Below are 461,373 nucleotides of genomic sequence, written 5' to 3'. Positions count from 1 at the left end.
TTTACCGCACAAAGGTACAAACACAGCACTATTTGCAGGCAGCTTGAGCTGCGACCAGAGTTTAATAAGGTAGGGATTTACTTCAGGAAGGTGGAAACCAATTTGCTGATTGTCCCACTTTTGATGCCAAAAACTCGGTTCCATGTTACATCTCACCATTTATAAAATATAGCGGCTACTTTAGACGCTTAAAATGGCGGATGCAACACATGCACAATTGACTAACTACGGGAATTAACTACCTAAGACCGACTGTACTTTTCTGAGCCAGGCACAGTTATCACACTGGCAGTTTCGACGTGATAAATGGTGTGGACTTAAGTTCGAGTCGACGAAATCAACTGCGATTAATAATTGTTGCTTGAGCTCTTCCACTGACTTTTTCTCTAACGCCACCATCTCATCATTGTGATTCATCCAAATACACTCTTCACCTTGATGGCAATTAATGCATTGTTCATCAGCAGCATTAAAAAATACCGCATGAGGGCAATGGGTCACTTCCATCGATTGAAGAATACGTGTACGAGGAAAATCAAATAGTTGAATTAAATCAGCTTTATTGATATTCGCCATAATTGCATTCCTTGTGACAACTTTGAGTTTGTAACTTCATATTACTGATAACTGAACAAAAAGTACTTGATGCAGGTCAAGGTTTACAGATGCAAATATTTCAGTTAGGAGCGCTTGCTAACGCCTAGCAACAAGGGTTTAATGGGGAGTTAAGGCTTAAGGATTAAAGGACGTTTACCGCCAGTGCAAACACCTGAATTAAAGCACTTTTATATTAATGAAGAGCAATCTATCTATCTGCTAAGGGCAGATGATGCGCGTAAACACAAAGCCTGGATCCGTCTATGTAAGCAGCAGTTGATTAAGCTCGGCTATGCCGATATTGAGTACATAGGTAAAGGCGCTTATGGGTTTGTGTTTGCAGGCGCTAACAACCTTGGGCAATCACACGTCTTTAAATTCTCCCGCCTGAGCCTTCCCCAGCACATTCAAGACAGACTGGAAGAAGAAGCCTACATGCTCAGCCTGGTCGATCACCCAAATGTCCCCAAAGCCATCAAATTCGAGCGAGTCGGCAAGCAGGGAATTATGGTGATGGAGCACGCAATAGGTGAGGACTTAGATAAACTTTGCCTGCGTCTTGGCGCATTGCCACCAGCCATGATAATGAGCATCGCACGTCAACTTGCCAATATTCTGTTTTATCTTAGAACCGGTAAGCCTTTGGTTCATGGTGATATTAAGCCCTCAAACCTAGTCTATGACGTTGACCGCGATCATTTATCACTCATCGACTGGGGTTCTGCAGTATTTGCTCAGCGTGACGAGCATGGACGCGCAGTAGAAGATAACGTGATGGCGCTAATGTCGAGCGACCAGCACCAAACCAATGCACGCATGGGCGATGTGTATTTTATTGGCGATGAACAGCTCAATGGCGCACTTTCAAGTCCTAGGTTTGATGAGCAAGGTGCTGCTGCAACCCTATACGCACTTGCTTCAGGACAAATTAGTCGCTTTGGCGCTAAAGTCATCCCAGCCACCAGCATCGGCCTGCCAGTCGAGCTGGCGAAAACCCTTGATGGTATGCTCAGCGAAGACCCACAAATGCGTAATCAAGCTGGCGACTACTTTTTAAAAAGCTTACGCCACAACCATCAAATTCACTTGCCTAAACTACCTAGCAAGCCCTTGCTAGCGGCAATTCCGGTGTGGAACCAAGCTCGCACCCGTGAAATTGAAACAGTTACCTACAGCTCACGTAAAGCCTTTTTAAAAGAACTAAATGCCGATGACCCAGTTGCCAAGCTCGATGACATTCAATTAGAAAAATACTATCGCAACTTTATGGTGGGCATGGGTGATACCGAAAAAGGCTTTATTGCAGCGGTAAGCCGACTCGCGCACTTCCCGCTGGTAGGCGGTCTGGTTATTCACTGGCAACAAGACGGTATTTTTATCGACTCTAACTTAACGATTTACGACCCTGAAATTCGCCAGTCGCTGATTGTCGCAGTCAATAACATGGTGACCCTAGCTCGCGGTATTAAGCGGATTGGTGTTTTCAAAGCCTGTTTTTTCAACGCTAAAGACACCCTGCATTTTGAGCGTCAAGACCCACATAGTGCCTATCAAATTACCGGCGATACCATGCTGCCGTTCGAAATTGGTGATGCGCCGCTACTAGAAGACAAATCTAAACTGCACTCCTATTTTGAAGATGGCCGTGACCCGGAAGAAAACCTTGAACTACCAAAAGAGATTATTGTTGAGCTAACCCGCATTAACCAAATTCACCACACAGGCTGCATCATCTTTGAAGCGCTCGACGGGCATTTAAAAATTCACAGCTATTTAAGGCTGCTTAACCCACGTAAACAAGCAGCATTTAGGGCAAGTCTCGATAGAATTTTAGCCCACGCCAGTAAAATTCAAGGTCACGGGATCGCAGGTTTTATGAAGCTGCCTTATAAAAACACCCGTGAGTTTAGCCACATCGAAAGCCTGCCAGATAAGTTTTATCCTAAGAACCCAAAGGCTGAATTAAATTGACCAATCTTGTCTAGTTTAAGCAATAAAAAGAGCAGCGGCCGGCTGCTATTTTAGTATTTTTAGTCCCACCTGTTGTAAGTTTATTGACTCGACTTTTTTAAGTCCCTCAGAAACAGACCTAGAGCAGAAAAGTGAAGCACTAGTATCGAAAATAAAATGTTAGAGTAGCTTTCGTACAATCCACGCAAAGATTTATAAGCATTAAAGCTTCTATGTTCAGCTTCAATGCTCACTCCTATTAAATGTATAAGATCGTCCTTACTTATTTCGATAGGAGTGTTTCTCGCTTCTTCAAGTGTGTCCTCTAGGGTGTTTAAGGCTTGTTGATATTTAACTTCATATAAATTTGCTTCAAGCGCAAACTCGGGAACCATATATCCACAAATTAGGTAGACTATTAGAAAAATGGAAGTCACCGCTAGGTACACTTTTTTAATAATGGCAGAACTTAGCACTTTCCCTCCTAGATCGGCGAGCCTGGTGGCATCTTAGCTGGCTGCTCAATTAGCTTGAATTTCGCATCCTTTAATCCCTTGGTAATGCCAAGGTATAACCACTCATAATGCGCGGCATGATAATCACTCGCACGTTTCGAACGGCGCTCTAACTGCTTCAAAATTTGTCTTAGCTTAACCAGTAACTGCCCTTTTACCGCAGGCGTGAGCTCTGGGCTGTGGTAAACCTTGAGTAGCTCATCTACGGTTACTGCATTTACTTGCATACGAATGCCTAGTTGGCTACCGCGCTTAAGCTCAGCGTACACGGTTTTAGCAAGTAGCTTATCCACTAACTTAGGTACCGAGAGTTGCTCGCTGTCGTATAAATAGCTTTGATTAACACGATTTAGGCGGGTTGGATTCACCAGCTGAGCAACGGTATGACGACTTAGTACTTCTGCCATCGCGATAGGGTCGCTAACCACCCCAAGGTTAGATGCAAAGCTCTCACGACTACTGCGATAATTTCCTGCTTTTGGCACCAACGCATCGAGCACTCTAGGTGGTACATATAAGCTTTGCCACGACAAACTATCAAGTAAGGTATCTAACGCGCGTTTTTGCGCTTTAGGGTCAATGTAGCTCCAACGCAACCCTGAACCCAGTTGCTGATAACTATAATCGGTACCGCCGATAAATTTAGCTGCCGCCTGAATTTGATAACGAGTCAGTAAGTAAATCGGCACAAAAGTATCGCTTAGCTCACCACGTGGTTGCCCTGCTAGCAAAGCATCAGCATTAAAGTCTTCAATGGCTTTACGCCTAACTTGCTCAAGCCTTGCAAGCTCTGCAACTGGGTCATTACCGTTATCCCAAAGGCTCGCATAAGCATGGCTCGCCTTTTGGCTGCGTGAGTCTGCCTCACCAATGTAGCGATAGCCTTGCGTTAGCGCATGTTGCAACAAGCTTTGCTGATTAGCTTCATCGCCATAACCAAAGGCAATAGTGTATTTATCCCACTCACCAATGCCCTCACTATATGGCGTTGAAATATCAATCTTGCCGTCAACAATCGCGGCATAAGGATGCGGATAATCCATAACCGATGCGTTATCGTTTGTCGATGCTGCAAAGTTATGGTCAAGCCCAAGCGTGTGGCCGATTTCGTGGGCCGACAATTGACGAATACGTGCAAGCGATAAATCCATCGCCGCTTGAGATGCAGCTTCGCGGTCTTGCCAAGCTGAGGTTAAACCTCGTGCGATTAAATGATCTTGCCTGACTCGCAAACTTCCTAGCGTAACATGGCCTTTGATGATTTCACCTGTACGAGGATCGGCTATTGCTGAGCCATAAGACCAACCACGAGTGGCACGATGCACCCATTGGATCATGTTATAGCGAATATCTTGTGGATCAGCCCCTTCTGGTAGCATTTCAACCTTAAAGCCATTGATAAACCCAGCCTCGTTAAACGCTTGCTCCCACCAGCGACCACCTTCTAATAAGGCGGTGCGAATAGGCTCTGGCGCACCAGGGTCGAGATAATAAGTAATTGGCTTAACCACTTCGCTCGGCTCAGGGCCCGGATTAACCTTCTCAAGGCGATGACGCAACAAGTAGCGCTGACGAATATCGCTCGCCACTGGCGTTGAATAATCTAAGTATTCGCCCGACAAATAACCACTCATCGGATGGTAACTACGCACCTGATAGCCAGGCTCTGGCAGCGCGATAAACGAATAACGCATGCGCACAGACACAAAGTTAGCATCGGGCGTCACCTGCTTTACATAATCTCCCGGCTTACTTGCACTGAAGGTGAGATTGACATCCACATCAGCATTTCGCTCAAATGACTTCACACTAGCTGGCATTAATACAGATCGCTGCGTATCTAACCTAAACGCTCCTTGCTTGGTGGCATCTAAACGCTGAGCAACGCCGTGCAAATCGTTGACTACTAAATCGTTAATCTCAACCAGTGCCTTTTTGCCGTCAACGACTTCACCGCGCCATAAAATCGACTCAGCAAAGGCTTGCTTAACAGCCATTTGCTCAGCAGGATTGTCAGAAGTAGCGCGATAATCCGTATTGAGCTGCTTGAGCAAAACATAAGGGCCTTGGCGCTCAAATTGCACTAAGCGAGTTTGCCCAAGCTGGCCTCTATCAAGACCAATATCATTAGAGCCAACACCATGTGGCAAGCTAGTGACCAGCAAGAAAGGCTGGTTTAGTTTGTTAACTTCAAGGTAGAGCTCACCGCTTGGGTGATAATAAAGATCTAAAAAGCCGTCGGCATGACGACTCTTTTTAATAATTTTTTGACTATCATTTGCCGCGTAGACATGTGAGGCTGGCAATGAAAAAAGTGGCGCTGAGGCCAGTAGCAACGCGAGAGCTAAACTGCGTCGGTTCATGATATTCTCCCTATCCCCTAGTTAATGCGCTTGCAAAGCAGTTATTAGTTCTCGGCTAAATAACTGCTAGCTAAAATTTGTTAATTAACTAGGTTGATTGCGTCATTATTTTTGTTCGATTAGCGATCAATGAATAAGGTATCAAACCATGCTACGAATACAATAAAAACATCACTTATTGATAACAATCTTGCCATTACTGCGCTTGGTAAAATGATAAATATGAATGGTTATATGACGTAGATGTGCAAAAACGCCTAAACAGGTTTAGTCGCCAGTAATATCTCGCCTCAAACCACAGAAGAAATAAGCCATAAACATAATTCTAGTGAGAGCGGAACACCGCTCAACCTAATACAGACCATCGCCATATTTGTTGAACTGTACCTATCCAACAAATATTAACTTAGCGGTAAAACTGAAATAAGTTCGAAAACAATAATCAGAATGCCGTACCAATCAATATCGATTTACTAGACTACTCGGCAGCTTTTTTGGGCAAATATTCAGGCATATAACAGCGCAAATAAGCAATGGCAGCGCGCTTAGCTTCTTCGGCCATATAGTCAGTGATCTCATTATGTTTATTAACCGACAACATAAAAATAAGGTCAATAATTTCAACAACATGGAAGAAAACCTTCTCTTGATTAGCAAACGGCATCATCACAAAATGCTCATTTAGCGCTTCCATAACACTGCGACCAATTTCTTCGTCATTCTCGCGATCACTAAGCTTGATTTCCGCAGGAGTTTTACCACCAATTAATAGCTGCTCGTAAGCACGATTTTCTTTATACAAAGCAACTGCTCTATCGACACAAGCGCGAATAATTGCTTGCCAATTATCTTCAGGCTTTAGGGGGAATGGCTGAAAAACAGCTTCCATTATCTCTTGTTCAAACTGCTTAGAGATCTCAGCTAATAAATTGTTTACTTTAGGAAAAAAATGATAAACCGAGCCAATTGGGATATCAGATGCCTTTGCCACATCTGCCAATGACAACTGCTCAATGGGTTTGGTGGCCAACAGCTCTTTACCGGCGTTAACCAATATCGAGCGCCTAACATCACCTCGAGCCTGCGAACTAGACTTACGTTTTCTAGTAGTTACTTTTTGCTTTTCCACAGTTTTTTCCTCATCCGTTATCTTTTTAGTTTACTCATTCGATGAGTAATCTCAAAAATAAATTCGAATTAATTGCATTTATATTTGACAACTGCTAAGAACCAAACCTATAACAATAAATATAACTCAAATCAATTTGATTTAAGGTTCCGTAAAATTTAGCTGTATTTAAGGATAGAAAAACAACAAGACAAAGGAACACACCGATGAGACCGACATATCTCGCGCTCGCAATTGCATCGACGCTGGCTGTTTCAGCAAATTCTCAAGCTATAGCTTCAGCGTTACGCTGTACTCGAGGGGCAATTTATAACTGGCTAATTGCTCAATCTAGAAAAATTAACCTTAATAAAATTAGCGACTTAGCATTTTACTCTGACCCGATTTTAAGCTTTTTGGGCGAAATATCCGATGAAGATACCTAAGATTAACCCTTCGGCAGCAAACCAATAGGGTGAAGATAGCAGTCCATCGGTTGAAAACATGGCGTACATCAACTGCTGCATTTGCTCGTAGATAAATAGTGTGAGCACAAAGTTAAGCCACAAGCCCATAATCCCTGAGACTAAATACCAGGGCAGTTTGATGTTAAGTAACGGGTGATAATCGAAAATACTCGCAAGACCGATAATGCCGCCAAAACTGGTATACCACAGCAGTATTGCCCATTGAAAACGGGTATCGATATCAGCCTGCATAACTGTTAGTAAAAAGAAGCCTGTCAAACCAAGCACAAAGCCAATAGCTTTACCCACGGCGCAGCGCTTGAATACACTTTGCATGTCTAACATACACACCTCGCTTAAGCTGCAAAATCAGCACTAATGGTTGGCTTATACAGTGTAATCAATATTGGCAGTGACGAATGTGACCTTGGAGTCAATTTGGTTAGATTACAATCGGTGCTATCCACTCACTGCTTTCTGCTTTCTGCTTCAAGCAGTAACAGCTGCATGCCTTGCTCTACTTCAAAACCAAAATCAACGGGCTCAATTTGCTTAAAACCGTTACGTTCAAGTACCTTAATCGAGCCAGTATTATGCTCAGCAACCCAGGCTAACAGTGGTCTTGGGCTATGCTGATTCAAAAAGATGTTGAGTGCCCGAGTTGCGATACCTTTACCCCAAAACTCTCGCCCAATCCAATAACCGATATAATGCTCACTCGCCAGTTGCTGCTTCTGCCCGGCTATCATTGGTGAGCTGGCTTCAATGGGTATTTGCCAACTCACGATATTGCCGACTAGTTGCCAATGTTCTCGCGCTTCACTGTTGCTATTCTGCTCAGGGCTGCCGTCTCGCTCAGGGCTGCCACCTTGTTTAAAGCTTGTTTCACCTAGCTCAGGGCTGTCAGACTTAATCCAGATACTTCTAGCAACGGCCAATTCGCTGCCAAGCACTTTAGTTCGCCAATGCTCAAAAAAGGCTTGCCGCTCTCGGCTTGGGAAATCAGCCATCTTGCAAGCCTGTGGATCTTGTTGATGCTGGTAAAACACAGCGAGATCTTGCTCTGTCACTTCGGCTAACTTTATTCTCATGCTCTTTCCCTAAACAATTGATCAATTTTTATATTAGCTAAGCTTCACTTTGCGCTAACTCTGGCTGGCACATGGCCTCAGGCTGTTGAATGTAAGGCGCTAGCATAGGCAGCAAACCATTAAGTACTTGCAGTGGTAGTGACGAAGTAAACCGGTAACTATCAGCCTGCCTTCCTGGTACATACGCCGTTATCGTGCCGTAAAAGCTATCACCAATGTAGAACACAAAGGTGGCGGTACGGTTGACTGCAACTGAGCTTAGTTTACGCCCTGCTTTAATCTCAGTGACGATGCGATTATCGCCAGTACCCGTTTTGCCACCAATCTGCATATTAGGTAAATATTGCTTGGCTTTGGTGCTTAATCTAATTGCCGTGCCCTGATTAACAACGTTCGCCAAAGCCTTTTTAAGCACACTGGCAACTTCACTATGCAGCACTTGCTCAGCATAGCCATCATTCGCACTGTCGCCTACGTTTGGATTTAGCTTAACCTCATAGGGTGTATCTTCTGCAAAGTGCAGCTGAGACACCTTAAGCCTAGGCAAGCGTTTGCCCTGGTTTTGAATAATCCCCATTAGCTCAGCCAGAGCTGCAGGGCGATCGCCCGAGCTGCCAAGCGCTGATGCTAGAGATGGCACCAAATAGTCAAACGGGTAGCCCCACTTTTCCCACCTTTGATGAATAGATAAAAATGCATCCACCTCTAGCATCACCTTGATGCGTACATCACGAGCATTTTGATGGCGAGTTTTAAATAACCAGCGATACACAGCCAACAACTGATCTTGCGACTGCTGTTTCAAATCAGTCAATGATACCTGCAGTCCTGCATCATCAGCCTGATTCAGCTGCTTGATAACCCACAGCTCTAATGGGTGTACTCGTGCCAAGTACCCCTGATTTGCTAGGCTAAATTTCGACTCACCGTATTTCATATATAAGCGATTAACTTGCTTATCAGACAACGGTTTGGCTATACGGCTATTTAAAAAGGCTTTGAGTTCACGTCCGCTGGCTTTAGGTTGTAAGTAACGAAATGCCGCAGCGAGCCTGTCTGTATTATTAGGTAAGGCTTGATAAAAGTTCTGTAGTCTTTGACGCGGATTTTGCTTGTGGTATTTACGATAAAAACGACTTACAAATTGACCGCCCTCACGACGAGCATAGGCACGTAAATACTGCTCACGATTTGGGTCACCATCGTTATGCAGCAGCTGCGCGACACTGCCGTGATAGTTATAGCTACTGCTGTAACTCACAATATCTTGCATTAAACGTACAAAAGGTAAGTTTATAGAGCCTTGCAGCGCCTCATACAAAGTGGGGGTTAATGCATCTTCCTTGGTGCTAAAGTTACTAAATACATGCTGAGCACCACCGGTGAAGAACACCTGCTCAGGTGAAGCAGAGTAAGTCCTCATTAACGCGGCATCGAGCATACGTGCAAGGTTTCTATCTCGAGTGCGAATTAAATAATCCACCACCCAACGGGTAATATTATCGCCTTGCTCAACATCTACCTTGTTGAGATCGGCAACCGTCATCTTAATAAACCGCTGTTGCAGCTCTGCAACAATATCAAGATAAGTCACCAGCACCCTGAGCTTGGCAGTTGAGCCAAGCTCAAGTTTACTGCCTTCATTAATATCGAATGGCTGCGGATTATTATCAGTTTGTACCCGGAGCAGGTTTTGCTGCTCTTGAGTCTGATACAAGGTAAGGCTGTAAATAACTCCCTCAAGCTGCTCAGCGCTTAATAAGTGCCTGCCAATGATGCCTTCACGTTTGGCATTGTCGAGTTTCGACAAACCATGTAAGTAATCACTCACCTGCTGTTGCAGATGCTGATTCAAAGTACTGTTGATTGATAAATCAAAACGGTCAAGCTGGAATAAATCTACGCCTAACTTTTGCGCCGTATCAATGCGCACGGCATTGACGCCCTTAGTCTCTCTTGAAGCTGTATTTTCTCGAGACTGAGCAGAATGAAAACCGCTAGAAACAAAGACTAACTTGCTATCCATTGCTGCAGCAATCAAGGCGGTTTCGGCAATGCTAAATTGCTGCATCAAACGTAAGTGACTATCCACCAACGCTTCCAGATCTTGCCGTCCTTTCAGTAAATAATATGACGGCCTGCGCTGGGCAATCATCAAGGCTACCACTTGCCGATACGCCAACCCTCTGGCGCTGGCATTATCTTGCCTATGGGGTTGTTGCAGTAGTTGGTTCACGCTAGCTAAAGACACACCAAACCAGGCTTTAAGACCATCGCCTATGCCATTAACTTCACCAAAGCCTGGTGCAGATGACAACGGCACAGTATTTAAATAATCTTTTACCAGCTTACGTCTGGCTTCATACGTTAGCTCACTGTCGTGATATACCCGCACCATGGCTGAGCTGATTTGAATCAGTTTGTCTTTAATCGAGCGAGTTAAACCATCGCGAGAATGTCTGAACTTTTCTATTTGGGTAGCAAGGGTGCTGCCGCCACCTTTGATTGCATCGATACCTACTGCTGAGGTTATCTGCCCTAACGTCGCCTTAGCTAAACGCGGCCAATCCACCACAGGGTTATGGTACTGACTGGCCCCCATTAACTCACGATTTTCAATAAACAATAAGCTCGTGGCAATGGCATCAGGAATATCATCAACCTTGGCATACACCTGCTGCGGGTACTGAAAATGAAACTGAGACTGCGCCCGGCAATCAAGTACGCTCAAGCCAGACTGAGTTTTCTCTTTATAAGGCGGGAATAAGCCTAGACGACTGTATTGCAATAACTGCGGAGAAAACTGTGCCTGCTCGGATATGTGATAACCCTTTGCCAACAACTTAGGCAGCATTTGAGGCAGGTCAACATAGCCCATGCGCTTATCAAACGGGCCACTTGTTGGGTAGACGGTTAAAGGCGTAGGTTGTGGTTTAACTTGATAGACCAAACGCTCAGAATACTGGTGCAATAATTTGGCTTGATAAAACGATGACTCAACTTCAACAGCCAACAAATAGCCAAGTGCCAGCACCATTAAACTCAGCAGTAAGCCAAGTTTACTTCGCCTAGGCTTTGCTGCCGGTTTTGGTGCGCTTTTGGGTGCTGTTTTTGGTGCAGAGGACGCAGCTCCTTTGCGTTTGCCAGCAGTGCTAATTCGCTCTGGGCGATAGTTATCAAACTTGCTGTTAGTACAATCTTGCTCGTTTCTAACAGGCGAATTAGTATCTGAACTGCTCGCACTTGAACGATGAGTGCCAGAACGTTGGCCAGGTTGTGGCAATTTCCACTCCATTGGTTATGATCAAACTAGCGCATATTAGCAGATGCACGTATAGCTTACAGTGCTAATACGCTTTACTATGACATCATCGATAAATTTCAACTACATAGGAACTAGGCCATTAGCATGCCAATTAGCGCGGCAGAGAACGCGGAAATGTCATCTAGCCAACTTTATCTTGGTCTTCCTATGTGGTCCCATAGCCACTGGCAACACAGTGTTTATCAACAGTGCCAACAAAGCGAGCGCTTAGCTCGTTACGCCCAAGTTTTTAATACCGTTGAGGGCAATACTACGTTTTACGCTACGCCATCGCTAAACACGGTCAATAACTGGGCAAGCGCCACAGACGACAACTTTAGATTTACTTTCAAGTTGCCCAAGTCGATTACTCATGAGCACAAGCTCCATAACTGTCAGCAGGCATTAGCGGAGTTTTTTAACGTAATGGCTGAGCTGCATGAAAAAGTCGGCGTGTGGAAAATTCAGCTACCCAGTAAATTTGGCCCTAGAGATTTACCGATACTGAACAACTTTCTCACTCAGCTACCTGCAGATATGCAATTTGGCGTTGAAGTCAGGCATCGTGAGTTTTTCGCAAAAGGTGACGCCGAAAAACTGCTTAATCGCATGTTAATTGAACATAACTGCAACCGCATTATTATGGATACCCGCGCAGTATTTGCTGCCCCGCCAACCACAGCCGCAATCATTGATGCCCATGAGAAAAAACCGAAAGTGCCAGTGCACCCCATCGCAACTGCCGAAAACCCGATTATCCGTTTTGTTGGTGAGCACGATTTAGATAAAAACCAGCACTATTTCAATAACTGGCTCACACAAATACCTAAGTGGTTAGCCCAAGGGAAACAGCCTTATTTGTTTATTCATACCCCTGACAATGACTTTGCTCCAGAGCAGGCAATCCATTTTTATCAGCAGCTTCGAGCTAAACTCAGCAACATGGGGCTGCCAACTCTTGCAAATATTGAACTGCCACAGAGCAATGATGCTAGTCAGGATCAACTCGACTTAGGCTTTTAAGTTCAAGCTATCCCTACAAAGGCGCCTATATGCTAAACTAGCGCGGCTTTTTACAGGCGATTTGTTCCCAACTTTAGATTACCTATTTCCAATTAAAGAGTTTCAAGGATTTTATTGTGACTGACTCAGGCATGCGCTTAAACAAATACATTAGTGACAGCGGTATCTGCTCACGTCGTGAAGCTGACCGTTTTATCGAGCAAGGCAATGTGTTCATTAACGGCAAGCGTGCCAAGGTTGGCGATCAGGTTGAGTTAGGCGACAAAGTAAAAGTGAACGGCCAGGATATTGAACCACGTGATGCTGAAGACTTAGTGTTCATCGCGCTGAATAAACCCGTTGGCATTGTCAGCACTACAGAAGGCACAGAGCGCGACAACATTGTCGACTTTGTTAACCACTCAAGCCGTATCTTCCCAATCGGTCGTTTAGATAAAGACTCACAAGGTTTGATCTTTTTAACCAATAATGGCGATCTGGTGAATAAGATCCTCCGCGCGGGCAATAATCACGACAAAGAGTATGTAGTCACAGTTAACAAGCCGATTACCGATGACTTTATCAAGGGCATGGCTGGCGGCGTGCCAATTCTTGGTGTGATGACCAAAAAATGTAAGGTCGAGAAAGTCAGCAATAACGCCTTTAAGATTGTACTGGTGCAAGGGCTAAACCGTCAGATCCGCCGCATGGCAGAGCACTTTGGTTATCAAGTGACTAAGCTTGAGCGCCAGCAAATTATGAATGTGTCGCTAAAAGGCTTACCAGTAGGCGAATGGCGCGATCTCACCAAAGAAGAGCTAGACACCTTATTCGGCATGCTAAAAAACTCATCGTCTGAAGATAAAAAAGCCACGCCAAAGAAAAAGCCTAAGCCAAAACCGAAAGTCGCCTCACTAAAAGGCAAAATTGAAGGCCCAGAGCACTTTATGCAAAACCATGGAGGAAAATCAAAACGCTCAGGTGGCGCAAGCAAGAGCAAAGGTGGAGCGGGTAAAAATAAAGCTGGCGGCAACCGAGGTAAAAGTGGCGGTCAATCACGTGCGCCTCGCAGAGGGCGCTAGCAAGCATTACGCGCACCACTGCTAAAGCTCGATTTAAACACCTAGAAAAATTTAGGGGAAGTTTGCAATAGCAAATAAGCTATTGGTTTTGATAGTTCAAGCTTGCCCTAACATTCTCGCCCTAACAGCTCTGCCATGAGCATCTAGATACATCAAAAATAAACGGACTAGAAGCGATTTATTACTTTAAGATTCAACACCATAAGTTGTTAGTTCGAAGCAACTAGTTAGCTTAGAATTAAGTCATACGAAAGAATTAAATCTGCTATTTGAGTAAATTGATCCAGCAACCATCGCATTATTGATACCTAATATCATTTGTTTTAAACTCTGCAATAGCATCGTTTAAACATTTGTTATTCATAGATAAATAATACCCCACCAACTCAGTCAGCTTCCAAAACTCAATCTCACCAGAATAGACATATGTGTAAACCTATGAAATTAAAACTTCAACTCTAACGAAACATCCTGTAACATTTAGCATGTATAGTGAATTATCCCTATAGATAACAACAATATGTTTAAAACAAGGAAAGTTAAATGTTAGATAAGCAGATGCTGCTCGTCGACTTACCCGATGAGTTAATCCAGCAGTTTTCTCATATCGCAAAGTTGCTCGGTTTTGCCATTAACACTGTTGGACGCAGTATGGTAAGCCATTACGTAGAGCAATTTTCAAATGCAGGCTCAACCGCCATCATTATCCGCTATATTCAGCCGGAGCAGGTTGAACTAAGTCGCCTCACGACTAATGCGATAAACAAGCAATATCACCTTGCAGTCTCTTCTAAACTCACCACAGAATTAGAGTTAAGCCTGATTGCTTCAGGCTTTAACGGTGCAGTGTCAGCTGATGCTAATGCTGTAGAGTTGCTCCAAGCTGCTAACACCTTGTTAGATGAGCATATTCACTATTCTCAAGCAGCTACATCACGCTACGTGTTGCAAAATAAACGCGTACCTTCTTATCAAAATAGTACCAAGCTTTTAGCGCTGACCACACCAAAAGAGCAACAAGTGTTGAGCCTAATTTGGAGCGGGCTGACCAATGAACAAATGGCATCAAAGCTTGGGATCTCAATCAACACAGTCAAAATGCATATTCAAAATATCTATAAGAAAACCAACATCAAAAGTCGCGGTCAGTTATTTGCGCTGACATCTGATCACGGCTAATAAACTTTGGCGATTATTACACTTGATAGTCGATTTTTGCCTAACATTTTATAAGTACCAGTCACAATGCAGGTCCAGCCAAATTTGACTTGAGTAAAATAAAAAACCACCTACAACCGGGTGGTTTTTCGTTCATGCCGATTCAAAGCAGCTTTGTCTTGACTGCCTTTAACCTCGGTTTTCAATATTAAGTTGAGCTTGGATTTTATTGCTCAGGCTCAAACTCCTCGGCCTCTTCTTGTAAATGAGGCATTGGTGGCATCCCCGGCAAACCTTGCATCATTTGTTGAGCATTGGGGTTGAGCCCCATAGCATCTGCAATAAAACAGGTTTTTACCATTTCAAACATTTGCATTAGCATCGCCATGTGACTGTTATGCATTTGCACATTTAATAACGCGATTGTTGCCGAGGCTTCATCACCGTTAAAATCTGCTGCTTTAATATTAGCAACGTGCTGGTTTGCTTCTAGCCGTTGGGCAATCATTGTCTCAATCTCAACCACTCCTTCAGCCTGATAGCATGCAGACGTTGGCTCCAACTCCGATTGGAAGGTTTTGTATAGGGCTAAATATTCACGAGCAGTAGCAATACTCTTTTCACCTAGCTTTGCCATTGAGTTAAAGTCAGTTTTATTGACCACTGCAATCGCGCTATGAGGACTGGCTTCCATATCACGATTAAGCGACTCCATTAACTCAAGGTGTTGTTCACTCAATAGCCTACCCTGCTCGCCGATCGGCTCAGAATTAAGACTAAACTTGTCAATAGCTATTTGATTACTCGACGCTAATGCCGCTTCAGCATAAAACAACCCGCTAAAGCCCATCGCACTTATAAATAGCGCACTCACAACTGGCACACGCAAGCAAGATTTTACAATAAGGGTAACTGGCATGGGTTTATATCCTTTAAACACAAACGGTAGTTATACATAGATGCTGCCAGCCTATAAAAGAGGCGTCTATCACGCAATCACACTTAACGGTTAGATAAATACATACGCTTACATCCATTTGGGTATACAAAAAGACCTGGCATTAAGCCAGGTCTTTTTAAGACAACTGAATATGTAGACGTGATATTACACAACCGGATCCATTAATCGATCAATAGTTCGGTAAGTAGTTGTGACTGAGTCATCAACGCCACTTTTTGCTGTGCTTGGCCATTCACTTTTAAATGCACTTGCGGCGCGTCTAAAAAATCATGAGCATCTTCTGCTGAATACAAAGCCGGCGTAGCAATATGATATTCGCTATTAGCGACCAAATCTAACTTCAAGTACATTGGCTCTGAGCGCACCCAGTGACCAGAATCATCAGCATTATCTTGGAACAAGTCACGATAGTTAACCTCAATTAATGTCTCACCAGCTTTTAAACCAACTAACCTATCAAAATTAACATCCTGGCCATTAATACTGGCGATGTTTAGGTCTTCGTTGGTGGTAATACTGGCAGCTTGTGTTCCCATTGAAATAGTGGCTAGTGCTGAAACGATTACGGCCGACAACATACGATTTTTAATACTCATAACAAACTCCTTTACATACCAAATATTAGGCTTTCCAATTTAAATCGCCTCGCCAACACCTCTTGCCTGCTATAACTATCTGCAGTTAAATCTCAGGCCACATACTTCGAAGTTCACCAACAGCTTCAGTTAAAGTGATTCGCGGCGGGTTAATGTAAGAGACCTCCAAGTAACCAAAGCTATTTCAACTTGTTTGATTAATAAATGTTCATTAACGGTCACTATGCAATCCACAGAGATACACAAAGTTGAGTAAAGCACTCTTCAGTTACAGTTATCTACATACTAAATAGTGTAAAAACAGCCGTCACCCACACCCAATAATACCGAACCTAATTGACCAGTCACCAACACCTGACACACCTATACAGGCAATTGATAATAAGGCATTAATATTATTGAATAAGTCAGCTCAATATGGTTCAAGAAAGCACTATATTTGGTCACAATTTATCTCGTTCTACCTATCTAATTTCAAGGGAAGTGAAATGAAAAAAACCTTACTAACTGCAGTTATTGGCTCAGTATTGCTCTCAGCTTGTGGCGCGACTCCACCTCGTGTTGCTCAAGAGAAAGAAACCAATGTAAATGGTGAAACTTATGTTTTAGGTGGTCAATACGATAAAGACAAGAATAAGTTAGAACTAACGGTAAATGGCGAGGTTGTAATGCAAGGGCGTTTCCCGCCTTACACCCCAACCCAAAACCTTAATGCGACATACGAAGACGTTAACTTCTCAGGTAAATGCTATTTTGGCTCTGTGCTAGGCGATGATGGTGGTGAGCTCGGTATCGTTGCAGGCATCATCCAGGCTGCTAAATCTAGCTCGGCTGACAAATGCGAAATGTTCGTAAACGACAAGCCTGCGGATACCCTATACTTCTAATCATTTATGGTACTCTGCTTGTATAGTACTACTTTGCGCTCTAGATGAGCTATAAGTGAGTACAACCAGGCTAAAAGCCGCGCTTAAAGTATATTTAGGGCGGCTTTTCTGTTTTAACGCGATAGGAGTTTAAAAAACGTTTTCACTGGCTAAGCAAAAAACGCAGCGGTACATCAACACGCTCAGCCCAAGCCACCTCAGTATGTGCCTTCCCCTTAAAGTACTGGGTTTGCCATAAATGTGTAGGGTAACTTAGTTCAGCAAACATCTTATCTACTTTTGCTTGCAGCGGTGGATACATGGCATCAAGGGTTTGATCGCCATAATCAAAATACAACTTAACCTTAGGTTGACTCATTATTTTTTCTGCAATATATAAGTTAAACGCTGCAGGAATAGGATTATTTTCACGGGCAAACGATCCCGGCCAATGGGTAGATACACAAGCTGCGCCGCCAAATACCTCAGGGTATTCCAAAGCGGTATACCATGAGATTAAACCACCCATGCTCGACCCCATCACAAAAGTATTGGCTCGATCAGTTGCGACTTCGAATTTACTATCAATAAAAGGCTTCAACGATTTAGCAAGAAAGGCGGCATAGTTATCTGAATAAACACGCTGATGAAACAAGCCTTCAGACTCACTTCGCTTATCTTTATACAGCTCAGTTTGAGTACTTGCTGGTAACGACTCAAAAGGTTTTTGTGGGAAATACTCACTGTGGCGAGATGGCCCGGCGTTATGTACGCCCACCACAATAAACGGTTTAACTTCATCAGACTGATTAAGCTTTGCCGATGCTTCATCCATTTCCCAAGACGTTTTATTCCAGGATTGCTCCGCATCGTAAAGCATTTGTCCATCATGCATGTATACCACTGCATATGGAGCTTTGGCTGGATAATCCGCGGGAAGCCATACATCAATAGGGCGAGGCGTAATACCAGCAAAGTCGATATCTGCACTATCAAGCCGTTTGAGCTGACCTTGTGATGCACTTGGCATAGGCGCATTGAGCAACTCGTTGGTCATTGAGTTGGATTGAGATGCTTGCTTATCCAAAGACTCAGTGTTTGTGGCATGCGCATCGGCGCTAAATAATGTGCCACTAGTTAGAATTAAAGCCGTTACCGCTCCTAGCATCACAGCTAAATTAAACGCTGCAGCCTTAACTATCTTACTTGTATCAAAAGACGAGTCTGTAGATGTCTCATCAGCAATAACGTTAGCCATAAGTCCCTCTTTGCAATCTTAACTAGCTCAAGTACTGAAGTCATGGTTGGCGAACGAACTCACTTTGGCAAGTGAGGAAGCAATGCAAACGTATGCATAATCGTCAGACAGATATCGATACTTACAGGAAGGACTCAACGACAGCCGCGCAAATAACCATACTTGCCAACACCGGAAATGCAGTGAAGACAATCGCTAAGAGTGATTTAAAAGAATATTGACCATGAACCGTGCGAACCGGATAGTCAAAGAACAACAGCATATAAAATAGCTGCTTTAACGGAAAGTACAGGGCATCAAGGTAAACTTTTTCGCCAGACTGCAATATAAACTCAATACCAACAATGTGGTTACGAACACCAAAAGCGCGCGCGTGCCTGGACTTATATATGACCTTTGCCCGCTTTATATGCTCACGCTCAATAACATACTCACCCTTTGGCTTATTGATAATCGCGCTGCCAGGCAGAATAAGTTTATCGCGACTGACGATACACTGCTGAGCTAGCTTGCTGCCATAGTGAAGTCGTATCAACACCCAGCGAACAATAAAGTAAATCGGCACCAAAGCAAAGTTGGCCAAGGCGAATGTTCGTGCAAGTTCATCATCTGCAATACTTAAAGGCGCTGCAGCTACACCAAGCATGACAAACAAAATAAGTAGCGAACTAATCAACGGCAAAGGGTAAAACAATCTGCTGATAGCAAGCTTAACAATCGAGTTATCATTAAACTTGCTCATTCCTTTAATACGGAAATCAAAAAACCAACGTTTATCATCCAATGCAACTGCATCCGCGTTGCCAACACCTGACTCTTGTTTCAATATTTACACCTTATAAAAGTATCTCACCTCAATGGTGACGCTTGTTTGACCACTTCTCCCCATCAATTATCCACGAAGCTATCAAACAGCAGCCCGCCCCTCAACTAGCCATATAGATAAATAGTTGCGCAGCAGGCATCCCCTCAAGGATAGAAATGTAGAATTCAAAAATACGGGGAAATAGCATTTATAGCGACGTTAAGCACATTGACGTGATAACAATCAGGCTTAAGTGAGTATATTTGGTCACTGCTTCGTGACACTAACTTACTCAAGCAAAATCAAAACAACTCAATATCTGAGCTTGATTGTTGATCTGTATCCAGGTGACTAAGATAGATATTTTCTTGTTGGGCGACTTGCTCTTTATTACTCATAGGCAGCCATTTGAGTAGCGCTTTGCCAGTTTGAGGATGGAACAGCACCTTACGGGGTAAATCTCCGCCTAAATCTTCACTCACAATAGGGATATTTTCCATCGCAAGGTAGTGCTTAACAAATTCAATGTTGTCCTGACCAACATTGAAACTCATGGCTAAACCGATTTGGGCGCCACCAAAAACTTTGGCCTGCAAGCGCGAGCGGCTGCCACCGGCTTTTAAAATACCATTGATGAGCTGCTCCATCGCCCAGTTACCATACCGACACGAGTAACTTGCGATATTTTGCCACTCTCCCTGCAATTTCTTTTCTGGCAACAGAAAGTGGTTCAGCCCACCGACTCCAATCAGTGGGTCCCAAATACAGGCAGCAACGCACGACCCTAGGCGGGTATATACCAACTCATCTTGTTGACTGACGTAAAATAACCCGGGATCAACCCGAGCCACCATCTTATTGTGCTCCTTATCAAAACGGCGCTCAATTAAGTTGGGGTCAAGATCAGCGTGGTGCAATTGCTGCATTGAGTTTCCTTCCAAGTCCCTTAAGTTGTCGCAAACGCTTGGTAAATAAGATTAGTCCTTATGACTCTCTTCACTATTTTTGTCTTTATCATCTAGCAAGCTAAACCAAACACCTTGATTTGAGCCTTTAATGAGACCAACTGCTATGACAAGCAAAATGATGGCAAAAGCGGTTTGGTACTCTCTAAACAAATAAATGCCAAGTATGACCAGTGATACTGCAACGAGTTTTTGCAACGCATTCTCCCTGATGTTTCTTATTACGTCCTACGATATAAAGCCAGTTTAGCGACAAAGTTAAGTTCTATTACGATACTTGTCGCCTTAAAAATTAACACTCATTACGATGACAAGCTTTAAGCTGCATACCTTTGGTATTGAGTAAACCTGGAATAGCTTGCTGCCCAACCAAGTGACCAGCACCCACAACAATAAATAACTGCTTGCCTTTATGCTCAATCATTAGCTGTTTAATTTTAGCAGCCATAGTGTGATTGCGTTGCCAAAGTAGCTTGTCCAATAGCTCATTGGTTACAGCCTGAGGATCTTCCATTAGTTTAGCTAGTTGCTCATCATCACCTTTACGCCAGGCTGCGATTAACGCCAACATTTCAGCGTCTTCAACATAAGCAGCCTCTTCCACCATCTTGTATTGAGTCTGTTCGCTAAAGCTTGAGATAAGCTCAAACTGAAACTCTACACTTTCAAGCTCAATTAAATCTTTATTACCTTTACGGGCAACGAGCATTAAATCAACACCTTGCTCAGCTTGAAAACCTAACTGAGCAAAACGAAGTAACCCAATTTGCGATGCTTGTAACCAGGGAGCAAAGCCCGAAATAGCCTGGCAAAGTTGCATTTGTGGCTGACAGTAACCTTGCAAAATCTTATCAGTTTTGGCTTTTTGCGATGGCGAGATTTGGCCGTGCTTAGCAAGCAAACTCCCCACATCAGCTTTAGTCACATCCGCTTCAATCACTAAAGCATCTGAATCGGCAAATGCTTGCTCGATTTTTGTATTCAACGGATAAAAGTCCGCTTTACCCACATGCACTGAGCCAAGCAGATAGGCTTGCTCGCCTTGATAGTTAACTTGATAAAACACAGGGTTATCCGATGGCGCTGCTATCACTTGTAATGATGCCACACACACCAGTGCGCTAAATGCTTTAAGCAACCGATTTAACATTGTCTTCCTTATTCCTTTAATCCATATACATCAGTCAATCTAACCATAAACGCTAACATTGGCTAGCGACAAATTAACTATGTACAAGATAAAACCACTTGTTGCGGCTAATAATTTCAACATATTAGAGGGAATAGGTATAATTAGCCCAGAGTTCATTAATATCGAGGCTAAGATGCCATACACCAAAGTTATCCAGCAGATCAGAGAGAACCTGCAAACCGCTTACCGTCAATCCATTGATTGCGACAACCGCCTCGATGAATTACACAAAGCAGGTCACGGCAAATTTGTGGCAATTTTCGATAAAGAACAAGGCTTTAACGAGCAAAGCAACCGCTTCTTGCCATACGTAAAAGAACTTGCAACCGAGTTTGAAACCTTTCAAGGCAATACCCATATTGCCCCTGAAACCCTAGAAAGCTTTGTAAAGCGCCTTGGGCTGCTACTGCAAACCATGAATGCCTTTAAGCTAAGCTCAAAATAACTTAACCAGAGCTCGGGCTAACAAAACAAGGCTAGCTCGACTAAATGACTCCCCAAGAGAAACGGTGCATGAAGTGCCGTTTTTTGTTTCACTCCCAGTAAATTTCCAACCCATCGACATCATGCCTAAACCTTGGGCTGATATTCATTCTTTGCAATAAATATGTCATCAAAGCGCAATACACTTTTTGATCCCAACCCTTTAAAAAAGATGACGGCAATGAGTGGTATTGATTTAGTTCACGAGCTAAACAAAGTATTTAACAGGCAAGCGATCACCGCGCTGTATCAGCCCATATTTAATATCACGACGCATCAACTTCACGGATACGAAGCATTGAGCCGCGGCCCTGAGCACAGCCCATTATTCTCGCCCGTACCGCTATTTAAAACCGCTGAACATCAGGGCAGGTTGAGCGAGCTAGAAACCTTATGCCGAACCATATCAATCAATGCGTTTCGGCAAAGACAGCTTGATGGCAAGCTGTTTATCAATATCTCGCCTAAAGCTTTGCTTGACCCCAACCACCCCAAAGGCATGACCTTACAACTGGTGAAACAACTGGGCATATCACCTCAAAACGTGGTTATTGAACTGTCGGAGCAACACCCAGCCGATGATATAGACTTACTTAAATCTTGCTTGAATCACTACCGAAATCAGGGGTTTCTCACTGCCATTGACGACCTAGGCGCTGGCTACTCAGGATTAAGATTGTGGTCTGAGCTGGCGCCAGACTACGTAAAAATTGACCGCCATTTCATTCAGGAAATCGACACCAATCCAGTCAAACAAGAGTTTGTGCGCTCAATTGTCGATTTATGCCAAAGCTTAACCTGCAAGGTCATTGCCGAAGGTATTGAGACACCTCAAGAGCTGACCGTTATCAAACAACTTGGGGTGACATATTGCCAGGGTTATTACCTGGGCCGCCCACAAGTACAACCTAAGCGTAAACTTGAGATTGAGCATAGACCGCTACCAAGTAGCGGCCTCAATCATCGTTATTGCGAAACGGCAGAAAGTCTATGTATGAGTGCCGTTACCGCCGCGCCGGAAACACAATTAAAAATCTTAATTCAAAAGTTTATAGAGCAACCGGCACTGCAAGGTATTGTGATTGAGCAACAGCAGGTCCCGCTAGGAATAGTTAACCGCGCCAGCTTACTTGAGTTATTTAGCACGCCCTATGGCCGAGCGCTGAATGAAAACAAAGCCGCGAGCTCGGTCATGCAAAAGACCCTAATAACCATTGAAGCCACTGAGCCATTATCTAGCGTCAGTCAGCTGCTTACATCTGATGCCGTCAACACAGTTGAGCAGCAATTTGTGATAACCCGAGATAACAAACTTTTAGGAATAGGCTTAACCAAAGACTTACTGCAGCGGATCACCGACGAGCGTATTAAGATGGCGCGTCATGCAAACCCATTAACTAATTTGCCTGGAAATGTACCGATTCAAGAAGAGCTGGCCAAACTCAAGTCACAAGATATCCCATTTTACTTAGCATACTTGGACTTAAGCCATTTTAAACCTTACAACGACATTTATGGCTTTAGCCGCGGTGATGAAGTGATTCAATTGGTTGCCAACTTGCTCAATAAACACCAAACCGAGTACTGCTTTATTGGCCATGTTGGTGGCGATGACTTTGTGATGATTTCAACTAATCAAAACGTTATTGAGCAATGCCGCGCGATTATTGATTCATTTGAATCTCACAAGTGTAGCTTTTATGGTGAAGAACATTGGCAGCAGCAAACCATGCTTGCCAAAGACAGGCAGGGAAATCCACATCATCACCCATTGATTTCGCTATGTATTGGCGTACTGCCACCCGCTTACACTCGCCATGCCACCGAGCATCAACTGTCGATGTTAAGCGCTGAAGCTAAGAAACAAGCTAAAGCCGCTATCGATGGGTTCATACTGGTGTCGCATTCCCCTTTGTGTGTCGCGCTAAATTCAGATAACAACTGGCAACAAAAAACCGCTTAATGAGAGAACTCATTAAGCGGTTACTGACCTTTAACAACTATCTAGCGTGAACGGCTGCTAAGTACTTGAGCTTTCGCCTACAGCTCTGAACTACTTAGTTAACTTGCGGTGCAACCGTTTTATTAAACCAGTTTTTTAGCATTACGGTCTCATACTGAAACGGCTTGTGATTACGGTTGCGAACATTGTTCATAAAGGTCATATCAACCAGCTTTTCGTCGCCTGCAACAACCACTTTATCGCCTTCTAAAACCTGGTAGGTAAAGGTCATGCGTGGCGGATATAAGTCTTTGATAATGCGTAAGTCACCCGTTGTTGCACCAAATGTTGGGCGCATATCACCAGCAAGGTCGAGGTTACTTACTTGCATCTCAAGCTTTTGGTTTGGTTTAAGCGTTTTAGTGACTTCTTTGTCCAGATTTTTAGTCAAAGTTTCAAATAAACGCGCTTCAAAGCGTGATTGTCTCTCGTTAGAGGTTTTTATATCTCTAAACTTTTTCGGATTTTGCCATTCAATTTTAACCACACCAACTTCAGTGATTGGATCTTGGGTTTCAGTATCATCAGCCATCACTGAAGTACTTAAAAATACACTGGCAAGGATTAAGGTATAAAATCTCATGTCATGCTCCTTAAATGTTAAACAAAGGTCAGGTTAATCAAAGTGGCATTTAATACGGCAATAAACTTCGCCTACACCGCTTTGATGGAATAACTATACAAAACTTAACCTGTACGTTGGCTTAATGCCAAAGCAATAAATTTTGTGTGCTACTGACTCAATTAATAATGTGCACTTTTACTCGCTAACTAACATGAGCGACTCATCACTTGTATAAGGTACTTAGCATTTATATAAGGTACGTAGCGTTTAAATAAGCTATATAGCGTTCATACAAGGTACGTAGCGTTTAAATAAGCTATATAGCGTTTATACAAGGTACGTAGCACTTTCTAAACCTCAATCTTCTCCACCTATCGTACTAACTAATAGTAACTATCAAGCAAACAACCAGGTTAAGAATACCGTTCAGTAACCGTTCAAGTTGGCGGTGATATTATAGCCACAACTTAAAGCATCAACCTTTAATATCAACACACGTAAAAGGGACGAACGTCGTGAATTCATAAACTTATTGTGGAGTCAGGCATATGAAAACCTTAACTACTCGTTTAAACACTGTCGTTATCACCAGCATGCTTTTACTTGGTGCTAGCTTAATCAATCCAGCCCTAGCCGCGCCAAAACATGCAAGCGCCACTTCAGAGCAAGTGATTGCCGCTCAACTAGAGCGTATTGAGCAGAAGCAGCTAGTAAGCGAAATGGAATACGAAGCGCAAATCGAAGCAGAGTTTGAAAGCCAGTTAGCCAAAGCTGATCGTAAATTTGTTAGTGAGCAATGTAAGCAGTACGGCTTAAAGTTCGACAAACTATCAGGCACTTGCCTATCTGAATAACGATTAGAGATTAGCTTTTAGCATTAAAGCAAATTTGATCAAACAAAAAACGCTAAGCCCAAAGCTTAGCGTTTTTTGTTTATCTGCGTTATTACAACGATACTAAAAAGGAAATAGGTTACTCAATTTAGGGTAAGCCTTGCGTAGAAACTTTGGCTTATTATTAAACTTTTTGCCCGCAGGAGTGTGGCTGCCAGACGGCACAAAAGGTAACTCCTCTCCGGTTCTGTCCTCGTACACCTGCCCCGCCATCAAATCGTAATCTTCAACAAAGGGGTAAGCGTAATCATCAACCTTAGGCCAGTCTGCAATATCAGCAAGGTTGTCAGGATTAGCCACAATATCGTTAAACGCCTGCTCACCTAGCGAAATTAAAAAGCATTGAAACTCAGTAAAGGCATGCTCAGAGTCACAACCCGTCACCACGTACGCCGCGCCCCATAAATCCCAGGTGTAGCTTTTACGTAGCAATTGGCCAAACATTTTGTCAAACGCCTTTAAGCTATCGCTATCGAGTGCTAACAGTTGTTGTTTAAGTGCAGCACCGCACTCATCAGAAGATTGCGTCGCATGCGTACGTGTCACGAGAGCCCAAAATTGCGCTTCTGTCATTTGCTAAAACTTACCCAAATCAAAATGAATACGGTATTCTACAGCAAAAATAACAACAAGAGAGCGACTATGCCCTTCCGCCTGCGTGTACTTTTTATCATTTATGTTCTAGTTGCCATTGGTTGTCTATGGCGCGCTGTCACTTTCAACGCCTTTGATCTGCTTACTATTGGGGTATTTCCTGTACTGGTTGGCCTTTGGTATCAAAGTAAATGGGCTCATGTAGTGCTATACGTCTACATCAGTTTGCAAAGCCTTGGGGTTATAGCCATGTCTGTAGTCGCGCTCATCGCCCTGCAAATCACCCCTGAAGATGTAAAACTTGAGTTTCAAGGCAGCAATATTCCACTCATCCCGCTAGCGATTGGCTTATATAGTTTAGTGATATTCCAATGGTGGGTAGCGTTAAGCAAGGTTAGCAAACAGTATCTAGCAAATGATAAATCTAAACTGCCCGAGGTTCACCCGTAAATATTAGCTGGCAGAAATCATAACAATAGTGTCACCAAGATAACTACAAACCCGCTATAGCTTGCGCTATAGTGCCCGAAATTTAGACTAATTTAGGCCCTGAGACTATGCATCAACTTTCGCCAAGCGAATTATCTATTTTGTTACTCGAGCCATCTGAGACTCAAAGAAAAATCATCATAAACCGTCTCAGAAAAGAAGGGGTTAGCCACATTGAAACGGCGGCAACCTTGGCAGAAGCTACCGCGAGTATCACTAAACACAAACCTGATTTAATTGCCAGTGCGCTGCACTTTAGTGACGGCGAGGCGACCGAGTTACTTAGATTTATTAAACAAGACCCAGAGTTTCAAGATATTCAGTTCATGTTGGTTTCAAGTGAATGCCGCCGCGAGCAACTTGAAGTATTTCGCCAATCAGGTGTTGTGGCGATTCTCCCCAAACCATTTAACGCGGATCACCTAGCAACAGCACTGAACTCGACCATTGATTTGATCTCCAATGAAGAGCTTGATCTGAGCCACTTTGACGTGCACAACCTACGTGTACTCGTTGTCGACGATAGTCGCATGGCACGTAACGTAATTAAACGAACGATTACTAACTTGGGTATTCAGCTAATTACTGAAGCAGAAGACGGCCAAGAGGCAATCAACTTGATGCAAGCGTCGATGTTTGATTTGGTCATCACTGACTACAATATGCCAAGTGTCGATGGCTTGGAGCTGACACAATATATCCGCCAGCAGTCTCAGCAATCTCACGTACCCATTTTAATGGTGTCATCAGAAGCTAACGACGCTCACTTAAGTAATGTGTCTAGTGCTGGCGTGAACGCTTTATGCGACAAACCATTCGAACCTAAGCTGGTCAAACAAATCTTGTATCAGCTATTAGAAGACTAACCCAGAGCAAAGGTGACTAGTCGATCACAATTTTAACTTTTAGTTAGCCCGCAAATCCCGCCCTAGTGCGGGATTTCTACGTAAAAGTACTTTTAATGGGCGAATTGTTATGGCATGTTAATCAAGTTTTAACAATATCCCTATGGAAAGCAGAGACGATTACAATGAACAAAAGTGAATTAATTGCCAAGATGGCTGAAAGCGCTGACTTAACAAAAGCAGAAGCAGGCCGTGCACTAAAATCTTTCGAAGAAGCAGTAACTGAAGCGATGAAAAACGGTGAGAAAATCTCAATCGTTGGCTTTGGTTCTTTTGAAACCACTGAGCGTGCAGCACGTACAGGTCGCAACCCACAATCGGGTAAAGAAATCCAAATCCCTGCGGCAACTGTACCTAAGTTCAAAGCGGGTAAAGCATTAAAAGATAGCGTTAACTAAAATAACTAACGGTGTCTAATAACTAAACCTCCCAAACGGGAGGTTTATTTTTGCCTCAAAATTGCGCACACACATCTCCTCCAGCCCATTTTTTGCACAATACAAGTGCACAGCATGCTCAATAAAGTAGCAACAACTAATGCACATCAAATCATTTGACTAGCTAAACGCCTGTTTTGAATAGATATTCATATTTGGCACAGTTTTAGCTAATTCCATTCAAATATCGAGCATGAACGCTATGACCTAAACACTAGTGTTCATCACAATAAAACTTGAGGGGATGACAATGAAAAAATCACTAATTCAAGCTGTTGCGCTATCTTCAGGACTGTTACTTACTGCAAGTGCTAGTGCAGAAGTAACGGGTAATGTTGGTGCAGTATCTGAATACTTATGGCGTGGTGTTGCGCAATCAAATGGTGCAGCAGTGCAAGGTGGCGTCGACTATGCTCACGACTCAGGTTTTTATCTAGGTACCTGGGCGTCAAATGTTGATTTTGGCGATGGTACTAGCTACGAGTTAGATATTTATGCTGGCTTCGGTGGCAATATTACTGAAGACTTATCTTGGGATATTAACTATCTGTATTATGGCTATCCAGATGCACCAGGCAGCATCGACTTTGGTGAAGTCACTGTCGGTTTCGCTTGGAAAGGCTTTGATGCGTCTTACTCGCATACCATTCATGGTGGTGACGACATCGCTGCAGACCCACTTGATTCGAAAGACATGATGTACGCGCAAGCTAACTACAGCCACGCATTAACTGAAAAGTTAACCCTAGGCCTACACTATGGTTACTCAAAAGGTGATGTGATCACTAGCTGGTATGGCACTGATAGCTACTCTGAATACAATGTTTCGTTATCAACTGCCACAGATTTTGGCGACATTAGCTTTATGGTGTCAAAAACTGATTTAGACGATGATGACGCTCGCTTAGTTGTTGGTTACTCATACGGCTTCAATATGCTTTAAATAGACTCTGCCGTTAAAAATAGCGCTGCCCTAGGGGCGGCGCTTTTTTGTGGAAATTCGATTTATTACAATTTAAAGATCTGCCTTACGACACTTTAGCAAGTTCTCAATTAGCTGCTAAGCTGAAAATAACGCGATGGTTATCCATCTGCTGAGTACCTAGACCCTCCCTGTTAAAGGAGATCTTTATGGCGAATCTAACAGAGCACGTTCCTAACGACACTGAACTAGAGGAAATGGCAAAACCGCGTAATGTGAAAAAAGCCCAAGCACTTGAACATAAACGCGCAGTACGCAGAAAGCTTGATGACTATTTAGAAGATGCGCAGCTGCGCAGGGATATTGAAGATGACTTTATGTAACCCAAACTAAAAAGGCCCTTTACCAACCAAGAGTAAAGGGCCTTTTTCTGTCTGCTCGTTAAACCGCGAATACCTAGAATTTAGAGGTTATTGCTGCTTAGCAAAATACTCGCGCGTGAGCTTAAACACGACTGGGCTTAACAATAGCAGCGCAACCAGGTTAGGCAGTGCCATCATGGCATTCAAGGTATCAGCCAATAACCAGATAAACTCCAACGAACTCACAGCACCCACCGGCACCACAATAGTCCAAATGAATCTAAATGGCTTTAGGGCTTTATCACCAAACAGGTACTGAACGCATTTTTCACTGTAAAAGCTCCAACCTAGAATGGTAGTAAACGCGAATACAGCTAGAGAAATTGCCACAATATACTGACCGATTGGCATGGCTTGAGAGAACGCCATTGAGGTTAATGCTGCGCCATTTTCACCAGAGCTCCACACACCTGAAACCACAATCGCCAGACCGGTAATCGAACACACAATAATGGTGTCGATAAACGTACCTAACATCGCAACTAAGCCTTGCTTGACAGGCTCTTTGGTTTGCGCAGCTGCGTGCGCAATTGGCGCACTACCAAGACCCGCTTCGTTTGAGAACACGCCGCGCGCCACACCGAAGCGAATTGCAGCCCAAACTGCTGCACCAGCGAAGCCACCTTGCGCGGCCACAGGGTTAAATGCAGATTCAATAATCAATCCAAATGCTGCAGGGATCTTATCTGCAAACACCACCAATACCATTAAACCAGCAGTGATATAAAACAAGGCCATCAATGGCACCAACTTACCTGCGACCACAGCAATACGCTTAATACCGCCCATCAGCACAGCACCCACAAGTACCATCAAGGTAACACCCGTTACCCAGGTCGGTACGCCAAAACTTGACTGCATCGCATCGGCAACTGAATTGGTTTGCACCGTATTGCCAATACCAAAACCGGCAAAAGCGCCAAATAAGGCAAATGCAGTACCCAACCATGTCCACTTACTGCTTAGACCGTTTTTGATATAGTACATAGGGCCACCGATGTGGTTGCCATTGCCATCGGTTTCGCGAAACTTCACCGCGAGCACAGCCTCAGCAAACTTGGTCGCCATACCCACTAACGCGGTACACCACATCCAAAATAAAGCACCAGGACCACCTAAAGCAATCGCTGTCGCAACACCAGCAATATTACCTGTGCCTATGGTTGCCGACAGTGATGTCATTAACGCATTAAACGGGCTTACATCGCCTTTGTCATCACTGCTTCGTCCCTGCCACAGCAGCTTAAAACCTGTACCTAACTTCACAATTGGCATCAACTTCAAACCAATCGATAAGAATAGCCCGACACCCAAAATCATGACTAGCATGGGAACGCCCCATACAATGCCATTAATGGTGTTGACTATTTCAGTGACCATTTCCATGCAAAACCTCTTTCATGCTTGTTATATATTTGAATTGTTATTCTTAACCCGAGGTCGGGCTATATTCGGCCACCATACACTGCGTCGCTTTTGTGCGACTTAATAATTAGCGCAGACGTACCTTGTTGATTGCAAATACCACTAGCTCTAAGGCCAGTTTTGGTAATTTTGTAGATTACCGTGATTAAACCGAAACACGCAACAACCCGAAACAAGTTAACCAAAAAAATGGCGCACTTCTCATAAAATCAGCCAAATGCGGCGAGTTTATTGTTCGATATTTAACACGACACCAATATCATGCTATCTGTAATCATCGACAACAGCGCTAAACATGCTGTTAATCTGGATAGCTAACATTTATCACGAGCCTTTGAAGCAAAAAATTTCGAGCACTGACATGAACATCGAACTAATAGAAGACAACCACAATGCCGTATTTTCTGAACTCATTAGCGGTTTAAAACGTCACAGAACAGAGCACATGGGGCCAGAGGAGCCACTACCACTAGGGTTAACAATCAAGGATACACAAGGCAAGGTGATCGGCGGCATAGGCGGGCGCACTATCTACCGGAACTGGCTAATCGAAGTTTTATGGATAGATGATAGCCTGCGCGGCCAAGGCTATGGACGTAAACTAATTGAGCAGGCAGAAGAGTTAGCTAAGCAGCGCGGCTGCGTGGTAGCCCAACTTGATACCCTTGAGTTTCAAGCCGCTGACTTTTATCAAAAAATGGGATTCGAGGTTGTCGGCACTGTGCCCGCATTTGAAGGTAGTCCCGCCCGTTACTTTATGTTGAAGCACTTTTAAATATGGTTGACCTGAGCTAAGGGGCATAAAAAGGGACACCAAATGTGTCCCTAAATTCCTTGCTATCGACTAATCAGCGCTATTTTTCAACAACCACTTTTAGGTTATCGAGCCCAATCTGCAAGTCGTTGCCAATAATGGTTTCAAAATCCATAAACAAAAATAGCAGGTTCATTGGGTAGTCCATATGACCGCTAAAACCCCAGGCAACTTTTGTTTGGCTGCTACCTAGTGCCTCAGTTGTCATATAAGCTGGTGACACTGACTCAAATGGGCTAATAAAACGCAGCTCGTAATCAATACGTTTGCCCTCTTCAATGGCAATGATTTCTTGCTCGCCAACGCCCACATCTGGGTTTTCACTGGACCATGCAGATACAAACCCAGGCGTGCCATCTATGCCGCGATAGGTTTTATCCATCCCAGGATCCATTTGCGCCCACTTACTAAAATTGTCCTGATTCTTAAGCAAACGAACATAATTGAACACCTGTGGCAGCGACTTATCAATCACAACCGAACGTTCTACAGAATAATCAGTTTTGACAAATAAGGCGACAATGAAAGGTAAAGCGATAAACGCAGCAAGCACAATGGCAAGTTTCTTAAGCATAGTATTCTCGTTGTAGCGTTTAAGCAGAAAGCTAACTTGCTCAAACAGTTAAGGAATACCTAAAAGTATAACGGCTCAAGTGTTACCAACAACTCAAATTAACAATTAATTTACAACCCGTGTTAAAACGAGTCTTAAAGACGACTTTATCAGTCAATCCTGCGATGCTGGTTTGAATAGAGTAACCTGGTTTTCGTCAGCGAACTTATTTGCCGAGTTAACTAACTCAGGATATTGCTTGGCGAGTTTGATGCAACAACTGGCACACACACATTGTTTGTCTGGCAAGCTGGCACTGGGATTATCGATGAGGTATTGCTCGATGAGCTGACCAATGGGAAGTGACTGTAGGTCAATATGAAGTGGCTTATCAGGCAAAGAAGACATACACCAGCACTGACTGGGAGCTTGCCCTAAAGCCATCGCGCACTGATTATTGCCATAACATAAAGGACAAACGCTGCTTTTATTGAGTAACTCTGCCATTGGATAGTTTTGTCTTAGTTTTTATTAATTTCTTAGAAAACACACTCTGACAGTATCAAGCTTATGCTCGCCATACTCAAGGTAAGTACCTAACACTATGAAATGTCTTGCTAACGACTAGATGTATACAAGTCTTTGCAGTAACTTGTTAACCAACCACAAAAAACGCGGCCTAAGCCGCGTTTAATCATTATTTATCAAGCAGTGTACTGCTTAACCTTAATGAGGGTTACTTTGGACGCACACCCAAAGTGTGGCAAATGGCATAAGTCAGTTCTGCACGGTTAAGGGTGTAGAAATGGAAGTCTTTCACACCTTCACGGGCTAGCACTTTCACCATATCAATAGCCACGTTAGCGCCCACTAGCTTTCGGGTAGCCGGATCATCTTCTAAGCCCTCAAACTGTTTATGTAGCCAGTTCGGGATCGCCACGTTTGTCATGTCGGCAAAGCGTTTGGTTTGCTTAAAGTTAGTCACAGGCAGAATACCTGGCACGATTTCCACATCAATGCCCGCCGCCACACAGCGGTCGCGAAAACGCAGGTAAGACTCTACATCAAAAAAGAACTGGGTAATTGCGCGGTTTGCGCCAGCATCAATTTTCTTCTTTAGATTGATCAAGTCAGCCTGAGCATTTTTGGCATCAGGATGCACCTCTGGATACGCAGCCACAGAGATATCAAAATCAGCCACTGAGCGCAGCAGGCGCACTAAATCATTGGCAAATCGTGTTGGTTTAGGGCTGCCATCTGGCAAGTCACCGCGAAGAGCAACAATGTCTTTAATGCCTGAATTCCAGTAATGCTTAGCGAGCTCTACTAGCTCCTCATCGCTGGCATCAACTAAGGTTAAGTGCGGCGCCGCGACCAGCTCAGTTTCTTTTTGAATTCGCTCAATCACGCTATGGGTACGGTCACGCACACCTGAGTTAGCGCCATAGGTTACTGACACAAACTTAGGATTCAGCGGTTCTAGACGACGGATAGAATTCCACAATAACTCTTCCATCTCAGGGGTTGAAGGAGGGAAGAACTCAAATGATACATTGATGTCACTTAGTTCGGCTAAGCTCTGATTTAATGAGTGAGAGTGCTGCGCGTGATGAAAAGCCATAACCAATTCCTTCAACTTCAATTCTATATATGCATCTTAACGACTATCCAATAATAGCTATCAATAGTTAGCTAACATTATTGACTAACAAAACCATCTAGCCGTTTGGACGTCTAAACGTCTCTATGGGTTACATACTAGATTAACTAGCATTGAAGTCAAGACAAAAAATCTGCATATGTGGCGATCGTTAACTGAATTTTGCTCAATAGTAACTTGAGCCAAGTTCAAGATGATTTTCAGGCAATAAAAAAGGCTTCAATTGAAGCCTTTAGTAGTGTTTTAACTTGGTAATTAGGAGCAAGCTAGCCAATCACTCTTGTAGCAAGTCTTTACAAATATGCACCAGATCTGACTGCACTGCCGCAGCGGTCACCTCGCGCCCAGCACCAGGGCCACGAATGATCAGCGGGTTACCTTGATAGAAGGCGCTGCGGATAACAAATACGTTATCACCTGGAGTTAGGTTCGCATACGGATGACTCGTATCCACCCACTGCAAGCCAACTTCTGCAACTAGCTGACCATCAACTTTATCTAGCGCCGCCACATAACGCAGCACCTTGTCTTGCTCAGCAGCCAATGTGAATTGACGCAGCAATTCATCATCAAGCTCGTTGATGCGACCTAAGAACTCATCCACCGACACTTGTGCCAGCTCGTCAGGTACTAGCGAGGCTAACTTAATGTCATCTAACTCAATCGATAAACCAATCTCACGAGCAAGGATCAGCAGCTTACGCTGCATGTCGCGGCCGGAAAGATCATCACGCGGGTCGGGCTCTGTGATCCCTAACCCTTTGGCTTCAAGCACTAACTCAGAGAATGGCTTGCTGCCGTCATAGTTTTCAAACAACCAACATAGTGTACCCGAGAAAATACCACCCACAGCTTCAACGGTATCGCCACTGTTATGTAAGTCATTAAGTGCATGCTGAATCGGTAATCCTGCACCACAGCTGGCATTATAGCGCCAGAATAAACGGCGGTTACTTAGTTGCTGCTTTAATTCTTGGTAAAACGGCAGCGGCCCAGAGCCTGCTAACTTGTTAGCACTGACCACATGAATACCGCGGCTAAATAGCTCTGGGTATTGCAGGGTTAGTGACGCACTGGCACTAATATCCAACGCGACAATTTCATCACAGCTAAGCTCTTGCAGCTCATCAAATAAGTGATCGTAATGCCACTCATTGCCTTGCTGAGCAAATTCAAGCTGCCAGTTATCAAGATCGATGCCATGCTCTTGAATTAGCGCTTTGCGCGAGCTAACTAAGCCTACAAGATCAACTGATGCTTCAAGCTCACGATTAAGCGTGTGTTGCGAACGTTTAAATAGCTCAATCCAGGCTTCACCAATGTTGCCCACTCCCAGCAGCAATACGCCAATGCGCATACGTGGGCCAGCGCAGCGGCGGTGTACCTTTTGGGTGAGTAGATTCACTTGCGTCGCTGGCACTAAGGTCACAAGGCTCAAACTATCTTCATAAATAGGTTTAGCATCGCGGCTCAGTAAACGCGCGAAACTGCGGCGATACAACTTGGCATCAGCGCTCACCAATGCAACTAAACCAAGATTACTGTGATGCTCAAGCTCGCTAATGCCAAATTGCTCCGTATGCTGCTCAAGTAGTGATTCCACAATCGCTTGATTTTCAACAGTAAAAGCAATTTCACATTTTTGCTGACCATGATTCCACACGCCTAATGGATTAAGCGCGAGCTCTTTCACCACTTCAAGTAACTCAGCTAATTTGGCTTCAATCTTAAATGAGAAGACCGCCACTTTATTAAGGCTAGTCACCACTGGCGCACTGGCTGATGAGCTTTGCGGTGCGATCAAGGTAAAGTCGGTGTGAGAAGCATAGCTTGAGCGAACCGCTAAGCTCACCTCGGTATTAAACAGTGGCTGCAACGTGCGGCAATGCAATACTGGTGAACCTAAATGTGCCAGTTTGTCAGCCTCAGCTAACGATAAACTATTAAGCAATTTGGCATCGTTGATCTTATTTGGGTCGGCGTTGAATACGCCCTCAACATCGGTCCAAATCGTCACCCGACCAATATCGGCAAGGCTAGCAATTAAAGTCGCGCTGTAGTCAGAGCCATTGCGGCCAAGCAGTAAGGTATCGCCATTGTCGTTGGCACAAATAAAGCCGGTGATCACCAAGCGCTCATTCGGGTGTTTTGCCAATAACTGCTGTACTTTCGCTTTAGATTCATCAAGGCGAATATTGGGGACGCCGCCTTCATCAGCCAACAAAATTGAGCACGCATCCACATGCGATGCTGCAACACCTTGTTCACGTAAGAGCGCAGCCATCAGTCTCGCCGACCAACGCTCGCCAAAGCTCACCACTTGATTAAGTTGATATTCGTTGCGCTCAGGCAAAGATAATAAAGTCACTAATTGCGCTTTATCGGTCGATAAACGTTCGCGTAAGTCACGCGCTTGCTCGTTAGACAGCAGCTGCTCAATCAGGTTTTGCTGAAAGCTAATTAATACCTGCAGCTCTTCTTGCCACAACTCGCCATCTTCACGCAGTTTTAGCAGCTTATATAAGAAGTTAGTGCTCTTACCAGCGGCAGACACCACCACGAGATCGTCGCTATTGCCATGGGTCAATATAATGTGTGCGACACGGCGATAACAGTCCGCATCAGCCAGACTTGAACCACCAAATTTATGTAAATGACCTCGTGCCATTTGTCACTCCTTAAACTACGCGGCAATACTCGATATGTGCCGCGTACAACTTACTTTATTGCGTGCGATTTTCTAAATATATGTGGACAAAAATTAACGCTTTATAGAGCTGCAACCGCATCTAAGCCAGCTTTGATGTCTGCGCTTAGATCGTCACCATCCTCAATGCCGACAGATAGTCTCAATAATGTGTCTTCAACACCAGCCTCTAGGCGAGCTTCTCGCTCCATTGCACGGTGGGTCATGGTTGCCGGAACGGCTACTAAACTTTCCACGCCGCCTAAACTTTCAGCAACACTGAACAATTTCAGCGCATCTAAAAAGGCGACAACCTCGGCCTCACCACCTTTAAGCTCGAAACTTAACATAGCGCCGAAACCTTTTTGTTGTTTCTGCGCAATTTCGTGGCCTTGATGGTCAGATAATCCCGGGTAATACACTTTTGCAACGCTTTCATGGCTAGTTAGCAGCGCAACAATCTTTTGTGCATTGGCTTGATGCTCACGAATACGCACACCTAAAGTGCGAATGCCGCGTAATGCTAAGTAACTGTCAAAAGCGCTGCCCGTAAGCCCTAAGGTATTCGACCACCAATGTAATAACTCGCCTAGCTCAGCATCTTTTGCGACTACTGCGCCGCCAACCACGTCACTATGGCCATTGATATATTTAGTAGTGGAATGAATCACGATGTCGGCGCCTAAATCGAGCGGCTGCTGCAAAATTGGCGACAAGAAGGTGTTATCAACCACAACCCAAGCGCCAACCTCGTGGCTTGCCTGTGCAATGGGTGCAATATCCACCACTCTTAATAGCGGGTTTGATGGGGTTTCAAGCCAAACCATTTTTGGCTTTTGCTTAATTGCCTGCGCTAATGCTTGCTCATCGGTTTGATCGACAACCAATAATTTAAACGCGCCCTTTTTGGCAAGATTTGTGAACAAACGATAGCTGCCACCATAACAATCGTGGGGTACAACGATTAAATCCTCAGGCTCAAGTAGACTGGTGACCAAAGTAATGGCCGCCATACCGGTACAGGTCACAACACCTGTTGCTCCGTTTTCAAGTTGAGCAATAGTATCTCCAAGGATATTACGGGTTGGGTTACCCGAGCGGCTATAGTCGAACTCGCGTGGATTTTTATGACCATCAAAAGAGTAGTTGGTCGACAGATAAATCGGCGGCACAACCGCGCCATACTGGGTGTCACTTTCAATACCTTGGCGCACTGCCACTGTCGCATTTTGAGGTTTGGCCATCATTGACTCCTAAATCAACCACTCAAGAAAGAGATGTCTAGACGTCCAAATGTACCTAACCCAAACATCAGCGTCAATAGGAAATAGCCATATAGACATCTAAACATCGAGAAATCTATTTGCATTGCACACAATTTCGTTGCAATAATTTGACTAACGTAGATAAGGGGTTAAAATCAGCCCCGAATTCAAAGCTAAAGGTGAGTTAATGACTGAGTGGAACGGCGACTATATTAGCCCATACGCCGAGCATGGCAAAAAGAATGAACAAGTAAAGAAGATTACTGTGTCCATCCCTTTAAAGGTGCTAAAAGTATTAACTGACGAGCGTACTCGCCGCCAGGTAAATAACCTACGCCATGCCACTAACAGTGAGCTGTTATGCGAAGCTTTCTTGCATGCATACACAGGTCAGCCACTGCCAAATGACGATGACTTATCTAAAGAGCAACCAGACCAAATTCCTGCTGAAGCAAAAAAATTGATGGATGCTATGGGCATCGAGTGGGAAGACGTAGAATAGTCTGCAAACCATATCGAATTTTAAGATGCTTCAATCGCTCAGGTGGTTGAAGCATTTTTTATTACTCTCGCACCTATTTTTTGCTCCCGCGCCAAGGCGCAGCTTGCTCAAGTTCAAGCCATAATAAATATGGAAGTAACATGACAATAGTCGACCCGTTAAGTCTGATCCTAGCTTCAATCATCATGTTTGCTGGTGCGCTAACTCAAAGCCTAATTGGCTTTGGTTTAGCAGTTGTGGCAACGCCGCTGTTGTATATTGTCGACCCAGACTTAGTGCCTGTGCCGGTAATATTAATGGGCTTTTCGATTTCAGCGTTGACCTTATATCGCGAGCGCAGCGCACTTGAATTTAACGGACTACAATACGCTCTCATTGGCCGCGTGCCAGGCGGACTCCTTGGTGCCAGTCTACTGATACTCGCACCAGCTGATATTCTCGGCCTAATGATTGCAGGTATTGTGCTGCTAGCAGTATTACTTAGCATCTATAAAATCACTGCGCCCGTGAATAAGCTCACCTTGTTTATTGCTGGGATCTTTTCGGGGATTTTTGGCAATATTGCCGCGATTGGCGGCCCGCCATTAGCAATACTGTTAGCTGGCAAAGCCGCTGCTGACTTTCGCGCTGCTTTATCTGCGTTTTTTGTCTTTAGCTCAATGATCGCACTGGCCATATTGGCGATATATGGATTAGTACAATGGCAACATCTCGTTATCGCGGCCATGCTTTTGCCCTCTGTGATATTAGGGCACAAAGTGGCTGGTAAATATGTACACAATATTGATAAAGACCTGACGCGAAAAGTCACCTTTATTTTGTGTAGCTTAAGCGCGCTCATCCTGGCTACTAAATCAATTATTAGCTTAATGGCTACTTAGTTTGCCCTCACGTTTGTCAACTTTCATCGCTTAGCGATGGTGTCGCTGTGAGTTCCATCATGCTTATCAACGTGTTGTTTGACAGTAATCTCTTGATACATCTACACTCATTCTTTTGTCTAACCTAAGGTGTATCAGTTGAATATCAATGACTTAGAGTTATTTATAGCGGTTGCTAAACTCGGTAGCTTTTCTAAAGCCGCAGATTCATTTGATACCAGACGCGCGTTAGTTAGCCGCCGAATTGGCGAGCTAGAAAAACAATTAGGCGCGCCACTTTTTATTCGCACCACGCGCGCAATGTCGCTAACTCCCAGTGGCGAGCAATTCTTAGAGCAAGTGGAGCCTTTAGTTGGGCAATTTCTCAATGCTGCTCGCATGGTTGAAAACCAGCAATCTCAGTTACAAGGGAAGCTTAGAATTGGTCTCTTGCCATTTATGGAGCGACTGCTCGATAGGCAAATAGCGGAGTTCATGCGAAAGCACCCACAAATCAAACTAGAGATCTTTATGGTCTCAGGTGGCTATCGCGAGCTTACTCGGCTCGGGTTAGATTTTGTCATTGATGTAGGCAAGCTAGAAGACAGCAGCTTTGTTGCCAAAAAGCTCACATCTTTCAAGCTAAAACTCTTTGCTACACCAGAATATCTGGCGCAGCACGATGAAATCACTTGCGTGGAGGACTTGGCGAAACACTCAATGATTGCCTCAACTGGCGGCACAATCCAAAACCATATCATGATCGATGACCAGACTTTTTCTATCGATTACAGCCTAGTCACCAACGACTTTAGTTCCTTATTTAGTTTTTGTCTTGCCGGTGCTGGAATCGCTTTTCTGCCCTACAGTCTTGTCACTGAGCATCTAGAAAACCAACAATTAGTCAGTATCTTGCCTGAGATTGAGTCTGACTATATTGACTCATATCTGGTTTATCCAAGTCGTCAACATATGTCACTAGCCGCAAAAATGTTTGCCAGTAATATTATTGATGTCGCGCAAGAACTGGATAAGTCAGAATCGGCTTACTACTCAAATAAATTAAAATAATGGCAAAACCCAAATACAAAAAAGGCATAACAAGATGGGATGTTATGCCGTACAAATGCTGTACAAAAAATAGGGAGTTAATATAAAACTGGTGGGTTTCAACCTACCCACCGTGAGTTGATGGACAAAATGAACGCTTAGAACTTGTAGTCAAACGTCAGGTAGATTTGCTGACTATCACTAATTTCGATGCCATTTTTGTCATAGTCTTGAGCAAGGTAGCGATAGCCTAAGTCGCTTGAGAAATGCTCCGTCCACTTGTATTGCACACCAGCTTGACCACCCCAAACAAAATCTGCCGATGATTTACCACCAATCTTGTTGTCATTGGCACCCGCGGTAACACCGACGAATAGGTTAACGTCTTTATGTACAGGAATTAAATAATCATAACTGGCCAACCAGCTGTATTGCTCCTGCTTATATTGAGAGCCGCCCTGATTAAACTTATCTTCCATGTAGCTAAAAGTACCAGTAATACGGTGTTGCTGTTCAATCAACATACCAATGCGGCCTTGCCACGCTTCACCTTCGGTATCTTTATTAACAGTACCTTCAACCGTATCCATTTGGTAACCCACACCGGCACCCGCAAAGAAGTCAATTTCAACAGCATTGGCGACAGAGCTAGTTGCCATTAATGCTGTGGCTATGGCTAATGTTTTGAATGATTGCGTTTTCATAATCTTCCCCTTACAGAGTTACTTATTGATTCATTTGCTTTCGACGTCACAAATAGTAATCAAAGCAATCGGGTTAATTAACTAGCGAAAACGACTCACTTTGTCTCAAAAAACAAGACAAAATCTATTTATATCAATCACATCAAATCTGGTTACATTCGCGCCCACAACCAACAACATCAACGCCAAAGATAAAATAACATACAAAACAAATGCGCAACAAAATCAGACTTATTAGCCTCAAATGAGTGTACAAACGGCGCAACAACTCGATTGTCTCATTTTTTAAGACAATAAGAACCAGCTAGGTGGGTTAATCAGCATGGGTATCGAATCTTAAAATAACCTTATCAAATAGAGAGGATGAATAATAAGATGCCAACTAAACAAACCTGCATACTCACAGCAAGCTTATTCGCGCTTACTGCTTGTGGTAATCCAGCCGCAACTGAAATTAAACCCACTCAACCAATCGCTGTAATCAATATTGACCAAATAAACCAGCAGCATAGCCTGCGCTTTTCTGGTGTGGTTGAGTCTCAAAATAGAGCGAGTCTCGCGTTTCGCGTACCTGGCACGCTGCAGCAAATCATGTTCAACCAAGGTGAGCACGTAAAAGCCGGGCAAGTTATCGCACAGCTCGATCCACACGATTTTCAAGTACGAGTTAATGAACTAAAAGCCCGACTAATTGAGGCAAAAGCATCACTTCAACAAGCAGAGAATGAGCTAAAACGCACCCAGGCTGCAAACAAAGACAAAGCCATTGCTGACGTTAATGTCGAACGCGCTAAAACCGGTGTTGCCCGTGCTCAAGCGGGAGTTGAAGTCGTATCGCTTAATTTGCAACAGGCCGAAGATTCATTGCGCTATACCCAGTTAACAGCGCCATTTGATGGCGTGATTGGCAAGCGTAACTTTGACAACTTTGAACAGGTTACCCCAGGAATTGGCTTTGTCACCATCCACCAGCCGCAATCTATTCAAGCAGTAATTGATATCTCTGAGTCATTACTAAGCGAGGTTTATCGCGGGCAACAAGCCATTATTAGCAGCGCTGATACTGAGCAAACCTTAGTTGGGCAAATCAGTGAAATCACTACTATTGCAGACCCGATTAAGCGCACTTACAGCGCAACAATCAAAATTGAACAAGGTGGTGAGCTTTACTACCCGGGTAAGGTGATTAACGCGCGTATTAACCCAACGGAGCAATCTGCAGCGACTTACTGCGTGCCATCTAGTGCTATCTTCACGGTTGATCAGCAAACTCATGTGTCAAAAGTCGAATCTGCAACCGTTAAGATGATGCCAGTAGAGCTTATTCGCGCTGGGCTCGACACTAGCTGTATTCAAGGCTCATTTACCGGCAATGAGAGCATCATCATTGCTGGCGCAGCTTTCTTAGACGATGGCGCCGACGCCAGTAATATTGTTGATCTAGGAATGACTAAATGAATCTAGCTGAATTTGCCATTAGACAGCGTGTATTCGTTGTATTTTTCACCGTACTGGCAACCATTGCTGGTATTTATTCATACTTTGATCTCGGTAAGCTCGAAGACCCGTCGTTCACGGTTAAAACCGCGGTTGTTGTGACCTTGTACCCAGGCGCATCAGCAAGTGAGGTTGAACAGCTAGTAACTGACACAGTCGAAACTAAGCTGCAAGAAATGGGTTCACTGAAAACCCTGCGCTCGCTTTCGAAACCCGGCGTATCAATGATTTTTGTCGACCTTGTGAGTGAGCTGCCCAGTGATGCTCTGCCGCAGCAATGGGACTTACTCCGCCGCAAAGTGACTGATATTAAGCTACTGTTGCCACCAGAGGCGCAAATTAGCGTCGTACAAGATGAGTTTTCAGAAGTCTACGGCATGCTATTTGCCATCCATAGCCAGGATGCGCCATCACATCAACTAAAAGATTATGCCAAAGAGCTACAACGTCGCTTAAAAGCAGTATCTGGCATCAAGAAAATTGAACTACATGGCGTACAAAACCGTGTGGTGCATATTGATATCAGCGACGAGCGTATCGCCGAGTCTGGTTTATCTGCAGCACAGGTAATTAACCAGCTTAATAGCCAGAATATGCCATTGGACTCTGGCAGTTTTAAAATGGGCATTGAGCGCTTGCGCGTTGCACAAACTGGCGCGTTCACCGATATCGAAGACATCAAAAATGTAATGATAAAATCCGGTGTCGGCCAACTATCAACCGGATTGATTAGGCTTGGCGACATTAGCGATATTTACTATGACTATCAAAAGCCTGCGTTAACTCAAAGCCGCTACAATGGCGAGCCGGCAATCACCCTAGCGGTAAGTCCGGTTAACGGTATTAACGTGGTATCGCTTGGCGATGAGCTCACGCAAATCATCAATGACTTTCAGGCAGAGCTGCCTGTTGGCGTAAACATCAGCACCATTGCATTTCAACCAGAAGAAGTGCACGACTCCATCACCACCTTTATTAACAATCTACTTGAAAGTATTGCGATTGTTGTCGTCGTATTAATGCTATTTATGGGCTGGCAAAGTGCGCTGATTGTGGGCGCGAGTTTATTGCTGACGATTCTTTCAACCTTAATCTTCATGAATTTTGCCGGTATCGACCTCCAACGGGTGTCGGTAGGCTCGTTCATCTTAGCCCTTGGGATGCTGGTCGATAACGCGATTGTCATTGCCGACATGTTCAGCTCAAAACTCAAGCAAGGCAAAGCACGTTTAGCCGCTGCGACTGAAAGCGTTGGCGAAACCGCCCTACCTTTATTGGGTGCTACGCTGATTGCAATTATGGGTGCAAGCCCAGTGATCTTCTCCACCACTGATGCGTCTGAATTTGCCATTTCAGTAGTGCAGATCCTAGCAAGCTCTATGTTGCTGTCGTGGGTAATCGCCATGACCTTTACGCCGCTAATGTGCTGGCTATTTATTAAAACGCCGGAGCAAAGCGACGAGAGCAAGCCAAGTAAGTTCAAAACCGTGTTTACTCGCGTAATCACCTGGACTATCAATAACCCAAAACGCACCATTGCATCAGCGGCACTTGCTGTAGCGCTGACCTTAGTGATCGCGCCTCTGGTAAAAGTTAACTTTATTCCAACTTCCGATCGCGAAATGGTGTTCCTTGATTATTGGCTACCTAATGGCAGCCAAACAGAGCAAGCGTCCAAAGACATGCTAGTGATTGAGAAGTGGTTGATAGCGCGCCCAGAAGTTGAGTCGATTGCCAGCTATATTGGTGCCAGTGCGCCACGTTTTTCGGTAACAGTCGAACCAGAGCCTTTGGATAGCAGTTATGGGCAAATCTTAATTAATACGCATGACTTTCAAAGCATTGAAACCTTAGTAAGCGAAGGTAATCAGTGGCTTGCGCAGCACTTCCCACAAGCTCAACCGAGATTCCGCGCACTCAAGCTAGCAACCAAAGATAAGTTCAGTATTGAGGTTCGCTATTCAGGCCCAGATCCGAAAGTGTTGCATGAGCTTTCAAGCCAAGCACAGCAAGTGTTACAGCAACACCCAAATACTCGTTATGTTCGCGACGACTGGCGTCAAGAGAGCAAGGTGTTAGTGCCTATCATCAACCAGGAAAAAGCCCGCCTTGCAGGAGTAAACCGAGCTGATATTTCATTGGCAATCAAGCGTGCTACCGACGGTTTCACCGTAGGACAACTGCGCCAGGAAGACACATTACTGCCAATAATCATGCGCTCACCTAACTCAAGTATTGATGATATGGGTGACATTCCTGTGCGCTCGCTACTTGGCGTACATAGTGTACCGCTCTCGCATGTGGTTGATGGCTTTGAAGTGCGCGGTGAACAAAGCATGCTTTGGCGCCGAGACCGTGTACCAACACTAACGGTTCAAGCAGGTGTACATGGCGAAACCATAGGCAAGGTGCGCAACCAGATTAGCGCACAAATCGAAGCAATTGCGCTACCTCCTGGCTACACCATGGAGTGGGGCGGAGAATATGCTGACGAGCAAGAAGCTATTGACGACATTTTGCTGCAAACACCAAAAGCATTTTTGATTATGGTGATCATTCTTGTCGCACTATTTGGCGCCTTTAAACAGCCATTGATCATTCTAACCACAGTGCCACTTGCGGCGATTGGTGTGTGCTGGTCATTGCTGTTACTCGACAAACCATTTGGTTTTATGGCGCTTGTAGGAGCAATTGCGCTTTCGGGCATGATTATCAAAAACGGCATTGTTCTGGCCGATCAAATCGAGCTTGAAAGACAAAATGGTAAGTCACTGGATGATGCCATTCTCGATGCCACACTTAATCGCACTATGGCGATCACTATGGGTGCACTCACAACGGCGTTAGGGATGATCCCGCTCCTAAGCGATCTGTTATTTGATCAAATGGCAGCCACCATTATTGGCGGGCTCGTTGTTGCTACCGCCCTCACCCTGCTGTTAATGCCAGCACTTTACAAGGTGAGCTTTAACAGCCAATCAACCACTAGATCGCAGGAGCAGCTAAATGAACAAGCGTAAACTCACATTGGCTATAACCTTGCTACTTAGCGGTTGTAGCATGACACCAGAATATGACGTTGAGCAGGTAATTTCGGTAGATAAAGTATATCTACATCAGTCAAATACCACAGATGTAGCTGCAAGTGAGTCTCACTGGTGGTCTAGCTTTAACGATCCGCAACTCAATTTACTGATTGAGCAGGTTCAGCAGCAAAACTTAACCATAGAAGTTGCCGCCCAACGCATTCAAGCGGCAAAGGCTTATCAACAAGCGGTGTCATCGTTTAGCATTCCAACCGTATCATTGGGAGCTGGCGGTTTTTCTTACGGCATATCTGAGAAAGATCCACTGTTAGGTGACATGGTTTCCGGCATTCAAAACCCGCTCAATGGTCAGCAATTGGAGCTGATTGATAAAGACCAGTATGGCTTTATGGTAGGCGCCAATATCAGCTGGGAAATGGATGTATTTGGCAAGCTAGATGCATTAAGCCAAGCTGCCAGTATTCGCCTTGAGCAAGCCGAGATTTTGCAGCAAGGCATGGTCACCTTGATTACCACAGACTTAATCCATAACTATTTACAATATCGTGGCGCTCAAGAGCGACTGGCTATCGCGAAGCAAAATATCGACGAGCAGCAACAAACATTGGAGATGGTGACAAGCTTGGTGGATGCGGGTTACGGCTCAGACTTAGACCTTGCCAAAGCTAGGGCGGCACTGGCTGGTGTTAAAGCAAGTCAGGTCGTGTTTGAAACAGCTGAGAAAGTGCACTTGTATCGTATCGCCACTTTACTTGGCCAACATCCAAGTACAGTGCTAGATAAGTTTTCAGCAGCCGAGCTTCCTGTGGTAACAGGTAAAATACCTGTTGGCTTGCCATCAGATTTGCTCAAACGCAGAACCGACATCGCCTTTGCAGAGAGAGATATGGCAGCAATTAACCAAGAGCTTGGGGCGAGCATTGCAGCACAATACCCAAGCTTTTACATTACGGCATCACCGGCAACGCTAGCAAAGAATGCCGACGACCTGTTTAGTTCAGGCTCTAGTGCATGGCTAGGGTTTGCAGGTGTCACCTGGGATGTGTTTGACGGTGGCCGTGGTGATGCCATGGTCGAGCTGCAACAAGCAAGGTTTGAACAAGCAAGGTTACGCTATAAGCAAACGGTGAACGATGCATTTAATGAGGTCGAAACCACCTTAATGACTTATGGCAATAGCTTGATGTTCCATAAACAACTCGCCGAGGCAGCCGAGCAATCAAGTAAAGCTGTCGCCAAAGCAAAAAGTTTGTACAAAGCTGGGTTAATTGACTACCTACAAGTACTCGATGCTCAGCGTCAAGACAATCAGGTAAAAGATGCCATTGTGCTGGCTAAGCTTAATGTCGCCAATAATTTATTACTGGTAAATAAAGCGCTAGGCGGTGATTGGCAGGTGCCCGCCGATACACAAACTCTTGCTCAAGCACACTAAGCCGTTGAGTTAGCTATCCAGTTACTTAACTGAGGCTGTTGCTTAGTCGCTAACGAAAAGTAAGTAAAAGCCTCTTAATACAAAGCCCTAATGCAGATTCTGCACTAGGGCTTTTTTTAGCTTAACTTTGCTAGGTTAGTTAAACGTTAACTGCTGCTGTTCAACTTGACTATCATATTGCCAGCTTTGATATTGTGGTTCGCTGCCATCATAAAACCACACTACTGCCATCAAACTCGCTTGGTGATTTGCTACCTTCAAAGTATCGTTAAGCTGACCGTTATCAAGCGGGCCGCGAAGCAAGCATGACTCATAATTAACAGTGATATTTGCCCCCTGAGTAAAGTCATCACAGAGTGAGAAATAGCCGCGCTTGCCGTTGGTAAGCGCCACCTGAACCTCAAGCTCAAACACTGCTTGCATTTCAAAGTCTGCATCGACAACCAGATCATCGAGCGAAGTTGGATCGGGTGTTGGTTCCTCTTCTTCAGGAGGTGTAGGCTCCTCTGGTGGTGTTTGATCATCACCTTCATCTGTACCGCCAGTATCGGTATCACCTGTGCCACCTGTATCAGTGTCACCTGTTGATGTTGGCGTGTTAGCTACTGGAGCTGGAGATTCTCCCCCACCGCCGCCTCCACCACAGGCACTTAGCAAACTAATCACTGATATAGCCAGCAGGCTTGGTAATATATTCATTGGCGTACCTTTGCGTTGTAAAAAGTCAAACCAAGTTTGTTTATGTTCGTCCTGCTCAGCAGCTGATTGTTCAGAATGATAGTTAGCAGCGGTTGCATTATTTTTCGTTTGAGCAGCAATCTTGTGAGTTAGCTTATTCATATTAATTACCTCAATATTCGATTCGGGTTGGCCAGTCAGTGACCTTGATTGGCTCACTGACTGCTCTGGCTAGCATTTGTCAGTTAAAACACCAGCTCTTCAATTTTGTTGATGTACCAGTCAGCATTCGTGTTACCGCTTGGGTCTGCTGCAAAATCGACAAACTCTGGGTATGCATTATCTAAACGCTCTTTCTCTAATGGGTGCTCCCAGTTATCAGGCACTTCAATCGCCCAGCTCATACCGTTTTCATCCTGGAAGTATTGACCTTGAGATGGTGATGATGCGTCATCATGGGCCCCTAAAAAGCGTGGGTCGAATAGATCGGTCGGCGCTTTGTTCTTTAGGTGTATCTCAAGTGAACGGCCAGGGTTCTTGCCATCAGTAATGTTCTTGGCGGCTAAGCCATGGTCGGTATTGGGCGTAGCAAAGATAAATGGGTCGTAAGGGAATGCCGGCATTAATTCAACGTCAACAGCCTCCACAAACGGAACCGTCATATTCCAACTTGCACGATAGCTAGTACCGCAACCGGCTTCGGTTCTGAAGTATTCACAGTTATTACCGCGTGTCGCGTGCTGCCATAGGTCTTCACTAAACACCATCACGGCATTGGTTTGCCCTTGCTCTAGCGGCGACTGAGTTTGTTTCACACCTTGAATTGACCATTCAATGGCTGATTCTTGTACATTGCTGCGCGCTACATCCGGCAATTGGATTGCAAAACCGTTGTGATACCAGGCGCCCATAGCGACTAGATGTGCTTCAAAACCTACACGACGAACATGATTATTTTTCTCGTACTGAACAATGCGCAGCTGCATCACTACATCGTTCATGTCAAAATCGCCTTGATTGGGGAACAAATCTTCATAGGCTAATGTGGTATAGGTTGATGAAGATGGGTAATAAGTCATCTTCACGCCAGTTTCCGTCACTGTTAACGCGTAGTCTTCAACCTCACCATCACTTACACCACCGGTAGGTAAAATATCTGGCGTGCTACTTAAACGAAAACGCGCCCAGGTGTCACCGGCTTTAGCCCAGTTAGGTACATCAATCATGACGCTCGATTGCCCTGGTGCCATTTTTTTCGCGCTTACAACACGATCTTCGCCGTCGAATTCACCATCTTGGCCCCAATCAATCCAGGCGTTGAGGTAGCCATCACTGCCAGTAACATCCACCAGCAACACCGCAGTCTCACCAATCTCGAAACCTGTTGGCATGCTGATGCCATCATCGTCATCAATACCATCACTAGAATCGTCCGATAATGGCGCAGGGTAACCGTCTGATTCATTGTCATTTAGCTTACCTAAACTCAAGCCTTCAATGATGCCGTGGCGGGCGCCATTATCAGACATTAACGTTGAATAAGAATTTGGCGCATCACCAAAATCTACAGAGTCACCGACTGGCACTTCAGCAAGGGCGCAACGCGCGCCATCGTTTGAGGTTGAAGAAGGACCATAAGAAAACAGCTCTGCTTGTGGGTTTGCATCAGCGACATTGAGCTTATACACGTTACCGTCACGATTGTTACTCATGTAAAGATTGCCGTCTGGGTCAAAGAACTGCGCGCCAAAGGTAAAGCTCTTACTTGCTGTAACCACAGTACCTAAGTTTTGATACTCACCAGTATTTGGGTCAATTTGCAGTAGCTTGCCACTAGTGCCGTTAGTCACTGCGTAGAGGTAACCATCAAAGGGGTGAAAGGCAAAATCGGTAATATTGTAGTTAACCAAACTACTTTGATTGGTGACTAATTCCATCACAGGATTCGCGTTGTCTAACTCAACCTTGAATAAACCGAGGTTTTTGCGATACCCAAACCAGGTATTGCTATCAATGGCAACGTCACCCACATAGAAGTTAGTCGTTCCAACCGAGCCGTGTTTAACTAAGTTAAGTGGCGTTGTTTGATATTGATTGTCGATGCGGCTCAAGGTTTGATTATCATAGTCCCAGCCGTATAAATAGTTGTCGCTGTAACTAAAGCCAGTGCCATTAATCGCGGCGTTAACCCCCATTGCATCCGACAGCACCACATAACTACCTGTACTAAGGTCTACACCATAGGTAATAGGGTTGCCCGCTGGCGTTTGCACAATAAAGGCTTGGGTTGGGCAAGCATTAAATGGCTCACTGGCCTTCGCACCTTGCGCCATGAGTAAACCAGCACCTGCAAATAGCAGATAGAAACTAGATTTCATCATTGATCGATTTGCGAGACCACTGCTGTTGGCACCGGCATGTTGCACGTTTTGTACAAGCCGAGCATCATCAAAAACACCCTGCTTATTATTTGAGGCTTGTTGGACTGACTGAACAGTCTTGGTTGCTAAAGAAGTCATAGGCTGATCTCGCTCTGTTAGTATCGGTAAACAGGTATTGCATAGACCAGACCAACTTTTTACTTCTTTAAAATCAATAAATTAAAATTCACCTTTGTGACAAACAATGCAAAATAGCATTCTGCATTGCAATTCGAAAAGTGATAAATAGAATTTGGGTTTGGTAAGAATGGGGTTGTGAATCGGGTAGGAAAAGCGATCATGAGATCTGTATTAGAAAGAGAGGCCATACTAATCACGAGTATGCCTCTCGAATCTTGTTAATTAGCTTTGCAAGAACATTGTCATTTTTGCATTAATATCAATCTTAGCTACTAGATCATTTTGTTTATTGTAAAATGCAATATCTTGATTGGACAGCCATTTGAAGTCTCCAAGTTTATAAGCAAAAGCAAACTCATTTGGGTCCTCATCTACTAATAAACACTCGAATACTAAAGAACCACTTAAATCACTTACACATAATTTAGCAGTAAACTCATCTAGGTCGTGATGACACGTTATTTGAGCAACCAACTTCCTTGCTGGATTTTTTTTCGTTTTTTTGAAAACCCAATGAAAATCATAGGCAGACGCAACAACGTTTCTAAAGCAGTCTTCAAGCAATAAAGGGTCCCAACCTTGTCCTTGACTTACTTTCAACAACCCAATATTAAGCGCATGTAAGATACTCTTTTTTTTCTCTATCTTGTCCAGCAACAAGTATCTTTCAAAATCAAAGACCACTTTAACTGTCATAACCTTCATATAAATGTGAGGAAGCCCCTCTTCAGAAGAACACTCAACCAAAACTTTCCAGAAGCCATTCGTTTTAAACTTCTTAGGGAAAAAACTGAAATATTGCGCAGCAATACATCTAACATCATTTCTAAACTGATGCCGTAAATCTTTATTTTCCTCTGGCAAATCTAAATCGAATTCTCTGAGAAGCATTGGTCTTTATCCTACATTTGATTGTGACCTTTGATGCATCGTCATGGGCACATTTTTTACTCATCACCTAATGCTTGCCATCTTGCGTCTAACGCTGCTTGTTAAATCAGAACCAAACGCCGATGCGATTAATGGAAGCCTATATGCTATTCAGCAAAATCCCATTCAATCACAGCATCGCCCCTACTCTTTCAGAGTTAGCTTTAGCAGCCCCTAGACAGAATGGTACCCCAGCTGATGCAACTAAGCTAAAAACAATCACTACCTTTGATCAAAGTTCACTCAATAATCTGTGCCAGTTATCCACCACGTTTTGCCATTGCTGATGTCGCCATTTCTGTAAATTAATATGGGAGTAATCATTGTGCCATTTGGCCGCGATTTCACCTGACTGATACGCCTTGCAAAATGAGGTTATCTGCATAGCGACTTGCTCAGGGCTCAGCTCTTTAGTTAGTTCTTTTTTTAGCTCTGGCTTTCGCTCTAAGCCTGGTGAGGACTGTTGCGATTGTTGTAGCGCTTGTTGTCGCGATTGTTGCTGCGAAAGCAGCTTAACACATACACACGGCGCATCAGTAAACTGATCATGTAGGCCGTCAACGTCACTGGCAATAACACATTTACCCATACTTAAGGCTTCTTGCATCACCAACCCAAATGGCTCCCAACGTGAGGGAATAACCACAGCATCACACGCTAGTAATTGCGTGGCAATATTATCTACGGCTGGCAATATTTGCACGTGACTCAACTCTTCGGCAAGCGCCTGAAACTCACCTTGCAACTCGCCCTCGCCTATAAGCGTTAACTGGCATAATTCAGCTGGTATGAGGGCCATCGCCTTTAGCAATACATCAAAGCCTTTTTGGCAATGAAAGCGCCCATAAGCGAGTAATTTCACTTGAGCGGCATTACTGTTAACTGTGTTGTTAGATGCGTTAACTTCAAAAGATTCAGATATTGCACTTGGCTTAATAGGCATCAGCGTAGGGTTAGGGTATGCCTTATTTGTCTGAAAATTGTTTGCTAGTAAATCCAAATCTGCGTCTATGAAGGTGCTAGTCACAGTTTCAGGTAATGGCATTAGTTGGGAGAGATCTCGCCCCTGGCCTAACATGGCAATTTTAGTTTTGGAAGCAAGTTTGTGTTTAAGCATCCATCGTTGCTGTGATGGTGCAATGCTGATGACCTTATCCATCAAGCCGTAGGTGAATTTCAGTAGCTGATAAAAACGCCCACTCGCTGACACATTCTCGTCAACAAAGCCCTGACTGTAATGATGCTCCTGCAATACAAGCTTAGCTCTAGGAAATTTAAGCTTTAGCTTCATCACACCAAGCAATCCAGTCCAACTTGAAGCGCCGTGAAAACAGATAATGTCTGCATCAAGCATCAAACGAGCATGTAACCCCATAGGCATGTATACAATGCGCATATCAAAATGCTCACTTAAGTGCGACTGGCACAAGTGAGTCAACGCCATATTCACACCGCCCATTTTGTTGTCGTCCACACAATGAACGACTAGAGGTTTTTGCGCCATAGTAAACCCTGCAACTTTGCTTAATTTGAGTGTTACCGACAAGCGATATCTTGGCAAGCCTTATCTTGGCGAGCTCAGTAGCAAAAGGTCGGCTAGTGCCGACCTTCATTGTTTAAACTCATCAATAAGATGTCTAACTTTTCACTTTATCTTCTTTAAGACCAATACTGTCTAGCCAGTATTCAAAGTTAACCATATTGCCTGGCAGCACAATGCGGCTATCAGACTTACTCAGTCCATCAAGTTGCTTCATATATTGCTCACCAAGCTGCATACGTAGCGCACTTTGCCCACCCTCTGCAGAAATCACTTTTGCCAGTGTGGCAATCGACTCTGAGGTCGCTTTGGCAAGAGTTAAAATCTCCTCAGCCTTACCTTCTGCTTCATTAATGCGGCGCTGCATCTCACCCTCAGATAAGTTAATGGTTTCAGCCATTAAACCTTCAGAGCGATTAATTTTAGACTGCTTATCACCTTCACTTTTTGCCAGTAATGCACGGCGTTCACGCTCTGCATTAACCTGCATTTCCATGGCATTTTTCACCGTTTCTGGCGGAGTGATGTTTTTAATCTCGTAACGGTGAACTCGAATACCCCACATGGCACCTGCTTCATCCAATACTTCCACTACTTTTGCTGAGATCAAGTCACGTTCTTCAAAGGTGCGATCTAAATCTAGCGTACCGATCACCGAGCGCGTAGTAGTTTGCGCTAGCTGAATCGCCGCGTAACGATAGTCGGTAATACCATAGCTAGCCTTAACCGGGTCGGTAACCGAGATATAAATAACGCCGTCTACTTCAACATTAACTTCATCGCTTGAGAAACACTCTTGCGGCGGTACATCAATGGTCTCCTCTTTTAGATCGTGGATGTAGGCAACCTTATCGATAAACGGAACCAGGGCATGAAAGCCCGCATCTAAGGTTTTGCTGTACTTACCTAGTCGCTCAACAATGTAAGCAGATTTAGTCGGTACCAGACGAATTGATTGAAATAATTTGAGCACGAAAATGGTAAAAATAATGCCCCAGATTACCATCACAATCATATCTGTATTGCTTGCATTTAAGTTAATCATTAGCGTGCTCCTTTTGCTGAATCAGTACCTGCAGCAACCGTGCTGGTTACCTGCTCCATGCCTTCAAAAAAGCCTTCCAGCTTAGCCATTTCAGCCGGCACTACCGACACTTGCGATTCAGATAAAATCTTACCTACCTGACCAATAAACTGCTCCTTTAGCAGCATGTTCATCGCATCGTTACCACCATTGTTAGCTAACGACTCACAAATTAACTCCATTCCTTGCGCTTTAGCATTAGCGATAATTGAGATTTCTTTACCTGTACCAATCGCTTCGTTAATGCGTCTTGTTTTTTCACCTTCAGAAAGATTAATCGCCTCCTGACGCTCACCTTCAGATAGGTTAATCATCGCGGCTTTTTCTGCGTTAGCTAGGGTAATTTCAGCACGCTTTTGACGCTCAGCTTCCATTTGCTTTTCTAACGTGTGAATCACGTGGCGAGATGGTGTGATGTTTTTAATCTCATAGCGCAGCACTTTAATTCCCCATGGGTCTGAGGCTTTATCAATCTCGCGTACAATCGACTCATTCAAGCTGTCACGTTCAGAGAAGGTTTGCGATAACGTCAACTTACCAATCTCACTGCGCATGGTGGTTTGCGCTAGGTTTACCGCGGCGCGGCGATAATCTTCAATACCGTAACTTGCAAGCTTGCCATCCATGACTTTTAGATAAACTAAGCCGTCAACTTCTAACTGAGTATTATCTTTCGAGATACAACTTTGTGGTGGTACGTCGAGCACTTCTTCGCGGGTATCGTGCCTGTAGGCGACACGGTCTACAAACGGCACTAGAAAATGAAACCCAGGTTGCAGCACCTTTTTAAACTTACCTAGACGCTCAATGACATGTACCTCGCGCATGGGCACAATCAACATGAGTTTATAGAGAATAAAAACAAAGAATAAAAATACGATGGTAAATAACAGCATATCACTTCCTTATTATTTGAAATCAGCTTGCTCGCTGCGCTAGGCATCTTGCCTAGCACTATCCTGACAGCTTTAACAACAGCTGAGCTAAGTGGACTCTGAACGAGTTGTTAGTCGAATATTGGTTTTGGGTTCATTAGTGACCCTTAATAACTTACGGCTCTTGTGGCATCTATTGCGACATGTCTTGAGGCGTCTCTTGTGGCAGCAGAGGCTCAACCACAAAGCCAATGTTTTCACGGCAGATAATACGCACCTCGGTGCCCTTTTTTATTACAGAGCCATTACCGAGTGCTGTCCAATCTGAGCCTAAACAGGTGATACGACCGGTTTTCTCACCCGGGCCTATATCTGCTTTAACTGTGGCGACCTGATTGTATAAGTCCAACTCTTCATCGGTGTTATCAACATGAGCGTCGCCACCAATCATTTTTTGGGTCACATGGCGAAATGCGAGCAGCAGCACCATAGAGCTGATAAACCACAAAGTCAGGCTTTGGCTCAGGCCATCAATAAAACCAACAGCTAAGGCTGAAGCAACAAGTACACAGGCAACACCAAGCAGAATAATGATGCCACCGGGAATAATGATTTCAGCCAGCATCATCACAATACCAATGACAAGCCAGATGAAAATAGGGTTGGTAAAATCCATCTTTGCTCCTTTTATCAAGGGTGGGTTTAACGCTAATAGCACTTTTAGCTACTGAACTTAAAAGGATTTACATCAATCGATTCGGTAGTCAGCTACATTAGCTCCAACGTCCACAATCCGTTTGGACATAATATGTCACAATACAGCAAAGATGCATAAAAGCAAAATATTTTGCATAAATCATACTTTTGGCAAAAGAGAGAACGTGATTATTTGAGATTAAAATCAGCAATATAAAGTAACTACCTTAAAGCAAAAGCTACCTCTTTATAAATGGCAGCAACCAAGTGTGAATGGCGTAACTGTGTTGATTTGGCAGGTTATGCGCTAGCCTTTCAACGCCATTCTTGGTTAGTAAAAAAGTTATATCGAGGAAATTCACGGCACCAATCACATCTGCTAAAGGGTACCTTCTAGCTTTCAACAGGCTATTTTTGACAATCAAATGGCCGTGATCGATTTTAAGCGTGGCTGGAAAGCTAGCATTAATGCTCAACCCGCTCAGCAAAGTAACGAATGCAAGCACAGCTATTTGCAGCGGTAGTACAGGAATACTGTCAAAGCCCTCAAGCACATCAGTATACAGCACAAGCCAAAGTGCAATGACAATCCAGCTAATACTCATTAATGAGGATAGCCAGAACTTAATACGGCCAACACCACCAACGCCAACACCCAATTGTTGAAACCCAGTTTCCGCAACCAAAGAACACTCTGGCAAGTCGACTTTTTGATAGTTTTTCAATAAACCGAGCGCGCTAAATTTATGTCTAGTCCCCTCAGTTTTGATAGCAACACCTGAGTCAAAATGGCGCTCAATAAATAAGGCGACATTTAACATAGTGGGCATATCTCTCATGGAAAGTTCCCACTCAGGGTAGCTGTAAAACCTCAAGAAATAATAACGCCGGCGCTGCCTTGAGTCCTCAGTCACACTCTCCAGTTCATTATATATAAACCCCGACATTTCTATCATTGAGAGGTTGCCATTGGTGACAGTTTCTTGCTCTGAAGCGATTCCAAACCAAGATTTGGTTTTAATGATTTCTTTATTAACAGCATCAATAACTAATCGGTTAACTTTAAATACGGGGAAGAAAAAACAACAACCGACAAGGGCGATAGCAATTGACATCAGTAGATCGCCAGAATCTTGGTAACCAAACCAAGCTATGTAAACAAGCCCCAAACCTAGCACCGCCCATACTATTCCAAAAATGAAATCGACGATGCCACCAGTGTCTTGCAATACAATACGTTCGTCAGTTTGTTTACAAATTTTATAGCTCATTACATCCCTTTAATGTCATTACGAGACAAGGCCTATAAACAGAGGCCTTGTTGTGTTGTTTACGGTTTTTTACCAAAGTACCAACGCCCATCTTCATGGCGTTCGAAATAGCAAGATGTTCCCCTTTTATATTTCATAATCCCTGCTTTGTACCAAACCTCAATGCTCTTAGTTTTATTCCCTTCATACTCAGAGTGTTTGATTTTGTTTTTCATCTCAAAAAGGTCGTACTCAGTTAAGGGCTCAGGACCAAAACGCTTTAAGTGTCCCGCTGGCCAATCTTTCTCAATCATCGCCTCCATCTTCTTCATCGTTTTTGGCAGCAAATGAAAGAAAAGCTCAGGGTCGTTCTTCAAAAAGCTATTCAGCATATAGTCTTTACAGACTGCTCTTAGGTTGTCATCTGAGCCATCTTCTAGGCCAGCGAACCGCTCAAGGGCATTAGCATTTATACAAAATATTAAAGCCCCTATCAGAAGTAGATATTTGACTAAATCCCTCATATTAATCTCCATTTTGTTACAAGAAGACTTCGCGTTGGAAAAGATTGATTTCTTCACCGCTAATAAGGCTAGAAAGAGTGAGATCGACATATTGTTCTTGTGGACATGTAGATAGATGCAATGGCACTTTACCACCATTTGCAAGCCCCTCAACCTTATAGGTTTCAAGCTTGGAGTCGTAATAAGATATTTTATATTGCTTAGCGGGAGGGAATGGTTCTAGTACTTCGAATTCAATCTGACAAGATGCGATAGATAGGCTCGGGAATAGCCCTAGCAGGGCTGCTATTTTGCTAGCTTTCACTTATTTCATCCTTGAAAATGTTGTAGTGCGTATTTAAATTGAATATGACGGCTGACGCAGAATACCTTCTATAACAGCTTAATCACCCGCCATTGGTTATCAAACTTAGCGACTTCACATCGACCTCCTTTCGCGATGATATGGTCAGTTTTAGTGTTTTGTGTATCAAATTCATAACGTATCCAAACAACGGTGTCATAATCGCGGCGACTAGCTGAATCTTTAACGGAGTCATTACTTGAGTTTTTGGCATCAACAAACCCGAAATGCTCCCCTTCTACTAAGCGAAAGTCGTTAATTCCTCGATAATCTGTAACAAAGTACTTTTTATATAGCTTCGATAAATGCCCTTCAACTTGCTTATCTGTAGCTGGGGTAGCTACAAAAACCTGCTTAAACAGCGCCACATCTTTGTTAGTGACGATATCTCCACTTCGTGAACATAGCTGCTTTGGTATTGATAAATCCATTTGGTTAGCGGTTTCAATACGTAACTGCCTTTCTTGTTGCCACTTTGCCTGCTCATCTGCAACTGCAGAACTACTCATCACAACGCACATAAAGCCAAGTAAAAACGTTTTTTGCATGGTTCCATCCATAAATAGTTCGCCCCTAATTAAAGGGGCGATACAATTAATTGCCTACTACAGGGCACTCAGTTGGCTGAGCACTTGTCTCATACTGTAATACCATAGGAGAAGATTTTAAACTGCTGTTATTAGCAGCATTACTACTCGAACCAGCTCCGCTTTGCACTGATACTTGATAGTTTTTATGAGTATTAGGGCATAGATCCCTACCCGACAATTCATCACCGCTCACACTTACTACGTCTCCAGAAAACTCGATGTAATAAGTGGCGATGCCATCATCTGCACGAATTCCCGTCAACTGTACTGAGTGATCCCCATCATCTAATGAAATCGCTAATGGACCAACTTTACGTTCAGGTTGGTTATTATCATAAACTACTCGATTGTTGACACTTAGCTTAAATACATCATCGTTAAAATTACCATTATCACCGAAAGTGATAAGTAGCTGAGCAGTTCCTGAAAACGGATACTCATTGCTCAGTGTTTCAGCGACTTCAACAGTAACAAAACCAGTAATCACGCCAGCCGGCACGATCACCGTTAAACTGCTTGTACTCGCAGACTTGACAGGAGCCTCGATTCGCTGACCATTTGCGCCACTAAACGTTACCTTGTTTCCTGCTTTATTTCGACTAAAGCCGATACCGGTAATCTCAACTTCTTCGCCAGCCGCAGCTTTACCTGGTGTGATATTGGCAATAGTTAGTCCTGTTCCAATAAGAATGTCATAAGGCACGACAGCCTGTTTCTCAAGATGATGAACTTCCACCTTTAGCGGTCCAATTGCTGAATCAATTTCACTTACATTAGTCAACGTGAAGATTAATTCTGTCCCTTGTTTGTTAACCGAGACAACTTCAGCAGCTAACTCCTGGTCACCATTTCCAAGGTCATACACTTTTATCTCGGCTTGAGTATCACTAAAGACCCCCGGCACGGTCGCCATACCGCTACCTACAATGGTAAAGGTTTTAGTCAGCCCATTCTGTTCAATCATTCTGGGTGTGATATCGGAAGCTTTTAAGCCCCAGGTCACGATAAAATCTAACTTTGTAGGCACTACAACAAAGTCTTTGATGGTACTTGCCATATCAATCATTGAACTTGCCAACATACTGGCTTCATACGCAGCGCTTATTTGTCCCCAACCAGGAATAAATTTCTCAGCAACTTTTTGCGCCATCTTGGTAGCGAATTGCTCAGGTGTAATTTCCAAAGTAGACAAAATTGCTTTTGTAACAGGTCCATACGAACCAAGGTTAGTTGGATCGTTTAGTACTTTCTTTATTTCGCTTTCATATATTTCACGGCCAATTGCACCAGCTAAATCAGTCCAATCAGCTTGCGTAATCGTCTCTTTAGAAAGAATTTTCTCAACTTCTTGCCCAATACTCGGTAACCCTATGTACACCGCTTTGACAATGTTGATCATTTTTTGCTTTGTTCTATGCTCAGGCGCATTTAAATCAATACCTGATGCATCAAGTAAGATTGAATAAAAGCGAATAACAATATTGTCGATAATGGTACGAATAGCGAGATACTGACGAGCTTTTATCGCTTTTTGGTTGTAATCTTCGCTTCCTTTCAGGTCTAGTGGGCTAGGGCCGAAAATACCGTCAACACCAGGACTAACTATCTGATATAAGCAGTCTTTATACACACATTTGTCAATCAAAGAGTCATTTGACCAAACATCTAACCCAAGGAATGTACCTGAAATCGGCGCCATCATGGCGTTATCCCAAGGTTGAGAAATATGGTTTTCGACAGGCGCATTCAATGAAGCCAGATCAGCTTTAATTTGACCTGTTGTTGGATCTAAAGCATAGACCCTAGCGCTAAGGTAAAGCTGGCTGCGGTTCTTAATCTCAACACAGCCATCTAAATTAAGCACCTGATACCATTTGGGATCGACCCCTTCACCACAGCTGTGTGAAAGTTCACCTGCATTCTCTGCGAAAGTTGTCGCTTCCATGCTCATATCAAAGTGATTCCAGCTCCCCACAGTTTCAGGGTAAGACACTATCGTTGGCTCTAGCTTGGATAGCTCACTGTTGCTTGTTTGCTGAGGAGCGCTCATGCGCTCAAACCAATTATCTGCGTTAATTCGAGCTTGACTAGACTGAGTTGGAGCGGCGCTTAGCTCTTCAACAATCAATGATTGATAATGATTAAGCAACGCTACTGTCTGGTCGCTACGGTTGGTATAGCTAAAAAAATCACTATTCAACTTTAGTTGCTCAGTCGCATCTTCAACATATTGTGCATAGCTTGATGTCGCCAACACTAGCTCTGAAATTTGCGTTTTCGTAAAACCTCGTACTGAGTAGTAACTATCTAAATGTAAAACTAGATTGGTTAATGCGGTCGACTGATAACTGAATTCGATCGTGCTTTGTCCTGGCAAATGAAGCGCGCTTAAGTAACTATTTACTTGCCCATTTTCACTGGTGTAAGTAAATATCGCCTCTGCATCTTGTCCCATTTTATCTAGGGTTAACTTGTTTCCAGAGTATGCGGTTGCTAGCTCAGGTAATATACCACCCACATGGCTAATCGATTTTGCGTTAGGCACGGTAACATTGACTTGAACTGACTGCTTGAGCACAAAATTAATATAGTTGCTTTTGCCATAGGAATTATTAACAGAATAGCTGCCACCCGAAATACCCTCAGGCACGGTAACAGAAATTTCATTATTGGAGATAAAGTCTGTCGCTGCAGGGCTACCATTAAAAAATACAGTGGTATCTGCATCAAAGTTGTCACCAGATAAACTGATATAATCACCATTGGTTAATTCATTAGCATTAGTTGGGGCGAGTAATGGCAACTCCGCTTTTCCAACTGCAACAGGATAGGGTTCAGACAGCTGATTCCCTATTGCAAGCGAAACTTCTCCTTCACCGACTAAATTCGGCATATCAAACGCTAAATATGTATAGTCCCCCTGCTGCCTAGTCGCTTCAAGCGTTAAGTTGTACTGCTCACCTTGGTTGTTTAACACTAAAATTACTGGTTCAGTTGTTACCGAGTAGCCTTCAACAGCCAGCTCAAATCTATCTCCTGCTCGAACAAAGTACTTAATACTTGACTCTTCGAATAAGGTGGCCAGTGACGAAATAAACAAGTCCCCAACTTGCTGCCACAACATGACTTGCGCAGCAGACAACCGCGCAGGATCATTGATATCGAAAATGCCATCGTTATCATCATCTATATCCAAATGATCAATTAAGCCATCGTCGTCAAAATCATTGGGCTGCTGGCTATTCCCGCTTTCTACTTGATCATCAATGCTATTTCCATCTGAATCGCGGTCGATAAAGTTTGCAAAACCGTCAAAATCAATATCAGCTGCAGTTTCAACACTATCAGTAAACGTATCACCATCAGCATCTTTGTCCTGCCAATTTGGCAAGCCGTCACTATCAATATCTACAGAACCTTGCACCATACCAAGCACATATTCGACACCATCAATCAATGAATCCTCATCCATATCATCTGCAATGAGATCTGCACCCAACGCACGCTCTTTCATATCATCAAATGAATCGACATCAGCATCATCAAAGAACACTATGTCATAGGTGAGATCTGATGATCCTGCGTAATTTTCATCAATAACACTAAGCTGATATGTACCAGCTTCAAACAACGGAAAGTTCACCACATACATATTAGGTTTTGCGAACTGGTAGAGGAAAATGTCACTAATGACTAAACCTTGCTCATTTGACACATAAACCTGGGGCTTGAATCTAGCCGCGGGGGTCGTAAACACGGCCGTCAACGAACGTCGCTCTTTAACGTCAAACTTAAACAAATCACCTTTATCAAGCTCTGAGTCAATCACACCACTGACCTTCACACCATGCTCAAATTCAATCGGCGTGGCAACTCCAGGGTTATCGTTTGGCTCACTTTCTACAAATACTGGATACACCGATTTAGTCGGGTCGAACGGATAATCATCAAACTCATCCAATACACCATCAGCATCTTCATCTTTATTCTCCCATGTGCCGACATAGTCAATAGGATCTATGGGTTCTTCCGGATCAACAGGGTCAACTGGATCGGTAGGCTGACTTGGGTCACTAGGTGATGTGGGATCTGATGGGTTATCACCTTGGAAAGCAGGGTCGCCTGACTCTAGTTCACCTCCACAGCCTGTCAGAGTAAGACTGGATGCCAGTAACATCGACAACCATAAATACTTATATTTCATTGCACATATCCCTATAAAAATCCGTTTATTGCTATTTTATTGCGGCTTTAACTACATCCGAAAAGGAGTCTGCATCCGCGTTAACCCTTGCGATACCAGCGCCAAATACGCATCGCCTGTAATTTGCCCTAAGGCATTGCATGCAAGTTGCTCACGGCTTGGTGCGTACCAAACCGAGGTGACAATTTCTTCGATAACATAGTTGGCAAAAGGCACTATCAGTTTTTGACACCACCTCACTTCTATTTGCAGTAGGTTGGCATCTTGAATATTCATTTGTCGGCCACTGCCAACATCCTTCACCCCAGCACTTCGATACATTAAGTTATTATTTGGGATCTCATCGATATAACGGTTGTTGTAGCGAGCACGAATTTTGAACTCATTAAACGTGCGTCTATCTGGGCTTAATACAGTGATTTGACTTTGAGCAAACACCGCCGCCCGCGCTTTAGCTACCGCAGTCAAGGTATCTGACATACTTGTTCCATGTGCAAACAGTGGGGTCATGCCTTTAGCGAGCCCCTGCCGAATTTCACTTACATTGCCATGATTTAGTGCGCCAGCTCGCGCCGCATTTACCGTTGCAGCATCTAAGGTGCTTTTTGCTGAGTAGATAAATCCCCACTGAGCAATTAGCATCATGGCAACCAAAATAATTGGCATAAGAAAAGGCAAAGCGAGGTTAAACTCAATCATACTCTGCCCTGCCTGGGGGCTAACTCTTAGTTTGCTCAAGGCACCTTTACTGATCATAACGAAGCTTGTTTAGTCTTAGGTGTGGGTTCACGTTGCAGTTCATTCAATGCGTTCAACAGCGCATTAACTTGTTTGGTCACAACAGAATTTGGGTCTGCTTGACGTTGTGCTTGCTGCAACACCCGAGTAGATTGCTTAATACGTACTAGGCTGATGTTATATAGAGCTTTGGTATTTTTAGGCTCCAACTCAAGGCATTTTAGGTAGGCGTTAATGGCTGCATCATGGCGCCCTGTGCGGGTATAAATATTACCCAAACGAAACCAGGCAGGGGCATAGTTGGGGACTGATTTAAGCACTTCAATGTATAAACTCTCAGCTTGGTCGAGCATGGCTGTCTTGTAGGCGTGCTCGGCCTGCTGCTGAATAACCAGAATTTGTTGATTACCTTGATGCTCCTCTTGCGAAGGTGCACTTGAACATGCAGTTAGCCCAACCAATGCGAGTGCAACTATTAACTGTCTTACCATGACAGAGTATCTCCTTGATTTATATTATTTAGATGTGCGCTACCCGGTGCGAGCTCCAGCACCTTTTTAGCCCTCAAACACCAGCTAAATCGCCTTGGTGACAATTCACGCACAAGCTTTATCACCTGGTTATGTTTATTCAGATAGACCACATCAATGGCGTACTTCATGCCGAAAGTGTGCACTGAGTTACAAGGAGTGATTAATAACCCTTGCTCATCAGTTAACTTGTCTCGTCCAAGTAGCCCTCTTAACCGCAGCGGTGCAGTGTCAGCAATAGATACGCTGTTAATTGCACCACCTTTTTGATTCGTTAACTTGACACTTTCCATAACCTAGAGCTCATACAGAAACTTCATTGCAATTGGGAATGCCAAAATCATGAAGGTCACAGGGAAGATAAAAACGATGAGAGGAAAAATGAGTTTTACTGGTGCTTCTAACGCCTTTTTCTCCGCACGTAAAAAGCGTTCGACTCGGCGTTGGTCGGACTGAATACGTAAAGTTTGGCCTAAGCTTGCACCGGTTTTTTCAGCCTGTGCTAATGCACTAACTAAGCTGTTTACTTCAGTTACCTGAACACGATCTGCCATATTGCGAAAAGACTGTGCCCTTGACATACCTGCACGCATGTCGCGAATAACTTTTTCGAACTCGATGCGTAGCGGCCCAGCGGGGCCGCGCTCAACGGCTTGTGATAAGGCTCCTGTCATGTTCAAACCAGCCTCAATAGACATGGTCAGATAATCAAGGTAAACCGGCAGCGCCTTAACAATTAATCCTTGGCGTTTTTTACGTAAGTCATTCAGTGAAATAACCGGTAGGTAGTAGCCGAAGATTGCCGCAATCACCACATAATTGGTTGGTACGCCGTCCAACATTGCACCGCACAGCAGCATCAAACCAACAGAAAAAAGGGTACTGATGATGCGAATTGCAAAATACTGCTCAGCACTCATGATGTAAGACAAACCAGATACTTGCAGCTTACGCGACACGCGCTCTAAATAGTCTACGCTCAGATTTTCACTCACATAAAAAGCTAACAAGCGCACCCATGGCCAAATTAACTTCAAACCTGGAGAAAGCGGGTCCATAAACTCCCTATTCTCAACAGGCACACGACGATAAATACGCACACAGCTGACGATTAAGAACATCAATGCGATTGCAAAACAAATAGTAATTAAGTTCAACATGGCTCACCTACACATCGATGGTAATGATTTTGCGAATGGTAAAGTAACCGCAAATCAGCATTAAGGTGACAACCACTATCAAACCCCAGCCGATAGGGTCAGTAACAATCCTTCCCATAGAGGCGGGCTCCATGTGATACAAGACAATACCAATAAATACCGGCAGCACAGTCATCACTAGCCCCTGCATTTTCCCCTGTGCTGTTAGTGCGTTTATCTTGCCTTCCATTTCGATTTTTCGGCGCAAGGTATCAGAAAGGCGAATAAGCACTTCGGCCAAGTTGCCACCGACCTCTCGAGAGATCTGCATACCGGCAGTGACCAATTGAAATTCATCTTCAGGTATGCGGCGATGCATGTTGTCGAGTGCCGTACTGAACTCAACTCCAAGGCGCTGCTCTCTTAAAAACAGTTGAAACTCTTGCTTAGCAGGCGATGCCATTTCTTCAGCCATAAATTCAATAGCACTGGTTAAGTTGGCACCTGATTGCATAGAGCTCGCAATCATGGTTAATGCATCAGGTAATTGATGAACAAACTTACGGCGCCGGCGCTGGTGCAAAAACTTGTAAGCAAACCTGGGAAGTAGCGCCAGCACGATACTAATGAGAATACCGAACACCCAGCTACCGGTAATTACCTTGAACAAAATAGGCATCAGCAACAAAGTGGCCATGTTGATCATAAAGATGCGCTTTGGCTCGATGAACAAAAACATCTCAGTCAAATTCACCCGAGCCGATGTAGTAAAGGTCTCCTGGTACTGCCGAGCAAGCTTGGTACTCAAATGCTTGATAGCAAACACTGCCAGCACTACAGCCATAAACACCAACACCATAGCGATTATCACGCTACTCATACATTGACCTCACGCTCAAAGATATCTAGCGCGATACGCACACCACTTTGCTGCAACTGTTCATAAAACTCAGGCACTGTGCCGGTCGCTGTATAGTGGCCAACAATCTTGCCTTTATCGTCAAATCCAGTTTGCTGGAACTTAAAGATCTCTGACAATTGAACAACATTGCCTTCGATCCCTGTCACTTCACAAATACTGGTAATTCGCCGTGAACCATCAGAGAAGCGTGATTGCTGCACAATAATGTTTACCGCTGAGGTGATTTGCTCTCGAATAGCCTGTACAGGTAAATCCATACCAGCCATCATCACCATGACTTCTAGTCGAGAAATACAATCACGAGGGGAATTTGAGTGGGCGGTTGTCAGCGAGCCATCATGGCCAGTATTCATCGCTTGCAACATATCAAGCGCCTCACCACCACGACACTCACCTATCACCACGCGATCAGGACGCATACGCAAGCAGTTTTTAACCAAATCGCGTATTTCAACCGCACCTTTACCTTCCTGGTTTGGTGGCCTTGCTTCAAGCGACACCAAGTTAGGTTGGTACAACTGTAGCTCTGCCGCATCTTCTACTGTCACAATGCGTTCATCATCAGGAATGAAGTTTGACAACACATTAAGCAAAGTCGTTTTACCTGACCCTGTACCACCCGATATCACGATATTGCGCTTTTGTTTAACCGCCATTTCAAGAAATGCCGCCATGGCATGATTCATCGAGCCAAAGCTGACTAAGTCATCACAGCTTAACCGGCGCTGCATAAACTTACGGATAGTAATACATGGGCCTTTCAGCGCTAATGGCGGGATCACAGCATTTACACGAGAGCCATCTTTTAGGCGTGCATCAACCATTGGTGAACTTTCATCAATACGTCGCCCAATTGGAGTAACAATACGCTCAATCGCACCTAGGACGGCTTGGTCATCTGAAAATGCGATATCGGATAAATACAAATTACCGCTTTTCTCATAGAAGATTTGATCATGGCTATTGACCATAATTTCTGTGACTTCCGCATCAGCAATAAGGCCTTCTAGGGGGCCTAAACCAATTGTTTCATCAAGCACTTCTTTAGTTAATGCTTTAACATCGATGTGCTCTGGTACATCCATATTATTAAGAATGTGGCCAACTAAAGATTCACTTTGGGTGCGAAGTTCTTCATCGCTCATTTCATTTACGTTAACGCGGCGAAGATCCATCAGTTTAATGAGCTCAGCGTGCACCGTTTTACGCAGCTCGTTTCGCAGCTTAATAGACTGTAGCTGCTGCTCGTTTGCTTTAGACGATGTTTTACTGCTTAGCTCTACGACATTACTGTTTGTCGTGGAACTTGTAGAAATGGCATCACTCGACGCCGACTCACTCTGAGTAGCGGTTTTTAAGGCCGACGATTGATTAGCAGCTGGGCTTTCACTCGCAAGAGTAGTGACTGTGCTTCCTTGTGGGTCTAACGATTTAACTCGGATAATATAATCGCCAATTTGTACCTTATCGGTTAATGCTAATGGACCATAGCTTTCACGCTTTTCACCATTAACCTTCACCCCTGTACGACTGGCATTATCACTAACAAAAATGCCACGTTCATTCTGAATTAAACTGGCGTGGTGCTTAGAAACCTTGAAGCCACGAAGCTGAATAAGATGATCAGATTCTTTGCCAATCTGACACTGAGCATGAATACATTGAAAGTCACCAACCTTGGTGCCTTTACTCGTACTGACTGAAATATTAAACATCCCTACAGCTCCCTAATCCAAGATATAAAAAGCTTCAAGTTCTGTCGCATCACCAGCTAACTCTCGCCCGCGAGCTAATTGCTTGTCATGGCTTTCTTCACCTGGGTAAATCACTGTCGGGGTCACAAAAATCACTAGCTCACTCTTTTTGTCCCTGAAATCCCGAGACTTAAACAGCTCGCCAATAACCGGAATATCGCCTAAGAATGGAAATTTATTTACCACTTTAGACATCTCACTATTTACCAAACCCGAAATAACAATGGTTTCGTTATTTTTAACGTTAATAACAGACTCTGTGCGACGAGTAAGTAATCCAGGAATATCACCGACCGCGGTAGATGGGTCGATTGAGCTCACCTCAGCACTTACACGGCTAATGATGTTTTGTTGTTCGTCAACTACAGGCTCGATATCTAACTTAATACCGTACTCTTTGAACTCTACGTCTGCTGCACCAAGGCCGTTAAGCACAGGTATTGGGAATTCACCACCGGCAATAAACGAGGCTGCTTCACCGCTTCTAGTCGCCAAGTTAGGCTCTGCGAGCAAACGAGCATCACCTTTTTCGGACAGTAGTTGTATTTGCGAACCAATGCCGGTCACGATGCCAAAATAGCTCCAACCGCGAGAATCAAGTACACCTATAGAGTCATTGATAGCTCCGCTAATCCCCTCAACGTATTGCCCAGGAGAAGCCACACTAAAAATTGGGTTTGAAGAAAATGCTTTAGCTGCACCATACGCAGGTCCGGCCATCGAAGAGTCCCACTTCACACCAATATCTTGCAATGTCGTTTTGTTGAACTCCACAATACGTACCTGCATACGCACCATAGGCTCCATTTGCTTGGCATATTCCAAATACTTGACTAGGGAAACAATATTCGGGCTAGCGGAAAGGATTTTTTCTAGCTGCTCTTTCTGAGATGACTCCGCCTTACCTTGCACGATTATCAAGCCGTCATTCTCGGTGACAGTTAAAGATGGGAAAGCTGATAACATACGCTTAATTGTGGCCGTACTTTTAATGCTGTTATCAGGTGTAACTGTCACACTTAACTTAATTATCTTGCCGTTTTTTTGCCATAGCTGTAGGTCAGTTTCACCGGCAGACTCACCAATTAGGATCACTCCTTTGTCGTCAACCACCTTGGCGCTAAGTACATTGCCGTTACCTACGACAACTCGTTCAACATTTTTCGCTTTGTAAAGCTCGACTGCACCAACATATAATTTAAAAGGCGTATTATTGTGGGCGATCGAAAAATTAGGCAGTAACAACAGCGTCCATGCCAAGATAGTTATTAGTATATTTTTCATAGTGATGTGCTAGCCTCAACCTGGCTTAATTGCTCTAGAGCTTCCTTTGGTAAGTCGTAAGTTTCGTTGCGTGTCTGTATGCCACCACCCCCAATGATCATTTCAACTTCGTTGCCGAAGCTGATATCACCGGCGTTAAACACCTGATCTTCTCGTAATGACTGAAAAGCCACAGGTTGTGACTCGGTTTGATTTCTTAGTAAGGTGACAAATTCCCCCATATCTCGAGCAAGCGACACTCGAACAGCATCTTCAACAGATAACGCTAAAGTAACCGTGTTGTAAGCATTGGGATTGTCATAAAGGGTATCAACAAGCTCTGGGTTCACATCAATACTGCGACGCCCTGTGGCGAGCACAACAGCGTTTTCTATGAGTAATTGCAACTTCTTGTAGGTGTCATCATTAACGTCATCGTCATAAGCTACAAACAGATCAATTTTGTCAGATGGCACCAACATGCCTGCTGTTGAGTTAATATCATCAATATCAATCGTCACTGCTCGCTCACCATCTTTTAGCATGTCGGAAAACTGAGCGACGCTCATTCCTGGTAAGTAAGATTCAAGCAGTGGTCGACCTGGAGCCATTGCAGCTAACACCATTTGTCCTTCAACTGCGCCGAAGTCACTAGGATGCACTGCATCAAGTGGTAATGTGTCAGCTTCAATACGCCTTACGGACATGTTTTGCTGGGAGATAATATCGCCCTTTCTAAGCTCTTTGGTTGCCACGACAACATCCGCCATAACGATATTGTCACGCGACAGCTCATCACGAATTTGCTGCTCTTTAGTTATAAAATAATTCTTGGTTGCCCAAGCAGAAATTCCGCCTAAAACTAAGGCGACAATGAGTAAAACCCAGTTAAAATCAAACGCTTTTAATTGCATGTTGGAAACCTAATTATTGACCTGGTAAAACTGTGAGAGATTTGGTGTAGGCAAACGCCGTGTACCACTCTCTAAGAGCTTGCACACAAAGCTCAAGCACACTCATATCATTTTGTACTGGTGTTAATAGCGCGGCGACTAGCGCACCACAGACGACAAGGTACTCAATAGACGCTTGTCCCCTAGCACTTGATTTCAATGGAAAACGACCATAGCAACACATGCTGTAACTACCCTTCCTTGACTTGGTTGGCCACAATAATGACTGCGGACTCTTGTGTGAAAAAACTGATATCAACCACGTTGGCACCTTGACTCATTTGTAGCGCAGCTTTACCAGCCTGATTGTCCAAGATACTCGATACCTCTACCCACCCTCGGCGTTGATAATACTCTCGATAAAAGTGGTAACTGGCAGATAAGCTCTTGCCAGACTTAACCATTAGGGTATGACCTTTCTTGTAGAGGTCGGTGGATTGAATATTTGACATCACCTCACTCCCTGAAGGAGTTGGAAAATCATTATCAACACGCTTTAGAGCGAGCTCATCGAGATTTTTAGTAATGCCGATATACGCAATAGTGCCTTGATAATCTTGTTTAATTCGCGCAGTCAGTAAGTAAGGACGTTGCAAACTATTGATTACGTAATCACCGTTAAACATCCGTGCGTCGAACTTGTCACTTTTGTTCTGCCATTGCTTTTTAAAAAAGCTTGCTAGCATCATTTGGCTTTGTTTGTCACGTAAATGCCAAGTACGCATTGGGTAGCCGTTATAGAGCATGTCGTCTGCAACAACATTCACCTCAGCATCTTTTGGAAACTGAATTTGCGGCCACCTGTCAGCGTGGGCAGCAAAACAAATTAACGCTAAAAGCACGATGGCCGCGCGAGATATAAGGATATGAATCATGTTATCCACCACAGTTTCGGGTGCCATAGGTACACAGGCGACTATTTGGTAAAGTATTAGGGTCAACATGCCCTAAACGCAGGCGGCTGGGACTTAAACTGCGGCCAAATGGAATCCAACTTAGCGCTCGTTGCCCGGTGCGAATAATGCCCATATTGAGATAATTGGTAAGAACCAAATCTCTAACACGATTCTCGACATGCCTTGCCCCACCAGCATTCCAGCCAGAAGCCAATATCGCACTATCGCTACGAAAAGTTAGGTTCATGCTATCGAAAGGTTCCAAATAGAAAGGCTCAAAGTCAGTTTCGACATACGTACGATAGTAAGGACGGGATTCTAAAGAAAAGCCTGTATACGACAGTAGGTTTAATGCGCTGTTGACCCCCGATGCAACTCGACCAGGTACTTCATAGGCATTATCACCAGAACCTAAACGGTCACTTTCAAGTTCATCTTGAGGATTTTGCGCATTTGAAGTCAGCACCAGTTCGGCGCCTTGAGCTGCCTGATCAATCTTGTAATGTAACAGCGGGTGAGTTTTGTCATCCCAACTCCACTGTTGTTGATAGTTGCTAGCAAGTTTTTGACCGTTGCCCTGATAAAAACGCCAAGGGATTGTTTTAGCGATTTCAGCATCAGTGCGCTTGGCAACAACGCCTCCGCCAGAACTGGTGAAGCGGCTAGGATTTGATTCTCGCCATACCGTGCGCTCCCACGCATTGTAATGTGAAGCTTCTTGAGCTCGATGCTGCACTGCGGTCATTTTCGACATGAGCGGCAATAACAACAGCAATGGAACAATCACAAACGATAAACCAATAATGCTTTCGATTAGTGCCTGACCAAGTTGCTTAGTATGCTTACACACCATTACAAGAACCTCGTTATAGCGTAGACAACCGAACGGTCACTATTAGTCGACTCCGCGAGTCTCACTTGCCAAAACGGGTTGTAAAGATTGCCGTATTCGTGACGACTATCTCCACGAGCCCAAGCTGAAGTGGACATCATTAAGTCACGAGGGCGAGAGTAATAAGCTTGAGCAGAAGCCAACGAGGACAAACGATCGCCAAGTAAGCTCTCATCATTCGCTGGGTCGACACCTGTATCCTGACTGTTAATCTGGCTTGTGGTACGTAAGTTGTTTTGCTCTTTAGACACGACAATAGAAATGTTGTCAGTTTCGCTTCGACGATTGGCACTGTTCGACAAACCATAAAACGGCTGCACTCCAGAATAACTACCTTTACGCTGCTGGTTTCTTGCTGCTAAACGAGAGCCGCTACGATTATTGGAACGACTAGCACCCCAAGAACGATTGTTTCCAACACGATTCATGTTTGCTCGTGTATCAGAGCGAGTGCCGCCCCAACCAAGCGGAACTTCATAGTATCCACGCCAGCGACACCGAAACCAGCTACAACCCCAATACTTATAGTGATAACTAATCGAGTCCATTGAGGTCCAGGTTTCAGCACGGCGATTGCCATTTGAAATAAGATCCGAACCACCCGCTTTGATTACCTTCCACTTAAAGAATGGAATGGATCCGGACCAAGGACTACCAAGTCTGTATGTTCGGTTACTACTAAAACGATCGCGTGACGCCATGGTAACCTGTTTGAACTCATTGAATTGTGTTCGTGAAGCCCTACTCGTTCGCGAATGGCGCTTTTGAAAAGTAAACCAGGCATGCCGCACATCCTGCAGCATTAGAGGGTTTTGCATCAAATCCAGCTGGGAATTGGGGTCATTAGCTTCAACAATATCTTGGGTAGACTCTATTGAAGAAACTGCACCGGCATAATGCATAATCTGCTGCGATATACTTAAACCTCGCAACATGACATTTTCAACACGCACAGCAACATTAACAAATTGCTGGACGCCTCGGTTTATAGGGCCAACAACGTTCTTAATCGCATTGATGACATTACCTACATAAGGGATCCAACAAAGCGTATTACATGCATTACGAGCAAAACGATCTGTCATGTTGAACCAGGAAGAGAGTCCAACCATTTGCGCTATCGCTACCTGGTTTGCGACAGAGGCACGGTTGGTGTAAGCCTTAAAGTTATAATCACGCGCAATAAAAGTCGCAGCACTGTAAGCAGCATTATCAGCCGTATTTTGCAACTTGCTTGATTCTAAATTTACTTTAGATGTGTTGTAGCTGTATAAAACTGTCATGAGCGCAAATGTAATCAATGCAAGTGATAAAACCATTGATTGACCGCGCTGTTTTGATATTGCTAGCGCATTCAACATATTATTCTTTCCTTGAATAACTTAAGACACCACAAATGATAATTAGCCTTACCGGCAATAAGATTAATTAGTCTTGAACTGGCTGACCTGAATTACCTGAGCCTGAACCTGATGAGCTTGCCGCTGAGTTAGCAGCCGAGTCGTAACTACCTAAATTATAGTTTTTATCAGCAATATCATCAGCAGAATCTGCTGCATCGCTAGCTTGAGATATTTGCCCCGAGGCACTTTGCCCGGATACTTCCGCAGATAAACCAGCAACTTGATTACGTATAGTTTTGCCAAAAAAGCTATAAACACCAATTGCAGAAACAGCAATCAGTGCAGCTATAATTAAATATTCAACGAGACCCTGACCACTTTGAAACTTACGCATACTCCAACCTCGAAATAGAACTAAAGGCAGCCGAAGCTGCCTTAGAATAATTAGTTGGTTCCCGACGCAGCGCTTGAGTTTGCAGCGTCATCGTAACTACCTAGGTTGTAGTTTTTATCCGCAACATCATCTGCATCATCTGCAGCATCAGACGCCTGCTGGATTTGACCACTTGCACTATTACCAGACATTTCCTGAGACAAACCAGCAACTTGGTTGCGAATAGTTTTACCAAAGAAACTGTATACACCAATTGCAGACACAGCGATAAGCGCCACAATGATGATGTATTCGACCATACCTTGGCCTTTCTGTTTTTTGTTAAACATCGTACTTTCCTTATTATACAGGTGAATAGTTGGTTAATTCTTTCACAAGCTATTTACCTTTCAATAATCACTAAGGGTGTATACAAGAGAATAATAACACCCTATCAGGGTAAGACCTTTAAAAAACTTAGGTATAATAAGGGGTTTAGGACTTAAGAGTTTTTATTACAAATTAATTAAAATTTACAAAACACCATACCATTAGCGGTTAATTTTAAATAAAAACAAAAAACCTAGCACTTTATAATTACAATAAAAATAAAAGAAAGCGCTTTCAAAAAAAAGAAATGAAAACATCAAGTAATACTAAAAGATAGGAGAAGAAAACCAATTGACACCAAATTAGATAAACAAAAAACAGGCAACAAACTAGACGCAAGCAACACGACAAAACAATTAAAAACAAAGTTAACCTTAATCATCTAGAAGACATATAAAACTTGTGTTTTAATAGCCACTTCTTTTATTGCCAGTAAGGACACACAGTGCAATCACACCATTTTATTTCTAATAAACTTCCTAAAAAAACAGTTGTCGCATCATTACTTTCAATTTATTTGCTCAGTGGCTGTGGTGGTTCATCAAATACGGACAAACCTGATGAAGACACGCAACCAGATAATCCTCCAGTTACAACAACCTATGACCATCAAGTGAGTGGGGTTGTGGCTTATCATCAATTGGTAAGTGGTGCTGATGTCTGTGTTGATTTAAACCAAAACCAACTTTGTGATACCGACGAGCCTACTTCCGTAACGGACGTTGAGGGTAAATATCAAATCGATTGGACAAGTGAGGTTGAAGCACCGAAGTACATGCTTGTCGCCAGCTGGGCTCAAGCAGCACCAGTGAGTATTTCACCAACTAAACTGGAAATTAACGCGGCGCCAACCAAACCAAATGCTGCTAACAAGCCAACATTTGAAGCTGTCGTAAACAATGACGGACAAGCCAAACTGATGGCAAGACAGGCTCACCAAGGTGAAATTAACTACCTCACCCACCTTGAAGTTCGCCGCTTGCTTGAAATGATAGCTCAAGACTTACCTGAAGCAGAGGTTGAGCTATTACTAAGCAAACTAGAAACCATTCTAAAAGGCTTACTTGAAGAAGCTGAAGCTAACCCTTATCTGTTTACGAACGAAGAATATCTTCAAAAAAAAATCGTCATCATTGAACGACTCCTTGGCTATTTAGAACTAGTGCTAGCAGATATAGCCTTTGAAGCACTAAAGCTTGAAGAACTGTTGTTGCACATCCACCAGCAAGCGAAAACACTCATTGAGGGCTCAAGTTTATCGATTGAAGACTACCTAGCGAGCGACCCACTTGAATTTAGCTTTCTCATCAACAACTCCTTGACCATGCTTGGGCATATTGAAAACCCATTCGATGATCGCATTATGAGCGCGAATGATTGGCAAATCGTTGAAGCTAACTTCTTTAGCGACGATGAAGGCTTGAGTAACTTAATAACCTTAAACTTGACCCCAAGTGTAGTTTTTGTTGGTGTTAGTGACGATACCAACAAGCAACTACTCGGCACCTTATCGACTGACGGGTTCAACCACCACATATTTGATTACGCGCAAGAGCCTGGATCTGAGGTTGGCGAAGAGCAAATACGGGAATGTTGGAACCATACTGAACTGAGTTGGGAGCAAATCGATGGCATCACGCCGACAGAGCCCATTGCACCTTATATCTATGTCGATAATTCGCTCACAACGCAATTTATGGTGTCAGATGCACACATGACGTTTACCTTTACTAAGGTAGATACTCAGTCTGATTTTTGGGAGTCAATCATCGCTGCGACACCAGCACCACTAGCATTGGCTGACATTAGCTGGCCGGGCGTCATGTATACCTTTGATGCAGTGCAAGATAAAGACGTAATGTGCCGCATAAAAGATGACTACGAGACTTATGAGCTGAGCAGTGCAATCGACGAGATAGAGCAGCTTAGCACCAGTATTGTGGCAAGGAGTTTATTTCCAAATGAAGACCCTCTTGAGCTGCAGATCAACGAGGCTGAAAAAACCTTCTACCACCCACTAGAAGGCCAAACTAATCGCTGGACATTACTGCAAGGTCCCAACGGAACTGACATTATTGAAATTGACGACGCGTCTCACCTTCCTGGTTTAGAGCCCTACTCTCTCAAAGAATATTACACGGTTAGGCTAGACGGTGTGCCTAGGCAATTAGAGCACATCGAATTACATACAACGGATTTTTGGGCGAACGCCTACCCACAGTTTGTTTATACCTATGACAACAGCGAGGGCTTTAGCCAAGCCCTGTTTGAACACTTCAAAAACCTTTAACCCACAAAGCGCCCATCACTGATGGGCGCATTTTTTAAACGGATTTAGCTATGACTCTTATGCGTAAATTAACGCTAACATTTACAAGTATCGCTTTGCTTAGCACTCCAAGTATTGCCGCCGAGGTAGAAGCCGTACTGTTTGAGCCGCCAGCAAAGGTAAAAGACACCACATCCCTTATCAGAAACTATTCGCCGTATCAGCTAATTACAGCAACAGAACCTAAAATCACCGCGAAAGAGGTCAAAGGTAAACTTACCCGCATTAGCTATGATTTAAGCCCTGAGAATACCCCGCAAAATATGCTTAATAATTATCTACAACACATTAAGCAATTAAATGGCGAACTCATTTTTAGCTGCAGTGGCGAAGCCTGCGGCAAAGAGTCAAAACTCAAGCAGTTTATTAAAGCGCCAAGCGATACTTCATCAAGAAATCCCCAAGTTGCTACCGCATTAATTAAGCTTGATAACAAGACACTATATACTTCTATTTACGCAGCTAATTGGAAACGAGAAACCACAGTTACTGTCGATACCATTGAGCTGATTGATGAACCACTGGACCTTATCAAATTAGACAATGACTATTTACAAGCAGAAGTCAGTGAAATTGCTGTGAAGGATCGTAGCAACAAAGATGAGCGCGGCAGTCAAGACCATCCTATGCTATCTCGTATGCCTGGTGCATATATTGCGGACTACAAACAGTTCCAATTTGGTCAAACAAAACTCATTACAGGTAAGAAAAACAAAAAATTTATCACCCAAGCATTTGAAGGCAAAGTCACTGACATTAACTACAACCTACCAAGGTCGTACTCAGAATATGAAGTCGACGCCAACTACAAAGCTGCGCTCGGCAAACTTGGTTTTAAACTGGTTTATCAATGTGTTGCTAGAGAATGTGGTAACGACACCCAATTCCAACAACGCGTAGATGCACTTGCAAATATCGGCATGGAAGATAGCCAGCATTACGGCTTATATCAGCTACAAAGGCCAACCGGTACAGTGCATGTAATGACCTATACTCTGGGTTACATTGGTGGCCTTTATAGTGAAGTACGAATAGTGGAAGAGACCGCACTGAACGATCAGCGAGTTACCATCGACTTGGACGGGTTAACCGATAAAATCGCCCAAACAGGTCATGTCGCGTTAGATGGCTTATTATTTGAGTTCGACAGCGACAAGCTGTTGCCTGAAGCCTTGCCTGTCGTTGAGGTGGTCGCAACTTACTTAAAGCAAAACCCTAAGCTGCGTTTTTATGTAGTGGGTCATACTGACGATCAAGGCAAGCAGCACTACAACAAAACCTTGTCTGAAAAGCGTGCCAAAGCGGTTGAAAAACGATTAATCGAGCAACATCAAATTGCTAAAGCGCAAATCGAGGCCATAGGGTTAGGTGAGTACGCACCAGTCGCAAGTAACATGAATGACGCGGGTAAGAAACAAAACCGCCGTGTAGAGCTGGTGTTAAGGTCTGACGCGAAATAATCAAGCGAAACAAGATTACCAAGCGCTCTCAAACAAAAAAGCCAGCAACTATGCTGGCTTTCTAATTTCCACTAAACGGTTAGTGTTTCAAGCTTAGGCTTTTACCTTCCACTTAACCGTTTCACCGGCAAAGAAAGGCACAATTGGGTTACCGTTTGGCAAAATGATTTGCTCTGGTACCACCCAGTCTTGTTTCACAAGCGTAACTGTACCTGTGTTACGAGGCAGGCCGTAGAAGTCTGCACCGTGATGGCTGGCAAAACCTTCTAACTTATCTAGCACGCCCAAATCATCAAATACTTGCGCATAAAGCTCTAGGGCAGACCAAGCACTGTAGCAACCAGCGCAGCCACAAGCTGACTCTTTACGGTGTTTCTCATGCGGTGCAGAATCTGTACCTAGGAAGAATTTCTTCGAGCCAGTCGCAACCGCTTTTTGCAATGCTTCTTGGTGAATGTTGCGCTTAAGCACTGGCAAGCAGAAGTTGTGTGGACGTACGCCACCAACTAATAAATCATTGCGGTTAAGCAACAAGTGCTGCGGCGTAATGGTAGCGGCAATATTGTCAGCAGCATCGGCCACAAACTCAGCAGCATCTTTAGTGGTAATGTGCTCAAACACGACTTTCAAGTTCGGCATCGCTTTCACAATGCGCGACATGTAACGATCGATAAATACCTTCTCGCGATCGAAGATATCAATGTGTGACTCAGTCACTTCACCGTGAATAAGCAGCAACATACCTTGCTCAGCCATGACTTCAAAGATTGGGAATAAAGCATCAAGCGCTTTGACCGCTGCATCTGAGTTGGTAGTTGCACCAGCTGGATATAATTTTGCAGCAACAACGCCAGCGGCTTTAGCATCAATGATGTCTTGCGCTGTGGTGTTATTGGTTAAGAATAGCGTCATTAATGGCTCAAACTCGCTACCTTGTGGGCGCGCAGCATTAATACGATCGCGGTAGTCAGATGCCATTTGAGCAGTGGTCACTGGTGGTACAAGGTTAGGCATAACAATCGCACGTTTAAATAGTCGCGCCGTTGCTGGAACCGTTTCACCTAGCATGTCGCCATCGCGAAAATGTAGGTGCCAATCATCTGGAGTGGTAATGGTCAATTGAGTCATTGTTTGCCCTTATTTGCTGCAACCGATAATTGGGGCGCTATTTTGCCTTAAAAGGCGCTAACTTAATAGTCGTTAAAGACGTTAAGTGACTTTGCTGTAGCAAAAAATACATCACGGTGATTGAGTTAAAAACACTTGCTCAACCAATAGAATTTTTGCCATGATGCCAACAGCTTACATCACGCTAGGACGCTGCTATGACTAATCGTAGGTTTTCAAACTCACTCTCTTTAAAATCACTTATCTTCGCGACTTCTGCTTTGGGTATTAGCATGCTTAGCGCAGCTAGCCATGCGCTACCGCTTGAAAAGATTAAGTTGCCACCTGGCTTTAGTATTTCACTGTATGCAGAAAACGTAGAAAACGCGCGGCAAATGGCCCTAGGCAATAAGGGGACGGTTTTTGTTGGTAGTCGCCGTGCAGGTAACGTGTATGCACTAATCGACACCAATCAAGACTTTAAAGCCGACAAGCAAATCCGGATCGCCAGCGATTTATTTATGCCATCAGGCCTTGCCTACCACCAAGGTGATTTATATGTCGCTGAGGTAGACAAAATCTGGCGCTATCGCGACATCGAAAACACTCTGCCAAGCATTCCCGCGCCTGAGCTGGTTTATAACAAACTACCTAATGATCGCCACCATGGATGGAAGAATATTAAATTTGGCCCCGATGGCCTGTTATATGTACCTGTGGGTGCACCTTGTAATGTGTGTGACGATCCACTGCCTTATTCATCGATTTTCAAGCTAGATGTCACCACTAAACAGGCCACCACTGTTGCGCAAGGTGTACGCAACAGCGTCGGTTTTGACTTCCACCCGCAAACTGGAGAGCTTTGGTTTACCGACAATGGTCGCGACATGATGGGCGATGATTTGCCTGATGATGAGTTAAATAGGGTGACAACGCAGGGGCAACATTTTGGCTTCCCTTATGTGCACAATGCTGACGTGAAAGACCCAGAGTTTTATGATGCTGCCAAAGCGAAACTAAATACTCCGCCTGAGCTAAATTTGGGCGCGCACGTTGCCGCGTTAGGAATGGAATTCTATTTGGGCAAGCAATTCCCTGCGCAGTACCAGGGCAGCATTTTTATCGCCCAGCATGGCTCGTGGAATCGCAGCAGTAAAGTGGGCTATCGGGTAATGCAAGTCACCTTAGATGGCAGCAAGGTAAAAGAATACAAGCCCTTTGCCACAGGCTGGCTACAAGGCGAACAAAGCTGGGGTCGACCTGTTGCCGTGCTAACGTTAAATGATGGCTCACTTCTAGTGTCAGATGATGCTGCCAATGTGGTTTATCGAATTAGCTATCAGGCCCCTTAACCTAAACTAGAGCAGCCTAAACTAGAGCTGCCTAAACACAGCATAACAAGGGCCTAGGTATCAGGCTAAAAAAAACCACTTTGACCATGTGCTATAGCGGCATCGATCCTGGCACAGGGGCAAAGTGGCTTAAATCATTACATACAGCGCGTAGCTCACTCTATTACAAAATGAGCGACGTCAGCTACTCACCAAAGTAATAGTCATACTCTTCAATCAATGACCTGACTTCGGGGTCAGCTTGTACCTGCTCAATAAATTGCTCAGCGGTGGTCATCACCCAAACTAGCTCATCACCATCTAGGCGATGTAAGTCTTCAGCTTGATACATGTTGGCTGCTTCGGTGAAGTTTTCACGATACTCAATTGCTGCTATCACTTGATTTTGCACCGTCAACTCATAAGTCAGTACAAAATCATTGTTGGTGACCACAGGTAAAATACCGAGCGAGCCACCGGCTAGAATTGCCGAGGTAAAACCTGCAGCAGAGCCACCAGCTGTGTTTTCAGTACGGTAACGCACAATTAAACGTATCGGCGTGCCAAAGTTTTCTTTATCAAGATTACTAAACACCTCAGACTGTTTTAGCTTGTCGTAAAGCTCGTCAGCTCCAATGTAACTGGTGTAATTTAATGGCGGTAAGGCAATCTTCTCAGCAACAGCATTAGCAGACATCAGAGTTAGTGCCGCAGCCATAATTAGTTTTTTCATTTGCTTGGCCCTCAATTATTGATAGCAGTTGAGTTGAACAACCGAGCCGAGCGCAGCTTGATTTGCAACCTCAATGTTGCCGTTTTTGTTGGCTTCAACCTTGCTGTAATTAACGCCGTGCTTGTCTAGGAATTTAGCTGCGTACTTAGCTTCAAGTGCAAAGTTAACATTTTGCGGCAGAACGCCCGCTTCAATCATCTTGGCTGAGTTTAGTGTGCTAACTGCAATACCTAATAATTCACCGCCCTCAGAAACAACAGGCCCGCCACTTGAGCCAGGCTGAATTGGCGCCGAGAACTGGAACTGCCCCATCGCACCTTTCAATGCCGTTTTTGAACTAATATTGCCTCGGGTTAGATTGGGCGATGCGGCGAGTAGGCCTTGTAGTGGATAACCTACATTGGTAACGGTTTCACCCAAATGAAACTTACCATCAATGCGAAAAGGCAAGTGCTGCTCTACCTGCTGGTGACTATCAATGACCGCCAAATCCAGCAATGCAGATTTAGCCGTAATACTCACTTGCTGCATTTCATCACCTAGTTTCATCTTGGTAACCAGACAGTTATCCAATACATGGGCAGCAGTGAGTAGCTGACCATTTTCATTGATATAAAATCCGGTACCTGTGCTTACCGGTTTTTCAAGATTTACTAAGTCATTGGCGTTCACATCAGCTAAAACGAGGTCGGCAGCAAACTTGGTTGCTGTTGGCTGCAGTTTGTTTAGCACGTCAACCAGAATCAATTGCGTCGCGCGCAAGCTCGCATTATAAAAAGCGGTGTTGCTTGAAATATTACCAATGGCATTGTCATACTCTTTCTCACCTTCACGGATCACCTTTTGATTGGCATCCAACACGCGGTATTTCATCGTCATTACCGCATCACCAGAATCAAAACTCCACTTAGGTTCCATGTCGATTAGTAAACCGACTTGAGTATCACTCTTAGGATCAAAAGCCAGCGCGTTTGGGAAGTAAGCTTTTACAGCAGCTTCAACGCCATTTTTTAAACCTTTGCCTGGCTCGACCCAAACGTTCCAATTGTCTAAATAAAAACGATGCTCAGTTGCAGATTTAGGCAGGTAGTAAGCAATTTGTGTGGTGTTTGGCACTTCCACACTCTTACTGACTTTGACGCCTTTTGGCAGTTTGTTGGCTTTAATTTTTGTGCTTTGACAGCCTGCTACAGTCAAGCTAACTGCCAGCATAATAATTGCTGCGGGTATTTTCATGTTGCTCCCTTAACATAATAAAGTCGGGGTCTACGCCCCTTTGCTGATTAAAGTGACCGCTTAATCAGTCTTCATCAACAAGCGCTATAGCTCTGGCTAAATAGCACTTACTAATTAACTTCCTCTTAGGATTCACGCCCAAGTTAACAAGCTGGCAACATACTAGCACTTACCTAGACAGACAAAAAGAGACCAAATGTAATCAACCATGGTTAACACACTGAATTAGTAACACTTTACCGAACAGCAACCTATAAATTAGTTTCAAAACCTTGAGCTGCAGCTAGGTTTATAAAATTAACCATAAATAAAGACTACATGTAATTGAGAGCCTCGGTGATTGAGATAGAATGTAATGTTAACTTATTAAAATTAAACAATTAATTTCTTAATCGCTAATATAGCGACACTGATACAAAGGGGTTTAAATGAATGACAGTGTTTGGGAGCGAGTATCTAGCAGCGCGCCTGAAGTCAATCCAGCAATTTATAATCTGATCATCGGCCTTACCCTATGCTGGGGATTTGGAGTTAACTGGTATATGGTTTCAACCATAGACCCAGCATTAATCGATAGCGTCAACCCGCTGTTGTTTCTCATTGGTTACTTTGCTTCATGTATGTTGGGGGTATATTTGTTCAATACTTCTGATAAGCCAATTGTCAGCTTTATCGGCTATAACCTGGTTGTGGTGCCGTTTGGGTTAATCGTTAACCTAGTCGTCAGTGAGTACAGCCAAGACATTGTAATTGAGGCAATTCGCGTTACCGGGCTCGTCACCATCGCCATGATGTGTTTGGGCACCTTGTTTCCGCAATTCTTCCAAAGAATTGAGGGCGTACTATTTATCGCACTGCTTTTAGTGGTGATCGTTGAGCTAATTGAAATCTTTATTTTTGGTATTCACCACGATTTTATCGACTGGATAGTGGTATTGATCTTTTGTGGTTATATTGGCCTTGATTGGGGACGAGCGAATCAAATTCCTAAAACTATCGATAACGCCATCGATAGCGCGGCAGCCTTATACATGGATATCATTAATCTATTCTTGCGGATTCTACGCATTCTTGGCCGCAAAGATTAGCGGCACAATATAAAAATGAGGGACGATGCCCTGTCAAACTAGGCTAGGGCCGCCTCAACAAGCAAATCAAGACTTAAACACTTTAGCCAATTTAGATTTGGTAGCTCGCCAATGAGTCGCTGGCATTGTGGGCGCCAGACTTACTAGGTGTAGATAATCCTCATGGGTAATTGCTACTTCTCCACCATGAGCCAAAATCACTTTGCTTGGTCGCAGCTGTTCTATTTTCTGCAGCGATTTTTTATAACGATTGGGGTAAAAAACTGGAAATGGTGGGATAAATTTATTCTTTACCTGCACAGCCAAATCGGCGACATACACGGTTTTAGTCGGCTGATGAAACAATGAAATGTCTCTGTCGGTATGGCCTTGAGTTTCAACTACCTGCCATTGTTCAAAGTCAGGGATCAAATCACCATCACTCAACAAGTAATCAGCCTGTAGGCGTGGCCAATACCAAATGTTTTTTCGTGGCTTTTTTAAACGGCTAGCTACCCATTTAGTCAGTAAAATATCACTAACGAACATGCACCAACCATCAAACCCACTGTACCAATTACCTGTGACATTAGCGGTGATAATTTTACAGCCATAACGTGCTTTTAGCTGATTTGCAGCACCTGCATGATCAGGATGCATATGGGTGACCACTACGGCTTTGAGATCGGATATTGGCCGCTGTAACTCAAGGGTGATGTAATCATGAATTCTGTCCACATCGGCTTTGCAACAACCATCTAGCAATAAAATCTTATCGTCGTACACCGCGAAATAAATAGATTGGATGTAACCTTGTATGTGCTTGAGCTGCATTAATTCATTATATTTTTTGATTATTCTAGCCAGTGTAACAAGCAAAGGTTGAAATTTGTACTAACAAAGTCTGCTTAAAATCCGTACTTTTGCCCCTAGTTAACAAGTGCCCAAACAGCAACAAACATATTCACAGCTAACTTTTAAGATAAACATCCAGCTAAATCTGCCCAAGCTTACACATTGTGAGTTTGGTCAATAAAGTCTCCGGCAAAACGCCATACAGTAATGTCTGTTACTCACAACGATTACTTACAAGAACTACTTATAACTAGCTGTATTCAAGGAAGTTAGCTATGCGCTGCCCACATTGCGATAAGGTGTTTCCCTTTTTCACCCTCGGGTTAAAAACAAAAGGACCACAAAAGTTATGCCCACACTGCAACAAAACCATGTTGCTCTACTTTAACTCTAAAGTGGCTGCACTTTGGTTTGCACTACTGTTTCCGCTACAAGTGTTCATCTTTAAACCCACTGTTATCGGCTGGGGCTACAACGGCACCTTATCAACAGGAATAGTCGCTGCTACCTGGCTGTACCTGTCACTTAGGCTTAAAAAGCCCGGTGAGTAAACACTTCGTTTAATCATCTTCATTGGGTTACACTTTGAAACACTAGCTAGCACAAAATACTACGCAAATTCATATGCATAGCAGTAACAACCATTATCCATCTAACGTGATCAAAATCACATTACCTTACACCGTATTGATTAATACTCGCTGTGAATTTTTTGGGTGAATGATGTTAATTGTTTGCATCACTTTCACTAGCTTTAATCAACTCCCCTGGATGCGATAAGCCTTAAAGGTCAAATACCAAAAACTAATGACCATTATAAATCGCAGTAGTTTCAAGGAATAACAATGAAAATAAAAGCACTTTCTACGGCATTATTATCTATGGTGCTAGCCACAGCTTGCCAATCAACTGACTCGCACCACACAACAATCGACAAGACCAAAATCGCGGCACTTGAGCTAGGTAAAGTAAACGCTGAAAAAGTTATCCAACTGGTGGGGCAACCAGCAAAGATTGCGATAAACCCAGACGACACTAAGGTATTTAAATACCACACAGCACCAAACCAAGAGTCTTACCTGATGTTTACCGAAGATGGCATGCTAGACAAAATCGTATTTGAAGAAGCCCACTAGCACTTGCCCGATGCGCAAAAAAAGGAGCACAAATTGTGCTCCTTTTTTAATTGGTAAACTTAAGCCCTATTAGCTAAGCAATTGACTATGCCGGTGTAGATGCTTGTTCGTCAGCTTCAGCCTCTTGACGTAATAAGGCTGCGGCTTCTTCCTCTTGCTTAGCAATGGCTAGCGGCTCATTACTTTGCATTGGGATTGCACGTGATTGCTCATTAATCTCATGGATTTGCGATGCATTACGTAGGTCGCGCTCGCTGGTGATGGCGGCAATTGACTCGCGGTCTTTAATAAAGCTCATCACATCATGACGTATGCTATCTAGTGATTGATCAGCCTTGTGCATTTCCATGATGTAACGTGGATGCTCTAGGTTTCTCATACCTGTTGCTGCAAAGGTGCTTGATACCGCTTCAGTGACTACCACCCAAGGCGTGATACTAGAGCGCACTAAAGTATTTTCCGAACGGGTTGAATCATGGATGCCCGTACCTGTCGAAATACGTGACTCAGTAAACGTGCCCTCTACTTTCATGTAAATTAGCTGGCTAACAAACTGCATTTCAGCGAAGAACAAGTGAGCCGCATTTGCCAGCATGTGAGCAAAAGCGCGCAGCAAAATACCCGCTAACACCAGATGAATAATCGTTCCTAGCATGCCGCTCAACATCGATACCTGCTCTGGCGATGATTGCTTAACAATCACCTCTAGCGGCACACCTTCAACCACGCGGTATAAATCTACCACGCTAAAGGCCAGCCACACAGTCAGAATTGACGCGCCAATAAATAGTAAGTTACCTAAGAGCAAGCTAAGCATGCGCATTGCACCAAAAGCAGCGCCTAAGTCCATTGGCTTAAATCTTGGCTGGATCTCTTGCAGCATTTCGCCACGGAAGTTGCCCTTTCCTTCAACTTGCTCATTTAGCTCAGGTTCAAGCCCTTGATATACGCGGTTAGGCACTTCTTTATAACGTCTATTTGCCATCACCAGATTATCAAGGTTAATGAAAATCTCGTTAGGGTGAATCGACTCTTGCCAGTTATCACGCAGTTCTGACACTTCAACTTTTGGATCAGATAAAGCCAGACGCTTAAAAATCATCACACTAATAAATACTGAGCTAACAATTGCACCAAGCAAAATAGCAGCAAAGTAAGCCCAGGCGTGAAAGTCTGGCAAGAACTGGATAATTTGCTCAAGATCTCTAATGCTGATGCGGTTCGCTTGCATTACATAAGCGATACTAGTGGCAATCACTACAGGGAAAATAATCGCACCAGCAATCACTTTAGTCAGCTCTTTGGTACCCATTGCAGGAATATTGCGATCCGCGCTGCGACCAATAGCTCTGCCGGCACTACGCCATACACTAATCAAGTATAGGGTTAATACAACTGAATAAATCGGGAAAGCAAACTCGCCTACCTCACCGGCAAAACCAGCTAAAGACACAAAAGCGGTCAATGCAAATGCTGCCAGTGCAACAATGGTTTTCACCCAAGCACCGAATAAACGCTGCGCCATGTTGCGCACCGGATAAGGCATAAAGGTTAAGCGCGGGAAAATAGTATGCACGAGACGAGCAAGAAACCCCTGAGGCTCCACAAAAGTCACGTTTTTTCGACCAACTAGCATTTCGATAAGGCGCTGCTTGCTATAAGCAACATAGCCAGCTTCATGCTCCGCCGTCGTTGACTCTGAGCGACTATAATTGCGAGCTAACGAGGTTGGGTGGTTACGACCGACAAAATAGCGCATCATTGCAATCACGCCGCCAGTGGTTACCTTTAAACCCGCGCCTAACAGCACTAAACCGAATAAAACTAAAATCCACCCAATTACCGCGCTTTCTTTAACAATAGCTGCGGCTTCAATAAGTAAATACACACCCAAAGCGGTGGTAAGCAACCCACGCAGAGAAGTCACTGCGCCTTCCTTTTTAAATGGGTTTTTCAACCCGAGATCAATCGATCCGTAATCAAATGCCATGCTGTAAAATACTCCACATAGGTAAATATTTTTAAACTATAAAATCACAAAAAATTCTATCGCAGTTACTGTTTCACAACAAAGAATTTATTTTATTTTCATAGTTTTATATCAAGATACAACTAAATTAGCTTAGCGCGATACTTAATAATCACTGTATATGTATTAAGAAATATCAAATTTGAGTGAAGCAAACAGCTGACACCAACGCGTTGGAAAACCGCAATTTAAATTATTTATTTGCTAAGGCAGGAGTAAATAGACATCAACAAGCTGATATCGAGGTCTATTTGGTCGACTGAACGTGCTGAAGACAAAGATATGAGTGAAAATGAGACAACAAAAAACCAGCCATTCTTGTGAATAGGCTGGTTTTTTATTTCTTACTGTTAGCGAGCTATAGCCTAACTAACTAGTAGCAATTACTGACCTTGAGGACGCATTGCTGGGAATAGAATCACGTCACGAATAGTGTGTGTGTTAGTAAACAGCATCACTAAACGGTCGATACCAATACCTTGACCAGCTGTTGGCGGTAGGCCGTGCTCTAGTGCTGTGATGTAGTCGGCATCGTAGAACATGGCTTCGTCGTCACCTGCATCTTTTGCATCAACCTGTGCTTTAAAGCGGCTATCTTGATCTTCAGCATCGTTGAGCTCTGAGAAGCCATTAGCTACTTCGCGGCCACCAATGAAGAACTCAAAGCGATCGGTAATGAAGTGGTTTTCATCGTTGCGGCGTGCAAGCGGTGAAATGTCTGCAGGGTAACCTGTGATGAAAGTAGGTTGCATAAGCTGCGGCTCTGCAGTTTCACCAAAGATTTCTTCAAGCAGCTGACCACAAGTCCAGAACTTCTCAATAGTCATACCTAGGCTCTTAGCCAAGTTACGCATGAATTCTAGGTCTTTAACTTCTTCATAAGTCATCGACTGAATAGTTTCGTTGTCTGGGTTGTACTTCTTGATCGCATCCAACATGCTTAAGCGCGCGTATGGGCCGCCAAAGTCGATGGTGTGCTCTCCGTATGGTAGCTGTGGTGAACCACATAATTCAGTGGCAATTGAGCTCAGCATTTCTTCGGTTAAGTCCATCAGATCTTTGTAGTCAGCGTACGCCATATAGAATTCCATCATGGTGAATTCTGGGTTGTGACGTGGCGATAGACCTTCGTTACGGAAATTACGGTTAACCTCAAACACACGCTCAAAGCCACCTACAACCAAACGCTTTAGGTAAAGCTCTGGTGCAATACGCAGGTACATTTCAATGTCTAGCGCATTGTGGTGCGTGATAAATGGACGCGCTGAAGCACCACCTGGGATGCTGTGCATCATAGGGGTTTCAACTTCCATAAACTCTTTTTTCACCATGAAGTTACGAATAGCGGTAACCACTTTCGAGCGCATGATGAAAGCTTCACGAGAGTCTTCGTTAACAATTAGGTCAACGTAGCGCTGACGGTAACGAGTTTCTTGATCTGATAGACCGTGGAACTTCTCTGGTAGTGGACGCAATGCTTTAGTTAGCAGTTGGTACTCTTCCATGTTCACGTATAGATCGCCCTTACCAGACAGGTGCAGCTGACCAGTTACACCAATGATGTCACCGATATCTAGACCTTGATAAGTTGCTTTTAAATCTTTTTGCACATCTTTTGGTGCATAAGCCTGAATGCGACCAGATACATCTTGGATAACCAGGAATGGACCACGCTTCGCCATCACGCGACCAGCAATCGAACGCTGAATGTTCATGCCTTCAAGCTCTTCTTTCGAGTAGTGGCCGTATTCTTTTTGAATATCAGCTGCCTTATGTTTTCGATCGAAGTTGTTTGGGTGACCATTTGCCGGGCAGTTTTCGCGGATGTGATCTAATTTCGCGCGACGTTCTGCAATTAACTTGTTTTCGTCTTGAGTTTGTTCAGTCATCTTCTTCTCTCGTTACAGGCCAGATTTCAGGCTAGCTTCAATAAACTTGTCCAAGTCGCCGTCTAAGACGCTTTGGGTATTTCGGTTTTCAACGCCAGTGCGCAAATCTTTAATGCGGGCGTCATCAAGCACGTATGAACGGATTTGGCTGCCCCAACCAATATCGGATTTGGCATCTTCCGCGGCTTGCTTGTCAGCGTTCTGCTTAAGCATTTCTAGCTCATACAGTTTCGCTTTTAATTGTTTCATAGCCGAGTCACGGTTTTTATGTTGCGAGCGGTCATTTTGACACTGCACAACCGTGTTCGTTGGTAAGTGAGTAATACGAATTGCAGATTCAGTTTTGTTTACGTGCTGACCACCAGCGCCTGATGCGCGGTAGGTATCGATACGTAAATCCGCTGGATTGATGTCAATCTCAATTGAGTCATCAATTTCTGGGTATACAAATACCGAGCAAAATGAAGTGTGACGCTTACCCGATGAGTCAAATGGCGACTTACGCACTAAGCGGTGTACGCCCGTTTCGGTGCGCAATGAACCAAACGCATACTCGCCGCTAAATTTAACGGTCGCGCCTTTAATACCCGCAACGTCACCATCGGTTACTTCAATAAGCTCAGGTTTGTAGTCGTGTGCTTCGCCCCAACGCAAGTACATACGTAGCACCATGTTAGCCCAGTCTTGCGCTTCAGTACCGCCAGAGCCTGACTGAATATCAAGGTAGCAATCTGCTGCATCATTCGGGCCTGAGAACATACGACGAAACTCGAGCTCTTCCAGGCGCTTTTCTAAATCGTCTAACTCAGCAGTTGCATCGTTGAAAGTATCTTCATCTTCCTCTTCAACTGCCAGCTCTAGTAATCCTTCAATGTCTTCTAGGCCACTGTCCATGTCATCAATGGTTTTTACTACAGCTTCCAGTGATGCACGTTCCTTACCTAATGCCTGGGCATTATCAGGGTCGTTCCAAACTTCAGCGCTTTCTAACTCGCGGGAGACCTCTTCTAAACGCTCGCTTTTAGCAGCGTAGTCAAAGATACCCCCGAAGTAATTCGGTGCGCTCAGCAAGTTCCTTAATTTTGGCTTTGACAGGATTAACTTCAAACATGAATTTTCAACTTAATTTAGCGATAAACAATACAATTAACCGCGCATTTTACCCCATGAGACGCCCTAAACCTAGGGGCTTTAGCGGATAAATAGCAAACATTTGCAGATTATTTTTCAAGCCCATAACAGCTTCATTTGGCTTGACTATACTGATACACATGAGCGAACAAAAACCAACCTGCTGCTATCACGAAGATGAAGGGTTCTCATGCACCGAAGTTGCCGAGCCCTCAGGGCTTTGTTATTGGCACGACCCCCGTATCGTAAAAAACAAACCTGAAGATAAAGCCCGCCTTGAAGCTTATGCCAAAGCCGGTGGTATGCTGCGTGGTATTAGCCTTAAACGAGCTGATCTCGCGGGTATTGACTTAGTTAAACATCATTCCAAAACTGGCTTTGATATGAGCCATGCAGAATTGTACCGAGCCAATTTACGCGGCGCTCACATGTTCAACCTTAATCTTGAAAAAGCCAGCTTAATGAAGGCCGATCTGCGTGACGCCAATGTACATTGCGCCAACCTGATTGGTACTAACCTGTTAGGAGTAAAATGGCGCGGGACCAAGATAGATAATATCTGCACGGGCAAAATGCTCAAGCAAGAAAAAATGGCAAAACAAGCCGAAAAAGTAGGCGAAATGGAGATAGCGCTCGATTATTACGAGCAATCCGAAGAGATTTATCGTGATTTACATAAAGCCGCTGATCGGCAAGGCTTGTTCGCCATGGCAGGTTTTTTCATGCGCAAAGAGTTGATTATGCGTCGCCGTCGAATGCCTAAACTGTCACTCGATAGAATAATTTCAAAATCAATTGATTTGTTTTGTGGCTATGGCGAGGCACCGCTGAGGGTTATTGGTTTTTCTGTGGCGCTGATCTTCATCTGCGCTATTTGTTACTTCTTTACTGGCTTAAACTTTGATGGGCAAGCTCATGTATTCACCACATCACTGTCATTTTCCGAAAACATTGCGTTATTTCTAAACTGCATTTATTACTCAGTCGTTACCTTTACAACACTTGGCTATGGCGACTTTACCCCCATTGGTTTTTCACGAGCAATTGCCGCTATTGAGGCATTTACCGGCAGCTTTACCATAGCCTTATTCGTGGTAGTGTTTGTAAAAAAAATGAACCGCTAAAAGCGGTTCATTTTTTATTCTCACCAAGCTAAAGCTTAAATCTTAAACTGACTGACTAGAGCGCTTAACTCGTCACCGTCGTTAGCCACCTCTTGGCTTACGTTTGAAGCATCCTGACTCGATGCCAATAAGTGATTTACAATTTCTTGTACCGAGTTAATGTTGCGGTTGATCTCTTCAGTTACCGAGCTTTGCTCAGTCGCTGCAGTCGCGATTTGGGTACTCATGTCATTAATGCTGGTCACTGACGATGTCACCGCACCAAGACTTTCAGAAATCGCTCGCGATGACTCAACCGAGCTAACACAGCTTTGCTGACTTTGCTCCATTTGATCCACGGCGCTGCTCACCAGTTTATGCAGATCGGCAAGCATTTCGTTAATCTCAACCGTACTCGCTTGGGTACGACTTGCAAGACTACGCACTTCATCAGCAACCACCGCAAAGCCGCGACCTTGCTCACCTGCCCTTGCAGCCTCAATTGCTGCGTTAAGTGCCAGCAGGTTTGTTTGCTCAGCAATGCCACCAATCACCGTAAGTACTGAGTTAATCTTCTTCGACTGCTCGCTTAGCAATTTGATATTGCTCGACGCTTCATCAATTTGCTGCATTAGGGTAGAAACTTCTGTCAATGACGCATCAACACAAGATTGTGCCTCAGTTACATTTCCACTTGCTACTTGTGTCGCATCTGCCACCATACTGGTGTTTTGTGCCACTTCATTAGCCGTTGCTGACATTTCAGTGATTGCAGTAACAATTTGATCGATCTCGTTATTATGGTTATACAGCTGATCTGACATATCGGTTGTTTGCCCATTAATTGACGCCGCCGCAGCCTTAACCTTGTTGGTTGAGTTAGAGACATCAGTAATGATGGCATGCAGCTTATCAACAAACAGGTTAAATGCGCGCCCAAGCTGAGCAATCTCATCTTCACCGTGCACATCCAGGCGCTTGGTTAAGTCACCCTCACCTTTAGCAATATCATTAAGCGACTGCGCCATATTCTCGATTGGATCGACCATTTTCTTAGACACGATCACCACACCAAAACCAGTGGCTAAACCTAAGACAGACGCGAGCAATATCACGAAGAAAAGTTTTTCGTTCATCCGTTCTTGCTGAACAGCTTCAAACTCAGCAATATTTTCTTCAATATCGTCAATGTAGGCACCTGTACCAAGCATCCAGTTGGTACCAGGCAACATTACCGCGTAGCCAATTTTTTGCATTAGCTCGCCAGTGCCTGGCTTTTTGTAATAGTAAGTAAAACTACCTTTTCCTGATCTAGCCGCGTCCAACAGGCCGGCAACAATACGCGTACCTTGCGGATCCGCCATGTCCATTTTGTTTTGCCCTTCTAGCTCTGGCAGCATGGCATGGAAAATACTGTTGCCCTTATCGTCATAGATATAGAAGTAACCCGCTGTACCAAAGGTAAGGTTGCGCAGGGCAGCTTTAAAGTCACCGCCACCGGGTAAAGACTGCTCGTACTTGATTACCCCTTGGGCAATATCAAGCGCTTCTTTCATTTGGGTATTACGTTCTTCTAATAATTCGTTTTTGAAATGCTGAATATCATCATGTAGGGATTGCTTTTCATTGACATAAAAAATGACAAGCAGCACACCTAGAATAAAAGTTAGCGGGATCAACGCTAGCGCTAACAATTTACTCTTAAGGGAAAGTTTGGACATCGTTTACACTCCAGGACAATTGTTACAACTAAAGTATAGGTTTTAAATAAAAGTTAATCAGGCGCTTGAGCAAACTTTTTATGCTAAATGGATGACCTAGATCAAAAACCCCAACTTGCAACCAACTACACAAATGTGTAGACAGAAGATTGGTATCGTATAGTCTGCTGCAAAATTACTCACCTCTTATTTGCTAGCCGATTAAACTTGATTCCGATTCTGTGAGCCAGATCGATTAATCATCAATGTTGCGTGAGTCAGATCCCAGGTCAAACCACCTTAGCATGTGCTAAGTGCACAAAACGCTTGATCGTTGTGAATAAGCTTGCAAAAAACACTCATAAACTGTGCGCAAAATTTGGTTCACAACTGATTCGTTATATTTTGTAGTGCTAATAAAAGAAACGAGGGCCTGTTGATCTTTGCTGATTAGAATTTGTTCGAATTAAAAGCACTTTAATCGCGACGTGAGCGATGACGTCTAGTCGCCTAAACAAACTCGCTCACAACAAAGAGTAAAGTGCTTTTAAACGAACCTTTCAGGCAGCGCTTGTTGTCATTTCTACTGCGTTAACGACTTATCATGTGGAACAACCACACATCAAAGTCGTTGCCTTGTATAAATTTCCAACAAGCAGCTGCAAAAATAATCTTGAAAGATTAACAGGCCCTACCAACCTCCAAGGCCTGCACCATGATTTCACTCAACATAGACGGCAAGCTCGTCACTGTCGAGCCGGAGCAAAACCTGCTCCAGGCGGCTACTAAAGCTGGCATAACTATTCCGAGTTTATGCGACCCACTAAATAGCCAATCGACCAAGCAGCAATATAAGCAAGACTGCAACTTGTGCATGGTAGAAATCAATAACCACGATGCCAGTTGCCGCACTGCTAAAGCATGCCAAACAAAAGTGAGTGACAATATGCAGGTCACTACCCAGAGCAGCCAACTCAGTGAAATTCGCCGCAATGCATTAACCGACATCCTGTCGGATCATTTTGCTGACTGTGAAGCACCGTGCCAAACAGCCTGCCCTGCTGGTGTCGATATTCAAAGTTACTTATTTCATATCGCCCAAGGCAATCACACTGAAGCCGTAAAAGTAATCAAGCAAACCTTACCACTGCCCTTATCGATTGGCCGCGTATGCCCAGCCTTTTGTGAGACAGAGTGCCGCCGAGGCTTGGTAGACGAACCCGTTGCTATCCGCCAACTAAAACGCCATGCAGCAGATCTCGACCTTGCTGATGAGCACAGTTACCAGGTTGAGCGCAAAGCTGACACGGGCAAAAAGGTCGCCATTATTGGCAGTGGCCCTGCGGGGTTAAGCGCAGGTTACTTTTTATCTAACCAAGGCCATCAAGTCACCATTATTGAGTCCATGCCTGAAGCAGGTGGCTGGCTCAGATACGGCATACCTGAATATCGGCTGCCAAAAGACATACTTGATAAAGAAATAGCACTTTTGTGTACCAATGGCTTAGACATAAGAACTAATACTCGCCTCGGGCAAGATGTACATTTAAAACAACTTACCGACGACTATGATGCGGTTTGTTTAGCTATTGGCGCGCAAAAAGCGGTAGCCATGGAGTACCCAGGCAGCGAACTTGGCGGCTGTTATTTAGGGGTTGATTACCTGCGCGATTACTGCACCGAAAAAACCTATAAAATAGGCAAGAAAGTTGCGGTCATAGGCGGTGGTAACACAGCTATCGACTGCGCCCGAACAGCCGTGCGCGAGGGCCATGATGTCACGATTATTTATCGCCGCACTAAAGATGCCATGCCTGCTGAGCCTTACGAAATCCATGAGGCGGAAGTTGAGGGTGTTAAGTTCCACTTCTTAACTAACCCAGTCAAAAATATCAGTGACGACAACGGCCAGGTTTGCGCTATAGAACTAGCAAAAATGGCTTTAGGCGAGCCAGACTCATCAGGTCGTCGCTCACCAAAAGCCACCGGCAAGACCTTTATAGAGCAGTTTGATACCGTCATTGCTGCGGTTTCACAAACGCCTGATATGAGCTTTTTAGAGCATCCAGGTAGCCACTTAACCTCGGGCGAGCTGGCACTATCACGCTGGAACACCTTTATTGGCTGTGAACATACTATGTCAGCAGGCGTTGATAAGTTATTTGTGATTGGCGACTCGCGTCGCGGCCCAGCAACCGCTGTTGCTGCAATTGGTGATGGTCGCAAAGCCGCAATTGCGATTGATAAGCAACTAAAACAAGGGCTGAGCTGTGAGTTAACCAAGCAAGCATTCAACTCTACCAAGGCAAATAACACAGCAGAGCTATCTGCTGAGCTTTATCCAAACATCAAACCTCAAGCTCGCTACAAAATGAGTGAGTTAAGCGCTATTGAACGTGAACTTAACTTTAATGAGGTTGAGCAAGGCTTTGAGCCAGATGATGCCATGAAAGAAGCGGCGCGCTGCCTGGAATGTGCCTGCCAAGCCAATACCGACTGTAAACTTCGCGACTACGCAACCGAATACCATGTTGATAGTAAGCAATTAAATGCAAGCCAGATGCAGCGTTTTAGTGTGGATAAAACCACGCCGTTCATCCAATTTGATGCCAACCGCTGTATCAGCTGTGGCAAATGCGTCGATATCTGTGGTCAGCAAAGCGGTCACAACGTGATTCAGTTTGAACAAGACAGCTATCAAGCATTGCCAAATGAATTGGTTGGCACAGAGCAGCGCCGCGCACCGCGCGTGGGCTTTAATGTCACTATGGCAGAAAGTGCCTGTGTGCAGTGTGGTAACTGTGTGCAGGTTTGCCCAACCGGTGCACTCGTTGATGCACGCGACAAACGTCAGGGCACAACAGAAAAATTAGAGACAACCTCAACTATTTGCACCTACTGCGGTGTGGGCTGTCGCATCAATGTCAGCGTGTCGCCATCAACGGGTAAAATATGCCATGTTGAAGGCAGTAAAGACTCAGATGTCAACGAAGGCATGTTATGTGTCAAAGGTCGTTTCGGTTTCGACTTTATTCAAAGTGAGCAGCGTCTTACCACACCATTAATGCGCAAAAACGGTCAGCTTGAGCCATGCTCATGGGATGATGCAATCTCTGCTATCGCCAGCCGTTTTAGTGCGATTAAAGCTGAAAAAGGCGGTGATGCTATTGCTACACTGGCATCTGCAAAAGCGACTAACGAAGATAACTTCTTACTGCAAAAATTTGTCCGCAGCGTATTAGGCACTAACAATGTTGATCACTGTGCGCGCCTTTGTCACTCAAGTACTGTTTCTGCGCTGCAACAAAGCTTAGGCAGCGGCGCCATGACAGGTGATATTCCGGGAATTAAGGAGTCTGACTTAATCTTTATTTTGGGCTCAGACACCTGTAATGCCCACCCGATCATCGCGTCTAAAATCAAACAAGCCATTCGAGTGCACGGCGCTCGGTTAATGGTTGCTGATCCTAAACGCGTTTCAATCGCCGATGATGCTGAGCTATATGTCGCGCAAAAACCTGGCAGCGATGTTGCGCTAATCAACGCCATCATGGGTGAGATTATTCGCAACGACTGGCATGACAAAGCCTATATCGACACCCATACCGAGCAATTTGATGCAGTTAAGCAATGTGTATTGCAGCAAAAATATCTACCAGAGCAAGCCGCGAAAATCTGCGGCGTGTCAGCTGACGATATCAAACACATGGCTAAGCTTATTGGCACTGCGGATAAAACGGCTATCTACTACGCCATGGGCGTTACCCAGCATACCTCAGGGCACGACAATGTTACCGCGATTTCTAACCTGCAAATGCTGATGGGGAACCTAGGTAAATCAGGTGCGGGAATTAACCCACTACGTGGCCAAAGTAACGTGCAAGGCGCTTGTGATATGGGCGCTCTGCCACAGTACTACACTGGCTATCAAAAAGTGGATAACCCAGCTATACAGGCCAAGTTTGAACAAGTCTGGAATACCCAACTATCGCCGAATGTGGGCTTAACGGCTACAGAAGTAATGGGCGCGATTTGCGAGCAAAAAGTCGATGCACTGTTTGTGATGGGTGAAAACCCAGTACTGAGCGATCCTGATCAAGCCCACGTGATTGACGCGCTTGAAAAGCTGCCGTTTTTAGTGGTGCAAGATATCTTCTTAACCGAAACGGCTCAGTATGCTGACATCGTGCTACCTGCCGCTGCGTTCGCAGAAAAGCATGGTCACTTCACCAATACTGAGCGCCGTGTGCAACGTTTAGAACCAGTGCTAACACCACCAGGTCAAGCCAAACAGGACTGGCGTATCGTACAAGCAATTGCCAACGAAATGGGCGCAAACTGGCAATATGACAATGAACAAGCGATTACCGCTGAAATCAATCTGGTTACGCCGCAATATCAAGGCATCACCTGGGCGCGTTTAAACAATAACGCAGACGGCAAGCCTGCTAAAGGCATTCAATGGCCGTGTGCAGATGAGCAACATCCAGGCACACCTGTGATGCATGCTAATGGCCCGGTTCGCGGTAAAGGCTTATTCACAGCTGTTGAGTATCGCGCCGCAGCTGAAGAAACCTGTGAGGAATATCCGTTAGTGTTGTCGACAGGGCGACTACTTGAGCAGTTCCACACAGGTACGCTAAGTCGTAAAACCCAAGGTTTAGATAAGCTAGGTCAGCCTCAGGTGATGATTTCGGTTTATGATGCTGAAAAACTCGGGATTAGTAATGGCGAAGACATTAAGCTATCTACCCGCCGCGGTGAAATCACCATACGCGCGTTTGTTACTAAACGAGCTCAAGCAGGCGTGCTGTTCCTGCCATTCCACTTTGTTGAAGCCGCTGCAAACAAACTAACGATTAATGCTGTCGACCCTGTCGCTAAGATCCCTGAATACAAGGTCTGCGCGGTCAAAGCTGAGAGGTTAGCAGCGTTATAATCCCCAAGCTTAATACTCGCTTTGTAACTTTTGGGTCAGAGTCACAACTCTGACCCAAATGTTAAAAGTGGCTACTTTCCAGTCCGAAAACCTAAAAAAACCTTTAAACAGATTTAAAAACCCAATTTTAATCCAAATAAAAGATTAGAATTTAACATTTTACTCTGACCCAAATGTTAATAAGCAGAGTTGACTAGCTATACGGAGTTCTAATTACTGGTCTAAAAATCGTTTTTTAATCTATTTAAGGGATTAAGATTTAACAGTTTACTCTGACCCAAACTGATATCTGTTAAGCAAGCGCGGAGCTAAAACAGGGTAATGACACCGCCGATTGTGGCAAATCCAGCTACCAACACGACAATGTGCGGCTTGATGATTTTCAGCAGCGCAAAGCCAAGTACTACCAGCCCCATATCCACGGGGCTCAAGACGGCAGATGTAAATACTGGTGAATAAAGTGCGGCGAACAGTAAGCCAACCACAGCAGCATTAACTCCTCCAATAGCCGCTGAAATCACTGGTCTTTGACTGATGGCATGCCAGCTTTTAAGTCCTACCAGCATCAGTAAAAAACCCGGCAAAAAGATAGCTAGTGTTGCGACAATAGCACCAAGGATCGGCGACTCTAACCAGATATCTGCACCTAAAAAGGCCGCTAAAGCAAACATAGGGCCTGGGATCGCCTGGGCTAAGGCATAGCCAGTTAAAAAGCGCTCTGGCGAGACTAACTCACCCACATTCGACTCAAGTAATGGTAGGACTACATGGCCGCCACCAAACACTAAGCTACCCACCTGATAAAACTGGGCAAACACTTGCCCCAGACTGTGGTGTTTATCAATTAACAAAACTGATGCAATCAAGCCTATAACAAACACAGCTAACCAGACATAGTTAAGCTTGATGGGCTGCGCTTGAAACTGAGCGAGCTGATCAATGTTTGCCGTTTTGGGCTCGCGATTAAGAGTCATTACCCCAACAAATGCGGCAACAAGTAACACCAGAATTTGTGTAGCCATTGCAGGGAAGATAATCAAAGTAATAGCAGTAAAGGCAGCAATGAGCTGCGCAGCACTGCGCTGGCAAAATTGCTTAAACATGCCCAAAGTGGCATCGGCAACGATGACTACTGCAAGTAATTTGAGCCCATGGATCATGCCCTGCACCGCAGGCATATCTAGCCATTTAGCACTGGTAACAGCCAGCAAGAACAGCAGTAAAAACGAAGGTAAGGTGAAGCCAACAAATGCAGCGAAACCACCAAGCAAGCCACCTCTATGATAACCAATGGCAAAACCAACCTGACTCGATCCTGGGCCAGGCATAAACTGACTTAACGCAACGAGACTGGCATATCGTTTATCATCAAGCCATTGCAGCTCTTCAACAAATGCTTTGCGAAAATAGCCAATATGGGCTGCAGGCCCACCAAAACTGACTAAACCTAAGGCTAAAAAGCGGGTAAAAATCTGCCAATAAATCATGTGGCTAACCTTTTTTATATCTATTGTATTTATACCGATCAGCACAAGTATGTGAACAATCTTACAGGCTCAAACGCTGATGTTTTACGCTAAATAGTATGACAGATATATGACAACTTAATGAACAGTTGGGGAGCGCCCAAAGTGACTAAATGACTATGTGAGAAAAGTGTCTAAGTGAAAAAGCGCTCATGTGAGAATTGAGAAATGGCAGCCAACAACAAAAAAGAGCAGTGATGTACTGCCCTATCTATTGGCGTCTGTCTAAAGCACTGAGCCTATATTAGTCTTTCATCAGAGCCAGAGTCTTGTCACACAGCGCTTTGAGTTGTTGCAACTCTTCTATCTCGCCACCGACTTTACAACGCATTAAACCAGGGATCTCACTGGCTTGTTGTTTGAGCGCCTGTCCCTCTTCAGTAAGGTGTAACACTCGAACACGCTCATCTTGTTCACTGCGCCCGCGCAACACTAATCCCTTTACCTCTAGACGTTTTAACAAAGGAGTTAATGTACCTGAATCGAGATGCAGCTGTTCACCTAAGGTTTTCACACTAATGCCAGAGGTTTGCCACAACACCATCATCACTAGATATTGCGGGTAAGTCAGAGAAATCGACTCAAGTAAAGGTCTGTAAGCACGCACCATCGCGTTAGTTAAACTATAAAGCGAGAAGCAAACCTGATTCTCTAACATTAACTCGGGTTGTTTCATATTAAAGCTCTTACTTAATGGCGTGATGATCAGCTCACTCAGCTGACCAAACACGTTTTTGCGACACAAAGTGAGATGTAGATCATTTAATTGTACACAATCTAAATGTGGTTTTGCACAGAAATGCAAAAATTAGCTATTTGGCGAAAATTTTTCCTTTAGCTAAACTTAAAAGGGCCGATAAACAAGGAGAGTAAAATGGCTCGCCAAACATTTGATAGCGAATCGATGACTAACAGCCATTAAGTAACGACTCTCCCTTGCCCTTTAACTTTGCATTCGTTGAAGGCATGATTTCTAAGCTGAAACTTGAGGTAAGTATGACTATTTCAGTAAATGCACCGTCGTCAATGCCGACCAATATTGACTCAGGCAACAGCCTTAAAGTTGCGGTAATGGCAAAAGAACAACAAAAGGTCGAAGGCGACATTGCCATGCAGTTGATTGAAGCTGCGGTACCTCCGCCAACAGGCAATTCAGGCCATAACATCAACGTTAAAGCCTAATTCCAACAAAAAGTTCAAAATGACAAAAAGCCATGTGTTCTGCACATGGCTTTTTAATGTCTGATTTCAGTAAATATTAGCTAAACATCAACAGCACTTAAGCCGCTTTACGCCCTTCATAGGCTTGGCACATTTGCTCAACTTTGTCTTCTTCAAGCTCGCGCAGACCACTTAGCACCAGGGTTTTAACACCAGTACCTATCACTCTTCCTTGGCTCGTAAGCTCGAAATTCAGGGTAACGTCACCGCGCTTGCCATCGACTTTTAGGGTTTGCTCCACCAACTCTAAGCTCATCTCTTCAAAGCTAAAGTCGGTTAGCTCAAATGCCATACTCTCGTATATAACAAGCGGACGGGCAGGATTGATCATCACTTGATGCTCACGCATCAAGGGAACTAACACGTGGATAAAGTTAAGCCCAGAAAATGCCACATAGCTCTTAATAAATGCGGCTTTTTGAGTGTCACACTCACATAGCTCGCCAGAACGGCTGACATTCAAATATGACTTGCCGTTCGTGTCTTGAATATTAAAGCTGTCGCCGACACTAGGGTCTAAAAGCAGCTCGACATTATCGCCCACCATACCCTCAAAATTAAATTGCATGTTTTGGCTCAGCCCGTGTTCCGTCAGCACTAACGCAAACAGTAAATCACCAGGCACGCAGAAACGCTTTGCACCAACGTCATGAATTGGGTTGTAGTCTCCAGCAACATTTTTTGCGAAGTCACTGGCTTGCTGCGCACTGATCACCACTTTGCTGGCATCCTGCTGCAGTTGTTTTGAGTAGTATGGAGATAAAAACATATTATTCTTTTTGTAAATTTCAGTGAGTAAAAGTCAATAGCCTTGCAGTTTACTGTAACTTTGGCAAATCACTCACCCGATGACTTGGATAAAGGCTATTAGGAAGTTAGGAGTGCGAACGTTGCTTTAATCGTGCTGCATAGCGTTTCAGCGTAGCAGTTATCACGGCGAACGATTGCTTAAACGGATTGATGTAAATGCCAGTAAGGCTGTCATGCCCCACTTTGTAGCTCACGCCAATATCGAGTTGCTTTGACGGCACTTCACTTGCCCACACTAACGAGCCAAAAGCGCGATCCCATATGGCTAGAGCGCTGCCTAAATTCTTGTCTCTGTGAGCTAGCGCTTTACTGTGATGAATTTGATGTTGCGCAGGGCTGATTAACCAACCTTCAAGTCTATCGCCCCAACTTAACCAAATGTGACTATGACGTAAGTTAGAACCAAACACGTTGAACAAAAACACAAATACATTAGCGCCAAGTACATCGTACATTTTTAAATTAGGACCAAAAAGGTAGTAACCCATGCCCACTGCTGTACCTTGTGCTAGCGCCATGCGACAGGCATAAAAATAACTCTCTATGGGGTGAGAGCGATAAATAGTAAATGGTGTTAAAACGCTAGCACTATGATGCACCGCGTGTATTGGCCACAGAAAAGGGATTTTATGCAGCGCCAAATGCAGTAAGTAACGGCTAAAGTCATCTAACAAAAATAACAATACGGTGAAGATTGCCATAACCAAAACCGCATTGTTGCTAACAGGCTCTATTACGCCAAATAGCCACTCAAGACCATCACTTACAGATAAAGCAATCGGCACCATAGTGACAATGAGTGGCGCAAATATCGCGGCCTTGATCAGTTTATTAAATACCAACAACAAGTAATCATGACGAGCAGATTTAGCTAAATAGATGTGTTTAGGGAATAAAAAGCCTAACAAGCCCTTAAATGATTTTGCTGGCCTAGTCTTGGCTGTTGAATCAGTTTGCATTGATGAATTAGCGGCATGCCAATACACAGGTAAAGCAAGCAACACAGCGCCCAGCAAATACCCTATGTAAATGCGCTTATTGGCATCAAATGGGTAACTGACAAGCTGACCAAGCTCAGCAACACCAGCAGATAAAACGCCCACTAACACATCAGCAGTTATGGATAACACATCAACAGCAGACAAGGGGTTCTCCTACAACGATTTCCCTACGACAACTAAAACAGGCTGACTGCTTATTAACACACATAAAAAGCAGTCAGCTTTATCATCAGCGGTTAGAACTGGTACTGATAACCTAGCTGAAACTGCTGCGGCTTACTAGGGCGTGCACCATAAGGGCGACGACTAACAATTTCTTGGTTATCGAGCACGTTGTCCGCCTTTAAATACACCTTACCAAAGGTGTCAAAGTCATAACTTGCCGACATATCCAGTGTGGTCAATGCCTTAGTTTTAACGCCTGATAACACCACGCCTTCACCCGAAGCTTCTAGCATCTCGCCAACATAGCGCACAACCAAGTTTACATCCCAAGATTGTGCTTGCAGACCTAAACCAAGCGATGCCTGATTCTCTGGCAGGTATGGCAGTTTATCGCCCGCGGTCACACTCCCCCACATATCAAAACCCGAGTCAAAACTGGTTTTGAATTCAGACTGAGTATGGGTGTATGACAACGACACAGGCACATCGATATCATCAGTTAACGCTAGGGTATAGCTTGAGGTTAGCTCTAAACCTAAAATATCAACTTCACCGCCGTTAAATTCAGTGTCATCGTCGCTACCACAGCTAGAGAACTGACAGCCCTCTTTTAGATTGCTGATATCGTTGAAAAAGCCCACTAGCTCAACACTCACGTCACCATTGTTAAAGCGACCGCCAAACTCGTAGTTAATGCTGCTTTCGGTTTCAATGCTTGGATCTTGCTTTGGGCTAGTCGGCAAGAAGCCTTCATGCACACCAAAAAGTAAACCAGCGTTATCATTTAATGCATAGTATAGGCTTAAGCTCGGCAGCCAGATACGGGTCGATTTATCAAGGTAATCGCCCTCTTTACCAGGCGCGCGATTTTGATATTCAGACTCAATAAACTCACCACGAATACCCGCTGTCACGTCAAGATCACCAAAGGTCATGGTGTCTTTAGCGTAAATAGAGACAGCACTGGTTTTCTCGCGATCTGTGGTCGCGGCCTGCGTCGGATTACCATCACTCACAAGCTTGGCTGATTGCATCACAAAACTATCAGTGGTGTGGTTACGCTCAATTTGGTCTTGATGAAAACGCACGCCCATATCAACATTATGCTTAATATCAAACCAGTCGAGATCAAAGCTTAAATCAGACTGGATGCCTTGTGAGTAATAGCTGCGGTCGTTATCACCTAGAATCAGCTTTTCATACTCGGCAACACTATCTTGACGACCCGTTAAAATCTGATAGTAACTTTGGTTAACTTCATCTGCGTCAGGGTTGGCTAGGATCTCCTGCAGTGAGCGCGTCACAACCGGTGCACCGCCTTTAAAGCCATTAATTTTGAACCAAGAGCGGTCAAAATTGTGGCGATAGGCGCGAGTGATCACCTCAAAATCATCACCACTAATAAAATGACTTAATTGGAACTGACTGTGAGTCCAATCCATTTTATCAAGGCTACTCGCCACATAACGGCGATTAGGATTCGCGTTAAAGTCAGCATCGGTTAAACCAAGGTAAGTTTCATTTGAGGTTTCATTGGCATAAGCCAGTTTTAACTCAAATACTTGATCAAAACGCTTACCCGCTAGGTCATAACGCAGCTTTGCCATCACATCTGATTTTTCAAAACCAGTATCACCGCCATTATCTAGCTGTTTAAAGCCATCAGCGCGCACATGAGCTGCTTCAACTAAAAAGCCAAAGTTGTCGATGGTATTACCATAATGGCCGTGAGCTTTTTGATAACCATCAGTTCCCACAGCAACGTCTATCATGCCTTCGCTGACTTGCGGTACTGCGCGAGTCACCATATTCAGCGAACCCGCCACCGTATTGGGGCCGTATTTAATACCAGCTGGACCTTTGAATACCTCGATTGAGGTCATCTTGCTCATCATAGGGAAGTAGTAGGCTGACGCCGCCGAATAAGGAGCTGGGCCAATCAGCACACCGTCTTCCATGATGTTAATCTTTTTACTGCGCTCAGGTGTTGCACCGCGAAAACCAATATTAGGGCGCAGGCCATAACCGTCTTCTTCACGGATATTCACACCAGGCATTTGATACAAAATGCGGTTGATATCGTCGAATTTGAACTTTTCTAGCTCGAGTTCATCAATCAAGGTTGCAGAGCCTGACTCACGGCTGATGCCCTGTTTACGCCCTACAATTTGCATTTTCTCGATGTAAGCATCGTTTACCGTCGCTTGCTCACTCGCCTCTTTAGCACCTGGCTCCTGTTCACTAGTACTTTGGGCACTAGCATTTTGCTCAACACTTGGAGTATCTGTGGTCTGAGAGTATGCCGGCAGTGCATACACAGAGCCAAACAGCGCTGCTTGAATGGCGACAGCCAGTGATAACTTTTTATTTAAGGTCAACATTAGTCGTTATCTCCTGCTGAAGTTTGTGGCAGCTCTAACGCCAGAGTATTGATAAAGTCTGACTTTAACTGGTCAGTAACGGCTTTAACCTCACCGTGTGTGGTGATAACTTGCTGCTCGTTATCGGTTAAAGTTTGCGAAAGCGATGCTTGATAAGCACTGGCATCAGCTATTGCGGCATCTATTGCTGTAGTGATCTTGTCAGCGGTTTCCTGAGCATCTTCGTCAATCAGGTAATCGTCAAAACCAATGCCCTCATCCCCCTGATAAAGTGCTTTTAATGCTTGCAGGTTGCTAACGATATTTTCAATTGAGTGCATTGCAATTGGCGACTCAACATCTTCAACACACACGCTTGTGCCGCATGAGTTAGCAAATTGCCCAAGTGGCGTTGCTAACTTGGCATCTTTGGTCACGCTATCAATGTAAAACAAAGCATCACTTAGCTTATTTACCGCTGCATGCACAGTTTCAAACTCACTGCCTGCTGTTCCAGCTTGTTTTAATTTGGCAGCGTAGCCATCAGCTGCCGTCCATTCACTGACTAACTCGCTGGCGTTGTTATTAATATCGGTTGCCACTTCAACAGCGAACTCACAACGAGCAATGCGGCGAGAGTCATCAGTGCGATTATCCCAACCATCAGGCACAACTGAGCCAGTACAAGTATGTTCAAGGCTTTGGCTAAATAGCAGATGCTCAAGCGCTAACATGCCTTTACGAGCAGGGGTGCGCGTAGCAATGTCATAAGCCACGCCATTAATATCGCCTTTTTCAAACGACACCACATCTAGGTCTACACCGCAGCTACTCTTTACCGGCCAAGAGTAAATCTTGTTTCTTAACGCACCGTCATTAGCCAGAAGCGGGCCAATTTGCATGAGTTCAACACGCTGCCATTGCGTCATTGCATCGCGCCAGCTTTGTTTAGCAGAAGCTACCGCCTGGTCATAAGCGTTTTGATCCACATTTCCTTGCTGAAAAGCAGACTCAGCGCTACACATAGCACTAAGTTGTTGCTGCTGCGTGCTACTTACTTGAGCGAATTGCTCGAAAGTTGGGGTAATAACACCATCAACAATATTGGCAACCAGTGCCGCCTGATCAAAGTCACCTGTGGTGTCACCACCATTGCCATAATCTGGGCCAACTTCGCTGCTAGTGCTCTCTCCGCAGCCTGAAGCAAGCGCGGCTGTCATCGCCAAAAATAGGCTCGATAATACAGTACGATATTGCATAAAATTCCCTTGTATAATACCAATCAGCACAAGTAGATGAACATTCTTACTGGCTAAAACCGCTTATAACTGCGTTAGAAATTTTGAAGCTAGAACCACTAGCTCGCTGCAATTTCTGCCTTGTTCTAAGCAATTTTCTCTGCGTAACCTCTGCTCACTTATTTATCCTAACTGGTATAAAAACAACAAAAGCTCGGCACCCTAAAGTGCCAAGCTTTCCTCTTTATGAGGTAGTTCGTTTAACTGAATTACCAGTTGCTAACATTCTCAGCATTTAGGCTGTAGCTTGCTTGTAAAATGTCGCGCGCTTTAGCTAAATCAGCAATGTATGCGTCAACATCACCAGTCAGTTCAGGAGCGTCACCCATATACTGATGCAGCATTTCAAAGTCGCTATCTGAAATCATGCTGTACTCACTAAACTGCAGACCTAATGCAAAACCTTTCATTTCTGAGTAGTGCTTAGCTAGGTTTTCATAGTTGAAGTCAGCCGCTGTGCCGCCCGTTGCAAGCGGTGCAAGATCAGCTGTTGTGTCGTTGATGTAGTGAACAACTGTGGCCACAATTGCTAATTCCCAAGCCGCTAAAGCATCTTTAGCGTGAGTTTCAAGCTCATCCATTTGCGCATCTGTTAGTGCACTACCCACGTTGTCGTTAATCAGTTTACGACCTGCGATAAATGCTTCCATTGCTTGCTTGGTGTAATCGGTTGGCATGCTGTTGTCAGCTGTGCCTAGGTCACGCTTGGCAGCATTCACTGACTGACCAAAGTTGTACTCGCTACGAAGGTCAATTTTGCCGTCGCCATCGGTATCGTGTGAACCATTCCAATCAGCACGGCCTGCATCGTCAGATACCTTGCCAGCGATTTCTACGTCTGAGTACTCTAAGTAGTTAGCCGCTGCGCCGAAGTAACCAAAGCCTTCATCAAATTGATGCTCTAAGTTAGTGTATGCCGCACCGTCTTTAGCTGGGTTGATGTTATCAGTCGTTAAACCTTTACCTTCATAATCAACACCTAGGTAATCATCAGCAGACTGAGAGTAAGTCACTGACATTAGGATGAACTTTTGGATCATTTGCGCTAAATCTACGCCATCTTCGTCAACGTAGATTTTAGTAATGTCGTTGCCTAATACGTCTTGACGTACTTGACCATTGATCTTGGCAACGGCGTTGTCAGCAAGGCGATCAAATAAAGTGTTAATTAAGCCTGTTGGCGTAGTTGAGCCTTTTGCGCCCCAACCAGCAAATGCGCCATTGTTCCAGTCTTCGTGTTGACCAGCCGCGTCTTCACCAGCAACTTTCTGAGCGATACTCTTGTAACCTGTAATACCACTTAATAGGCCATCTTTAGAGTTTTCGATAAAGGTAATTGGTAAGTCTGGGTATTCAGTGGTTTCATCTGGGTTGAAGAAGTAGTTTAACTTAGCAAGCACTTCATCTTTGGTAGTCACAACATTGTTATCAACGTCAGACTCTAGAGTATTTGTAATGTAGCTATTTAGCTCAGCAATCAAAATGTGGCGAGCTGTTTGACCTGTGTACGATACGCTAGACTCACCATCATTTAACTTACTGTCGAACGTGTAACGGTCCATGATGTCCACTAACGTCACGGTTAGGTCTTTAGTGTAAGTCGCACCTTCGCTGTCGGTTGTAGTTACCGCAACAGTTAGCTCAAGGCTATCAGCAGTATCTGCATCTAACATCACGCCTTCTGCTAGCATCAGCTTGTTACCGTCTACAGCAAACACGTCACCTGCCACAGTAAATGTGTGGCTATCGCCGCTATCAGCATCAGTTGCGCTTAAATCACCTACCATGGCACCAGCTGTGTTTTCATCCACAGTTGCATTCGACAAAGTAATGTCTGTTGGCGCTGAGTTAGTCGGTGTAACTGGTGCTGGATCAGAAGAATCTGAACCACCACAAGCGGTTAGTAAGCCTAAAGATAAAGCGATAGTTGACGCTAGAACGGTTTTTTTCAATTGCATGAGAAGATCCTTGTAACACGCTACTTAAGAGTTGCAACCTATCGGCAACAACATTTGCAATCATGATACACAAATACAAATGAGAATCCATACTATTCGCAAATTAATTACCGCTTATATAGCCACATAAATTATGAGTATTATTCTTACTTTGAGTGTTTTTCTCTAAATAGGTACATTTAGAGTAGGTCAAATCACTTAGCACTCTGTTTCCGAGCGCTCAGTTTCAAAGCGGACAGTTTCAAAGCGGCCACAAAAAATGCGACTTCAATTGAAGTCGCATTGTTAATTTGAGCTAGTTGTTAATTTGAGCTATTGACGCCATAGTCTCTTGTTAAGTTGAACCAACTGTTGATGTGAACTCTTTGGAGGTCAACATAGCAGGTTATTACAATCAAAAGCCTACCAATATGGTTTCACTTTCAATGCGCTTTTACGTGAGTGCTCCATCGCGAACAACAAACTAGACTCTTTATTCTCTAACCAGCTATTGATATCAACACCTGCGCGCTCACTTAACTCGCGCAAACATTGATAAGCATTTAGTGTGGTGATACCCAGTGCTAAATCTTGCCAAGGCGCTCGGAAGCTCTCGCGCTCAGCAGACAAGTACAACTCACCGTAGACCACGCCCACTAATATGCTTTCATCTAATGCTTGGGCAACCGAGCGGTAATCTAGACTATTCATATCAAGCTGCTGTGGCATTAATTCTAAAATTCGCTTCCACGAATCCTGCTGCAAATGATTAGCAAACAGCTCAAGCTCAGGGTAATCCACTAATTGATGTTGACCCTTCTCCGTTTTCAGCAATAAGTCGACTAACGCCAATTGCAACTGGCCGTATTCAGGTTGCTGCCAAAGCTGATACAGCTTTTGCTCGTACTCATTGGCGCGCATATCTTGATTAATTTGCTCAAGCAATAACTCAGCATCTGGGGCTTTGACTAATAAGTTGCCATCGTCGGCAAGTAATAGGCAGTGAGCTTCAAGTGCCGAGATAAAATCAAGCTTGGTTTCGAGCAGCTCAAACCAATCAGCCACATGCTGCCCTAAAATACCAAACTGATTTAACGTCATTCGCAGTGCTCGCACTGCTGCGCGTAATTGTGCCCAAAGCATGGCTTGCTGGTCGATATCTGTGCTATCGATAAGTGCGCTTTCTATTAGCTGCCAACGCTCTAAACCGGTTTCTAATAAAGCAATCAAGGTATTTTGCAGACTCTTGTCTGTAGGCAGACGGATATATTGCAAATCTTCTAGCGGTTGTGGGTGCATCTTACCGGCAAGTAAGTATCCACGCTGCGCTTTGCTGGCTTTACCAAGGCGCATAGGCACCTTTTTGGCAATTTCAGTGGCAAGCAATAATAATGCTGAAGCATCACCAGCAAGCAATTCAAGCTCTAACTCGCAAATAGGGTCTTGCAGATCGCCTGCAATCACATGCCCTGTGTCAAAGGCAATTTCAACTAAGCTCTCTTCTATATAGATATGCCAACTTCGGCGAGTGAAATTTGTCTCAAAAACACACTCAAGCTGTTCGTTTACTGTCTCAAGTTCGAAATTCTGTGGCCAAATTTCAACCGGAAACAAGCTCAAATCAGGGCGATTGGCGCTTATTTCGACATTATATTCAGGGCGAGAATGGATACCACCGACCACTTTTCCAGCGGTCTTGATTGTTTGTTCTGTGTAATCATCGCGCTTTCTCACCCTCAACCCCATGTGTTGCGCACGTAAAACAAGCTCAGGGGTGTCGTAGTACTTATTGATGAGCAGGTGAGTTGCCTGAGGCGTAGCACCTGGGTAAGCATTCAAAACTTCCACTAACAAATCAGCTAGTTGAGCAGGAAGAAACAGTTTCAGTTCTATCTCAGAGTCCATTGTTCTCTCATTAAAATTATCACCAAAGATTCATCCGAGTGTCATAATAAGTTCACACTGTCACAATTCTGTAATCAAAATAACTTAGGATTGCCTCGCTCGAATCAGATATAATCGCCGAGCTAAAAATTGATTAAAAGCTGCACAGGCAAATAGCCTATAATGCAGTTTCATTATGCGGTCGCTTGAGGTAACATGCGCCCGCTTTTTTTCCAAACCGGAACTAATTAAATAGGTAAACGGCAATGCCAGTAAACTCTATTTTAGGTGTGTTTGCAAAATCACCTCTTAAGCCTTTAGAACAACATATCGACAAAGTAGACGAGTGCGCGTCATTACTCGTACCATTTTTCGAAGCCACCATTGAAGGTGACTGGGACAAAGCTGTATCTATTCGCAAGCAAATTAGTATGCTTGAGAAAGACGCTGACGCCCTTAAACGTGAAATTCGCTTAACCCTTCCAGGTGGTGTGTTCATGCCTGTTGAGCGTACTGACTTACTTGAGTTATTAACTCAGCAAGACAAAATCGCCAATAAAGCTAAAGACATTTCAGGCCGCATCATTGGCCGCCAATTAGTCTTCCCTCAACCGGTTCAAGCAACTTTTAGTGCCTACCTAAAGCGTTGTTTGGATGCCGTAGCACTTGCTAAGCAAGCTATCAACGAACTTGACGATCTGCTCGAAACGGGTTTCCGTGGTCGCGAAGTTGAGTTAGTTGCCAATATGATCACCAAACTAGACTCCATTGAAGAAGATTCAGATGACTTACAAATTCAAGTACGTCGTCAGCTACTTGCCGTTGAAGGTGAGTTGAATCCTGTTGATGTGATGTTTATGTACAAAATTATCGAATGGGTTGGCGGACTTGCCGACCTAGCAGAACGTGTTGGTTCGCGACTAGAGTTAATGCTAGCTCGTCACTAATCAATACGATTATTACTCGAAACAAATATAATCAAAGGTTATCAAGGATAACGACATGGTAGATGTATTAGTTGCAAACGGCCCTATGCTGATTGCTATTGCAGCCGCATTCGGCTTTCTAATGGCATGGGGTATTGGTGCAAACGACGTTGCAAATGCAATGGGCACCTCTGTGGGCTCAAACGCCATCACTATTAAACAAGCAATCATCATTGCGATGATTTTCGAATTCTGTGGTGCTTACCTAGCCGGTGGCGAAGTAACCAGCACGATTCGTAAAGGCATTATTGATGCGAGCTACTTTACCGCAACACCAGAACTACTGGTTTACGGTATGATTGCTGCGCTGCTTGCTGCAGGTATCTGGCTAGTTGTGGCATCAGCACTAGGCTGGCCGGTATCAACCACTCACTCAATCATTGGTGCAATCGTTGGTTTCGCCGCTGTGGGTGTAGGTACTGATGCTGTAGCATGGGGTAAGGTTGCAGGTATTGTTGGCTCTTGGGTCGTCACACCAGCTATCTCTGGCTTTATTGCTTTCCTAATTTTCCAAAGTGTACAAAAGCTAATTTTCGACACCGACAACCCACTAAATAACGCTAAGCGTTACGTGCCTTTCTATATGGCTTTAGCGGGCTTTGTTATGTCACTTGTGACTATTACCAAAGGTCTAAAACACGTAGGTCTACACTTCTCTACTGTTGAAGCTTATGGCTTGGCTGTAGCGGTTGCTATTGCCGTTGGTATTTTTGGTAAAGTCGCTATCGCACGTCTAAAAATGGACACTAGTGCAGACAGCAAAACTCAATTCGGCAACGTTGAAAAAGTATTCGCAATCTTAATGGTTGTTACCGCTTGTTGTATGGCATTCGCCCACGGCTCGAACGACGTAGCTAACGCGATTGGCCCACTAGCAGCAGTTGTTTCGGTTGTTGAAAGTGGCGGTGAAATCGGTAAGAAAGCAGTACTAGCATGGTGGATTCTACCGCTAGGTGCGACTGGTATCGTAATGGGTCTAGCCATCTTTGGTAAGCGCGTGATGAAAACCATCGGTAAAAACATCACTCACTTAACCCCTAGCCGTGGTTTTGCAGCAGAGCTTGCAGCGGCATCAACAGTAGTAATTGCTTCAGGTACTGGTCTACCAATCTCTACTACTCAAACCCTAGTGGGTGCAGTATTAGGTGTAGGTATGGCGCGTGGTATCGCGGCAATTAACCTAAGCGTAGTACGTAACATCGTGGTTTCTTGGGTTGTTACACTGCCTGCAGGTGCTGCACTTTCAATCTTGTTCTTCTTCACGATTAAAGGCATCTTTGGCTAAGCCAATCTAAGCAGCGCTAACCAGATGGGTTAGCATGCTAAAAAATGCGATTTAAGAAGGAAGTCTTATGACTTCCTTCTTGCATTCAGGGCCTTAAATAAATAGCATGACAGCACGTTATTAGGTAAAGGTGTTTCCCGTGTTTAGAATCCTTTCTCTGCTCAGTTTTTTCTTTATTTCATTTGCTAGTGTCGCGCAAACTCAATATGTGTCTGACGATGTATTTATCTATATTCACGGCGGTCCTGGTACCCAATACCGTATCTTAGGCAGTATTGAAGCGGGTCAGCCGATTACTGCTACCGGTAAAACCGACGGTGAGTTCACGCAGATTGTTGATCATAAAGACCGTGAAGGTTGGGTAAAAACCGACAGCTTAAGCGCTGAGCCAAGTTTTCGTGAGCGTCTGCCTAAAGTTGAGGCTGAATTAGCGCAAACCAAGCAGCAACTGGCTAGCTTTACCAACGACAACACCAGTATGTCTGAGCAGCTAAAAACAGCTAACAGCGAAGTACGCACATTAAAAGCAAAGCTGGCTGAAGTGGAAGCCGAGCGTGATACAGCTCAGGCTCAAGTGAAAGAAGCGATTGATAACAAGCGTTATCACATGTGGCAAGAAGGCGGCATGATCGCCGGCATTGGTGCGCTTATTGGTATTATTCTGGTTTATCTACCTCGCCCGCAGCGTCGCCGTAAAGAGCGTTGGTAACTCTTAATCTTTACCAGAAGTAGACTATATCAATGATAAGAGCCAGCATTAATGCTGGCTCTTATTTTTAGCCCCTAAACCAGCCACTTCAGCAGGTGGTTATCATCAATTAGGCTTTGCCTGTAAATTCTAACATTCTTCAGAATTGGCTACTTCAATAATTAGCTTACGTAGCAATGACATTTAAAGCTCGCGGCAAGCACATCCCTGTGGACTCGACGAAAACATCCATGTTTTCAACGGCTTTAAATGTCATCACAACTATACCTTCAGTAAGCTAGGCTAAGCTCCTTGTAGGGGGCTCACACAAAGCTACCTAATTTACTGGACAGACCATAGAACCCACCCATTATTTCTCGCTTAATTTCAGCTGCAATCACCCAACAAAATCACTCACTAACCAACTGGATTAATTGTACTTAACTAAGCATTTCATCACCTTGCACGCTGGGCTAAAACAGTCATCACATACAACTTTTTTCCAGTACCGAAATCACGATTAATCGACTACATTTTGCAACACATATCACAAGTTAAACACAAGGGTGTTCAAGGTCACATTTTTATGTATACTCTGCGCAGAAAAATCGTACATTGTATACAAAATAAAATCCTAATAGAGGGATAACTAACAATACCAATTGGGATAAATAAGTGATCAGAGATTACGTAGGAAAAATCGCTTAGAACAAGGCAGAAATTGCAGCAAGCTAGTGGTTCTACCTTCAAAATTTCTAACGACGTTATAAGCGATTTTAACCAGTAAGAATGAGCACATACTTGCGCCAATTGGTATCAATACAATGTGGCTACAACTACCTCAACGGACCTAGATGGAAGCATAAATATGTTTAAAGCGAGCGCTGTTTTAGGCGGACACTACGATGACGCCACTCTCGATACCCTGTTTCAAGCCATCACCGACAACTATATTGTTGACGAAGAGCAATACTTATCAGAGTTAATCAAACTTATCCCATCGTCTGATGAAGACATTCGTCAGGTAACCGACCATGCCCATTCTCTGGTCAACAAGGTTCGTCAGTACGAGAAAAAAGGCCTAATGGTCGGTATTGACGCGTTTTTGCAGCAATACAGCCTAGAGACGCAAGAAGGCATTATTTTAATGTGTCTGGCTGAAGCCCTACTTCGCATCCCTGATTCAGAAACCGCTGACGCGCTCATTGAAGACAAGCTGTCTGGCGCTAAGTGGGACGAGCATTTAAACAAAAGTGGCTCTGTATTAGTCAACGCCTCAACCTGGGGTTTAATGCTTACCGGTAAAATCGTAAAGCTAGACCGCAAGGTTGATGGCAAACCAAGCAACCTACTAAATCGTTTGGTCAACAAGATGGGCGAGCCAGTGATCCGCCAGGCAATGCTGTCGGCAATGAAGATCATGGGTAAGCAGTTCGTTCTTGGACGTGATATTAAAGAAGGCCTAAAAAACAGCGTTGATAAACGCAAGCTAGGCTATACCCACAGCTACGACATGCTAGGTGAAGCCGCCCTTACTGCAAAAGATGCTGAAAAGTATTTTGCGGATTACTCAGACGCCATTGCAGCACTAGGCGAGCAAAGTTACGACGAGTCACAAGCTCCGCGCCCAACTATTTCAATTAAGCTTTCAGCGCTACACCCTCGTTATGAAGTGGCCAATGAAGATCGCGTACTCACTGAGCTTTACGACTCAGTCATTAAGCTTATCACCCAGGCGCGTAGCTTAAATATTGGTATCTCAATTGATGCTGAAGAAATGGATCGCCTAGAGCTATCGCTTAAACTATTCCAAAAACTCTATAACTCAGAAGCCGCTAAAGGCTGGGGCTTACTTGGTCTTGTAGTACAAGCCTACTCTAAGCGCGCATTACCTGTGCTTTGCTGGATTAACCGCTTAGCGAAAGAGCAAGGCGATGAAATCCCACTACGTCTAGTAAAAGGCGCTTACTGGGACAGTGAGCTAAAATGGGCACAGCAAGCTGGCGAAGGCGGCTACCCGCTGTATACCCGCAAAGCCGGCACCGATGCTTCATATCTGGCTTGTGCACGCTTCCTACTATCAGATGCAACCACAGGTAATATCTACCCGCAGTTTGCTACTCACAACGCGCAAACGGTGGCAAGCATTAGCGCCATGGCAAATGGTCGTAACTATGAATTCCAGCGTCTACACGGTATGGGCGAAGAGCTTTACGACACTATGCTAGCTGAAGCAGGCGCGAAATCTGTACGTATTTATGCGCCAATTGGTGCTCACAAAGACTTACTGCCATATCTGGTACGTCGCCTACTTGAGAATGGTGCTAACACCTCGTTTGTACATAAGCTAGTAGACCCTAAAACCCCAATCGAGAGCTTAGTAGTACATCCGCTAGTGACTTTGAAGAAGTATCGCACCCTGGCAAACAGTCAAATCGTACTGCCAGATGATATTTTTGGTGACGAGCGTAAAAACTCAAAAGGCATGAACCTAAACATTATCTCTGAATCGACTGACTTCTTTAGCAAGCTTGATTCTTTTGCAGGCACCCAATGGCAAGGTGGACCACTGGTTAACGGCGAGACTTTATCTTCGAGCGGCGCGCCAGAGCAAGTATTTAGCCCATTCGACACGACTAAGCTTGTAGGCAATATTACCCATGCTGACGATCAAGCTATTGAGCTTGCATTGTCATCGGCAAAAGCTGCATTCCCAAGCTGGAATCACACTCCAGTTGAGCAGCGCGCCGTTGCATTGAACAAGCTAGCTGATTTACTTGAAGACAATCGCGAAGAGCTTATCGCCCTTTGTACCCGCGAAGCCGGTAAGAGTATTCAAGACGGTATTGACGAAGTACGTGAAGCGGTCGATTTTTGTCGCTATTACGCAGTCCAAGCAACCAAGATGATGGCGACACCAGAGGTGATGCCGGGGCCAACTGGTGAACTGAACGAGCTATTTGTACAAGGCCGTGGTGTATTCGTATGTATTAGCCCATGGAACTTCCCACTGGCTATCTTCTTAGGTCAAGTAACAGCTGCGCTTGCTGCAGGTAACACGGTTGTGGCTAAACCTGCAGAGCAAACTTGTCTTGTGGGTTACCGCGCGGTGCAACTGGCTCACCAAGCAGGTATTCCAGTTGAAGCTCTGCAATACCTGCCAGGCACGGGAGCAACTGTTGGCGCTAAGATCACTAGCGATGAGCGTATTGCTGGCGTGTGTTTCACCGGCTCTACCGGCACTGCTAAAGTCATTAACCGCACCCTAGCTGATCGCGATGGTGCAATCATTCCGCTAATCGCGGAAACCGGTGGCCAAAATGCCATGGTGGTTGACTCAACCTCTCAACCTGAGCAAGTTGTATTAGATATTGTCGACTCATCATTCACCAGTGCCGGTCAACGCTGCTCTGCGCTGCGTGTGCTGTACATTCAAGAAGATATTGCCGAGCGTGTACTTGATGTGATGAAAGGTGCGATGGAACAATTAACCATAGGCAACCCGCAATCAGTCAAAACCGACGTAGGCCCTGTGATTGACGCGACTGCTGCTGCAAACTTAAACGCGCATATTGACCACATTAGCCAGGTCGGCAAGCTTATCAACAAGCTTGAACTGCCAGAGGGCACTGAAAATGGTCACTTTGTGGCGCCAACGGCCGTTGAGATTGACTCAATCAAGGTGCTAGAAAAAGAACACTTTGGCCCTATCTTGCACGTTATTCGCTACAAAGCGTCTGAGCTTGATAAAGTCATCGACGATATCAACAGCACGGGCTTTGGCTTAACTTTAGGTATTCACAGCCGTAATGAAGGTCACGCGTTAGACATCGCTCGCCGTGTAGATGTGGGTAACGTCTACATCAATCGCAACCAGATTGGCGCGGTTGTTGGCGTTCAGCCATTTGGCGGTCAAGGCCTGTCTGGTACCGGTCCTAAGGCTGGCGGCCCGCACTACCTCACCCGCTTTGTGACCGAGAAAACTCGCACCAACAACATCACAGCAATTGGCGGTAACGCGACGCTGTTATCCCTAGGTGATGCTGAGGAATAATCGGTTTAATGGCTTAGCTTATTGCTTCGCTAGATAGTTAATCGTATCAAGCCCGCGCAAGCGGGCTTTTTCATAGGTATACAGGGTCCAGATACCAAAACGAGTTCGCATCCATCGATGATGAGCGCACAAGATAGCGCAGTCGCACTAAGTTGAAAGTAACAACGACGCAAACAACTTCTACTCATTTCAAATCTGCCAGTAATTTTCCATATAAGCGTTACTCAACCTTTGCCAAGTTGATAATTTCTTACATTTTTTTGATTTAAATTTGTTTACAACGTTGCTTTAGTAAAAGCTGATATAGCGAGAAAGCAAACAAAAGGAGTTCGTTTGAAAATTGTTCAATTAGTTACTTTATTGATAAGTATGGTGGCATCGGTAGCCAATGCAATCGTTATTCGTCATGATGTTCCCGATAATAAATACCACGCCCAACCTAAAGATTTCCCGCCGTTAGTAACACTCTATAACATTGGTGTTCACGGTACGCTTATTCACCCAGAATGGGTGGTCACTGCAGCTCATGCGGTCTTTTGTATGAACCCTGGACAGAAAATCAAAGTCGGTAATCAAGTCGTTACAATTGCCAACCGATATAGTTATCCTGATTATCAACTAGGTGATGAGCACGATATTGCCTTGCTAAAGCTCGATTCAAAAGTAACCAGTATTGAACCTGCCGACATGTTTAGCGAAACCACAGAGCAAGGCATGGTAACTTGGTTTATCGGTGTAGGCGGAACCGGCAGTGGCGTAGATGGGCAGACTATCAGCTATAAAGAAAACAGTGGCAAGTTAAGAAAAGCGCAGAATAAAATAGTAAGCACCACAGACACAGATATTGTTTACAAGTTTGACAAAGGTGCCAAAGGTGAAGCACTTGAAGGTGTGTCTGGCAATGGCGATAGCGGTGGCCCTGCTTACATTAAAGATGGCGATAAGTATGTACTACTTGGTGTCAGCTCGCGTGCAGATTCGTGGTTCTACGATGTTGGAGAATATGGCGTGACAGAGCTATACACTCGCGTCTCATCTTACCGAGACTGGATGCAACAAATCATATCAACAGATAATGAGTCATCAAGAAAACAGCTTGCTACACAAAACCCATTTCTTCATGACAACATGAAGCCTGAAGGCATGAATGAACTGTGCGCCTCGATAGAAGTGAATTAAAGTGAAGTGAACGAGCCGAGCCGGAGTTTAGGTTATTTATAATTCCATACGGCTAAAAACCAGGTGCAGCTAATCATCTAGTGGCACACGACTAACCGAGGTAAAAATGCAATTGTTGTACGTGATGGACCCCATGTGTGCTTGGTGCTACGGCTTTCAGGGCGAGCTTGAGGCATTAATAGCTCAATATCCAGCAGCTAAAGTTGACTGGATTATGGGCGGCTTGGCGCCCGACACGACAACGCCGATGGACGAGAACCTAAAGCAAACCATCGCATCTTACTGGCACCAAATCGAAAGCAAAACTCAGGTCAGCTTTAACCATGATTTTTGGAGATTAAATACCCCTTATCGCTCAACCTATGGCGCTTGCCGCGCAGTGATTGCCGCTGAGAAGCTAATGCCAAAAAGCGCTCAACAGATGGTAAAGGCAATTCAATCGGCGTATTACCAAAAGGCTTTGAATCCATCTTTAGATCAAACGCTTATTGGTTGTGCTGGCGAAATAGGAATAGATAAACAGCAATTTAAAACGGCGCTTAACTCAAAAGAAACCGAACAAAGTTTGCAGCAGCATTTGCAGATAACGCGTCAGCTTCAGGTTAGTGGCTTCCCTGCGCTTTTCTATGTCGATGACACTAACCATGCCTACCGTTTAGCAAGCAGGTACTGCACTAGTCAGGAATTAATCCAAAATCAGCAGCGGGCCCTTAAACGCGAGCGCTAATCAGCTTCACCGTGGAACGCTATAGACGTAAAAATCCCTTGCCTTATGCAAGGGATTTATCATTTTAAACCGTGCCTCTGCTTACTTTTTTAGTCTCAACTAAAATAAACAATAAACAATGAGCAGTGAGCGAGGCGTAAACAACGAAAGGACCATGTTGATTAAATCATTTTCAGCTGTTTCACGATTTCGTTGATGGCAGACACCATTTCATGGTCGTAGGCGTCAACAACAGATTTCTCAGAAGAGGCTTGGCGCACCACAACAACATTTTCGGTTGGGTCAACATAAATCCATTGTCCAAAAATACCTAGCGCTGTGAATGCCTGATTGTCATTCATAGTGTGCCAAAACTGATTTTTGTAAGACCATCCTGCTAATGCACCTTCGCTATAGCCACCTTTGGCAAATTTTTCTGGGTCACCACCTTTCACTGTTTCCATAACCGCTCTAGGGTGAATAACTCGTTCGCCTTTTAGGTTTTTACCGCCATCGGCCAGCATTTGTCCAAAACGAGCCATATCTCGAGCCGTACCATTTAACCCACCAGAAGCAAGCCCAACCGACGCTGGATCTGACATGATATATGCACCGCGCTCCATACCCAACTTGGTCCAAATACGCTCTTGCAGCACTTCACTAAATGGTTTGTTCTCTACAGTTGAAATCAACCAGGCCACAACATCTGTATTGGCGGTTAAGTAATGGAACTCTTGCCCGTGATCTCGCTCGCCGTCTTTTTCAAGTTCTGCTAAAAACTCATGAATGGTTTGCGGACCGGCATAACCTGGCTCTTTAGGTGTTAAACCTACTGTTTTCGCATGCTTAAACACCTCGGCGTTAGGGTCTTCGTAGGCCTCTGAATATTTAAGATTGTTGGTCATGTCCAACACTTCGCCCACAGTTGCATCACTAAATGCCGATTGCGCTAGTTCAGGAATATATGTTTTTACTAGGGCGTCACGATTCAGTTTCCCTTCAGCAACTAAGGTTGCAGCGATAATACCGGTGAAGGATTTGGTCACACTCATCATCTGGTGATGAGTACGTTCGCTCTGACCATCAAAGTATTGCTCGGCTACTATCTCACCGTTTTTCAATACGACAAATGCATCTGCACGGTGCTTATTAAGGGTATCAAGCAAATTTAGACGCTCGCCTTTGTGCTCAAACGTCATATTTAGATCTAACTGCTTATAAGATTTTGGCAGTTCAATGACCTGTTTGTAGCCGCCATTGTCAATTTGCTTGGTATTTACAAACTCACTCAAGTGCTTGTATGTGTATCGGTTTACATCAGGGTGAAGAATGTTACTTGCATTTGCGCCCATTTCTACACGGGTTTTGCCAATTGAGCTGGCTGCCTCTACCATGCCAACAGAAAGTGTGGTTAATAGTGCGACTGCGATTAATGATTTTTTCATGATTGCCTGCCTTTTGTTTAAACTTGCAGCGTTATTGCTGATGAGCCTATTTTAAGCAGACTAAAAATTATGTTAGTGTCAAAACCTGCAACCTAAAGTTTGAAGTACAGTTCTTGAAGTTAGGGCCTTGAAGTTAGGATCTTGAGTTTTGAAGTTAGTAGTTTCTAAGATTCAAGCGACTTGTAATTAGCAACAGAATTTGAGGTGGAGGCAATATGCACATTACTTTCGAGCGACTTAAGTACCTTGTTGCGGTCGCCCAGCACGGCAGCTTCTCGGCTGCTGCAAGAGAGCTAGGCGTGAGCAACACAGCGGTAAATAAAACCATTCAAGCCCTGGAGTTTGACTTAGAACTAAATATATTTGAGCGCCATCATGGTAAGCGCCCTCAACTTACCGATGCAGGTAAGAAGCTATATGTTCAAGCACTCGACATAGTGCCTAAAGTCCTTTTAATGGAACAGCATGCAGAAACACTGAGCCTGGGAATAGAACCGAGCTTAACCATCGCAGTACACCCTTACACTTTATCCCTAGAATTCAACCAACTGCTATCGGAGCTGAACGATAACTACCCAACCCTAGAGCTGAAATTCATCGATGCTGAGTCACTCACAAGTTATGACGACGAATTTGATATCTATGTAGGACCTAGCCGCCACCAGGTGCCTAGAGGAATGAACGTGTTAACCATTACCCAGTTTGAATGGCGAGTAGTCTGTGCGCCAACGTTTCCATTGACCAAATACAGAGGTCATATTGAACCTGAGGATATGGATAAGTTCTCGCAAATTCTGCTAACTGAAGGCTTTTGCACTAAACCTGAATACCGCGAGGCCATGCGCTACTCAACGCGTGTGATCAGCGTAGACAGTTTCTATCAAATGCGGGAAATGTTGCTAGCTGGTCTTGGGTTTGCGCTGTATCCAGCGCATTTGTCACAACCCCTTGTTGATAATGGCCAGTTGGTTGATCTCATGTTTGAGTTTGGCACCATGGGAAACTACTGGCCTGTTGAAGCACTTTGGCGCAACCAACTAGGTATCGCCGGAGAATGGCTGATAGAGCGGATAACAGAACAATCCACAAAAGAGGCTTAATGATAGTGCTAGCTTTCATAAGCTAGCCATTAGCTATGCTCCCTAAATCTTAAAGTGTTTTGCTTTGGTCTGTATCTAGTCGCTGTTGCAGCTTGCAACACACAATGACGGATAACCCAATGCCAATGGCATCGAACAACAAGTCGGTAAAATCAAATGTGCGAGTAGCAATAAAGGCTTGGGAAAACTCTTCAGCAATAACAAATAAACTCACCAGTATCGCACCGAGGTATGCTTGTTTACCAAATAATTTAAGGCGATAGAAGCGGCTAGCTACAATCATCAAACAAGATAAGCTACCAAACAATAACAAATGACCTAGTTTATCGCCATAAGGAATGGCCGCCACAAGATGAAACAGTGAGCTAGATGCCCCAGTATTGGCTAGGTAAATCACCCACAGAATAAACAGGCTAAAACTCGCCGCCACCAGCTTAATAATATGTTGCACTGCCATTTTCCCCTTTGGCTAAAACTCACTTTTGAATTCTTAGATACCCACCTCACACAGCCCACTTTCCAGGGTCATGATGACAGGGGAAGTTACTGGCTTAATTAACATATCGCCACAAAACCAAACAAAATTTAATCAATAAGATAAAAATAATAACAGACACAAAGAAGTCTAGACGTCTAGATTGACAGTGATGATTTGAATCCCTAAGATTGGCAAAAACCTAAGGTGATGTGTTAACTATATTAGCGAAAGTAATTTTATCTATATCAGGTAAGACTCACTTTCACTTACATTGAGCAAGGGTCGCTGGCATCACCGATTTTAATTTGATGGATCATTTGTGCAGTCATTTTTGGCGCGTATAAAAGAGAGAAAATTTTGACAATAAAAACAACACCATCAGCGGCTCCGTCCGCCACGCCAGCGTCATTTATTGCGCTGTTACCATTGTTCCTGTTTTTAGGCCTGTTCATTGGTGCCGGACTCTATTTCCAAAGTCAGGGAGTTGATTATGCGTTCTATCAACTACCAAGCGTGATTGCGATTTTGCCCGCAATCATTCTGGCGCTGATCTTATCTAAGCAAAAACTAAACAATGCCATCGAAACCTTCATTGCAGGTATCGGCCATAGCAACATCATCGCCATGTGCTTGATCTACTTGTTAGCAGGTGCATTTGCCTCTGTAGCCAAAGCAACGGGCGGCGTAGATGCTACTGTTGCCATGGGCTTGTCATTCATTCCATCAGAATTACTTCTGCCAGGATTCTTCATCATCGCCGCATTCATTGCTACCGCAATGGGTACTTCAATGGGCACTATTGCTGCTGTTGCACCTGTGGCATTAGGCGTGGCAGACCAGGCGCAGATTGATTACGTTTTAATGGCGGGTGCGGTCATGTCTGGTGCACTTTTTGGCGATAACCTATCAATTATTTCAGATACCACGATTGCGGCAACCCGTACTCAAGGTAGTGAAATGAAAGATAAATTCCGTGAAAACATTATCTTTGCAGCGCCGGCAGCTTTTATCACCCTGATTGCCTTTGCTTTTGCGGGCCAAGGTCAGGCAGATATTGAAGCGCAAAGCTATAGCTTCATTAATGTAGTGCCTTATCTAACCATTCTTATTCTGGCAGTCTCTGGTTTAAATGTATTTGTGGTCTTGTCTATAGGTATCGTTCTGGCAGGCTTAACAGGCGTGGCAACAGCCGACTACACCATGGTTACCTTTGGTCAGGACATTTACGCTGGTTTCACTAACATGCAAGAAATTTTCATTCTTTCAATGCTTGTCGGCGGCCTTGCTGCGCTAATGCAACAACAAGGCGGGTTAGCTTTTGTTAGCTCTAAGATTGAGGCGCTTATTGCTCGTTTTTCATCGAAAAAAGGTGAAGCGTCAAGCCGTGCTGCAGAGCTAGGTATGGCGGGCATAGTCGCGGCAACAAATACTTGTGTGGCCAACAACACAGTCTCGATTGTGGTTACTGGTGATATTGCTAAAGATTTAGCACAAAAGAATCAGGTTACACCCAAGCGTGCTGCTAGTATCTTGGATATCTTCGCCTGTATTGTACAAGGCCTAATCCCTCATGGCGCACAAGCACTGCTCATTGCCTCAACTTTCTCTATCAGTCCTTTAGCAGCGATTTCAAACGTGTGGTACTGCATGATCCTAGCGGTTGTTGCTGTAGTCATTGTCACCATGCGTAAGCGCACCGCATAGCGCCTAAGGAAACAAAGGCTTTTAAGCCAGAAAGACATATTCATAAGCCCCATTTTTGGGGCTTTTTGTTACCTAGCTTAAAACAATATCGTCTGTAGTTTTAACAGCTTAAGTGCAACTACGCAGCAACGACCTGGCTAAACACCACCATAACTCCTCATCGCGAGACAACTTTCTGCTTTGACATTGTCAGTCTTAAGGTTAATATTTTGTAAAACAACAACCAAAAATCGCGAACGCTTGGCTAACTCACAGCACAACCTTGACCTACATCTAGTGATATTTTTTATGTCGCTATTCACAGCGGTGATCTGCACTGCTGGAGTGGGCGCTACCCTGTATGTTGAAACTAACGGCCTCACACTCGAAACCATAAACACTCGTCCTGACACCTTTGGTAACTACCTCACCTCATCATTTGCGATCGTATTTAATATGTCTTTGTTGTCAGCTGGCTTTTGTTTAATGCTGGCCATGCTTGGGGTTTACTTTACCTTTAACGATAGCCTTAACCGCTACATAGCAGTAACAGGCGCCATTGTTGGCTTAAGCATTTTGTTGATGGGCGTGTTCCCAATTAACTTTATTGACTGGCACCGTAAGGTTTCAACCTTGTATATGCTCAGCTCCTTTAGCTTGCATTTACTATGTATCCCCAATTTTTTTATAACAAAATCAACTATTTCGAAAAAGGTCTTGGCTTTATCCACCTTTGGTGTGCTGTGCACCTTAAGCCTAATGTTGCAAATTGATTGGTCGGTGCTAGATTTTCCACCTTGCGCCCATGCCGACAACAGTATTTGTACTGTGTCGTTGTCGATGTGGTTACTCACCAACGTCAATATCCTTTGGTGTGTGTCACTTTGCTTAGATATGCGCAAACACATCAAGCATCAACAGTCTGTCATTGTCCAATCTAGCTACGCTAATTTATAATCCAGCCATTCGGGCTAACAATAATTGGCCACTCGCACTTTCAACAAACCGCATAAGCAGCTAATTCATGACTCAATACCGACTCGCTCATTATCTTGCCATGTGCGGCGTGGCATCACGCAAAAACTCATCAAAACTGATAACCGAAGGGCGAGTTAAAATTGACGGGCGTTTAGCGAACCACACCGACAAGGTCGATGATGCGCAAGTCCCAGATATTTACGTCGATGACATTGCTGTTGATAAGCCTGAAGCAAAACAATATTGGATTTACCACAAACCAGTGGGGATTGACTGTAATCTTGATGCGCAGCGCCAAGCTAGCCTCATCCACCACTTGCCTGAAGATGTCAGATTGTTTTCAGTCGGGCGGCTAGATAAAGACTCACGCGGCTTGTTATTACTGACCAACGATGGGCAATTTAACCAGCAACTTATGCACCCAGAGTTTCATTACCCTAAAACTTATCATGTAACAGTTGAGCATGAGTTTGATGCCGAGTTTATCCACAAAATGGCAACTGGAGTTAGCTATAAGGATGTCACTACCAAGCCATGCAAAGTTAGCGCGATTGGTGAGATTGGCTCAACGCGTCAGTTCGAAATATGTTTAACTCAGGGCATGAACCGCCAAATTCGCCGCATGGCAAAAGCATTGGGCTATTATGTTTGCGACTTACAACGCGTAGCCATTGGTGAGTTAATATTTGCAGATGTTAATGAGGGTGAAATGCGCCAGTTAACCAATGATGAACTCGCTTCGCTAAGGTCACTGACTAAGGCAGACTAGTCTTACTGTATGTTCCCTTAACAGATGTAAATTACCACCTTCTGAAAAAGGTAGCTTTGTGTTAGCTCCCTAGAAGGGAGCCTAGCTTCACCGGTTGAAACTATAAACTAGAGTTGTAATGACATCTAAAGCCGTTGAAAACAAGGATTTTTTCGTCGAGCACACAGGGATGTGCTTGCTGCGCGCTTTAAATGTCATTGCGGCGTGAGCAAACAATCTAAGCTGCCAGATATAGAAAACACTAGAATTTACAAGCAAAGCCTAAACAAATGATAACCACCTACTGAAGTAGGTGGTTTAAGGCTGAAAACAAAAATGCCAGCAATTTGCTGGCATTTTTAGTATTGGCTTAACCTAAGAAATTAGTGAACGATTTCCATTTCTTCTAGTAGGTTGTCAGCTTTATCTAGGTATTTCATTACCCAAAGCATGTAACGGCTATCAACCTGAATTGAGCGGTTAGTTTGTGGGTCATAGCCCCAGTCACCAATGATACTCTCGTATACACCGTCAAACAGCAGGCCTACTAGCTCAGCGCGACCATTTAAGGTTGGCGAGCCTGAATTACCACCAGTGGTATCTAGTGTCGATAGGAAGTTAACCGGCACTGAGTCGATGTCTTTCATGTAGAAATCACCGTACTGCTTGTTGTTGATAAGCTCTAACTGACGCTTAGGCGCATCAAACGGGTCAGCACCTGTATCTTTAGCCACAATACCTTCAAGGCGAGTAAACGGCACAGCAACAAGACCATCTTGCGGCGAGTAACCTGTTACATTACCAATCGATACACGTAGGCTTGAGTTCGCATCAGCGTATACTGGCTTACCTAGCTCACGGTTGTAAGCGATAATAGCGTCCATAAACTGCGGACGAACCTTCATTAAGTCACCTGCAAGTTGTTTAGCTTTTTTCTCACGCTGCATTTTTTCATCATAGGTTGCCACAGCAAACTTGATGAATGGATCGTTAGACTTCTTAAAATCAGCTACAGACTTGTCCATCCATGCTAGACGCGTTTCTTTGTCGTTTAGCTTGGTTTTTGCGTACATTTTATCAAGCGTTTTCATTAGCTTGGCTTGATCAAACTTCTTGCCGATGCCGAATGCTTTATCAAAGTCTTTTAGACGTTGATCTGCTGGCAGCGCGGCGTAACGCTTAAGTAAGTCAGCTAAAATCGCTTTATCAACGCTTGCAGCGTAACGGCGGTCAATACGCTCCATGCTAGACTTAAAGCGAGTCATGTCACGGTCTTGATAGCCTGGCTCACGCTCCATATCAGGCAGTGCTTTTTCATTCGCTAGGCGGTATAGGCGCTCAGCTGTGCTCTTCATGGTGGTGTAGCCCATGTAAGACAGCAGAATGTCACGCTCTTGGCCTTGCTGGCCTTGAGCGATTAACTTGTCTAGCTCAGCTAAGGTTTTGCCGTATTTTGCTTTACGCTTGCTGTCAGAGTTAATCCACTTAGCTAGGTTTGCTTCAAGTGCTTTACGGTCATCAAGCATGGTTGACTTACCATAGAACTCGATCATCGAAGTGAAGTTTTTAGCATAGTTAGCTAGACCAGCAATCGCGCTTTCGTACTTAATACGCTCATCGCTGCCTTCAGCAGCCGTAGTCTTGATGATTTCGATTAAGCGCTCACGCAGAATTTTACCTTCTGGGTATGCCCACTCGAACTGATTCTCTACTTCATTAGCTGTGCGGTAACGGTTAGTGCGGCCTGGGTAACCTGCAACCATCACAAAATCACCATCGCTTACGCCTTTAGCAGAAACTTTCAAGAAGCTCTTTGGCTCGTATGGTACGTTGTCTTTGCTGTAATCAGCTGGCTTACCGTCTTTACCTACGTATGCGCGGTAGAAAGAGTAGTCACCAGTGTGGCGTGGCCACATCCAGTTATCAATGTCGCCACCGTATTTACCTACACTACCCGCTGGGTTGTAAGTTAGGCGTACATCACGGATTTCCATTTGCTTAACTAGGTAGTACTCAAGACCACCGTGGAAGCTGTAAACCTTACAGCGGTAACCATCTTCAGCTTCACACTCAGCAACGAGGGCTTTTTCAGCTTGCTCAATGCCTTTGTAGAAGTCATTACCAGTTTTGCTCATTTGACCTGACTTCACCTTGTCGGTCACGTCTGTCACTTCTTCAGTCACATAAATGCGTGAACCCGGTGTTGCCGGCAGCTCTTCAGCATAAGTTTTTGCTAAGAAGCCGTCTTTAAGCAGGTTTTTCTCTGGCGTTGAGTTGTATTGGATTGAGCCGTATGCACAGTGGTGGTTAGTCACCACTAGACCCTTTGGCGATACAAATGACGCAGAACAACCACCTAGGCTGATCACGGCATTCATCGGGAATTCGGTTAATTTAGAGATAGACTTAGCATCAATTTCTAAGCCTTTTGCTTTTAGCTCATCTGCCATTGCCGGCAGTTGATATGGTTGCCACATACCTTCATCAGCAGTTGCACCAAAGCTGGCGGCAATCGCTGCTGTTAATAGCCATTTTTTCATTTTACTTAATTCCGTTTTATCGATTTCAGCGTTGGGAGAATTCCGCGTTACTTACTAACACATGCACAGGCTCTCGCAACCTTGGGAAAACGCCAATAAAAAAGTCAGGCGAATTGCCTGACTTTATCAAAACTGTTGCTATGTTCCCAGCGAACTAAACACTCTATTACAAAATGCCGTTAATTTCTGGAAGCTTAGCTTCACAGCACCTAGACCTTAGCCTAACGCCACCATTAGTTGAGCAACCACAATTGCAACACCTAGTAGCGAAATAAGTCCTAAGCCAAAGCTACCACCAGCAACCTGATATCCACCTAGGTTTTGCGGGCGCTGTTTAAATGCCATTGCGACAGGCAAGAACATGATCATCACTACCAGTGGGATTGCGGCAAAACCAAGCACTTGGAAGAAGCCATCTGGGTAGAACAAAGCGCACAATAACGGCGGTACAAAGGTTAACGCCCAGGTTTGCGCGCGACCAGCAAAATTGTCTTTGGCGCGAGTTAGCTCAGCAATGTAATCAAATAGGCTCATGGTTACACCGAGGAACGAGGTGATCAGCGCAAGATTAGCGAAGATATCAACACACTGACGGATTATGGCTGAATCAGCTACCTGCTGCAGTGCACCAACTAATGCTGGCAGCGAGCCTTCAAAACCATGAACCGTGGCGCCGCCAATAGTACCTAACGTTACTAGCAGCCATAAGATGTAACTCACTAGCGGGATGGTTGAACCTATCAGTAATACCTTACGCAGAGATTGCGCATCGCCATCCAGGTAACGCACGATAGTAGCGATACAAACATGGAAACCAAATGAGGTAAATACCACAGGAATCGCCGCCATCCATAATTGGTTTAGCTCACTTGCTTCAACAATGCTTTTGCTCGCCTCGCCAATGATGTTGCTCGCATTAACTTCAGGTAGTAAGAAGGCGACAACCACCACTAACAACACAACCATTGCCGAGAATAAAATACGTGAGACTTTATCAATCCAGCTAACGCCAACAGCAATAATTCCGCCGAAGATAAAGGTAAATAACAACACCGCGATGCGGTTATCTAACTTCATACCCAGCAAAGGCTCTAGGCGTACTTCAAGCAATGATGAACCGCCCATTAAGTAGACCATAGTCAGCGCAAATAGCAGGCTTAATAACGACGCACCTTGAATAACCTGCCCAAGCTTACCTAGTGTTTTGCCCGTAATTGCATGCACATTGTCACCTACGCCAGTACGTAGGTTAATTTCTAGCATTAATAAAGAGGTGTAAGCTGATGTGCCCCAAATCACCGTCAGCAGCACAATAGCTGGCACCATGCCTAGCGCAGCGGTTGCCAAAGGCAATGCCAACATACCGCCACCAATGGCAGTACCGGCAACAATGGCAATTGAGCCAAGTATTTTTAAGTTCACTGAAAAATCCCGTCGTTATTTTTGTAGTTCAAACGACAGTAGCAGAGGCAAAATTATCGAGCAAGAAACTTCCTATTTAAAAGGGTTTGCGAGGCGTTTAGAAACAATTACATAACAATTGGCACACTTGAATTAACCTTAGCCTTTGCAATGACGAAACATTACACCGATACAGCAGTACACACTGCAGGTTTTTCATATTTGTTTGAGCTATCTCGAAGTTAAAGGACATCAGCAAACAAATATCCACCTACTAAAGAAGGTGGCTTTGTGTTTCCCCCCTAAAAGGGGGCTTTCAGTGGTTTTGTATTCTCAATAGCATCTATAAGTGATGATATTTAAAGCCTTTGAAAACATGGATGTTTTCGTTGAGCCTTCTAGTAAAACAAAGGGGGGATGTGCTTGCTGCGTGCTTTAAATATCATTACATAGCAGGCTCAACCTAACATGTCATGTAAACAGAAATACAGGCAAAGCCTACTCGATGATGACCACCTACTGAAGTAGGTGATTTAGGGCTGAAAATAAAAAAGCAGAGCCAAATGACTCTGCTTTTATCAAATAATTAAGAAACAAACCCTAACTAATTTCTAGCGCGGTTTTGACTCTTAGACCATAGTCAGCATCAGCTTTAGTGAAGTGCTCAACCATTTGGCTTTGAATTTCAGGCGTCACCTGACTCAAGGTTGCCGCAATGGTTTCAATTAAGCGCTGCTTTTCACCTTCATCAAAGATGCGATACAAGTTACCAGCTTGCTCATAGTCATTCTGGTCGTAACGACTATAGCGGTCTGCTTCACCATCTATGCGCAACGGTGGCTCTTTTAAGTCAACCGACTCAACTAATGGCTCTTTGGTGTTTGGACCATAATTGGCTGTGGCATCACCACCGGTTTGACCGCCATGATATGGGCACTGAGTACCAGCCATCGCGCCGCCGCGTTGATGATGATTTGCCTTAGTTGCATGTGGGCAGTTAACTGGCAACTGATTGTAGTTAGCTCCGATGCGGTAGCGCTGCGCATCAGCGTAGGCAAACAAACGTGCCTGCAACATTTTATCTGGCGATGCACCGACACCTGGCACCAGGTTGCTTGGCGCTAAAGCAACTTGCTCAACTTCAGCAAAGTAGTTTTCAGGTAAGCGATTTAGCTCTAACTCACCAATCTCAATGAGTGGGTAGTCAGCATGTGGCCACACCTTAGTTAAATCAAAGGGATTGATGTGATAAGTGTTAGCCTCTGCTTCTGGCATGATTTGCACATTCACTGTCCACTTAGGGAAGTTACCATCTTTAATCGCTACCACTATGTCACGCTGTGACGAATCAGGATCGATACCTTTTAGCTTATCTGCCTGCTCATTGGTTAAGTTAACCACACCTTGTTGTGACTTAAAGTGGAACTTAACCCAGTAACGCTCACCCTTAGCATTCCAAAAAGAGAATGTATGCGAGCCATAACCATGCATCTGGCGATAGTTAGCTGGGATACCGCGATCAGACATTAAGATTGTGATCTGATGCATCGCCTCTGGGTTAGCAGCCCAAAAGTCCCACATAGCTTGTGGATCTTTTAAGTTTGTTTGCGGATTACGCTTTTGGGTATGAATAAAGTCTGGGAACTTAATACCATCACGTAAGAAGAAAGTCGGCGTGTTGTTACCCACAATGTCGTGATTACCGCGCGCTGTGTAGAAACGCAGACCAAAACCACGTGGGTCACGCTCAGCGTCAGCACTGCCCATCTCACCGCCCACAGTAGAGAAACGCACAAAAGTCTCGGTTTCTTTGCCTACCTCGTTGAAATGATCGGCCAGAGTGTATTCACTTAAATCTTTAGTTAGGGTGAACTTACCGTAAACACCTGTACCTTTGGCATGAACAACACGCTCAGGAATACGCTCGCGATTAAAGTGCGCTAGCTTTTCAATTAGATGCCAGTCTTGCAATAAAACTGGACCGCGCTCGCCAGCTGATAATGAATTTTGATCATCGCTGATCGGTGCACCGCTTTGACTCGTTAAATACTGTTGTGACATATCAAATTCCTTACTTCGTTGGCTTTAACCACTGCTCAATTAAATCGACTAACGTTGGCATAGGATGTCCTCCTAGCTACTTGAATAGCTTCATACTAGGCGCAAGCGATAAACCTAAAAAGCGATTAAATCAGATTAAAACAATCACATTTATCGATTTAAAGTTATGTAGAAATAGCTTAGCTACTGTTAGAATTGGTTCTCTGCGAGGGACGAAGCCTAGGTGATATTTACTTAAGGAGTTTGATGTGGGTTAATCAACTCGTAATATGCAGAATTTAATTTTTTATCAGCAAGATAAATTGAACACGTCAACGAATGTTAGCACTTAATATTAGCTAGCTAGAACAAGCATGAGAAAGCTATCTTCTGACACAACCGCGCCAGCACCAAAAACAAAAATGGGAGCTTTTAGCTCCCATTCACAGGTATAACGTAAATAACTCAAATCAGCTCAAACTATATAGTCCTAGCTCACTGTTTACTGCTCTTCATCTTGCTGCGGCTCGCGATATAGCTTATTGAGATAGTACACATTAATGCAGGCGATAAAGGCATTGACTAATGCGACCGGCAGCGCGCCGATTGCTAGGCCGTAGGCAACAAACAAAATTGCACCTAGCAGGTTCCACCAACGCAATTTTTTAATGTCAGACATAGTTAACGACACGGCGACCAGCACTGAGGCTAGGTAGCCAATCCATTCCCAAATTGTGGCGCTTTCCATACTCTCTCCTTAATGTCGCGGCAGTAAATATATGCCTTAGGCATGTTCACCAACTATGTAAACAGCCCTACTCACTATCTTTGTTTAGCTATCGGGACTAAGCGTTCAGCGCTTACTATTAGCGCTTTACGACTGCCGCAGTCATACGTGAAATACAACATAATTCATTAGCACTATTATGGATTAAAATTTCCCATACTGAGCTACGTTTACCTAAATGAACGGGTTTTGCGGTTGCAGTCAGTGTGCCCTTGCGAGAGGCTTTCAAATGGTTGGCATTGATCTCCTGACCCACGCAGTAATACTTTTCAAAATCGACGGCAAAGTTTGCGGCGTAACTGGCAACCGTTTCGGCAAGGGCAACGTTAGCGCCGCCGTGCACAATTCCTAATGGGTTATGAACCGACGGATCCGCTGGCATAGTCGCCGTCATGTAATCTTCACCAATTTCGGTCACTTTAATTCCAAGTGTTGTCATCAAGGTACCTTTGCCACCCATTCCAGCATCCAGGCGTTCACAATCTTCTAGGGTGATATCTTTGTACCAAATACTCATACTACTATCCTTGGTTATTCTTGTTGTTTATCAAAGCGTTTAATAAATATTAAGCTTAACGCGTTTTTACCTCAAAGCTAAGCTGCTATGCAACTCAGTCAAGGCTTTACGGCATACAGCTCTATCTTCTGAAAGCAGATTTAGTGTTATCACTTAATATAAAGCCGCCTAGGCTAAGCTTAATCAGCAGTAGCATCTAGTTGCAATGACATTTAAAGCCTTTGAAAACATGGATGTTTTCGCAGAGCCCACAAGGATGTGTTAACGGCGTGCTTTAAATGTCATTGCCTAGCAGGCTATTTAAGTACGGCATCAACGGAAAATTATCGACATAACGTTATTGATAATAAATACCTATTCAACATCAATATCTTAGGGGAAGTAATTAAAAAGCCACCAAAGTGGTGGCTCGTTAAATTAGCTAGATAATCGAATTAACTCACTAGCTCAAAGTGGGTTTGATAAGTCTGCGCCCAGCGCAGTAATTCAACCCGATTGCGCGACTGAGTTTTACGGAAAATCGACGAAATATGCGCTTTCACCGTGTGCTCACTAATACACAAACGATGAGCAATTTCTTTATTACGTGCTCCAGATGATACCAACTGAATAATCGTGCGCTCACGTGAAGTTAGCATTTCAATCATGGCGGCAGTTTCTTCTGGTACTGGGCTTGAAGTATCTACCTTCTTCACTAAACGGCGGAAAGTTTTGCTGATCAAGGTGCGATCGTACCAAAGCTCGTCTGACACCATTTTACGTAAACCAGTCAACATGAGATCCATGCGCTGATCGCTATACAGCAATCCGCGCACACCTAACAATAAGGCTGCTTCAGGCTCTAACGTGCCGCGTTCAACTTGATAAATTGCCACAGGAACATGAGGTGCGATACGCGACACAATCAGCGGTATGCCATTGCTGTCTAATGCCGCGCCATCTTGGGCGATAAGATAAAAACTGTTGGTGTACTTCTCTAGCTCTAACTCACCTGCATGCTTTACAATCCGTGTTTTCATGCCGATTGACTCTGCCAAAATAGCTAAATGACAAGGCGCAGAAATCTGGTGTAAAAAAACTAATTCATTAATGTTTGAGCTCATCACTTTTCTCCCTGAAAAGTTCTCACAAAATGTGCTGTGAAATAACTAATATTCACCCAAAAGCACAACAAAAAAATGCCTACAAATCCGCTCAGAGGTATCTCCTACCTCTCATACTAATTTATGATGACAATCCCTACCCATCAAATAGTAGTAGATAATCACTAGCTCGAAAGTAAAAAGCTTAAAACTTAAGTATGAATACGCACTAAAGTTGCAGCGCAGCCATACCCTAGCTAACCACAACTATACCTTAGCCCACAACACAGCATAGGGCTATGTCTTAAATACTAATAATGGCAGCGTTTCAAACAAAACTAGCCTTTATAAATCAAGCGATTGTTTCAAGCTTGGGTAATTTATTATCCCCTAATAAACGCTAATTTCAACAGTGTTTTAACTGCTTATCATGTAATTTTGTCAGCAAGGTTAACCCCACGATACCACCTATGAGTGCTAAGAACATATCCGACTGGGTGTCCCATTCATAACCTTGAGTGCCTAAAAATGCTTCTGCGCCTTCACCTGATGCTGCGCCAACCCACCACTCAATCAGCTCATAAAAGGCAGAGAATGCCAACACAAAACAGACACATAGGAACTGGCACCACATACCCACTTGCAGCACTTGATTACGTAGCAATACCTCACGGGCGAGTATCACAGGCACAAAGCCTTGAGCAAAATGCCCTACCTTGTCGTAATTATTGCGCTCGCTGCCCATCCACTGGGCAATGGTGTCAAACAAAGGCACTTCTGCGTAGGTATATTTAGCACCCACCAGCAGCACTATACAGTGAATAAGAATCAGAAAATACGCCAGTGGCGTGAGTGGAAAGCGCTTGCCAGTGGCAACCAAGATGGGCAGTGCAAGCAATGCTGGTATCGCTTCTAACCACCAAGTAAACCTATCTTTAGGCTCAATCGCCGACCAGGCAACTGTCGCGAAAAAGATAATTACATAAATAACTAAGTAACTTGCCTTTTTATTCAATTAAAATCCCTCTTATTCATTATTGTTCTAGTGACAGAACATCGACTTTAGCCATCTAGCCCTCCACATACTCATAAAAAGGTGGTATTTTTGAGCCCTGACGGAGTCAGCTTAGTTTACGCACATTTTTGAATGAGAGGGTACCCATATCATGGCGAAACATTCGCTCAATAAGGATAAAATTAAAATCCTGCTTTTAGAGGGCGTCCACCAAACTGCGGTAGATGTACTAGAACGTGCAGGTTACACCAATATTGAATATCACAAAGCCTCGTTGCCAGAAGAGCAACTGCTTGAGTCGATAAAAGACGCGCACTTTGTAGGTATTCGCTCCCGTACTCAACTTACCGAGTCCGTGCTTAAACATGCTGAAAAACTCGTTGCCATTGGTTGTTTCTGTATTGGCACCAACCAAGTCAACCTGCAAGCGGCTGAAAAGCTGGGTATCCCAGTCTTTAACGCACCGTTTTCTAACACCCGTAGTGTGGCTGAGTTAGTCATTGGCGAAATCATCATGCTAATGCGCGGCATTCCGCAGCGTAACGCTATCTGTCATCGCGGCGGCTGGTTAAAGAGCGCCAACGGCAGTGTTGAGGTACGCGGTAAAACCCTAGGCGTCATTGGTTACGGCCACATTGGTACTCAGCTAGGTATCATGGCTGAAACCCTAGGTATGCGAGTACGTTTTTACGACATTGAAGACAAGCTGCCTTTAGGTAATGCATCACAAGTCGCCAGCCTTGAAGCACTATTAGCTGAAGCTGACGTAGTCAGTTTGCACGTACCAGAAACACCGCAAACCAAGAATATGATTGGCTCACTGCAATTTGAGCAGATGAAGCCAGGCGCATTCTTTATTAACGCATCTCGCGGCACAGTAGTTGATATTGACGCTTTAGCGCAGACCTTAAAAGCTGGCCATGTTGCAGGCGCGGCGATTGACGTATTCCCCGTCGAGCCTAAGTCGAACGACGATGAATTTATCAGCCCACTGCGCGGCATTGATAATGTACTGCTTACCCCGCACATTGGTGGCAGCACAGCTGAAGCGCAAGAGAACATTGGTATTGAAGTCGCTGGCAAGCTCGCCAAATACTCAGACAATGGCTCAACTTTGTCTGCGGTTAACTTCCCTGAAGTATCACTGCCACAGCACTCTGGCACTTCGCGCCTACTACACATTCACCACAACCGCCCTGGTGTACTTATTAAGATTAACCAAGCGTTTTCTGAAAAAGGCATCAACATTGCGGCGCAGTACCTGCAAACCACTGCAGATATCGGTTACGTGGTAATGGAAGTTGACTCAGACCAAGCTGAAGAAGCACTTGGTCAACTTAAGTCAATTGAAGGCACTATTCGTACTCGCGTGTTGTTTGACTAGGAAGTTCGAGCATCAGCTCAATAGAGTGATCTAACTCGCCAATTTAAAAGCGATCTCAAAAAGGGGTCGCTTTTTTGTTGTTTTTTTCACAATCGCCCACATTATAAAAAGATAGCAAGCGTATGGGTGATATCAGAGCCAAGGTACACAAGTACCAAGGTATTTGTATCGAGATTTAAATTAGATAACAAACTGCTGACTCTGCAACTAGCACCCGCATTCCGGCATTAATAGGGACAACTATGACTATTTCAGCACAACCGATTGACTGGACCTTTAACGACACACCACCTGCATTAGTGTTATCACACCTTTCTCACCTAGGTTTGGTTGAAATTAGTGGCGAGCAAGGCCGCAGCTTTATTCATGGTCAAGTGACCACAGACATCACCTCGCTAGAAGCAAATCAATGGCGCTGGGGCGCACACTGTGACCCTAAAGGCAAAATGCTAGCCGCATTTCGTACCTTTGCTATTGGCGACAATTTAATGATGTTAATGCCAAAAGACACCTTAGCCGTTGACCTACCACAACTGCAAAAATACGCGGTGTTTAGCAAAGCTGAGTTAGTTGATGTGTCTGACTCATTAGCACTCATCGGTGTTAGCGGCGCGAATGCAGCAAGCTTTATCACTGAGCAATTTGGCGCGCCAGAGCACGAGCTTAATCAATTTGACGATGCCACTGTCATCAAAGATGGCGAGCGCTTTATTGTTGTTATCGCCAGCGAGAAAGTAGCTGAGCTACAAGCAAAAGCGGGCGTTGCACTTACCGACAATAGCCACTTTAAAGCACTAGAAATTAAAGCGGGTTACCCAAATATCGGCGCTGAGCACGCCAATCAATACGTGCCGCAAATGTGTAACCTGCAGGCCATTAACGGTATTAGCTTTAACAAAGGCTGCTACATGGGTCAGGAAACCGTAGCGCGCATGAAATACCGCGGCGGTAACAAGCGCGCTCTGTACATTCTTAAAGGCACCGCCAGCGCAGAATTAAGCGCTGAAACTCAAGTTGAAATCGCCGACGAAGACGGCTTTAGACGCGGCGGCAACATCATCGAGTTTGTACAACAAGACGAGCAAGTATTGCTAACAGCAGTGCTGGCTAACGACACACCTGATACAGCCAAATTACGTATTAAAGATGATGCAGTGTCTGAGCTAAGCATTGTCGCCCTGCCATACTCGTTGGAAGACGAAGAGTAGGTTTTACGCAAAGAGCGCCTGCAAGGCTAAAGTAATCTAATCGAGTAAAAGCAAGGCAAGTCAAAACAAAGACAACAAAGCCCCTAAACTAATGGTTTCGGGGCTTTTTAGTGACTATTTCAACAATTAAGCTAACACAAGCCACTATCAAGCACGGCGCAAATACCGTATAAATAAGCAACACTTTCAAATTCACCCTAAAACACAATGAAGCAACTTACACCAATTATGCTAACTCTGGTTATATGTGGCTGTAACGTGTTACCCGTGCCCGCAAACTGTACCTCACAAGAGCAAAATATAAGCCTGTCTCAGCAAACACAAGTCAAGACTCCACGGCCGAATTTGATTGTTAGCTGTGTATCATCAGACAAAATAACCGCCTACAATACGGCTCACGCTAAAGTACAAGACTTGTGCAGTAATGTAGCGGACGTAACCGCAACTCACCTACAAGAGGTGCCTCATACGGTTAGGATGCAGCTTAATGGTAACTGGGTTAATTTGGGTTCCACCCACTACCAAGTATATGTTGAAGCGAGCTGTAGCAAAGCTAACTCGACCTAAAACTCGTTGTAGATTAACCACTCTGGCAAGTAGTCATTCTGGTGCTCTAACCTCCAACCATGGCGATCGAATGCTAAACTGGCGGCAGCGTTTAACTGCGGAGGGTAAAATGCCAATGGGCTGTGAGTCATATTATTACGAACTTTCTTCACATGCGTGCGATGCATTTTTGAAGAATGAATAATCGACGTTTCAAAGCCTGCTCTATCCTCTTTAGCAAGATAATAAAACGGCTCTAGTGCTTTTAAAAACCTCAAAGAAAAGTGTTTTTTATGCTCTCGTTCCATTTCATCAATAAGCACACTATGATCGGCATTGACATCCAACAACCCTTTTAAAAAACGCACATAAAAGGCGGTATACTGTTCTGGTTCATCGGTTACTTGCATGGCTTTTTCCGGCGTAAATTGCATCAATATATCCACCGCACTTTTATCACGTCGAAATATTGCCTGACACAAATAATCACTCCAGTTCACCCACATAATGCGTTTATTAAGCGGCATAAAGGGTAGACTAAGCATTTGCCCATTATATTCCACGACTTTGTCACTACCTGAATCATTCATTACACCATGCATTAACACAGTGCTGGTTTCAATTGCCAAATCTAAACATGGCATCGCCCGATGGAAATAACTATTATCATCAACCATTAAGCCAAAACGGATTAACTGAGAAAAGAGGTTATACCAGTCACGCTGTTTGAAATAAAGCTGCTGATATATCGGCTTGGTAATTTCATTTTGGTTTCGAGTGATTTTATTCTCCATCGCCACTCTTAAGCGTTCAATATGCTCAGCATCAAAGGTGAAATTTATAGGCTCATGTAATTTAATATGTTCCATGTAATGTCCTTATTAACGGAGTTGACGCTGAGCTTATTGGGCAAAGTGCGATTGGTAAGTTTCAAGCACTTTATCAAAGCCTTGGCTGTATATTTTCTCTCGTAGCTGGTGATATTGTTGATCCTGATTTATGCCTGCATCACTGACAAAAACACTGTTTAAATCAATATTACTAAAGGCTTGATGGTGAATTGGGGGGGGCGCTGAGGTTGTTATCTTGACGTAACTTCATCAGCATGAGTACTGAGTAAGGCACAAACCGCCAGTTTAAATTACTAAACTCATAAAAGAATTTTGAAGGTGGCGATACAACTTGAGCCACTTGATCATTCAGAAGTAGCTCAACATATTCTTGGTATAGTTCATCTACTTCCACATCCCAATTTTCTATTATTTCTTTATATTTAAACCCTTCAACACTGTGACATTCTTGCTTCCCTCTTGCTCTAGCATATAGCTGAACAACAAAGTCCAAAATATGACCCTTTGACCTTATAATTCCATTATTCTCATAAAAATCCCGATAAATATCAAATAGCACATCGGCTTTATGATAGTCATCAACAAGAACAGCAAAAACCAAATTAAGAACTGTAGAGCAGGCATACTTCTTCGATGATGGCTCACCAAACCTCTGTATTTACATTCGCTTCACATAATGAGCAATTACACTTTGAAGATAACCATATTCTAGACATTGCTTTATCAAGTCCAAATCTACTTTACCAGAGCGAATATAATCTTCCTCAACAATCAATTCGTAATGGTTAAGCGGTATAATTAACTGAGAATTTAAAAACTCCCAAGGTAAATAATCTTCTTCATAGCGACTCAAATCAACCGTGGGTAATGAGCCTGATTTAATATAAGCATCAATTGCCTCCCCATTCCTCGCAAAAATAACGTCATGATTTAAAGCCTGCTTTTTGACCTGTTTCTTCCTTCGAATAAATTTACTTAATTCTTCTTTCATATATTAATCAGCCTTCTAGCCCGTAAAAACTTCCCTAACAGCTTAGTCATAACTTGTCCTGTCATAGTCTCTTGGTTTAGTTGCATAGTTTGCAATCTAACCCTGAGTACAATCCTTTGTCGCAATTAGCGACGAGTATTTACTAGTCGATATTTTGCAGTTTTTAACACAACTAAGCTAGCCTCTTGGCTCAGGGCGAGAACATGAACATTTACAACGCGTTTTCTTATGGGATTAATGAGCTTTGAGTAAGCAAGCCTCTTTAGCAGGGATGCTAACGCGGAGCCATCATGGATGATTTTACGGCGTCTTGCGCAATCAAAGTTCGTTAACTCTTAGTACATGGTTGATAATTAATCACTCATGCGCTCACCCAGCCTCTTGACTCTTACCTGCTTCGCTAAAACAAATCCAAGATGAGCAATCTTTAACCTCGGTTCGCTCGTATAAGGTATTATTCTATTTAACAACTGGTTATGCTATCGAACACGTGTGTTAGCTAGCTTAAATGTAAGCTAGCTCGAATGTTAGAAAGCTAGTATTCGTTTCACATCAGCAGACAGCAGACAAGGAACGCTATGAGTCAGCCAATCGTTGCCCTGAGCCACATTTGTAAAAGCTTTCATGATGGTGAAGGCGAGCATCAGGTCATTAAAGATCTATCTATCGCCCTCAACCAAGGTGATACGGTTGCCTTAACGGGCGCGAGTGGTAGCGGTAAAAGCACCCTGCTTAACATTATTGCTGGTTTTGAACATCCAACCGCGGGCAGCCTAAAGCTACTTGGGCAAGAAACCCGTCACTGGCAAGACAAACAATGGAGTGAATTTCGCCACCAGCAGCTCGGCGTGGTGTTTCAACAATTTAATCTGCTGACACCGCTTAATGTGCGCGACAACATTCGCTTTGCCCTGCAACTTAATAAACTTAACTGGGATGACTGGTGCGATCATCTGGTTGACAATTTAGGCCTTAGACCACTTTTAAGTCGTGACGTGGAAGCCCTTTCAGGCGGCCAGCAGCAACGAGTTGCCATCGCCCGCGCTTTAGCCCACAAACCAGCATTACTGCTTGCCGATGAACCAACAGGCAACCTTGACCACAGCGCCAGTTTAGAAGTAATGAGCCTGCTGACTTCGCTCGCCAAACAACAGCAAACCTGTGTATTGATGGTCACTCACAGCGAAGTGTGCGCTAACTATATGCAAAGCCGCTGGCATTTAGAAAGCGGCCATATTAACCAAGATACGCAAGTAAGCTCGGCTCAGACAGCTGTGCAAGATACTGTTTCAAAGACTCATATAGCCACTCACACGAGCACCCAAACCGACTCTCAAGTAGCAACTCAGCCAGAATCAAGCGAGGCAGTGTAATGCGTTGGCAGCATACGCTTTTAACCGCCAAGGTTTTTCTAAATCATTATCGCCACAGCCCAGTACAAGCGAGCGCGATTTTGGTGGGTATTGCGCTAGCGGTGACCTTACTTATTGGGGTTAAAGCGACCAATGAAAACGCCATCAGCAGTTACAGCGAGGCAACCGAGCTGTTAAGCCAACGCGCCAGTGCTTATGTGAGTGCCAATAGTAGCGATGAAATTGACGAGCAACTGTATTTTGCCCTGACTCAAGCAGGCATTCCTGCGCTTGCGGTGCTTGAAGGCTTGGCCGCCGGCCCCAACGGTAATCCTTGGTCAATCACAGGCAACGACTTATTTAGCGCCCTAACCATAGGCATGGATAAGCAGGTCACCAATAAGAGCACTGAGGGGCGAATCAAGCCATTTTCAGATACCATTCCCACCGCTAAGCTGCTGTCTGGCTACCCAGCCATTTTAATGAGCCGCTCGCTGGCAGATAAATACTCACCGTCGCGTAAAGCTTCACTTAACGGCAAAACACTAGAGGTGATTGCCGTTGATGACAGCGCAGGTTTAGGTAATGAGCTGCTGGCTGATCTATCTGTAGTGCAACCACTATTAAAGCGTGAAGGTAAGCTAAGTTATATTGCCTTGTACCCTAAATATGAAGGCCAAACCAAGGCACAATTGGTCGATGAGGCGAGCGCTGTTTTCAAAGCCAACGGCTTTGATATAAGCAAGCTCAATATCAGCGCCGATGATGATGGCACATCACTTAGCGCCCTCACGGACAGCTTCCATCTAAATCTAAAAGCCATGGGCATGCTCGCCTTTTTGGTGGGGCTATTTATTGCCTATAACGGTGTGCGCTATAGCTTAATGAAACGCCACAGTTTATGTATTCAGCTGATGCAGCAAGGCGTGGCGCGCCCGGTATTAATGACAGCGCTGGTGATTGAGTTACTCATTTTGGTAATAATGGGCACCTTGCTAGGTTTTATCATTGGTTTGCAGCTGTCGCAGTGGCTGCAACCTATGGTGGCGCTAACTTTAGAGCAGCTTTATGGCGCGCGGTTAATGCCGGGGCAATGGCAGTGGCAATGGTTTACTCAAGCGTTAATGCTAACTTCATCTGCGGCGCTATTTGCCTGCTTACCCATGTTGTTAGGGCTAAGCCGCTCGCCGTTGGCACAAGGGGCTTATCAGCGCCCTAAGAGTAAACACTACCGCAAGTTACACCGTAAGCTGTTTATGTTTGGTAGCGCACTGCTGCTGGTAAGCTTTGTCGCGATTAACTTCACCACTAATTATCAGCATAGTTTGGTGCTGTTAGGTGGAGTAACTGTGGCGATCCCGTTAATGCTGCCACAAGTGCTCACCCTGCTGATTAGCCTGTTTGAAAGGTTTAACCTGCAGGGCTTAACTCAATACACCATTGCTGAAAGTAAACAGATTATTGCGCCACTTGGGCTAGCTATGATGGCGATGCTACTGGCCATTTGCGCCAATATCGCCATGAACACCTTAGTGGGCAGTTTTGAAATCACCCTCAAGCAATGGCTAGAGTCTCGGTTGCACGCCGAGCTTTATATCAAACCTAACCCACAAGTGATCCCTGAGCTTAAAGCTAAGCTTGCGCAGGATGAAAAGGTTAGCGCGCTTTACGCCCAGTGGCGTGCTAACGCCAAGATAAGCGCAACGTTTAATGCTGCGAGCAGCAACAAGATAACTGCCGAAAACGGCACAGCCACTCACTTATTAGTCCCTGGCGCATCAGACCTCGACTTATCAGTCCCAATAGCGCTAGTCAGCCGCGATTTAAACTCAGTTGAGCAAACCTCAGCCATGAAGCAAAGGCTTACGCAGCCGGGAGATGAGACACTCGATGATCGCCAATACTGGAAGGCATTCGCCGACGGTGAGTTTGTAATTATTAGTGAGCCATTAGCAATAAAGCAGCAACTAAACATTGGTGATAGCTTGCAAATTGATAAGCTAACCAAGCCAGTAATTGTGGGCGGCATCTACTACGATTACGGCAATCCAGCCGGTGAAGTGATTATTAGCCAGACGCTGTGGCAGGCATCACCACTGCCGCGCGATCCCATTAGTTTTGCGGTTGACTATCAAGGCGAACTCGACGAGTTGCAAACCGAGCTCAAGCAAACGCTTAACCTCAGCAATGCCTCTATGTATAGCCAAACAAGGATTAAGAAAGAGGCCATTGCCATTTTTAAGCGTACCTTTTCAATCACACTGGTGCTTAACAGCTTAACTTTAATCGTAGCCGCAATTGGGCTATTTAGCGCCACAACCATGCTCACTCAAGCTAGGCTTGCGCCATTTGCGCGCCTATTTGCCCTTGGGGTATCGCGCCGGCAATTACAAAAGATGGCCTTTAGCCAAATGCTGTTTATTGTGCTGCTGACTTGTTTGGTTGCCATGCCAATGGGCGCGCTGCTTGGTTATCTGGTGATTAGCAAAGTGACCTTACAAGCCTTTGGTTGGAGTATTGCTATGGTATGGGATTGGGGCAGCTATGGTCAGGTAGTCGCTACGTCAATTGTCAGCTGCCTGTTGGCTGTGGCAGCGCCGCTTTACTGGCAAACCCGTAAACCTTTGATTGCTAGCCTGCAGCAGGAGGGTGCGTAAATGCTCAAGTCAGTTAATAACCTAAGCGCCACTTATACCGCCCTGTGTCTATCTTTGTGCCTAACTCTATCTATGTCAGCTTGCTCTGATAACCCAGCTAGCACAGAGCGCGACATGGGTAAAATAATGGGTAATGACGCGGTAGGTTATACCAAGGTAGTGCCCAACAAGCCGTTAGTGTTCCCGCAAGATCATCAAGCTCACAACGACTTTAAACAAGAATGGTGGTACTTAACCGCCAACCTGACCACTGAGTCTGGTGAACCACTTGGCCTGCAGTGGACTCAATTTAGAATCGCACTAACGCCACCAGCTGAGTTTCAATCAGTTAAAGACACTCAATCTGCTAACCAACCGCTTGCACGATCAGCAGACTGGCAAACTAATCAAGTTTATATGGCTCATGCCGCACTGACCTCAAAAGACCAGCACTTTATTGATGAAAAATGGTCTCGTGCCCACCCACAGCTTGCTAGCGTGCAAGCAAGTCCGCTAGCCATTTTTACCCACAACTGGCGCTGGCAAAGTCAAACTAAGGACTTGTTTCCAGCAACTTTAACAGCCGAGCAAGCAGAGTTTGGCTTTACACTACAGCTAGACAGTACTGTGCCATTTCAGCGTCAGGGCGATAACGGCTATAGCATTAAGTATGCTGACTCCTCGGTTGCCTCTTACTATTACAGCCAGCCTTATATTGAGGTTTCTGGCACAGTGCAGCGCGACGGTAAGAGCGAAAAAGTCAGCGGCAAAGCTTGGTTAGATAGAGAGTGGAGCTCGCAGTTTTTAACCAAGTCACAGCAAGGCTGGGATTGGTTTTCGCTGCGGTTAACTGATGAGCAAACCATGATGATCTTTAGACTAAGGGGTGATGATCCAAGCGATCATTTCTTTAGTGCGAGGTTGATGCAGCGAGATGGCAGCGGCAACAATCTCACCAGCAAAGATAATCCTGACGATATCACCATGACGCCTACCCAATGGCAGCAAACCAAGCTTGGTAAACACCCTGTTGCCTGGCGAATTCAGGTAGAAAGCCAAAATATAGATATACAAACTCAGGCGCTAAATCCTGATAGTGATATGGCGCTTTCAGTCGCTTATTGGGAAGGGCCGATTAGCTTTAGTGGCACTCACCAAGGCACAGGTTATATGGAGCTAACTGGCTATGATTAGTCTTAGCTCTTTATTGTTAGCTCTTAGCTGATTGCATCGTTATCCACTCCATTGACGGCTGAGTTTAGTGTGGGGCTTTAGAGTTACTCGCTATTTTCTTGGTTGTCTGCTTGTTTTTTATTGCACATTTCCGCGTTAAAGTAACAAATGTAGCGTCGAATTCATCCATTATTTAAATACTGACTTTCCTCAGGTTCTAATCAACAATGCTCAGGCTCCACAGCGTCAAATCAACCAGCTTTAGCCTGCACGCACCTCAAAAAACGCAACCAAATCACAACATTTATACACCTAAATAGATAACAACATTGGCGTGCCAATATAGGTCAAATATTGTGATATTTGTGTTTTTATTAGCCAAAAAACTCTGTTAGGACAGTTAATAACAACTTTAGCGAAACGCGATATAAACGCAGTGCTGTTCGAAGCTTGAAACAATCTATCAACAAAAATGGGAGGCAGGTCACGCTCGAAAATGTGATCTTGAACAACTATTAACCACTATACTCATTCAGAGGTATATCCATGCTTTTTGTGGGGTCTACACTTCATACTAACTAGTCATATCTTTGATATGGCATGAGAGCAATGACAAAGACTACTAAAACAGAGAGTGAGGACCACCATGAGCATAAGCCGTCGTGAGTTTCTAAAAGCCAATGCTGCAACTGCTGCAGCTTCGGCAGTAGGTATGGCATTACCTATTAAAGTTGTTGAAGCAGCAGAGTCAAAGAGCGACATCAAGTGGGATAAAGCCCCATGTCGTTTCTGTGGCGTAGGCTGTAGCGTGTTAGTCGGCACCCAAGGGGGCAAAGTTGTCGCCACTAAGGGTGACCCAGAAAGCCCAGTAAACAAAGGCCTTAACTGTATTAAGGGCTACTTCTTATCAAAAATCATGTACGGTAAAGATCGCCTAGACTCGCCTTTACTACGTATGAAAGATGGTAAGTACGACAAAGAAGGTGAATTCACACCAGTAAGCTGGGATGTCGCATTAGACACTATGGCTGAAAAGTGGAAAGCCAGCCTAGCGAAAAAAGGCCCTACTTCTGTTGGTATGTTCGGCTCAGGTCAATGGACTGTATGGGAAGGTTACGCTGCATCTAAACTGCACAAAGCTGGTTTCCGTACTAACAACATTGACCCAAATGCTCGTCACTGTATGGCGTCTGCTGTAGGTGGCTTCATGCGTACCTTTGGTATTGATGAACCAATGGGTTGTTATGATGACATTGAAGCGGCTGATAACTTTGTACTTTGGGGCGCTAACATGGCTGAGATGCACCCAATTTTATGGGCTCGTCTAACTGACCGTCGTCTTAGCCATAAAGATGCCAAAGTTCACGTACTGTCGACTTTCGAAAACCGCAGCTTCGACCTAGCTGACAACCCAATGATCTTTAAGCCACAATCAGACCTAGTTATTCTGAACTTCGTGGCGAACTACATCATTCAAAACGGTGGCGTTAACAAAGACTTCGTTAACAAGCACACTAAGTTTGCCCTAGGTACGACTGATATTGGTTACGGTCTGCGTCCAGATCACCCATTAGAGAAAAAAGCGAAGAATCCAGGCAATGGTAAGTCAGTACCAATTAGCTTTGATGACTACGCTAAGTTCGTCAGCACTTACACAGCAGAATATGCATCTGAAATGAGTGGCGTACCTGTTGAGAACCTAATCGAGCTAGCTAAGGTTTACGCTGATCCTAAGCAAAAAGTAATGAGCTTATGGACCATGGGTATCAACCAACACGTACGTGGTGTGTGGGCAAACAACATGCTTTACAACATCCACCTGCTAACAGGTAAGATTGCGACTCCTGGTAACTCACCATTCTCGCTAACAGGTCAGCCATCTGCGTGTGGTACTGCTCGTGAAGTGGGTACATTTGCTCACCGTCTGCCAGCAGACATGGTTGTAGCCAACCCTAAACACCGTGCTATGACTGAGAAATTGTGGAACATCCCAGAAGGCACTATTCCACCTAAACCTGGATACCATGCAGTACTTCAAAGCCGTATGTTGAAAGACGGCAAGCTAAATTGTTACTGGACCATGTGTACCAATAACATGCAGGCTGGCCCAAACATCAACGAAGAGATCTACCCTGGTTTCCGTAATCCAGAAAACTTCATCGTGGTGTCTGACCCATACCCAACTGTGACGGCAACCGCAGCAGACCTTATTCTGCCAACCGCTATGTGGGTGGAAAAAGAAGGTGCTTACGGTAACGCCGAGCGTCGTACTCACATGTGGCACCAACAAGTTAAAGCACCTGAGGGTGCTAAGTCTGACTTATGGCAGCTGGTTGAGTTTTCTAAACGCTTCAAAGTGTCTGAAGTATGGCCTGCAGAGCTAATCGCTAAGCAACCAGAAGTTGCAGACAAGACTCTTTATGACGTGCTATTCGCGAACGGCGAAATCAACAAGTACCCAACCTCTGAGTGTAAAGGTGACTACAACGACGAAGCTGAAGCGTTTGGTTACTACATTCAAAAAGGTATTTTTGAAGAGTACGCTCAGTTCGGCCGCGGCCATGCCCATGACCTAGATAAATTTGATAACTACCACGAAAACCGCGGTAAGCGCTGGCCTGTAATCGATGGCAAAGAAACACTGCGCCGCTTTGTTGAGGGAAGCGACCCTTACGTTAAAGCTGGCGAAGGCTTCAACTTCTACGGTAAGCCAGATGGTAAAGCTGTTATTTTCGCTCTGCCTTATGAGCCTGCAGCAGAAGAGCCAAACGCTGAATACGATTTATGGATGTCTACAGGTCGTGTATTAGAGCACTGGCATACTGCATCGATGACAGGTCGTGTACCTGAGTTATCACGCTCATATGCTGATGCACAAATCTTTATGCACCCAGAAGATGCCAAAGCACGTGGTTTGAAACGTGGCGACGAGGTTGTTGTTGCTTCTCCGCGTGGTGAAGTGAAAACCCGTGTTGAAACGAAAGGCCGTAATAAGCCACCACAAGGTGTGGTATTTATGCCGTTCTTTGATGCGCGCCAATTAGTGAACAAGCTATTACTTGATGCAACTGATCCACTGTCGAAAGAGACAGACTTCAAGAAGTGTCCTGTAAAAGTAATGAAAGCTTAATAGCAACACGTGCACAAATAATCGAGTGAACTATGAGTAATTCGAATCGTAACCCAAGCAAGATAAACGGCATTAACCGCCGTCAGTTCCTTGCACAAACAGCCAAAACTGGTTGTGTGATGGGCATGGTAGGTATGGGGCTAACGACTGTGGCAACTCAGTCTAAGCACCTGGACCCGCAAGCGATTCGTCCTCCAGGCGCACTCAACGAAGACGACTTTTTATCAGCATGCGTACGCTGCGGTTTATGTGTAGAAGCCTGCCCTTACGACACCCTCAAACTAGCTCGCTGGTTTGAAGGTGCTGCAACGGGTACGCCTTACTTCACCGCACGTGACGTGCCATGTGAGATGTGTGATGACATTCCTTGTGTTAAAGCCTGCCCAAGTGGCTCGCTTGACCATAGCTTGACTGACATCAACGACTCAAAAATGGGCATTGCTGTGCTTATTGATGAAAAGAACTGTCTTAACTTTAAAGGCTTACGTTGTGATGTTTGCTATCGAGTTTGTCCACTAATCGATGAAGCCATCACCCTTGAGATGCAACGCAACCACAAAAGTGGTCACCATGCGATGTTTTTACCTACGGTTCACGCCGACGCCTGTACAGGTTGTGGTAAATGCGAGCATGCCTGCGTGACAGAACAAGCAGTGATTAAAGTACTACCGGCTGAAATCGCTTTGGGCAAAACTGCCGAGCATGACACTTACCAAAATACTGAAGCCACAACGCTAGAGATGTTAAATAAGGGGCTATCACTATGACGCATAGCTCAAAGCCAAAGACTGAACGTTTTGCCGAAGAAGCAATTAATCAACTGGGTTGGTTTGGCGCACATAAATTCCTGCTGCTGCGCCGCTTAACTCAAGTTGCGGTATTTAGTCTGTTTGCTATTGGTCCTGCACTGGGCTTATGGCTACTAAAAGGCAATTTATCATCTAGCATCTTGCTTGATACTGTGCCACTAAGCGATCCGCTTGTGACACTGCAGGTATTAGCCAGCGGGCACTTACCTGAAGCAAGTTTGTTGATTGGCGCGCTTGTGATTGCGCTAACCTATGCGATTGTTGGTGGTCGGGTATTTTGTAGCTGGGTATGCCCAGTGAACATCATTACTGACACAGCTAGCTGGATACGCCGTAAGTTTAAATTTCCGCGGATTAACGCGTTGCCAAAAAACTTACGCTATTACATGTTAGCACTGGTTCTGCTATTACCTATGGTTACTGGTGTAACCGTGTGGGAGTGGATGAACCCAGTACCAATTGTCTACCGCGCCGCGTTATTTGGAGCAGGTAGCGGCCTATGGGTGCTGGCAATGATCTTGTTGCTCGACACCTTTGTCGCTGAGCGCGCCTGGTGTAGTCATCTATGCCCAACTGGCGCTATGTTCAGCCTAATAGGCAAAGTAAGCCCAATTAAAGTTTCTGCAACCAATGCTAAAGACTGCAATAACTGTATGGACTGCTTCACCGTGTGCCCTGAGCGTCAGGTGCTTAAACCTGTACTGAGAAAAGGAGCAACGGAGCTAACCATTAACGATAGTGACTGCACCCTTTGTGGCCGTTGTATCGATGTTTGTGCACCGCGCGTATTTGAGTATAAAAACCGATTTAATACCCAAAATTCTAAAAGAATTCCTCTTAAAGTGGAGAGCAACTAATGAAGAAAATCATTACTCTAGCGGCTATGATGTTTGCGATTAGCGCTTGTAGCGGTCAACACGCAGAGCCAAATGCTGCGCCAGTGAAAGTGAGCTCACTGGCTGGTGATAGCCAAATCACTGATGTTCGTCCTGCTGACGAAATGTCGGTTTACCCTAAGCGTGGTAAATCAATTGAGCGTACTTTTGTGCATCAACCACCGCTGATCCCACACAAAGACTCTTATGAGTTAAGTACTAAGAAAAACGGCTGTATTTCGTGCCATAGCCCAGCGAAAGCAAAACGCATGAAGACAACGGCTGTACATGAGTCTCACCTAACTAATGGTGAACTAAACGGAATGTACTACTTCTGCGATCAATGCCACGTTGCACAAGCAGAGAACAAGCAAAAAATCGTTGATAACACCTTCTCGAAATAAGCTTGTTTAATACCAATTGGTATAGCTAAATCTCCTCACTGATTTAGTGAATATATTACTCCCGACTGGCCGGTAACTTGTTCATCCAAGTTGCTGGCCTTTTTACTGTTGTGCAAGTTACAAGTCATCGCATTGCTCGAAGAGCATCTAGAAGACATGCAAGCCACTTCGCCGCCTGAAAGTAAACACGCCTTAGATCTCGATAGTCTTAGGGGCGAAGACGTTCAATTTTGGAGTCTCTGGCAAGGTGAATTGCTTGCGGGGTTTGCAGCCTACAAGCGTCTTGATGACAACTACGCTGAGCTTAAATCTATGCGTACATCTAGGCAGTTTAAGCTGCGCGGCATTGCCACTAAATTGCTTAAGCATATTCTCAATGAGGCTAACCTACACGGCTTTAAGCAAATCAGTTTAGAAACTGGCACTATGGAGTATTTTGCCCCAGCAAGAGCGCTATATTTAAAGCATGGTTTTAACTACTGTGAGCCTTTTGCTGATTACCAACTAGACCCGAATAGCTGTTTTATGACGCGAGAAATAGTTTGATCAATTGAGCGCACTAAAACTTGCACTAGGTCATTCGAGGTTTTGTTGCACGTGTTAGACTCAAGGCTTATCGTTATCATCAAGCACATGGAGCGGCTAGCATATGTACTCAGTCAGTTTTAAACTTGCAGGGCGTTCGCGTCGCAGCAGCTACAAGACAGACAAAGGCGCTTACAAAGCAATTTACAACTACCTTAAAGCTAACCCCACTGCTAGCGCGATTTTCTACACTCCAGAGGGAATGCCAGAAGCCTTTGCTGAGCTTGAACAAGTGCCATATACACCTAAGGTAACAACATCAGAGTTCAACAGAAAATGGCCTAACCTTCGTCGGCAAGCATTCGAATTGTACGGCAATGCCTGCTCATGTTGCGGAGCGTCACCAAGCACTGGCGCAATAATGCATGTTGATCATATTAAACCTCGCTCTAAATATCCTGAGCTAGCATTAGAGCTAAGCAATCTGCAAATACTGTGTGAGCAGTGTAATCTAGGTAAGTCCAATATCTCTGAGGTAGATTGGCGTCAACCTCAACCAAGCTGTGCAGGAGAGAAATCATGAAGTGTTCGGTTTTTATCGCTACGAGTATCGATGGTTATATCGCAACTGAAGATGGCAATGTCGATTGGCTTGAGCAAGCCGGCAATCAACAAGCAGACATGAGTGACAACCCAGACATGGGCTTTAATGAATACATAAACAGTGTTGATTGCATGATTATGGGTCGTAAATGTATGGAGAAGATTGCTAGCTTTAATCTCACTGACGAGCAGTGGCCTTATGGCAAGCTGCCTATTTATGTGTTGAGCCGCACCATGACCAAGCCACCACAAAACCTTGTTGGTAAGGTTGAGATGGTCAATGATGGTATTGAGGCGCTGCTATCGCGATTAGAGCTTCAAGGACTCAAACACGCCTATATTGATGGCGGCGCGACAATATGTGCATTCATTAACTTGCAGCTCATCGAGCGGATGATCATCACCCAAGCGCCTGTGGTTTTAGGTAAAGGTATTTCACTGTTCAATGACATCAAATCCCCCGTATCAGTTACTCAGGTCAGTGCGCAGTCTTACCCTAATGACTTTGTTCAAGTTAGCTACCGGCTTAGTTATGCTTAGGGTTTAGATATACGAAACCACATACTTACCGTGTGATGTGACTAGATAAGAACAAACTGAGGAGACACTTAGCCCTCAACCAAGAATCACAATTCAACACACTACATATATTAAGGAACTTTATATGAAACCACGTTTAATCCTGCTGCTAGTAGTAAGCCACGCTGTGGTCGCATTTATTGGCTTTGCAGCAGGTATTTACACCCTGCCATTACTTACCGCTTCGGCAGCACCTGAGCAGGCCCAGTTGAAGTCAATCCAAACCCAAGCAGAGTTCACCGCCAGCTTTGTACGGGAGTTAAAAGGCAGTGACAGTTTGCACTGGGGGGAAGGACAAGTCTCAATAAACAACCATCATATCGCCCTGGAAGGTGAGCTTTCACCTGGGCCTGACTTTAAACTCTACTTGGCAACAGAGTTTGTAGAAACGGAGCAAGAATTCAACGCCCTAAAAAGCAAGATGGTACAAGTGGGCAGTGTTAACCGATTCGATAACTTCATTGTTGACGTGCCGAGCCACATCAATCCAGCCAACTACAACACTGTCATTGTGTGGTGTGAATCATTTGGCGAGTTCATCACAGCAGCGAAATACCAATAACACCGCCAGCTTTTTAACATTTGGGTCAGTAACATTTGGGTCAGAGTAAACGTTCACGCTTACACCTAAGCAATCATCCTCTGACCTAAGCTTATCTTGCTTTCTAGCCTTCAACCTAAAAATAAATACTTATATATTTCAACAAATTAAGGTTTTACTCTGACCCGATTTTAAGCTTAATGTAACATTTGGGTCAGAGTAAACTCTCAGCTTGAGCAGAATCAATCGGACTCTGGCCGATACATTCCCCCTCCATAGTCAAATAATTAGTATTTAATCGCTTCAGTCAATTAAGCGTTAATTCTGTATCTGGCGTTAACTATGATTCTGGTGCCTCTTAGGTTAGATGTCTGTTTTCCCTATGCGCGGCAAATCAATTGCACTGTTTTGTATTTCAGATATCGCTGCATATAAGCATATCTATGCAGGATAAGGTTAAATCTATTTGCTATAAACCGTATGGTTTACCTCACATTACCTATCAGCTTGAACATAAAAAATATATACCTTTCGATATATAAAACAGGAAAAATTGTTCACAAAACAGACGAGAAATCTGATCTAAATCACATGGATATGCATAAAACTATCGTAGTATCGCAAATCAATCTCAATTAGGAATTGAACACTAAACCCGAACATAGATAAAAGATCGGCAAAAAACAATAACTTAACCTATAAAAACCATGGGCTAATCAGTTTTACCGTTAACAAAACAGAGAGTTTATGTGTATTAGCGCAAACACAGTCTTAGCGGCCGAACTCACAGGTACTTATATGCTGTGACAGTTCTAAAGATGTAAAACTTAGATTTAGCTCAATTATGAAAAAGGCGATACAGCAAAGCTCAAGTATCGATTTTACCCAAAAGGGATAGATATCTATTCAACTTAAGGAGAGAACCCAATGTCTAACAGTAAATGCCCAGTAATGCACGGCGGCGCAACGGAAAGCAACATGTCTGTAATGGAGTGGTGGCCTAAAGCGCTCAACTTGGACATCCTTCATCAACATGATAGTAAGACTAACCCACTAGGCGCAGACTTTAACTACCGCGAACAAGTCAAAAATCTTGACGTTGAAGCACTAAAATCCGACATGAAATCGTTAATGACCGACAGCCAAGATTGGTGGCCTGCTGACTGGGGACACTATGGCGGTTTAATGATTCGCTTAGCGTGGCACTCAGCTGGTAGCTACCGTAATGCAGACGGCCGTGGAGGCGGAGCTACCGGTAATATGCGTTTTGCACCACTAAACTCATGGCCTGATAACGGCAACCTAGATAAAGCGCGTCGCCTACTTTGGCCACTTAAAAAGAAATACGGCAGTAAAGTTAGTTGGGCTGATTTAATGATTTTAGCCGGCACCATGGCTTATGAATCAATGGGTTTTAAAACGTTTGGTTTTGCGTTCGGGCGTGAAGATATCTGGCATCCTGAGAAAGATACTTACTGGGGCTCAGAAAAAGAATGGTTAGCGCCAAGTGGCGGTGAAGGTAGCCGATATTCTGGTGAGCGTGATTTAGAAAACCCACTAGCAGCTGTGATGATGGGACTTATCTATGTTAATCCTGAAGGTGTAGATGGTGTTTCTAATCCTCAGAAAACGGCTGAAGATATGCGTGTAACTTTTGCACGTATGAGTATGAACGATGAAGAAACCGTAGCATTAACAGCAGGTGGTCACACTGTTGGTAAAGCACACGGCAACGGTGATCCAGCCAATCTAAGTGAAGCGCCAGAAGGGGCTGGAATCGAAGAGCAAGGTTTAGGTTGGAACAACCACAAATCTCGTGGTATTGGCCGTGATACAGTAACAAGTGGTATTGAAGGGGCTTGGACCACGTTCCCAATGAAATGGAACACGGCCAAAGGTGGTTACTTCGATATGCTGTTAAATCACGAATGGACCTTAACCCAAAGCCCAGCGGGAGCGACACAGTGGGAACCAATCGAGATTGCCGAAGAAGACAAACCTGTTGACGTTGAAGATGACAGCATTCGTCATAACCCTATTATGACTGATGCGGATATGGCATTAAAAGTCGATCCTGAATACCGCAAGATCTCTAAGCGCTTCTATGAAGATCCGGCTTACTTTGAAGAAGTATTCGCACGCGCATGGTTCAAACTAACGCACAGAGATATGGGACCTAAAGCATGCTACTTTGGCCCAGACGTGCCAGCAGAAGACCTGATTTGGCAAGATCCAATCCCAGCAGGACCAAAGGGTTATGATGTCGATGCAGTGAAAGCGCGTATTGCTGACAGCGGCTTGTCTATCGGCGAAATGGTCGCAACGGCATGGGATAGCGCACGAACTTTCCGCGGCTCAGACAAACGTGGTGGGGCAAATGGCGCTCGTATCCGTCTGGCGCCACAAAATAGCTGGGAAGGTAACGAGCCAGCACGCTTAAATAAAGTGCTATCTGTTCTTGAACCAATTGCAGCAGATGCGGGTGTGAGTGTAGCTGATGTAATCGTACTTGCGGGTAACCTGGGTATCGAGCAAGCAGCGAAAGCGGCTGGTTTTGAAGCTAACGTCCCATTTGCAGCAGGTCGTGGTGATGCAACGCCTGAGATGACAGACGAAGATTCATTCTCTGTACTTGAGCCTTTAGCAGATGGCTTCCGCAACTGGCAGAAACAACACTACACAGTAACACCTGAAGAAATGATGTTAGATCGCGCTCAGCTACTTGGCTTAACTGCGTGTGAAATGACGGTGTTAGTGGGTGGTCTACGTGTATTGGGTACTAACTATGGTGGTGAAGCATTCGGTCAGTTTACCGATACCTTAGGTGCGCTGACTAACGACTTCTTTGTAAACTTAACAGACATGAATTACAGCTGGAAACCAACGGGTCGTAATTCTTATGAGATTGTTGAGCGCACAACGGGGACCGTTAAATGGACTGCCACACGCGCTGATTTAGTATTTGGCTCAAACTCTATCTTACGTGCTTACGCAGAAGTTTATGCACAAGATGACAGCAAAGAGAAGTTTGTCCACGACTTTATCGCAGCATGGGTGAAAGTTATGAACGCAGATATGTTTGCCTAGTAGCCCTCTTATGCTGAGTAATACTGCACAATGCAATATTACTCAGCAAGCTAAAGGTTAACAAACTAGAACTTACAAATTAAAAATGGGTACCTTTGGTACCCACTTTTTGTTTTCAGCCTCAAGCGATAGCCATAAAAAAACCGCTGCAGAAGCAGCGGTTTCTATTAAAGAGTTTAGCTCAACAATTACTTGTTAGCTTCACGCTCTTTAACTTCAGCGATAACTTTTTCAGCAACGCTGTTTGGACATGGTGCGTAGTGTGAGAACTCCATAGAGAACTGACCACGACCAGAAGTCATAGTACGTAGAGAACCGATGTAACCGAACATTTCAGATAACGGTACGTCACCTTTAATGCGAACACCAGTAGTACCAGCTTCTTGACCAGAAATCATACCACGACGACGGTTAAGGTCACCGATTACGTCACCTACGTTGTCTTCTGGGCTGAATACGTCAACTTTCATCACAGGCTCTAGAAGCTGTGCGCCAGCTTTTGGCATAGATTGACGGAATGCACCTTTAGCAGCGATTTCGAACGCGATAGCTGACGAGTCAACTGCGTGGAAAGCACCGTCAGTAAGCTCTAGCTCAACGTCTAGTACTGGGAAACCAGCAACAGTACCAGTTTCCATCATAGATGCGAAACCTTTCTCAACTGCAGGCCAGAATTCTTTAGGTACGTTACCACCAACTACTGAAGAGCTGAAAGTGAAGCCAGAGTTTTGCTCACCTGGGCGGATAACATAGTCGATCTTACCGAACTGACCAGAACCACCAGACTGCTTCTTGTGAGTGTAGCTGTCTTCAATAGCTTGAGTGATTGTCTCACGGTACGCTACTTGAGGCTCACCAACGATTAGGTCAACACCGTAAGTACGCTTAAGGATGTCAACTTTAATGTCTAAGTGAAGCTCACCCATACCTTTAAGGATGGTTTCACCTGAATCTTCGTCAGTTTCAACGCGGAAAGATGGATCTTCTGCAATCATCTTACCGATCGCGATACCCATTTTCTCAGAGCCGCCTTTGTCTTTTGGCGCAACAGCAATAGAGATTACTGGCTCTGGGAAGATCATAGCTTCAAGAGTACAAGGGTCCTTAACGTCACATAAAGTGTGACCAGTTTGAACGTTCTTCATACCTACGATAGCGATGATGTCACCAGCTTGCGCTGAGTCTAGCTCGTTACGCTCATCTGCTTGCATCTCAACCATACGGCCAACACGCTCAGTTTTACCTGTTGCAGAGTTAAGGATGGTGTCACCTTTCTTGATCTTACCTGAGTAGATACGTACGAAAGTTAGTGCACCGAAACGGTCATCCATGATTTTGAATGCTAGTGCTTTGAACGTAGCATTTGGATCAACGATAGCGTGCTCACCAGTTTCGTTACCTTCTTCGTCAGTTAGAGGTTGTGGGTCAACTTCTACTGGATCAGGTAGGTAATCAACTACTGCGTCAAGAAGAAGCTGCATACCTTTGTTTTTGAAAGCAGAACCACAGTAAGTTGGGAAGAATGCCATTGTACGAGTACCAGTACGGATACAACGCTTAATGTCTTCCATAGATGGCTCTTCGCCTTCCATGTAAGCTTCCATTAGATCGTCGTCCATCTCAACAGCAGACTCGATTAGTTGCTCACGGTATTCTTCTACCATGTCAACCATGTCAGCTGGAACGTCTTCGATCTTGTAGTTTTCTGCTTGGCCAGTTTCATCCCATACCCATGCTTTACGAGTAAGTAGATCAACTACACCTTTGAATTCGTCTTCGATACCGATTGGCAGAACCATTACTAGTGGGTTAGCAGCTAGTACGTCTTTAGTTTGCTTAACAACACGTAGGAAGTCAGCACCCATACGGTCTAACTTGTTTACGAAGATGATACGAGCAACTTCAGATTCGTTAGCGTAACGCCAGTTAGTTTCTGACTGAGGCTCAACACCACCAGAACCACAGAATACACCGATACCACCGTCAAGAACTTTAAGAGAACGGTATACTTCTACTGTAAAGTCAACGTGACCAGGAGTGTCGATAACGTTAAAACGGTGGTCGTTCCAGAAACAACTTACCGCTGCTGACTGAATGGTAATACCACGCTCAGCTTCCTGTTCCATGAAGTCAGTTGTAGACTCACCATCATGAACTTCACCGATCTTATGGATCTTACCGGTTAGCTTAAGGATACGCTCGGTGGTCGTGGTTTTACCCGCGTCAACGTGAGCGAAGATACCAATGTTTCTGTATTTTGATAATTCGGTCATGATTCAACTTTAATGATTAGTTTAAGAAGTAGACGGAGTATGCGAATAGTACCGACACACCGCTCATCAGGTTATTTAAGGCGCATATTGTAAATTGGAACCTTGCAACACGCAAATAGCAGTTGCAATATTTCTGCAGTTTTGGCAAAAAAACTCGCCGTAATCGCTAGATATTAGATATAAAACAAGCATCTAAAAATGATCGATTATTTTTCAGCCACACAAAAAAGTCTGTTTTAACCCGCGAATTTTAACGCCAGATCCTCGCGCATCTAAGTAATGAGCCAGAATTTAACGATTTACCAACAACTTTAGGCTGAATTTACGTGATTTCGATCGCCAACTATAGACATAAAAATACCCGCACGCGGCGGGTATTTTTGTCACTAGTTTAGCTGTCGTTGTTTACTCAACTGGTGAGATAACAAACAGTAGGTCACCTTGAGATACTTGCTGACCATTGCTGTTAAGAATTCGCTCAATGCGGTACTTCTTATCAGATGGGTATAGCTCAGCGTCTTTACGGTTAAAGCCTGCAAGTGACACTTGCGAGAACATCTTCATCGCTTCAGTCAGTGCCAGTGTTTGGTCAACGGTGACTACATCACCTTCTTTGACAAAGTCTGCTTCTCCTGGCGCTGGAGACGTATAGAAGATACCTGCACCTTGTGCCAGAACTTTCAGCTCGTTCGACTCACCAACACGTAACGACTCAGTATCAACCGCTTCAGTTTCTGCCGCAGCTTCCATTTCTTCGATTAACGCGTCAGCGTCAATCTCAGCCATAAGGCGTGGCAGATAGTTAGTGTCGTAAACGCCTTCGTTGAAGGTACCGTCAGCAAGAATACGCTTAAGTAGCGGAATGTTAGTCGCGATACCACGAATAACCACGCTATCTAGGTAGTCGTACATCTTCTTAACGACATCGGCGCGATCGCTACCACGGATAATGATCTGCGCGATCAAGCTGTCGTAGTATGGCGATACTTCTTTATCTGTATCGGCGATCGAGATGATCTCAATGTCATCACGCTCTGGCATGATGCACTCAGTGATCTTGCCTGGATTTGGCATTAGCTGCATAACGCCATTGCTATCTAGCTCAGCTTTCTCAGCAGTTACACGGACTTCCATCGCGTAACCTTGATCAACAGGCTCTAGGTCTTCAATTGAGCGACCAGCGGCAATGTCGAACTGCGCGCTTACAATGTCGATACCAGAAGTCGCTTCAGTTACCGGATGCTCAACCTGCAGACGGGTGTTCATTTCCATGAAGTACACTTCGTTTGCATCTAGGTTGTAGATAAACTCTACCGTACCCGCGCCCATGTAATCTGTTGCATCACCTAGTGCACGAGTGTATTCCATTACCTTCTGCTTAAGCTCGTCAGGCAGCATGGTCGACATAGACTCTTCAATCACTTTCTGGTTGTTACGTTGAACTGAACAGTCACGTAAACCTAGCACTTTGGTGTTGCCAAACTTGTCACGTAGTAGCTGTACTTCAATGTGACGCAATGACGTTACGTATTTCTCAAGGTAAAGGTCACCGTTACCAAATGCAGCAGCAGCTTCAGTCGAGGTTTGAGTGAATAGCGCAATCATGTCTTCAGGGCGTTCAACAACCTGAATACCTTTACCGCCACCACCTTGTACCGCTTTAAGTAGTACTGGGTAACCAATCTCTAGTGCAACATTCACAGCTTGCTCAGCGTTGGTCAAAATACCGTGTGAGCCAGGTACTACAGGTACGTTTTGCGCTTGCGAAGTTTTAATCGCGTTCGACTTGTTACCCATAGTTGTCATTGAGTGTACGCTTGGGCCAACAAAGTTAACGCCGTTGTTTACACAAAGTGCGGCAAACTGTGGGCTTTCAGATAAGAAACCGATACCAGGGTGCAGTGCGTTAACTTTCTCGTACTCAGCTACTTTAAGTACTGAGTAGGCGTTTAGGTAACTTTCATCTGAGGTGTTACCACCAATACAAACTAGCTTGTCGTTCTCTTTCAGCATGTCTGCTGGAACAGAAGTCATATCTGGATCAGAAGCAACCAATACCACATTAATGTTGTTGTCGTGCGCCTTACGGATAAGTTTCACCGCAGTACAACCACGAGCGTGAACCAGTACTTTGTCGATAGGCTTCATCAATGCTCGTGGATCGTCTTGAACAATCTCATCAACCACTTCAACTGTTTCAGGCACGATAGTTGATAGTGCATTACCGATAACGTCTTTAATGTCAGCATTTGGCATTGGCATTAATGGGTCAATGCTTGAAAGCTGACTGTCTAACGTCTCGCTAAATGGGTTATGAACTAAGCCATTCATCGCACCAGGAACTTTCGACAAGTAATTAGATAGTGTCGATGTAGATGGCAAGTATGCAGGTACAACCATTTGGCCTGCGAACGGCATGTTAGTACCCGATAAGTAGTAAGTTTGCACTAATGGGTGAGTCACAAAACTCGCCTGTGCACCACCGGTACAGTCACCGAAACCGAACATCAATACAGGTAGCTCGTTGTCGCGGATGAAACGAGTGATACGGTCGTTCACTACTGCCATTGAGAATAGCGCTGCTGCACCTTCTTTAGTTTGCATACCACCTGAGCTGATAAAGCAAATAACCGGTAGCTTGCGCTTAGCACATTCAATTAATAGCGCACTGAACTTCTCAGCACTTGCCATATCGAATGCACCCGCTTGGAATGCGGTGTTCGATACTGCCACACCTACGCGCAGCTTATTGTCACCTTCACCAAAGTCAGCTAAACCTGTGATTAAACCACATGGGCGCACGCCGCGATCGATTGCATCTTCAATCGATAAACGGAAACCAGGGAAGTTAAGCAAGTTGGCAGACATCTTGTCGCCGTCAATTTCGTCAAACTCAGTGAAGAACTCGCCAATCACGCTCTCCCAAGTCATCTTGCCTTGCTTCTTCTCTTCACGCAGCACCTTCTGGATTAACAAGTCTTGATAACCCATGGTTAGACGGTTCCAGAAGTCTTTACGACGACCAATACGAACAGGGTTAATCGCACCTGTGTACTTGTCGTGCTCTTCTTCACTGTCGAAGTACTCTGGTAATAGACGCTCAAAGAAGTAAGTCAGAATTACGAATAGCGAATCGTTAAGCTGTGGGAAACCAACACTCTTCCACTGCTCTACGCGCGTTAGTAGCTCAGCGCGGTTTGATTGCGCCATAAAGTATTTAAGCCATTTGTAGAACTTGCTCTTCTCATAAGCTTCATCGTTGGTTGATAGTGCACGGTCAATCGACTTATGCAGCAGGTTATCAACTGACTCGCGGGCAAGACTTTTCGAGTTCATCGCTTCTTTCGAGATAGAAGCAAGATTAACCACTACGTTGTCATACAGCGCGTTGAAGATAAGAATGTTATGACACTGCCAGATAAAGTCTTCACGTAGCTCATCATTGACCACTACATCAAGTACAGTTAGCTGGTTTAGTTCAGGCCAATCTGCTTCAGTCTTCTCTTTAGGGAGCGACTCAAGATATTGAATTAGGCCTTTAAAGTTGTTCTCAGCGTTAGCTTTCCAGCGGTGGTATAGCGACCAACCGATGTTAAATAGCAGCGCTTTACGTGCTTTCTTATAGTTCTCTTTTGGCTCACCTAAGATAAAGCGCGTCAGCATATTACGCTCAGTCGACACCTCATCACGCTTAGCGGTGAAGTTGCCCCACAGCTTGTTTAGCTCTTCGTCATAAACTAGCTTGTCAGGGTTGGTTAGCCATGCTTGGAATACGCGCTCTTGCTCTTGTGAGATACGCTCTAGTAAGTCACCTTCAGGGATACTTACCTTAGATAGACGACCATATTGCTCTTGCGAGATCGAATGGATACGGCTACGAAGCGTTAGATAACGCAGATAACGATATGCACTACCAAAGATGTTGTGGTGCATAGTCGGGCTGTTTGCAATCGCAAGCCCAGTGTTGCTTTCTAAGCTAACTAAGTTTTCTGATGGCGCTAAGAAACGCTCTAGGCTGCGCTCGTAGTGCTCTTTTAGATCAGAAGAGTCACGTACAAAGTTCATTGCCGCGCGCTCAACGGCCTCTACACCACTGATAATCGCGCGGCGCAAGTTATGCTGGCGGTCATCGCGGTCTGTTGGCGAGTAATCGATAATGCCGTCAATACAACCTGCTGTGTATAGCTCTTCTGGCGATACACCCACAGATTTAGCGCATTCCTGCCAAGATAGGTTGTACTTACGGGCAATACTTTGCAGACCTTGTGGCTGAATTGTATTGAAAATACCGTCGCGTACAGAAAGTAAGATGTTAGCCGCAGCAAGTGGAATTGCACCGCCCGAGTAACCTGCACCCACCACGATACCAACGGTTGGTACGTCAACATTGGCACTCTCAGCAATCGCTTTCGAGATTGAGTGCGCTTGGTTGTTGCTGTTAGCTACCTCACCTGCATCGGCACCTGGAGTGTCGATAAGGTAGATGATTGGCATTGCTAGTTCAGCAAAATGGCGAATCGCTTTACATGCTTCTAAATGATGCTCAGGCATCCAAGCACCGTTAGAGGTTGAACGCTCTTGGGCAATAAAACCAACACGGCGAGTACGAGCACCAAAATCTAACTCGACTTCAGCACTGTAAAAAGGCCCTTGTTGGTGCTCTGCGATTAGCTTGCCTTTCAACTCGGCAATCATACGCTTAGCGCCATAACGGTTCTTATCTTGAGTAGGTTGAATAACCTGGTTGACGTAACCGTCAACATCTAACGACGCCAATTCTTTTAGGTTTGATTGGATAGCGTCGTCAGAAAGTAATCCTTTGATTTCGTCAGATAACGTCTGCTTACTGTGAGCAGGAAATAACGAGAAATCCTTGGCTAGATGTTCCGCCTGTAAAAATAACGGGTCAGCCGATACAACTTGAGTCGTGTTAGCGGGCTGCTTATTGCTGGTCATCGAGAGATCCTCTGCTTATATAGCCTCTAAAATTTTTAACGCGTAAATATAACTTTGTTGTTCACCGAATTACCATATACACTACCTTGGACGCTTTGTTCCAAAAATGAGACAGTGAGACCAAAATGCCCGATTTGAACGGTATGATGCTGTTTGCAGCGGTGGTGAGAGCAAAAGGATTCTCCCAAGCAGCACGAGACATCGGACAACCTAAATCGACAATTAGCCGCAAAGTTGCCCAACTTGAAGAAGATTTAGGGGTACGTTTACTGCAACGTGACACCCGAAACTTGAGCTTGACTCAGGTCGGAGCCATGTTTTTTCAGCACTGTGAATCAATAAGCGCCGAGGTTGAAGCGGCAAAGGCAACTATCGAAAATACCCACAGTGATGTTTCCGGTTCATTACGCATTGCCATCCCGGTGTCATTCTCACAAGAAGTGATTGGTCATTTATGCTCTAGCTTTATGCGCATGTATCCCAATATCGAGTTAGATATTCAGTTTACCGATAACGATGTGGGACTGGTCGGTGAAGGTTATGACATTGCAATTAAGTATGGTCCACTGCAATCATCAGACCTAGTGGCAAGGCTGTTATTTGAACGTCAGCCCGTGTTGGTTGCCAGCCCAGGCTATATTAAAAAGCACGGCACACCAGCAACGCCACAAGAGCTAGCACAGCACAATGGTATCTTGTTAGGTACTCGCCTATCAGCGCCAATTTGGCCGCTTGGTAAAGGCAATCGCAAGATGATGGCGACCTTTAAGCGCAAAGTTAGGGTCAACTCAGCTAATATGGTCAAGCGCTTTGCCATGGACGATTACGGTATCGCTATGCTGTCAAACACCAGCTGTAAACAAGAAATCGCCGCCGGCACCTTGTTACCTATTCTGCAAGAGTGGCCCATTGAGCCATTTAAGGTCTACGGCGTGTATTCTAGCCGCAGGCAATTGGCGACCAACATTAGCGCGTTTTTAGACTTTTTTAGTAAACGCTACGGCTCACAAGAGTCGCTACACAGCTTAATGAGCTAACTGCCTAATGGGCTAATTCTTACTCACCTATCTAAAAGTACATCGATGACATAACAATGCAGGATCAGCATACATAGCTGATCTTGTATAATTTTTTGTGTTATAACTTATCCAGTAAGATTAACTAAGCCATATAAAGGCACAAAGGATAGCTGCAGGTTAATCTCCAGGTTTAACTTGCCCCACCACGCTGCTTTAAAGGAATAACCATGACCAAGCGCAACTCACTAGGTTTAACGATTAGCTCACTGCTAATGATTATGACCACTTCAGCTCAGGCTAGCCTCGCACTTGATGTAGAAGAGCAGCGTGTTCCACAAGCAACTAAGCTTATTCCACAAGTCGTTGAACGCTATCAATCAAATAATCAGTCTCTCGAAGGTTTATTAAGCCGATCAACTGACGAGTTAAAAGTCACTCAGGATATTGCTGTGCAAGGTCAGCTGTTGTGGCAAAAAGCGGTTAAAGATGTGCAATCAGGCTTAGACGATGACCGCCCACTCTATTGGACGCGCCTGCAAATGCGCAGCGCACTTAAACAAAACTCGGCGGGCTTTAATATTGTACCTTGGCAGCGACAGATTTTAGTTAATGCGGTAGAGAAAGCATCACGCGGCTTTAGCGATATTAACTTTAAAGAAGACACCCAAATCAAAATCTTGCTAACCGGCTTCGACCCATTCTTTTTAGATAGAGACATAGGCCAAAGCAATCCATCAGGGCTAACCGCTCTTGCACTTGATGGTTACACCTTCAATGTGAATGGTAAGCAAGCGCAAGTTGAAACTGTGATGATCCCTGTGCGTTTTGCTGATTTTGACGATGGCATTATCGAATCATTGTTAACGCCGTTTTTCCGTAATCGTAATATCGACATGGTCGTTACTGTCAGTATGGGACGTGATGACTTTGACTTAGAGCGCTTTCCTGGCCGTAACCGCAGCGCAGCCGCACCAGATAATCTGAATGTGTTAACCGGTGCCAGCAAGCAAACACCAATGCCACCACTATTTAATGGCGGCACTTTGAATGGCCCAGAGTTTATAGAGTTCTCTCTACCAGTTGCTGCGATGCAAGCGGTAAAAGGTAATTGGGCGGTGAATGATAATCATCAAGTCACCACCACATCAGGTGGTCAGTTTGACGCGAAATCAATTCACTCACTACAAAACGCAACTTCGGTTGAAGGCTCCGGCGGCGGTTACCTTTCCAATGAAATCTCTTACCGCAGCTTATTACTACGTAGCCAGTTCGACTTTGACATCCCAGTCGGTCACATCCACACCCCTAGAGTAAAAGGTCACGATTCACAAGTGGAAGGCGACATAGTTGAGCAAGTCCGCGCCATGGTCGGCGCAGCGGCGAGCACGCTTTAGTACTGAGTATTCAAGCCAAATATCAAAAGGCGTGAGTCACACAGACTCGCGCCTTTTGTTTTCTCAAGCACACCGCTTTGGTCTATCCAAATACTGACTCACACAGCTAGTTACTTTCACTACGAGTTACTTGTACTGACTAGTTACTTGCACTCGCTTGGCAAAACACGCACCATATACCCTGTGTCATCTCAACCTGCCAAGTCTAACGTAAACTGCATTAATGCCGACTCATTTAACTGCCCAACAAATCCAGCAAGTTCACAGCAAACTTGAGGCGGATTACCAAAAAGCCGATGCGTATTTTAATCAACAGTTTCCGCGACCTGAGCTTGCACTCACCTTACGCGGAAAAAGTGCTGGCACCGCGCATCTGCAATTAAACAAGATTCGCCTCAACCCTGTGCTGCTCAAAGAAAATTTCGACGCTTTTATCGAGCATGTTATTCCCCATGAGGTGAGCCACTTATTGGCATATCAACTATACGGCAAGGTGCGACCGCACGGGCGAGAATGGCAGAGCATTATGCTCAAGGTGTTTGGCCAACAACCATCGACGACACATCAGCTCGATATCCGCTCAGTACAAGGGAAGATGTTTAATTACCAATGTGGCTGCGGTGTGGTGCCACTAACAATAAGGCGTCATAACAAAGTCGTTCGCGGTGAAACTAAGTATCGCTGTCGCCGCTGCAGTGAAACCTTGGCAATATCAGACAACTAACTGCTTGCTCTCTTCCCCAATATATTGGTTAACAACGCAATTGAATAAAGCTTGATTGCATCAGTTATCGCTATCTTTTACCATCTGCCACAAAGACTGGCTCAGCCAGCTAACAACCTTTAAGAAGTAGGTTTATCGTGCGCACAATCAAGATTATTGGGTTAATGTCTTTACTGGCATTAACTGCTACTGCATTCAGCTCAAACACCTTTGCAGCTAAAGCAAAACAGCCGAAACACCCAACGAGTTTTAACCAGGCTAAAAAAGCGATTAAGAAAATCTATCAGCAACTGCCACTGACTAGCTTTTACTGCGGCTGTGACATCCAAATCAACGGCAAGCTATGGCAACCAGATTTGCAAAGCTGTGATTATCAGGTACGTAAGCAAAATGTTCGTGCTAACCGCATCGAGTGGGAGCATGTGGTGCCAGCCTGGGAAATGGGGCATCAACGTCAATGCTGGCAAGAAGGCGGTCGCAAAAACTGTGGTAAAACCGATAAGCAGTTTAAAAAGATGGAGTCAGATCTGCATAATCTGGTGCCAGCAATTGGTGAAGTGAACGGCGATCGCAGCAATTACCGCTTTAGCGAGTGGAATGGCAAACCTCATCAATATGGTCAATGCCAAATGTTAGTCGACTTTAAAGGCCGCAAAGCACAGCCGCCAAAACCATCGCGTGGCGCAATTGCCCGTACCTATTTTTACATGCAGCAAAGCTATAGTTTTAAGCTCAGTAAATCACAAAGACAGTTGTTTAATGCCTGGGATAAAATGCATCCAGTTGACGAGGCGGAGTGTCAGCGCGACCGCTTAATTGCACAAAGCCAGGGGAATCATAATGAATTTGTCTTCAAACAATGCCAAAATCTAGGTTTGTAAACTGTTTCGCCCGCGTACAAGGTAATCACTAATGAGAGTCCCAAGAATCTACCAACCGAATCAATCAATTAGCCAAGGAGCTACAATAGCGCTAGATGATGACGGTGTAGCCCACATTGGTCGCGTGCTGCGAATGGGCGAAGGCGAGCAGTTAAAGCTTTTCAATGGCGACGGCAATGACTATTTAGCCGAGATCACCCAAGCGAGTAAGAAATCGGTCACTGTGTCGGTCTTAGAATGTGAAGCCGTCACCAATGAGTCACCATTGAATATTCATCTTGGGCAGGTGATCTCAAGAGGCGATCGCATGGACTTTACCATTCAAAAGTCAGTGGAGCTTGGTGTCAGTACCATTACGCCATTATTTTCTGATCGCTGCGGCGTCAAGCTCACCGGTGAGCGTTTAACTAAGAAGATCGCTCAATGGCAAAAAATCGTTATTAGTGCCTGTGAACAATCTGGTCGCAGCCTAGTACCACAGGTACGCCCTGCAATGCAGTTACATGACTGGTGCAGCGAGCAAAGCGAAGCTGTTAAGCTCAATCTGCACCCAAGGGCAAAGCATGGTATTAATGGCTTAACGCTCAACGAAGACAATAAGCGCGTGCGTTTGTTAATTGGCCCTGAAGGCGGTTTATCGGCAGAAGAAATTGCCATGACGGAGCAATATCAGTTTACCGACGTATTGCTTGGTCCACGTGTGCTGCGCACCGAAACCGCATCACTTACAGCCATTACCGCACTACAAGTTAACTTTGGTGACATCGGCTAAACCGGCAGCATTCACATTACAGAATTCAACCCATATAAGGACAACAACATGATTAAGCTTGGCATAGTGATGGATCCCATCAGCGACATTAATATCAAAAAGGACTCGAGCTTTGCCATGCTATTGGCTGCGCAGGCGCGCGGCTATCAGTTGTTTTATATGGAAATGGCAGACTTAGCCATGGTAAATGGGGTGGCAATGGCTAACATGCGCCCACTGAAGGTAGAAAATAATGCCGACAAATGGTTTGAGCTAGGCGAGTCAGTTGATACACCTATTGCAGATCTAGACGTGGTTTTAATGCGCAAAGACCCGCCGTTTGATACCGAGTTTATCTACGCCACTTACATGCTAGAGCGTGCTGAAGAAGCCGGCACGCTTATCGTTAACAAGCCACAAAGCCTGCGCGATGCTAACGAAAAGCTGTTTACTGCTTGGTTTAGTGAGTTCACTCCAGAGACGATTGTGACCCGCGACGAGCAGCGCATTCGTGCTTTCCACCAGCAAAAAGGCGACATCATCTTAAAGCCACTTGATGGCATGGGCGGCGCATCTATCTTCCGCGTGAAAGAAAAAGATCCGAACCTTGGAGTGATCATCGAAACCCTCACAGCCCATGGCAACCAATACGCAATGGCGCAAGCATTCATTCCAGATATCACCTCTGGTGATAAGCGCATTCTGGTTGTCGATGGCGAACCTGTACCCTACTCGCTAGCGCGCATCCCAATGAAAGGTGAAACCCGTGGTAACCTCGCAGCCGGTGGTAGCGGAGTAGCTCAGCCACTATCTGAGTCAGACTGGCACATTGCCCGTACCATTGGCCCAGAGCTTAAAAAGCGCGGCCTTATCTTTGTTGGCCTTGATGTAATTGGCGATAAGCTCACTGAAATTAATGTGACTAGCCCTACTTGTATAAAAGAAATTGAAGCAGCCTTTGATGTAGATATCACAGGTATGTTGATGGATGCCATTGAAGCCAGAGTTAACCAAGGTTAAATAAAAGGACTCGAATTAGATGCGTTTTTTAACCCTGATTAGCCTTGGCTTGTCTGCCATTATTAGCTTTGGCGCAGTTGCTAACGAACTAACCTCGTTAGCGCCGCAGCACCAGACGGGCGCAAGTCAACATGCGCCGACCGTACCAAAAAATATGGTGATTATGATTGGTGATGGCATGGGCCCTGCCTACACCACGGCTTATCGCTACTTTAAAGACAACCCGAATACCCAAGAGATAGAGCAAACTGTGTTTGATCGCTTACTTGTAGGGATGTCATCGACTTATCCTGCTCGCAGCAGCGGTTATGTCACCGACAGTGCAGCCTCTGCTACAGCACTAGCAACTGGCTATAAAACCTATAATGGTGCTATTTCAGTTGATGAGCAAAAACAGCCTATTCCTACCCTTTTTGAGCTTGCTAGAGCGCGCGGTATGGCAACAGGTTTAGCTGTCACATCACAGGTGAATCATGCTACCCCAGCCGCTTTTATGGTGCACAACGAGCATCGTAAAAACTATGTAGAGATAGCCGAGGCTTACCTTGATACTGGTGCAGAAGTTATTCTAGGTGGCGGACAAAAGTACTTTTCTGAGGAGCTACTAGAAAAGTTCAAAGCAAAGGGTTATCAACACATTACAGAGTTTAGTCAACTAGATGGCATAGACAAACCTAAAGTCTTAGGTCTATTAGCTGAAGTGCAACTGCCATGGGTAATTGAAGATAAGCAAGGTCACAAGCTTCGAACACTAACGCAAAAAGCTTTGGATTTACTTTCTCAGCATGAGCAAGGTTTTGTCCTACTGATTGAAGGCAGTTTGATTGACTGGGCAGGCCACAGCAACGATATCGCCAGCGCAATGCATGAGGTAGATGAGTTTGCCGCAGCGATGGAAGTGGTTGAGCAATATGTGCGCGAGCATCAAGACACCCTACTGGTAGCGACAGCAGATCACAACACAGGTGGATTGTCGATTGCAGCAGGCAAAGACTATGCTTGGCATCCTGAATTTCTGCACCATGTCACTATGCCGCCATACATCCTTGCCGAAAAACTTGTTGAGCAAGACGAGTGGCAAAGCAGTTTAACTGCAGCGATCCCACTTGAGTTTACTTCAGAGCAAATGGAGCTGATTGCCGACGCGCGAGCTCAAGGCGCTGAGCCGCTCACTTATGCCTTGCAAACTGTTATTGACCAACACTCAAATACAGGCTGGACAACCGTTGGCCATACAGGATTGGATGTGCAGGTATTCGCCACAGGCCCAGGCGCGAGCTTGTTTAACGGCAGTCAGGACAACACAGACATCGCTAAAAAGATGATCAGCTTATTGCCGCAATTGCCTGCAAAGCAACAGTGAGTTCAGGTTTACTGAATACTGTGGGGTTCTGTTATACTTGCCCTGCTAACGCGCTGCAAATAAGCGGCTAAATTATGCTATTACACAAAGAAGGCTGCGGCCTTCTTTTAGTTTTTCACCATCAATGAGCTAAACACTGTGCTATCAAACCCATCTCAAGTGCTAATTCGTAACCTAGACTATGTGGAAAACGACAATGTATTAGTGCTCAATCATGAAGCTGATGATCTCGCTAAACAATTACTAGAGAGTGCGGCCAGTGTCACTAGCCTAGCGTTAGACTTTAACCACTACCTCAAGCTAAATGCCACCAAAGCTGCCAAACTTGAATGCCACTTTGGTCATCAGCTGCCACAAGAGTTAAGTGATAAACAGTTTGATACTGTTATCGTCTATTTCCCAAAAGCCAAAGCGCTGTCAGGATATCTGTTTCAACTTGCCGCTCAGCACTTAAAAGCGCAAGGGCAGTTGTTGGTTGTCGGCGAAAATAAAGGTGGCATTAAGTCATTACCTAAACTTGCGCCTGATTACTTTTCCAAGCCGATTAAACGCGACAATGCTCGCCATTGCTTGTTGTTTAGTTCAATTCTCACAGCGCCCGCTACCAAGCTAAACATTGCCGACTGGACAAGCCAGTATCAACTTGCCACTCCTCAGGGAGAGCTGACGATTTGCAATACCGTTGGCACATTTAGCGACAAGAAACTTGATGCTGGCACGGAATTATTACTGGCGCACTTACCTAAGCTACACGGCAAAGTACTCGATTTTGGCTGCGGTGCAGGTGTCATAAGTGCCGCGCTACTCAAGTCACAACCTGAGCTACAAATTGACTGTATTGATATCAACGCCATGGCGCTGCTATCTTGTAAGCTCACCTTGGAAGCCAATGGCATGAGCGCCAATGTTTATCCATCCGATGGCTTTACCCATATCAAGGCTAAGTTTGATGGCATTATTTCAAACCCACCGTTTCATGATGGACTAAACGCCACAACTGACATTGCTAAAGATTTCGTGAAATACAGTGCTTTGCAGCTTAACACTGGTGGATATTGGCAAATCGTTGCCAACCGTCACTTACCGTATGCAGATACTATCGCTCACTATTTTGGACAGTTCGATGTGCCTGCTGAGAACAACAAATACAAACTGTACACCTGCCACAAATAAGCCAAATTAACCAGATGAATCCTGTGAGATGCTGCATAAATATCCACAGGATTCATTTACTACACTACTGGCTAAACCCAAAAATATCCGCTAAATTGGTTGCCAACCTGATTCTGTAACAGTCATGCAACGCGAAAGCCCAAGTCCGATGCTAGCGTGCAGCATTTATCACTAAAACAATAATTAAAATAATCAAAGGCAACCATGTTAGAGACTACTGCTGTTAGTTTTAGTGGCGATAACACGCAAGTCGAACTTCGTCTTATCCCAAATACCCATGGCCCGGTTAGTGCTGAAGATATTGAGTCATTACTTAAGCAACCCGACTTCGCTATGCTGTTCCCTATTGTGCCCGCAATTAATAAAGCCGTATCAGAGGTGAACGCACTTTGCGGTCAAGACAGTGGTGTTCACGAGCTGTTTTTTGTGATTGCAGAACGTAAAGACGGACAAGTTGCTATTGAAATTAGTGACGATCACATGCATGCAAACATGACGATTACCTCAGCGTGGGGGGGGCAAGAAGTCAGTCTCCCCACTGTGCTCACTACTTTAAAAGCTAATAAAGTCAAAATGGGTTTAAGCAAACCTAAAATCATGTCTTTAATGAAGCAGCTTGAGGTATTACCGCCAGGAGAAACCTGCAAAGCCGAAATCGCCCACGGTAAGCCAGCCGTGAATGGCGAGAACGCCTACCTGACCCGCAAAGTCCCACTCGCCCGCGAGCGACTATTACAACCGCAAGAGCGCGAAGATGGCACTGTCGATATGCGTAATCTTGGCGCGATGATCACCGTAAAACCTAATGATGTGTTAATGGTGAAAACCCCTGCTACAGAGGGCACTGCTGGCTATAACATCCATGGGGATATTTTAAATCAGGTGCCAGGTAAAGATGTCGAACTGACCCCTGGTGAAGGAACTTGTTTACAGCCCAATAATCCCAATGTCTTGATCGCAAGCAAAGCCGGTCAACCAGTAGAAAACCGCAAAGGTATGCAGGTTGACGATACGCTCGAGATTAAAGAAGTTAACGTGCGCCACGGCCACGTTAACTTTAAAGGCAGCGTGCTGATCAAGGGCGACGTGCAAGAAGGTATGCAAGTAAAAGCCACTGGTGATGTCACAGTAATGGGATTTATCGATTCAGCTAGTATTGAGGCCGATGGTGATGTCATAGCTAGCAAGGGCGTGATTGGACGTCAAGCTGGCGAAGGAAAATTTACCACAAGCATCAAAGCTAAAGGACAAATCTGCGCCCAATTTGTGCAGTACTCACACCTTGAAGCTGATGGTGACATCCTGGTTACTAAGCAATTACTGCACAGTCATAGCACCACCAAACAAACTATTACAGTTAGCGACACCACCAAGCGCCGCGGCGATCTGGTCGGCGGCAGAGCTGAAGCTGGTAAAGGCATACGTGCCGTCGTATTTGGTGCCACAGCTGGCACTAAAACTGAACTTTATTGCGCCATGGATCAAAGCACGCTGAAAACTCATTTAAAAGAGCTCGATGAAAGCGTGAAAGCACTAGTCGTTGCAAGGCTTGATATTGAAGCCAGACTGCATAAGCTGCCACCTAAAAGTGAATGGCAAACCGATGCTGGCATGATTGAGCAAGTAAAAATGATGCTAGAGCAGAAAAAGCTCATCACGGAAGAGCAGCATAAAGAAGAATTTGAACATCAAACGCTGTTGAATGAAGTCGAAGGTTATTACAAGAACTATTTTATTCAAGCTAATAAACATATTTATACCAATGTAGAAATCCATTTAGGGCAAGCGCAGCAACGCACTCAGCGTGAACATGGCCCATGCGTGGTTCGAAACATCAACCAAGAGCTTAATTTCGATTACTCAACCAGCTAAATCACTCGCTTGTAAAAATGACGCGAGCCCCCCAATACACCAAGGCCAATCATCGATTGGCCTTTTTAATTTTCAGCCCTAAACCACCTACTTCAGTAGGTGGTTATCATCGAATAGGCTTTGCCTTTAAATTCCAGTGTTCTTCAATTCTGACTACTTTAGTAATTAGCTTACGTAGCAATGACATTTAAAGCTCGCAGCAAGCACATCCTGTGGGCTCGACGAAAAAATCCATGTTTTCAACGGCTTTAAATGTCATCGCAACTGTATGCTTCAACTTTAGCTGGTTAGGCTATGCCCCTTTTAGGGGGCTCACACAAAGCCACCTTCTTTAGAAGGTGGTAATTTACAGACTAACACTTACAACCAACTTGATATTTATTGCTTATCAATGCGGTTCTGGCACAATCCGCCCTAAGTTATAAAAGGTAAACACAGCCAGCTTTATGGAACTATTAAACATCGAATGTCTTGGCAAAAAACTGCGTCTTGAAGGCTCAATGGCTGGTTGGCAACAGCTGTTTTGGGACAATCAATTAGTATCGCAAATTGATGCCGCTGCCAGCAGTGATGGGCCATTGGTGCATCAGTTTGAGCTCAAAATGCAGCAAACACTGACAAAGTCGCAAGAAAGCATACAATCCACAGCACAAGATGATGCGCAAAGCGAAGTACAAAATATACAAACCATTCAGGTTGTACTGACCAATCAAGTCATTTGGCAGCCCTTTGACCTCAAATATCAGCTAAGCGTAAATGAGCAAATTGTCACTGAGGGACAACGCAATACCAAAGACATTGAGCAACAAACACCGGAAATCACACCGAAAAAGGTCAACAAACTGAGTTTGTTGGGGCTAGCTTCACTCGGATTTAAATTGCTTAAGTCTGCTAAAGTCGTGAAAGCCTTACTAGCTGGCGCCTCGTTAGCCGCCTATTCTTGGCTATTTTCAATCGAGTTCGCTTTAGCGCTAATAGCCTGCTTGGTGGTACACGAATACGGTCACGTAAAAGCCATGAAGCATTTTGGCATGAAGACCAAAGGTATCTACCTTATTCCATTTATGGGAGGACTTGCCCTCAGCGATGAGCGGATCAACACCCGCTGGCAAGACGTGGTGATATCGATAATGGGGCCGACTTTTGGCCTGTTTATGTCACTAATATGCATGGTGGCATTTTGGTTTACTGACAATATCTTTTTCGCTGGATTAGCCAGTTTTAATGCACTGCTTAACCTATTTAACTTGTTGCCTATCTTACCTCTTGATGGTGGTCACATACTAAAAAGCATTAGCTTTTCAATGAACTCAGTCATCGGCCTGGTAATTTGTATTATTGCGGCGCTAGCAGGCGTTGCCATTAGCTACACGTTTGGCTTAGCCCTGCTTGGTTTCTTATTATTGATTGGTAGCTTAGAAATTGTGATGGAGTGGCAAACCCGCCATCAAAGCCATTTACTGCCATTAGATAGATATGGGCAAATTTTCTCAGCGGTTTGGTACATATTGACGGTCGCCGCCTTGGTGGGTGTTATCGCCTACTTTGCCAGCTACGGTGACGATATGCTTAGCTTACCGCTGCAAATTCTACGTAGCTAATAAACTGCACGATAATTATCAATAATGGCGCATCCAATGCGCCATTTTTTATACTCGAACTAGGCTGCCTCGCCAGCTAAAGCTCAAACACGTTGGTCATCACCTTATATAGCTCAGTACCTTGATGCACAGAGGCTGAGGCAAAGTGCAAAATAGGCACACAATCTACTGGCAAAGATACACTGGTGAGCGCATCCTCACGCCCGTAGCGCTCTACCCGTAAAAGCTGAGCTAATGGCTCACCTGCCGCTAACGGCTGACCAAGCTCCGCGCAGTATTCCACCATACCTGACTGAGGTGCGTGCAGTTTACGGTAATCCTTGAGATAACAGCCAAAGCGTGGCATGTCAGCTGGCGCAACTTTTTCAGCGATTACACCACGATGGCTCAAATAAGCCAAAATTCCCAAAGCGTCTTGCTTGGCATCTGCAAGGTCTATCCGCTCCTGACTAGCAAGCTCTAATGTGAACGCAGAAATTGCTACACCAGAGTCACTACTAAATTCACGCCCCTGAGCTTTGGCCGCTTCTGCTAAACACCACCATGGGCAAAAAGCAGCTTCATCCATCGCGCCACCAAATTCGTTGGGAATAACCAGTGTATAGGGAATAGAGAAAAACCTTGCTGCTTGTTTGTCATACTCTGGCGCATAAAGGTGTTTGCAGGACTTTGGCCCTGTGTGTAAGTCGAGCACAATATCCGCTTGATGCGCCATTTTCTGCAAGGTCACTGCCAGGCGATGCCCCGTTGAAATGCCCCAGCTATTATTCAAGCGCTCGTCACAAGATTCTGTCAAACGCGCTTTGAAAGCACTAATTAACTCAACTTCTGATAAGTGTTGATGCGCCAAATACCACGCCTCAATATCAAACTGATGATCCAGGTATTCACGGTTCCAGTTTACCCCGGTAATAGGGTCGAAACGCCCAAGGGTAAACTCACCACTTTTTTGATTAATCCCCAGCGGATTTGCCAGTGGTGCAAGCACTATTTTGCCTAACACTTGATACGACTCAAGTAGCTTGAGCAGTTGGTATATTACGGCATTCCCCTGCACCTCGGCGCCGTGCACATTCGCTTGAATATACACACTGGGTGCAGGCGAAACGTCAACGCCACCTTGCGTTTCCGGTACAAAGCGAGGTTCTTTGCTAGGCTCTATGCAAAAAAGCGGCGCCGTTAATGCGTGACCTGTCGCCAACTCGCCCAAATGTAATGATGTTTGTTGTATGTTCATCTAACCAATAACCTAAGAGTTCATCTACCTTTTGGACTAAATTCGCTTTATTCAAAAAGATTCTGATGTAGCGCGTTGACCACATCAGCGGCTTCTGACTCTGACACCAACACACAAAGATTATGTGGGCTAGCACCCTGACAGATCATGCGCACATTATGCGGTTCTAGCACCTGAAATACTCGACTACAAATACCCGCTGTTGACGCAATTTGATTACCAATAATCGCAACTAACGCCAGCTTGTCTTCTACTCTTACGCGGCAATGCTGCGATAATTCTTGCAACAAAGACTCACTTAGCAGGCCTTGACCACTTGAGTCAGAGCCAGTTTTATCTAGGGTGAGTGACACATTTACTTCTGAAGTGGTGATCAAATCGACCGAAATCTTATGGCGAGCTAGCGTAGCAAAAGTCTCGGCTAAGAAGCCTTGAGCATGGAGCATTTGCAAGCTATGAAGATTAAGCAGAGTTTGATCGCGTCTAAGCGCTACTGCACGATACACTGGCGCATCTTCAATTTGATGGCGAATCCAAGTACCACCTTGCTCCGGCGCTTTACTTGAGCCAACAAACACCTGAATTCGCTGTCTAACCGCGGGTAAAATGGTAGCAGGATGCAGCACTTTAGCACCAAAGGTTGCCATTTCAGCAGCTTCGTTGAAGCTGATTTCCGCAATAGGGCGAGCATTAGGAGCAAGTCTAGGGTCAGTGGTATAGATGCCCGCAACGTCAGTCCAAATCTCAACCGCATGCGCGTTAAGCGCTTCAGCTAGCAAGGCTGCAGAATAGTCACTGCCACCACGACCTAAAGTTGTGGTTTTACCTTGCTCGTCTGCACCAATAAACCCTTGGGTCACTATGATGTTATCGCTAAGTAGTGGCAGAAGCTTCGCCTTGGCAAGTGTCGCAATTTGCTCAATCTGTGGTTCAGCTTTTCCAAAATGACTATCGGTGCGCAACACCTGACGTACATCGAACGCCTGAGAAGGCTGATCTTTTTGTGCAATAACTGCCGAAAATAGAATAGATGAGCACTGCTCCCCCGTCGACAGCAACTCATCCATAATCGCTTTACTGCGGTTAAGCAGTAAAGACTCACTGAGCACTGCCATTTGACTTAATACCTGATCAATCTGCGCGGTAACTTCTTGCGGGCGATCAAGGCTATCAGCAATAGCATACTGCACCTTAGCAATATCTTTAAGCAGTGCTAGGCGGCGCTCGTCATTCACATTAGCCTGGGTTAGCTCCACCAGCAAGTTGGTGACACCACTTGACGCGCTCACCACAACCACACGGGTATTTGGATTAGCTAATACAATATCGGCGCAACGGCTCATCGCTTCGAAATCAGCAACAGAGGTACCGCCAAATTTGGCTACGACCAGATTTTCAACTTGATTAATTAAATTAGACACTAGCTAGCCTCCGCAACATTTGCAAAGCCAAGCGAATGATTTAGAAATAAATACATGATTACACTCCGAACTCACTACGTTCGAAGAGCCTGGTGCTAGGATAACGCACCCTTGAAGAAGGGAAACAGCAATCACCACCAGAAGCTCTCCACCAAAATACAGGTGACAATCGCCAGGATTCAGCCTAGACGCTCGATACAACGGATGCATCCCTTACGTTATATCTCGGCGTTAATCTCCCTCATAAGTCTTCATTGGAATGGTGCTTCCTCAAACTTACTACCTAGTTAACGCTCCTCTTCTGCGCCCCTCCAAGGAAGGGAAACGAAAAAGTACCAACTTTCACTTATTAAAGTCAACAGGCTCTAGTCAGATGAATAAAATTCATGCCCCAAAAAACTGTGACCAATAAGGCATTTAGTTGTAAAATAGCGATGCAAAACCGAAGGTTGTGCCATTAAGTGAAACGACTCCCAGCAATAACCTCTATGACTGTTAACGAATAGTGCCCTAGTTACATGGGTACCCCTAAACAAAGTAAGTTTGATTTAGCCATAACAGTTATCCGCACGTTTCGACTTATTGAAAAATGCTGTTTTAGCCTATAGTTGGTTAAATAAAATGCAATAAGTACTCAAAGGACTGTAAATAAATGAAAGCTAAACTTAGCCTCATCTCAAGTGCGATTATTCTAAGCCTGACTTCAACAACAGCCGTGGCCAAGAGTGAAATTCTAGAAGGCCAATCGGGTACGATCTCTGAAATCGGCGACGTAGTGCAAATTGCCCTACCTGCGGGTGCGTTAATAGGTAGTTTATGGATTGGCGATAAAGAAGGTGCCTGGCAGTTAACTAAAGGCGTTGCAACTACTTCGTTAATCACCCACACCATGAAGTTTGGCTACGGCAGACTTCGCCCAGATGGCACTGAAAGCAATTCTTTCCCTTCAGGTCACACCTCAGCAGCATTCTCTGGCGCTGCGTATATTCATCACAGATATGGCGATAAATGGGCACTACCTGCATACGCTGCAGCAAGTTTTGTCGGCGCAAGTCGCTTATGGGCAAATCGTCACTTTATGGACGACGTACTTGCCGGCGGCTCAATTGCAGTAATGACCAGCCTTTACTTTACCGACCCATATAATGCATCAGACCTTGTTGTTGTGCCTAGCTTTAGCGACGGCAACATGGGCTTAGCCGTAAGCTATACACCCGGTGCTAGCAAGAGTTTACCTAAGTACCAGCTAACTGATGATGGTTGGTCTGGGTCAGGAGCGCAAAAAGAGTTCCACCGCAGCTACAGTCTATTTATTGGTGGCTTTGACACTAGCAACAACTTTATTCAAGAAAATGGTAGCCCAAGCTTCAATCTCACTGACTTTAGTCAAGAAAGTGAGCCAAATACCTATGCTGCAGCTGAGCTTGAATGGGGCGTCGCCAAAGACCAATATCTACTCTTTAGCTTTAACCCAATTGAGTCACGCGACAAAACTACACTGGGCAAAGAGTTAAAATGGGCAGGTAAGTCATACTCTGCAGGAAGCGAAGTCATCTCAGCCTATAGTAACTGGTCTCTCACAGCTGATTATGTATTCGAGCTACTGAGCGATAGCGACTGGATTGTTGAACTTGGCGCCGGTGTAACTTTTGCTGCGCAAACTATCCGCTTGGATTACCCTGAAGGCAACAACCTAGGCGAAACATCAGATCTGTTCGTTGCGCCTGCGATTATCTTCAATGGTGGTTATAAGTTTACTGAGGACTTCTATCTAGACTTGCGCTACCGCGCATCGGGTTTATCTCAATATACTAGCCAGGCCTACTCTGTAGGTGTGACCTATCAAATTAACGATCGCTGGAGCGCGTCATTATTTAGAGGTGTGTTAGAGCAAGAGATTGATGGTGATGAGTATTATAACGATGCTGAATTCGATCATGGTGGCTTTGCAGTCACTTATGCTTTCTAGCAGCAAACCAGTCATATCTGTGTAACCGTACACAAACGTAAAAAGGATGCCTTGGGCATCCTTTTTGGTCTTCCAGCGTCACTCGCTAGAATACGACTAATCAAAATCTGGTAGTTCATTCACCAAGCGCTGCCTTGATGAAAACTTCCCCATACACACTTCAGGTAAATTCGCATCTGCACACGCCAGCAAAGTCAGTTGCCCTTTATCAACATAGTAAATCGCTAACTGATTAAATTGCCTACCCAATTCTAAGGCTTGCGGCTTGTCGACAAACACCGCCCAACTTTTTTCTCTGTGGCTAAGATCAGGAGATGCGCCATAAAGGGCACGATAGGGTTGCTTAGTTTGCTGAATGGTTCGTTGTAATTTGCGATCAAGCAGTCGATTTTGACAAGAAGTTAATTTATTACCAAACGGGTTACATGCGGTAATAATCGCAAATGAAAATTGATCAGAAAGGCGCTGAGTGAGCAAAAAATGTGTACTTTGATAAGCTTGCCACAAGAAAGAATCCACAGTTTCCATAGTCAAAATCTAGTCAATTAAGCCGAATTGAGTGTAGCAGAAAGATTTTAGTTCCGGTAGCGATGTGACGTCAGTCACAAGTTTAAAAATGTTAATTCCTCATATAATCAACACCTTATTGTTTATTAACCTTTTGTGTACGGTATTTGGTGGAAATTTGTTAACATTTTATTTGTTAACAAATGCCTAAAACGAGTACAATAATCATCACTAGCTAATTGAACATTCAATCCACTTTGTCACCACACTTTAGCTGACACTTATGAATGATTTTAATAGAAGCTAAGTTTACACCTGTTTATGTCATGTTCTACATTTAGAGAAACATTAAACTAAATGAAATAAACAAGTTGCCGGGGAACTTTGTGCTTTTACAGGTTTCCAATGTGACGAGGTGTTAACCCAGAATTTATTCGCATGTATCCTTTTTTCGTCAACATAGATGTTGCTCATAGCAGACATGCGAATCACTGACTTATAAAAACCGAGCTGTCAGTGGCCAATGCGAGTGTTTAATATCAAGGCAGACACGCTTAAACACCAATAAATATGAAGATACGGCGCACTTATTTACAGGGAGCAAGTGACGCTTAGCCCTAGCAATTATGAAAGCTAGACTATGACTTTATTAATTTAGGTAATTTAATATGCAAAACCCGCACATTCTTATTGTTGAAGATGAAGCCGTAACTCGTAACACCCTGCGTAGCATTTTTGAAGCTGAAGGTTATGTTGTAGTTGAAGCAAACGACGGCGCAGAAATGCACAAAGCGATGCAAGAGAACAAAATCAACCTAGTAGTAATGGACATCAACCTGCCTGGTAAGAATGGTCTACTACTAGCGCGTGAACTTCGTGAAATCAACAACATCGGCCTTATCTTCCTAACAGGCCGCGACAACGAAGTCGACAAGATCCTTGGTCTTGAAATCGGTGCTGATGACTACATCACTAAGCCATTCAACCCACGTGAACTAACCATCCGTGCTCGTAACCTATTAACTCGCGTTAACAGCACTGGTGCAGAAGCTGAAGAGAAAGGTAGCGTTGAATACTACCGCTTCAATGGTTGGAGCTTAGAAATCAACAGCCGTTCTCTAGTTAGCCCACAAGGTGAGTCTTACAAGCTACCACGCAGTGAATTCCGCGCGATGCTTCACTTTGTTGAGAACCCAGGCAAAATCTTAACTCGTGCTGACCTACTAATGAAGATGACTGGTCGCGAGCTTAAGCCGCACGACCGTACAGTTGACGTAACTATCCGTCGTATCCGTAAGCACTTCGAAAGCCTAGCGGACACGCCAGAAATCATCGCAACTATCCACGGTGAAGGCTACCGTTTCTGTGGTAACCTAGAAGATTAATACTTCTGAGCTAAGAGAAGACTAATTCTTCTAAGCGAAAAAATTTGAAAACCAGACCTCAGGGTCTGGTTTTTTTATGTTTGGCTTCGGAGTCTTGTTTGAAAGTGCACAATTGTATAAAACACAGCACAAAGCTGCGTATTAATCTAGTCTCTCTAAACCTAGGGCGAGCTCGTGAACATTTATCACGTATTTTCCTGTGGGATTAATGAGCTTTGAGTAAGCAAGCCTCTTTAGCAGGGATGCTAAAGCGGAGCCATCAGGGATGATTTTACGGCGTCTTGCGCAATCAAAGTTCATTAACTCTTAGTACATGATTGATAATCAATCACTCACTCATACGCTCGCCCTGTCCATAACCCCCAGCTAACTTGCGACTGCCAATAGAAAATGCCAGATGATAGGCGACTATCCACACACTACAGGCAAAAGAAAGCCAGCACTGTGGCTGGCTCTCTCAGCTGAAGAATAAAACGAATTAGTTCTTCAATTGGCTATCTAGAAATGCCGCCAAAGACTTATATAAATGGTTACGCACTTTCTCACCGCGCATCGAGTGCTTAGAGCCAGGGTAATCCATCATTTGGAATAACTTACCGTCATCTTGCAGCGCTTTATACACACGGGTACTGTTTTCAAACAATACGTTGTCATCAGCCATACCGTGATACATCAACAAACCAGACTTATAGCCGCCAACATAAGGCATCACGCTGCTGGCGTCATAACCAGCTTTGTTGGTTTCTGGGTGCCCCATATAACGCTCAGTGTAATGCGTATCGTATAAACGCCAATCAGTTACTGGCGCACCAGAGATAGCCGCTTTAAAGTAATCTGGCGCTTTGAACTGGCTCAATAATGCCATGTAACCACCATAGCTGTGACCATAAATAGCGATATTGTCACCATCAACAAAAGGTAAGCTGCGTAGGTAATCAACACCGACCATTTGATCGCGCACCTCGGCTTCACCCATGTTTTGATAAATCACATATTCAAACTGAGTGCCACGATTTGCTGAGCCGCGGTTATCTAGCTGAAATACCACATAGCCGTTTTGCAATAGATACTGACTAAAGTAATCAGCCTCACTCCAGCTGTTAGTTACGGTTTGCGCATGGGGGCCACCGTATACACGCACCAGCACAGGGTATTGCTTGGTTGAGTCAAAATCTGTTGGTTTAAATAAGCGGTATTGCAACGTTTGACCATCATCAGCACTCAACGTACCAAACTCAGGCATTTGCCAAAGGCCTGCATGAGCATATAGCGGATGATCTTTATCTAATTGGTTTTGCTCAACCCAGGCAATATGCTGACCATTTTGCTGATGCAGGCTCACCTGTGGAGGTTGCATTAAGCTGCTGAAATGATCGATATAAACCGGCTTGTTATGGGCAAATACTGCGTTGTGCATACCCGCACGAAACGACAGTTTCTCTATACTATCTGCGCCTTGCTTAAGGTTTACTCGGTAAATATGGCGCTCTACGACACTGTCTTTACGACCAGTGAAGTACACCCAGCCACTAGCTTCATCAACATACTCTAGGGCATCAACCGCCCAGTCACCTGTAGTCAATTGAGTAAGCTTGTTGCCATTGTCTTCAACTAGATAAAGGTGCTTAAAGCCACTGCGCTCAGAGCCCCAAATAAAGCCTGCTTGCTGTTTTAAGAAGTGCAAATCGTCATTGATATTAACCCAGGCTTTGCTGCGCTCTTCAATCACTACCTTGGAGCTTTTATTATCAAGATCAGCGATACGCAGATCTAACGCTTGCTGACTTCGATTTTGCCACTGGTAAGATAAATGTTTGCTATCTGGCAGCCACTTAACCCTTGGTAGATAAATGTCTTTATCTTTACCTAAGTCAATCCAATCAAGTTTATTAGAGCTTAGGTTAATCACCCCAAGCTCAATCTCGACATTAGCTTTACCAGCATAAGGGTAACGCTGCTCAGTAAGCTTAATGCCATCAGCGTAAATCTCATTACGGGTAACCAGCTCAACGCCTGATTCGTCAATACGGGTAAAGGCAATCTTGGTTTCATCTGGCGACCACCAGTACCCTGTCATGCGATCCATTTCTTCCTGAGCCACAAACTCAGCCATGCCATATTTAATTGCACCGCCACCGTCCGTGGTTAACGCTTTAAGCTTGCCTGTCTCTAGCGACAACAAGTAGATGTTCTGCTCGCGAATAAACGAAACATAATGGCCTTTTGGCGATAAACGCGCATCAGTCGCAAAGCCGTCACCAATATCAAGTTTGCGCACTTGATTATTTGCCACTTGATACAAATAAAGCTGCCCAGATGCTGGAATTAAAATCGCCTGACTGTCTTCAGACCAAAAGTACTCCATGATCCCTTGACCATAGATGCGCTGACGCTCTCGGCGGGCTTTTTCTTCATCGGACAACTCACCACTAGCTAGCTTGTCCGCATCAATCAGCACACTGCGCTCACCAGTGGCAATATCTAGCTGCCATAAATCATAAAAGCTTTGATTATCATCGCGACCAGCTAGATAAGTGACACGGCTACCATCTGGCGACATTTGCAAGCCACGAGGGCTGGCACCTGCAAGCGCTGGCGATTGATGAATACGCTCAATCGTTAATGGCGTATTATCGCCTGTAAGCGCAGTTAATGGTGCTGTAGTCGAATACTGGCTAGTTACACTAGATTGAGATTGAACAGATTGAGACATATCAAGACCCACCTTAGATTGAGATGGCGCAACTGAAGCACTCTGACACCCGCCCGTTAAAGCCAGTGCCACGGTCAAAGCGAGAGGAGTTAGCAGCTTGGTCTTAGCCTTCCCTCGTTTCCATGAAGTTATCATTATTATTCCTTGGCATAAGATTTTACGCAGTCAATCTACCTGAAAAGCGCAGGCTATTGCAAAAAGCCTTATCACAACGCTGAAATAGTCATCGTTTTGCGCTATTATCCGCGGCAATTATAAAAATTCGCTTTTGGGCAGTTCCTCAGCCTTTAAGCCCACGACCTTAACCCGACTAGTCTTAGGAAATATCCATGCAAAATTTGGCTCAAACCCTAACAGCTCAAGCTGTTAACGCCTCTTTAGCTGACTTACTACTTACTTTAGCTGACACCTCAAAAGCCATTAGCCAGGCTGTACGCCACGGCGCATTAGCTGGTGTATTGGGTGCCACTGAGCAAGAAAATGTTCAAGGTGAAACACAAAAGAAATTAGACGTGATCACTAACGACATGCTTAAAGATGCGCTAAAAGCAGCCGGCAACGTACGCGGTATTGCATCGGAAGAAGAAGACTATGTGGTTGAAGCCGACAAAGACGGCGAATACCTAGTTTGTTTTGACCCACTAGATGGCTCGTCAAACGTTGATATCAACTCACTCGTTGGTACCATTTTCTCAGTATTGCCAGCGCCGCAAGGTGAGCTTACCGAGCAAAGCTTCCTGCAAAAAGGTCGCAACCAGGTTGCGGCAGGTTACGTACTTTACGGTCCGTCAACTATGATGGCATTAACCACAGGTAACGGCACTCAGTTCTATACCCTAGACCCTAAAACCGGTGAGTTTTTACTAACCGAAGAAAAAGTCGCAATTACTCCAGATACCGGTGAGTTTGCTATTAATATGTCGAACCAACGCTTCTGGGAAGCGCCAATGCAAACCTATATTGCAGATCTAGTGCTAGGTAAAATTGGCCCGCGTGAGCGTTCTTTCAACATGCGTTGGATTGCCGCTATGGTTGGCGATGTACACCGAGTATTATGCCGCGGCGGCATCTTCACCTACCCAACAGACAACAAGAATCCAAACAAGCCATTCAAACTACGCTTAATGTACGAAGCGAACCCAATGGCATTGCTTGTTGAACAAGCTGGCGGTAAAGCATCGACGGGTTACGAAACTATTTTGGATATCGAGCCACAAGAAATTCACCAACGTGTGGCAGTGATCTTAGGTAGTGCTAACGAGGTTGATGTATGTCTTAGCTATCACGACCAAGACTACGCCGGTGAGCCTGAAGTCGAGTAATATTGAGCTTTACTCATTAGCACTTACAAATACTAAAACCGCCTCCATTGTGAGGCGGTTTTTTATTGTCTATTGCCAGTTGTCTACAGCCAACTAAATGCAGGATATTGAGGCAACACTAGCTCCTTGTTAGGGTTTGCAGCTAACTCCGCCTGTAGACGATATATGTCTTTTTGCAGTTGTACGCGGTACTTCCACACTTCTGTGGCGACCTTGGTTAGCTGTTTGTCATCTGCTATACCAGCACGTACTTGCGCCCAAATTGGTCTTTGATAATCGTAAGCTTGTTTTAACTTATCGGTTTGTTGTGCGATAAACTCATCAAGCTGTGCATTGGTTGTAGGTGCTTGCCAGGGCGCATCGCCAATACTTGCGAAATAACTCACGTACTCAGCTTGCGGCACACTATGGGCGCTTTGCCACTTAGATACACTGTTATAGTTGAGCACCTTATTTGTTTTAGGCTCAATTACGAGCACAGTTGGCGTACCAAAAATTGCTGGATAACCATATTGCTGCGCCACATGATGCAAGTCGTCAAAATAGGCTACATCGACTAGCTCAACCACAAAGCGCTGCGCCACTATTGCTTGCATTTCATCTGACGACAAGTTCGCAATAAAGCCTCGGCTGTCATGGCACCACTGTGCCCCCATCACTAACATCAGCAATTTATTGCTTTCAATCGCTTGCTGCTTGGCCGCATCGATATCTGCAAGATAATTGTTGTTCGCGGTAAATTGGTATTTGTCTAACGTGGTTGGCAGTGAATGGTCGCTGTGGTGCTCTTTGCTATGCTGATTTGAGCTACAAGCACTTAACGCTAGTATCGACATTGATACCAAACCGATTGCTACTGCTTTTGACTTGAAAGGCTTTAACGATAAGTGCCTTAAGGCAACTAATTTCATTGAGATATCCTTATTCTTCGTTTTACCAATCGTAGGCTTCACTTCTCTATCAGTATCAAACTCATATAAAAGCAATAAAGCCTGCGAATGCAGGCCTTATTATGTTGTAACTCAAAGCGATAAACAATCTAGCTGTTATTCACTAAATGCTTAGCGAAAGCACCGTAAAACACTACTCACCATCTGCCACTTGGTGTGGTTTTTCCGTTTGGTCAACAATGGTTAGTACAGCTGTATCACCCACAACGTTACATGAAGTTAGGATCATATCGATTAGACGGTCTAACGCGGCAACGATGGCAAAGGCTTCTACTGGTAAACCCATTTGGTGAATAAGCACACCAATCATTACCATGCCGCCGCCAGGAACGCCGCCTGCACCGACAGAAAGCAAGAACACACTAAACAACAATGCTGGAATTTGCTCACCGCTGATAGGCATACCAAAAGCGTTTGCCACAAAGAAAATCGCAATGGTGATATAAATCGACACACCGCCCATATTCATGGTTGCCCCAAGTGGCACACCAAAACCCGCTACCGCGCGATTAACGCCAAGCTTGTCGGTTAGGGTGCGCATGGTGACAGGAATGGTTGCGTTTGAGCTTGCAGTTGAAAGCGAGAATAAAATCTGCTCGCGGGTTTTCTCACGAAACTGCTTGGCACTCACCTGAGTGAAAAATGCCACAGCGTATGGATACACAACAAAAATCCACAGCAATAACAGCCCTAAAATAAGTACCAGATACTGCACCACGCTAACAAAGATTTCAGGCTCTAATGTCGCGCCAAGCTTAAACATCAAGGCAAACACACCAATTGGCGCAAGATTCATTACCACGCTAATCAGGCGCATCATAATGATATTGGCCGTTTTAAAGCCTTTTACTGCACCGCTAGCAGCTTCGCCAAGTGATTTGATCACACCACCAAGTAGCAGCGCCATAAAGATAACTTGCAGCATATTGCCTGAGGTAAAGGCAGAGAATGGATTATTTGGCACAATATTGACGATCAGCGTCATCAGGTTTGGCAGCTCAGTGGCGGTAATTTCCACCCCGCCACTACTGCTCATATCAACACCTTTACCCGGCTCAATCAGCATAGCCACAGTAAATGCAGCAGTGATCGCCACTAAAGTATTGATGATATAAAAGCTAAAGGTTTTGCCACCAAGGCGACCAAAGCTCTTTAAATCTTGAAGCTCACAGACGCCACAAACGATACTGACAAATACCAGTGGCACCACCAGCATCATGATCATATTAACGAACATCTTACCGATGCCGCTGGCAATATTGACTAAGGTTTCAGAAAAGAAGGCTATATCGTTAAGTGCAAATTGCACCAAACTTCCCAGCATAACGCCCAAAAACAGGCCGATAAAAATTCGAGTCGATAACGCGTTTTTCATTGTTTTGGATTCCCCAAATACCGGCTTAAGCCAGCTTATTATGTTTGTGTCACTCAACCTTTACTCAAAAATACACCTGGCGCTTGTCCTAAGCTGCACTAATTCTGAGGAGCGTTAATCCATAACAGCATCTAGAGCAAAAGCGATGAATGACCAAGGATACTGAAACAAAGATTTTGATAATTCAATCGTTAATAACTGATTACTTGAAGCTGAAAGTGTAACCACAACCGTAAAAACCAATAAAATATTGATTTTATTAAAAATTAAATCAAACCATTATGTTGTGCGATATTTTCATTAGATTTAGGCTCCACACGCAGCAGAAATATCTACCAACTACTAGTTAATCCAAAGATCAACCCAGCAAATTTTGAACAATGAGATAAAGCTGTTACAGCTGTGCTAGCAAGGAATATATAGTTCGCACTATTAGAGTTACTCAGATGCAAACAAAGCGAGTCAGTGTTGTGAGAGAAACGTAAACACCCAGTTATTGCCAACAAGTTCTAGTCAATACTTCCAAGTAAATTACACCTTATGAAGAAGATGGATTTGCGCAACTTCTCTAAAGGAGGCTTAGTCTAACCAGCTAGAGATATAGCTTAGAGTTCAATGACATTTAAAGCCGTTGAAAACAGGGATGTTTTCGTCGAGCCCACAGGATGTGCTTGCTGCGTGCTTTAAATTTCATTGCAACGTCAGCTAACTATTTTAGGTGTCAGATGTGAAGGACATTAGAATTTGTAGACAAACCCTGAACAAATCCCCCCAAACTGAAGTAGGTGGTTTAGAGGGAAAATTAAAAAGGCCGCACTCACTATCAGCGATAGCATGAGTGCGGCCTAAGGTATGGCTTGATGTAAGTCTGGTAACAACTAATTCAGGGTCGACGTATAAAAAGTGCCTAGCTAACCCTTCTTTAAGCCAACCAAAGCTCAACATCGTGAATGATGAAGTTGCCGTCATAAACCGGATGCGGCTCGCCTTTAGCTTCGAGTTCAAAATATTGCTTGTGCTCAGCAGGCAAGCCCTCATAACCACCAATCACCTGATAGATCCAGCTTTCGCTGTCCCAAGGTAATTGCTTGTCGTTTAAATACTCTAATGCTGACTGCGCCTTGCCCGAATCAATAATCGAGCAGAAATACTCATCCACAGCCTGTTTTAGCGGGTTATCTGGAATAGCAAAATCTTCTGCGCCATCGAGCGAAATCGCCATATCGGTTTCACGCACTTTAACCGTAGAATCATCGCGATTGATGGTTTTAATGCGTGACACCATATCCATCAGCTCTAATTCATGCTGAGCGTTGTGTACATCTACATGAGCAGGAGCCAGCAGCGACTCGGCATAGTTAAACAAGGTAGGCACTTGTTTGTGAGCAACATGATCGCTGACCTGATAATCTGGGTGTAAATCGGTATGTAGCAACCAACCTTTAAGCAACTTAGTGCGCCCTTGAATTTGCCTAAAGCGGCCAAGTAACTCAAATAAACGCGCCTGCACCACACTGAGCTCTTGGGTACATTGGCTCAAGGTTTCTTGCAAGCTGGTGACTAGCAGGCGGCGTAAATCACGTACATCGCCAGCAATTTCAGCCAGCTCACTAAACTGGAACATTTCCAGGCCATTTAGCAGCTCAGTAACCTGACTTTGGGCTAACTCGTTTTCACGAATTTTGGCGCTAATGCTACCCACATAACCAAACTCGTTGTTAATCCGCCCCCAAAGGACACGAATCGAGTAACGAAGACTATCGGTAAAGCTATAAACATGTTCGCTAAGGTCGGCAAGGTAGGCCTCACTGGCACTGTAATCACTATTAAAACGGGCTTCTTTATAGTGATTCGCCAGCGTCTTAATTGTGGCGAGCGATGAGCCGACATTAGAGTCAATTTGGCGATTACGCTCATCACTTAACGCTTCTTCTAATAGCGCTCTAACTGAGCGCTTTAGGCGTAAATCTTGGTCGGCCTCTGGTCGCCATAAAATGCCGCTTTTTCGCAGTTTCTCGATGGTTTTCTCATCATGCTGAGTTTCATTAACTGAGCCCGACAAATACACGTCCATGACCACGTCTGCATGACGACCAAGCTGCCTAAGTAACTTGACCCCAGCAGCATGCAAGTTGCTACTCATAGTAAGTCCCTTTGACTGGCAGTTTCGGCTTGCGCTTCAAGGTTTAAGCCTTCGGTTTCATCAATAAAACGAATCACCTCATACAAGTAATCAATCTTACCCGTAGCGATATATAATTGCTTTTCGGCGTTAGGTTTAGTTAAAAAGCCAAGCTCTAACAAACGCTTAAATACCAGCTTTAGCTGACCATCGCTCGAACTTGAGCTTGAACCAAACAAACGATAACTGGCAAGCTTGGCGAGCTGCTCACTAAATGCTGGGGTGTCTTCAATTTGTGCTTGTAGATCGGTTAAGCGAATTGGCATGCCCTCACGTAGTGGCTCGTCTTGGCCATTGGCTTCTTGCACCAACACTAGCCACTCAACCAACGGGATCAACGCTGAGCAGATCTCTTTAAACTGGCTTGAAATTACCTGTCTTTCCGCATCGCCAAGTTGCAGATAACCACAAAAGAACACATCGCCCTCGCCTGCGCTGCACACGGTGCGATTAATTTGATTCAGGTATTGCTCTACTCGCTCACGGGTTTGCGGGCTTTTTAGGGCACGCCAGCCATCTTCGTTAGTAACCTGACAAATAAACTCGCCTTTAAGCAGCTGTTCAATTAACACGCCTGTACCGACTAATACGGAGTCTGATGACGTTGAGTTAAGTTGCGACATTATGCCATCTCCTCGTTAGTTGATTGTGGTTGCTTGGCTTGTTGATGGGCGGCTAAACGCTCTGCAAGCGGGTTAGATTTAGGTTTCACCACCTGCAGTTTACGAGTTTGCTTATTAATAATGTAACGGTTGGCAAACAGGCTTAATACTTCTGACTCAGGGTTCGGGAAAGCGCCTAACACACTGATGTCATTGTTCTCACAGGCATCAAAAATCTTCTTCACGTTACCGTGGTGCAGCGTGCCTAGCTCATCGATTGGCCAGTGAATGGTAACATCGGCCTTGCCGCGCAGTAGGCGGGTAAAGGCGAGCAAGAACTTACATAAAATCAGGTAAGCCATACCATGACTCGATGATTCATTGAGCTGGCGGTCGGTGCGAATAACTAAGTCGCTATTGCCCTCTTTAAGGCGCAGCTCAATTTCTAACAGCTTAGCAATGCCACCTGTTAGCGCGGCGCGGCCGATAATCTCCAATGCCCGGCGCATGCTATTGGTGTAGTTCTCATCTGGCAACGCGCTAAAGCTGTCGGCTTTCCAGGCCTGGAAGGCTTTGACAAAAACTTCTAGCTCAGGCCAGAACTCTAACTCACTGATGCGGGAGCGAATTTTAACTGCAGATTCTGACACGCCATCAAGGAATAACTCTTCGCCCACTTCACGGGTAATACGTGCGCTTTGGCTGGCAATGCGGCGGTCAATATCAGCAAGTACGTCGTAGAATGCGGTTAAGTCGACGCCGAAAATGCGCCCTTGCTCTTTAATCGCCATAATCGACTGCGGCACCATCACGTTGAGCAATTGGTCAAGCTGCGGCACTAGCTTGCGATAATCTAAGATGCGAATGCCTTTGTCATTGGTAAAGCTCGACTCTTCGCGGGCTCGCTCCCAAAACTCTGCCAAGCTCGAACCAGACTTGCTGGCAATCACGCTGTCAAAGTGCTCAACGTATTGCTTGACTGAGCCAAGTAGATAGTCTCGTTTGAGGAGTAAATCTTCACCTTGACGCAAACGCTCACCAATACCGCCGCAGGCTTGCTCATCTGCTTTTGGTAGCTTCAGCTCCGCCAGTTTACGCATCACTGCACGTAACTTAGTGAGGTTTTCAGAGGCTTCAATTTGCGCGGCATCGCACAACTTACGGGCGGCTTCTAACTCATTGCGACGAGTTGCAACTTCTGCAGACTTTTGCTTTAGCTGTTGGTCAAGCTCAAGGGCTGCACGTTTAACCTCAGCAAGTTGCGTTTGCAAAGTTGGCTTGCGTTGCAGCCAGGTGTGTTGATACCAGTCATCATAACGTAATACGTCACTGCGGCGCTGCTCTGCATGACTAACCTTGCCCTCAAGCTCACGAATTTGCTGCTTAAGCGCGATAATCTTATCTTCATCAACCCCGCGAGATTTAAGCTCGTCCTTATACCAGGTTTCACAAGCCTTTTGCTCTTGCTTGGCGTGTTGGCGGCGCTGGTCAATATTGGCTTTGATTTGCCCTAATTGATTATCAATGGCGCCAATCACTTCTTGCCAGTAGGCGTTTTTCTCCATCTTGGCTTCAAGGGCTTGCTCTTGCTGCTCTTCAAGCCAGTTTTGATGCTGATTAACTAATTGCTTTAACTCGTTATCGATGCGCGTTAAGCCTTTGCTAGCCTGAGTTTTACGTTCGGCAAGGGCGGCATTAATCGCTTGCTGCTCATTGCGCTTTTCTTCAAATAAGCGGCGCACATCTTCGCGGCTATTCTTATACGCAGTGCGGGCAAAAGTCAGCTCGCGAACAATCTTATCAAGCGCATCATTCATGCTAATAAGTTGCTGCTCAGCCTCAGCTTTGGCTTCTTGTGCGGTCTTGAGTACATCTTGCGCTTTATCAAGGGCGATACGCAGATCTTGCTCAGACTGGGCATAATCAGGCAGGTCGATAGCGGCTAAATCTAGGTTAACGCCAAACAGCGAGCTTGCATCAGCTGCTTGCTCACTCGCGGCTAAGCTTGGGTGTAAGTCGCTGCGGTGCAGTAGCTCAGGGGCAATCACTTTACCGAAGGTTTGCTCCCAGCCATCGGCCTCTTTACGCAAAAACTCAAGTAGGGTGTGCGATTGTGGGAACAGCATATGTTCCAACTCTTCTTTGGCTTGCTCGGCTTCATTTACGCGAATGCCGGTTAAGCGCAGCGCTTCATTAGCCTGCTCGCGAAGACGTCTTTGTTTGGCTTCTTCTTTGGTCAGGCGCTCTACTTGAGCGTTACACGCCTCTTGCTCATCATCGGCATTGGCAATACGCTCATCGAAAATGGCTAAACGGGTTTTCTCATCTTCTGTGTAGGTGACACTATTCACCTGATGATTAAGCTCAACGCGCTGCAATTTAAGTTGATGTTGTTGCTCAGTATATTTGGCTTTACCAGCATCGGTTTGCTCACGCCATTGCTGCTCTAATTTGGCTAAATCATCATTGGCTAACTCTCTCTGCTCATCACGCTGTTCACGCTGAGTGTCTTGCTCTTTGTGCAGCTTATCTAGCTCACGAGCTAACTGCTCACCAATTTTACTGCGGCGGGCATTGTATGCAGCTTCAATATCCTGATGTTTCTCGGTTTGTAGTTTGTGACGCTCTTGCAAACTTTCAACATCACTGCGCCAGCTTGGCAGACTGTCTAAATCCGCTTTGGCTTGCTCGATATCGGCATCTAAAAAGGCGGCGTGCTTGTCTTCAATGGCATCAAGTTCTTGCTCATAGCTTTGCACAGCGCCGTTAGCGGCTGAAATTTCCTGATTTAACTCATCACGGATTTCTTTCCATTCGCTATCAAGATCAGCAAGTTGGCTATTAATAGCTTTAGCTTCGGCTTGATTGTCTTCTTGACGCTTAGCTTCAATGGTTTCATCCGCTTTATAACCTTCAGACAGGCTAGCAAGACGCAGCTCGGCGCTAAGCAGTTGGTCAAACTCTAGCGATAGCTTTTCATACTCTGGGCGAATTTGCTCAAATCCTTGCACTAATTGGCTTTCACGGATCCAGGCCTCAACTTTTTGCGGATTTATACGTGACGCAGGCGGGTTCACACCGTCTTCTTCTAGAATGGCGGCAATCATGGATTTCACTGTTTCCATCTTGCCCTCTTTTGAGTGCACCGCTTTAGCCAGTTTTTCAATGTGCCTTAGGCTATGCTCGGCTTCGCACAAAGAGAACTGGCGAGCATAACCGCGTAGTTCGCTGCGATTACCACCAGTAGATAGTAAGCTGCGATCGTTTTGGATGATCGCTCTAAACTCACGAGTATTCAAAAGGTTAGTATGAGGGATTTTTTTGCGGCGCATGTCACGACCAAGATCGGCCATCGAATGACACACTATGGTGTCGCCATTACGACTTTTGATGTAATCGTCTAGCTCAAAACCCTGGGCGATAAAACGATAATTTACCCCTTTACCATCACCAGCTGATGACAATACGGCTTGATACAGCAAACCATCATTCTTATGATACTCATAAATGATGTAGCTTGAGTCGTGAGGTAGATACCAACGCTCGAAACTGTCGCGGGTTGATGGCACAACGCGACTTGGATATTCACCATAAAATACTGGTACCAAGCGTTGTAGAGTGGTTTTACCCGAAGCGTTAGTACCACAAATATTGGTGTGACCGTCAAGGGCGAGTTCAACAACACCCGGCAGGTGGGTGTTAATTAGAATAATTCGTTTCAAGCTTGGCATGAGAGTCCTTTGCAAACAGAGCTTATACCAATCAGCACAAGTATATGGGCATTGTTATTTATCCCGATCGGTATTAATGCGCGTGTAAACCGCGTTTAGATTGGCATTAAGTTAAATCAAACCACTTGGGTTCGCAATTGATTGCGCGATGATACGCTAGTTTGCTCACGAATAATGGACAACAAAGCAGCAGTTGGTGGGTTGCGAGGCATCAAGCCTCAATCTTGGGCTACAAACTTTCTTGGTTGGTGAGTGCAAAAACAGAAAAGCTGACACACTCACGTGTATCAGCCTTTTGGATCTATTTGCAATTATTGGGGCAGCCTATAGCATTTATGCCGCGAATTCTTCGACCGTCTCACCTTGACGAATAAGATAATCAAATGCGCCAAGTGATGCGGTTGCGCCGCTGCCCATGGCAATAATAATTTGCTTATATGGGCTGTTGGTCATATCACCAGCGGCAAATACACCCGGAATAGATGTTTGACCGCGAGCATCGACAATCACTTCACCGCGTTCTGTCATTTCAACTACGCCGCGCAGCCACTCAGTGTTTGGCACTAAACCGATTTGCACAAACACACCTGCAAGCTCAACATGATGACTCTGATCTGTTGCACGGTCTGTGTACTGCAAGCCAGTCACTCGCTTACCATCACCTAGCACTTCTGTGGTCATCGCCTGAGTAATGATGGTGATATTACCCATAGAGTTTGCTTTGCGTTGCAGTACTTCGTCAGCACGCAGTTTGCTATCAAATTCAAGAACGGTAACGTGCTCAACAATGTTTGCAAGGTCGATTGCTGCTTCAATACCTGAGTTACCGCCGCCAATCACAGCTACGCGCTTACCTTTAAATAATGGGCCGTCACAGTGCGGGCAATAAGCTACACCTTTGCCGCGATATTCTTGCTCACCAGGTACGTTCATTTCGCGCCAGCGGGCACCAGTTGCCAAAATCACAGATTGACTCTTAAGCTCTGCGCCGTTTTCAAGCCCTAGTTTGATCTTGCCATCTTGAGCAAGCTCAATCGCGCGCTGATTTTCCATGATATCAACATCATAGTCGCGCACATGGCTTTCAAGGTTTGCCACCAACTTAGGGCCTTCGGTTTTCGATACCGAAATAAAGTTTTCAATACCAACAGTCTCAGCGACCTGACCGCCAAATTTGTCAGCAACGACGCCGGTATTTAAGCCTTTACGTGCTGCGTAAATCGCTGCCGCTGCACCAGCTGGGCCGCCGCCAACAACTAATACATCAAAATCATCTTTTTGGTTAAGCGCTTCAGCCTGACGAGCACCTGAATTAACATCGATCTTATTGAGAATTTCAGCAACGCTAATCGCGCCCACAGAGAAAGGCTCACCATTTAAGAATACAGACGGTACTGACAAGATATCGCGCTGTTCGACTTCCTCTTGGAATAACGCACCGTCAATCATCACATTGGTGATATTTGGGTTTATCGCCGCCATCATGTTTAACGCCTGAACGACCTCAGGGCAAGTTTGGCAGCTTAGCGACACGTAAGTTTCAAATTGGTATTTACCCGGCAGCGCTTTAATTTGCGCAATCACGTCATCAGCGAGTTTGATGTCGTGACCGCCCGTATGCAGCAGCGCTAAAACCAGTGAGGTAAATTCATGCCCCATTGGCAAGCCAGCAAAGGTAATATTGGTTTGAGTTTGTTGACTTTGAATACTCATGCTTGGTGAGCGCTTACCTTGCTCATTACGCACACTCACTAACTCGTGCACATCAACAATATCTTGTGCAAGTGAAGCAAGCTCTGCAGATTTGTTGCTGTCGTCAGTTGATAGCACCAACTCAACTGGGCGCTTTAAGTGTTGCATGTATGACTTCAGTTGGTTTTTTACGTTGGCATCAAGCATAACGACTCCTTACAAAGCATAAGTCTGTAATAAAAAATAAGTTTGGGGTGCCAGCTGCCGGGTGATGAAGTCGACAACCAGCTGGAGAGAAGATGAATTTTATAGTGAGGGTAAGCCGCCCCCACTTAGTTGCAAACTGGGTAGATTTGCAATTTTCGCCGGCTAATCCTTTAGCCGACAGGGTTAGTCTGAATAGAGACTAAGAGTTAGATTTTACCAACTAGGTCGATAGATGGAGCTAGTGTTTCTTCACCTGGCTGCCATTTAGCTGGGCAAACTTCACCGTCGTGGTTAGCAACGTATTGTGCAGCTTGAATTTTACGAACTAGTTCTGAAGCGCTACGGCCAATACCTAGGTCATGGATTTCAGCAACTTTAACTTCACCTTCAGGGTTCATTACGAAAGTACCGCGTAGTGCAAGACCGTCTTCTTCAATCATCACGCCGAAGTTGCGAGTGATTTGGCCAGTTGGGTCACCGATCATTGGGTAGTTGATTTTACCGATAGTGTCAGAGCTTGCGTGCCATGCTTTGTGAGTGAAGTGAGTGTCAGTAGATACTGAGTAAACTTCAACGCCCATTTCTTGAAGCTGTGCGTAATGGTCAGCCATGTCACCTAACTCAGTTGGACATACGAATGTGAAGTCCGCTGGGTAGAAGAATACAACAGACCACTTACCTAGTAGGTCTTGCTCAGTGACTTCAACAAACTCACCGTTGTGGAATGCAGTTGCTTTGAATGGCTTGATAGTGCTGTTGATGATTGATTGTGTCATGTTTAACTCCATTAAGTTGGCAATTTTTAAACTTGCTGGCATACAAGTTAATTAAGTACTGCGGCGTGGCTCATTAAAAAGTAATTTGCTTGCCGTGTTTCGATGGAGATAAGAATAGCGAGGGTTGATGATTATGTATAACGGACAAAATCTATCATCGTAATCGGTTTTTCTGCAGAACCGATTAATGTTGAATTAAGTAGCGATTAGGATGAGTTTTAGTGCATTTTTACGTCAAATGCACTAGAACGATGGTGATGATATTGACTAGCGCTAAAGCAAATTACACAAATTGCCTAAACCCACTCATCAAAACGCGTCAGTACCCGAGCAATATTAAAATCAAGCTGCTGAGACAACTCCTGCAAGGCAGCTTTGTTGTTGGCAAGGTTAAAGTTGCAATCGACCTGACTAGCAAAAATAACCCAGTTGCCGCTGCCAGTAAGGCAAGCGTAAACATGGTTGAATTGGCTTTGTAACCGCTGCTTTAACGCATCATCTTTACTGTGCTCTTTCCAACAGTTAAGCACCAACAAGCCACCTTGCTTAAGTTTGGCCTGGCATTGCTCAAAAAACGCTGACGATACCTGCTGTCCATCTACACCTTGCTCGCTATAGATGTCTGCGAAAATAATGTCGACCTTCTTATGCTCTGCGCTGGCGATAAACTCAAGCGCATCTTGGTTCACCAGTTTAAGCTTTTTGCCGATTGGCAATTGAAAGAAGCGTTTGGCAGCCTCAATGACAGGCGCGCGAAGTTCAACGGCAGTCATCTTAATTGCAGAATCATAGTGCTTTAGTGCATGAACCAGCGCCCCGCCGCCAAGCCCAAGAATGATGGCACTTTTTGGCGTGTTGAAAAGCAGTGCTGCCAGCATGGCTTGAATATAAGTATGCTGTGGTAAATGTGGGCTGGCTTTATCAAGCTTTGACTGCTCGTCATTGTCGCCAAAAGCAAGTACGCGGTATTGACCATCATCGAGTACGGTTAACTCACCATATTCATCATTGGCGCGGTGGATCGGTTTAAATTCTGACATGGACTGCTTCTGATGGTATCTATCTAAATTGGTATAAGTCAAAAACGCAAACAGCCTTGTGAAAGCCATTTGCGCTTAACGAGATTGGATAAAAAATCTGGTGGTTCTAATTTAACGTGCGTTGGAAAAAACTCACCGCCTGTTGGTACATTTGTAGTGCAAGCGCTGGGTCATACCTATCGCCTTCATCACGCATAAATGCATGTTGAGCGTTAACTTCAAGCCAGCTAAAGTTAGCCTCAACTTTTTCCAACTGTTGATAAATTTGCTTGCGCCCTGCACTTGAAACATGGGGGTCTTGCTTACCAAATATCATCATTAACTCACCGCTTATATCTGCAGCACGCGATAATGAGTCATTGCCTTGCTCACAGGGTAAGGTGTTTGAATGAATGTCAGTAGCATACAAACAAAATGCGCTGCTAATATCTTGATTTAATGCCGCTCTAAACGCTAGGTGACCACCAATACACACGCCCATCGCTCCTACCTGGCTAGTGCAATAGGTTTGGCTGCGAGCAAACTCGATCAAAGCTCTAGTATCACTGTCATGATGCTCAAGTGGCTTAGTAAACTTGTCTTGGTTGCCCTTGTCCTTCCCCGTATCGTCATAGGCAAGCACTGTACCGATTGGGTTTAACTCATGAAATACCTCAGGCACCAGCACCACAAATCCGTGACCTGCCATCATCGCTGCTGAGCGACTGATTGGTCCGGTGATTTGGAAAATCTCGGAGTAGAAAATGACGCTAGCAAATTGACCAGCTTGATTAGGGCGATAAACCCGAGTACGCATTACACCCGTTTCAGTCGCAATGTCATGGATTTCTTGCACTATGTTCATATTTGCCTCACCGCCATTCCAAATCAGCCAGCCCTAAACCAAAAAAGGAGCTCTAGTGAGCTCCAATTTAGCAACTATCTTATCGAGTTAACACAGCTCGTTACCTGATTTCTCACCTTTATCTAGCGCATCAACATTATTTAGCGTGGTTGAAGCAATGGCATTCAAGGCTTCTTCGGTTAAGAAGGCTTGGTGACCGGTGAAAATCACGTTGTGACAAGCAGATAAACGTCTAAATACATCGTCACGAATAATTTCGCTCGATTTATCCTCGAAGAACAAGCCTTTCTCGTTCTCATAGACGTCTAAACCTAGGGAGCCAATTTGCCCCTCTTTTAATGCTTCCATTGCGTCAATAGCATTGAGCAAGCCACCACGACTTGTGTTAATCACCATCACACCTTGCTTCATTTTGGCAAAGCTCTCTGCGTTCAGTAGATGATGGTTATCAGCAGTTAACGGGCAATGCAGACTAATGATGTCGCACTGCGGGTACATTTCTTCAAGGCTAATGTATTCAACACCTAAATCTTTTACCGCTTGGCTTGGATATGGGTCATACGCGAGCACCTTACAACCAAACCCTTGCAAGATTTTAATGGTGGCTAATCCGATTTTACCTGTACCAATCACGCCTACTGTACGGCCAAACATGTTAAATCCAACTAAGCCCGCTAGGGCAAAGTTAGCATCACGGGTACGTTGATAAGCTTTATGGATTTTACGGTTAAGCGTAAGCATTAATGCAACGGTATGCTCAGCAACCGATTCTGGTGAGTAAGCCGGCACGTTAACAACTTGCATACCAAGACGCTTGGCAGCATCAAGATCAACATTGTTAAAGCCAGCACAACGCATAGCGATCACCTTAGTGCCGCCTTTTGCAAGCTCAACTAACACTTCCTCACATAGTGAGTCGTTTACAAACGCACAAACCACCTCGTAGCCTTCGGCTAGTTTTACGTTTTGCATACACAAGCGGTAATCGAAGTACTCAATTTGCGCACCCACTTGCTCATTTGCCTGATTAAAATGACGAATGTCGTATGGCTTAGCGCTAAAAAATCCGATTCTCATATCAAACCCTACTCGACCTGCGAGAGTTAAAAGCTATTACTGACTACAATTCTAATCGACAGCATTATTTTTGTCGTTAATAAGCCGAAGTTATAGTGGATATTTGTGATCAGACTTAGGATGGGTTTGTATTTAACCTGAACTCGGGATAAGGAAGTGTCAATGACTCTCTCGTCCAGAGTTACACCTAGCATTAAGTTTCTAACGAGATAGTTTTGTTTAGTTCAAGGCGAAGCTGCGCGTCAATAGCTAGCCTATTGCAAGTAGCTTCAACGCAGAAATAGACAAAAATAGCCGTTAGAAACCGGTTTATTATCCCGAGAGCAGGTTATGTACACTGTCATAAATATGTCGAGTTAATCACAAATCACTTAACCGATAACATTTCACTGCCCCATGTCAGTACCATGATTACATACAAGGCGCTTGATTTGTTTTAACATGTCCAAGAAATAAATCTTTAAAGACTAGGGCCTGTTGATCTTTGCTGATTAGAATTTGTTCGAATTAAAAGCACTTTAATCGCGGCGTGAGCGATGACGTCTAGTCACCTACACGAATTAGCTCACAACAAAGAGTAAAGTGCTTTTAAACGAACCTTTCAGGCAGCGCTTGTTGTCATTTCTACTGCGTTAACGACTTATCATGTGGAACAACCACACATCAAAGTCGCTGCCTTGTATAAATTTCCAACAAGCCGCTGCAAAAATAATCTTGAAAGATCAATAGGCCCTAACAGACCCTGATCTAGGCTAAGTTAATGAAACACAAACCAGCAAATAACCTATCGGAAGTGAACTTTTGGTTGCAACGACTGAGTAAAACCAGTCTACGTGCCATTCATATCATGGGGATTGTAGGTGCTGGTGGCGGCATTATTGTTGGTGCCGACAAGCAATTGTGGATCAACTACTGGATAGCAGCCATGGTAACAGGGTGCCTATTACTTGCCTGGGAAGTGATTCGCGATTGGCGCTGGTTAATCCAACTCAAAGGTGTACTCACTTTAGTTAAAGTCGCCATGCTCGCACTGTTCATCCCACTCGCAGAATTTAAAACCGAGATATTCTTATTCATCATTTTGCTATCTGTTGTGGTCTCTCATGGGCCAGCCGGATTAAGACACTACTCAGTGGTACACCGCAAAAAAATTGATACCAAAAAAGAAATCAAAGGTTAGCCTCCCCCCCACCAAGTTAGATTAAATAGTTAAGCAGCAGGTGCACCTAAGTTGTCAGTTAGTTTATAGTTAGGTTAACTATCGACCAATTAGGACAGTGGATGTTTCCTTACCCAGATCAATACCGATTAGCAGTGCCACCTATTATTACCTCCATCATGGTGGTTTGGGCACTGTTTGCCCAATTGGTGTTTGCTGATGCAAGCCCTTTTGCGCTGTACCCACTGTTTAGCTTGTTTCCCGCGGTTATCGTTAGCCATGTTTACATGACTTGGGTAGCACAAGGCATTTCACGGTTAGATCAATTCTTCTACAGCCTAGTCCATATCCCGTTATCTTTTGTTGTGTGGACTTTCACCATTATGCATGTCAACGGTAATGGTTTTTCCTAAAGACTTGCACCTAAGATAAGCACCCAGTATGGTGTCGCCGAACAAATTGCAGAGACGTTTATGGCTGACTTCCTATATACCCCTCCAACCGAGCCCTGGTTAGATATCATTCATCAAGATCGAGATATCATAGTGCTCAATAAGCCTTCAGGGATCCTTTCAGTGCCAGGGCGTCAGGCGCAATACCACGACAGTATTTATAGCCGAGTAGTAGCCGAGCACCCTAACGCGCAAATTGTTCACCGTCTCGATATGGCAACCTCTGGCGTTATAGTATTAGCGCTGCGCAAAAACGCCGAGCGAGAACTGAAAAGGCAATTTCGAGATCGCGAAACCAGCAAAACCTACTATGCTCGCGTCGCCGGACATTTAAAGGCGGTAGATAAAGTATCCTACCCATTAGTATGTGATTGGCCCAACCGCCCGAAGCAGAAGGTTTGTTTTGAAACAGGCAAACCAAGCGAGACCTTGGTAGACATTATCAGCTATGGTAAACGCTCAACTTTAGTTAAACTCACGCCAATTACCGGCCGCTCGCATCAATTACGAGTACATATGATGGCACTAGGTCACCCTATTCTTGGGGACGGCTTCTATGCTGACGGCGCAGCCAAGCGCTTATCCCCAAGACTACTGCTGCATGCTAGCCATCTGCAAATCGCGCACCCATATTCAGGTAAACCAATGACTTTTGAAGCGCCAGTTCCTTTTATTGAGGCATCTGAGCAGCAGTAAAAAGATTCAACATCGACAACGCTTGAGTATTTTTAGCTAGAGATCTACAAACATAATCCGTAAATTATCCATATTAGATAAACCGATGGATAATTTACTATGGATACTTCATTCAGCCGCGACCAGCTTGATAACCAAATTTTAGAAGCACTAATGCAAGACGCGCGTACGCCATTTGCTGAACTTGCTAAACGCTTTGGTGTTAGCGCTGGCACCATTCACGTGCGCGTAGAGAAGATGAAACAAGCCGGCATCATTACCGGTGCGCAAATTACCGTAAACCCAAAAGCACTGGGTTATGACGTTTGCTGTTTTATTGGCATTAACCTAAAAAGCGCCGGCGATTACCCTTCAGCCCTTGCAAAACTCAACGCTTTAGAAGAAGTCGTTGAAGCTTATTACACCACCGGCAACTACTCAGTTTTTGTAAAGGTAATGTGCCAATCGATTGATGGGCTGCAACATGTATTGATTAATCGGATTCAATCGATTGACGAAATTCAATCAACCGAAACACTGATTAGCCTGCAAAACCCCATTGTACGAGCGGTTAAACCTTAGACAATTTGGTTATACCTTAATCAAAACGAAAGGAAGTCCTGTTTCACAACTAATTACAAATAATTACTCTGTAGTGGTGACTAATGTTAATGGAATGTGCTAAATATGTTACCGAAGCAACAAAGATTGCTATAACACATCCAAAATAAACCAACATTATTCCAATTTTTTGTGGCCCATTATGGAAACTCATTTGAGTGACGGTCGACAATAAATTGATACAGATACAAGGAAGAAGTTGTGAAAACAAAACTCTCTATTGCCATTTCGGCGGCACTTATTTCAAGTGCGACCTATGCCAACTATCAAGGCGCTAAATACGCACCTGAATTACTTTCAGTAGAAAACAATAATCAACCAAGCGTTCGTACTAATAATATTACCGCACCTCAGCGATTCATCGTTGAGCTTGAGTCACCAGCTGTTGCTATGTACCAGGGTGGTATCGACAACTTAGCAGCTACTGCAATAAAAAAACCAACAGACAAAATTAACTTACAAGGTGCCCCAGTAAAAAACTACGCATCTTTCCTTGCACAAGAACAATCTCAATTTGTTAGTCAGTTAAGTCAAGTATCACCAAATTCAAAAGTTGAACGTCAGTTTAAGACGCTATTCAATGGTGTAACCGTTGTCGGACAAGGTTTGTCTGCTGAGAAGTTAGCTTCAATGTCTGGCGTAAAGGCTGTTTACCCAGAAAGAATGTACGAAGTCAGCATGGATGCCTCGCATGACGTGATCAACAGCGAGGCAATCTGGAACACGTTAAATGGTATGGAGAATGCCGGTAAAGGCATGCGTGTAGCAGTAATTGATGGTGGTATCCGTCCCGAAAATCCAATGTTTGGCGACGAAGGTTTTGAAGCACCAACAGGTGATTTGCCAACAGATGACTACTGTGCAACGGTTGATGCAACGTTCTGTAACAACAAGTTAATCGTAGCGCGCTGGTCCCAACCAACCTTCCCAGTGTGTGCCGATGAGTACATGAGTCCACTTGGATTTGGTGGTCACGGTACTCACGTTGCAGGCACCGCAGTAGGTAACAGAGTAGATATTACATACCGTGGTAATGATGTGACTATTGCTGGTGTGGCACCAGCGGCATACTTAATGTCATATAAAGCACTATATACCAACACTGCATGTGAACGTGGTAGCGGTTCTAACATCATGCTAATGGAAGCATTAGAGCACGCAGCAAATGACGGCGCAGATGTAATCAACAACTCTTGGGGCGGCGGCGCGGGCGCTGATCCTGCTAGCAGTCCATACAAAAGCATGTTTGAAGCTGCAGAAGCGGCTGGAATCGTTGTAGTAAGCGCTGCTGGTAATGATGGTAATGGCGCTAAGACAATTGGTTGTCCTGCTTGTATCGAATCTGGTATCTCTGTAGCAAACAGCACTCATGGTCGCTTCTTCGCCAACAGCTTTAACGCCGGCGGTGACGACTTGCTAGCTATTCCTGGCTCAGATACTGTTATTGATATGGATGTTAGCGCACCTATCATTGCTGCTCGTAATCTCGATGCCGAGAACTTTGAAGGCTGTGAACCGTTCGCAACAGACTCTTTCAAAGATGGTATTGCGCTAATTTCACGTGGTGCTTGTGCATTTAGTACTAAAGCTGAAAATGCGATGAATGCTGGCGCTAAAGCGCTAGTTGTATATAACAGCAACCCTGGTGCGCCAATCATTATGTCTATGCCTGGTGTAACTTTCCCTTCTGTCATGATTTCAAATGCAGATGGATTAGCTGTCGAAGCAAGCTTAGGTGAAAGCGAAGAAGCAATCACAGGTGTTGTCGGTTCTGAAGTTAAGCGTATTGTAGATACTCTACTAGCAGACACCATCAACGCTTCTAGTTCTCGAGGTCCTAACGGAAACGAAAACATCTTAAAACCTGATTTAGCCGCTCCAGGAACAAACATCTTGTCGGCTTATTCTCCTGATGATGGCGGAGCTGGTCTAGACTATGCAGCGATTTCAGGCACAAGTATGGCAAGCCCACATGTGGCAGGTGCAGCAGCGCTATTAGCTCAAATGCACCCTGACTGGTCAGCCAACGACATTAAGACTGCACTAACCTCTACTTCAAAACTTGACGGCATTTTAGATGATGATGCCCAAACCCCTGCATCACCGTTTGCCACAGGTGCCGGTCGCATGGACCTTGATGCTGCAGCTAAAGCAGTATTAACGTTTGACAAGCCATCTGTTGCATCTGACTCATGTGTTGGTATGTGTACATTCACCCGAACTGTATACAACAAGAGCGAAGAAGCTACTTCTTGGAGTTTATCTGCTAAGTCGGATGCTGCAGGTATAACGGTAATGCCTTCAACTCTTGACTTAGAGCCAGGTGCTTCTGCAGAAATCACTGTTATGGTTGACTCAACCTTCAGCACATATGGCGAATGGATCTTTGGTAACATCATGCTCACCAGCGCAAGTCATCAAGATGCCCATCTACCATTAGCTGTTCTTGCTCAAGAGTCTAGTGATTCATCACTTATCTCAACATTTACCCCAGATACTGATATCACTACAGAGGATAGCTTTGAGGTTGTGTCAGTACTAAACAATACACGTTTTGAAAACACTGTTACTTTTACGGCTAAACTCCCAGAAGGCACTGAGCTTACTTCAGCTGATGACGTAACCGTAGCCGTTACAAATGGTGTCCAAAACGGATTTAGCGTCAATGAAAGTACCGGAACGCTGACTTGGGTTGGTAACCTAGAGTTGCCAGAAATGGTTGCACAAAAAGGTACCGGTTCTTATCCAAATATTCTTGGCTTAGGGCTTGGTTATACGCCGCCTTGCGCTGACGGTTGTGATGAAACTAGCTTCACATTCAATTTGCCAGCGTTTAAGTATAATGGCCAAGAGTACACTCAGTTAACGATGTCAGATAACGGTTTGGTTATTCCTGGCGGTGGGACAACGTCAGGTACATACGCTAATAAGGAACTGCCTGATTCAGGTAACCCAAATAACATCGTAGCTCCTTTCTGGGCTGACTTTGACTTGTCAGACGGCACTGCTGGTGACACTGGCGGCGGTACTGTGTCTATTGATATCGTAGGTACTGCAACTGACAGCTGGGTTGTGGTTGAATGGAATGATGCCCAACTATGGAACGATCCGTCAGGCGATCAATATAGCTTTAGTGTTTGGTTCAAAACAGGTGAAACAGAAGAAGTTACCTTTAACTACTTCAAGGTGCCAAATATGCCAAGTAACGTGACAATTGGTGCCGAAAATATCGGTGGTACTATTGGTACGACGTTCCACTACAACGGCAATGGTGACACTGTAGCCCCTGACGATTTTGTCTCAATTGGCTCATCTTCTGCGGGTCAAGTTCAGTTAAGCTATATGGCAAAGGGAACAACGTTTGCTCTTCTAGATTCAGATAATGTGACAGTTGAAGAAGATAGTGAAGTAGAGCTGAATGTCCGTGAAAATGACAAAGACATGGAGCAAAAAGTAGCTAGAACTCAAGTGACTGCTGACGGCATCACGGCTAAGGCTCAGCGCCTAATTGATGTTTTAGCTTCAGGTGATGTAACAAATGTAGCTATCGTAGATCAACCAGCAAATGGTACTGCAACTCTGAGCTCAGAAGGTGTCTTAAAATATGTTCCGAATGCAGACTTCTTCGGTAAAGACATGTTAACTTACACCGCTGAGGATGCTGCAGGAACCAAATCAGAGCCAACAACAGTTTACTTAACAGTAACAAATGTAAATGATGCTCCTACTGTTTCTGTTGCGGATAAGAATGCTGTTGCAGCTCTGCCTGTGACATTGTCCGCATCTGGTTCTGATGCTGACAATGACGATCTGACGTACACTTGGACGCAAACAAGCGGTTCATCAGTGAGCTTTACAAACGGTGGCTCTTCAATTAGCTTCACTGCTCCAGCAGAAGTAGGTAAGTTAACATTCACAGTGACCGCGAACGATGGCACAGTGAGTAGTGCTGAAGCCACAGCGACTGTTGATGTGGAAGCTCAATACGATGAAGGCGGTAGCTCTCTAGGTTGGTTAACTGCACTATTGCTACCAGTTGCTGCATTACGTCGTCGTAACCGTAAGCACTAATCAATACTGATGCAAACCAACTAGAGTAGTTAATACTCGTTAAAGTAAAAGCCAGTGGCATTTTTTGCTACTGGCTTTTTTATTTTCCCTGCGGTCATCCCAAAGACTCCAGCATTTCAAGGCTTCTCTGGATTACTCCAATAAATCCCCAGCCACAAGCTCTTTCTAAGCGATTACATCCAGCATCAAGCCTTAGCTGTGACATTTCCCGCAGAATTCTTTAGAATCACAGCATCATTCATTATCCGTACGACAGCAATGCACTTAAGCCAACTGACTCAGACAATTTTTGACCACCTTTACCGCGACATTCATGAATTTCGTAGCACCTTCGATCTGCCAGTAGCGAATGCTAGCTCACTAGATAGCCAGGCAGATGCATTGCATACTTCATTAATCATTGAAGAAATGACTGAGTTAGCTGAGGCCGATTGCCGTGTTGAGCAAGCTGACGCCATTGTTGACTCTGTGTATGTATTAATGGGCCGCCTAGTACACCTTGGCCACGATAAGATTGAAGACAACCTTGCCATTAACTATCTGATTGATGTGCTGCTTAATGTGGCCAAAAACCGTGAGATTGACTTCATTACCTGCTGGGATGAAGTCCACTCAAGTAACATGAGTAAAGTATGTCGCAACCAGCAAGAGCTAGACGAAACGATCGCAGCCTACGCTAAGCAAGGCATAGAAATTGTGGGAACACAAAAAGGCGAATTCTTGATTGCTAAATGCGCTAAAGATGTCGATATGGCTGGTAAAAAGGTGAAAAAAGGCAAGGTACTAAAATCTGTTTATTACCGCCCAGCAGATCTAGCTAAGCTAGTGCAAAACTAACCAAAGCAGACACTGCCAACAAAAAATGCAAGATACCTAAAAGGTCATCTTGCATTTTTTATTAAGAAGTCGCTAAAGAAACCACTTACACCAAATAATCAGCTCCAAGCGCTACAAACAAGGCAAAGCCTGCCCAGTTATTATTAAGGAATGCTTTAAAACATGGCGCGCGCTCACGGCCATAAATTAGGTATTGTTGATAACTACTAAAAGCGATGAAAGTGACGATACCTAGGCCGTATACTAAGCCACGCTCTGCCGACAATCCTGCCATAATAAAGCAAGCTAGCGCAGCTAGTTGAAATGCGCCAATCCATTGTCTGTCAAAACGGCCAAATAGAATTGCCGTCGACTTAATCCCCACCTTTAAATCATCATCTCTATCTACCATGGCGTACATGGTGTCGTAAGCCACCGTCCAGCACCAGTTAGCAGCAAATAGCCACCAGGCTTCAACGGGTACTTCACCAAGCTGGGCAGCATACGCCATTGGGATCGACCAGCTCCACACTATGCCCAAGAACATTTGTGGCATATTGGTTACCCGCTTCATATACGGGTACATAATGGTGAGAATAATGCCGACCACAGATAACTGCACCACCAGCGGATTTAACATCAAAACTAAGCTAAATGCCGTTAGACCCAGCACCACAAATAAGGTTAAGGCTTGTTTTGGTGTCACTTCACCAGACACTAGCGGGCGCGTTTTGGTGCGCTCAACGTGGGCATCGAGCTTACGGTCAGCATAGTCGTTAATAATGCAGCCATTGGCTCGCATCAATACCACCCCAATCACAAAAATCACCAGCACCTTTATATCTGGCATACCACCAGCGGCAAGCACCAGCGCCATCATGCAAGGCCACATCAGCAGCAAGGTACCGATTGGGCGGTCAATGCGCATTAAGCGTGCGTAAGCGTGTAATTTATCCCGTAACAACATCAGTGTTTTCTCCATTGAACACTTGTACTTTTTATATGCCTACTTAGGGTCTCAATTGAACTTAACAAGCTTCTAGCTTCGCTAACGAGACTAACAGCCATTTGCTGCCAAAATCAAAAAAGTTAACCTGAATGCGCGCCTTTTCACCAGTACCTTCAAAGTTGGTGACGATACCCTCGTTAAACTTAAAATGCTTCACCTTCTGCCCGATAGTAAAACCCGTTCTATTTGCTGGGCCACTGGTACCTAAGCTACTACCAAAACTCGGGCTGGCTTGAGAAGGAAAACGCTGGCTGATTGATGGTGACACCTGAGCGCGCAGGCGAATTTGCTCAACATACTTTTCAGGAATTTCGCCGATAAAACGCGATGGTGATGCGTAATCTTCGCGGCCATACATACGGCGTGACTCAGCATAACTAATGTAGAGTTTTTGCATCGCTCGGGTCATGCCTACATAGCAAAGACGACGCTCTTCATCGAGTCTATCGCCCTCTTCCAATGCCATCTTGCTTGGGAAAATACCTTCCTCGACGCCCGACATAAACACCATAGGGAACTCAAGACCTTTAGCTGAGTGCAACGTCATTAACTGCACTGCATCAGTAAACTCGTCAGCCTGACCTTCACCCGCTTCTAGTGCCGCATGAGATAAAAACGCATTCAGCTCGCCCATATCCTCAAGCTCTTCAGGCATTTCAAAACTGCGAGCTGCCGTGACTAGCTCGTTTAAGTTTTCAATTCTCGCTTGCGCCTTTTCACCTTTTTCAGCCTCGTACATAGCGCGCAGGCCTGAGCGGTCAATCACGCTATCTGTCATACGATACAGCAGCATGTCTTCAGTATCGGTTTTTAGGGTGATGATTAAATCCATAAAGTTGCGCACCGCGTTAGCTGCACGGCCTGCAAGGACTTTTTCTTCAAGCAAACGCAAACATGCTTGCCACAAGGTCAATTGATGTTGCCTTGCGGTGTTACGGATAATCTCAACTGTGCGATCACCAATACCGCGAGTCGGCGTATTCACAATACGCTCAAAGGCGGCATCATCATCACGATTGTTGATAAGACGCATATACCCCATGGCATCTTTAATCTCTTGACGCTCGAAGAAGCGCAAACCGCCATAAATACGGTACGGTAAGCCCTTATGTAAGAAGGCTTCTTCCAATACCCGCGACTGAGCATTAGAGCGATATAAGATGGCGCAATCACTTAAGCTGCCACCTTTATCTTGCCAATCAATAATTCGCCCAACGATAAAGCGCGCTTCATCCATCTCGTTAAAAGCGCAGTACACTGAGATTGGCTCGCCATCTTTATCTTCAGTCCATAGCTTTTTCCCTAAGCGATCCGGGTTGTTGGCGATCAGATCGTTCGATGCATTAAGAATATTGGCTGTTGAGCGATAGTTTTGCTCCAAGCGGATGGTTTCAGCGCCCGGAAAATCACTTAAAAACTTATGCAGGTTTTCAATCTGTGCACCGCGCCAGCCGTAAATCGACTGGTCGTCATCACCTACAATCATCACATTGGCGCTATTGCCGGCCAACACGCGAATCCAGGCATATTGAATAGCGTTAGTATCCTGGAATTCGTCCACCAGAATATGCTTAAAACGCTCTTGATAATGCGCCAATAAATGCGGTTTATTGAGCCATAACTCATGGGCGCGCAGCAGGATTTCAGCAAAATCTACCAAGCCTGCTCTATCGCAAGACTCCTGATAAATCTTGTAGATATTTAATAAATTTTGCTCAATCGGGAAGCCGCCAGCATCAATATGCTTAGGGCGCAAACCCTGATCTTTTTTACCGTTAATGTAGTGCGCAGCTTGGCGTGGAGGATACTGCTTCTCATCAAGGTTTAAGGTTTTCAAAATACGTTTGATTAAACGTACCTGATCGTCAGAATCAATAATCTGGAAAGTTTGCGGCAAGTTAGCGTCTTGATAATGGGTGCGCAGCAAGCGGTGAGCTAGGCCATGGAAAGTACCAATCCACATACGCCCCATGTTGCTGCCAACTACGTTCTCTACCCGCTCGCGCATTTCTGCCGCAGCTTTATTGGTAAAGGTTACCGCCAAAATAGAATAAGGACTTTGCTGTTCAACTTGCATCAGCCAGGCAATACGATGCGTCAGCACCCGAGTTTTACCACTACCTGCACCAGCAAGTACTAACATGTTTGAAAGGGGTGCGCCGACCGCTTCACGCTGTTTGTCGTTTAAGCCGTCGAGTAAAGATGATACGTCCATTATTCCTCCAAGATTATCGGCGGGCATTATATCAGTTGCAGCCAAGTAGGAGCTATTTATCTTAGGCATAAAAAAACGAGCCTAAGCTCGTTCTTTATTCTCAAAAGCTAGCTGTACTGACAATTAACAGCAGCTAGGATTAATCTCGGCAGCAACTACTGAAATTTCAACCAACAATGCATCGCGCGCCATTTTTGCTTCAACACAAGCACGAGCAGGTGCATGGCCTTCAGGTACCCAAGCATCCCAAACTTGGTTCATTTCAGCAAAGTAGCACATGTCTTTTACGTAAATCGTCGCTGATAGCATGTGCTTACGCGAGCTGCCAGCTTGTTCAAGCAAGGCATCGACTTTATCCAGCATGGTTTGGGTTTGCTCTTTAATATCTTTAGTGGCATCCGCGCAAACCTGACCACAAAGGTAAATGGTGCCATTGTGCTTAACAATGCGGCTCATACGTGCGCCAGTTTCTAGACGTTCAATCATGGTGAAATCTCTCTTGGGTTAATTGCCGCCAGTATAACAAAGTCTATTTAGGTAGGGCGTGTTGATCTTTCAAGATTATTTTTGCAGCTGCTTGTTGGAAATTTATACAAGGCAACGACTTTGATGTGTGGTTGTTCCACATGATAAGTCGTTAACGCAGTAGAAATGACAACAAGCGCTGCCGGAACGGTTCGTTTAAAAGCACTTTTCTCTGCGTTGCGAGCCACTTGTTTAGTCGACTAAACTGCATAGCTCGCGTATTGATTAAAGTGCTTTTAATTCGAACAAATTCTAATCAGCAAAGATCAACACGCCCTAGTCACTAACAGTCTTAGTAGCTTAACTGCAAACGCTTAAGGTAGGCTCAATCCTTCGACCTCAAAGCTCAGCGCCTCATTGGTAACAGGGTCGATATAACTTAACTTTTTAGCGAGCAGCTGCATTGGATTAACAAAATCTAGGGATTTGGGTTGCAGCTCAGGGTAGAACTTATCATCAAGTAGCGGCATACCAAGGCTTTGCATATGCACACGTAATTGATGCATCTTGCCAGTAATAGGGCTTAACTCGAACAAGCCATAATCACCTTTAATCTCAACCAGACTAATTTCAGAATGAGTATTCGCCTCACCTTCTACTACCCGCATGGTAAAACTTGGCTCACCGCGCTTGAGGCGATTTTTTACCGTCCAGTGCAGAGGCAAAGCTATTTCGCCTTGCTGATATTCAAACAAAATTTGCTTTGTTAGCTTTGCCACCGCTTGATAGCGCTTATCGATATTGCCATCTAAAAACAGCTGATGATATTGATGACGTGTTTCAGGCTTGGTCGTAAGCAGTATAATGCCAGCGGTGTCCTTATCTAAACGATGTGCAGGTGCGACAGTATCGATACCCGTTGTTTTGCGCACTCGATGGATCAGACATTCATTAACGTAATTTCCACCAGGCGTCACAGGTAAAAAATGCGGTTTAAACACCACAATGCTGTGGTCATTTTGAAATAAAATCCGTTCTTTAAACGGCACCCTAGTTTCAGACTCCACCTCGCGGTAATAGTAAACTCGCTTAGTCGCAACATAAGCTGTAGTGGCCGTAATCAAATTACCATCTTGCCAATGCACCTTGCCTTGCGTAATACGCTCTGCCCAAACTTCAGCTGAGATCTGATTAAACTTCCACTTCAAAAAATCCGCCACAAATTCAAACCTATTGCCATTAAGCTCACTGTCGCGAGGCAACACCACATAAGAAGGCTGGGCAGCAATTGCAGATTGGTTATTTTGCGGCAAAGAATTGTTAGAAGCAGAAGTCATTAGTTAACCAGAATTAGGTTCAAAAAGTGGTTTTTATAAAAATGCCGCAACCCAAACTAGGCTGCGGCAGATAAGCATATCAAATTTTTGCGGTCTGATATCCGATTTGTAACCTACACATCTACATGCGACTTAAGCAGCTGCAGCACGAAGTCTAGCGTCTTGCGGCAGTTTGGTTGATCCGCCAACATAATCTTGTCGCGGTTATACATGGGTAACACCTCAAGCCAACGCTGGCTGACCCAAGACGCATCTTCTAAATGAATTGAGGAGTATAAATCTAGCAGCTCAGGGTTTACTTGATAAAACTGCTCCAGCGCTGCGCTGATGATTTCAAACTCGCCGCTTATAGGTTCTTGTCGCCAGTTAGGGCATGCCAAAGTACGCGCTGTATAAGTGCCATTTCTATGCTGACCAACCGATAAGATTTTAATGCGTTGATGCCCTTCCAGTACAACACAAAGTGAGCCAGATTCAGTCTGATTAAAGTCGATGATCCGACATTCAGTAGCCGTGATATAACAAGGAAGATCTGCATTCTTACGCTCTGCACCAAACGCTAGCGGAAAATGCCCTTTCAGCACGCGAGCAATTTGCTTAAGTTCACCTGGCGAGACAATTTCAATCTCTAACCGTCCGCTCGGCAGCAGAACAGCGTCTTGAACAATTAGTGCCATTTCTTGAGATTGCATGGGAACCTCCTTACCAACATCAACTTACAATACGCTTCAAATACCTTAAAAGGTGCAAATGCAGGCAAATTATTGGTAACTCATTGGGCTAGCGATTTATGTCATTTACATTAGCCAGCATATTGATAAGTGTAGCAGCGAGAGCCAATTCAACAACAATCTCAACTACGATCAGTGACAACTCAATGTTCAAGTGTCAGCTAACGAATTGTCTTAATTCCCTACCATCGCAACACTTACCTGCTATTGAATTAGACCAGAAAAAACACCCAAAAGTTGCACGCGAGTTCTACCTCCACATTTAGGGCACTGTCAGCGATAGGCAGCCTGCTGCAAACAGTCAGTGGTAAACCGCTAGCCCTAAACAGTCAAATTAGAGGATGCCAAAGAACCGCAAGAAGAGCACTGGGAAGCACTATATGAAATAAGATTTGCTGGGAGCTAGCCCAAAAAAGTTCAAGAAAATCTGTTACAAAGCTTCAAAACGATCGTACTCGATCTGCTGTTTATCCATAAGTTTGATCGCAAGCTTAAGTTGATCTGTAGCTAGCCTGACACAATAGCCGCAATCTGAAGACAAGTGCCGCGGCACCGGGATAACCTTGCACTCGATTTGGTTAAGAGCTAACAACTTTGATGTCCAAATCGCATAGTTATTTGAAAAGAACAAAGCCACACTGTAGTGACTAGCAGGCTCAACACCGCTATCACTAATTACTTGTTGCGTGCTTGCTGCAGTCATTCGCGCTCTCCTTAAGTTCTGCTATTTCGTTAAGTGCAACAACTAAACTTTCAACATCTTCGGTGGTGGAATACATACCAAATGAAACCCGCACCGTCCCTTGTGGATACGTCCCTAATGCTTGATGCGCTAGCGGCGCGCAGTGTAGGCCAATACGCGTATCAATTTGGTAGTTCTCAGCCAGTAAATAACCGACTTCTGATGAGCTAATACCGCGCAAATTAAACGAAATTGTGCCAGTGGCTACTTGGCTAGCGGCAAGGTAGGTCTCAATAACATCGTACTGGGCTGCCAGTTGATAAAAATGCTCAACCAGAGCCTGTTTGTGCTTTGCTATGTTAACTATGCCTCGCTCTGATAATTCACCAAGCGCCGCATTCAATCCAGCAATTGCAGGCATATTGTGAGTACCGCTTTCATACTTATCGGGTAGAAAATCAGGCTGTAGAACCTTGTCCGATAAACTGCCGGTACCGCCAAACTTTAATGGCCGCATTTGCGATATATCAAACTCATCGTTAATAACCAACGCGCCTAATCCCATTGGCCCATACAGGCCTTTATGGGCAGGAAAGGCAATCAAATCAATGCCTGTTGCAGATATATCGATAGGCACAGTGCCGACTGACTGCGAAGCATCGCATATCGATAGTAAGTTATGTTTACTGGCAAATTGGGCAAAAGTTAGCAATGGCAAAAGATTACCAAACACGTTAGAGCTGTGATTAAACACCACAGCCCGCGTGTTTGGTTTAAGGCAAGCTTCAAGAGAGGCTAGGTCATAATCAAACACTTGACCCGCAGCCGTTTTAACGGCCTTGGCAATGGTTAACTCAATAACCCCTTGCTGTTGCAACGCTTTCAAAGGGCGAATGGTACTATTGTGCTCAAACTCAGTGGTAATTACATGGTCGCCCTGTTTGAGCGTTCCTAATATGGCTTGATTAAGCGCCTCAGTAGCTGAGCCCGTGAAAATTACCCTCATGGGGTTATTTACCCCAAGCAAACTGGCTAGTTTTTCACGGGCATCAAACAATACAGACCCCGCAGCAATTGCCCCATCATGAGCTGCGCGCCCAGAGCTACAGCCGACTTGAGTCATAAACTCAGTCACTGCCGTAACAACACTTTCCGGTTTTGGGAAAGTGGTTGCGGCATTATCAAGGTATATCCGTTTATGGCTCATGACGTCACTTCTCGACTATTACTAACTTATATTGCTAACTTAGCTTTGATTACTGAACTTTGATTACTGAACATGGATGATGATGTCATCGCCCTCATTCTCGATGCTTGGCACAATATTGTGCTTGTCTTTCAGCATCCGAGTGATCCGCTCAAGTGCGACTGGGTTATCCACCAGCACTTTAAAATCTTGAGCAACTTCCAAAGCCTGCATGGTCAGCACCACAGGTGTTGGGCAGCTTAGCCCTCTAGCATCAACTGTTTTCATATTAATCCCCCTAATCGAACTTGAACTTAGTACGCATAGCAAAGCCAATTGCCAACACAAATACCAAACCTATTACCACAGCATACGGCGCGTACGGGGTAATGCCCTTAGGCGAGCTTGCCAGCATAAAGTTGTGAGCAACACCTGCGCCCATGATCATGCCCATTACAAATACCGCAGCGTCACTGTCACCTTCACCAGCCAATATGAGCTGACGACCAGGGCAACCACCAGCCATAACGAACGCCGCGCCAGCTAAAATCATCCCAAGGAAGTTCCACAAACTATTGGTATGGGCGATGGGCTGACCGTCAAAGCCCGGGTTGAATTGACCCAATGCAAAGTTAGCGATAAAGGCAAAAATCAGCAGTGACACAACACCAGAGATTAAGTGAAAATCACGGGCAACAAACACGTCACGAATAGCACCCATAGTGCAAAAACGGCTACGCTGGGCGAGGCCACCAATCAGCAAACCTGCGCCGATACTGAGCCACATCGGGGCGTGCATAGCACCTGGGCCTTTAACGCTTTCAAAAATTGCATTGGCGCCAAACTTAGGGGTGAAGATGGCAAGCAACAGCAAAGCAAACATAAATGCTGGAAACACCCAACCACTGGCTTTATGCCCTTTATGAGCGCGCCCGAGCGAAAAACCATTTTTAATAAACTGACCACCAATCATGGTGCCGACGACTAACCCTAAAAAGCCGAAAATCGCGTTGCCGTCACCACCCGCTAGACGCAATAAAGTGCGCCAAGGGCAACCTAAAAACACTAACGCGCCAATCATGGCGAACATGCCTAAAAAGAAGCGAATAGTCGGCGCACTACCACCACGAGGTGAAAACTCTTTCGCCATGAGGGCAGCGACCATAGAGCCTAAAACAAAGCCCATAATTTCAGGACGTAAATACTGCACCACTGCTGCGCGGTGAAAACCTAATGCACCAGCGATATCACGTTCAAAACACGCCACACAAACGCCCATGTTTGGTGGATTACCCATAAATTGCAAAAAGGCTGCAATCAAGCCGATAACAGCGCCCACGAGGACAATACCCTTTTTAGAAGCAAAAAAGCCCATAGCTACTCCTTAAGCTGTTAGTAATACCAATTGGTATAAATAAGTGAGCAGAGATTACGCAGGAAAAACTGTTTATAACAAGGCAGGAATTGCAGCTAGCTAGTTGTTCTACCTACAAAATTTATAACGCCGTTATAGACGGTTTTAACCAGTAAGAATGATCACATACTTGTGCTGATTGGTATTCAAATACTGAACTGAATTGAATAAAAGCCTGCCGAGATCGCACACGAAACCCGTGAGCTAAATCTGGCACTATGTGCAGTAAACTTGATTATTTCCCTATGCTATGAGGAAGGGTAGAAACTGAACACTCAGTAGACCTACTGAGGGGAATAACAGACAGATGTATCTATTACCTGTGGCTAAATCATTGAATATAAAAAGACAAAAGTGTGTGAGCTATTTCAAACTCTTTTTGGTTCAGCAATTGGTGATATTTCAGGCTGTGATTCAGTTCAACAAAACTGGTGAGTTATTAAGCAGTAGTGAAATTATAGGTTACTTAATAAGTGAATAAATACATCTGCAAAGTTACATGGAGCGGCTAAACAACTGCCAGCTCCGTTGTGTTCATCAAAATAATGTTTGCTATTAGGCGAGGAATAATTTTTCTGCTCTAAACCCCCTGAATGCGCGACAATATCCGCCCTGATGCAATTAGCTCTTTAAGCTCATCCACTAGCTGCTGACTCGCCTCTACGCTCTCTAGCCAGAACTTGATCCGCGTTTGGGTATCCAGTTTTGAGAAATCATCTCTATCAGGAATTTTCCTCTCTGATAACTTGCTCACGAACTCATCGGTTGGCGCCAGTATCACCGCATTGTGCAGATTGGCTTTTGCTTTACGCCACTTTAGCGATTTATCAAACCAGCCGGGGCTGATTGATGGGAAAAAATGCGGAAATAGACTTAAACCAGTTGAAGTTGGCATTGGCATATCAAAGTGATAATCGGTAATGCCGCCATCATAATATTTACCTTTGGGCAGCCCAGGAATATCATCCACTGAGTTAAGCACCAACGGGATTGAGCCAGTAGCAGTGAGCACCTGCTTTAGATTCTCAGGAGCTAACTTAGCTTGCTGAGTAGGTAAATCGGTCAAACGCCCAAACGGTGAGGCATGGTCTTGATGACTGACAACCACGCGCTGATAGTGCATGTCTAAACTGCTGCGACTAATAGCGTTAGTTAGCGCAGTTAAACCTAAACCCAAAGCTAAGCCGACTTTGGCATTGATTTTATTTAGCCCACGAGCGCGGTTAACCACAAAGTGCGAGCGCACAATAGGGTTAGCGAGAATATCCGCCCCTTGCTGCTCACCCAGTACCGCATTAAGAATATTAATCACCTGCGCAGATACTTCCGCGCGCGATGGCGGCGCTTCATAGCTTTGATGCACATAGTGCTCAATTAAACGCTCATAGGCCGCATGCGGGTCTTGTTGCGCAAAACAGGCTAGTCGCCATGCGCCAGATGATGCACCCATGCTGTAAATTGGGTCTTCACGCTCCGCAAAAAACTCACTGAACAAGTACTGGTCTAAACGCGCCAGCGATAACCATTTTGGCCCACCCGATGCGGCAAACAGCTGAGTAAATAACGACTGCTGAAATCCATGTTGCTCTATTTGTTGTAGCGCTGTGGCACCAGCCAAAATTTGTAACGCAGGCAAATGTACTTCCTTATAACACTATGAGTTAAAAACAGATTTATACACTATCAAATCTGCTCAATCTATCAATGCGATTAAAACATTGGTCGGATAACTATTTCTTGTTAAAATCTGCCACAAATTTATAGGAGCGCAAAAAATGCCAATGTATGTTGTGGGTCATAAGATCCCTGATTCTGATTCAATTTGTGGTGCTATTGCACTGGCTTACCTAAAAAATCAAATTGATGAGCCAGCAGTAGCGACTCGTCTTGGTGATGTATCACCAGAGACTGCTTTTATTCTTGACCGTTTTGGCTTTGAAGCGCCAGCGCTTAAAGAAAGCTACGCCGGTGAAGAGGTTTACATTGTTGACCATTCAGAGCTAACTCAAGCTCCTGATGATATTAGCGACGCGACTATCGTAGGTATTGTTGATCACCACAAACTCGGTGACTTAACGACTTCTACGCCGCTTGAGTGCTGGATCCGCCCAGTTGGTTGCTCGAATACTGTAATTAAAATGATGTACGACTTCTACCAAGTAGAAATCCCTGCAAACATCGCGGGCATCATGCTTTGTGCAATCTTAAGCGACACGGTTATCTTCAAGTCGCCAACTTGCACCACAGCTGATATTCGCTGCGTAGAAGCACTAGCTGAAATCGCTGGTATTGAAGACTTCAAAGCTCTGGGCATGGAAATGTTCAAAGTGAAGTCTGCAGTAGACGGCACACCAGCTCGTGACCTTGTTATGCGCGACTTTAAAGACTTCAACATGAACGACAACCTAGTTGGTATCGGTCAACTTGAAGTCACTGACTTGTCAGTATTCGACAACATCAAAGCTGACCTTGAAGCTGACATCGCCAAACTAAAGGAAGAAGGTAACCGCCACAGCGTTATCTTACTGCTTACCGACATCATGAAAGAAGGCAGCGAAATCCTAGTGGTTTCTGACGATGCATCTATCATTGAAAAAGCCTACGGCAAGTCACTCACTGACGGCAAAGTATGGTTAGACGGTGTACTAAGCCGTAAGAAGCAAGTAGTACCGCCACTACAAGACGCTTTCGCATAAGCTAATTTGGCAAACTAAAAAAAAAGCAGAGCCTAGGCTCTGCTTTTTTGTTGCCGCTCCTTATCCCGAGCTCAGGTTACTTGAACGGACTATCCTGCAGCTTGTCTTAAACGCTCTATCAGCCATTGCCCAGCCACGCCAAGCGACTTGCGCCAAATAAGATCGATTGGCCAAGTGACGTCTTTATTACCAAAATCAAAATCTAATTCTACAAGCTTATTGTCGCTAATAGCCTGTTTCGCAAGTGCTTCAGGGTACAGAGCAAAACCGACGCCTTGAAATAACAACTGATTGAATTGATAAAAACGGTCTACGGCGATGGTATTGCTGCTGTAGCGCATGGCTTCTTGATAATCTTTAGAGGTGAAAAAGCCTTGGGGCAGCATGATCTGCCGGTATTGCTCAAGATCGTTGAGCTCAATCTCGCCGTGTAATTTGGCAAGCGCAAAATGAGGCGCGCACACTAGCTTCCAATTGATGGTATCTAGGTTCTCAAGGTTTAGACCGCGAGGCGTAACTAACCTGGTTGGAGCGATAAGAATGTCAAAGTCATCATCGTAACTTTGTAACTCCTCACCTTCAATTATATTGAGTTCAATATGTGGGTAGCGCTGTAACAGCTCACTAAAGGCCTCGGCATAAGCAGGGTAAAAGCTGTAACAATGCACGCATATGGTTAGCTTACTCTCAACCCCTTCGCTAAGCATTTGCGCATCATGCTCCATGGCAATCAACTTTGGCAGCACATCTAGTGCTTGAAAGTACAAACGCTTACCTTCATTGGTCAAGGTAGGTTTTTTACCACTATGGCGCTCAAATAAGGTGATCTCAAGGTCAAACTCTAAGTGCTGAATAGACTTATTAACCGCCGCAACACTGACTCCAAGCGCATCTGCCGCAGCAGAAAAACTGCCCTTATTGGCGACTTCTACTAGGTACTGCAATCGCTCGGTGGTTAAGATCATAAACGCCCCTGGTTGTTATATCGTGCTGCGACTACCATGCCGCCATAAGGTCGGCTAACACTTTCGCACTAATTCGCGAAGCTATGCTTGTAACAATATGACTATACAGGCTAATTTAATCAACCAATGCTTGAAGGCTAAAGCGATTTATTAAGCGGCTCAATAGTAAACAATCATCCCCCTAGCAACGAAGGAGCTTGAAATGCAACTAGGTAAGTACATCGCAGCAACTGCCGCCCTATTAACACTGCACTCTAGCTTAGCCTTTGCAAACATAAACCCAGACAAACTCCCCGCAGTAAAAGCCCTTAAAGTGAATAATCAGCAAGTGATCACTTCTGGGCTGCCGACTGAAGATCAGTTTACCAAGCTCAAAGTAGCCGGAGTCGAAGTGGTGATAAACCTGATCCCTAAGAACAACCCAAATTACTTGAAACAAGAAGCTAGCTTGGTAGTCGATGCCGGCATGGTTTACGAGAACATTGAGGTTGATTGGCAACAGCCTTTGCAATCAGATGTTAAGCAGTTTTCTAAGCTAATGGATAAGTATCAAGGCAAGTCAGTGCTAGTACACTGCGCCGCCAACTATCGTGCCAGTGCCTTTTATTATCTATACCAACTTAGCCAAGGGCTTGATAAAAGTGATGCGCAAATGCAGCAATCACTGTCACCTTGGGGCAATTTACAGCAAAGCTTTGACAAATATCCACAGTGGCAACGGCTGATAGAGCAAGCTAGATAACCTAAGCTCGAGATGGCTAGTTTTAAATCGAGACAAAAAGAAAGTGGCCACTTACTTGTTCAAGGTAAGTGGCCATATAGGCTTTGGGCAACTGAAATGATGAGGAACGATTGCCCAAAACCCATATTAGGTTTGTGGTAACGGCTAAAAACTGAGGCGTCTAAATACAGCTAAAGCTGTCAATTTTTCTATTCCGCTACCACCGAATTAGGCGGTGTTGTTGACCGTGCACGCTTAGTTTTGGAGCTTAGGCAATGACAATCAACAACACCTATTTAGCGTTTAACTACTCACACTCATACTAGAGCGCTATTACTAGCGCTAAAGCTAAAGAGTGAACTAGTACTTGTAGCTAAACTGCAGCGAGAACTCTTGACCTGGGTCTTTGGCGTAAACCAGCGTATCTTGCTGATCGTATTCCGTTTTCGCATTTAGCAGGTTCTTCGCTTTAAACTTCAGCGATACACTTTCAGTTGGGAAGAAGCTGTAAGTGAAATCTAGGCTGTGGAATGGCTTTTCATACACATCGTCTAGACCACCGCGACCACCGTAAGCAATGCGCTCGCCGAATACGTTATATACCAAGGTTGCCGCGTGCATTTCGTTATCTGCGTCATAACTTAGCTGAAAGTTTGCTACCCACTTTGAATGGCCAGTCATACGGCGTGTTTCATTGGTTGGGTCAATCTCACCATTAGGCTTAATTTCAATTTCTGAGTCACCTAGGGTTAAGTTACCTACGATAAAGAACTCATTCCAAAAGCTGTCTTCACCACCAATGAAATCAAGCTTTTGCAGGAACTCTGTTTCCATACCGTATACAAAACCTGACTCAGCGTTGTAGAACTTAAGCTGACGACCCGCTTCTGAAATTCGTTGAATCGGCTCAATTGGCGCGGCAACGTCTTTATAGAAGGCACCGATAGAGAAGTTGTTCCCTTCGTCAGAGTAGTATTCCCAACGGGCATCAAAGTTATTGATAGCCGAGCTTTCAAGCTCTGGGTTACCAAAGAAGTCAAAGCCGGTAACTGGATCTTGGAAGCGAACTGGAGATACTTCACGTAAGTCAGGGCGAACGATGGTTTTACTAGCACCAAAACGCCACTGAGTAGTATCGGTTTGCTTCCAAGTCACTGTCATCGACGGGAACCAGTCATCTTCAGCAATCACATAGTCGGTTAACTCGTAACGCCCGCCTTCATCTGAAATCTCACCTTCTGGTGTGATAGGTAAAGTGGTACGGCGGAAATCTTCATAACGTACGCCAGCATACACACGCCATACATCATCAAAGTCAGCATCAATCATGAGGAATGCTGCATCGTTTTTCTCTGCAGCGACATAGTCTTCAGTATCAGTTGAGGCATCTTTTAGCTCGATGTCTAAGGTGTCGTCATCGATGTTTTTATCCGAGAAAATCTTGTCGAAATCTTCTGATAAAATTGCGCCATTTGGATCGGTCGGGCTTAAGCCAACGTCAAAAGCTAAACGTGTGGCATAGCTTTCACGGGTGCGCTCATAGTACTCATAACCTGCGGTGAACTTGACGATTGCGCTGTCGAACTCAACTGGCAGTGTGTAGTCCCATTTATAGTTTGTGCTGTCATCTTCAAGGCGACTATAAACATATTTAGGCGCATCTTGAGTATTCAATGCACGTGATAACTGTTGATTGTTATCGTCGAGCACAACATTGTAGGTGTAGCTTAACTCGTTAGGAGCATAACGCTCTGATCGAGCACCGGAGAACATCCAGTTAAACTCTGAATCCCATAAGAATTCAAAGAAGTGCTGACCTTCGATTTGGTTGCTGATAAGCGTGCGTTCTTCATAGTCGATGCTATAAACTTGCAGCGCATTTGGCTCACCAATGGTGTCGATGGTTTCTTCAATTGCTACCGATACATCATCAGAAGTATCGCGAAGGTAAGTGGTGTAAGTTTTGATTTTATGGTCGTAACCTAGCTCTAAACCTAGGTTAAGCATGCCCGACATTTGCACGATAGAGTCAGTGCCAACAATGTCTTTGGCGTTTTCAACCTGCATTGAGTTAGCATCACCGTCTAGCTCAATATCGGTCTTGGTGTAGTTGTCGCTTTGTCTTTTATACGACACAGCTGAAAGCGCGCCGAAAATCACATCTTCAGTGATATCCCAGCGATCACCAATGGCGATATTACCGCTGTATCCTGGGGTTGTATCTTCAGTTTTGATCGCCATATCGCGATTCATTTCAAGAGCTAGATCGCGGTTCATCTTTTGCGCTGTGGCAAAATCAATTGCGCCGCCTGAGCCTGTGACTATATCAACCGGGCTAATACCGCCAAACTGGCTAACAGTGTTACCAATGCTGTTTGGCATGGCGCGAGTGCCGTCATCCTTACCCATCCAGTCGTCACCGCCACCGTTATAGGTGTAAGTATCGTTAGAATCATTGGTGTTATAACGACCGCTAATAGAAGCGTTAAAGAGAAAGTCAGCTGGAATCGCTTTTGTGCGAATATCGACATGTCCGCCACCAAATGCTGCTGGCTTAGAAGCCGATGCAGATTTTTGCACAGCTAGCGACTCAATGATTGACGCAGGGAACATGTCTAATGGCACTACGTTACGGGTTGGATCTGGCGATGGCACTTTAGCGCCATTTAAAGAAGTCGAAGAATAACGCTCGCCTAAACCACGTACATAGATGAATTTGCCATCTTTAAGGGTTAGACCTGTAACACGACGTAGCGCTGCGGCTGCGTCACTGTCACCGGTACGAGAAATTTGTTCAGAGCCCATAATGTCAGCAACGTTTATTTGCTCACGGCGCTCTTCAGTTGCGGCCGATGCTGATGTACGCAGACGCCCGGTGATTTTAATAACTTCGATGTCTTCAATAGGGAAATCTTCACCTGGATCAACATCTTCATTTGCAAAAACGGGCTGCGCGGTAAAGATAGTCGCTGCCGAAATTGCCGAAATCACGGCAAGGTGTAGCTTGTTAGCAGTAAAGCTCGGCTTGGTTTTCATTGCTTTTACAATCCTGTGTAAGGTTTGAGGTAGCTGCTTTTAAGCCTTATGGGAAGTGGGTTGCTTAAAAGCAGCTATAAACTTGAATAAGTTCGCGAGTTGCCCAAAGCTAATATTGCAAGCTTTGGGCGACACGATTACTGTGCAGGAGCGTAGGTCCAGCCTTCACGCCAGTCAGTTGTACCGTCGAATGCACCGATGTAGTCAGTTGCTTCGAAGAAGCTATCTTCAGTGCTTAGGTCTTTACCATTGCCAAGTAGTACAGTGTCAGTGGCTGCAGGCATACCGTTAGTTAGCATAACCTCAGCAGTCGAGTTACCATCTTGACCTAGGAACCAAGTTTCAACGTCAACCGTTAGGTTGTTAGCTGGGTCTGAAGCATTGCTAAACTTGAATGGCTCGTTACAGTCGATGATTGAGTTCATGATAGACAGTGAACCGTCGTTAACATTGTCAACCAGGCCTGAGTAGGTACCGTCTAGCTCTAAACATTCACCTGACTCAGTCTCGCCAGTTGCGCCTTTACGACCGCGTACTAGCACGTTGTATAACTTAGCTGCAGTCGCAACGCGCAGTAGGATACCCTCACCTTTGTCACCGCTAGCGTTTTCAATATCAACACCTGGCTCGATAGTGAAGTTAGCAATCATTGGCATAGAGGTTGGAGTGTCACCCGCGCTCTTATGACTGTCACCTTCGATACCACGGTTTGCAGCGCCATCTTCATGAGTGATGTGAACAAACTGTGCTTTACCCGTCCAACCGTTAGTCCAGTCGAGTGAGTCATCGAAGTTTTCAGTTAGGTAAACGTACTTGATGTTGACTGCACCGCCCCAGAACTCAACGCCGTCGTCGCCGTTAGCGTGAACTTGAATGTGGTCAACTTGCGTTCCGCTACCCACAGCTGCAAACGAGATACCGTTCATTTCTTGAGTGTCGTTAACTTTGAAGCCTGCGTACTTAACCACAACATGGCTGATTTGACCGCTGCTTTCAGTGTTGTCGTTACCGCCGTAGTTATGGCTACCCACTTCAAATGCGACGTCACACGCATCTTTATCTGGGCACTTGTTAGTTAGGCCGTTACCTAGGATAACTAAACCGCCCCACTGACCACGCTCACCCGTTGCACCTGCTAGTACATCTTCTTCTGAGGTCATCACAATTGGGTGTTCTTTAGTACCTTGCGCCATGATTTTCGAGCCACGGCTGACGGCAATGTAGCTGTCTGAAGTAGAGAAGATGTTCACACCAGCTTGGATACCTAGTGTTGCTGGAGTAGTGTTGTCGCCACCGACTACCACAGCGCCGCCATTTAGCTTGTACATCACGTTTTGACCAGCAAGCAGTGTGGTGTTGCTTAGAACATTACCTTGCAATGAACACACTAAAGTCACTGAAGAGTCTTTATAAAGACCGGCAACCACAGGCTCAGACGTAGTACCCACTGGGCAAGAAGTTAAAGTAGGTAGTGCAACAGGATCTGTGCTTTCACCGTGGATGTCAGTTGTCCAGCCCATTGTCCAGTCGTTAGTACCGTCAAATGCACCAATGTACTGAGCATCTTCTAAACGGTCGTCCATGTTAGCTAAATCTGCTTTACCGCCAGTTAACGCAACCGAAGAGCTGTTTGGCATGTAACCATTTAGGTCAGATGCACCTTCAAGGTTGCCATCTTGACCTTTGAACCATGCTTCAACGTCTAGCGCTAAAGTGCGGCCTTCTTCAGCATCAGGCTTAGCATCTTTAAACGGCTCAACACAGTCGATTAAGCTGTTTTCAACCACAAGCATGTCGCTGTTAGCGTTGTTTACTGTGTTGTCGTCGTTTACTTCTAAACATTCGCCAGAGTCAACGTCGCCTTTAACCAATAGGTTGTATGCGTTTACTGCAGTACCTTTGCGGAACAGGATACCTTCAGCATCGTCACCACCGCTGTTTTCGCCATTAGCAACTTGAATAGTGAAGTTAGCCAGCGTTGGGTTAGACATAGGCGTCGCTTGAGCGTCACTGTTGCTGTCAGCTTCGATACCACGATTTGAACCATTGTCAGCTTGGCGGATATAAACGTGCTGCGCGCTACCTTGCCAGCCGTTGGTCCAATCTAATGAGTCGTCAAAGTTATTAGTTAATACAACGTGTGAGATAGAAACGTTACCACCCCAGAACTCAACGCCATCGTCGTTATTTTCATGTACTTGGATGTATTCAACTTCGGTGCCGCTACCCACACCAGCAAAGCTGATACCGTTCATTTCCTGTGTATCGTTGATTTTGAAACCACCAAACTCAACGCGAACGTATTTAAGTGAACCTGAGTTGTCAGTTTCGTCGTTACCGCCATAGTTGTGGCTACCAACTTCGAACGCTGCGTCACAAGCACTTAAGTCTGGGCAAGTGTTTACTGGTGCATTACCAAGTAATACTAAACCACCCCATTGACCCGCTTCACCTTCTTGACCAAGTGCAGTAACAGATGAGGTGAATACGATTGGCTCATCTTTGGTACCTTCAGCCATGATTTGCGAACCACGGCTAACCACTAGATAAGAGTCGCTACCGCCAAGTACTTTAGTGCCTGGTTGGATTTCTAATTCAACTGAATCAGCATTGTCGCCACCTGCGATAACCGCGCCATCTAGCATCCAAACAACATCGTTACCAAGTACGATTTTGTTGCCGTCTTGACCACCGGCGCTGCCGATAGTTGAAGCTGCTGAAGAAGGCGCTAACGTGCCTTTTAATTCCCAAACTTCTTTACCGTCAACACTTACGAATGTAGTGCTTTTAGTTGCGAAGCCTTCGTAGGCTTTCTCTTGGTCTGATTTGTCTGGGTCAGGAGTAGGCGTCGGTGTTGGGTCAACAGTCTCGTTACCAGTATTAATGTTGATGTCACCACCACAACCAGATAGACCGATTGTTGCAGAAAGGGCCATAGCAACAGCGCCTAATTTAAACAGATTTTTCAGTTCCATTGTCATCTCCGAGGACGGAATAAAAGTAAGGGTACATACAAGAATTCGTTTTCTGGGCGACAAACATAGAGATCAAAAATGACAAAAAGACTGCGCAAACGTGACGTTAAAATTTCGTTAACGTTACACAAATGTTTAAATTCAGTAAAAACAAGGTATACAGCGCAATGGTAATAAAGAATAAATTTAACAAAATAGTTTCACATGTAAGACCGAGATAATAATTTCAGTTAGAGAATAAAATTTTGCCTTTGACCTAGCGAGATGAGCCTCTTGGCTGTAAAGTATTGCTCCATTGCATCGGCATTCGCGATTTCTACCAATTGGTATTAGTACAAGGACTTATCTATGGCTCGCACGGCGCTTTCTCACAAACAAACAGGCTTTACACTCATTGAATTAGTGGTGGTGATTATCATCTTAGGTATTCTTGCAGTGGTAGCTGCACCTAAGTTCATTAACCTCAGTCGCGATGCCAAAATCTCAGCCCTTGAAGGCGTAAAAGCGGCGATGAATAGCACAGCAACATTCGCTTATGCGCGCTCATCAATTGAAGGTACTGAAAAGGATGACCGCAGTCAGGTATTGATGAATGATCAGCTAGTTGAGATGAAACTTGGCTATCCAGAGTCCTATGGTGAAAATGGTGGAGTGGGGATGAATGAATTGATGCAAATCGATTCTGAATTAGATTTTTGCTTAGCTAGTAGCTGTGACGCTGGTGATGTTAATGTAATCCAAGGCTCTTCAACCTATAGTGTTGGTTATAACGTACTATTTGGTGAAGCTGAAAGCTGCTATGTTCGTTATATTGAGCCTACGGGTACGGGCGGACAAGCCGATACCTTTACCATTACCGAAGATTACACCGGCTGCTAATACCTTTTCAGGAAAAGCTGTTGTGATGAAAACGTCTGCATCAATGTTCAACAAGCTGTTTCGTTGGCAGCGCGGCAGACAAAAAACCGGTTACGACAAAATGCTGCTATGCGGCGCACTGTGGCCGGTTAAGTTTGACACCTACTTGCTTAAATTCCCTCAAGGCAGTGAAGTGCCTCCGCACACAGACAAGGTAAAAACAGGTAAACATTACCGGTTGAACATTGTGCTCAAGCAAGCCGAAGTCGGCGGTGAGTTTATTTGCGCTAATCCCATTTATAACAGCAAACGCATCAAGTTATTTCGCCCAGATATATGCGAGCATCAAGTTTCCAAAGTCATTAAAGGCAATCGCTATCTATTGAGTATTGGTTGGGTTCGCAACAGCTAAAATGCACTTGCAGCACTTTTGTATTAGCCAGCGTTTTTGCATTTAGCAGCTTAATATCAGTATTAAACAGATTAAATAAATCGGTAACAGGCTTAGTTGATCAGGCTAAACCTAGTGTATCAATTGCAATTAGCTCAATTTGAACTAGTGCGCTTGATATACCTCAATACGCTCTACAGAGGCATCTGGTTGATGCATGACAAAGTCAATTTGCACTTGCGCGCCCTTTTGCCCTTTAGCTGAGGTTTCATATTGCCATTGCCGCAGCGCTTCCACAGCTGATGCATCAAACATACCTTGCGATGATGACTTAATGACTGCCACGTTGGTCACCATACCAGCAGGGGTAATATCAAACGACATTTGTACAAAGCCGTTGATCCCCTCTTTTGCAGCTTGAGCTGGATACTTAGGCTCAATGCGCATTTTCGGGTACACACTGCCTGCTTTTGGCCCAGCGACATGCGACTTATTATCGCCACCTGCTACCACAGTCGGATTAATTAGCATCGCAGATAAACCTAGCACTGCCGTTAAGCCAAGTAACATTCCGGTGCGTTTTCCATGTTGTTGTTTCATCTGTAAGATCCTCTCTTTTAAGATGGTTTTGTCTCCATAGTGAGTTTGTAACATGCTCATTGGCGCATGTTGTGAATATGCGAGTAGCGCGCGGCTATACGCAATCTTGGACTCGGCTGACATATCGGCGGTTACTTGTGCATCACAAGATAGCTCTTGATCGTCACGAAAGCGTTTATATGCCATCCAAGTAATCGGGTTAAACCAAAGCAAACTCGCGAGCAAATAGGCGAGACCATTGCACAGCGGATCTTTGCGTTTAAAGTGAAATAACTCATGCTCAAGCACAGCTTGTTGTTGCGCTTTACTTAACTGATAAAAAGATGTCGGTAATACTATGACTGGCTTTACCAGCCCCATGAGCATGGGAGTAGTAACCTGCTCACTGACCAACACTGTAATTGCGTTGTTTGCATTAGCCAGCATCGAATGGACAGCCGTTGTGTCAATAATGGCAGCACTAGTAGCTGAATTAGCAGTCGAATCAGTAGCCCGCTGTAATAAAGCACTTTGTTTGCCTTGCTGGTAAACCAATTTGCTCACTTGCCAAGCAACACCCACGACATAAATGCAGGTTAACACCCAAACCAGTGGCTCAAGAGAGCCTAACTGCGAAGTTAAACCGTTACTAGCAACAACGGTAAAACGCTGCATTGGCTCAGCTAAGGTATCTGGCAATATCGAAGCGTAAAGCTGTGGCATCAATAGCTGAGCCAATTCAACCGCAAACAACAAAGGCACAATAAGCCATAACAAGTAGGTGTAATGCGCGCCAAGACGTTTAAGTAACTTGCTGTGCATTAGCAAGATTGCACAGCACACTATGGTCACGATCAACATTAGCTCAACAGCAGATGCGAGCCAGGTGTCCAAGGCCGCCATCATGACTTTTGCTCCTTGTGCCAGTCATCAATGAGCGCCTGCAGCTCAGTCACATCTTCGGCTGATAACTCATTGCGCTTGGCAAAACCTGCAACGAGCGGCGACAACTTGCCTGAGAACATACGCTCGACAAATGACTTAGATGCATTGGCGGTGTAATCCTGCTCAACCAGTAACGGGCTGTATAAGTAGGTTCGGCCTTGCTTGTCAAAGCTAATGGCTTGCTTCTTTACCAAACGATTAAGCAAAGTCTTAACGGTTTTTTCGTGCATCTGGTGCTGCGCTTCTAAGGTGTTCGCCAGCTCACCGGAAGTTTGCGGCGCACTTTGCCACAACTGCTGCAATACCAATAATTCACTGTTACTAATGTCGATACTCACAAGATGACTCCTAAAGCCCAATCAATGGTTGGGGCGATTTACTAATGCGGCCTTTCCTTACTCAGAGGACGGTACTTTTTTCAGAGCGCGGCGCTTCTTTATCGGGGGCGCAGCGCTTGACTGACAAAACCAGCACTAGGGATAACAAAACAAATGATTACAAATGTAATCCTTAGGTTTAAATTACAACTGTAATTCTAAATTGGCAAGCATTAATTTGGATGTAATTTAATCAACGTCTAAAAATTACGGGAAAGAAAGCGACATAAAACCGATACGACACCCTGCCACAAGGCATATAGAGCGACACCAGAGCACTAAATAAGAGATATAAAAGACGAAAAAAAGCTCGAACAAGGTCCGAGCTACAAAAATTAGGGAGTTTTTGTTTAATTTGAAACAACAGCACTGCAGTTTAGCGTCTACTCACGACTAGCAGGGCGCTAACACATAAAATAGACAAACAACTGCAGCAAAACACCGGCAGGCAAGGCGATAAAAGAAAACATCTTGTTAGGGCAAGTTGCTACCCTTTACCATGCCTTGCATACACAGTGTGGATACAACCAACAAAACCATACTATGATACAACATATCATTTCTCAAGTGGTTTTTTGAAGTAGCCCCATAGAAGAACATGAGGCTATGAGTGCACTTTATTAACACGATCAACTTAAACAGCTAGAATTGATACCCTACTGTCCATGAAATCGTATCGTAGTCATTGTTGTTATAGTGAGACAGGTCAAAACGAAAATCCGAGTATAAATGCTCGTTGATATCGACCCTTAGTCCGGCACCTGCGACAAAACCCATCTCATTGAAACTATAATCGGTATTGTTCGAGGAGATTGTTTCAGATTGCCTAGCTACCCCAATACTTCCATAAGGCTTGAGTGCAACACCATTTACATAAAATTTGTAGCCAATATCTGAATCTAACTTAATGTTGTAGCCATCGATATCGGTAGTGTAGTCATTGCTGAAAATCGTATCGCTGTTTTTTGAGTAGGAAAGGTTAATTCCAAATATTTCATTTAGTTCATAGCCGTATTCCAGTCTAATACCATCTCCCCATTTATCAGACTTAGTCAACCATTCTGATGTACTGGTACTGCTATAACCTAAACCGACCCTTTGTTTGGGCTTGAAACCCTCACCAAATACAACTGGAGATATCATGGAGCCGACAATCAGCACTGTGATATAGTTTTTCATATTTATTAGACCTTAACTCATAGATGATTTCCTGCTGGGTAAGTGCTCCATGCGATTCAGGTATTGTGTGGTTTTTCGATATGTTGAGCTAATCAGAAGATCTAATAGCTGTAATAATTGTCACTTATGAGCCATAAAGGTGTCACAGCTTAACATCCTGTTTTTAGGCACAATTCATATTCTCTAAATGAGTTAAATTGCAATTTTGAGGGTTTATGCAGAAGGATCGGTTTAGTTCTCTAGATTTGAATTTACTTAGAACATTTTTGGTTTTAAGCCAGGAATTAAATATGCGTAAGGCGACAGAGCGTCTAAATGTATCTCAGCCTGCAATCAGTCAAGCATTACAAAAGTTAAGATTTCACTTTCAAGACGACCTGTTTGTAAAAGTACCGCAGGGGTTATCTTCCACCCCTTTCGCCGACCAATTAGCTCAGGATATTGCGCCACATTTGGACGGTTTGGCAACAATACTGAACGAGAAAAATACATTTGAGCCTAGTCAATATACAGGGGGGCTGAAAATAGCTGTTGCTCCTATTGTTCTAACGTCTCTATCTGGCGCTTTGTTTCAACACCTTAGAGATATTGCTCCACATGCAACTGTTGAGCTTGTTGGATGGAATAGAGAAACCTTGCTAGATATTCGCAACGGCGACGTATTAATTGGTATCAGTATGCAGCACGATCTGATCTCAGGGGTAAAATCTCGACAAGTTGTTGATTTAAAATCTCGGGTATTTGTTAGAAGCGGACACCCTCTTACTGGCCCTAACGTCACTCCTCAGCAGCTCGAGCCTTACCCGATCGCATCAATTGTTACCCCAAGGTGGAATGACAATCGCGTGTTAGTAGCAGAAATAATGAAGCAACAAGGGCTTGATCCAAAAGTTGGCTTCCGGTCAGAATTTGTTATGGCCGTTGTTGATGTTATTGAACATACTGAGCTCTTCATGGCTCACTCAGATTTATTTCCCCTCCATCGCTTTCCAAATATAAAAGCCTTAGTGCCACTTATCGATGGAAAAGAGACTAACCTAACGGTCTGCTCTTACTTTCACGCCAAACACACTAAGTCTCCAGTGGTTTCCTGGCTAGAGAGACAAATTCAACATGTTATAAATAAGGAAAGGATGCAGTAATAGAGGGTTTAGCACAAGCATGTAAAAATGGTGTTTCTAGGACGACTCAATAACTACCGCAGCTATAATTAACCTCTATGTATCAAGGGCTAGCGGCCTAAAGTTAGTCCAATGGTGTGAAGTGTCACCATAACGCATATTCACACTTTGACCCCATGAGCCTAGAACACACTCTAATGGATGTAATGACTTAACCTAAGCACAATCCTTACACAGACATTGCAGCTCAATTTGGGTGTTTACCAATTGAAACTCAGCCTGCTCAATACTGGCATTTAGCGCATCAATCACGCTCGCTTGAATACCAATTTCGGCAACCTTGCCGCAGGATTTACAGATTAGAAACTGAGGAACTTGATGCTCATGATCACAAGTGATGTGGGCACAAGCGAGATACTTATTTTCTGAGGACAACTTGTGTACCAGCGACTGCTCACTTAATACGTCAAGCATGCGATACACCGACATTGGCGCCAGCGTTTCTTTGTAGGTGTCACGATATAAGTCGACAATTTCATAAGCCGAAAGCGGCTTATTGGCATCCAAAAGCACGCTAAGTACATTCTTCCTTTTCACCGTAAGCTTGGCACCATTTTCACGGCACATTTGCTCGGCTTTGGTCAGGATGGCGGCTTTATTGCTGGCGGACATAATTTAGCTCTGTCGAATATGTGAATGTGTCATTATTATTTCTGCTAAGCCTGACATTGTAAATGACAATTTCGCAAGCAGATGATTTCGCTCACCAATCAACGACAAATTTAGACGTATCAGCCAAACAAGGTCAGCAACAAATTGAGGCTATCGTTAGCGCATTGCACCTAAGTTTAGTGCACCTAAGCTCAGTGCAGTGAGCCTTCATGCTCTAAGTTAAACGAAGGTAAGCGCCACTTAAACCTGACTGCCGCCATACGCATCAAGTAGCCAACAATTAGAGTAACCACGGTCGCGGTCACACCATCAATGGCGAATTCTAATAAGAGTAGATATAAAGCTGAGGCAACTAGCGCGACAGACGCATACAGCTCTTGGTGTAAAACCAGTGGCGTTTGTCTGCAAATCAGGTCTCGCAGCAAGCCACCAAACACACCAGTTAGCAGTGCTGAAACCATACAAATACTTGGGTGCAAGCCCATATCTAGTGCAACCTTAGTGCCGATAATGCTAAACGCAACTAACCCAAGTGCATCGAGTCGAATAAACAAGCCTTTAAGCTTGATCACCCATTTAGCCAGCCCTGTGGTAAGCACACCAGCCAGGCAAGTAATACCCAAAAATTGCGGATTCTCAACCCAGGTTAGCGGGTAATGTCCAAGTACAATATCGCGCACCGTGCCACCACCAATGGCGGCTGCGCTCGCCACTAACATGACCCCAAACCAATCCATTTTACGACGCCCAGCACTCAAGGCACCTGTCATCGCCTCGGCAGTGATCCCAATGATGTATAACACGCTTAGTAACATGGTTGACTCAAACTAGAGAGGAACAAAAATAAGCGCCGATTTTAGTCAAAGCGCGAACAGAGACCAAAGAAAATATGTGGGTAGACTGGTTATGAAACGAGTTATTAAAGCGATGTTTACAAGGTGTACACAGCCCGAACTACAAGTAACATCATACATAAGTAAGGGCTGTGTATTGCCTAAGCGTTTAGACGACTACATCCATCTATAGGCTCAACTGGCGTAACACAGAATGATGAACGGCCTCGCTAAATCTTTCGATTGCGATAGGTTCAAAGCAATCAGCCGACATAAAGTGAATATCTTCAGCAGTAACACCATACATGGCTATCACTTTTGAGTGCTGGACGATCTCCGCTATATTGTAACCCGAACGACCATTTGGGTTAGCTACAAAGTAAACACTAAAAAGTGCTAATTGGTGCTCAAAACTATCTACAAGCTCTGTATCATCATTATCATAGTTATGCGATTCACTACTTACATTTACGATTGAAAAATTTGTATTTGTTAAACGAGTGTATGTTAAATCACTTAATAACTCACTATTACTGGCTGGTGCCCATTCATATTCATTAGTTAGCTTGATACTACACTCGTTAAATTTAATCTCGTGAGCTTGCAGTATTGACGATATAATCGACACAAACACAAAGAAACAGGTATAGATAGCCTTCAAAATCATAGATACTTTTCACATTACTGTATTAACTAGAACAAATAACATCGAACATACGCAAATTAAGTTTTAGTTAAAGTGATCGTGAACCCACAACCCTAACAACACAGTAAAATAAACGCTAAAAAACTGATCTAATCTAATATTAATATAGAACAACCTGTTTAATTGAGAGTCTTTCTTTTTAGTAAGCACTTTATTAATCAGATGCGAATCAGACGAGAACGCCGCAGCCTGACTTCTTGATTTAGCTAGCCCTTCCCTCAATATCAGATCTTCAATTTTTTTGTAAAAATAAAGTTTAAAAGGCCCATAAACGCAAATTATAGGTAAAAACAAGTTCCCCATAAATCTAGTTAACTCGCTAATAAAGACATCAATTTCCAATGTGTGTCCTCTGCGCACTCTGTATTTTAATAAGTGTGTCACTTTCGCATAGAAAGATAAGTAATACGCGTCACAGAAAAGCATTGGTGAGCCAAATTTCAATATGGATATAGGCAAATATAATCATGGCTAGATGTTTCAAACGAGTCAGTTAATGCAAGCTATCAGCCCATACTTAACTAGTGAAAAAAACGGCGCCCTAAGGCGCCATTTCATCTACATATTAAAGTTAATATTATCTATCCAAACAGCATCTTCTCCACTAGAAACACTACCGTCTTTTGAATAAACAAACTTAATAGTATTGTCACCTTCAGGTAAATTTATCTGCTGGTGACTCCATTCCGAGGTCGTGACTGTCAGTAGATTTACATCGTTGACATATACCGATAGCTTATCGCAGCATGATTCAGAATCCAGCAACGCATCAAAGCTCAGCGTGCCAGGAGCATTGACCAACTCAAAGCTCATACTGCTTTCCTGCGAGTCATCAATGTCACCTGAACGCAAACTATAGTTACCATCGGATGCTTGGGTATCGTCTCGAAGCCAAGATGCATCAGAATCAACAGGTGTCGACCAAACTAACTCTGACGGCTCACTTTCAAACGACTCAAATAATGTTGTAAGTAAATCAGGCACGGAGTCTACATCAAGTGGATCAGTCATATAGCGATTGACCTCATCACCATCACTGAATCCATCGCCATCAGTATCAACGACATTCGGATCGGTAAGCCATTCGATCAACTCAACGTTATCCGCCAATCCGTCTTGATCAGAGTCAATCAATACCGGGTTTGTGCCATAAACATGAACTTCATCGCCATCAGACAGTGTATCTGAATCTGAGTCCACTAACGTTGGGTTAGCACTATGTTGATATTCTTCAAGATTAGTTAGGCCATCTAAGTCTAAGTCGCCTGAAACGTCTGAATTATCATTGATATCTAAACCAAAAGCAGACTCCCACCAATCTGGCATGCCGTCTTGGTCAGTATCCCCACCAACATTAATGGCGATGAGCTTGTCAGCATTGATAATGTATAGAGCGCCTTGGCTACTTAGCGCTAATTGCCCGCCAACTGGATAACTCCATACTTGTTGATGAGTAGTAAGATCTAACGCATAGGTCATTTCAGCACTGGCAACAAACAACACGTTATTTGCCACTATGATATTGCTATCCAGTTGTTCAGGCTCTGCTGACTCCCACTGCCACAGCTGACTTCCTGTTCGAGTATCTATGGCAACTAAAGAATCGTGCCTAATCGCATACAACTCGCCAATGCCAACCGCTAGCTGGTAGCGGTCAAAACCAGATTCTTGCTGCCATTTTACCTCGTTAGTTCGTAGATCAATGGCATTGAGCTTGTCATAGTCGTAGACAAAAACATCGCCCTCGAATCCAACCACAGGCGTTTTTAGCGAATTATAGGACTCTGAATCGACAACAATATTGTAGTGTTCTCCAGTTGAAAGCTCGGTGACAACTAAATCTTGATGTTCAGAGTAAAAGGCCTGCTGCTTGTTGATTGCGAAGCCTCGCATCGCTCCTTGACTCGCTGTTGGAATCGATTGTTTATCACCATTTTGTAGATCAAACCTTTCAATAGCGTTGCCGTTGCTTGAACCAAGATAAACGCCGTCTGCAGTGACATTTAGTGACTCCTGATTAAGACTATAAAGGCTATGTTCAACCTTGTAGACTAGCTGCCCCGAACTGCCTGAAATAGCCCGTAAAAAGTTTCCTGAACTCGCTCGGGATAGCGCATATAGCTTGTCACCATAGTAGGCGATAGATAGGTCCCAAACATTTTCGTAGTTATTACTCCACAACTCAACACCAGAAAGCGCATCTAGTGAAAGTAGACGACGCTCATCATCGCGAGTGAACAATGCGATAACTTTGCCATCTGCAGCAAGCAGTTGCGGCTTTGTGTACTGAGTGCCATCTAGCGACACTTCCCAGCGAACATCCATTGCATCAAGATCAATATCACTTGCCACAAACCCTCTATGAGCAGCGGTTCCTTGATACCCGTACCATGAAGTCACGATAGGTACATTTTGCCCATCAAGTGGATCTGACTCTAATAAAAACTCTGTTAAGTTACTGAAACTGTCACTATCAGCATCGAGTTGCGCATCATGGTTTGAGTTAGGGTCAAACTGATGTTGAACCTCCCATCCATCACTCATTCGATCTTGATCCGAATCGTAAGCTACAGGTGAAGTTCCATGAGCATGTACCTCATCACCATCCATGAGTCCGTCTGCATCAGTGTCAGCAACATTTGGATCAGTCTGGTAAGTTAACTCCTCAAGGTTAGTCAAGCCATCTGAGTCAGTGTCTTGCTGGCTAGAGTCCATATTAGGATCTAGCTGGTTATCAACTTCCCATTTGTCTGGTAGTCCATCGGCATCAGAGTCAGTATTTAGCGGATTAGTTTGATATTGATTAATCTCATCAAAATCAGTTAAGCCGTCAGCGTCTGAGTCAGAATTTAACGGATCTGTTCCATAGGTATTAACCTCTTCCCCATCGGTTAAACCATCAGCATCTGAGTCCAAGTTGAGTGGGTCAGTTTTATATACGTCTACCTCATCACCATCACTGATACCATCTGAATCCGTATCTGCTACTTGTGGATTTAGGCGTAGATTAAACTCTCTTAAATTTGTCAGTCCATCATTATCAGAATCTAAAGCAGCATCGCTAGCATCAGCATCACTTAAACCATACTGCTGCTCCCACCATGCAGGTAAACCATCTAGATCATGATCGGCAATAGCTTGATGCGTGAAGCTCGTTCTCCCAGCTAATTGAGTTATGACTGTAATATCTTGGCCATTTTTAGCCAGCGCTAAAGGTTCACCGCTAAATGTAGTACTACCAAGCAAACCATAATCATCTGTCGACCAAAACTGCAGCTTGCCTGAGTGGCTATCGCCTAACTGAGTCTGAGTTACAATGGTATCTTTTAGCCACAGTATATCTGTCGCTTCAACATCTAAATCCCCTAATAAGGTCAAGTCATCGGCATCGTATATCTGCCCTGAACCCAATATGACTTTCGATTTATCAAACGACAACTTAATTGGGTGACGTATGCCATCACTGCTGTGGTACGGAGTTTCGCCTTCTGCAACAATTTCCCCCGTCAATTGATCAATTTCCTCAAAGTGAAGATCATTTGGCGAGGTGCCATCACGTAAAAAGTAAACCCTATTGTTTGAGCTATTCCACTCATATCCTCGAGAATAACGGTTCCAATCTTCGCTTGCGGTTACCTGCCCTTGAGCATTGAATATAGTATGAGTTGCCCAAGCACCAGAGTAATCTTGAGCAAGTACAAAGTTACCTACACTTTCTAGGCCTCCGATGCCCATGGACATAGACGCAAACTCGTGAATTTGTGCACTATCATTTAAATCAACGTAATGAATAGCACCAGACTCATCTCCAAGGTATAAACGCTCATGAGCCGCTGAGTATGCCATTTGGGTCGGCGTCATAAGCTCTTCAGTCATGGGCTGACGTAAATGGATTGGGTTAGTAAAGCCATTAACACTAGCTGACCAAGGGTAAATTGTGCTTCCGGCCAACATGTAAATAGTCCCTTCACCATCATCGACAATTTGCGTTGCGACAAAATTGGGAATTTGCTGCTCAATATCACATACACCGCCACTACCATGCTCTGCGAGCCAACAAGCTGAATCTTGAGGAAATGCATCTAGCATTAAGCCGGTAACACTTGAAGATTGATCGTAACCGTCATGCCACTGATCTGGATACCCATCATTGTCTGAATCGACTGATGCTGCGGGATCATTTGGAAACGCATCCTGTAAGTTGCTAGAGCCATCTCCGTCGGTATCATCACTTGGAGTGTAACTATTAATCTTAATTCCAGTTTCAGTACTAGTAATAATCAAATTCTCATTACTACTAAACAATGACTGCAGGTAGCCACCTTCAAACGTTCTATATTCATCCTTGGTAAAGCTGGTATTACGATGATAAACACGGGTTTGGCCTTCTTTCACTTCTAGCGTGATTAAACCACCTTGAACGGTCCAAAATCCGTCCTCAGGTTCCTCTGACACACTACCTGAATACGTTAACGTGGATGCGGTATAGATATCACCGCTACCTAACATCACGCGAGCACCGTCTTCAGACAGAATAATTGGGCCGTAAATATTATAGTCACCATGATGTGGGGAATCTTGAGAGTCGCCAAATGAGCCCGAGGCAGGGTCTAGCTCTGTGTACATGATATCGTTTGGAGAGATACCGTCTCTAAAATGATAAAGCCGTTGAGATTGGCTATTCCAAGTAACATTCTCACCACGACTAAAGTAGTTGTGCTCAGGAGCCTCGGCCAACACAGTGCCACTTTGTGTCAACAGTACCGATTGCTTTTGATAATTAGCACCATAGTTAACAAGCAAACGAGAGTCCGTTTCCACCAAATGGAATGCAGGCTCTGCTAGCGTTGTATATTCATTTAACGTTGAGTCTTCAACGTATTTGAGGGAGGTGTTTTCAAATGCGAGATATAAACGCTCATGCTTTGGCGCATAAACCATTGCAGTGACAGGGCTATCACCTAGCTCAATCACACCTGTAAAATGCTTCGTTTGCGTGTCGTACTCAAACAACTGGCTCCGACTAGGATCCGCGAAATAAATTACACCATCAGCAACACCATCGATATAAGAATTGGGCTGCTGAGCCAACCAAGTAAGGTAACATTGCTGACCATTGCCATCATTCTCGGCATAACACGAGGCGTCAGTAACATAGAAGTCAGAATTATCTCCAACGCCATCACCGTCTGTATCGATACTCTCATTAGCATCTAATGGGAAGGCATCATCTTCATCGTTAATACCATCGCCATCATCATCGTCATCTGCATTATTGCCAATACCGTCGCCGTCAGTATCAAGCGTTTCGGTTGCATCTAACGGAAAAGCATCCTCATCATCATTTGCACCGTCACCATCATCGTCATCATCTGCGTTGTTACCAATACCGTCGCCATCTGTATCCAGCGTTTCAGTTGCATCTAGCGGGAACGCATCCTCGACGTCATTTACGCCATCCCCATCATCATCTGGATCTGCATTATTGCCGACACCATCTTTGTCGAAATCCGCTGACTCGTCCTTATCTAATGGGAAGGCATCGTCTACATCAAGCACACCGTCATTATCATCATCAGTGTCTTGAGTATCAGCAATACCATCTCCGTCGGTATCGACAGCGGCTGGCTTATTATCATTGGAGCTTTCACCTCCGCCTGAGCCACCACAACCGACCATGAGTAAAGCACAAAGAAACAGATAGCTTTTATTAGTCATACAAAGTCCTTTTGAAAATAGTTAATCCAACAGCCATAGGAATAACCAAGAAACGCTCATACAGAGCGTCATTCTTATTATTTTTACTTCAAGGAATGCATAGCTATCTAGCTATAAAAAAGGGAGGGGTGGGTGAATCCTTTACTGATAATCTGATCGCATCCTTGACGTTGGCACCAAAGTTACAACCATTTAACAAAAAGTTCAAGTAAACCACTAACTTAGAATTAGCTAATCAACCAATAGATTATCTATATCGACCACTCACTGTGTAGCGGCTCTAACATGCCTACATCAGCTAGCCATTGGTAAGCTTCGGGTAAGTCTTTGCAGAATTTGGTTTCAACATTAGTCAGCACTTCATGGCTTTGCACCATGAGGCTTTTTTGTAAGGCAAGGCTACAAACAACAGCTTCAAACTTTTGATTATGCTTATTACCCCAGTCGTTGAGCTTATCTATCTCAGCCCACATTTCAGGCGTAGCTAAAACCCACTCAGTCATGTCGACTAAGCATGCCCAAGGTTGATCACAGATGGTTGCTGCCAGCTGTTTATACTCTCGGCACATACGTATGACGGTTTCAATATTCCAGCTATCAACACACTTAACGATTAAGGTTTGATCTCTGACTTCCATTTCAAATGAGCCGTGCTCTCTCACTGTGCTCTCCTACTATCAAAGTACCTTGATACACAAGATGCGCTATTTTGCCTGTCCCTGCAACAGCAAGTGTGACTATGCAATACAGGGACAATACTGACTGACTCACATACTCGTTATAAAAGTAGTTTGCCGTTAGTCGCTTACGCTTAGCATTAGTAACTTATCGTTAGCCGCATACAGATGCACGCGTTAGCTTTTACCAATTTTCTTGAAGTAGGTTTTTGCATGCTCTACTTCTTCAGGGCTTGGTCGGTAAATCATCCAGTTATCTTGCTCGTTTTTCTTGTATTTAACTTCACCTTGAGCAAAGTCAAACTCATAAAACGGGTAAAATTCCCGTAAATTGAAGAACATAGCCGGCGCAAAAAATAGAATGTCTGCCGCTAAATAGCCGCCATTAAATTTAAGCGGAATCAAACCATACATAGGTTCGCCGCCTGCTTCTGGCTTAGCTTTAAACTTATATTGTCCAAAACTTGTGGTGTTGTACTCCTTCTCAACTGCCGAGTCTTTTGTCAGTGTAAGCGCACTATCGGCATTAATTTCAACCTGAACAGCCTGATCGACACTTTTCATCGATGCCACTGAGCTACAACCACTAATTAGTGCTGCTGCAGCCACAGCTATTAACTTGTTAGTCATTTTTATCCTTAATTTTATTTTTATTCCATATACTCATGTAAGCTTTGATTTAAAACACACAGTGCTTAGCAAAATCTGCCGCTTCGTTTGCAGTCCAGTCACCTTTTGGCTTTTCTTTCATGTCTTTACACCAGGCTTCGCTGCCCACTTCTGGTGCGCAAGCTGCAAGGCCAAAAATAAGCGCAATTGCCGCTGTCGCTTTAGCGATGTGTTTGATTAACATAGCGTTATATCCTTTTTATTTTTAGTTGTTCTTGTATGAACAGGTATTCTGAAATATTAAATATTTAAGCGGATTGCTCACCTAAATCTCAGCAATCCACTGCTGAGCTTGTTGCTTTTGCTCCAATGGGAACCAGGCAACCTCGCCTTGCATAAAGGGGGCAAGCAGATTGACAGCATTGCCAACCCAATCTGGGCCGCCAACAAATACCAGAGCATCGAATGCCGGAAACTGCACTTTGTCGCCACCAGTGAGCGAGCTGACATCCCAACCTTCTAGCAGCACGTCAGCTTCCATATACAGCTTCACTTTGCCGCTATCTTGGTAGGATTTTTCGAGTAAGGGTTGTAGCTTATTTAGGTAATCTTGCGTTGATAATCGGCCACTTACAAACAGGCTGATTACATCTGGGGCGATATCATTGATTTGATACAGCATAGGTTGCTCCGTGCAAATATTCGCAAATAGATTTTGCGGCTGCGATGGCGAAATACTAGCAGACTGTTGACTTGAGGCAAGCACTGCAACTCGGCAATATCGATAGATTACCGTTTCTGTGAACTAATTTGCTAAACTGGCCTTTGGTTTCATCGTCCGTAGGCAGTATCTTCAATACACACAAGTGCTTAAGTATTAGCTCATAGGCGAGCTTTTGATAGCGGTAAGCCTTGAAAGCAGTGAGCGGTGAAAGTGGCGAGTTTTTAATAACAGTAGCAAGGCAATGATTCAGATAACCAATCGTGTAGCGATTAACGACAACGAACTAGAGTGGCAGTTTATCCGCTCTAGCGGTGCTGGCGGGCAGCACATTAATAAGGTGTCGACCGCTGCGCAGATCATCTTCGATATTAACCAATCTAGCCTACCTGAGTTTTACAAACAAAAATTATTGGCTAAAGCTGATCATCGCATTACCAAAAGCGGCAAAATCATCATAAAATGTCAGCAAAGTCGCAGTCAGGATTTTAATCGACAGCTTGCACTTGAACAGTTTGTGTCACTAGTGAAAAGCATCACTATTGTTCCTAAAGCCAGAATTGCTACCAAGGCAACTAAAGCCAGTCAGCGCCGCCGAGTCGATGCTAAAAAACAGCGCGGCGCAACTAAAGCCCTCAGACAAAAACGAGTTGATTACTAACTCCCCCTTCAAACTTTTTCTCGATAGCTGCACAAGTTGAAAATTTCTGAGCATAGGCATAGTTTTACAACTATTTCTAAGTACCAACCGAATTTACGTGATAAATTATTATTAGTTCAAAATCGACAACGAATTAAGGATTTACCTATGACCACCCAAGCAAAAATACTGCTAGTTAACGGCCCTAATCTTAATCTACTAGGTCGCCGTGAACCGGGTTTGTATGGTAACGATACCCTTAATGATGTCGTCGAGCGTGCTGAACAACAAGCCAGCAATGCTGATGTCGAGTTTGAACATATTCAGTCAAATGCTGAGCATGAGCTGATTAACGCTATTCATGCAACTGATGCGCAATTCATCGTGATTAACCCTGCCGCTTTTACCCATACAAGTGTCGCCCTGCGTGATGCTCTAGTTGGGGTAAATATTCCATTTATCGAACTGCATATTACAAATGTTCATGCCCGTGAACCATTTCGCCATCACTCTTATCTATCAGATAAAGCTGTAGGGGTGATTTGCGGGCTCGGCACTAAGGGTTATGAGTTTGCTATGCAAGCAGCCATCGAGCATGTAACTGAATAACCTGAACTCGGAATAATAAATCGGTTTCTAACGGCTATTTTTGCCTATTTCTTCGTTGAAGCTACTTGCAATAGGCTAGCTATTGACGCGTAGCTTCGCCTTGAACTAAACAAAACTATCTCGCTAGAAACGTTAAGCTAGATATAGCTCTGTTCTAGAGAACAATTTACACTTCCTTATCCCGAGCTCAGGTTACATCCCCAAAGCTCAGTGACTAACCAAGCTAATATTCAAAACCACAAATGAGTAAATTAAAAGCGAGTGTACAAATCATCCAGGCGGGTATTTTCAGCCAATGGGACTCACAAAGCACTGAACTACCGAGGTTCTTGAAAGCAACGGTACATGTGCCAGCTGAAATCGACATCGAATTCGGTTTTGTTACTCGGATTAAAAAAGCCAAAAACCAAAAGCTCAGATACTGTATTTATCATCCAGATATTCCAGACGCTGACGGCAACATTCGTGCCCCCTTTGATGGTGAGGTGTACATAAAGGAAAACGATTGGCGCTTTTACCTAGGCGATACAATTTGGGCGCCAATTGACAATAAAACTGGTAACTGGCGCATGACGCTAGAGCTAAATGGCAAAGTCGTTGCTGACAAAACCTTTAAAGTGCACCTACCAAGCGAGTTGCCAGCGGGCTGATGGATGTTGGTTTACAGGCCTTAACCTAGCAGCAGTTAATCGTTACCAGCTATCTCTTTGCTAGATCCTCAGCAGTTATCTAGGCAGCTATCTCAGCAACGACCGCGCAATTACGCCCTTGTTCTTTAGCTTGATACAAGGCTTCATCTGCCGCGACTTTAAGTTTATGCCAATCACGCAGGCACTGTTCACGGCTAACAGGCTCGGTCGCACCAATTGATATCGTCATATCAAGCGATACGCCTTCTGCTTCGATTGGGGTGTCGGCAATCACCTTATTAATTCGGTTCAAAATATCTTTAGGTAAACTTTTCGACTCCAATGCCAACAGCAAAATAAACTCTTCACCACCCCAACGCGCCAAAATATCTTTATCTCTGAAATGCGCAGACAAACGATTTGCCATGGTCTTGAGCACAATATCACCCGCGGCATGGCCATAAGTGTCGTTAACGCGTTTAAAGAAATCAGCATCTAAAATCACCACACTATAAAATGGTGCCTTGCTGTCAGGGAGTCTAGTCGCGACCCAATCTTCAATGTAGCGGCGGTTATATAACCCCGTGAGCGCATCCTGGTTAGACTGATGAAACAAATCCTTATTGGTCGAACTTAGCTTACTAATATGACGAGTGTTGGAGCGATAACGTTGCAGCAACCAGGCCACAGCCATACTGATAATGACAGTTACCAGAATCCAAAACTTTTCGTTTAACTGTTTGCGCTCCAAATCAGCCTGTTTCAAGCTGTTTTCTGCTGTTAGCAGGGCAATTTGCTCTTCTTTTAGCTCATTTTCAAACTGCTCTTGTAGTTCAAGCATGCGCGCTTCACGGTTTTCAAACAGTACCTGCTGCGTGCCTTCATAAAAGTGCTTTAAATGCACAATGGCTAACGGATATTGCTCAGCGGCTTGATAGACTTCACTCAATAACTGATGAGTTTCCAGTACAAGCTCAGTGGTTTTTACCTGCTCAAATACCTTGAGTGCGGTTGTAGCATTGGTGATAGCGGAATCGTATTCAGCAAAGGCAAACTCAATCTTACTTATCTCAAGTAAGCAGCGATTGTAGTAAGTGGGGTCGTAAAAATCTTCAGATAACTCAAGGCACTGCTCAATAAGTGGTCTCGCTTCACCATAGCGCTCCTGCCTAAGCAGAATGCTTGCCTGCGCCCACAAACCATGGGTAAGCAAAGACGCACTGTCAGCTTTTCGGGCAACAGCAACGCTTTTTTCGCTGTAATTGAGAGCCTTAGTCAAATCATCAACCTCAAGGTAAAGCTGGCTACCATTGGTGTACAGCACCACCAGGTGTTCATTGGTAATATGCTCACCTTGTAGGTAAATACCAATAGCGCGCTCGTTATATTTAATCGCTTCTTGCCATTCTTTAATCCGCGAATAAATCACCGAGATATTGGAATAAAGCTTGCTCAAATAAGCTAGGTTCTTGCCCGGTTCTATGTAAGAAATCGCGCGCTGGTAATCGGTTATCGATTCTTCATAATTCAATCGACGTGAATAGAGCACACCACGAGCATTTAGTGCACGCGATAGCAGTCTGTGGTAATGCAGTTCTTCAGCAAGCGGGATAGCGATATTGATCTTGTCAAACGCGGCTTCGCCTTGACCACTTCTGGCAAGCAAAATGGCATTTAAGGTCATTGCTTCAGCAATAATCCACCGTTCATTGTGTTTATTACCCAGAGCAAGCATTTTGTCAGCACATTGTTGAGCCTGCTCAAGATCTGACTTAATCACATAAATGTCATGCAAAGTGCGATGGTATAGCGCCATGAAAAGCAGGTTTTGCTCAAACTGCCATTGATTGCGTAGCTGCTGCATGCGCTCAAGCACAAAATCGGGCTCTTGTTCCATGCGGTAAAACAGCTTAACTAACTGCATCCCTTGTGGAGTTTCTCTGAGCATGGTGAGCGGATCAAATATGTTGTCATCGCTGCTAGATTTACCACTCTGGGAGTATGAGTTTGCATTAGAGGGATTTACATTAGCGGGATTTGCAGCTGAGGTATTTACAACTGATAGCGACGTAGCTAGTGCTGCTGAACTAGTGGTAAGCGAGAATAACGAGAAGAGGACAAGTATTAAAGACAAAGCCAATAACCGCACAAAAGGCGCGCCAGTGCGATGAGCGATCTGCCCGCATGTCATCACTGGGTTTGAGCGATGACAATTCATCATATAAGCAACTAACTTGTGGCAGAACTTCACTCTCAACCTCACAATTATAGAGTTAATAAACCGGGGTAAACCAATCCCTCAAAAGACGATTCACTATCGCAAACTCTTCACGCGTCCTTTTGCATTTCGAGTATCTAATACAGCATAGAATGCGAAAATAAAAACACTTTGCTCAGTGCCGACAGCGCCCTTGTGGCTTGTTATAATTGTTGTTTAATTTAGCTGAGTTCCCATCATGTCGCTCTTATCATCACTTACTAATGCTATCACCTCACGCCATCAGTTTCTGTTATCTGCGGAACAAAGCAACACCAGCTGCTACCGACTTTTTCATGGCACAGTTGAGGGAAAACAAGGACTTAATATAGATAGGTATGGTGACGCCTGGTTAATTCAAACTTTTCATCAATCGCTAGAGCAAGACGAACTTGAGCTGATCACTCAAGAACTTAACAAGCTGATTGAGTTACCTGTGGTGTATAACGATCGCTCAAAGAGTAACTCGCGCGTACAAAACCAGCTTGTTGAAGACGCTAATGACGCAGCAACAACACAAACTGTGATGCATGAAAATGGCATCGCCTTTACCACTAAGTTGCGCCATGAAGGGCAAGACCCACTGTTATTTTTAGATATGCGAATTGGCCGCGAGTATGTGCGAGATAACAGCCAGGGCAAAACCGTGCTAAATCTGTTCTCCTACACCTGTGGAATCGGTACAGCTGCAGCTGTTGGCGGTGCAACTAAGGTTACTAACGTCGATTTTTCATCATTTGCATTGGCAGCAGGTAAGCTAAACGCTGAGCTAAACGATGTCAGCGAGCGGTGTGAGTTTATTCAAAGTGACGTGTTCCCAGCGATAAGACAGCTTGCTGGGCTTAATGTTGGCGGGCGCCGCAATCAACGCTTACCTAAATATCCAAAACTAACTACTCAGCAATTCGATCTAGTGTTTCTAGACCCGCCACGATATGCCAAAAGCCCATTTGGTATCGTGGACTTAATTAATGATTACCAAGGCTTATTTAAACCTGCACTGCTTGCAACCAACTCAGGCGGCACCATTGTTTGCTGTAACAATGTAGCTAAGGTCGACAAAGACACCTGGTTTAATCAACTGGTACGCTGCGTTGAAAAGCAAGGGCGACAAGTCACCAAAGTACAATGGTTGGATTGCCATCAAGACTTTCCATCGTTTGACGGCAATCACCCACTTAAGATAGTAGCGCTAACGTTAAGCTAGCAAAGCCGCGGCTAAACACTAATTACTGAACACTAAGCGCTAAGCACCACTCATTCTCACTCTTACAAATTGAGTTTTGTAAGAGCTAGCGTTCACACAAGTCAACTAGGCTTGTGTGATGTCCGTGCAGCACTTTAGCGTATTCTTCCTAGCAGACGCCCCTACAAGACAACCCTAGAACACGACTCATCTATACTGTAAGTCCATTGAGGCATATTTAGCTTGAGAGAAAGATTTGGCCAGAGCGTAAGGTAATCACATACCAATCAACCCACACAATAATCGACCCAATATCCCTATTTTTATATCTTCTCCCCCGGTATTAAGCCAACCAAACCACACTGCTTTAAGCCACTTAAGGCTTTAATCATTAATAAAAAGCTAAATAAAGAGCAGATCACAATTTTGATCTTCACCAGCTAACCAATACACCACAGTTGAGCTACATCACACACTTAATACCTATAAATGGTTACATTCAGCCACAGCAAAAACACATGTATAGATACTCGCATAGCGTACGCTTTAAATGAAATCAGCCATTATCAGTAGCCTCACCTTTTCGCTAATTGTCTCGCCGTTAACACTGGCGCAAGACCTGCCGCGCTTAAAAGGCAGAACTATGGGTAATGACTATCTCGTGACTTGGGATGATGAGCACCATAGTCCGAAAAAGATGATTTCTTTATACCAACAAATTGAGCAGCGTTTATCGAATATTAACAGTGCAATGTCGACCTGGGATAAGCAGTCAGAATTAAGCCAAATCAACCACTCCAGCGTGACGACTAATATCACCATGTCGCCTGAGCTAACACACGTTGTGGTTGAAGCTAAAAGATTGGCTGAGCTTACTCAGGGAGCGCTTGATGTCACCGTCACCCCATTAATACAACTTTGGGGATTCGGCGAAGACTCAAAAGCACGTACTCAACCATCAGATGCAGCAATTGCCCACGCCATGACACAAGTCGGCATAGACAAAATCAGCATTAATGGTAACCAGTTAACCCGCGAACATGATGAGGTTCGCATCAATTTGTCGGCCATCGCTAAGGGATACGGGGTCGACGCCATCGCCGAGGTGCTAAAGGAAAACGGTATCAACAACTTCCTGGTTGATATCGGCGGCGAAGTAAAAGTAAGTGGCACTAAACAGGATGAACCTTGGGTGGTTGGCATTGAAAAGCCTGCGGCTTATGCAGCTAACCCGATGACAGCAATAGCGTTAACCAATAAAGCAGTGGCGACGTCAGGAGACTACCGCAACTACTTTAAACAAGATGGCAAACACTATTCGCACATCATCAACCCAAAAACCGGCAAACCCGTACCACATCAAGTGGTATCAACCACTGTTATTCATGACTCATGCATGACAGCGGACGGATTAGCCACCGCTTTGATGATTATGCCGATCAAGGACTCGTTAGCATTAGCTGAAAAAATGGCGCTGCCAGTGATGATTATTGAAAACCAGGTTGATGAGCTGGTTATTCATGAGTCATCCGCATTTAAGCAGTACCAACCCTAATTGGTTGATTAGATGCAACCTCTAGGGTGATTACAACTAGACGCATAGCACATATGCTAGCAGGGGAAATATGATGAAAAACACCTTTAAACTAAGCTTAGTTTGCGCTTCTATTTTTGCGTTAAGCGCCTGTGGTAGTGATGACACAGACACGACTTACCTAGAAGAGCAGATCCAAACGCTTGAGCAACAAAACGCTAAGTTAGAAAAAGAAAAAGCTGCAGTACAAGAAGAGTCAGATAAGTACCGCGACGAGAACGCTGAACTAGTCGCTTCTAACAACCAGCTACAAGACAAAGCTGTTGGCTATATTAGCAACTTCCAGGATCAGTGTGCTGAAGCTGGCGTAAGCTTTGATTACGAAAATCCAAATCCAGACAACCCTTACGTCAACAATGGCAACACGCCTGAGATGATGGTTGCCAGCTCTTCGCTAGTCGGCGTGTTTGGCGCACCTGAAATCCCGGTCGACCACAATGTAGGTAAAGACTGCACAACATGTCACAGTGACGGCCACGACCAAGGTATGGCTTGCGACAGTTGCCACAATCACGCAAGTACCGATCCTGATCCAGAGCCGGATCCAGATCCATCTGTTCCAGGTGAGCCAGGCAAACCAACTCACCCTGCAGACGGTAACTGGGATGGTTTAACCGGTGCTTCAGGTCCAAACACCTTCTACTACAATGCAGACGGCGCTTCGTTTGTTAATGCTGAGTTCCTAGAGTCTCGCCTAGGTAAGATGAACACCTTCTACGAGTGGAAAGAGTCTGCAGACGGTGTAAGCGATATTAAACAAGCGTGTGGTCTACCAAATCGCGAGCACATTACTCACAAGTTCCCAACTGATGGTAAGAGCTACAAGCTAGCTGAATACTCAAACTTCAAGGGTGCAGCCACTTTCATCACCCAACGTGAAGAAAACGGTGAGTCAATTGCAAGTGCAGCAACGTTTGGCCCAGGCATGCACAAAGGTGAAGACGGTGAGTACTACGTCACGCTAAGCATTGGTAAAAACAATACTTGTGTGAACCTAGTGAACAACAATGCAGGTGAAATCCACTATTACGAGTTCGACACTCGCTCAAGTGTGAAAAAAGGTTCACCAGATATGGGCGCGCGTAACGCTGGTGCACGTATTCAAGTATCAACTGATTACCACGAAACTGTCCTGAAAGGTCCGGATTGGTCTACGCCAGTTTATGGTGCAGACGGCCAACCATTCGCACCTGCAGATGTTGACTGGAATACCGTTGGTGCATGTTCATTAACGCTTAAAGTAGAAACTATCTACCCTCTAGGTTAATGCCTACTCTAGGTTAATAGTTACCTTTGGCTGCTCCCAAGCCAACCCAAGGCCCTCGTTATGAGGGCCTTTTTTTATCTATAATTTATCAACTTAAGTTATTTACTTAAGCAGTTCAGATAAATTGCTCAGCTCCTCTCTTGCTGCAAGCTTAGATCTTTCATCCAAGTAAAGCGTGCACTCACACAAGAGTTTACTCTGCCCTCAATTAGCTGATGAAATCATTTCAGCAATACTTAAGTGAACCCAAAAGTAAAATGCCCAAAATACCAACAAAGAGGTATTTTACTTTGCTTAAATAATCAACAACCGCTTATCCAGTAAACCGCACGCCTACCCTAAAACTGTTCATAAATAAAGCATCTGGTCAGTTACGTTAGGAACATTTAATTAATAAAGCACTAATTCTTTTACATGTTTTCGTGATGCGCATCACTACTAGTCAATTTCAAGATCACATTTCTGTCGCAAGTTTCTAGAACATTCATTTACTCATGAACTTCATCACAAAATAGTTACCCCTAAGTGAGTACATTTTGCCAAAGCTAAGTAGATGTAAACCCAGTTATGGTTTTTGTTAATTAAGGTAAAAATGAAGCGAATTTTTCTCATTGCCAGTGCTATTGGTTTGTTGCTATCTCCGCAATCTTACGCAGAGCATTTGCCACGCTTAAAAGGCAAGACCATGGGTAACACCTACCGTGTCACTTGGGTTGGTGACTACAAAGACGTGGAGCACATGATTGATATTCGCAATCAAATCGAAGTGCGTCTCGCCGAGATTAACAAATCTATGTCGACCTGGGATAAACAGTCTGAACTAAGCCTAATTAACCATTCCGCGCAAACACAAAATATTAAGCTGTCGAGCGCCCTAGCCAAAGTCGTGACTGAAGCTAAGCGCCTAGGCGAACTAACTAACGGCGCATTAGATGTCACTGTAGATCCGCTTATTCAGCTATGGGGATTTGGCGCTGACTCACAAGCGCCGACTAAGCCAAGCCTTGATGAAGTACACCAAGCCATGACCAAGGTGGGTATCGGCAAAATTACCATCAATGGCAATCAACTATCACGCGAACATGATGGTGTTCGCATCAATTTATCGGCCATCGCTAAGGGATACGGGGTCGATGCCATCGCCGAGGTGCTAAAGGAGAACGATATCAACAACTTCCTGGTTGATATCGGCGGCGAAGTAAAAGTTAGCGGCACCAGAGGAAACCAACCTTGGGTTGTGGGCGTTGAAAAGCCAGCAGCTTATGCAGCAAGCCCTATGGTGGCAGTTGGGTTAACCGATAAAGCCGTTGCGACATCAGGAGATTATCGCAACTACTTTAAACAAGACGGTCAACACTTCTCGCACATCATAGACCCAAAAACTGGCCAACCTACACCACATCAAGTGGTATCGACCACAGTTATTCATGACTCATGCATGACTGCGGACGGGTTGGCCACCGCTTTGATGATTATGCCGATCAAGGATTCGTTAGCATTAGCAGAAAAAATGGCACTGCCGGTGATGATTATTGAAAACCGCTCAAATGAGCTGGTGATCCATGAATCATCTGCCTTCAAGCAGTACCTGCCTTAACTGGTAAAAACCAGCAATGGGTGAATAAAAACTAATTGCATAGCAAGTATGCTAGCAGGGGAAATATGATGAAAAACACGTTTAAACTAAGCCTTGTATGTGCTTCTATTTTCGCGTTAACCGCGTGTGGTAGTGATGATACCGACACAACGTATCTAGAAGAACAAATTCAAACACTTGAAGCTCAAAACGAAAAGTTAGCTAAAGAAAAAGCAAGTGTTCAGGCCGAGTCAGATCAATATCGCGACCAAGCTGCTGAACTAGCTGCGACTAACAACCAACTGCAAGAAAAAGCGGTTGGTTATATCAGCAACTTCCAAGAGCAATGTGCTGAAGTGGGTGTAAACTTCGATTACGAAAATCCAAACCCGGATAACCCATATATCAACAATGGTAAGACACCAGATATGCTACGTGCTTTATCTGCATTACCAGCAGCTGCAATGCCAAGCCAGCCAGCAGACCACGAAGGTCGTGACAACAACACTTGTACGGGTTGTCACTCAGCTCAAGCTCCTGATCAACACTTTGGTGAAAACTGCACAAGTTGCCACACTGTTGCAGAGCCAGGCCCAGACCCTGAGCCAGAACCAGAGCCAGATCCAGGTGCACCAGGTGTTGCAACCCACCCTGAAGGCGCAACAGATGGCGACGGATGGGCAGCATTTGATGCATACACTGGCGCAAGTGCGGGCACCTTCTACTACGCTAAAGACAATGCATCTTTCCTAAATGCCGAGTACCTAAATACTCGCTTTGGTAAGATGAATACTTTCTATGAGTGGAAGGAATCAAGCAACGGCACAAGCGATGTTAAGACCGCCTGTGGTATGCCAAATCGCGAGCACATCACTACAATGTTCCCTGATGACGGCAAGTCATACGAGCTATCTGAGTACAGTAACTTCAAGGGTGCAGCTACCTTTATCACTCAACGTGAAGAAAATGGCGAATCAATTGCAAGTGCTGCAACATTTGGCCCAGGTATGCACAAGGGTGAAGATGGTGAGTTCTACGTAACTATGCTAATTACCAAGAACAATACTTGTAAGAACTTGGTAAATAATAATAAAGGTGAAATCCACTACTACGAGTTTGACACTCGCTCTAATGTGAAGCTTGGTTCGCCAGATCTAGGTGCCCGTAACGCTGGTGCGCGTATTCAAGTTTCTACTGACTATGCAGAATCAGAGCTAAGAAGCTTTGACTGGTTCACTCCAGTTTACGGCGGCAATGGCCAAACATTTGACCCAACAACTGTTGATTGGAACACTGTTGGTGCATGTAGCCTAAGCTTAAAAGTTGAAGTTATTTACCCACTAGGTTAATCCTCAGCTTCAGTTTCTCCCATACTAGAAAGGCCCTCATTTGAGGGCCTTTCCACATCCTATATAAGGGTTATGGCTTCACCAATGTAGCATCACCTGCTTTCATCATTAGTGAGTGAGCGCGCTCAGTTTGCTCTGTCGTACTGAGTGATTTTATTGTATCAACATAAACCCAATCACTGCGCACTTGCGCTGCAGTGAAAGTTAGCACCATATAACCTCGGTCACGTAAGTTGGTGTATTTTAAGTCATCAACTAATCCTACAATCGCCGCCTCAGTTTGGGGCATATCGGCATCAGCAATACCAAGATAATATTCCATACCAGGAGACGAGACTGAGCTAGTGGCAAACTCTACACCCACTTTTTCACCGCTTGCATCCGTTAAGTGGTTTGCCCATGCATTATGAGTATCTCCAGCCACCACAACCAGGTTCTTTTGCTGAGACTTAGCCGTAGCTAAAATCACCTCACGCTCATATGCATATCCGTCCCAAGCATCCAGATTATAAGGAATTGAAGGTAGTTGCAGCATGGCGACTACCTCTGGCGTTAATCTAGCCTGATTTACTTGTAAGTATGCCAGCTCATCAACTGTGAGTGTTGGATCTCCGGCTGCCGCTCTTGCTGATAACTGTGCCAAACCTGCAAGTTCAGCAAACTCGCCTATCTCCATTTGCTGGGTCGCAATGGCGGCTGGCAAGGTCATTTTGCCCATTAATACTTGCTGACCTAACACTTGCCATTTTGCAGTCGACTCTAACATCGACTGTTGTAACCACTGCAATTGCTCCTGACCCAGCAAGGTGCGTTCAACATTTGTCACATCAGCCATAAAGCTGTCACTATTAAATGCACCCGATGTTGGGTCTATATAGTTGGCATAGTTAAGCTGTTCATCACGTGCGATAACGCGAGTGTCTAACATGTGTAAATCAACAAGTTCACCAAACTTAAAGCTACGGTAAATCTCTTCATGGTTGCCCTCGCTCCAAGGGCGGATCGGTAACCACTCAAAGTAGGCCTGTAGGGCAGCTTGTTTACGAACATCAAAGTCACCTTCGCCGTCATTGTGATTCTCTGCGCCATCTTTCCAGGTATCATTGGTGACCTCATGGTCGTCCCAAACATTGATAAACGCGACGTTTTGATGCAGCTTTTGCAAACTTGCATCACTGCGATATTGCCCATAGCGGGTACGATAATCACTTAGAGACAGTAATTCACCTTCTGGGAAAACTTGACGATTCATTGCCTCAGCATTGTCACTGGCGTATTCACCTCGCCCATATTCATACAAGTAGTCACCAAGGTGTAGCACCGCATCGAGATCAGTCCGCCGAGCTGCCATTTCATAAACATTAAAATAACCAGCCGGAAAGTTCGAACACGACATGACAGCAAACTTAACTTGATCAACATCTCCTTGAGGCAAGGTCTTAGTCTTGCCAATAACCGAGGTGTTATCTCCAGATTTAAAGCGATAATAGTAACTAGTGCCCGGCTCTAACCCCACAGCATCAATTTTAACTGTGTAATCTCGGTCACTATTGGTTGTGGTAGAACCATTGGTGACTAGCTGGCTAAAGTCCTCATCGGTGGCAACCTCCCAAGCTAGACTAACTTCACCCTCTATTTCTGGCGTTACCCTTGTCCATAAAATCACTGCATCTTGAGCTGGATCACCACTAGCAATACCGTGATTAAACTTGCCATATTGGGCATTATCATCACTATCGCAACCCATTAAACCATATGAAATCACAACTGTACCAAGGCCTTTGGCCGACATGGCTAAAAAGTCACGACGCGTGATACTGCTTTTAGTATTTGCCCCTAACATACTCATCCCTCTTGTTATTATTTCTGCCGCATCATTCGACATAGACTCACCTGCTCACAGGTCTGATGAGTGGCTAAGCTAACGAGAAAAAATGACGCACAAGTGACAGTGAGATGACATTCTCATCTCATCATTAAGGAATTGCTTAGTTTGAGTATGCTTTTAGGCTGGGTACTACACCGGATTTTGAGTGAATACCAGCTAAAGCGATGAGAGAACAAAAACGCCGCTTAACTCGCGGCGCTTTATATATTTTTGAATGGTGAATAACTAAAACGGTAAACTGATTTAAAACTTACCCAACAATGACTCTTCGAAGTCATCTGCTGTAATACCTAAATTCAAGCTGTCTATCTGGTTTTGTACCTGCTCAAGCTCAGCATTCACTTTCGACATGGTTAAGGTGTTGTCATCTAGCTCATACACCATAGCTAGGCTTTGGTAGTAAAACAGCAATATGATCAATGCATCTTGATTATCGTCTTTTGCCGCTGATTGAATTGCAGCGAGTTTTTTAAAGATTTTGTTTTGCAGTTGCTTAACCTGCCAAACATAGTAAACCTCGAAAAAGAGAGGCTTGTTGCGGTTAACACGCACCAGCACAGTACACACCATTACCGCTAAAATGACACCCAGCAGGTTTAAATTAAAATTGCCGGTACTGCCATCAGGCATAGCCTCTGCGCCCCAAAAGGCAATTAGCACTTGCCCAAACACCACTGATAAAATTGCCAATATAGCCACCAGCCCTAACTGGACCCGGTTATTCATCATCCGATACTGCTTTTTATTGATGGCTGCTAACTTCATTATTCCTCTTCTTATTAACCGTTTACTTTGGTTACATTTATGTCTAATCGCCTACAAGCTATAGCATACTTGGTTACTTAGGGCCTGTTGATCTTTCAAGATTATTTTTGCAGCTGCTTGTTGGAAATTTATACAAGACAACGACTTTGATGTGTGGTTGTTCCACATGATAAGTCGTTAACGCAGTAGAAATGACAACAAGCGCTGCCTGAAAGGTTCGTTTAAAAGCACTTTACTCTTTGTTGCGAGCGAATTTGTTTAGGTGACTAGACGTCATCGCTCGCGTCGCGATTAAAGTGCTTTTAATTCGAACAAATTCTAATCAGCAAAGGTCAGCAGGCCCTAGTGTTTCTCGACCACCAAAAAACCAACATCTGCACCAACACACAAAAACATCAGCTCAACAGCGATAACACCTACAGCCAACATTTGCTGAAAAAGCATACACACCAGACCAGTCGACTGTATTTTTACGTAGGCTGTACTTAAAATTGCTTGCTTGGTTTCGGCGGACAGACTTTAACCGCCACACAGTTTTAACCGCAAAGTCTTATATATTACTTAAGCCGATTTAAAACTTAAGACTTTATCTTTCACCAGCGGTTTTTGACTCACCTATACTTCAAATACACCTGTGCTCATTATATGGAGCACTGCATTATTTTCACGCGCAAATGAATAAGGAGTTCCATGCAGTTAGTTTACTCTCTTGGTGAACTGGAATCTTTTCTGATCGCGATTCTAGTTTTATTTATTGGTCATAATGTTAATCGCCACGTACCGTTTTTACGTCGCTACAATATTCCAGAGCCAATTGTTGGCGGCTTGATAGTCGCAGCAGTGATCACTATTTTACACTTCAACAATATCGTGTTGGAGTTCAGTCTCTCCATGCAAAACACCCTCATGTTGATGTTTTTCAGTACCGTTGGTCTCGCGGCTAACTATAAGCTGTTAATGAAAGGCGGCGCTAAGGTATTTTGGTTTTTAGGCATCGCCTCCTTGTACATCATCATCCAAAATGGTGTCGGTGTTGCTTTAGCATCATCGCTAGGGCTAGAGCCCTTGATGGGGCTGATTGCAGGCTCGATTACCTTGTCTGGCGGTCATGGTACAGGCGCTGCTTGGGCGCAAACCTTTTACGACCAATACGGCATTCAAACCTTAGAGTTTGCTATGGCGGCTGCCACCTTCGGCTTAGTCATGGGCGGGATTATTGGCGGCCCGGTTGCTCAGCGTTTGATTAACAAAAATGACCTTGAGTCGGCGTACGGTGTCGGTGGAAATCATCATAAGGATCACCCAGATCTGGTCACATACGATCAGTTGGAAGAAGACAGGGTGACAGCCAAGAGCATTTTAGAAGTACTGTTTATCCTGCTACTTTGTGTTGCTGGCGCGCAGTGGATTGGCAACTTGGTAGCCGAGCATAATATTGGCTTTTTAAAAATGCCAAACTTCGTCTATGCCCTATTTTTAGGCGTAGTGATCACCAATATCACTGAAGTATCTAGTGGCTATAAGATTAACAGTGAGTGCGTGGATATTCTGGGTACAGTATCACTATCATTATTCTTGTCGATGGCGTTGATGAACTTAAAGCTTTGGGAAATCTTCGATCTGGCTTTACCGCTACTGGTCATCCTGATGGCTCAAACCGCCATTTTGGCAATGTTTGCTTACTTTGTGACCTTCCGTCTTATGGGGAGTAACTATGACTCAGCGGTTATCGCTGGCGGTCACTGCGGCTTTGGCATGGGCGCAACCCCAACAGCTGTAATGAACATGGGCGCACTAGTATCACGCACTGGCCCATCACCACAAGCATTTATGATTGTGCCGATTGTCGGCGCATTTTTCATTGATATTGTTAACGCCATTATCTTGCAAGGTTATTTGAGCTTTATTGGGTAAAGCGCTGCTAGGTTTGTAACGTACTAGTTTGTAGCGCTCTATTTGGCTGAGATAAGCATACTTAACAGCAAAATAAAGAGTCCACCTTCTGAAGAAGGTGGCTTTATGTTAGCAGTCGAGAAGGGAGCATAGCCTAAACAGCTAAACTTAAAGCATAGTTGCGATGACATTTAAAGCCGCTGAAAACATGGATGTTTTCGTCGAGTCCACACGGAAGTGTTCACGACGTGCTTTAAATGCCATTGTAACGTGAGCTAATTGATAAAGTTACCTGATCTGAAGAACACTAGAAATTACAGGTAAAGCCTAATTGATGATAACCTCCTATTGAAGTAGGTGGTTTAGCGCTGAAAACAAAAATGCCAGTCAGATTAACCTGACTGGCATTTTTATTATGAACCTTATGTCGAGGCACTATTGTGCTCTCGGGCAAGCATTAATCGTGGCTATGTCCGTGACCACCACAACCGCACTGATGAATTGCGTAACCTTCGCCTTCGTCAGTAATGCGGCCATTGCCAGCGAACAGATCAAACAACTGCTCAGCACTCATATCTTGTGCCTGACAAGTAAAGTAAGTTGCATCGCCGCCAAATTCAGATGCCATTAACGCTAACCACTGCTCACGCGGCTGTGGTTTGTGCTGCTGCATTAACTGAATGACATTACGACCATGAATTGATTTTGACATTAGCGACTCCTACATCTTTAAAGGCTAATTATACTGCTTGGGTTGTACTCAGGTACGTGCGTTAGCTCATGTTTTACTCACGCTGCACCCGTGACGGCTTATATTGAATATTTGGGTTTTACTAGCACTACAACGCCAAACTGGCATCTGAAGTTAGCTTGCTAGAACACGCCAGTACATATCCTTCAGCCACTTCTTGTGGTGTCAGCCCTGAACTACTAGTGCTGTTAACTTCACCCTTGGTGACTTTACATTTACATGAGCCGCATACACCGCTTCGACACGCCGCCACAATAGGTAGCCCTGCCGACTCTATGCCTTCAAGTAAAGACTGCGCACCAGTGAGTTCAATGGATGTGGCTGATTGCCCTGCTGCAGACACCTCAAGCATAAAGCGCGCAGATGCATCACCACCTGCTGAACTAGCATCAAGTTCAGTTGGCGCACTACCAAAGCTCTCTTGGTGAAAGTTCGCCATGTTAAACCCAGCTTGCTCTAGCATTTGCTTAACCGCTTGCATGTATGGGTCTGGCCCGCAGATAAACACGGTACGGCTTTGATAATCTGGCACCAGCTTAGCAAGCTTATCAATGTCTAAACGCCCAGACTCTAGTGCAGTATCTTGATATAACTTGGTTAAATCACTCTGACTCTCTGCGCTTTCAAGTACATAACCTAGCGACATGCTTTGATTACGCTCAGCCATCTGCGCCATGGCTTTAGCGAAAATCACATCGCTTGCGCTTCTTGCGCTATGCACAAACGCGATATCACTGCCCACCTGCGTGTCGTTAAGCCAGCGCGACATTGAGTGCATTGGCGTCACGCCACTACCGGCGCTTAAAAACAGGTATTTTTCGGCCTTAATATCAATCAAATTAAATAGCCCATCTGGCCCAGTTACAGTAACTTTATCGCCAACGTTTAGGGTATTGGCTAAATGATTAGATACTAAGCCATCAGGAATTTGCTTAATGGTGACCACTAGCGAATATGGTCGCGATGGTGATGACGCTATGGTGTAGCTACGATAAACCTGCTTGCCATCTATGTTGAGTTTGAAGGTTAAAAATTGCCCCGGTTTAAAATTAAATTTAACCGGCTTTAAACCCTGAAAACGAAAGCTAACTACATCATGAGTTTCATGCCATTTCTCGACACAGTTAAGCTCAACTTCACCGCGCTGCCACTCGGCGGCGGTTAATAAAGACTTACCATCAATCTGACTCTCAATGGCAACAATTTGCTGACCTGACTGTTTTTCACCTAAAGCACTAGCAAAAGAGAAACCACTGCCACCAGCAGGTTTATCTGCAACTTTACTCGTTTGAGCATCAGACTGTTTAGCTGCATCAGCGCTGGCTTGCTTAGTGGAAAGCGCAGTGGCAAATGAAAATCCACCAGTCGTTGCCCTCTTAGTCTCTTGAGTTGATTTTTCGGCTTGTTTGTCAGCCAACGCGGATGAGAAAGAAAACCCAGACATTGTCATATCACACCTATGCAGTAGGGTTAGTTTTACGATTAAAGCGGCGACACATTTACCCAAGTTGGGGAGAGAGGAGGGGTTGTGTCGCCGCTTTGCTTTATACCAATTAGCATAAGAATGTGCTCATTCTTACTGGTTAAAATCACTTATAACTTCGTCAGAAATTTTGTAGGTAGAACAACTAGCTAGCTGCAATTTCCGCCTTGTTCTAAGCGATTTTTCCTGCGTAATCTCTGATCACCTGTTTATCCTAATTGGTATTACACCGCTATGGGTTATATAGCGATTCTTTATACAAGGTTTTATACCCTGATAGCTTATGCCGCCTTGTTAAGCATGGCTGTTAGGTCAGTTTGCACATCAGTGGTGTTACGCAGACCAAATTGCTCTTCAAGGATTTTTGCTAGGTTTTCAGTTAAGAACGCTGGCGGTGTAGGGCCAGTGCGGATGTTCTTCACACCTAGTGATAGCAGCGTTAGCAATACCACAATCGCTTTTTGCTCGAACCAAGAAAGTACTAGGTGTAGCGGCAGATCGTTAATATCACACTCAAAAATATCTTTAAGTGCTAGTGCTAACTGAATCGCAGAGTAAGCATCATTACACTGACCAATATCCAGCAGGCGTGGAATACCGTTGATATCACCAAAATCTAGGGTATTGAACTTGTACTTACCACAACCTAACGTCAGGATTAATGAATCATCCGGTACTGATTTAGCAAGGTCAGTAAAGTAGCTACGCTCTGATTTATCGCCGTCACAACCACCGATTAAGAAGAAGTTTTTAATCGAGCCATTTTTCACATTTTCAACCACAGTTGGCGCAGCAGCCATTAGGGCGTTGCGGGCGAAGCCTATGGTGATCATGTGTGGGATTTCATCGTACTTGAAGCCTTCAAGCTCAAGCGCTTTATTGATTACGATGCCAAAATCATCGCCTTCAACGTGAGTAACACCAGGCCAGCCAACGATGCTGCGGGTAAAGATGCGATCGACGTAATCACCTACATTCGGGTCGATAATACAGTTAGAGGTCATCACAACTGCGCCAGGGAAAGTACCAAATTCAGACTGCTGGTTTTGCCAAGCGCTACCATAGTTACCAACAAGGTGTGGGTACTTCTTCAGCTCAGGGTAAGCCAGTGCTGGTAACATTTCACCGTGGGTATATACGTTAATGCCCTTACCTTCAGTTTGCTGCAGAATAAGCTCAAGGTCTTTCATATCGTGACCTGAAACCAAAATCGCTTTACCAGCGACACTCTTAGTGTTCACTTGCGTTGGCTCAGGGTGACCAAACGCAGCTGTTTCACCACTATCTAGCATTTCCATCACGCGGTAGTTCAGCTGGCCGATTTCCATTGCGGTGTTAAATAGCTTGTCAGCATCCGCTGAATCTTCACCAACAAAGGTCATAATTTCGTGGAACTTGGCAGCCACATCGCTATCAACTTGATCAAGGACGCGAGCATGCTCCATGTACGCAGCAGCGCCTTTTAGGCCATATAAACAAAGTAAACGCAGACCTAAAATGTCTTCGTGAACATCACCACGGTTAGGCAATGCTACAGGTGCTTGCTCTAGCATTTCTAACTGAGTTGCCGCTAGATTTAGCTCACCTTGATTTGGCACTTCAACTGGAGTTTGACCGTTCGCTTCACAAGCTGCAACGTAAGCTGCTTTTAACTCTTCACGGTATGCTTGAGCTTGACGAGCATAGTCAGTAATACGCGCATCATCAAAGTTCACGTTAGTTAAGGTTGCGAAGAATGCCTTCGGCACAAAGGTATCTACATCCGCATTGATAATGCCAAATTCACGGGCTTTCACTGCATAAGCTGACACGCCTTGCAGCATATAGATAAGTAAGTCTTGAAGATCTGAAGTTGAAGCTAATTTGCCGCACATACCTTGCGCATAGTTACAGCCATTACCTTCTGGGGTTCTAATCGTTTGTTCACACTGCACACAAAACATAATCACACACTCCTATATCATGCATATTATTTACATGTTTTAAGGCGAGTCTACTCTCAAAGGCTTTTTCGCAACAGAACTTTCTAGGGTAAATGTGCCAAACTTTGATTCAAATCAATTTAAGCGATTTCGCATCTAACGCTTATAGTTTGTTTTATATGGATTTTTATAAGTTACGGCAAAATAGAACTGTATCAAGACTGATACTTTTGCCTGACAGGTGGGGAAAACAGTTAAGCTATTATTCGCGGGTTAGCCAGCCTAATTGACATTAACAGACTGATATTGCGCCGAATATAATTCTCCAGAATAGGAATCAGTAAGCTCAGAAATATCAAGTTGAGGGCTGGTACTAAGGTTCCAAACTAAACCCATTAGCGCTAGTAAAGTCAGCAGCGCCGTTAAAGCATAACGAAAGCTAAAACCAGAATGACGGAGTCGCTTAATAGAACAAAACAGCGCGACGCCCCAACAAATAGCAGCCCCAAGCAACATGGCGACACCGAGAAATGCAGCCAGTCCAAAAGGTAGGTTATAGACCATTAGCAACGTCACCATGGTGAACATGCCAAAGTATAGCGCCACTCCTAAGGCTGCAAGCAACCAAGGGCTAGACTCTGTGTGACGCAGAAAAACTTTCATCGACATTCCTCTAAAACAGCTTGCTATAGCTAAGGTAAACGCTAGCTAGAATTCATCACCAACAAATAAAGTCTCGAGCTAAATGCGTATTTATAGCTAGGGTCTGTTGATCTTTGCTGATTAGAATTTGTTCGAATTAAAAGCACTTTAATCAAGACGCGAGCTATGCAGTTTAGTCGACTAAACAAGTGGCTCGTAACGCAGAGTAAAGCGCTTTTAAACGAACCTTTCAGGCAGCGCTTGTTGTCATTTCTACTGCGTTAACGACTTATCATGTGGAACAACCACACATCAAAGTCTTTGCCTTGTATAAACGTCCAACAAGCAGCTGCAAAAATAATCTTGAAAGGTCAACAGACCCTATTTGGTTAGCGATGAATATAAGTAAGGAAAGTTAACTGAAGCTTATCAACTGGATTAATTTGCGTTAATTGTGGGCTAATCGTGCGCTAGGCACAAAACGCCATTAACCCAGTTGATTTAATTCTTAAAGAGGGAGGTTAGTCATCGGCAATAAACAGATGAATTTGACGTTGCAATGCTTTGTCATCTTGTCTGCCATATTGCACTAATAGGTCATCACGACCATCGCCGTTAACGTCTGATACCGACAACATTGAGCCTTCAGTTGGCAAGGTAAAATTGAGTTGGTGACTCTTACGCGAAAACGGCTGACTACCCGATTGACCGACAAATATCTTAAGCGTGTCATCACTGTCAGACAATAATAACTCTTTAAAGCCATCACCGTTAATATCGGCTAGTGCCACAATTGGCTCACCACTTTGCCCTGAGGTTAAGCTAAAGTTGAGCTCAACCTGCTCTGACTCATTGGCTTTTTTAGGAAACTTACTGTTGGCATCCATCTTAAACACGTACACATCTTGATCTATGCTGCCAGACAACAACGCGCCGATAATTTGCGACACGCCAATATCAAAGCCTGATACCACCACTTCATCAATCTTATCGTTGTCGAGATCGCTAAAGCGCAGCCCAGTTAAGGTGCCATCCGCGCGAATAACAGTAGCGGCCTCGCGACCGAAATTAATGCTTGCTTGTTGGGTCTCGCCAACGAGCTGCTTGCTGCCAAGGTACACTTCATAGTCATTACTGCGATCAAACACGCCGGAGCTTTTGGTGTAACGCACCACAAGGTCGGTAATACCATCGCCGTTAATATCTTTAATCTGCTCTACTTTACGATACAACAAATCACTTTGGTCTAACTGCCGGCCATAAGCGTCACGCTTATTCCACCAGTTAATACCACTAATAGGCTGACTCACAGCAACAAAGTTAGCCACACTGTCGAAACTGCCATCATCAAGCTGATGATAAACTTCAAGCATACCCTCACCGACTCGAACTAAATCTGGGCGAGCATCGAAGTTCATATCGGCGGAGAACACTTCAGGGCGACTATACTCAGCGCCGCTACGGGTCACTTCAACTATCGGTTTTAACGGCACGGATTGCTTTTGCAAACTGCCATCTTCCTGAGCAAGCAACAAATGGCTTTGGGTAAAATCACTTAAAAATACATCGCCATAACCGTCGCGGTTAATGTCATAGGCGAAACGGCCTCGAGCAATATAGTCTGCATTATCAGTCACAGTGATTGAGCTAATATCAGCAACTTTTTCTAACTGGCTACTAGTATCTAACTGACTGCTAAAAGCGTCTGAGCGAGGAACATATTGATAAAGGCTATCAGCCGTGGTGAAAAACAGCTTTTGTTGTTTGTTCTTGCTACTAGGGTGAGCTTGCGGATCATTTTCGGCTTGGTAAACGTCATAGCGCAGCAGATCATTGGTCAGCAGCATACGATCTAGCTCCACCAGCTTGTTGCCTTGATAACCATAAACCATCAAGTAACGCTGGTAGCTGTCATTCACACCAACAGCAATCAGCTCTTTTCCTGGCTGAGGTAGTACATTGGCGCTAATCACCGCTTGTGTCAGCTCAATATCAGCATTGAGCTTGTAGTCGTTAAACGCAATAGCCAGCGCTGGGTTCGCAACGGTGCTCGCAGCCAGCCCCAAACTCATCACACCCAGCGCGACCAACATTGGCTTAACCTTATCGCTCACAGTCAGTCGGCTACTACACACGGCTGATTTTTCCATTGCTTACCCCTAAATTCGAATATTCACTTACTCTTAACAAAATACTTTACCTTAATCGGTTAACTTATACACAAGTGAATTGTTACTAATTAAAACATTTACTTATTACCGATTATCGTTCTGTAATTCAGAGACTTAGCATTGTGACTAAGCTCTAAAAACTCAGTAAAGAGACTACGCAATGCCATAAATAGTCTTACTATAGCGCTTCACTAATTGAGAGGGTTCTAAAATGAAAATCAGCGCACGTAATACACTAAGCGGTAAAGTAAAAGCGATTTCAGAAGGTTCAGTAAACAACGAAGTTGTGATTGAACTAGCACCAGGTGTTGAAATTACTTCAGTAGTAACCAAAGCGTCTTGTGAGCACCTAGGTCTAACCGTTGGTGGCGACGCTTACGCTATCATCAAAGCAAGCAATGTAATGGTTGCTGTAGACTAGTTTAGTCGCTTCACTCTAGTGCAAGAAAGCTAGTACACAGTAGTACAGAAAGCCTTGCACAAACAGTTGAAAAGGCACTTCAGTAAAGTCGCTGGCACTCGCCTGCGGCTTTTTTTGTTTTCTGCACATACCCCAGCTCAACTCGCACACAGCGAGCGATGCGAAACTAGCTCTCTTAAGTAGAAGATTTTGCGGTTACAAGTCGCTCATTGACACATAGTTAGAGATAGCTCGCATTTCCATTAGCAATTGATTGAATAACATCAACAGTTGACCAACAATTGAGCTAATACAAGCGAATACCTACAAAGTGGTATTCACTTTACTCTAAAAGTGAAAGGGCTGTAATTCACGTCCAAAATGGAATTTAGACTTAATAAAATAAATATAATGACATGACTCAAACAAACCTTAACAAAATCAAAGATCTTGATGTATTTGAGCTATTCGTATTCAAGTATATATTCGAGCACAAGCACGCCAATAATGTTGCTAAACTACTGAATGTTTCGGCGCCTAAAGTCAGTCGTAGTTTAAGCAATTTACGCAACACCTTTGATGATGAACTCTTCTATCGACGACAAGCCGAGCTAAAACCTACTCCCGTCGCCAACGGCCTCTACGACAGCATTTGCGAGTTTTGCCGTATCGTTGAAAAATTGGAAACGCCGGTGACACCAGCTCAGGCTACGCAAGAAGAGCAAGTGCTGCATATTGCGGTGCCGCAAATCTTATTTACTGGTATAGCAAGAAGCCTAAAACATGCTCAAGACCAAGGCAGAATAACTAAAGTACGTTTGCACTCATGGCATGAGAACACGGCTGACGACATCTACAACGGTAAACTGGACTTTGGTGTTGGTTTTGAAAATGCGCTTAGCAAAGAGCTAACCATCGCTCCCTTGGGGCACTTACAAGCTTTGTGTGTGGTTGGAGCAGAAGATCACCCAATTTGGTCTCAACATGAAAATGTCAGACTCGAACACTTAACCGAATACCCCTTCATTTATATTGCTGAAGCAGGCTTTAACGATAAAATCGATCCTTTCGAATTGTATTGTCGCAACCATGGCCTGACTCCAGCCAAAATAGAAAGCGTTTCGCGAAGAGAAGAATGGTATAGCCACATGCTGAATATGGGCAGCTTGTCATTTCTCACACCAGTAGAAGCCGACTTTTATAAAGATGTACCTTCTATTCATACCGAACGGTTATTAGATAAAGACTACTTCTCACTGCATGGTAGACAGCATGGTCCAATGCTGCATTTCATTGAAACCCAAAAACAATATCGCCACTACAACAGCAAGCAACGCGAAGCCATTGCTGACGTTATTCGTCACGCCATTATTACCAAGCCTCATTAAACTGATAAGCAAAATACATGATTTCAGTTTACAGAATTATTGATTCTGTAAACTGAAATTTGCGTATCTAAATCTTTAATTCACAGTCACAAGTTAACAACCAAAAACTTACGTTTTAAGGTTATTTTAATCATAGTTATCCTGCAGAAAACAAAAAATACCTAAAAAGGGATACTGCTATGATGAGACATAAAAAATCACTTCTCGCACTTGCGTTGATCACGGCATTCAGCATGACCGCATGTAGCGATGGTGAAGATGGTAAAAACGGTGAAAATGGCGAAAACGGTGAGAATGGTGAAAACGGCCTTCCAGCGGGTTCATTTACTGAACATGTTGCCACTGCTGCCGACTTTAAATTAACACTAAATCCAAACGACATTGTGGTGGTTGGCAGTGAACCATTCGCTTTGAAGTTTTCGGTCACAGGCAAAACTGAGCAAGGCAAAGAAGTACCCTTCATGGGCCTTGATAAGATTGCTATCTATGTAACCAACCAGTATGAAAATACTGCAGAAGGTGGCGCGCCATATTTATGGCAGAACAACGCCATGGCAAACGATGCTGGTTACTCTATGTACTGTACCCCTGAAGGCAAGACAATTTCTTGGGGCAATGAAGTTAACGCTTGTACTTTAGTTGAAGACACAGAAAACCCAGGTACCTATACAGGAACATGGGAGCATGATGGTACAGCTCCGATTGTACTGGCAGATGGCAACGCAAATAACCTGCATCGCATAATGGTGCGTAGCTACAATGTGACTGATTTTTCAGGCAGCGGCATTTCCGACAAGCTTCTTTCAATGCCTGTAGATTTTATTCCCGCCACTGGTGAACTAGCAGTATCAATGAAAGATGCAGTGTCTAACGAAGCTTGTATTAAGTGTCACGCAAGCCTTGATGGGTTCGCTGAGGACGATAGCCGTATTGCAAATGTCCATGCCCACCACAATTATCAAGAAGTAGACAACTGTATCGCCTGTCATAACCCTGCGATTGCCGCCGATCAAAACGACCCAGACAAGGGCTATAACCCTAACTGGAACGCTATGATCCATACGATTCACGCCGGTCACCATTTAGATTTACAAGGTGAAGCAAAAGAAGAGTTTGGTGAAGTCGGTTTCCCTGATGAACTTCATGAGTGTACCGCTTGTCACGACAATGGCATGCAATGGCAAGAAAACATCTATGCTGAAGCATGTGTATCGTGCCACACCAACATCGACTTTGAAACTGGCGACAACCATGCTGGTATCATCCCTGGTGGTGACGAAGCATGTATCTTATGTCACGGTTCAGGTAGCTTAAGTCCAGCAGTAGCTCACCAAGTAGGCCAGCGTGAAGAAGCACAAGGTAACTTCGTCATTGATATTCAATCAGTGGAAGTACAAGATTCAACAACGGCTGACATGAGCAATCTTGTGGTCACCTCAAAAGTCACCATGAATGGTGAAGCGCTAGATGCAACTACCTACGCAGAGATCACCGATTACATGACTAATGCTAATCGTCCATTCCTACTGGGTAAACTCAACCCTGAAACAGGGGCAATTGCACACGGCTATGGTAGTGACGGTTTATTCCGCCCTGCATTTACAGGTGGTACTCTAGCTGATGGTGGCATGCTAACAATTAGCCAAGAGTTCGCAACAGCGCTACTTGAAGGTCCTATCTACGCGACTGCAGAAGTTCAGTTATGTGCTACCCAAACCAAGATTGTTAAGTGTGATTCTGACGCTTACCAACTTGCAGTAGCAAACACAGCCGAAACTAAGTACTTCAACCTAACTGATGCAAATGCTGACCCGGTAATGACACGTATTACTGACCCTGAGCGCACCACAGTGAGCGAAGCTAAGTGTAATGCTTGTCATGGTAACTTAACCCACATTAAAGGCTCTCACGGTGTCACTGAGTTTAGTCAATGTGTCGTTTGTCACAGTGAAAACAAAGGCAGTGTTCCAAGCTATCACCCAACAGTAACTTACAAAACTGATGACGTGGATGCGGATGGCAACGCTATTTGGGCTGAAGTGCCAGGTCTAACATTCGCCAACCGCGACCTAGTGACAGTGGCTCACCGTTTCCACAATGCTCGTTGGGACGACACACCACTTGTTTACCGCGATGCAGAGGGCACACTACATGGATACCCAGCGCCTGAGGCAGACTGTCATGCTTGTCACAAAGAAGACAGCACGCTATTTGCAGCTGACGGTGGCTTAACATCTGGTAAGCGCGCAATTGAAACAGATGCAGGTTTTATCTCACCTGTCGCCGAATCATGCCGCAGCTGTCACGTGAAAGAGTCAGCTCTTGCTCACTTCAAGAGTAATGGTGCTTACGTTCAAGATGATGCAGCTACCACAGCAGACTTACCAATTGAGTCTTGTGCAACTTGTCACGCGGAAGGTAAAACTTATGGCGTAGATGTTGTGCACAACGGTAGCGCAGCGCACTAGGGTGAACCTTACCTTAAACATCTTGGAGCAGCTTCATCCCTGCGGCGGCTCCAATTTGTAAGATAACGTGGCATCACCCGCCGTTCATCAGCGTTATCTTCCAAACGCCTCGGTCCCCACTGAGGCGTTTTTCCTTTCAACGCTCTGTCTCTATCAGTAATAGGTCACCCTCACTGGGGCCCAAAACGGCAAACAGTGCGAAAACTTATAGATTTAAATCATGTAATTACGCCCTTTGAACTTGACTTAAATTCAATTCAACAAAAACGCAGAGCGTGATCTAAATCACGCATAAATATAAAGCTGAGACATTCTGTCTTTTCACACATTAAACAGGGATCGCAATCATAAATCTGCCGTGCATTTTTGTGACCCAAAGCACAAAACCTCACCAGTTTGATTTACATCAAGTCTTAGTTCAAAGCTCAGCCCTATATTGGAACAAATGGATACAAATTAACCCATGTTCAATGATCAGAAGGTTAGCTTATGGACACCCACTCAGCGCTCTACCAACAAGGTAAAAAACGCCTCGAATACCTACGCCAATTCGCGCCTAGGCAGCAAGTTTCACTAGAACAAAAAATGCAAGAAGCGGGCATCACCCGCCGTGAATTCATTCAATGGACTGGTGCCGTCACCGCTATGCTGGCACTGCCACTACCCTTTAGTACCCTAGTTGCTGAAGCGGCAGAATTAGCCGACCGCGTGCCGCTAATTTGGTTGCACATGGCCGAATGTACTGGCTGCTCAGAGTCGTTAATTCGCACCGACACCCCTAATCTCGACACCCTCATTTTTGACCATATCTCCCTTGAGTACCATGAAACGCTCATGGCTGCAGCGGGCTGGCAAGCAGAGGAAAACCTTGAGCACGCCCTTGCTGAGTATCAAGGTCGTTACTTACTTGCGGTTGAAGGCGCGGTGCCAACAGCCAACAATGGCGCTTACTTAACCGTAGGTTGTAAGGGACATACCGGACTGCACATTGTTAAAGAAGCAGCAGAGCACGCTGCGGCAATTATCTCTGTGGGCACGTGTGCAGCATTCGGTGGTATTCAAGCTGCACATCCAAACCCGACGGGTGCCAAAGGTGTTGGCGCCGTGGTCAACAAACCCGTGATTAACCTCGGCGGCTGCCCGCCAAGTGAGAAGAACATTGTCGGCACTCTGATGTACTTCATCATGTTCGGTAAATTGCCTGCACTCGATATGTTTAACCGTCCTAAATGGGCATATGGTGCACGCGTACATGACAACTGTGAACGCCGCGGCCGCTTTGATGCTGGTGAATTTGTTGAAACCTTTGGTGATGAAGGAGCCAAACAAGGCTACTGCCTCTACAAGGTTGGCTGTAAAGGCCCTTACACCTATAACAACTGCCCTACTGAGCGCTTTAACCATCACACCAGCTGGCCAGTACTGGCAGGTCACGGCTGCATGGGCTGCTCTGAGCCTAACTTCTGGGATGACATGGCAGACTTTGAACGCCCACTAGGCAGACAACTACTACATGGCATAGACGCAACAGCCGACACCATAGGTGCCGTCATTTTAGGCGCAACCGTTGTGGGTATTGGTGCTCACGCTGTCACTAGCCTTTTCGCTAAGCCATTGGAGGAATAAACATGAGTAATCGCGTCGTTATCGACCCTATCACCCGTATCGAAGGTCATTTACGTGTAGAAGTTGAGGTTGATGAAAACAACACCATTACTAAAGCCTGGTCCTCATCGACACTTTGGCGAGGCATTGAGGTCATCCTCAAAGGCCGCACACCAATGGATGTTGGCTTAATTGTGCAGCGTATTTGTGGGGTATGTACCTACTCGCACTACCGCTGCGGTACTGAAGCGGTTGAGAATGCATTGGGTGTTGAAATTCCGCTAAACGCTAAATACCTGCGCTCGCTCATGCAAACCTCGCTGTATATGCATGATCATATTGTGCACTTCTATCATCTGCATGGTTTGGACTGGGTTGATGTTGTGTCAGCGCTTAGCGCAGACCCAGCATTGGCAGCTCAGGAAGCACTGAAATACACCGCCAATCCGATTGCGGCAGGTGAAGGTGAGCTTAGAGCCGTTCAGGAACGTGTAAAAGGCTTGGTTGAAACCGGCAAGCTTGGCCCATTTGCCAATGCTTACTGGGGCAACGGTACCTATAAGTTCACTCCTGAGCAGAACCTAATTGCGGTTTCTCACTACTTAAAAGCACTTGAAGTACAACGTGTTGCGGCTGAAATGCTGGCTATCTTTGGTGGTAAGTCACCGCATCCACAATCCCTTGTGGTGGGTGGTGTGACAGCAATTCGTGACATGCTCAGCCCAGCGCGCCTGCAAGAATGGAAGCAAAAACACGCCATTGTTCATGACTTTATTATCCGCGCTTATAAAGCCGATATCGTCATGGCGGCAGCGGCATTTGGCAATGAGCCATCGGTACTTGGCGGCGTTAACGTTAACAGCTTCTTGGCCACCAGCGACTTCATTCTTGCCAATGGTGAGTACATGTTCGACTCAGGTGTGATCATGCACGGCGATTTAGCAGGCGTGAGTGATATCGACCCTGACTCAATTAAAGAAGATGTAACCCACGCTTGGTACAAAGCCGATAGTGCTCAGCACCCGTACGATGGCACCACAGAGCCTAACTACACGGGCTTTGTTGAGCGCGATACGGTTTACGGCAAACTGCCAACAGTAGATGGCGATGGCAAATACTCTTGGGTGAAATCACCTCGTTACAAAGACGAGCCTGTCGAAGTTGGCCCATTAGCATCTCTACTTGTGAGCTATGCTCGCGGTAACAAAGTCGTCGTTGATGCAGTGAATGGCTTACTGCAAGCCACAGGCCTGCCAATTGAAGCACTATTCACCACCCTTGGTCGCACCGCAGCGCGCATGCTACAAACCGTGATTGTCGCTGAAGAAGGCTTAAAAACTTTTGAAGCTATGCTTGTGAATCTGCAAAGCGATGAAAGCACTTATGTCACGCCAGAAATCGACCCAAATACTGACTATGTGGGTCACGCTATGATTGAGGCGCCGCGCGGCATGCTAAGTCACTGGGTACGTATTAAAGGCGGCAAGATTGAGAACTATCAAGCGATTGTGCCAACCACTTGGAACTCAGGCCCAATCGACGCTAACGGCAAAATGGGGCCTTACGAGGCATCACTCATCGGCCTTAAGCTCGAAGATCCAACCAAGCCGCTAGAAGTGATCCGTATTATTCACTCATTCGACCCATGTATGGCCTGTGCAGTACATGTGATGGACTACAACAAGCAAACCCTGGGTCAGTTCCGTATCGACCCTAACAGTTTGTAATTGACAGCAAACTATGGGGAAGGAGGGATTATGGCTACTACAGCAACCCATACTCGGCAGCTAATATTCACGCCTGCCATTAGGATATTTCACTGGCTTAGAGCACTCGCCATCTTAGTGTTAGTGCTCACCGGGTTTTACTTGTCTTGGCCATTTTTGGTGGCTCCTGCCACCAACGACATCCAGGTGCAAAGCTATATTCGCTTTGCCCATGTGGTGTTCGGCTTTGTGCTTACGGCCATCACCATTGTGCGTTTTTACTTGTTTTTCTTTTCTAGAAACGATATCGAGCGCCGCTCGTTTAAAGACGTAATGAGCCTTAATAGCTGGATAGTGCAGCTTAAGTCTTATATCTGGATGGGGCACTTAAACAAAGCCGGTATTTACGGTCCACTGCAATTTGTGACCTATGTAGCAATATCATTCGTCGCTTTGTTTATTTGCATTACAGGTCTAGTTCTATATGCCAATGTTTACCATGAAGGACTTGGCGGCGCGCTGTGGGACGTATCAGCTTGGTTCACCGCGCAAATGGGTGGTCTCGCCAACATTAGAATTTGGCACCACTACCTCACCTGGGCATTTATTGTGTTTGTGGTGATTCACGTTTACATGGCGGTTTGGTCAGGTATTCGCTTTAAGCACAACTCAGTGGACTCGATCGTCTCGGGTTATGACTATCATAAGGACCATTAATACTAGTGAGTAACATATTATTGCTAGGTATTGGTAATGTATTGTACGCCGACGAAGGTGTCGGCGTGCACTTTACTAATTACATCAAGGACAAATACCAATTTAGACATACAGAGCACCAGCTCGATATTATCGATGGCGGCACCCTTGCGCAGGGGCTTATTCCACTTATTAGTCGTTACGACAAGCTGATTATTGTCGATACCGTTAATTGCACCACCGCCAACCCTGGCGAAGTTTACTTTTTCGATTTTGACCAAGCGCCAGCTGAAATTGACTGGCAAGGCAGCGCCCATGAGGTAGAAATGCTGCAAACCCTAACCATGATGGACATGGTAGGTGACCGCCCACAAACCCAAGTATTAGGCGTAGTACCCACCGTAATTGAACCTATGACGCTCGGGCTTACCCCATCACTCCACGCTGCGATTCCGCTTATGGAGCGCACGCTTATCAACTACCTTGAGCAGCTTGGATTCAATACACAAGCGCAAACTCAGATCACCATTGATGAGGTGATCCCCGATGCATATAAACGAGGTGGCAATCATGCAACATCTGATTCAGTTTGAGTTTATTTGCTCACAAGCGGTGCCGCTCTATGACCACTTATGTCAGCAGTACCAGCAGCACCCTAATGTCGAGATCCACACCGCGCAAATTATCGACGAGAAATTCAATTGTCGCTATATATTAGAAGCTGACGGTGCACTGGCTGACTTAGAGCAGCTCGCCGATGATATTGCAGCGGATTTCCTGCTATCTGTTTGGCTGCTCGACACCAAAATCACCCTTCTGGAGCAACCACAACTAGCAGCAAACAACACAAACCAGCAGAAAGCCAGCGAGCAACAAGCAAGTCATCAGTTTGCTCCGCTTAATTTTTGCCAGCACTGCCAGCCACAATTTGCCGATAACCAACACTCGCAATTCGGTAATATCGATTTAGCCTGTGAACATTGCGGCGGCGAGACTAAACTGTCGGTCACCGAACGCGCCCTTACTACACAAGATATTTTTGCCTTTGCAGATCTGCTGCTCGATAAGCAAACCTTGCACTTACCAGATGACAACATGACGTTATCGATTGCTCAGCCTGGCAATGTGATGGAGCGCCCAGCAATTATCGTGTGTAACCCTAATGCGCTTAATGGTTATTTCAATGTCACTGAGCAACAAGTATTAGCACTATCAAGCATTGAAAAGCCTTGCTTAAAGCTGCACACCAATGAATCAGGTATGCGTTGCATCAAAGCCCCATTAGTCGACGTGCAATTTGCCGACTCTCGCTTAATGGCAATCTTGTGTGAGCGTCTGCGCCAAAAAGGCATTAATTGGCTGTATAGCCATTCAAATCAACCTGGGGAGCATCACGGTAATCCACCACTAAAACTTGCCTGGATAAACCAACGTTGGGTTGCTAAGCAACAAGTTGCTGCAGGTCAATGTATTAGCCAGTTCCCAGCACTACACGATGAAGCGCAATCGCTGATCAGCAACCTGGCTTACACAGCAACAAGCAAAGGCAGCAGCAAGTTCATCCGCTGGCAAGCTATGCATACTCAAAACCAAGAGGTATTGCCTAAAACCCACGCAGCGCAATGCGCTATGCTAGCGGGACTACAGGCACAAACGCCGCCACCTAAATGCAAAAAGCCCAAAAATGCCGCTGTGTTGTTTTTCAGCCGCTATCAAGCCAGCCAAATTGTCAGCCTCGATGGTCAAGGGCAAACCGAGCTATTCTTCGAGCTAGCGGCGATGCCAAGCTCAGGTTATGAGATTTGCCACTTGCTAAGTCAAAGCCGCGAAAATGCCCTACTGGATAAGTTCAAGCAAGCTTATCCTGAATGCTACACCGCGCTGCTTGATATTGAGCTCACCACTCATTCGCAATCACTTACCAGCTTTATGGCGGTTGCGGCTGCGATCATTGGCTGCAAAATCCACCACGACTCACCGGAGTCAATCACCCAGCAATTGGCCGACAGCTTTGTCGCAGATGCTGCTGCGTATCGTGGCAATAATGCACCGCGAGTGGACTTCCCACTCACTAAGGGCGAGGCGCACCGCAGTATTAACTGGTGTAAAACCTTGGGTACCTTGATGAGTTTTCGCCTAGCCGGTGAAACCGATACCAAGATGCTGGCGTTTGCTTTCCATGACTCGCTCGCTGACTACCTAAGCAACTGGATTGAGCATGTGGATCAAAATATCGGCGTGCAACATCTAGTGCTTGCCGGTAGTGAATTCGACAATCCCGTGCTGGCACAGCGGATTAATTTGCGCATTGGTAACAACACACCAATTTTGGTGAACCATCAATTAGATCTAGAAGGTGCAAATTTAGCAGTCGGAGGCATTTTTCTTGCGCAACGTCGACGTAAATAACAAATAAAGCAGACAAAATGGTATCCAGTGTTATTTACCCACGCCATTTGCGACTTATTCGGCATAAGTTTCGAAAAGGAACAGGCAATCACAAATGGCGAGCATGGCAAGGAAATTAGATGATCAAAGAGCAGGTAAATATTTTTATTAAAGGCATAGTACAAGGGGTGGGATTCCGCCCGTTTGTGTTTCGCCTTGCCGATGAGTTTAATCTCAAAGGCACTGTGCTCAATGATCATCGTGGCGTGTCGATTGTGTTTCAAGGTGAAGCCGCTTTGCTCAATCAGTGCCTAGTCAAACTCGAGCAAAGCCCGCCGCCGCTGGCACGCATCGACAGTATCGACACTCATTACAATTGCATCGACACTGAGTTTGACAGCTTTAGCATCATCGAAAGCGATAAGGGTGATGAACAAGCCGTTGTGGCATTGTCAGCCGACAAAAGTACTTGTAATGACTGTTTGGATGAAATGCGCGACCCAAGTAATCGCCATTACCTTTACCCGTTTACCAACTGCACCAATTGCGGCCCACGCTACAGCATTATCAATGCCCTGCCCTATGACAGACACAACACCTCAATGGCAGACTTTGAGATGTGCGCTGAGTGCGCTAAAGCCTATAAGAATCCAATGGATCGCCGCTATCACGCTCAACCCGTGAGTTGCCCCAATTGCGGCCCTAAACTCACCATCTGTGAGCTTAGCTATGATGCGCCAAGCCAAACCACCCGAATCCTCAACACAGTAAGTGACAACATCATTGAGCAAACCGCTAACTTACTTGAACAAGGAAAAATCCTGGCGATTAAAGGTTTAGGCGGATTTCATTTGGTGTGTGATGCCACCCAAGATAAAGTGGTTAATCTGTTGCGCCAGCGCAAACAACGCCCTGCAAAACCGCTGGCAGTGATGGTGAAAGATCTTACTCAAGCCAAGTTGTACGCCACAGGTACTGACGCAGAATGGCAACTACTGCAAAGCGCAGAAAAACCCATTGTAGTAATGGATAAATACGCGCCAGTAACTAACGATGCTCAACTAAGCGACGCTGTGGCACCCTTGCTAAGCGAAGCTGTGGCACCCAAGTTAAGCAATGCTATTGCGCCAGGCATCGACCGTATTGGTTTATTCTTACCTTACACGCCGCTACACCATCTATTGATGCAAACCTTTGGCAAACCAATTGTCGCCACTAGTGCTAACCGTAGCGGCGAGCCCATTATCTGCAGCGCTGACGACATCATTGACGGGCTTGGGCATGTGGTTGATGCCATTGTTGACCATAATCGCCCTATCATTAACGCCTGTGATGACAGCGTAGTGCAATTGGTAGATGACCAACTGCAGGTTATTCGCCTTGCTCGGGGTTATGCACCGTTAACGCTTCCTACAGGTAAAGTAGAGCTTGCTAACAAAGCAGTATTAGCCGTTGGCGGTCAGCAAAAAAATGCCGTCGGTTTTGCCTTTAAACACAATCTTATTTTGTCACCGCATATTGGTGATTTGTTCTCCCTTGAAGCTCAAAGCTATTTTGACCGCAGCCTAGCAACCTTTAAACGCTTATATGACTTCAAACCAACAGAGTTAGTAAGCGATAAACACCCTGAGTATGCGCCAAGCCAGTGGGCACAAAACTACCACCAGCAAACCAAAACACCCGTAACTAAGGTGCAACACCACTATGGTCATGTACTCGCAATAATGGCTGCCAACCAAAGCACACAAACAGTATTAGGTTTTAGCTTTGACGGCACAGGACTTGGCGACGACCTAGAGTCAGGCGAAGGCTCAAGCAAATGCCTTTGGGGCAGCGAAGTCATGCTCGCCAATACTGACTCATACCAAATACTGGCGCACTTTAGCGAATTTAAACTGATTGGTGGCGAGCAAGCGATCAAGCAGCCAGTGCGGATTCTATTAGCCTTGCTGTTCGATGTGCTGCCGTTAGAGCAAATTCGAGCGTTGCCGATCAAGGCAATTCAAGCGCTGTCAGACAACCAACTAAACAACCTTTACAAACTGTGGCAAAACCCAAATCACGGCATTATGTGCCGCTCGGTTGGGCGACTATTCGATGCCATGGCAGTGGCGCTTAATTTGATTGAAACCAATCAATTTGAAGGCCAAGCAGGCATGTTAATTGAGGCGCAGGCCAAACAAGCAGCCTTGGTTTTAGATAATAGCCAAAGCCTGTCACAGCGGGAGCTAGCAAACTCGTATATACAACTAGAGTCAACCCAATATTCTGCCGCTAACACGGCTATCTCTAATGAGCATGATCAGATTATTTGTTGGAGCTCGCAGCAAGTGTTTAAGCAAGTGGCTGACGCGCTGTTAACCGCTAGTACTAACAATGACAGTAGTGACAGCGATGACTGTAATGACAACAACGAGTTATGCCAACAAACCAGTGCCAGCCTTTGTCTGCAATTCATTAATATGCTGGCAGCGGCTGTGACTCAAGTAAGTAATGAGCACAAACAACTCGCGCATGTATTTTGTGGCGGCGTATTTCAAAACAAGGTGCTGCTGAAACAATGTTTACAACATTGTCAGCAGCATCAACGACAAGTTTTAGCAAGTCAGCAAGTCCCCGTAAGTGATGGCGGACTTGCTTTAGGGCAGCTCTGGCATGCCATTCACCAGTAAGTTACTTAACGCGCTTTGATTTGCTTTAACCGACTCTCAGTTTCTTGAGTCAGTTAAATAATCAAGCAGTTAAGATTCAAGCAGTAAAAAGGAAGATATGATGAAAAAGCTTATTTCGACCGCAGCACTCGCTGCTATTTCTACTAGCGCACTCGCACATGAAGGCCACGGCGGTGTGGGGCTATTCCACCACGTTGCCGAGCTAGTACCGGCCATTGCACTAGTCGCAATCGTTGCCTTTGTAATTTGGAAACGCTCAGAGTAATTGCTTATACAAGATGACACTTATCCCCTGTGTTATGCCAGGGGATTTGCTACTATTTTTTAACAAATGAACAAGGTACACTCGTTATACCCAAACGACCTCAAGATGCATGTTCAGCGAGAATTGATTGGTTTTCAGGCGCGGCGCTGATTTGATACATAGTTGCTCTACGTTGATAATCAGCAACAAAGTATGAAAGCCAATCAAACTCGCCCTTTGGGAGCCACTCATTAGGTCCATTTCTTTGTTGAAAAGCCTAGAAAGGGAATGCCATTACGTCGACTTTCCGCCTCGAACTGAACCTAATGAGAGGCTCTGCACCCTGTATCTTGAAGTCGCTTGGGTATATTTCGAGTGACCGAGGTTTATATGTTTAAAAAAATAGTGTTGTTTATCGGCAGCTTACTGGCTAGTTCAGCCTACGCTAATGTTTATCAATGTGGTGAAAATCGATTCCAAGATCGCCCATGTGATGAAAACAGCATACCGCTAGACTTAAGCGGCGTTGGTAGCATTGTTGTGCCTCTTGAACGCACGTCTGTTGATTCTGACGAGCCAATGGCTGTCGACCAAGCCAAAGTCACTGATCAAAAAAACCAAATCTCTAGCTATATCCGTCGTCAACAAATCAACCGCGACATCGACAAGCTAAAACGCGATCGTAAGCGTGTGCTGCAAAATCGTGATAAACAAATCACTCAATTAAGAAACAGCCGCAATCGCGCCAACAATAACTTAGCTGGTGCAACCTGGGAGCAAAGTTTGGCGCAAGAAATGACCGCAGTGAATCAACAAGCCGACACTGAAGTAGCAACGATTGATCGCCAAATAGAAGCTTACCAAAAGCAGCTTCAAAACCTGCGACCGTAACACTAGCCCAACACCACGCAATTGGTTCGACCAAAAACATCAACAAGTGATTTAGTGCGAAACCATTTGCCGATAAAATAGGGTAAGTTTTCAAGCAATAGATTGCCATGGCTTTATCACAACAGCAGCGCCAACAAATACTCGACCTCACCCAAGCAAACAGTATCGCTGACATTCAACTCATCCAGAACCTGTGGAGCGGTTACGGACAATTACTGCGTCTAAGTTTAAACGGCGGTAAGTATTCAAGTGTTATCGTAAAGTACATTGCCATTCCCGAGTCACAGCTAGCTGCTAAACCTCACCCTAAAGGTTGGAATACCGAGCTGTCACACCAACGCAAGGTTAACTCTTACCAAGTGGAATACGCTTGGTACAAGGAGTTTGCCAAGCTGTGTAGCAGTGAAAGTTACCTGCCTCAATGTCTGCTAGCTGAAAAACAAAGCAACAATATGTTGCTGGTATTAGAAGATTTACATACCAAAGGGTTCGATAAGGTCATCAGCCAAGCTAGCCACTCGCACATTTCAGCTTGCTTGTATTGGCTAGGGCAATTTCAAGGACATTTTTTATGGCAACAGTCGACTGCCGACAAGCCCTGCATTAACGATAAATTATGGCAACAAGGCGGTTACTGGCATCTCGCTACACGTCCGGATGAATTAGCGGCGCTCGCTGACAACAAGCTTAAACAAGCGGCACACCAAATTGATGCGCTATTGAGTCAATGTGACTATCAAACCATTGTTCATGGTGACGCTAAACTGGCTAACTTTTGCTTCAATCAGCAAGGAACACAAGCTGCGGCAGTCGACTTTCAATACGTGGGTTATGGCTGCGGCATGAAGGATGTAGCGCTGTTTTTAAGTAGTGTGCTGACATTTGATGAAACCGATGAGCAAGTTGAAAACTACCTTAAGCTTTATTTCAACTCATTAAGACAAGCAGCTAAACAACATCAAGGCATCGAGCTAGATGCGCTTGAAAGTAGCTGGCGAGCACTATTCCCTGTCGCATGGGCTGACTTTCAACGTTTTATTAAGGGTTGGAGCCCGCAGCATGTGAAAATCAACCCGTTTACCGAGCGCCTAACTCAACAAGCATTAACCTCATTACCCAAACTCATGGCTGAAAATAGCGAGCGACTAGGCAATAGATAAGCGAGCTTTAGCTAACGGTAATTGAGTGCCAAAGTGCTAACACTTGATCATTAACACATCGCATACGGTATCACTAGGCAATATCATTCAAAAGTAAACAATTTGGGTAATTAATTCGATAAATCAACTACCTTGGTATAGCTTTAAAGGTATTGTTGGATAGAACGTGCCCTTATGAAAACAGCTGATGCCAGTAGCCTAGTAACCCTGTTTTTCTCTAGCATAATGCTGGCAGTCATCTTTTTTATGGCCTGGCACTCTATGGGCAAACAGCGTTTTGCATTATTCTTTTTTGCCTCATTTGCTATCTCAGCCGTCATGTGGGCCATCAACCTCGCCAAACCCATCTTTGGTCAGGTGAGTTTTTATTGGTCGCTCGTCACCAGCTTATCCATGATAGCCGTATTGCTCGGTACCTGGGGGCATAAGCTCAGAGCAAACACCAGGCTGTCACCCTATGTATTTATCGGGCTATTTATCATTGGGTTTAGCGGTACCTTTTACTTCAGTGCAATAGACCGTCATGCGGGCTTGATGATGTCATGGTACTTGTATGTAGATGTGATTTCCTTGCTGCTCTCAAGTTGGATTATTTATCGTCATCGAGTCAAACCGCGCCCAGCTGAAATTGGTGCTGCAGTTATCCATCTAATATTTGCGATTTGTTTGGCTGTTGCTGCTTCTATTGCGCTCGCGCAAGGCAGGCAATTCGACCCTGAGCTAATTGCGTTATATTCCATAGTGAACTTTACTGCGCTGCCCGCCGCCTATGTCGGCATGTCAGTATTTGTGTTGTATATGCTCGCGTCTGATCTTGCTGAAGATATGAAGTCACTGGCGATGACTGACCCTCTCACCCAATGCCTTAATCGCCGCGGTTTTTTCGAGCAGGCGCAGCAGCAAATCTACCAATACCATCAACGTAAGCAGCATATATGCTTGATTTATTGGGATATAGATAAGTTCAAAAGCATTAACGACAACTATGGTCATAGCGCCGGCGACACCGTTCTCATCACCACTACGCGTCGAGTGCAGCGCCACATTAAACGTCATGACTTAATTGGGCGTTTGGGCGGCGAAGAGTTTGTCATCTTAATTGCCCGAGCTGAATACCGCGATGCGGTGAATGTTGCAGAAAGGCTGAGGGTGTTACTCTCCAAAAGACCGGTAAAAAGTGGCAAAGTTAAAATTCCAGTCACCGCCAGCTTTGGTGTTGTCGATATTCCGCCTAGCTCGCCCGAGTTAGAGAACGCCATTAACCTGGCTGATAAAGCCGTATATTTAGCTAAAGAACAAGGGCGAAATCAGGTGGTATTTAGTCAAGCTTAGGTTTGAAGTAGTTAAACGCTAAACCCACTTAACATCAGCATGCATACTCATAAAGAGATAGATATTTAACTACCGAATTTTATTGAAGAAAAACTCTGCAACTTTTTACTTAACGCTATACTAATACTCACATGGATTGTTATTTAGCTTAAGTAAGGAAGCGTGCATGTTTAAATCTCTCAGTATTAAGCAGAAACTATTTTTACTGCCGATGATTATCGCCGTCGCCCTCATTGGCGAGGCGACTCTGGTGACTTACACCTTAATGCAGAACGAGTCTGACACCTCAATCATTAATATTGCCGGTCGTCAGCGTATGTTAACCAAAAAATACTCGGCTGAAGAACTATTCCACGCTGAATATCTCGACCATAAAATGCCAGCCCCGCTTGCGGCGTCTCACACGGTCAACCTATATGAAACCTCTCTAAAAGCGCTTAAGTACGGCGGTAAAACTTACTCAGATTTATCCATGACCAAACCAATCGAGCTGCCTAAAGTAGACTATCAGCCATTTCTAGAACAATTAAAGGTGGTTGAGGGGTTATGGCAAGAACAGTTAAGAGTCGCTCAAAAGCTTGAGTATGACTTTAACTTACAAACGGCCGATGAGTTTCTAATCGCCAACCACAAAGCGCTGGGCGCAATGAATAAAGCCGTTGGGTTATTTGCACAGCATTCGCGCAGTAAACTGGATATCTTAATCTGGGAAAGCATCATACTGGCCGTTGTGATCAGTATTTTGTGTATTGCGTTTGCCCTCATGATCATACGCAACATCACCACCACTATTAATTTGCTGGTTGGCATTAGTCGTAAGATTGGTGAGGGTGATTTAAAGCAAGACCCAAAACTACTTGATGCCATCAACGGCAACGAACTTGGCCGACTGGCACAAAATATTGAGATCATGCGGCAATCTCTGCAAGACACGCTTGGTGAAATCCAGCTTGCTTCAAGTAGTATCAACCTTTCTTCAACCCAGGTATCTGATTTATCGTCACAAATTAACGCAGCCAACCATACAGAAAGGCAGCGTTTTGAGATGATCCACAGCAACTCTAAATCACTAGATCAATCCACAATTAGGCTTGTTGAAATCACCTCAGAAACTCTGGATATGGCAACCCAATGCAATCAGTTATCAACCGAGGCATCTGAGCTAGTGACCAAAAACATCGCCATGATGAAAACCACCTCCGATGAAACCGAAAAAGCCACCAACTTTATTCAAGAGCTTAGTGACACGGCTGAGCAGGTCTCAGGTATTGTCGACTCGATTCGCGCGATTTCTGAACAAACCAACCTACTAGCACTTAACGCCGCCATTGAGGCTGCTCGAGCCGGTGAGCAAGGTCGGGGCTTTGCTGTCGTCGCCGATGAAGTTCGCGGACTGGCTGCGCGAACGGGTGATTCTACCGATGAAATTGCCAAGTTGATTAGTCAACTTACAGAGGGCGTTAAGCTGGTAGTAAACAGCATGGGTGAAGTATCTAGCCGGGTTGAGCAAAGCCGTAACACCTCGAAACAAACAGCTGAAGGTATTATTGAGGTTACCGAGCGAATCCAACAAGTGGCCACCGCCCAACAAAGTATTGACGAACAAGTAGAGCAACAAAAACAGCAACTCGATGAGCTAAAAAACACTCAAATAGAGCTTGAAGACATTATTAACGAAAGCCACAAAAAATCCCGCACTTCGACCCTTGTGGCGAAGCAGCTTTCAAAAGTCTGTATTGATATTACCGAGGTGATTCAGAAGTTCTCGGTGGACGTAACCTTGAACTCCACTAAGAAGAAAGATGACTGTAACCGCGCACACCCAAGGGTGAAGACTGGCTTGCATTATGAATTAACTCAGGGTGATAAGCACATTCAGGGTTTAACCGATGACATCAGTTTTGGTGGTACGCGTTTAATACTACCTGCTGGTACTCATAACCTTGATGAAAACCAAACCGTCACAGTCGATATAGACTATCTATACCAAGGTAACAGCAAGCGTATGCGCATTGGTGGTCGTATCATTCACCAGCATCAGCCCAAATCTAACAAGCTATTGTTGCATATCGATTTTGATACCCCTAATTCCAGCCAAACACAAGCACTGGAAGAAATCTATTTCGAACATCAGCACAGCGGCGAGTTTAAACATGGCTAATAGCGCACAGTTAATCGCGTATGGATAGTCGCATACAGCTAGTCGCGTCTAGTTACCCACACAGATTCGCTCTAACCTAAAAACAAAACCACCTCGAGTCAGAGGTGGTTTTTACTTATGTGCTCTAAGACTAACGTTGGTTACTCCCAACACAAAACTGAGCTAACCGCGCTGAATGGTCAAATCGGCCACATAGCCATGTTCGGTTGCCGGCAGCGCTTGAATCAGCATAGTTGCGGCTTCATCTGCGCTCATAAAACTTGATGTATCGACATGCTTACCACTTGTTGGCCAAAAGCCTGTATCCATGCCGCCAGGGTAAACTGCAATTAGCTTCATTGGTAAGCCTTTAAGCTCCAACCGTAACGACTCAACAAAGCCCCTAGCCGCCCATTTAGCCGCGCAATAAGTGGTTTCTCCCGCTTTACCACTCAACGCTGCGGTAGACATCACAACCACTAGCTTTATCGGTTTGTGCTTAAAGTGCATCACCAATTGCTGCAGCAACATAATAGTAGAGGTGACATTGTTATCAATCAGCTCACGAATCGCTTGTGGTTGCTGCTTTTCAAGCTCGCCAAAATAGCCACTGCCAGCACAATGAATAACTTTTGCAAGCATCTGCCCGTCGGCTTCCATTTCATGGATTTTCTCAATCAATTGCTCGACTGATTCATCCTGACTTAACTCGCAGCTAAGCGACTGAATACAAGTATTATTATCAGCAAACTCTGGTGCAGCTAACCTGCAGCTTGCCAGTGTTTTTTGCAACCGCTCTTGGCTGCGCCCGGTTAGCAATAACGCATGGCCTTGCTCTGCATATTGCTTTGCAACTGCCGCGCCTAGGCCGCTGCTGGCTCCAGTAATTAATATCATCTGAATGTTAACTCCTTAACTTGGGTGTAGTACCAATCTAGCGGCTAAATTTCAGCATCATCTTAATGCGCTAAAACCGTTACTTAATGAAGCAAACTTAATACGACTAATTAGTTACAAAAGTGTTGATATGTAATAAGGTTGTTAGATACGTTTGCCCGATGCTTGATAAGCAGTAAAGCCGTTAACTAACGAAAATTACAGAACTTATTACTCGCTGCGGCGTTATCGAGCTCACGCTCAATAGTAAAACCATTTTCATTCATAAAAAAAGGGACTATTTATGATGTTTAGCCCAAAACTAAAGTTTTTGCCGCTAGCTCTGGTAACAACACTTGGTTTATCTGCTTGTGGTGGCTCTTCAAGCGACATTTCAGGAAATAACAATAACAACGGCAATAATAATGGCTCTAATGAGTTTGAGTGGGTAGCAGGACAGTTTACCCCATACCGAGATCTGGCTCAGGAATGTTCTTCGACCAATGGTATTGCCGAAAAGTTATGGATGCGCTCTTGGAGCAATGATACTTATCTTTGGTATGACGAGATTATTGACCGCGATCCAGCTAACTTCAGCATTGAGGATTACTTCAATGTACTCATTACCAACGAACTTTCAGAATCAGGCAACCGTAAAGACAACTTCCACTTTTCTATGCCAACCGATGAATGGCAGCAGCTAAACCAATCTGGCGCTTCATTCGGTTATGGCATGAACTACAGCTTGCGTAATGCCAGTGCCACAACCAGCCGTCAAGTAACCGTAACCTTTACCGATCCTAGTACTCCTGCTGCTACTGCAAACGTTAGTCGCGGTGCTGTACTTGTTGAAATTGACGGCGTCAATGTGGCAAGCGCTGCGACTCAAGCTGAAATAGACATATTAAATGCCGGACTATTCCCAACCGACAACGGTAAACAGACTGAATTTGTTGTTCGCGACCTGGGGTCGTCACAACTAAGAACGGTTAACCTTACCGCGCAAACTGTCATTGCCACACCAGTACAGAACACGAAAACCATTCAAACTACGTCAGGCAAAGTGGGTTACCTGCAATTTAATACTCATATCGCCACTGCTGAGCGCGGGCTATATGACGCTTTCACCACGCTAGCCAATGAGGGCGTTGATGACCTAGTGATTGACCTGCGTTACAACGGCGGCGGCTTACTAGCCATTGCAAGTCAAATGGGCTATATGGTCGCGGGCGAGCAAGCCACAACAGGCAAAACTTTTGAGCAAATGCGCTTTAATGACAAATACCCCAATAGCGATCCTGTCACCGGTGCAACACTTGAGCCTACGCCATTTATCCCTATTTCGTTAGGCTACAACGAAGACCTCTTAGGACGTGGTGTTGCACTACCTAGTCTAAATTTAGACAGAGTATTTGTACTGACTACTGACAGCACTTGCTCAGCGTCTGAAGCCTTTATGAACGGACTACGTGGTATCGACATTGAAGTGATTCAAATTGGCGACACTACCTGTGGTAAACCTTATGGTTTCTACCCAACCGACAACTGTGACACCACCTACTTCACTATTCAGTTTAGAGGTGAAAACCAAAAAGGCTTTGGCGACTACTCTGATGGCTTTATGCCATCAATGAACCCTGTCATTTCAAGCCAGGTTCAAGGTTGTGTGGTTGAAGATGACCTAAATCATGCGTTGGGCGACAGCAGTGAAGGGTTGTTAAGCGCTGCGCTACATTACCGCGCAAATGGCAGCTGCCCAGCGGTCGCACAATCTAAAGCTCTTGCTGCTCCTGCCGTGCCATTCGATGACCCTGGTTACATGCTAGAAGACACGCGCAAACAAAGCCTGTGGCGCAATAACCGCATCTTAACGGATATCAATGGAGCGCAATGATGCAATTGATTAGACCTTTCGCTGGTGTTGCTCTTGTTGGCGCTGCAGCTATTAGCATTGCCACCCTCACCGCTTGCAGCGCAAGCAGTGATCAACAAGCTGTAGCTCCTCAAGCAAGTAGTCAACAAAGCGCAACTGTGCAACAGAATACAACCGCGGCGGATAAAATGGTGAGGAAGAAACCACAACCAACGCCGGCATTAGTTGCCAAAGCGACAGATAAGGGTCATCTTGAGTTAAGTCAGGCAATTGCTAGCCTGCTTGAGATTGAGTCAGTGCGAATCGCCAAATCGGCATTTACTCAAAGCCATCAAATCACCCTAGAGCACGCCGCTCACAAGGATGCTAATGGCAACCCCATCATGGGTAGAGTGATGAGTAAGCCTGAGCAATTTAGCCTGTTCATCGAGTTCGGTCAGTGCGTGGTGCGCCGCGACAGCAACCTTAAGACTGTGGTGTTGAAGCAAACTCAATGTAAGTTTCAATAATGGTTTAATTTCACCATCTTTAGATACAAAAAACGCCGCAAATGCGGCGTTTTTTATGACTTAACTCTTTATTAAAACAAAGCTAAAACCTAAGTGATTAATTGCGAACTAAACAGGCCTATCTGCTGGTCGGAACTTTCGTACAACTGTTCGAATCTGAATTATTAGCGTTCTCTCTCTGCTTGAAACAACGCTCGCATACTAACCTAAAAAACGTGACTTAATCCCACTTGTGTATTGTTTAAATGCGACAAACCTCACTCAGCTCTCAGTTTAGGGGCTGATTTCGCTCAGTTTTAGTTCAGTTTGTAGCAATTAACGTCAGATTGAATACAATGGAGTAAGTTGCAAATCACTAAAGTAGATTTTGTACACATAGTACTGAGCAAGACGGTCATATCGCTCAATCCACTAACCCTAGCTGATTGGAGAGCACCCAATAATGGACCAAGCAAAAATTTTGATCATTGATGACGACCCAGTATGTGCGGGTCTACTGCTGGCAATTTTAGGTGATGACTACCTAGTAATGAGCGCCAACTCTGGTGAAGGTGCAATTGAACTCCTAAATTCAATGACTCCCGATCTTATCTTTCTCGACATTGCCATGCCAAACATTAACGGCTACCAGGTGATTAAACACATTCAGCAAACCACTGAAACACCGCCACCAGTAGTGGTGATAAGCTCGCTTGCAGAAGCGTCAGACAAAGAGTTTGCTCTTAAACTAGGTGCCAACGGCTACCTAACTAAACCTATCGTGCCAAATGAAATCCAAGGGATTCTAAGTCACTATCTATAACAGCACTGTTTTTCTTTAGATAGTGCCCAACTCAAATTTTGCTAACGCTAGCGCCAAAGATGTAAGCAAAGTTTGAATGCTCACCGCACGAATAAACTAAAGGCTGCCAATTGGCAGCCTTTATTATTTTACTTGCAAGCTAGTGCTCAGCGCTTACTGAGCACCTGGGGTTGCAAAGCGTCCCATCCAATCTTGAACTTGGTTATACCAATAGATTGAATTGTTTGGCTTCATAATCCAGTGGTTCTCGTCTGGGAAGTAAATCATCTTCGACTCAACACCACGGGTTTGCAACGTGCGGAACAGCTCGAAACCTTGACCTACGGGCACACGATAGTCTAGTTGACCATGCACCACTAAGGTTGGAGTTTTGAAGTTCTTAGCATTGTAGTGTGGCGAGATAGACTTGTAGATCTCTGGGTTATCCCAGTAGCTACCAAAACGCGTGCTATGGACTGAGAAATCAGCCGCCATTTGCGAGTACATGTTGTATACCGCAGCATGGATAAATAGCGCGTTGAATGGATGCTCTTCACCTAGAATGATTGAAGTTAGGTAACCACCATAACTGGCACCACCAGCCACTAGGCGGTCGTTATCAATCCAGTCTTTTTGCTGGAACCACTCAGTTGCTTTAAACACATCTTCAAGCGACTTGTTTTTCCAATCAGGGTTAATGCTGTCGGCAAACTCTTGACCAAAGCTGCTAGAGCCGTGGAAGTTAGGCCATGCAGTCACATATCCCCAAGATGCAAAGGTTTGCGCATTCCAGCGGAAATGGAAACCATCAGAAATCGCATTGTGTGGACCACCGTGGATTAGCATCATCAACGGGTACTTCTTCGACTTATCAAACCCTGGAGGGTAGTGTACCCACATTTGAATGTCGTCACCGTTGTAACCCTTGTAGGTCACAGACTCATAAGTGCCCATATCAACATCCGCTAAGATGTCGTCATTAAACTTATCTAGGCGTGTAGTTTTGCCATTACGCTTGTTGATTTTAACGATACGCGCTGGGTATAAGAAGCTGTCGTTTGCAGCGACCAAAGTGCCGTCTTTAGAGATTGCAGGTTTACCAAAGTTAGTTGCTTTAGTAATTGGCTTAACTTTACCGTTTTTAGCACTGATGTGGTAAATACGGCGAGTCGCAGCATCATCAATCGCGCTGTAGAAACCTTTACCGTCGTCAGTCCAAACAAAGTTAGTCACGCTGCGGTCAAAATCGCTAGTCAGCACTTTCTCAGTACGCTTAGCCATATCTAGCAGCACTAGGTTTGAAGTATCCGCATAGAAACCCGGAATTAACTGACGCGTAAATGCCAGTATTTTACCATTAGGGCTAAAGGTTGGGTTAGCGTCTGGAGCGTTGTTTTTTGGGGTTAAGTTTACCGCTTTACCGCTACCAATTTTCGCAAGAAAGATATCAATTTTAGGGTCAACTTGGTTGTCCCAACCATTGCTGTTAAAGGCAATGTATTGCTCTTTCGGGTCAATATCATAGTTGCCAGCACTTTGAGATGCGCGCGGTAACTGCTTGCCTAGTGGCTGAGTAATCGCCTCAACGTCACCACCTAGTGCAGGAATACGGAATACGTGGGCTTCACGATCTTCTTCAATCCAGTGATCAAAATAAGAATAAGGTAGTGCGTTCCACTGCCTTGCTGACACTTTATTGTCTTTATTGGCTTTTAGTTGCTGCGCCATTTCATCCCAGTTCTTGCCTGGGAAAACACGGCTAATAAAGTAGATGTGCTTACCTACCCACTTCAAACCTTTTACGCCACCAGGTACGTCAGTTAAACGCTGTGCTTCACCCGCTTGCTCCATTGGCAGTAGATAAACCTGACCAGCTTCGTCTTTATCACGCTGACTAATAAAGGCAAGAGTTTTGCCATCTGGTGAGAATACAGGCTCGCTTACACGCATACCTTTAGCGGTTAATGGGCGCTGAGTTTTACCATCTTCGTCAAATAACCAAAGCTGTGTGGTGCCTTTATCTTCAGGCACATCATATTCAGTTACTGGCGCAATAATGTGCTCGCCATTAGGTGAAATAATTGGTGACCCAACTCGGCTTAGCTGCCACAAGACATCAACCGACAGGGTTTTATTTGCTTGCTCTGCCACAACCATAAAAGGCGTGAGCAGACACATAAGCAGTATCCCGACTTTCTTCACAAGTGGTCTCCTTGAAGTATCCATAATTCATTATTGTTATCTAACCTGGGTTCAGGTTGTTTGCAGCAATCTGTTTAGTGCTAACTAAATGTTGCCAACATCACTTAAAGACTGTTGTATACAATAAGTTTAATCGATCGCGTCGACAGTATAGCTGTAAAAGCCCTAACGCGGGTACGACCATTTTAGCCAGATTGTGGCAAGGTCACACTCTAGTCTAGCTAACTGAAATGATACTTAATCACATACATCATCCACAAGCTTGTATATACAAACCAAGACACTGATTTTAAGCGGTTTAATTTTGATATTGTAAACAACAATGCGTAAGCAAAAGATACATTTGCTTACGCTTTTCGTCCATTGGGTTGAATGGTTTTAAAACTCATCAATCACATTAAATGCGCGATACTCGTCATAGGCAAACTGATCTGTCATGCCACTGATGTAATCTATCAATAAGCGAGTGCGGAAATAAAACTCGCGGCATTGCTCGTCATCAATTTGCGCAATCAACGCATTGTCATCCATCGCTGCTTTGTATGCTGCAACGTGCTTAGAAGATAACTTTTTAAATAGCCGCTTAGGGTAAATCGGGATATTTATGTCGCTAATATCTATCCCCTTTTCAATAGCACCAGACTTTCCGTAAGCAAGCAGGGTAAACTGTTCACCAGATAACGCGAGCAAAGGCTTATAGCACGCCATTAAACCACTAATTACCCGATACCCTTGCAGCTCCCTAGCCTCTACTTCTGCATGACAAAATGCCTGCTCTAGCGCCACTTGCTTAAAGGTTTCTACCAGCATGTGGTTAACGCTGTTATCTTCAATCAGTGCCTGATTAAGGGTGCCATCAAACACGGCTTGAAGGTTATCGACAAAACGTTTTTGTGCATGTTGAGGCAAGCGCTTATTCACTTCGACCCGCAAGAATACAAAGAACATGCTGTCGTAACTGCCTTCGTTCTTACTGGCTAGATACGCAGCTCTATCTAGCATCTGCTGCATCAAAGCTTGTTCGCTTTTGCTTAAATGTGTGCTCAGTTCGGTAAACTTATCAAGTAAGGCCTGACGCATTTGTTCAACACTCAGTACGTCTTTCTCAACCGCGTCTTCTAAATCAGCAATACCGTAAGAAATATCATCAGCCGCCTCCATGATGTAGGCAAACGGCGAACGGCAACCTGGTGCGATACTTAAGGTGCTAGTTAACTTGTCGATGTAGTCGATCTCAGACAGATAAAAGCCGACCTTCTTTTTCAAGTAGCTTTGCGGGTCAGCACTACCCTTTTTCAGCTTTGGCTCAGTGCCGCAGCGGGTGTATTTTAAAATGCCTGACGCTTGTGAGTAGGTAAGATTGAGTTTCAACAAGGTATGGATCAGGCGAATGCCTTGCGCATTGCCCTCAAAGTGGCATAAATCGTTAGCGATTGTCGCAGGTAAATTCTTACCAGACATTTGCTGATAAATATCGCCTAAATGATTTTCTAACCAGTCAATTAACGCCGCCTCACCAAAGTGACCAAATGGGGGATTACCCACATCGTGCATCAAACATGACATCTCAACAATAGTTTCTAACTCACGAGCAAAACTAGATAAATCGGTATTTTGATAGTTTTTTACCGCATCACAGACAAGCTGGCTGATATAACGCCCTACCTGTTGCACTTCCATAGAATGGGTCAACCGGCTACGCACCGCGGCATTGCGCTCTAATGGAAAAACCTGAGTCTTTTGCTGCAGGCGCCGAATCGCTGCTGAATTAATAATACGACCACGGTCGCTTTCAAACTGCCTCAAAATCGGCGCAGACGACGCTTTAAATTGGATTGGTCGATCAATTTTAATTTTACGGCTAAATTCGATTGTCATGGCGGCACGCGTGAGTCTAGTGAGATTGCAATCAAACTACCTTACAAGTGCATGTCAATCAATGATTTGCGACTTAGCCAATCGAAAGCATTTGGCTAAGCCACTAGTTGAACTATCTGCGGATGTTATGAATAGCGTCGTTATCAATCATCGCCTGCAACTGTTTTAACGACTGCTCTGTTTGCTGTTGTTCTTGAGCTAATGTATCAAGTGGCGGCTTACTTACATGCGGTACTCGCTGCTGCTTTTTGAGGTAACGGTTGTGTTTAGTCTGCTTGTTCTTGCGGCTTTGCGCTTTCGATTTCTGGCTTGAATGAATCAGAATCAGGCCAAAGCAGATTATGATAAGTCCCATCAGCAAGTTAACAGAGATAGCTAACACAATACCGAAAAATATAAGTAATGCAGCCATAGCATCTCCCATTAACAATTAGTACTCTCTGTGGCTTAAGAGCAGCATGAACAAAAACAAACAGATAATCTGTTTATCCCGCCCATCCTAGGGAGTTAAAAATCACTACGCATTTTCACATTTCTTAGTAAAAAATAGTGATGATTATTTTTTACAGCGATAAAAAATCCAGATAAACCAAATAAACTACACCACAACGAATGAACAACAATCGCAACACAAAGGTCTAATTAATCAGAGTGTTGCAAAAAAAAGCTAGATCAACTCCCTAACTTGATTGAGTGCATCAACAGCAAAACCCTGATCATAAAAATAAATAACTTCACCTTGCTCGTTGAGTAACACTACCCGTGCGTTATTAGGACTTTGGTTACCCGTTAACGCCTGCACCAAGGCGCCATCTTGATAAATCGTGACTACGCCTTTCCATAATGGCTTAGGGATACCTGCGCGCATACCGTTATCAATCATGGTGCTGAACATGCGCGGAAACATGCCCTGAATTGTGGGTAGCTCGTACACATCAACACGAGTTTGGGTCATGTCCAGACCTATCAACCAACGGTCAATATCGAACTGGCTATCTTGCTTATATCCGATCAGTAGTAGCGTTTTTTTGCCCAGCACATCGTCAGGAAACACCATTTCCTGTTGTTCTAAACTGGTACCGCTCACTTTAGGAAAAACCTGCCCGGTAATATCCTGATTAGGATATTGAGTCGCGCAGCCAGTTAACACTAATGAAGCTAACACTAAAATAAATGTAATGAGAATACGCTGCATAGAAACTCCCTTTCGAATAACTCTTAAAAGTGAAAATAATTAATGATTTATAGACCCACTACGTTACGAGTATCAGATTAGTTTAAGTGATTAAGTAAAAAGTAAACACATGGCTCACAACCACGGACAACAGTGCAAGTAGTCGCTACTAAATATACTCACCCTACCGCACTCTCAAAAACCAAGTATTAATGATAAAATAGCCACAACAACGCAAACTAGATTAGGTAACACGATGAACCCAATTATTGCCCTGCTTAAAGAGCACAACATTAGTGATGAGAAGATTAACGAGGTATTTCAGGCATTAACTGAGAACCCTATGATGGCGATGAGCATTATTGGCCAACTTGGTATTGCACCTGAAAAGCTACAACAGCTAATGGCGATGGTGATGCAAAACCCAGCACTGATTAAAGAAGCCACTGAAGAGTTAGGTTTAGACTTTGCTAAAGTGCAGGAAGCACAAAGCAAACTAAATCAATAGAAGCTAGACCAATAAATAATCAGCTAGCGCTAGACGTTGAAGCTAAACATTGGCGGTAACCGACGTTTACGCCTCAGCACATAGCAATACCAATCTAAAAGCCAGCATCTCGCTGGCTTTTTCGTATCTGCAACACGCCAAATGAACTCAAATTGAGCTAGAAAGTTGCTAATTGCTCGCCTCATCGACTAGGAGATCAAATTACTATCGGGCTAATTCTTAATCTCGATCACAATATTGTAATACAATAGTATTGTAGTATTCTGAGCAGTTTAAGAGACTTGAATAAGATCTTTGGGGAAACCAATATGAAAAAAATCTACCTAAGCCTATTAGCAGCAAGCGTTATCGCAGGTTGCTCATCTACCGCACCTGCGCCACAAGTAAAGCATGAGTTTAACTACGACTACTCAAAGTACAATCTAGACCCAACTAAAGCCCCTGCGCAAAACTTTGATCTATCTAACTGGAAAATCACCTTGCCAGAAATGACCACTGAAGGTTCTCGCAAAGGTAAAGCGTTAGAGATCAACAAGCATGAGCTTAGCAATCAGCAAACACCTTATATTCACCCAGAGTGGTTCTACACGGATAGCAAAACTGGTGCACTGGTATTCGTATCTCCAAACCAGGCTCCAACAACCAAAAACAGTAAAAATACTCGCTCAGAACTGCGCGCCATGCTTGCCGAGCAATACAATGACCCAAAAAACAACTTCGTAATCAAATCGCATCCTCAAGCCAACAGCTACGGCGCGATTGGTGGCCAATTAAAAGCAACACTGTCTGTAGACCAGGTGAGCACCAGTGGGGAATACCGTAAAAACAACGCCTTTGCGGTAGTCATTGGTCAAATCCATGGTTCAGACAACGAGCCATTAAAAATCTCTTACCGTAAACTGCCAGGTCATGAGTTTGGCTCATTATCTTGGAACTACGAACTAAACCCAGTACCAGACCTGCAGGATGCTCGTGATAGCAACGGCAAAAAGCTACGTAAAGATATTCGCCACAATGTATTTGGTAAGTACAACCTACGTGAGCACCACGACGATCCAAAAGACGGTATTCGTTTAGGCGAAATCTTCTCTTACGAAGTCAATGTTAAAGACAACATCATGCACCTAACTTTCACTAAGAACCCAGGTGAGAAAAATGAGATCGTCAAGACCTTTGAAGTTGACCTAGCCGAAGGTAACTACAAAGGCCATGAAGTTGACCAGGGCTATGGCGACGACTGGATGTACTACAAAGCCGGTGTTTACAATCAATGTAATACCAAAGCGAGCAGCTCAAACTGTGAGTGGCGTGGTATGGAAGCAGGCGACTATGCTAAAGCTAGCTTCTACGAGTTAGAACTCAATCAATAGCACTTAGTTACTGGTTGGTTTACTAAACCAGCAGTCGCTAAATAATAACGTAAAGCCCATCGCTAATAGCCATAATAGTGCCATTGACGATGGGCTTTTTATTTATCTCGCTATATTTCTTTACGTATTTATTCCTATATTACTTTAAAACACCTTTAACGATATGAGCGAAACCTAATTTAGCTAACGAATCTTTTAAAATAATAATTAATAAATATTCAGCTAAAAAATATAATTACTCCAAACTTAAAACAAAGTTAAAAACACTAAAACCAAATATCTAAAAATCATCCCAATTAACCCCCAGATAAATCTTAAGATAAAATTAAGCATTGACAAAACAAACCATATGTATAAGTAAATTTGGTTATAGATCACAAAACAAAATAGCAAGCTTATTACAAACAAACACTTACCCATGCACGTCCTATATAAAATCAAATTCTAAACAACTAAATGATTGTTTAAAAACAAATTATTTAGCGAAAAATCAACTAACGATTTATTTAGACCAAGCTCACATAACATGCCAATTAAAAGCCTGTTTAAGAAACAGGCATGTTACTTATATGTTTGCCGGCAAAACAAAATTTAACAATAAGCCAATATTTACTTTTACTGAATGTGAATAAAGATGATGAATATTCACTTGGAAAAGTAATTAGGAGTGATGATGAAACTACAAAAACTCGCAATTGCTGTAGCAGTGATGACCGCACTTAGTGCTTGTGGCAGCAGTGATGACGATCCAATCACTTGTAAGGATGGGGAAATATTAAATCCTGACACAAACGTCTGTGAACCTGAACCTGAGCCAGAACCAGTCGACTACTACAACAGTGACAACTGGAAGGAAGCCTTCCCTGAGCAGCATGAGTCTTGGGCGAAAACTGCAGAAAATAACCCTGAATCAGGCAAGCCAACCGACTTACTTGAAGCCAACCCTAACCTAGTTGCGGCTTGGGCTGGTTATGGTTTTGCTAAAGATTATAACCGTGCTCGTGGTCACCACTTTGCACTTACAGACATTATCACCACACTGCGCACTGGTGCGCCTATGGTGGGTATGGACGGAGAAATTGTTGGTGAAGCAATGGCAGCTAGCTGCTGGTCTTGTAAAACCACTGATGTAGCACGCTTGTATGAAGAAAAGGGTGAAGGCAAATTCTCTAACAACGGCTGGTCTGTTTGGGGCGATGAAATGGGCAACACCATTGGTTGTTCAGATTGTCACGACCACGGTAAGAGCGATTTACGTTTAAGCCGCCCTTACACAGATCGTGCAATGACCATTATCGACAAAACCTTTGCGGCGCAAAGTCACGATATGCAATCTAGCCAGACTTGTGCTCAATGCCACGTTGAGTATTACTTTGACGGCACAGATGAGAAGAAAGTGCGCTACCCATGGGACTTCTGGGTACCAGGTGTTGAAACCGACTACGCTGACAAAGTTGCCTACCAAGGTACCGATGACTTGTATAAAGGCTTTGCAGCTGAGGCTCAGCTAGCTTACTTTGACGACAAAGGCTTTAAAGATTGGACCAACGCTATCTCAGGCGCGCCTATGTTAAAAGCACAGCACCCTGAATTCGAAAACTTACTTGACCGCACCAAGGAAACACACCCAAGCCCAAGTAATCACCTCGAATTCAGCTGTAACACTTGTCACATGCCGAAATCTACCAATGCAGAGGGTAAAGAGTACTCTAACCATCAGGTGAATTTCTCAATGGCTAAGTTGCCAAGCGACTGTACAGGTTGTCACACTGAAGGCGGTATATTCGACATCAACAAAATTGTTGAAGAACGCAAAGCTGAAATTGACGCGCTACGTTTTGGTGAAAACGGTACTGACTTACGTCTAACTGAAGTTCACTTTAAAGCGCAAGCGATTTGGGCAGCCAACAATATTGAAGGTTTAGATGCTGGTAAATCAATTGGCGAAGCTAAAGCTAACTATGAAGCTGCATTAGCTGCAGGCAATGAGCTAGCAACTGACATGAATAGCCTGTTAGTTAAAGTGCGTAACGCACAATGGTTCTGGGACAGCGCAACCGCTTCACATGGTATTGCAGCGCATAACCCTGCCGAAGCTAAGCGTCTACTGACCAAAGCTAACACTGTCTTAGATGCCGCAATCGCTGAAGCAGACACCTTACTAACTAAGTATGGTTCTAGCTACACGTTTGATAAGACCATGTACGATTCTAAAGCTAAACTGCAACCACTTGCAGGACTAAACTTGGATCAAATGAATGCAGACAAAGAAACATTCATTAAAGAACGTGTTGAAAAAGAGTGGCCTGCAAAATTAGAAAGCTACTAATTATTGACGGCTTTTATGGCTAGCTTAGTAAGTGCAAATGAATGTTCCCAACCTGAAAGCACAAACTAAAAGCAGCTAGCCATCAAGACTAGTCAATAAGCTAGAATGCTTACGCTCGATGCCAGTCAGAGATATTACCTTTGACTGGCATTTTTGCTTATAAACAGAGGCGTTCAATCGCTTAGAACAAGGCTCAAATAGCAGTGAGATAATTATTCCACGTTCAAAATAGCTAACATACATATAAACCACTTTTACCAATAAGAATTAAGGAGTAAACATGCTCATATGCTCGTACTGATTAGTATAAGCTCGCAGTTATTGCCATTATTGCGTAAAATTTGCTCCGCATACGTTATTAATGGATTGATTATGAGCAGCAAACGGTTAGCCCACGTACTCCTACTAAGTTTCACTTTTATTGCCTGTTTAACTCAGCCAGGCTATGCCTCAGACATAAACCTCAAAAAAGTTTCTGATGCAGAAAAGCGCAGTGAAGAAATCGCTGAAAGTCAGTTATCTTTAGGTTTAACAAGGCCTGGAGAAACGCCTCTTTCTACCATGATAGCGATAACCGAGGCTGCCGAGGTAGGAGACTGGCAAACGGCAGCCGAGTATGCAGACCTGCGCTTTTTGCCTAAATCAATGAGCGCGGAAAAAGGCCCAGAATATATGCGTAAGCTGGGTATTCTGTGGAGCAAACAACAGATCCTAGACCTCTCGCAAATTAGCGACTCACCAACAGGTCATGCCAACGACAAACTGCCAAGTTATCGCGACTTAATCGGTACCTTAGAAACTCAGCAAGGGCCAGTACCCGTGTACTTGCAACATGTACCTGATGGTAAATCAGGTAAGGTTTGGAAGATCTCCAACGCTACAATAGCCAAAATACCTGAGCTGTGGAGCGAGTTTGGCTACCACCCTTACGCTGAAAAACTTTCGCTAATGTTGCCCGAGTTTTACCTGATGCATATGGAGAACTGGCAAGTCATCGTATTCTTCAGTGCTCTATTCTTAGGCTGGTTTGCTAGTGGGTTGGTGAGCTACGTGGCTAAGCGAATTGCCCAGCGCTTTGAGCAAAAAATATCGGGATTAATGCAGTTTTGTGGTCGTAGTTTACGTTGGTTTATTTACCTCTCATTCTTGCAACACTTAGCTCTATCATTGGGACTATCGGTTCGAGCTAGGGTATGGTTCGACAACAGCACCTTACTCTATATCGCTAACACCATACTGGCACTCGGTATCATTGAGCTTTACTGCAACTACAAATCTAAACAGCTGCATGCTCAAGACAAAGGCTACAGCGTTGCTTTGCTCAGACCACTGGTTGCGATTATCAAAATTATCGTGGTCATCATTATCTCGCTCATGTGGTTGCAAAGCTCAGGCTATAACATGGCAACCGTATTAACCGGCTTGGGTGTAGGTAGTTTAGCCATTGCGTTAGCGGCGCAAAAACCACTAGAAAACATCTTTGGCGCGCTCACCTTGTACGCAGCGAAACCGATTAAACCCGGCGACTTTTGCCGCTTTGACAAAACGCTCGGCGTGGTTGAAGAAATTGGTCTGCGCTCAACCCGCATCCGTAAGCTAGACCGCACTGTGGTGCACATTCCCAATTCAATTTTTTCCTCAAAAGAGCTAGAAAACTTCTCGGTAATTGACCGTCGCCGTTACAAACACGACTTGCGTATCAGCCTTAATACCAGCAAGCAGCAATTACAATTGTTACTGATGGAGCTGCGCAAACTATTGCTGTCACACCCAAGAGTGCTAGCTGAGGCCCAAAGAGCTAGGTTTATTGGGATTGAGCGTGACGCGTTTGTGGTTAACGTCAACGCCTATATTGATACCGGTGACATCAACGAGTACTTTGCCATCGCAGAGGACTTGAATTTTCATATCCTAAGTATGCTTAATCAACTCGATGTGCACATTGCACCAATAGGACAAAATGTGGTGTTGCAACGTGCCGATAGCGCTAACCTTGAAGTTCAACGTCAAGCAGAGCAGCTAGTACAAGAAATGATTGAAGACAATCAACTCCCCTTCCCCAATTACACAGAAGAAGAGCGCAATGCATTTAAAGGCTCAATAGAGTATCCACCTACAGGTAGCATTACTAAGCCAAAGGATGTGGTGCGTTTTTCAAAAGAAGATGAAGAAACCGAAATACGCAGCTAGACCAATATTGCTGCGGTTACGGCAAATATACAATGCACAGCTTACAAATTGTTTGTTGTGCATTGTAGGTTTAATCGGTACTAAAACTGGTACTTGATACCAACACGGCTACGAAGCTCGCGTTTGTCTGAGGTAGCGCTAACAGACACATCACCTACCTCAAACCAAGGGCTCCATTTTCCCTGACTGTAACGAACGGTTAGGTTGTTTTCATAATTAGAGCGGCCGTTGTCATACAAATGATAGTTGCCATCTGCAGCATAATACTGGTTTAACTCTAAAGCATATGCCCAGCGATTGTGTTTGTAACCTAGGTTTGCGGTATAACGGTGGCGAAAACGTTTAACGCTTTCATGAGGTTTAACGTCCAAGCGGTAACGAGCGCTAATGGATAAACCATCAACGGATAAGGGTTTGTAGGTTAAGCGTAACTGTGGTTTATAGGTTGCATTGTCGCCACTAAACTCGACCGGCATACCAGGGATAAGCTCCCATTCATCTGCTAGCTTAAACTTGTAGCCAGTATCAATTTCAGCGCCAGTAGCCTCTACTCCGTCCATAAAGCCACCTGTTGGGCTTTTAAACTTTAGCTCTAATGACATTGAGAGGTTTTTAGTTGGTGAGCCCCCCATCTTCATGCGGCTAGCATGCTTTTGCGAGTCGTTCTTATACTCATGACGGAAATCAACCGAAATAGCCGACGCATAAAAACTCGCCATACTGACAGGTAAAGCCACCATTAAAGCAATAACTAAAGCTAACGAACGCTGCATACTTGCACCCAATATTGTATATAACAGAGGAGTATTTAATTTGTATTACAATAAGAAAATATACTCTTTCCAATATACGAGCATGCATTCTGTGATCTAGGCAGTTCAATCTGCTAGTAACACCGCATAGTGCAGACAATTCGTTTACATTAGCACAACACTAAATAAGCAATACATACATAAGTCATCACTTAACAAGCAATAAATCCTCCCTCAAAACCAACAAGTTTGGGTCAGAGTAAAAATAGCCAAAAACAAGCCAATTTCGCAATCAGCTTCAATTTTATGAAATCAGTAAGATATTGAAAAATAGAAAATAATTTAGATAACCGACGAACAAGCTAACTGGCGAGCAAAGTAAGATTTAACATTTTACTCTGACCCAACCTCCCTTGCTTTAGGCTCAATGAGTTGCAACTGCTCGTCATACATGGACGTAAGCAAGGGCTCACCTTTGGCGTTGACGCTAAACAACCCATATTGCGCAGCTTCATATAACTTTGCGTGGCCTTCTTGAAAGAAAAACGCGTTGGTTGCAAACTTCACTCGCCCATCACGAACTCGGTATTGCACTCTTAACTGCTGCGCCTTTAATGGCTGACTAATTTCAGCCGTTGATTCAATAGCAGCAAATTGAGCCACACCATGAGTGTCTACATCTACAATCACGTAGCCTTGCTGATTAGCCAGAGATTGCCAAGTTAATGACCGCTGCTCTTGGTCTGACGTTATGGATTGCTCCTCTAACTCGTCACGGATCTGATTAGCCAGCTCAAAACGCAGCGCCATGTAATCACCCTGCATTAGCGACCTTGGGTCAACAGGGGCTAATTTGAAAAACACCTTATCTCCCGATATTAAGTGCTGCTCTTTAACGTAGATTTGCCAATTGACTAACCCCAGCATTAACACCAAAGCAGCAAACACCAGCCACCAGTGACGTGCACTTGCTCGTTCACAGTGGTGCGCATCGTCAATTCGCCTGTGACTCGTTTGCCTATAGTTAGCCTGTCCATTATCAGTCAATGTTGGACTCCTCCATGTTAGCCCCAACCTGCTCGGACACTGCGACATAACGAAGCATCCCCCAGCGAACGATAAGTAATAATGCGCCTGTCACCAGCAAGATGCCTGATTTAACCACTAAACTCACATCTAACCAGTAATAATAGGCACTCATAAAACTCACTAGAGCTAACACTCCCGCACCTATAAGCAAATTATTACTCGCAGACATTCCCAATAACATCACCAAAACGCCGACAATTAAGCCATGAGCCTGCATCGTCAACATCGCGAGTAAGCCTATGATTATTAGTACTGCAGCACGAACGGTGACGGGTATACCTGAGTAGCGACTGAGTATGGTACGTGTAATGAAAAGTGCCACTAGCCCCATCAATAAATCCCCCATCCAGGGCGATGTAAATGCCGCTTCGGAATAACGAAAACTCACCTGCTTGATCCAGTTATACTCAAACACAAGAAAACAGGTTTGCAAAACACTGATAAACAGCAAACCATAAGCAACGGCCATACGATGATAACCAGCACTGGATGCCGCAAAAAGCTGGTACCAGCGCGGAAGTGGGCGTTTATACAAGTCAAACTCAGTCAGAATCAAATAACTGGCAAGCGCAAAAAGTAGCGCCTCAGCTAAATATGGCAATCCCCACAGAGACATGGACGCCATTAAACACATCCCGGCCAATGCCGCTGAGCAAAAGCGATGTATCGCGTTAGGCATCAGCAAGATCAACCCAAACTGCACAATACTGGCAATGACAAAACACGCCTTAGTATCAAAATGTTCAGCAAAGCCAATCATCAACACGGCTTGCCCAGTGAGGCTCAACGCCAGCGCTAAATGCTCATAAAATTCGTTCCCCTTGCGAGCAAATAACACACCTGCAGCCAAAATAATCCCTGGACCAACGATAAATGGCAGCGCATCTTCTTCAAGCAAGAAGCTCAAACTCAAGAAAATAAACCCAAGCAAGAACAAGGCAGCGAGCCAACCCGCTGCAGCGAGTAACAGTTTTACAAACCAAGGCGAGTCCACATCTTCACAAAGCGTTGGTTTGTCGCCAGTCACCAGGTCAAGAGTGTATAACTGCTGCCACATTTCTAATGCTTGCCTCATTGCTGCCACTCCCGATTTAACTTACGTAACCACACCGCAGAGCTAGCTGCCATTGCAATAATCGACATACCTATAAATAGAAACGCGCCACCGTCCAACCTACTCAATAAGTGATGGACCAAGAAGCTAATAATCACCAGATTGACCGACACCAATGCCAACGCCACCATAAATAAGTCTTGTCGCTTGTAGATGTAGCCCCAATACATTGCCAGTAACCATAAAGACCAACCAATAAACGACTGCCAACCAAAGTCTTCAAAGTTAACAATGGTTCCAATCATAAGTATGGTTATTGGCACCGCCGCATATATCGCTATCAACCTTGCAGACCATGCGTTTTTCATCCAAAGGCGCGAGCGGCTAAAATACTCCCAGCAAGCTATGGCGAGTGTGTTTAACAGCCAAGCATGCCACAAACCATTGAGCTCAGGCGTGCTTAACCAGCCAAAGTCTCCTCTAAAATTCATGTGATAGAGTGACGCTGCAACATTCAACAGTGCTAACCACAGCACCCATAGTGGCGCAAAGCGACTCACAATAACCCAAGGGGTGACCAACAGCGCCCAGTTAAAGAACAGTTGCCAGGGGTCGGCCCCAGTTTGGTAAGTTTGACCAAACAAAGCTAATAACACGCCCAGCAGTATTGCCGCTACAAATAAAGGGATTTGATTAATGCCTGGCTGTACTATGCCAGCCGCTTGCCCGCCAAGGTTGGCAGATGATTGAGTGGTAGATGAGCCACTATGTAGCTCAGAATTAAAACGGCGAATTGAGCCTTGTTGATGAATACAATCTTGCTGAGTGCAAGAGTGTTGACGGCTAGAGTTAGCTGCGCGGCTTATTTTTATTTTGTAGAGCGTATAGTAGGCTATTACGCTTAACACCAATAGCACCTCTACCAGTGCAAACTTAGCAAAACGTCCCATTTCTGCCCAATTATAGGCAATAAAAAACAGCACAGAAAAAACGAGTGACAGTGTACCTAGCCAGAGTAAAGTTCGGTCTAAAAACTTCAACCAGTCATGCATTTGTGGGCGAACTTCGGTTGCAACCAACGCCTGCTCGACTTTTTCAGGCGCAATTGCATTGTGCTCTAGCAAGGAAATAACCTGCTGACGATTTGAAGCCATATCGAATCCATTCTCTATCTATGATGCTTTACAAAAGCGTAATACCAATCGGTATAAATAATCAGTCAGAGGTTTCGCAGGAAAAACTGCTTTAAACAAGGCAGAGATTGCAGCGAGCCAGTTGTTCTAACTTCAAAGCTTCTAACCAATTGATAAGCCATTTTAAACAGTAAGAGTTAACCGGTATGAATGGTCACACACTTTTGCTGATTGGTATTAGCTGCGTTTGCGTTCAAAAACATTGATAACAACATCGATTATCTTTGTTCAAAACCCAATTAATTACAATGTGTTAAACAAAGTTTAATGGATTAATATTGGTATGAGCGACTCATGAGCCAACCGAACTGCTATTCAACATTAGTCAGTGATGTCAAACACACCTTAACCCGCTAACTGCACCTGGTTTTTACCACTGGTTTTAGCCTGATATAAGGCATCATCAGCAAGGTTAATCATCACTTCAACACAATCCTGGCTTACGGACTGACCAGCAAAGATGTGATAACTACTGCCGGCAACACCTAAGCTTGCGCTGATTTGATGCGTTCTAGGCAGTTCGCTACATTTAGTCCGCTCAATCGCCACGCGGATCCGCTCAGCGTGGAACTGTGCTTGCTCCTGCGAGGTGTTTGGCAACAGCACAATAAACTCTTCGCCACCCCACCTAGCTATCACATCACTGCCACGGCATGCTTGCTTGATTGAGTTAGCTACTGCCTGCAACACTTTGTCGCCAACATGATGACCATACTGATCATTGATGCGCTTAAACAAATCGATGTCGATTAGCACCACCGACATATCAAGTTGCTCACGCTCAATACTCGCCAACACCGGCTTGATTTGGGTATGAAAACCACGGCGATTATTAAGCTGAGTAAGAGGGTCTGTACGGGCGAACTTTTCTGCCACCAGCTTATCAATTTGCGCCTTACGAAATTGCCCTGCCAGAATCGATGCCAGCAAGATGGCCTCCACCGCCATGCCGACTTCAATCGCTTTAAAGGTATAGTCATTGTATGGCACCAAAATGCCAGCGACTGCGAGGGTCGAAACCGTAATACAAATCGCTGCAGTGACGGAAGACAATATAAACGTCATCGCAAATGGCTTTTTGGCATAGAGCGCTCTCACCCCCATAGCAATGAATAGCAGCACAAAACAGGTGTTAAGGAAAAACGCCAACACCATAGAGAAAAACAGCTGGCTAAATACAAAGCCAACCAACATCCCTAATGGAATATACAAGGTGGTGCGCAGTACAAACTTATCAAGCTTTGGCGCATATTCTTTGGTTTGCAGCAAGGCGCGAGCAAAGTGCAAACCCGCTACGCTGTAAGTGATCATCAAAAAGATATCGAGCCAATCTTGAAAATATGGCCCAAAGTCATAGGTAATAATGGTGTGTAATTGCCCAGTGTAGGACAAGCTATTAGTAACAAAGCCGAGTAAATATAGACCGTACAAGCCATATTCTTTACGGCGAATGAAGAAGTACAGCACCAGGTTATAAAGTGCTAAGGCAATCATAATGCCGTAAAGCGCGCCGTACTGGTAACCACTGTTAATATCACGGTTAATAGCATTTTCAACCGAGCTAAACTGCAGCGGAATCGCCATAGGTCCAAGGGTTTCTACCCGCATGATCACCTGAGTGACGCCCGGCGGATACACATACTCAAATGCGTAGTAGCGATACGCCATAGGCCTTTTCTCAAAAGCATAGCCATCACCACCAGCGACATACTTAACCACTTCGCCATCGCGTATAAGCCAAGTATCAATATAATCTAGCCAAGGGGTTTCTGCAGATAAACGGTATAGCTGGCCAAGATCGGAAGTATTACGGATCTCAAAGGTCATCCACACTGGGTCAACATTAATTCCTAGTGAAATCGAGTTACTGTTACCTTGCGTCAGCTCATCACTAGCAAACCTCAATCTGGCTTGCTCAAGCGAGATAATCCCATCTCGCTCGCGAAAATACTGAGTGTGTTTACCCAGGCTTCCCTGACTAAAGCTTGGAATAACAACTGTTTCTGCATTGGCAAACGGTAAGATACTGGCGCACAGTAGCAACATCACTAGCAAAATTTGCCAGCTATGAACTGAGTGAAGCTTGTCCTTACTTGTGGTCACAGTCCGTTATTCCCTTAATGGCCGAATACTCAGTATAAGTGATAAATGTTAATACTTTGATACTAACACCAATTAGGCAGTAAAAACATGCAGTGGCTAAGGCTTAGCGGCTAGTTTCCTATATCGATAATGTAAACAACTGTGAGTTTAAGCTTACACTTGTGCATGACCAAACAAGTCTCAGGGATTGGTGTAACCTAAAGGTATATGTGCCGCACCTGGGCGCAAAAACGGATAAATCCTAACGGAAGGACAAATTAAATCGGAATTGACACATAATCGCTGGAATAAAACACAGACAACAAAAAAGCCCCAATAGATTATTGATTGTATTGGGGCTTTATTGATGCGTTAGTTATTAATTTACAAGTAAAGTTTGTAGTGATTACAAACTTGCGTGAGGACCAAATACCTCATAGTGCATTTGCGACTCAGCCACATTTAGTGCTAATAGCTGCTGCTTAACCGCTGACATAAAGCCAATTGGACCGCAGAAGTAATACTTGGCATTTGGTTGAATATGCTTCGCTACCTTGTTTAACTCAACTGTGCCGCTAAAGTCATAATGCTCTACCTGTTTGTCATCAGCTAATGGCTCACGATACCAAACATAGCTACTAAGCTTGTCGTGCTCGGCAGTTTTATCATTAATCGCTGCAGCAAATGCGTGTTGCTCTCCATCTTCACAAGCATGTACCCAAGTGATCTCGCTATTGTGTTGTTTAGCAAGCAGTTGGTTAAGCATGCTTTTCATTGGTGTTTGACCCACTCCAGCAGAAAGCAGCACCACAGGCGTGTCGGCGTCAGCATCTAATACAAAATCACCAGCAGGTGCAATCACATCAATTTCATCGCCTTCGTGATAGTGCTCGTGCAATAGGTTAGAAACTTTACCGCCTTGCTCTGCCTTAACGCTAATGCGGTAAGTGCTGCCATTTGGCGCATCTGACAGCGAATACTGGCGAATTTCAGTGTTCTCTAGCTGCTCATGCTCAAGCGACAAACTCAGGTATTGACCCGGCACAAAATCCACTACAGCTTCACCATCGACAGGAGCAAGCACAAATGAAGCAATCACTGAAGACTCAACTTGTTTAGCTTTAATCACAAAACGACGCGTACCTTGCCAGCCACCTTGTTTATCAGCAGTTTGCTTATAAAGCTCAGCTTCACGATTAATAAAGATGTCAGCTAAAAAGCCATACGCCTTACCCCAAGCGGTTAATACTTCTTCAGTTACCGCTTCACCACCAAGCTCTTGCAAGGTTGCGAGCAAGTGACCACCAACAATGGCGTACTGTTCTGGCTTAATTAAAAAACCTGTGTGCTTATGGGCAATTTTCTCAACTGCGCCAGCAAGCGCACCTAGGTTATCAATGTTCTTTGCATACGCAGCAACAGCATTAAACAGCGCCACTGGCTGACCACCACTGTGCTGATGCGATAGGTTAAATACATCTTTTAGTTCAGGGTTATGTTCAAACATACGCTGATAAAAATGCTTAGTCAGTGCTGGGCCTGCAGCTTCAAGAAGGGGAATCGTGCTCTTTACAACGTCTTTAGTATGCTGATCTAACATAAACAACCTCTAATATGTATTTAATATGCATGTTTCGAATTGGATACTAAACATGCATTTGATTTAGATCAATAGAATTCCAAATAATTATTAATCTAAACAGAACGATAGCCCAAATAAACAACAATAAAGATAAGTTAACTGGCCAGATTTAATGTTCACCTGACTACTTCATATGGTTGTTCAACAAATTAAACACCGCACCTTAACAAATTAACCACATCAAGCTTGACTGTTCAGCAGATTTTGGCTGTCATACTTCAGTGCAATTTTTCATTGGGCAGCTCTATTTTTATCCGTTGTATCTCATTAATTTTAAGGAGTAATTATGACTACTTACACGGAGCGTAACCGCAAACCTCTTAAGCTAAAACTTCTCCCACTTGGAGCCGTTGCCGCAGCGATTATTTCAACATCAACAATGGCTCATCAGTTTGACGCGCGCTCATATGCAATGGGTGGCGTAGGAGCAAGCAGTGCTGACTACTTAACCGCGCCTTTCCATAACCCAGCCCTTGCTGCTAAATACGAACAAGATGATGACATTGCCCTACTATTTCCTTCTATTGGTGCAGATGCCAATGATCCAACCGATATTATTCAAAATGTAGAGGACTTTTCAGACATCTATGACGAATTCAAGGGCATGAGCAATCCAACTGAAGCGGACGCTCAAAAGGTGATTGACCAGTTAAAATTGGTTCAAGGTGACTATGCTCAGGTTCAAGCTGGTACACATCTCGCGCTGGCGATACCCAATGATTTGGTATCTGTTAACGTATTTGCGCAGGCTTATGCTGACGCACTGGTATTTGCAGATATTACCGATGAAGATCTAGTGCCTGAGAACATTATTAAGCAAGACCTCAGCTCGCAAGCACTGACTATGGGTGTGGTGGTAAGTGAGTTTGGTGTCAGCCTTGCGAAATCGTATAAGCTACCTACTGCAACCATTTATTATGGTGTATCACCTAAGTATCAAAACGTTAAAACCATTAACTACATCAGTGATATTGAAAACTACAAGTTTGATGATTGGGACGATGACCGCTATCAATCTGACGACAATAACTTCAATGTTGATTTAGGCATTGCCTATCAGCACAACGCTGGCTTTGGTGTCGCGCTTGCAGCAAAGAACGTGATTAAAAATAGCTACAACACGCAAATCATCAAAGGCGTTCAAGGTCAGTATGAAGTCTCGCCAACTTATACCCTAAGTGGCAACTACCAGAATCATTTACTCACTGCGGCGATTGATATTCAATTAAACGAGTCAGAAGGTTACAAAGGCATCACTGGCACCAGCAACAACTATGATGCAGAAGCCGACAACCGCCAATTTGCCGCATTAGGTGTCGAGTTCTTTCCTGACAGCTGGTTTAAACTGCGCGCAGGTTATCAAACTGACCTAACCAACAACACTGACGACAGCATCACCGCAGGTCTTGGTTTCTCGCCATTTGATGTATTCCACTTCGACCTATCCGCTCGCTACGCCGACAGCAAAGACATGGGTGCAGCACTGCAAACTAGGTTTACTTTTTAACTAGTCAGCCTGCATATGAAGTAACGAATAAGCCCCGATATCACGAGATATCGGGGCTTTGTTTTAGCTGCTGCAAGCAGGACTGGGTTTAAGACTGCGGGCAACGATTAATTTAGTCACCACTTTACTCTGACCCAACCTACTCTTACTCGACCTGACAAACTCTATTAGCGGCGCAGCACCGCAATCCAGCGGCCAAGATTGAGCAGGCTTGCCAGTGAGCCAGCCACATAGGTGAGTGCCGCCGCCTTGAGAATCTTCTCTGCATGTTTTAGGTCACCGTCATGCAGGTAATCGCCCTCTTTTAGCATCGGCAGCGCCTTGCCATAACTGGCATCAAACTCCACAGGCAAGGTCACCAGATGCACAATTGTACTCAAGCCCATCGACAGCACGCCAATTAAAATGGTCAACATGCCAGCTTGCGGTATACGGGTGAGCAGTATGACCAATGGCGATGCCAACATCATTATGCTGGCAATACGCTCACCGACCATCGCGGCGCCAGCGAGCTTCTGCCTTGCAACAAATAGCGACTCGCCGCGAGAATCTTGCACAGCATGCCCTACCTCGTGAGCGGCAACAGTAATAGCGGTCAGGGAGTAACCAGAATAATTATCTGGCGACAGGCGAACAGCCTTAGCGGCAGGGTCATAATGATCACCGCTGTTAGTCTCTTCAACCTTAACGTCTTTCAACCCAAAACGATCTAGCAGATGACGCGCAAGCTCGCCACCGTTACCTTTACCACGGTAACGATCCGTCGGCTGATGATACTTGCTCATCACGTGGTTAACCCACCAACCAGGCAAGAACACACAGCAAGCAATAACGAGAATTAAAATTATCCAAAGCATGAAAGTCAGTATGCCACAAAGGTGGGGGTAACTCTTACAGCGTTTATCTTGGGATCGGTACAACTTCAACTAATTAATTTTTGCGCATTAATTTCAATATGTGTGCATGCTCACTTCTTCAACATAGTATACTACTCGGTAACCTGTTAACCTCAATAGATACAAATAGTTAATTAAGCATACACTGATTTTTGATGTTGGCAAAACGCGCATGCGTATTAATCCCAATACGTGCGCATGCGCACTATATAAATGTTCGCTACTGAATAGATCGAGCTCTGAGCAAGAGGGAATAATGTCAGACGAATTAACTTATCATTTGAAAAAAGTCCCCGGCAAAACCTACATGAGCCGTAGGATAGTCGTACATGATGACAAGAAGCTTCGTCATGCATCAAAAGTTCTTGATCTTGATGAAGGATTTATCTATGCCAAAGAAAAAGATGAGATAGTAATTCGGAAAACTGAAGGTGGTAGAAAAGAGATAGTTGCCAAGTTTTTTGAAGACTCCAGAGGAGTTTCAGTCGTAACTCTTCAAAGCTTTAATCCAAGCAAAGGTACGCCTCAAAAAACATACTTCTCCTTTGTAGGTTCTGAGATTGGTCAAGTTATTGAGTTTTTTCATAACGTCTTCAACTATAAATTTGAAGATGGCGGTAACGTAAATATCACGGATGCTGAGCTGAGAAAAATAATCTTGTCTCAGACACAGGCTAAGAGCTTGGTAAAAGATAACCAAGATCTATTTGCGGAAGCTTTTCGTACGGAAGTTACAAACGAAGATGTAGTAGCTCTTGGTTATCGCAAGAAGCAACTTGATACATTTAGCCGATTACTCGAAGACTCTGAATATTTTTATCATGCAATGGAGCATAAAAAATGCCGAGGAAAAGAAGATCTATGGCAAAAATACTTCGATAAAAACAGGTGGATTTTTGGCTACGGTTTAAATTATGTATTTGTTACTGGATTTGAAGGAAGGAAGCTTGAGCAAATTGTACAAGGTAGCGATCTTTTAAATAAAGGGAAGCGTGCTGATGCATTAATGATGACAAAAGGGGTTATAAGCTCCCTCTGTTTCATCGAAATCAAAACACATGAGACAGCTTTGCTTGAATCCACAAGTTATAGACCCGGATGTTGGTCTCCTTCAAGAGAATTAGTGGGAGCAGTGGCACAGGTTCATGGAACAGTGGCTTCGGCCTCCAGAAATCTTTATGAGCAAATAAGGCCTGTAAGTACTGATGGAAACCCTACGGGTGAAGAGGTGTTTAACTACAAGCCAAAAGCTTTCATAGTTATTGGAAACCTCCAAGAGTTCGTTACAGAGCAAGGTGTCAACAAAGAGAAGCTAAGATCCTTTGAACTATATCGTAGCAGCCTCTATGACGTTGAGATAATCACATTCGATGAGCTCTATGAGCGCTCGAGGTTTATTGTCCATGCTGAAAATAGCTAACAAGAAGGAACCCTGCGAACCGGGACTTCCCCAGTTTTACCTGGGGAAATGTTCTCTACCTGTCCCCCCCATAACGTTTTTGGTGGAGGGGCCCGGGGTTGCTCAGTTATGGTGATGATCACCACGGATGAACAAAGATTACTACTTATGCCAAGAGATGTATAGATGACAACACTATTTTCATGGACGGGTATCGATACACATGGCCCAGCATCGATTTATATTGCTAGCGATAGTCGAATTTCCTGGGGTAAAAATGCTACTTGGGACGTAGGCCGGAAGTTGTTTGCTTCAAGAAATTTCCCTGAAGTATTTGGCTATTGTGGCTCAGTTTCGTTCCCTATACAGATATTAGGTCAGTTAATTGAGCACATTGATGATGGATTGTTACTCTGTGAAAGTGACTCTATCGAAATAAAAATTGAAAAAGTCAGGTGTGAAATTGAAAGGAGTCTCAGTTTGATGCCAAAGGCTCAAAGAGGAACTTGCCAAATTTTATATGCGACCCGTTTGGGGAATAGAATGCGGTCTAGCTTCCATGCAGCCAGAATTAAGGTTACTCATGATGGGGTTACGGCTGAGAAAATTGAGTTACCTGAAAGGTCTGGATTAATAGCAAGTGCCGGTAGTGGAAAAGCTTCTTTAAATACATGGTATGAGCAATGGGTTGGAAATCCTAGCCAAGATCCTCATCAATCAGGAAGAACTAGTAGAAATGTTTTTAGTGCCTTCTGTGACTCACTTGAATCTAAGCAAGATCCATATAGTGGTGGTGCACCACAACTTGTAGGCATCTATCGTGAAGGCCCAGCGAAGAATTTTGGTTTAATACACAAGGGAAATCGATACCTCAATGGAATTGAAGTAACTTCCTCGAAAGGTTTAAACTCAATTGAATGGCGAAATGAGTTATTTGAAAGATGCTGTGGTGAATCTATGGGGATTTTAAAAAAAGCTCAACGTCAGCCAAAGTTAAGAGAAATAAAGAACCCATAGCTAACAAGTTGCTGCTACGGAAAATTTACTCGCTCCGCTCCCAAACTTCCGCAGAGCAAGGCGTTATTTTTTAAAGTAAGTATGAAGAAAGTAATAGGACTATATATTCTTGTTGTAGTAGTTGGTGTCTTTACATCAACAGCTGTTTCAGAAAAAGTAACCGAAGCAACTTTCAAGCTTTATTCTGGAGCTACTATGATTCAAATGGATTATAGCTTAACCCTAGAAAACTCTTTGGCTATTTTAGAAGCTTACGAAAACAGTGATGAAGCTGCATTTTATCAATCAAACTGTATGCAAATAAATTTGTCGCTAAAAGCTTTACGCTTGTACAGAGACAACATTAAAGGCATGCAACAAGTTCGAACAGAGTCTGCGATTACTAAAGGCCATGAAGTACTTTTAAAACTAGAACAATCAGGTAAGTGTTAATTGAAATATAATAAGCCAAGAAAGTAGCGGGACTGCTAATTCGGTTCCGCTTCGCTACATGAGTTTAGCCAAGCATTTGTCAGCCCCTTATTTGGAGCGTTAGGGCGGACTCCCTACACTCTGTATTTTCGGTTTCAATTTAATTAGGTCAGAGTATGCGTACCTAAAAGCTAGATTCCGGCTAAAAGCGTCACCGGAATGACGATGTGACCTATCCCATTAATAGCCACAAAACAAAAGCCCCGATACCGTTAGGTATCGGGGCTTTTAAATTCTCTTTTACAAGAAGTATGGTATTCAGCTTTCAGCTAAGACCGACAGAGTTTTTTGCGTAGGATAAATCGGTTAGAACAAGGCGCTTTACCACGACGTTTAGCTTTCTTAAACGAGTAGTGAAGCAACGCAGTTATCACCGATTTAGACCAGCAAAAATTACATCATGCCGCCCATACCGCCCATACCACCCATACCGCCCATATCTGGAGCAGCTGGCGCTTCTTGTGGGATCTCACCAACCATTGCTTCGGTAGTGATCATTAGACCCGCTACAGACGCTGCGTATTGGATAGCGCTACGAGTTACTTTAGTTGGGTCTAGGATACCCATCTCTAGCATGTCGCCGTAGGTGTCGTTACCAGCGTTGTAACCATAGTTACCTTCGCCATTCTTCACGTTGTTAGCAACAACAGATGCTTCTTCACCTGCGTTAGTTGCGATTTGACGTAGTGGAGCTTCCATTGCACGTAGTGCGATAGTTACGCCGTGCTTTTGGTCTTCGTTGATCACTTCAACATCAGCAATTTTGCTTGCAACGCGAACCAGTGCAACACCACCACCGGCAACAACACCTTCTTCAACGGCGGCGCGAGTAGCGTGTAGTGCATCTTCAACGCGAGCTTTCTTCTCTTTCATTTCAACTTCAGTTGCTGCGCCAACTTTGATTACTGCAACACCGCCAGCTAGTTTAGCCATGCGCTCTTGTAGTTTCTCTTTGTCGTAGTCAGAAGTTGATTCTTCGATTTGCTGCTTGATTTGAGTTACGCGAGCGTTGATTTGATCTTGCTCACCAGTACCGTCGATGATGGTTGTGTTGTCTTTAGTGATCACAACGCGCTTAGCAGTACCTAGGTCTTCTAGGGTAGCTTTTTCAACTTCAAGACCGATTTCTTCAGCGATTACCGTACCGCCGGTTAGAATTGCGATGTCTTGTAGCATAGCTTTACGACGGTCACCAAAGCCTGGTGCTTTAACCGCTGCAACTTTCACAATGCCGCGCATGTTGTTCACAACTAATGTTGCTAGCGCTTCACCTTCAACGTCTTCAGCGATGATCATCAGTGGCTTACCAGTTTTAGCTAGTGCTTCTAGTAGTGGTAGTAGCTCACGGATGTTTGAGATTTTCTTGTCTACTAGCAAGATGAATGGGTTATCTAGCTCTACGCTGCCCGTTTCTTGCTTGTTGATGAAGTATGGAGATAGGTAGCCGCGGTCAAACTGCATACCTTCAACTACGTCTAGCTCGTTCTCTAGCGCTTGACCTTCTTCAACAGTGATCACGCCTTCTTTACCTACGCGCTCCATCGCAGTTGCGATGATTTCACCGATTGACTCGTCAGAGTTTGCAGAGATAGTACCAACCTGAGCAATTGCTTTAGTGTCAGCACATTCTTGAGATAGGTTTTTAAGCTCGCTAACCGCTGCAACAACAGCTTTGTCGATACCGCGCTTAAGGTCCATTGGGTTCATGCCAGCTGCAACGGCTTTTAGGCCTTCGTTAACGATAGCTTGCGCTAGTACAGTTGCAGTTGTAGTACCGTCACCGGCTGCATCATTGGCTTTAGAAGCAACTTCTTTCACCATTTGTGCGCCCATGTTTTCGAACTTGTCTTCTAGTTCGATTTCTTTTGCTACAGACACACCATCTTTAGTGATGAGTGGTGCACCAAAGCTTTTGTCTAGTACTACATTACGACCTTTAGGGCCTAAAGTGACTTTTACTGCGTTAGCTAGAACGTTAACGCCCGCAAGCATTTTTACGCGTGCGTCGTTGCCAAATTGAACTTCTTTAGCTGCCATTGTGTAAATCCTTCAATAATTGATTAAGTGAATAACTAGTTGGGGAGGCTTAGCCTACTACCGCTACTAGGTCAGATTCAGACAGGATAAGTACTTCTTCACCGTCAATTTTTTCTTTTTTCACGCCGTAACCTTCGTTGAAGATCACCACGTCGCCCACTTTTACGTCTAGTGGTTGAACTGTGCCATTTTCTAAAATACGGCCGTTGCCCACGGCTAATATTTCACCACGCGTTGAAACTTCTGCAGCGCTACCAGTCAATACAATGCCACCCGCTGAGGTTGACTCAACTTCGGTACGCTTAACGATTACGCGGTCATGTAATGGACGAATATTCATCTATGAACTCTCCTAATGATGTGATGCCCAATATTAACAAGGCGTTTTAAAAACAGGGTTACCCCTAGATGGATGTTGATATGGGGGTAATCGATCACAGATCCAAGGGGATTGGTAAAAAAATCTATAATTTTTTTAAGTCGGTTTTATTAATGGCTGGTTAATCCTGTTAGAATTCGCCTCCCTTATTGATGTCCTAGTTGTTGCATGAACGATAAACACGGTTTACTCACTCAACCTATTGGGCGTGTGTTAATGAACATGACCCTACCTAACCTACTCGGTATTTTAACCGTGTTGGGTAGCAGTTTGGTGGACATGTTTTTTATCGGAAAGCTTGGCACAGAGCCGTTAGCAGCGATTAGCTTCACCTTCCCGGTTACTCTGGTTATCTCAAGTATTGTGATTGGTATAGGCGCAGGGCTTTCGACCAACCTCGGTAGGCTGATAGGTTCGGGCAATCAGCAGACCGCCAAGGTGTTTTTGTTCGATGTTATCTGCATCACATTTACCATCATTAGTGTCCTGTGCCTGATTGGCCTGATGTTCATTGACCCATTATTTACGCTGCTGGGTGCCAATAGTGACATCTTATTGCTGATCCACGACTACATGATTTATGCCTTTTTAGGTGCGCCGTTTTTAGCGCTATTGATGGTCGGTAATCAGGCACTAAGAGCTACTGGCGATACTAAGCCACCTGCGCAAATTATGATGTCAGCAGCGATAGTAAACATCATCCTCGACCCGATTTTAATCTTTGGCGTTGGCCCAATTCCGGCAATGGGGTTAAAGGGCGCAGCGATTGCGACCACTGTATCTTGGCTAGTGGCGCTGTCTGTTTCTGGGTATTTGATTTTAATCAAGCGTGAACTGGTAAAATTTGCGCCGTTTTGCCGCGCGCGCTTAGTTAAAAACTGGCGCTCATTGGCACATATCGCCAGACCCGCTGCACTTATGAACATGATAAACCCGATTGCCAACGGCGTACTGATGGCAATGCTAGCAAGGGTTGACCATGCTAGCGTAGCGGCATTTGGTACTGGGGTAAAAATCGAATCTGTCTTGTTGATTGTGGTAATGGCGCTGTCATCCAGCTTATCGCCGTTCATCGCGCAAAACTTAGGTGCAGGGCAACCGCAAAGAGCGAAACAGGCGCTGTTAATGTCGCTCAAGTTTGTGCTGATATTCCAAAGCTTGCTGTACATTCCACTGCTGTTTAGCGTCGATTTCTTAACTGGCTTGTTTACCGACGACCCACAAGTCGTCAAAGGGCTAAGCTTTTACCTCACATTTCTGCCGCTGGCTTATGGGCCATTAGGCATGGTGATTGTGTTTGCCAACAGCTTAAACGCCTATCATCAGCCGGTAACGTCACTGCTGATTAACCTCACCCGCTTGTTCTTAATCATGCTGCCTCTGGCGGCACTGGGCTTAGCCATTGGCGGTGAAACAGGGTTAATGTTGGCGCTGCCAATTACCAATACCATTATGGGCGCCGCTTGTTATTACATGGCAACCAGAGTAAGTGAGCCAACACTGGCGCAGCGCCGCCATGCTGCCGATGCAGTCATTGAATGATTTAGTGAAGAGCATTAACGAATAAGTTGGCCGAGTAGAGTAACCGCAGAAACGTCATCTCAGCGAGTACAAAAATGACAGCACTTGAGCTTGCTGCATAACTTGCTTAACCTAGCAGTATCCTCCAACCGCGCTAAACTTTTAGGCTCAAAGTATATGAAAAAAGCCAATAAAGCGGCGATGTTGTCCGCGCTCATTTGCCCCGGCCTTGGGCTATTTCACCTCAAGCAACGCCTCCTCGGCGGGGCGTTTATGCTGGCTGCATGTGCACCACTATTTATGGTTGCGAAGCTTATTTTTGCTCAAGCCAACAAAGTGGTAGATAGAATACTGAGCGGTGAAGTGAGCAACGACTTTTTAAGCATTCACGCTGCGGTAACCGAGCTTCCCAAAGGCGAGGCAAGCGAGCAATTACAGCTCTACACCTTATGTTTTATAGGCGTTTGGCTAATCAGCATTGCGCTTTCATATATGCTTGGGCGTCGGCTAGACAAGCAGAGTACAGATCGAGGTACCTCTCAATAATCGCAATGTTCTGCTTTTAGCTATTAACTCCCCAAACTCAGCGATAGTGTCACTTACCTACCGTTAAATGGCCTTATATTGCTTTTGGCTAATTTTCTACTAGGCTCAAATTATTACAGAAAAGTTACAGCCAATTGAGTGGCTCCACTCGCGGGAGAAACAAGGATGTTCAACGCAGATATTAGTCTACGCAGTAAGTTGATTGTTCTGATCAGCTTTGTCATCGGCAGTCTACTGCTGCTGTTTTTGTTCTCACATTACTTCTCAACCAGGCAAGACAAACTGGCCGAAATCAAAGCTACAGTGTTAGATATCAATATCATTGCCCTACAGCTGCGCCGAAACGAAAAAGACTTCTTGCTGCGTAAAGATGATAAATACCTCGATAAGTTTCAAGGCAACTATCAAACACTCGTTAACCGCATAGAGGCTCTGGATGTTGATGAATCTGTGCTCAATAAAGCCAGTCTTGTCAACAACTTCACCCAATATCAAAGCTACTTTGTTAGCCTAGTAAACACCATGAAGCAAAAGGGGCTGGATGAAAAGTCAGGCCGTTATGGTGAACTAAGAGCGGCAACCCACAAACTTGAGTCTCTACTTAATCAGCACAACAAACATCAAGATTTAATCTCGATGCTGACGCTACGCCGTCACGAAAAAGACTACATGCTCAGGCAAAATGACAAATACCTGCAAAGACTCGATGCAGAAGCTGCCAAACTTGCAACATCACTATCGCAACTGCCGCAAGCTTTAGAATTCTTACAGGGTTACCGCAACGGTATTAGTGCTTACGCTGAACTCAACAATCAAATAGGACTGACTCCAAAATCTGGTCTGCGCGGACAAATGCGTGAAGCCACCCATCAAGCAGAAGAGCAACTTAAGCAAGCTACCACTAACCTAGGTGACTACTTAAACACACAGGCGCGTATCGCATTTTGGCTGTCGCTAACGCTATTCTTACTTGTATCAATTGGGCTAACACTGGCAGTAGTTAAGCTTAGCCGCAATATTCGTAAACCCATTCGCGATGCCGTAAACAGCATTCACGGCATTATTAATGAGCGTGACTTTGAATTACGAGTCCCTAAAAAAGCCGATGACGAATTTGGGCAGATTATTGATGCCATTAACGACTTCATCTCGTTTGCGCAGAAGATTAACCTATCTATGCGCGAATTAAGAGAAGTCACCCAAGAAGTTGAGTCGCGCGCATTACTCAGCGAAGAGCAGCTACAACAACAGGCGCAAAAGTGTGAATCTGTCGCGGCGGCTTCTAATGAACTTGAATACTCAGTTGATGAGATTGTACAAACCACCAGCAAAACAGCCGAGACCACAGGCGCTATTGCAACGCACGTTGACGACGGCACCGAACAGCTTGATGTGATGCATGGCAAGTTTAATGATACCGCTGACAGCCTGGTTAAATCTGCTGAACATATTGAAGTACTTAAAAGTAAGACCCACAACATCAATAACTTTATTGACGAAATTCAAAGTATTGCAGAGCAAACCAACCTACTTGCATTAAACGCCGCAATCGAGGCTGCGCGGGCGGGAGAATCTGGTCGCGGTTTCTCGGTGGTCGCTGACGAAGTGCGCACACTGGCGGCGCGTACCCAGGAGTCGACGCAGCAAATTACTCATATTATTGCCGAGCTACAAAAGCTCACTCAAGACGCCTTTACTGAAGTAACCGACTGTAAGAATATGAGTATGAGCAACCTTGATGAGGTCGACAAGTCACGGCAAATCCTCGCTAACGTCGCAACTGAGGTTGAGTCAATCCACGACATGGCGACCAATATTGCCACCTCGGTTGAACAGCAAAGCTGTATGCTCAAAGACATTAATGAAAACATAACTGACATTAAAGAAAGTTGTGACATACTCACCGAGCGGGCGCGCAATAACCACAAAACCTGCTCAGTTGCGAACGAGAAGACCCTGCTGATTGGTCACTTCTAGTTACATAGGTACATAGGTGCAACTCGACTACCTGTAAGTAGCAACCACAAAAAAGGCGTTAACCTTATCGGTTAGCGCCTTTTTTTGTGATTTAGTCCTAATGGCCAGCGTTCAGTTTAAACAAGTTTACTCTGACCCAAATGTTAACAGATTAACTTTTTTCTTTGTCATCTGAGCTTGGCTTGCGCTCTGCTTCGCCTTCAATCACATCCTCTTGCTCTAATTGATGTGAGCGTGGGCTTGGGTCTTGCTTGCGCTCAAAATCGCCATCGAAGGTATTGCCTTGATCAAATGGGTTACCTTGTTCGAACGGACCTTGTTGAAATGGTCCTTGCGGACCAAAGCCGCCACGAAACTGGCTATTAGACATCACCTTTAACTTCATACGCTTAAACACAAAGCTAGCGATGGGTGCGCGGGTAATTGGAGTAAGTAGCAGCAGACCAACAAAGTCGGTCACAAAACCAGGGATGAGAAGTAGCACACCAGCCATTGCTAGCATCATCGCCTCAGCAATTTCTTGCCCTGGCGCTTCGCCTTGGGCCATTTTTTGCTGCGCTGTCATCAAGGTGCTAATACCTTGGCTGCGAACCAAAGACACACCGACAATGGCGGTGAAAAACACCAAGCCCACTGTCGTCCACGAACCTAATACTTCGCCAACCTGGATCAACACATTTAACTCAACTACGGGAATAACCACAAATAGCAAGATGAAAAAGAAGAACATAACAACCTCGTGTGTGGTGGCTTGCTGAGTTTGAGCAAAGTCACTGTTTGACAAATTTTTCTAACGTCGTTGAATACTTTATGGGGGTTATGCGGTCTTAATTCAAGACAGCTCACGAATATCGCGGCACAATAATGAAACTTGCCGTTAAAAATCGTACAGTACCCATAATTATCGCTTTATTAGCTTAAGCTAACTTTAACCATAACTGAGATACAATGACGACAGATCATCTGATCATTTTCAGCACTTGCCCAGATAAACCCACTGCTCAAGCGATTGCCCAAGCCTTAGTCAAGGCCAAGCTAGCTGCGTGTGTACAGATCGGCCAAGCGATTGAATCAGTATATGAATGGGACGGCCAAATTTGCCAGTCGCAAGAAGTACCTTTGCAAATAAAGTGTTTGGCACGTCATTTTGATGCCATCGAGCAGTTGTTGATCCAGCTTCATCCTTATGATGTCCCTGAGATCATTGCAACCCCAATAACTCGTGGCTTACCTTCATATTTAACATGGATAGAAGAAACCACTGCATCATGAAAAAACTATTTGCTGTTTTATTTACATCCTTGCTGCTGATGTCATCGCTAGTTGTCGCTCCGACGGCATATAGCGAAGGCGGCTTAGCGAAAAAGTTCAGCTTCTTAAGTGATGAACCTGAGCTTATGCCAGTTAATGAGGCCTTTTTGTTTGAGTATAAGCAACAAGGTAATCAGCTAAAAATCAGCTGGGTTATTGCCGACGGTTACTATATGTACCGCGACAAGCTGAAATTTGCTGCTGACGGCGCTGAGATTGGTGAAATCGACTTACCACGCGGCGAAATGCACAACGACGAATACTTTGGCGAACAAGAAGTTTATTACTCGTTCGTTAACATCCCTATCGCGCTAAAAGAGGCGAGCAAAGAAGCCACCTTTACCGTCACCTTTATGGGTTGTGCAGAGGGTAAATTGTGTTATCCACCAACCAAGCGTCAGGTTATTTTAGAGCCGGTTGAGCTTAACGACGGCAAGATTAAGCAAAAAGAAATTATTGGTGGCAGTGCGCCTAAAGCGAGCAGCGGTTCTGACTCTAGTACATCAAGTGCGCCTGTCACGCAGCAAGACTCACTTAACCAAATGCTGCAGAACGACAGCCTATTCTGGACGCTATTAGTCTTCTTTGGTTTAGGCGTGGGTCTGGCGTTAACCCCTTGTGTTTTCCCTATGTACCCTATCTTGTCAGGCATTATTGTTGGCCAAGGTAAGAAGCTGTCGTTAGGTAAAGCGTTCACGCTGTCGATGGCTTACGTGCAAGGTATGGCAATTACCTACTCATTACTTGGGTTAGTGGTTGCCTCTGCGGGTATGAAGTTCCAGGCAGCCTTGCAGCACCCAGCTATCTTGATTTTCTTAGCTGTAATGTTCGTGATTTTAAGTTTATCCATGTTCGGCATGTATGAGCTTACTTTGCCAAGTAAATGGCAAGAGAAGATGAACAACATGTCAAACAACCAAAAAGGTGGCAACCTGATTGGCGTGTTTATGATGGGCGTGATTTCAGGCCTTGTTGCTTCACCTTGTACTACCGCTCCGCTTTCTGGCGCATTAATTTACGTGGCGCAGTCAGGTGACTTAGTTCAAGGCTTCCTCGCACTTTATGTACTCAGTATGGGTATGGGTGTACCGCTACTTATCATTGGTACTTCTGGCGGTAAAATTTTACCTCGCGCTGGCGCTTGGATGGACATCATCAAGACCATCTTCGGCTTCCTACTTATCTCAGTATCAATCGTAATGCTAGGGCGCATCTGGCCTGGCCTTGTGTCCGACATACTATGGTCTGCCTGGGGCATTGCACTGGTTGGTTACCTGATGCATCAGAACAAGCTCACTGAGCTTAACTGGAAGCAAACTGTGCGCAGTGTGTTACTACTGCTATCACTACTTGCCAGCTTCTCGTACGGCTTACAAGCAGTAATGAGCGCGATGGGTCATCAAGCACCAACATTGACCAACACATCAGGCCAAGCAAGCCACGGCGCACACCCTGAGTTCGTTAAGATTAAATCGCTTGAAGACTTAGAACGTGAGCTTGATAAAGCGAGTATTAGCGGTAAAACCGTGATGCTTGATCTCTACGCTGACTGGTGTGTTGCTTGTAAAGAGTTTGAAAACATTACCTTTGTTGACCCTATGGTGATAGAGCGTCTAAACCAAATGGTATTGCTACAAGCTGATGTTACCGCGAGCGACGCCACTGACGTAGAGCTACTTGAACATTACGATGTATTAGGACTACCGACACTACTTATGTTCGATGAAAATGGCGCTCAAAGAGAAGATTTGCGCGTAACAGGCTTTATGAAACCTCAAGCCTTTGCTGATCACCTAGATTTATTACTCGAAAAATAATCTAGCGACCAACTAAACCAATGAAAATGGTCAACTTATTATTTAAGTTGACCATTTTTTTGTTTTTCATTCTTAGCTTAATCCAAAGTTAATTTTTTTATATTACAATCTAGGTAACTGTTGCCTAAATTGTTGTAACATTTTTAGCACTTGTTGAATAAGCGAGCAGCTGCAAATTGGCACATCGAGCGCAAATGGATTCGGCAACGGCGAACGCATAATCATCATAATAACGAAGTAGAGATTTATGGAACCCGCGATATTTATCATTACCTTACTGTGCGGCATTTTAGTTAGCCGTGTTGGTTTACCACCACTCATCGGTTATCTAGCCGCTGGCTTTTTACTGTTTGTGTTTGGTATTGATGAAAACAGTGTCCCACTGCTGCAAACCCTTGCAGACTTAGGCGTTACACTGCTGCTATTTGCCATTGGTTTAAAACTGGATCTTAAGAGTTTACTCAAAGCAGAAGTATGGGCGGGTTCGAGCTTGCACCTTGTTGGCTCAATGATGTTCTTTGTAGCTGTGCTCAAGTTACTAGCCTTATTAGGGCTAGATAGACTGGTAGGGCTCGACTTAAATCAATTGCTTCTCATCAGTTTTGCATTGAGCTTTTCAAGTACGGTATTTGCAGTAAAAGTACTTGATGAATCCGGTGATACTCAGGCGCTATATGGCCGCGTTGCCATTGGTATCTTGATTATGCAAGACATCTTTGCAGTGCTATTCCTGACTATCTCTAAAGGTGAATTCCCTTCAGTTTATGCATTGGGTTTATTGCTGCTTCCGCTACTGAAACCACTTATCTACAAGATTTTTGACCGTGTAGGTCACGGTGAAATGCTAGTGCTATTTGGTCTATCAATGGCATTAGTGATGGGGGTTTGGCTGTTTGAATCTGTGGGTCTCAAGCCTGATTTAGGCGCTTTGATCATGGGTATTTTGCTGGCAGGGCACGCTAAATCATCGGAGCTGGCAAAATCGATTTACTACTTTAAAGAGCTGTTCCTGGTTGCCTTCTTCCTCACCATTGGCCTAAACGGTCTACCAACCATTGAAGACGTTGGGCTAGCAGCGTTACTGGTGCTGTTAATCCCAGTAAAAGTGATGATGTTCTTTAGCTTATTAACCCACTTTAAGCTGCGTGCCCGCACTGCAATTTTTGCTTCATTTAATTTAGGTAACTACAGTGAGTTTGGCCTTATCGTGGCATCGGTAGCCGCATACAAAGGCTGGCTACCTGCCGAATGGCTGGTCATTATTGCCGTGGCCTTAAGTATCAGCTTTTTGGTTGCCGCACCGCTCAATGCCAACGTCAACCGCATTTATCAACGCTATCATGCCAAACTCCTAGGTAAAGAAAAGCATCCTTTGCACCCAGAAGACCGCCCGATTGCTATCGGTAAGCCGAGGTTCTTAATCTTGGGTATGGGCCGCATTGGTAGCGGTGCATACGATGAGCTTAAATCAATTTACCCCGATGAAATTTTAGGTATTGAGCATAAGCAAGAGCTGGTCGACTTCCACTTATCTGAAGGTCGCAATGTGGTACAAGGCGATGCGAGCGATACCGACTTCTGGGAGAAACTAGAACGTGCACCTGAGCTCGAAGTTGTACTGCTGGCTATGCCACACCACATAGGTAACATGTTTGCTGTGGAGCAATTAAAGCGCCTTAACTACAAGGGTAAAATTAGCGCGATAGTGCAATATAGTGAGGATGCTACAGCACTGAAAGAAGCAGGGGTCGAAGCAGTATATAACCTGTATGAGGCCGCGGGTGCTGGTTTTGTTGACCATGTAGTTAAGGAATTGATTGACCCACAAGTGGCTACCAGCGGCCTAGTGCATGCCGACCATGCTGAAGCCGAAAAAGAAATCGCACCGACGCTATCTAAACCTTAACATCCTAAGCCTCAACAAGATTGGCGATTTAATATGGATATTAGCTGGCTTGCCCTTGGGTTATTCATGCTGGTGCTAATCGCGCCAGCAGCCATTAACCGTCACTATCAGCTCGGCTTAGGGCGCGAAATGCTTGTTGCCATAAGCCGGATGACGGTGCAAATGCTGCTGGTAGGCATCTACCTTGAGTTTGTATTCGCCCTTGATAGTCTCGCGCTCAATTTAACCTGGCTGGCGATCATGTTAGTGGTGGGCAGCAGTGCGATTATCGGCAAGGCTAAACTCCCCAAGCAAACCATGTTTATGCCAATGACGCTCGGTTTACTCATTGGTGTCACACCCATTCTCGCCATCCTAATGTTAGGTGTGTTTGGCCCTACACCTTTTTATAAAGCCCAATTTCTCATCCCTACAGCAGGTATGCTGCTCGGCAATAGCTTAAGCAATAACATAATTGCCCTTACCAGACTGTTTGATGCATTTAACGAAAAACAAGCTGAGTATCAAGGCGCGCTAGCTTTAGGGGCGACACCAACGCAAGCAGCAACCCCCTTTATTCAAAGCGCGATGCAACAAGCCTTTGCGCCAATTTTAGCGTCAATGGCAACAACCGGGATTGTCAGTTTACCCGGTATGATGACAGGGCAGATTCTAGGTGGCAGTGACCCAATAGTCGCAGTGAAGTATCAAATCGTCATTTTAGTTGCTGTACTTGCCTGCATCAGTTTATCTGTTAGCTCAGCGCTGTGGCTGACGCTAAAGAAACTACTGAACGAAACTGGAAAAATGCGCTTTAACCGAGTTTAGGTGAGTCTGAAGTGCAACTATTAGTTCACTCTTCCAATAGCTGGCGGTCACTAAGACTCGGTGGGGTAGACGTTACGATGAAGTGTAAGTCTTGATCTGCTAGGTTTTTAAGTTGATGAGGTGTATTCGCAGCAACGTGTTTTCCTTGCTGAGCACTTAGCTCAAATACTTCACCATTTACCTCTAATGTGGCACAGCCAGATAACACAAAAAAGAACTGTTCAGACTGAGTATGCAGGTGACGCGCTTCCTGACAGCCAGGTGGCACCCGCTCTTGGATCACGCTTAAACGCTCGCTACTTGCTAGATGCCAACCATCACAGTTATCACCCCAAAGGTAATGCTCAGCATTATGCTTAGAGACTACTGTCATACTTCATCCTTGAGTTGTTAAAAAATCAGATAGTTAGCGTTTTACTCTGACCCAAATTCAACGAATTTAGCTTTCTTGGCTAAGAATTTCTTTGGCGTACTGCAGCGCTTTTAGCTCTTGCTCACTTGGGTTTAGCTCGATGACTGAATTCACTTGTGTAAGCAACGAGTGCCACAAAGGTTCAATCACATGCAGCTGCTCTTGGTTGGCATATTGCTTAGCAAGAGTCAGCAAATAAGCTGATTGCACTACATCGATTCGACCTAACATGCCATCAGCAAGTGCCACACTTAACTCAATCATGGCAGTTGCATTGTGACCATAGCGGATCACATCATGTAAGTACTGCTCAGCCCTGGCTAGCTCTTCTTTTGTGGCTTGTTCGCAGTTAAGCGTATCGCTGGCGCAGCGTAGCATAGCGTCAAGCTGACCGTGCTGTGCTGCTTCATTTAACCAATAGTCAGCCTTGTCATTATCCACCTCGCCCGCTTCGCCAGATTCAAACATTAAGCTTAAGTGGTACTGGGCATGGGCGTAACCAGACTCAGCGGCCTTAGTTATCCATACGCTCGCCTCTCGCAGCAAGCTGCTGTCAATATTATCCAGCTCAGACTGCAGTTGTTGCTGATACTGTTGATAATAAAGCACACCAAGGTTAGACATGGCTTCAGCATTTTCTTGTTTGGCGGCTAGCTCAAGCCAATGTTTCGCTTTATCTAACTCAACCTCAAACTCATGGCTACCCACCAAGTAGAAATAGCCAAGCAGTGCTTTGGCATCAATTACACCATGCTCTGCAGCCTCAGCAATGAATTGCTCACCTTGTTGCGGTTGCGCCTGACCTTGGTAACCATGGAGCAAGCTTACGCCATGCTCGTACAAAGCCTGGTGATGGTGCTCTGCTGCTAAGGCGAACCAATGAGCCGCTTGAGCAAAGCTTTGCTCTGCGCCCTGCTCTTTCGCATCCTTATTAGGTTTATCAGTTACGCGCTCAAGGGCTTGCTCTTGCTCCTGCAGCATCAGCGCTTTGGCTTTTAGCGACATGCCAACTAGATATTGCGCTTCAACGTCATTTTGCATCACCGCGCGATAACAAAGGTCGCGGCCAGCTAACGAGTCAAACTCAACAAAACGATACTCAGGTAGATTCTTATTAAACTGTGGGTAGAGCTTTTCAATTAACTGCAGAATATTTTTTATCGACTTTTCGGCAATCGCGATCAGCTGCTCTTGGGTAAGGTGATATTTTTCTGGGTGAGCACCGCGGTTACCATCACCGCGTAAACGGTGCAAAGCACGTACTGTTGGCACATCAATCAAACGCGCTTTATTAAGCTGCTCAATGCGGTCATAAAGGTTGGGACTAGAAAAGTGAAGTTGCTGGCGCTGAGCAAGCACCATGGTGAGCTTGTGAGTAAAGCTACGCACAAACACTAACGCCTGCGTAGGAATATCCCTAACATAGCTCTTGGCACTGGCGTAATCTTCACTTAACTCACTGGCGAATCCTTCAATAAACTCGATGTCATTTATCAAGTTTGACTCCTTACCAACCCTTGTTTGATTTAGGCGATAGTATCGTCGCTTGGCTCAGGTTTGTCGTTGCGGTTGATCATATATAGACGGAACAGCGCCACGTTTACAAACAAGCTAAAGAACGCCACCACAGTATCGACAATAATCTGCAAAGGTGCGCCGACCTGGGCAGCAACCGCTGACAAGTTACCACCGACTAGTGAGATTGGCAGATACAGCATCAACACCATAATGGTTTTTAGTACTACAGGCTTAGAAAAATTAAAGCTGGCTTTAATTGCCTGCAAAGGTGTGATGCGTTCAACCACCACCATGAAGTTAACAAAGGCAAGACGAGCAAATAGATAAAAGCTCATGGTTAAGCCGATTAACCATAGCGGACCAAACGCGGCAAACAGCACAAACGGCATCAAGATAGCCAAACCAGAGAATACACCCGCTAGCAATAATGGCGGCACAAAGGTAAAGCTCTCTTTAAGAACACGGGCTGGCGTGACATCGTAGCCCTGCGAGCGCACTTCCATAAACAAGGTTAATGCGGCAATCAGCAGCGAGAACACCAACAGCAAAGCCATCATGGCTGCGCCGTGAATAGCACCAAACTCAGGCGTTTCAGCTTGCGACTGAACCAGCATTTCGCCACCTAGCCATTGTTGAATTATCACCTGCAAAATCAACATAGGAATAGTAAGCGCCGCTAGCTGGCGAACGTGGTTACGAAAAAAGTTATATGCTTCAGTCAAAATAGCAGACAGTGACATTCTATGACCCAAATTAGTAAAAAGGTGGTGGTTAGCAAACCTGAGGTCAGGTTAGCTGCTAAGGATACCGAAAAATCAGCGATTGCTAAACACCGAGGTGTAAATCCTAGATACGATGGCTATCACATTTGTAATAGAAAGGTTAAGATAACGCCAAGACCGAGGTTAGCGCCAATTTATAGGAAGGCAAAACATGAAGTTACTACAGAAACTCTTTTCAAAAACATTATCAACAACACTTTTAGCGGTATTTGCGCTAGTTATCGCAAACCCAGTTTCAGCAAGCTGGCTCGACAACATCTTTGGCGGTAATGATGAAAAACCTGCAACAGAGGTTGCAGAGACACAAGCGGCGGTACATTCTAACCCACTTGTAGGCTCTGTCATGTCTCAACTTGGCTTAAACCAGTCGCAAGCTGAAGGCGGCTTAGGCACCCTATTAAGTGTGGCAAAAGACAACTTAAGCGGCAGTGATTTCAGCCAGTTAAGCGACAGTATTCCTGGTGCCGATATGCTTTTGAGCGCTGTACCTGCTTTAGCGGGTGATTCAGGCATGTCAGGCCTGCTATCTCAAGCTGGTGACCTAGGCAGTGCGCTGCAAGGGAGCGCTATGGTTTACGATGCATTTGAGAAACTTGGCATCTCTAAAGAGCTGGTCGCACCTATGATCAACATAGCTAAAAACTACCTGGAACAAAATGGTGCTGAAGATACCACAGGCCTGCTAATGCAAGGTCTTGGCTCACTGCTCTAGCCTATGTTTAGCCTTTAAAAAAACAAATAAAAGCGCCTGATAACATCAGGCGCTTTTTAGTTTAAGGTGGCTTATACCAATTAGCACAAGAATGTGATCATTCTTACTAGTTAAAATCGCTTATAACTTCGTTAGAAATTTTGTAGGTAGAGCAACTAGCTAGCTGCAATTTCTGCCTTGTTCTAAACGATTTCACCTGCGTAATTTCTGAACACCTACTCATCCCAATTGGCATTATTTTCAAGCTTATTCTGACAATCGCTGATACACAAATGAACACAATTTAATCTGCCCTGTGTTCGCCCACCCTGCCATGCACTGGTATATTCAATAACCAAGATGTTCAGTCTCAGTCGTCACCAGCACCACTGAGAAGCCTGCCGAGGAAACAAATATGATTGCCAAGCTGAAACAGTTTTTTGCTAACCCAAGCCCGAGCTTAACCCCAGAGCAGCAAACCGCTCAGCTTAACCTAGCCGCTGCAGCGTTATTACTAGAGGTGGTATACGCAGATGAGCAAGTCGCTAGCGACGAAACAGCGCTTTTACCAAGCTTACTCACTGACACCTTGGATTTGACTGAGGCAGACGCCACTGAACTTGTGAATGAAGCTAAACAAGCTCGCCACGATGCTACCTCATTGTATGAATTTACCGGCCTAATAAACGAATCATTCGACCTTAACCAGCGCCAGCAATTAATACTAGCCATGTGGCGCGTCGCTTATGCTGATGGTGAGTTGTGCCGCTACGAAGACCAAATTATTCGCCGCACGGCAGACTTACTTTACCTTAAACACAGCGAGCTGATTAAACTGCGTAATATTGCTATGCAAGAGAACCCTCCAGCGCAAAGCTAACGTTTAGTCCGCTACAGCGCTAAACTGTGGCCGCTAAACTTTGACCGCGCGCTTTTGGTGGTGGGATTTTTGCAGCCAGATTAATGGTGCAACAATCGCCATCATTATCGCCACGTAAATCATGCTAAAGCCAAGGGCGATACCTAAAGCAATACAAAACACACAGCTCGCCGCAATCAATAGTCGGTATTTAGCGCCCAACAACTTAAATGCCGATAACATAGCCAGCAAGTAGATCACCACAAACACACCGTTACTCCAGGCGATTAAACTCTCTAAATCCTGCCCACTAATAAAGGTCAGCACCATCACCACCGCCATGATCGATAAAATTGCCAGCAAAGCATTGAGCGGCACACCATGCTCGTTGCGTTTGGCAAAGCGCTTAGGCAATACCCCTTGCTCGGCAAAGCTCCACATTAACCGTGCAGCACTCGCTGCGTACACATTTACCGTCGCTAAGCCACTTGCCACACCTAAAATACCGATGATTTGCACGCCAAAACCTGCCAAAGGTGTATCGGCTAACCAGTAATTAAACGCCGCAATCATCGCCACGCCTTCAGTGGTATCAGGGGTATTTAGCAGCAACAAGGTACATAAAAGGTAAATTACGCCCACAAGTACAGTGCCCATTAGCATTGCCGGCAGCATATCCTTTTGCGGCTTTTCAAAATCACCGGCTAAATGGGTCATGGCTTCAATACCTAAAAAGCTCCAAAAACCAATGCCGATGGCAAGCATAACGGGCTCTAGCTGCCAGTGAGCAAATGGAGTAACAGCATCTGCAGACATCAAACTAGTACTGCTTGAGCCCATTAGCAGCGCAACTACAGTAACGATCGACAAAGTGAGGCTAAATTGCAGCTTAGCTGACACCTGAATGCCGCGCATATTAAGTAGCAGCAACACGACAATAATCAATAATTGCACTGCTAACTGAGCTAAACCATCCATGGGTAACATGGCATTCATAAATTGAAAGGTCATCAAAATAGCTGCCGGGGCTCCGATAGGGATCACCAGCAAAAAGCACAAGCCGATCGTGCGCCCAAGCGTCTTACCAAACACCCGCTCAACATAGTAGGCAGGCCCTGCAGCGTGAGGGATACGCCCAGCAAGTAAGCCAAACACTAACGCCACTGGAATAATGGCGAAAGTTAAAATCACCCATGCCCACAATGCACCTTCACCGGCAATGGCAATCGACATCTGCGGCAATATAAATACCCCAGTACCCAACAATGTGGTGGCCATTAATCCGGCGCCTTGCCAGCGACCAATCCCAACAGCTGATTGACTCATAACTATACTCAACTCTTAATTAATCTGTATTTCTGTAGGTGTTTTAATATGGCTATTATAAAGTGATAACCTAAAAAAATGTGTTGGAACACACTTCAAAAATGTAGGCTTTTGCCGTCATATTGTCGGTCTTTAATTATTTTTCCGTCAAAGTGTCGGAAAGAGTGTATTAAACTAACTAGAACAACAAGATTTTAATGCTAGAAATCCACCTATTTTAGGAGCATTTGTGACTACTTCACTAGATAAGTTTGATCAGGCGATCATTAAACAGTTAAGGCTCAATGCCCGCCATTCTATTTCATACATTGCCGAGCAAGTGAATCTCTCGCGTAGCGCTGTGACTGAAAGGATTAAAAAGCTTGAACAAACTGGGGTGATCCGTGGCTATCAGGTGTTGCTTAGCGAATCGCAAAAACAAGGTGTGTCGGCGTATTTAGAGATCCAACACCAATGTGCTAAATGCGCCGATGTAGTGCAAGTGTTCCATCAAATCCCTGAAGTAATCACTTGCCAGGGGATCACTGGTGATATGGACTTGCTAGTATTTGTGCAAGCCCCGTCAATGCAACGCCTACATGAGATCCGCGAGTTTATCGATGCCCAGGCCGATATCGTCAAAATTAAAACCCATGTGGTAATGAGTGAATGGATTAATAATCAGGGGTGAAACTACAACACCTTAAGCAAAGCAATCACTCTATCAGCTAAATATGAGTAACAGACCCAAAAACGCGAGCACTAAGCTCGCGTTTTCAGTTTAATCCCTGCAACTACAATTTTATGTTGTGTGAGTCCTAAGCGAGCTGCTTACCCATTTCAATGCCCTTACCTCGTAAGTCTTCAAGCTTATCGGCAAGCCCATCCATATCCATTCTTATTACCCCAGCATCATTTGCTTGAGTGGCAAACCAACAGGTAAATGACTCGTGGTCGCGGTCGTCATCCCAGTACTGGAAGATGATATCAGCTAAAAACATCATAGAGGCGAATTTAGACTCGGGGGTTGCCTTAGTAGGAACGCGCTGATACTCGATACCTGCAACCAAATCTGGGGTGAACTTCCAACTCTTTGCTAACAGAGCTCCCACTGACGGTGAATCAAAACCAAGTAGCTTAGTTTCTAACTCTTGCTGACTGCCACCAGCCTCAACGGCAGCGATAATCTGATGACTTAATTCAGGTTCAATTGTCGCGATAAGCAAATCACCAATCTTATGTAAAATACCACAAGTGAATACTTCATCTGGCGCCACGCCAGAGCGTTTTGCGAGCTCTTGAGCATACAGCGCTTTCTCAAAGGTTTCGCCCCAAAACTTGGCAATATCAATACCCTCAACTTTAGGCACTGCGCCGATAACAGCCGAAGCAATCACCAAAGTGCGCAGGGTTTGCATGCCCAAACGCACAACGGCTTCATCAATAGAGCCAACCTCGCGGCTACGACCAAAATGGGCAGAGTTAGCAAGACGTAGCACCCTTGCACTAATGAGTGGATCTTGTGCCACTTTGGCCGAAACTTCTTTAGTTGAGATATTGTCGCTATTGACTGCTTCTAGTAATTCGCTGATGGCTTTAGGTAGGCGTGGTAATTCATCAACTCGGCTTAGTAACGCACTTGAATCCATTTCAATTCTCCATTTTATAATCGTGCTACTCAGTAACTAAAAAATAGTACACGCCAACAAACTTAGCCAAATACACTTAAACATAAATGATGATTTTAAAAGGAAAAACAATTTCAAACAGCAAGACAAATTTACAAGATTCACTTAGATAATAGCCACAACTCGCGTTAAACTTAGGCTTAATATCAACACCATCTAAAGCATCGGGTACTAGCAACATGGCGCATCAATCGATTGCCGATATAAATTTCTTATGGGGTCAGCTAATTCTTGAGGAGCTGCAGCGCTTAGGTGTAAAACATGTATGTTTGGCCCCAGGTTCTCGCTCATCGCCACTGACTTTGGCGGCGGCCCAGCAAGCTAAGCTTACTACCCATAGCCATTTTGATGAACGTGGTTTAGGTTTTATGGCACTGGGGCTTGCAAAATCTAGCCAAGCACCAGTAGCAATTATTACCACCTCAGGCACGGCGGTTGCAAATCTTTACCCTGCAGTCATTGAAGCCTGGTTAACCCAAGTACCTTTGATAGTGTTGTCGGGCGATCGCCCTATTGAACTAATTGACTGTGGTGCTAATCAGGCGATTCCACAACCTGGAATTTTTGCTCAGTACGCCAAGCAGATTAATCTACCCACGGCTGATTTTGACTTCCCAGCGAGTGCGCTGCTGACCAGCCTAGATCAAGCAGTAAGCGGCCTAACTCAACCTCTGCACATTAACTGCATGTACCGCGAACCACTCTACCCAGAGAAGGTATGCGCCCTTGGCGAGCAAGACTCAGTTGCAATCCAAAACTATCTAAAGCCATTAGCCAACTGGCTTGAACACAGCCACCCATTTACTGATTATCAGTCCAGCGTGCCTGGCAACACACCTTGCGAAGCCAGTCTGCGCCGCTTTGTTCATGGCAAAGGCTTGATTGTACTGGGCACGTTAAGCCCTGATGAAGACCCAAAGCAAATCCTTGAACTTGCTAAAACCATTGGCTGGCCAGTGCTAGTTGATGCTCAGTCACAACTGCGGCAGCACCCGCAAGTGCTCGGGCATATCGATCAGCTGCTACACCACAGTCCAAGTAAAAAGATGCTACAACAAGCCGATCGCGTATTAGTGTTCGGCGGGCGCTTTGTCTCTAAGCGTTTAATTCAATACCTTGCCGAGCAGAGCTGGCACACATACTGGCAAGTGCTTGCACATCAACAGCGCCTCGACCCAAGTCATCAGACTAAACAAGTTTGGTTAAGCTCGATTACTCATTTCTGCCGTGCGCCTTGGCACCGTTCTTCTCAGGCATTGTGGGCTGATAGCTTGCAAGCAACTAACCATCAGCTGGAAGCGATTTTTAACGATAAAATTGATAACGGCGAGTTTGGAGAAGCGCAAACCATGCGCGAAATTGCCAAATACAATAGCGGTGAGCAGCAGCTATTTATTGGTAACAGCCTACCTATTCGTCTTTACGACATGTATGCTCCGTTAACGGAAAAAACCAACAACATTTATACCAACCGCGGCGCTTCGGGTATTGATGGTTTAATCGCTACCGCAGTTGGTGTAGCCAAGGGCAATCAACTGCCAACAAGTATGATCATTGGCGATATTTCTTGCCTGCACGACCTCAACTCATTTGCATTACTAAAACAGCTAAGCAGCACCTTTGTTCTGGTGATTTTCAATAACGATGGCGGCAATATTTTTAACTTATTGCCAGTACCTAACGAGCAGCTACGCAGTGATTATTATCGACTAAGCCACGGCTGTGAATTTGGTTATGGCGCGGCTATGTTTAACCTAGCTTACCGTCAGGTTGATGAGTTAGACGACTTCAAGCAGGTTTATCAAGAAGCGTTTGAGTTTGAATGCGCAAGCGTTATTGAAGTCAATGTCAGCCCGAATCAAGCTAGCGACCAAATCGCAGAGCTGGCTCAATGGGTCAAACAAGCGTTATGAGCATAATTGATACTGCCAGCTCAGGTATGGTTCGTGTCAGCCGTTTTGGAGAGCTGCATTTACCCAAGCTAGTTTTAGTCCATGGCTTTTTAGGCGCTAAAGAAGACTGGCTGGCTTGCATGCCAATACTTAGCCAGCAATTTCACTGTATTTGTGTCGATTTACCCGGCCATGGCCAATCTAGGGCGCAACTTCCTACGCCTGGGCTAGAAGCAGCGGCACAAGCCATTATTGCCACACTTAGCTCACTGCAATGCCACCAGTTTCATCTTGTTGGCTACTCATTGGGAGGACGCATTGCTTTGCACATCGCTAAGCTATTCCCACACAAACTCCTCAGCCTTACGCTTGAGTCAGCTCACCCAGGTTTAACTGACGATAAACAGCGCGATGAACGCCTTAATGCCGATAAGCAATGGGCAGAAAAACTGCAACGCTTGCCAATAGTGCAATTTTTGCAGCTCTGGTACCAGCGAGGCGTATTTAGCGATTTAACTGAAGATGAGGTAGCCAAGCTTATCGCTAAGCGCAGCAACAATAACAACCAAGCACTGCTTAATTGTTACCTCGCCACTTCCCTCGGCCATCAACAGGATTGTCGTAATGTGATTAGCCAACTAAAGCAGCCATGTCACATAATTGTCGGCCAACATGACCAGAAATTTTCCAAGCTGGCAAAACAGTGGCAAACTGAGCAGCCACTAAATGTGATTAGCGTGGAACATGCCGGCCATAATATCCATAGCCTGCAACCACAGCTGTTTAGTCAGCAGCTACTCAAGCTATTGAACAAGTAGCTCAAGCTAGATTGGAGTTTGTATGCCAGCACAGTTAGCCGACACCGCCATGATTACTGAGTTTACCTTAACCAGTTATCAAATCGACCTGCAACCAAGCCTGCCAGTTGGCAAGCAGCGGATTGATAATCGCCAAGGCTTAATCTTAAACTTGCGCCTGAGTGATAACGACAATGAGCAACAAGAGTTTGTCGAAATTGCGCCCCTTTCAGGCAATGACATTGACGGCCAGCCAATCAGTAGCTTCAGCTCAGAATCACTTGAGCAAGTCACCAGCTACCTACAAACTCAGCTACCAATAGTGCTTGGTAAGCCCATCTCAAGCTTGTATGAGCTAATTGATGATTGCGACTTTGCCAGCGTGCAATTTAGCCTAAGTTTGCTACACGCTAAGTTTACCTCAAGCTTTAATCAGGGCCTCGCTGACGACCGCGAAGCGCCGTTGGTTTATGATGGCATGAGTGATAGCACACTTAAGCAAAAGCTCGACAAGGCTGACCATCATGCAATTAAGGTAAAAGTGGCGCAAACCGATATGGCGAGCGAGATTAAGTTCATCCACAAGATCCTTGAACTAAAGCCCAAGTTAAGACTAAGACTTGATGCCAACCGTGGCCTGACGCTAGAACAAGCGTGCGAGCTGCTAACCTGCATTCCAAAGGCTAGCGTCGATTATATTGAAGAGCCTTGCATCCATATCAAAGACAACCCTGCCGTGTACCAAAGCATTGGGGTGAAATACGCGCTAGATGAGTCACTGCTAAAACCTGAGTTTACACTGTTATCTACAAACGGTGTGCCCGAGCCTGGTTTAGCGGCATTGGTCATCAAACCTGGCCTTTACGGCAGCATCGACAAGCTGCAGCGACTTATTGAGCAAGCCAACGAGCATGGCATTCGCTGCATTCTCAGCTCAGGTTTAGAGTCTGATGTCGCCATTAATGATTTGCGCAAACTTTGCCACGCGCTCACACCCGATGATATTCCAGGGCTTGATACCCTTGCTCCATTTACCCAGCGCTTATACCGCGCCAATCCAACAGACAGCGCAACAGGCAGTGCGATGGGCAATGGCATGAGCGAGCAGCTCGATATGAGTCTACTCAAGGTAATTGCACAGCAAAGTCTTGTGAGTGCTTAATTGTGGACTTAAGCGCGCTCACCTGCTCACCACTGCACCAAACCGCCAAGCAGTGGCCGCTAAACTGTGCCGTAAAATGGCTACAGCGATCCGCAGGTGAATCGGATGGTGGCGCAGATGCTATCTCCCTAAACAGTGACCAACAGAACCTTTCAGCTAATAGCAACCGGCCTGGTCGCTGCCAATCAATCAACTACCAAACGCTAAGCTTGTTGGTACACAAAGTGGCAGCTCAGCTTACCGTGCTTGGCGTCAAACAAGGCGATATCATCGCCGCTGTTAGCAGCAACAATCTTGAGCAAATCGTTCTTTACTGGGCATGTGTCGATACGGGCTGCATTTTTATGCCGATTTCTGCACGCTTTGCTGATAGCAAAATTGCCGAGCTTATTACTGAACATGAAATAAAGCTGGTGTATTGCGAAGATTCACAGCGTCAATCATCGCTTAATGTGCGCTCGCAAGTCAGCTGGTTTATGCCTGACTTAAAAGCCGGCTTAAACGCAAAGGCGACAGATTCAGCGAGCCGCACTGCAAACAACGCCAATAGTATCAGCTCTAACCCCAACGATTTTGACCCACAGCGCCCGGCCAATATCGTGCTCACATCAGGCTCTAGCGGTAAGCCAAAATCGGCGCTGCACAGTCTAGCTAACCATATTTACAGCGCCGATGGCGCTAGGGAAACCATTGCTCTTAGAGATGAAGATACCTGGCTGTTGTCACTGCCACTGTTTCATATCGGCGGGCTAGCAATTATTAATCGCTGCGCCCTCTCTGGCAGCGCGGTTATGTTGCAGCACACTGAATACTCGATTGAGCAGCATATAGTTGCGGGCAAAGTCACTCACTTGTCCTTGGTCACCGCGCAAGCGCGCTCGCTACTATTTGAAACGGATTCTAAGACTCAACAGCAATCTCTAACGGGCATCAAAGCCATGCTACTTGGCGGCGGCGCGATTACTGATGACATTATCCAGGCTTGCCTAGCCAATAACATTCAAGCTTATACCAGCTATGGTATGACGGAAATGAGCTCGCAGATCACCACTGCCAGCGCCAATACGCTTGGGCATCACGGTGCGCCGCTCAAATATCGCCAACTTGAAATTCGCGATGGGGTTATTTGGGTCAAAGGCGAATGCTTATTCTTGGGCTATTGGTCTAAACAAGGTTTGCATTGCCCTGTTGATGACAATGGCTGGTTCAATACCAAAGATAAAGGCTATTTGAACGAACATGGACAACTGAGCATTAGCGGCCGCGCCGACAACATGTTTATTTGTGGCGGTGAGAATATTCAGCCAGAAGAAATTGAAGCGGTTTTAGTCGCCCATCCCAATGTGCGTCAGGCAATCGTGTTTGGCATCAAGGATACTAAGTTCGGCTTGTTACCTGCAGCTATTATTGATTATGTGAATATTCAGCTGCAATCATCCACTGACGAGGAGCTAGCTCAGTCTGTCAGCAATAAGCTCGCGCGCTTTAAGCGCCCAAGGCAGTTTTACCCATGGCCGAATAATGTTGCATCAAGCGGCCTCAAGATGGCGAGAAAGCAGGTTGTCGCAGCGGTTTTAGCTAACTCACAAGCTTAATCAAATTCAAGTTCAGCCTTTCCAAGTTATTTCAAATAACTCGCACAAAAAAACCTGCCGCAGCAGGTTTTAATATTTAGTCGGAACAACTAACAAAGCGATTGGTTATCTAGATTACATATCCATCTGCGATTTCAGCTTGTTCATCGCGTTCTTTTCAAGCTGTCTGATACGCTCCGCTGACACTTGATAAGTCGCCGCCAGCTCTTGCAGCGTAGTTTTATCATCATCTAACCAACGTGCACGTAGAATATGCTGGCTGCGCTCATCTAACGTCTTGATTGCAGACAGTAGACGGCTTTGAGAATCGGCTTCCCAGTTAGCATTTTCAACTTGCTCAGCCACATCTGAAGAGTGATCTTCAAGGTATAGCGCTGGTGCATAGTCTTGGTTGTCATCATCATTGTCTGATGCCAAATCAAATGCAGGGTCTTGCGCTGCCATACGTGATTCCATCTCGGTCACGTCAGCTTTCGATACACCTAGGTTTTCTGCCACCATGGTGACTTCTTCGTCACTAAACCAGCCTAAACGCTTTTTAGTTTTACGAAGATTGAAGAATAATTTTCGCTGCGCCTTAGTGGTCGCCACTTTCACAATACGCCAGTTTTTCAGTACGTATTCATGAATTTCAGCCTTAATCCAGTGCACAGCAAATGACACTAGACGAACACCAACATCTGGATCGAAGCGCTTAACCGCCTTCATCAGACCAATGTTACCTTCTTGGATTAAGTCAGCTTGTGGTAAACCGTATCCAGAATAGCCTTTTGCAACATGCACAACAAAACGCAGGTGAGACATAATCAACTGCTTTGCGGCTTGTAAATCGCCTGTTTCTTGTAAACGTTTGGCAAGCTTGTGCTCAGTCTCTGCATCCATCATGTCGATGCTGGTAACAGACTGCAAATAAGCCTCAATAGAACTAATATTTTGAGGAACTGCTAGCGCCATTGATTGCGATTGAGAAGTCATTCGCTCTCCTACATACATAAAACGAAAAAGGCTAAATCTGACTTTGGAAAAGTTGCCAAATGGGCAAGTAAGGTCAATTTAGCTGATGAACTATCGGCTAATCGGCAAGCTATGTCAACTTTTCGCTCACCCATTGCTTAAATTTAACGCAATAGCCGAGGCTAGTTGTACCATAATGCTTTTAAGGTTCAAGTGAACAAACGTTCATCTTATACCCATTGGTATATAATAGCGCCTAGACAGGGGCTTATTAGGTGGGATTCTACTGGCAAAATATGAAGCATAGATGAATCAGGACAAGGTCATGAATTGCTAACGCGCGTTTTCTTATGGGGTTAACGAGCTTTGAGTAAGCAAGCCTCTTTAGCAGGGATGCTAAAGCGGAGCCATCAGGGATGATTTCACGGCGTCTTGCGCAATCAAAGTTCATTAATCCTTAATACATGCTTGATATTCAACCATGCGCTTGCCGTGATAGATAAATTGAGCTTATGTTATTCCGCCACTGATTTAATATCGCCCGGCAGATTTAAGACGGCTCGATTTTGCGTAGATGTTGACGCACAGAAAGGTAAGAACCCAGCCAGCCTAAAAATGACGCCAACAATACCAGCTTAATCAATTCGGCAAATGACAATGACTGAATGCTCAAACTGCTGCCATACAAGCCAAGCAACTCAGCAAGCGCGCCATCGAGATATAGCACAAGCACATTGATGATCAGCCAAGCTAGCACACCACCAATAATGCCGTACCAAATGCCTGTATAAAGAAACGGGCGCTGAATAAAGGCTTCAGTTGCGCCAACTAGCTTCATTACTTCAATTTCGCTGCGACGATTCATAATCGCTAGGCGAATGGTGTTACCTATCACGAGTACCACAGCCAGCATTAGCAACGCAGCAATGGCTAATACGGTTTTTTCAAGTAAATTCACTAACGCCTGCAACCGCTCAAGCCATTCAATATCCAAACGACCAAAACTGACTTCTGGCTCACGCTCAAGCTTTGCAAGTAATTGTCTTGCGCCTGCTGGGCTAGAGTACTTAGCTAACGGCGTCACTGTCACTACCGCTGGCAGCGGGTTTTCATCTAAGTATGACAGCGCTTCACCAAAGCCAGATAAACGTTGAAATTCTTCTAAGGCATCATCACGGCTAATGTAATGAACGGTATCGACCTCGCTATAAACGCGCACTCGAGATATCAAACTTTGAATCGACTGTTCGCTGCGCCCTTCATTAATAAACAAAGAGATTTCAGCAGCGCTGTTCCACGACTCAGTAATGTTCTCGGCATTTTTAACCAGCACTTGTAGCGCTGCTGGCAAGCTTAAACTCACGCCTAACACAGCCATGGTCATAAAAGATGACAGCGGGTTACGCCATAACTCACCTAAACTCGACATACCTTGCTGGATATGACGAATGAAGAACATCACGATACGACCACTTAGCGGCAACTTGCTTTGCGTTATGCTCATCGCGTTACCTCCGCCATATTTGGAGTGAGCGGCTCGTCAGTCTCACCTCCTACCATAGTGCCTTTGCGAAGGGTTAAGGTGCGGTACTTCATACGAGCGATGAGTCCCAGATCATGGGTGGCGATAAGCACTGTTGTGCCTGCATCATGGAAGGTTTCAAATAGACGTAAAATATCCATCGATAACTTAGGATCTAGGTTACCAGTTGGCTCATCGGCAAGGATTATAGGAGGCTTGTTAACAATCGCGCGAGCAATACCGACACGTTGCTGCTCACCACCGGATAACATCACTGGACTATGACGCTCTTTGCCATACAGGCCAACCATATCCAGTGCGGCGCCAACACGCTTTTTGATCTCTCCGTGAGAAAAGCCTTCAATCACTAACGGCAACGCCACGTTATCAAACACGGTTTTGTCCATCAGCAAGTTGTGGTTTTGGAAGATCATGCCGATATTGCGGCGCAGGTATGGCACATGCTTACGGCTCACTTTGGCAATATCATGGCCATTAATACTGACCTTGCCCGCAGTGGCACGCTCAATCACAGTGATCAATTTGAGCAGAGTACTTTTACCAGCACCAGAGTGCCCGGTTAAAAATGCCATCTCCCCCTGTTCTAGGTGGAAATTCACATTCAGTAAGGCTTTTTGTCCTCCTGGATAAACCTTACTGACTTGCTCAAATTGGATCATATATGACTATCCGTGTTGTTATTCTAATTGTTAGTGATTGATATTAATCAGTCTTTTCCTGATTGAACAGGGCTTCAATAAAGTCTGCCGCATCAAACGTACGTAAGTCATCAATTTGCTCGCCCACACCAATATGACGGATAGGGATATTGAACTTATCGGCAATAGCGAAGATCACCCCGCCTTTTGCGGTGCCGTCTAACTTACTTAGGGTAATACCGGTTACACCTACCGCTTCTTGGAATAGCTGCGCTTGGCTGATTGCGTTTTGACCTGTGCTTGCATCTAGGGTGAGCATCACTTCGTGCGGCGCGGTTTCATCGTGTTTCTTCATCACGCGCACCACTTTTTTCAGCTCTTCCATCAAGTGGCCCTTGTTCTGCAAGCGACCAGCGGTATCGGCAATAAGCACATCTACATTACGTGCTTTGGCAGCTTGTAAGGCGTCGAACAATACAGAGGCGCTATCTGCGCCCGTATGTTGAGCTACTACAGGAATGTCGTTGCGTTGTCCCCAAACTTGCAACTGCTCAACAGCCGCCGCGCGGAAAGTATCACCCGCAGCTAACATGACAGATTTACCCTGACTTTGGTACTGTTTTGCTAATTTACCAATAGTTGTGGTTTTACCTACACCGTTAACGCCCACCATTAAAATCACAAATGGACCTTCGCTGTTTTCTGGCACTAACGGCACAGCAACCGGCTCTAGCGTCTTTTGCATTTCTTCACGTAGCAGATCATAAAGCGCTTCAGCATCTTTTAGCTGCTTACGCGATGCATGTGACGTTAGGCTATCAATTAATTTAGTCGTAGTTTCAACACCAACATCGGCAATAAGCAGCTGTTCTTCAAGCTCTTCAAATAGATCGTCATCAATCTTCTTGCCTGAGAATAAGCCCATAAAGCCTGAACCAATATTCTCACTAGTGCGCATTAAGCCACGCTTAAGGCGGGCAAACATGCCCTCTTTCTTCGGCTTAGCTTGTGGCTCTGGTTGCGCCTCTTCAGCTTCTTCTTTAACAGCCTGCTCTGCCGCTAAACGCTCTGCTTCTTCTTTAGCTGCCTGCTCTGCTGCTAATCGCTCTGCTTCTTCCTTAGCAGCCTTCTCTGCTGCCAAACGCTCTGCTTCTTCTTTAGCCGCCTGCTCTGCCGCTAAACGTTCGGCTTCTTCTTTAGCGGCCTGCTCTGCCGCTAAACGCTCGGCTTCTTCTCTAGCGGCCTGCTCTGCTGCCAAACGCTCTGCTTCTTCTCTAGCGGCCTGCTCTGCTGCTAGGCGCTCGGCTTCTTCTTTAGCTGCCTGCTCTGCTGCTAGACGCTTGGCTTCTTCTTTAGCTGCCTGCTCTGCTGCTAGACGATCGGCTTCTTCTTTAGCTGCCTGTTCTGCTGCTAAACGTTCTGCTTCTTCTTTAGCTGCCTGTTCGTTTGCGGCTTGCTCAGCAGCTTCACGCTCTGCTTGTTGTTTAGCAGCATTTTCGGCATCGATTTGCGCTTGATTATCTTGTGATTCAACTACTTCAGGTTCTGGTTTCTTGTCTTTACGAAACCACGAAAAAAAGCCTTTCTTTGCCATGTTTGCTACCAGTGCTTTGTCTATTTAGGGTGTCGATTGCCGCCAAGCTGTTAGCCAGATAGATTTCTATCACTAAGCTCAGCTTTGTCTGTCGGTTTGATATAAAATAACGGCAATGCAGAATGTGGCATAGTCTACCACTTTCTTTCATCAGGCAAAATCACGGGGATCACATGGCTAAAAAGCCCTCAAATAGAGCAAAAAAGGCTACGGCAAATAAGTCTGCTAGTAGTGGCCAGGTAAGGATTATTTCTGGACAATGGCGCTCTCGAAAGCTGCCCATTCATGATCTTGAAGGACTAAGACCGACCACAGACCGCGTGCGCGAAACCCTATTCAACTGGTTAGCCACAGATATTCGCGGCGCTCGCGTGCTTGATTGCTTTGCTGGTAGTGGCGCATTGAGCCTTGAGTCTTTATCACGCTATGCCAAGTTCGCACAAATTCTTGAGCTGCAACAAAGCGCAGCAAAACAGCTTCAACAAAACCTTGCCACCTTAAAGTGCGATAACGCCACGGTAACTCAAACCGATAGTCTGAGTTATCTGGCAAACCAAGCTGAAGATGGCTTTGACGTGATATTTGTTGACCCACCATTTCGTAAAGACTTAGCGAATAAGACTATTGAGCTACTAGCGCAAAACAATTGGTTAAATGAAGATGCGTTGATTTACGTCGAAACTGAATCTGAGCTGACTAATTTAGCTGTGCCAGCTGATTGGCAACTGCTAAAAGAAAAAGTCGCCGGGCAACTCACTTACCGACTTTATCAGGCTTAGATTTATCAAGCCTAGAGCTTAGGTCTAGAGCCCCTTCTTAACAAAGGCAATTATCAGCTAGAGCTTGAGCATAGAGAATCAAGTACAGCGAATTTAAATACACTTAGCAAAAATACAGAGATAGAAATGAACAAATTCATCGTTATAGGCAAACTCGCAACAGCGTTAATGTGGTTGGTGATGATCTACAATCTATTTATGCCATTTGCCGGTAAGGTAAGCATTGCGCTTAACTTTTTCATGCTATTCACGGTCATGATGCACTTATTTCAAGTGCTTATCTTCCACACTATGTTTAGCGAAGCGTTAAAGCTAAAAGGTAAGGATTACCTACAACCATTCTTTTTTGGCGTTTTTGCCCTACTGCAATATCGCCAGCGCCTATTATCTCAATAGTTGGCACTCTTTCAGCCTTCATTCCTGCGCTAACTTATTATTTACAAGCTAAAAAAACCTCGTCAATTGACGAGGTTTTTAATGTCTACTTGAGAGCTGCTAATCAAGCGCTCACAGGCGAATTACTTTTTAGGGTAAGGGTGAACGATGCCTTTGTGACAATCAACACATGTCTTACGCTTATCTGGCTCTTTTTGAGCATTGCGTTCGTGCATACGCTTAGCCATTTTGCTCATAGACTCAGGCTGGTTCTCTTCGATGCGAGTGTGACAGTGGCGGCAATTCGCGCTGTCGTTCGCTCTGAAGTATTTCAGTGCTAGGTCTGCTTGCTCTTTACGGTTTTCGTCTAACCACTCTTGAGTGTTGAAACCGTCAATGGTTAAGAAGCCGTATAGATCTTTCGATACGATGATTTTCTTGATCAAGTAATCAACTGGACCATGAGGTAAGTGACAGTCTTGACACTGAACAGTAATACCTGCGCTACCGCCGCCGTGAGCAGAAGCTAGCACTTCATCTTTCAATGAATGGTTACTGTGACAGCTCATACAGAACTCGTCAGTACTTGTTGCATGTAAAGTTTGTTGAGTCGCAAAGTACCCAACCACACCCACTACCACACCGATTAACAGCAGTACGATAATGGAAATTTTTGCGCTTGGTTTAAAAAGTGCACGCCAATTCATCACTCAATCTCCAAATAGATATTCAAAGTATTCTAATATTTTTGTAGGAAATAATTTTAGATGCTTTTTGCTCCAAAAAACTGATTTCAGTCTAGGTTTTATTAGTAAACCCACAATTAAATAGTAAAAGTGAGACCTAGATCTACAAATGCTAACAGCCTGTGCAGCTAATTAAGCGTTCGTTAAATTTCATACAATTTAACCAGTATGGCATGCTACTCACAATTAGGTAAATGGTTCATTTTATTATCATGTTTTGGACTGAGCTAATATTCGGGCTTGTAATCAAAACTAAACAAAAATTCATCCCCAACCCCTTAGCAAAGCTAAATTTTTGTGAATTGAGTCAATGCACAGTGATACATGTGTGCTAACATCGCTCAAGTGAATCTGTCACAGCTATTGATGAATTAGCTTGTAAATTCGCGCGATAATAGTAAGTTCGCCCAATAAACGGCAGCTTGTTTGTTAGAACATAAACTGGTTCTTTATGCTATTTGGTTCTTTATGCTAAAAATGCTCCACCACCGTTTGCTCGCTACAGCCACCTTGCTGACATTTATATGCCAGCTTGTGCTTGCTAATGGGTTATTAATGGTGCCAAGAGCACATGCACAAGAAGCAGTTGTTGAATTAACTCAAAATACAGTCGCAGATTCACATGCCATGCATTCAGCTCATACCAAAGCAGCTGAAACAAGCACTATGCATTGTCATCAAACTGCCGCATCTACTCCTCAGCCAATGGTAGAACAACCACAAACTGAAGAAGACTGCTGCAGTGAGCCTATGCCTAGCCACCTGGCTAGCGCGAAGACTAACGACAGCAGTCATTGCTGTGACGGTGACAATCAATGTCAGTCTGATTGCAGTCACTGCCTTGTGATTTCAATTGCTGGCACCCTGTTAGACCTCACTCCTTGGTCTAGCAACCCCGCGCCAGAGTCTCCTCTGGCTAGCGTAATACCTCATTTCCACTCGATCGCTTTAGCACAAGATATACGACCTCCGATTGCCTAACTGCGTCCAGCATTAAGCATCAACACCTAGCTACACCCTTTAATATTTTGTTGTTATTAAAGTCAAACGTGCGCCTATTTCAGGTCAAACGCTTTTGGCTCGTTTTCGATGGAGTTCATAATGAAAACCTTAATCCATATTGTTTTTTCAATTTTGCTATTAATTTCCTGGCATCCAGCAGTTCAAGCGAGTGACCACCAGCATCATCATTCAAGTGCTACCCAAGAGTATGTGTGCCCTATGCATGCAGATGAAACCGGCGACAAAGGTGATACCTGCTCTAAGTGTGGTATGTACTTAGAAGCAGCTCAGAAAGCTGATGATAAGCAACATTGCAAGAATCACGGTAAACACTGTGATAAATGCAAGCATGCTAAAGCTAATTGCAAAGACTGCAATGGCTGCGACAAGTGCAAAACCAAAGCTAATTGCAAAGACTGCAATGGTTGCGACGAGTGCAAAACCAAAGCTAGTTGCAAAGGCTGCAAGGGTTGCGATAAATGCAAAGCCAAAGCTAGTTGCAAAGACTGCAAAGGTTGCGACAAGTGCAAAGCCAAAGCTAGTTGCAAAGACTGCAAGGGTTGCGATAAGTGCAAAGCCAAAGCTAGTTGCAAAGACTGCAAAGGTTGCGACAAGTGCAAAGCCAAAGCTCATTGTCAGGACTGCAAAGGCTGTGATAAATACCCAAATAAAACAACCCACGCTCATGCTAAAAAACCGACTCATGTATGCCCAATGAACTCGGCGATTACTGGTTTTGAGGGTGACACTTGCCCAAAATGTGGAATGAATTTAGAGCCAATTGCTAAGCAAAACGCTCACTCAAGCCACGCACATCACTAAAGACGGCAGTGGAGATAGGTATTATGCAAACCATCAACAAGTTATCGTTGCGCTCATCAAGCTTGAGCCAAGTGAGCTTAGCCATAACCCTTGCAGCGTCTATGAGCTTGCTGCCGCTAACGACGGCACTAGCCAGTGACGAACATGCTCATCATGCAAGCCAGCATGAAGAGCACAAGACTCATACGGGCGAACACGAGCAGTTGGATTATTACTGCCCGATGCATCCAGAAGAGCGCAGCCATGAGAAAGGCCGCTGCCCACAGTGCAATATGTTCCTCATTAAAGATGAATCTAAACACGCGGCAAAACATGAGCAGCTAGATTATTACTGCCCTATGCACCCAGAAGAACGCAGCCATGAAAAAGGCCGTTGTCCGCAATGTAATATGTTCCTGATTAAGGATGAAAGCAGTGACTCTGCTGATAACGGACACGTTCATAATGCTGCAGCGCACACACATGAGCATAGTCAATCGATACTCGACCAACCCAAGCCTGCGCTAAGTGAAATAACTCAAGCTCAAGCCAACACGCCATCAAGTGCAACAGACCAATCAAATGCTATGGGCAAGCAAAGCAATAATGTGAAATATGTTTGCCCTATGCACCCGCATATTGTGTCTGACACACCTGACTCTTGCCCCATTTGCGGCATGGATTTAGAGCCCGTAGAGATTGGCGGCGTGGGTGAAGAAGTGGTGGTTGGCGTATCAGGCGGCATGCAACAAGCATTGGGCATGCGCTCAGAAACCGTAGCCAAAGACACATTATGGAAGTTCGTCAAAACCATTGGCACCGTGGAATATAACGAGAATGCCATCGGTCATGCCCATACCCGAGTCGATGGCTGGCTAGAAACCCTGATGGTTCACAACGTTGGTCAAAAAGTAAAACAAGGCCAGCTAGTGTACGAGCTATATTCGCCTGAACTTGTCAGCGCCCAAGGTGACTATGTACAAGCGCTCGATTACTTAAAACAAGACAAAGCCCGCGGCAAAGTCTTGCTCCGCAAAGCCCGCTTACGCCTTGAGTTACTCGGCATGAGCTCACATACCATTAAGCAGCTAGAACAAACCCGCGAAACCATCTATCGGGTACCTTTCTACGCCGAGCAAGATGGCTTTGTCAGCGAACTAAACGTACGCCACGGCATGTATGTTCAACCCGGTGACACCTTGTTTGAGATTGTCGATTTAAGCAGTGTTTGGGTGATTGCTGACGTATTTGAAAACGAGCAAAGCTGGCTAGAGCTAGATCGCCCCGTTGAAGTATCAGCCGCAGCTCAAGGCCTATTCGACCTTGAGTCGACCATTGACTATATCTACCCAGAGCTCGACCCAGTATCACGGGCGATGCGAGTCAGAGTTAAACTTGATAACCCACAAAAGAGCCTCAAACCGGGCACTCTAGTTGAAGTGAAACTTTTTGGTGGCCCTAAGCGAGACATCATTACCATACCGACCGAAGCGTTGATCCTAACTGGCCGTGAAAACCGAGTGGTGGTGCAGCGCAGCGACAATCGATTTGCCTCAGTTGAAGTCAAAGTTGGCATGATTGCCCAAGGCAAAGCTGAGATCATCAGTGGCCTTAATGTGGGAGACAAGGTGATTGTATCTGGGCAGTTCCTGCTGGACTCTGAAGCCAGTATTCAAGGTAGTTTACAGCGTCTGAGCACCAGTAATACCCAGGATGCTGATAGCGCTGATGAACATAGCACTAGTACACATAGCAGTGCTGACCACAGCCATCACAATCATTAGGGGGCGTTTATGTTAGCAAACATTATTAGCGCCTCGATTAAGCACCGCGCGATGGTGCTGGTCTTTAGTGTACTGATAGCCTTAGTTGGCTATCAGGCAATGCGCACTACCCCACTTGATGCGCTGCCTGACTTATCAGACGTACAGGTTATTGTAAAAACCTCATACCCAGGGCAAGCACCGCAGTTGGTTGAAGACCAAGTCACCTACCCACTGTCAACCGCTATGCTTGCTGTACCTGGCGCCAAAACCGTGCGCGGTTTTTCCATGTTTGGCGACTCGTATGTGTACATCATCTTTGAAGATGGTACCGACATCTACTGGGCACGCTCGAGAGTATTGGAGTATCTGTCGCAAACCCAAAGTCAGTTGCCAGAGAACGTGACACCTACATTGGGGCCAGATGCCTCAGGCGTTGGCTGGGTATTCCAATATGCATTGGTTGATCGCAAGGGCAAGCATGACCTTGCACAACTTCGTTCGCTACAAGACTGGTTCTTAAAGTTAGAGCTACAGAGCGTCGCAGGCGTTTCGGAAATCGCCACCATCGGCGGCATGGAGCAGTCTTATCAAATCATTGTCGACCCGCATAAGTTGGCCCTGTATCAAATTGATTTGATGACAGTAAAAGCAGCGCTAGATAACGCCAATAGCTCAACTGGCGGCTCGGTCATCGAGATGGCCGAAGCTGAGTACATGATCACCTCAAAAGGATATAGGCAAACATTGGATGACTTTGCCGAGATCCCACTGGGTATTGTTTCTGAAGCTGGCACGCCAGTATTGATGAAAGATGTTGCTCAGCTGCGCACTGGCCCAAGTGCAAGACGCGGCATAGCCGAGTTGGACGGTCAAGGCGAAGTCGTTGGCGGCATTGTGGTGATGCGCTATGGCGAAAATGCACTGGCGACCATTAATAACGTTAAGCAAAAGCTGCAAGAAGTCGAGAACGGCCTGCCAGATGGCGTAGAGTTAGTGATCACTTACGACCGCTCTGAGCTTATCCTTAATTCAGTCGACAACCTCAAGCACAAGGTGCTTGAAGAAATGCTTGTAGTTGGCGTTATTTGCTTGCTATTCCTGCTGCATGCGCGCTCGACCTTGGTCGCGATTATCTCGCTGCCCATTTCGATTCTCATCAGCTTTATCGTGATGAATATGATTGGAGTCAATGCCAACATTATGAGCCTAGGCGGCATTGCCATTGCCATTGGCGCTGTGGTCGATGCTGCCATCGTGATGGTCGAGAATGTGCATAAACATTTGGAGCAATACCGTGAGCAGCATGGCGGGCAAGCACCCGCGGGTGAAGCGCATTGGCAACTAGTAAAAACCGCGTCGATTGAAGTTGGCCCAGCGCTGTTCTTTAGCTTACTGATCATTACCTTGAGCTTTGTGCCTGTGTTTGCACTAGAAGCGCAAGAAGGCAGATTGTTCCACCCGCTCGCCTACACTAAAACCTTTGCCATGGCAGCGAGCGCTCTGTTAGCGATTACGTTAATTCCAGTTTTAATGGGCTATTTTGTACGCGGAAAAATTCCTGCTGAGCATAAAAACCCATTAAGCCGTGTGCTGATAGCAATATACGAGCCGCTACTCCGCCTAGTACTGCGCTTCCCTAAGCTGACTATCATGCTCGCCTTAGTGGCTTTAGTTAGTGCTTACTATCCTATGTCTAAAATGGGTAGCGAGTTTATGCCTGAGCTGGAAGAAGGCGACTTGCTGTATATGCCGACCACACTGCCGAGCGTGAGCTCAGGTAAGGCCGCTGAAATCTTGCAGCAAACTGACCGCTTAATTAAAACAGTGCCTGAGGTAAAACGGGTATTTGGTAAAGTCGGCCGCGCGATGACCGCTACCGATCCTGCACCGCTGACCATGTTAGAAACCACCATCATGCTTAACCCAAGGGACACCTGGCGTGAGGGTATGACGCTTGAAGGGATCATTGCCGAGCTGCAAAAAACCGTCAAAGTGCCCGGGATGACTAACGCTTGGGTGCAACCGATTAAAACCCGCATTGATATGCTATCAACCGGTGTACGTACGCCCGTGGGCATAAAGATTTCTGGCGCAGATATTGATGAGCTGCAACGTATCGGCACTGAAATCGAAGCCGTGGTAGCTAAGTTGCCAGGCACACTGTCAGCCTTTGCCCAGCGTACCAGTGGCGGTCGTTATATCGATATTGAGCCCAATCTTAAAAACGCGGCTCGCTATGGTATGACACTGCGTGACATTCAAGATGTGGTGCAAATGGCCATCGGGGGCATGCAAGTAGGTCAGTCGATTCAAGGACAAGAGCGCTACCCCATCAATATTCGCTACCCGCGTGAGCTGCGCGATAGTATTGAAAAACTGCGCCAGCTGCCTGTGCTGACTAAAACCGGTAAATACTTACCACTGGGCAATCTTGCTGAGATCAGCATTAGTGATGGCGCGCCCATGCTCGCCAGCGAAAATGGCCGCTTAATCAGCTGGGTATTTGTCGACTTACAAGATGTGTCAATTGGTGAGTACATACAAACTGCTCGCGCCGCGTTAGATGAGCAAATCAAACTGCCACCGCGTTACAGCTACACCTTTGCCGGCCAATACGAGTACATGCAGCGGGTTGAAGCTAAAATGCAATTGGTTATCCCACTGATGATTGCGGTGATCTTTATGCTGCTAATGATGACGTTTGGCTCGTTCACTCAAGCTTCGGTGATCATGCTCAGCTTGCCGTTTTCTTTGGTTGGCAGCGCCTGGCTGTTATATGCATTGGACTTTAATTTCTCGGTCGCGGTGTCTGTGGGCATGATAGCCCTTGCAGGTGTCGCCGCTGAGTTTGGTGTGGTAATGCAGGTGTACTTAAACAATGCCATTAAAACCAAGCAGCAAAGCGGCGACTACAACCAACGCGGAGATTTGGTTGATGCGTTAATTCACGGTGCGGTAATGCGTATTCGCCCTAAGGCAATGACGGTTGCGACTATCTTCTTTGGTCTACTGCCCATTATGTGGGGCAGTGGTACGGGTAACGAGGTAATGCAGAAAATTGCCGCGCCTATGGTTGGCGGCATGGTCACAGCACCAATTCTGTCACTGTTCGTGATCCCAGCGATTTACCTGCTGATTTACGGGCGCAAGTTGAAGAAGTAATTACCCAGATATACTTTTAAAAGAGTTAAAAAAAACCACCTTTTAGCAAGGTGGTTTTTTATTTAGCTTAACTTTACTTTTCTCAGTAAAAACTTACTTCACTGCATCAATAATCGCAGGGATCACCTGATAGAAAAGTAAGTTAGCCATGCGTGGTGTCTCGGTTTGCGGATAACCACCATTCATCGCCACAATCACGCCAGATGCTTTGTCAATTGCCAGCACCTGGCCGTGAATACCGATCATCACCAAGAGCTTATGATCTTTAATGTTCAGTACGCGGTATTGATCTTTGTACCAGGCATCATTTGCAAGGGCGTATTCCTTACCTTTAGTCCATGCCTTTCTCACTTCGTCATTACCCGCCCAAATAGCGTCTAAAAACTGCTGCGGAATAACCTGCTCACCTTTATAGTTTTTACCCTTATTAACGATAACCTTACCTACGCGGGCAAGGTCGCGGGTTGCCATGTTTAAGCCACCAGAAGCAACAACATAATTGTCAGGATCTGCCATCCAAAATGCGTCATTCTCAGCACCAATCTTGGTCCAGATCTTCTCTTCCAGGTAAGACGCTAGCTCTTTACCTGTCACCTTTTCAACGACTTTACCTAAGATTTCTGTATTTGGGTCTTGATACTGATACACCTCACCGCTTGGGTATTTATGATCTTTAATCAGCAACAAGTAATCTTGAATGCCGTGCAAACCAGAATCGTTCTTACCGTGCCATTCTTGTGACTGAGTCAATCTTGGGTCCCAGCTCTTGTGTGGCGGCGTTTTAATTCCTAAACCACTGCGCATATCGGCAATTTCTTGTACTGTTGCGCCCTCAAATGCCGTGCCTTTAAATTCTGGCAGATAGAACTCTAGCGGCTTAGACATATCAAGCTTACCTTCGGCTGCTGCAATACCCGCCAAAGTCGCAGTAAATGACTTAGTTACCGACATATCTAAGTGAGTTGAATTAGGCGTCATGCCATTAAAGAAATGCTGATGTACTACCTCATTTCCCTTAATAACAACCATAGAATGGTTTTTAAGGCGGTCACGCAAGATGGTATATAGGTCATGCTCACCGTCTGCATCCATGCCTTTAAGCTTAGTAAGGTCGAGTGAATTGTTTAGCTTCCACTTTTCAGGGACCATGCTGCCCTTAGACACCTGATAGTAGCGAGTAAACTTGTAGGCATTTGGGAAGGTTGCGGCAGCCATTTCACCTTGATCCCATTCTGTTTGGCTCACACCTAACATGGCCGCTTGCTCAATGAATTGACTATCTGGTTGGTGCAACGTAGCGGCATGCGCACCAAAACTTAAACATGCAATAACCAAACTCGATTTAACTAATTTCATAGACTTATTCCTTAAATCACATGGAGAATAGACACATGTAAAAACAAACATCTAACTGTGCCTAATCGCGCTAGTAAAACACAACTGACTGACTGCTTACAGATTTTTTACAAAAGTAAACCAAATGAACGACTCACGAGCGGAAATTCCGTACTCGCAGCGAGAGATATAGAAAGAGATATAGAAAGAGATATAGAAAGAGATATAGAAAGAGATATAGAAAGAGATATAGAAAGAGATATAGGAATAACAACGGCAGTGAAGCTAATGATAGCAATCGTAACTTATAGGCTTTCTATCGACAGCTTCAGTAAGCCACTTATGACCAAACTCAACAGTTAAGTGCGACACATAAACTCGACACGCGCCAAATTCAAGAGTACATATCTTTATCGATGATATCCTGCTTTTTTTGCATCAGGTACATGACATAAAGTGTTCCTAAGAACATCAAACTGAATGAGACTACCATTAAGCTATAAATCAATAATGGATCATTAAATTGCGGCAACCAGTCATCTACAAACTGCATGGCATGCTTGTAAGCGCCAAAGGCTAAGAGCAACACCACAGGAATTTCTGCAATTGCAATAAACAAAATTTTTCTATCGAGGATGGCAAATTGTTTTGCCAATTCGGGGTCTGAAATATCGATTTGTTCGCTAAACATAGTGAGTTCCTTTCTTCCATGAAATACCACTTACATTTAACCCTAATAAACAGATCAAAAAACCTCAAGTTAACCGGCTAAGCAATTGGTCTGACATGAATAAATATCTTCTTAGCTACAACTGAAGCTAGAGTAGACAAAACAAAAAATAGCTTGTATATACAAGCTATTTCTATTCATGGAAGCAGCTGTTTAGAATGAATTGTTAACACCAACCGAGACTGAAGTGCCGCCGAACTTGTAACCGCCAAACGAATCAAAGTGGTGTAGTTGCCGTTCCTTCTCAACCCAAAAATATCAATTAGCTTGATATCATTAAAAAGAAAATCGGGATTACCACACCTAAACCCATCAAAATAATCGACTTTGGCTTTGCTGGTCCATGCTTGCCCTTCACCATAAACAATGCCGATAACGCGAGGAATATCAGCATGCCGGCGAACAAGTCTGAAAAGTACACCCAGGCATTACGGGTTTCATTCAGGTGCAATTTATTCAGAGCTTGCAAAATTACCCTTGGCTCAATGTCTTGATACACCACCTGACTGGACTTTCTATCCCACAACAAGGTGTCGCCGTCTTCCAAGAACACTTCAAACTTATTCTTATTCTGCCAAAAGCTCGATTTGGTTGTGTGGGTTAAGCTAAATTGCTGCTTCATACGCATGGCAATTTGCCTATCTTCTAGCGTTAGCCAATCTGAGTCATCGACCTTTTGTATCTGCCGCTCAACCGCATAATTGGGATTCCAATCCGCAATATGATTAACCGCAATACCAGAGACGGCAAAAATGATAGAAAAACCAATGCAAAAATAGCCGATGTCACGATGTAAGGTACGATTCAGTCGATACCAATTGATGTTGTTAAACCACTTCATATATACAAACCAATTCGCTATCTCGTGTTAATCTGCGATGCTCACGCCAGTGGGCACTAGCTGATACATGGTCATAGGCTCAGTTACCGATGCTGGGTCAAACTCTTCGCCTGCTTCTTTGGCATAGTAAGCTTTGATTTCTTTCGTTTGCTCGAGGTTGTAGCGCAAAGCTTGCAGCTTACCTGTTGCTAGCGCTTTTTTACCGCGAGCGGTTAATGGGAACACCATTTCACCGTCTTTCACCTTGATGCGTAGGCTTTCAAAGCGCTTGTCTGACGCTATCGTCATCCAACAACCTCTATGCTCACATACACCAACAATGGTGCCTTCAATGGTTACTGGGTTTTCCAAGTAGCTTTCAGGATCTGCCATCAGTGTCGATACCGGTACAAGCAGATCTTGGTTTACACCTGAGCCGAAATCAGTGGCTAAGGCAGACATAGGTGCGATAAGTGCGCCGCATAGCATGCTTGCGGCAACAGTAAGTCTTAATTTCATGGTGTTTCCTTTATTCACGGCGCCAAGCGCATAAATACAATAAGTCATGGCCACCTCAAATAAAGGTAGCCGCGATAAACTCTCTACAATTTCAGCCCATTGGGCTTATCGACAAAGGTCATTTGATGAGGCATTGGGAAGATTTGTTTGGCTAGAATCTTCAGCCTTTGCTCGCTAGCCAGCTCATGCAAGCGACCAGCTCGCTGTATATAGCTGGCATTTTGATAGCGCTTGTCTGACAAAATCATTCGTCGTAGCCAGGTATTGGCACTCGTTAGTCGCCCTTGCTCAGCAAAAGCAATGTCTTCCACTGTGCGCTGCAAGTTTTGCTCGCTTACTGAGTCACCTAGCTTGGTAAGTACCTGCTTAGCCGCAGCAATCAGCTCATTACTACGCTCGGGTGCACAGGTAAAATGCACCTCAGTTTCAATGCGGTCATGGCGTGGGTTTAGGCTCATTTCATACTTAATTGAGTAAATGCCGCCTAGCTCATGGCGCAGCTTCTTCTTAAGCATCTTTTTCGCTATTGGCGTTAAGGTCGATACCAAAAACGCTTGCTCTGGAGTCCATTGCATTGGCGTATAACCAAACAGGCTCACTTCAGCTTTATCTTGCTCGTGGGTCACTATGTGCTCAAGACGATTTGCCGGCAATTGCATTGTAGTGCTGTTAGATAAACTTGCTTGTCTCGGCACATTGGCTAAATGCTGCGCCATTTGCTGTTCAAGCTCGGCGTGGTCTAGCTGCCCGACGATATAGAAGGTCGTTGGTTGGCGCAGTATGCTCTGGGTGTCTGCAATAATGCGCTCTTCAGTCACTGCATCAACAGCTTGTGCTGTGACGTCATCAAGCATTGATTGGCCAAAACGTTGCTGACTAATAAAGCGTGATTTTTTATGAGTACGAGATTGAGACACAAGATCCGCTTTCACTTGCTGCCACACGCCCTTATCTATCCCCGACTGCATGCGCAAATGGTAAAGCTGCATCAAGCTTGCTAGCTGAGACGGCGCAATCACCGCGGCCAAATCTAACTCGCTTTCTTTTAGTTGCCACTGCCAATGGGGCTGAGTTTGCTGCCAGTTTTGCCATTGCTGCTCATTCCACTGCGGCAAACCGCTTTGTTGCCATAGTTGAACCCCGGCTTGTGCTTGCCAGGCACTGATTTGATTATTCTGGTAGCCAGCTGAGCTTAATGCCTTGATATATAACTTGTTATCAGAGGTTGATTTATCTAACCACAAAAGCTTGTCACCATTGCCAAGTAAGTACTTATGCAAAGTAATGGTTTCGTCTTGGTAACTCCATTGCTCGCTTTCAAGGGCATACCAATCGGCTTTGGCTGTTGTTACTTTTGGCAACTTGCTCAACAGCGGCTCAGTTACTTGATCCGCCGTTACCTCGTTAGCTTCTGGCGCTGCCTGTTGATTGGCGACTTTTGCCTCTGCTGAGCGCTTCACCGCTAACGAAATGCTCTTTGGCAGTGAATCAATATTGCTTTGGATGTTCTGCTCTAGCTGACGCACCTGAGCAACGGTAGGCAAACTGAGTTTCTGAGTGCCGCCAGCTTGGTAGTAAATAAAGTTATCTTCAGCATCGAGAATGTCACGCATGCGTGCATTGAGCTGCTCAAGGGTCATTTGCTCTAACCACTTAAGCGTTCTTGCCGTGCGCACAGCGGGTTCTTCTAGCGGCGCACCTTTCATTAATGCTTCGGTAATCTTATCTTCCCAAGCCATGTAGTCGCGATGCTTAGCGGCTGTCACATTGCGTTGAGTAATGCCTTTGGCCTTTTCAACAAGCTCATTAAAATCTTGCTCGTCTAAGCCATCGCGATACAAGCGTGCATATTCCTCAGTAACCAATTTTAATCCAAGTGCATGGTCTGCTGTACGCGCTGCGATGGCGACAACCAAACGCTCATTAGTTGGCTCTTTAACGGTCAAACTAATGCTCTCAGCCTTATCTTTTGGTAAAAAAGCACGATTGCGCATCACCTGATTGCGCATTAACTTACGCAAAAAGTAATTTTGTAAATAGGCGTACTGGCCGTGTTCACTTGCTCTATCAGGCATAGGTAAACGCAAGCCATAAACCACCATTGAAGTGGTGCCCTTAGGGTGCTGAACCTTATCAATATAAAGTTGCTCAGCTAATGGCAACGCCACATAGTCGCGATTTGGCTTTGGCTTAGTTGGCAATTTGCCAAAGGTATTGGCAATAGCTTGCTGGGTTTGCACAACATTTACATTACCCGATACCACCAGCTGCATATTGCTTGCGACGTAAAATTGGTTGTAAAAATCACGCAATTCTTCGATGGTTGCCGCTTCAATTGATGCGCGAGTACCAATGGTGGGTCTATCAACATAGCGCGAGCCATTACGTACCACTGCTTTTTTTAGATTATTAACTTCACCCGCTAGGCCATCGCCCTGGCGCCACTCTTCAATGATCACCCCGCGCTCGCGCTGCCAGTCGGCTTTATCTAAGGTAGCAAAACCAGCTAGTTGAGATAAAAACGCCAGTGAGCCCGCCATGTCCAGCGAATCATTTGGGCGAGTTCGCACCATATATTGGGTTTCAGTTTGGCGAGTAACCGCGTTGACTTGCAGGCCAGTCTTCCAACCTAAACTGTCAATATAAGTATGCATGCCCTCTGGATGCGCCTGAGTCTTGTGAAACACCATGTGCTCAAGCATGTGTGCCACACCGGGTCTTGTTGCTTCATCAACCGAACCTGCGTTTACAATCAGGCGTATGTTAAAAGGATCGCTAGATTTATTGCTGTTATAAATGGCGTATTCAAGGCCGTTATCGAGCTTTCCTGTAGTTATCGCGCTATCCCACAAGTATTCACTTGAGCAAGAAAAACTAATTATTACCGCGATATAGGCACTTGCCCGACCTAGGCTTACCCACAAGGATTTAAATGAATTCATATAAATACTGCTATGAAGTTAAGGTATCTTTGACGACGAGTTAAAGATTTGCGCCAGCAATGTTATTGAGAACAATTTCTATTAGCAATGACATTTACAATTGCTGGTACGACTAGTGTTAATTAATTAGAGCTAGCCCACACTAACCGCGGCTTTACAGCGTGTAATTGGATAATATTTCGCCGCATTCAATCCAAGGTAAGGGCGTATTAATAACTATCACTAACACTGCTAAAGTAGCTTAAAGGAGCCATTGCAATATAATCCGCTAGCATTGGCATAAAAATTAGTCATCACTTTAGTACAACAGCCAAAAGGGACATCACATGCTTAGATCAATCTTGCTTACAGCACTACTTAGCTTTACTGCACTTACCGCAACTGCACAAGAATTGCACTTTGGCGACACCGTAGATAGTTCAAAGTTGGTAAAAATTTCAACCTTAATGGAAACACCCAACCAATACATAGGCGAAACCATTACCGTTGAAGGTACGATTATCGGCGTATGTGAAAAGCGCGGTTGCTGGGTAGATTTAGCCTCGGATGCCCGCTTTGAAAAGCTACGTATCAAGGTAAAAGATGGCGACATGGTTTTCCCACTGACCGCTAAAGGGCGCACCGCTTTAGCCACAGGCGAACTAGTAGAGATCCAGCTCGACTTGGAGCAAACGCGTGCCCATCAGGCTTTACTTGCCGAGCGAACGGGTCAACAGATTAATGCGGCAAGTATTCGTGAGCCGATGAGCATTTATCAATTAGTACCAACCGGAGTCACCATTCTTGAGTAACAAGCGCCCTATAAATTGGTTTAGGCTAAACCGCGAACTGCACCGAGACTTAGGCTACTTTGCCTTCGCCATGACAGTGTTGTTTGCGGTTTCTGGCATTACCCTCAACCATTTAGCTGATTGGAACTCAAACTATATTGTTGAGCGTGAACAGCGCACGGTTTCAGTAACGGTGGATCAAAGCGACGAGCAAATTAATCAGCAGCTCTTATCGGCATTTGCGATCAAGCAGCCTGTTAAAGCCAGCTATTGGGAGTCGGTCAATCAATACAAGTTGTTCTTTGATAACGGGGGCGCATTAACGGCTAATTTTACCGAGCGAACTGCAGTTTACGAGAACATACGTTCACGCCCTATTCTCAAGCAATTTAACAGCTTACACCTCAATGAAGTTAAAGCAGGTTGGGTTGTTTTTTCTGATTTATACGCTGGGCTATTGTTACTGCTAGCCATTTCAGGGCTATTTATGGTGAAAGGTAAATACAGCCCGTGGCGCAGCAAACGGGGTTGGTTATTACTTTTGGGCACTGTAATCCCATGCGTTTATGTTTTTATCGCGAGTTAAACACTTCTAAACCCTATTCAAGCTCATTGGTCATCGCGTTCAAGGTGCGCTGCAGTACTTCAAAAGCTTGAGACAACTCCGGCTCAGAAATATCTTTAGTCAGCCTGGCTAGGGTATCGTGGCCAAGGTCGTAAGCTTGCTGCAGTATCTCATCACCTTTGTCGGTTAAGGCTACTTGATAACTATTTTGCTTGCGCGTAGGCAAGCGCTTAATTAACTCGCGCTTTTCTAATCCAGCTAATACCCGTGCAACCGCTCCTTTGTTTTTGAATGTCTGCCGCGATAGCTCTATCGGGGTGATTGGCTGGCAATCGTATATTATGCCCAAGGTCTTCCACTGCTCAGAGCTGATATCCACTTGCTTAGCATCAAATACTCTTTGCACCAGCGCATGGCTAATACGGTTGATATCGTGAATGGTTGAGAAGTACTCCACAATATCCGAGGAATAGTTAGTCTCTTTAGCGTTCGTCATTCATCACCTCACTTGCAGACCTTTCACCAAACAGGTCATTTCAACAGCTCAATTAAACGCTCTCGAATAGGGTCATAGACTTTATCAACCGGCCACAACATATCTACGCTCCAGCTGCCAGCATAATCAGACTCAACACTAAACGCCTGGAGATTGCCCGCCGCGATTTCAGCTTCACATAGCGCCTTAGGCACATTGCACCAACCTACGCCCTGTTTGGCTAACTCCATGGCAACGCGAGAATTATCGGCATTAATCAGTTGATGACTATATACCTGACTCTCAACCCCAGCTTCACGAAGCGGCGATAAAATCACCTGAGTCATGCCACGTATGGTGCTTGGCGCAACCTGCTCACCTGGCTTCCAACCATGACTTTCTAGGTACTCAGATGTTGCTACCCGTAAGAACTCAAACTCAAAACAGGTGCAATGGTTTATCGCTGCCGGCAGTGAAAAAGTCGACATTGCAAATGCGATATCCGCCTCATCATTAATCAACATGTCACGTACTGACTGAGTGTCACCCGACTTTAAGGTTAACTTTAATGACGGGTACTTGCGCATCAGCTGACTGATATGCTCAAGTATACCCAACTCATTAATTGCGCTGTCGATCACAATTGTGGCGTTCGCTGGATGATCAGAAAAAATACTCTGCACCTTAGTCTCGAACATATCAGCTTCGACTAACAAGCCTTTAGCATGATCATACAAAGCATGACCTTGAGATGTCGGTTCAACAGATTTGCCATGACGCACAAATATCTCAAAGCCTAAATCATCCTCTAATGCACTGATTTTGCGGCTAAATGTAGAAGCATGACGTTTAGATTCTGCCGCAGCTTGGGCAAAACCACCGCTATCATAAACGGCCACAAATGCCGCAAGATAATCCAAATTAGTAACCATAATCACCCTCTTACTCATTAGCGCAGCCACAACCCGAATCAAGCATGCGAAATATGCATGCTAAGCAATTTATGGCAAAAAAACCAGCGTGGCAAAGTAACCATATAGACGCAGCAAAGTAGATGAGAGTTGCCGTGTCTTAGATGAGAAACGCATTTTCAAACTTATTGATGATAGTGATTGCAGCCTTTAACGGCGACCACACAAAGTATCGTTAATAAATAACCGAGATTTCGGAGAATACACATGAAACTTAAAGCACTTTCTATCGCGCTACTACTTAGCAGTGCATTTGCAGCACAAGCGGCTACTTTCCACGGCCCAGACAAAGAATTCATTGGCGCAGCTGAAGCATCTGGCGTACCAGCAGCACTATGGGATAACGCTGAATATGCGGCATCGACTTTCCCAAATGCTTACAAGTTCACTCCTAGCTACAAAATCAAAGCTTCTGGCGTTGCTCCTGAGCAGTTCAAAAAAGGCGCTCAACTAGACTTTGAAAAAATTCAAATCGCTGCAATTGACGGCGAAATGTCACTGAATGATTACCTACGTGACCGTGTTAAAAACCACTCTTTAGTTGTACTAAAAGGCGACAAGCTATTACACGAGCACTACTGGAATGGCATGAATGAGACTTCTACTCACTTAGACATGTCAGTCACTAAGTCTTTCACTGCTATGCTAGCAGGTATTGCTGCTGATCAAGGAAAACTTGATGTGAGTAAGCAAGTCACCTTCTACCTACCAGAGCTTAAGGGTACAGCTTGGGACGGCGCGACTGTTCAAGAAACTGCTGACATGCGTACTAACGTTGTTCAAGAAATCCAAAAGCACAAGTCGTGGGATACTCGCATGACTGACTCTCAAGGTTGGACTGGCGATCACTCAGCAACTTACCCTCAAGGTATCCAATCTTACTTCCCACTAGTTAAGGAAGTCTCTGAGCCAATGGGTACTAAGTACTCTTACCAATGCATCAACACTGAAGTTCTAGGTAAAGTTGTAGAAGCTGCTACAGGTGAAAAACTTGCAGACCTTCTAGAGCAAAACTTCTGGGGTAAAGTTGGTATGGCTAACGACGCTAACTACCAGGCTGACTTTGCTGGTAACCCAGTAGCTTCTGGCGGTCTAAACGCTGCAACTAAAGACCTTGCACGTGTTGGTCGTACCCTAGTAAATGGCGGTAAGAACTACAAAGGCGAGCAAGTTGTTCCAGCTCAGTTCATCAAAGATATCCTAGCAGGTAACGACAAAGTACGTAGCGCATGGTTAAAAGGTAAAGAATCTGCACTAGCTGAAGGTTGGTACAAAGACCAATTCCGCGTACTTAACATTGGCGGTCGTACTATCATGGCGATGGTAGGTATTCACGGTCAAATCCTAGCAATGGACCACAAAACCGGTACTGTTGTTGCTATGAACGGTGGTTACCCACAAACTGAAACTCCGCGCATGGCTATTGCTATTTTCTACCAAGCACTACCAGCAATCTTTGCTGCTGCCGACGAAGTTAAGTAGCTTTAAGAGTCTGTCGTGATGATTAGCGCAAGTCATTGATAGCGCTAACGCTCTACTCTAAGTTATAAAAACGCCTGCAAGGTAAATTGCAGGCGTTTTTTATTGGGTGTAAGCCCTAATCAGCAAAGGCTAATAGCACCTAATCATACTGATAATTAATCCCGAGCCAAAAGCTGCGGCCCACTTCTACACCTGAATTACCAGGCAGTACCGAATAAGTACGGCTATCGAGTAGGTTTGAAATATCTACGCTTAGCGAAAGCCTGTGCTTATGAAAATCCGGCAAGCGGTAGCGAACCGATGCGTTTAATAAAATGGCATCGTCTAGTTCAAACTCCCGGTAAATGGTAGCCTCAAGTGGGATGAGTTCTCCTGACTCATTCTCGACCGTAATGTCATCAAAATAATGCACGTTCGATGTTGCAGCAACCGATGTATATCCCTGGGTATACTTTGCCGTAAGTGTGGTTTGCAAATCGTCAGTCCACTTGGCAGTCCAACCCATGTTTACCACCCAAGGACGGGCATAGTTTGCTGCGATTCTGTCTAAGTCATCTAAAGAAACAGCGGTATAAACGGTTTCCTCTTTACCTTCTGCATTGATAATAGTCGTTTCATGGGCCACGATTTGATCTTGCGGCGTATCGTCAATATCTCCGTCATAGCTATCTTGCGTCGTTTCAGTTTGCGACCAAGAGGTATTAGCCCAAAAGCTATGATCTTTATATTGCCCATTCCATGACAGTGAGATGCGCTTCTGCTCGCTTTCACCTTTGTTTACCTGATAAATATAGGTATAGCCACCTTCGCGAACTGAGTCGCCTTTACCTAGCTCATCTTTACTCTTGCGCCAAACACCACGCAGTGACAAGAAGCCGCCTAGCATTTCTTGCTTCCAACCTAAAGTCAGCTCGTCGGAATAAGGCGTTTTAACACCATCGTAGCGATAGCGCGTCAAATCCTGGCTGTTAGCGTCAGTCCATTCGGTCAACTGCCCGTCTTTAGTCACCTCACGAGTTTGGGTGATATAGGGTAGTTGCTGCTCGCGGATAGCATAGGTTGTCAAATTAGCATCGTAATAGCGGCTGGCACCAAAGGTAATCAAGGTTTGATTATCACCAAATAAGTCATAACCACCCGAAAAACGTGGCGAGACGTTATGGTTTTTAAAGAAGTCCTCAGTATCGTAACGCAGGCCAAGGTTAAAGTTCCAATCACCTACTTCGAATACGTCTTGAACATACAGAGCACCTTTACGCACAGTGACATCGATATGTTCTTCTTGGTAAATCAGCCTTTTTTGCAGGAATTGCCCGGTGGTGACGACGTTTTCTTCCCTTAATCTAATATGTTCCGGATTGGTGTCATCAAACGGCTCACCTAATATGGCAGATAATTCTTCCTCAGATAGTGACTCCTGCTCAACACAGGCAACAAAATTACCGGTACAGTCAACGTTAGACTTAACTGCTGCATTAGAGTAGCGAACACTGTCTTGGTTGCGGTCGCGGGTAACTTGCTGGCTTTCAAGCTGCAGTCCCATGGTAAATTGATGGTCTAACTCCCAAAAACTCGTATCAAAATCAAACTTGTTGTTGAGTGAGTATGTCACCTGGCCATTGTCTAAATCGCCATTACCACCTTCTTTAGACACAGTGGAATCGTTTGGTCCCCAGTCTTTACCCTTGTACTTGCCCCAAATAACATGATCAATTGGTGCTGTGCGACTATTTTCACTGTAACGAGCGTTTGCAGTAATCTTCCAATCTGCCCAGCCAAGGTTACGAAGACCTGTGGCATTCAACGCATAACCACCACCTTCTATGCTGTAGTCACTGTTTAACGTGTCATCGAGAATGTAGTTGCCTTTATAAGGCGCATATAGTGCAGAAACACTTAAATGATCAAACCAATCCTGCTCAGAATCGTATTTGAGCATGACGTTTGAGTTAGTACTTGAGGTGTCAACTAACTCACCTAGCGACTCAATGCTCTTGGTCGATTCAGTATGATTAACGTTTAAACCTATGCCTCGACCTTTACCTAGCTTTTTAGCTAGTTGCAGCTTGTATTGCTTTTTATCGTAAACCGGTTTTTCAAATACTGACTCTGACGGATCATCTCCTTCTCCATAAATATCATGAAATGATACCCAGTCAGATTGCGTTGCTCGATAACCAAAACTCACCGAAGGTAAGTCCCAGGCATCTTTACTTTGTGACTCAACCACCCCGCCCATAAACTCGCCATATTCCACCGGAATATTTGAGTCATAAACGGTAATACTTTCAACAAGATCTTTATTCAAAAAGAACTCATTGGTGTGCCCCATTACCGAGTTAGTCTCATCAGCAGATAGGCCTGAGCTTGCTGGGTCAATACGACTATTGGTGTTCATACCATCAATGAAAAAGCCATTTTGGTAGGCTTTACCACCTGAAATAGACACTTCACGAGAGCGGATATCAGTCAGGCTTGCAATGCTATTATCGGCTTCGTTTGACTGAATACCTGGCAAGCCTTTTAAAAGCTCAGTAATGTCACCATTGCCCACTGGTGCATTTTCAATAAAGTCTTGCGACAAGAAAATACGCCCTTGGGTTTCAAGTACTTCAGGGCCAAAGTAGCGCCCGGTAACCTCGATTACCTCAACAGGTGTACCGTCGTTATTCAGGCAGGCTTCCATGCGCTGAGCTTTTTCATAGCTCAGTAACTCGGCTTCAGGAAAGCGCATTTTAGTTGCACAGGTAACCCATAACTCAGGTGTTTTTTTAGTTTGCGTTAAAATCTCTTGTTGCTGTTGCTCAAACGAATCCCCCTCTTCCGCATAGGCGGAAAAGGGCATAGTGAGGGTAGACGCCAGCACAATGCTGGCGTACACAGGGTTTAATTTAAACTCCATAACAGCAAACCACTACTGAGCGACATCAGGCACAAGTGGGTTGATGTCATTCTCATCAACAATGCCATCACCATCGGCGTCGTCATCAGCAGTTAGACCTGAAGCAATCACTTGCTCCTCGGTTGCTGTAGTAATGAAGAAATTAGGCTTACCATCTTGGTCAGTATCAACGTTTGCAGCAACAGTGCTAGGGAAGTCATCTTGTTGCGCAATAAACTGTGACAATGTTGCCGTAAGTTCCAGCTTGTTTGCCTCAGCGTTTGCTTCACGTGCAATCACTTGATTACCTAACTCAAACTCACGAGCAGAGCCTAATAGCGGTATCCAGTCCTCATTAATATTGGCCTGAACCGTCGTACTTTGGGCTTGTAACTTAGTATCAATGAAATCATTTAAGCGCTTAACTTGTGCTTTTAGTGCAACTAACTGCTCCGCATAATTGTTTTCGGCCGCAAAGAAGCGTGTCTGCTTAATAACGGCATATGATTCTGAAGCCGAGTTTTCTAGCGAAGTATCAACAAGCTGCTCTAAAATCTCAATAGCTAGCTCAAGACCCGCTTCTTGGTCATCACCATTGTCTGCCACGTATTGGTCATAGTTATCAAAAAAGTCATCTACCAGTACTTGGGTCTGAGTTGTTGCTTCTTCAAGTAAGCCATTCAGTGCTGCACTTTGAGCAAATTCGTAGCGCCACTCAATTCGGTCTTCAAAGTCTGAAACTAAATCAATCAATCCTAAGGCTTCAATGATTGCAGGGATTGCTACTTGAGTATTCCCCACTTTTGCAGCATTGGCAGCTAAATCTTGGCGCGCCTCGATTAAGTCAGCGGTAAGCACATCTTCACTGGTTGTTGGATAATGGTCAGCAACTAATGCCTGACATGTCGTTAGCATAGATTGAGCATCTTCAGTCGCTCCCATGCGCAACTGCATGTCCATTAACTTGCCACAACCATAAGAGCCAATGACATAACTCGGTGACGATACGCGAGCCTCTATGTGCTCGCTGCTGATTAGAATGCCTTTCGCCGTTTCAATTGCCTCTTTAGCGGCATCATTTTCCCCCTTTGCGATAAGGTGAGAGGCAAGCCCAGGTAGAGTGATTGTTTGCTCAGCCACTGCGCGGAACTGATTGAGGGTATTGCCATCTTCTAGCGCAATGAGATGCTCGGTTGCTTGTTTTACTGTGCCGCCATTTAACACAATTGACAGACCATGCTGCGCATCAATTTCTTCTTGAATATCTTCGACGTAGCTCTCGCGCGTGTTATCTAAATTAATGAAGGCAAGTACAGGGTTGGTTGACAGTTCAGAGTAGTACAACTCAGCCGCACCAGCTGCAACTTGTAGCGGGTAACGATTCTTATACTCTAAAGTGTAAACGGCGCTCTCATGTGCGCTGCGATTATATGCTTCATCGTGAGTCACATCTGTATACAGTGCGATAATACGGGCAATAAGCTCCTTGGCTTTATCTACTTCTCCCGCACGGTTGTATAGGGTTAACGCAAAGGCATAGTAAGTGCCACGTTGATAATAATGTGGCTTACCCGCATTGCTATAGCTAGAGGTTAGCTCTTGGTAACCCGTGTCATCTGCAACTGCAACTAAACGGTCAATCGCTGCTACCAGCTTTAAGCGGTTTTCTTCAGTTCGATCATTTAGATAAATAGTTAACAAGCTATCGGCATAGTTATCGAAACTCGTTACCAGTCGCTTGTATGCCGTCGAAACTTCATCAGACTTCAGCGCTTCTTTCACTAAAGCTAAAATACCGATGACATTGTCCGCACCTGTTTCAGATCCGCTATCGATATAGCCATTAAGTAATGTTTGATAGAAAGTACCATCGGTATTGCTGAAGCTGGCGAAGCCTTTGTCTGCAATGTAACGGTTATAAATACCTAAACCTTTATCGCGAGCAGCATCACCATCCGCATATAGGCCTTTAGCATTGTATTCAGCGCCAATGTCTTTGTATGCTTCCGCTTGGTTGCTCTCGAAAATAATATCTTGATCAATAATTTGGTCGGTTTTATCTGTAAAACCTGCTGCTGCATAACCTTGCGCTAGCGCGTAGTATGCAGGGTCTGCGGCGCTATCACCTGCAATCGTTTCTATGAGTACTTCCGCTTGTTTAAGGTGAGATAGCTCTGAGGTGTAGTAAAAATCTTGTTTTTGTTGATTGGTACCATATTCTGGTTTTAGCTGAATCACTTTGACAACTTTGTCAGCGATGCCATCGGTTACACCAACCGTAAATTCATTGGCAAACGATGTTAGCTCAGGTTTGTAGGTGAACTTACCTGTTACAGGGTCTAACACCAGCGTGCCAGATTCTGGCGCAACTTCTACCGAGTAAGTCAGTGTATCGCCATCCACATCAATAGCGTTGACCTGGCCAATAATATCGCCACTCGCATCAACTGCTAATGAACTGCCAGAAATAACCGGCGCATCATTCACGCCCGTGACGGTGAAAACTAAATCACCAGATGTTGATGCACTGCCATCACTCGCTTGCACTTTAGCGGTATCGCTACCAAAGAAATCCGCTTTTGGCGTGTAGCTGTAGCTACCATCTGCCGCCAAGGTTAAGGTGCCGTTTTCAGGCGATTGAGTCACAGAAAAACTGATTTGATCGCCATCTGCATCTGTAGCGGTTAAATTTCCATCAAAACTAGTATCTTCAGCGAGTGTTACGCTTAGGGAAGTTGCATCAAATGTTGGTGCTGTATTCGGAGTATCGCTTGAGCTTGAACCGCCACCACATGCTGTAAGTAATCCTGAGAGTACTGCAATTGCAACCGGGGCAACCGGGAACTTACGCTTTGCCATCTGTTAATTCCTGTATGTCTTTTAAGTCAATTCGACGGCATTTTGCTCTCGCAAAATTACAAATGCAAACCATTCTCATAATCATTTAACAACAAATTGTTAATTGCGCGATCTTGATCGCAACTTTATGTAAATACTTAGTTGAGGTCTAAATACTGTGTAAACGTACAAAAATTTACTTTTCATGAAACATGAATAAACATCAAACACTTGATTATATTAAATATTATATTTATAGAACGATTATTCTAACTTGATTGTAAATTTTGAAGCTCATAGCTGATTGTTAATAAATATAACAAGACTGAACACAAGAATTAGTTAACCAAAAGACTGTAAAACACCAAAAATTTACCAATATTTACACTTGTATTTAACGTACGAAAGGCGATTAAATTACCATGGGATATAGCGAGGAATGAGCCTGTTTGCATGTCTCACTTTGGAGCATATAAACAAACAGAGGTAAAACATAAATATAAACAAAAAGCCCAGCAGTGCTGCTGGGCTTTGATGAAACTGACAACCAGTTTTTCGCTTAAATCTAGAACGGGATATCGTCGTCCCAACCTTCATCCAAATCTGGGGTGAAATTCTGGTTTTGTTGTGGCTGTTGCGGCGTAGGCGCTGGACGCTGCTGAGGTGCAGCTTGTGGCGCTTGTTGCTGCTGGAAGTTACCTTGCGGTGCTGCTGCAGGCTTAGGCTGATAACCGCCTTGCTGTGGAGCTTGCTGTTGCGCTGGTGCTTGCTGCTGACCGAAGTTTTGACCTTGTGGCGCAGCTGCTGGCTTAGGCTGGTAACCACCTTGCTGTTGTGGAGCTGACTGCTGTGGAGCAGACTGTTGTGGACGTTGGTAGCCACCTTGGTTTTGACCTTGGAAACCACCAGCATTGTCGCCACCTGAATTACGGCTATCTAGCATTTGCATTTCTAACGCGTTGATTTCAGTTTTGTAACGGTCTTGACCAGTGTTTTGGTCTTGCCACTTGCTGGTTTGCAGCTTACCTTCGATGTAAACCTTAGAACCTTTCTTTAGGTACTCGCCAGCAATCTCAGCTAGACGACGGTACATTACGATGTTGTGCCATTCAGTGCGCTCTTGTGGTTGACCTTGTTGGTCTTTCCAAGACTCGCTAGTTGCAATAGTAAAGTTAGCTACTGCATTACCATTTGGCATGTAACGCACTTCGGGATCTCTACCCAAATTACCAACCAAAATTACCTTATTCACACCACGACTGGCCATCGAAATCTCCTGAGATTCTATCTAATACTTCGCAAATTTTAATACTGTTGATCGTTTAAAGATCTAATTGACAGAGCGTAACACAGCTCGAGCGTCACTCAAATTGAAATTGTCGTCCACCTTCAAATAGGCAACCTTTTCTTCAACTACTACTATCGCCTCGGCAACACCTGCTAATGCACTTAACTCAGTCGCCATGGCTTTAGCATGGTCACTGTCAGTAAAGTGAGCGTTCAAGGTGTAGCTTTTAAGTAGCACAGGGTTCTTCATGCCTATGGTTAACAGCAGCCACACACCAATTAACGCAAGACCCGCAAAGAACACGCCCGATGCACCTAAATACTGGTAAGCGCCCCCGCCAATCATGCCGCCACAAAATGCACCTAAAAACTGGCTAGTTGAGTACACGCCCATTGCCGAGCCTTTATCACCACTTGGGCAGAACTTAGCAATTAAGCTTGGCAGTGACGCCTCTAAATAGTTAAAGCCGGTAAAGAATAATAATACCGCTGCCGCTAACACCCATAAGTTGCCAGCAAACATGCCCATGGCAGCAAGTGACAGCATCATAATAATAAGCGCGACCTGGAACATGCCTTTAGTGTTGTTGCGCTTAACGCCAATAATGATCAGCGGCACCATTAAAAAGAACGCGCCGATAAACGCTGGGAAGTACAACATCCAATGCTTTTCTTTCACTAGACCTGCATCAACTAAATCTAACGGCAAAGCCACGAATACTGCGGTAAGCACTAAATGCAGAATAAAAATACCTGCATCTAGGCGAAATAGCTGTGGGTCGACAAACAAGCGCTTAAGCTTTTCAGGCACGGCTACCGTGTCGCCTTTTGGCGCTTGCGTAATAGGGTTCGGTACAAAGAACTGCACAATCAACATGCCCACAACCGCAAGGGCTGCAGTTAGGTAGAATAAGCCCTCAAGCCCTAATGACTGCGTAGCAATTGGCCCCACCAGCAATGACAGCGCAAATGAAAAACCAATGCAGATGCCAATCACTGCCATTACTTTGGTGCGCTGCTCGTCACGGGTTAAGTCGGCTGCTAGCGCCAGTACCGCTGCCGCAATCGCGCCCATACCTTGAATGGCACGCCCTAACACCACGCCATAAATGTGATCAGACATAGCAGCAATCACGCTACCAATGGCAAACAGCACTAGGCCAATTAGAATAATCGGTTTGCGGCCATATTTGTCTGACAGCATCCCCATAGGAATCTGAAGTAAGGCTTGAGTTAAGCCATAGGCACCAATAGCAATTCCCACCCAAAGTGGTGAGAAGCCTTCAAGATGCTGACCATAAAGCGCGAAGACAGGCATGATCATAAACAGCCCCATCATTCGCAGCCCAAATACACTAGCTAGCGAAAACGCGACCTTTTTCTCAACACCTGAGAGTCCATTTGCGGCCATGCAATTGCCCTTTTGAAAAATGTAAAAAATTAACAGCGCATGTTATCACAGCGAAATAATTAAGCTCAAAAGCAAATCACACTTTACTCATAAAGCTGCTTTTAATATTCACCTTTAGCTGCTAGGGAAGCAACAGGCTTAACCTAACCGCTGCCCCATTACCTACTCGTGCTCCTATCCATGAACCAAAACAGGCTTAACATCGTATGATTGCGCCACAGCTGATTGCCAATGATTGTTCACAATAGCCAAACTCACGCTAACGAATACTTACCCTACAATCGGTAATTTCGATGTGGCCTATACGTTAAAATCAATTAAACCCATCAGCTAAACTATGCGATACTAAAGCCAATTTTTACTCACTATTACTGTTAGCAGCTTAATAGCTACACTTTGTTGCCCCAACTATATAGCTGCAAAACTATGTAGCTCCGAAAAGAAGTAGCAGCAACGCTAGCAGTTCCTAAACGTTATTGAAGAGTGCCAATGGACAAAATTGAAATACGCGGCGCCAGAACCCACAACCTAAAAAACTTTAATTTGACCATTCCACGGGACAAATTGATTGTAATCACAGGTTTATCGGGTTCGGGTAAGTCATCTCTCGCGTTTGACACCCTCTATGCTGAAGGCCAGCGCCGTTATGTTGAGTCGCTGTCGGCCTATGCACGCCAATTCTTGAGTTTGATGGAAAAGCCAGATGTCGACCATATTGAAGGCTTAAGCCCAGCGATTTCCATTGAGCAAAAATCAACATCGCACAACCCGCGCTCAACCGTAGGTACCATTACTGAAATCTACGACTATTTGCGTCTATTGTTCGCCCGTGTCGGTGAGCCACGCTGTCCAACACACGGCGCGCCACTGGCAGCACAAACCGTTAGCCAAATGGTAGATAAAGTATTGGAGCTACCAGAAGGCAGTCGCCAAATACTGCTGGCACCAGTGGTTAACGACCGTAAAGGTGAACACGTTAAGCTGCTAGAAAACTTATCAGCACAAGGTTATATCCGCGCACGAATCGACGGAGAAGTGTGCGACTTAACTGACCCACCAACGCTGGATTTACACGTCAAGCACACCATTGAAGTGGTGGTTGACCGCTTTAAAGTACGTGACGACTTAAAGCAGCGTTTAGCTGAATCATTTGAAACGGCTTTGGAGCTATCTGGCGGTATTGCCAAGGTTGCCTCAATGGACGGCAGCGATGAAGATGAAGAGCTAGTGTTTTCTGCTAACTTTGCCTGCCCAATCTGTGGCTACTCAATGGCAGAGCTTGAGCCGCGCATCTTCTCATTCAACAACCCTGCGGGCGCGTGTCAAACCTGTGATGGTTTAGGCCATCAGCAGTTCTTCGACCCAGACCGCGTAGTCACCAACGGTGAGTTATCGCTAGCTGGCGGTGCTATTAGAGGTTGGGATCGACGTAACTTCTATTACTTCCAAATGCTTACCGCGTTGTCTGAGCATTATGACTTTGATGTTGAAGCACCGTTTGACAGCCTCAGCGACAAAGTAAAGAAAATCGTATTTTACGGCTCAGGCAAAACCAAAATCGCCTTTAAATACGTTAACGACCGTGGCGATGTAGTGGTACGTAACCACCCGTTTGAAGGCATTTTGAATAACATGGACCGCCGCTACCGCGAAACCGAAAGTAACTCGGTGCGCGAGGAGCTGTCTAAGTTCATCAATATGCAACCATGTAATAGCTGTGGCGGCTCACGCCTGCGTGAAGAAGCCCGCAACGTGTTCATTGGCGACATTAATCTGCCTGAATTAACCACTTGGTCGATAGGTGAAGCAAAAGACTACTTCGACGGCCTGCACTTTGAAGGTCAACGGGCGCAAATTGCCGAGAAAGTCCTTAAAGAAATCTGCGATCGCTTAGGCTTCTTGGTCAACGTCGGCCTTAACTATTTAAGCCTATCTCGCTCAGCCGACACGCTATCTGGCGGTGAGGCGCAGCGTATTCGTCTTGCAAGCCAAATCGGTGCGGGTCTTGTGGGCGTGATGTACGTGTTAGATGAACCCTCTATTGGTTTGCATCAACGTGACAACGAGCGCCTGTTAAACACCCTTGGGCATCTGCGCGATCTTGGTAACACTGTGATTGTGGTCGAACATGACGAAGATGCGATTCGCATGGCAGATCATGTTATTGATATTGGCCCTGGCGCTGGCGTTCACGGCGGTGAAGTGATTGCATCGGGCAGCCTTGAGGACATTATTGCCTGCGAGCAATCGGTAACAGGGCAATATATCTCGGGCGAGAAGCAAATCCACATTAGTGATGAGCGCACGCCAATCGACAAGAAAAAACTGATTGAGCTTAAAGGCGCTAAAGGTAACAACCTTAAGAATGTCGATTTATCGATTCCAGTCGGCCTGCTGACCTGTGTCACAGGTGTTTCTGGCTCAGGTAAATCAACGCTTATTAACGACACCTTCTACAAAATCGCTCACCGCGAGCTAAATGGCGCAACGGTAGACGAGCCAGCGCCATATAAGAGCATTAAGGGCATGGACCACTGCGACAAGGTTGTGGATATTGACCAAAGCCCAATTGGTCGCACCCCGCGCTCAAACCCAGCCACTTACACTGGCATCTTTACCGCCATTCGTGAGCTATTTGCTGGCACCCAAGAAGCCCGAACCCGTGGTTATCAGGTTGGCCGCTTCTCGTTTAACGTGAAAGGTGGCCGCTGTGAGGCGTGTCAGGGTGATGGTTTAATCAAGGTAGAAATGCACTTCTTACCTGATGTGTACGTGCCGTGTGACTCATGTAAAGGTAAACGCTATAACCGCGAAACCTTAGAGGTGAAATACAAAGGCAAGAGCATTCACGAAGTGCTGCAAATGACAGTGGAAGACGCCCGTCAGTTCTTCGATGCCATTCCATCAATCTCGCGCAAGCTACAAACCTTAATGGATGTCGGACTGTCGTACATTCGACTTGGTCAAAGTGCTACCACGCTATCAGGTGGTGAGGCGCAGCGCGTCAAGCTGGCAAAAGAGCTGTCAAAGCGTGATACCGGCAAGACCTTGTATATTCTCGATGAGCCAACCACAGGCCTGCACTTTGCCGATATTCAGCTACTGCTAGATGTATTGCATCGCCTAAAATCCCACGGCAACACGATTGTGGTGATTGAGCACAACCTTGATGTAATCCAAACAGCTGACTGGATCGTCGACCTCGGCCCAGAAGGCGGCCAAGGCGGCGGTGAAATCTTAGTAACTGGCACACCAGAGCAGGTTGCCAAGCATAAGACATCCCATACTGCCAGATTCTTAAAGCCGATCTTGGAGCTGCATAAGCAAAGAGCTAAGGCTAAAGCTGGTAAGTAGATTTGGTTTAGGTTTTACCTAGATTTGATTTGTATTTAAAGGGAAGTGGCTATTAAGTCACTTCCCTTTTTATTTGTTAAGCATTTATCCCGCTCTATTGCTCAATACCGAGCGCATCAAACACCCATCAAGCAGCCGTTTCTATTTTTCTATAACAAACTCAATCCATCTTAAAACTCAGCTAAGCTATGATTAAACACAAAATCATCAACTTAGGTGGCTCATGTTCGTAAGGCGACATCAATACAATCTCCATCGTTATTTACTCACGCTAGCTATTTGCGTGCTAACTAGCGCCTGCGCCAGTCAGTATCAATGTAAGCAGCCGTTGACTCACCATTGGGTTGATTTGGAGCAAGTTAAAGCCGATGTGGTCAAGCTTAGCCATGATGATATGCAGGGGCGTAAAACCAATACCTCAGGCGCTGAGTTTGCCCGTAGTTACATTGCCAAGCGATTTGCGCAAATAGGCTTAACACCTTGGGCAGCGCTTGAGCGAGACGACTACCAGCAGCCTTTTGAATACCAATATCAGTTTAGTGATAGAACTGGCATTAATATGGTAGCAGTGCAATTAGCAAAGCAGTCAAGTGCTCGTTGGCGTGTGGTGGTTGCGCATTATGATCACCTTGGTAAACGTGGCAGCAAGGTTTATAACGGCGCGGATGATAACGCCTCTGGTGTGAGTGGGTTGTTTGCCATTGCTGAGCATTGGGCGAATCTGCCTATCGCGCAGGAGGTTAATTTAATGCTCGTGGCAACCGATGCCGAAGAAATTGGCCTTTACGGCGGCTATGGCATTGTTGAAGAGTTAACCAAGCAGCAAGTTAAACCTGAGCTAATGCTTAACTTGGATATGATAGGGCAGCCTCCAAGGTCGAAAAGTATTTATATTGAGGGCGATAAAAATCTTGAGCAGTTTGCTGAGCTAAAATGGCAGCTATACCAACAAAATAACTTATGTGTACGTGAGCAGCGCAGTCACAAGCCTGCACTCGGTTTAGGCCGCACTAACTGGCTTAAAGCGTCTGATCACTACCCTTTCCACAAAGCCAAAGTTCCCTGGGTATATTTGGGTGTGCCGCCCCATCGCCACTATCATCAGTTAACCGATACTGCCGATACCATTAATTACGAATTTTTGGCGGCAACCATAGAAACCGGATTAGAAATTCTGCAAGTCGATCAAAATCAGATATTGCCGATAGAATAGAGCCTGTAGGTCTTTCAAGATTATTTTTGCAGCTGTTTGTTGGAAATTGATACAAGGCAACCACTTTGATGTGTGGTTATTCCACATGAGTAAGTTGTTAACGCAGTAGAAATGACAACAAGCGCTGCCGGTACGGTTCATCTAAAAGCACCTGCGCTCTTAGCTAAGAGTTTTGCGCTGCGAGCCACTCGTTTGGTCGACTAAACTACTTAGCTTGCGTCTTGATTAAAGTACTTTTAATTCGAACAAATTCCAATCAGCAAAGATCCATAGGCTCTCCCCTAAACCAAGGGTAATACTGAATATTTCCAAATATCATATTTTCGTGATAGGTCGATGCGACTCAGATAAAACAATCAAAAATCGCGCCAATTTGAATAATTTAACGAATACCAATAGTCAAGTAGCTCACACTTTGCTATAATATCGCCCTTTTTGAAACGGGAAATCGACACGGGGTTGATTTTCTGTCTGTGAAACTCAAGCACAAAATCGACTTTTTTGTGCGTATCCACAAGGCTACAACTCAATGTCATCCGATGAAAGAACTTTCCGCGATCTCGGTCTTTCCGAGAATTTGCTTCGTGCCCTTGACGAATTAGGCTACGAAAAACCAACGCCAATTCAGGCCGCGAGTATCGACCCTTTAATGGAAGGTCGCGATATTCTAGGTCAAGCGCAAACGGGTACGGGTAAAACCGGTGCGTTCGCCCTGCCACTGCTTAACAGTGTCGATCAAAAATTAAATGCGCCACAAATTCTTGTGTTAGCACCAACTCGTGAGCTTGCCGTTCAGGTAGCTGAAGCGTTTGGTAGCTATGCGAAACACATGAAAGGCTTCCACGTACTGCCTATTTACGGCGGTCAAAGCATGCACCAGCAATTAAGCGCACTTCGCCGTGGTCCACAAGTTGTTGTGGGTACTCCTGGCCGCGTTATGGATCACATGCGCCGTGGCACTCTAAAACTAGATGCACTACAAGCACTAGTATTAGACGAAGCTGACGAAATGCTAAAAATGGGCTTCATTGACGACATCGAGTGGGTACTTGATCACAAGCCAGCTGACAGCCAATTAGCACTATTCTCAGCAACTATGCCTGAGCAAATTAAGCGTGTTGCTAACAAGCACCTTAATAACCCTGCACAAATCTCTATTGCCGCTAGCCACACTACGGTTGAGTCAATCGAGCAGCGTTTTGTACAGGTTTCACAGCACAACAAACTTGAAGCGTTAGTACGTGTTCTAGAAGTAGAAAACACTGAAGGTATCATCATCTTCGTACGTACTCGTAACAGCTGTGTTGAACTAGCAGAAAAACTAGAAGCCCGTGGTTATGCGTCTTCACCATTACACGGTGACATGAACCAGCAAGCCCGTGAGCGCGCGGTTGAGCAACTAAAACGCGGCAAGCTAGACATTCTAATTGCAACTGACGTTGCTGCACGTGGTCTTGACGTTGAGCGTATCGGCCACGTTGTAAACTACGATATTCCATACGATTCAGAAGCTTACGTTCACCGTATTGGTCGTACAGGTCGTGCTGGCCGTACTGGTATGGCGATTCTGTTCGTTACTCACCGTGAAATGCGTATGCTACGCACTATTGAGCGTGCAACTAACAGCCGCATCTCACCGATGAAAATCCCAAGCCCAGAGACAGTAGCAGAGCGCCGTCTATCTCGTCTTGGTGAGCAAATTCAAGAAACCATCGCTGGTGATTTAGATTTCATGAAGACAGCAGTTGCTGATCTTTGTACTCAACTTGAAATCGACACTGACCTACTTGCAGCTGCATTACTGCAACAGGTTCAGCAAGAGCGTCCTCTGCAGTTACCTCCAATTCAAGAGCGTAACCGTGACAACCGTGATGATCGTAATCGTGACCGTGGTGGTCGTGAGCGCGGCGGTCGTCCAACACCAACTAGCTTTGGTAAAGCAGATGGTCTAAAAGACAGCCCAGACGTGAAGATGAACCGCTACGTGATCGATGTAGGTCGTGATAACGGTGTAGGCGTTGGTAACATTGTTGGCGCAATCGCTAACGAAGCGAACATCGAAAGCCGCTTCATTGGTCAAATCCAGTTATTCGACCAAGTGACTACTGTTGACCTACCAGACGGTATGCCAAAAGACGTATTAGCACACCTTAAAAAGGTTCGTGTATGTGGTCGTCCACTCAACATCCGTGACGCTGAAGGCGAGTCATTCCCAGAGCAACGTCAACGCCGTCACCGTGGTGATCGCAATGACCGTCGCCCACGCGGTGATCGTAATGACCGTCGTCCACGCGGCGATCGTAATGACCGTGGTGGCGAGCGCAATGATCGCGGCGACCGTCGTCAACGTCGTCCACGCGACAACGGCAATAGCTAAGCTAGAGTTCTGATTCTAGCCACATAAAAAATGGAGCCAAATGGCTCCATTTTTGTTTTCTGCCCTAAACTACCTACTTCAATAGGTGGTTATCAATCGATTTGGCTTTGCCGGTAAATTGTAGTGTTTTCCATATCTGGCAGCTTTGATTGTTTGCTCACGTCGCAATGACATTTAAAGCACGCGGCAAGCACATCCTTGTGGGCTCGACGAAAACATCCTTGTTTTCAACGGCTTTAGATGTCATTACAACTCTAGTTTATAGTTTCAATCGGTGAGACTAGGCTCCCTTCTAGGACGCTCAAGACGCCGTAAGTGCTAGTAGCCTACAACCTTCCGCTGTTTTCTTTGCAAATATAACGGCCATAACTGCACCACAAATACCGACACCACAATTACCACTATCCCGCTAATCGACAAGGCATCGAGCTGATCATGGCTAAACATTTGCGGCCATAAACCTAGGCTGACTATCAGTGCATTCATGCTAAAGCTTAAAATCGGTGTCAGCGCTAACATGGCACTCACTTGCGCTGTATGCCAGTACTTCATCGCCTGACCAAAGCAGCCATAAGCAATCACAGTGTTTAACGCGCAGAAAACCGTTACCAGCCATTGATCCGCTGTCATTGCGCTGAACTGGCTAAAATCACTCACAGGTGCCATCACCACAATACCTAGGGCATAAATGCCCATAAGAATATTGTTAGGCGATAGTCTTTTTAACAGCGCTTTTTGCAGCAAGGCATAGCTCGTCCACGACAGTACTGAAAACTGCACTATGCTGATGCCCATAACGATTTGTGTGGTATTAGATTGCTCAAAATCGAGTGCAGGATGAAAAAACATCAATACCCCAAGTGCGAGCGTGGCAAAACAAGCAAGTTGCACTGCAGTGAGCCGCTCTTTGAAAAACAGTGCACCGCCAAAGGCGAGAAAGAAAGGCGCGGTTTGAAAATTAAGCTGTGAGGTGCCTGGCGATAAATAATCTAGTGACCATACAAAGGTGACATAGTTGGTCATCAGCAACACGCCTGCCAACGACAAGCGAAGCCAATCACGCTGCTTTAGCCCAACAAACTGCTGCAATAACCGCAAGCGCCACTGCAGATAAAAGGTCACTACAAAGGCGACCAGAAAGCGAAACCAGGTTAAGGTAACAGGGTCAATAAAGCCTGTCGTCAACTTAAGGGCAATGGGCAGAATGCCCCAAAACACCACAGCGACAACCACAAACAGCAAGCCAATTTGGTTATTGGTCAATTGGCTTAATCCACGCAAACTCATACAACACTATCCGTTATTAAACTGACTCCAGCTAGCGGGTTACATAGCGGAGTAATACAAAAGGCATAACAATAAGGGGCGCTATTTTGCCACAGGCGACAGCAATAAGCGCGGCTGAAGTTTAGTCTGTTGTCTGCTTAACGACACGCTTGGTTTACATCTCAATTGTGCTAAAGCGCAGTCATAAAGTTTACGGCTTGCCCAATATAATTATGCAACCCGCCTATCTTTTATATTTAGCCTCCTTAATAACTTAGGACAAATCTAATTAAAATTATTTATATAAAATTTAATATCAAGCTAAAACAAAAAGGCAAACACTTATTTAGATAAAACTAAACAACAGTTAAAAACAATAACCAACATACCTACCACCACAGCTAGACATCAAAACAAAACCCTCTGCATTCAGCAGTATAGCGACCCAAACCAACCAATAAGCAAAGCGTTATTTTAGCTATTAGTAAACATAACATCTCTAAATTAGCCAAATTCAAAAGCGTGATCTATATTTATTTGTAAAATATTTGTTGTTTTTGGTTTATTTTTTATCTAACCTAAATAAAGGTTAAATAATAATCACTAAAATTAAATTAAAATTCATTTGACCTAATGAGAATAAACTCACGTCAATTATAAAATTAATAGCCTCTTACCCTACACAAGAGCTAAAAAGGAGAAGTATGATGCGAATTATTGCCCTAACAGCCGCACTTTTAGTAACCAGTTTCTCAGCTTCAGCAGACTTTGCTAGTGCTAATCAAGCAGTAAATAGCTGTGACGTTCGAAGCTCATATCAAGCAACTAGCGTGGTTTCTGCCGCTTACCAAGTCGCCAACAGCAAGCAAGCTGGCGATGTTAGCAAGGCGCTTGATACGCAAATCACTGCATTTGAAACCTATTCATTTGCACGCGAAATTGACAATGGCAGTGCTATCGTTGCAGATCTAAAGAGCAATAAAAATTGCCTAGTAAACGCTTTCGCTGCTAAATAATCGCTAGCTAAATTCCGTTTTCGCAAACGGCAAAACATAAAAAACCACCTGCATTCAAGGTGGTTTTTTTATTTCACTATGATTAATCGCTAACAGCACTATTGAGCTTTTGGTTTCCAGCCCGTCATGCGGATCTCAGCCAGAAATGAGCTGATGCCAGTAAATAACACTATCAAAGTTGGCAAGCCTGCTACCACTGCAGCGGTTTGCAATACTGAGCGTGGGCCATCTAGCGCCAAAATCCCCATAGGTAATACACTGAGCATTAATGCCCAAAATATACGATTCCAGCGTGCAGGTTCATCCTTTGGCGTAATATGGGCTGTGGTGGTTGCCGATAATGAGTAACTTACAGCGTCATAGGATGTTGCTAAGAAAATAATACAAACCACTGAGAACACAACAATAAACACATCTGCCATCGGCAAGTGCTGCGCCATCGCCATAATTAACTCACCGTTATCCATGGTCTTAACTAGGCTAACAATATCCATCGCACCTGTGAGATGCAGGTTGAGGCTAAAGTTGCCAAAAATCATGTAAAACACCGAGCAGCCACAAGATGCCGCTACTAAGGTTGCTAACACGGTTGCCCGCACGGTACGTCCACGCGAAATTTTAGCGATAAACAAAGACATAAATGGCGCAAATGATGCCCACCAGGCCCAATAAAATACGGTCTCACCTGAGCTTAATCCGGTCTTTGCAATTGGGTCCATATAGGTCGCCATTTCTAAGGCGTTGGAAAGCATAGAACCAAAAGTACCTAAGCCCATCTGCACTAAAAACTGGGTGTTACTCACAAACAAGACAAATGCCAATAACCCAACGGATAACCACACATTTAGATCTGACAAGATTTGCAAACCACTTTTCAGCCCCTTGTATGAGCTAATTGTGAATATCGCAGTCACCAGCATTAGCACCATCAAATCGATATGAGTGCCGTTTTCAATTCCGGTGACTGAGCAAATACCTGCAGAAACAATAGGCGCAGCTAAACCAAGTGAGGTTGCCGCGCCGCCAATAATCCCCACCATAAAGGCAATATCAATAAGTTTACCGGGCAGCTTATCGACTTGTTTACCGAGCAAGAAATGACAACTTTGAGAAATGTTAAGCACAGGCACATTACGTACATGAAACTGATAAGCAATAGGAATTGCTAGCGCTGCGTAAATCGACCAGGCAACCGGCCCCCAGTGGAACATGGCGTACGTGCTTGCTACTTCTAACGATTGCACTGACCCTGCCTCTACGCCATGAATATCTAGACTTGCTAGGCGTGCCCAATCTAGCATGCTGCCATACATGATCCCTGAGCCAACGCCCGCGCAAAGTAGCATCACAATCCAGCCATAGTCTGAATATTGCTTTTCTTCGCCCAGCTTTTTGTCGCCAAAACGACCAAATGCAAGCCATAGGCTCCAGGTAAAGGCAATGATGCCAGTGATCATATACACCCAGCCTAGTTCGTGGGTAATGTAGTGAAAAATAGCGCTAACCACAGTTTTAGACGTTTCAGGATAAACGAATAACGGCACTGTACAGCTCATAACGAGAAAGAAGGTGGTAAAGAACTTGAACTTATCTATGTTACTTAGCAACCCACATTTATTGGTTGAGTGGCTAGCAGCATTATTGTTTCTGACTAATTCCATAACATACTCATGCAATTAATGCTGTGTATAAGCCAGCTTATCCGTCATCATAGACTGGCTTCATTCAGCTTTTAGTTATATTCCCCATCAAATAGCGTGAAATTAATTGAGCAAATATAAATCGACTAATTTCACACCTGTTCGCCAAAACATAGATCAACGGCAAGAAATAACTTCAACTAAAGTGAACCCGAGTATTATCCCAAATCAAACTAAGCAATAATCAGCGATAGATCCCATTAAGTAACTAACAAACCGTTATTGGTGAAGTATTTTTACCAAACGAAAAAAGGCCATACACAATATGTATGGCCTTTAGCTGGGGTTAGTTATTTTCTCGGTTAAATTAAAGTTTACTAATAAATATCAAACTGCTAAGAATGATACCTTCTAACAAAATTAGAAGTAGTAAGCGGTACTGATGTTAATACGTTTGTCCCAATCATCACCCACTTCTGGTAGACCGATGTGGTCGTTGCTACCAGTTGAGAAGGTCATGTTTTTACCCATGATGAAATCAATATGAGTGTAAGTTGGGCCAGCTGTAATTGCTGCACCGATTACGTTTTGGTAGCTGTTTTCATAAGTGTTATCGTCAACATCTGGCGTCATCATGCCAAAGTCGTTGTAGAACTTAATGTTACCAAAGTCAGTTGGAATCGTTTTGGCAATGTTTAGGTTGTACACCTGGCCTTTTGAAGCCGCTTCGTACTGCCAACCCACAACAGCGATGGCAATCTTGTTGTCGTCAGCCGCATCTGCAGCATCATAGTGGTAGTGCAATGCTTGCGCTTGAATGTTCCAACCGTCAAACGAAGTATCAAGGTGTGCAGCTACAGCGTAGCGGCTACCATTGTTACCTGTTTTTGAGTTGTAAATTTGGCCAACTTCAACCGATGCACCAGCAGTGGTTGTTACGCCGTCGCCATTGAAAGTGTATAGCTGACGCAGGTTTAACTGGTTAGTTTCTTCGTTGTTGTACTCAGTACCATTGATAGTACCTGTGTATAGGTTGGCAGAGTATGTCGCGTTTTCAGACGCTGAGTATTCAGCATTTTTGTAGAATGCAAAGTCAGTTTGCCAGCCATCTTTTTTGTAGGTTGCTTTAACGCCCATGTCATGGTCGTCTTCAAAACCTAGGTAGTAAGGTAGACCGAACCAGTAGCTGTTTGAAATATAGCCAGGGTTAGCAAATGGTACCTTGTTAATACCAAATTGCACTTGTACTTCAGGCGTATAATCGTAATAAGCGTAACCAAACTTCATATAGTTACCATATGAAGTGAAACGGTAATCAGACTTAAGACCCCAGTTGCCTTTTTTACCATCAAATTTTAATGACATCATGTCGAATGTCATATCACCAAACTTATCTTCAGATGAGTCGCTATAGAATTTATAGCCATAATTAACACGTACTGCGCCGTGAACATTAATGCCATCCTCAGAATCTGCTGCGAAAGCTTGAGCGCCTGATAATAAAAGCGGACTCGCTAATAACAGCATAGTGATTTTATTTTTCTTCATCATATTTACACTCTTTTTATATTGCCCCTTTTAAAGAGGCGTTTTGGTATTTATTGTTATTTTCAACAATTTTATTTACCCATATCGGTACTCGACCCCGAACGTACCGCGTGGGTATTCCCATTTTTCAATAATGGTGTCGCCACAAAGGAACTTGCATGTTCCGCACTCTAAGCATCCTGCTGAATCAAACTTCAAGCTGCCGTCATCTTCAATCTTGTACAGCCCCGCTGGACAAGCGTTAACTAGCTTCTTGAACTCGTTGATATCTGGGTTTTCTTTCAACACTATGTGTGGGTGACCTTCGTCTACGTAAAACTTGTTGTTGCTTAGCTTTACATCCACATTTACTGGCTCGGTCATATCGCTGCCACTCCTTTAAAGCCGTCTTTAATCAGGTTCATGTAGCCCACTTCTTTACAGTGCTTCATAATGGTTTTACGCAAAGGTTGTGACGCACTGCCATCAACGGTGAACATGCTTTGCATGATGTCGGCGACCATTTTTGGATACTGGTTGAAAATGCGAGGGTTTTGCATGAAGTCAGGCAAGCCTTTGTAAAGGTTGAGATCCTTCATGATGAAACTGTCATTGAGTAAGTCTTGGTAGGTGTTTAAGCCAGCCGCGCTAAAGTCATTAGCTTCGCGTGCTTTTAATACTGCTAGCGCTGCCGCCTCACCAGATGCAATAGCCAAATCCATACCGCGTACGGTATAACCGATATTTAAACAGAATCCGGCCGCGTCGCCTGTGATCAATACGCCATCGTCAACTAATTTAGGCACCATATGGATACCCGCCTCTGGCACAACGTGACCTGAGTACTCTAGTAACTTGCCGCCTTCAATCAGTGGCTTAATTAATGCGTGATTTTTGAAATCTTCTAGCATTTGCGGCACAGTTTTGCTTGAGTGCTCAATATCATGTAGCCCACAAACCACACCTAAGGAGATGGTGGTTTTGTTGGTGTATAAAAAGCCGCCGCCCATTAAGCCATTTGCTGGTGAGCCAGCGAACAACCAAGCACAACCTTCATCACCTTCAACATTGAAGCGATCGCGAATAACGTTTTCTGGCAGTTCAATAAGCTCTTTTGCGCCAACCGCCATTACATCGGCCTCAACTTTTGGCTGCACCATGCCAAGCTTTTCACCTAGCACTGGGTTAACGCCTTCAGCCAGGATCACCGCATTAGCAAATAGTTCGTCGCCGTCGGCCATTACGCCAACCACTTTGCCGTCTTTTTTAATCACTTCATCTACGCGGATACCAGAGATAAACTGAGCGCCCATTTCTTCCGCTTTTTCCATCAACCACTGGTCAAATTCGCCGCGTAGTAGCGTGTAAGATTCTTCGATGGTGCTTTGATCACGACCGTTGTGATAGTCCAAGGTGACCCCGGTATCATCGGTCATAAAGGTGACTTTTTCTTTGGTGATCTTGCGCTCGATTGGCGCTTCTTTAGCAAAGCCAGGAATGACTTTTTCTAGGCTGTGACCATATAAACGGCCACCTGTCATGTTTTTGCTGCCGGCATAATTACCGCGTTCAATCACTAGAACTTCAGCACCCTCTTTGGCTAGAACATAAGCAGCAATACAACCTGCAAGCCCTGCTCCAACCACAATTGCGTCAAATGCATCTTCCATTTCGTCGCTCTCTATACATTTAAGGTCGCCTCTTTACCACCTTGCATAGAGGCGACGGAAAGTTAATTCAGGTTAGTCATTAACCTTTAAGTGCATTTACTAGTGCTGGCAGCACTTTGTTGATGTCACCGACGATGCCGTAGTCAGCATATTTGAAGATAGGCGCGTTCTTATCTTTGTTAACCGCAAGAATGGTTTGCGAGCTGGTTGCCCCTACCATGTGTTGGATTTGACCAGAGATACCTAGAGCCAGGTAAACATCAGGTTTTAGCATGACGCCAGATACACCGATGTAACGCTCACGCTCCATCCACTTCTCTGTTTCAGCGATTGGGCGCGAGCAACCTAGCTCAGCACCGATAATGCCACCTAGCTCCTCTGCAATAGCGAGGTTTTCTTTTGAGCCGATACCGCTACCGATACCGATAACGCGCTTAGCTTTACCTAAGTCAACGCTCTCACCAGCGTTTGCACGGCGCTCAATGCATTTGATTGCAGCTTGTGGAGCAATAAACTCAACATTTACCGCTTCGCCTTGGCGGCTAGCATCTTCTGCAGGCACTTCGTAAACACCACCGCTAATAGTCACGATGGCCACTTTTGAGTTAATTTTCTCTTCTGCGAACGCTAAACCGCCGTAGGTCATGTGCTTAGCAACCACACCGCCTTCGAGGTTTAACTCAGTAACGTCATTGACCACACCTGCAGTTAATTTCACGCCTAGTTTGCTTGCTAGGGCTTTACCGCGCTTAGTTGGCGATAAAATCACTAGCGCTTGTTCTTCGCCAGCGTCGTTAATGGTTTTAGCTAAGGTGTCGCAGTAGTCTTCAATCACTACGTCAGCGGCTTTTTCGCCTAAGTAGTACACGTGAGTTGCACCATACGCGTAAGCTTTAGCAATTTGTGCTTCGTCACCAAATACGAAAGCAGAAACTTTGTCAGCAACAGCAACACCTGCGCCAATCACTTCAGGTAAACGGGCTGCAATATCGCTAAATACCCAAACATTCGATAATTTGCTCATCATTAATCCTTAATTAGTTAATTTGTTGACGTAGGTGCTCAGCAAACTCAACAACGTTAGCTTCGTCATCACCCTCGATGATGATGTTCTGACGTGCCTTTTGCTTAGGTGCGATAACAGAAACTAGCTCTACTAATGCAGGTGTTTCTTCTACTGCAATGTCACCACTGCTCTTAACTGCTGCTGGTTTTTTGCCTGCAGCTAGGATGGTTTTCATTGATGGAATGCTTGGCTCACAGATATCGGTTGATACTGAGATAACCGCTGGTAGTGGCAGCTCTAGAATTTCTAACTCATCATCTAGCGCGCGCTCAACCGTGATTTTGCCTGCTTCTAGCGCAACAATTTTGCTTACGGCATTAATGGTTGGTACGCCTAGGGTTGCACCTAGTTGGATACCTACTTGTTGCGCGCATAAGTCACCTGAGCCATCGCCACATACGATAAGGTCGAAGCCTTCTTCTTTAGCTGCTGAAGCAAGTAACTTAGAGGTTTGGTGAGGAAGTAGCTGCTCAAACGCTTCATCACTTAGTGCGATTAAGCTATCTGGGCCGCGTGAAAGGATATCTTTCTTAACTTTAGGATTCGTTAGTGCTTTGCCGCCTAGGCTCAGTGCTGCCACTGTGACATCTGCCGCTAGCTCCTTCATTTGCACTGCAATTTCAATAGCACACAGATCAAATGGGTTAATTTTTGGTGCTGCTTTTGCTAGGTCTAAACTACCATCTGCTGCTACTGCAATATCCTGCTCTTCAGGAACTAATTTACAACATGTAATAATCTTCATCTTTTCTCCAGAAAATACACATAATTAATTTCAATTTTCAAATCAAGAAAATACATTAGTCATTTAAACCTTTTCATATAAGAAGATTGAAACTCCTTTAAAAAAATAAAAGCGACCTTCCCTTTCCGATGCGGCAATTATATAAATACAAAATTAATCTCTGTTGTTATCTAGATCACAGTCAATAGAAAACCGACAACAGCATTTCTAACAGCGCTATTAGTTAAACTTATAACCTCCAATTAGCTTAAATAATCACCTTATTAGCCCAACTTAAAAAACCTCTTTTTTAAGCTCAACTTATAACACCATTAGAATAAACAAAATCGACACCAAGGCATGCAAGCCGCTGTTTTACATGAAATTATTTCTACCACGCAAGATTAAAACATGAAGTTTATCACTAAAAGAAAACAAGGCGTTTTTTATCGTGATTCGGATCACTGTTAGCCTTTTAAACCGCTGCCATCATTACCTCGCCAAAACAAATTAACGCCAAACAAGATTTCACTTCGACAATATAAATAGGGTGTCGAACTTATATAAAATTCAGATTCAAAATTAACTAAAAACAGGTAGAAGCAACAAAGTAAATAAAAAACAATTTTCAAATAAAGTTTTAAACCAACAAATATAAACACGAGTAATATCAATATGGATAAAGCAAAAACCAAAGGAAAAGTCGGCATTGAGCCAAAAGTATTTTTCCCTTCACTATTAGTGATCGCGCTATTGTCTTACCTTGTAGTTTCTGATTTGGATGCTGCAAATAAAGCAATCGGTCAAGTATTTACCTATTTAACTCACACTTGGGGCTGGGCTTTCGAGTGGTATATGGTGATCCTAGCAGTAGGCTGGGCTTGGCTTGTATGGGGTCCGTACAAAGACAAACGCCTTGGCAACGAAGCGCCAGAGTTTAGTAACGGTAGCTGGATTTTCTTGATGTTCGCATCTTGTACTTCTGCGGCGGTACTTTTCTGGGGTTCTTTAGAAGTTTACTACTATGTGAGCTACCCACCGTTTGGCCACGAAGCCATGTCAGTTGAAGCACAAGAGCTTGGTCTGGCATACAGCTTATTCCACTGGGGTCCTATCCCGTGGGCTGGTTACTCATTCCTATCTATCGCGATTGGTTACTTCCTATTCGTGAAGAAAATGGACGTTGTGCGCCCATCAGGCACACTTACTCCACTTGTTGGTGAAAAGCACAGCAACGGCTTCTTCGGTTTAGTTGTCGACAACATCTACATTGTGGCGCTTATCCTAGCAATGGGTACCAGCTTAGGTCTGTCTACTCCGCTAGTAACTGAGTGTATTCAATACCTATTCGGTATCCCACGCACCATTGAAGTTGACACCATCATCATCTCAGGTTGGATTGTGTTCAACGCTGTGTGTGTTGCATTCGGTCTTACTTCAGGTATCCGTATCGCAAGTGACCTACGTAGCTACCTAACTATCTTCATGATGGCTTGGGTACTAATCGTTGGTGGTACTTCATTCACGGTTAACTACTTCACTGAGTCTGTTGGTGTACTTCTTGACATCTTCCCTCGCGCAACTTTCTACACAGCAGCAGTTGAAGATGGCAGCTTCCCGCAAGATTGGACCGTGTTCTACTGGGCATGGTGGGCTGTATACGGTATCCAAATGTGTACTTTCCTAGCGAAAATCTCTCGCGGTCGCAGCGTTCGTGAAATCTGCTTAAACATCGTTGGTGGTCTAACACTAACTAGCTTCCTACTTTGGACGGTTCTAGGTAGTAACACACTTATCCAAATGCGCGAAGGCGTAGTTGACATGGCAGCACTTATCGCAGAACACGGTGCAGCACGTGCCATCGTTGAGTCTTGGGCAGCACTGCCTATGAGCACACTAACGATTTGGGGCTTCTTCATCTTATGTTTCCTAGCAACCGTAACGCTAGTAAACGCATGTTCTTACACCCTAGCAATGTCTACTTGTCGCGGCGTTGACGCTGACAACGAGCCACCAATCTGGGTACGTGTAGGTTGGTCAGTTCTTGTAGGTATCATCGGTATCGTACTGCTTGCTCTAGGTGGTCTGAAACCTCTACAAACTGCAATTATCGCCGGTGGTGCACCACTGGTTATCGTCAACATCTTAGTCATCATCTCGTTCCTAAAAGATGCTAAGAAAACTTGGGCTAAAGAAGCTTAATTAAATTAAAACAAAGGGTTATATCGGATGGACTTTAATTTAACAGATGAACAAGAGCTATTTGTAGCCGGTATTCGTGACTTAATGGAAAAAGAGAACTGGGAAGCATATTTTGCTGAGTGCGATGAAACCAGCACTTACCCAGAGCGCTTTGTCGCTGAGCTATGTGAGATGGGCATCGACAGCTTACTGCTTCCAGAAGAGCACGGCGGATTCGACGAGGGCATGGTTACCCTTACCGCTATCTGGGAAGAGTTAGGCCGCCTAGGCGCACCAACTTACGTACTGTACCAATTACCAGGTATCGCAACGGTATTACGCCACGGCAACCAAGACCAGATCGACAAGATCATGGCGCTACGTGGTACAGGCAAGCAAATGTGGAACTCAGCAATCACTGAGCCAGGTGCAGGTTCTGACGTAGGTAGCTTACAAACAACCTACAAGCGTCGCGACGGCAAGGTTTACTTAACAGGTAGCAAGTGCTTCATCACCAGTGCTGCAGGCACGCCATACATCGTAGTGATGGCACGTGATGCAGACTCTGAGAAACCTATCTTCACCGAGTGGTTTGTTGATATGAGCAAGCCAGGTATCAAGATGAGCAAGCTACCTAAGCTAGGTCTGAAAATGGACAGCTGCTGTGAGCTGCAGTTCGACGAACTAGAGCTTGAAGAGTCAGACATGTTTGGCGAAGAAGGTAACGGCTTCTTACGTGTTAAAGAAGAGTTCGATTCAGAGCGCTTCCTAGTGGCACTAACCAACTATGGTGCAGCCTACTGCGCATTTGAAGATGCAGCTAAATACGCAAACCAACGTGTGCAGTTTGGTGAAACCATTGGTCGCTACCAGCTTATCCAAGACAAGTTCGCTCACATGGCGATGAAGCTAAACAGCATGAAAAACATGGTGTATGAAGCGGCATGGAAATGTGACAACGGCACTATGACCTCTGGCGACTCAGCAATGTGCAAATTCTACTGTGCAAACGCTGGCTTTGAAGTTATCGACCAGGCAATGCAAGTACTAGGCGGCTACGCCATCGCTGGTGAGCACCGTATCAGCCGTATGTGGCGCGACATTCGTGTTGACCGCGTATCTGGTGGTTCGGACGAAATGCAAATCCTGACCCTAGGCCGTGAAGTGCTTAAGCGCTACCGCTAAGCCATATTGAGCAGGCTAGAAACATTGCTCCCACAATCCTAGCCAGTTCAATATTTTTGTCGTGGGGTATCAGCCTGCCCCACTGCATTCTCTTAACTACTTACTTATTCAAGGTTTTCAGCAACATGCTTGCATTGGAAAGCCAAATCTAGAGAGAGCGACATTATGTCATCAACATTATCTACACCGACATTTGGCCCATTAAGCGGTGTTCGAGTTTTATTTTCAGGTATTGAAATTGCCGGCCCTTTCGCTGCACAAATGCTTGCAGAATGGGGCGCTGAAGTTATTTGGATTGAAAATGTCGCGTACACTGACACCATTCGTGTACAACCTAATTACCCAGAGCTATCACGCCGTAACTTACACGCGCTATCGCTAAACATCTTTAAAGATGAAGGCCGTGATGCTTTCTTAAAACTGCTTGAAACCACCGACATCTTCATCGATGCCAGTAAAGGCCCAGCATTTGCTCGCCGCGGCTTAACTGATGAAGTGATGTGGGAACGCAACCCTAAACTGGTTATCGGTCACTTATCTGGATATGGCCAATTCGGCACAGAAGAGTACACCAACCTGCCAGCATACAACACCATTGCTCAGGCATTCAGTGGCTATCTTTTACAAAACGGTGACGTCAACCAGCCTATGCCAGCATTCCCATACACTGCTGACTACTTCGCGGGTATGACAGTGACCACCTCGGTACTTGCTGCACTGCACAAAGCACAAGCCACAGGTGAAGGTGAAAGTGTGGATATTGCAATGTACGAAGTCATGTTACGCATGGGTCAGTACTTCATGATGGACTACTTCAATGGCGGCGAAATGGCGCCACGCCAAACCAAAGGTCGCGATCCTTACTACGTAGGTTGTGGTCTGTACAAGTGTACTGATGGCTACATCGTAATGGAGCTAGTTGGCGCACCACAAATTGAAGAAATGTTTAAAGACTTAAACATCACTCACCTGCTTGGCACTGACGAAATTCCAACAGGCACTCAGCTTATCCACCGCTTTGAATGCCCATTCGGTGCACAAGTTGAAGATGCACTAGAAGCGCACATTGAAACCCTAAGCATTGAGCAAATTCTTGCACGCTTTGCGGAGCTAAAAGTTGCTGCGGCTAAGGTGCTGGAAGTGTCTGAACTTGCTACTAACCCACAATACGTGGCGCGTGAGTCGATTACTCAATGGGAAAACATTGACGGTAAGACATTCACTGGCCCTAACGTGATGCCTAAGTTCAAGAAAAACCCAGGCAAGATCTGGCGTGGTATGCCAAAACATGGGATGGACACCGCAGCCATCTTAGCGGATGCAGGTTACAGCGCCGAGGAAATTCAAGCGCTTGCAGACAAAGGCTTAGCCAAAGTTTCACACAGCGAATAATTTCACAATAGCGAGTAATAACTACCATGGATATCGTCGGCAACAAAACCTTGAACTGCATGTGGGAAGAACGTGCGAGAAACTTCTCTGACAAAACTGCATTAGTTTTTGAAGATGCTGCTGGCGATGTGACAAGTTTTACTTACTTTGAGCTAAACGCTGAAATAAACAAAGCCGCCAACCTGTTTTTACAACTTGGCGTACACCAAGGTGACAGAGTGGCGGTGCAATTGCACAACAGCCCGCAGTTTATTGCGTGCTGGTTTGGGCTTGCAAAAATTGGCGCGATTATTGTGCCAATTAACACCCAATTTCGCACCTTAGAGTGCCAATATATTATCGACAAATGCGCCATTAAAATGGTCGTCATTGAACAAGATTTCATCCCGATTTACACCGAGTTCAAGCAAAATCAAAACAACACAATTGAGCAGGTGTTAGTCAGTCGCGCAAAGAGTGAATTAAGCCCTGAGGTACTCGATTTCGATCACCTTGTTAAAGGACAGGCAACGAGGTTAACTCACCAAGTTAATATCGACAGTGAGGATGTCGCCGAAATCCTGTTTACCTCAGGCACCACCTCCAACCCTAAAGGGGTGGAAATTACCCATTGCAACCTGCAATACGCAGGTCACTTTACCGCTTGGCAAACGGCTATTCGCCCTGATGATACTTATCTCACCATGATGCCAAGCTTTCATATTGATTTTCAGTGCAATGCTGCCATGGCAGTGTTCACCGCTGGCGCTAAGCTGGTGATGCTTGAAAAATACAGCGCCCGCAAGTTCTGGAAACAAATTTGCCATTACCGCGCCACCCTCACCCACACTATGCCGATGATCTTGCGCACCTTGATGTTGCAGCCCAAATTTGACGGCGAGCAAGACCACTGCTTAAGAGACATGCTGTTTTTCCTCTACATTTCGCCTGAGGAGAAAAAAGCCTTTGAAGATCGCTTTAACGTGCAGCTGTTTAACTCCTACGGCATGACCGAAACCTTAGTGGGCGTGATTGGTGATAGCACCTTTGGCGAGCGCCACTGGCCGTCAATTGGTCGCCCTGGTTTTGGCTATGAAGCCAGAGTCACAGATGACGATAACAACCCAGTGCCAGCCAATACCACCGGTAATCTATGGATTAAAGGCGTAGCGGGCAGAACCATTTTGAAAGGTTACTACCAAGACGAGCAAGCAACCCATGCCGCATTAATGCCAGATGGCTGGTTTAACACAGGCGACAAAGCCTACGTAGACGAAGATGGCTGGTTCTACTTTGTCGATCGCAAAACCAACATGATCAAACGCTCGGGCGAAAATGTATCTAGCTCAGAGGTTGAGCAAATTCTTATGTCGCACCCTTACATTGAAGAGTCAGCAGTTATTGGTGTGCAAGACCCTATTCGTGATGAAGCCATCAAGGCTTTCATCATCTTTAAACACGGATTCTCTCTGACAGAAGAGCAAATACTGAACTTCTGCAGAGACAATATGGCGAAATTTAAAATCCCGTCATTCATCGAAATTAGAGACGCTTTGCCGCGTACTTGCACCTGCAAAGTGCAGAAGAAGTTTCTCGCTTAAATATACCAAAACCGAGCCTAAATGAGCTCACTTAAGGAGTAGTTACATGAGTGAATCTTTACACGTTACCCGCAACGGTCACATCTTAGAAATCGTACTAGATCGCCCTAAAGCCAATGCTATTGACGCGAAAACTAGCCACCAAATGGGCGAAGTGTTCACCATGTTCCGTGAAGACCCAGAGCTACGTGTTGCCATCATTACTGGCGGCGGAGAAAAGTTCTTCTCAGCGGGTTGGGATTTAAAAGCCGCTGCTGAAGGCGAAGCGCCAGATGCAGACTTTGGTGTTGGCGGATTTGCTGGTATCACTGAAATGTTTGACCTAGACAAGCCGGTCATTGCAGCGGTTAACGGTTACGCATTTGGCGGAGGCTTTGAGCTAGCGCTTGCGGCAGACATGATTGTATGTGCTGAAAACGCTAGCTTCGCCATCCCAGAAGCCAAATTAGGTATCGTACCTGATAGCGGCGGTATGCTACGCCTACCTAAAGTACTGCCTATGCCTATCTACAACGAAATGGCAATGACAGGTCGCCGCCTAAGTGCTGAAGAAGCACTGCAGTTTGGCGTAGTTAACTATGTCGTCAGCAACGAAGAGCTAATGAACAAGGCACGTGAAATTGCCGAGCAAGTTGTACAAAGTGCACCACTTGCAGTTGCGGCAATCAAAGAGATTTACCGCACGTCAAACCACATGCCGATTGAAGAAGCGTTCCGCTTCACCCGCTCTGGTGAGCTGAAAAATTACCCTTCAGTGCTGCAATCTGAAGATGCATTAGAAGGCCCAGCGGCGTTTGCTGAAAAGCGCGACCCAGTTTGGCAAGGTAAGTAATTAAACCTTATCGTTTGCTAATCGCTGTTAAACGATTCGCAAGGTAGAGAGTCAGGTGCACTGCCTAACTCTCTGCCAATAAAAATCCCCGTTTCCCTGTGACATACCTACGCCAATAAGCCGTGCATTGGACTTACTATCTAAATTCACAGCTTGGGTTTGTCACAGTTTTCTTACCTACATACAGTGCGATGGAATTGCCATGAAACTAAAGCTAGACATGCAAGGGCAAACTTTCGGCCCTTTTATCAACGAGTATACCGAGCGCGATCTCATGCTATTTGCTCTGGGCTGCGGCGCAGGCCTTAATGGCAAAGATGAGCTGCAATATGTGTATGAAAAAGACTTAAAAGTACTACCCATCTTTTATGTGGTGCCAATTGTCGATACCAATGTCACCAAAACCATCGACTTTGGTTTTGAATACGGCGGCTCACTGCACTGGTCAGTTGATTTAAAAATCCACCAGCCTTTAAAACAAAAGCAAGGCAAGCTCTCAACCAATGTATTACTAAAAGGCTTGTACGATCGCGGCCTAGATCGTGGTTTACTAGCTCAACATATAGGTGAAACCCGCGATGAATCAGGTGAGCTACTGTTTACCTGTGAAAGCTGGGATTGCTGTATTTATGATGGTGGTTGGGGCGGCCCAAAAGCCAAAGCCGACATTGTAGATATTCCTGAGCGTGCACCTGATTTTGAAGTGCAAGAGACAGTGCCACTTAACCAAGCCGTTATTTATCGCTTGTCTGGCGACTATCACCCACAACACGTGGACTGGGAATATGCCAATAAATTTGGCCACCCTAAGCCTAACCTCCACGGTGTATCAACCGCAGGCGTAGCTTGTCGTCACTTAATTAGTAGCTTATTACGCGGCGACCCAGAACGCTTAACTCGCTTTAAAGTACGCTTCACTAAACCATTGTATCCAGGTGCTACTTTGATCACTCAAATTTGGAAAATCGACGATAAGCGCGCGCACTTTCGCGTAGCAGATGCCGAAGACCCAACTAAGTTCTACCTCAACTTTGGTGTCGTTGAGTGGAAATAGCCAACTCGGAATAGTTGAGCGGAAATAGCGTATTAATTTCACTTCCCCTGGAAACAAGGACGTTTCACCCTAAAATGACTTGGCCACTAAAGTACAAGCAATGAGTCAGATATACACGGTGCAAACACAATGAATGCTGCAAACAACTCAGTTTCCGCCCTAGCGCCACACGCGAAACAGTTTATTGATGATTGGTTTAATCAAGGCGGCAAACCGTTTCGAAGCTTAACGCCCCAGCAAGCTAGGCAGCTTGAGTATGCCGCGCCTTATGTGCAGCCCTGTGTTAATCAAGCCATCACCATCGAGCATCACTTTATCGCTGGGCCAAGTGCCGATTTGCCTGTGCGTATCTATCGACCTCGCAGCAGTCTAAACCGAGCAAGCAGCGGCGCCATGTTGTTCTTTCACGGTAGTGGCTGGATGGTATCGAACATTGGCATCAACGATCGTTTTGCCCAGCAATTGGCTATCACCACAGGCCTAGTTGTCATTGCCATAAACTACCAAAAAGCCCCAGAGCATAAGTTTCCGTGCGCGATGGACGATTGCTACCACGCCACAAAATGGGTATTTGAAAATGCTAAGGCAATGAAGTTAGACCCTGATCGCATAGGTGTATTTGGTGACAGCGCAGGAGGTAATCTAGCGGCAGCTGTCACCCTTAGAGCCCGAGATCAGCAATCGTTTAAAATCGCGTTTCAAGTGCTGGTGTATCCAGCAGTGGATTATGATACCAATAGCCCGTCAATGACTCGCTTTGCTGAAGGCTGCTTGCTAGAAAAAGCAGATTTATATTATTACCTAGGCCACTACATAAGCTGCAGCGATGACCTGCAAAACCCATACTGCATACCAATGAGCGCAAAATCACTCATCAACTTGCCACCCGCATTTATCTACTGCGCCGAGTGCGACCCGATATGTGACCACGGCATTAACTATGCGACTAGATTACAGCAAGACAATGTGCCTGCCATCAGCAAGGTTTATCCCGGTATGATCCACGGTTTTATTAAGGCTTTCGATGTGTTTCCCGAAGCGCAGCAATTTCTTGATGATGTGCGCAAAGACTTGGCAAATTATGGTCTGCTGGATGCCTAGGGCCTGTTGCTCTTTGCTGATTAGACTTTGTTCGAATTAAAAGCACTTTAATCAAGACGCGAGCTATGCAGTTTAGTCGACTAAACAAGTGGCTCGCAACGCAGAGAAAAGTGCTTTTAAACGAACCGTTCCGGCAGCGCTTGTTGTCATTTCTACTGCGTTAACGACTTATCATGTGGAACAACCACACATCAAAGTCGTTGCCTTGTATAAACTTCCAACAAGCAGCTGCAAAAATAATCTTGAAAGATCAACAGGCCCTAATAACCAAGTTTCCTTTGTTGATAAAAACAATGCTGGCTAGGGTCTGTTAATCACGTGTAAAAATAGTCAATTCAACTGTGCTACGAGTCACGTTTAGCACAGGCAATAAGGGGATTTTTTCATAAATTCCAAGTAATTATTTTTTATGTGCTGCACGCAGCATTTTTCCCTATAACCCAGGTGTACACTAGCGTCCGTTGAGTTAGAGATGGGGGAAATATGAACAATAATTTGCCACTAAGAGCATTGCAAATATTCGAAACCTGCGCCAGATTGGAAAGCTTTTCCCATGCGGCCAGCGAACTATGTATTACGCAAAGCGCAGTCTCCCAGCAAATTAAGTCTCTTGAAGATTATTTCCTCGAAAAACTGTTTATTCGTAAATGTGGCAGACTACATTTAACCGAAGCAGGCGTTGAGCTTAAACGCCGCTTGTCGCCAGTGTTTTATGATCTCAACAGTGTCTGCTCAAGCTTAATTCCAAACATGGAAAACGAAGTACGGGTACATACCTACAACTCGCTGGCTGCGCGCTGGTTAGTGCCACATATGGCGAAGTTTCAACAAGAGAATCCAGGATTTAATATCAATGTCGGCATGTATCAGGACGACATTGATATGAGTGACACAGTCGCCGATATTTTTATCACCACCCGCCAAAAGCAAGAAGACTACATTATTACGCCGCTTACAAAGGAGCGTCTGAGCGCTTATTGCTCACCAAAATATTTAGCGCAGCATTCTGAGATCACGCTTGATAACATCCACCAGCACACCTTATTGATCTCTAAACACAAAGACTATGGCATCGACTGGGAAGATTGGTTTAAGTTCAACCAGCTAACACCTAACTCAGAGCAACTTAAATTGTTCTTCAATCACAACATGCTTGCTGTGCAAGCCGCGCTGTATGGGCACGGTATTGTGTTAGGCATGGAGCAAACGCTGCAGATTGAGGTCGACAATGGCAATCTAGTTAAGCTTGACCTACCTACTTGTATGTCAGGTCTCACCTATTCAATTGCTTATAAACGTTCGCACCAGCGCGATAGGCGTGTACTAAGTATTGTGAATTGGATAATTAACGAAGTAAGTTCAGACCCGCATGCTGAGCCAATTGTTGCCCATTAAGTTTTTCAGATGCAGCTCAAGCATCACTCGCTTGGGCTGCTTTGCCACCATCCCATTTTCTTCGCAGATACACCAAAAACCCGCTAACAGTAGCGACCTATAATCACCAATAACTGTGCGCCAGCTCTGCTGATTGTTCGCATTCTGAAAAAGGTAATTTGCGAGGCTTGTTGCCCATGGAAAACAGCGCCATTAAGAGTAAAATACCCGCCATAAAAACTACCCTACACCACCTTCTGAGGAATACTCGTCATGAGTCTTGCTGATTCCGTTTTAGCCGTGAATAACGATTTACCGATCCGTACTGACAAACCTGTGCATAGCGGCAAGGTTCGCAGCGTATATTGGTTAACTGACGCCGACAGCCGTCGCCTAATTCAAGAAAAAGGTTATAACGTACCTGACGATACGCCGCTGGCAATCATGGTGATTAGCGATCGCATTTCTGCGTTCGACTGCATCTTCCATGGCGAAGACAACTTGCAAGGTATTCCGGGTAAAGGCGCTGCGCTTAACGCCATTTCAAACCACTGGTTCAAACTATTTGCTGAAAACGGCTTAGCTGACAGCCATATTCTGGATATTCCGCACCCATTTGTGTGGATTGTGCAAAAAGCTCGCCCAATTAAAGTAGAAGCCATTTGTCGTCAGTACATTACCGGCTCTATGTGGCGCGCTTACGCCAAAGGCGAACGTGAATTCTGTGGCATTACCCTGCCAGAAGGGTTAACTAAAGATCAAAAGTTACCTGAGCTATTAATCACCCCATCAACCAAGGGGATTTTAACTGGCATTCCAGGTGTGCCTGAGCAAGATGACGTCAACATTACTCGTAAGAATATTGAAGATAACTACCAAGCTTTCGGTTTTGAAAAACCAGCAGATATCGACCTTTACGAAAAGCTATTAAAAGAAGGCTTTGGCGTCATTTCTGAAGCGCTTGCCAAGCTAGACCAGGTATTTGTTGATACTAAATTCGAGTTTGGTTATGTGACTGACCGTGATGGTCAGTCTAAGCTGATTTACATGGATGAAGTGGGTACACCTGATTCATCACGTATCTGGGACGGCCCAGCATTCCGTGATGGCAAAGTGATTGAAAACTCAAAAGAAGGTTTCCGTCAGTTCCTACTGAACCACTTTGATGATGCCGATATCCTACTAAACAAAGACCGCATGGATGAGCGTGAAGCACTTGCCCGCGACAATGCTCTGCCGCTAGAAGCCATGATGAATGTGTCAAACACCTACACAGGCGTTGCCGAGAAAGTCACTGGCGAGAAAATTGCGCTGTCAGACAATCCAAAAGCTGACATCATTGCCATCTTAAAACAGCAGTATGCTTTGGTTGATTGATATTAGTTAAGCTAGCGCCAATACTAGTTACAAAAAACAACAAAGGGAGCATCTGCTCCCTTTGTTGTTTTTATTGGTCTTGCCGCTCAACTTTGAAACGAGTACAGCATTAGTATTTCGCTGCAGTTTTAGCATCCGGCATAGTCGATAGCATAAACTCGCGTAAGTCTTGATTTGACTGGCGTAAATCTTCAGCACGAAGATACATCATGTGTCCTGAGCGGTAGCCTTTAAAGCTCAGTCTGCTTTGCATTTTACTGCTTGGGTCAAGTTGCCACATGGTGTATTTGGCATCGAAATAGTTAGTCGCACCATCATAATAGCCCGCTTGGATCATCACGTTTAAGTATGGGTTTTGTGCCATAGCCTGACGTAAGTTTTCACCAGTTTTATTATTAGTGCGATCCCAAGGGCGAACCGGGCCAAACATGTTGTACTTAACATCAGTTTTGTAGTTCAGCTCAGTGCGCATGTAATCATTAATCGCAGGCGTAAATGAGTGTAACCAAGAGGTAAGCTCTGCATTGTAGTCAGGGCGCTCGCCGATAACTTGCTTATCAATGCCTAAGTAGCGAGAGTCTAAACGACCAACGGTTTGACCTTGCTCTCGCAGTAACTCTTTCCAAAAATAACTCGTTGGAATATCAAGGTTTGCATCCAACACAGTTTTTACGCTTAAACCTGAGTAGTGAGCCACTTTTTCAGCGATATATTGCTTTTTATCCGCATCAATAAAACCGCCCATGGCAAGCGCTGGTAGATATTCATTGATAGTAAATGCCTCAACCTCAGGTAACACTTGATATAGGTCTTTGCTTTGCAGGTCGCTCGCTAGCACTTTGTGATGCCATGCAGTCGCTGCGAAATAAGGTAAACGATTAGCAGATTTAACTGGGCCTTTACGCTCGATGCCGATATCGGTGGGTGATACTAAGACCACGCCATTTAAGTACATCCATTGTCTGTTTTGCAGCTCGAGTGCAAGACCAGATACCCGCGTTGTACCATAGCTTTCACCAATCAGGTACTTAGGTGAACGCCAGCGCTCGTTACGGCTGACAAAGGTATTTAGCCACTCAGCCAGGTACTTTACGTCGGCATTAACGCCAAAGAACTGCTCTTTTTGCCACTCTTTACTCGGCATTTCACCGCTTTTGTTCGGTAGTACACGTGAGTAACCTGTATTCACAGGGTTAACGTAAACAATATCAGCTACATCCAATACCGAATGTGGGTTAGTTTTCACGCCATAAGGCTGCAGGGGATAACCTTCATCATCCACATTAAGTACTTTAGGGCCGGTATATGCCACATGCATCCAAACAGAAGCAGAGCCAGGCCCACCGTTAAACGACATCAGTAGCGGTCGATTTTCATTACTCTTCACATCAGTACGTTGGTAGTAGGTGTAATGTAGAGTCGCGATTGGCTCGCCGTCATCATTCCACACAGGCTGCGTGCCAGCAGTGGCCGAATAACTAATACGTTCATCACCAATTTTCGTCTTGTGCTTCGTCACGACTTTATGATCGATTGGAATTTGGCGCTGATACTGGTTTGCAGCAGCCTTATCTTCTTGCGCCAATGCTTGCTGTGGCAAATAGCTACAGGCTGTCACGCATAGCAATGAAACAAAGGTGAATACTCTCATGATGACCTCATTTGAAATGGGATTTTATTATTTTAAAACTACTTTGAAATTGTGTTGAATTAGAACGCCTCACGCTCAAGTGGGCGATTTATGATAATAAATACCGCTGGTTAATTAGACTACCGATAACTGCCGACTTAACTGTTAAAAATTGTAAGTAAACCTATATTCACATAATACAAGGCTCACCCCTCCACCATTCGGTTATGCAAGAAAGTCGCTTTCCCCCTTGTGAGATCATTTCTACTTACGCGATCAAGATCACAAAACAAACATTTTATGTAAATGATTGTAATTCTCATTTCGGTTATCGTTATCGATATGTAAAAATATGCAGCACATTCGCAGCGAATGTTACCAATACATAACTAACTAGATGATGAAGAATATGAAACTCTGTCCACTTGCTGTTGCGATTACTATGTCGTTAAGCCCCTTAGCGTACGCTAATGAAACCGAAACCAAAGACGCTGATATTGAGAAAATTACCGTTGTTGGTAGTTATATTGAAGGTTATAACGCTCACCAGGCTAGTGGTGCATCGCGTTTAGATCTTGATATTGTTGACATTCCGCAGTCGGTATCTGTCATTACCAGCGCTCAGCTAGACGACTTCCAACTACATGATATTAACTCTGCGCTCGATACCGCTACCGGCATCAATGTAGAGCGAATTGAGACAGACCGCACCTACTACACGGCACGCGGTTTTGATGTGACTAACTTCCAAATCGACGGTGTTGGCTTGCCGCTGACTAACGGTAACAACCACGCCGACGAAGACACAGCCATTTACGAGCGTATTGAGGTTATTCGCGGTGCCAACGGCCTAATGACAGGTGTAGGTAACCCATCTGCAACGGTTAACTTCATCCGTAAACGACCAACAGCATTTAACGCATTCAATGTGAACGCGAGTTACGGTAGCTGGAACAACAAGCGCCTAGAAGCTGATGCTAACCTTGTTATCAACGACACTTTCTCTGCCCGCGTAGTGTTACTGAATCAAAAGAAAGAATCGTACCTAGACCGCTATGAAACAGACAAGAATGTCGCTTACGCATTCCTTGAAGCCAACCTGTCAGACAATACTTCACTGTCGCTAAGTCACAGCTTTATTAGCAGCGATGCCAAAGGTAATAACTGGGGCGCGCTGCCGTTGTTTTATACAGACGGAACACCAACCAATTACGATGTATCAACCAATACGTCTGCCGATTGGTCAAACTGGAAAGTGGTTAAAAACAACACGGTACTTGAGCTAAGCCACTACTTCACCGACAACTGGCGCTTACGTGCGACCTACTCTTACAAAACCACAGATGAAGACACCGAACTATTCTACGTCTACGGCACACCAGACAAAGCCACCGAGCTTGGGCTATTTGGCTACGCTAGTGAATATGATCTAGACGACAATCATCACATGGCTGATGTGTATGTTGACGGCGACTTTGAGCTTTTTGGTAACACACATCAACTGGTATTCGGTGTTAACTACGCCAAAATGAGTTATGAAGACACCTCTCTGTACGACTATCAAACTGGCAATGGTTTCCCAGTTATGCCACCGCTACCAGAGTGGGATGGCAATACGCCAAAGCCAACCTTTACTGATGGCTTAACAGGCAGTGATGTTACCCAAACACAAAAGTCAGCTTACTTTACTGGCCGCTTTAACCTGTTCGAAGGTTTCCATTTAATTGCAGGTGGCCGCTTTAACAGCTGGGATGTTGAAGGCGAGTCTTATGGCGTAAACGAAACCGCTGATGACGCTAAATTCATTCCTTATATTGGTGGTGTCTACGAGATCACTGAGCAATTCTCAGCTTACGCTAGCTACACAGAGACCTTTACTTCTCAAACAGAGAAAGACATTAACGACAGGACATTAGAGCCTGTCACAGGTGAAAGTGCTGAGGTCGGTATCAAAGGCTCACTATTTAACGATCGCCTTATCGCAACGCTTGCGTACTTTGACGTTAAGCAAACTAACCTAGCGACACTTGACCCATCAACTGCGCCGCTACCACCAGAAGAGCAACGCTATTACGGCAGTGACGGCGTAAAAAGCAAAGGCTTTGAAGTCGATGTCGCAGGTGAAATCTACCATGGTTGGAATGTTAGCCTCGGTTACACCGACTTTGACATTACCACCAATGATCTTACTAACCAGGTTGCTAACTACACCCCAAGCAAACTGTTTAAGTTTGGTACAACTTATGAGTTGCCATTCCTTGAGCAACTGACCATTGGTGCAAACATGCGCTGGCAGGACGATATTTTCCGCTATCAAACACCTGACTTAGCGGTTGTCACCACGCAAGACGCATACGCCATTGTCGATCTAATGGCGCGTTATGAGTTTACTGACAATATTCAGCTAACCGTTAACGCCAATAATGTCACCGACGAGAAATACCTAACCAGCTTGTACTGGGCACAAGGTTTCTACGGGGCACCAGCTAACTACAACGCAACACTAAGTTGGAAAATGTAAGTTAAACCACAGTCGTTATCGTGAGACTCGCTAGAGTCTCACTCGGGTTTAATACCAATTAGCACAAGTATTTGATCATTCTTACTGGTTAAAACCGCTTATAACTTCGTTAGAAATTTTGTAGGTAGAGCAACTAGCTAGCTGCAATTTCCGCCTTGTTCTAAGCGATTTTCCCTGCGTAATCTCTGATCACTTATTTATCCCAATTGGTATAACCCCAAAAGTCGGTGCAGATAACTGCACTGACTTTGCTGTTTATTGAGGGCGATATGAGAAAAACACTATTCAAATGGCACTCGTATGCTGCACTTGTTGCCATGCTGCCAATATTTATCATTTCGATCACCGGTAGTATTCTGGTATTCAAAGTCGAAATCGACAGCCTACTGCGCCCTGAACACATGCGAGTTGATCATGTTGGCGCGCAGCCAAGAGTCAGTTTAGACACACTGATGGCAAACGTACTTGATACTCACACTGGCTATGAGCTTGGTGGCTGGGAGTTATTCCACGATAACTACCGCTCAGACGCTGGCTATTTGATAAAACACGGCACCGAAGAGTGGTCAAAAATATATGTAAATCAATATACTGGCGAGCTGTTGTCACAGCCTCAGACGATGGAGCATTACATTACCGACTGGCTGCTAGAGCTGCACTACACCTTTTTGTTGCACAACCAAGGCATAGTGGTTGGCTTTATCGTCGCGTTAGTGATGTTATTTCTAGGTGTCAGCGGCATCATTATCTACCGCAGGTTTTGGGCTAAATTCTTCACCCTACGCTACAAAGCAGTTAGGCGCATTCTGTTCAGCGACATTCATAAAATGATTGGTATTGTCAGCTCTCCGGTGCTGATTATCCTTGCCATAACTGGTGGTTATTGGAACATTAGCCTATTGATACATGAATATGTCGAGCACGCAGGCGAAGAGCATTTTTTAATTACTAAGCCACTACATAGCGAAACCATTTCATTCGAAACACTGCGCCTACAAGCAAGACAAGAAATTGATGGATTCAGCGCAGGATATTTATCTATGCCTCACGAGCCTGACTCTTACATTACCTATTGGGGCGATGTACCCAATAAAAATCCTTTCAGCAGCGAGTACTCAAGTACGGTGACCTTCGACAAAGATGAAGGCAAACTAGTGAGTAAAATTGACGTACGCGAGTCTGGCTTTAGCCACGTATTTGTTGATAGCTTTCGCAAGCTACACTTTGGCTACTTTGGCGGCTTAGTCACTCGCATCATTTGGTGTGTATTGGGGCTAATGCCCGTTGTCCTCGCCTTCACTGGCTTCTACCTATATTGGCAACGTACAAGACAGCGCAAGCGCGCCAAAGTCTCAAGGCAAGAGTTACAGGTTTCTTGATATTTATACACATGAACTTCAATCGATTTCTCAAATAACTAGAACGGAATGAGAAAACACCGTGAGTTCGGCCATGGTCACTCTTTGGCATCCATGCCATCGTGACATCAGTAAATCCTATTACAAGAGATGGCCGACTAGCTTTCGAGGGGAAGGGACGCCCCATTGAAAGCGTTAGTGGTTTTTGAAATGGAGTGAAGCAGCCTACAAATGAAAATTAAATCTAAGACACGCTCTTACTCCGTTGGAAATTTTCGCTTTTCAAAAATTTCGCCGGAGCGTTGCGGCTTAGCATTTATAGAAAGGAAAGGGGAACAAACGCTTTTCCCCTTTGGTCGGGTGTGGGATGAAATCCCACGACTTCAATCAACCGGAGGTTGCATTATTCAACTAATTGCCTGCAATCTGCATTTCACCTAGCAAAATCCCTCCAGTGCGAATAGATGAGCGCATATCGCGATCGCTCGCCACCGCTTGCACATCCATAAACATGTCTTTTAAGTTACCAGCAATGGTGATCTCTTCAACTGGGTATTGAATCTCACCGTTCTCAACATAAAAGCCAGCTGCGCCACGAGAATAATCACCCGTCACGCCGTTAACGCCTTGCCCCATCACTTCGGTAACAATAAGACCTGTGCCCATTGCTTTGATTAACTCAGCAAAGGTTTGGCCGCTGTGTGCTAACGTCCAGTTATAAATACCGCCAGCATGACCTGTGTTAGTCATCCCTAGCTTACGTGCTGAATAGCTAGTTAACAAATACGTGGCGAGCTCACCATCTTTAATAATGTCGCGCTCTATTGTGGCAACACCCTCGCTGTCGTAATTGGCACTAGCTAGCCCACCTAAAAGGTGTGGCTGCTCTTGAATATTGAACCACTTAGGGAAAATTTGCTTACCCAATGAATCAAGCAAGAAGCTTGATTTACGATACAAGCTGCTACCGCTAATTGCGCCAACAAAGTGACCAATTAAGCCGGTGGCGATTTCAGGTGCGAACAATACTGGCATCTTGCCGGTAGCAATTTTGCGAGCATCTAAACGATTAAACGTCTTCTCAGCCGCTTTGATACCCACGGTTTCAGGGCTTAACAGCTTGCTAAATTCACGGGCCACAGTGTAGTCATAATCGCGCTGCATATTGCCATCAGACTCTTCACCAATCATCACGCAGCTCAAGCTATAACGCGAGCTGCAGTAACCGTTCAAAAAGCCATGGCTATTACCATAAACTTTGGCAGCGGTATGAGCATTAGCACTCGCGCCGTCAGAGGCTTTAATGCGGTCACTAAAATCAAGCGCCGCAGTTTCACTATCAATCGCTAGCTTTGCCAGCCCTTGCGCATCAATTTCATGTGGATGGTACAGGTCTAAATCGCGAATATCCTGCGCCATTAACTCAGCATCAGCCAAACCATTAAATGAATCTTTCGAGGTGTATTTCGCAATATCATCAGCGGCTTTTACCGCTTGCTTAATCGCCTCAGGTGATAAGTCAGAGGTAGAAGAATTACCTTTAGCGCCGTCGCGAAATACTGTAATCCCTAAGGCACCATCTTTAGTAAATTCAACCGTTTCCACTTCTTTATCGCGAGTAGAAACCGACAAGCCTTGCTGCTTACTAATCGCCACTTCAGCAGCTGACGTACCTAGCGCATTGGCATAGTCCAACGCCACGGCTACCGCTTGCTTTAAGGCTGGTAATTGGCTGTCAATTTGATGAGATGCACCAGCTTGATCGCCGGTTGAAGATTGATGAGTTGCCACGAGAATACTCTTTGAAAATACAGATGGTCGTTAGCATAGCAAATTCGATCACTTTTTGATAACCATCGGTAAATTCGAGGTTTGTGCGGTATATTTTCCTCTAAAGGCCCCTAATTAAGTGCTATCATTAGCGGGTTATAGATAGAGGTTATTATTATGAAAATCGTAGGCGATTCAGAGCACTTCCAACAACCGTTTGACCATGACGAGAACTACGTCAGTCGCACTGAATTCAAAAAAGAAAGCGAACTTGCCCAATCGCTAGGCATCAAACTAGCATTACTTAGTAAGTCGCAACTCGACAAAATGGACCTAGACGAGTTTCTTTACGATGCGCTAATCAAGCTAAAAACCATTAAGCCTAAAACTGAGGCTTATCGCCGTCATCAGCAATATATTGGTAAGTTAATGCGTGGTTACGATCACGAACCAATTGAGGCGGCACTAGCTAATGTGTTGAATAAGAATAATAATGAAGCTGCACGCGTACATGTTTTTGAAAAAATGCGTGACCGTTTATTGGCCGAAGGCGACAGCGCAATTCAAGCCTTGCTTGATGATCATCCAACCTTTGAGCGCCAAAAACTGCGTCAGCTAGTACGCCAGGCAAACAAAGAATTACAAAAAGCGCCGGACAAAGAATCAAAAGCCAATAAAGAGCTATTTAAGTACCTGCGTGAACATATAGACGAGTAACCAAACATTTTTGCATAAGGACGTTGCCAATGCGGCTAAAAACAATCTTTAGAACTTTACCGTTTTCGATTGCATCACTTCTTTTAGTCGCAGGCTGTAACGGCCCGTCTGATGGCTCGACACCAGACCCAGAAGATATTACCTACAGCTTGTCACTCAGCTACTACACCGTAGTTGATGGTCAGTGTGACACCACTACAACTGAGCAGCGCTTTGCCGCTACCGAAAGCTTCTGCGCAGTAGCAAATGTAAAAGCCAACAATGCTAACCTTGCCAATGTGCTGGTCGACTTTTCGTCTGACAATGCATCAATTGCGCCTGCCACTACGCTGACAGACAGCAGCGGTATGGCAAAAGCCATCGTGTCATCGGCTGACCAAACAGCCATTGCTGGTACACTCACCGCGATTTATGCGCCTGCTAATGTAGACTCGGTAAGCGATGAGCGCACCTATGAGTTCACCGCAACTGAGCCGCTACCACCAGTTGAAAGCTACACCCTGACCACCTCAATTAGCGATGCCTCTGGTACCATCAACCACTTTAAAGTGGGCGAAACCGTGCAGCTTAACGCTTACTTTGTTGACGGCAGCAATGAGCCTGTGACCAATCAGCTTGTTACTTTCACTGCCGGTAGCGCTAGCTTGAATCCAGCCACTGCGCTCACCCAAGCAGACGGTAAAGCCTCGGTGAGTTACACACCAAGTAATGATGAGCTTGGCGCCGCTGCACTGAGTGCAACCATTGAGTACCAAGGCGACACCTTCTCAAATACTAGCTTTTATGAAGTACGCAGCGCCGATGACGTAGTGCCAGAAGGCACCATTAAAATTGGTCACTTCGATGCTAACAACAACTTTGTTGAAGGAGTGCTAGGCACTAGCCTAACGGCTGATGCCAATGACGATTACATCATTAGCGCAGGCGGTTCATTTGGCGTTACCGCGACTATCGTCACTGACGATAACGCCGGTAACATCACCCGCTTACAAACGCCAACTAGCGTGAATTTTGTATCTGATTGCTCAGCCAACAATAATGCATCGCTCGACTCACCAGTCACCACTTTATCTGGTAGTGCAAGCTCAACCTTCTCTGACACCAGCTGTAGCGGCAACAGTGAGCGTAACGATCAAATCGTCGCCACCGCAACAGTCGGCACTACGAGCCTAAGCGCTAACTTCGACTTCACTTTGTCACGCCAAACCTTAGCTAGCCTGAGCTTTGTATCAGCGGACCCAACGCAAATTCGCGTTAAAGGCGCTGGCGGGACAGGCTCAAGTGAGAGCTCGCTAGTGACCTTCTTAGTCACTAGCGCTAACGGTCAACCTGCTGCGCAGCAAACTGTCGATTTTAGCCTAGATACTGTTGTTGGCGGTCTAAGCTTTGCTAATGGGCAGGCGACAGACCAAAGCATTACCAACGCCCAAGGTATTGCCAGTGTACGTGTGCAGTCAGGCACAGTGCCAACACCTGTTCGTGTTGTTGCAAGCGCAACTGACATTGATACCGGCGATGTGGTTACCAGCCAATCAGAGCAGCTAACGGTTAATACCGGTCTGCCGCAGCAACTTGGCTTCTCTATTTCACCAAGCGTGTTCAACCCAGAAGCGGGTGACCACAATGGTGAAGAGGTCACTATTAGCGTATTTGCATCAGACAGCTTTGGTAACCCAGCGCCAGATGACACCACGATTAACTTCACCGCAGAAGGCGGTCAAATCCAGCCATCTTGTGCAACTAGCGGCGGCAGCTGCTCAGTCACCTGGACATCAGCCAACCCACGAGTGACCGACCACAGGGTGACCATTTTGGCCTACGCCCTAGGTCATGAAACCTTCTTCGACACCAACGGCAATAACATCTTTGATGATGCCGACGGCGGCGCAATCGCTCAGGCTTGTTTAGATAGCAACGGCGCAGCAGTGGCATGTACTGGCAATGGTATGGACATTGAAACCTACCATGCAGGCGGCTTTAGCGACCTAGGTGATGCTTTCCGTGATGACAGCGAATCAGGTAGCTACAGCTCAGGCGAGCCGTTCTTCAACGCCGAAGGCAAAAACAGCTACTCGCCAGCAGATGGGCTATTTAACGGCCCGCAATGTGAGGGCAGCTTATGCGGTCAAGGTCAGGCGAATAAAACCTATATTCGTAAAGCCTTTGTGCTAACTATGTCAGGCTCAAATGCAGTATTTGCCCTTGAGCAAGACGGTAACCCAATTGCGGATACCAGCACTGACATAACGCCAATCGCCCCAGGTAGCACTTCACTGTTCTCAGTGCAGCTTACCGACAGCGCTAACCAAATGCTGCCATACAACAGCACAGTGAATGTTACCGCTTCAGAGGGTGAACTAACCTTTACCAGCTTTAACATCCACAACGCCACCCGCGCTGGCGGTTCAACTGCAAACTTTGCGTTATCCCATGCTGGTGAAGCAGGTACAGCATTAGTTACTGTTGAAGTGGTGACACCTAAAGGCATTAAGTCGACTTACCTGTTTGCAGTTGATTTGCTGTAGGCAAGTGGCTTGATTTACTTTGGGTTAGCGGCTGAATTGCGGCTGAATTAACCTACTCTTGAATAGCAAAAGTCCACCTCACATGAGGTGGACTTTTTGTTGGTGGGTCAGGTAAACCATCCGAAGACTCCATGACTATATTCAGCTAATGTGAGCTTGCCGATGAAACCTCAGAACGGAAAATCTTTTTGCTATATATTTTCTCCCCAATATATAGCTAGTTCCTGAGCTTTCTTAATATCATCAGAGTTTTCGTAAGGTGTAGACACATATAATAAGAGCACTTTTTCATCCTTGAGAACTGTATTGAAAACTACTACATCAGTGACACTTGTGGAACCTTCATGGTCTTTAGCTTCCAAATTTCTGATTATTGAAAAAGCAATATTTCTATCAGACTTAGACAGTATCCCTAGAGGTACAATTCCCTTAATCTCAGCTACCACCTTCTCATTCGAGACTTCAGTCAAGGTATCTGATGCTTTTTCTATTATATCTTTTACACTTGACGGAAGCTGTTGATAAAGTGAGGATTGCTGCTCCTCGATTGATAATGAAAACTTTGCAAACTCAGCAGGTGTTGTGGCTAGATTCTCAAAATGTTTAATATTTTGAATAGAAAGATGAATTATCTCCATTTCAGGTTTGAGTTCAGGGTACAATTCAAACTCTTCTTTTCCAATGTAGCATCCTGCAAGAGATACTTCTGGAGGTAACCCTGAAGAGAACATCATGCTATAATCTTCAGACTTTTCACATGCATCAACAAAACCCATAGGATAGTTGATAATAATTTCATCAGCCCCAACCCTAATAGATGCTTGATTAAAACCATCTCCCAAAACACTGGTCGAAAACATAGCTAAACCCCAAATCAATATAAACTTCATCGTATAATTCCTTTACTTATTTTACTTCCTGTCACTTCTTATAACACGAGCATAGTAATAAGAGCGGCGATTAATACCAATCATTTAAGTTAACATGAATTTGACATATAACTCTTCAAACTAAGAAAGTATCTACAGAAGACATAGCCGCAGAAAATATAGAGATCAAGAATATTCAATAATTGTGGGTGACCACGCTTCATCCCAGTCTGGCGATAAACGGGAGCGTACTTGACTGGTTTGTTAGGCGCTTCGGACACCATACAAAACTTGATTGACTGCCCCCTGCATAGATCCAATTTCTTGCATCGCTGGGATCATTACTGTCAGCAAAGCTCCCGAAGCCTTGTAAAAATTTTCTAGTACAGAGGAAAACTGAGAAACATCCAGATTTGAAATTATGTCGTGCTGACGTAGTGCATCAGGTTCTCTGTGAGCAATGGTATTGTGCCTAGTCTCTGAGATCTGCATCTCGACAGCTTTACGAGCTTTTTTCAAATCCTTGAGAGCTGCAACTACCGCACCTTTAGAAGCATCCGATAACCCACTTGCTTCGTAAACAAAGTGCATTTTGCGACCCGTAACTTTGCCCATATCCCATTCGTAAACCGTTAGCAGAAGAGTCCTTAAAGCGATATTTCTCTTAGTTTCACTAGGATGAGCTAACGCATCAGCCTTTACAGCTTGAATGTCACGTTCAGCGAGCAGAAAAAACAGCCCAATATTGAAGAACTGTTTAGTTGCTGGGTACCGCTCACCGTCTATTTGACGGCATTCCCTTGACACTGTGGCAATAACTTCATTTATTACCTTTTCCCTTTTGGCAAACTCTTTATTGAGCTTCCAGTGCAACCGTTTCAAAAACAGCCTTTTCAGTTTCTTCCCGAATCGTTTATGAAAATTCAAACGATGCCACCGCTCTTGAACCTTGCGGTCTGCGTCCAGAAATTTTTGACTAAACATAACCTGTTACTACCGGTACAAATTAAGAACGCCTAACGCCAAGCTAATGGGCGTTTAAAGCTAGGCTAAAATAGCGAGCGCAGCGAGACGAGCCTAGCTTTAAACGTCCCATTGAGCGCCTTGTTAGGTATACTTTTCAGTGTGCTCTGAACCTGAATCGTAAAATTGATTGATATAGTCTTCAGGATCTAAATCACTACTTCGTATTTCAGAATAAACTTCTGAGCCATGATGCAATATATAGTCAAAAAGATGAAATACATTTATGTATTCTAAATATTCGCTACCAGAATCAGCATATTGATTTGCTTCACTTTCCGTTTTTTCAATTGCGTCATCCATGCTTTCAGCATGAATTAAAATAATGCGTTCTTCATATACATATTTTTTACCATCAATTGGAGCTAATTGATGGTGGCGAAAAACACATTTTGCAGCATAAAATGGTTCGTGATTACTCATGTATACCTAACATTTATATAGTGCGCATGCGCACATGTTGGGATTAATACGCATGCGCGTTTTGCCAATATCCAGTTCAACGCATACTAAATTAACTAATTGTATCTATTGAAGTTACCAGATAACAGAATGTCATACCGCATTAAAAAAGTGCGCATGAGCACATATTGGGAATTAATACGCAAACAAGACCGCAGGCTAAAAACTAAACCTAAGACAACCGCTGCTTTACGCCCACATAAGCAAGCGCGCTAAACAGTAGGAATAAGCCCCATAGTTGTAGCCAGAGGTTGAACACCATGCTCCAATCGGCACCCATTTGATTAACCTTTGCCATTGCCATCATGGCTGGGATTGCTGGGATTAATTGACTAAGCCACACGATAGGCTCAGGAATAAGCATGGTTGGCCAAATAAGGCCTGAAGCAAACAGAACCGGCATTGAGATAAGCAATACAATTTGGGTTGGCATGTCGGTGCGGCTAAAGCAACTACTTAGCGCCACACCTGCAGCGCTACTTGCCAGTACAAATGCCATCAGCAACATGACGACATTAATCAGCTCACCTGTTACTGGCAACTGATAATAGTAATGACACCAACCAAAATAGAAACTGGCAAACACCAGATACAACACGGCAAAGGTGATGATACGTGCAGTAACTAACTTAGCGACTGACACTTGATTCCAATAGCCTGAACTCCGCCACTGACTTGCCCCAAGAATGCCGCTACCAATCAATAAAGTTTGTTGCAGAACCAGCAGCAATACCGCGGGCACCACGTACGACATATAGCCTAGACTTGGGTTAAACGCTGGCACACTGTTTAGCTTTATCGCATTAAGGCTTAACTCAGCGCTGCCTGGGTCCTGCCCTTTTGCCAGCAGCGCCTTAAACTGCATTTGTTTAGCGGTATCTAGCCCAACACTCACCATGCCCTGCGCAATAGCGGAATAGACGAGAAAGTAATTAGCATCACCTAGCGTTGCCAGCGTAACATCTTTACCCAACATTAAGTCGCGGCGAAAACCCTGTGGTATCACCACTAAACCAAGCGCTTTACCGTGAGTTAAGTATTCCTGACCATCATTGATTGACGCTAACTGCGCGACGACTTCAATTTGCGGCGAGGCATTGGCATGGCGAATAACCTGACGGCTCAAGCTTGAGTTATCTCTATCAATCACCACAATTTGCTGCTCAGTGGCGACATTATTGAGATACGGCAGCGGATATAAAATAGCGTAGAAAAACACGCCGCCGAATACGGTGATTGCAATGGCTTTATTAGCCCATATCGCTTTGAGCTCAGCACAAATTAATGCCCACCAACTCATATTGGCTCCTTAGCATTCGTTTGCGCTAGCTTGGTCACCCCAAGAGCAATCACAATTAGCAAAGTCAAAAACGGCAGGTAGCCACTGAGCATAGTCAGCAATTGTCCAAGGTTAATATGGCTACTGACAATCGCTAAGTGTTGCTCTATGTAGTAGCTTGACGGCATCACCAAGCGCCAAATTTGTGCGACAAACGGCATATCATGGGTGGGGAATGTTACCCCCATAAACGGAAAAGCTGGCGCGTACATAGCTGCGCAAAAACTCACCGCGCGGGCACTGTCTTTTAGCAACATGAACACAGCTGCTACCACTAACCAAATCGCTATCGCCATACATAGCTGAGCCAGCAGTAACAAGGGCAATTGAGCACTAATATCGACACCTAAATACAGGTATAAAGCCCAATTCAGCGCCGCCAGTTGCAATACCGATAACGGAATATAAACGAGCGCTTTGACCCATAAACCATGAAATGCACCTTGAGCTAGCCACATTGACACCGTGTTGTGTCTTAACTCGCGAGCAAAGCTGTTGAGGCAATTTAGCATCACCACAATTTGCCCCAGCGCCACTAAAATAGCCGGCATAAGGAACACCTGATAATGGCTATTAAAATTATGTAGTGGAGTAATTTGTTGCTTAATAGGGCTTACATTAATCTCAGCCTGCGCTTTAGGCACGCCGCGACTGAGTTGTGAGCTAAGCGATACCTGTTTTAGCCCGGCAGCTAACGCCTGTTGAATTTGGCTTGAAAGCAATTTACCCACTAATAAAAACTGACTGTTGTAGCGCACATCAATAATCGGGCTGTGGCCGGTGAGTAAGTCCTTGCGCATACCCTGCGGGATCACCACCATGGCATACATATCAACTTGTTGCATGGCGTGTTTAGCAGCGGCGAGATCTGAGTAGGTTTGCAAATTAATTGTCGGGCTTGCCTGTAGTTTAGAGGCCAATTGTTGGCTTAATTGTGACTGGTCATGATCAACTATTGCCACAGGTAACTCGCGCGGCGTGGCGCTAGTGAATATCCAACCTAAAAGCACTAATGCCACTATCGGCAAATAAGTCAGCAAAGCAAGCTGCCAAGGATCATTCCATAGCGCTTTTAGCTCTCGTTTAAACAAGCTGGGCTTCATTAGGCAAACTCTCTAACAGGCGAGCATTACAGATAAGTTCATTACAGGTAGCCACTTTTTAGGAAAGCACATTACAAATAATCTCTTTACAGATAGATTTGTTACAAGTAGATCACGGCAGACATGCCTACACGTAAGTCATCGACCTGGGTTAGCGGCGTTAACTCCACTTCAAAGGTACGCAGGTCAAAGTCATGGCCTGACTCTGTTGCGCGCCAAGTAGCAAAGTCGCCCATTACGCTAATAAAGCTCACCTCGCAGCTCACATTCATATCTAGCGCAGGCAGATATACATCGACCTTGTCTCCTTGCTTAAACTGGCTAAGTTGATCCTCACGCACTTGAAAGCTTGCCCAGGCATCAGTCATATCAATTAAGCTCACAACAGGAAAGCCGCTTGGTACTAGCTCACCCGCTTGTAATAGCACCTCGCTTACCTCAGCCGCTTTAGGCGCGCGCATTTGGCTATCTTCCAATACCGCATTGACCTCTTTAACTGCGCCCTCGGCCATACGTGCATTACCAGCAGCTGCGGCTTTTTGCTCGATTCGCGCACCTTCTTGTGCCATTTGATACATGGCATTGGCTGCTTGCTCTGTGTATTTGGCCGCTTGCCACTGGGTAAACGCTTCATCGCGCTTTTGTCTTGCCACTACGCCCTGTTCAAATAGATTCTCGACCCTTTGATAAGTTTTGTGGTGTAACTCGGTTACGGCTTTGGCTTTTAGCCACTGATCTTTGGCTGCCATAACATCCTGACTACGAGCACCATTATCGGCCTCTTGCAACATGGCATTGGCAGCATCTAAACCGCCTTGCGCCTGAATTAACTTGGCATCCAATTCAGGGCTGTTAATGGCAAACAAAATATCATCCACTTGCACCTTGTCGCCCTTGCGCACAAACACTTGCTCAACGCGCCCCGGCACCTTAGACGACACATTATATTCACGCGCTTCGATTTGCCCCTGCAAAATGGATTGCTGAGGTTCAAATGCCTGCTTAACGCCATAACCCAATACACCAAGCAGCAAAACTAAGCTGATAACGGCGACGATTTTATTTGCTTGCATTGCGAGTTCCTTATTTTGCAGATTGGTTTTGGTATTCAACTCGGGCGATGAACTCATCAAGTTGCCCACTAAGTACCATTAACTTGGCATAAGCCTGAATGTAGCGATATTGCGCAGCTAACTGCTGGGTTTGTACGCCATGAAGTTTGCTCTCAGCATCCACTCGCTCAACCGAGGTCGATAAGCCTTGATTGAACGCTAGCTCTCGCAGGCGCAGATTTTCTTTCGCCAGTGCTTTAGTGGTATTTAGCGCGTTAATCTCTTCATCAGCTTGCAATAGTTGGCGGTAGGTTTGATCCACCAGCAAACTCAAATCCTGCTGGGTTTGCGCTTTCATATGCCTTGCTTGTAGCTGGGCGCTTTTTGCGGCTTGCACCTTGCCACTGTGACCGTCACGACTCAATAGCGGTACTTTGACACCTACGCCCACAAGCCAGTCTGGCTCGACCTTTGAAAACAAACTGTCGTCTTCATACAAGGTGTAGTTACCATAAAGGAACACAGTTGGATGGTATGAACCTTTCTCTAAATCGACCAATTGATTGGCTTGCTGCTCTTTGGCTTGCAACAACTTAAGCGCTGGGTGACTTGCCTGAGTTAGGCTACTGACCTGCGACAATGATGGCTGGTTTGGCAACACAAATAACTGTGATGACGGCGCAACACTAGATAGCTGCAACATGCGCGATAAAGCAATATTGGCCATTTCATTCTGGCGCTGGGCGTGACGCATTTTCACCCTTGCATCGTCTAACGCGACCTGAGCATTGAGTAGCTCAACACGGGCAATTTGCCCTTGCAGCTCTAATTGTTTGGCGTGCTCGGCGTGTTCTTCTAATGAAGTGACAAATTCGCTTTGGGTTTGCAGCGCAGCTTGGGTTACCGCCACGGCAAAATAGCGATCGACCAATTGCATAAATAGGTCGCGCTGGGTTAGCACAAACTGCTGCTGTTGCTCTGACACCTGCGCCGCTTTAATGCCTTGGGCTGCGGTTATCTTGCCGCCAGTGTATATCGGCCACATGGCTTGCAGGCTAGCGCGAAAAATATCTTGCTCAGTAAATGGCGTAACAAACAATGAGCCGGGAATTGCGCCAATGATGTTGCCTATCGCAGGTGGCAGCGCACCTGGGTCAAGTGAAGCGATGGGATTAAGATCCCGCAAATCTAACTCAATTGGCTTTTCAAGATGAGTGTAACTACCACTGATATCTAGCGATGGGTAACTTAAGGATTTACTGGCCTCAGCTTGGGCTTTCGCTCGATTAACCTGCTGCTGATCGGCCTTAAGTTTGTCACTTACCTGCTGCAGTTGCTGCCAAGCCTGGGTAAAAGACAAGCTTGCACTTTGAGAGTCTACTGCCTCGGCTGATATATGATTTGCTGTGCTAGGCGTAAGAGATTGTGCCTGCAACGACTGCCAGGGAGACGTAACAGCTAGCGCCGTTAGTGTTAGCGAGCCAATAGCCATAGAAAGCCGCGCTAACCGAGATTGAATTGATACCGAGCGAGAAAATGCCATTAACGCCTCTTCATTAACCGATTGCCAAGGAGCGATTTAGCGCATAGCTAAATCGCCTCAGCAAAAAATATATCAGAGCCAAGGCTAAATTAGAGCAAATGCACTAACCTACAGTTTAGTGTCTGGTAAAAGTTTTTCTAGCATCAAAATGTAAAACTGCAATCAAACGCGCGTTTATTTAGGCAGATCAGTAGCCAGGGCAATCAAATCTACCCACTCAGTCTATGCAGTACCACCTACAGTTAAACGATCTAGTTTTAATGTTGGTTGACCGACGCCAACGGGTACGCTTTGCCCGTCTTTACCACATACGCCAACACCTTTATCCAGTGCTAAGTCATTACCCACCATAGAGATCTGACTCATAGACTCTGGGCCATTACCGATTAAGGTTGCGCCTTTAATTGCTTGAGTAATTTCGCCCTTTTCAATTAAGTAAGCCTCAGATGCTGAGAATACAAATTTACCCGAGGTAATATCGACCTGCCCACCACCAAAGTTTGGCGCATAAATACCGTTATCGACAGACTTAATAATATCCTGTGGGTCGCTTTCACCCGCTGTCATATAAGTGTTGGTCATGCGCGGCATAGGTAAGTGAGCGTATGACTCGCGGCGACCGTTGCCTGTAGGCGCTTGACCCATTAAACGAGCATTGAGCTTGTCTTGCATGTAGCCTTTTAAAATACCGTTTTCAATCAAGGTGGTCTTTTGGGTAGCAACACCTTCATCATCGATTGATAGCGAGCCACGGCGATTTTCCATGGTGCCATCGTCAATCACAGTCACCAATTCAGAGGCAACTTGCTGCCCGACCTTGCCACTAAAAGCGCTACTGCCTTTACGGTTAAAGTCACCCTCTAAACCATGGCCTACAGCTTCATGCAGCAGCACGCCCGGCCAACCGCTACCTAGTACCACGGTCATTTCGCCTGCAGGCGCATCAACCGCGTGAATGTTCACTTGGGCTTGACGCACTGCTTCGCGGGCAAACTCAAAACACTGTGGCAGGCCGTTTTCATCGCTAGCCATAAACGCGCTAAAGTCGTGACGTCCACCGCCACCCGCGCCGCCACGTTCACGCTTACCTTGATCTTCTAAAATCACGCTGCAGTTAAAGCGCACCAAAGGGCGGACATCGGCAGCTAGCGTGCCGTCACTGGCAGCGACTAAAATTTCTTCATGCACGCCAGATAAACTCACCACTACCTGAATAATGCGCTCATCAAGACTGCGAATATAGGCATCGGCTTGCTTTAACAAATCAATCTTTTTCGCTTCATCCATAGCTGCAATTGGGTCAGCGCTATCGTAAAGTGCATTTACCTTTTGCTTAGCAAAGGCTTGCACTTTCTGCGACTCACCACGGCTAGCAATGCCTCGCGCCGCTAATGCTGCCGCTTCAAGCGCTTGCGGGGTAATTTCGTCAGCATAGGCAAATCCGGTTTTTTCACCTGTGATGGCACGTACGCCCACACCGCGCTCGATGTGGAAGCTACCTTCTTTAACAATGCCGTCTTCTAACACCCAAGACTCATGGCGACTTCCTTGAAAATACAGATCTGAAAAGTCGACATTATGTTGGTGGATTTGGCTTAAATAACCTTGCAGACCGTCTAGGGTTAAACCGTCTTGAAATAAGCTTTGTTCCACTTGGTTTAGAAAAGGCATGGTTTGTTCTCTTTACTTCAGCTATTGCGGCGCAGCTATCATCGAATTAAATCGCTCGGCGCAATAGATTAAGGTGTTAATTTAGGTTCAATAAATCGATTATGCCCTAAAACAGGCATGTTCTGGCGAATTTTCTTCATCTCGCTCATATCGATGCGAGCTTGCAGCCAACCGGTCTGCTCTGGTTTGACTGCTACCACGTTTCCCCACGGGTCAACAATCATGCTGTGACCATAAGTCTCGCGGCTACCTTGATTGTGAGTGCCCCATTGATTCGCACCCAGTAAATAGCACTGGGTTTCAATGGCTCTGGCTTGCAGTAATATCTGCCAGTGTGCTTGCCCTGTAACCTTGGTAAAGGCTGACGGCAGCACTATGATGTCAGCGCCTTGCAGTCTTAATGCGCGAAACAAGTCAGCAAAGCGTAGGTCATAACAAATCGCCAGGCCAATCTTGCCAAAAGGCGTATCAATAACTGTGATACGCTCGCCAGCGGCAAAGGTATCACTTTCGCGATAGCTACGGGTGCCATCGGCAACTTCAACATCAAACAGGTGGATTTTGTCGTAATGCCCTAGGGTTTGGCCTTTGTCATCAAAAGCATAGCAACGGCTATAGACTTTGCTTTTAGCATTGTCGGCAGTATCTGTATTCTGGGATGGTTCGGCCTTGTAAGGAATGGTGCCAGCTATCAAGTAAACCTGATATTGCTTAGCAAGCTTGCTAAGTGCATCCGCTAGCGGATTATCATCTCGGCTACCCGCATACTTTAGCTGTTCACTTTCATGCCCACCAAACAATAAGCTGCACTCGGGCAACACCACAAGTTGCGGTTCATCTGACTCTCTGGGTAACTGCTTAAGCTGCGATTCGATAAAGCTGAGGTTGGCTTGAACATCTTTGCTGCTCTGACATTGCAGTAAGTTCCATTGCATGACTCGCTCCTTGTCGGTGAATTAGCATCAAGCTTACTTGATTCTGCCCTTCGCCTTGCTCGGCTTGATTAGTGCTTTCTTGAATAAAGCCGTCTGCTTGATTGCCAGGCTGAGACCCATCTTGTTGCTCGACTTTTTCAAGTACAGCTTTTTCAGGTGCGGCTTTCTCAGGCGCCACTTTTTCTAGCTCAGCCTTTTGAGGATTTGGATCTGGCGCTGGTTTTAGCTCTGGTGTATCAAGTTCAGCTGTCTCTGCACTAGGGTTTTGCTGCATACCTTGCTGCTCTTCAATTGTCGCAGTTTCAGTTAATGGCTCTGTCGTTGTTACATCGCCAGCAGCATTAGCCTGGTCGCCGCCCTTTGTTATCGCGTCATCTATGTTTATCGCATCACCAGAGCTTACCGCAGCCTCGGCGCCAGTTTGTTTGCTGTCACGTAGGATAGACTCTGGAATTTCGATTTCTTTACTCTTACGCTCTAGCTCTTCAAGCACTGGGTTTTCCATATCACCCGTTAGCCTAAAGCGAATTTCTGAAATCACCTCAATCACGGGCTCAAGCACCTTAGTTAAGGCAAATGCGCCCACACCTAAAGTCCAGGCACTGGTACTTAATAACACCACTGTCGGCACGCTTGATGCCAGCTGCGGCGAGAAGCGAATATCATAGTTTAAGCTTCGAGTCGTTAAGTCGGTAAAGCCGCGCACCTTCATCGCACCGGCAATGCCGTCCATTTCGGTGTCTGTGGTTTTCACCACGCCATCGTCAATATCAAGGTTACCGGCAAAGCTATTGAAATATAGCCCTTGGCCGAACACATCAGAAAAGTCGAGCGACAACTTACGTAAAATTGAGTCGAGGCTAAACAGAGAGAATAAACGCGCACCTTTGTCGCTTAGCTCAGACAAATGTCCCTTTCCTAAGTCAAACTTCAAATGACCATTCAACCCAGCCAGGTTAAAGCGGTATGGCACATCGTTCCAACTAAGGCTGGCGAGAATATCGAGCGGCGCATCTTGAATCCCCAAATTGATCCCAAGGATATTTGATAACTCATCAAACTTGGTTGCTTTCAGTTGCACATCAAAACCGGTGACGTCCTTACCATCAACTTGCTGCCATTGGCCATTAGCGGTCAAGGTGACCACAGGTTGAGTTAGGCTCAGTGTTTGGAAACGATAACCCTGCTCATTAGGATTGCCTTGCAGCACAAGATGCCCCATAGGAATATCGAATAAACGGAAGTCATCGACATCAACCGCGAGCGTTGGCACCGACTCAAGCATTTCTTTAGCGGTAAACTCGGCATTAGCGGAGTCACGCATTTCTGGGTTTAAATGAAGTTTTTGGGCAACAATTTTCAGCCCTTGCTCTCGCCACTGCGGGAAGAAGTCGATACTGCCAACAAATTGCTCAGCTTGAATATCAAAGCGCCAAATCTGATCTTGCGGTCTTGCGACTAAGGTCAATTGATCAAAGTTCTGCCCCATCACATCCAGCGTATCGATACTGGCATCAATTTGCTTAAGCGGCGGAAATAAAGAGCGTGGCTTTTTAGGCCCAAGCGGATTGTTATTTGTATTGGCAAGCGAGCGAGCCTCGCTAACAACAGGTGGTTTTTTGACTTGAACGCTATCTCCAGCTCGTTGTGGCAATTGAATACTGTCACGACTCACATGCCCATCATCACCTAAAGCTAGATTTTGCTCTGCAATTGCTTGTGTGCCTTGGTTAAGCTGGTTTACTACCTGTTTGGCTGCGGCAATCTCAAGCGCTTGTGGCTCATCAATACCATCATCTTCACGGGTAAACTCAGATTCAATTGCCACCTCAGCTTGTTGACTGGCAAAACTGGTGATAATCGGCAACCACTGTGTTAACTCAGCTTGTGGCAAGTCGATATTGATATGACCATCTCGTTTTAAAAGTTGGTCACCCAGCTTAAAACGTCTACCTAGCATGATGTCATAATGAGCTAAGTCATCACCACTTTCTGTAGTGAACTCGCCCCAAAACTCAGCTTGATTCGCCAGATTGACACTTAGGGTGGTGTTGACATTGTCGCCAACCAACTGCGCTTCAAGAACCTTTGGTGTTTGCGCATCTTTAGCAAATGGCGCTGGTGCATTAAATTCAGTGCCAATTAAGTCTGACGCCACTTGTACTTGTAAAGTGTAGCCCTGAGGGACAAATATCATCAGCACATTGCCGTCCCATTCAAGGCTACCTTGGTAGAACTCAGACAAAGGGTTAGTAAACTCATCAGGCAGAGTTTGTAAATCCCAGCGTCCTTGCAGGTCGACATTTAGCGCCATGTTGCGGTTTTGCTTTTCGGTGCTAAAGCTAAACTGCAAAGGCTGATTATAAAGCTGTGCAACCACTTCTTGGCCTTGCACCGCTTCATCGACAAAACTGATTTGCCCAGTAACCCGCTCTAACTGCATCCCAGGTTGAGCGATATAAACAGGGTTATCTTCAAAGGTCACCACTCCTTTACTAACAGGAGAAGCTCCAGCATATAGCGGGATCATCAAATCAAGCTGGGTGCGAATATTATCGTGAATTTGAATCACTGCTAACGTTTCACCGACTGAGTCTGCCAGTGGTGACTGCTGGATAACCGCGGTTGCAGCCTGCGCATCTGCACTTAAATCCGCATCAACGGTTAATACCGACGTAAGATTAAAGCGTTCAATATCAACAATCGCGCCATCGGCGGGCACTTCACCGAGTAAGCCTTTGTTTACTTTCAGGTGCATACCTGCATTTTCAAACAAGGCGCTCAGGTTTAACTCTGTCACTGCTGGCCAGTCGGGTTGGAACTTATAAATGGCATCATCGAGGGTAAAGGCAGCCTGAAATACACCAGCTTTATCGTCATAAGGGAACTGGTCAAAATAGCCGTTCCACACGACGGTGGCATCAGGAATTTGCCCCGCGATTAGGCCAGATTCAAGATATTCAACCAGACTGTCATCCATAGCTTGCAACGGAAAATACTTACTTGCCATGGCAACATCAGTTATTTGCACGTTAGCCGCAAGCGCCATATGAGTGCGCTCGGCAAGGTCCAATACAACGCCGGCTTGAATACTGATATCTGGGTTAGCAAGTTCAAGGGCTGGCACGTTCAATCGCATATTGTCAGCATCAAACTGGCCACGTAGTAACTTGCCATCAAAGTTAAGCGCTTGACGGAAGTTATTTGAAAAATCGATGGCGTAGTTCTGTTCCGGCAAAGTAAAGCTCAGCTTGTTTGCCGCCCAATTAAGGCTTAAATCAATGGGCTCTAGTCCAGGAATTTTTTGATGTGCTGACCAACTAATATCATTGATTTTAACCGCCGCTCTTAATCCATCATTTTGCGGTTTGTATAGCTGAATCGGCCCTATGGTGCCCTGTGGATTAACATAGTGCCAGGTCTCCACCTCTTGCTGCCAAATGCCAGGAATAAGTGGCAGCAGTGGAGTAAAATGCTCCACTGATATCTCGTTGATATTGGCAAACAGCTCGCCTTGCTGGTAGTTAACGGCTAAATGTAGTGGCTGCCATGGTTCGTCATTGGTCACAAAGTTAAGCTGATGACTGTCAAGACGCCAACCGTTTTCCTGCGGTTGCCAGGTTATAGATCCAGATTGAATATCTAGCCTGTGAGGCTCAGTCTCTGTGCCCCATTTTAGCCAGCTTGGCTTAAAGGTTAACAAGGCATCTTGAATTTTACGCTCACCAAAGCCGACCCAGGCTTCAAGGTTAATCACACCTTCGAATTCAATATGTTTAAGGTCAAGTAATGGGTCTTCACGGCGCGACGCCCATTCACCTAAATCAAGCGAGCTAGCTGCCACATACAACTCTCCCGCAACGGTATCGGGCTGATAGCCATTACCGGTTAAATCAACGCTAATTGACAATAGCTCGTTTTCAGATGCGTTCTCATCAACGTGGATGACGCCTTGACCACGGTGGCTATTGGGTGAGTTTAACCATTGCAGATTATCAATAAAAATCGGTCTAAACTGATGCTGACTACTGTACAGCTGCAAGCTAGCTTCAGTGAGCGAGAAGTGATCTAACTGCTCTAATAGCAAGGCATATAACCAGTCTAAATCACTGCTGGTTTTGGAGTTACTGGATAATTGCTTTAACTCATCAAGGTTTAGTGCCACTTGTAGACCATCAAAGTTCACCGTCTCAATTTGCGGTGATGCAGTCATCAATGAGTCCCAAAAGTCCAGCTTAAAGTGCACGTCTTTAGCGACAATAGTCATGGGGAGATTGTCTTGCTGCGGTAGCACCAAATTATGCACAGATAGCGCTGGGCCATAGGCTTGCCACTTAGCGGATATTTCGCCAAGTTGTACTTCGAGCTGATATTGTTCGTACAGGTAGGTCACGATCTCGTTGCGCACTTCAGTCAGCTGCGGCAGTAAGCCACGAATTAGACTGACTAACAACGCAAACAGCACCAATGCGACAGCAATAAAGCGCCAACAGATGCGGTTAACGGTACCTAAACGACTATTTGACACTATACCATTACCACGTCGTATTTATCTTGAGCATACATGGCTTCACTTTGCAGGCGAATGCGCTTACCGATATACACCTCTAGCTCGGCAAGCAAATGGCTTTCATCACCACTGAGGCTCATATAAACCGCAGGTGCACAGTACAATAAGAACTCATCAGCCTGATAAGCACGATTAAGGCGAATGATCTCACGGAAAATCTCATAAGATACGGTTTCTACCGTCTTCATGCTGCCTGTACCTTTACAAGCAGGGCACTCGGCGCAAACCACATGCTCTAAGCTTTCGCGAGTACGTTTGCGGGTCATTTCAACCAGACCAAGACCGGAGAAACCACTGACACTGGTTTTCACTCTGTCTTGCTCAAGTGCGCTGGTTAAGCTGCTCAGCACTCGTTCTTTGTGCGCTGGGTTTTGCATATCAATAAAGTCGATAATGATAATGCCGCCCAAATTACGCAGCCTTAGCTGACGAGCGATAGCTTGCGTTGCTTCTAGGTTGGTATTAAAAATGGTTTCTTCTAGGTTACGATGGCCAACAAACGCGCCTGTATTGATATCGACAGTGGTCATGGCTTCGGTTTGATCAATAATCAAATAACCACCTGATTTGAGCTCGACTTTACGACCTAATGCGCGTTGAATTTCATTTTCAACATCGTAAAGCTCAAAGATAGGCGCTGGGCCTTCATAGTGCTCAAGCTTGCCGGCAATTTCTGGCATAAACTCCTGGGCAAATTGCTGTAGCTCGTCGAATGTGCGGCGCGAGTCCACTTGAATATGATCAAGCTCTTCACCGACAAAGTCGCGGATAATACGCACTTGCAAGGCTAAGTCTTGATACAGCAAAGTCGCGCCTTTACGCTTGCGGCGCTCACTGACTTTAGCCCACACACGGCGCAAGAAAGCAGCATCTTGAGCCAGTTCTGGCTCACTGACGTTTTCAGCTGCGGTGCGAATAATAAAGCCACCGTCGTTATCCACAAACGGCATAGTGATTTCTTTTAGGCGTGCGCGCTCTTCTTCAAGCTCAATGCGTTGAGATACACCAACATGGCTAGAGCCTGGCATAAAGACTAAATAACGCGAAGGCAGTGTGATATCAGTAGTCAGCCTCGCACCTTTGGTACCAAGCGGGTCTTTAACCACTTGCACCATAATGTCTTGCCCTTGACGTACCAAGGTTGCGATGTCGCGCACCACAAAGTTATTGCGCTCACCATCGGCGACGCATTCAGTGTGCGGCACAATATCTGATGCATGCAAAAAAGCAGCTTTCTCTAACCCAATGTCAACAAACGCGGCTTGCATGCCCGGTAACACACGGCTGACTTTACCCTTGTAAATGTTACCTACAAGGCCGCGCTTCATGCGGCGCTCTATGTGCACTTCTTGCAGCACACCATGCTCAACTAACGCCACACGCGCCTCGGTTGGCGTCACGTTGATTAGTAGCTCTGAGCCTTTTTTACCTTGTACTTTATTATTCATAAACCACCAATATTGGGTTGGTCGCACGCAATTTAATTATTGTTCGTTTTAACGTGCTAACTGCAATTCGCTGCGCCAGCCTTTAAATTAGTTTTAACAGCTCGCGCGTTTCCACTAACGGCAAGCCCACCACGGCAGAATAGCTACCGTTGATACGCTCAACAAAGCAGCCACCAATGGCTTGAATGCCATAACTGCCGGCTTTATCCATCGGCTCGCCTGTATCTATATAGGCTGTAATTTCAGCTTGTGTTAGCTCACAGAAAGTCACCTCGGTCACGCAGGTGCGGCTAAGCGTTTGCGAACCATCAGTTAGCGCGACTGCGGTCATCACCTGATGAGTGCGACCCGATAACTGCATTAGCATTTGCATGGCGTCGGCTTTATCTTGCGGCTTACCGAGCACCTTGCCGTCTATCACTACAATCGTATCTGAGCCAAGTACCCTTGGATGAGTAAACTTTTTAGCAAGTGTTAAACCTGTTTGCGCTTTCTCAATCGCCAAGCGCGCAACAAAATCTAACGGCATCTCGCCATCGGCTTGAGTCTCATCAATATCTGGCGCCACCAACTCAAAACTAAAGCCAGGAAAGCTAAACCCCGCCTGGGTAAGTAGCTCTTTACGGCGCGGTGATGTTGATGCTAAAACCCATGTCATGATGATGTTGTTTCCTATCTATAATGGTTTGGCGCTATTAAGCTAAATTTGTTGCCACAGAGTTGTGCTAACACATTGCCACTGTAGTTATACCAATTAGCACAAGCATGTGGTCATTCTTACTGGTTAAAATCGCTTATAACTTCGTTAGAAATTTTGTAGGTAGAACAACTAGCTAGCTGCAATTTCTGCCTTGCTCTAAGCAATTTTCCCTGCGTAACCTCTGATCACTTATTTATCCTAATTGGTATTATTTGACCCCGTATGAGCGGCGTAAGTTTCGCAACACCCAAAAAAGCCACCACCACACCGCGACACAAGAAATGCTTGGCAAAAACAAATCAATGACAAACTCGCTGTCACCAACGATGGCATATTGCGCCCAGAAAATGACAAAGTGGTACAAGAAGATCAGTGACGCCACCATCAGCGATTGCTGCCAACGCGGAAAGTTACGAAAACGCATGGAATGCAGTACCACGATATACACCACCAAAGAGAGCGCCAGCGCCCTAACTCCAAGGGTTGCACCTAACAGTACGTCCAAAAACAATCCCAGGGTAAAGGCGGTTAATACGCTATAACGATGAGGCAACGCCATCGCCCAGTAGATCATCACTAACACTAACCAATCGGGACGCCACACTTCCGCTAACTCTGGTAATGGCATGACTTGGAACATGGCACCAACGAAAAAGGTCGCCCACACGACCCAACGGCCGCTAGCTATATGCGCGCTCATTGGGGCTCCTCACTTGCTTGATTATTTTGTTCTTCAACACTGGTTTCGATCAGGTTATCTGCTACGTCTTCAGTGGCCTCTTCATCAGGCCAAATTAACAATACGTAGCGAATTCGGTCGAGCGCCGCCAACGGCTGCGCATTAATCACGGCGTAGTTTTGTCCATCATCACGTTTGACTGATAACACCCGAGCAACTGGGTATCCCTCAGGGAATCTTTGCCCAAGCCCTGATGTTACGAGTAAATCACCTGCGACAATGTCGGTACTTTTAGCCACATGGCGCAGCTCAATCTCGTCGATATCGCCAGTACCATTAGCAATAGCGCGCACATCATTACGTGTTACCCGCACTGGAATACCGTGAGTGGCGTCTGACACTAGCAGCACTCGGCTAGTAAATTCACTCACCTCAGTGACCTGACCAACTACCCCTTGCGCATCAACCACTGGTTGACCGACAAACACGCCATGACTCTTACCCTGATTGAGCACCACATATTGGCGAAATGGCTCGCTCGCAACTTCCATGACCTCTGCAACTACCTTGCGTGAGTCCATATGCAAAGGTGAGCCTAGCAAGGCACGCAAGCGGTCGTTCTCTTGGCGTAAATGCTCAAAACGCTGCAAACGTTCTGACATCATTAATTGCTGACGCATTAGCTCTTTATTTTGCAGCGATAACATATCGCGAGTGGCAAAGGCTTCGGCGCTGCGGTCAAGCAACACACCTGGAAGATTGGCTAAGTATTGAATAGGGCTAAGCAGAGTAGAAAGCGATTGGCGATAAGGTTCTAGCTTGTTATTTGAAAGCATCAACACCACCGACAGGATGACTGCCAGTGTGAGACGAAACTGTATCGAAATGCCGCGTACAAAAATTGGTTTCATATTAGGATTTGCCAAACCTCGGCAAAAATCAGCTCCAAAGGCTTAAAACCTTTGCTTTGTATGAACAAAAAGGGGGCTAAACGCCCCATTTTGTTAGAATTATATCAGGAGATTAGCTCTCCTCAGAGAATAAATCACCGCCGTGCATGTCGATCATTTCTAACGCTTTACCACCACCGCGAGCAACACAGGTTAATGGCTCTTCCGCCACCATCACAGGAATGCCAGTTTCTTGCATTAACAAGCGGTCAAGATCACGCAATAACGCACCACCGCCAGTTAATACCATGCCGCGCTCAGAGATATCTGATGCTAGTTCTGGTGGCGACTTCTCAAGCGCTACCATCACAGCACTGACAATGCCTGATAATGGCTCTTGCAGTGCTTCAAGAATTTCGTTGCTGTTTAGGGTGAAGCTTCTTGGTACACCTTCAGCTAGGTTACGACCACGTACTTCAATTTCTAGCACTTCATCGCCTGGGTAAGCTGTACCAATGGTGTGCTTAATGCGCTCAGCAGTGGCTTCACCAATTAAGCTGCCGTAGTTACGACGTACATAGTTGATGATGGCATCGTTAAACTTGTCACCACCAATACGCACTGAAGATGAGTAAACCACGCCGTTAAGCGAGATAATCGCAACTTCAGTTGTACCACCACCGATGTCGACAACCATAGAACCAGTTGCTTCAGAAACGGGTAGGCCTGCACCAATCGCCGCTGCCATTGGCTCTTCAATTAGGTAAACTTCACGTGCGCCTGCACCCATTGCTGATTCACGGATCGCGCGGCGCTCAACTTGTGTTGCACCAACTGGCACACAAACCAACACGCGTGGGCTTGGGCGGAAGAAGCCATTGTTGTGCACTTGCTTGATAAAGTGCTGCAGCATCTTCTCGGTAACGTAGAAGTCAGCAATTACGCCGTCTTTCATTGGGCGAATTGCCTGAATGTTGCCCGGTGTACGACCTAACATTTGCTTCGCGTCAGCACCTACCGCTGCAACAGACTTTTGACCACTGCCGCTGCGCTCACCACGAATTGCCACCACCGATGGCTCGTTTAGTACGATACCTTCTTCTCGAACATAAATAAGAGTGTTTGCCGTACCTAAATCGATAGATAGGTCATTAGAAAAAATGCCGCGCAACTTTTTGAACATGGATCAGGCCTGTATCGGTGAAATCTAAACGATGAAAAATCAGCTCACTTTAGCAATGACACCCAGTTTCCACAAGTGCTTACAGGTTAACAAATGCTAATCAAGCAAGTTTTTTTATAAAAGCATTCTGAAAACACAAAAAACCATAAAATTTGATATTTGCACAAGCTAAAACTGCTGCATTTATAACCACTCCACCACAAAAACAAAACAGGTGTATAGCTAGGTTCAAGCTATACACCTGTAGCAGCGTTTTCTAACTGAGAGTTGTTCGCTTGAGTTCTGTTAATTGAGCTATAACCAAGCTTAAGAATTACTGCCTGACCTCACGCCAGTAGATCACTCTATCGTGTCCACGGTAACGACCAAAGAACGCACTTGATTGCGGATCGCTTAGTGTATTAGGAGACAAGCTATCGTAATTCCAATACCACTCTAACCAGCTATCGACATCTAATGGTGACAATACCTGACCACGATAATTGTTAGTGCCAACATTCTGCCAAAGCAGCGTTTGCTGACCATTAATAATTTGTCCAAACTGACCACTGCGCTGCACGGTTTCACCGGTAGCTAAAGCCGGGTTATAGATAGCCAACGGCGATAACGCACCATTGATAATTGAGCAGCTATCATCAGTGTTCAACTGCCAGTTAGTGCCATTCCAGAACTGGGCATAAACCGGCATCATTAACACTTCCGACTCAGGGCCATAAGTGTTGTCCATCAACACACGGCCATGACGCATATCTTTTGTACCTAAGCGCTTGGCTGTACAGGTATTACTTGGAGTTTGACAGTCTCCCGAAGTATCTGGGCGCATATCAGGGCTTGCAACAAAAGCAAAATCACCATCGTTATCATACACCTGCACGCCTACATCGAGCTGACTATAAGGCCCATCTACATTAGGTGCAGTGGTTCTAGCAAAAGTGGCTCGATAACTTGAATCGACCGTTGCCACACCCGCTGACCAAGAGCCACTTCCTACAGGAAGCGAACTCAAGCGCGCACTGAGATCGACACCATCATTGGCATTTTCGCCCGCCAGACTAGCAGTACCTTTAGCAAAAGCACCTTGATAGTTCTGGGTTGTGACCGAATTTAAGTTCTGTGCGCTGATATTAAATGCCACAGGGAATGGTTGCTCCATATAACTAAAGCCGCCACAGGCAGGTAAAACACTTGCGCCGCTGATGGCAAAGCTTGCAGGCACAAAGCGACCTGTATTGCCGGTACTCGCTTGTGGAATATCGTAAAAGCTTGAACCCAAATAACTCGATTGTGGCTTCACGCTAAAGTCGAACACACCCACCTCACTCACGGTTTGAGTAACGTTATTGGCATTGTTGACCGCTGCGACATGGTTATAGCTAGCATTACTGATACTGCCTAGCTGACCTGGGCTTGGTGCAACCAAACTATGTGATAACTGCATATTGCCATGGGCATAGTTTGGCGTATTTAAGTTATCGCAGTAATCAGCGTCGCCATCGGCTTGCCAGGCTTTACCACGTACCTCGAACATGAAGCTTTCACCCGCACGCTTAAACACACTGCAGCTAGCATCACCACTTGGGCAAGTAGCCTGATTCTCAATTTGGCTAATGCACAGACCAACAGGGAAGTTCACCACTTCAACATTACCTGTCATCACCAGTCCAGCCTCTTCACCAGTACCCGAGTAACTGGCATCGAGCTGGATTTTACCGGCATCAGGGTAGTTAAGGGTAAAGCTAGCTTCACCTTGGGCATCAAAGTTAAGCGCCAGCTGAGTCGCAGAAGTCGCCGATTTACCAATATTGGTGTTATCTACCGTGACCGATGATGTGGCCACAAGGCCGCCTGCCGACGGGTCAACATAACTGCTCCACAAACTAATATTCTTAGCCTGATTGGCAAAGGTTGGCACACATTGCTCAGTGGCATCGTCTTTTTTCACTGCTGCAATGGTCATACTTAACGGCTTGTTCGCCAGCTTGGCAAATTGCGTTGCCGTGTCCTTGTTTGCCGCGTCAGTATCAAAAATAAACCCTGTGTCAGCAAACGTGAGTGAACAGTTCGCCGCCGTTGCCGTACCACCTGCTATTGAACATAAAGTTTGACTAAACGGTTTAGCGCCAGGTGTTGAACCGATTACATCTAAGGTAACTGCGCCAGGCGTGTTATTACGCAGCTGCAGCGTGGTTTGCCCGCCACTAAAGGTCACCACATTACCGCCAACCCAACCACCACCAGTTGGAATGGATGCTGGGCTTAAGGTCGCAGTGACTTGATCTGGCACCAATTGACTACAATCAGGGTTTGCACAAGCTTTTAGGGTGAGAGTTTCTGGCGCGCAGGTTAAGCCACTACCGGTGTGGTCAAACTCAAAGTGGTCGATCACTACACCAATTGGCCTAGACTCGAGCGCACAAATCTCAACGTTGTCAATCTCATGAATATTGGTTGCGCCGCCAGTGGAGCCTGTTAAAGACAGCAAAAAGTCGGTAGGAATCGCTGCTTGATCGGAATCTGCAGCAGCGTCGAATGGCGGGATAAGCATGGTAAAGCCATTGCCAGTATCGCGCTCAACACTCACAATCGATTGACCAGCAACCTCAGAGTCAACCGTAATACGATATCGATGCGCCGGATTAACATTATTGTTATCCACCGTTGGCGTTAAACAGTTACCACCAGGGTTGGTTTGCCCATTGTCACAAGTGCCACGTAAATACTTATAACCTGATGTGCCTGAACCAGAGCCACGAATCGCCACTGACTGACGTCTACGTCCCGGGCCATCTGGGCCGCCTTCGGTAGAGAAATTACCGTACTCATCAATACCAAAACCAAGCCAGCCACCAGCAAAGCCATCAACATTTGAGCGAGCGCCGTAGCCGAGCGGCCCGCCATAAGAGCCAGGTTGCGGCGTAATAGAGGCATCGGACAATACAAAGGCAATACCATCGGCGCCACTGCCGTCGTATGCATAATGGTCAAACTCGATAACCACCTTGTTATCACTACCCGAGAACAAACGTTGGTAAGTAGACGAGGTTGCTTGGTTACCGGCAGCTTCAGTGACTCGTAAGCGACTGCCAACAATACTAGGTGTGAAGTTACCGCGACTGCTTGAGGTAACCCAGTCTGTCCCTAGATCATTACGATTAAAATCGTCAGTAAAACACTGCTCTACAACTTCCTCTTTTTGCAGTGCAATGAAGCTATAGTTCTCCCAAACGTGCCTGCGATCACTATCACGATAGGTATCTTCATCAATAACCATGCTAACTAAGGCTTCTGTTAACTGACAACGCCTTAGCCAGCCACCATCACCGCCACGACGGCTATTTTTACCCGCTACAAATATTGGCACATCAGTAAAGCCTGTAAGCGGTGTAGTAAATGCACATTGATAATTTAAATCTCGAATGCTGCCAGCAGTGAAAGTCTGGGCACCAGCACCAAAATGATAATTCACATTCTCACTGTTAAGCGCCAGTACGCCGGTACCACTTTGCACTGACATAAAGGCAACCGTCTCGGCAACAATCTGATTATTATTGCGATTGGCAGGCTGGCAACGCGCTGCATTACTCCTGACCTCAGAGGTATCAAGGGCTAGCTCAGCACCAGTATTTGTAAACTGAGATGTGGTGGTAAACCAGCAATCGTTCGCATACGTTTGGCGCTGACTTAAAAATACGTCATGCCCCGCTGGCAAAGGCACATCAGTGTACGGTGAATTGCCGCCAAACATCACGGTGTCAATATCAACTGTGCCGGCATGTAACTGCTGACCGTTAGCTAAATCATGGGTGCCTGGTGTCACAGCAATCCAATGAACCTCGGGCATTTGCACTGACTGAGTATAACGATTACCCGGTGATGGCGGCTCAGCTTGCTCCCATACAAAGCCGGTTGTTGAAGGGGTACCAACCAAGCGCACTGAAGCAGGGCCGTCACCGTTAGAGCTGGTGTCAGCCACCGTTGGCATCAGGAAAACCAAAGGGGTAACGCCAGTAGGAAATGCATTGTCAAAACTCACCACGGTTGATGTCGCTTTGCCATACTGGATGTGAAATGGTACCACTGGTTCTGCAGGGCGATTAATCTCAGATGTACCCGTCATGGTAATAGACTTAGCAGTTACCCGGCCGTTGACTGTACTTGAATTGAGAGTGAGTCCTTCCTCAACGTACATATCCGCATTCACAATTGACTGGCTATTCATTGAAAAGCCGCCATAGGTAATGACTTGTACACCAGCAGACTCTAAGCTGTTAATGACACCACCATTTAGTGCCCCAGCCAATTGGCTAATGAAAATACGGGTATTCTCTCCAGCTTCAATTTCTGAGGTAGCATTAATCTGCAAGCTGCCTATCCAGTAATCACCAGTAGGGAACACCAACTTTGCGCCGCTCCCCATGGCAATACTATTAAAACGATATTCACTGTTGCTGTTAGAAAAGTTCACTTCACAATCGGCATATAAACTCAATGAAGAAAATTGCGTATCACCTGAGTCGCCTAAGTTATACACCTCACCTGTACGACAAAATCCAATACCACCATCTGCGCCGCTGCTGCTGCGAAATCCTTGATTGCCGTTCATTTGCAAGCCGCGAATAGAGCTGCCCGTTACAGTACACGCACGCGTGCCTCCAGCCCCGTCATCACAACTATCATTAGGTAAGCCGTTACTGGAGTTAATGGAGCAAAAGTCTAAATCATTGCCCTCTGTCCCGTTAATACTCGAGTTGTTAAAGATGGTCAGCTGTGGATTACTGATTTGATTACAACCATTGTTAGTATTTGAATGATGACCTTGAGCGACCGCTGGCCAAATCGCATTTTCATCAATGGGGTCAAAAGCCGACACCGCTGAACTGTATAAACTCAGCCCAGCGACTAGCGCAGCAGTGGTTTGAATAATTCGCTTAATTGCCACGTGCTTCTACCTCCACCTGACGATTAACTCGTAAACAATTAGTGCTATCGTCTGTGCCACAACCGCCTGTCTCGCAGGTTGCACTGCTATTAATGGTAAATTGTGTATCCGCTCCTACAGTTGCCGCGCTGCAAGATATGCTCACACTACAGCCATGAAAACCTAGCGTGTTAGGCGGTGTCCAGCTAGCAGATACTGCCGCACAGGTTTGCACAACGCCGCCCAGTGGAAATAACTGCGCTAACGCAGCATCTGCGCCGCTATTGGCACTATTTAATGCCCTTGTACCCCACACTTCCATCGACAAAGCCTCATCAGCATCTTCAACAATGCGCAGCAAGCTACCTGCCAGTAAAAACATGACAATAATGACAAAGATAGCAATTACCAACGCACTGCCTCGCTGCGCAGATAATTGATTGAGAGACTTGCCGCTAAGGTACATTAATCACCTGTATTTGATGTTGATACTTAAAGGTTTCACCATTAACACTGAACCTTGGTTGCACATGCACCAACGCATTAGTCACCAAGTTTGAAGGTGTCACAATTAGCGCCGGCTCTATCGCAAACGCATTAGTCACATTCTGCGCCATCAACACCCCAGTCCCCATATTGCCGGGCGCAGGCTGACTGGTTTGATAACCATAGTTTTGATAACGAACTAACTCGGCATCCACACTGCTACTTGCACGAATAAAACAATAACTCACAGGCTGTACGGCAAAGTAAACTCGCTGCAGTGGTGAGTCCTCAGTAAAGCGAATATTACTGGCAAAGTTCACTGTGACCTGATCGCCCGTCACCACTGTGCTTTGCACGCTAAAACGTTTAGCCGTAGTTCCTGTTGGGTTATACACTTCACTTGCGGTAAGTGGGTACAGCATGACTTGATCGCCATTATCAATTGCCGTTGGCGAGCGAAACACACTCATACTGCCAGCAACAGGGTCAGGTGCGATGGGAGCGTTAAGGTAACTGCTGCTCGATTTAATTGGCACAAATTCAATGCACTGATATAAGCCGCTGCCGTCAGTTAACAAGCGCACGCTATTTGGCACAGCATTGCGTAAATCACGCGTTAAACGCTCAACCCCATACCGGCTTTGACTTAGCACCTGATCAACTGAGCTAGACTCAATAAAGATTCTGGTACCAAAAATAATAAAGCTGCTTACCCCAACCACTAAAATCCCCAAAATAAGAATAACAGTGACCATCTCTACCAAAGTAAAACCAAGATTTTTGATGACCGGGAGGCTGAATTTTGTACGCCGCATTAGTAATTACTCCTTACTGACTGGTAAGTAATTACTTCGTTTGTGGGAGTGGTGACATCGACTGTAATCAGCTTAGCCGCACGCGTTGCCGCATCGACATACTCAACTGATACCGACAAGCCAAAATTAGGATAAAGGTCGGCATAGGTTTGAGTTGAGTCAAACATATTACTGTTGATATTCAATCCTATATAGTCATCCACATCATTAAAGTCATTGCGCCCTTCTCCAGCTTCTGCGCCTAAAGTTGTTGAGCAAGCGAGCGCAAATGGTAGACCACTATCACAAGCAGGGCTGCCACCATTGGGGTTGGTGTTTTGATCGAAACGCTTACCCCAAATTTCATTCATTACAGAGTGTGCCAATTCGGCCGAACGCACACGTTGTAAGTTTTCTACTGCGCGATCGGCCTGTGGAAACAGCATGCTGGTCATCAGCACAATGGCAATACTTAACACCAACATGCCAATTACTAGTTCAATTAGGGTAAAGCCACGATGAAGTGTTAAGGGTTTTACTATTCGTTGAGGATTAAAGCGCATAAATATAACCCTCGCTAGTAACGGCAATTTTCAGCGTATCAACCGCATTTATCGTAAAACAATCGCCGCTGCAGTTAGGTGTAAGCACACGGCCAAGTGAGTCAAAGGTAACGGTAAAACTTGAACTGGCATTAGCCGTTAAACTAATTTGCGCGCCGCCTTGAATTGCCTGACTCGCTTCACTGCGAATAAGACCTGTACACTGATTGCCGCTGCGCCCTGAATATTGATGTTGTTGGTAACTGGTCGCAGACACTTCAATGGCAAAGCAACGGTCTGAATTATTGAGTGCACGAATTTGTGCCTGACGCAGCTCAGATATGAACTCATTGCGCAGAGTAAAAGCACTGTAAGTGGTATCAGAAAACAAACGCGGCAACACCGCCACCGCAATAATGCCGATCAAAATGATAGTTGTGACGAGCTCAACCAGGCTAAACCCCTGCTGTTTACCTTTGAATGGATAACCAGAAGGTTGAATGCCAGGCGAAATAATATGGTAACGGCTTAATTTCATTAAATAAACTGCTGCTTACTTGCTGTAGTTCGCTTGCACTTAGTATGGCAAATTTATGCTACTTTTGTCTGCTTAAATATTGATTTCATTTATAAAGGTCGGCAGCAACCACCAAATCCTAAGTGAGATTGTGACAGATCATCGAAAAGTCTCGTACGTTTTGTTAATATCTGCGCATCCAATCTAAATCTAAGATGACTAAATTGATGACCTGGCTTAAGCTTTGCTGCATTGGTTGGCTTCTATCTGCAACACTTGCCTCCTCAGTGTTTGCAAGCGACAAAGTTATCATCAATCTACCACTTTCCAAACAAGACCCACGCTACGATTTTAGCCATCGTTTACTCGAACTTATTTTAGTTCAAACAACAGAACAATACGGCGCGACTAAGTTGCAACACGCTCCGACAACCATGACCCGTGACCGAACGCTTCAGGAATTAAAGCGTGGTGAATTGGTCACTGTTGTGCCACAAGTCTCCTTAGTTGAATGGCAACAGCAACTTATTCAAGTTAACTTCCCACTGCTTAAAGGTATTCAGGGGCTGAGAGTGTTTATGGTGCGCAAAGACTTAGCGCCACCTTTGAAAGACTTGTCAGAACAGCAACTCAAACAGCTACCAACTGGGTTACTGCCCTATTGGTCGGTATATCCGCTATTAAAAAACGCAGGCTTTAAGGTGGTTGATGGCTCCGACTATCAAAGCCTATTCAACATGCTAAATAGAGGCCGCTTTGATACCTTCAGCCGCGGCATTAACGAGGCTTACAACGAACTTGAAGCCAATCATCAGCAATACCCAAACCTTAGCATTGATAACAGTGTACTGATTAGTATTCCAATACTGACGGTTTTTTATGTGTCGCCAAATCATCCAAGACTTGCAGAGCGACTTGAGCAAGGGTTATTGATGCTTGAGCAAAGCGGTAAGCTTAATGAGCTGTTTTATGCCGAGTTTTGTCCTGACTTGATGCGTGCAGGTATAGATAAGCGTCGAGTCATTGGAATTAACAACCCTAACCTTAGTGTCGAGTTCCTAACACAAGCGCGGCAGCAAGGGCGCTTACTCGACCCCAAACTGCCGCTTGATCGTATCTGCCAGCCATTTGTTAGATAACGAGAAGTCGGGATAAATAGCCCACTCCAAGCCTAAACTAATTCAACGTAAACGCTTCAACAGACTCGGTTAACTGGCCTGATGCCTGTTTCAGCCCCGCTGCCAGTTGATTGTTATTCTCTGATTGCTCGAACGTTTCTTTGGCTAAGTCGTTAATCGCAACCACGCTTTGGTTAATCTCACTCGCAACATGGGTTTGCTCTTCCGCAGCTGTGGCAATTTGGTTGTTCATATCTAAAATCGACATCACCGCTTGCTGGATCACAGCTAAAGCTTCATTGGCAGACTCAGAGCGCTCTGCCGTTTTCTGCGCGTTATCCATATTCACCTGCATAAGATTAACCGAGCGCTTTGCTTCTGCTTGCAAGGTATTAATCATGTCTTGAATTTCGCGGGTACTTTCACGGGTACGATTAGCAAGATTACGCACTTCATCGGCTACCACAGCAAAGCCGCGGCCATGCTCGCCAGCGCGAGCAGCTTCAATTGCCGCATTTAATGCCAGCAAATTGGTTTGCTCTGAAATACCATCAATCACATCCAAAATACTGCCAATGCTCTGAGTTTCTTTCTCAAGGCGAGTTGTCACGCCAACCACATCTTCAAGACCACCAACCAGACTTTGGATCTCCTGATTCATCTCGTTGACAATCACCATGCCTTGCTCAGATGAGCCGTTGGCCTCATTCGCTGAGTTAGACGCTTGCAGCGCATTGCGGGCGACTTCATCAACCGTTACCGTCATCTCATTCATTGCTGTTGAGGTTTGCTCTAGCTGCAACATTTGCTCTTCAGAGCTTTTATTCACGCCCTGAGCGATCACAGTAATATCTTCTGCTGAACGGTCTAAGTGGCTCGATACTTGATTGATTTTATCTAATGTCATTTTTAGCTGCGACACCATCTCTAATGTCGCGGCATATACCCCGGTTTCACTGCCAGTTTCAGTTCCTGCCCGAGATAAATCGCCTTTTGCTACACGTTCGACGATCGCCTGAATTTCGGTTGGCTCACCGCCAATTGGACGATACATTAGATTCATCACCAGATAGTAAGTTGCCGACGCAGCCACCGTCAGTGAAATAATCGCGACCACCAAGTTAAACCATAAAAATGCATTCGACGGTTCATGGATATGTTCTAGCGTGTCCCATGCCCAAGCATTCCAGCCTAAATTGTCAAAGCGCGCATTGGCGACTAGCACCTCCCCTAACTCGGTATCAATCTCGTGGGTAGTCGTTGCAGCCATAGAATACTGCTTAAAGCTTGGGAATAACTCAAAGGCATTTTTACCAATATGATCCGGGAATTTAGACGCAAGTAAAAAGCCATCCTCACGGCTCACGAACACTTGATTAAGCTCAAGCAACCCTGCAATAAAGGTTGAGATTTCTTGCACACCAATATTCACACACAGCACTGCGACCACCTTACCATCGCGAATAACTGGCTCAGCGACCGCCATCACATGCATGCCATTACTACTAACATAAGGTGTAGTGACAATATGCGACTCATTAGCAAAGCCGCGGGTATACCATTCACGCTTTAAGGTTGCAGCGTTAAAATTAGGGATCTGTCCGTTGGGTAAATAAGTATCGCCGCTTTTAAAACCAATATATGCCTCTAGGACGTTCAAGTCTTTGTGTAACACGCTCAACTGGGCCAGCAGCTTGTCACGGTCAAAGTTGCCTTCAGCATCAATATCCATGGTATGGGAGATCATGGTTAGGCCATCAAAATAGCGCATCATTTTCTCTTCCACGGCATTAGCAATTAGGTTGGATTCACTCGATAGTTTGTTGGTGAAGCTGTCGACAGATGCGCTGCGAAAGTTGATATAGCCCTCAAGGGAAATAATGAAAATAATCAGAGCAAATAGCGCTCCAATAAAGCTTGTTAGTTTTGTTTTTGCGCTCATATCATCAGCCTCTTAAGTAAGCCGTTGCTCTATTTTAATAAATCTAATCTCGATCAGATTATAGATACATCGTGTTACATTTTCAGGTTTTTCTATGAGGTGGCAGGTTTAAACTAACTACCGCGATTTATAAGATTACAGTTATGAACAAACGGAGTTGCCCAAACCAGAGTCATTTTTGTCACAGCCCGCCATGACAACCAATACATGATCGATAAAACGCTGCGCAGCCAAGCTAATATAGCGACGTGAAGGGTAAACTAAGAAGCACTTACCGCGATACGGAGGCATATCTTCAAACACCCGCACTAGCTGGTTTGAATCTAAATATTCCTGACAATAAGGTGTTGGTAAAATAGTAATGCCGCGCCCACACAAAGCTGCCTCTAAGCTCACTTCAAGGTTGTTAACACAAATATTGCCGTTGAGTTTAAAAGTCACCTCGTCACTGTAAGGCACTTCATTAAATATCTTGCCATTGGGATAACGGAATAAAACAGTATTGTGCTCAAGTAACTCTGTAGCATTAGTAGGTAAGCCATATTTAGCCACATACTCAGGACTGGCAAAAAACTCGACCGCTTCGTTAATCACATGGCGGGCGACCATTTCATTCTCGTTAAAAGAGTCTTCAAGCATAAAAGCCAAGTCGATGTTATTGCGAATCATGTCTTGCGGCTCAGCACTGACCATGATTTCTACTGAGATACTTGGGTTGGCATCCATAAACTTGAAAATTGCACGGGTAATATTGAGCATCTCAGGAATAGGAGCAATTAAGATACGTAGGTGTCCGGTGAGCTCAGATTTGGCATCAGTTAACTCAAACATGGTTTGTTCAAGCTCTGCCATCATAGCCGTACTCTTTTCATAGAAATGACTACCAGATGCGGTGAGCGTCATCGAGCGGCTTTGACGATGGAACAGCTTGACCTTTAATTCGTCTTCTAACTGCTGCAAGCGACGGCTCAAGGTCGACTTAGGCAAATTCAGAATATCCGCAGCCTCAACTAAACTGCCCGTTTCAACAACGCGATGAAACAACTTAATGTCTTCTGTTTTCATATATCTATTTAACCTAAACCTGAGTCATATAATCTCAATTAGTCACCAAGCAGACTAGCAAAGCCGATCCGCAATCTTCGGTCAGAGTCTGCGTAAGGCTAACTTATTGTTCACATGTCACCCTAAACTGCAACCGAATTGAGTTCCAATAAATGGAATCTTAAGTTTCATTATGTTCCGTTTTAATAAACTTTCAAGCCTGCTATTGTTGCGCCCTATCGCAACACGCACCAAAAATGCAACAACTGTCACCAATTGAGGCTTAATAAATGAAATTTCCGTTATCAACTATCCCATTAGTGTTGTTGGCTATCATCGCCACCGGCTGCAGCACTGAATCAATGGAGTCAGTGGAACAAACCATTCGCCCAGTTAAACTAATGACAGTGGGTGACCTCAACGGCAGTGCTATTCGTAACTTCCCGGCTAAAGTCCAAGCGACTAAACAAGCGCAACTGGCATTTCGCATTCAGGGGCAAATGATTGAGCAACCTCTTTTTGAAGGCCAACATGTTAAGAAAGGAGATGTGTTAGCGCGTCTTGATAGTCGCGATGCTCGCAACACCTTACTGCGTAGTGAAGCAGACTATGATTTAGCAAAGGCAGACTTTGACCGTATCGGCACGCTATTAAATCAAAAGCTAATTTCGCAAGCTGAGTTTGACCTGGCAAAAGCGAAGCTTAAGTCGGCCAAGGCAAACCTTGCCAACGCCAAAGACCAACTTAGCTACACAGAACTCAAAGCTCCTTATAACGGCACTATCGCAAAAATCGCCATTGAAAATTTCCAAATGGTGCAGGCAAACCAAACAGTGTTAACCATTCAAAAAGATAGTGCGATTGACGTTGTTATTCAGGTGCCTGAAACCCTAATCACAAGCTTCACCCAATTCGATCCTAATGCCAGCGTACAACCTCAAGTCAGCTTTGCAGGTAACAAGCAACACACCTTTGCTATGCGCCTCAAAGAGCATGCAACTCAGGTTACGCCAGGGACACAAACCTATGAAGTGGTATTCACCCTGCCAAAACCCAAGCTGGTTGCAGTGCTGCCAGGCATGAGCGCGGAAGTAAGCTTACCAGTGTTAACAGCACCACAAGATAAAGACATCACTGTAGTACCAAATAGTGCAGTGATTAAACGCGACCAAGACGGCAAAATGGTGGTGTGGGTATACCAAGAGCAAAGCGGCACCGTCACTCAACAAGTGGTGAGCGTAGGTAACATCACAACCGACGGCGTTGAAATCGTTAACGGTTTAAAGCAAGGCGAGCAAGTTGTCGTCGCCGGCATTCAATACTTATCACAGGACCAAGCAGTAAAACCTCTGCGCTGGCAGCGTGGAGTATAAGCCATGAATTTTGCTGAATATTCTATTACCCATAAGGTTGTTAGTTGGGTGTTTGCACTGCTGTTGCTAGTCGGTGGCAGTATTTCATTTACCCAATTAGGACAACTCGAATTTCCTGAGTTCACCATTAAGAATGCGCTAATTGTTACCGCCTATCCAGGCGCTGCGCCCGAACAGGTAGAGGAAGAAGTCACTCTGCCACTTGAAGACGCGCTGCAAAAATTAGATGCACTTAAAAACATACGCTCAATTAACAGCGCTGGCATGTCGCAAATTGAGATTGAAATTAAAGAAAACTACGACAAAGATGCTCTTCCACAAATTTGGGATGAAGTGCGTCGCAAAGTAAACGACACCATTCCTAGCCTGCCTCCGGGTGTCGCAACCCCAAGCGTGATTGACGATTTTGGCGATGTGTTTGGTATCTTGCTCAATCTGCGCGGTAAAGACTACAGCATGCGCGAGCTGCAAAACTACGCTGACTTTTTACGTCGTGAGTTAGTACTAGTAAAAGGCATTAAAAAGGTCAATGTAGCCGGCACTATTGGCGAGCAAGTGATTGTTGAAATCTCCAGCGAAAAGCTTAACGCCCTTGGGTTAAATCAAGACTACATTTACAGTCTGATCACCAATCAAAACGTAGTATCTAATGCAGGCAGCGCCCTTGTAGGAGACAACCGAGTACGCATTAGCCCAACCGGTGAATTTGATAGCGTTAAGCAAATGGAGCGCTTACTTATCAGCGCCCCAGGCAGCACAGATCTAGTTCATTTAGGTGACATTGCCACTATCTATAAAGACACCGAAGAGCAGCCGGATAATATTTACCATGCCCAGGGCGAGCAAGCATTATCGATTGGTATATCTTTCTCGAGCGGCGTTAATGTAGTTAAGGTTGGTGAAGCCGTTAATCAGCGCATGGCTGAACTAGCAAACGAGCTACCAATTGGTATGTCACTCGACACCGTCTATGACCAAAGCAAAATGGTTGATGAAACCATTAATGGCTTTGTTATTAGCCTAATGCAATCTATCGCGATCGTAATTGCGGTACTGCTTGTATTTATGGGCGTGCGCTCAGGTATCTTGATGGGGCTAGTACTGCTACTCACCATCCTTGGCACCTTTATCATGATGAAGGTGCTGAATATTGAGCTACAAATCATCTCACTGGGCGCGCTGATTATCGCCCTAGGTATGCTGGTTGATAACGCCATCGTCGTTACCGAAGGTATTTTGATTGGTATCAAGCGTGGTCAAACTCGTCTTGAAACCGCTAAACAAGTAGTGTCACAAACCCAGTGGCCTCTGTTGGGCGCAACCATCATCGCCATTATTGCTTTTGCACCAATTGGTCTATCAGACAATGCTACCGGTGAGTTCTGTGTATCATTGTTCCAGGTGTTGCTTATCTCACTATTTATTAGCTGGATAACCGCAATGACCTTAACGCCCTTCTTTTGCAACATGATGTTTAAAGACGGTGCGCAGGATGACAATGAATCAGACAACGACCCATACAAGGGAATCTTATTTACTGCGTATAAGTGGTCGCTCAAGCTAGCTATTCGCTTCCGTGCGGTCGCGATGATGCTAGTTATCGCTGCATTAGTTGTGTCAGTTTTAGGCTTTGGTTACGTAAAGAATGTGTTCTTTCCTGCATCAAACACGCCTATTTTCTTTGTTGATGTTTGGATGCCAGAAGGTACAGATGTAAAGGCAACTGAACGTTTACTACATGACATTGAAGCCAACCTAATGGCAGAGCAAGCTGAAAAGGACGTTGGGCTAGTTAATTTAACTACCGTGATTGGTCAAGGTGCGCAGCGCTTTGTACTCACCTATGCACCTGAAAAAGGTTACGCCGCTTACGGTCAGTTACTGTTAGAAATGCAAGACCTCACCACGCTTAATGACTATATGCGCACTTTAGAGCGTGAGTTAAGTGTGCGCTTTCCGCAGGCCGAGTATCGCTTTAAGTACATGGAAAACGGCCCTAGCCCAGCAGCAAAAATCGAAGCACGTTTTTATGGTGAAGACCCTAAAGTGCTGCGTGAATTGGCTGCCAAAGCTGAAGCGATTTTAAAAGCTGAGCCAACTGCAAATGGCGTGCGACACGACTGGCGTAACCAAGTGCCGGTTGTACGCCCGCAACTTGCCATGGCGCAAGCACGCGAAACCGGTATTAGTAAGTCTGACCTCGACAATGCACTACTGACTAACTTTAGCGGTAAGCAAGTGGGTGTATACCGTGAACATAGTCATCTATTGCCGATCATCGCTCGCGCACCAGCCGAGGAGCGCCTAGATGCCGAAAGCATTTGGAAGCTACAGGTATGGAGCGCTGACAACAATGTATTTGTGCCTATATCACAAGTCGTGTCTGAATTTGAAACCGACTGGGATAACCCATTAATCATGCGCCGCGACCGTAAACGTATGATTTCTGTGTTAGCCGATCCGGTCAATGGCATCGACGAAACTGCCGATTCAGTCTTTAGAAAGGTGCGCCCACTGATTGAAGCGATTGAGCTACCAGACGGCTATGAGCTTGAATGGGGCGGCGAGTACGAAACCGCATCTGAAGCACAAGCCTCAGTATTTAGCTCGATTCCCATGGGTTACTTAGCAATGTTCTTAATAACGGTATTGCTATTTAACTCAGTCAGACAACCTTTGGTGATTTGGTTTACTGTGCCGCTGGCACTCATTGGTGTGGTATCGGGACTATTGCTATTTGACGCACCGTTTAGCTTTATGGCGCTACTAGGCCTACTCAGTTTAACCGGGATGATCATCAAAAACGGCATTGTGCTGGTTGATCAAATCAACCTTGAACTCAGCCAGGGTAAAGAAGAGCTGCAAGCGGTTATCGACTCGTCGGTCAGTCGTGTACGTCCGGTATTAATGGCTGCAATCACCACGATGCTAGGTATGGTGCCACTATTATCTGATGCCTTCTTTGGCTCAATGGCAATTACCATTATCTTCGGTTTAGGTTTTGCCTCAGTGCTAACCCTAATTGTGTTGCCAGTGGCCTACACCATAGCCTTTAGAATTCCCTATAAAGCAAGCTAAACAAGGTAGCTTTGTGTGGCCCCGTAGGAGGGAATTTAATCAGCTGTAGTGATAGCATCTAGTTGTAATGACATTTAAAGCCATTGAAAACATGGATGTTTTCGTCGAGCCCACAGGATGTGCTTGCTGCGAGCTTTAAATGTCATTGCAACGTGAGCCAACAATCAAAGCTACCATATCTGGAAAACACTTGAGTTTACAGGCAAAGCCTAGTCGAATGATATCCACCTACTAAAGTAAGTAGTTTAGGGGCAAAAAAGAGGGGATGACTATATGTCATCCCCTTTTACTAATGACGTTAACACGTCGCTTTTGGGAGTCGGTTTTTAGGTAACTTATGCGGTTACTTGCTGAAAGTCGTTAGACTCAAGTTCATTTTTACGTGGCAGTGCCCAAATAGAGTTGCGTTCACCATAATAAGCGCGGTACTTGGCTTTATTGGCTGTAACCATAAAGACTAGGGCAAACAACACCGCCATAAACTCAACCATTAAGCCACTTTGGGCGACTGTCCAAGTAGGCATACCCGGTACCACTAGTGCTAACAATGAAGTAACCGGTATGGCCACACATACAGCAAACAAGGCATAAAGTAAGTGAATTGCCGAGCGAGCTGCGCCGCGATAAAAGCTATAGCCAATAGCAGCAAAGAACACTGAATAATAAACCCATAAGTACGCATGGTTCAGCGGCAAATTAAGTAAGTACAACCACTTAGAAGCTACCATCGCGCTGCCAATTCCCAGCATGGCACCTAAGCAAACGCCAATGGTAAGCGCAGCCATCACTTTCACTGATTTTCGCTGCTCACCTTTTTTCTCGCGGCGCTTTTCAAGCCAAAGTAAGTTTCCACTGTAAAATAAGAATGCCCCTAGCAAGCCCATGGCAAAGTACATCCAACGGCCATAGTCACCAGCATAGTTACCAAAGTGCAGCGCAAAAAAGCTTTTCACCACAGGACCATATACCCCATGCTCGGGTAAATTGACCGTTGAAAAACCGACCGCCTGAGTAAAAGGGTGAAAATATATGATGTCGTGATAGCCGCCACGAAGTGGGCGATCGTCAGCTGCTAAGTATGCCGCGACAGTTGGGTTTGGCGTGTGAAGCTGAGAAAACTCTAACTTTTCTAGTTTATAGTCTGGCGCCATTTGCTGCAGGTATTGTTTATAAGCCGCCATACTAGGCAACTCAGCAATATCATAGGTTTGCGTGCCCTTACCACCACGCTCAAACAGAGGTTTGTCGCCATAGACCACACCTAGACCACCGTAAAACGGGTCGTGAAAGGCAAACACCACAGCAGTCCAGGCAATCAACAGATGAAACGGCAAACTCACCACACCAACTAGATTATGGCTGTCTAACCAAAAACGGTTAGCACCTTTGTTTTGTCTCAAAGCAAATAGATACTTAACTAAGGTTGGCAGCAAAACAATCACGCCTGAGATCAGCGCGATGAAATACAACGCCGCCGCAATACCAAGCACTAGCACGCCCAAATCTTCATGACCGACTTTGCCAATAATACCCGCAGTGCGATGCAGCTGATCAATCAGGTCGCCCAACTCATTGGTCTGTGCACCTGAAATTTGCAGCTTATCTGCATCATCTAATGTGGCATAGGTCAGCTCATCGTTGAGCCTAACTAACTCACGACCACCGCCTTGCTCAAACCAGGATAGCGCAGCACCGCCTTCAACAAAGTTAACAATAAACCCCTGACTTGCCTTCTCATGGGTAGTGACGGCTTGTTCAATTAAGGTATCAATGCGCTCGTTACTCACTGGTTGGGCAATCAAGCTTGCAGGTCTTGCCCACTGATCGATTTGCGGCTTGAACATGGTCAAGGCGCCCGCGAAAAACGCAATAAATAACAACAGTGATGTGGTGATACCTGTCCAGGTGTGCACCGATTGATAAGTTCTTAGTACATCAGGGCGAATTTTCATTGTAACCACCACAAACTCACAAATATTAAATACACCACGGCGTTAGCTATTAATAACCACAGCAGCGCTGTTTTTGCCGTTTTAAACAAAAAGCCAAATGCTAATAGAATAGCGGCAACCAGATAACACTGAGCATCCACATATTAAATTGCACCTTCATATCCATCTCTAATCCACCAGGTCCAAACCAGGCAAACAGGGCGACAATGCCATAACTGAGCAGCAGCCCCAGAAAGAAACTAATCAGGCTTTTACGCCACCAATGGGGCTGAATTTTATCTTGAGGTAGTAAACGAGCCACTAGCGTCCCTCCTTAGGCTTAAGCAAGGTTGAAAATGGGACGCACATCATCAAGGTGATGACGGTGAACACCCAGGTAAAAATAGCTGCGATGGTTGTAAGCAGCTGCATCCAGCTTAGTAAAGCAAGCATTAATATACAGCAGCCTAGCGCAGCAAAAATGCGTGGGTGGGGTGCGCTCAACAAACGCTGATGCCGAGTGGTCACATAGATCAATATCACTCCAATTAGCGTGAGTAATACCGCCGAGATTTGAAACATAACTACCTCAAGGGTCAAAAAAGTTAATGAAGTTACAAAACTGTGACGATGATAAAATAAATGATAATGATTCGCAATTGCGTTAGCTCACACTTTCGAGTAAATTGATCCTGATCCCCCAATAAACAAGTGTTTAAAACAAGCGAAAGGATTTACGCTATTATGAAATCTCCCTCTTTTAAACTGCATCTACTTGCCAGTGCCCTACTCGCCACACCAGTTTTCGCATCAGCCAACGCGGGATTAGATGCTGAAAAAACAGAATCAATTGAAGTGATTAAGGTGTATGGCGAAAAAATTGAACGTAGCCTTAAAGACTCCACCTCTTCGATTTCTGTTATCGACAAAGACACCCTAGATAGTGGTCAGTACCAGTCTATTTCGAGCGTACTATCTGAAGTAGCCAATATTGTGGTGCTTTCAGGTGCTGTGCCTGATATTCGTGGTGTCAGCGGTAATGGCAGCGCCACCGGGTTTAACTCATTTTCAGGTGGTGCACGCGCACGTGTTACCACACTCGTTGATGGTGTAGCTGAGCCATTTGTTGCCGACCTAGGTGGCGATACCGGTATATGGGATATTCAACAAATCGAGGTTTACCGCGGACCGCAGTCAACCATTAATGGCCGTAACAGTATTGGTGGCACGGTATTTATTAAAACTGAAGACCCAACTTTTGATTGGCAAGGCGCTGCCCGTTTAGGCTATCGCAATCAGGACCAATTCATTGACTCGGCTGTCATGCTGTCAGGGCCAATTTTGGATGACGAGTTAGCATTTCGTATTACTGGGCAAAACGTCACCGGCGATAGCTATATCAACCATGTTGAATACCCAGATAATCCAAGCAAATTTGACCAGAGCGAGATCAAAACTAATCGCTGGCGCGGTAAGCTACTGTGGCAACCAAGTGCGCTTGATGGCTTTAGTGCTAAGTACAGCTTTTCACTCAATGATGAGAAAGGTAATTCAGGTCGCAACTACTTCTCTGGTGATGACCCATGGAAATATGAACGTATTTTCAATCGTTACATCACCACCAAATCTAATACCCACTCGCTTAACTTTGACTATGACTTAGGTGATGGTAAAGCCCTCGATTTACTGGTGTCTTACATGGACTATGAGTGGGGTTTTGACTCGTACGAGACCACACCAGCAGCCGAGCAACAAGTGATTATGGAAGACTCAAGCTGGACGGTAGATGGTAAATATACCTTTGGTTTGAATGACCCAAGTTTTAATGGTTTCGTTGGCCTTGCTTACTTTAAGCGCTCGCAAGATTTCGACAGCCAAGGCAGCTCGGTATACTTTGGTGATGACAGTACAACTTCAAGCTCAATATACGGTGAAGTGACCTATGAGTTTGTTGAAGATTGGCGTTTAACAGCAGGTGGACGCTTCATGCGTGAGGAGCAAACCCGTAACTTTACTTACCTGCCAATTATTGAAAAACTCGATAACAGTGAATCGATCTTCTTGCCGAAAGTGGTACTGCAATACTTGTATTCAGACACCACCACATTTGGCGCAAGTATTCGCCGCGGCTTTAATTCAGGTGGCGGCGCATTAGACTTCTTCGCCCAGGAATATTATTACTACGACAAAGAGTCGGTTTATACCTATGAGCTCACCTCACGCAGTAGCTTTAACAGTGGCGATATGAACCTGAACTTCAACCTGTTCTACAACGACTACGACGGCTATCAGGCATCTAATAGTTTGCGCCGTATTACCAATGTTGAACAAGCTGTTACCTATGGCGTAGAAGGTGAATTTAATGCCATGTTGACCGACGATTTACAGCTGGTTTCAGGCTTAGGTTTACTGCGCACTGAAATTAAAAAAGCTGATGCAGATTACGGCGACATTATTGGCAACAAGCTTAACTCAGCGCCCGAATTTACCGCTAACCTTGGCTTAAAATACTGGTTTAGTGACGAGTTCACCGCTGGCATTTCAGCAAACTATGTCAGTGACTATTACGGTGATATTAATAATACCGAAGAACGAGTTGCCGGTGACTATGTGATAAGTCGTTTAAACATCGACTACCAAAACGACAATTGGCGCGTCAGTGGCTATATAAATAACCTGTTCGACGAAAAAGGCATTACCTCAATAGAGCCGGCAAGCGGTCGCTACCCTGTAGGTTATGCCGCAATCGTAGACCCAAGAAATATCGGTGCAACAGTCACTTATAAGTTCTAATTAGTTACCAACCGACAAGTTCATATTAAGGTTGTTTAGGTTAGGCTAATTTATGTGTATAAGTTAGTCTATACTTGAACACCTCTAAACCAACCGGTCTAATAATGAGATTAGATAGTGTAAAACTTATACGCACTTGTTGACTGCCGCTGATTGATAGCAGTCGAAATAAGGCTTACGGAAAATACAAAAAAGCCAGCGCTCAATTAAGTCGCTGGCTTTTTTATTCGATATACGATTGCTAATTTAGCCGTTTTTAATCGCCACTGAACGCGCCAAAATCCCCAGTGTTGTGCCATTGTGTAGCAGTGCACTCATGGTTGGATTTAACCAGCCCATCGCCGCAGCTAACATAATGCCTGAGTTAACATACTCAGCAATCTTGATGTTGGTATTGATCATCTTCATAGCGATTTTTGATAGCTGATAAGTCTCAGCCACGCCATAAAGCCTGTCTTGCAACAAGACTACATCGGCCGCCTGACGAGCAAGCTCTGTGCCTTCACACATTGCCACGCCTACGTTGGCTTTGGTTAATGCTGGCGCATCGTTAACACCATCACCTACAAACATCACTTTATGTCCCTGGGCTTGCAGTGATTCAATAATGTCAGACTTAGACTCAGGCGTTGCCTCAGCAAATACCTTATCGAGTTTAAGCTCATCACCGAGCTTGTTTGCCTTGTAGACACTATCGCCTGAGATCATCACTAGATGCTTAATGCCAAGCTCACGCAGATCAGCTAAGGTTCGCTCAACATCATCACGCAGATGATCACGCAGACCTATCATTCCCATCAGTTCTTGCTGATGAGACACATACACCAGATGGCGGCCTTTCGCTTCGTACTCGCGAATTTGCGCTTCATAGCCGCTAAAATCCACGCCTTCATGGGACTCTAAGAAGTGACGCGAACCCATCACTAAACAGTGTCCATTAAGGGTGCTTTTAAGGCCGTGGGCAATCACATACTCCACTTCGCCGTGGTCGATATGTGGCAATTGATGATGCTTAGCCGCATTAACTACCGCTTGCGATAACGGATGGTTACTGTGCTCTTCTACCGATGCGGCAATAGCAAGTAAATCACGCGCGCAATTGTCACCATTACAGTTAAACGGCACCACATCGGTCACTTCCATATCGCCATAAGTTAAGGTGCCGGTTTTATCAAATACGCACACATCAACTTCGGCAAGCTTCTCGATGGCGCTACCACCTTTAAGCAAAATCCCCTGCTGTGCGGCGCGGTACATAATCGACTTAAAGGTCACTGGCGTACTGAGTTTAAGCGCGCAGGAATAGTCAACCAAGAATACCGAAGCAACACGGTTAATGTCCTGGGTAAGCGCAAACACAGCTGCGCCCATACCAAGGGTGATCTTCACCCGGCGATTGGCCATATCTTGAGTGACTTGCTGGATCTCACTCTTCTCGCTTAGAGAATCATAAATAAGCTGGGCGATTTTAGCTGTAGTAGACTCACTGCCAACTTTATCAACACGTACTTGAATCGTGCCTTCAAACACGCTTGAGCCAGAGTAAACAACCGCATCTTGCTCACGGCGCACAGGCACACTTTCGCCAGTTAAAGCTGCTTGATTAATTAACGCTGCACCGTCAATTACAGTGCCGTCAATTGGCACAGCATCGCCCGGTACTAGCTCAACAATATCACCAACATTTAGCTCAGTTGAGTTAACTTGCTTACGCTCACCGTTTGCCAGCACCTGCCATACAACCGCTTCAGTTGGCGTCATTAAGTCAGCCAGTAACTTGTCACTCTTGCGACAAGTTTCTTGCTCCATATACTCGCCTAAGCTGATCAGAGTTTGGGTCATCATCGCGGTTTTATAATCACCACGATATGCCGACAGCCCTACAGCAATGGCATCAAGCACTTCAACCGATACCTTTTTGTCGCGCAGCTCTGACACACCCTCTAATAAAGTTGGTGCAATCAAGGTGGCAGTCGAAATTGCGCCCCACTTACCCGGCAACATAGCCGCAGCAAGCGTGCCAATAGCATTCATGGCAATATCACCACGAGTAAACTGATGTTCAGTTTCACTTAGCTCGGCATCTGCGATATCTAGTTGAGCTAAACGCGCTTCAACGGTAGCTTTGTCGAGCAAGGCTTCGTCATATTCAATAACGATGGAGTAGGCGTCTTCATTCACGCGCACATCTTTAATGCCTTGAATACCAATTAAGCTTTGTTTGAACCAGTCGCTGGTATCAGCAAGCTCGGCGCTGCGTTCAAGCTTAAAGCGAATTCGCCCTGGAATATGATGCTTTATTCTAAGCGGCGTCATTATTCACCTTTGTGTAGGTTACGGTAGTAATCTAGCTCTGCTTGCGTGTCTTCTAAACGCTCTTTTAGCTCTTCGACTTCACCGCGAACTGCAGACCAGGCCTTTTCGCCTGTTGAGCTTACGCTTTGCTGCAACTTCTTATTGCTCAGCAAGTAAGCCACAGCAGCACCTGCAGCTAAGCCCATCATAAAGTGGGTTTTACTGTTTTGCTGCTTGTAAGGCTGTTCTGCACCTTGCTGCGCAGGGTCTACCTGACCTTGCGGCATTTGTGGTTGCCCTGCTTGCGGGTATGGTTGGCCAGAGCCTTGAGGACCATAGCTTTGCGAACCATAGTAAGGAGCACCATAAGGAGGATATTTATTCATGGGAATTAGAACCTGAAAATTGATCGACAAGATATAAGCCTGCTGCGCCAGCGGCCAGTATGGTCAGTAGAGACAATGCAGGGCGACCTGCCATTTTGCCTGCGACATAAGTCGTCACACCGCCAATTGCTGCAGCCTGCAGCGCAGCCTTAGTAGCCTGGCTAACCAGCTGCTCCGCTTGCACGTCGCCTTGCTTGTATGACTTCCACTGCGTTGCCACCGTTGCGCCGCCACCAACCATAGCGCCAACTAACATAGCGCGGCTGGCAGGGCTTAATTGGTTGTAGGCATTACTCATGCTGGCTTAACTTCTTGCTCAGACTCACTTATAGCAACTACTTCTTCAGCAGCAGGTTGCTCTACTTCTTCAACCTGATCAGGTTGTTTGTAATGACGCTCAACAGACTCTTGGAAACCCTGACGGCCCGCGTTATAGGTGTCTTTAAAGATTTCAGAGCTGTTCGATACGTTCTCTTTGACGCTGCTCGCGGTTTGAGTTGCGCTATCTTTTACCTTGCCGCCACCTGATTTTAGTAGGTCACCAGCACCAGAAACAGCATTCATTAGCGTGCCACGTACTTTTTCATTGCTTAGTAATAGCGCCGCTGCTGCGCCAACCATGGCGCCTTTCCAGAATTCTTTATCGTTCATACCAAAATTTCCTAAAAGTTCTTTAAACATTCCTGCTTCTTCACCTAACACGCCTTCAAGCATGGCTTGGGCTTGTTCGATAAAGGCATCGTTTTGCTCACTATTGTCAGCTTGGGTTGGCTCACCTTGAGGTGGAACCTGAGGTTGTGCGTAATGAGGTTGACCATGCTGGTACCGACCATAAAACCCAGGAGGCACCATGTGTGGTGGGTAACCGTTAGGGTGCATGTGACCGTGATGATACCCATGATGCGGATAGTGCCCTTGCGGTGGATAATGCCCTTGAGGAGCATAGTGCCCGTGTGGCGGGTATCCACTAGCTTGCTGTGGATGCATCCCTGGAGGAGGCATAAAACCAGCAGGCATTTGCTGATATAGCTCAGCTAATTGTTGCGCCCAAGCTGCTATCTGTTCAGGGTCTGCGGCATTAGCTTGTCCTTGCTGATTTTGCTGTGGGTCTGGCTGAGCAAATTGTGGCTGATAGCCATATTGCTGGTGTTCATGGCTCATAACTGGATTCCTTCACCAGATAAGTATTGGGCGATGGCAAAATAAGCACGCTCGGCTGCTTGGTCTGACTCACCAAATAGGTCATCAACAAGCTCAAGCGGTAAGGTATTCGCGTCATATTCAATCACGATACAGCCCGTTGCCTTGTTAAGCTTATAGCTGCGAAATGCCGGAATTTGTGCGATGACATCGTCAACGTTTTGCAGGTTAAACTGCATCAGCTGCGCAACAATACCTAATTTATATTTCAAACGCACACGACCTGGAATGTGATGACCTATCACCACCCAGCGGCGCATCTTCATGACTTTTTCGAGATATTTTTCCATTCATACATTATAAAAGCTGACCTTTTAAACAGACTTGTTTGAGATCACGTTTCTAAGCTTCATATTGATGAAGTTAAAAAATTTACAATGTCATCAAGTAAGTTTTCTAATAAAAACGCGACGTAAGCGGCAATAACTAACAATCATTCTCAACTGAACCTTTACCCTGATACAGTCGGGTGTTAACATTGCTGATAATGAAAATGATTATCAATTAATTGCTAGTTACTAATATAGCTTACGCTGGAGGTATCGAATGAATTGCTATATCCATAAAACGGACAAACGTTTACGGGTTAGATCTGATTTTATTCGTAAAAATCCTTTGGAAGTTGCCAAACTGATTGAACAGCTTGAAGAAGTCGATGCTGTGCAACACATTAAGCACCAAAAATACGCAGGCTCTGTGGCTATCACCTTTGATGATCAAGAAATTAGCTGTGATGACCTGCTAGAGATTTTGCAAAGCCATCAATGGTTGCAAGAAGAAGGAAAATCATCTTTTGTTGAAAGCGCGGTTGTTGCTGGTACTAAAACCCTAGTTAAAGGCATTACAGGTATCGCCCTTTCACGTCTAGTTGGCCCTTCAATTAGCCGAGTGATCATGAGCGTATAGCGTCAAACTAGTAAGTTAGACACCCAAATTCATACAAAAACGCCTAGATAAGTACGTCACTTATCTAGGCGTTTTTGTATCTGGAACTGTTTTATACCAATTGGGATAAATAAGTGATCAGAGATTAAACTTCTTCATCGCGCACTTACAGTTGCCGCCCATTCTGGCTGGGCACTTTTTACAAGGTGGAGATTTAAGTGGCACTTGCGCAATGGCAATGCGCCCTGCAGCATTAGCTGAGCTTGCAGAGTGAGTAGCGGTATTCGCTGCGGCTATGCTTGAATTGGCAGCGAGGTTAGGTGTTGGGGTCACGCTGCGGCGGCTGATAGGCATTGAAACCGCGCCATCATTTAGCCAAGACATCACAGGATTAAGCGGTTGGATAAGCTCAGATACCATAGAGCCAATAACCTGCTCAGACAATTGCCCGACTTGCTCACGCAATTCAGGGTCCATTGCAGCAATAGCGCCCGGGTTTGCTGTCAGCGCATTCAGTTGCTTGAGTGACTTATTGGTCAGCTTCTGCGATTTCTTTTGTAGCTTCTGTGACTTTTTGTGGAGCTTCTTGAGCTTTTTAAGCGCACTCTTCGAACCCATGTGACTACCTTAACTCTATAATTTCAGCGAAAAGCCTTCTGTGAGGCTTAGATTGGGCTACCTCAACCAAGCTAAAATAGCAAAATTTACATGGTAAATAAATATGATTCTCATTTACCAGTGTAATTCGTATATTAGTGATATTAGATGAATGGGTTAAATAAAAAGAGTATTAGAAAAATAGCAATACGTGCCTACAGCCCTGCATGTCACCCTGAGATTGGCGACAAAATTGTTATCTGCCAAAGAACTACATAAACTGAATAGGCGCGCTTTCGCTTCACTTAATTTGGATACCCACAATGAGTATGTCCACTCGCACTAAACAGCTAGCCCTCTTTCTTGATGTCGTTCAGCAAGGTTCGTTTTCTAAAGCTGCTGCATTACATGACATGGACAACTCGCAACTATCTAAGCAAATCAAAAAGCTCGAAGCAGACCTAGGCGTACAATTACTCAACCGCTCGACCCGCTCGTTTTCGCTCACTTCAGCCGGCGAAGAAATTCTTGAGCAAACAAGGTTACTGGTGGAGAACCTTACCCAGATCCAAAACATTGCCGACGGCTATCAGTCGCAACTGCAGGGAAAAATCCGTATCAGTGCTGGGATATTTTTCGGTCAGGAATATATTCAACCTGTGGTGACCAAGTTTATGCAGGCATACCCCAATGTGCAGGTCACACTGGCACTGGATGACAAACCAACTGACATTATTAGCGACCACTTTGATGTGACTTTTCGCATGGGTAAGTTGTCTGAATCTAACCTTATTGCTCGCAAGATTGCTAACACTCACTTTGCTATTTTTGCATCTAACAGCTTCATTGAACGCCACGGTGAACCGAAAACGCCAGATGAGCTAGTTAAATTACCTGCAGTGGTGTATAGCAATGCTCACGCCCTACTCAATACTTTCTGTATTAGCCCAACACCTGAGTCTGACGAGCTACAAGACTATAAGATGCAGGCTTGCTACAAGGTCAATGATGTACGCTCTATGATGCAAGCGGTACAAAACGGCATTGGCTACTGCGTGGTGGATTTATTCAACCTAGACAAGCCAATTAGCCAAAGCGGTTTAGTGCCCTTACTTACTCATCACAAGTTGTCGACTATGGGCACTGGCATCTACGCAATTTACCCGCATCGTAACCCAACGCCCATCGTCAAAACCTTTATCGATGCAGTGCAAGAGCACATAGGTAACCCACCAATTTGGGTGAGCCATGTCACAGATTACAAACACATGTATAGATGAGCGTTTATTTCCACTGCTAGCTGAGTAAAAATACGCCACCAAAAGCTAGGACAGTAAACTAAAGCAGGAAGGACTCAATACCCGCATAAAGCTTGAGTCTAGTGTCATGCCACTCGGCCAAAAGCAACAGAGGTCATGCAATGCCACAATGCCGAGTTAATTTCTATCGAGCCTGTCGATTCACCCTGGTTGCACTGTTACTTTCCAATCTCACAGCTCAAGCACAGGCTGAATATTCAGCTGTATCAAAGACTGAAAGCTTACAATTTAATGGGATAACCGATCTCTCAGAGCAGCAAGTGGGGAAAATTGTATTTAAGCAAATCAGCCAGCAACTTGAACTACCTGTAGAAGTAGAGCTTATTCCAGCCAAACGCGCGGAGCGTGAGGTCAACCTTGGCGATGCGGCCGGTGAAATCATGCGCATCTATGCTTATGGTGTCGACAATAGCAATGTTATTCGCGTGCCCACCCCGTACTACTCACTCAAAACGACTGCTTTTGCATTAAAAGATAATCCGCATGCCCAGCGTTTAGTCAACAACATTAACCAGGCTAATATTGGTGTTGTACACGGCGGCAAACACACATCGCACTATGTTCATTCTGCCAAAAGTGTTATTCAGGTAAGTTCAACCGAGCAGATGATGAAGTTAGTGCGCTATAAGCGTGTAGACCTGGCGTTGACCAGTTATCTTGATGGCCTGCAGTTTCTTAAGCACAATAGCATCCATGGTATTGTGCCGTTAAAATCTGATGTCGCTAGTCATAATCTGTATATCTACCTCAACCACCAGCATGCCGATTTAGTGCCGCTATTTGATGATAAAATCAAGCAACTCAAGCGCACTGGCCAGCTTGCCAAAATGATCCGCGACGCCGAAGCACAAGTATTGGCTATGCAATAACTCCCTCACTCTCCACGCTATTTTACTTAACCTGTTGACGCATTGAGCAACGCCAACTAGCTTTAAGTTTAGAACTTTACCCTACTATCGAATCTCGTTAAGGCACTAACCCAATGAAGGCTAAGGACGCCACTAGCTTTACTCTTGCTCACCAGCTAATGACTTTCACACATAAGCGAATGAAAATCTCGTACAAACACTTTCTCACCTTGTTATGTGGTGCATGTTATCTCTTTAGTCCAGCGCTATTTGCCAACACCTTGCACTTCAAAGGCATTGAAGACCTGTCGGAGCAAGAAATTGGTTATATTGTCTTTAAACAGCTCTGCCAAGAGATGGGACTCAAAGTCGATATAGAACTGCTACCTGCAAATCGCGCTGAACGAGCTGTGTCAGCGGGGCTTGCTGCAGGGGAGATAATGCGGATTTATTCGTATGGCGAAAACAACGATCAAGTGGTACGGGTTCCAACACCTTACTACGCCCTCAAAACAACCGCATTTGCGTTGGCAAACAATGATGAAGCTCGAGATCTACTGTACAAACTCGAGCAAGCCAACGTTGGCATAGTGCGTGGGGTAAAGCACACCATGCGATACATGGAAGAAAGCAAACAAGTCATGCAGGTAATGTCGACGCAGCAACTTATCGAATTGCTCAGAATGAAGCGCATCGACTTTGCCATAACCAGCTATGTTGACGGCATGCAGTTTCTCAACAAAAACCTGATCACTGATATTCAGCCGATGCAGCCTAACCTTGCCAATCACAACCTGTATATTTACCTCAACAAACGCTACGCCAGTCTAGTGCCTATGTTTGATGACAAAATTAAACAGCTGCATTTATCAGGCAAACTCGATTTAATGATCCGCGCCGCCGAAGATCAAGTGATGAACTTTGATTAGGCTCTCTCCTCAAAGCTATTGTAACTGGAGCTGTTGTAACTGGAGCTTTTGTAACTAAGGTATGAAATTACCGTCTAAACTCTTCTTGCAAGTTAGCACTCGTTCAATAATCAACTAAGCTGTAATCACTCAATACTAATGCTCAAGCCTTGCTGCAAAGCGCAGAGAAAGGCTCAGCATATATGTCGCTTACATTAAAGCACACAGTTATGAACATGAAGTTCGCTAGTTAGATTAAAGGAATAACGATGAAACGCTTAATCTCTCAACTCAGCATTGCCATTGCGCTCACCCTATCACCCATAGGATTAAGCTACGCAGAGCCATTTACACCACTCACAGACGAGCAGCTCGACATGCTCATTGAGCTCAATATATCGCAACTGAAAAGGTCTAACAGTATCAAAACTACTGCAGCGTGCACTGGCTTGAGTGAGCAACAACTCATTAGTGCATTTCAACACACCATGAAAACTTGCCTCAGCCAGTATGGTATCGACGAGCATCAAATGAACGCCTGCATGCAACAAGAAATGAAAAAGGTCACAGGGCTATCTGATGCAACCATTGCTGAGTGCGATGACAGTGACTCTAGAGTTCAGCATGAGCAACAAAAACAGCACCTGCTAGATAAAATTGACGAAATGGAGCAACGATTAACGCAACTTCAACGCAGTGCACCACTTGGTGACGCCGATGAAGAGGTTACGCAACTGGCCCACACCAGAAATACACTCGACCAGTACCAGGCCAAATTAAGTATGTTAGAAGATCAAATGCGCTACAGCGACTTGTCAGCTAATGAAATGGCCCTTGAAAAGCTGTATCAAACATTGGGCAGCAATGATCCTACGCCCGCTCAAGAGCAACAAATGAAACACCTAATGGACTTGATCGCGAAAGAGCAGCAAGCAGAAGTAAATGAGTTGCAGCAGGTATTAAGTGTCACCCAGTAACCATTCATCAAAAAAGCCCCGCTAGTTTTAGCAGGGCTTTGAGATTGTTTAGTGTCAATTTTACCAACTGAAACTTTAGTTATTTCACCGCGTCTTCAATATCACTATCTGGATACAGCTTATTCCACCATTGTGGTTGATCTTTTAGGTGTAAATCGAACCATGCAAGTGTGGCATCCCACCAATCAAAGCGTGCTTCGCGGCCATTAATATGGTGGTCTTGACCATTAAACTCAATCAACTCAACTGGCTTATCTAACAACTTAAGCGCGGTGTACATATAGTGGCTCTCGCCTACAGGTACGTTGGTGTCGGCATTGCCGTGTAATAACAGCATAGGAGTGGTGATCTTGTCGGCATGATATAGCGGGCTATGCTCGACATACATGTCGCGATTATTCCAAGGGAAACTACCTTTGGTTGCTACGCCAGAATAAGCATAACCCCACCAGCCATGACCCCAGTACGACGACAAATTACTGATCCCCGCATGCGACATAGACGCAGCAAAGATATCTGTTTTAGTCGCTAAATACATGGTCATAAAGCCGCCGTAAGATGCGCCCATATTACCGACACGTTTAGGGTCGACAAAGCTGTGAGCATCAAGGAATTTCTGCGTGCTTTCAATAATGTCGTCAGCCGTGTACTCACCCCATGCGTTAACATGGCGACCACTGAACTTTTGCCCATAACCTGTCGCGCCTGTTGGCTGTAGCACGTACACCACATATCCTTGCGCCGCCCATAGGTTGAATGGCCAACGACCTGTAAAGTTACGACTTACCGGTGAAGTACCGCCATAGTAATAAACTAGCGCTGGGTACTTTTTGTTAGCATCGAAATCAACTGGCAGGTATACGCGACCATCGATGTTAACGCCGTCTTTGTTGGTCACATCAAAGTCTTTAATCTCACCTAGGCGAGTGTTGGCATACTCAGACTTAACACTGTCAAACAGTTTGGTCTTTTTGCCTGACTTCATAAAGTAAGCTTGCTGCGGCACCGTTGCCGAATTACCGGCGAACGCCAGTACAGGCTTAGACTGATCGGCTGCCACGCTAAAGCGATTAACCATATCAAGGCCGGTTTTTAGCTTTTTAAAGCTGCCTCGGCTGATATCAAACACATATAGCTGAGCGCGATCGCCCTCAGTTACACGTACAACTAGGTCGTCATTACTAAGCTTTTGCGCGCCGCCAATAGCTGGGTCAAAATCTTTACTTAACGCTTTAACTTCACCAGAGTTACTACGCCAGTACAATTGACCGTCATAGTTGTTCACCACAACTGACTTATCTTGCACGCCCAGGCCATTCATAAAGTCTGGGCCAGCCATCATGTACATACCATCTTCGGTATACATGGCATCATTTAAGGTGCGATATTCACCAATCTTGGTTTCTTCAAGGCTTGCTACATCTAGCTCAAACAACTGTGATAGCGTGTGTGCAGGTTGCTTATAATCAACCGGATAGCGAGTCAGCAACAGCTTGCCACGCTTAGCATCACTATCAACCAGATTGCTGCTTAGCTCACCTTGAGTAAGCTGGCGCATAAAACCTGAGTCGACATCTAATAGGTAGATTTGGCTATTGTTACGCCAGTAGGTCCAGCGATCTTCTAACGCTTTAAAGCGCTTATTGGTTGCCTTGTCATCGGCTTTAAATGGCTTTTGCCAGCTAAAGAGTAAATCGTCGCCATACCAGTTTAGGCCTGACACGCCTTCAAGCTCGCTAGCAAGCGTCTTAATGCTGATATCTTTAATGTTTAGCAGTTGCACTTTGCCATCAGCGACAAAAGCGAGCTGCTTACTGTTATCTGACCATGCCGTACTAGCAGGCAGCGTACCTTGCCAGCGATACAAAACTTCTTTACCTGAAACCTGCATTAACTCAGTGACTTTAGTCGCCTTGCCGTCACCGCCAGGTAAGTATTCAGTGGTGGTTTGCAGTAGGTATTTACCATTTGGCGACAAGCTTAAGCTGCTGACCACTTTCGAGTCGAATAATTGCTCGTACGATACGCGGTGTGAGTCTGTAGTGTTAAAGCTTGGGCTATCAACGTCAGACTTACCTTGCCAATCTAGGCTAAACTCAGTGTCTGCAACACGTCCATCAGCCAGCACTAGCACCTGATAATCACCGGTGCGCAAGTCTAAATCGACTTTGTCGTCAGCCTTAACTAGCTGACCGTTAACATAAACCTGTGGCTTCTCAAGCCCGGCAATGGTTAACGTACCTTGGGTATAACGCTCTGTGCTTAACTGCAGTCGGTAAGCTAACCAACCCGCATCAGATGCTGCAGCTTTGCTGGCATTAGCCCAATCAAAATCTTGACCAAAAAGCTCAATTCCTTTAGCGCTTGAGCTTAGCGAGCTAACCAAATTGCTGCGCAAACTATCAGCATGAGCACCAGCTGATAATGGCTGTGACGTAGAAAAATTAACTGGACCTAGGCGTTGGATATTGGCTTTGTCGATTGCAGCACCGTGGCTGAAACTAGAAAACGCCAAAGCGAGACTGGCACACACTAGTGAGACGGCTTTCATGGGGCATCCTTGTTGTTATCAATAGCAATCTTCTCGACTGCTTTATTGTTGTACATTTTGAGTGGCTACAGTGTGGCAAAAACTGCGGACAAAATCATCAGCAAATCCACAGGTCCAAGCTGCGTTATTGCAAGAGAGTGTTTCTACAATGAGACTAAATGGACAATGACAGGAAAACGCTAGGCGCGGGCTACTACCCAAACACAAGGAATAGCAGCGCTAAAACGCGCTATTCATCTTACCCAAGCAACTGAGCAGTACCTTGGCTTCGTCGTTGCTAAGGTCGCTGGTTAAATCGGTCACTAAATCCAGATGCAGCTGATTATGTTGACGGTGAATAACCTCGCCCTCTGCGGTTAGTTTCACCACAATTGCGCGGCGATCTTCTGGATGAGCGCAGCGTTCAATCAACCCTGCGCTAACGAGTTTATCTACCTGCACCGTGAGTGTGCCTGTGGTTATCGCCAGCTTTTCAGCTAGCTCTTTCATCCGCAGTGCGCCATGACAACCAAGCACTTCAATAGTGTGAATTTGCGCCAAACTGTAACCCGTTTCTTTCACCACAGACTGCTCCCACGACGCCATTTTGTCGTAGAACTCGGTCAATTTTTGGTTTAGCTGTTGGATCTGGCTAGTTTGGCTCATGGGTGCTCTTTATTTAGGTGCTAGGCTTTTATTAACCGATAGGGGCGAAGGATGAACTTCTAACGTTAGGTGACTGATCTTATCAAACTGACTTAAAAGTTGCTTGTACTCAGCCACAGTTTTATCCCCATGCGCTTCAATAATCAAGGCGGCAGAATAATGATGCCCACTGATTTTCCACATGTGTAAGTCGGTGACTTTCGCATAAGGTTTTAGCGCAATTTCAATAGCGTCGCGATATGGCTCGTCGATGTTTTCATCTAACAGTACTGGGCCTGTTTGCTGCATCAAACCATAGGTCCATTTCATAATCACCACAGCGCCCACAATGCCCATAACAGCATCGAGCCAATGCCAACCGTAGAACTTACCAAACAATAATGCCACGATTGCCAATACCGAGGTCAGCGCATCAGCAAGTACATGCATATAAGCGGCGCGCAGGTTGTGGTCATGATGATGCTCATGCGAGTGTTCATGAGAATGACCGTGGCCGTGAGAGTGCCCGTGGGAATGCCCATGCGAATGATCGTGATGATGGTGATCACCCAGCAAAAATATACTGGCGACATTTACTGCTAAACCAATAAACGCCACCATAATCGCTTCGTTAAAGTGGATTGTTTGCGGCTCGAGCAGCCTGTGCACCGACTCCACTATCATCATTAACGCGACAATGCCCAGCACGATAGCACTGGTGTAGCCACCAAGTACGCTCACCTTGCCTGGGCCAAATGAGTAACGGTCAGAATCAGCATGTTTGCGAGCATAGCGATACGCAAACAAGGTAATACAAAATGCTGCCGCGTGAGTCCCCATGTGCCAACCGTCGGCAAGCAATGCCATCGAGCCAAACAAGGTTCCGGCGACAATCTCAACCACCATAGCAGTAACGGTCAGCAGTAATACATAAAACGTGCGGCGCTCACCCTTGTCGTGTTGAGAGGAAAAATTATGTTGGTGTTGATTGCTAAAAGTCACAACAGCTCCTTTTGGACTTTGGAAAGTAGGATTAGATTATTTGACCCACAAATAGTTTGACTACCAAACTATATTTGCAGCTTATTTTGACTATCAAACTAAATCAACTCACTTTAGCTAATATTTGAGCCAGGTCACTTTGGTAAAAAATCCCTT

Annotated in this window: 367 protein-coding genes, 1 pseudogene and 1 riboswitch (1 of these 369 cut by a window edge); of the genes and pseudogenes, 163 read left to right on the top strand and 205 right to left on the bottom strand. The window is 44.9% G+C overall.

All coding sequences use genetic code 11. The features are described from left to right. Both G3R49_RS02325 and G3R49_RS02320 read right to left on the bottom strand, forming a co-directional pair. Positions 1 to 144, bottom strand: partial view of a thiopurine S-methyltransferase gene (locus tag G3R49_RS02325; protein ID WP_167868533.1) — the 5' end (the start) only. Its footprint begins 516 nt before the window's first position; 144 of the gene's 660 nt are visible here — the first part of the coding sequence; its start codon is at positions 142 to 144; its stop codon lies off the left edge, out of view. A gap of 90 nt (positions 145 to 234) precedes the next feature. Next, a complete protein-coding gene (locus G3R49_RS02320; protein ID WP_130598642.1) occupies positions 235 to 576 on the bottom strand; it encodes a hypothetical protein in 342 nt (113 codons plus the stop codon). A 183-nt stretch (positions 577 to 759) separates the two neighbouring features. On the opposite strand from G3R49_RS02320, the gene G3R49_RS02315 reads away from it, so the two are divergent. Then, positions 760 to 2,568 (top strand): protein kinase, encoded by a 1,809-nt coding sequence (locus tag G3R49_RS02315; RefSeq protein ID WP_167868532.1) that lies wholly within the window; start codon positions 760 to 762, stop codon positions 2,566 to 2,568. A gap of 80 nt (positions 2,569 to 2,648) precedes the next feature. Here G3R49_RS02315 and G3R49_RS02310 read toward each other — a convergent pair whose 3' ends face one another. From G3R49_RS02310 to G3R49_RS02285, 6 genes are all read right to left on the bottom strand, one after another. Next, positions 2,649 to 3,023 (bottom strand): hypothetical protein, encoded by a 375-nt coding sequence (locus G3R49_RS02310; RefSeq protein ID WP_167868531.1) that lies wholly within the window; start codon positions 3,021 to 3,023, stop codon positions 2,649 to 2,651. Between the two features lie 8 nt (positions 3,024 to 3,031). Beyond that, complete coding sequence (locus G3R49_RS02305; RefSeq protein WP_167868530.1) at positions 3,032 to 5,425, bottom strand: zinc-dependent metalloprotease; 2,394 nt, start codon at positions 5,423 to 5,425, stop codon at positions 3,032 to 3,034. 478 nt (positions 5,426 to 5,903) lie between these two features. Then, on the bottom strand, positions 5,904 to 6,554 hold the full coding sequence (locus G3R49_RS02300) for a TetR/AcrR family transcriptional regulator (RefSeq protein WP_167868529.1): 651 nt from the start codon (positions 6,552 to 6,554) through the stop codon (positions 5,904 to 5,906). A gap of 386 nt (positions 6,555 to 6,940) precedes the next feature. Then, positions 6,941 to 7,345 (bottom strand): hypothetical protein, encoded by a 405-nt coding sequence (locus G3R49_RS02295; protein WP_167868528.1) that lies wholly within the window; start codon positions 7,343 to 7,345, stop codon positions 6,941 to 6,943. Between the two features lie 122 nt (positions 7,346 to 7,467). Then, a complete protein-coding gene (locus G3R49_RS02290; protein WP_167868527.1) occupies positions 7,468 to 8,091 on the bottom strand; it encodes a GNAT family N-acetyltransferase in 624 nt (207 codons plus the stop codon). Between the two features lie 37 nt (positions 8,092 to 8,128). Continuing rightward, a complete protein-coding gene (locus tag G3R49_RS02285) occupies positions 8,129 to 11,374 on the bottom strand; it encodes a transglycosylase domain-containing protein (protein WP_245335225.1) in 3,246 nt (1,081 codons plus the stop codon). A gap of 126 nt (positions 11,375 to 11,500) precedes the next feature. On the opposite strand from G3R49_RS02285, the gene G3R49_RS02280 reads away from it, so the two are divergent. From G3R49_RS02280 to G3R49_RS02270, 3 genes are all read left to right on the top strand, one after another. Next, positions 11,501 to 12,418 (top strand): DUF72 domain-containing protein, encoded by a 918-nt coding sequence (locus G3R49_RS02280; RefSeq protein ID WP_245335224.1) that lies wholly within the window; start codon positions 11,501 to 11,503, stop codon positions 12,416 to 12,418. Between the two features lie 116 nt (positions 12,419 to 12,534). Continuing rightward, complete coding sequence (gene rluF / locus G3R49_RS02275) at positions 12,535 to 13,479, top strand: 23S rRNA pseudouridine(2604) synthase RluF (RefSeq protein WP_242620337.1); 945 nt, start codon at positions 12,535 to 12,537, stop codon at positions 13,477 to 13,479. A 543-nt stretch (positions 13,480 to 14,022) separates the two neighbouring features. Continuing rightward, complete coding sequence (locus tag G3R49_RS02270; protein WP_130598656.1) at positions 14,023 to 14,658, top strand: LuxR C-terminal-related transcriptional regulator; 636 nt, start codon at positions 14,023 to 14,025, stop codon at positions 14,656 to 14,658. Positions 14,659 to 14,863: 205 nt separating this feature from the next. On the opposite strand, the gene G3R49_RS02265 is transcribed toward G3R49_RS02270, so the two are convergent. Continuing rightward, a complete protein-coding gene (locus tag G3R49_RS02265; protein ID WP_167868526.1) occupies positions 14,864 to 15,556 on the bottom strand; it encodes a hypothetical protein in 693 nt (230 codons plus the stop codon). Between the two features lie 203 nt (positions 15,557 to 15,759). After that, positions 15,760 to 16,194 carry a DUF2057 family protein gene (locus tag G3R49_RS02260; RefSeq protein WP_130598660.1) on the bottom strand — a complete coding sequence of 145 codons (435 nt, stop codon included), beginning with the start codon at positions 16,192 to 16,194 and terminating at the stop codon, positions 15,760 to 15,762. 488 nt (positions 16,195 to 16,682) lie between these two features. Between G3R49_RS02260 and G3R49_RS02255 the strand changes: the two genes are divergently transcribed. Further along, positions 16,683 to 17,081 (top strand): hypothetical protein, encoded by a 399-nt coding sequence (locus G3R49_RS02255; RefSeq protein WP_130598662.1) that lies wholly within the window; start codon positions 16,683 to 16,685, stop codon positions 17,079 to 17,081. A 142-nt stretch (positions 17,082 to 17,223) separates the two neighbouring features. On the opposite strand, the gene G3R49_RS02250 is transcribed toward G3R49_RS02255, so the two are convergent. From G3R49_RS02250 to G3R49_RS02230, 5 genes are all read right to left on the bottom strand, one after another. Further along, the gene (locus tag G3R49_RS02250) at positions 17,224 to 18,318 is read right to left on the bottom strand and encodes an alpha/beta hydrolase (RefSeq protein ID WP_245335223.1); all 1,095 of its coding nucleotides are present in this window, start codon (positions 18,316 to 18,318) and stop codon (positions 17,224 to 17,226) included. 121 nt (positions 18,319 to 18,439) lie between these two features. Beyond that, positions 18,440 to 19,144 (bottom strand): hypothetical protein, encoded by a 705-nt coding sequence (locus tag G3R49_RS02245; protein ID WP_167868525.1) that lies wholly within the window; start codon positions 19,142 to 19,144, stop codon positions 18,440 to 18,442. Positions 19,145 to 19,425: 281 nt separating this feature from the next. Further along, positions 19,426 to 20,049: a chemoreceptor glutamine deamidase CheD gene (locus tag G3R49_RS02240; protein WP_130598666.1), complete on the bottom strand. Its 624-nt coding sequence runs from the start codon at positions 20,047 to 20,049 to the stop codon at positions 19,426 to 19,428. Between the two features lie 51 nt (positions 20,050 to 20,100). After that, positions 20,101 to 20,286, bottom strand: a complete 186-nt coding sequence (locus G3R49_RS02235) for a hypothetical protein (protein WP_130598668.1) — start codon at positions 20,284 to 20,286, stop codon at positions 20,101 to 20,103. A gap of 94 nt (positions 20,287 to 20,380) precedes the next feature. Beyond that, a complete protein-coding gene (locus G3R49_RS02230) occupies positions 20,381 to 21,238 on the bottom strand; it encodes a TraB/GumN family protein (protein WP_167868524.1) in 858 nt (285 codons plus the stop codon). Positions 21,239 to 21,413: 175 nt separating this feature from the next. Here G3R49_RS02230 and G3R49_RS02225 point away from each other — a divergent pair, with 175 nt between their 5' ends. Both G3R49_RS02225 and G3R49_RS02220 read left to right on the top strand, forming a co-directional pair. Further along, positions 21,414 to 21,725: a prephenate dehydrogenase gene (locus G3R49_RS02225; protein WP_130603309.1), complete on the top strand. Its 312-nt coding sequence runs from the start codon at positions 21,414 to 21,416 to the stop codon at positions 21,723 to 21,725. 219 nt (positions 21,726 to 21,944) lie between these two features. Next, positions 21,945 to 23,726 (top strand): bifunctional diguanylate cyclase/phosphodiesterase, encoded by a 1,782-nt coding sequence (locus G3R49_RS02220; protein WP_167868523.1) that lies wholly within the window; start codon positions 21,945 to 21,947, stop codon positions 23,724 to 23,726. Between the two features lie 94 nt (positions 23,727 to 23,820). Here the strand turns inward: G3R49_RS02220 and G3R49_RS02215 are convergent, their stop codons facing one another. Continuing rightward, positions 23,821 to 24,348, bottom strand: coding sequence for a DUF3016 domain-containing protein (locus tag G3R49_RS02215; protein ID WP_130598674.1), 528 nt, complete (start codon positions 24,346 to 24,348; stop codon positions 23,821 to 23,823). A gap of 530 nt (positions 24,349 to 24,878) precedes the next feature. Here G3R49_RS02215 and G3R49_RS02210 point away from each other — a divergent pair. Continuing rightward, a complete protein-coding gene (locus G3R49_RS02210; RefSeq protein WP_167868522.1) occupies positions 24,879 to 25,184 on the top strand; it encodes a hypothetical protein in 306 nt (101 codons plus the stop codon). Between the two features lie 102 nt (positions 25,185 to 25,286). Here the strand turns inward: G3R49_RS02210 and G3R49_RS02205 are convergent, their stop codons facing one another. Next, positions 25,287 to 25,796, bottom strand: a complete 510-nt coding sequence (locus G3R49_RS02205) for a DUF4240 domain-containing protein (protein WP_130598678.1) — start codon at positions 25,794 to 25,796, stop codon at positions 25,287 to 25,289. A gap of 69 nt (positions 25,797 to 25,865) precedes the next feature. Here G3R49_RS02205 and G3R49_RS02200 point away from each other — a divergent pair, with 69 nt between their 5' ends. The 5 genes from G3R49_RS02200 (at position 25,866) to G3R49_RS02180 (ending at position 28,953) form a co-directional block, all read left to right on the top strand. Next, positions 25,866 to 26,267, top strand: a complete 402-nt coding sequence (locus G3R49_RS02200; protein WP_167868521.1) for a hypothetical protein — start codon at positions 25,866 to 25,868, stop codon at positions 26,265 to 26,267. 107 nt (positions 26,268 to 26,374) lie between these two features. Then, on the top strand, positions 26,375 to 27,172 hold the full coding sequence (locus tag G3R49_RS02195) for a response regulator (RefSeq protein ID WP_130598682.1): 798 nt from the start codon (positions 26,375 to 26,377) through the stop codon (positions 27,170 to 27,172). 164 nt (positions 27,173 to 27,336) lie between these two features. After that, positions 27,337 to 27,609 (top strand): HU family DNA-binding protein, encoded by a 273-nt coding sequence (locus tag G3R49_RS02190; protein ID WP_130598684.1) that lies wholly within the window; start codon positions 27,337 to 27,339, stop codon positions 27,607 to 27,609. A gap of 289 nt (positions 27,610 to 27,898) precedes the next feature. Beyond that, entirely contained in the window at positions 27,899 to 28,591 is a 693-nt protein-coding gene (locus tag G3R49_RS02185) for a TorF family putative porin (protein ID WP_130598686.1), read from the top strand. Positions 28,592 to 28,779: 188 nt separating this feature from the next. Continuing rightward, positions 28,780 to 28,953 carry a PA3496 family putative envelope integrity protein gene (locus G3R49_RS02180; RefSeq protein ID WP_165398981.1) on the top strand — a complete coding sequence of 58 codons (174 nt, stop codon included), beginning with the start codon at positions 28,780 to 28,782 and terminating at the stop codon, positions 28,951 to 28,953. A gap of 87 nt (positions 28,954 to 29,040) precedes the next feature. Here the strand turns inward: G3R49_RS02180 and G3R49_RS02175 are convergent, their stop codons facing one another. Further along, entirely contained in the window at positions 29,041 to 30,378 is a 1,338-nt protein-coding gene (locus tag G3R49_RS02175; RefSeq protein ID WP_167868520.1) for a sodium:alanine symporter family protein, read from the bottom strand. 400 nt (positions 30,379 to 30,778) lie between these two features. Here G3R49_RS02175 and G3R49_RS02170 point away from each other — a divergent pair, with 400 nt between their 5' ends. After that, positions 30,779 to 31,192, top strand: a complete 414-nt coding sequence (locus G3R49_RS02170; protein ID WP_167868519.1) for a GNAT family N-acetyltransferase — start codon at positions 30,779 to 30,781, stop codon at positions 31,190 to 31,192. Between the two features lie 79 nt (positions 31,193 to 31,271). Here the strand turns inward: G3R49_RS02170 and G3R49_RS02165 are convergent, their stop codons facing one another. The 5 genes from G3R49_RS02165 to metB all read right to left on the bottom strand — a co-directional run bounded on the left by G3R49_RS02165 (position 31,272) and on the right by metB (position 37,374). After that, on the bottom strand, positions 31,272 to 31,805 hold the full coding sequence (locus G3R49_RS02165) for an SRPBCC family protein (protein WP_167868518.1): 534 nt from the start codon (positions 31,803 to 31,805) through the stop codon (positions 31,272 to 31,274). A gap of 153 nt (positions 31,806 to 31,958) precedes the next feature. Then, positions 31,959 to 32,192 (bottom strand): hypothetical protein, encoded by a 234-nt coding sequence (locus tag G3R49_RS02160; protein WP_348633899.1) that lies wholly within the window; start codon positions 32,190 to 32,192, stop codon positions 31,959 to 31,961. A 328-nt stretch (positions 32,193 to 32,520) separates the two neighbouring features. Then, positions 32,521 to 33,405 carry a methylenetetrahydrofolate reductase gene (metF, locus tag G3R49_RS02155; RefSeq protein WP_130598696.1) on the bottom strand — a complete coding sequence of 295 codons (885 nt, stop codon included), beginning with the start codon at positions 33,403 to 33,405 and terminating at the stop codon, positions 32,521 to 32,523. Between the two features lie 313 nt (positions 33,406 to 33,718). Further along, on the bottom strand, positions 33,719 to 36,112 hold the full coding sequence (locus G3R49_RS02150; protein ID WP_167868516.1) for a bifunctional aspartate kinase/homoserine dehydrogenase II: 2,394 nt from the start codon (positions 36,110 to 36,112) through the stop codon (positions 33,719 to 33,721). Positions 36,113 to 36,213: 101 nt separating this feature from the next. Further along, the gene (gene metB, locus G3R49_RS02145; RefSeq protein WP_167868515.1) at positions 36,214 to 37,374 is read right to left on the bottom strand and encodes a cystathionine gamma-synthase; all 1,161 of its coding nucleotides are present in this window, start codon (positions 37,372 to 37,374) and stop codon (positions 36,214 to 36,216) included. 208 nt (positions 37,375 to 37,582) lie between these two features. Here metB and metJ point away from each other — a divergent pair, with 208 nt between their 5' ends. The 3 genes from metJ (at position 37,583) to G3R49_RS02130 (ending at position 39,828) form a co-directional block, all read left to right on the top strand. Next, positions 37,583 to 37,897 (top strand): met regulon transcriptional regulator MetJ, encoded by a 315-nt coding sequence (gene metJ, locus G3R49_RS02140; protein WP_130598698.1) that lies wholly within the window; start codon positions 37,583 to 37,585, stop codon positions 37,895 to 37,897. A 140-nt stretch (positions 37,898 to 38,037) separates the two neighbouring features. Next, positions 38,038 to 38,778, top strand: coding sequence for a sulfite exporter TauE/SafE family protein (locus G3R49_RS02135; protein WP_130598700.1), 741 nt, complete (start codon positions 38,038 to 38,040; stop codon positions 38,776 to 38,778). A 138-nt stretch (positions 38,779 to 38,916) separates the two neighbouring features. Further along, positions 38,917 to 39,828 (top strand): LysR family transcriptional regulator, encoded by a 912-nt coding sequence (locus tag G3R49_RS02130; protein WP_167868514.1) that lies wholly within the window; start codon positions 38,917 to 38,919, stop codon positions 39,826 to 39,828. Between the two features lie 137 nt (positions 39,829 to 39,965). Here the strand turns inward: G3R49_RS02130 and G3R49_RS02125 are convergent, their stop codons facing one another. Then, positions 39,966 to 40,511 (bottom strand): outer membrane beta-barrel protein, encoded by a 546-nt coding sequence (locus G3R49_RS02125; protein ID WP_167868513.1) that lies wholly within the window; start codon positions 40,509 to 40,511, stop codon positions 39,966 to 39,968. Between the two features lie 375 nt (positions 40,512 to 40,886). On the opposite strand from G3R49_RS02125, the gene G3R49_RS02120 reads away from it, so the two are divergent. The 3 genes from G3R49_RS02120 to G3R49_RS02110 are packed head-to-tail and all read left to right on the top strand — an operon-like array spanning position 40,887 to position 46,490. Continuing rightward, positions 40,887 to 41,969: an efflux RND transporter periplasmic adaptor subunit gene (locus G3R49_RS02120; protein ID WP_167868512.1), complete on the top strand. Its 1,083-nt coding sequence runs from the start codon at positions 40,887 to 40,889 to the stop codon at positions 41,967 to 41,969. Next, entirely contained in the window at positions 41,966 to 45,028 is a 3,063-nt protein-coding gene (locus tag G3R49_RS02115) for an efflux RND transporter permease subunit (protein ID WP_167868511.1), read from the top strand. The genes G3R49_RS02120 and G3R49_RS02115 overlap by 4 nt, the downstream gene beginning before the upstream one ends. After that, positions 45,015 to 46,490 carry an efflux transporter outer membrane subunit gene (locus G3R49_RS02110; protein ID WP_167868510.1) on the top strand — a complete coding sequence of 492 codons (1,476 nt, stop codon included), beginning with the start codon at positions 45,015 to 45,017 and terminating at the stop codon, positions 46,488 to 46,490. Before G3R49_RS02115 ends, G3R49_RS02110 begins: the two co-directional genes overlap by 14 nt. A gap of 135 nt (positions 46,491 to 46,625) precedes the next feature. Here G3R49_RS02110 and G3R49_RS02105 read toward each other — a convergent pair whose 3' ends face one another. The 26 genes from G3R49_RS02105 to G3R49_RS01980 all read right to left on the bottom strand — a co-directional run bounded on the left by G3R49_RS02105 (position 46,626) and on the right by G3R49_RS01980 (position 72,918). Beyond that, positions 46,626 to 47,330 carry a hypothetical protein gene (locus G3R49_RS02105; RefSeq protein ID WP_245335222.1) on the bottom strand — a complete coding sequence of 235 codons (705 nt, stop codon included), beginning with the start codon at positions 47,328 to 47,330 and terminating at the stop codon, positions 46,626 to 46,628. An 83-nt stretch (positions 47,331 to 47,413) separates the two neighbouring features. After that, complete coding sequence (locus G3R49_RS02100; RefSeq protein ID WP_245335221.1) at positions 47,414 to 49,687, bottom strand: LruC domain-containing protein; 2,274 nt, start codon at positions 49,685 to 49,687, stop codon at positions 47,414 to 47,416. Between the two features lie 264 nt (positions 49,688 to 49,951). Beyond that, complete coding sequence (locus tag G3R49_RS02095; RefSeq protein WP_167868509.1) at positions 49,952 to 50,620, bottom strand: hypothetical protein; 669 nt, start codon at positions 50,618 to 50,620, stop codon at positions 49,952 to 49,954. Positions 50,621 to 50,891: 271 nt separating this feature from the next. After that, complete coding sequence (locus G3R49_RS02090) at positions 50,892 to 52,163, bottom strand: glycosyltransferase family 4 protein (protein ID WP_167868508.1); 1,272 nt, start codon at positions 52,161 to 52,163, stop codon at positions 50,892 to 50,894. A gap of 133 nt (positions 52,164 to 52,296) precedes the next feature. After that, complete coding sequence (locus tag G3R49_RS02085) at positions 52,297 to 53,241, bottom strand: SPFH domain-containing protein (protein ID WP_165399067.1); 945 nt, start codon at positions 53,239 to 53,241, stop codon at positions 52,297 to 52,299. A gap of 2 nt (positions 53,242 to 53,243) precedes the next feature. Beyond that, positions 53,244 to 54,179 carry a slipin family protein gene (locus tag G3R49_RS02080; protein ID WP_130598718.1) on the bottom strand — a complete coding sequence of 312 codons (936 nt, stop codon included), beginning with the start codon at positions 54,177 to 54,179 and terminating at the stop codon, positions 53,244 to 53,246. Positions 54,180 to 54,351: 172 nt separating this feature from the next. Beyond that, positions 54,352 to 54,834, bottom strand: coding sequence for an NfeD family protein (locus tag G3R49_RS02075; RefSeq protein ID WP_130598720.1), 483 nt, complete (start codon positions 54,832 to 54,834; stop codon positions 54,352 to 54,354). Positions 54,835 to 55,093: 259 nt separating this feature from the next. Continuing rightward, a complete protein-coding gene (locus G3R49_RS02070) occupies positions 55,094 to 56,125 on the bottom strand; it encodes a hypothetical protein (protein ID WP_167868507.1) in 1,032 nt (343 codons plus the stop codon). A gap of 59 nt (positions 56,126 to 56,184) precedes the next feature. After that, complete coding sequence (locus tag G3R49_RS02065) at positions 56,185 to 56,628, bottom strand: hypothetical protein (protein WP_167868506.1); 444 nt, start codon at positions 56,626 to 56,628, stop codon at positions 56,185 to 56,187. A gap of 16 nt (positions 56,629 to 56,644) precedes the next feature. After that, positions 56,645 to 56,932 (bottom strand): hypothetical protein, encoded by a 288-nt coding sequence (locus G3R49_RS02060; RefSeq protein WP_167868505.1) that lies wholly within the window; start codon positions 56,930 to 56,932, stop codon positions 56,645 to 56,647. A 68-nt stretch (positions 56,933 to 57,000) separates the two neighbouring features. Then, positions 57,001 to 57,519: a hypothetical protein gene (locus G3R49_RS02055; protein ID WP_167868504.1), complete on the bottom strand. Its 519-nt coding sequence runs from the start codon at positions 57,517 to 57,519 to the stop codon at positions 57,001 to 57,003. Positions 57,520 to 57,565: 46 nt separating this feature from the next. Further along, positions 57,566 to 61,765, bottom strand: a complete 4,200-nt coding sequence (locus tag G3R49_RS02050; protein WP_167868503.1) for an IPT/TIG domain-containing protein — start codon at positions 61,763 to 61,765, stop codon at positions 57,566 to 57,568. A gap of 51 nt (positions 61,766 to 61,816) precedes the next feature. Next, positions 61,817 to 62,464 carry a TadE family protein gene (locus G3R49_RS02045; protein WP_130598728.1) on the bottom strand — a complete coding sequence of 216 codons (648 nt, stop codon included), beginning with the start codon at positions 62,462 to 62,464 and terminating at the stop codon, positions 61,817 to 61,819. 53 nt (positions 62,465 to 62,517) lie between these two features. Then, positions 62,518 to 62,994: a tetratricopeptide repeat protein gene (locus tag G3R49_RS02040; RefSeq protein ID WP_167868502.1), complete on the bottom strand. Its 477-nt coding sequence runs from the start codon at positions 62,992 to 62,994 to the stop codon at positions 62,518 to 62,520. Then, positions 62,988 to 63,326 carry a DUF192 domain-containing protein gene (locus G3R49_RS02035; RefSeq protein WP_167868501.1) on the bottom strand — a complete coding sequence of 113 codons (339 nt, stop codon included), beginning with the start codon at positions 63,324 to 63,326 and terminating at the stop codon, positions 62,988 to 62,990. Before G3R49_RS02035 ends, G3R49_RS02040 begins: the two co-directional genes overlap by 7 nt. Positions 63,327 to 63,329: 3 nt before the next feature. Then, positions 63,330 to 64,193 carry a type II secretion system F family protein gene (locus tag G3R49_RS02030; RefSeq protein WP_130598734.1) on the bottom strand — a complete coding sequence of 288 codons (864 nt, stop codon included), beginning with the start codon at positions 64,191 to 64,193 and terminating at the stop codon, positions 63,330 to 63,332. Positions 64,194 to 64,200: 7 nt separating this feature from the next. Continuing rightward, complete coding sequence (locus G3R49_RS02025; RefSeq protein WP_167868500.1) at positions 64,201 to 65,052, bottom strand: type II secretion system F family protein; 852 nt, start codon at positions 65,050 to 65,052, stop codon at positions 64,201 to 64,203. Continuing rightward, the gene (locus tag G3R49_RS02020; protein ID WP_167868499.1) at positions 65,049 to 66,809 is read right to left on the bottom strand and encodes an ATPase, T2SS/T4P/T4SS family; all 1,761 of its coding nucleotides are present in this window, start codon (positions 66,807 to 66,809) and stop codon (positions 65,049 to 65,051) included. The genes G3R49_RS02025 and G3R49_RS02020 overlap by 4 nt, the downstream gene beginning before the upstream one ends. Before the next feature lie 12 nt (positions 66,810 to 66,821). Beyond that, the gene (locus G3R49_RS02015; protein ID WP_167868498.1) at positions 66,822 to 68,132 is read right to left on the bottom strand and encodes a type II and III secretion system protein family protein; all 1,311 of its coding nucleotides are present in this window, start codon (positions 68,130 to 68,132) and stop codon (positions 66,822 to 66,824) included. Beyond that, positions 68,129 to 69,025 (bottom strand): Flp pilus assembly protein CpaB, encoded by an 897-nt coding sequence (gene cpaB, locus G3R49_RS02010; protein ID WP_167868497.1) that lies wholly within the window; start codon positions 69,023 to 69,025, stop codon positions 68,129 to 68,131. Before cpaB ends, G3R49_RS02015 begins: the two co-directional genes overlap by 4 nt. A 13-nt stretch (positions 69,026 to 69,038) precedes the next feature. Further along, positions 69,039 to 69,224: a hypothetical protein gene (locus G3R49_RS02005; RefSeq protein WP_242620342.1), complete on the bottom strand. Its 186-nt coding sequence runs from the start codon at positions 69,222 to 69,224 to the stop codon at positions 69,039 to 69,041. Positions 69,225 to 69,255: 31 nt separating this feature from the next. Next, positions 69,256 to 69,939, bottom strand: coding sequence for a hypothetical protein (locus G3R49_RS02000; protein WP_210147080.1), 684 nt, complete (start codon positions 69,937 to 69,939; stop codon positions 69,256 to 69,258). A gap of 1 nt (position 69,940) precedes the next feature. Further along, complete coding sequence (locus tag G3R49_RS01995; RefSeq protein ID WP_130598744.1) at positions 69,941 to 70,813, bottom strand: hypothetical protein; 873 nt, start codon at positions 70,811 to 70,813, stop codon at positions 69,941 to 69,943. Further along, the gene (locus G3R49_RS01990; RefSeq protein WP_245335220.1) at positions 70,813 to 72,213 is read right to left on the bottom strand and encodes a Tad domain-containing protein; all 1,401 of its coding nucleotides are present in this window, start codon (positions 72,211 to 72,213) and stop codon (positions 70,813 to 70,815) included. Before G3R49_RS01990 ends, G3R49_RS01995 begins: the two co-directional genes overlap by 1 nt. A 67-nt stretch (positions 72,214 to 72,280) precedes the next feature. Then, complete coding sequence (locus G3R49_RS01985) at positions 72,281 to 72,589, bottom strand: Flp family type IVb pilin (protein WP_130598746.1); 309 nt, start codon at positions 72,587 to 72,589, stop codon at positions 72,281 to 72,283. 50 nt (positions 72,590 to 72,639) lie between these two features. After that, complete coding sequence (locus G3R49_RS01980; RefSeq protein WP_130598748.1) at positions 72,640 to 72,918, bottom strand: Flp family type IVb pilin; 279 nt, start codon at positions 72,916 to 72,918, stop codon at positions 72,640 to 72,642. Positions 72,919 to 73,403: 485 nt separating this feature from the next. Between G3R49_RS01980 and G3R49_RS01975 the strand changes: the two genes are divergently transcribed. Both G3R49_RS01975 and G3R49_RS01970 read left to right on the top strand, forming a co-directional pair. Next, entirely contained in the window at positions 73,404 to 75,248 is a 1,845-nt protein-coding gene (locus tag G3R49_RS01975) for a hypothetical protein (RefSeq protein ID WP_167868496.1), read from the top strand. A gap of 50 nt (positions 75,249 to 75,298) precedes the next feature. Then, positions 75,299 to 76,747: an OmpA family protein gene (locus G3R49_RS01970; protein ID WP_167868495.1), complete on the top strand. Its 1,449-nt coding sequence runs from the start codon at positions 75,299 to 75,301 to the stop codon at positions 76,745 to 76,747. 93 nt (positions 76,748 to 76,840) lie between these two features. On the opposite strand, the gene pyrC is transcribed toward G3R49_RS01970, so the two are convergent. Next, complete coding sequence (pyrC, locus tag G3R49_RS01965) at positions 76,841 to 77,875, bottom strand: dihydroorotase (protein WP_167868494.1); 1,035 nt, start codon at positions 77,873 to 77,875, stop codon at positions 76,841 to 76,843. 272 nt (positions 77,876 to 78,147) lie between these two features. On the opposite strand from pyrC, the gene G3R49_RS01960 reads away from it, so the two are divergent. Next, positions 78,148 to 79,206 (top strand): sorbosone dehydrogenase family protein, encoded by a 1,059-nt coding sequence (locus G3R49_RS01960; RefSeq protein WP_210147105.1) that lies wholly within the window; start codon positions 78,148 to 78,150, stop codon positions 79,204 to 79,206. 184 nt (positions 79,207 to 79,390) lie between these two features. Here the strand turns inward: G3R49_RS01960 and G3R49_RS01955 are convergent, their stop codons facing one another. Next, positions 79,391 to 79,918 carry a hypothetical protein gene (locus G3R49_RS01955; RefSeq protein ID WP_130598756.1) on the bottom strand — a complete coding sequence of 176 codons (528 nt, stop codon included), beginning with the start codon at positions 79,916 to 79,918 and terminating at the stop codon, positions 79,391 to 79,393. Between the two features lie 15 nt (positions 79,919 to 79,933). After that, on the bottom strand, positions 79,934 to 81,154 hold the full coding sequence (locus G3R49_RS01950; protein WP_167868492.1) for a serine protease: 1,221 nt from the start codon (positions 81,152 to 81,154) through the stop codon (positions 79,934 to 79,936). A 428-nt stretch (positions 81,155 to 81,582) separates the two neighbouring features. Here G3R49_RS01950 and G3R49_RS01945 point away from each other — a divergent pair, with 428 nt between their 5' ends. After that, a complete protein-coding gene (locus G3R49_RS01945; protein ID WP_167868491.1) occupies positions 81,583 to 82,242 on the top strand; it encodes a Bax inhibitor-1 family protein in 660 nt (219 codons plus the stop codon). Positions 82,243 to 82,308: 66 nt separating this feature from the next. Here the strand turns inward: G3R49_RS01945 and G3R49_RS01940 are convergent, their stop codons facing one another. Further along, a complete protein-coding gene (locus tag G3R49_RS01940; RefSeq protein ID WP_167868490.1) occupies positions 82,309 to 83,055 on the bottom strand; it encodes an MBL fold metallo-hydrolase in 747 nt (248 codons plus the stop codon). Between the two features lie 296 nt (positions 83,056 to 83,351). Between G3R49_RS01940 and G3R49_RS01935 the strand changes: the two genes are divergently transcribed. Together G3R49_RS01935 and G3R49_RS01930 are read left to right on the top strand one after the other, a co-directional pair. After that, positions 83,352 to 83,627 carry a hypothetical protein gene (locus G3R49_RS01935; protein WP_130598762.1) on the top strand — a complete coding sequence of 92 codons (276 nt, stop codon included), beginning with the start codon at positions 83,352 to 83,354 and terminating at the stop codon, positions 83,625 to 83,627. 294 nt (positions 83,628 to 83,921) lie between these two features. Continuing rightward, positions 83,922 to 84,212 carry a hypothetical protein gene (locus G3R49_RS01930; protein ID WP_130598764.1) on the top strand — a complete coding sequence of 97 codons (291 nt, stop codon included), beginning with the start codon at positions 83,922 to 83,924 and terminating at the stop codon, positions 84,210 to 84,212. An 85-nt stretch (positions 84,213 to 84,297) separates the two neighbouring features. Here G3R49_RS01930 and G3R49_RS01925 read toward each other — a convergent pair whose 3' ends face one another. The 3 genes from G3R49_RS01925 to prfB form a co-directional block, all read right to left on the bottom strand. After that, a complete protein-coding gene (locus G3R49_RS01925) occupies positions 84,298 to 86,202 on the bottom strand; it encodes a hypothetical protein (protein ID WP_167868489.1) in 1,905 nt (634 codons plus the stop codon). A gap of 422 nt (positions 86,203 to 86,624) precedes the next feature. Further along, complete coding sequence (lysS, locus tag G3R49_RS01920) at positions 86,625 to 88,130, bottom strand: lysine--tRNA ligase (protein ID WP_130598768.1); 1,506 nt, start codon at positions 88,128 to 88,130, stop codon at positions 86,625 to 86,627. Positions 88,131 to 88,142: 12 nt separating this feature from the next. Beyond that, a protein-coding gene (prfB, locus tag G3R49_RS01915; RefSeq protein WP_167868488.1) for a peptide chain release factor 2 occupies positions 88,143 to 89,241 on the bottom strand; the annotation gives its coding sequence in 2 pieces (ribosomal slippage) (positions 88,143 to 89,165 and positions 89,167 to 89,241; 1,098 coding nt in all). 160 nt (positions 89,242 to 89,401) lie between these two features. Here prfB and G3R49_RS01910 point away from each other — a divergent pair. Further along, positions 89,402 to 90,385 (top strand): pentapeptide repeat-containing protein, encoded by a 984-nt coding sequence (locus G3R49_RS01910; protein ID WP_167868487.1) that lies wholly within the window; start codon positions 89,402 to 89,404, stop codon positions 90,383 to 90,385. A gap of 35 nt (positions 90,386 to 90,420) precedes the next feature. Here G3R49_RS01910 and G3R49_RS01905 read toward each other — a convergent pair whose 3' ends face one another. Further along, positions 90,421 to 92,085, bottom strand: a complete 1,665-nt coding sequence (locus tag G3R49_RS01905) for a methyl-accepting chemotaxis protein (protein ID WP_167868486.1) — start codon at positions 92,083 to 92,085, stop codon at positions 90,421 to 90,423. Between the two features lie 694 nt (positions 92,086 to 92,779). Here G3R49_RS01905 and fdhF point away from each other — a divergent pair. Beyond that, positions 92,780 to 97,003, top strand: a complete 4,224-nt coding sequence (fdhF, locus tag G3R49_RS01900) for a formate dehydrogenase subunit alpha (protein ID WP_167868485.1) — start codon at positions 92,780 to 92,782, stop codon at positions 97,001 to 97,003. 308 nt (positions 97,004 to 97,311) lie between these two features. Here fdhF and chrA read toward each other — a convergent pair whose 3' ends face one another. Together chrA and G3R49_RS01890 are read right to left on the bottom strand one after the other, a co-directional pair. After that, positions 97,312 to 98,490, bottom strand: a complete 1,179-nt coding sequence (chrA, locus tag G3R49_RS01895) for a chromate efflux transporter (RefSeq protein ID WP_167868484.1) — start codon at positions 98,488 to 98,490, stop codon at positions 97,312 to 97,314. Positions 98,491 to 98,773: 283 nt separating this feature from the next. Then, positions 98,774 to 99,205 (bottom strand): MarR family winged helix-turn-helix transcriptional regulator, encoded by a 432-nt coding sequence (locus tag G3R49_RS01890; protein WP_167868483.1) that lies wholly within the window; start codon positions 99,203 to 99,205, stop codon positions 98,774 to 98,776. 320 nt (positions 99,206 to 99,525) lie between these two features. Here G3R49_RS01890 and G3R49_RS01885 point away from each other — a divergent pair, with 320 nt between their 5' ends. Continuing rightward, the gene (locus tag G3R49_RS01885; RefSeq protein ID WP_167868887.1) at positions 99,526 to 99,711 is read left to right on the top strand and encodes a cytoplasmic protein; all 186 of its coding nucleotides are present in this window, start codon (positions 99,526 to 99,528) and stop codon (positions 99,709 to 99,711) included. Positions 99,712 to 99,808: 97 nt separating this feature from the next. On the opposite strand, the gene G3R49_RS01880 is transcribed toward G3R49_RS01885, so the two are convergent. The 6 genes from G3R49_RS01880 to G3R49_RS01855 form a co-directional block, all read right to left on the bottom strand. Continuing rightward, positions 99,809 to 100,519: a DUF3581 domain-containing protein gene (locus G3R49_RS01880; RefSeq protein ID WP_130598782.1), complete on the bottom strand. Its 711-nt coding sequence runs from the start codon at positions 100,517 to 100,519 to the stop codon at positions 99,809 to 99,811. A 106-nt stretch (positions 100,520 to 100,625) separates the two neighbouring features. After that, a complete protein-coding gene (locus G3R49_RS01875) occupies positions 100,626 to 101,663 on the bottom strand; it encodes a sterol desaturase family protein (protein ID WP_167868886.1) in 1,038 nt (345 codons plus the stop codon). A gap of 134 nt (positions 101,664 to 101,797) precedes the next feature. Beyond that, positions 101,798 to 104,107: a TonB-dependent receptor gene (locus tag G3R49_RS01870; RefSeq protein WP_167868482.1), complete on the bottom strand. Its 2,310-nt coding sequence runs from the start codon at positions 104,105 to 104,107 to the stop codon at positions 101,798 to 101,800. Further along, on the bottom strand, positions 104,107 to 105,345 hold the full coding sequence (locus tag G3R49_RS01865) for an imelysin family protein (RefSeq protein WP_167868481.1): 1,239 nt from the start codon (positions 105,343 to 105,345) through the stop codon (positions 104,107 to 104,109). Before G3R49_RS01865 ends, G3R49_RS01870 begins: the two co-directional genes overlap by 1 nt. A 248-nt stretch (positions 105,346 to 105,593) precedes the next feature. Further along, positions 105,594 to 107,342 carry a DUF4856 domain-containing protein gene (locus G3R49_RS01860; protein WP_167868480.1) on the bottom strand — a complete coding sequence of 583 codons (1,749 nt, stop codon included), beginning with the start codon at positions 107,340 to 107,342 and terminating at the stop codon, positions 105,594 to 105,596. 402 nt (positions 107,343 to 107,744) lie between these two features. Next, positions 107,745 to 109,226, bottom strand: a complete 1,482-nt coding sequence (locus tag G3R49_RS01855) for an inorganic triphosphatase (protein ID WP_167868479.1) — start codon at positions 109,224 to 109,226, stop codon at positions 107,745 to 107,747. Positions 109,227 to 109,471: 245 nt separating this feature from the next. Here G3R49_RS01855 and G3R49_RS01850 point away from each other — a divergent pair, with 245 nt between their 5' ends. The 6 genes from G3R49_RS01850 (at position 109,472) to G3R49_RS01825 (ending at position 118,124) form a co-directional block, all read left to right on the top strand. Continuing rightward, positions 109,472 to 110,152, top strand: coding sequence for a TIGR00153 family protein (locus tag G3R49_RS01850; protein ID WP_130598792.1), 681 nt, complete (start codon positions 109,472 to 109,474; stop codon positions 110,150 to 110,152). Positions 110,153 to 110,207: 55 nt separating this feature from the next. Further along, a complete protein-coding gene (locus G3R49_RS01845; RefSeq protein WP_130598794.1) occupies positions 110,208 to 111,476 on the top strand; it encodes an inorganic phosphate transporter in 1,269 nt (422 codons plus the stop codon). Between the two features lie 139 nt (positions 111,477 to 111,615). Then, positions 111,616 to 112,185 carry a TIGR04211 family SH3 domain-containing protein gene (locus G3R49_RS01840; protein WP_130598796.1) on the top strand — a complete coding sequence of 190 codons (570 nt, stop codon included), beginning with the start codon at positions 111,616 to 111,618 and terminating at the stop codon, positions 112,183 to 112,185. A gap of 847 nt (positions 112,186 to 113,032) precedes the next feature. Next, a complete protein-coding gene (gene putA / locus G3R49_RS01835; RefSeq protein WP_167868478.1) occupies positions 113,033 to 116,218 on the top strand; it encodes a bifunctional proline dehydrogenase/L-glutamate gamma-semialdehyde dehydrogenase PutA in 3,186 nt (1,061 codons plus the stop codon). Between the two features lie 333 nt (positions 116,219 to 116,551). Then, the gene (locus G3R49_RS01830) at positions 116,552 to 117,397 is read left to right on the top strand and encodes a trypsin-like serine protease (protein ID WP_245335219.1); all 846 of its coding nucleotides are present in this window, start codon (positions 116,552 to 116,554) and stop codon (positions 117,395 to 117,397) included. Positions 117,398 to 117,503: 106 nt separating this feature from the next. Then, entirely contained in the window at positions 117,504 to 118,124 is a 621-nt protein-coding gene (locus tag G3R49_RS01825; RefSeq protein ID WP_167868477.1) for a DsbA family protein, read from the top strand. 161 nt (positions 118,125 to 118,285) lie between these two features. On the opposite strand, the gene G3R49_RS01820 is transcribed toward G3R49_RS01825, so the two are convergent. Beyond that, a complete protein-coding gene (locus G3R49_RS01820) occupies positions 118,286 to 119,548 on the bottom strand; it encodes a serine hydrolase (RefSeq protein ID WP_167868476.1) in 1,263 nt (420 codons plus the stop codon). A gap of 215 nt (positions 119,549 to 119,763) precedes the next feature. Here G3R49_RS01820 and G3R49_RS01815 point away from each other — a divergent pair, with 215 nt between their 5' ends. Continuing rightward, complete coding sequence (locus tag G3R49_RS01815) at positions 119,764 to 120,648, top strand: LysR family transcriptional regulator (protein ID WP_167868475.1); 885 nt, start codon at positions 119,764 to 119,766, stop codon at positions 120,646 to 120,648. 49 nt (positions 120,649 to 120,697) lie between these two features. Here G3R49_RS01815 and G3R49_RS01810 read toward each other — a convergent pair whose 3' ends face one another. After that, on the bottom strand, positions 120,698 to 121,105 hold the full coding sequence (locus tag G3R49_RS01810; protein WP_167868474.1) for a VanZ family protein: 408 nt from the start codon (positions 121,103 to 121,105) through the stop codon (positions 120,698 to 120,700). A 375-nt stretch (positions 121,106 to 121,480) separates the two neighbouring features. Between G3R49_RS01810 and G3R49_RS01805 the strand changes: the two genes are divergently transcribed. From G3R49_RS01805 to G3R49_RS01795, 3 genes are all read left to right on the top strand, one after another. Next, a complete protein-coding gene (locus tag G3R49_RS01805) occupies positions 121,481 to 122,830 on the top strand; it encodes a Na+/H+ antiporter NhaC family protein (protein ID WP_348633908.1) in 1,350 nt (449 codons plus the stop codon). A gap of 288 nt (positions 122,831 to 123,118) precedes the next feature. Beyond that, entirely contained in the window at positions 123,119 to 123,766 is a 648-nt protein-coding gene (locus G3R49_RS01800; protein ID WP_167868473.1) for a hypothetical protein, read from the top strand. 67 nt (positions 123,767 to 123,833) lie between these two features. Next, positions 123,834 to 124,556: a pseudouridine synthase gene (locus tag G3R49_RS01795; RefSeq protein ID WP_167868472.1), complete on the top strand. Its 723-nt coding sequence runs from the start codon at positions 123,834 to 123,836 to the stop codon at positions 124,554 to 124,556. 362 nt (positions 124,557 to 124,918) lie between these two features. On the opposite strand, the gene G3R49_RS01790 is transcribed toward G3R49_RS01795, so the two are convergent. The 7 genes from G3R49_RS01790 to G3R49_RS01760 all read right to left on the bottom strand — a co-directional run bounded on the left by G3R49_RS01790 (position 124,919) and on the right by G3R49_RS01760 (position 133,917). After that, a complete protein-coding gene (locus tag G3R49_RS01790) occupies positions 124,919 to 127,075 on the bottom strand; it encodes a S46 family peptidase (RefSeq protein WP_167868471.1) in 2,157 nt (718 codons plus the stop codon). Positions 127,076 to 127,291: 216 nt separating this feature from the next. Next, complete coding sequence (locus G3R49_RS01785; protein ID WP_167868470.1) at positions 127,292 to 128,497, bottom strand: aromatic amino acid transport family protein; 1,206 nt, start codon at positions 128,495 to 128,497, stop codon at positions 127,292 to 127,294. A 579-nt stretch (positions 128,498 to 129,076) separates the two neighbouring features. After that, entirely contained in the window at positions 129,077 to 130,537 is a 1,461-nt protein-coding gene (katB, locus tag G3R49_RS01780; protein WP_167868469.1) for a catalase KatB, read from the bottom strand. Between the two features lie 481 nt (positions 130,538 to 131,018). Continuing rightward, positions 131,019 to 131,264 carry a YgjV family protein gene (locus G3R49_RS01775; protein WP_130598818.1) on the bottom strand — a complete coding sequence of 82 codons (246 nt, stop codon included), beginning with the start codon at positions 131,262 to 131,264 and terminating at the stop codon, positions 131,019 to 131,021. A gap of 118 nt (positions 131,265 to 131,382) precedes the next feature. After that, positions 131,383 to 131,820, bottom strand: a complete 438-nt coding sequence (locus tag G3R49_RS01770) for a PaaI family thioesterase (protein WP_130598819.1) — start codon at positions 131,818 to 131,820, stop codon at positions 131,383 to 131,385. Between the two features lie 434 nt (positions 131,821 to 132,254). Then, positions 132,255 to 132,923, bottom strand: a complete 669-nt coding sequence (locus G3R49_RS01765) for a response regulator transcription factor (RefSeq protein ID WP_130598821.1) — start codon at positions 132,921 to 132,923, stop codon at positions 132,255 to 132,257. Positions 132,924 to 133,308: 385 nt separating this feature from the next. Beyond that, positions 133,309 to 133,917, bottom strand: a complete 609-nt coding sequence (locus G3R49_RS01760) for a DUF2238 domain-containing protein (RefSeq protein ID WP_130598823.1) — start codon at positions 133,915 to 133,917, stop codon at positions 133,309 to 133,311. 151 nt (positions 133,918 to 134,068) lie between these two features. Here G3R49_RS01760 and serA point away from each other — a divergent pair, with 151 nt between their 5' ends. Beyond that, entirely contained in the window at positions 134,069 to 135,301 is a 1,233-nt protein-coding gene (gene serA / locus G3R49_RS01755) for a phosphoglycerate dehydrogenase (protein ID WP_167868468.1), read from the top strand. Positions 135,302 to 135,543: 242 nt separating this feature from the next. Beyond that, on the top strand, positions 135,544 to 136,509 hold the full coding sequence (gene ygfZ, locus G3R49_RS01750) for a tRNA-modifying protein YgfZ (protein ID WP_167868467.1): 966 nt from the start codon (positions 135,544 to 135,546) through the stop codon (positions 136,507 to 136,509). Between the two features lie 563 nt (positions 136,510 to 137,072). On the opposite strand, the gene G3R49_RS01745 is transcribed toward ygfZ, so the two are convergent. The 3 genes from G3R49_RS01745 to G3R49_RS01735 form a co-directional block, all read right to left on the bottom strand. Beyond that, entirely contained in the window at positions 137,073 to 137,924 is an 852-nt protein-coding gene (locus tag G3R49_RS01745; RefSeq protein WP_167868466.1) for an immunity 49 family protein, read from the bottom strand. A 172-nt stretch (positions 137,925 to 138,096) separates the two neighbouring features. Then, positions 138,097 to 138,507: a hypothetical protein gene (locus G3R49_RS01740; protein ID WP_167868465.1), complete on the bottom strand. Its 411-nt coding sequence runs from the start codon at positions 138,505 to 138,507 to the stop codon at positions 138,097 to 138,099. A gap of 57 nt (positions 138,508 to 138,564) precedes the next feature. Then, a complete protein-coding gene (locus G3R49_RS01735) occupies positions 138,565 to 138,897 on the bottom strand; it encodes a hypothetical protein (RefSeq protein ID WP_167868464.1) in 333 nt (110 codons plus the stop codon). Between the two features lie 578 nt (positions 138,898 to 139,475). Between G3R49_RS01735 and G3R49_RS01730 the strand changes: the two genes are divergently transcribed. The 12 genes from G3R49_RS01730 (at position 139,476) to katG (ending at position 154,611) form a co-directional block, all read left to right on the top strand. After that, a complete protein-coding gene (locus G3R49_RS01730; RefSeq protein ID WP_167868463.1) occupies positions 139,476 to 140,270 on the top strand; it encodes an ABC transporter ATP-binding protein in 795 nt (264 codons plus the stop codon). Next, positions 140,270 to 142,906, top strand: coding sequence for an ABC transporter permease (locus tag G3R49_RS01725; RefSeq protein WP_167868462.1), 2,637 nt, complete (start codon positions 140,270 to 140,272; stop codon positions 142,904 to 142,906). The genes G3R49_RS01730 and G3R49_RS01725 overlap by 1 nt, the downstream gene beginning before the upstream one ends. After that, on the top strand, positions 142,907 to 144,079 hold the full coding sequence (locus G3R49_RS01720) for a lipocalin-like domain-containing protein (protein ID WP_167868461.1): 1,173 nt from the start codon (positions 142,907 to 142,909) through the stop codon (positions 144,077 to 144,079). A 625-nt stretch (positions 144,080 to 144,704) separates the two neighbouring features. After that, a complete protein-coding gene (napA, locus tag G3R49_RS01715; RefSeq protein ID WP_167868460.1) occupies positions 144,705 to 147,188 on the top strand; it encodes a nitrate reductase catalytic subunit NapA in 2,484 nt (827 codons plus the stop codon). 32 nt (positions 147,189 to 147,220) lie between these two features. Continuing rightward, positions 147,221 to 147,955: a ferredoxin-type protein NapG gene (gene napG, locus G3R49_RS01710; protein ID WP_167868459.1), complete on the top strand. Its 735-nt coding sequence runs from the start codon at positions 147,221 to 147,223 to the stop codon at positions 147,953 to 147,955. Continuing rightward, positions 147,952 to 148,854 (top strand): quinol dehydrogenase ferredoxin subunit NapH, encoded by a 903-nt coding sequence (gene napH, locus G3R49_RS01705; RefSeq protein ID WP_167868458.1) that lies wholly within the window; start codon positions 147,952 to 147,954, stop codon positions 148,852 to 148,854. Before napG ends, napH begins: the two co-directional genes overlap by 4 nt. Then, complete coding sequence (locus G3R49_RS01700; RefSeq protein ID WP_130598841.1) at positions 148,854 to 149,276, top strand: nitrate reductase cytochrome c-type subunit; 423 nt, start codon at positions 148,854 to 148,856, stop codon at positions 149,274 to 149,276. The genes napH and G3R49_RS01700 overlap by 1 nt, the downstream gene beginning before the upstream one ends. A gap of 108 nt (positions 149,277 to 149,384) precedes the next feature. Beyond that, positions 149,385 to 149,822 (top strand): GNAT family N-acetyltransferase, encoded by a 438-nt coding sequence (locus G3R49_RS01695; protein WP_348633898.1) that lies wholly within the window; start codon positions 149,385 to 149,387, stop codon positions 149,820 to 149,822. A 103-nt stretch (positions 149,823 to 149,925) separates the two neighbouring features. Next, positions 149,926 to 150,384, top strand: a complete 459-nt coding sequence (locus G3R49_RS01690) for an HNH endonuclease (RefSeq protein WP_210147077.1) — start codon at positions 149,926 to 149,928, stop codon at positions 150,382 to 150,384. Then, positions 150,381 to 150,944, top strand: coding sequence for a dihydrofolate reductase family protein (locus G3R49_RS01685; protein WP_167868457.1), 564 nt, complete (start codon positions 150,381 to 150,383; stop codon positions 150,942 to 150,944). The genes G3R49_RS01690 and G3R49_RS01685 overlap by 4 nt, the downstream gene beginning before the upstream one ends. 124 nt (positions 150,945 to 151,068) lie before the next feature. Beyond that, positions 151,069 to 151,545, top strand: coding sequence for a DM13 domain-containing protein (locus G3R49_RS01680; RefSeq protein ID WP_167868456.1), 477 nt, complete (start codon positions 151,069 to 151,071; stop codon positions 151,543 to 151,545). Positions 151,546 to 152,451: 906 nt separating this feature from the next. Then, a complete protein-coding gene (katG, locus tag G3R49_RS01675; protein ID WP_130598851.1) occupies positions 152,452 to 154,611 on the top strand; it encodes a catalase/peroxidase HPI in 2,160 nt (719 codons plus the stop codon). A gap of 188 nt (positions 154,612 to 154,799) precedes the next feature. Here katG and fusA read toward each other — a convergent pair whose 3' ends face one another. Continuing rightward, positions 154,800 to 156,884, bottom strand: coding sequence for an elongation factor G (gene fusA / locus G3R49_RS01670; RefSeq protein ID WP_130598853.1), 2,085 nt, complete (start codon positions 156,882 to 156,884; stop codon positions 154,800 to 154,802). Positions 156,885 to 157,289: 405 nt separating this feature from the next. Further along, positions 157,290 to 161,840 carry a biotin carboxylase N-terminal domain-containing protein gene (locus G3R49_RS01665; protein ID WP_167868455.1) on the bottom strand — a complete coding sequence of 1,517 codons (4,551 nt, stop codon included), beginning with the start codon at positions 161,838 to 161,840 and terminating at the stop codon, positions 157,290 to 157,292. A gap of 125 nt (positions 161,841 to 161,965) precedes the next feature. On the opposite strand from G3R49_RS01665, the gene G3R49_RS01660 reads away from it, so the two are divergent. The 10 genes from G3R49_RS01660 (at position 161,966) to G3R49_RS01615 (ending at position 173,638) form a co-directional block, all read left to right on the top strand. Further along, entirely contained in the window at positions 161,966 to 162,877 is a 912-nt protein-coding gene (locus G3R49_RS01660; protein ID WP_130598857.1) for a LysR family transcriptional regulator, read from the top strand. Positions 162,878 to 163,086: 209 nt separating this feature from the next. Then, positions 163,087 to 164,253: a hypothetical protein gene (locus G3R49_RS01655; RefSeq protein ID WP_130598859.1), complete on the top strand. Its 1,167-nt coding sequence runs from the start codon at positions 163,087 to 163,089 to the stop codon at positions 164,251 to 164,253. 223 nt (positions 164,254 to 164,476) lie between these two features. Next, positions 164,477 to 164,977, top strand: coding sequence for a SprT family zinc-dependent metalloprotease (locus G3R49_RS01650; protein ID WP_130598861.1), 501 nt, complete (start codon positions 164,477 to 164,479; stop codon positions 164,975 to 164,977). A gap of 137 nt (positions 164,978 to 165,114) precedes the next feature. Next, complete coding sequence (locus G3R49_RS01645; protein ID WP_348633897.1) at positions 165,115 to 165,858, top strand: endonuclease; 744 nt, start codon at positions 165,115 to 165,117, stop codon at positions 165,856 to 165,858. A 31-nt stretch (positions 165,859 to 165,889) separates the two neighbouring features. Next, on the top strand, positions 165,890 to 166,630 hold the full coding sequence (gene rsmE, locus G3R49_RS01640) for a 16S rRNA (uracil(1498)-N(3))-methyltransferase (RefSeq protein WP_167868454.1): 741 nt from the start codon (positions 165,890 to 165,892) through the stop codon (positions 166,628 to 166,630). 48 nt (positions 166,631 to 166,678) lie between these two features. Further along, positions 166,679 to 167,629: a glutathione synthase gene (gene gshB, locus G3R49_RS01635; RefSeq protein WP_167868453.1), complete on the top strand. Its 951-nt coding sequence runs from the start codon at positions 166,679 to 166,681 to the stop codon at positions 167,627 to 167,629. A gap of 19 nt (positions 167,630 to 167,648) precedes the next feature. Next, positions 167,649 to 168,992: an alkaline phosphatase gene (locus tag G3R49_RS01630; protein WP_167868452.1), complete on the top strand. Its 1,344-nt coding sequence runs from the start codon at positions 167,649 to 167,651 to the stop codon at positions 168,990 to 168,992. 138 nt (positions 168,993 to 169,130) lie between these two features. Beyond that, positions 169,131 to 170,165 (top strand): methyltransferase, encoded by a 1,035-nt coding sequence (locus G3R49_RS01625; RefSeq protein WP_167868451.1) that lies wholly within the window; start codon positions 169,131 to 169,133, stop codon positions 170,163 to 170,165. Between the two features lie 204 nt (positions 170,166 to 170,369). Continuing rightward, positions 170,370 to 172,037, top strand: a complete 1,668-nt coding sequence (locus tag G3R49_RS01620) for a DUF342 domain-containing protein (protein WP_167868450.1) — start codon at positions 170,370 to 170,372, stop codon at positions 172,035 to 172,037. 446 nt (positions 172,038 to 172,483) lie between these two features. Further along, positions 172,484 to 173,638, top strand: coding sequence for a site-2 protease family protein (locus G3R49_RS01615; protein WP_167868449.1), 1,155 nt, complete (start codon positions 172,484 to 172,486; stop codon positions 173,636 to 173,638). A gap of 76 nt (positions 173,639 to 173,714) precedes the next feature. On the opposite strand, the gene G3R49_RS01610 is transcribed toward G3R49_RS01615, so the two are convergent. Then, positions 173,715 to 174,875 carry a succinylglutamate desuccinylase/aspartoacylase family protein gene (locus G3R49_RS01610; RefSeq protein WP_167868448.1) on the bottom strand — a complete coding sequence of 387 codons (1,161 nt, stop codon included), beginning with the start codon at positions 174,873 to 174,875 and terminating at the stop codon, positions 173,715 to 173,717. Between the two features lie 47 nt (positions 174,876 to 174,922). Continuing rightward, entirely contained in the window at positions 174,923 to 176,296 is a 1,374-nt protein-coding gene (gene lysC, locus G3R49_RS01605; RefSeq protein ID WP_348633896.1) for a lysine-sensitive aspartokinase 3, read from the bottom strand. A gap of 133 nt (positions 176,297 to 176,429) precedes the next feature. Beyond that, positions 176,430 to 176,605: riboswitch (Lysine riboswitch) on the bottom strand. Between the two features lie 343 nt (positions 176,606 to 176,948). On the opposite strand from lysC, the gene G3R49_RS01600 reads away from it, so the two are divergent. Continuing rightward, entirely contained in the window at positions 176,949 to 178,265 is a 1,317-nt protein-coding gene (locus G3R49_RS01600) for a phosphatase PAP2 family protein (protein ID WP_167868447.1), read from the top strand. A 96-nt stretch (positions 178,266 to 178,361) separates the two neighbouring features. Here G3R49_RS01600 and G3R49_RS01595 read toward each other — a convergent pair whose 3' ends face one another. After that, positions 178,362 to 178,793 (bottom strand): DUF3293 domain-containing protein, encoded by a 432-nt coding sequence (locus tag G3R49_RS01595; protein ID WP_130598875.1) that lies wholly within the window; start codon positions 178,791 to 178,793, stop codon positions 178,362 to 178,364. Between the two features lie 647 nt (positions 178,794 to 179,440). Here G3R49_RS01595 and arcA point away from each other — a divergent pair. Further along, entirely contained in the window at positions 179,441 to 180,157 is a 717-nt protein-coding gene (gene arcA, locus G3R49_RS01590; protein ID WP_130598877.1) for a two-component system response regulator ArcA, read from the top strand. 478 nt (positions 180,158 to 180,635) lie between these two features. Here the strand turns inward: arcA and G3R49_RS01585 are convergent, their stop codons facing one another. Further along, on the bottom strand, positions 180,636 to 182,870 hold the full coding sequence (locus G3R49_RS01585) for a S9 family peptidase (RefSeq protein WP_167868879.1): 2,235 nt from the start codon (positions 182,868 to 182,870) through the stop codon (positions 180,636 to 180,638). Between the two features lie 329 nt (positions 182,871 to 183,199). Between G3R49_RS01585 and G3R49_RS01580 the strand changes: the two genes are divergently transcribed. Next, positions 183,200 to 184,192 (top strand): class 1 fructose-bisphosphatase, encoded by a 993-nt coding sequence (locus tag G3R49_RS01580; protein WP_167868446.1) that lies wholly within the window; start codon positions 183,200 to 183,202, stop codon positions 184,190 to 184,192. 83 nt (positions 184,193 to 184,275) lie between these two features. Here the strand turns inward: G3R49_RS01580 and G3R49_RS01575 are convergent, their stop codons facing one another. From G3R49_RS01575 to G3R49_RS01530, 10 genes are all read right to left on the bottom strand, one after another. Continuing rightward, positions 184,276 to 185,103 carry a thioredoxin family protein gene (locus G3R49_RS01575; RefSeq protein ID WP_167868445.1) on the bottom strand — a complete coding sequence of 276 codons (828 nt, stop codon included), beginning with the start codon at positions 185,101 to 185,103 and terminating at the stop codon, positions 184,276 to 184,278. 172 nt (positions 185,104 to 185,275) lie between these two features. Then, a complete protein-coding gene (locus G3R49_RS01570; RefSeq protein ID WP_130598883.1) occupies positions 185,276 to 186,517 on the bottom strand; it encodes a dicarboxylate/amino acid:cation symporter in 1,242 nt (413 codons plus the stop codon). 922 nt (positions 186,518 to 187,439) lie between these two features. Continuing rightward, positions 187,440 to 188,660: a phosphoenolpyruvate carboxylase gene (locus G3R49_RS01565; RefSeq protein ID WP_167868444.1), complete on the bottom strand. Its 1,221-nt coding sequence runs from the start codon at positions 188,658 to 188,660 to the stop codon at positions 187,440 to 187,442. Further along, complete coding sequence (locus tag G3R49_RS01560; RefSeq protein ID WP_130598887.1) at positions 188,657 to 189,322, bottom strand: hypothetical protein; 666 nt, start codon at positions 189,320 to 189,322, stop codon at positions 188,657 to 188,659. Before G3R49_RS01560 ends, G3R49_RS01565 begins: the two co-directional genes overlap by 4 nt. Continuing rightward, entirely contained in the window at positions 189,322 to 193,032 is a 3,711-nt protein-coding gene (locus tag G3R49_RS01555) for an ATP-binding protein (RefSeq protein ID WP_167868443.1), read from the bottom strand. Before G3R49_RS01555 ends, G3R49_RS01560 begins: the two co-directional genes overlap by 1 nt. A gap of 333 nt (positions 193,033 to 193,365) precedes the next feature. Further along, positions 193,366 to 194,931, bottom strand: coding sequence for an alkyl hydroperoxide reductase subunit F (ahpF, locus tag G3R49_RS01550; protein WP_167868442.1), 1,566 nt, complete (start codon positions 194,929 to 194,931; stop codon positions 193,366 to 193,368). Positions 194,932 to 195,137: 206 nt separating this feature from the next. Continuing rightward, positions 195,138 to 195,707 carry an alkyl hydroperoxide reductase subunit C gene (gene ahpC / locus G3R49_RS01545; protein WP_130598893.1) on the bottom strand — a complete coding sequence of 190 codons (570 nt, stop codon included), beginning with the start codon at positions 195,705 to 195,707 and terminating at the stop codon, positions 195,138 to 195,140. 296 nt (positions 195,708 to 196,003) lie between these two features. Next, positions 196,004 to 196,747, bottom strand: coding sequence for a spermidine synthase (locus tag G3R49_RS01540; RefSeq protein WP_167868441.1), 744 nt, complete (start codon positions 196,745 to 196,747; stop codon positions 196,004 to 196,006). Positions 196,748 to 196,853: 106 nt separating this feature from the next. Then, a complete protein-coding gene (locus G3R49_RS01535; RefSeq protein WP_167868440.1) occupies positions 196,854 to 197,591 on the bottom strand; it encodes a dienelactone hydrolase family protein in 738 nt (245 codons plus the stop codon). A gap of 87 nt (positions 197,592 to 197,678) precedes the next feature. Beyond that, the gene (locus G3R49_RS01530; protein WP_130598897.1) at positions 197,679 to 198,668 is read right to left on the bottom strand and encodes a 2-hydroxyacid dehydrogenase; all 990 of its coding nucleotides are present in this window, start codon (positions 198,666 to 198,668) and stop codon (positions 197,679 to 197,681) included. 760 nt (positions 198,669 to 199,428) lie between these two features. Here G3R49_RS01530 and G3R49_RS01525 point away from each other — a divergent pair. The 6 genes from G3R49_RS01525 (at position 199,429) to G3R49_RS01500 (ending at position 206,483) form a co-directional block, all read left to right on the top strand. Next, entirely contained in the window at positions 199,429 to 199,848 is a 420-nt protein-coding gene (locus tag G3R49_RS01525; protein ID WP_167868439.1) for a hypothetical protein, read from the top strand. A 101-nt stretch (positions 199,849 to 199,949) separates the two neighbouring features. Further along, entirely contained in the window at positions 199,950 to 200,240 is a 291-nt protein-coding gene (locus tag G3R49_RS01520) for a hypothetical protein (RefSeq protein WP_167868438.1), read from the top strand. 60 nt (positions 200,241 to 200,300) lie between these two features. Further along, complete coding sequence (rluA, locus tag G3R49_RS01515) at positions 200,301 to 200,975, top strand: bifunctional tRNA pseudouridine(32) synthase/23S rRNA pseudouridine(746) synthase RluA (RefSeq protein ID WP_130598903.1); 675 nt, start codon at positions 200,301 to 200,303, stop codon at positions 200,973 to 200,975. Positions 200,976 to 201,074: 99 nt separating this feature from the next. Next, a complete protein-coding gene (gene asnC, locus G3R49_RS01510; protein WP_130598905.1) occupies positions 201,075 to 201,536 on the top strand; it encodes a transcriptional regulator AsnC in 462 nt (153 codons plus the stop codon). Between the two features lie 240 nt (positions 201,537 to 201,776). Then, the gene (locus G3R49_RS01505; protein ID WP_165398985.1) at positions 201,777 to 205,646 is read left to right on the top strand and encodes a S8 family serine peptidase; all 3,870 of its coding nucleotides are present in this window, start codon (positions 201,777 to 201,779) and stop codon (positions 205,644 to 205,646) included. A 258-nt stretch (positions 205,647 to 205,904) separates the two neighbouring features. After that, entirely contained in the window at positions 205,905 to 206,483 is a 579-nt protein-coding gene (locus tag G3R49_RS01500; protein ID WP_167868878.1) for a nucleoside triphosphate pyrophosphohydrolase family protein, read from the top strand. Between the two features lie 85 nt (positions 206,484 to 206,568). Here G3R49_RS01500 and ubiA read toward each other — a convergent pair whose 3' ends face one another. The 10 genes from ubiA to G3R49_RS01450 all read right to left on the bottom strand — a co-directional run bounded on the left by ubiA (position 206,569) and on the right by G3R49_RS01450 (position 217,137). Next, positions 206,569 to 207,429 carry a 4-hydroxybenzoate octaprenyltransferase gene (ubiA, locus tag G3R49_RS01495; protein WP_130598907.1) on the bottom strand — a complete coding sequence of 287 codons (861 nt, stop codon included), beginning with the start codon at positions 207,427 to 207,429 and terminating at the stop codon, positions 206,569 to 206,571. A 61-nt stretch (positions 207,430 to 207,490) separates the two neighbouring features. Continuing rightward, a complete protein-coding gene (gene uvrD / locus G3R49_RS01490; RefSeq protein ID WP_167868437.1) occupies positions 207,491 to 209,686 on the bottom strand; it encodes a DNA helicase II in 2,196 nt (731 codons plus the stop codon). A 123-nt stretch (positions 209,687 to 209,809) separates the two neighbouring features. Further along, positions 209,810 to 210,172, bottom strand: a complete 363-nt coding sequence (locus G3R49_RS01485; protein WP_167868436.1) for a RidA family protein — start codon at positions 210,170 to 210,172, stop codon at positions 209,810 to 209,812. A gap of 353 nt (positions 210,173 to 210,525) precedes the next feature. Further along, on the bottom strand, positions 210,526 to 211,488 hold the full coding sequence (locus G3R49_RS01480) for a pseudouridine synthase (protein WP_167868435.1): 963 nt from the start codon (positions 211,486 to 211,488) through the stop codon (positions 210,526 to 210,528). A 113-nt stretch (positions 211,489 to 211,601) separates the two neighbouring features. Further along, complete coding sequence (locus G3R49_RS01475) at positions 211,602 to 212,180, bottom strand: LON peptidase substrate-binding domain-containing protein (RefSeq protein WP_130598977.1); 579 nt, start codon at positions 212,178 to 212,180, stop codon at positions 211,602 to 211,604. 469 nt (positions 212,181 to 212,649) lie between these two features. Then, positions 212,650 to 212,922 carry a DUF3343 domain-containing protein gene (locus G3R49_RS01470; protein WP_167868434.1) on the bottom strand — a complete coding sequence of 91 codons (273 nt, stop codon included), beginning with the start codon at positions 212,920 to 212,922 and terminating at the stop codon, positions 212,650 to 212,652. Continuing rightward, a complete protein-coding gene (locus G3R49_RS01465) occupies positions 212,891 to 214,108 on the bottom strand; it encodes an aminotransferase class V-fold PLP-dependent enzyme (protein WP_167868433.1) in 1,218 nt (405 codons plus the stop codon). Before G3R49_RS01465 ends, G3R49_RS01470 begins: the two co-directional genes overlap by 32 nt. Positions 214,109 to 214,171: 63 nt before the next feature. After that, on the bottom strand, positions 214,172 to 214,375 hold the full coding sequence (locus tag G3R49_RS01460) for a sulfurtransferase TusA family protein (protein WP_207234106.1): 204 nt from the start codon (positions 214,373 to 214,375) through the stop codon (positions 214,172 to 214,174). A 10-nt stretch (positions 214,376 to 214,385) separates the two neighbouring features. Then, positions 214,386 to 215,462 carry a YedE family putative selenium transporter gene (gene yedE, locus G3R49_RS01455; RefSeq protein ID WP_130598983.1) on the bottom strand — a complete coding sequence of 359 codons (1,077 nt, stop codon included), beginning with the start codon at positions 215,460 to 215,462 and terminating at the stop codon, positions 214,386 to 214,388. Between the two features lie 619 nt (positions 215,463 to 216,081). Next, a complete protein-coding gene (locus G3R49_RS01450; RefSeq protein ID WP_167868432.1) occupies positions 216,082 to 217,137 on the bottom strand; it encodes an alpha/beta hydrolase in 1,056 nt (351 codons plus the stop codon). Positions 217,138 to 217,276: 139 nt separating this feature from the next. On the opposite strand from G3R49_RS01450, the gene G3R49_RS01445 reads away from it, so the two are divergent. Next, a complete protein-coding gene (locus G3R49_RS01445; protein ID WP_130598987.1) occupies positions 217,277 to 218,197 on the top strand; it encodes a manganese-dependent inorganic pyrophosphatase in 921 nt (306 codons plus the stop codon). A gap of 89 nt (positions 218,198 to 218,286) precedes the next feature. Here G3R49_RS01445 and G3R49_RS01440 read toward each other — a convergent pair whose 3' ends face one another. Then, positions 218,287 to 219,162, bottom strand: coding sequence for a LysR family transcriptional regulator (locus tag G3R49_RS01440; RefSeq protein ID WP_167868431.1), 876 nt, complete (start codon positions 219,160 to 219,162; stop codon positions 218,287 to 218,289). A 202-nt stretch (positions 219,163 to 219,364) separates the two neighbouring features. Here G3R49_RS01440 and G3R49_RS01435 point away from each other — a divergent pair, with 202 nt between their 5' ends. Next, positions 219,365 to 219,904 (top strand): protein tyrosine phosphatase family protein, encoded by a 540-nt coding sequence (locus tag G3R49_RS01435; RefSeq protein WP_167868430.1) that lies wholly within the window; start codon positions 219,365 to 219,367, stop codon positions 219,902 to 219,904. A 339-nt stretch (positions 219,905 to 220,243) separates the two neighbouring features. On the opposite strand, the gene G3R49_RS01430 is transcribed toward G3R49_RS01435, so the two are convergent. Together G3R49_RS01430 and G3R49_RS01425 are read right to left on the bottom strand one after the other, a co-directional pair. Continuing rightward, positions 220,244 to 222,919, bottom strand: a complete 2,676-nt coding sequence (locus tag G3R49_RS01430; protein WP_167868429.1) for a TonB-dependent receptor — start codon at positions 222,917 to 222,919, stop codon at positions 220,244 to 220,246. A 137-nt stretch (positions 222,920 to 223,056) separates the two neighbouring features. After that, positions 223,057 to 225,894, bottom strand: coding sequence for a hypothetical protein (locus G3R49_RS01425; RefSeq protein ID WP_167868428.1), 2,838 nt, complete (start codon positions 225,892 to 225,894; stop codon positions 223,057 to 223,059). A gap of 348 nt (positions 225,895 to 226,242) precedes the next feature. Between G3R49_RS01425 and G3R49_RS20225 the strand changes: the two genes are divergently transcribed. Beyond that, entirely contained in the window at positions 226,243 to 226,773 is a 531-nt protein-coding gene (locus G3R49_RS20225) for a type II secretion system protein (RefSeq protein ID WP_167868427.1), read from the top strand. A 43-nt stretch (positions 226,774 to 226,816) separates the two neighbouring features. Further along, on the top strand, positions 226,817 to 227,164 hold the full coding sequence (locus G3R49_RS01415; RefSeq protein ID WP_130603349.1) for a 2OG-Fe(II) oxygenase: 348 nt from the start codon (positions 226,817 to 226,819) through the stop codon (positions 227,162 to 227,164). 144 nt (positions 227,165 to 227,308) lie between these two features. Here G3R49_RS01415 and G3R49_RS01410 read toward each other — a convergent pair whose 3' ends face one another. The 3 genes from G3R49_RS01410 to G3R49_RS01400 all read right to left on the bottom strand — a co-directional run bounded on the left by G3R49_RS01410 (position 227,309) and on the right by G3R49_RS01400 (position 230,223). Then, on the bottom strand, positions 227,309 to 228,628 hold the full coding sequence (locus G3R49_RS01410; RefSeq protein WP_167868426.1) for a M56 family metallopeptidase: 1,320 nt from the start codon (positions 228,626 to 228,628) through the stop codon (positions 227,309 to 227,311). Beyond that, on the bottom strand, positions 228,625 to 228,999 hold the full coding sequence (locus tag G3R49_RS01405; RefSeq protein ID WP_130603351.1) for a BlaI/MecI/CopY family transcriptional regulator: 375 nt from the start codon (positions 228,997 to 228,999) through the stop codon (positions 228,625 to 228,627). The genes G3R49_RS01410 and G3R49_RS01405 overlap by 4 nt, the downstream gene beginning before the upstream one ends. Before the next feature lie 687 nt (positions 229,000 to 229,686). Beyond that, on the bottom strand, positions 229,687 to 230,223 hold the full coding sequence (locus G3R49_RS01400; protein ID WP_130598997.1) for a porin family protein: 537 nt from the start codon (positions 230,221 to 230,223) through the stop codon (positions 229,687 to 229,689). Positions 230,224 to 230,438: 215 nt separating this feature from the next. Between G3R49_RS01400 and G3R49_RS01395 the strand changes: the two genes are divergently transcribed. Then, positions 230,439 to 231,365 carry a LysR family transcriptional regulator gene (locus tag G3R49_RS01395; protein WP_167868425.1) on the top strand — a complete coding sequence of 309 codons (927 nt, stop codon included), beginning with the start codon at positions 230,439 to 230,441 and terminating at the stop codon, positions 231,363 to 231,365. Positions 231,366 to 231,560: 195 nt separating this feature from the next. Here the strand turns inward: G3R49_RS01395 and G3R49_RS01390 are convergent, their stop codons facing one another. The 8 genes from G3R49_RS01390 to G3R49_RS01355 form a co-directional block, all read right to left on the bottom strand. Further along, on the bottom strand, positions 231,561 to 232,016 hold the full coding sequence (locus G3R49_RS01390) for a Fur family transcriptional regulator (protein ID WP_130598999.1): 456 nt from the start codon (positions 232,014 to 232,016) through the stop codon (positions 231,561 to 231,563). Between the two features lie 191 nt (positions 232,017 to 232,207). Beyond that, the gene (locus tag G3R49_RS01385; RefSeq protein WP_167868424.1) at positions 232,208 to 232,831 is read right to left on the bottom strand and encodes a trimeric intracellular cation channel family protein; all 624 of its coding nucleotides are present in this window, start codon (positions 232,829 to 232,831) and stop codon (positions 232,208 to 232,210) included. A 205-nt stretch (positions 232,832 to 233,036) separates the two neighbouring features. After that, positions 233,037 to 233,516: a hypothetical protein gene (locus G3R49_RS01380; RefSeq protein ID WP_167868423.1), complete on the bottom strand. Its 480-nt coding sequence runs from the start codon at positions 233,514 to 233,516 to the stop codon at positions 233,037 to 233,039. Between the two features lie 597 nt (positions 233,517 to 234,113). Next, a complete protein-coding gene (locus tag G3R49_RS01375; RefSeq protein WP_167868422.1) occupies positions 234,114 to 239,273 on the bottom strand; it encodes a PQQ-binding-like beta-propeller repeat protein in 5,160 nt (1,719 codons plus the stop codon). Between the two features lie 251 nt (positions 239,274 to 239,524). Continuing rightward, on the bottom strand, positions 239,525 to 239,935 hold the full coding sequence (locus G3R49_RS01370; protein ID WP_167868421.1) for a hypothetical protein: 411 nt from the start codon (positions 239,933 to 239,935) through the stop codon (positions 239,525 to 239,527). A 192-nt stretch (positions 239,936 to 240,127) separates the two neighbouring features. After that, positions 240,128 to 240,580: a hypothetical protein gene (locus tag G3R49_RS01365; RefSeq protein WP_130599009.1), complete on the bottom strand. Its 453-nt coding sequence runs from the start codon at positions 240,578 to 240,580 to the stop codon at positions 240,128 to 240,130. A 49-nt stretch (positions 240,581 to 240,629) separates the two neighbouring features. Continuing rightward, positions 240,630 to 240,803, bottom strand: coding sequence for a DUF3012 domain-containing protein (locus G3R49_RS01360; protein ID WP_130599011.1), 174 nt, complete (start codon positions 240,801 to 240,803; stop codon positions 240,630 to 240,632). An 81-nt stretch (positions 240,804 to 240,884) separates the two neighbouring features. Beyond that, positions 240,885 to 241,241, bottom strand: coding sequence for an STAS/SEC14 domain-containing protein (locus tag G3R49_RS01355; protein ID WP_130599013.1), 357 nt, complete (start codon positions 241,239 to 241,241; stop codon positions 240,885 to 240,887). 283 nt (positions 241,242 to 241,524) lie between these two features. Here G3R49_RS01355 and arfB point away from each other — a divergent pair, with 283 nt between their 5' ends. The 3 genes from arfB to G3R49_RS01340 all read left to right on the top strand — a co-directional run bounded on the left by arfB (position 241,525) and on the right by G3R49_RS01340 (position 243,179). Then, complete coding sequence (gene arfB / locus G3R49_RS01350) at positions 241,525 to 241,941, top strand: alternative ribosome rescue aminoacyl-tRNA hydrolase ArfB (RefSeq protein ID WP_130599015.1); 417 nt, start codon at positions 241,525 to 241,527, stop codon at positions 241,939 to 241,941. Positions 241,942 to 242,088: 147 nt separating this feature from the next. Beyond that, positions 242,089 to 242,529: a type II 3-dehydroquinate dehydratase gene (gene aroQ / locus G3R49_RS01345; protein WP_167868420.1), complete on the top strand. Its 441-nt coding sequence runs from the start codon at positions 242,089 to 242,091 to the stop codon at positions 242,527 to 242,529. A gap of 242 nt (positions 242,530 to 242,771) precedes the next feature. Continuing rightward, positions 242,772 to 243,179: a DUF3859 domain-containing protein gene (locus G3R49_RS01340; protein ID WP_167868419.1), complete on the top strand. Its 408-nt coding sequence runs from the start codon at positions 242,772 to 242,774 to the stop codon at positions 243,177 to 243,179. Between the two features lie 79 nt (positions 243,180 to 243,258). On the opposite strand, the gene G3R49_RS01335 is transcribed toward G3R49_RS01340, so the two are convergent. After that, positions 243,259 to 245,106 carry a tetratricopeptide repeat-containing diguanylate cyclase gene (locus G3R49_RS01335; RefSeq protein WP_167868418.1) on the bottom strand — a complete coding sequence of 616 codons (1,848 nt, stop codon included), beginning with the start codon at positions 245,104 to 245,106 and terminating at the stop codon, positions 243,259 to 243,261. On the opposite strand from G3R49_RS01335, the gene G3R49_RS01330 reads away from it, so the two are divergent. The 6 genes from G3R49_RS01330 to G3R49_RS01305 all read left to right on the top strand — a co-directional run bounded on the left by G3R49_RS01330 (position 245,105) and on the right by G3R49_RS01305 (position 252,387). After that, positions 245,105 to 245,329 carry a hypothetical protein gene (locus G3R49_RS01330; protein WP_165398992.1) on the top strand — a complete coding sequence of 75 codons (225 nt, stop codon included), beginning with the start codon at positions 245,105 to 245,107 and terminating at the stop codon, positions 245,327 to 245,329. The genes G3R49_RS01335 and G3R49_RS01330 overlap by 2 nt on opposite strands. Before the next feature lie 285 nt (positions 245,330 to 245,614). Next, the gene (locus G3R49_RS01325) at positions 245,615 to 246,622 is read left to right on the top strand and encodes a class I SAM-dependent rRNA methyltransferase (protein WP_167868417.1); all 1,008 of its coding nucleotides are present in this window, start codon (positions 245,615 to 245,617) and stop codon (positions 246,620 to 246,622) included. A gap of 529 nt (positions 246,623 to 247,151) precedes the next feature. Beyond that, a complete protein-coding gene (locus tag G3R49_RS01320; RefSeq protein WP_167868416.1) occupies positions 247,152 to 248,156 on the top strand; it encodes an FAD:protein FMN transferase in 1,005 nt (334 codons plus the stop codon). Between the two features lie 70 nt (positions 248,157 to 248,226). After that, positions 248,227 to 249,462, top strand: a complete 1,236-nt coding sequence (locus tag G3R49_RS01315) for a cell division protein ZapB (protein ID WP_167868415.1) — start codon at positions 248,227 to 248,229, stop codon at positions 249,460 to 249,462. A 592-nt stretch (positions 249,463 to 250,054) separates the two neighbouring features. Continuing rightward, positions 250,055 to 251,059 (top strand): FAD:protein FMN transferase, encoded by a 1,005-nt coding sequence (locus G3R49_RS01310; protein ID WP_167868414.1) that lies wholly within the window; start codon positions 250,055 to 250,057, stop codon positions 251,057 to 251,059. Positions 251,060 to 251,127: 68 nt separating this feature from the next. Further along, the gene (locus tag G3R49_RS01305) at positions 251,128 to 252,387 is read left to right on the top strand and encodes a cell division protein ZapB (protein WP_167868413.1); all 1,260 of its coding nucleotides are present in this window, start codon (positions 251,128 to 251,130) and stop codon (positions 252,385 to 252,387) included. A gap of 70 nt (positions 252,388 to 252,457) precedes the next feature. On the opposite strand, the gene G3R49_RS01300 is transcribed toward G3R49_RS01305, so the two are convergent. After that, positions 252,458 to 254,230, bottom strand: a complete 1,773-nt coding sequence (locus tag G3R49_RS01300; protein WP_167868412.1) for an alkaline phosphatase — start codon at positions 254,228 to 254,230, stop codon at positions 252,458 to 252,460. Positions 254,231 to 254,518: 288 nt separating this feature from the next. Further along, a complete protein-coding gene (locus G3R49_RS01295) occupies positions 254,519 to 255,040 on the bottom strand; it encodes a DUF3087 family protein (RefSeq protein WP_167868411.1) in 522 nt (173 codons plus the stop codon). A 690-nt stretch (positions 255,041 to 255,730) separates the two neighbouring features. Between G3R49_RS01295 and gltS the strand changes: the two genes are divergently transcribed. Beyond that, a complete protein-coding gene (gene gltS, locus G3R49_RS01290) occupies positions 255,731 to 256,954 on the top strand; it encodes a sodium/glutamate symporter (RefSeq protein ID WP_130599037.1) in 1,224 nt (407 codons plus the stop codon). 436 nt (positions 256,955 to 257,390) lie between these two features. Here the strand turns inward: gltS and G3R49_RS01285 are convergent, their stop codons facing one another. The 5 genes from G3R49_RS01285 to G3R49_RS01265 all read right to left on the bottom strand — a co-directional run bounded on the left by G3R49_RS01285 (position 257,391) and on the right by G3R49_RS01265 (position 263,881). Next, positions 257,391 to 257,645 (bottom strand): DUF2492 family protein, encoded by a 255-nt coding sequence (locus tag G3R49_RS01285; RefSeq protein WP_167868410.1) that lies wholly within the window; start codon positions 257,643 to 257,645, stop codon positions 257,391 to 257,393. 127 nt (positions 257,646 to 257,772) lie between these two features. Beyond that, positions 257,773 to 259,134, bottom strand: coding sequence for a hybrid-cluster NAD(P)-dependent oxidoreductase (locus tag G3R49_RS01280; protein WP_245335218.1), 1,362 nt, complete (start codon positions 259,132 to 259,134; stop codon positions 257,773 to 257,775). 314 nt (positions 259,135 to 259,448) lie between these two features. Further along, the gene (gene hcp / locus G3R49_RS01275; protein WP_167868876.1) at positions 259,449 to 261,110 is read right to left on the bottom strand and encodes a hydroxylamine reductase; all 1,662 of its coding nucleotides are present in this window, start codon (positions 261,108 to 261,110) and stop codon (positions 259,449 to 259,451) included. 261 nt (positions 261,111 to 261,371) lie between these two features. Further along, a complete protein-coding gene (locus G3R49_RS01270) occupies positions 261,372 to 261,752 on the bottom strand; it encodes a hypothetical protein (protein ID WP_130599045.1) in 381 nt (126 codons plus the stop codon). Between the two features lie 500 nt (positions 261,753 to 262,252). After that, positions 262,253 to 263,881, bottom strand: coding sequence for a VCBS repeat-containing protein (locus G3R49_RS01265; protein WP_245335217.1), 1,629 nt, complete (start codon positions 263,879 to 263,881; stop codon positions 262,253 to 262,255). Between the two features lie 232 nt (positions 263,882 to 264,113). On the opposite strand from G3R49_RS01265, the gene G3R49_RS01260 reads away from it, so the two are divergent. The 14 genes from G3R49_RS01260 to G3R49_RS01195 all read left to right on the top strand — a co-directional run bounded on the left by G3R49_RS01260 (position 264,114) and on the right by G3R49_RS01195 (position 283,013). Beyond that, positions 264,114 to 264,323, top strand: coding sequence for a molybdopterin-binding protein (locus G3R49_RS01260; RefSeq protein ID WP_130599047.1), 210 nt, complete (start codon positions 264,114 to 264,116; stop codon positions 264,321 to 264,323). A gap of 395 nt (positions 264,324 to 264,718) precedes the next feature. Beyond that, entirely contained in the window at positions 264,719 to 265,690 is a 972-nt protein-coding gene (locus G3R49_RS01255) for a LysR family transcriptional regulator (protein ID WP_130599049.1), read from the top strand. Between the two features lie 179 nt (positions 265,691 to 265,869). Continuing rightward, a complete protein-coding gene (locus G3R49_RS01250; protein ID WP_167868409.1) occupies positions 265,870 to 268,158 on the top strand; it encodes an OmcA/MtrC family decaheme c-type cytochrome in 2,289 nt (762 codons plus the stop codon). 489 nt (positions 268,159 to 268,647) lie between these two features. Then, a complete protein-coding gene (hyaA, locus tag G3R49_RS01245) occupies positions 268,648 to 269,784 on the top strand; it encodes a nickel-dependent hydrogenase small subunit (RefSeq protein ID WP_130599053.1) in 1,137 nt (378 codons plus the stop codon). Positions 269,785 to 269,786: 2 nt separating this feature from the next. Next, the gene (gene hyaB, locus G3R49_RS01240) at positions 269,787 to 271,490 is read left to right on the top strand and encodes a nickel-dependent hydrogenase large subunit (RefSeq protein WP_167868408.1); all 1,704 of its coding nucleotides are present in this window, start codon (positions 269,787 to 269,789) and stop codon (positions 271,488 to 271,490) included. 30 nt (positions 271,491 to 271,520) lie between these two features. Continuing rightward, entirely contained in the window at positions 271,521 to 272,186 is a 666-nt protein-coding gene (gene cybH / locus G3R49_RS01235) for a Ni/Fe-hydrogenase, b-type cytochrome subunit (protein ID WP_130599055.1), read from the top strand. Positions 272,187 to 272,191: 5 nt separating this feature from the next. Then, complete coding sequence (locus tag G3R49_RS01230) at positions 272,192 to 272,758, top strand: HyaD/HybD family hydrogenase maturation endopeptidase (RefSeq protein WP_167868407.1); 567 nt, start codon at positions 272,192 to 272,194, stop codon at positions 272,756 to 272,758. Then, a complete protein-coding gene (locus tag G3R49_RS01225; protein WP_167868406.1) occupies positions 272,736 to 274,574 on the top strand; it encodes a NiFe hydrogenase in 1,839 nt (612 codons plus the stop codon). The genes G3R49_RS01230 and G3R49_RS01225 overlap by 23 nt, the downstream gene beginning before the upstream one ends. Before the next feature lie 119 nt (positions 274,575 to 274,693). Next, complete coding sequence (gene hypF, locus G3R49_RS01220; protein WP_167868405.1) at positions 274,694 to 277,225, top strand: carbamoyltransferase HypF; 2,532 nt, start codon at positions 274,694 to 274,696, stop codon at positions 277,223 to 277,225. Positions 277,226 to 277,325: 100 nt separating this feature from the next. After that, on the top strand, positions 277,326 to 277,490 hold the full coding sequence (locus tag G3R49_RS01215; protein WP_167868404.1) for a hypothetical protein: 165 nt from the start codon (positions 277,326 to 277,328) through the stop codon (positions 277,488 to 277,490). A gap of 369 nt (positions 277,491 to 277,859) precedes the next feature. After that, on the top strand, positions 277,860 to 278,360 hold the full coding sequence (locus G3R49_RS01210) for a hypothetical protein (RefSeq protein ID WP_167868403.1): 501 nt from the start codon (positions 277,860 to 277,862) through the stop codon (positions 278,358 to 278,360). A gap of 107 nt (positions 278,361 to 278,467) precedes the next feature. Beyond that, on the top strand, positions 278,468 to 279,520 hold the full coding sequence (locus tag G3R49_RS01205; RefSeq protein WP_167868402.1) for a phosphotransferase: 1,053 nt from the start codon (positions 278,468 to 278,470) through the stop codon (positions 279,518 to 279,520). A 174-nt stretch (positions 279,521 to 279,694) separates the two neighbouring features. After that, positions 279,695 to 280,852 carry a GGDEF domain-containing protein gene (locus tag G3R49_RS01200; protein ID WP_167868401.1) on the top strand — a complete coding sequence of 386 codons (1,158 nt, stop codon included), beginning with the start codon at positions 279,695 to 279,697 and terminating at the stop codon, positions 280,850 to 280,852. A gap of 166 nt (positions 280,853 to 281,018) precedes the next feature. Beyond that, positions 281,019 to 283,013: a methyl-accepting chemotaxis protein gene (locus G3R49_RS01195; protein WP_167868400.1), complete on the top strand. Its 1,995-nt coding sequence runs from the start codon at positions 281,019 to 281,021 to the stop codon at positions 283,011 to 283,013. Positions 283,014 to 283,175: 162 nt separating this feature from the next. Here the strand turns inward: G3R49_RS01195 and G3R49_RS01190 are convergent, their stop codons facing one another. Beyond that, complete coding sequence (locus tag G3R49_RS01190; protein ID WP_167868399.1) at positions 283,176 to 283,889, bottom strand: SDR family NAD(P)-dependent oxidoreductase; 714 nt, start codon at positions 283,887 to 283,889, stop codon at positions 283,176 to 283,178. Positions 283,890 to 284,172: 283 nt separating this feature from the next. Between G3R49_RS01190 and G3R49_RS01185 the strand changes: the two genes are divergently transcribed. The 3 genes from G3R49_RS01185 to G3R49_RS01175 all read left to right on the top strand — a co-directional run bounded on the left by G3R49_RS01185 (position 284,173) and on the right by G3R49_RS01175 (position 287,052). Continuing rightward, on the top strand, positions 284,173 to 285,762 hold the full coding sequence (locus tag G3R49_RS01185; protein ID WP_245335216.1) for a S41 family peptidase: 1,590 nt from the start codon (positions 284,173 to 284,175) through the stop codon (positions 285,760 to 285,762). Then, positions 285,759 to 286,250: a hypothetical protein gene (locus tag G3R49_RS01180; RefSeq protein ID WP_130599075.1), complete on the top strand. Its 492-nt coding sequence runs from the start codon at positions 285,759 to 285,761 to the stop codon at positions 286,248 to 286,250. Before G3R49_RS01185 ends, G3R49_RS01180 begins: the two co-directional genes overlap by 4 nt. A gap of 442 nt (positions 286,251 to 286,692) precedes the next feature. Continuing rightward, positions 286,693 to 287,052 (top strand): PleD family two-component system response regulator, encoded by a 360-nt coding sequence (locus tag G3R49_RS01175; RefSeq protein WP_167868398.1) that lies wholly within the window; start codon positions 286,693 to 286,695, stop codon positions 287,050 to 287,052. A 153-nt stretch (positions 287,053 to 287,205) separates the two neighbouring features. On the opposite strand, the gene G3R49_RS01170 is transcribed toward G3R49_RS01175, so the two are convergent. The 4 genes from G3R49_RS01170 to G3R49_RS01155 form a co-directional block, all read right to left on the bottom strand. Continuing rightward, positions 287,206 to 289,233 (bottom strand): S9 family peptidase, encoded by a 2,028-nt coding sequence (locus tag G3R49_RS01170; RefSeq protein ID WP_167868397.1) that lies wholly within the window; start codon positions 289,231 to 289,233, stop codon positions 287,206 to 287,208. Between the two features lie 378 nt (positions 289,234 to 289,611). Further along, a complete protein-coding gene (gene dgt, locus G3R49_RS01165) occupies positions 289,612 to 291,111 on the bottom strand; it encodes a dGTPase (protein ID WP_167868396.1) in 1,500 nt (499 codons plus the stop codon). A gap of 112 nt (positions 291,112 to 291,223) precedes the next feature. Further along, complete coding sequence (locus G3R49_RS01160) at positions 291,224 to 291,523, bottom strand: hypothetical protein (protein WP_167868395.1); 300 nt, start codon at positions 291,521 to 291,523, stop codon at positions 291,224 to 291,226. A gap of 255 nt (positions 291,524 to 291,778) precedes the next feature. Continuing rightward, positions 291,779 to 292,306 (bottom strand): hypothetical protein, encoded by a 528-nt coding sequence (locus G3R49_RS01155; RefSeq protein ID WP_167868394.1) that lies wholly within the window; start codon positions 292,304 to 292,306, stop codon positions 291,779 to 291,781. Positions 292,307 to 292,541: 235 nt separating this feature from the next. Here G3R49_RS01155 and G3R49_RS01150 point away from each other — a divergent pair, with 235 nt between their 5' ends. The 4 genes from G3R49_RS01150 (at position 292,542) to G3R49_RS01135 (ending at position 298,682) form a co-directional block, all read left to right on the top strand. Beyond that, positions 292,542 to 292,793, top strand: coding sequence for a DUF2999 family protein (locus G3R49_RS01150; protein ID WP_167868393.1), 252 nt, complete (start codon positions 292,542 to 292,544; stop codon positions 292,791 to 292,793). Positions 292,794 to 293,101: 308 nt separating this feature from the next. Then, entirely contained in the window at positions 293,102 to 294,163 is a 1,062-nt protein-coding gene (locus G3R49_RS01145) for a polysaccharide lyase family 7 protein (RefSeq protein ID WP_130599089.1), read from the top strand. Between the two features lie 673 nt (positions 294,164 to 294,836). After that, the gene (locus G3R49_RS01140) at positions 294,837 to 296,492 is read left to right on the top strand and encodes an ammonia-forming cytochrome c nitrite reductase subunit c552 (protein ID WP_167868392.1); all 1,656 of its coding nucleotides are present in this window, start codon (positions 294,837 to 294,839) and stop codon (positions 296,490 to 296,492) included. A 372-nt stretch (positions 296,493 to 296,864) separates the two neighbouring features. Beyond that, positions 296,865 to 298,682, top strand: a complete 1,818-nt coding sequence (locus tag G3R49_RS01135; protein WP_167868391.1) for a mechanosensitive ion channel family protein — start codon at positions 296,865 to 296,867, stop codon at positions 298,680 to 298,682. Between the two features lie 80 nt (positions 298,683 to 298,762). Here G3R49_RS01135 and G3R49_RS01130 read toward each other — a convergent pair whose 3' ends face one another. The 6 genes from G3R49_RS01130 to hmpA form a co-directional block, all read right to left on the bottom strand. Beyond that, on the bottom strand, positions 298,763 to 299,455 hold the full coding sequence (locus tag G3R49_RS01130; RefSeq protein ID WP_242620364.1) for an oligogalacturonate-specific porin KdgM family protein: 693 nt from the start codon (positions 299,453 to 299,455) through the stop codon (positions 298,763 to 298,765). A 372-nt stretch (positions 299,456 to 299,827) separates the two neighbouring features. Further along, a complete protein-coding gene (locus tag G3R49_RS01125; protein ID WP_210147074.1) occupies positions 299,828 to 300,481 on the bottom strand; it encodes a GDYXXLXY domain-containing protein in 654 nt (217 codons plus the stop codon). Beyond that, a complete protein-coding gene (locus tag G3R49_RS01120) occupies positions 300,474 to 301,598 on the bottom strand; it encodes a DUF4401 domain-containing protein (RefSeq protein ID WP_167868390.1) in 1,125 nt (374 codons plus the stop codon). The genes G3R49_RS01125 and G3R49_RS01120 overlap by 8 nt, the downstream gene beginning before the upstream one ends. Beyond that, positions 301,595 to 302,731: a DUF2157 domain-containing protein gene (locus G3R49_RS01115; RefSeq protein ID WP_167868389.1), complete on the bottom strand. Its 1,137-nt coding sequence runs from the start codon at positions 302,729 to 302,731 to the stop codon at positions 301,595 to 301,597. The genes G3R49_RS01120 and G3R49_RS01115 overlap by 4 nt, the downstream gene beginning before the upstream one ends. Before the next feature lie 384 nt (positions 302,732 to 303,115). Then, on the bottom strand, positions 303,116 to 304,873 hold the full coding sequence (locus G3R49_RS01110) for a diguanylate cyclase (protein ID WP_167868388.1): 1,758 nt from the start codon (positions 304,871 to 304,873) through the stop codon (positions 303,116 to 303,118). 385 nt (positions 304,874 to 305,258) lie between these two features. Continuing rightward, entirely contained in the window at positions 305,259 to 306,452 is a 1,194-nt protein-coding gene (gene hmpA, locus G3R49_RS01105) for an NO-inducible flavohemoprotein (protein ID WP_167868387.1), read from the bottom strand. Between the two features lie 328 nt (positions 306,453 to 306,780). Between hmpA and G3R49_RS01100 the strand changes: the two genes are divergently transcribed. Beyond that, on the top strand, positions 306,781 to 308,001 hold the full coding sequence (locus G3R49_RS01100) for a conjugal transfer protein TraF (RefSeq protein ID WP_167868386.1): 1,221 nt from the start codon (positions 306,781 to 306,783) through the stop codon (positions 307,999 to 308,001). A gap of 167 nt (positions 308,002 to 308,168) precedes the next feature. Here the strand turns inward: G3R49_RS01100 and G3R49_RS01095 are convergent, their stop codons facing one another. Then, positions 308,169 to 308,858 carry a zinc metallopeptidase gene (locus G3R49_RS01095; protein WP_167868385.1) on the bottom strand — a complete coding sequence of 230 codons (690 nt, stop codon included), beginning with the start codon at positions 308,856 to 308,858 and terminating at the stop codon, positions 308,169 to 308,171. Between the two features lie 295 nt (positions 308,859 to 309,153). Between G3R49_RS01095 and G3R49_RS01090 the strand changes: the two genes are divergently transcribed. The 3 genes from G3R49_RS01090 (at position 309,154) to G3R49_RS01080 (ending at position 311,745) form a co-directional block, all read left to right on the top strand. After that, a complete protein-coding gene (locus tag G3R49_RS01090; RefSeq protein ID WP_167868384.1) occupies positions 309,154 to 310,317 on the top strand; it encodes a Shedu immune nuclease family protein in 1,164 nt (387 codons plus the stop codon). 165 nt (positions 310,318 to 310,482) lie between these two features. After that, positions 310,483 to 311,313 (top strand): hypothetical protein, encoded by an 831-nt coding sequence (locus G3R49_RS01085; RefSeq protein WP_167868383.1) that lies wholly within the window; start codon positions 310,483 to 310,485, stop codon positions 311,311 to 311,313. Between the two features lie 81 nt (positions 311,314 to 311,394). Continuing rightward, positions 311,395 to 311,745, top strand: a complete 351-nt coding sequence (locus G3R49_RS01080) for a hypothetical protein (protein ID WP_167868382.1) — start codon at positions 311,395 to 311,397, stop codon at positions 311,743 to 311,745. Positions 311,746 to 312,177: 432 nt separating this feature from the next. On the opposite strand, the gene groL is transcribed toward G3R49_RS01080, so the two are convergent. After that, a complete protein-coding gene (groL, locus tag G3R49_RS01075; RefSeq protein ID WP_130599115.1) occupies positions 312,178 to 313,821 on the bottom strand; it encodes a chaperonin GroEL in 1,644 nt (547 codons plus the stop codon). Between the two features lie 49 nt (positions 313,822 to 313,870). Beyond that, positions 313,871 to 314,161 carry a co-chaperone GroES gene (locus tag G3R49_RS01070; protein ID WP_130599117.1) on the bottom strand — a complete coding sequence of 97 codons (291 nt, stop codon included), beginning with the start codon at positions 314,159 to 314,161 and terminating at the stop codon, positions 313,871 to 313,873. A 207-nt stretch (positions 314,162 to 314,368) separates the two neighbouring features. Here G3R49_RS01070 and G3R49_RS01065 point away from each other — a divergent pair, with 207 nt between their 5' ends. The 3 genes from G3R49_RS01065 (at position 314,369) to G3R49_RS01055 (ending at position 318,244) form a co-directional block, all read left to right on the top strand. Further along, the gene (locus G3R49_RS01065; RefSeq protein ID WP_167868381.1) at positions 314,369 to 315,742 is read left to right on the top strand and encodes an MATE family efflux transporter; all 1,374 of its coding nucleotides are present in this window, start codon (positions 314,369 to 314,371) and stop codon (positions 315,740 to 315,742) included. A gap of 156 nt (positions 315,743 to 315,898) precedes the next feature. After that, entirely contained in the window at positions 315,899 to 316,267 is a 369-nt protein-coding gene (locus tag G3R49_RS01060; RefSeq protein ID WP_167868380.1) for a hypothetical protein, read from the top strand. Positions 316,268 to 316,432: 165 nt separating this feature from the next. Next, on the top strand, positions 316,433 to 318,244 hold the full coding sequence (locus G3R49_RS01055) for a methyl-accepting chemotaxis protein (RefSeq protein WP_167868379.1): 1,812 nt from the start codon (positions 316,433 to 316,435) through the stop codon (positions 318,242 to 318,244). A gap of 151 nt (positions 318,245 to 318,395) precedes the next feature. On the opposite strand, the gene G3R49_RS01050 is transcribed toward G3R49_RS01055, so the two are convergent. Further along, positions 318,396 to 318,974: an FxsA family protein gene (locus G3R49_RS01050; protein WP_130603361.1), complete on the bottom strand. Its 579-nt coding sequence runs from the start codon at positions 318,972 to 318,974 to the stop codon at positions 318,396 to 318,398. 218 nt (positions 318,975 to 319,192) lie between these two features. Here G3R49_RS01050 and cutA point away from each other — a divergent pair, with 218 nt between their 5' ends. From cutA to G3R49_RS01030, 4 genes are all read left to right on the top strand, one after another. Beyond that, entirely contained in the window at positions 319,193 to 319,516 is a 324-nt protein-coding gene (gene cutA, locus G3R49_RS01045; protein ID WP_167868378.1) for a divalent-cation tolerance protein CutA, read from the top strand. After that, positions 319,513 to 321,372, top strand: coding sequence for a protein-disulfide reductase DsbD (locus tag G3R49_RS01040; RefSeq protein WP_167868377.1), 1,860 nt, complete (start codon positions 319,513 to 319,515; stop codon positions 321,370 to 321,372). Before cutA ends, G3R49_RS01040 begins: the two co-directional genes overlap by 4 nt. A 247-nt stretch (positions 321,373 to 321,619) precedes the next feature. Continuing rightward, the gene (locus G3R49_RS01035) at positions 321,620 to 323,278 is read left to right on the top strand and encodes a cation:proton antiporter family protein (protein WP_167868376.1); all 1,659 of its coding nucleotides are present in this window, start codon (positions 321,620 to 321,622) and stop codon (positions 323,276 to 323,278) included. Positions 323,279 to 323,311: 33 nt separating this feature from the next. After that, a complete protein-coding gene (locus G3R49_RS01030; RefSeq protein ID WP_167868375.1) occupies positions 323,312 to 324,085 on the top strand; it encodes an ABC transporter permease in 774 nt (257 codons plus the stop codon). 25 nt (positions 324,086 to 324,110) lie between these two features. Here G3R49_RS01030 and G3R49_RS01025 read toward each other — a convergent pair whose 3' ends face one another. From G3R49_RS01025 to G3R49_RS01015, 3 genes are all read right to left on the bottom strand, one after another. Next, on the bottom strand, positions 324,111 to 324,458 hold the full coding sequence (locus G3R49_RS01025; protein WP_167868374.1) for a cupin domain-containing protein: 348 nt from the start codon (positions 324,456 to 324,458) through the stop codon (positions 324,111 to 324,113). Between the two features lie 66 nt (positions 324,459 to 324,524). Next, complete coding sequence (locus G3R49_RS01020; protein WP_167868373.1) at positions 324,525 to 325,994, bottom strand: tetratricopeptide repeat protein; 1,470 nt, start codon at positions 325,992 to 325,994, stop codon at positions 324,525 to 324,527. A 29-nt stretch (positions 325,995 to 326,023) separates the two neighbouring features. Next, complete coding sequence (locus G3R49_RS01015) at positions 326,024 to 326,755, bottom strand: hypothetical protein (protein ID WP_167868372.1); 732 nt, start codon at positions 326,753 to 326,755, stop codon at positions 326,024 to 326,026. 193 nt (positions 326,756 to 326,948) lie between these two features. Between G3R49_RS01015 and G3R49_RS01010 the strand changes: the two genes are divergently transcribed. Both G3R49_RS01010 and G3R49_RS01005 read left to right on the top strand, forming a co-directional pair. Beyond that, a complete protein-coding gene (locus tag G3R49_RS01010; RefSeq protein ID WP_167868371.1) occupies positions 326,949 to 327,509 on the top strand; it encodes a DUF2780 domain-containing protein in 561 nt (186 codons plus the stop codon). A gap of 394 nt (positions 327,510 to 327,903) precedes the next feature. Further along, the gene (locus G3R49_RS01005) at positions 327,904 to 328,368 is read left to right on the top strand and encodes a TerB family tellurite resistance protein (RefSeq protein WP_167868370.1); all 465 of its coding nucleotides are present in this window, start codon (positions 327,904 to 327,906) and stop codon (positions 328,366 to 328,368) included. 33 nt (positions 328,369 to 328,401) lie between these two features. Here G3R49_RS01005 and yjeH read toward each other — a convergent pair whose 3' ends face one another. Continuing rightward, positions 328,402 to 329,673: an L-methionine/branched-chain amino acid transporter gene (gene yjeH / locus G3R49_RS01000; protein ID WP_167868369.1), complete on the bottom strand. Its 1,272-nt coding sequence runs from the start codon at positions 329,671 to 329,673 to the stop codon at positions 328,402 to 328,404. A gap of 229 nt (positions 329,674 to 329,902) precedes the next feature. Here yjeH and G3R49_RS00995 point away from each other — a divergent pair, with 229 nt between their 5' ends. Then, a complete protein-coding gene (locus G3R49_RS00995) occupies positions 329,903 to 330,343 on the top strand; it encodes an Lrp/AsnC family transcriptional regulator (protein ID WP_167868368.1) in 441 nt (146 codons plus the stop codon). Positions 330,344 to 330,470: 127 nt separating this feature from the next. Here G3R49_RS00995 and G3R49_RS00990 read toward each other — a convergent pair whose 3' ends face one another. Further along, a complete protein-coding gene (locus tag G3R49_RS00990) occupies positions 330,471 to 331,301 on the bottom strand; it encodes an HDOD domain-containing protein (protein WP_167868367.1) in 831 nt (276 codons plus the stop codon). A 218-nt stretch (positions 331,302 to 331,519) separates the two neighbouring features. Between G3R49_RS00990 and menD the strand changes: the two genes are divergently transcribed. From menD to menE, 4 genes are read left to right on the top strand one after another with little or no spacing between them, the layout of a single operon-like run. Next, on the top strand, positions 331,520 to 333,253 hold the full coding sequence (gene menD / locus G3R49_RS00985; RefSeq protein ID WP_167868366.1) for a 2-succinyl-5-enolpyruvyl-6-hydroxy-3-cyclohexene-1-carboxylic-acid synthase: 1,734 nt from the start codon (positions 331,520 to 331,522) through the stop codon (positions 333,251 to 333,253). Further along, complete coding sequence (gene menH / locus G3R49_RS00980) at positions 333,250 to 334,050, top strand: 2-succinyl-6-hydroxy-2,4-cyclohexadiene-1-carboxylate synthase (protein ID WP_348633895.1); 801 nt, start codon at positions 333,250 to 333,252, stop codon at positions 334,048 to 334,050. Before menD ends, menH begins: the two co-directional genes overlap by 4 nt. A 22-nt stretch (positions 334,051 to 334,072) precedes the next feature. Continuing rightward, positions 334,073 to 335,191 carry an o-succinylbenzoate synthase gene (menC, locus tag G3R49_RS00975; RefSeq protein WP_167868365.1) on the top strand — a complete coding sequence of 373 codons (1,119 nt, stop codon included), beginning with the start codon at positions 334,073 to 334,075 and terminating at the stop codon, positions 335,189 to 335,191. Positions 335,192 to 335,193: 2 nt separating this feature from the next. Next, positions 335,194 to 336,786, top strand: coding sequence for an o-succinylbenzoate--CoA ligase (gene menE / locus G3R49_RS00970; protein WP_348633894.1), 1,593 nt, complete (start codon positions 335,194 to 335,196; stop codon positions 336,784 to 336,786). Positions 336,787 to 336,900: 114 nt separating this feature from the next. Here menE and rpoH read toward each other — a convergent pair whose 3' ends face one another. The 4 genes from rpoH to ftsY all read right to left on the bottom strand — a co-directional run bounded on the left by rpoH (position 336,901) and on the right by ftsY (position 341,515). Further along, the gene (gene rpoH / locus G3R49_RS00965; protein ID WP_167868364.1) at positions 336,901 to 337,761 is read right to left on the bottom strand and encodes an RNA polymerase sigma factor RpoH; all 861 of its coding nucleotides are present in this window, start codon (positions 337,759 to 337,761) and stop codon (positions 336,901 to 336,903) included. 529 nt (positions 337,762 to 338,290) lie between these two features. Continuing rightward, complete coding sequence (gene ftsX / locus G3R49_RS00960; RefSeq protein WP_130599153.1) at positions 338,291 to 339,244, bottom strand: permease-like cell division protein FtsX; 954 nt, start codon at positions 339,242 to 339,244, stop codon at positions 338,291 to 338,293. Next, positions 339,241 to 339,942, bottom strand: a complete 702-nt coding sequence (gene ftsE, locus G3R49_RS00955; RefSeq protein ID WP_130599155.1) for a cell division ATP-binding protein FtsE — start codon at positions 339,940 to 339,942, stop codon at positions 339,241 to 339,243. Before ftsE ends, ftsX begins: the two co-directional genes overlap by 4 nt. A gap of 43 nt (positions 339,943 to 339,985) precedes the next feature. Beyond that, on the bottom strand, positions 339,986 to 341,515 hold the full coding sequence (gene ftsY / locus G3R49_RS00950) for a signal recognition particle-docking protein FtsY (protein WP_167868363.1): 1,530 nt from the start codon (positions 341,513 to 341,515) through the stop codon (positions 339,986 to 339,988). 173 nt (positions 341,516 to 341,688) lie between these two features. On the opposite strand from ftsY, the gene rsmD reads away from it, so the two are divergent. Together rsmD and G3R49_RS00940 are read left to right on the top strand one after the other, a co-directional pair. Continuing rightward, the gene (gene rsmD / locus G3R49_RS00945; protein WP_167868362.1) at positions 341,689 to 342,294 is read left to right on the top strand and encodes a 16S rRNA (guanine(966)-N(2))-methyltransferase RsmD; all 606 of its coding nucleotides are present in this window, start codon (positions 341,689 to 341,691) and stop codon (positions 342,292 to 342,294) included. A 126-nt stretch (positions 342,295 to 342,420) separates the two neighbouring features. Further along, positions 342,421 to 342,690 (top strand): DUF1145 domain-containing protein, encoded by a 270-nt coding sequence (locus G3R49_RS00940; RefSeq protein WP_130599161.1) that lies wholly within the window; start codon positions 342,421 to 342,423, stop codon positions 342,688 to 342,690. 122 nt (positions 342,691 to 342,812) lie between these two features. Here G3R49_RS00940 and G3R49_RS00935 read toward each other — a convergent pair whose 3' ends face one another. After that, on the bottom strand, positions 342,813 to 343,376 hold the full coding sequence (locus G3R49_RS00935; protein WP_130599163.1) for a NapC/NirT family cytochrome c: 564 nt from the start codon (positions 343,374 to 343,376) through the stop codon (positions 342,813 to 342,815). Positions 343,377 to 343,970: 594 nt separating this feature from the next. Here G3R49_RS00935 and G3R49_RS00930 point away from each other — a divergent pair. The 6 genes and pseudogenes from G3R49_RS00930 (at position 343,971) to G3R49_RS00915 (ending at position 350,146) form a co-directional block, all read left to right on the top strand. Continuing rightward, on the top strand, positions 343,971 to 344,396 hold the full coding sequence (locus G3R49_RS00930) for a hypothetical protein (protein WP_245335215.1): 426 nt from the start codon (positions 343,971 to 343,973) through the stop codon (positions 344,394 to 344,396). Between the two features lie 108 nt (positions 344,397 to 344,504). Next, a pseudogene (locus tag G3R49_RS20285) lies at positions 344,505 to 344,690 on the top strand (heavy metal-binding domain-containing protein); the annotation flags it as partial. Positions 344,691 to 344,715: 25 nt separating this feature from the next. After that, the gene (locus G3R49_RS00925) at positions 344,716 to 345,135 is read left to right on the top strand and encodes a hypothetical protein (RefSeq protein ID WP_167868361.1); all 420 of its coding nucleotides are present in this window, start codon (positions 344,716 to 344,718) and stop codon (positions 345,133 to 345,135) included. After that, the gene (locus G3R49_RS20280) at positions 345,132 to 345,239 is read left to right on the top strand and encodes a hypothetical protein (protein WP_242620400.1); all 108 of its coding nucleotides are present in this window, start codon (positions 345,132 to 345,134) and stop codon (positions 345,237 to 345,239) included. Before G3R49_RS00925 ends, G3R49_RS20280 begins: the two co-directional genes overlap by 4 nt. A 23-nt stretch (positions 345,240 to 345,262) precedes the next feature. Next, positions 345,263 to 347,002, top strand: a complete 1,740-nt coding sequence (locus tag G3R49_RS00920) for an efflux RND transporter periplasmic adaptor subunit (protein ID WP_245335214.1) — start codon at positions 345,263 to 345,265, stop codon at positions 347,000 to 347,002. Between the two features lie 9 nt (positions 347,003 to 347,011). Continuing rightward, the gene (locus G3R49_RS00915; RefSeq protein ID WP_167868360.1) at positions 347,012 to 350,146 is read left to right on the top strand and encodes an efflux RND transporter permease subunit; all 3,135 of its coding nucleotides are present in this window, start codon (positions 347,012 to 347,014) and stop codon (positions 350,144 to 350,146) included. Between the two features lie 93 nt (positions 350,147 to 350,239). Here G3R49_RS00915 and G3R49_RS00910 read toward each other — a convergent pair whose 3' ends face one another. The 5 genes from G3R49_RS00910 to G3R49_RS00890 form a co-directional block, all read right to left on the bottom strand. Continuing rightward, positions 350,240 to 351,502, bottom strand: a complete 1,263-nt coding sequence (locus tag G3R49_RS00910; RefSeq protein ID WP_167868359.1) for a serine hydrolase — start codon at positions 351,500 to 351,502, stop codon at positions 350,240 to 350,242. A 373-nt stretch (positions 351,503 to 351,875) separates the two neighbouring features. Next, positions 351,876 to 352,172: a hypothetical protein gene (locus G3R49_RS00905; RefSeq protein ID WP_167868358.1), complete on the bottom strand. Its 297-nt coding sequence runs from the start codon at positions 352,170 to 352,172 to the stop codon at positions 351,876 to 351,878. A 301-nt stretch (positions 352,173 to 352,473) separates the two neighbouring features. Then, positions 352,474 to 353,052, bottom strand: coding sequence for a PepSY-associated TM helix domain-containing protein (locus G3R49_RS00900; protein ID WP_167868357.1), 579 nt, complete (start codon positions 353,050 to 353,052; stop codon positions 352,474 to 352,476). Between the two features lie 27 nt (positions 353,053 to 353,079). After that, positions 353,080 to 353,550, bottom strand: coding sequence for a DUF4920 domain-containing protein (locus tag G3R49_RS00895; protein WP_130599175.1), 471 nt, complete (start codon positions 353,548 to 353,550; stop codon positions 353,080 to 353,082). An 83-nt stretch (positions 353,551 to 353,633) separates the two neighbouring features. Then, positions 353,634 to 356,492, bottom strand: a complete 2,859-nt coding sequence (locus G3R49_RS00890) for a M16 family metallopeptidase (protein ID WP_167868356.1) — start codon at positions 356,490 to 356,492, stop codon at positions 353,634 to 353,636. 326 nt (positions 356,493 to 356,818) lie between these two features. On the opposite strand from G3R49_RS00890, the gene G3R49_RS00885 reads away from it, so the two are divergent. Together G3R49_RS00885 and G3R49_RS00880 are read left to right on the top strand one after the other, a co-directional pair. Beyond that, positions 356,819 to 357,283: a DUF4920 domain-containing protein gene (locus tag G3R49_RS00885; protein WP_167868355.1), complete on the top strand. Its 465-nt coding sequence runs from the start codon at positions 356,819 to 356,821 to the stop codon at positions 357,281 to 357,283. After that, positions 357,276 to 357,848 carry a PepSY-associated TM helix domain-containing protein gene (locus G3R49_RS00880; protein WP_245335213.1) on the top strand — a complete coding sequence of 191 codons (573 nt, stop codon included), beginning with the start codon at positions 357,276 to 357,278 and terminating at the stop codon, positions 357,846 to 357,848. The genes G3R49_RS00885 and G3R49_RS00880 overlap by 8 nt, the downstream gene beginning before the upstream one ends. A 13-nt stretch (positions 357,849 to 357,861) precedes the next feature. Here G3R49_RS00880 and G3R49_RS00875 read toward each other — a convergent pair whose 3' ends face one another. After that, on the bottom strand, positions 357,862 to 358,323 hold the full coding sequence (locus tag G3R49_RS00875; protein WP_167868354.1) for a MarR family winged helix-turn-helix transcriptional regulator: 462 nt from the start codon (positions 358,321 to 358,323) through the stop codon (positions 357,862 to 357,864). A gap of 35 nt (positions 358,324 to 358,358) precedes the next feature. Next, the gene (locus tag G3R49_RS00870) at positions 358,359 to 359,234 is read right to left on the bottom strand and encodes a LysR family transcriptional regulator (protein WP_167868353.1); all 876 of its coding nucleotides are present in this window, start codon (positions 359,232 to 359,234) and stop codon (positions 358,359 to 358,361) included. Positions 359,235 to 359,480: 246 nt separating this feature from the next. On the opposite strand from G3R49_RS00870, the gene G3R49_RS00865 reads away from it, so the two are divergent. Further along, complete coding sequence (locus G3R49_RS00865) at positions 359,481 to 360,755, top strand: serine hydrolase (RefSeq protein WP_167868352.1); 1,275 nt, start codon at positions 359,481 to 359,483, stop codon at positions 360,753 to 360,755. Positions 360,756 to 360,894: 139 nt separating this feature from the next. Here G3R49_RS00865 and G3R49_RS00860 read toward each other — a convergent pair whose 3' ends face one another. From G3R49_RS00860 to G3R49_RS00845, 4 genes are all read right to left on the bottom strand, one after another. Next, entirely contained in the window at positions 360,895 to 363,657 is a 2,763-nt protein-coding gene (locus tag G3R49_RS00860) for a TonB-dependent siderophore receptor (RefSeq protein WP_167868351.1), read from the bottom strand. 12 nt (positions 363,658 to 363,669) lie between these two features. Then, the gene (locus tag G3R49_RS00855; protein WP_167868350.1) at positions 363,670 to 366,495 is read right to left on the bottom strand and encodes a cadherin-like domain-containing protein; all 2,826 of its coding nucleotides are present in this window, start codon (positions 366,493 to 366,495) and stop codon (positions 363,670 to 363,672) included. A 544-nt stretch (positions 366,496 to 367,039) separates the two neighbouring features. Next, positions 367,040 to 367,741: a single-stranded DNA-binding protein gene (locus tag G3R49_RS00850; protein ID WP_167868349.1), complete on the bottom strand. Its 702-nt coding sequence runs from the start codon at positions 367,739 to 367,741 to the stop codon at positions 367,040 to 367,042. 63 nt (positions 367,742 to 367,804) lie between these two features. Beyond that, positions 367,805 to 369,172: an MFS transporter gene (locus G3R49_RS00845; protein ID WP_167868348.1), complete on the bottom strand. Its 1,368-nt coding sequence runs from the start codon at positions 369,170 to 369,172 to the stop codon at positions 367,805 to 367,807. Between the two features lie 489 nt (positions 369,173 to 369,661). Here G3R49_RS00845 and uvrA point away from each other — a divergent pair, with 489 nt between their 5' ends. The 3 genes from uvrA to G3R49_RS00830 all read left to right on the top strand — a co-directional run bounded on the left by uvrA (position 369,662) and on the right by G3R49_RS00830 (position 376,116). Next, positions 369,662 to 372,526, top strand: a complete 2,865-nt coding sequence (gene uvrA / locus G3R49_RS00840; RefSeq protein ID WP_167868347.1) for an excinuclease ABC subunit UvrA — start codon at positions 369,662 to 369,664, stop codon at positions 372,524 to 372,526. Between the two features lie 223 nt (positions 372,527 to 372,749). After that, positions 372,750 to 373,739 carry a M28 family peptidase gene (locus G3R49_RS00835; RefSeq protein WP_167868346.1) on the top strand — a complete coding sequence of 330 codons (990 nt, stop codon included), beginning with the start codon at positions 372,750 to 372,752 and terminating at the stop codon, positions 373,737 to 373,739. 529 nt (positions 373,740 to 374,268) lie between these two features. After that, positions 374,269 to 376,116, top strand: a complete 1,848-nt coding sequence (locus G3R49_RS00830) for a DEAD/DEAH box helicase (protein ID WP_167868345.1) — start codon at positions 374,269 to 374,271, stop codon at positions 376,114 to 376,116. A 318-nt stretch (positions 376,117 to 376,434) separates the two neighbouring features. On the opposite strand, the gene G3R49_RS00825 is transcribed toward G3R49_RS00830, so the two are convergent. Further along, positions 376,435 to 377,403, bottom strand: a complete 969-nt coding sequence (locus G3R49_RS00825; RefSeq protein WP_167868344.1) for a DMT family transporter — start codon at positions 377,401 to 377,403, stop codon at positions 376,435 to 376,437. 683 nt (positions 377,404 to 378,086) lie between these two features. Between G3R49_RS00825 and G3R49_RS00820 the strand changes: the two genes are divergently transcribed. Next, positions 378,087 to 378,398 carry a hypothetical protein gene (locus tag G3R49_RS00820; RefSeq protein ID WP_167868343.1) on the top strand — a complete coding sequence of 104 codons (312 nt, stop codon included), beginning with the start codon at positions 378,087 to 378,089 and terminating at the stop codon, positions 378,396 to 378,398. A 98-nt stretch (positions 378,399 to 378,496) separates the two neighbouring features. On the opposite strand, the gene G3R49_RS00815 is transcribed toward G3R49_RS00820, so the two are convergent. From G3R49_RS00815 to fixA, 6 genes are all read right to left on the bottom strand, one after another. Beyond that, complete coding sequence (locus tag G3R49_RS00815; RefSeq protein ID WP_167868342.1) at positions 378,497 to 380,059, bottom strand: BCCT family transporter; 1,563 nt, start codon at positions 380,057 to 380,059, stop codon at positions 378,497 to 378,499. A gap of 399 nt (positions 380,060 to 380,458) precedes the next feature. Continuing rightward, positions 380,459 to 381,589, bottom strand: coding sequence for a hypothetical protein (locus G3R49_RS00810; RefSeq protein WP_167868341.1), 1,131 nt, complete (start codon positions 381,587 to 381,589; stop codon positions 380,459 to 380,461). Positions 381,590 to 381,661: 72 nt separating this feature from the next. Next, positions 381,662 to 381,949 carry a 4Fe-4S dicluster domain-containing protein gene (locus G3R49_RS00805; RefSeq protein ID WP_167868340.1) on the bottom strand — a complete coding sequence of 96 codons (288 nt, stop codon included), beginning with the start codon at positions 381,947 to 381,949 and terminating at the stop codon, positions 381,662 to 381,664. After that, on the bottom strand, positions 381,946 to 383,235 hold the full coding sequence (gene fixC, locus G3R49_RS00800; protein ID WP_167868339.1) for an FAD-dependent oxidoreductase FixC: 1,290 nt from the start codon (positions 383,233 to 383,235) through the stop codon (positions 381,946 to 381,948). Before fixC ends, G3R49_RS00805 begins: the two co-directional genes overlap by 4 nt. A 79-nt stretch (positions 383,236 to 383,314) precedes the next feature. Further along, positions 383,315 to 384,259 carry an FAD-binding protein gene (locus G3R49_RS00795; RefSeq protein ID WP_167868338.1) on the bottom strand — a complete coding sequence of 315 codons (945 nt, stop codon included), beginning with the start codon at positions 384,257 to 384,259 and terminating at the stop codon, positions 383,315 to 383,317. 13 nt (positions 384,260 to 384,272) lie between these two features. Beyond that, positions 384,273 to 385,046: a putative electron transfer flavoprotein FixA gene (fixA, locus tag G3R49_RS00790; protein WP_167868337.1), complete on the bottom strand. Its 774-nt coding sequence runs from the start codon at positions 385,044 to 385,046 to the stop codon at positions 384,273 to 384,275. Positions 385,047 to 385,700: 654 nt separating this feature from the next. Between fixA and caiT the strand changes: the two genes are divergently transcribed. The 9 genes from caiT (at position 385,701) to G3R49_RS00745 (ending at position 397,101) form a co-directional block, all read left to right on the top strand. Beyond that, a complete protein-coding gene (caiT, locus tag G3R49_RS00785) occupies positions 385,701 to 387,227 on the top strand; it encodes an L-carnitine/gamma-butyrobetaine antiporter (protein WP_167868336.1) in 1,527 nt (508 codons plus the stop codon). A gap of 27 nt (positions 387,228 to 387,254) precedes the next feature. After that, positions 387,255 to 388,391, top strand: coding sequence for a crotonobetainyl-CoA dehydrogenase (caiA, locus tag G3R49_RS00780; protein ID WP_167868335.1), 1,137 nt, complete (start codon positions 387,255 to 387,257; stop codon positions 388,389 to 388,391). 165 nt (positions 388,392 to 388,556) lie between these two features. Further along, the gene (gene caiB / locus G3R49_RS00775) at positions 388,557 to 389,783 is read left to right on the top strand and encodes an L-carnitine CoA-transferase (protein WP_167868334.1); all 1,227 of its coding nucleotides are present in this window, start codon (positions 388,557 to 388,559) and stop codon (positions 389,781 to 389,783) included. A gap of 26 nt (positions 389,784 to 389,809) precedes the next feature. Then, positions 389,810 to 391,363, top strand: coding sequence for a crotonobetaine/carnitine-CoA ligase (gene caiC, locus G3R49_RS00770; RefSeq protein WP_167868333.1), 1,554 nt, complete (start codon positions 389,810 to 389,812; stop codon positions 391,361 to 391,363). A 46-nt stretch (positions 391,364 to 391,409) separates the two neighbouring features. Further along, complete coding sequence (gene caiD, locus G3R49_RS00765; RefSeq protein WP_167868332.1) at positions 391,410 to 392,195, top strand: crotonobetainyl-CoA hydratase; 786 nt, start codon at positions 391,410 to 391,412, stop codon at positions 392,193 to 392,195. 202 nt (positions 392,196 to 392,397) lie between these two features. Beyond that, positions 392,398 to 393,249 (top strand): MaoC/PaaZ C-terminal domain-containing protein, encoded by an 852-nt coding sequence (locus G3R49_RS00760; protein ID WP_167868331.1) that lies wholly within the window; start codon positions 392,398 to 392,400, stop codon positions 393,247 to 393,249. A 129-nt stretch (positions 393,250 to 393,378) separates the two neighbouring features. Next, positions 393,379 to 394,350 carry an alpha/beta hydrolase gene (locus G3R49_RS00755; protein WP_167868330.1) on the top strand — a complete coding sequence of 324 codons (972 nt, stop codon included), beginning with the start codon at positions 393,379 to 393,381 and terminating at the stop codon, positions 394,348 to 394,350. Positions 394,351 to 394,833: 483 nt separating this feature from the next. Continuing rightward, positions 394,834 to 395,745, top strand: a complete 912-nt coding sequence (locus tag G3R49_RS00750) for a LysR substrate-binding domain-containing protein (protein WP_167868329.1) — start codon at positions 394,834 to 394,836, stop codon at positions 395,743 to 395,745. Between the two features lie 252 nt (positions 395,746 to 395,997). Continuing rightward, positions 395,998 to 397,101: a phosphoribosylaminoimidazolesuccinocarboxamide synthase gene (locus G3R49_RS00745; RefSeq protein ID WP_167868328.1), complete on the top strand. Its 1,104-nt coding sequence runs from the start codon at positions 395,998 to 396,000 to the stop codon at positions 397,099 to 397,101. Positions 397,102 to 397,210: 109 nt separating this feature from the next. On the opposite strand, the gene G3R49_RS00740 is transcribed toward G3R49_RS00745, so the two are convergent. Then, entirely contained in the window at positions 397,211 to 398,752 is a 1,542-nt protein-coding gene (locus tag G3R49_RS00740) for a S10 family peptidase (RefSeq protein WP_130599203.1), read from the bottom strand. Positions 398,753 to 399,131: 379 nt separating this feature from the next. Here G3R49_RS00740 and G3R49_RS00735 point away from each other — a divergent pair, with 379 nt between their 5' ends. Further along, positions 399,132 to 401,252: a TonB-dependent siderophore receptor gene (locus tag G3R49_RS00735; protein ID WP_167868867.1), complete on the top strand. Its 2,121-nt coding sequence runs from the start codon at positions 399,132 to 399,134 to the stop codon at positions 401,250 to 401,252. A 269-nt stretch (positions 401,253 to 401,521) separates the two neighbouring features. Further along, positions 401,522 to 402,631 (top strand): PepSY domain-containing protein, encoded by a 1,110-nt coding sequence (locus G3R49_RS00730; RefSeq protein WP_167868327.1) that lies wholly within the window; start codon positions 401,522 to 401,524, stop codon positions 402,629 to 402,631. A gap of 390 nt (positions 402,632 to 403,021) precedes the next feature. On the opposite strand, the gene pmbA is transcribed toward G3R49_RS00730, so the two are convergent. Then, a complete protein-coding gene (gene pmbA / locus G3R49_RS00725) occupies positions 403,022 to 404,401 on the bottom strand; it encodes a metalloprotease PmbA (protein WP_130599207.1) in 1,380 nt (459 codons plus the stop codon). A 156-nt stretch (positions 404,402 to 404,557) separates the two neighbouring features. Between pmbA and yjgA the strand changes: the two genes are divergently transcribed. Beyond that, positions 404,558 to 405,097, top strand: a complete 540-nt coding sequence (gene yjgA / locus G3R49_RS00720) for a ribosome biogenesis factor YjgA (protein WP_167868326.1) — start codon at positions 404,558 to 404,560, stop codon at positions 405,095 to 405,097. Between the two features lie 29 nt (positions 405,098 to 405,126). Next, positions 405,127 to 407,622, top strand: a complete 2,496-nt coding sequence (locus G3R49_RS00715; protein WP_167868325.1) for an Ig-like domain-containing protein — start codon at positions 405,127 to 405,129, stop codon at positions 407,620 to 407,622. 191 nt (positions 407,623 to 407,813) lie between these two features. Here G3R49_RS00715 and G3R49_RS00710 read toward each other — a convergent pair whose 3' ends face one another. From G3R49_RS00710 to G3R49_RS00615, 20 genes are all read right to left on the bottom strand, one after another. Further along, positions 407,814 to 408,512: a hypothetical protein gene (locus G3R49_RS00710; RefSeq protein WP_167868324.1), complete on the bottom strand. Its 699-nt coding sequence runs from the start codon at positions 408,510 to 408,512 to the stop codon at positions 407,814 to 407,816. A 243-nt stretch (positions 408,513 to 408,755) separates the two neighbouring features. After that, positions 408,756 to 409,475, bottom strand: a complete 720-nt coding sequence (locus tag G3R49_RS00705; protein ID WP_167868323.1) for a hypothetical protein — start codon at positions 409,473 to 409,475, stop codon at positions 408,756 to 408,758. 123 nt (positions 409,476 to 409,598) lie between these two features. Beyond that, positions 409,599 to 409,937, bottom strand: a complete 339-nt coding sequence (locus G3R49_RS00700; RefSeq protein WP_167868322.1) for a DUF4288 domain-containing protein — start codon at positions 409,935 to 409,937, stop codon at positions 409,599 to 409,601. Positions 409,938 to 410,148: 211 nt separating this feature from the next. Next, positions 410,149 to 411,276, bottom strand: coding sequence for an ABC transporter permease (locus G3R49_RS00695; RefSeq protein WP_167868321.1), 1,128 nt, complete (start codon positions 411,274 to 411,276; stop codon positions 410,149 to 410,151). Continuing rightward, positions 411,273 to 412,418: an ABC transporter permease gene (locus G3R49_RS00690; RefSeq protein WP_167868320.1), complete on the bottom strand. Its 1,146-nt coding sequence runs from the start codon at positions 412,416 to 412,418 to the stop codon at positions 411,273 to 411,275. Before G3R49_RS00690 ends, G3R49_RS00695 begins: the two co-directional genes overlap by 4 nt. Before the next feature lie 101 nt (positions 412,419 to 412,519). Next, positions 412,520 to 413,491, bottom strand: coding sequence for an HlyD family secretion protein (locus G3R49_RS00685; RefSeq protein WP_167868319.1), 972 nt, complete (start codon positions 413,489 to 413,491; stop codon positions 412,520 to 412,522). A 10-nt stretch (positions 413,492 to 413,501) separates the two neighbouring features. After that, positions 413,502 to 415,013: a TolC family protein gene (locus G3R49_RS00680; protein WP_245335212.1), complete on the bottom strand. Its 1,512-nt coding sequence runs from the start codon at positions 415,011 to 415,013 to the stop codon at positions 413,502 to 413,504. 222 nt (positions 415,014 to 415,235) lie between these two features. Next, complete coding sequence (gene tldD / locus G3R49_RS00675; RefSeq protein ID WP_167868318.1) at positions 415,236 to 416,684, bottom strand: metalloprotease TldD; 1,449 nt, start codon at positions 416,682 to 416,684, stop codon at positions 415,236 to 415,238. Positions 416,685 to 416,752: 68 nt separating this feature from the next. Beyond that, positions 416,753 to 417,619, bottom strand: a complete 867-nt coding sequence (locus tag G3R49_RS00670) for a carbon-nitrogen hydrolase family protein (RefSeq protein WP_167868317.1) — start codon at positions 417,617 to 417,619, stop codon at positions 416,753 to 416,755. Next, the gene (locus G3R49_RS20275) at positions 417,543 to 422,147 is read right to left on the bottom strand and encodes a YhdP family protein (protein ID WP_167868316.1); all 4,605 of its coding nucleotides are present in this window, start codon (positions 422,145 to 422,147) and stop codon (positions 417,543 to 417,545) included. Before G3R49_RS20275 ends, G3R49_RS00670 begins: the two co-directional genes overlap by 77 nt. Next, complete coding sequence (gene rng, locus G3R49_RS00660; protein ID WP_130599235.1) at positions 422,147 to 423,637, bottom strand: ribonuclease G; 1,491 nt, start codon at positions 423,635 to 423,637, stop codon at positions 422,147 to 422,149. The genes G3R49_RS20275 and rng overlap by 1 nt, the downstream gene beginning before the upstream one ends. Before the next feature lie 82 nt (positions 423,638 to 423,719). After that, complete coding sequence (locus G3R49_RS00655; RefSeq protein WP_210147073.1) at positions 423,720 to 424,295, bottom strand: nucleoside triphosphate pyrophosphatase; 576 nt, start codon at positions 424,293 to 424,295, stop codon at positions 423,720 to 423,722. A gap of 250 nt (positions 424,296 to 424,545) precedes the next feature. Next, positions 424,546 to 425,037, bottom strand: a complete 492-nt coding sequence (mreD, locus tag G3R49_RS00650; RefSeq protein ID WP_130599239.1) for a rod shape-determining protein MreD — start codon at positions 425,035 to 425,037, stop codon at positions 424,546 to 424,548. Further along, positions 425,034 to 425,927, bottom strand: coding sequence for a rod shape-determining protein MreC (gene mreC / locus G3R49_RS00645; RefSeq protein ID WP_167868315.1), 894 nt, complete (start codon positions 425,925 to 425,927; stop codon positions 425,034 to 425,036). Before mreC ends, mreD begins: the two co-directional genes overlap by 4 nt. Positions 425,928 to 426,039: 112 nt before the next feature. Then, positions 426,040 to 427,089: a rod shape-determining protein gene (locus G3R49_RS00640; protein WP_130599243.1), complete on the bottom strand. Its 1,050-nt coding sequence runs from the start codon at positions 427,087 to 427,089 to the stop codon at positions 426,040 to 426,042. Between the two features lie 313 nt (positions 427,090 to 427,402). Continuing rightward, positions 427,403 to 432,028, bottom strand: coding sequence for a DUF6701 domain-containing protein (locus tag G3R49_RS00635; protein ID WP_348633893.1), 4,626 nt, complete (start codon positions 432,026 to 432,028; stop codon positions 427,403 to 427,405). Further along, the gene (locus G3R49_RS00630) at positions 432,018 to 432,473 is read right to left on the bottom strand and encodes an MSHA biogenesis protein MshP (RefSeq protein WP_167868314.1); all 456 of its coding nucleotides are present in this window, start codon (positions 432,471 to 432,473) and stop codon (positions 432,018 to 432,020) included. Before G3R49_RS00630 ends, G3R49_RS00635 begins: the two co-directional genes overlap by 11 nt. After that, on the bottom strand, positions 432,463 to 433,308 hold the full coding sequence (locus G3R49_RS00625; protein WP_167868313.1) for a PilW family protein: 846 nt from the start codon (positions 433,306 to 433,308) through the stop codon (positions 432,463 to 432,465). Before G3R49_RS00625 ends, G3R49_RS00630 begins: the two co-directional genes overlap by 11 nt. Then, positions 433,308 to 433,850 (bottom strand): prepilin-type N-terminal cleavage/methylation domain-containing protein, encoded by a 543-nt coding sequence (locus G3R49_RS00620; protein ID WP_167868312.1) that lies wholly within the window; start codon positions 433,848 to 433,850, stop codon positions 433,308 to 433,310. The genes G3R49_RS00625 and G3R49_RS00620 overlap by 1 nt, the downstream gene beginning before the upstream one ends. Further along, entirely contained in the window at positions 433,840 to 434,367 is a 528-nt protein-coding gene (locus tag G3R49_RS00615) for a type II secretion system protein (RefSeq protein WP_167868311.1), read from the bottom strand. Before G3R49_RS00615 ends, G3R49_RS00620 begins: the two co-directional genes overlap by 11 nt. A 206-nt stretch (positions 434,368 to 434,573) precedes the next feature. Here G3R49_RS00615 and G3R49_RS00610 point away from each other — a divergent pair, with 206 nt between their 5' ends. After that, entirely contained in the window at positions 434,574 to 435,485 is a 912-nt protein-coding gene (locus G3R49_RS00610; protein WP_167868310.1) for a hypothetical protein, read from the top strand. A gap of 37 nt (positions 435,486 to 435,522) precedes the next feature. Here G3R49_RS00610 and G3R49_RS00605 read toward each other — a convergent pair whose 3' ends face one another. Together G3R49_RS00605 and G3R49_RS00600 are read right to left on the bottom strand one after the other, a co-directional pair. After that, complete coding sequence (locus tag G3R49_RS00605; protein ID WP_167868309.1) at positions 435,523 to 437,406, bottom strand: methyl-accepting chemotaxis protein; 1,884 nt, start codon at positions 437,404 to 437,406, stop codon at positions 435,523 to 435,525. Between the two features lie 141 nt (positions 437,407 to 437,547). After that, positions 437,548 to 438,471, bottom strand: coding sequence for a LysR family transcriptional regulator (locus tag G3R49_RS00600; protein WP_167868308.1), 924 nt, complete (start codon positions 438,469 to 438,471; stop codon positions 437,548 to 437,550). A 269-nt stretch (positions 438,472 to 438,740) separates the two neighbouring features. Between G3R49_RS00600 and G3R49_RS00595 the strand changes: the two genes are divergently transcribed. Both G3R49_RS00595 and G3R49_RS00590 read left to right on the top strand, forming a co-directional pair. Beyond that, a complete protein-coding gene (locus tag G3R49_RS00595; RefSeq protein WP_130599259.1) occupies positions 438,741 to 439,823 on the top strand; it encodes an efflux RND transporter periplasmic adaptor subunit in 1,083 nt (360 codons plus the stop codon). A 3-nt stretch (positions 439,824 to 439,826) separates the two neighbouring features. Further along, positions 439,827 to 442,901: an efflux RND transporter permease subunit gene (locus G3R49_RS00590; RefSeq protein WP_130599261.1), complete on the top strand. Its 3,075-nt coding sequence runs from the start codon at positions 439,827 to 439,829 to the stop codon at positions 442,899 to 442,901. A gap of 335 nt (positions 442,902 to 443,236) precedes the next feature. On the opposite strand, the gene G3R49_RS00585 is transcribed toward G3R49_RS00590, so the two are convergent. From G3R49_RS00585 to G3R49_RS00575, 3 genes are all read right to left on the bottom strand, one after another. Beyond that, positions 443,237 to 444,853 (bottom strand): PepSY domain-containing protein, encoded by a 1,617-nt coding sequence (locus tag G3R49_RS00585; RefSeq protein WP_167868307.1) that lies wholly within the window; start codon positions 444,851 to 444,853, stop codon positions 443,237 to 443,239. Between the two features lie 100 nt (positions 444,854 to 444,953). Continuing rightward, positions 444,954 to 445,154 carry a hypothetical protein gene (locus tag G3R49_RS20270; RefSeq protein WP_348633892.1) on the bottom strand — a complete coding sequence of 67 codons (201 nt, stop codon included), beginning with the start codon at positions 445,152 to 445,154 and terminating at the stop codon, positions 444,954 to 444,956. Then, positions 445,154 to 445,414 carry a hypothetical protein gene (locus tag G3R49_RS00575; RefSeq protein WP_167868306.1) on the bottom strand — a complete coding sequence of 87 codons (261 nt, stop codon included), beginning with the start codon at positions 445,412 to 445,414 and terminating at the stop codon, positions 445,154 to 445,156. Before G3R49_RS00575 ends, G3R49_RS20270 begins: the two co-directional genes overlap by 1 nt. A 162-nt stretch (positions 445,415 to 445,576) precedes the next feature. Between G3R49_RS00575 and G3R49_RS00570 the strand changes: the two genes are divergently transcribed. Next, on the top strand, positions 445,577 to 447,625 hold the full coding sequence (locus G3R49_RS00570) for a TonB-dependent receptor (protein WP_167868305.1): 2,049 nt from the start codon (positions 445,577 to 445,579) through the stop codon (positions 447,623 to 447,625). Between the two features lie 246 nt (positions 447,626 to 447,871). Here the strand turns inward: G3R49_RS00570 and G3R49_RS00565 are convergent, their stop codons facing one another. The 5 genes from G3R49_RS00565 to G3R49_RS00545 are packed head-to-tail and all read right to left on the bottom strand — an operon-like array spanning position 447,872 to position 451,796. After that, positions 447,872 to 449,941 carry a heavy metal translocating P-type ATPase gene (locus G3R49_RS00565; RefSeq protein WP_167868304.1) on the bottom strand — a complete coding sequence of 690 codons (2,070 nt, stop codon included), beginning with the start codon at positions 449,939 to 449,941 and terminating at the stop codon, positions 447,872 to 447,874. Then, entirely contained in the window at positions 449,941 to 450,306 is a 366-nt protein-coding gene (locus tag G3R49_RS00560) for a YtxH domain-containing protein (protein ID WP_210147072.1), read from the bottom strand. The genes G3R49_RS00565 and G3R49_RS00560 overlap by 1 nt, the downstream gene beginning before the upstream one ends. Further along, positions 450,299 to 450,604, bottom strand: a complete 306-nt coding sequence (locus G3R49_RS00555) for a hypothetical protein (RefSeq protein WP_167868303.1) — start codon at positions 450,602 to 450,604, stop codon at positions 450,299 to 450,301. The genes G3R49_RS00560 and G3R49_RS00555 overlap by 8 nt, the downstream gene beginning before the upstream one ends. Continuing rightward, positions 450,601 to 451,467, bottom strand: coding sequence for a YtxH domain-containing protein (locus G3R49_RS19975; protein WP_210147071.1), 867 nt, complete (start codon positions 451,465 to 451,467; stop codon positions 450,601 to 450,603). Before G3R49_RS19975 ends, G3R49_RS00555 begins: the two co-directional genes overlap by 4 nt. Beyond that, positions 451,464 to 451,796 (bottom strand): cation transporter, encoded by a 333-nt coding sequence (locus G3R49_RS00545; RefSeq protein ID WP_167868302.1) that lies wholly within the window; start codon positions 451,794 to 451,796, stop codon positions 451,464 to 451,466. The genes G3R49_RS19975 and G3R49_RS00545 overlap by 4 nt, the downstream gene beginning before the upstream one ends. Before the next feature lie 256 nt (positions 451,797 to 452,052). Here G3R49_RS00545 and G3R49_RS00540 point away from each other — a divergent pair, with 256 nt between their 5' ends. Continuing rightward, a complete protein-coding gene (locus G3R49_RS00540) occupies positions 452,053 to 452,412 on the top strand; it encodes an HMA2 domain-containing protein (protein ID WP_130599277.1) in 360 nt (119 codons plus the stop codon). A 117-nt stretch (positions 452,413 to 452,529) separates the two neighbouring features. Here G3R49_RS00540 and G3R49_RS00535 read toward each other — a convergent pair whose 3' ends face one another. Continuing rightward, complete coding sequence (locus G3R49_RS00535; RefSeq protein WP_130599279.1) at positions 452,530 to 453,009, bottom strand: hypothetical protein; 480 nt, start codon at positions 453,007 to 453,009, stop codon at positions 452,530 to 452,532. A 302-nt stretch (positions 453,010 to 453,311) separates the two neighbouring features. Here G3R49_RS00535 and G3R49_RS00530 point away from each other — a divergent pair, with 302 nt between their 5' ends. From G3R49_RS00530 to G3R49_RS00515, 4 genes are all read left to right on the top strand, one after another. Then, on the top strand, positions 453,312 to 454,268 hold the full coding sequence (locus G3R49_RS00530) for a LysR family transcriptional regulator (protein ID WP_167868301.1): 957 nt from the start codon (positions 453,312 to 453,314) through the stop codon (positions 454,266 to 454,268). Between the two features lie 140 nt (positions 454,269 to 454,408). Next, on the top strand, positions 454,409 to 455,176 hold the full coding sequence (locus G3R49_RS00525; protein WP_167868300.1) for a transporter substrate-binding domain-containing protein: 768 nt from the start codon (positions 454,409 to 454,411) through the stop codon (positions 455,174 to 455,176). A 113-nt stretch (positions 455,177 to 455,289) separates the two neighbouring features. Next, positions 455,290 to 456,084 carry an ABC transporter substrate-binding protein gene (locus tag G3R49_RS00520; protein WP_167868299.1) on the top strand — a complete coding sequence of 265 codons (795 nt, stop codon included), beginning with the start codon at positions 455,290 to 455,292 and terminating at the stop codon, positions 456,082 to 456,084. A 248-nt stretch (positions 456,085 to 456,332) separates the two neighbouring features. Next, entirely contained in the window at positions 456,333 to 457,040 is a 708-nt protein-coding gene (locus tag G3R49_RS00515; RefSeq protein WP_167868298.1) for a hypothetical protein, read from the top strand. A 79-nt stretch (positions 457,041 to 457,119) separates the two neighbouring features. Here G3R49_RS00515 and G3R49_RS00510 read toward each other — a convergent pair whose 3' ends face one another. From G3R49_RS00510 to dmeF, 3 genes are all read right to left on the bottom strand, one after another. Further along, positions 457,120 to 459,591: a S9 family peptidase gene (locus G3R49_RS00510; RefSeq protein ID WP_167868297.1), complete on the bottom strand. Its 2,472-nt coding sequence runs from the start codon at positions 459,589 to 459,591 to the stop codon at positions 457,120 to 457,122. Positions 459,592 to 459,810: 219 nt separating this feature from the next. Further along, positions 459,811 to 460,236, bottom strand: coding sequence for a MarR family winged helix-turn-helix transcriptional regulator (locus G3R49_RS00505; RefSeq protein WP_167868296.1), 426 nt, complete (start codon positions 460,234 to 460,236; stop codon positions 459,811 to 459,813). A gap of 9 nt (positions 460,237 to 460,245) precedes the next feature. After that, a complete protein-coding gene (dmeF, locus tag G3R49_RS00500; protein WP_167868295.1) occupies positions 460,246 to 461,217 on the bottom strand; it encodes a CDF family Co(II)/Ni(II) efflux transporter DmeF in 972 nt (323 codons plus the stop codon). Between the last annotated feature and the right edge of the window lie 156 nt (positions 461,218 to 461,373).

Source organism: Shewanella sp. WXL01 (assembly GCF_012263345.1).
GTDB lineage: Bacteria > Pseudomonadota > Gammaproteobacteria > Enterobacterales > Shewanellaceae > Shewanella > Shewanella maritima.
The sequence above is the reverse complement of the archived record's forward strand: the minus strand, read 5'-3'. Positions and strand labels throughout refer to the sequence as shown.

Excerpts from the sequence above, each read along its gene's own strand:
- G3R49_RS02320 (WP_130598642.1), bottom strand. The coding sequence starts at position 576 with ATGGCGAATATCAATAAAGCTGATTTAATTCAACTATTTGATTTTCCT.
- G3R49_RS02305 (WP_167868530.1), bottom strand. The coding sequence starts at position 5,425 with ATGAACCGACGCAGTTTAGCTCTCGCGTTGCTACTGGCCTCAGCGCCA.
- G3R49_RS02295 (WP_167868528.1), bottom strand. The coding sequence starts at position 7,345 with ATGTTAGACATGCAAAGTGTATTCAAGCGCTGCGCCGTGGGTAAAGCT.
- G3R49_RS02290 (WP_167868527.1), bottom strand. The coding sequence starts at position 8,091 with ATGAGAATAAAGTTAGCCGAAGTGACAGAGCAAGATCTCGCTGTGTTT.
- G3R49_RS02280 (WP_245335224.1), top strand. The coding sequence starts at position 11,501 with ATGCCAATTAGCGCGGCAGAGAACGCGGAAATGTCATCTAGCCAACTT.
- G3R49_RS02270 (WP_130598656.1), top strand. The coding sequence starts at position 14,023 with ATGTTAGATAAGCAGATGCTGCTCGTCGACTTACCCGATGAGTTAATC.
- G3R49_RS02265 (WP_167868526.1), bottom strand. The coding sequence starts at position 15,556 with ATGCCAGTTACCCTTATTGTAAAATCTTGCTTGCGTGTGCCAGTTGTG.
- G3R49_RS02260 (WP_130598660.1), bottom strand. The coding sequence starts at position 16,194 with ATGAGTATTAAAAATCGTATGTTGTCGGCCGTAATCGTTTCAGCACTA.
- G3R49_RS02255 (WP_130598662.1), top strand. The coding sequence starts at position 16,683 with ATGAAAAAAACCTTACTAACTGCAGTTATTGGCTCAGTATTGCTCTCA.
- G3R49_RS02250 (WP_245335223.1), bottom strand. The coding sequence starts at position 18,318 with ATGGCTAACGTTATTGCTGATGAGACATCTACAGACTCGTCTTTTGAT.
- G3R49_RS02240 (WP_130598666.1), bottom strand. The coding sequence starts at position 20,049 with ATGCAGCAATTGCACCACGCTGATCTTGACCCCAACTTAATTGAGCGC.
- G3R49_RS02230 (WP_167868524.1), bottom strand. The coding sequence starts at position 21,238 with ATGTTAAATCGGTTGCTTAAAGCATTTAGCGCACTGGTGTGTGTGGCA.
- G3R49_RS02225 (WP_130603309.1), top strand. The coding sequence starts at position 21,414 with ATGCCATACACCAAAGTTATCCAGCAGATCAGAGAGAACCTGCAAACC.
- G3R49_RS02220 (WP_167868523.1), top strand. The coding sequence starts at position 21,945 with ATGAGTGGTATTGATTTAGTTCACGAGCTAAACAAAGTATTTAACAGG.
- G3R49_RS02215 (WP_130598674.1), bottom strand. The coding sequence starts at position 24,348 with ATGAGATTTTATACCTTAATCCTTGCCAGTGTATTTTTAAGTACTTCA.
- G3R49_RS02210 (WP_167868522.1), top strand. The coding sequence starts at position 24,879 with ATGAAAACCTTAACTACTCGTTTAAACACTGTCGTTATCACCAGCATG.
- G3R49_RS02205 (WP_130598678.1), bottom strand. The coding sequence starts at position 25,796 with ATGACAGAAGCGCAATTTTGGGCTCTCGTGACACGTACGCATGCGACG.
- G3R49_RS02200 (WP_167868521.1), top strand. The coding sequence starts at position 25,866 with ATGCCCTTCCGCCTGCGTGTACTTTTTATCATTTATGTTCTAGTTGCC.
- G3R49_RS02195 (WP_130598682.1), top strand. The coding sequence starts at position 26,375 with ATGCATCAACTTTCGCCAAGCGAATTATCTATTTTGTTACTCGAGCCA.
- G3R49_RS02190 (WP_130598684.1), top strand. The coding sequence starts at position 27,337 with ATGAACAAAAGTGAATTAATTGCCAAGATGGCTGAAAGCGCTGACTTA.
- G3R49_RS02185 (WP_130598686.1), top strand. The coding sequence starts at position 27,899 with ATGAAAAAATCACTAATTCAAGCTGTTGCGCTATCTTCAGGACTGTTA.
- G3R49_RS02180 (WP_165398981.1), top strand. The coding sequence starts at position 28,780 with ATGGCGAATCTAACAGAGCACGTTCCTAACGACACTGAACTAGAGGAA.
- G3R49_RS02175 (WP_167868520.1), bottom strand. The coding sequence starts at position 30,378 with ATGGAAATGGTCACTGAAATAGTCAACACCATTAATGGCATTGTATGG.
- G3R49_RS02170 (WP_167868519.1), top strand. The coding sequence starts at position 30,779 with ATGAACATCGAACTAATAGAAGACAACCACAATGCCGTATTTTCTGAA.
- G3R49_RS02165 (WP_167868518.1), bottom strand. The coding sequence starts at position 31,805 with ATGCTTAAGAAACTTGCCATTGTGCTTGCTGCGTTTATCGCTTTACCT.
- G3R49_RS02160 (WP_348633899.1), bottom strand. The coding sequence starts at position 32,192 with ATGTCTTCTTTGCCTGATAAGCCACTTCATATTGACCTACAGTCACTT.
- metF (WP_130598696.1), bottom strand. The coding sequence starts at position 33,405 with ATGGCTTTTCATCACGCGCAGCACTCTCACTCATTAAATCAGAGCTTA.
- G3R49_RS02150 (WP_167868516.1), bottom strand. The coding sequence starts at position 36,112 with ATGGCACGAGGTCATTTACATAAATTTGGTGGTTCAAGTCTGGCTGAT.
- metB (WP_167868515.1), bottom strand. The coding sequence starts at position 37,374 with ATGGCCAAACCTCAAAATGCGACAGTGGCAGTGCGCCAAGGTATTGAA.
- metJ (WP_130598698.1), top strand. The coding sequence starts at position 37,583 with ATGACTGAGTGGAACGGCGACTATATTAGCCCATACGCCGAGCATGGC.
- G3R49_RS02135 (WP_130598700.1), top strand. The coding sequence starts at position 38,038 with ATGACAATAGTCGACCCGTTAAGTCTGATCCTAGCTTCAATCATCATG.
- G3R49_RS02125 (WP_167868513.1), bottom strand. The coding sequence starts at position 40,511 with ATGAAAACGCAATCATTCAAAACATTAGCCATAGCCACAGCATTAATG.
- G3R49_RS02120 (WP_167868512.1), top strand. The coding sequence starts at position 40,887 with ATGCCAACTAAACAAACCTGCATACTCACAGCAAGCTTATTCGCGCTT.
- G3R49_RS02115 (WP_167868511.1), top strand. The coding sequence starts at position 41,966 with ATGAATCTAGCTGAATTTGCCATTAGACAGCGTGTATTCGTTGTATTT.
- G3R49_RS02110 (WP_167868510.1), top strand. The coding sequence starts at position 45,015 with ATGAACAAGCGTAAACTCACATTGGCTATAACCTTGCTACTTAGCGGT.
- G3R49_RS02105 (WP_245335222.1), bottom strand. The coding sequence starts at position 47,330 with ATGAATAAGCTAACTCACAAGATTGCTGCTCAAACGAAAAATAATGCA.
- G3R49_RS02100 (WP_245335221.1), bottom strand. The coding sequence starts at position 49,687 with ATGACTTCTTTAGCAACCAAGACTGTTCAGTCAGTCCAACAAGCCTCA.
- G3R49_RS02095 (WP_167868509.1), bottom strand. The coding sequence starts at position 50,620 with ATGCTTCTCAGAGAATTCGATTTAGATTTGCCAGAGGAAAATAAAGAT.
- G3R49_RS02090 (WP_167868508.1), bottom strand. The coding sequence starts at position 52,163 with ATGGCGCAAAAACCTCTAGTCGTTCATTGTGTGGACGACAACAAAATG.
- G3R49_RS02080 (WP_130598718.1), bottom strand. The coding sequence starts at position 54,179 with ATGCTGTTATTTACCATCGTATTTTTATTCTTTGTTTTTATTCTCTAT.
- G3R49_RS02075 (WP_130598720.1), bottom strand. The coding sequence starts at position 54,834 with ATGGATTTTACCAACCCTATTTTCATCTGGCTTGTCATTGGTATTGTG.
- G3R49_RS02070 (WP_167868507.1), bottom strand. The coding sequence starts at position 56,125 with ATGAGCTATAAAATTTGTAAACAAACTGACGAACGTATTGTATTGCAA.
- G3R49_RS02065 (WP_167868506.1), bottom strand. The coding sequence starts at position 56,628 with ATGAGGGATTTAGTCAAATATCTACTTCTGATAGGGGCTTTAATATTT.
- G3R49_RS02055 (WP_167868504.1), bottom strand. The coding sequence starts at position 57,519 with ATGCAAAAAACGTTTTTACTTGGCTTTATGTGCGTTGTGATGAGTAGT.
- G3R49_RS02050 (WP_167868503.1), bottom strand. The coding sequence starts at position 61,765 with ATGAAATATAAGTATTTATGGTTGTCGATGTTACTGGCATCCAGTCTT.
- G3R49_RS02045 (WP_130598728.1), bottom strand. The coding sequence starts at position 62,464 with ATGATTGAGTTTAACCTCGCTTTGCCTTTTCTTATGCCAATTATTTTG.
- G3R49_RS02040 (WP_167868502.1), bottom strand. The coding sequence starts at position 62,994 with ATGGTAAGACAGTTAATAGTTGCACTCGCATTGGTTGGGCTAACTGCA.
- G3R49_RS02035 (WP_167868501.1), bottom strand. The coding sequence starts at position 63,326 with ATGGAAAGTGTCAAGTTAACGAATCAAAAAGGTGGTGCAATTAACAGC.
- G3R49_RS02030 (WP_130598734.1), bottom strand. The coding sequence starts at position 64,193 with ATGTTGAACTTAATTACTATTTGTTTTGCAATCGCATTGATGTTCTTA.
- G3R49_RS02025 (WP_167868500.1), bottom strand. The coding sequence starts at position 65,052 with ATGAGTAGCGTGATAATCGCTATGGTGTTGGTGTTTATGGCTGTAGTG.
- G3R49_RS02020 (WP_167868499.1), bottom strand. The coding sequence starts at position 66,809 with ATGTTTAATATTTCAGTCAGTACGAGTAAAGGCACCAAGGTTGGTGAC.
- G3R49_RS02015 (WP_167868498.1), bottom strand. The coding sequence starts at position 68,132 with ATGAAAAATATACTAATAACTATCTTGGCATGGACGCTGTTGTTACTG.
- cpaB (WP_167868497.1), bottom strand. The coding sequence starts at position 69,025 with ATGCAATTAAAAGCGTTTGATTTTAACTGGGTTTTACTCATTGTCGCC.
- G3R49_RS02000 (WP_210147080.1), bottom strand. The coding sequence starts at position 69,939 with ATGATTCATATCCTTATATCTCGCGCGGCCATCGTGCTTTTAGCGTTA.
- G3R49_RS01995 (WP_130598744.1), bottom strand. The coding sequence starts at position 70,813 with ATGGTGTGTAAGCATACTAAGCAACTTGGTCAGGCACTAATCGAAAGC.
- G3R49_RS01990 (WP_245335220.1), bottom strand. The coding sequence starts at position 72,213 with ATGTTGAATGCGCTAGCAATATCAAAACAGCGCGGTCAATCAATGGTT.
- G3R49_RS01985 (WP_130598746.1), bottom strand. The coding sequence starts at position 72,589 with ATGCGTAAGTTTCAAAGTGGTCAGGGTCTCGTTGAATATTTAATTATA.
- G3R49_RS01980 (WP_130598748.1), bottom strand. The coding sequence starts at position 72,918 with ATGTTTAACAAAAAACAGAAAGGCCAAGGTATGGTCGAATACATCATC.
- G3R49_RS01970 (WP_167868495.1), top strand. The coding sequence starts at position 75,299 with ATGACTCTTATGCGTAAATTAACGCTAACATTTACAAGTATCGCTTTG.
- pyrC (WP_167868494.1), bottom strand. The coding sequence starts at position 77,875 with ATGACTCAATTGACCATTACCACTCCAGATGATTGGCACCTACATTTT.
- G3R49_RS01960 (WP_210147105.1), top strand. The coding sequence starts at position 78,148 with ATGCTTAGCGCAGCTAGCCATGCGCTACCGCTTGAAAAGATTAAGTTG.
- G3R49_RS01955 (WP_130598756.1), bottom strand. The coding sequence starts at position 79,918 with ATGAAAAAACTAATTATGGCTGCGGCACTAACTCTGATGTCTGCTAAT.
- G3R49_RS01950 (WP_167868492.1), bottom strand. The coding sequence starts at position 81,154 with ATGAAAATACCCGCAGCAATTATTATGCTGGCAGTTAGCTTGACTGTA.
- G3R49_RS01945 (WP_167868491.1), top strand. The coding sequence starts at position 81,583 with ATGAATGACAGTGTTTGGGAGCGAGTATCTAGCAGCGCGCCTGAAGTC.
- G3R49_RS01940 (WP_167868490.1), bottom strand. The coding sequence starts at position 83,055 with ATGCAGCTCAAGCACATACAAGGTTACATCCAATCTATTTATTTCGCG.
- G3R49_RS01935 (WP_130598762.1), top strand. The coding sequence starts at position 83,352 with ATGCGCTGCCCACATTGCGATAAGGTGTTTCCCTTTTTCACCCTCGGG.
- G3R49_RS01930 (WP_130598764.1), top strand. The coding sequence starts at position 83,922 with ATGAAAATAAAAGCACTTTCTACGGCATTATTATCTATGGTGCTAGCC.
- G3R49_RS01925 (WP_167868489.1), bottom strand. The coding sequence starts at position 86,202 with ATGGCATTTGATTACGGATCGATTGATCTCGGGTTGAAAAACCCATTT.
- lysS (WP_130598768.1), bottom strand. The coding sequence starts at position 88,130 with ATGACTGAACAAACTCAAGACGAAAACAAGTTAATTGCAGAACGTCGC.
- G3R49_RS01910 (WP_167868487.1), top strand. The coding sequence starts at position 89,402 with ATGAGCGAACAAAAACCAACCTGCTGCTATCACGAAGATGAAGGGTTC.
- G3R49_RS01905 (WP_167868486.1), bottom strand. The coding sequence starts at position 92,085 with ATGTCCAAACTTTCCCTTAAGAGTAAATTGTTAGCGCTAGCGTTGATC.
- fdhF (WP_167868485.1), top strand. The coding sequence starts at position 92,780 with ATGATTTCACTCAACATAGACGGCAAGCTCGTCACTGTCGAGCCGGAG.
- chrA (WP_167868484.1), bottom strand. The coding sequence starts at position 98,490 with ATGATTTATTGGCAGATTTTTACCCGCTTTTTAGCCTTAGGTTTAGTC.
- G3R49_RS01890 (WP_167868483.1), bottom strand. The coding sequence starts at position 99,205 with ATGAAACAACCCGAGTTAATGTTAGAGAATCAGGTTTGCTTCTCGCTT.
- G3R49_RS01885 (WP_167868887.1), top strand. The coding sequence starts at position 99,526 with ATGACTATTTCAGTAAATGCACCGTCGTCAATGCCGACCAATATTGAC.
- G3R49_RS01880 (WP_130598782.1), bottom strand. The coding sequence starts at position 100,519 with ATGTTTTTATCTCCATACTACTCAAAACAACTGCAGCAGGATGCCAGC.
- G3R49_RS01870 (WP_167868482.1), bottom strand. The coding sequence starts at position 104,107 with ATGTTGACCTTAAATAAAAAGTTATCACTGGCTGTCGCCATTCAAGCA.
- G3R49_RS01865 (WP_167868481.1), bottom strand. The coding sequence starts at position 105,345 with ATGCAATATCGTACTGTATTATCGAGCCTATTTTTGGCGATGACAGCC.
- G3R49_RS01860 (WP_167868480.1), bottom strand. The coding sequence starts at position 107,342 with ATGCAATTGAAAAAAACCGTTCTAGCGTCAACTATCGCTTTATCTTTA.
- G3R49_RS01855 (WP_167868479.1), bottom strand. The coding sequence starts at position 109,226 with ATGGACTCTGAGATAGAACTGAAACTGTTTCTTCCTGCTCAACTAGCT.
- G3R49_RS01850 (WP_130598792.1), top strand. The coding sequence starts at position 109,472 with ATGCCAGTAAACTCTATTTTAGGTGTGTTTGCAAAATCACCTCTTAAG.
- G3R49_RS01845 (WP_130598794.1), top strand. The coding sequence starts at position 110,208 with ATGGTAGATGTATTAGTTGCAAACGGCCCTATGCTGATTGCTATTGCA.
- putA (WP_167868478.1), top strand. The coding sequence starts at position 113,033 with ATGTTTAAAGCGAGCGCTGTTTTAGGCGGACACTACGATGACGCCACT.
- G3R49_RS01825 (WP_167868477.1), top strand. The coding sequence starts at position 117,504 with ATGCAATTGTTGTACGTGATGGACCCCATGTGTGCTTGGTGCTACGGC.
- G3R49_RS01820 (WP_167868476.1), bottom strand. The coding sequence starts at position 119,548 with ATGAAAAAATCATTAATCGCAGTCGCACTATTAACCACACTTTCTGTT.
- G3R49_RS01815 (WP_167868475.1), top strand. The coding sequence starts at position 119,764 with ATGCACATTACTTTCGAGCGACTTAAGTACCTTGTTGCGGTCGCCCAG.
- G3R49_RS01810 (WP_167868474.1), bottom strand. The coding sequence starts at position 121,105 with ATGGCAGTGCAACATATTATTAAGCTGGTGGCGGCGAGTTTTAGCCTG.
- G3R49_RS01800 (WP_167868473.1), top strand. The coding sequence starts at position 123,119 with ATGTCGCTATTCACAGCGGTGATCTGCACTGCTGGAGTGGGCGCTACC.
- G3R49_RS01795 (WP_167868472.1), top strand. The coding sequence starts at position 123,834 with ATGACTCAATACCGACTCGCTCATTATCTTGCCATGTGCGGCGTGGCA.
- G3R49_RS01790 (WP_167868471.1), bottom strand. The coding sequence starts at position 127,075 with ATGAAAAAATGGCTATTAACAGCAGCGATTGCCGCCAGCTTTGGTGCA.
- katB (WP_167868469.1), bottom strand. The coding sequence starts at position 130,537 with ATGTCACAACAGTATTTAACGAGTCAAAGCGGTGCACCGATCAGCGAT.
- G3R49_RS01775 (WP_130598818.1), bottom strand. The coding sequence starts at position 131,264 with ATGGAAAGCGCCACAATTTGGGAATGGATTGGCTACCTAGCCTCAGTG.
- G3R49_RS01770 (WP_130598819.1), bottom strand. The coding sequence starts at position 131,820 with ATGAGTATTTGGTACAAAGATATCACCCTAGAAGATTGTGAACGCCTG.
- G3R49_RS01765 (WP_130598821.1), bottom strand. The coding sequence starts at position 132,923 with ATGAGCTCAAACATTAATGAATTAGTTTTTTTACACCAGATTTCTGCG.
- serA (WP_167868468.1), top strand. The coding sequence starts at position 134,069 with ATGGCGAAACATTCGCTCAATAAGGATAAAATTAAAATCCTGCTTTTA.
- ygfZ (WP_167868467.1), top strand. The coding sequence starts at position 135,544 with ATGACTATTTCAGCACAACCGATTGACTGGACCTTTAACGACACACCA.
- G3R49_RS01745 (WP_167868466.1), bottom strand. The coding sequence starts at position 137,924 with ATGGAACATATTAAATTACATGAGCCTATAAATTTCACCTTTGATGCT.
- G3R49_RS01735 (WP_167868464.1), bottom strand. The coding sequence starts at position 138,897 with ATGAAAGAAGAATTAAGTAAATTTATTCGAAGGAAGAAACAGGTCAAA.
- G3R49_RS01730 (WP_167868463.1), top strand. The coding sequence starts at position 139,476 with ATGAGTCAGCCAATCGTTGCCCTGAGCCACATTTGTAAAAGCTTTCAT.
- G3R49_RS01725 (WP_167868462.1), top strand. The coding sequence starts at position 140,270 with ATGCGTTGGCAGCATACGCTTTTAACCGCCAAGGTTTTTCTAAATCAT.
- G3R49_RS01720 (WP_167868461.1), top strand. The coding sequence starts at position 142,907 with ATGCTCAAGTCAGTTAATAACCTAAGCGCCACTTATACCGCCCTGTGT.
- napA (WP_167868460.1), top strand. The coding sequence starts at position 144,705 with ATGAGCATAAGCCGTCGTGAGTTTCTAAAAGCCAATGCTGCAACTGCT.
- napG (WP_167868459.1), top strand. The coding sequence starts at position 147,221 with ATGAGTAATTCGAATCGTAACCCAAGCAAGATAAACGGCATTAACCGC.
- napH (WP_167868458.1), top strand. The coding sequence starts at position 147,952 with ATGACGCATAGCTCAAAGCCAAAGACTGAACGTTTTGCCGAAGAAGCA.
- G3R49_RS01700 (WP_130598841.1), top strand. The coding sequence starts at position 148,854 with ATGAAGAAAATCATTACTCTAGCGGCTATGATGTTTGCGATTAGCGCT.
- G3R49_RS01690 (WP_210147077.1), top strand. The coding sequence starts at position 149,926 with ATGTACTCAGTCAGTTTTAAACTTGCAGGGCGTTCGCGTCGCAGCAGC.
- G3R49_RS01685 (WP_167868457.1), top strand. The coding sequence starts at position 150,381 with ATGAAGTGTTCGGTTTTTATCGCTACGAGTATCGATGGTTATATCGCA.
- G3R49_RS01680 (WP_167868456.1), top strand. The coding sequence starts at position 151,069 with ATGAAACCACGTTTAATCCTGCTGCTAGTAGTAAGCCACGCTGTGGTC.
- katG (WP_130598851.1), top strand. The coding sequence starts at position 152,452 with ATGTCTAACAGTAAATGCCCAGTAATGCACGGCGGCGCAACGGAAAGC.
- fusA (WP_130598853.1), bottom strand. The coding sequence starts at position 156,884 with ATGACCGAATTATCAAAATACAGAAACATTGGTATCTTCGCTCACGTT.
- G3R49_RS01665 (WP_167868455.1), bottom strand. The coding sequence starts at position 161,840 with ATGACCAGCAATAAGCAGCCCGCTAACACGACTCAAGTTGTATCGGCT.
- G3R49_RS01660 (WP_130598857.1), top strand. The coding sequence starts at position 161,966 with ATGCCCGATTTGAACGGTATGATGCTGTTTGCAGCGGTGGTGAGAGCA.
- G3R49_RS01655 (WP_130598859.1), top strand. The coding sequence starts at position 163,087 with ATGACCAAGCGCAACTCACTAGGTTTAACGATTAGCTCACTGCTAATG.
- G3R49_RS01650 (WP_130598861.1), top strand. The coding sequence starts at position 164,477 with ATGCCGACTCATTTAACTGCCCAACAAATCCAGCAAGTTCACAGCAAA.
- rsmE (WP_167868454.1), top strand. The coding sequence starts at position 165,890 with ATGAGAGTCCCAAGAATCTACCAACCGAATCAATCAATTAGCCAAGGA.
- gshB (WP_167868453.1), top strand. The coding sequence starts at position 166,679 with ATGATTAAGCTTGGCATAGTGATGGATCCCATCAGCGACATTAATATC.
- G3R49_RS01630 (WP_167868452.1), top strand. The coding sequence starts at position 167,649 with ATGCGTTTTTTAACCCTGATTAGCCTTGGCTTGTCTGCCATTATTAGC.
- G3R49_RS01620 (WP_167868450.1), top strand. The coding sequence starts at position 170,370 with ATGTTAGAGACTACTGCTGTTAGTTTTAGTGGCGATAACACGCAAGTC.
- G3R49_RS01615 (WP_167868449.1), top strand. The coding sequence starts at position 172,484 with ATGGAACTATTAAACATCGAATGTCTTGGCAAAAAACTGCGTCTTGAA.
- G3R49_RS01610 (WP_167868448.1), bottom strand. The coding sequence starts at position 174,875 with ATGAACATACAACAAACATCATTACATTTGGGCGAGTTGGCGACAGGT.
- G3R49_RS01600 (WP_167868447.1), top strand. The coding sequence starts at position 176,949 with ATGAAAGCTAAACTTAGCCTCATCTCAAGTGCGATTATTCTAAGCCTG.
- G3R49_RS01595 (WP_130598875.1), bottom strand. The coding sequence starts at position 178,793 with ATGGAAACTGTGGATTCTTTCTTGTGGCAAGCTTATCAAAGTACACAT.
- arcA (WP_130598877.1), top strand. The coding sequence starts at position 179,441 with ATGCAAAACCCGCACATTCTTATTGTTGAAGATGAAGCCGTAACTCGT.
- G3R49_RS01585 (WP_167868879.1), bottom strand. The coding sequence starts at position 182,870 with ATGTCTCAATCTGTTCAATCTCAATCTAGTGTAACTAGCCAGTATTCG.
- G3R49_RS01580 (WP_167868446.1), top strand. The coding sequence starts at position 183,200 with ATGCAAAATTTGGCTCAAACCCTAACAGCTCAAGCTGTTAACGCCTCT.
- G3R49_RS01575 (WP_167868445.1), bottom strand. The coding sequence starts at position 185,103 with ATGAAATTAGTTGCCTTAAGGCACTTATCGTTAAAGCCTTTCAAGTCA.
- G3R49_RS01570 (WP_130598883.1), bottom strand. The coding sequence starts at position 186,517 with ATGAAAAACGCGTTATCGACTCGAATTTTTATCGGCCTGTTTTTGGGC.
- G3R49_RS01565 (WP_167868444.1), bottom strand. The coding sequence starts at position 188,660 with ATGAGTAGCAACTTGCATGCTGCTGGGGTCAAGTTACTTAGGCAGCTT.
- G3R49_RS01560 (WP_130598887.1), bottom strand. The coding sequence starts at position 189,322 with ATGTCGCAACTTAACTCAACGTCATCAGACTCCGTATTAGTCGGTACA.
- G3R49_RS01555 (WP_167868443.1), bottom strand. The coding sequence starts at position 193,032 with ATGCCAAGCTTGAAACGAATTATTCTAATTAACACCCACCTGCCGGGT.
- ahpF (WP_167868442.1), bottom strand. The coding sequence starts at position 194,931 with ATGCTTGATGCCAACGTAAAAAACCAACTGAAGTCATACATGCAACAC.
- ahpC (WP_130598893.1), bottom strand. The coding sequence starts at position 195,707 with ATGACACAATCAATCATCAACAGCACTATCAAGCCATTCAAAGCAACT.
- G3R49_RS01540 (WP_167868441.1), bottom strand. The coding sequence starts at position 196,747 with ATGTCAGAATTTAAACCGATCCACCGCGCCAATGATGAATATGGTGAG.
- G3R49_RS01535 (WP_167868440.1), bottom strand. The coding sequence starts at position 197,591 with ATGAACATAGTGCAAGAAATCCATGACATTGCGACTGAAACGGGTGTA.
- G3R49_RS01530 (WP_130598897.1), bottom strand. The coding sequence starts at position 198,668 with ATGAGAATCGGATTTTTTAGCGCTAAGCCATACGACATTCGTCATTTT.
- G3R49_RS01525 (WP_167868439.1), top strand. The coding sequence starts at position 199,429 with ATGAAACACAAACCAGCAAATAACCTATCGGAAGTGAACTTTTGGTTG.
- G3R49_RS01520 (WP_167868438.1), top strand. The coding sequence starts at position 199,950 with ATGTTTCCTTACCCAGATCAATACCGATTAGCAGTGCCACCTATTATT.
- rluA (WP_130598903.1), top strand. The coding sequence starts at position 200,301 with ATGGCTGACTTCCTATATACCCCTCCAACCGAGCCCTGGTTAGATATC.
- asnC (WP_130598905.1), top strand. The coding sequence starts at position 201,075 with ATGGATACTTCATTCAGCCGCGACCAGCTTGATAACCAAATTTTAGAA.
- G3R49_RS01500 (WP_167868878.1), top strand. The coding sequence starts at position 205,905 with ATGCACTTAAGCCAACTGACTCAGACAATTTTTGACCACCTTTACCGC.
- ubiA (WP_130598907.1), bottom strand. The coding sequence starts at position 207,429 with ATGTTGTTACGGGATAAATTACACGCTTACGCACGCTTAATGCGCATT.
- uvrD (WP_167868437.1), bottom strand. The coding sequence starts at position 209,686 with ATGGACGTATCATCTTTACTCGACGGCTTAAACGACAAACAGCGTGAA.
- G3R49_RS01485 (WP_167868436.1), bottom strand. The coding sequence starts at position 210,172 with ATGATTGAACGTCTAGAAACTGGCGCACGTATGAGCCGCATTGTTAAG.
- G3R49_RS01480 (WP_167868435.1), bottom strand. The coding sequence starts at position 211,488 with ATGACTTCTGCTTCTAACAATTCTTTGCCGCAAAATAACCAATCTGCA.
- G3R49_RS01475 (WP_130598977.1), bottom strand. The coding sequence starts at position 212,180 with ATGCAATCTCAAGAAATGGCACTAATTGTTCAAGACGCTGTTCTGCTG.
- G3R49_RS01470 (WP_167868434.1), bottom strand. The coding sequence starts at position 212,922 with ATGACTGCAGCAAGCACGCAACAAGTAATTAGTGATAGCGGTGTTGAG.
- G3R49_RS01465 (WP_167868433.1), bottom strand. The coding sequence starts at position 214,108 with ATGAGCCATAAACGGATATACCTTGATAATGCCGCAACCACTTTCCCA.
- G3R49_RS01460 (WP_207234106.1), bottom strand. The coding sequence starts at position 214,375 with ATGAAAACAGTTGATGCTAGAGGGCTAAGCTGCCCAACACCTGTGGTG.
- yedE (WP_130598983.1), bottom strand. The coding sequence starts at position 215,462 with ATGGGCTTTTTTGCTTCTAAAAAGGGTATTGTCCTCGTGGGCGCTGTT.
- G3R49_RS01445 (WP_130598987.1), top strand. The coding sequence starts at position 217,277 with ATGCCAATGTATGTTGTGGGTCATAAGATCCCTGATTCTGATTCAATT.
- G3R49_RS01440 (WP_167868431.1), bottom strand. The coding sequence starts at position 219,162 with ATGATCTTAACCACCGAGCGATTGCAGTACCTAGTAGAAGTCGCCAAT.
- G3R49_RS01435 (WP_167868430.1), top strand. The coding sequence starts at position 219,365 with ATGCAACTAGGTAAGTACATCGCAGCAACTGCCGCCCTATTAACACTG.
- G3R49_RS01430 (WP_167868429.1), bottom strand. The coding sequence starts at position 222,919 with ATGAAAACCAAGCCGAGCTTTACTGCTAACAAGCTACACCTTGCCGTG.
- G3R49_RS01425 (WP_167868428.1), bottom strand. The coding sequence starts at position 225,894 with ATGGAACTGAAAAATCTGTTTAAATTAGGCGCTGTTGCTATGGCCCTT.
- G3R49_RS20225 (WP_167868427.1), top strand. The coding sequence starts at position 226,243 with ATGGCTCGCACGGCGCTTTCTCACAAACAAACAGGCTTTACACTCATT.
- G3R49_RS01415 (WP_130603349.1), top strand. The coding sequence starts at position 226,817 with ATGTTCAACAAGCTGTTTCGTTGGCAGCGCGGCAGACAAAAAACCGGT.
- G3R49_RS01410 (WP_167868426.1), bottom strand. The coding sequence starts at position 228,628 with ATGATGGCGGCCTTGGACACCTGGCTCGCATCTGCTGTTGAGCTAATG.
- G3R49_RS01400 (WP_130598997.1), bottom strand. The coding sequence starts at position 230,223 with ATGAAAAACTATATCACAGTGCTGATTGTCGGCTCCATGATATCTCCA.
- G3R49_RS01395 (WP_167868425.1), top strand. The coding sequence starts at position 230,439 with ATGCAGAAGGATCGGTTTAGTTCTCTAGATTTGAATTTACTTAGAACA.
- G3R49_RS01390 (WP_130598999.1), bottom strand. The coding sequence starts at position 232,016 with ATGTCCGCCAGCAATAAAGCCGCCATCCTGACCAAAGCCGAGCAAATG.
- G3R49_RS01385 (WP_167868424.1), bottom strand. The coding sequence starts at position 232,831 with ATGTTACTAAGCGTGTTATACATCATTGGGATCACTGCCGAGGCGATG.
- G3R49_RS01380 (WP_167868423.1), bottom strand. The coding sequence starts at position 233,516 with ATGATTTTGAAGGCTATCTATACCTGTTTCTTTGTGTTTGTGTCGATT.
- G3R49_RS01375 (WP_167868422.1), bottom strand. The coding sequence starts at position 239,273 with ATGACTAATAAAAGCTATCTGTTTCTTTGTGCTTTACTCATGGTCGGT.
- G3R49_RS01365 (WP_130599009.1), bottom strand. The coding sequence starts at position 240,580 with ATGACTAACAAGTTAATAGCTGTGGCTGCAGCAGCACTAATTAGTGGT.
- G3R49_RS01360 (WP_130599011.1), bottom strand. The coding sequence starts at position 240,803 with ATGTTAATCAAACACATCGCTAAAGCGACAGCGGCAATTGCGCTTATT.
- G3R49_RS01355 (WP_130599013.1), bottom strand. The coding sequence starts at position 241,241 with ATGCTGTATCAAATCAATGATATCGCCCCAGATGTAATCAGCCTGTTT.
- arfB (WP_130599015.1), top strand. The coding sequence starts at position 241,525 with ATGATTCAGATAACCAATCGTGTAGCGATTAACGACAACGAACTAGAG.
- aroQ (WP_167868420.1), top strand. The coding sequence starts at position 242,089 with ATGACCACCCAAGCAAAAATACTGCTAGTTAACGGCCCTAATCTTAAT.
- G3R49_RS01340 (WP_167868419.1), top strand. The coding sequence starts at position 242,772 with ATGAGTAAATTAAAAGCGAGTGTACAAATCATCCAGGCGGGTATTTTC.
- G3R49_RS01330 (WP_165398992.1), top strand. The coding sequence starts at position 245,105 with ATGGTGAGCGGATCAAATATGTTGTCATCGCTGCTAGATTTACCACTC.
- G3R49_RS01335 (WP_167868418.1), bottom strand. The coding sequence starts at position 245,106 with ATGCTCAGAGAAACTCCACAAGGGATGCAGTTAGTTAAGCTGTTTTAC.
- G3R49_RS01325 (WP_167868417.1), top strand. The coding sequence starts at position 245,615 with ATGTCGCTCTTATCATCACTTACTAATGCTATCACCTCACGCCATCAG.
- G3R49_RS01320 (WP_167868416.1), top strand. The coding sequence starts at position 247,152 with ATGAAATCAGCCATTATCAGTAGCCTCACCTTTTCGCTAATTGTCTCG.
- G3R49_RS01315 (WP_167868415.1), top strand. The coding sequence starts at position 248,227 with ATGATGAAAAACACCTTTAAACTAAGCTTAGTTTGCGCTTCTATTTTT.
- G3R49_RS01310 (WP_167868414.1), top strand. The coding sequence starts at position 250,055 with ATGAAGCGAATTTTTCTCATTGCCAGTGCTATTGGTTTGTTGCTATCT.
- G3R49_RS01305 (WP_167868413.1), top strand. The coding sequence starts at position 251,128 with ATGAAAAACACGTTTAAACTAAGCCTTGTATGTGCTTCTATTTTCGCG.
- G3R49_RS01300 (WP_167868412.1), bottom strand. The coding sequence starts at position 254,230 with ATGTTAGGGGCAAATACTAAAAGCAGTATCACGCGTCGTGACTTTTTA.
- G3R49_RS01295 (WP_167868411.1), bottom strand. The coding sequence starts at position 255,040 with ATGAAGTTAGCAGCCATCAATAAAAAGCAGTATCGGATGATGAATAAC.
- gltS (WP_130599037.1), top strand. The coding sequence starts at position 255,731 with ATGCAGTTAGTTTACTCTCTTGGTGAACTGGAATCTTTTCTGATCGCG.
- G3R49_RS01285 (WP_167868410.1), bottom strand. The coding sequence starts at position 257,645 with ATGTCAAAATCAATTCATGGTCGTAATGTCATTCAGTTAATGCAGCAG.
- G3R49_RS01280 (WP_245335218.1), bottom strand. The coding sequence starts at position 259,134 with ATGACAATGTCTGGGTTTTCTTTCTCATCCGCGTTGGCTGACAAACAA.
- hcp (WP_167868876.1), bottom strand. The coding sequence starts at position 261,110 with ATGTTTTGTGTGCAGTGTGAACAAACGATTAGAACCCCAGAAGGTAAT.
- G3R49_RS01270 (WP_130599045.1), bottom strand. The coding sequence starts at position 261,752 with ATGAAAGTTTTTCTGCGTCACACAGAGTCTAGCCCTTGGTTGCTTGCA.
- G3R49_RS01265 (WP_245335217.1), bottom strand. The coding sequence starts at position 263,881 with ATGGAAAAATCAGCCGTGTGTAGTAGCCGACTGACTGTGAGCGATAAG.
- G3R49_RS01260 (WP_130599047.1), top strand. The coding sequence starts at position 264,114 with ATGAAAATCAGCGCACGTAATACACTAAGCGGTAAAGTAAAAGCGATT.
- G3R49_RS01255 (WP_130599049.1), top strand. The coding sequence starts at position 264,719 with ATGACTCAAACAAACCTTAACAAAATCAAAGATCTTGATGTATTTGAG.
- G3R49_RS01250 (WP_167868409.1), top strand. The coding sequence starts at position 265,870 with ATGATGAGACATAAAAAATCACTTCTCGCACTTGCGTTGATCACGGCA.
- hyaA (WP_130599053.1), top strand. The coding sequence starts at position 268,648 with ATGGACACCCACTCAGCGCTCTACCAACAAGGTAAAAAACGCCTCGAA.
- hyaB (WP_167868408.1), top strand. The coding sequence starts at position 269,787 with ATGAGTAATCGCGTCGTTATCGACCCTATCACCCGTATCGAAGGTCAT.
- cybH (WP_130599055.1), top strand. The coding sequence starts at position 271,521 with ATGGCTACTACAGCAACCCATACTCGGCAGCTAATATTCACGCCTGCC.
- G3R49_RS01225 (WP_167868406.1), top strand. The coding sequence starts at position 272,736 with ATGCAACATCTGATTCAGTTTGAGTTTATTTGCTCACAAGCGGTGCCG.
- hypF (WP_167868405.1), top strand. The coding sequence starts at position 274,694 with ATGATCAAAGAGCAGGTAAATATTTTTATTAAAGGCATAGTACAAGGG.
- G3R49_RS01215 (WP_167868404.1), top strand. The coding sequence starts at position 277,326 with ATGAAAAAGCTTATTTCGACCGCAGCACTCGCTGCTATTTCTACTAGC.
- G3R49_RS01210 (WP_167868403.1), top strand. The coding sequence starts at position 277,860 with ATGTTTAAAAAAATAGTGTTGTTTATCGGCAGCTTACTGGCTAGTTCA.
- G3R49_RS01205 (WP_167868402.1), top strand. The coding sequence starts at position 278,468 with ATGGCTTTATCACAACAGCAGCGCCAACAAATACTCGACCTCACCCAA.
- G3R49_RS01200 (WP_167868401.1), top strand. The coding sequence starts at position 279,695 with ATGAAAACAGCTGATGCCAGTAGCCTAGTAACCCTGTTTTTCTCTAGC.
- G3R49_RS01195 (WP_167868400.1), top strand. The coding sequence starts at position 281,019 with ATGTTTAAATCTCTCAGTATTAAGCAGAAACTATTTTTACTGCCGATG.
- G3R49_RS01190 (WP_167868399.1), bottom strand. The coding sequence starts at position 283,889 with ATGATATTAATTACTGGAGCCAGCAGCGGCCTAGGCGCGGCAGTTGCA.
- G3R49_RS01185 (WP_245335216.1), top strand. The coding sequence starts at position 284,173 with ATGATGTTTAGCCCAAAACTAAAGTTTTTGCCGCTAGCTCTGGTAACA.
- G3R49_RS01180 (WP_130599075.1), top strand. The coding sequence starts at position 285,759 with ATGATGCAATTGATTAGACCTTTCGCTGGTGTTGCTCTTGTTGGCGCT.
- G3R49_RS01175 (WP_167868398.1), top strand. The coding sequence starts at position 286,693 with ATGGACCAAGCAAAAATTTTGATCATTGATGACGACCCAGTATGTGCG.
- dgt (WP_167868396.1), bottom strand. The coding sequence starts at position 291,111 with ATGACAATCGAATTTAGCCGTAAAATTAAAATTGATCGACCAATCCAA.
- G3R49_RS01160 (WP_167868395.1), bottom strand. The coding sequence starts at position 291,523 with ATGGCTGCATTACTTATATTTTTCGGTATTGTGTTAGCTATCTCTGTT.
- G3R49_RS01155 (WP_167868394.1), bottom strand. The coding sequence starts at position 292,306 with ATGCAGCGTATTCTCATTACATTTATTTTAGTGTTAGCTTCATTAGTG.
- G3R49_RS01150 (WP_167868393.1), top strand. The coding sequence starts at position 292,542 with ATGAACCCAATTATTGCCCTGCTTAAAGAGCACAACATTAGTGATGAG.
- G3R49_RS01145 (WP_130599089.1), top strand. The coding sequence starts at position 293,102 with ATGAAAAAAATCTACCTAAGCCTATTAGCAGCAAGCGTTATCGCAGGT.
- G3R49_RS01140 (WP_167868392.1), top strand. The coding sequence starts at position 294,837 with ATGAAACTACAAAAACTCGCAATTGCTGTAGCAGTGATGACCGCACTT.
- G3R49_RS01135 (WP_167868391.1), top strand. The coding sequence starts at position 296,865 with ATGAGCAGCAAACGGTTAGCCCACGTACTCCTACTAAGTTTCACTTTT.
- G3R49_RS01130 (WP_242620364.1), bottom strand. The coding sequence starts at position 299,455 with ATGCAGCGTTCGTTAGCTTTAGTTATTGCTTTAATGGTGGCTTTACCT.
- G3R49_RS01120 (WP_167868390.1), bottom strand. The coding sequence starts at position 301,598 with ATGAGGCAAGCATTAGAAATGTGGCAGCAGTTATACACTCTTGACCTG.
- G3R49_RS01115 (WP_167868389.1), bottom strand. The coding sequence starts at position 302,731 with ATGGCTTCAAATCGTCAGCAGGTTATTTCCTTGCTAGAGCACAATGCA.
- hmpA (WP_167868387.1), bottom strand. The coding sequence starts at position 306,452 with ATGTTAGATCAGCATACTAAAGACGTTGTAAAGAGCACGATTCCCCTT.
- G3R49_RS01100 (WP_167868386.1), top strand. The coding sequence starts at position 306,781 with ATGACTACTTACACGGAGCGTAACCGCAAACCTCTTAAGCTAAAACTT.
- G3R49_RS01095 (WP_167868385.1), bottom strand. The coding sequence starts at position 308,858 with ATGCTTTGGATAATTTTAATTCTCGTTATTGCTTGCTGTGTGTTCTTG.
- G3R49_RS01090 (WP_167868384.1), top strand. The coding sequence starts at position 309,154 with ATGTCAGACGAATTAACTTATCATTTGAAAAAAGTCCCCGGCAAAACC.
- G3R49_RS01085 (WP_167868383.1), top strand. The coding sequence starts at position 310,483 with ATGACAACACTATTTTCATGGACGGGTATCGATACACATGGCCCAGCA.
- G3R49_RS01080 (WP_167868382.1), top strand. The coding sequence starts at position 311,395 with ATGAAGAAAGTAATAGGACTATATATTCTTGTTGTAGTAGTTGGTGTC.
- groL (WP_130599115.1), bottom strand. The coding sequence starts at position 313,821 with ATGGCAGCTAAAGAAGTTCAATTTGGCAACGACGCACGCGTAAAAATG.
- G3R49_RS01070 (WP_130599117.1), bottom strand. The coding sequence starts at position 314,161 with ATGAATATTCGTCCATTACATGACCGCGTAATCGTTAAGCGTACCGAA.
- G3R49_RS01065 (WP_167868381.1), top strand. The coding sequence starts at position 314,369 with ATGAACGATAAACACGGTTTACTCACTCAACCTATTGGGCGTGTGTTA.
- G3R49_RS01060 (WP_167868380.1), top strand. The coding sequence starts at position 315,899 with ATGAAAAAAGCCAATAAAGCGGCGATGTTGTCCGCGCTCATTTGCCCC.
- G3R49_RS01055 (WP_167868379.1), top strand. The coding sequence starts at position 316,433 with ATGTTCAACGCAGATATTAGTCTACGCAGTAAGTTGATTGTTCTGATC.
- G3R49_RS01050 (WP_130603361.1), bottom strand. The coding sequence starts at position 318,974 with ATGTTCTTCTTTTTCATCTTGCTATTTGTGGTTATTCCCGTAGTTGAG.
- cutA (WP_167868378.1), top strand. The coding sequence starts at position 319,193 with ATGACGACAGATCATCTGATCATTTTCAGCACTTGCCCAGATAAACCC.
- G3R49_RS01040 (WP_167868377.1), top strand. The coding sequence starts at position 319,513 with ATGAAAAAACTATTTGCTGTTTTATTTACATCCTTGCTGCTGATGTCA.
- G3R49_RS01035 (WP_167868376.1), top strand. The coding sequence starts at position 321,620 with ATGGAACCCGCGATATTTATCATTACCTTACTGTGCGGCATTTTAGTT.
- G3R49_RS01030 (WP_167868375.1), top strand. The coding sequence starts at position 323,312 with ATGGATATTAGCTGGCTTGCCCTTGGGTTATTCATGCTGGTGCTAATC.
- G3R49_RS01025 (WP_167868374.1), bottom strand. The coding sequence starts at position 324,458 with ATGACAGTAGTCTCTAAGCATAATGCTGAGCATTACCTTTGGGGTGAT.
- G3R49_RS01015 (WP_167868372.1), bottom strand. The coding sequence starts at position 326,755 with ATGTCACTGTCTGCTATTTTGACTGAAGCATATAACTTTTTTCGTAAC.
- G3R49_RS01010 (WP_167868371.1), top strand. The coding sequence starts at position 326,949 with ATGAAGTTACTACAGAAACTCTTTTCAAAAACATTATCAACAACACTT.
- G3R49_RS01005 (WP_167868370.1), top strand. The coding sequence starts at position 327,904 with ATGATTGCCAAGCTGAAACAGTTTTTTGCTAACCCAAGCCCGAGCTTA.
- yjeH (WP_167868369.1), bottom strand. The coding sequence starts at position 329,673 with ATGAGTCAATCAGCTGTTGGGATTGGTCGCTGGCAAGGCGCCGGATTA.
- G3R49_RS00990 (WP_167868367.1), bottom strand. The coding sequence starts at position 331,301 with ATGGATTCAAGTGCGTTACTAAGCCGAGTTGATGAATTACCACGCCTA.
- menD (WP_167868366.1), top strand. The coding sequence starts at position 331,520 with ATGGCGCATCAATCGATTGCCGATATAAATTTCTTATGGGGTCAGCTA.
- menH (WP_348633895.1), top strand. The coding sequence starts at position 333,250 with ATGAGCATAATTGATACTGCCAGCTCAGGTATGGTTCGTGTCAGCCGT.
- menC (WP_167868365.1), top strand. The coding sequence starts at position 334,073 with ATGCCAGCACAGTTAGCCGACACCGCCATGATTACTGAGTTTACCTTA.
- rpoH (WP_167868364.1), bottom strand. The coding sequence starts at position 337,761 with ATGACTTCTCAATCGCAATCAATGGCGCTAGCAGTTCCTCAAAATATT.
- ftsX (WP_130599153.1), bottom strand. The coding sequence starts at position 339,244 with ATGAGCATAACGCAAAGCAAGTTGCCGCTAAGTGGTCGTATCGTGATG.
- ftsE (WP_130599155.1), bottom strand. The coding sequence starts at position 339,942 with ATGATCCAATTTGAGCAAGTCAGTAAGGTTTATCCAGGAGGACAAAAA.
- ftsY (WP_167868363.1), bottom strand. The coding sequence starts at position 341,515 with ATGGCAAAGAAAGGCTTTTTTTCGTGGTTTCGTAAAGACAAGAAACCA.
- rsmD (WP_167868362.1), top strand. The coding sequence starts at position 341,689 with ATGGCTAAAAAGCCCTCAAATAGAGCAAAAAAGGCTACGGCAAATAAG.
- G3R49_RS00940 (WP_130599161.1), top strand. The coding sequence starts at position 342,421 with ATGAACAAATTCATCGTTATAGGCAAACTCGCAACAGCGTTAATGTGG.
- G3R49_RS00935 (WP_130599163.1), bottom strand. The coding sequence starts at position 343,376 with ATGAATTGGCGTGCACTTTTTAAACCAAGCGCAAAAATTTCCATTATC.
- G3R49_RS00930 (WP_245335215.1), top strand. The coding sequence starts at position 343,971 with ATGGTGCCAAGAGCACATGCACAAGAAGCAGTTGTTGAATTAACTCAA.
- G3R49_RS00925 (WP_167868361.1), top strand. The coding sequence starts at position 344,716 with ATGATAAGCAACATTGCAAGAATCACGGTAAACACTGTGATAAATGCA.
- G3R49_RS20280 (WP_242620400.1), top strand. The coding sequence starts at position 345,132 with ATGAACTCGGCGATTACTGGTTTTGAGGGTGACACTTGCCCAAAATGT.
- G3R49_RS00920 (WP_245335214.1), top strand. The coding sequence starts at position 345,263 with ATGCAAACCATCAACAAGTTATCGTTGCGCTCATCAAGCTTGAGCCAA.
- G3R49_RS00915 (WP_167868360.1), top strand. The coding sequence starts at position 347,012 with ATGTTAGCAAACATTATTAGCGCCTCGATTAAGCACCGCGCGATGGTG.
- G3R49_RS00910 (WP_167868359.1), bottom strand. The coding sequence starts at position 351,502 with ATGAAATTAGTTAAATCGAGTTTGGTTATTGCATGTTTAAGTTTTGGT.
- G3R49_RS00905 (WP_167868358.1), bottom strand. The coding sequence starts at position 352,172 with ATGTTTAGCGAACAAATCGATATTTCAGACCCCGAATTGGCAAAACAA.
- G3R49_RS00900 (WP_167868357.1), bottom strand. The coding sequence starts at position 353,052 with ATGAAGTGGTTTAACAACATCAATTGGTATCGACTGAATCGTACCTTA.
- G3R49_RS00895 (WP_130599175.1), bottom strand. The coding sequence starts at position 353,550 with ATGAAATTAAGACTTACTGTTGCCGCAAGCATGCTATGCGGCGCACTT.
- G3R49_RS00890 (WP_167868356.1), bottom strand. The coding sequence starts at position 356,492 with ATGAATTCATTTAAATCCTTGTGGGTAAGCCTAGGTCGGGCAAGTGCC.
- G3R49_RS00885 (WP_167868355.1), top strand. The coding sequence starts at position 356,819 with ATGCTTAGATCAATCTTGCTTACAGCACTACTTAGCTTTACTGCACTT.
- G3R49_RS00875 (WP_167868354.1), bottom strand. The coding sequence starts at position 358,323 with ATGACGAACGCTAAAGAGACTAACTATTCCTCGGATATTGTGGAGTAC.
- G3R49_RS00870 (WP_167868353.1), bottom strand. The coding sequence starts at position 359,234 with ATGGTTACTAATTTGGATTATCTTGCGGCATTTGTGGCCGTTTATGAT.
- G3R49_RS00865 (WP_167868352.1), top strand. The coding sequence starts at position 359,481 with ATGAAACTTAAAGCACTTTCTATCGCGCTACTACTTAGCAGTGCATTT.
- G3R49_RS00860 (WP_167868351.1), bottom strand. The coding sequence starts at position 363,657 with ATGGAGTTTAAATTAAACCCTGTGTACGCCAGCATTGTGCTGGCGTCT.
- G3R49_RS00855 (WP_167868350.1), bottom strand. The coding sequence starts at position 366,495 with ATGGCAAAGCGTAAGTTCCCGGTTGCCCCGGTTGCAATTGCAGTACTC.
- G3R49_RS00850 (WP_167868349.1), bottom strand. The coding sequence starts at position 367,741 with ATGGCCAGTCGTGGTGTGAATAAGGTAATTTTGGTTGGTAATTTGGGT.
- G3R49_RS00845 (WP_167868348.1), bottom strand. The coding sequence starts at position 369,172 with ATGGCCGCAAATGGACTCTCAGGTGTTGAGAAAAAGGTCGCGTTTTCG.
- uvrA (WP_167868347.1), top strand. The coding sequence starts at position 369,662 with ATGGACAAAATTGAAATACGCGGCGCCAGAACCCACAACCTAAAAAAC.
- G3R49_RS00835 (WP_167868346.1), top strand. The coding sequence starts at position 372,750 with ATGTTCGTAAGGCGACATCAATACAATCTCCATCGTTATTTACTCACG.
- G3R49_RS00830 (WP_167868345.1), top strand. The coding sequence starts at position 374,269 with ATGTCATCCGATGAAAGAACTTTCCGCGATCTCGGTCTTTCCGAGAAT.
- G3R49_RS00825 (WP_167868344.1), bottom strand. The coding sequence starts at position 377,403 with ATGAGTTTGCGTGGATTAAGCCAATTGACCAATAACCAAATTGGCTTG.
- G3R49_RS00820 (WP_167868343.1), top strand. The coding sequence starts at position 378,087 with ATGATGCGAATTATTGCCCTAACAGCCGCACTTTTAGTAACCAGTTTC.
- G3R49_RS00815 (WP_167868342.1), bottom strand. The coding sequence starts at position 380,059 with ATGGAATTAGTCAGAAACAATAATGCTGCTAGCCACTCAACCAATAAA.
- G3R49_RS00810 (WP_167868341.1), bottom strand. The coding sequence starts at position 381,589 with ATGATGAAGAAAAATAAAATCACTATGCTGTTATTAGCGAGTCCGCTT.
- G3R49_RS00805 (WP_167868340.1), bottom strand. The coding sequence starts at position 381,949 with ATGACCGAGCCAGTAAATGTGGATGTAAAGCTAAGCAACAACAAGTTT.
- fixC (WP_167868339.1), bottom strand. The coding sequence starts at position 383,235 with ATGGAAGATGCATTTGACGCAATTGTGGTTGGAGCAGGGCTTGCAGGT.
- G3R49_RS00795 (WP_167868338.1), bottom strand. The coding sequence starts at position 384,259 with ATGAGCAAATTATCGAATGTTTGGGTATTTAGCGATATTGCAGCCCGT.
- fixA (WP_167868337.1), bottom strand. The coding sequence starts at position 385,046 with ATGAAGATTATTACATGTTGTAAATTAGTTCCTGAAGAGCAGGATATT.
- caiT (WP_167868336.1), top strand. The coding sequence starts at position 385,701 with ATGGATAAAGCAAAAACCAAAGGAAAAGTCGGCATTGAGCCAAAAGTA.
- caiA (WP_167868335.1), top strand. The coding sequence starts at position 387,255 with ATGGACTTTAATTTAACAGATGAACAAGAGCTATTTGTAGCCGGTATT.
- caiB (WP_167868334.1), top strand. The coding sequence starts at position 388,557 with ATGTCATCAACATTATCTACACCGACATTTGGCCCATTAAGCGGTGTT.
- caiC (WP_167868333.1), top strand. The coding sequence starts at position 389,810 with ATGGATATCGTCGGCAACAAAACCTTGAACTGCATGTGGGAAGAACGT.
- caiD (WP_167868332.1), top strand. The coding sequence starts at position 391,410 with ATGAGTGAATCTTTACACGTTACCCGCAACGGTCACATCTTAGAAATC.
- G3R49_RS00760 (WP_167868331.1), top strand. The coding sequence starts at position 392,398 with ATGAAACTAAAGCTAGACATGCAAGGGCAAACTTTCGGCCCTTTTATC.
- G3R49_RS00755 (WP_167868330.1), top strand. The coding sequence starts at position 393,379 with ATGAATGCTGCAAACAACTCAGTTTCCGCCCTAGCGCCACACGCGAAA.
- G3R49_RS00750 (WP_167868329.1), top strand. The coding sequence starts at position 394,834 with ATGAACAATAATTTGCCACTAAGAGCATTGCAAATATTCGAAACCTGC.
- G3R49_RS00745 (WP_167868328.1), top strand. The coding sequence starts at position 395,998 with ATGAGTCTTGCTGATTCCGTTTTAGCCGTGAATAACGATTTACCGATC.
- G3R49_RS00740 (WP_130599203.1), bottom strand. The coding sequence starts at position 398,752 with ATGAGAGTATTCACCTTTGTTTCATTGCTATGCGTGACAGCCTGTAGC.
- G3R49_RS00735 (WP_167868867.1), top strand. The coding sequence starts at position 399,132 with ATGAAGAATATGAAACTCTGTCCACTTGCTGTTGCGATTACTATGTCG.
- G3R49_RS00730 (WP_167868327.1), top strand. The coding sequence starts at position 401,522 with ATGAGAAAAACACTATTCAAATGGCACTCGTATGCTGCACTTGTTGCC.
- yjgA (WP_167868326.1), top strand. The coding sequence starts at position 404,558 with ATGAAAATCGTAGGCGATTCAGAGCACTTCCAACAACCGTTTGACCAT.
- G3R49_RS00715 (WP_167868325.1), top strand. The coding sequence starts at position 405,127 with ATGCGGCTAAAAACAATCTTTAGAACTTTACCGTTTTCGATTGCATCA.
- G3R49_RS00710 (WP_167868324.1), bottom strand. The coding sequence starts at position 408,512 with ATGAAGTTTATATTGATTTGGGGTTTAGCTATGTTTTCGACCAGTGTT.
- G3R49_RS00705 (WP_167868323.1), bottom strand. The coding sequence starts at position 409,475 with ATGTTTAGTCAAAAATTTCTGGACGCAGACCGCAAGGTTCAAGAGCGG.
- G3R49_RS00700 (WP_167868322.1), bottom strand. The coding sequence starts at position 409,937 with ATGAGTAATCACGAACCATTTTATGCTGCAAAATGTGTTTTTCGCCAC.
- G3R49_RS00695 (WP_167868321.1), bottom strand. The coding sequence starts at position 411,276 with ATGAGTTGGTGGGCATTAATTTGTGCTGAGCTCAAAGCGATATGGGCT.
- G3R49_RS00690 (WP_167868320.1), bottom strand. The coding sequence starts at position 412,418 with ATGAAGCCCAGCTTGTTTAAACGAGAGCTAAAAGCGCTATGGAATGAT.
- G3R49_RS00685 (WP_167868319.1), bottom strand. The coding sequence starts at position 413,491 with ATGCAAGCAAATAAAATCGTCGCCGTTATCAGCTTAGTTTTGCTGCTT.
- G3R49_RS00680 (WP_245335212.1), bottom strand. The coding sequence starts at position 415,013 with ATGGCATTTTCTCGCTCGGTATCAATTCAATCTCGGTTAGCGCGGCTT.
- tldD (WP_167868318.1), bottom strand. The coding sequence starts at position 416,684 with ATGCCTTTTCTAAACCAAGTGGAACAAAGCTTATTTCAAGACGGTTTA.
- G3R49_RS00670 (WP_167868317.1), bottom strand. The coding sequence starts at position 417,619 with ATGCAATGGAACTTACTGCAATGTCAGAGCAGCAAAGATGTTCAAGCC.
- rng (WP_130599235.1), bottom strand. The coding sequence starts at position 423,637 with ATGAATAATAAAGTACAAGGTAAAAAAGGCTCAGAGCTACTAATCAAC.
- G3R49_RS00655 (WP_210147073.1), bottom strand. The coding sequence starts at position 424,295 with ATGACATGGGTTTTAGCATCAACATCACCGCGCCGTAAAGAGCTACTT.
- mreD (WP_130599239.1), bottom strand. The coding sequence starts at position 425,037 with ATGAGCGCGCATATAGCTAGCGGCCGTTGGGTCGTGTGGGCGACCTTT.
- mreC (WP_167868315.1), bottom strand. The coding sequence starts at position 425,927 with ATGAAACCAATTTTTGTACGCGGCATTTCGATACAGTTTCGTCTCACA.
- G3R49_RS00640 (WP_130599243.1), bottom strand. The coding sequence starts at position 427,089 with ATGTTCAAAAAGTTGCGCGGCATTTTTTCTAATGACCTATCTATCGAT.
- G3R49_RS00630 (WP_167868314.1), bottom strand. The coding sequence starts at position 432,473 with ATGTACCTTAGCGGCAAGTCTCTCAATCAATTATCTGCGCAGCGAGGC.
- G3R49_RS00625 (WP_167868313.1), bottom strand. The coding sequence starts at position 433,308 with ATGCGGCGTACAAAATTCAGCCTCCCGGTCATCAAAAATCTTGGTTTT.
- G3R49_RS00620 (WP_167868312.1), bottom strand. The coding sequence starts at position 433,850 with ATGCGCTTTAATCCTCAACGAATAGTAAAACCCTTAACACTTCATCGT.
- G3R49_RS00615 (WP_167868311.1), bottom strand. The coding sequence starts at position 434,367 with ATGAAATTAAGCCGTTACCATATTATTTCGCCTGGCATTCAACCTTCT.
- G3R49_RS00610 (WP_167868310.1), top strand. The coding sequence starts at position 434,574 with ATGACCTGGCTTAAGCTTTGCTGCATTGGTTGGCTTCTATCTGCAACA.
- G3R49_RS00605 (WP_167868309.1), bottom strand. The coding sequence starts at position 437,406 with ATGAGCGCAAAAACAAAACTAACAAGCTTTATTGGAGCGCTATTTGCT.
- G3R49_RS00600 (WP_167868308.1), bottom strand. The coding sequence starts at position 438,471 with ATGAAAACAGAAGACATTAAGTTGTTTCATCGCGTTGTTGAAACGGGC.
- G3R49_RS00595 (WP_130599259.1), top strand. The coding sequence starts at position 438,741 with ATGAAATTTCCGTTATCAACTATCCCATTAGTGTTGTTGGCTATCATC.
- G3R49_RS00590 (WP_130599261.1), top strand. The coding sequence starts at position 439,827 with ATGAATTTTGCTGAATATTCTATTACCCATAAGGTTGTTAGTTGGGTG.
- G3R49_RS00585 (WP_167868307.1), bottom strand. The coding sequence starts at position 444,853 with ATGAAAATTCGCCCTGATGTACTAAGAACTTATCAATCGGTGCACACC.
- G3R49_RS00575 (WP_167868306.1), bottom strand. The coding sequence starts at position 445,414 with ATGTTTCAAATCTCGGCGGTATTACTCACGCTAATTGGAGTGATATTG.
- G3R49_RS00570 (WP_167868305.1), top strand. The coding sequence starts at position 445,577 with ATGAAATCTCCCTCTTTTAAACTGCATCTACTTGCCAGTGCCCTACTC.
- G3R49_RS00565 (WP_167868304.1), bottom strand. The coding sequence starts at position 449,941 with ATGACGCCGCTTAGAATAAAGCATCATATTCCAGGGCGAATTCGCTTT.
- G3R49_RS00560 (WP_210147072.1), bottom strand. The coding sequence starts at position 450,306 with ATGAATAAATATCCTCCTTATGGTGCTCCTTACTATGGTTCGCAAAGC.
- G3R49_RS00555 (WP_167868303.1), bottom strand. The coding sequence starts at position 450,604 with ATGAGTAATGCCTACAACCAATTAAGCCCTGCCAGCCGCGCTATGTTA.
- G3R49_RS19975 (WP_210147071.1), bottom strand. The coding sequence starts at position 451,467 with ATGAGCCATGAACACCAGCAATATGGCTATCAGCCACAATTTGCTCAG.
- G3R49_RS00545 (WP_167868302.1), bottom strand. The coding sequence starts at position 451,796 with ATGGAAAAATATCTCGAAAAAGTCATGAAGATGCGCCGCTGGGTGGTG.
- G3R49_RS00540 (WP_130599277.1), top strand. The coding sequence starts at position 452,053 with ATGAATTGCTATATCCATAAAACGGACAAACGTTTACGGGTTAGATCT.
- G3R49_RS00535 (WP_130599279.1), bottom strand. The coding sequence starts at position 453,009 with ATGGGTTCGAAGAGTGCGCTTAAAAAGCTCAAGAAGCTCCACAAAAAG.
- G3R49_RS00530 (WP_167868301.1), top strand. The coding sequence starts at position 453,312 with ATGAGTATGTCCACTCGCACTAAACAGCTAGCCCTCTTTCTTGATGTC.
- G3R49_RS00525 (WP_167868300.1), top strand. The coding sequence starts at position 454,409 with ATGCCACAATGCCGAGTTAATTTCTATCGAGCCTGTCGATTCACCCTG.
- G3R49_RS00520 (WP_167868299.1), top strand. The coding sequence starts at position 455,290 with ATGAAGGCTAAGGACGCCACTAGCTTTACTCTTGCTCACCAGCTAATG.
- G3R49_RS00515 (WP_167868298.1), top strand. The coding sequence starts at position 456,333 with ATGAAACGCTTAATCTCTCAACTCAGCATTGCCATTGCGCTCACCCTA.
- G3R49_RS00510 (WP_167868297.1), bottom strand. The coding sequence starts at position 459,591 with ATGAAAGCCGTCTCACTAGTGTGTGCCAGTCTCGCTTTGGCGTTTTCT.
- G3R49_RS00505 (WP_167868296.1), bottom strand. The coding sequence starts at position 460,236 with ATGAGCCAAACTAGCCAGATCCAACAGCTAAACCAAAAATTGACCGAG.